This is a genomic window from Nonomuraea sp. NPDC049269, from assembly GCF_043197155.1.
Taxonomy (GTDB): domain Bacteria; phylum Actinomycetota; class Actinomycetes; order Streptosporangiales; family Streptosporangiaceae; genus Nonomuraea.
On sequence record NZ_JBICSO010000001.1, the window covers coordinates 55,171 to 503,639 of the forward strand.

Annotated in this window: 426 protein-coding genes, 3 pseudogenes and 2 riboswitches (2 of these 431 only partly in view); of the genes and pseudogenes, 234 read left to right on the plus strand and 195 right to left on the minus strand. The window is 70.3% G+C overall.

The window, feature by feature from the left end; genetic code table 11:
- Positions 1 to 1,013: the 5' portion of a LacI family DNA-binding transcriptional regulator gene (locus ACGFNP_RS00295; protein ID WP_393313052.1), read on the minus strand. 7 nt of this gene lie to the left of the window's left edge; 1,013 of the gene's 1,020 nt are visible here — the first part of the coding sequence; its start codon is at positions 1,011 to 1,013; its stop codon lies beyond the left edge, outside the window.
- A gap of 185 nt (positions 1,014 to 1,198) precedes the next feature.
- On the opposite strand from ACGFNP_RS00295, the gene ACGFNP_RS00300 reads away from it, so the two are divergent.
- Entirely contained in the window at positions 1,199 to 2,158 is a 960-nt protein-coding gene (locus tag ACGFNP_RS00300; protein WP_393313055.1) for a hypothetical protein, read from the plus strand.
- A gap of 20 nt (positions 2,159 to 2,178) precedes the next feature.
- Here the strand turns inward: ACGFNP_RS00300 and ACGFNP_RS00305 are convergent, their stop codons facing one another.
- A complete protein-coding gene (locus ACGFNP_RS00305; protein WP_393313058.1) occupies positions 2,179 to 2,976 on the minus strand; it encodes a TetR/AcrR family transcriptional regulator in 798 nt (265 codons plus the stop codon).
- A 58-nt stretch (positions 2,977 to 3,034) separates the two neighbouring features.
- On the opposite strand from ACGFNP_RS00305, the gene ACGFNP_RS00310 reads away from it, so the two are divergent.
- Positions 3,035 to 3,979 carry an ATP-binding cassette domain-containing protein gene (locus tag ACGFNP_RS00310; protein ID WP_393313061.1) on the plus strand — a complete coding sequence of 315 codons (945 nt, stop codon included), beginning with the start codon at positions 3,035 to 3,037 and terminating at the stop codon, positions 3,977 to 3,979.
- Positions 3,976 to 4,782, plus strand: coding sequence for an ABC transporter permease (locus tag ACGFNP_RS00315; RefSeq protein WP_358333434.1), 807 nt, complete (start codon positions 3,976 to 3,978; stop codon positions 4,780 to 4,782). Before ACGFNP_RS00310 ends, ACGFNP_RS00315 begins: the two co-directional genes overlap by 4 nt.
- Before the next feature lie 64 nt (positions 4,783 to 4,846).
- On the opposite strand, the gene ACGFNP_RS00320 is transcribed toward ACGFNP_RS00315, so the two are convergent.
- Both ACGFNP_RS00320 and ACGFNP_RS00325 read right to left on the minus strand, forming a co-directional pair.
- Positions 4,847 to 5,482: a transcriptional regulator gene (locus ACGFNP_RS00320; protein WP_393313064.1), complete on the minus strand. Its 636-nt coding sequence runs from the start codon at positions 5,480 to 5,482 to the stop codon at positions 4,847 to 4,849.
- Positions 5,479 to 5,910 (minus strand): DNA-binding protein, encoded by a 432-nt coding sequence (locus ACGFNP_RS00325; RefSeq protein ID WP_393313067.1) that lies wholly within the window; start codon positions 5,908 to 5,910, stop codon positions 5,479 to 5,481. Before ACGFNP_RS00325 ends, ACGFNP_RS00320 begins: the two co-directional genes overlap by 4 nt.
- Positions 5,911 to 5,968: 58 nt before the next feature.
- On the opposite strand from ACGFNP_RS00325, the gene ACGFNP_RS00330 reads away from it, so the two are divergent.
- Together ACGFNP_RS00330 and ACGFNP_RS00335 are read left to right on the plus strand one after the other, a co-directional pair.
- The gene (locus ACGFNP_RS00330) at positions 5,969 to 7,207 is read left to right on the plus strand and encodes a PEP/pyruvate-binding domain-containing protein (protein ID WP_358333425.1); all 1,239 of its coding nucleotides are present in this window, start codon (positions 5,969 to 5,971) and stop codon (positions 7,205 to 7,207) included.
- Positions 7,208 to 7,213: 6 nt separating this feature from the next.
- Positions 7,214 to 7,819 (plus strand): histidine phosphatase family protein, encoded by a 606-nt coding sequence (locus ACGFNP_RS00335; RefSeq protein ID WP_393313070.1) that lies wholly within the window; start codon positions 7,214 to 7,216, stop codon positions 7,817 to 7,819.
- On the opposite strand, the gene ACGFNP_RS00340 is transcribed toward ACGFNP_RS00335, so the two are convergent.
- Positions 7,800 to 9,851 (minus strand): prolyl oligopeptidase family serine peptidase, encoded by a 2,052-nt coding sequence (locus ACGFNP_RS00340; protein ID WP_393313073.1) that lies wholly within the window; start codon positions 9,849 to 9,851, stop codon positions 7,800 to 7,802. The two genes, ACGFNP_RS00335 and ACGFNP_RS00340, sit on opposite strands and share 20 nt — an antisense overlap.
- Positions 9,852 to 9,858: 7 nt before the next feature.
- Positions 9,859 to 10,671 carry a MerR family transcriptional regulator gene (locus ACGFNP_RS00345; protein WP_393313076.1) on the minus strand — a complete coding sequence of 271 codons (813 nt, stop codon included), beginning with the start codon at positions 10,669 to 10,671 and terminating at the stop codon, positions 9,859 to 9,861.
- Positions 10,672 to 10,769: 98 nt separating this feature from the next.
- Between ACGFNP_RS00345 and ACGFNP_RS00350 the strand changes: the two genes are divergently transcribed.
- Both ACGFNP_RS00350 and ACGFNP_RS00355 read left to right on the plus strand, forming a co-directional pair.
- On the plus strand, positions 10,770 to 11,966 hold the full coding sequence (locus ACGFNP_RS00350) for a sensor histidine kinase (protein ID WP_393313079.1): 1,197 nt from the start codon (positions 10,770 to 10,772) through the stop codon (positions 11,964 to 11,966).
- The gene (locus ACGFNP_RS00355; RefSeq protein WP_358333411.1) at positions 11,963 to 12,607 is read left to right on the plus strand and encodes a response regulator transcription factor; all 645 of its coding nucleotides are present in this window, start codon (positions 11,963 to 11,965) and stop codon (positions 12,605 to 12,607) included. Before ACGFNP_RS00350 ends, ACGFNP_RS00355 begins: the two co-directional genes overlap by 4 nt.
- 15 nt (positions 12,608 to 12,622) lie before the next feature.
- Here ACGFNP_RS00355 and ACGFNP_RS00360 read toward each other — a convergent pair whose 3' ends face one another.
- A complete protein-coding gene (locus ACGFNP_RS00360; protein ID WP_358333408.1) occupies positions 12,623 to 13,486 on the minus strand; it encodes an LLM class F420-dependent oxidoreductase in 864 nt (287 codons plus the stop codon).
- A gap of 185 nt (positions 13,487 to 13,671) precedes the next feature.
- Between ACGFNP_RS00360 and ACGFNP_RS00365 the strand changes: the two genes are divergently transcribed.
- The 3 genes from ACGFNP_RS00365 (at position 13,672) to ACGFNP_RS00375 (ending at position 16,839) form a co-directional block, all read left to right on the plus strand.
- Positions 13,672 to 14,304 carry a LysE family translocator gene (locus tag ACGFNP_RS00365; protein WP_358333405.1) on the plus strand — a complete coding sequence of 211 codons (633 nt, stop codon included), beginning with the start codon at positions 13,672 to 13,674 and terminating at the stop codon, positions 14,302 to 14,304.
- 47 nt (positions 14,305 to 14,351) lie between these two features.
- Positions 14,352 to 14,927 (plus strand): TetR/AcrR family transcriptional regulator, encoded by a 576-nt coding sequence (locus ACGFNP_RS00370; RefSeq protein ID WP_393313083.1) that lies wholly within the window; start codon positions 14,352 to 14,354, stop codon positions 14,925 to 14,927.
- 70 nt (positions 14,928 to 14,997) lie between these two features.
- Positions 14,998 to 16,839: an alpha/beta fold hydrolase gene (locus tag ACGFNP_RS00375; protein ID WP_393313086.1), complete on the plus strand. Its 1,842-nt coding sequence runs from the start codon at positions 14,998 to 15,000 to the stop codon at positions 16,837 to 16,839.
- 10 nt (positions 16,840 to 16,849) lie between these two features.
- Here ACGFNP_RS00375 and ACGFNP_RS00380 read toward each other — a convergent pair whose 3' ends face one another.
- Positions 16,850 to 17,329 carry a nitroreductase family deazaflavin-dependent oxidoreductase gene (locus ACGFNP_RS00380; RefSeq protein ID WP_358333397.1) on the minus strand — a complete coding sequence of 160 codons (480 nt, stop codon included), beginning with the start codon at positions 17,327 to 17,329 and terminating at the stop codon, positions 16,850 to 16,852.
- Between the two features lie 71 nt (positions 17,330 to 17,400).
- A complete protein-coding gene (locus tag ACGFNP_RS00385; protein ID WP_393313089.1) occupies positions 17,401 to 18,600 on the minus strand; it encodes a cytochrome P450 in 1,200 nt (399 codons plus the stop codon).
- Positions 18,601 to 18,735: 135 nt separating this feature from the next.
- On the opposite strand from ACGFNP_RS00385, the gene ACGFNP_RS00390 reads away from it, so the two are divergent.
- Positions 18,736 to 21,828 (plus strand): BTAD domain-containing putative transcriptional regulator, encoded by a 3,093-nt coding sequence (locus tag ACGFNP_RS00390; RefSeq protein WP_393313092.1) that lies wholly within the window; start codon positions 18,736 to 18,738, stop codon positions 21,826 to 21,828.
- A gap of 103 nt (positions 21,829 to 21,931) precedes the next feature.
- Here ACGFNP_RS00390 and ACGFNP_RS00395 read toward each other — a convergent pair whose 3' ends face one another.
- Entirely contained in the window at positions 21,932 to 22,792 is an 861-nt protein-coding gene (locus tag ACGFNP_RS00395) for a helix-turn-helix transcriptional regulator (protein ID WP_393313095.1), read from the minus strand.
- Between the two features lie 131 nt (positions 22,793 to 22,923).
- On the opposite strand from ACGFNP_RS00395, the gene ACGFNP_RS00400 reads away from it, so the two are divergent.
- Complete coding sequence (locus ACGFNP_RS00400) at positions 22,924 to 23,919, plus strand: aldo/keto reductase (protein WP_393313098.1); 996 nt, start codon at positions 22,924 to 22,926, stop codon at positions 23,917 to 23,919.
- A gap of 136 nt (positions 23,920 to 24,055) precedes the next feature.
- The gene (locus tag ACGFNP_RS00405; RefSeq protein ID WP_393313100.1) at positions 24,056 to 24,925 is read left to right on the plus strand and encodes a TIGR03619 family F420-dependent LLM class oxidoreductase; all 870 of its coding nucleotides are present in this window, start codon (positions 24,056 to 24,058) and stop codon (positions 24,923 to 24,925) included.
- Positions 24,926 to 24,950: 25 nt separating this feature from the next.
- Here the strand turns inward: ACGFNP_RS00405 and ACGFNP_RS00410 are convergent, their stop codons facing one another.
- A complete protein-coding gene (locus tag ACGFNP_RS00410) occupies positions 24,951 to 26,462 on the minus strand; it encodes an MFS transporter (RefSeq protein ID WP_393313103.1) in 1,512 nt (503 codons plus the stop codon).
- Positions 26,463 to 26,513: 51 nt separating this feature from the next.
- Here ACGFNP_RS00410 and ACGFNP_RS00415 point away from each other — a divergent pair, with 51 nt between their 5' ends.
- The gene (locus ACGFNP_RS00415) at positions 26,514 to 26,891 is read left to right on the plus strand and encodes a MerR family transcriptional regulator (protein WP_358333377.1); all 378 of its coding nucleotides are present in this window, start codon (positions 26,514 to 26,516) and stop codon (positions 26,889 to 26,891) included.
- 10 nt (positions 26,892 to 26,901) lie between these two features.
- Here the strand turns inward: ACGFNP_RS00415 and ACGFNP_RS00420 are convergent, their stop codons facing one another.
- Complete coding sequence (locus tag ACGFNP_RS00420; protein ID WP_393313108.1) at positions 26,902 to 28,047, minus strand: hypothetical protein; 1,146 nt, start codon at positions 28,045 to 28,047, stop codon at positions 26,902 to 26,904.
- 172 nt (positions 28,048 to 28,219) lie between these two features.
- On the opposite strand from ACGFNP_RS00420, the gene ACGFNP_RS00425 reads away from it, so the two are divergent.
- The 3 genes and pseudogenes from ACGFNP_RS00425 to ACGFNP_RS00435 all read left to right on the plus strand — a co-directional run.
- On the plus strand, positions 28,220 to 28,855 hold the full coding sequence (locus ACGFNP_RS00425; protein WP_393313111.1) for a TetR/AcrR family transcriptional regulator: 636 nt from the start codon (positions 28,220 to 28,222) through the stop codon (positions 28,853 to 28,855).
- Between the two features lie 38 nt (positions 28,856 to 28,893).
- Entirely contained in the window at positions 28,894 to 30,105 is a 1,212-nt protein-coding gene (locus tag ACGFNP_RS00430) for a cytochrome P450 (protein ID WP_393313114.1), read from the plus strand.
- A gap of 727 nt (positions 30,106 to 30,832) precedes the next feature.
- Positions 30,833 to 31,069: pseudogene (locus tag ACGFNP_RS00435) on the plus strand (hypothetical protein); the annotation flags it as partial.
- A 194-nt stretch (positions 31,070 to 31,263) separates the two neighbouring features.
- Here ACGFNP_RS00435 and ACGFNP_RS00440 read toward each other — a convergent pair.
- Complete coding sequence (locus ACGFNP_RS00440) at positions 31,264 to 32,073, minus strand: enoyl-CoA hydratase/isomerase family protein (RefSeq protein WP_393313117.1); 810 nt, start codon at positions 32,071 to 32,073, stop codon at positions 31,264 to 31,266.
- Between the two features lie 48 nt (positions 32,074 to 32,121).
- Here ACGFNP_RS00440 and ACGFNP_RS00445 point away from each other — a divergent pair, with 48 nt between their 5' ends.
- The 4 genes from ACGFNP_RS00445 to ACGFNP_RS00460 all read left to right on the plus strand — a co-directional run bounded on the left by ACGFNP_RS00445 (position 32,122) and on the right by ACGFNP_RS00460 (position 36,025).
- On the plus strand, positions 32,122 to 32,925 hold the full coding sequence (locus ACGFNP_RS00445; RefSeq protein ID WP_393313120.1) for an enoyl-CoA hydratase/isomerase family protein: 804 nt from the start codon (positions 32,122 to 32,124) through the stop codon (positions 32,923 to 32,925).
- Positions 32,926 to 32,933: 8 nt separating this feature from the next.
- Positions 32,934 to 34,487 carry an AMP-binding protein gene (locus ACGFNP_RS00450; protein ID WP_393313123.1) on the plus strand — a complete coding sequence of 518 codons (1,554 nt, stop codon included), beginning with the start codon at positions 32,934 to 32,936 and terminating at the stop codon, positions 34,485 to 34,487.
- A 36-nt stretch (positions 34,488 to 34,523) separates the two neighbouring features.
- Positions 34,524 to 35,297 (plus strand): SDR family NAD(P)-dependent oxidoreductase, encoded by a 774-nt coding sequence (locus ACGFNP_RS00455; RefSeq protein WP_393313126.1) that lies wholly within the window; start codon positions 34,524 to 34,526, stop codon positions 35,295 to 35,297.
- Positions 35,298 to 35,365: 68 nt separating this feature from the next.
- Positions 35,366 to 36,025, plus strand: coding sequence for a TetR/AcrR family transcriptional regulator (locus ACGFNP_RS00460; RefSeq protein WP_358333354.1), 660 nt, complete (start codon positions 35,366 to 35,368; stop codon positions 36,023 to 36,025).
- Here ACGFNP_RS00460 and ACGFNP_RS00465 read toward each other — a convergent pair.
- Entirely contained in the window at positions 36,003 to 36,896 is an 894-nt protein-coding gene (locus ACGFNP_RS00465) for a hypothetical protein (RefSeq protein ID WP_393313129.1), read from the minus strand. The two genes, ACGFNP_RS00460 and ACGFNP_RS00465, sit on opposite strands and share 23 nt — an antisense overlap.
- 86 nt (positions 36,897 to 36,982) lie before the next feature.
- The gene (locus ACGFNP_RS00470) at positions 36,983 to 37,828 is read right to left on the minus strand and encodes a M20 family metallopeptidase (RefSeq protein WP_393313132.1); all 846 of its coding nucleotides are present in this window, start codon (positions 37,826 to 37,828) and stop codon (positions 36,983 to 36,985) included.
- Positions 37,829 to 38,393: 565 nt separating this feature from the next.
- On the opposite strand from ACGFNP_RS00470, the gene ACGFNP_RS00475 reads away from it, so the two are divergent.
- Genes ACGFNP_RS00475 through ACGFNP_RS00485 form a run of 3 tightly spaced genes read left to right on the plus strand, consistent with a single transcriptional unit; the run spans position 38,394 to position 41,388 of the window.
- On the plus strand, positions 38,394 to 39,722 hold the full coding sequence (locus ACGFNP_RS00475) for an amino acid permease (RefSeq protein WP_393313135.1): 1,329 nt from the start codon (positions 38,394 to 38,396) through the stop codon (positions 39,720 to 39,722).
- 32 nt (positions 39,723 to 39,754) lie between these two features.
- A complete protein-coding gene (locus ACGFNP_RS00480) occupies positions 39,755 to 40,597 on the plus strand; it encodes a 3-hydroxyacyl-CoA dehydrogenase family protein (RefSeq protein WP_358333343.1) in 843 nt (280 codons plus the stop codon).
- A 26-nt stretch (positions 40,598 to 40,623) separates the two neighbouring features.
- Positions 40,624 to 41,388 (plus strand): crotonase/enoyl-CoA hydratase family protein, encoded by a 765-nt coding sequence (locus ACGFNP_RS00485; protein WP_393313138.1) that lies wholly within the window; start codon positions 40,624 to 40,626, stop codon positions 41,386 to 41,388.
- 1 nt (position 41,389) lies between these two features.
- Here the strand turns inward: ACGFNP_RS00485 and ACGFNP_RS00490 are convergent, their stop codons facing one another.
- Positions 41,390 to 42,061, minus strand: a complete 672-nt coding sequence (locus tag ACGFNP_RS00490; protein ID WP_393313141.1) for a TetR/AcrR family transcriptional regulator — start codon at positions 42,059 to 42,061, stop codon at positions 41,390 to 41,392.
- A gap of 103 nt (positions 42,062 to 42,164) precedes the next feature.
- Between ACGFNP_RS00490 and ACGFNP_RS00495 the strand changes: the two genes are divergently transcribed.
- Positions 42,165 to 43,316 (plus strand): acyl-CoA dehydrogenase family protein, encoded by a 1,152-nt coding sequence (locus ACGFNP_RS00495; RefSeq protein WP_393313144.1) that lies wholly within the window; start codon positions 42,165 to 42,167, stop codon positions 43,314 to 43,316.
- A 21-nt stretch (positions 43,317 to 43,337) separates the two neighbouring features.
- A complete protein-coding gene (locus ACGFNP_RS00500; RefSeq protein WP_393313147.1) occupies positions 43,338 to 44,429 on the plus strand; it encodes a thiolase family protein in 1,092 nt (363 codons plus the stop codon).
- A 403-nt stretch (positions 44,430 to 44,832) separates the two neighbouring features.
- On the opposite strand, the gene ACGFNP_RS00505 is transcribed toward ACGFNP_RS00500, so the two are convergent.
- The 3 genes from ACGFNP_RS00505 to ACGFNP_RS00515 all read right to left on the minus strand — a co-directional run bounded on the left by ACGFNP_RS00505 (position 44,833) and on the right by ACGFNP_RS00515 (position 47,684).
- Positions 44,833 to 45,567, minus strand: a complete 735-nt coding sequence (locus tag ACGFNP_RS00505; protein ID WP_393313150.1) for a DUF4158 domain-containing protein — start codon at positions 45,565 to 45,567, stop codon at positions 44,833 to 44,835.
- Between the two features lie 911 nt (positions 45,568 to 46,478).
- Positions 46,479 to 46,904, minus strand: a complete 426-nt coding sequence (locus tag ACGFNP_RS00510; protein ID WP_393313153.1) for a hypothetical protein — start codon at positions 46,902 to 46,904, stop codon at positions 46,479 to 46,481.
- Between the two features lie 576 nt (positions 46,905 to 47,480).
- On the minus strand, positions 47,481 to 47,684 hold the full coding sequence (locus ACGFNP_RS00515) for a hypothetical protein (protein ID WP_393313156.1): 204 nt from the start codon (positions 47,682 to 47,684) through the stop codon (positions 47,481 to 47,483).
- A 109-nt stretch (positions 47,685 to 47,793) separates the two neighbouring features.
- Between ACGFNP_RS00515 and ACGFNP_RS00520 the strand changes: the two genes are divergently transcribed.
- On the plus strand, positions 47,794 to 48,450 hold the full coding sequence (locus ACGFNP_RS00520) for a maleylpyruvate isomerase N-terminal domain-containing protein (RefSeq protein ID WP_393316549.1): 657 nt from the start codon (positions 47,794 to 47,796) through the stop codon (positions 48,448 to 48,450).
- 53 nt (positions 48,451 to 48,503) lie between these two features.
- Positions 48,504 to 49,112: a TetR family transcriptional regulator gene (locus ACGFNP_RS00525; RefSeq protein WP_393313159.1), complete on the plus strand. Its 609-nt coding sequence runs from the start codon at positions 48,504 to 48,506 to the stop codon at positions 49,110 to 49,112.
- An 85-nt stretch (positions 49,113 to 49,197) separates the two neighbouring features.
- Here the strand turns inward: ACGFNP_RS00525 and ACGFNP_RS00530 are convergent, their stop codons facing one another.
- Positions 49,198 to 49,809 (minus strand): TetR/AcrR family transcriptional regulator, encoded by a 612-nt coding sequence (locus tag ACGFNP_RS00530; protein WP_358333324.1) that lies wholly within the window; start codon positions 49,807 to 49,809, stop codon positions 49,198 to 49,200.
- A 102-nt stretch (positions 49,810 to 49,911) separates the two neighbouring features.
- On the opposite strand from ACGFNP_RS00530, the gene ACGFNP_RS00535 reads away from it, so the two are divergent.
- Positions 49,912 to 50,838 carry an NADP-dependent oxidoreductase gene (locus tag ACGFNP_RS00535; RefSeq protein WP_393316552.1) on the plus strand — a complete coding sequence of 309 codons (927 nt, stop codon included), beginning with the start codon at positions 49,912 to 49,914 and terminating at the stop codon, positions 50,836 to 50,838.
- A 19-nt stretch (positions 50,839 to 50,857) separates the two neighbouring features.
- Here ACGFNP_RS00535 and ACGFNP_RS00540 read toward each other — a convergent pair whose 3' ends face one another.
- The 4 genes from ACGFNP_RS00540 to ACGFNP_RS00555 all read right to left on the minus strand — a co-directional run bounded on the left by ACGFNP_RS00540 (position 50,858) and on the right by ACGFNP_RS00555 (position 54,766).
- Positions 50,858 to 52,063 (minus strand): NAD(P)/FAD-dependent oxidoreductase, encoded by a 1,206-nt coding sequence (locus ACGFNP_RS00540; RefSeq protein ID WP_358333321.1) that lies wholly within the window; start codon positions 52,061 to 52,063, stop codon positions 50,858 to 50,860.
- A 121-nt stretch (positions 52,064 to 52,184) separates the two neighbouring features.
- Positions 52,185 to 53,090 carry an LLM class flavin-dependent oxidoreductase gene (locus tag ACGFNP_RS00545; RefSeq protein WP_358333318.1) on the minus strand — a complete coding sequence of 302 codons (906 nt, stop codon included), beginning with the start codon at positions 53,088 to 53,090 and terminating at the stop codon, positions 52,185 to 52,187.
- Between the two features lie 33 nt (positions 53,091 to 53,123).
- Complete coding sequence (locus ACGFNP_RS00550) at positions 53,124 to 54,215, minus strand: NAD(P)/FAD-dependent oxidoreductase (protein ID WP_393313164.1); 1,092 nt, start codon at positions 54,213 to 54,215, stop codon at positions 53,124 to 53,126.
- Between the two features lie 86 nt (positions 54,216 to 54,301).
- Positions 54,302 to 54,766, minus strand: a complete 465-nt coding sequence (locus ACGFNP_RS00555; protein WP_393313167.1) for a MarR family winged helix-turn-helix transcriptional regulator — start codon at positions 54,764 to 54,766, stop codon at positions 54,302 to 54,304.
- Between the two features lie 473 nt (positions 54,767 to 55,239).
- Between ACGFNP_RS00555 and ACGFNP_RS00560 the strand changes: the two genes are divergently transcribed.
- Positions 55,240 to 57,540: a hypothetical protein gene (locus tag ACGFNP_RS00560; RefSeq protein ID WP_393313169.1), complete on the plus strand. Its 2,301-nt coding sequence runs from the start codon at positions 55,240 to 55,242 to the stop codon at positions 57,538 to 57,540.
- A gap of 4 nt (positions 57,541 to 57,544) precedes the next feature.
- On the opposite strand, the gene ACGFNP_RS00565 is transcribed toward ACGFNP_RS00560, so the two are convergent.
- The 3 genes from ACGFNP_RS00565 to ACGFNP_RS00575 are packed head-to-tail and all read right to left on the minus strand — an operon-like array spanning position 57,545 to position 59,829.
- Positions 57,545 to 58,150: a bifunctional 4-hydroxy-2-oxoglutarate aldolase/2-dehydro-3-deoxy-phosphogluconate aldolase gene (locus ACGFNP_RS00565; protein WP_358333306.1), complete on the minus strand. Its 606-nt coding sequence runs from the start codon at positions 58,148 to 58,150 to the stop codon at positions 57,545 to 57,547.
- Positions 58,137 to 58,898 carry an IclR family transcriptional regulator gene (locus tag ACGFNP_RS00570; RefSeq protein ID WP_358333303.1) on the minus strand — a complete coding sequence of 254 codons (762 nt, stop codon included), beginning with the start codon at positions 58,896 to 58,898 and terminating at the stop codon, positions 58,137 to 58,139. The genes ACGFNP_RS00565 and ACGFNP_RS00570 overlap by 14 nt, the downstream gene beginning before the upstream one ends.
- Positions 58,870 to 59,829: a sugar kinase gene (locus ACGFNP_RS00575; RefSeq protein ID WP_393313173.1), complete on the minus strand. Its 960-nt coding sequence runs from the start codon at positions 59,827 to 59,829 to the stop codon at positions 58,870 to 58,872. Before ACGFNP_RS00575 ends, ACGFNP_RS00570 begins: the two co-directional genes overlap by 29 nt.
- A gap of 106 nt (positions 59,830 to 59,935) precedes the next feature.
- Between ACGFNP_RS00575 and ACGFNP_RS00580 the strand changes: the two genes are divergently transcribed.
- Complete coding sequence (locus ACGFNP_RS00580) at positions 59,936 to 60,379, plus strand: nuclear transport factor 2 family protein (protein WP_358333297.1); 444 nt, start codon at positions 59,936 to 59,938, stop codon at positions 60,377 to 60,379.
- Between the two features lie 70 nt (positions 60,380 to 60,449).
- Positions 60,450 to 60,722 (plus strand): hypothetical protein, encoded by a 273-nt coding sequence (locus ACGFNP_RS00585; protein WP_393313177.1) that lies wholly within the window; start codon positions 60,450 to 60,452, stop codon positions 60,720 to 60,722.
- 88 nt (positions 60,723 to 60,810) lie between these two features.
- On the opposite strand, the gene ACGFNP_RS00590 is transcribed toward ACGFNP_RS00585, so the two are convergent.
- Positions 60,811 to 61,449, minus strand: a complete 639-nt coding sequence (locus tag ACGFNP_RS00590; RefSeq protein ID WP_358333291.1) for a helix-turn-helix domain-containing protein — start codon at positions 61,447 to 61,449, stop codon at positions 60,811 to 60,813.
- A 96-nt stretch (positions 61,450 to 61,545) separates the two neighbouring features.
- Between ACGFNP_RS00590 and ACGFNP_RS00595 the strand changes: the two genes are divergently transcribed.
- A complete protein-coding gene (locus ACGFNP_RS00595) occupies positions 61,546 to 62,475 on the plus strand; it encodes an NADP-dependent oxidoreductase (RefSeq protein WP_393313180.1) in 930 nt (309 codons plus the stop codon).
- Positions 62,476 to 62,544: 69 nt separating this feature from the next.
- Positions 62,545 to 65,835 (plus strand): hypothetical protein, encoded by a 3,291-nt coding sequence (locus ACGFNP_RS00600; RefSeq protein ID WP_393313183.1) that lies wholly within the window; start codon positions 62,545 to 62,547, stop codon positions 65,833 to 65,835.
- Between the two features lie 18 nt (positions 65,836 to 65,853).
- Here ACGFNP_RS00600 and ACGFNP_RS00605 read toward each other — a convergent pair whose 3' ends face one another.
- From ACGFNP_RS00605 to ACGFNP_RS00625, 5 genes are all read right to left on the minus strand, one after another.
- A complete protein-coding gene (locus ACGFNP_RS00605; protein WP_393313186.1) occupies positions 65,854 to 66,579 on the minus strand; it encodes a haloacid dehalogenase type II in 726 nt (241 codons plus the stop codon).
- Between the two features lie 64 nt (positions 66,580 to 66,643).
- The gene (locus ACGFNP_RS00610) at positions 66,644 to 68,068 is read right to left on the minus strand and encodes an aldehyde dehydrogenase (RefSeq protein ID WP_358333263.1); all 1,425 of its coding nucleotides are present in this window, start codon (positions 68,066 to 68,068) and stop codon (positions 66,644 to 66,646) included.
- Between the two features lie 28 nt (positions 68,069 to 68,096).
- Positions 68,097 to 69,557 carry a peptide MFS transporter gene (locus tag ACGFNP_RS00615; protein WP_393313189.1) on the minus strand — a complete coding sequence of 487 codons (1,461 nt, stop codon included), beginning with the start codon at positions 69,555 to 69,557 and terminating at the stop codon, positions 68,097 to 68,099.
- 32 nt (positions 69,558 to 69,589) lie between these two features.
- Positions 69,590 to 70,636, minus strand: coding sequence for a threonine aldolase family protein (locus ACGFNP_RS00620; protein WP_393313192.1), 1,047 nt, complete (start codon positions 70,634 to 70,636; stop codon positions 69,590 to 69,592).
- On the minus strand, positions 70,633 to 71,895 hold the full coding sequence (locus tag ACGFNP_RS00625; protein ID WP_393313195.1) for an amidohydrolase: 1,263 nt from the start codon (positions 71,893 to 71,895) through the stop codon (positions 70,633 to 70,635). The genes ACGFNP_RS00620 and ACGFNP_RS00625 overlap by 4 nt, the downstream gene beginning before the upstream one ends.
- 236 nt (positions 71,896 to 72,131) lie before the next feature.
- Here ACGFNP_RS00625 and ACGFNP_RS00630 point away from each other — a divergent pair, with 236 nt between their 5' ends.
- Together ACGFNP_RS00630 and ACGFNP_RS00635 are read left to right on the plus strand one after the other, a co-directional pair.
- Positions 72,132 to 73,697, plus strand: coding sequence for a GMC family oxidoreductase (locus tag ACGFNP_RS00630; RefSeq protein WP_393313198.1), 1,566 nt, complete (start codon positions 72,132 to 72,134; stop codon positions 73,695 to 73,697).
- Between the two features lie 29 nt (positions 73,698 to 73,726).
- Entirely contained in the window at positions 73,727 to 75,151 is a 1,425-nt protein-coding gene (locus ACGFNP_RS00635; protein WP_393313201.1) for an aldehyde dehydrogenase family protein, read from the plus strand.
- On the opposite strand, the gene ACGFNP_RS00640 is transcribed toward ACGFNP_RS00635, so the two are convergent.
- Positions 75,144 to 75,926: an IclR family transcriptional regulator C-terminal domain-containing protein gene (locus ACGFNP_RS00640; protein WP_358333247.1), complete on the minus strand. Its 783-nt coding sequence runs from the start codon at positions 75,924 to 75,926 to the stop codon at positions 75,144 to 75,146. The two genes, ACGFNP_RS00635 and ACGFNP_RS00640, sit on opposite strands and share 8 nt — an antisense overlap.
- A gap of 83 nt (positions 75,927 to 76,009) precedes the next feature.
- Here ACGFNP_RS00640 and ACGFNP_RS00645 point away from each other — a divergent pair, with 83 nt between their 5' ends.
- The 3 genes and pseudogenes from ACGFNP_RS00645 to ACGFNP_RS00655 form a co-directional block, all read left to right on the plus strand.
- Entirely contained in the window at positions 76,010 to 76,519 is a 510-nt protein-coding gene (locus ACGFNP_RS00645; RefSeq protein ID WP_393313205.1) for a DUF4863 family protein, read from the plus strand.
- Between the two features lie 10 nt (positions 76,520 to 76,529).
- A complete protein-coding gene (locus ACGFNP_RS00650; RefSeq protein WP_358333241.1) occupies positions 76,530 to 77,243 on the plus strand; it encodes a nitroreductase in 714 nt (237 codons plus the stop codon).
- A 28-nt stretch (positions 77,244 to 77,271) separates the two neighbouring features.
- Positions 77,272 to 77,370, plus strand: a riboswitch (glycine riboswitch).
- A gap of 207 nt (positions 77,371 to 77,577) precedes the next feature.
- Positions 77,578 to 77,991: pseudogene (locus ACGFNP_RS00655) on the plus strand (serine hydroxymethyltransferase); the annotation flags it as partial.
- Positions 77,992 to 78,037: 46 nt separating this feature from the next.
- On the opposite strand, the gene ACGFNP_RS00660 reads toward ACGFNP_RS00655, so the two are convergent.
- Complete coding sequence (locus ACGFNP_RS00660) at positions 78,038 to 78,928, minus strand: alpha/beta fold hydrolase (protein WP_393313208.1); 891 nt, start codon at positions 78,926 to 78,928, stop codon at positions 78,038 to 78,040.
- Between the two features lie 92 nt (positions 78,929 to 79,020).
- On the minus strand, positions 79,021 to 79,854 hold the full coding sequence (locus ACGFNP_RS00665) for a pentapeptide repeat-containing protein (RefSeq protein WP_393316555.1): 834 nt from the start codon (positions 79,852 to 79,854) through the stop codon (positions 79,021 to 79,023).
- 177 nt (positions 79,855 to 80,031) lie between these two features.
- On the opposite strand from ACGFNP_RS00665, the gene ACGFNP_RS00670 reads away from it, so the two are divergent.
- On the plus strand, positions 80,032 to 83,769 hold the full coding sequence (locus ACGFNP_RS00670) for a S8 family serine peptidase (RefSeq protein WP_393313211.1): 3,738 nt from the start codon (positions 80,032 to 80,034) through the stop codon (positions 83,767 to 83,769).
- A gap of 92 nt (positions 83,770 to 83,861) precedes the next feature.
- Here ACGFNP_RS00670 and ACGFNP_RS00675 read toward each other — a convergent pair whose 3' ends face one another.
- Positions 83,862 to 84,842: a LacI family DNA-binding transcriptional regulator gene (locus tag ACGFNP_RS00675; RefSeq protein WP_393313214.1), complete on the minus strand. Its 981-nt coding sequence runs from the start codon at positions 84,840 to 84,842 to the stop codon at positions 83,862 to 83,864.
- A gap of 672 nt (positions 84,843 to 85,514) precedes the next feature.
- Here ACGFNP_RS00675 and ACGFNP_RS00680 point away from each other — a divergent pair.
- The 6 genes from ACGFNP_RS00680 (at position 85,515) to ACGFNP_RS00705 (ending at position 91,417) form a co-directional block, all read left to right on the plus strand.
- Positions 85,515 to 86,522: a substrate-binding domain-containing protein gene (locus ACGFNP_RS00680; protein ID WP_393313217.1), complete on the plus strand. Its 1,008-nt coding sequence runs from the start codon at positions 85,515 to 85,517 to the stop codon at positions 86,520 to 86,522.
- A 111-nt stretch (positions 86,523 to 86,633) separates the two neighbouring features.
- A complete protein-coding gene (locus ACGFNP_RS00685) occupies positions 86,634 to 87,713 on the plus strand; it encodes an ABC transporter permease (RefSeq protein ID WP_393313220.1) in 1,080 nt (359 codons plus the stop codon).
- Entirely contained in the window at positions 87,710 to 88,543 is an 834-nt protein-coding gene (locus ACGFNP_RS00690; protein ID WP_393313223.1) for an ATP-binding cassette domain-containing protein, read from the plus strand. Before ACGFNP_RS00685 ends, ACGFNP_RS00690 begins: the two co-directional genes overlap by 4 nt.
- A 28-nt stretch (positions 88,544 to 88,571) precedes the next feature.
- Positions 88,572 to 89,504 carry a TIM barrel protein gene (locus ACGFNP_RS00695; protein ID WP_393313226.1) on the plus strand — a complete coding sequence of 311 codons (933 nt, stop codon included), beginning with the start codon at positions 88,572 to 88,574 and terminating at the stop codon, positions 89,502 to 89,504.
- A gap of 40 nt (positions 89,505 to 89,544) precedes the next feature.
- Complete coding sequence (locus tag ACGFNP_RS00700; protein ID WP_393313229.1) at positions 89,545 to 90,549, plus strand: Gfo/Idh/MocA family protein; 1,005 nt, start codon at positions 89,545 to 89,547, stop codon at positions 90,547 to 90,549.
- Positions 90,550 to 90,562: 13 nt separating this feature from the next.
- A complete protein-coding gene (locus tag ACGFNP_RS00705) occupies positions 90,563 to 91,417 on the plus strand; it encodes a sugar phosphate isomerase/epimerase family protein (RefSeq protein WP_393313232.1) in 855 nt (284 codons plus the stop codon).
- A 215-nt stretch (positions 91,418 to 91,632) separates the two neighbouring features.
- Here ACGFNP_RS00705 and ACGFNP_RS00710 read toward each other — a convergent pair whose 3' ends face one another.
- From ACGFNP_RS00710 to ACGFNP_RS00720, 3 genes are all read right to left on the minus strand, one after another.
- Positions 91,633 to 92,319 carry a response regulator transcription factor gene (locus ACGFNP_RS00710; protein WP_358333205.1) on the minus strand — a complete coding sequence of 229 codons (687 nt, stop codon included), beginning with the start codon at positions 92,317 to 92,319 and terminating at the stop codon, positions 91,633 to 91,635.
- Positions 92,316 to 93,437 (minus strand): sensor histidine kinase, encoded by a 1,122-nt coding sequence (locus ACGFNP_RS00715; protein WP_393313236.1) that lies wholly within the window; start codon positions 93,435 to 93,437, stop codon positions 92,316 to 92,318. The genes ACGFNP_RS00710 and ACGFNP_RS00715 overlap by 4 nt, the downstream gene beginning before the upstream one ends.
- A 69-nt stretch (positions 93,438 to 93,506) precedes the next feature.
- Positions 93,507 to 94,358, minus strand: coding sequence for a CPBP family intramembrane glutamic endopeptidase (locus ACGFNP_RS00720; RefSeq protein WP_393313239.1), 852 nt, complete (start codon positions 94,356 to 94,358; stop codon positions 93,507 to 93,509).
- A 221-nt stretch (positions 94,359 to 94,579) separates the two neighbouring features.
- Between ACGFNP_RS00720 and ACGFNP_RS00725 the strand changes: the two genes are divergently transcribed.
- Positions 94,580 to 95,119 carry an ArsR/SmtB family transcription factor gene (locus tag ACGFNP_RS00725; protein ID WP_393313242.1) on the plus strand — a complete coding sequence of 180 codons (540 nt, stop codon included), beginning with the start codon at positions 94,580 to 94,582 and terminating at the stop codon, positions 95,117 to 95,119.
- Positions 95,116 to 96,405: an MFS transporter gene (locus ACGFNP_RS00730; RefSeq protein ID WP_393313245.1), complete on the plus strand. Its 1,290-nt coding sequence runs from the start codon at positions 95,116 to 95,118 to the stop codon at positions 96,403 to 96,405. Before ACGFNP_RS00725 ends, ACGFNP_RS00730 begins: the two co-directional genes overlap by 4 nt.
- A gap of 153 nt (positions 96,406 to 96,558) precedes the next feature.
- Here ACGFNP_RS00730 and ACGFNP_RS00735 read toward each other — a convergent pair whose 3' ends face one another.
- The 3 genes from ACGFNP_RS00735 to ACGFNP_RS00745 form a co-directional block, all read right to left on the minus strand.
- Complete coding sequence (locus tag ACGFNP_RS00735; protein WP_358333190.1) at positions 96,559 to 97,398, minus strand: prephenate dehydratase; 840 nt, start codon at positions 97,396 to 97,398, stop codon at positions 96,559 to 96,561.
- Between the two features lie 76 nt (positions 97,399 to 97,474).
- On the minus strand, positions 97,475 to 98,590 hold the full coding sequence (locus tag ACGFNP_RS00740; protein ID WP_393313248.1) for an SWIM zinc finger family protein: 1,116 nt from the start codon (positions 98,588 to 98,590) through the stop codon (positions 97,475 to 97,477).
- Positions 98,587 to 101,349 (minus strand): SNF2-related protein, encoded by a 2,763-nt coding sequence (locus ACGFNP_RS00745; RefSeq protein ID WP_393316557.1) that lies wholly within the window; start codon positions 101,347 to 101,349, stop codon positions 98,587 to 98,589. The genes ACGFNP_RS00740 and ACGFNP_RS00745 overlap by 4 nt, the downstream gene beginning before the upstream one ends.
- 110 nt (positions 101,350 to 101,459) lie before the next feature.
- Between ACGFNP_RS00745 and ACGFNP_RS00750 the strand changes: the two genes are divergently transcribed.
- Genes ACGFNP_RS00750 through ACGFNP_RS00760 form a run of 3 tightly spaced genes read left to right on the plus strand, consistent with a single transcriptional unit; the run spans position 101,460 to position 103,784 of the window.
- A complete protein-coding gene (locus ACGFNP_RS00750; protein ID WP_358333184.1) occupies positions 101,460 to 102,077 on the plus strand; it encodes a DedA family protein in 618 nt (205 codons plus the stop codon).
- Positions 102,061 to 103,149, plus strand: coding sequence for a sensor histidine kinase (locus ACGFNP_RS00755; protein WP_393313251.1), 1,089 nt, complete (start codon positions 102,061 to 102,063; stop codon positions 103,147 to 103,149). The genes ACGFNP_RS00750 and ACGFNP_RS00755 overlap by 17 nt, the downstream gene beginning before the upstream one ends.
- Positions 103,140 to 103,784, plus strand: coding sequence for a response regulator (locus tag ACGFNP_RS00760; RefSeq protein WP_393313254.1), 645 nt, complete (start codon positions 103,140 to 103,142; stop codon positions 103,782 to 103,784). Before ACGFNP_RS00755 ends, ACGFNP_RS00760 begins: the two co-directional genes overlap by 10 nt.
- A gap of 128 nt (positions 103,785 to 103,912) precedes the next feature.
- Here the strand turns inward: ACGFNP_RS00760 and ACGFNP_RS00765 are convergent, their stop codons facing one another.
- Complete coding sequence (locus ACGFNP_RS00765; protein WP_393313257.1) at positions 103,913 to 104,563, minus strand: TetR/AcrR family transcriptional regulator; 651 nt, start codon at positions 104,561 to 104,563, stop codon at positions 103,913 to 103,915.
- A gap of 99 nt (positions 104,564 to 104,662) precedes the next feature.
- Between ACGFNP_RS00765 and ACGFNP_RS00770 the strand changes: the two genes are divergently transcribed.
- Together ACGFNP_RS00770 and ACGFNP_RS00775 are read left to right on the plus strand one after the other, a co-directional pair.
- Positions 104,663 to 105,586 carry an oxidoreductase gene (locus ACGFNP_RS00770; protein ID WP_358333613.1) on the plus strand — a complete coding sequence of 308 codons (924 nt, stop codon included), beginning with the start codon at positions 104,663 to 104,665 and terminating at the stop codon, positions 105,584 to 105,586.
- A gap of 96 nt (positions 105,587 to 105,682) precedes the next feature.
- On the plus strand, positions 105,683 to 106,159 hold the full coding sequence (locus ACGFNP_RS00775; protein ID WP_393313259.1) for a hypothetical protein: 477 nt from the start codon (positions 105,683 to 105,685) through the stop codon (positions 106,157 to 106,159).
- A gap of 21 nt (positions 106,160 to 106,180) precedes the next feature.
- Here the strand turns inward: ACGFNP_RS00775 and ACGFNP_RS00780 are convergent, their stop codons facing one another.
- From ACGFNP_RS00780 to ACGFNP_RS00805, 6 genes are all read right to left on the minus strand, one after another.
- Positions 106,181 to 106,774, minus strand: a complete 594-nt coding sequence (locus tag ACGFNP_RS00780) for a helix-turn-helix domain-containing protein (protein ID WP_393313262.1) — start codon at positions 106,772 to 106,774, stop codon at positions 106,181 to 106,183.
- Positions 106,775 to 106,872: 98 nt separating this feature from the next.
- Positions 106,873 to 107,673 (minus strand): alpha/beta hydrolase, encoded by an 801-nt coding sequence (locus tag ACGFNP_RS00785; RefSeq protein ID WP_358333167.1) that lies wholly within the window; start codon positions 107,671 to 107,673, stop codon positions 106,873 to 106,875.
- 25 nt (positions 107,674 to 107,698) lie between these two features.
- The gene (locus ACGFNP_RS00790; RefSeq protein ID WP_358333164.1) at positions 107,699 to 108,454 is read right to left on the minus strand and encodes an alpha/beta hydrolase; all 756 of its coding nucleotides are present in this window, start codon (positions 108,452 to 108,454) and stop codon (positions 107,699 to 107,701) included.
- Between the two features lie 83 nt (positions 108,455 to 108,537).
- Positions 108,538 to 111,285, minus strand: coding sequence for an AAA family ATPase (locus ACGFNP_RS00795; RefSeq protein ID WP_393313266.1), 2,748 nt, complete (start codon positions 111,283 to 111,285; stop codon positions 108,538 to 108,540).
- A 211-nt stretch (positions 111,286 to 111,496) separates the two neighbouring features.
- Positions 111,497 to 112,165: an alpha/beta fold hydrolase gene (locus ACGFNP_RS00800; RefSeq protein ID WP_393313269.1), complete on the minus strand. Its 669-nt coding sequence runs from the start codon at positions 112,163 to 112,165 to the stop codon at positions 111,497 to 111,499.
- A gap of 112 nt (positions 112,166 to 112,277) precedes the next feature.
- Positions 112,278 to 114,551, minus strand: coding sequence for an ATP-binding protein (locus ACGFNP_RS00805; protein WP_393313272.1), 2,274 nt, complete (start codon positions 114,549 to 114,551; stop codon positions 112,278 to 112,280).
- A gap of 159 nt (positions 114,552 to 114,710) precedes the next feature.
- Between ACGFNP_RS00805 and ACGFNP_RS00810 the strand changes: the two genes are divergently transcribed.
- The 4 genes from ACGFNP_RS00810 (at position 114,711) to ACGFNP_RS00825 (ending at position 118,230) form a co-directional block, all read left to right on the plus strand.
- The gene (locus tag ACGFNP_RS00810; RefSeq protein WP_358333152.1) at positions 114,711 to 115,727 is read left to right on the plus strand and encodes an alpha/beta hydrolase; all 1,017 of its coding nucleotides are present in this window, start codon (positions 114,711 to 114,713) and stop codon (positions 115,725 to 115,727) included.
- Positions 115,728 to 115,753: 26 nt separating this feature from the next.
- Entirely contained in the window at positions 115,754 to 116,065 is a 312-nt protein-coding gene (locus ACGFNP_RS00815) for a cupin domain-containing protein (RefSeq protein ID WP_358333149.1), read from the plus strand.
- Between the two features lie 42 nt (positions 116,066 to 116,107).
- Entirely contained in the window at positions 116,108 to 116,956 is an 849-nt protein-coding gene (locus ACGFNP_RS00820; protein ID WP_393313276.1) for an alpha/beta fold hydrolase, read from the plus strand.
- Between the two features lie 206 nt (positions 116,957 to 117,162).
- Positions 117,163 to 118,230: an MBL fold metallo-hydrolase gene (locus ACGFNP_RS00825; protein WP_393313279.1), complete on the plus strand. Its 1,068-nt coding sequence runs from the start codon at positions 117,163 to 117,165 to the stop codon at positions 118,228 to 118,230.
- A 72-nt stretch (positions 118,231 to 118,302) separates the two neighbouring features.
- Here ACGFNP_RS00825 and ACGFNP_RS00830 read toward each other — a convergent pair whose 3' ends face one another.
- From ACGFNP_RS00830 to ACGFNP_RS00845, 4 genes are all read right to left on the minus strand, one after another.
- Positions 118,303 to 118,671, minus strand: coding sequence for an MFS transporter (locus tag ACGFNP_RS00830; RefSeq protein ID WP_393313281.1), 369 nt, complete (start codon positions 118,669 to 118,671; stop codon positions 118,303 to 118,305).
- A 67-nt stretch (positions 118,672 to 118,738) separates the two neighbouring features.
- Entirely contained in the window at positions 118,739 to 119,308 is a 570-nt protein-coding gene (locus ACGFNP_RS00835) for a TetR/AcrR family transcriptional regulator (protein ID WP_393313284.1), read from the minus strand.
- Positions 119,305 to 119,892: a sugar O-acetyltransferase gene (locus ACGFNP_RS00840; protein ID WP_393313287.1), complete on the minus strand. Its 588-nt coding sequence runs from the start codon at positions 119,890 to 119,892 to the stop codon at positions 119,305 to 119,307. Before ACGFNP_RS00840 ends, ACGFNP_RS00835 begins: the two co-directional genes overlap by 4 nt.
- 49 nt (positions 119,893 to 119,941) lie before the next feature.
- Entirely contained in the window at positions 119,942 to 120,559 is a 618-nt protein-coding gene (locus ACGFNP_RS00845) for a LysE family translocator (RefSeq protein WP_393313290.1), read from the minus strand.
- Between the two features lie 116 nt (positions 120,560 to 120,675).
- Between ACGFNP_RS00845 and ACGFNP_RS00850 the strand changes: the two genes are divergently transcribed.
- The gene (locus ACGFNP_RS00850; protein WP_393313293.1) at positions 120,676 to 121,128 is read left to right on the plus strand and encodes an Lrp/AsnC family transcriptional regulator; all 453 of its coding nucleotides are present in this window, start codon (positions 120,676 to 120,678) and stop codon (positions 121,126 to 121,128) included.
- A gap of 361 nt (positions 121,129 to 121,489) precedes the next feature.
- Here ACGFNP_RS00850 and ACGFNP_RS00855 read toward each other — a convergent pair whose 3' ends face one another.
- Both ACGFNP_RS00855 and ACGFNP_RS00860 read right to left on the minus strand, forming a co-directional pair.
- Entirely contained in the window at positions 121,490 to 121,879 is a 390-nt protein-coding gene (locus tag ACGFNP_RS00855; protein WP_358333124.1) for a VOC family protein, read from the minus strand.
- A gap of 34 nt (positions 121,880 to 121,913) precedes the next feature.
- Entirely contained in the window at positions 121,914 to 122,099 is a 186-nt protein-coding gene (locus tag ACGFNP_RS00860) for a hypothetical protein (RefSeq protein WP_358333121.1), read from the minus strand.
- A 115-nt stretch (positions 122,100 to 122,214) separates the two neighbouring features.
- On the opposite strand from ACGFNP_RS00860, the gene ACGFNP_RS00865 reads away from it, so the two are divergent.
- The 9 genes from ACGFNP_RS00865 to ACGFNP_RS00905 all read left to right on the plus strand — a co-directional run bounded on the left by ACGFNP_RS00865 (position 122,215) and on the right by ACGFNP_RS00905 (position 132,553).
- Positions 122,215 to 122,862, plus strand: coding sequence for a TetR/AcrR family transcriptional regulator (locus ACGFNP_RS00865; protein WP_358333118.1), 648 nt, complete (start codon positions 122,215 to 122,217; stop codon positions 122,860 to 122,862).
- 540 nt (positions 122,863 to 123,402) lie between these two features.
- The gene (locus ACGFNP_RS00870; RefSeq protein ID WP_393313297.1) at positions 123,403 to 124,197 is read left to right on the plus strand and encodes an SDR family oxidoreductase; all 795 of its coding nucleotides are present in this window, start codon (positions 123,403 to 123,405) and stop codon (positions 124,195 to 124,197) included.
- 10 nt (positions 124,198 to 124,207) lie between these two features.
- Positions 124,208 to 125,206 carry a Gfo/Idh/MocA family oxidoreductase gene (locus tag ACGFNP_RS00875; RefSeq protein ID WP_358333106.1) on the plus strand — a complete coding sequence of 333 codons (999 nt, stop codon included), beginning with the start codon at positions 124,208 to 124,210 and terminating at the stop codon, positions 125,204 to 125,206.
- A 63-nt stretch (positions 125,207 to 125,269) separates the two neighbouring features.
- Positions 125,270 to 126,424, plus strand: coding sequence for a Gfo/Idh/MocA family protein (locus ACGFNP_RS00880; RefSeq protein ID WP_393313300.1), 1,155 nt, complete (start codon positions 125,270 to 125,272; stop codon positions 126,422 to 126,424).
- A 17-nt stretch (positions 126,425 to 126,441) separates the two neighbouring features.
- Positions 126,442 to 127,881 (plus strand): aldehyde dehydrogenase family protein, encoded by a 1,440-nt coding sequence (locus ACGFNP_RS00885; RefSeq protein ID WP_358333100.1) that lies wholly within the window; start codon positions 126,442 to 126,444, stop codon positions 127,879 to 127,881.
- A 50-nt stretch (positions 127,882 to 127,931) separates the two neighbouring features.
- Complete coding sequence (gene iolD / locus ACGFNP_RS00890; protein ID WP_393313303.1) at positions 127,932 to 129,893, plus strand: 3D-(3,5/4)-trihydroxycyclohexane-1,2-dione acylhydrolase (decyclizing); 1,962 nt, start codon at positions 127,932 to 127,934, stop codon at positions 129,891 to 129,893.
- The gene (locus ACGFNP_RS00895; protein ID WP_393313306.1) at positions 129,890 to 130,675 is read left to right on the plus strand and encodes an HpcH/HpaI aldolase/citrate lyase family protein; all 786 of its coding nucleotides are present in this window, start codon (positions 129,890 to 129,892) and stop codon (positions 130,673 to 130,675) included. Before iolD ends, ACGFNP_RS00895 begins: the two co-directional genes overlap by 4 nt.
- Positions 130,676 to 130,715: 40 nt before the next feature.
- Entirely contained in the window at positions 130,716 to 131,678 is a 963-nt protein-coding gene (locus ACGFNP_RS00900) for an NAD(P)-dependent oxidoreductase (RefSeq protein ID WP_393313309.1), read from the plus strand.
- Positions 131,675 to 132,553 (plus strand): TIM barrel protein, encoded by an 879-nt coding sequence (locus ACGFNP_RS00905; protein WP_358333088.1) that lies wholly within the window; start codon positions 131,675 to 131,677, stop codon positions 132,551 to 132,553. The genes ACGFNP_RS00900 and ACGFNP_RS00905 overlap by 4 nt, the downstream gene beginning before the upstream one ends.
- Positions 132,554 to 132,576: 23 nt before the next feature.
- Here the strand turns inward: ACGFNP_RS00905 and ACGFNP_RS00910 are convergent, their stop codons facing one another.
- Positions 132,577 to 133,623, minus strand: a complete 1,047-nt coding sequence (locus tag ACGFNP_RS00910; RefSeq protein WP_393313313.1) for a LacI family DNA-binding transcriptional regulator — start codon at positions 133,621 to 133,623, stop codon at positions 132,577 to 132,579.
- A 295-nt stretch (positions 133,624 to 133,918) separates the two neighbouring features.
- Between ACGFNP_RS00910 and ACGFNP_RS00915 the strand changes: the two genes are divergently transcribed.
- The 5 genes from ACGFNP_RS00915 to ACGFNP_RS00935 are packed head-to-tail and all read left to right on the plus strand — an operon-like array spanning position 133,919 to position 138,898.
- Positions 133,919 to 134,917 carry a substrate-binding domain-containing protein gene (locus tag ACGFNP_RS00915; protein ID WP_358333083.1) on the plus strand — a complete coding sequence of 333 codons (999 nt, stop codon included), beginning with the start codon at positions 133,919 to 133,921 and terminating at the stop codon, positions 134,915 to 134,917.
- An 18-nt stretch (positions 134,918 to 134,935) separates the two neighbouring features.
- The gene (locus ACGFNP_RS00920) at positions 134,936 to 135,973 is read left to right on the plus strand and encodes an ABC transporter permease (protein ID WP_393313317.1); all 1,038 of its coding nucleotides are present in this window, start codon (positions 134,936 to 134,938) and stop codon (positions 135,971 to 135,973) included.
- Entirely contained in the window at positions 135,970 to 136,830 is an 861-nt protein-coding gene (locus ACGFNP_RS00925) for an ATP-binding cassette domain-containing protein (protein WP_358333077.1), read from the plus strand. Before ACGFNP_RS00920 ends, ACGFNP_RS00925 begins: the two co-directional genes overlap by 4 nt.
- Positions 136,831 to 136,832: 2 nt before the next feature.
- Positions 136,833 to 137,870, plus strand: a complete 1,038-nt coding sequence (locus ACGFNP_RS00930; RefSeq protein WP_393313321.1) for a Gfo/Idh/MocA family protein — start codon at positions 136,833 to 136,835, stop codon at positions 137,868 to 137,870.
- A gap of 14 nt (positions 137,871 to 137,884) precedes the next feature.
- Entirely contained in the window at positions 137,885 to 138,898 is a 1,014-nt protein-coding gene (locus ACGFNP_RS00935; RefSeq protein ID WP_393313324.1) for a Gfo/Idh/MocA family protein, read from the plus strand.
- On the opposite strand, the gene ACGFNP_RS00940 is transcribed toward ACGFNP_RS00935, so the two are convergent.
- Entirely contained in the window at positions 138,899 to 139,867 is a 969-nt protein-coding gene (locus ACGFNP_RS00940; protein WP_393313327.1) for a transcriptional regulator, read from the minus strand.
- Between the two features lie 60 nt (positions 139,868 to 139,927).
- On the opposite strand from ACGFNP_RS00940, the gene ACGFNP_RS00945 reads away from it, so the two are divergent.
- From ACGFNP_RS00945 to ACGFNP_RS00975, 7 genes are all read left to right on the plus strand, one after another.
- Positions 139,928 to 141,094: an MFS transporter gene (locus ACGFNP_RS00945; protein WP_393313330.1), complete on the plus strand. Its 1,167-nt coding sequence runs from the start codon at positions 139,928 to 139,930 to the stop codon at positions 141,092 to 141,094.
- Positions 141,095 to 141,224: 130 nt separating this feature from the next.
- Positions 141,225 to 142,010 (plus strand): hypothetical protein, encoded by a 786-nt coding sequence (locus ACGFNP_RS00950; RefSeq protein ID WP_393313333.1) that lies wholly within the window; start codon positions 141,225 to 141,227, stop codon positions 142,008 to 142,010.
- A complete protein-coding gene (locus ACGFNP_RS00955) occupies positions 142,010 to 143,728 on the plus strand; it encodes a peptidoglycan-binding protein (RefSeq protein ID WP_393313336.1) in 1,719 nt (572 codons plus the stop codon). The genes ACGFNP_RS00950 and ACGFNP_RS00955 overlap by 1 nt, the downstream gene beginning before the upstream one ends.
- Complete coding sequence (locus ACGFNP_RS00960) at positions 143,721 to 144,395, plus strand: ABC transporter ATP-binding protein (RefSeq protein ID WP_358333056.1); 675 nt, start codon at positions 143,721 to 143,723, stop codon at positions 144,393 to 144,395. Before ACGFNP_RS00955 ends, ACGFNP_RS00960 begins: the two co-directional genes overlap by 8 nt.
- Before the next feature lie 2 nt (positions 144,396 to 144,397).
- Entirely contained in the window at positions 144,398 to 145,573 is a 1,176-nt protein-coding gene (locus ACGFNP_RS00965) for an ABC transporter permease (protein ID WP_358333054.1), read from the plus strand.
- Positions 145,574 to 145,588: 15 nt separating this feature from the next.
- A complete protein-coding gene (gene cseB / locus ACGFNP_RS00970; RefSeq protein ID WP_358333051.1) occupies positions 145,589 to 146,260 on the plus strand; it encodes a two-component system response regulator CseB in 672 nt (223 codons plus the stop codon).
- Entirely contained in the window at positions 146,257 to 147,444 is a 1,188-nt protein-coding gene (locus tag ACGFNP_RS00975) for a sensor histidine kinase (RefSeq protein ID WP_393313341.1), read from the plus strand. Before cseB ends, ACGFNP_RS00975 begins: the two co-directional genes overlap by 4 nt.
- On the opposite strand, the gene ACGFNP_RS00980 is transcribed toward ACGFNP_RS00975, so the two are convergent.
- Positions 147,395 to 148,546 (minus strand): acyltransferase, encoded by a 1,152-nt coding sequence (locus tag ACGFNP_RS00980; protein WP_393313344.1) that lies wholly within the window; start codon positions 148,544 to 148,546, stop codon positions 147,395 to 147,397. The two genes, ACGFNP_RS00975 and ACGFNP_RS00980, sit on opposite strands and share 50 nt — an antisense overlap.
- 156 nt (positions 148,547 to 148,702) lie before the next feature.
- Between ACGFNP_RS00980 and ACGFNP_RS00985 the strand changes: the two genes are divergently transcribed.
- From ACGFNP_RS00985 to ACGFNP_RS01010, 6 genes are all read left to right on the plus strand, one after another.
- Entirely contained in the window at positions 148,703 to 149,410 is a 708-nt protein-coding gene (locus tag ACGFNP_RS00985; RefSeq protein WP_358333042.1) for a TetR/AcrR family transcriptional regulator, read from the plus strand.
- Positions 149,407 to 150,789 carry an MFS transporter gene (locus ACGFNP_RS00990; RefSeq protein ID WP_393313348.1) on the plus strand — a complete coding sequence of 461 codons (1,383 nt, stop codon included), beginning with the start codon at positions 149,407 to 149,409 and terminating at the stop codon, positions 150,787 to 150,789. The genes ACGFNP_RS00985 and ACGFNP_RS00990 overlap by 4 nt, the downstream gene beginning before the upstream one ends.
- Before the next feature lie 71 nt (positions 150,790 to 150,860).
- Complete coding sequence (locus ACGFNP_RS00995; RefSeq protein ID WP_358333036.1) at positions 150,861 to 152,672, plus strand: alpha/beta fold hydrolase; 1,812 nt, start codon at positions 150,861 to 150,863, stop codon at positions 152,670 to 152,672.
- A 12-nt stretch (positions 152,673 to 152,684) separates the two neighbouring features.
- Positions 152,685 to 153,305: a class I SAM-dependent methyltransferase gene (locus ACGFNP_RS01000; RefSeq protein ID WP_358333033.1), complete on the plus strand. Its 621-nt coding sequence runs from the start codon at positions 152,685 to 152,687 to the stop codon at positions 153,303 to 153,305.
- A 54-nt stretch (positions 153,306 to 153,359) separates the two neighbouring features.
- Positions 153,360 to 153,917, plus strand: a complete 558-nt coding sequence (locus ACGFNP_RS01005) for a sigma-70 family RNA polymerase sigma factor (protein WP_358333030.1) — start codon at positions 153,360 to 153,362, stop codon at positions 153,915 to 153,917.
- A gap of 29 nt (positions 153,918 to 153,946) precedes the next feature.
- Positions 153,947 to 155,125, plus strand: a complete 1,179-nt coding sequence (locus ACGFNP_RS01010) for a CU044_5270 family protein (RefSeq protein ID WP_358333027.1) — start codon at positions 153,947 to 153,949, stop codon at positions 155,123 to 155,125.
- A gap of 13 nt (positions 155,126 to 155,138) precedes the next feature.
- Here ACGFNP_RS01010 and ACGFNP_RS01015 read toward each other — a convergent pair whose 3' ends face one another.
- From ACGFNP_RS01015 to ACGFNP_RS01025, 3 genes are all read right to left on the minus strand, one after another.
- Positions 155,139 to 156,014 (minus strand): NAD(P)-dependent oxidoreductase, encoded by an 876-nt coding sequence (locus ACGFNP_RS01015; RefSeq protein ID WP_358333024.1) that lies wholly within the window; start codon positions 156,012 to 156,014, stop codon positions 155,139 to 155,141.
- Positions 156,015 to 156,216: 202 nt separating this feature from the next.
- Positions 156,217 to 156,900 carry a response regulator transcription factor gene (locus ACGFNP_RS01020; RefSeq protein WP_358333022.1) on the minus strand — a complete coding sequence of 228 codons (684 nt, stop codon included), beginning with the start codon at positions 156,898 to 156,900 and terminating at the stop codon, positions 156,217 to 156,219.
- A 56-nt stretch (positions 156,901 to 156,956) separates the two neighbouring features.
- Positions 156,957 to 158,288 (minus strand): sensor histidine kinase, encoded by a 1,332-nt coding sequence (locus tag ACGFNP_RS01025; protein ID WP_358333019.1) that lies wholly within the window; start codon positions 158,286 to 158,288, stop codon positions 156,957 to 156,959.
- A 213-nt stretch (positions 158,289 to 158,501) separates the two neighbouring features.
- Between ACGFNP_RS01025 and ACGFNP_RS01030 the strand changes: the two genes are divergently transcribed.
- The 3 genes from ACGFNP_RS01030 (at position 158,502) to ACGFNP_RS01040 (ending at position 160,308) form a co-directional block, all read left to right on the plus strand.
- Positions 158,502 to 159,278 carry an ABC transporter permease gene (locus ACGFNP_RS01030; RefSeq protein ID WP_358333016.1) on the plus strand — a complete coding sequence of 259 codons (777 nt, stop codon included), beginning with the start codon at positions 158,502 to 158,504 and terminating at the stop codon, positions 159,276 to 159,278.
- An 84-nt stretch (positions 159,279 to 159,362) separates the two neighbouring features.
- Positions 159,363 to 159,908 (plus strand): dihydrofolate reductase family protein, encoded by a 546-nt coding sequence (locus ACGFNP_RS01035; protein WP_358333013.1) that lies wholly within the window; start codon positions 159,363 to 159,365, stop codon positions 159,906 to 159,908.
- 1 nt (position 159,909) lies between these two features.
- A complete protein-coding gene (locus ACGFNP_RS01040) occupies positions 159,910 to 160,308 on the plus strand; it encodes a hypothetical protein (protein WP_358333010.1) in 399 nt (132 codons plus the stop codon).
- 33 nt (positions 160,309 to 160,341) lie between these two features.
- Here ACGFNP_RS01040 and ACGFNP_RS01045 read toward each other — a convergent pair whose 3' ends face one another.
- Positions 160,342 to 161,505: a S41 family peptidase gene (locus ACGFNP_RS01045; protein WP_358333007.1), complete on the minus strand. Its 1,164-nt coding sequence runs from the start codon at positions 161,503 to 161,505 to the stop codon at positions 160,342 to 160,344.
- On the opposite strand from ACGFNP_RS01045, the gene ACGFNP_RS01050 reads away from it, so the two are divergent.
- The 3 genes from ACGFNP_RS01050 to ACGFNP_RS01060 all read left to right on the plus strand — a co-directional run bounded on the left by ACGFNP_RS01050 (position 161,495) and on the right by ACGFNP_RS01060 (position 163,575).
- Positions 161,495 to 161,737, plus strand: coding sequence for a hypothetical protein (locus ACGFNP_RS01050; RefSeq protein WP_358333004.1), 243 nt, complete (start codon positions 161,495 to 161,497; stop codon positions 161,735 to 161,737). The two genes, ACGFNP_RS01045 and ACGFNP_RS01050, sit on opposite strands and share 11 nt — an antisense overlap.
- 69 nt (positions 161,738 to 161,806) lie before the next feature.
- The gene (locus ACGFNP_RS01055) at positions 161,807 to 162,460 is read left to right on the plus strand and encodes a response regulator transcription factor (protein ID WP_358333001.1); all 654 of its coding nucleotides are present in this window, start codon (positions 161,807 to 161,809) and stop codon (positions 162,458 to 162,460) included.
- Entirely contained in the window at positions 162,457 to 163,575 is a 1,119-nt protein-coding gene (locus tag ACGFNP_RS01060; protein ID WP_393313359.1) for an ATP-binding protein, read from the plus strand. Before ACGFNP_RS01055 ends, ACGFNP_RS01060 begins: the two co-directional genes overlap by 4 nt.
- Positions 163,576 to 163,580: 5 nt before the next feature.
- On the opposite strand, the gene ACGFNP_RS01065 is transcribed toward ACGFNP_RS01060, so the two are convergent.
- From ACGFNP_RS01065 to ACGFNP_RS01075, 3 genes are all read right to left on the minus strand, one after another.
- Complete coding sequence (locus ACGFNP_RS01065; protein WP_358332995.1) at positions 163,581 to 164,063, minus strand: PaaI family thioesterase; 483 nt, start codon at positions 164,061 to 164,063, stop codon at positions 163,581 to 163,583.
- A gap of 38 nt (positions 164,064 to 164,101) precedes the next feature.
- Positions 164,102 to 165,322, minus strand: coding sequence for a riboflavin synthase (locus ACGFNP_RS01070; RefSeq protein ID WP_358332992.1), 1,221 nt, complete (start codon positions 165,320 to 165,322; stop codon positions 164,102 to 164,104).
- A 184-nt stretch (positions 165,323 to 165,506) separates the two neighbouring features.
- Positions 165,507 to 166,238 (minus strand): NAD(P)-dependent oxidoreductase, encoded by a 732-nt coding sequence (locus tag ACGFNP_RS01075; RefSeq protein ID WP_393313363.1) that lies wholly within the window; start codon positions 166,236 to 166,238, stop codon positions 165,507 to 165,509.
- 184 nt (positions 166,239 to 166,422) lie between these two features.
- On the opposite strand from ACGFNP_RS01075, the gene ACGFNP_RS01080 reads away from it, so the two are divergent.
- Genes ACGFNP_RS01080 through ACGFNP_RS01090 form a run of 3 tightly spaced genes read left to right on the plus strand, consistent with a single transcriptional unit; the run spans position 166,423 to position 169,120 of the window.
- The gene (locus tag ACGFNP_RS01080; protein WP_393313366.1) at positions 166,423 to 167,334 is read left to right on the plus strand and encodes an NAD-dependent epimerase/dehydratase family protein; all 912 of its coding nucleotides are present in this window, start codon (positions 166,423 to 166,425) and stop codon (positions 167,332 to 167,334) included.
- Complete coding sequence (locus ACGFNP_RS01085; protein WP_393313369.1) at positions 167,331 to 168,254, plus strand: RNA polymerase sigma-70 factor; 924 nt, start codon at positions 167,331 to 167,333, stop codon at positions 168,252 to 168,254. Before ACGFNP_RS01080 ends, ACGFNP_RS01085 begins: the two co-directional genes overlap by 4 nt.
- A 29-nt stretch (positions 168,255 to 168,283) precedes the next feature.
- Positions 168,284 to 169,120: an SDR family NAD(P)-dependent oxidoreductase gene (locus ACGFNP_RS01090; protein WP_393313372.1), complete on the plus strand. Its 837-nt coding sequence runs from the start codon at positions 168,284 to 168,286 to the stop codon at positions 169,118 to 169,120.
- Positions 169,121 to 169,142: 22 nt separating this feature from the next.
- On the opposite strand, the gene ACGFNP_RS01095 is transcribed toward ACGFNP_RS01090, so the two are convergent.
- The 3 genes from ACGFNP_RS01095 to ACGFNP_RS01105 all read right to left on the minus strand — a co-directional run bounded on the left by ACGFNP_RS01095 (position 169,143) and on the right by ACGFNP_RS01105 (position 170,613).
- A complete protein-coding gene (locus ACGFNP_RS01095) occupies positions 169,143 to 169,601 on the minus strand; it encodes a GNAT family N-acetyltransferase (RefSeq protein ID WP_393313375.1) in 459 nt (152 codons plus the stop codon).
- Positions 169,602 to 169,727: 126 nt separating this feature from the next.
- The gene (locus ACGFNP_RS01100; RefSeq protein WP_393313378.1) at positions 169,728 to 169,931 is read right to left on the minus strand and encodes a hypothetical protein; all 204 of its coding nucleotides are present in this window, start codon (positions 169,929 to 169,931) and stop codon (positions 169,728 to 169,730) included.
- Positions 169,932 to 169,947: 16 nt separating this feature from the next.
- Entirely contained in the window at positions 169,948 to 170,613 is a 666-nt protein-coding gene (locus ACGFNP_RS01105; protein ID WP_393313381.1) for a GNAT family N-acetyltransferase, read from the minus strand.
- A gap of 112 nt (positions 170,614 to 170,725) precedes the next feature.
- Between ACGFNP_RS01105 and ACGFNP_RS01110 the strand changes: the two genes are divergently transcribed.
- The 4 genes from ACGFNP_RS01110 to ACGFNP_RS01125 all read left to right on the plus strand — a co-directional run bounded on the left by ACGFNP_RS01110 (position 170,726) and on the right by ACGFNP_RS01125 (position 172,022).
- A complete protein-coding gene (locus ACGFNP_RS01110; protein ID WP_393313384.1) occupies positions 170,726 to 171,307 on the plus strand; it encodes a TetR/AcrR family transcriptional regulator in 582 nt (193 codons plus the stop codon).
- A gap of 66 nt (positions 171,308 to 171,373) precedes the next feature.
- Positions 171,374 to 171,553: a hypothetical protein gene (locus ACGFNP_RS01115; protein WP_393313387.1), complete on the plus strand. Its 180-nt coding sequence runs from the start codon at positions 171,374 to 171,376 to the stop codon at positions 171,551 to 171,553.
- Positions 171,544 to 171,702 (plus strand): YciI family protein, encoded by a 159-nt coding sequence (locus ACGFNP_RS01120; RefSeq protein WP_393313390.1) that lies wholly within the window; start codon positions 171,544 to 171,546, stop codon positions 171,700 to 171,702. The genes ACGFNP_RS01115 and ACGFNP_RS01120 overlap by 10 nt, the downstream gene beginning before the upstream one ends.
- A complete protein-coding gene (locus ACGFNP_RS01125) occupies positions 171,699 to 172,022 on the plus strand; it encodes a hypothetical protein (RefSeq protein WP_393313393.1) in 324 nt (107 codons plus the stop codon). The genes ACGFNP_RS01120 and ACGFNP_RS01125 overlap by 4 nt, the downstream gene beginning before the upstream one ends.
- Here ACGFNP_RS01125 and ACGFNP_RS01130 read toward each other — a convergent pair.
- The gene (locus ACGFNP_RS01130; protein WP_358332962.1) at positions 172,015 to 172,752 is read right to left on the minus strand and encodes a TetR/AcrR family transcriptional regulator; all 738 of its coding nucleotides are present in this window, start codon (positions 172,750 to 172,752) and stop codon (positions 172,015 to 172,017) included. The genes ACGFNP_RS01125 and ACGFNP_RS01130 overlap by 8 nt on opposite strands.
- 111 nt (positions 172,753 to 172,863) lie before the next feature.
- Between ACGFNP_RS01130 and ACGFNP_RS01135 the strand changes: the two genes are divergently transcribed.
- On the plus strand, positions 172,864 to 173,862 hold the full coding sequence (locus tag ACGFNP_RS01135; protein ID WP_393313396.1) for a zinc-dependent alcohol dehydrogenase family protein: 999 nt from the start codon (positions 172,864 to 172,866) through the stop codon (positions 173,860 to 173,862).
- Positions 173,863 to 173,885: 23 nt separating this feature from the next.
- A complete protein-coding gene (locus ACGFNP_RS01140) occupies positions 173,886 to 174,251 on the plus strand; it encodes a nuclear transport factor 2 family protein (protein WP_393313399.1) in 366 nt (121 codons plus the stop codon).
- Positions 174,252 to 174,499: 248 nt separating this feature from the next.
- On the opposite strand, the gene ACGFNP_RS01145 is transcribed toward ACGFNP_RS01140, so the two are convergent.
- Positions 174,500 to 175,351, minus strand: a complete 852-nt coding sequence (locus ACGFNP_RS01145) for a class I SAM-dependent methyltransferase (RefSeq protein WP_393313402.1) — start codon at positions 175,349 to 175,351, stop codon at positions 174,500 to 174,502.
- Between the two features lie 47 nt (positions 175,352 to 175,398).
- On the opposite strand from ACGFNP_RS01145, the gene ACGFNP_RS01150 reads away from it, so the two are divergent.
- The 6 genes from ACGFNP_RS01150 (at position 175,399) to ACGFNP_RS01175 (ending at position 179,817) form a co-directional block, all read left to right on the plus strand.
- Positions 175,399 to 175,977: an XRE family transcriptional regulator gene (locus ACGFNP_RS01150; protein WP_358332950.1), complete on the plus strand. Its 579-nt coding sequence runs from the start codon at positions 175,399 to 175,401 to the stop codon at positions 175,975 to 175,977.
- A 334-nt stretch (positions 175,978 to 176,311) separates the two neighbouring features.
- Complete coding sequence (locus tag ACGFNP_RS01155; protein WP_358332948.1) at positions 176,312 to 176,449, plus strand: hypothetical protein; 138 nt, start codon at positions 176,312 to 176,314, stop codon at positions 176,447 to 176,449.
- A complete protein-coding gene (locus tag ACGFNP_RS01160) occupies positions 176,446 to 177,504 on the plus strand; it encodes a winged helix DNA-binding domain-containing protein (RefSeq protein ID WP_358332945.1) in 1,059 nt (352 codons plus the stop codon). The genes ACGFNP_RS01155 and ACGFNP_RS01160 overlap by 4 nt, the downstream gene beginning before the upstream one ends.
- Before the next feature lie 73 nt (positions 177,505 to 177,577).
- Positions 177,578 to 178,963 (plus strand): serine hydrolase domain-containing protein, encoded by a 1,386-nt coding sequence (locus ACGFNP_RS01165; RefSeq protein ID WP_393313407.1) that lies wholly within the window; start codon positions 177,578 to 177,580, stop codon positions 178,961 to 178,963.
- 33 nt (positions 178,964 to 178,996) lie between these two features.
- Complete coding sequence (locus ACGFNP_RS01170; protein WP_358332940.1) at positions 178,997 to 179,602, plus strand: hypothetical protein; 606 nt, start codon at positions 178,997 to 178,999, stop codon at positions 179,600 to 179,602.
- The gene (locus tag ACGFNP_RS01175) at positions 179,602 to 179,817 is read left to right on the plus strand and encodes a helix-turn-helix transcriptional regulator (protein WP_358332937.1); all 216 of its coding nucleotides are present in this window, start codon (positions 179,602 to 179,604) and stop codon (positions 179,815 to 179,817) included. The genes ACGFNP_RS01170 and ACGFNP_RS01175 overlap by 1 nt, the downstream gene beginning before the upstream one ends.
- Before the next feature lie 108 nt (positions 179,818 to 179,925).
- On the opposite strand, the gene ACGFNP_RS01180 is transcribed toward ACGFNP_RS01175, so the two are convergent.
- Together ACGFNP_RS01180 and ACGFNP_RS01185 are read right to left on the minus strand one after the other, a co-directional pair.
- Positions 179,926 to 181,290: a VCBS repeat-containing protein gene (locus ACGFNP_RS01180; RefSeq protein WP_358332934.1), complete on the minus strand. Its 1,365-nt coding sequence runs from the start codon at positions 181,288 to 181,290 to the stop codon at positions 179,926 to 179,928.
- A gap of 52 nt (positions 181,291 to 181,342) precedes the next feature.
- Entirely contained in the window at positions 181,343 to 182,737 is a 1,395-nt protein-coding gene (locus ACGFNP_RS01185; RefSeq protein WP_393313412.1) for an FG-GAP-like repeat-containing protein, read from the minus strand.
- Positions 182,738 to 182,888: 151 nt separating this feature from the next.
- Between ACGFNP_RS01185 and ACGFNP_RS01190 the strand changes: the two genes are divergently transcribed.
- Complete coding sequence (locus ACGFNP_RS01190; protein WP_393313415.1) at positions 182,889 to 185,891, plus strand: BTAD domain-containing putative transcriptional regulator; 3,003 nt, start codon at positions 182,889 to 182,891, stop codon at positions 185,889 to 185,891.
- Positions 185,892 to 185,970: 79 nt separating this feature from the next.
- Complete coding sequence (locus ACGFNP_RS01195) at positions 185,971 to 186,642, plus strand: M15 family metallopeptidase (RefSeq protein ID WP_358342452.1); 672 nt, start codon at positions 185,971 to 185,973, stop codon at positions 186,640 to 186,642.
- A gap of 18 nt (positions 186,643 to 186,660) precedes the next feature.
- Here ACGFNP_RS01195 and ACGFNP_RS01200 read toward each other — a convergent pair whose 3' ends face one another.
- Positions 186,661 to 187,359, minus strand: a complete 699-nt coding sequence (locus ACGFNP_RS01200) for a response regulator transcription factor (RefSeq protein WP_358342454.1) — start codon at positions 187,357 to 187,359, stop codon at positions 186,661 to 186,663.
- Positions 187,356 to 188,291 carry a histidine kinase gene (locus ACGFNP_RS01205; RefSeq protein WP_358342456.1) on the minus strand — a complete coding sequence of 312 codons (936 nt, stop codon included), beginning with the start codon at positions 188,289 to 188,291 and terminating at the stop codon, positions 187,356 to 187,358. Before ACGFNP_RS01205 ends, ACGFNP_RS01200 begins: the two co-directional genes overlap by 4 nt.
- A gap of 136 nt (positions 188,292 to 188,427) precedes the next feature.
- Here ACGFNP_RS01205 and ACGFNP_RS01210 point away from each other — a divergent pair, with 136 nt between their 5' ends.
- The 3 genes from ACGFNP_RS01210 to ACGFNP_RS01220 are packed head-to-tail and all read left to right on the plus strand — an operon-like array spanning position 188,428 to position 191,845.
- Positions 188,428 to 189,126, plus strand: coding sequence for an ABC transporter ATP-binding protein (locus tag ACGFNP_RS01210; RefSeq protein ID WP_358342457.1), 699 nt, complete (start codon positions 188,428 to 188,430; stop codon positions 189,124 to 189,126).
- The gene (locus ACGFNP_RS01215; protein WP_393313420.1) at positions 189,123 to 191,501 is read left to right on the plus strand and encodes an FtsX-like permease family protein; all 2,379 of its coding nucleotides are present in this window, start codon (positions 189,123 to 189,125) and stop codon (positions 191,499 to 191,501) included. The genes ACGFNP_RS01210 and ACGFNP_RS01215 overlap by 4 nt, the downstream gene beginning before the upstream one ends.
- 41 nt (positions 191,502 to 191,542) lie before the next feature.
- A complete protein-coding gene (locus tag ACGFNP_RS01220; protein ID WP_358342461.1) occupies positions 191,543 to 191,845 on the plus strand; it encodes a serine hydrolase in 303 nt (100 codons plus the stop codon).
- 66 nt (positions 191,846 to 191,911) lie between these two features.
- Here ACGFNP_RS01220 and ACGFNP_RS01225 read toward each other — a convergent pair whose 3' ends face one another.
- Positions 191,912 to 192,532: a TetR/AcrR family transcriptional regulator gene (locus tag ACGFNP_RS01225; RefSeq protein WP_358342463.1), complete on the minus strand. Its 621-nt coding sequence runs from the start codon at positions 192,530 to 192,532 to the stop codon at positions 191,912 to 191,914.
- Positions 192,533 to 192,608: 76 nt separating this feature from the next.
- Between ACGFNP_RS01225 and ACGFNP_RS01230 the strand changes: the two genes are divergently transcribed.
- Entirely contained in the window at positions 192,609 to 193,277 is a 669-nt protein-coding gene (locus ACGFNP_RS01230) for an esterase/lipase family protein (protein WP_393313423.1), read from the plus strand.
- Positions 193,278 to 193,322: 45 nt separating this feature from the next.
- Complete coding sequence (locus tag ACGFNP_RS01235) at positions 193,323 to 194,468, plus strand: adenylyl-sulfate kinase (RefSeq protein WP_393313426.1); 1,146 nt, start codon at positions 193,323 to 193,325, stop codon at positions 194,466 to 194,468.
- Between the two features lie 22 nt (positions 194,469 to 194,490).
- Here ACGFNP_RS01235 and ACGFNP_RS01240 read toward each other — a convergent pair whose 3' ends face one another.
- Complete coding sequence (locus ACGFNP_RS01240) at positions 194,491 to 194,820, minus strand: DUF305 domain-containing protein (RefSeq protein WP_393313429.1); 330 nt, start codon at positions 194,818 to 194,820, stop codon at positions 194,491 to 194,493.
- 92 nt (positions 194,821 to 194,912) lie between these two features.
- Here ACGFNP_RS01240 and ACGFNP_RS01245 point away from each other — a divergent pair, with 92 nt between their 5' ends.
- Together ACGFNP_RS01245 and ACGFNP_RS01250 are read left to right on the plus strand one after the other, a co-directional pair.
- Positions 194,913 to 195,053: a hypothetical protein gene (locus ACGFNP_RS01245; RefSeq protein WP_393313432.1), complete on the plus strand. Its 141-nt coding sequence runs from the start codon at positions 194,913 to 194,915 to the stop codon at positions 195,051 to 195,053.
- A gap of 132 nt (positions 195,054 to 195,185) precedes the next feature.
- A complete protein-coding gene (locus ACGFNP_RS01250) occupies positions 195,186 to 195,689 on the plus strand; it encodes a hypothetical protein (protein ID WP_393313435.1) in 504 nt (167 codons plus the stop codon).
- Here the strand turns inward: ACGFNP_RS01250 and ACGFNP_RS01255 are convergent.
- Positions 195,670 to 196,506, minus strand: coding sequence for a cupin domain-containing protein (locus tag ACGFNP_RS01255; protein ID WP_393313438.1), 837 nt, complete (start codon positions 196,504 to 196,506; stop codon positions 195,670 to 195,672). The genes ACGFNP_RS01250 and ACGFNP_RS01255 overlap by 20 nt on opposite strands.
- A 69-nt stretch (positions 196,507 to 196,575) precedes the next feature.
- On the opposite strand from ACGFNP_RS01255, the gene ACGFNP_RS01260 reads away from it, so the two are divergent.
- The 8 genes from ACGFNP_RS01260 (at position 196,576) to ACGFNP_RS01295 (ending at position 205,792) form a co-directional block, all read left to right on the plus strand.
- Positions 196,576 to 197,139 (plus strand): TetR/AcrR family transcriptional regulator, encoded by a 564-nt coding sequence (locus ACGFNP_RS01260; protein WP_393313441.1) that lies wholly within the window; start codon positions 196,576 to 196,578, stop codon positions 197,137 to 197,139.
- A 262-nt stretch (positions 197,140 to 197,401) separates the two neighbouring features.
- A complete protein-coding gene (locus ACGFNP_RS01265) occupies positions 197,402 to 197,812 on the plus strand; it encodes a pyridoxamine 5'-phosphate oxidase family protein (RefSeq protein ID WP_393313444.1) in 411 nt (136 codons plus the stop codon).
- Between the two features lie 111 nt (positions 197,813 to 197,923).
- Complete coding sequence (locus ACGFNP_RS01270; RefSeq protein ID WP_393313447.1) at positions 197,924 to 198,199, plus strand: nitrate reductase molybdenum cofactor assembly chaperone; 276 nt, start codon at positions 197,924 to 197,926, stop codon at positions 198,197 to 198,199.
- Between the two features lie 293 nt (positions 198,200 to 198,492).
- Positions 198,493 to 199,806, plus strand: coding sequence for a ricin-type beta-trefoil lectin domain protein (locus tag ACGFNP_RS01275; protein WP_393313450.1), 1,314 nt, complete (start codon positions 198,493 to 198,495; stop codon positions 199,804 to 199,806).
- Positions 199,806 to 201,941, plus strand: coding sequence for an RICIN domain-containing protein (locus ACGFNP_RS01280; RefSeq protein WP_393313453.1), 2,136 nt, complete (start codon positions 199,806 to 199,808; stop codon positions 201,939 to 201,941). Before ACGFNP_RS01275 ends, ACGFNP_RS01280 begins: the two co-directional genes overlap by 1 nt.
- A gap of 645 nt (positions 201,942 to 202,586) precedes the next feature.
- Positions 202,587 to 203,741, plus strand: a complete 1,155-nt coding sequence (locus tag ACGFNP_RS01285; RefSeq protein ID WP_393313456.1) for a N(5)-(carboxyethyl)ornithine synthase — start codon at positions 202,587 to 202,589, stop codon at positions 203,739 to 203,741.
- A 63-nt stretch (positions 203,742 to 203,804) separates the two neighbouring features.
- Positions 203,805 to 205,196: a selenium-binding protein SBP56-related protein gene (locus ACGFNP_RS01290; protein WP_393313459.1), complete on the plus strand. Its 1,392-nt coding sequence runs from the start codon at positions 203,805 to 203,807 to the stop codon at positions 205,194 to 205,196.
- Positions 205,193 to 205,792, plus strand: coding sequence for a hypothetical protein (locus tag ACGFNP_RS01295; protein ID WP_393313462.1), 600 nt, complete (start codon positions 205,193 to 205,195; stop codon positions 205,790 to 205,792). The genes ACGFNP_RS01290 and ACGFNP_RS01295 overlap by 4 nt, the downstream gene beginning before the upstream one ends.
- A 75-nt stretch (positions 205,793 to 205,867) precedes the next feature.
- On the opposite strand, the pseudogene ACGFNP_RS01300 reads toward ACGFNP_RS01295, so the two are convergent.
- A pseudogene (locus ACGFNP_RS01300) lies at positions 205,868 to 206,389 on the minus strand (TetR/AcrR family transcriptional regulator); the annotation flags it as partial.
- Positions 206,390 to 206,482: 93 nt separating this feature from the next.
- Here ACGFNP_RS01300 and ACGFNP_RS01305 point away from each other — a divergent pair.
- Positions 206,483 to 207,574: a Gfo/Idh/MocA family oxidoreductase gene (locus ACGFNP_RS01305; protein ID WP_358341547.1), complete on the plus strand. Its 1,092-nt coding sequence runs from the start codon at positions 206,483 to 206,485 to the stop codon at positions 207,572 to 207,574.
- Positions 207,575 to 207,601: 27 nt separating this feature from the next.
- On the opposite strand, the gene ACGFNP_RS01310 is transcribed toward ACGFNP_RS01305, so the two are convergent.
- Positions 207,602 to 208,492, minus strand: a complete 891-nt coding sequence (locus ACGFNP_RS01310; protein WP_393313465.1) for a LysR family transcriptional regulator — start codon at positions 208,490 to 208,492, stop codon at positions 207,602 to 207,604.
- 183 nt (positions 208,493 to 208,675) lie between these two features.
- Here ACGFNP_RS01310 and ACGFNP_RS01315 point away from each other — a divergent pair, with 183 nt between their 5' ends.
- From ACGFNP_RS01315 to ACGFNP_RS01335, 5 genes are all read left to right on the plus strand, one after another.
- Entirely contained in the window at positions 208,676 to 209,062 is a 387-nt protein-coding gene (locus ACGFNP_RS01315) for a VOC family protein (protein WP_393313467.1), read from the plus strand.
- A gap of 61 nt (positions 209,063 to 209,123) precedes the next feature.
- Positions 209,124 to 210,560, plus strand: a complete 1,437-nt coding sequence (locus ACGFNP_RS01320; RefSeq protein WP_393313470.1) for a serine hydrolase domain-containing protein — start codon at positions 209,124 to 209,126, stop codon at positions 210,558 to 210,560.
- An 86-nt stretch (positions 210,561 to 210,646) separates the two neighbouring features.
- Positions 210,647 to 211,342, plus strand: coding sequence for a carboxymuconolactone decarboxylase family protein (locus ACGFNP_RS01325; protein ID WP_358342868.1), 696 nt, complete (start codon positions 210,647 to 210,649; stop codon positions 211,340 to 211,342).
- 48 nt (positions 211,343 to 211,390) lie between these two features.
- Entirely contained in the window at positions 211,391 to 212,512 is a 1,122-nt protein-coding gene (locus ACGFNP_RS01330) for a sensor histidine kinase (protein WP_393313474.1), read from the plus strand.
- An 84-nt stretch (positions 212,513 to 212,596) separates the two neighbouring features.
- Positions 212,597 to 213,802 (plus strand): hypothetical protein, encoded by a 1,206-nt coding sequence (locus ACGFNP_RS01335; RefSeq protein ID WP_393313477.1) that lies wholly within the window; start codon positions 212,597 to 212,599, stop codon positions 213,800 to 213,802.
- On the opposite strand, the gene ACGFNP_RS01340 is transcribed toward ACGFNP_RS01335, so the two are convergent.
- Positions 213,750 to 214,469: a hypothetical protein gene (locus ACGFNP_RS01340; protein WP_393313480.1), complete on the minus strand. Its 720-nt coding sequence runs from the start codon at positions 214,467 to 214,469 to the stop codon at positions 213,750 to 213,752. The genes ACGFNP_RS01335 and ACGFNP_RS01340 overlap by 53 nt on opposite strands.
- A 70-nt stretch (positions 214,470 to 214,539) precedes the next feature.
- Here ACGFNP_RS01340 and ACGFNP_RS01345 point away from each other — a divergent pair, with 70 nt between their 5' ends.
- Genes ACGFNP_RS01345 through ACGFNP_RS01355 form a run of 3 tightly spaced genes read left to right on the plus strand, consistent with a single transcriptional unit; the run spans position 214,540 to position 217,196 of the window.
- The gene (locus ACGFNP_RS01345) at positions 214,540 to 215,394 is read left to right on the plus strand and encodes a LysR family transcriptional regulator (protein WP_358333650.1); all 855 of its coding nucleotides are present in this window, start codon (positions 214,540 to 214,542) and stop codon (positions 215,392 to 215,394) included.
- A 48-nt stretch (positions 215,395 to 215,442) separates the two neighbouring features.
- Positions 215,443 to 216,390 (plus strand): ATP-binding cassette domain-containing protein, encoded by a 948-nt coding sequence (locus ACGFNP_RS01350; protein ID WP_393313483.1) that lies wholly within the window; start codon positions 215,443 to 215,445, stop codon positions 216,388 to 216,390.
- Positions 216,387 to 217,196, plus strand: a complete 810-nt coding sequence (locus ACGFNP_RS01355) for an ABC transporter permease (protein WP_393313486.1) — start codon at positions 216,387 to 216,389, stop codon at positions 217,194 to 217,196. Before ACGFNP_RS01350 ends, ACGFNP_RS01355 begins: the two co-directional genes overlap by 4 nt.
- A 77-nt stretch (positions 217,197 to 217,273) precedes the next feature.
- Here the strand turns inward: ACGFNP_RS01355 and ACGFNP_RS01360 are convergent, their stop codons facing one another.
- From ACGFNP_RS01360 to ACGFNP_RS01380, 5 genes are all read right to left on the minus strand, one after another.
- Entirely contained in the window at positions 217,274 to 221,080 is a 3,807-nt protein-coding gene (locus ACGFNP_RS01360) for a BTAD domain-containing putative transcriptional regulator (protein WP_393313489.1), read from the minus strand.
- Positions 221,081 to 221,456: 376 nt separating this feature from the next.
- A complete protein-coding gene (locus ACGFNP_RS01365) occupies positions 221,457 to 222,806 on the minus strand; it encodes a serine hydrolase domain-containing protein (protein ID WP_393313492.1) in 1,350 nt (449 codons plus the stop codon).
- An 18-nt stretch (positions 222,807 to 222,824) separates the two neighbouring features.
- Positions 222,825 to 224,372, minus strand: a complete 1,548-nt coding sequence (locus ACGFNP_RS01370; protein ID WP_393313495.1) for a hypothetical protein — start codon at positions 224,370 to 224,372, stop codon at positions 222,825 to 222,827.
- A gap of 116 nt (positions 224,373 to 224,488) precedes the next feature.
- On the minus strand, positions 224,489 to 225,433 hold the full coding sequence (locus ACGFNP_RS01375; RefSeq protein WP_393313498.1) for an alpha/beta hydrolase family esterase: 945 nt from the start codon (positions 225,431 to 225,433) through the stop codon (positions 224,489 to 224,491).
- A 109-nt stretch (positions 225,434 to 225,542) separates the two neighbouring features.
- Positions 225,543 to 225,911: a hypothetical protein gene (locus ACGFNP_RS01380; protein ID WP_358333671.1), complete on the minus strand. Its 369-nt coding sequence runs from the start codon at positions 225,909 to 225,911 to the stop codon at positions 225,543 to 225,545.
- Between the two features lie 527 nt (positions 225,912 to 226,438).
- Between ACGFNP_RS01380 and ACGFNP_RS01385 the strand changes: the two genes are divergently transcribed.
- A complete protein-coding gene (locus ACGFNP_RS01385) occupies positions 226,439 to 227,377 on the plus strand; it encodes a hypothetical protein (RefSeq protein ID WP_393313501.1) in 939 nt (312 codons plus the stop codon).
- 44 nt (positions 227,378 to 227,421) lie between these two features.
- Here ACGFNP_RS01385 and ACGFNP_RS01390 read toward each other — a convergent pair whose 3' ends face one another.
- The 3 genes from ACGFNP_RS01390 to ACGFNP_RS01400 form a co-directional block, all read right to left on the minus strand.
- A complete protein-coding gene (locus ACGFNP_RS01390; protein WP_358333677.1) occupies positions 227,422 to 227,781 on the minus strand; it encodes a YbaB/EbfC family nucleoid-associated protein in 360 nt (119 codons plus the stop codon).
- Between the two features lie 25 nt (positions 227,782 to 227,806).
- Positions 227,807 to 228,238, minus strand: coding sequence for a hypothetical protein (locus tag ACGFNP_RS01395; RefSeq protein WP_393313505.1), 432 nt, complete (start codon positions 228,236 to 228,238; stop codon positions 227,807 to 227,809).
- Positions 228,239 to 228,716: 478 nt separating this feature from the next.
- Positions 228,717 to 229,871, minus strand: coding sequence for an RtcB family protein (locus tag ACGFNP_RS01400; RefSeq protein ID WP_358333683.1), 1,155 nt, complete (start codon positions 229,869 to 229,871; stop codon positions 228,717 to 228,719).
- A 224-nt stretch (positions 229,872 to 230,095) separates the two neighbouring features.
- On the opposite strand from ACGFNP_RS01400, the gene ACGFNP_RS01405 reads away from it, so the two are divergent.
- The 3 genes from ACGFNP_RS01405 (at position 230,096) to ACGFNP_RS01415 (ending at position 234,650) form a co-directional block, all read left to right on the plus strand.
- Positions 230,096 to 230,650, plus strand: coding sequence for a hypothetical protein (locus ACGFNP_RS01405; protein ID WP_393313508.1), 555 nt, complete (start codon positions 230,096 to 230,098; stop codon positions 230,648 to 230,650).
- Between the two features lie 399 nt (positions 230,651 to 231,049).
- Positions 231,050 to 233,308 carry an ATP-dependent RecD-like DNA helicase gene (locus ACGFNP_RS01410; RefSeq protein ID WP_393313511.1) on the plus strand — a complete coding sequence of 753 codons (2,259 nt, stop codon included), beginning with the start codon at positions 231,050 to 231,052 and terminating at the stop codon, positions 233,306 to 233,308.
- Positions 233,309 to 233,468: 160 nt separating this feature from the next.
- Complete coding sequence (locus tag ACGFNP_RS01415; RefSeq protein ID WP_393313514.1) at positions 233,469 to 234,650, plus strand: Ig-like domain-containing protein; 1,182 nt, start codon at positions 233,469 to 233,471, stop codon at positions 234,648 to 234,650.
- Between the two features lie 7 nt (positions 234,651 to 234,657).
- On the opposite strand, the gene ACGFNP_RS01420 is transcribed toward ACGFNP_RS01415, so the two are convergent.
- The 3 genes from ACGFNP_RS01420 to ACGFNP_RS01430 all read right to left on the minus strand — a co-directional run bounded on the left by ACGFNP_RS01420 (position 234,658) and on the right by ACGFNP_RS01430 (position 236,861).
- Positions 234,658 to 235,389 carry a TetR/AcrR family transcriptional regulator gene (locus ACGFNP_RS01420; RefSeq protein WP_393313517.1) on the minus strand — a complete coding sequence of 244 codons (732 nt, stop codon included), beginning with the start codon at positions 235,387 to 235,389 and terminating at the stop codon, positions 234,658 to 234,660.
- Between the two features lie 92 nt (positions 235,390 to 235,481).
- On the minus strand, positions 235,482 to 236,189 hold the full coding sequence (locus ACGFNP_RS01425; RefSeq protein WP_393313520.1) for a hypothetical protein: 708 nt from the start codon (positions 236,187 to 236,189) through the stop codon (positions 235,482 to 235,484).
- A 42-nt stretch (positions 236,190 to 236,231) separates the two neighbouring features.
- Positions 236,232 to 236,861, minus strand: a complete 630-nt coding sequence (locus ACGFNP_RS01430) for a class I SAM-dependent methyltransferase (RefSeq protein ID WP_358333702.1) — start codon at positions 236,859 to 236,861, stop codon at positions 236,232 to 236,234.
- Positions 236,862 to 237,032: 171 nt separating this feature from the next.
- Here ACGFNP_RS01430 and ACGFNP_RS01435 point away from each other — a divergent pair, with 171 nt between their 5' ends.
- Positions 237,033 to 237,500 carry a hypothetical protein gene (locus ACGFNP_RS01435; RefSeq protein WP_393313523.1) on the plus strand — a complete coding sequence of 156 codons (468 nt, stop codon included), beginning with the start codon at positions 237,033 to 237,035 and terminating at the stop codon, positions 237,498 to 237,500.
- Positions 237,501 to 237,502: 2 nt separating this feature from the next.
- On the opposite strand, the gene ACGFNP_RS01440 is transcribed toward ACGFNP_RS01435, so the two are convergent.
- The 3 genes from ACGFNP_RS01440 to ACGFNP_RS01450 form a co-directional block, all read right to left on the minus strand.
- Entirely contained in the window at positions 237,503 to 239,614 is a 2,112-nt protein-coding gene (locus tag ACGFNP_RS01440) for a transglycosylase domain-containing protein (protein ID WP_393313526.1), read from the minus strand.
- A gap of 93 nt (positions 239,615 to 239,707) precedes the next feature.
- On the minus strand, positions 239,708 to 240,919 hold the full coding sequence (locus ACGFNP_RS01445) for a cytochrome P450 (RefSeq protein WP_358333711.1): 1,212 nt from the start codon (positions 240,917 to 240,919) through the stop codon (positions 239,708 to 239,710).
- Between the two features lie 69 nt (positions 240,920 to 240,988).
- Positions 240,989 to 241,918 carry a radical SAM protein gene (locus tag ACGFNP_RS01450; protein ID WP_393313530.1) on the minus strand — a complete coding sequence of 310 codons (930 nt, stop codon included), beginning with the start codon at positions 241,916 to 241,918 and terminating at the stop codon, positions 240,989 to 240,991.
- A 99-nt stretch (positions 241,919 to 242,017) separates the two neighbouring features.
- Between ACGFNP_RS01450 and ACGFNP_RS01455 the strand changes: the two genes are divergently transcribed.
- The gene (locus ACGFNP_RS01455) at positions 242,018 to 242,380 is read left to right on the plus strand and encodes a DMT family transporter (protein WP_393313533.1); all 363 of its coding nucleotides are present in this window, start codon (positions 242,018 to 242,020) and stop codon (positions 242,378 to 242,380) included.
- Here ACGFNP_RS01455 and ACGFNP_RS01460 read toward each other — a convergent pair.
- From ACGFNP_RS01460 to ACGFNP_RS01470, 3 genes are all read right to left on the minus strand, one after another.
- Positions 242,358 to 243,086 (minus strand): Atu4866 domain-containing protein, encoded by a 729-nt coding sequence (locus ACGFNP_RS01460; protein WP_358333717.1) that lies wholly within the window; start codon positions 243,084 to 243,086, stop codon positions 242,358 to 242,360. The two genes, ACGFNP_RS01455 and ACGFNP_RS01460, sit on opposite strands and share 23 nt — an antisense overlap.
- Before the next feature lie 30 nt (positions 243,087 to 243,116).
- On the minus strand, positions 243,117 to 244,508 hold the full coding sequence (locus ACGFNP_RS01465; RefSeq protein WP_393313537.1) for an amidohydrolase family protein: 1,392 nt from the start codon (positions 244,506 to 244,508) through the stop codon (positions 243,117 to 243,119).
- A gap of 107 nt (positions 244,509 to 244,615) precedes the next feature.
- Positions 244,616 to 245,458 (minus strand): helix-turn-helix domain-containing protein, encoded by an 843-nt coding sequence (locus ACGFNP_RS01470; RefSeq protein ID WP_393313540.1) that lies wholly within the window; start codon positions 245,456 to 245,458, stop codon positions 244,616 to 244,618.
- A 125-nt stretch (positions 245,459 to 245,583) separates the two neighbouring features.
- Between ACGFNP_RS01470 and ACGFNP_RS01475 the strand changes: the two genes are divergently transcribed.
- The 4 genes from ACGFNP_RS01475 to ACGFNP_RS01490 all read left to right on the plus strand — a co-directional run bounded on the left by ACGFNP_RS01475 (position 245,584) and on the right by ACGFNP_RS01490 (position 251,519).
- The gene (locus ACGFNP_RS01475; protein ID WP_393313543.1) at positions 245,584 to 246,435 is read left to right on the plus strand and encodes a helix-turn-helix transcriptional regulator; all 852 of its coding nucleotides are present in this window, start codon (positions 245,584 to 245,586) and stop codon (positions 246,433 to 246,435) included.
- Between the two features lie 186 nt (positions 246,436 to 246,621).
- Entirely contained in the window at positions 246,622 to 247,461 is an 840-nt protein-coding gene (locus tag ACGFNP_RS01480) for an SDR family NAD(P)-dependent oxidoreductase (RefSeq protein ID WP_393313546.1), read from the plus strand.
- Positions 247,462 to 247,583: 122 nt separating this feature from the next.
- A complete protein-coding gene (locus ACGFNP_RS01485) occupies positions 247,584 to 248,153 on the plus strand; it encodes a flavin reductase family protein (RefSeq protein ID WP_393313549.1) in 570 nt (189 codons plus the stop codon).
- A 150-nt stretch (positions 248,154 to 248,303) separates the two neighbouring features.
- A complete protein-coding gene (locus ACGFNP_RS01490) occupies positions 248,304 to 251,519 on the plus strand; it encodes a BTAD domain-containing putative transcriptional regulator (RefSeq protein ID WP_393313552.1) in 3,216 nt (1,071 codons plus the stop codon).
- 476 nt (positions 251,520 to 251,995) lie between these two features.
- Here the strand turns inward: ACGFNP_RS01490 and ACGFNP_RS01495 are convergent, their stop codons facing one another.
- Positions 251,996 to 254,269 (minus strand): DPP IV N-terminal domain-containing protein, encoded by a 2,274-nt coding sequence (locus ACGFNP_RS01495; protein WP_393313555.1) that lies wholly within the window; start codon positions 254,267 to 254,269, stop codon positions 251,996 to 251,998.
- A 166-nt stretch (positions 254,270 to 254,435) separates the two neighbouring features.
- Between ACGFNP_RS01495 and ACGFNP_RS01500 the strand changes: the two genes are divergently transcribed.
- Positions 254,436 to 254,990: a GNAT family N-acetyltransferase gene (locus tag ACGFNP_RS01500; protein ID WP_393313558.1), complete on the plus strand. Its 555-nt coding sequence runs from the start codon at positions 254,436 to 254,438 to the stop codon at positions 254,988 to 254,990.
- Positions 254,978 to 255,280: a DUF952 domain-containing protein gene (locus tag ACGFNP_RS01505; protein WP_393313561.1), complete on the plus strand. Its 303-nt coding sequence runs from the start codon at positions 254,978 to 254,980 to the stop codon at positions 255,278 to 255,280. Before ACGFNP_RS01500 ends, ACGFNP_RS01505 begins: the two co-directional genes overlap by 13 nt.
- Before the next feature lie 10 nt (positions 255,281 to 255,290).
- Here the strand turns inward: ACGFNP_RS01505 and ACGFNP_RS01510 are convergent, their stop codons facing one another.
- The 3 genes from ACGFNP_RS01510 to ACGFNP_RS01520 are packed head-to-tail and all read right to left on the minus strand — an operon-like array spanning position 255,291 to position 257,799.
- Entirely contained in the window at positions 255,291 to 256,109 is an 819-nt protein-coding gene (locus tag ACGFNP_RS01510; RefSeq protein WP_393313564.1) for an ABC transporter permease, read from the minus strand.
- On the minus strand, positions 256,109 to 256,867 hold the full coding sequence (locus tag ACGFNP_RS01515) for an ABC transporter permease (protein WP_393313567.1): 759 nt from the start codon (positions 256,865 to 256,867) through the stop codon (positions 256,109 to 256,111). Before ACGFNP_RS01515 ends, ACGFNP_RS01510 begins: the two co-directional genes overlap by 1 nt.
- Positions 256,867 to 257,799, minus strand: a complete 933-nt coding sequence (locus ACGFNP_RS01520; RefSeq protein WP_358333748.1) for an ATP-binding cassette domain-containing protein — start codon at positions 257,797 to 257,799, stop codon at positions 256,867 to 256,869. The genes ACGFNP_RS01515 and ACGFNP_RS01520 overlap by 1 nt, the downstream gene beginning before the upstream one ends.
- 65 nt (positions 257,800 to 257,864) lie before the next feature.
- On the opposite strand from ACGFNP_RS01520, the gene ACGFNP_RS01525 reads away from it, so the two are divergent.
- On the plus strand, positions 257,865 to 258,239 hold the full coding sequence (locus ACGFNP_RS01525; protein WP_358333751.1) for a nuclear transport factor 2 family protein: 375 nt from the start codon (positions 257,865 to 257,867) through the stop codon (positions 258,237 to 258,239).
- Positions 258,240 to 259,110: 871 nt separating this feature from the next.
- Positions 259,111 to 259,365, plus strand: a complete 255-nt coding sequence (locus tag ACGFNP_RS01530) for a hypothetical protein (RefSeq protein WP_358333754.1) — start codon at positions 259,111 to 259,113, stop codon at positions 259,363 to 259,365.
- Between the two features lie 764 nt (positions 259,366 to 260,129).
- Here ACGFNP_RS01530 and ACGFNP_RS01535 read toward each other — a convergent pair.
- From ACGFNP_RS01535 to ACGFNP_RS01555, 5 genes are read right to left on the minus strand one after another with little or no spacing between them, the layout of a single operon-like run.
- Entirely contained in the window at positions 260,130 to 261,386 is a 1,257-nt protein-coding gene (locus ACGFNP_RS01535) for an amidohydrolase family protein (RefSeq protein WP_393313571.1), read from the minus strand.
- Entirely contained in the window at positions 261,383 to 262,192 is an 810-nt protein-coding gene (locus ACGFNP_RS01540) for an ABC transporter ATP-binding protein (RefSeq protein ID WP_393313574.1), read from the minus strand. The genes ACGFNP_RS01535 and ACGFNP_RS01540 overlap by 4 nt, the downstream gene beginning before the upstream one ends.
- Positions 262,185 to 263,888 (minus strand): dipeptide/oligopeptide/nickel ABC transporter permease/ATP-binding protein, encoded by a 1,704-nt coding sequence (locus ACGFNP_RS01545; protein ID WP_393313576.1) that lies wholly within the window; start codon positions 263,886 to 263,888, stop codon positions 262,185 to 262,187. Before ACGFNP_RS01545 ends, ACGFNP_RS01540 begins: the two co-directional genes overlap by 8 nt.
- The gene (locus tag ACGFNP_RS01550) at positions 263,875 to 264,930 is read right to left on the minus strand and encodes an ABC transporter permease (protein ID WP_358333769.1); all 1,056 of its coding nucleotides are present in this window, start codon (positions 264,928 to 264,930) and stop codon (positions 263,875 to 263,877) included. Before ACGFNP_RS01550 ends, ACGFNP_RS01545 begins: the two co-directional genes overlap by 14 nt.
- Before the next feature lie 18 nt (positions 264,931 to 264,948).
- A complete protein-coding gene (locus ACGFNP_RS01555; RefSeq protein ID WP_393313579.1) occupies positions 264,949 to 266,487 on the minus strand; it encodes an ABC transporter substrate-binding protein in 1,539 nt (512 codons plus the stop codon).
- 260 nt (positions 266,488 to 266,747) lie between these two features.
- On the opposite strand from ACGFNP_RS01555, the gene ACGFNP_RS01560 reads away from it, so the two are divergent.
- The 5 genes from ACGFNP_RS01560 to ACGFNP_RS01580 all read left to right on the plus strand — a co-directional run bounded on the left by ACGFNP_RS01560 (position 266,748) and on the right by ACGFNP_RS01580 (position 273,825).
- Positions 266,748 to 267,776, plus strand: coding sequence for an Lrp/AsnC family transcriptional regulator (locus tag ACGFNP_RS01560; RefSeq protein WP_358333776.1), 1,029 nt, complete (start codon positions 266,748 to 266,750; stop codon positions 267,774 to 267,776).
- 146 nt (positions 267,777 to 267,922) lie between these two features.
- Entirely contained in the window at positions 267,923 to 269,206 is a 1,284-nt protein-coding gene (locus ACGFNP_RS01565; protein ID WP_393313582.1) for an amidohydrolase, read from the plus strand.
- A 291-nt stretch (positions 269,207 to 269,497) separates the two neighbouring features.
- Positions 269,498 to 271,201 carry an enoyl-CoA hydratase-related protein gene (locus tag ACGFNP_RS01570; RefSeq protein ID WP_393313585.1) on the plus strand — a complete coding sequence of 568 codons (1,704 nt, stop codon included), beginning with the start codon at positions 269,498 to 269,500 and terminating at the stop codon, positions 271,199 to 271,201.
- 16 nt (positions 271,202 to 271,217) lie between these two features.
- Complete coding sequence (locus ACGFNP_RS01575) at positions 271,218 to 272,747, plus strand: UDP-N-acetylglucosamine 1-carboxyvinyltransferase (RefSeq protein WP_358333785.1); 1,530 nt, start codon at positions 271,218 to 271,220, stop codon at positions 272,745 to 272,747.
- A gap of 67 nt (positions 272,748 to 272,814) precedes the next feature.
- Positions 272,815 to 273,825 carry a tyrosine-type recombinase/integrase gene (locus ACGFNP_RS01580; RefSeq protein ID WP_393313588.1) on the plus strand — a complete coding sequence of 337 codons (1,011 nt, stop codon included), beginning with the start codon at positions 272,815 to 272,817 and terminating at the stop codon, positions 273,823 to 273,825.
- A gap of 111 nt (positions 273,826 to 273,936) precedes the next feature.
- Here the strand turns inward: ACGFNP_RS01580 and ACGFNP_RS01585 are convergent, their stop codons facing one another.
- Together ACGFNP_RS01585 and ACGFNP_RS01590 are read right to left on the minus strand one after the other, a co-directional pair.
- A complete protein-coding gene (locus ACGFNP_RS01585; protein WP_358333790.1) occupies positions 273,937 to 274,449 on the minus strand; it encodes a hypothetical protein in 513 nt (170 codons plus the stop codon).
- Positions 274,446 to 275,534 carry a MerR family transcriptional regulator gene (locus ACGFNP_RS01590; RefSeq protein ID WP_393313591.1) on the minus strand — a complete coding sequence of 363 codons (1,089 nt, stop codon included), beginning with the start codon at positions 275,532 to 275,534 and terminating at the stop codon, positions 274,446 to 274,448. Before ACGFNP_RS01590 ends, ACGFNP_RS01585 begins: the two co-directional genes overlap by 4 nt.
- A gap of 82 nt (positions 275,535 to 275,616) precedes the next feature.
- Between ACGFNP_RS01590 and ACGFNP_RS01595 the strand changes: the two genes are divergently transcribed.
- Positions 275,617 to 276,381, plus strand: coding sequence for a MerR family transcriptional regulator (locus ACGFNP_RS01595; RefSeq protein WP_393313594.1), 765 nt, complete (start codon positions 275,617 to 275,619; stop codon positions 276,379 to 276,381).
- 341 nt (positions 276,382 to 276,722) lie between these two features.
- Here ACGFNP_RS01595 and ACGFNP_RS01600 read toward each other — a convergent pair whose 3' ends face one another.
- The 4 genes from ACGFNP_RS01600 to ACGFNP_RS01615 all read right to left on the minus strand — a co-directional run bounded on the left by ACGFNP_RS01600 (position 276,723) and on the right by ACGFNP_RS01615 (position 279,897).
- Positions 276,723 to 277,022, minus strand: coding sequence for a DUF6204 family protein (locus ACGFNP_RS01600; RefSeq protein ID WP_393316559.1), 300 nt, complete (start codon positions 277,020 to 277,022; stop codon positions 276,723 to 276,725).
- Between the two features lie 11 nt (positions 277,023 to 277,033).
- A complete protein-coding gene (locus ACGFNP_RS01605) occupies positions 277,034 to 277,672 on the minus strand; it encodes a TetR/AcrR family transcriptional regulator (RefSeq protein ID WP_358333798.1) in 639 nt (212 codons plus the stop codon).
- 70 nt (positions 277,673 to 277,742) lie between these two features.
- Entirely contained in the window at positions 277,743 to 278,828 is a 1,086-nt protein-coding gene (locus ACGFNP_RS01610; RefSeq protein WP_393313597.1) for a class I SAM-dependent methyltransferase, read from the minus strand.
- A 61-nt stretch (positions 278,829 to 278,889) separates the two neighbouring features.
- Complete coding sequence (locus tag ACGFNP_RS01615; protein WP_393313600.1) at positions 278,890 to 279,897, minus strand: DUF4037 domain-containing protein; 1,008 nt, start codon at positions 279,895 to 279,897, stop codon at positions 278,890 to 278,892.
- Between the two features lie 191 nt (positions 279,898 to 280,088).
- On the opposite strand from ACGFNP_RS01615, the gene ACGFNP_RS01620 reads away from it, so the two are divergent.
- Entirely contained in the window at positions 280,089 to 281,165 is a 1,077-nt protein-coding gene (locus ACGFNP_RS01620) for a M4 family metallopeptidase (protein WP_358333807.1), read from the plus strand.
- A 136-nt stretch (positions 281,166 to 281,301) separates the two neighbouring features.
- On the plus strand, positions 281,302 to 281,577 hold the full coding sequence (locus tag ACGFNP_RS01625; protein ID WP_393313603.1) for a protealysin inhibitor emfourin: 276 nt from the start codon (positions 281,302 to 281,304) through the stop codon (positions 281,575 to 281,577).
- Between the two features lie 208 nt (positions 281,578 to 281,785).
- On the opposite strand, the gene ACGFNP_RS01630 is transcribed toward ACGFNP_RS01625, so the two are convergent.
- The 3 genes from ACGFNP_RS01630 to ACGFNP_RS01640 form a co-directional block, all read right to left on the minus strand.
- Positions 281,786 to 282,592 carry a GNAT family N-acetyltransferase gene (locus tag ACGFNP_RS01630; RefSeq protein ID WP_393313606.1) on the minus strand — a complete coding sequence of 269 codons (807 nt, stop codon included), beginning with the start codon at positions 282,590 to 282,592 and terminating at the stop codon, positions 281,786 to 281,788.
- Positions 282,589 to 284,019 carry an adenylosuccinate lyase gene (purB, locus tag ACGFNP_RS01635; RefSeq protein ID WP_393313609.1) on the minus strand — a complete coding sequence of 477 codons (1,431 nt, stop codon included), beginning with the start codon at positions 284,017 to 284,019 and terminating at the stop codon, positions 282,589 to 282,591. Before purB ends, ACGFNP_RS01630 begins: the two co-directional genes overlap by 4 nt.
- Before the next feature lie 72 nt (positions 284,020 to 284,091).
- Entirely contained in the window at positions 284,092 to 287,325 is a 3,234-nt protein-coding gene (locus ACGFNP_RS01640; RefSeq protein WP_393313612.1) for an efflux RND transporter permease subunit, read from the minus strand.
- A gap of 97 nt (positions 287,326 to 287,422) precedes the next feature.
- Here ACGFNP_RS01640 and ACGFNP_RS01645 point away from each other — a divergent pair, with 97 nt between their 5' ends.
- Entirely contained in the window at positions 287,423 to 287,872 is a 450-nt protein-coding gene (locus tag ACGFNP_RS01645) for a MarR family winged helix-turn-helix transcriptional regulator (RefSeq protein WP_393313615.1), read from the plus strand.
- Between the two features lie 76 nt (positions 287,873 to 287,948).
- On the opposite strand, the gene ACGFNP_RS01650 is transcribed toward ACGFNP_RS01645, so the two are convergent.
- Both ACGFNP_RS01650 and ACGFNP_RS01655 read right to left on the minus strand, forming a co-directional pair.
- Complete coding sequence (locus tag ACGFNP_RS01650; protein ID WP_393313618.1) at positions 287,949 to 290,180, minus strand: HelD family protein; 2,232 nt, start codon at positions 290,178 to 290,180, stop codon at positions 287,949 to 287,951.
- A 209-nt stretch (positions 290,181 to 290,389) separates the two neighbouring features.
- Positions 290,390 to 291,283 (minus strand): LysR family transcriptional regulator, encoded by an 894-nt coding sequence (locus ACGFNP_RS01655; RefSeq protein ID WP_393313621.1) that lies wholly within the window; start codon positions 291,281 to 291,283, stop codon positions 290,390 to 290,392.
- A 140-nt stretch (positions 291,284 to 291,423) separates the two neighbouring features.
- On the opposite strand from ACGFNP_RS01655, the gene ACGFNP_RS01660 reads away from it, so the two are divergent.
- Positions 291,424 to 292,875 carry a 2-oxoadipate dioxygenase/decarboxylase family protein gene (locus ACGFNP_RS01660; RefSeq protein WP_393313624.1) on the plus strand — a complete coding sequence of 484 codons (1,452 nt, stop codon included), beginning with the start codon at positions 291,424 to 291,426 and terminating at the stop codon, positions 292,873 to 292,875.
- A gap of 25 nt (positions 292,876 to 292,900) precedes the next feature.
- On the plus strand, positions 292,901 to 294,442 hold the full coding sequence (locus ACGFNP_RS01665; RefSeq protein ID WP_393313627.1) for an aldehyde dehydrogenase family protein: 1,542 nt from the start codon (positions 292,901 to 292,903) through the stop codon (positions 294,440 to 294,442).
- Positions 294,443 to 294,446: 4 nt separating this feature from the next.
- On the opposite strand, the gene ACGFNP_RS01670 is transcribed toward ACGFNP_RS01665, so the two are convergent.
- Positions 294,447 to 296,735, minus strand: coding sequence for a M20/M25/M40 family metallo-hydrolase (locus tag ACGFNP_RS01670; RefSeq protein ID WP_393313630.1), 2,289 nt, complete (start codon positions 296,733 to 296,735; stop codon positions 294,447 to 294,449).
- Between the two features lie 133 nt (positions 296,736 to 296,868).
- Between ACGFNP_RS01670 and ACGFNP_RS01675 the strand changes: the two genes are divergently transcribed.
- The 13 genes from ACGFNP_RS01675 to ACGFNP_RS01735 all read left to right on the plus strand — a co-directional run bounded on the left by ACGFNP_RS01675 (position 296,869) and on the right by ACGFNP_RS01735 (position 313,283).
- On the plus strand, positions 296,869 to 297,438 hold the full coding sequence (locus tag ACGFNP_RS01675) for an ArsR/SmtB family transcription factor (RefSeq protein WP_393313633.1): 570 nt from the start codon (positions 296,869 to 296,871) through the stop codon (positions 297,436 to 297,438).
- Between the two features lie 86 nt (positions 297,439 to 297,524).
- Positions 297,525 to 298,640 (plus strand): phosphotriesterase, encoded by a 1,116-nt coding sequence (locus ACGFNP_RS01680; RefSeq protein WP_393313635.1) that lies wholly within the window; start codon positions 297,525 to 297,527, stop codon positions 298,638 to 298,640.
- A gap of 8 nt (positions 298,641 to 298,648) precedes the next feature.
- Entirely contained in the window at positions 298,649 to 299,404 is a 756-nt protein-coding gene (locus tag ACGFNP_RS01685) for a TetR/AcrR family transcriptional regulator (RefSeq protein ID WP_393313638.1), read from the plus strand.
- Positions 299,405 to 299,491: 87 nt separating this feature from the next.
- Positions 299,492 to 302,458: an aminotransferase class III-fold pyridoxal phosphate-dependent enzyme gene (locus ACGFNP_RS01690; RefSeq protein ID WP_393313641.1), complete on the plus strand. Its 2,967-nt coding sequence runs from the start codon at positions 299,492 to 299,494 to the stop codon at positions 302,456 to 302,458.
- 60 nt (positions 302,459 to 302,518) lie between these two features.
- Positions 302,519 to 304,003 carry an amidase gene (locus tag ACGFNP_RS01695; protein WP_393313644.1) on the plus strand — a complete coding sequence of 495 codons (1,485 nt, stop codon included), beginning with the start codon at positions 302,519 to 302,521 and terminating at the stop codon, positions 304,001 to 304,003.
- Positions 303,994 to 304,884: an amidohydrolase family protein gene (locus tag ACGFNP_RS01700; protein ID WP_358333853.1), complete on the plus strand. Its 891-nt coding sequence runs from the start codon at positions 303,994 to 303,996 to the stop codon at positions 304,882 to 304,884. The genes ACGFNP_RS01695 and ACGFNP_RS01700 overlap by 10 nt, the downstream gene beginning before the upstream one ends.
- Positions 304,881 to 306,434: a class I adenylate-forming enzyme family protein gene (locus ACGFNP_RS01705; protein WP_393313647.1), complete on the plus strand. Its 1,554-nt coding sequence runs from the start codon at positions 304,881 to 304,883 to the stop codon at positions 306,432 to 306,434. The genes ACGFNP_RS01700 and ACGFNP_RS01705 overlap by 4 nt, the downstream gene beginning before the upstream one ends.
- On the plus strand, positions 306,427 to 307,851 hold the full coding sequence (locus ACGFNP_RS01710; protein WP_393313650.1) for a gamma-aminobutyraldehyde dehydrogenase: 1,425 nt from the start codon (positions 306,427 to 306,429) through the stop codon (positions 307,849 to 307,851). The genes ACGFNP_RS01705 and ACGFNP_RS01710 overlap by 8 nt, the downstream gene beginning before the upstream one ends.
- Positions 307,852 to 307,926: 75 nt before the next feature.
- A complete protein-coding gene (locus tag ACGFNP_RS01715; protein WP_393313653.1) occupies positions 307,927 to 309,459 on the plus strand; it encodes an ABC transporter substrate-binding protein in 1,533 nt (510 codons plus the stop codon).
- A gap of 2 nt (positions 309,460 to 309,461) precedes the next feature.
- Positions 309,462 to 310,409: an ABC transporter permease gene (locus ACGFNP_RS01720; RefSeq protein ID WP_393316562.1), complete on the plus strand. Its 948-nt coding sequence runs from the start codon at positions 309,462 to 309,464 to the stop codon at positions 310,407 to 310,409.
- Entirely contained in the window at positions 310,406 to 311,338 is a 933-nt protein-coding gene (locus ACGFNP_RS01725) for an ABC transporter permease (RefSeq protein WP_393313656.1), read from the plus strand. Before ACGFNP_RS01720 ends, ACGFNP_RS01725 begins: the two co-directional genes overlap by 4 nt.
- Positions 311,335 to 312,312, plus strand: coding sequence for an ABC transporter ATP-binding protein (locus ACGFNP_RS01730; RefSeq protein ID WP_393313658.1), 978 nt, complete (start codon positions 311,335 to 311,337; stop codon positions 312,310 to 312,312). The genes ACGFNP_RS01725 and ACGFNP_RS01730 overlap by 4 nt, the downstream gene beginning before the upstream one ends.
- Positions 312,309 to 313,283: an oligopeptide/dipeptide ABC transporter ATP-binding protein gene (locus tag ACGFNP_RS01735; protein ID WP_393313661.1), complete on the plus strand. Its 975-nt coding sequence runs from the start codon at positions 312,309 to 312,311 to the stop codon at positions 313,281 to 313,283. Before ACGFNP_RS01730 ends, ACGFNP_RS01735 begins: the two co-directional genes overlap by 4 nt.
- A gap of 48 nt (positions 313,284 to 313,331) precedes the next feature.
- On the opposite strand, the gene ACGFNP_RS01740 is transcribed toward ACGFNP_RS01735, so the two are convergent.
- The gene (locus tag ACGFNP_RS01740) at positions 313,332 to 313,694 is read right to left on the minus strand and encodes a hypothetical protein (RefSeq protein WP_393313664.1); all 363 of its coding nucleotides are present in this window, start codon (positions 313,692 to 313,694) and stop codon (positions 313,332 to 313,334) included.
- Positions 313,695 to 313,891: 197 nt separating this feature from the next.
- Here ACGFNP_RS01740 and ACGFNP_RS01745 point away from each other — a divergent pair, with 197 nt between their 5' ends.
- The gene (locus tag ACGFNP_RS01745; RefSeq protein ID WP_393313667.1) at positions 313,892 to 314,608 is read left to right on the plus strand and encodes a TetR/AcrR family transcriptional regulator; all 717 of its coding nucleotides are present in this window, start codon (positions 313,892 to 313,894) and stop codon (positions 314,606 to 314,608) included.
- On the opposite strand, the gene ACGFNP_RS01750 is transcribed toward ACGFNP_RS01745, so the two are convergent.
- Together ACGFNP_RS01750 and ACGFNP_RS01755 are read right to left on the minus strand one after the other, a co-directional pair.
- Positions 314,524 to 315,360 carry an alpha/beta hydrolase gene (locus ACGFNP_RS01750; RefSeq protein WP_358333883.1) on the minus strand — a complete coding sequence of 279 codons (837 nt, stop codon included), beginning with the start codon at positions 315,358 to 315,360 and terminating at the stop codon, positions 314,524 to 314,526. The two genes, ACGFNP_RS01745 and ACGFNP_RS01750, sit on opposite strands and share 85 nt — an antisense overlap.
- 153 nt (positions 315,361 to 315,513) lie before the next feature.
- Positions 315,514 to 316,179 carry a DJ-1/PfpI family protein gene (locus ACGFNP_RS01755; RefSeq protein WP_358333886.1) on the minus strand — a complete coding sequence of 222 codons (666 nt, stop codon included), beginning with the start codon at positions 316,177 to 316,179 and terminating at the stop codon, positions 315,514 to 315,516.
- Positions 316,180 to 316,238: 59 nt separating this feature from the next.
- Here ACGFNP_RS01755 and ACGFNP_RS01760 point away from each other — a divergent pair, with 59 nt between their 5' ends.
- On the plus strand, positions 316,239 to 317,858 hold the full coding sequence (locus tag ACGFNP_RS01760) for a GMC family oxidoreductase (protein WP_393313672.1): 1,620 nt from the start codon (positions 316,239 to 316,241) through the stop codon (positions 317,856 to 317,858).
- 73 nt (positions 317,859 to 317,931) lie between these two features.
- Here ACGFNP_RS01760 and ACGFNP_RS01765 read toward each other — a convergent pair whose 3' ends face one another.
- The 3 genes from ACGFNP_RS01765 to ACGFNP_RS01775 all read right to left on the minus strand — a co-directional run bounded on the left by ACGFNP_RS01765 (position 317,932) and on the right by ACGFNP_RS01775 (position 319,662).
- Complete coding sequence (locus tag ACGFNP_RS01765) at positions 317,932 to 318,354, minus strand: thioesterase family protein (protein WP_393313675.1); 423 nt, start codon at positions 318,352 to 318,354, stop codon at positions 317,932 to 317,934.
- Positions 318,347 to 318,916 (minus strand): TetR/AcrR family transcriptional regulator, encoded by a 570-nt coding sequence (locus ACGFNP_RS01770; RefSeq protein ID WP_393313678.1) that lies wholly within the window; start codon positions 318,914 to 318,916, stop codon positions 318,347 to 318,349. Before ACGFNP_RS01770 ends, ACGFNP_RS01765 begins: the two co-directional genes overlap by 8 nt.
- A 125-nt stretch (positions 318,917 to 319,041) precedes the next feature.
- On the minus strand, positions 319,042 to 319,662 hold the full coding sequence (locus ACGFNP_RS01775; RefSeq protein WP_393313681.1) for a hypothetical protein: 621 nt from the start codon (positions 319,660 to 319,662) through the stop codon (positions 319,042 to 319,044).
- Positions 319,663 to 319,852: 190 nt separating this feature from the next.
- Here ACGFNP_RS01775 and ACGFNP_RS01780 point away from each other — a divergent pair, with 190 nt between their 5' ends.
- The 5 genes from ACGFNP_RS01780 to ACGFNP_RS01800 all read left to right on the plus strand — a co-directional run bounded on the left by ACGFNP_RS01780 (position 319,853) and on the right by ACGFNP_RS01800 (position 324,660).
- Positions 319,853 to 320,824, plus strand: coding sequence for an Lrp/AsnC family transcriptional regulator (locus ACGFNP_RS01780; protein ID WP_393313683.1), 972 nt, complete (start codon positions 319,853 to 319,855; stop codon positions 320,822 to 320,824).
- Positions 320,825 to 320,944: 120 nt separating this feature from the next.
- The gene (locus ACGFNP_RS01785) at positions 320,945 to 322,153 is read left to right on the plus strand and encodes an FAD-dependent oxidoreductase (protein ID WP_393313685.1); all 1,209 of its coding nucleotides are present in this window, start codon (positions 320,945 to 320,947) and stop codon (positions 322,151 to 322,153) included.
- Positions 322,154 to 322,294: 141 nt separating this feature from the next.
- Positions 322,295 to 323,110 carry an alpha/beta hydrolase gene (locus tag ACGFNP_RS01790; protein WP_358333908.1) on the plus strand — a complete coding sequence of 272 codons (816 nt, stop codon included), beginning with the start codon at positions 322,295 to 322,297 and terminating at the stop codon, positions 323,108 to 323,110.
- Positions 323,111 to 323,176: 66 nt separating this feature from the next.
- Entirely contained in the window at positions 323,177 to 323,797 is a 621-nt protein-coding gene (locus tag ACGFNP_RS01795) for a maleylpyruvate isomerase N-terminal domain-containing protein (RefSeq protein WP_358333911.1), read from the plus strand.
- Between the two features lie 101 nt (positions 323,798 to 323,898).
- Entirely contained in the window at positions 323,899 to 324,660 is a 762-nt protein-coding gene (locus ACGFNP_RS01800; protein WP_358333914.1) for an SDR family oxidoreductase, read from the plus strand.
- Between the two features lie 27 nt (positions 324,661 to 324,687).
- Here ACGFNP_RS01800 and ACGFNP_RS01805 read toward each other — a convergent pair whose 3' ends face one another.
- Positions 324,688 to 325,158 carry a pyridoxamine 5'-phosphate oxidase family protein gene (locus ACGFNP_RS01805; protein ID WP_358333917.1) on the minus strand — a complete coding sequence of 157 codons (471 nt, stop codon included), beginning with the start codon at positions 325,156 to 325,158 and terminating at the stop codon, positions 324,688 to 324,690.
- Positions 325,159 to 325,337: 179 nt separating this feature from the next.
- The gene (locus tag ACGFNP_RS01810; protein WP_393313689.1) at positions 325,338 to 326,255 is read right to left on the minus strand and encodes a M23 family metallopeptidase; all 918 of its coding nucleotides are present in this window, start codon (positions 326,253 to 326,255) and stop codon (positions 325,338 to 325,340) included.
- 81 nt (positions 326,256 to 326,336) lie between these two features.
- On the opposite strand from ACGFNP_RS01810, the gene ACGFNP_RS01815 reads away from it, so the two are divergent.
- Positions 326,337 to 329,060 carry a BTAD domain-containing putative transcriptional regulator gene (locus ACGFNP_RS01815; RefSeq protein WP_393313692.1) on the plus strand — a complete coding sequence of 908 codons (2,724 nt, stop codon included), beginning with the start codon at positions 326,337 to 326,339 and terminating at the stop codon, positions 329,058 to 329,060.
- Positions 329,061 to 329,080: 20 nt separating this feature from the next.
- Here ACGFNP_RS01815 and ACGFNP_RS01820 read toward each other — a convergent pair whose 3' ends face one another.
- The 6 genes from ACGFNP_RS01820 to ACGFNP_RS01845 all read right to left on the minus strand — a co-directional run bounded on the left by ACGFNP_RS01820 (position 329,081) and on the right by ACGFNP_RS01845 (position 335,195).
- Positions 329,081 to 330,097 (minus strand): alpha/beta fold hydrolase, encoded by a 1,017-nt coding sequence (locus ACGFNP_RS01820; protein WP_393313695.1) that lies wholly within the window; start codon positions 330,095 to 330,097, stop codon positions 329,081 to 329,083.
- Between the two features lie 582 nt (positions 330,098 to 330,679).
- Positions 330,680 to 331,501: an alpha/beta hydrolase gene (locus tag ACGFNP_RS01825; RefSeq protein WP_393313698.1), complete on the minus strand. Its 822-nt coding sequence runs from the start codon at positions 331,499 to 331,501 to the stop codon at positions 330,680 to 330,682.
- 117 nt (positions 331,502 to 331,618) lie between these two features.
- On the minus strand, positions 331,619 to 332,227 hold the full coding sequence (locus tag ACGFNP_RS01830; protein ID WP_393313701.1) for an NYN domain-containing protein: 609 nt from the start codon (positions 332,225 to 332,227) through the stop codon (positions 331,619 to 331,621).
- A gap of 192 nt (positions 332,228 to 332,419) precedes the next feature.
- Positions 332,420 to 333,175, minus strand: a complete 756-nt coding sequence (locus ACGFNP_RS01835; RefSeq protein ID WP_358333937.1) for an ATP-binding cassette domain-containing protein — start codon at positions 333,173 to 333,175, stop codon at positions 332,420 to 332,422.
- Positions 333,172 to 334,215 (minus strand): ABC transporter permease, encoded by a 1,044-nt coding sequence (locus ACGFNP_RS01840; protein WP_358333940.1) that lies wholly within the window; start codon positions 334,213 to 334,215, stop codon positions 333,172 to 333,174. The genes ACGFNP_RS01835 and ACGFNP_RS01840 overlap by 4 nt, the downstream gene beginning before the upstream one ends.
- On the minus strand, positions 334,212 to 335,195 hold the full coding sequence (locus ACGFNP_RS01845; RefSeq protein ID WP_393313704.1) for a sugar ABC transporter substrate-binding protein: 984 nt from the start codon (positions 335,193 to 335,195) through the stop codon (positions 334,212 to 334,214). Before ACGFNP_RS01845 ends, ACGFNP_RS01840 begins: the two co-directional genes overlap by 4 nt.
- 178 nt (positions 335,196 to 335,373) lie before the next feature.
- Here ACGFNP_RS01845 and ACGFNP_RS01850 point away from each other — a divergent pair, with 178 nt between their 5' ends.
- Positions 335,374 to 336,015: a TetR/AcrR family transcriptional regulator gene (locus tag ACGFNP_RS01850; RefSeq protein WP_393313707.1), complete on the plus strand. Its 642-nt coding sequence runs from the start codon at positions 335,374 to 335,376 to the stop codon at positions 336,013 to 336,015.
- Here the strand turns inward: ACGFNP_RS01850 and ACGFNP_RS01855 are convergent.
- Genes ACGFNP_RS01855 through ACGFNP_RS01870 form a run of 4 tightly spaced genes read right to left on the minus strand, consistent with a single transcriptional unit; the run spans position 336,012 to position 339,643 of the window.
- Entirely contained in the window at positions 336,012 to 336,248 is a 237-nt protein-coding gene (locus ACGFNP_RS01855) for a hypothetical protein (RefSeq protein ID WP_393313710.1), read from the minus strand. The genes ACGFNP_RS01850 and ACGFNP_RS01855 overlap by 4 nt on opposite strands.
- 17 nt (positions 336,249 to 336,265) lie before the next feature.
- Positions 336,266 to 337,603, minus strand: coding sequence for a TRAP transporter large permease subunit (locus tag ACGFNP_RS01860; RefSeq protein ID WP_393313713.1), 1,338 nt, complete (start codon positions 337,601 to 337,603; stop codon positions 336,266 to 336,268).
- A 28-nt stretch (positions 337,604 to 337,631) separates the two neighbouring features.
- A complete protein-coding gene (locus ACGFNP_RS01865) occupies positions 337,632 to 338,459 on the minus strand; it encodes a CoA ester lyase (protein ID WP_358333955.1) in 828 nt (275 codons plus the stop codon).
- Entirely contained in the window at positions 338,456 to 339,643 is a 1,188-nt protein-coding gene (locus ACGFNP_RS01870) for a CoA transferase (RefSeq protein WP_358333958.1), read from the minus strand. Before ACGFNP_RS01870 ends, ACGFNP_RS01865 begins: the two co-directional genes overlap by 4 nt.
- Before the next feature lie 68 nt (positions 339,644 to 339,711).
- Here ACGFNP_RS01870 and ACGFNP_RS01875 point away from each other — a divergent pair, with 68 nt between their 5' ends.
- Complete coding sequence (locus tag ACGFNP_RS01875) at positions 339,712 to 340,365, plus strand: GntR family transcriptional regulator (protein ID WP_393313716.1); 654 nt, start codon at positions 339,712 to 339,714, stop codon at positions 340,363 to 340,365.
- Positions 340,366 to 340,379: 14 nt separating this feature from the next.
- Here ACGFNP_RS01875 and ACGFNP_RS01880 read toward each other — a convergent pair whose 3' ends face one another.
- The 4 genes from ACGFNP_RS01880 to ACGFNP_RS01895 form a co-directional block, all read right to left on the minus strand.
- The gene (locus ACGFNP_RS01880; RefSeq protein WP_393313719.1) at positions 340,380 to 341,177 is read right to left on the minus strand and encodes an SAM-dependent methyltransferase; all 798 of its coding nucleotides are present in this window, start codon (positions 341,175 to 341,177) and stop codon (positions 340,380 to 340,382) included.
- Between the two features lie 38 nt (positions 341,178 to 341,215).
- A complete protein-coding gene (locus ACGFNP_RS01885) occupies positions 341,216 to 342,046 on the minus strand; it encodes a helix-turn-helix domain-containing protein (RefSeq protein WP_393313722.1) in 831 nt (276 codons plus the stop codon).
- Positions 342,047 to 342,239: 193 nt separating this feature from the next.
- Positions 342,240 to 343,010, minus strand: coding sequence for an inositol monophosphatase family protein (locus ACGFNP_RS01890; protein WP_393313725.1), 771 nt, complete (start codon positions 343,008 to 343,010; stop codon positions 342,240 to 342,242).
- Entirely contained in the window at positions 343,001 to 343,753 is a 753-nt protein-coding gene (locus ACGFNP_RS01895) for an HAD family hydrolase (RefSeq protein WP_393313728.1), read from the minus strand. The genes ACGFNP_RS01890 and ACGFNP_RS01895 overlap by 10 nt, the downstream gene beginning before the upstream one ends.
- A 160-nt stretch (positions 343,754 to 343,913) precedes the next feature.
- On the opposite strand from ACGFNP_RS01895, the gene ACGFNP_RS01900 reads away from it, so the two are divergent.
- A complete protein-coding gene (locus ACGFNP_RS01900; RefSeq protein WP_358333973.1) occupies positions 343,914 to 344,654 on the plus strand; it encodes a GntR family transcriptional regulator in 741 nt (246 codons plus the stop codon).
- Here the strand turns inward: ACGFNP_RS01900 and ACGFNP_RS01905 are convergent.
- A complete protein-coding gene (locus tag ACGFNP_RS01905) occupies positions 344,598 to 345,245 on the minus strand; it encodes a DedA family protein (protein ID WP_393313731.1) in 648 nt (215 codons plus the stop codon). The genes ACGFNP_RS01900 and ACGFNP_RS01905 overlap by 57 nt on opposite strands.
- 121 nt (positions 345,246 to 345,366) lie before the next feature.
- On the opposite strand from ACGFNP_RS01905, the gene ACGFNP_RS01910 reads away from it, so the two are divergent.
- The 5 genes from ACGFNP_RS01910 (at position 345,367) to ACGFNP_RS01930 (ending at position 349,863) form a co-directional block, all read left to right on the plus strand.
- A complete protein-coding gene (locus tag ACGFNP_RS01910; protein WP_393313734.1) occupies positions 345,367 to 345,729 on the plus strand; it encodes a DUF6355 family natural product biosynthesis protein in 363 nt (120 codons plus the stop codon).
- 32 nt (positions 345,730 to 345,761) lie between these two features.
- On the plus strand, positions 345,762 to 346,751 hold the full coding sequence (locus ACGFNP_RS01915) for an aldo/keto reductase (protein ID WP_358333982.1): 990 nt from the start codon (positions 345,762 to 345,764) through the stop codon (positions 346,749 to 346,751).
- A gap of 13 nt (positions 346,752 to 346,764) precedes the next feature.
- Complete coding sequence (locus tag ACGFNP_RS01920; protein WP_358333984.1) at positions 346,765 to 347,349, plus strand: TetR family transcriptional regulator; 585 nt, start codon at positions 346,765 to 346,767, stop codon at positions 347,347 to 347,349.
- A gap of 484 nt (positions 347,350 to 347,833) precedes the next feature.
- Positions 347,834 to 348,193, plus strand: coding sequence for an STAS domain-containing protein (locus ACGFNP_RS01925; RefSeq protein ID WP_358333987.1), 360 nt, complete (start codon positions 347,834 to 347,836; stop codon positions 348,191 to 348,193).
- 242 nt (positions 348,194 to 348,435) lie between these two features.
- Entirely contained in the window at positions 348,436 to 349,863 is a 1,428-nt protein-coding gene (locus ACGFNP_RS01930) for a WGR domain-containing protein (RefSeq protein ID WP_393313739.1), read from the plus strand.
- 270 nt (positions 349,864 to 350,133) lie between these two features.
- Here ACGFNP_RS01930 and ACGFNP_RS01935 read toward each other — a convergent pair whose 3' ends face one another.
- Positions 350,134 to 350,415 (minus strand): hypothetical protein, encoded by a 282-nt coding sequence (locus ACGFNP_RS01935; RefSeq protein ID WP_393316565.1) that lies wholly within the window; start codon positions 350,413 to 350,415, stop codon positions 350,134 to 350,136.
- Between ACGFNP_RS01935 and ACGFNP_RS01940 the strand changes: the two genes are divergently transcribed.
- The gene (locus ACGFNP_RS01940; protein ID WP_393316639.1) at positions 350,303 to 350,545 is read left to right on the plus strand and encodes a hypothetical protein; all 243 of its coding nucleotides are present in this window, start codon (positions 350,303 to 350,305) and stop codon (positions 350,543 to 350,545) included. The two genes, ACGFNP_RS01935 and ACGFNP_RS01940, sit on opposite strands and share 113 nt — an antisense overlap.
- Before the next feature lie 56 nt (positions 350,546 to 350,601).
- Entirely contained in the window at positions 350,602 to 350,922 is a 321-nt protein-coding gene (locus tag ACGFNP_RS01945; RefSeq protein WP_393313742.1) for a hypothetical protein, read from the plus strand.
- A 145-nt stretch (positions 350,923 to 351,067) separates the two neighbouring features.
- Here the strand turns inward: ACGFNP_RS01945 and ACGFNP_RS01950 are convergent, their stop codons facing one another.
- The 7 genes from ACGFNP_RS01950 to ACGFNP_RS01980 are packed head-to-tail and all read right to left on the minus strand — an operon-like array spanning position 351,068 to position 357,608.
- A complete protein-coding gene (locus ACGFNP_RS01950) occupies positions 351,068 to 351,997 on the minus strand; it encodes a BadF/BadG/BcrA/BcrD ATPase family protein (RefSeq protein WP_393313745.1) in 930 nt (309 codons plus the stop codon).
- Entirely contained in the window at positions 351,997 to 353,034 is a 1,038-nt protein-coding gene (locus tag ACGFNP_RS01955) for a hypothetical protein (protein WP_393313748.1), read from the minus strand. Before ACGFNP_RS01955 ends, ACGFNP_RS01950 begins: the two co-directional genes overlap by 1 nt.
- Entirely contained in the window at positions 353,031 to 353,777 is a 747-nt protein-coding gene (locus ACGFNP_RS01960) for a sugar isomerase domain-containing protein (protein ID WP_393313751.1), read from the minus strand. Before ACGFNP_RS01960 ends, ACGFNP_RS01955 begins: the two co-directional genes overlap by 4 nt.
- A 12-nt stretch (positions 353,778 to 353,789) precedes the next feature.
- Complete coding sequence (locus tag ACGFNP_RS01965) at positions 353,790 to 354,599, minus strand: carbohydrate ABC transporter permease (RefSeq protein ID WP_393313754.1); 810 nt, start codon at positions 354,597 to 354,599, stop codon at positions 353,790 to 353,792.
- Positions 354,596 to 355,480 carry a carbohydrate ABC transporter permease gene (locus tag ACGFNP_RS01970; RefSeq protein ID WP_393313757.1) on the minus strand — a complete coding sequence of 295 codons (885 nt, stop codon included), beginning with the start codon at positions 355,478 to 355,480 and terminating at the stop codon, positions 354,596 to 354,598. Before ACGFNP_RS01970 ends, ACGFNP_RS01965 begins: the two co-directional genes overlap by 4 nt.
- On the minus strand, positions 355,471 to 356,712 hold the full coding sequence (locus tag ACGFNP_RS01975) for an ABC transporter substrate-binding protein (RefSeq protein WP_393313760.1): 1,242 nt from the start codon (positions 356,710 to 356,712) through the stop codon (positions 355,471 to 355,473). Before ACGFNP_RS01975 ends, ACGFNP_RS01970 begins: the two co-directional genes overlap by 10 nt.
- An 11-nt stretch (positions 356,713 to 356,723) precedes the next feature.
- Positions 356,724 to 357,608, minus strand: coding sequence for a MurR/RpiR family transcriptional regulator (locus ACGFNP_RS01980; protein WP_393313763.1), 885 nt, complete (start codon positions 357,606 to 357,608; stop codon positions 356,724 to 356,726).
- Positions 357,609 to 357,720: 112 nt separating this feature from the next.
- Between ACGFNP_RS01980 and ACGFNP_RS01985 the strand changes: the two genes are divergently transcribed.
- Positions 357,721 to 359,361 carry a bifunctional metallophosphatase/5'-nucleotidase gene (locus ACGFNP_RS01985; protein ID WP_393313766.1) on the plus strand — a complete coding sequence of 547 codons (1,641 nt, stop codon included), beginning with the start codon at positions 357,721 to 357,723 and terminating at the stop codon, positions 359,359 to 359,361.
- Positions 359,362 to 359,394: 33 nt separating this feature from the next.
- On the opposite strand, the gene ACGFNP_RS01990 is transcribed toward ACGFNP_RS01985, so the two are convergent.
- The 4 genes from ACGFNP_RS01990 to ACGFNP_RS02005 all read right to left on the minus strand — a co-directional run bounded on the left by ACGFNP_RS01990 (position 359,395) and on the right by ACGFNP_RS02005 (position 363,602).
- Positions 359,395 to 360,096, minus strand: a complete 702-nt coding sequence (locus ACGFNP_RS01990; protein WP_393313769.1) for a GAF domain-containing protein — start codon at positions 360,094 to 360,096, stop codon at positions 359,395 to 359,397.
- A 39-nt stretch (positions 360,097 to 360,135) separates the two neighbouring features.
- On the minus strand, positions 360,136 to 360,837 hold the full coding sequence (locus ACGFNP_RS01995) for a hypothetical protein (RefSeq protein ID WP_393313772.1): 702 nt from the start codon (positions 360,835 to 360,837) through the stop codon (positions 360,136 to 360,138).
- Positions 360,838 to 361,053: 216 nt separating this feature from the next.
- Positions 361,054 to 362,712: a 2-succinyl-5-enolpyruvyl-6-hydroxy-3-cyclohexene-1-carboxylic-acid synthase gene (menD, locus tag ACGFNP_RS02000; protein WP_358334007.1), complete on the minus strand. Its 1,659-nt coding sequence runs from the start codon at positions 362,710 to 362,712 to the stop codon at positions 361,054 to 361,056.
- Positions 362,709 to 363,602 (minus strand): o-succinylbenzoate synthase, encoded by an 894-nt coding sequence (locus tag ACGFNP_RS02005; protein ID WP_393316568.1) that lies wholly within the window; start codon positions 363,600 to 363,602, stop codon positions 362,709 to 362,711. The genes menD and ACGFNP_RS02005 overlap by 4 nt, the downstream gene beginning before the upstream one ends.
- A gap of 99 nt (positions 363,603 to 363,701) precedes the next feature.
- On the opposite strand from ACGFNP_RS02005, the gene ACGFNP_RS02010 reads away from it, so the two are divergent.
- The 3 genes from ACGFNP_RS02010 to ACGFNP_RS02020 all read left to right on the plus strand — a co-directional run bounded on the left by ACGFNP_RS02010 (position 363,702) and on the right by ACGFNP_RS02020 (position 366,751).
- Positions 363,702 to 364,838 (plus strand): AMP-binding protein, encoded by a 1,137-nt coding sequence (locus tag ACGFNP_RS02010; RefSeq protein WP_358334013.1) that lies wholly within the window; start codon positions 363,702 to 363,704, stop codon positions 364,836 to 364,838.
- A 46-nt stretch (positions 364,839 to 364,884) separates the two neighbouring features.
- A complete protein-coding gene (locus ACGFNP_RS02015) occupies positions 364,885 to 365,265 on the plus strand; it encodes a hypothetical protein (RefSeq protein ID WP_358334015.1) in 381 nt (126 codons plus the stop codon).
- 172 nt (positions 365,266 to 365,437) lie between these two features.
- Positions 365,438 to 366,751, plus strand: coding sequence for a sigma-70 family RNA polymerase sigma factor (locus ACGFNP_RS02020; RefSeq protein WP_358334018.1), 1,314 nt, complete (start codon positions 365,438 to 365,440; stop codon positions 366,749 to 366,751).
- A gap of 60 nt (positions 366,752 to 366,811) precedes the next feature.
- Here the strand turns inward: ACGFNP_RS02020 and ACGFNP_RS02025 are convergent, their stop codons facing one another.
- Positions 366,812 to 367,210 carry a hypothetical protein gene (locus ACGFNP_RS02025; protein ID WP_358334021.1) on the minus strand — a complete coding sequence of 133 codons (399 nt, stop codon included), beginning with the start codon at positions 367,208 to 367,210 and terminating at the stop codon, positions 366,812 to 366,814.
- Positions 367,211 to 367,323: 113 nt separating this feature from the next.
- Here ACGFNP_RS02025 and ACGFNP_RS02030 point away from each other — a divergent pair, with 113 nt between their 5' ends.
- Together ACGFNP_RS02030 and ACGFNP_RS02035 are read left to right on the plus strand one after the other, a co-directional pair.
- Positions 367,324 to 367,884, plus strand: a complete 561-nt coding sequence (locus tag ACGFNP_RS02030; protein WP_358334024.1) for a TetR/AcrR family transcriptional regulator C-terminal domain-containing protein — start codon at positions 367,324 to 367,326, stop codon at positions 367,882 to 367,884.
- Between the two features lie 202 nt (positions 367,885 to 368,086).
- A complete protein-coding gene (locus ACGFNP_RS02035) occupies positions 368,087 to 368,284 on the plus strand; it encodes a DUF5999 family protein (RefSeq protein WP_214634349.1) in 198 nt (65 codons plus the stop codon).
- A 68-nt stretch (positions 368,285 to 368,352) separates the two neighbouring features.
- Here ACGFNP_RS02035 and ACGFNP_RS02040 read toward each other — a convergent pair whose 3' ends face one another.
- Positions 368,353 to 368,943: an alpha/beta family hydrolase gene (locus tag ACGFNP_RS02040; protein WP_358334027.1), complete on the minus strand. Its 591-nt coding sequence runs from the start codon at positions 368,941 to 368,943 to the stop codon at positions 368,353 to 368,355.
- Between the two features lie 81 nt (positions 368,944 to 369,024).
- Here ACGFNP_RS02040 and ACGFNP_RS02045 point away from each other — a divergent pair, with 81 nt between their 5' ends.
- Positions 369,025 to 369,372 carry a hypothetical protein gene (locus tag ACGFNP_RS02045; protein WP_358334030.1) on the plus strand — a complete coding sequence of 116 codons (348 nt, stop codon included), beginning with the start codon at positions 369,025 to 369,027 and terminating at the stop codon, positions 369,370 to 369,372.
- 104 nt (positions 369,373 to 369,476) lie between these two features.
- On the opposite strand, the gene ACGFNP_RS02050 is transcribed toward ACGFNP_RS02045, so the two are convergent.
- The 8 genes from ACGFNP_RS02050 to ACGFNP_RS02085 all read right to left on the minus strand — a co-directional run bounded on the left by ACGFNP_RS02050 (position 369,477) and on the right by ACGFNP_RS02085 (position 379,532).
- Positions 369,477 to 370,274, minus strand: coding sequence for a tetratricopeptide repeat protein (locus tag ACGFNP_RS02050; RefSeq protein WP_358334033.1), 798 nt, complete (start codon positions 370,272 to 370,274; stop codon positions 369,477 to 369,479).
- A gap of 183 nt (positions 370,275 to 370,457) precedes the next feature.
- Complete coding sequence (gcvP, locus tag ACGFNP_RS02055) at positions 370,458 to 373,295, minus strand: aminomethyl-transferring glycine dehydrogenase (RefSeq protein ID WP_393313780.1); 2,838 nt, start codon at positions 373,293 to 373,295, stop codon at positions 370,458 to 370,460.
- Positions 373,296 to 373,450: 155 nt separating this feature from the next.
- Positions 373,451 to 373,545: riboswitch (glycine riboswitch) on the minus strand.
- Between the two features lie 34 nt (positions 373,546 to 373,579).
- Positions 373,580 to 374,200, minus strand: a complete 621-nt coding sequence (locus ACGFNP_RS02060) for a MerR family transcriptional regulator (protein ID WP_219539342.1) — start codon at positions 374,198 to 374,200, stop codon at positions 373,580 to 373,582.
- Between the two features lie 148 nt (positions 374,201 to 374,348).
- Complete coding sequence (locus ACGFNP_RS02065) at positions 374,349 to 374,819, minus strand: bifunctional nuclease family protein (RefSeq protein WP_214634355.1); 471 nt, start codon at positions 374,817 to 374,819, stop codon at positions 374,349 to 374,351.
- Between the two features lie 109 nt (positions 374,820 to 374,928).
- Positions 374,929 to 375,591: a MerR family transcriptional regulator gene (locus tag ACGFNP_RS02070; RefSeq protein ID WP_393313784.1), complete on the minus strand. Its 663-nt coding sequence runs from the start codon at positions 375,589 to 375,591 to the stop codon at positions 374,929 to 374,931.
- 64 nt (positions 375,592 to 375,655) lie between these two features.
- Positions 375,656 to 376,168 carry an FHA domain-containing protein gene (locus ACGFNP_RS02075; protein ID WP_358334042.1) on the minus strand — a complete coding sequence of 171 codons (513 nt, stop codon included), beginning with the start codon at positions 376,166 to 376,168 and terminating at the stop codon, positions 375,656 to 375,658.
- 273 nt (positions 376,169 to 376,441) lie between these two features.
- Positions 376,442 to 378,946: a mannose-1-phosphate guanyltransferase gene (locus tag ACGFNP_RS02080; RefSeq protein ID WP_358334045.1), complete on the minus strand. Its 2,505-nt coding sequence runs from the start codon at positions 378,944 to 378,946 to the stop codon at positions 376,442 to 376,444.
- A 4-nt stretch (positions 378,947 to 378,950) separates the two neighbouring features.
- On the minus strand, positions 378,951 to 379,532 hold the full coding sequence (locus ACGFNP_RS02085; RefSeq protein ID WP_219539338.1) for a CDP-alcohol phosphatidyltransferase family protein: 582 nt from the start codon (positions 379,530 to 379,532) through the stop codon (positions 378,951 to 378,953).
- A gap of 123 nt (positions 379,533 to 379,655) precedes the next feature.
- On the opposite strand from ACGFNP_RS02085, the gene ACGFNP_RS02090 reads away from it, so the two are divergent.
- On the plus strand, positions 379,656 to 381,005 hold the full coding sequence (locus ACGFNP_RS02090) for an MFS transporter (protein WP_393313789.1): 1,350 nt from the start codon (positions 379,656 to 379,658) through the stop codon (positions 381,003 to 381,005).
- 564 nt (positions 381,006 to 381,569) lie between these two features.
- Here ACGFNP_RS02090 and ACGFNP_RS02095 read toward each other — a convergent pair.
- The 4 genes from ACGFNP_RS02095 to ACGFNP_RS02110 form a co-directional block, all read right to left on the minus strand.
- Complete coding sequence (locus ACGFNP_RS02095) at positions 381,570 to 382,286, minus strand: GNAT family N-acetyltransferase (RefSeq protein WP_358334051.1); 717 nt, start codon at positions 382,284 to 382,286, stop codon at positions 381,570 to 381,572.
- 469 nt (positions 382,287 to 382,755) lie between these two features.
- Positions 382,756 to 383,343 (minus strand): phosphoribosylanthranilate isomerase, encoded by a 588-nt coding sequence (locus ACGFNP_RS02100; protein ID WP_358334057.1) that lies wholly within the window; start codon positions 383,341 to 383,343, stop codon positions 382,756 to 382,758.
- A gap of 326 nt (positions 383,344 to 383,669) precedes the next feature.
- The gene (locus ACGFNP_RS02105; protein WP_358334060.1) at positions 383,670 to 384,356 is read right to left on the minus strand and encodes a response regulator transcription factor; all 687 of its coding nucleotides are present in this window, start codon (positions 384,354 to 384,356) and stop codon (positions 383,670 to 383,672) included.
- Positions 384,353 to 386,047 (minus strand): sensor histidine kinase, encoded by a 1,695-nt coding sequence (locus ACGFNP_RS02110; RefSeq protein WP_393313793.1) that lies wholly within the window; start codon positions 386,045 to 386,047, stop codon positions 384,353 to 384,355. Before ACGFNP_RS02110 ends, ACGFNP_RS02105 begins: the two co-directional genes overlap by 4 nt.
- Positions 386,048 to 386,177: 130 nt before the next feature.
- On the opposite strand from ACGFNP_RS02110, the gene ACGFNP_RS02115 reads away from it, so the two are divergent.
- Both ACGFNP_RS02115 and ACGFNP_RS02120 read left to right on the plus strand, forming a co-directional pair.
- Positions 386,178 to 386,768: an SAM-dependent methyltransferase gene (locus ACGFNP_RS02115; protein ID WP_358334066.1), complete on the plus strand. Its 591-nt coding sequence runs from the start codon at positions 386,178 to 386,180 to the stop codon at positions 386,766 to 386,768.
- Positions 386,769 to 386,794: 26 nt separating this feature from the next.
- Complete coding sequence (locus ACGFNP_RS02120; protein WP_393313797.1) at positions 386,795 to 387,976, plus strand: acyl-CoA dehydrogenase family protein; 1,182 nt, start codon at positions 386,795 to 386,797, stop codon at positions 387,974 to 387,976.
- On the opposite strand, the gene ACGFNP_RS02125 is transcribed toward ACGFNP_RS02120, so the two are convergent.
- From ACGFNP_RS02125 to ACGFNP_RS02165, 9 genes are all read right to left on the minus strand, one after another.
- A complete protein-coding gene (locus ACGFNP_RS02125; RefSeq protein ID WP_393313800.1) occupies positions 387,973 to 388,764 on the minus strand; it encodes an enoyl-CoA hydratase/isomerase family protein in 792 nt (263 codons plus the stop codon). The two genes, ACGFNP_RS02120 and ACGFNP_RS02125, sit on opposite strands and share 4 nt — an antisense overlap.
- Positions 388,764 to 389,672 (minus strand): alpha/beta hydrolase, encoded by a 909-nt coding sequence (locus tag ACGFNP_RS02130; protein ID WP_358334075.1) that lies wholly within the window; start codon positions 389,670 to 389,672, stop codon positions 388,764 to 388,766. Before ACGFNP_RS02130 ends, ACGFNP_RS02125 begins: the two co-directional genes overlap by 1 nt.
- Before the next feature lie 9 nt (positions 389,673 to 389,681).
- Entirely contained in the window at positions 389,682 to 390,368 is a 687-nt protein-coding gene (locus tag ACGFNP_RS02135; protein WP_358334078.1) for a gamma-glutamyl-gamma-aminobutyrate hydrolase family protein, read from the minus strand.
- Between the two features lie 128 nt (positions 390,369 to 390,496).
- Positions 390,497 to 391,720, minus strand: a complete 1,224-nt coding sequence (locus tag ACGFNP_RS02140) for a cytochrome P450 (protein WP_358334081.1) — start codon at positions 391,718 to 391,720, stop codon at positions 390,497 to 390,499.
- Entirely contained in the window at positions 391,717 to 392,913 is a 1,197-nt protein-coding gene (locus ACGFNP_RS02145; protein WP_358334084.1) for a cytochrome P450, read from the minus strand. Before ACGFNP_RS02145 ends, ACGFNP_RS02140 begins: the two co-directional genes overlap by 4 nt.
- Positions 392,910 to 393,506 (minus strand): ATP/GTP-binding protein, encoded by a 597-nt coding sequence (locus ACGFNP_RS02150; protein ID WP_358334088.1) that lies wholly within the window; start codon positions 393,504 to 393,506, stop codon positions 392,910 to 392,912. The genes ACGFNP_RS02145 and ACGFNP_RS02150 overlap by 4 nt, the downstream gene beginning before the upstream one ends.
- The gene (locus ACGFNP_RS02155) at positions 393,484 to 393,840 is read right to left on the minus strand and encodes a DUF742 domain-containing protein (RefSeq protein WP_358334091.1); all 357 of its coding nucleotides are present in this window, start codon (positions 393,838 to 393,840) and stop codon (positions 393,484 to 393,486) included. The genes ACGFNP_RS02150 and ACGFNP_RS02155 overlap by 23 nt, the downstream gene beginning before the upstream one ends.
- A complete protein-coding gene (locus ACGFNP_RS02160) occupies positions 393,837 to 394,235 on the minus strand; it encodes a roadblock/LC7 domain-containing protein (RefSeq protein WP_214634373.1) in 399 nt (132 codons plus the stop codon). Before ACGFNP_RS02160 ends, ACGFNP_RS02155 begins: the two co-directional genes overlap by 4 nt.
- A 14-nt stretch (positions 394,236 to 394,249) precedes the next feature.
- Entirely contained in the window at positions 394,250 to 395,869 is a 1,620-nt protein-coding gene (locus tag ACGFNP_RS02165) for an ATP-binding protein (RefSeq protein WP_393313807.1), read from the minus strand.
- 502 nt (positions 395,870 to 396,371) lie between these two features.
- Here ACGFNP_RS02165 and ACGFNP_RS02170 point away from each other — a divergent pair.
- Complete coding sequence (locus tag ACGFNP_RS02170) at positions 396,372 to 396,866, plus strand: CAP domain-containing protein (protein WP_358334097.1); 495 nt, start codon at positions 396,372 to 396,374, stop codon at positions 396,864 to 396,866.
- A 323-nt stretch (positions 396,867 to 397,189) separates the two neighbouring features.
- On the plus strand, positions 397,190 to 398,308 hold the full coding sequence (locus ACGFNP_RS02175) for a globin domain-containing protein (RefSeq protein WP_358334100.1): 1,119 nt from the start codon (positions 397,190 to 397,192) through the stop codon (positions 398,306 to 398,308).
- Here ACGFNP_RS02175 and ACGFNP_RS02180 read toward each other — a convergent pair.
- Positions 398,305 to 399,099, minus strand: coding sequence for a helix-turn-helix transcriptional regulator (locus ACGFNP_RS02180; RefSeq protein WP_358334103.1), 795 nt, complete (start codon positions 399,097 to 399,099; stop codon positions 398,305 to 398,307). The genes ACGFNP_RS02175 and ACGFNP_RS02180 overlap by 4 nt on opposite strands.
- 139 nt (positions 399,100 to 399,238) lie before the next feature.
- On the opposite strand from ACGFNP_RS02180, the gene ACGFNP_RS02185 reads away from it, so the two are divergent.
- Positions 399,239 to 399,808 (plus strand): GbsR/MarR family transcriptional regulator, encoded by a 570-nt coding sequence (locus tag ACGFNP_RS02185; RefSeq protein ID WP_393313811.1) that lies wholly within the window; start codon positions 399,239 to 399,241, stop codon positions 399,806 to 399,808.
- Here ACGFNP_RS02185 and ACGFNP_RS02190 read toward each other — a convergent pair.
- Positions 399,731 to 400,009: a hypothetical protein gene (locus tag ACGFNP_RS02190; RefSeq protein WP_393313814.1), complete on the minus strand. Its 279-nt coding sequence runs from the start codon at positions 400,007 to 400,009 to the stop codon at positions 399,731 to 399,733. The two genes, ACGFNP_RS02185 and ACGFNP_RS02190, sit on opposite strands and share 78 nt — an antisense overlap.
- A gap of 170 nt (positions 400,010 to 400,179) precedes the next feature.
- Between ACGFNP_RS02190 and ACGFNP_RS02195 the strand changes: the two genes are divergently transcribed.
- Together ACGFNP_RS02195 and ACGFNP_RS02200 are read left to right on the plus strand one after the other, a co-directional pair.
- Positions 400,180 to 401,259, plus strand: a complete 1,080-nt coding sequence (locus tag ACGFNP_RS02195) for a WD40/YVTN/BNR-like repeat-containing protein (RefSeq protein WP_393313817.1) — start codon at positions 400,180 to 400,182, stop codon at positions 401,257 to 401,259.
- Positions 401,260 to 401,262: 3 nt separating this feature from the next.
- A complete protein-coding gene (locus ACGFNP_RS02200; protein ID WP_358334115.1) occupies positions 401,263 to 401,571 on the plus strand; it encodes a hypothetical protein in 309 nt (102 codons plus the stop codon).
- Between the two features lie 17 nt (positions 401,572 to 401,588).
- On the opposite strand, the gene thyX is transcribed toward ACGFNP_RS02200, so the two are convergent.
- Positions 401,589 to 402,371, minus strand: a complete 783-nt coding sequence (gene thyX, locus ACGFNP_RS02205) for an FAD-dependent thymidylate synthase (RefSeq protein WP_358334118.1) — start codon at positions 402,369 to 402,371, stop codon at positions 401,589 to 401,591.
- Positions 402,372 to 402,526: 155 nt separating this feature from the next.
- On the opposite strand from thyX, the gene ACGFNP_RS02210 reads away from it, so the two are divergent.
- A complete protein-coding gene (locus ACGFNP_RS02210; RefSeq protein ID WP_393313821.1) occupies positions 402,527 to 402,877 on the plus strand; it encodes a DoxX family protein in 351 nt (116 codons plus the stop codon).
- A 13-nt stretch (positions 402,878 to 402,890) separates the two neighbouring features.
- Complete coding sequence (locus tag ACGFNP_RS02215; protein WP_393313824.1) at positions 402,891 to 403,385, plus strand: MarR family winged helix-turn-helix transcriptional regulator; 495 nt, start codon at positions 402,891 to 402,893, stop codon at positions 403,383 to 403,385.
- On the opposite strand, the gene ACGFNP_RS02220 is transcribed toward ACGFNP_RS02215, so the two are convergent.
- The 4 genes from ACGFNP_RS02220 to ACGFNP_RS02235 all read right to left on the minus strand — a co-directional run bounded on the left by ACGFNP_RS02220 (position 403,382) and on the right by ACGFNP_RS02235 (position 408,490).
- The gene (locus tag ACGFNP_RS02220) at positions 403,382 to 404,164 is read right to left on the minus strand and encodes an ABC transporter permease (protein ID WP_358334127.1); all 783 of its coding nucleotides are present in this window, start codon (positions 404,162 to 404,164) and stop codon (positions 403,382 to 403,384) included. The two genes, ACGFNP_RS02215 and ACGFNP_RS02220, sit on opposite strands and share 4 nt — an antisense overlap.
- The gene (locus tag ACGFNP_RS02225; RefSeq protein ID WP_358334130.1) at positions 404,164 to 404,994 is read right to left on the minus strand and encodes an ATP-binding cassette domain-containing protein; all 831 of its coding nucleotides are present in this window, start codon (positions 404,992 to 404,994) and stop codon (positions 404,164 to 404,166) included. The genes ACGFNP_RS02220 and ACGFNP_RS02225 overlap by 1 nt, the downstream gene beginning before the upstream one ends.
- A gap of 119 nt (positions 404,995 to 405,113) precedes the next feature.
- Positions 405,114 to 406,271, minus strand: coding sequence for an amidohydrolase family protein (locus ACGFNP_RS02230; RefSeq protein WP_393313828.1), 1,158 nt, complete (start codon positions 406,269 to 406,271; stop codon positions 405,114 to 405,116).
- An 89-nt stretch (positions 406,272 to 406,360) separates the two neighbouring features.
- On the minus strand, positions 406,361 to 408,490 hold the full coding sequence (locus ACGFNP_RS02235; protein ID WP_393313831.1) for an anthranilate synthase component I: 2,130 nt from the start codon (positions 408,488 to 408,490) through the stop codon (positions 406,361 to 406,363).
- A 294-nt stretch (positions 408,491 to 408,784) separates the two neighbouring features.
- Here ACGFNP_RS02235 and ACGFNP_RS02240 point away from each other — a divergent pair, with 294 nt between their 5' ends.
- The 3 genes from ACGFNP_RS02240 to ACGFNP_RS02250 all read left to right on the plus strand — a co-directional run bounded on the left by ACGFNP_RS02240 (position 408,785) and on the right by ACGFNP_RS02250 (position 412,786).
- Positions 408,785 to 410,233: a glycosyltransferase family 39 protein gene (locus ACGFNP_RS02240; protein WP_393313834.1), complete on the plus strand. Its 1,449-nt coding sequence runs from the start codon at positions 408,785 to 408,787 to the stop codon at positions 410,231 to 410,233.
- An 82-nt stretch (positions 410,234 to 410,315) separates the two neighbouring features.
- Positions 410,316 to 411,863: a CocE/NonD family hydrolase gene (locus ACGFNP_RS02245; RefSeq protein WP_358334140.1), complete on the plus strand. Its 1,548-nt coding sequence runs from the start codon at positions 410,316 to 410,318 to the stop codon at positions 411,861 to 411,863.
- Positions 411,845 to 412,786 carry a WYL domain-containing protein gene (locus ACGFNP_RS02250; RefSeq protein ID WP_358334142.1) on the plus strand — a complete coding sequence of 314 codons (942 nt, stop codon included), beginning with the start codon at positions 411,845 to 411,847 and terminating at the stop codon, positions 412,784 to 412,786. Before ACGFNP_RS02245 ends, ACGFNP_RS02250 begins: the two co-directional genes overlap by 19 nt.
- Here ACGFNP_RS02250 and ACGFNP_RS02255 read toward each other — a convergent pair.
- Positions 412,777 to 413,667, minus strand: coding sequence for an SDR family oxidoreductase (locus ACGFNP_RS02255; RefSeq protein ID WP_358334145.1), 891 nt, complete (start codon positions 413,665 to 413,667; stop codon positions 412,777 to 412,779). The genes ACGFNP_RS02250 and ACGFNP_RS02255 overlap by 10 nt on opposite strands.
- Positions 413,668 to 413,744: 77 nt before the next feature.
- Here ACGFNP_RS02255 and ACGFNP_RS02260 point away from each other — a divergent pair, with 77 nt between their 5' ends.
- The 6 genes from ACGFNP_RS02260 (at position 413,745) to mctP (ACGFNP_RS02285) (ending at position 418,808) form a co-directional block, all read left to right on the plus strand.
- Positions 413,745 to 414,293 carry a VOC family protein gene (locus tag ACGFNP_RS02260; RefSeq protein WP_358014274.1) on the plus strand — a complete coding sequence of 183 codons (549 nt, stop codon included), beginning with the start codon at positions 413,745 to 413,747 and terminating at the stop codon, positions 414,291 to 414,293.
- The gene (locus ACGFNP_RS02265; protein ID WP_393313839.1) at positions 414,293 to 414,973 is read left to right on the plus strand and encodes a carboxymuconolactone decarboxylase family protein; all 681 of its coding nucleotides are present in this window, start codon (positions 414,293 to 414,295) and stop codon (positions 414,971 to 414,973) included. Before ACGFNP_RS02260 ends, ACGFNP_RS02265 begins: the two co-directional genes overlap by 1 nt.
- A 61-nt stretch (positions 414,974 to 415,034) precedes the next feature.
- Positions 415,035 to 415,244: a DUF3311 domain-containing protein gene (locus tag ACGFNP_RS02270; protein ID WP_358334152.1), complete on the plus strand. Its 210-nt coding sequence runs from the start codon at positions 415,035 to 415,037 to the stop codon at positions 415,242 to 415,244.
- Entirely contained in the window at positions 415,241 to 416,851 is a 1,611-nt protein-coding gene (gene mctP, locus ACGFNP_RS02275) for a monocarboxylate uptake permease MctP (protein WP_393313842.1), read from the plus strand. Before ACGFNP_RS02270 ends, mctP (ACGFNP_RS02275) begins: the two co-directional genes overlap by 4 nt.
- A 140-nt stretch (positions 416,852 to 416,991) precedes the next feature.
- Entirely contained in the window at positions 416,992 to 417,201 is a 210-nt protein-coding gene (locus ACGFNP_RS02280) for a DUF3311 domain-containing protein (RefSeq protein ID WP_358334158.1), read from the plus strand.
- Complete coding sequence (gene mctP / locus ACGFNP_RS02285; protein ID WP_393313845.1) at positions 417,198 to 418,808, plus strand: monocarboxylate uptake permease MctP; 1,611 nt, start codon at positions 417,198 to 417,200, stop codon at positions 418,806 to 418,808. The genes ACGFNP_RS02280 and mctP (ACGFNP_RS02285) overlap by 4 nt, the downstream gene beginning before the upstream one ends.
- Before the next feature lie 112 nt (positions 418,809 to 418,920).
- On the opposite strand, the gene ACGFNP_RS02290 is transcribed toward mctP (ACGFNP_RS02285), so the two are convergent.
- The 4 genes from ACGFNP_RS02290 to ACGFNP_RS02305 form a co-directional block, all read right to left on the minus strand.
- The gene (locus ACGFNP_RS02290; protein ID WP_358334164.1) at positions 418,921 to 419,262 is read right to left on the minus strand and encodes a DUF6285 domain-containing protein; all 342 of its coding nucleotides are present in this window, start codon (positions 419,260 to 419,262) and stop codon (positions 418,921 to 418,923) included.
- Positions 419,263 to 419,331: 69 nt separating this feature from the next.
- Positions 419,332 to 422,994 (minus strand): CHAT domain-containing protein, encoded by a 3,663-nt coding sequence (locus ACGFNP_RS02295; protein ID WP_393313849.1) that lies wholly within the window; start codon positions 422,992 to 422,994, stop codon positions 419,332 to 419,334.
- On the minus strand, positions 422,991 to 424,160 hold the full coding sequence (locus tag ACGFNP_RS02300) for a CATRA conflict system CASPASE/TPR repeat-associated protein (protein WP_393313852.1): 1,170 nt from the start codon (positions 424,158 to 424,160) through the stop codon (positions 422,991 to 422,993). Before ACGFNP_RS02300 ends, ACGFNP_RS02295 begins: the two co-directional genes overlap by 4 nt.
- A complete protein-coding gene (locus ACGFNP_RS02305) occupies positions 424,147 to 424,425 on the minus strand; it encodes a CATRA system-associated protein (RefSeq protein ID WP_358334172.1) in 279 nt (92 codons plus the stop codon). The genes ACGFNP_RS02300 and ACGFNP_RS02305 overlap by 14 nt, the downstream gene beginning before the upstream one ends.
- Before the next feature lie 261 nt (positions 424,426 to 424,686).
- Between ACGFNP_RS02305 and ACGFNP_RS02310 the strand changes: the two genes are divergently transcribed.
- The 5 genes from ACGFNP_RS02310 to ACGFNP_RS02330 are packed head-to-tail and all read left to right on the plus strand — an operon-like array spanning position 424,687 to position 429,094.
- Positions 424,687 to 425,289: a hypothetical protein gene (locus ACGFNP_RS02310; RefSeq protein ID WP_393313857.1), complete on the plus strand. Its 603-nt coding sequence runs from the start codon at positions 424,687 to 424,689 to the stop codon at positions 425,287 to 425,289.
- Positions 425,290 to 425,339: 50 nt separating this feature from the next.
- Entirely contained in the window at positions 425,340 to 426,530 is a 1,191-nt protein-coding gene (locus tag ACGFNP_RS02315; RefSeq protein ID WP_358334177.1) for an acyl-CoA dehydrogenase family protein, read from the plus strand.
- Entirely contained in the window at positions 426,527 to 427,513 is a 987-nt protein-coding gene (locus tag ACGFNP_RS02320) for a phosphotransferase family protein (protein ID WP_393313860.1), read from the plus strand. Before ACGFNP_RS02315 ends, ACGFNP_RS02320 begins: the two co-directional genes overlap by 4 nt.
- A gap of 43 nt (positions 427,514 to 427,556) precedes the next feature.
- On the plus strand, positions 427,557 to 428,276 hold the full coding sequence (locus ACGFNP_RS02325) for an ABC transporter ATP-binding protein (protein ID WP_358334183.1): 720 nt from the start codon (positions 427,557 to 427,559) through the stop codon (positions 428,274 to 428,276).
- The gene (locus tag ACGFNP_RS02330; protein ID WP_358334186.1) at positions 428,273 to 429,094 is read left to right on the plus strand and encodes an ABC transporter permease; all 822 of its coding nucleotides are present in this window, start codon (positions 428,273 to 428,275) and stop codon (positions 429,092 to 429,094) included. The genes ACGFNP_RS02325 and ACGFNP_RS02330 overlap by 4 nt, the downstream gene beginning before the upstream one ends.
- On the opposite strand, the gene ACGFNP_RS02335 is transcribed toward ACGFNP_RS02330, so the two are convergent.
- A complete protein-coding gene (locus ACGFNP_RS02335; protein ID WP_393313864.1) occupies positions 429,048 to 429,653 on the minus strand; it encodes a TetR family transcriptional regulator in 606 nt (201 codons plus the stop codon). The genes ACGFNP_RS02330 and ACGFNP_RS02335 overlap by 47 nt on opposite strands.
- The gene (locus ACGFNP_RS02340; protein WP_393313867.1) at positions 429,650 to 430,078 is read right to left on the minus strand and encodes a hypothetical protein; all 429 of its coding nucleotides are present in this window, start codon (positions 430,076 to 430,078) and stop codon (positions 429,650 to 429,652) included. The genes ACGFNP_RS02335 and ACGFNP_RS02340 overlap by 4 nt, the downstream gene beginning before the upstream one ends.
- 364 nt (positions 430,079 to 430,442) lie before the next feature.
- Here ACGFNP_RS02340 and ACGFNP_RS02345 point away from each other — a divergent pair, with 364 nt between their 5' ends.
- The 13 genes from ACGFNP_RS02345 (at position 430,443) to aroQ (ending at position 442,094) form a co-directional block, all read left to right on the plus strand.
- Complete coding sequence (locus ACGFNP_RS02345) at positions 430,443 to 430,718, plus strand: zinc ribbon domain-containing protein (protein ID WP_358334195.1); 276 nt, start codon at positions 430,443 to 430,445, stop codon at positions 430,716 to 430,718.
- Positions 430,719 to 430,871: 153 nt separating this feature from the next.
- Positions 430,872 to 431,537 carry an AmiS/UreI family transporter gene (locus tag ACGFNP_RS02350; RefSeq protein ID WP_393313870.1) on the plus strand — a complete coding sequence of 222 codons (666 nt, stop codon included), beginning with the start codon at positions 430,872 to 430,874 and terminating at the stop codon, positions 431,535 to 431,537.
- Between the two features lie 84 nt (positions 431,538 to 431,621).
- Complete coding sequence (gene fmdA, locus ACGFNP_RS02355) at positions 431,622 to 432,869, plus strand: formamidase (RefSeq protein ID WP_393313873.1); 1,248 nt, start codon at positions 431,622 to 431,624, stop codon at positions 432,867 to 432,869.
- Between the two features lie 346 nt (positions 432,870 to 433,215).
- Positions 433,216 to 433,644: a hypothetical protein gene (locus ACGFNP_RS02360; protein ID WP_358334203.1), complete on the plus strand. Its 429-nt coding sequence runs from the start codon at positions 433,216 to 433,218 to the stop codon at positions 433,642 to 433,644.
- Positions 433,645 to 433,753: 109 nt separating this feature from the next.
- Positions 433,754 to 434,515, plus strand: a complete 762-nt coding sequence (locus ACGFNP_RS02365; RefSeq protein WP_358334206.1) for a class I SAM-dependent methyltransferase — start codon at positions 433,754 to 433,756, stop codon at positions 434,513 to 434,515.
- 118 nt (positions 434,516 to 434,633) lie between these two features.
- Entirely contained in the window at positions 434,634 to 435,539 is a 906-nt protein-coding gene (locus ACGFNP_RS02370) for a PASTA domain-containing protein (protein WP_393313877.1), read from the plus strand.
- Positions 435,536 to 436,123 carry a hypothetical protein gene (locus ACGFNP_RS02375; RefSeq protein WP_393313880.1) on the plus strand — a complete coding sequence of 196 codons (588 nt, stop codon included), beginning with the start codon at positions 435,536 to 435,538 and terminating at the stop codon, positions 436,121 to 436,123. The genes ACGFNP_RS02370 and ACGFNP_RS02375 overlap by 4 nt, the downstream gene beginning before the upstream one ends.
- A 56-nt stretch (positions 436,124 to 436,179) precedes the next feature.
- A complete protein-coding gene (locus ACGFNP_RS02380; RefSeq protein ID WP_393313883.1) occupies positions 436,180 to 436,866 on the plus strand; it encodes a class I SAM-dependent methyltransferase in 687 nt (228 codons plus the stop codon).
- 94 nt (positions 436,867 to 436,960) lie between these two features.
- Positions 436,961 to 437,767, plus strand: coding sequence for a hypothetical protein (locus ACGFNP_RS02385; RefSeq protein ID WP_393313886.1), 807 nt, complete (start codon positions 436,961 to 436,963; stop codon positions 437,765 to 437,767).
- 39 nt (positions 437,768 to 437,806) lie between these two features.
- The gene (locus ACGFNP_RS02390; RefSeq protein ID WP_358334220.1) at positions 437,807 to 438,907 is read left to right on the plus strand and encodes a hypothetical protein; all 1,101 of its coding nucleotides are present in this window, start codon (positions 437,807 to 437,809) and stop codon (positions 438,905 to 438,907) included.
- Entirely contained in the window at positions 438,904 to 440,331 is a 1,428-nt protein-coding gene (locus tag ACGFNP_RS02395; RefSeq protein ID WP_393313889.1) for a hypothetical protein, read from the plus strand. The genes ACGFNP_RS02390 and ACGFNP_RS02395 overlap by 4 nt, the downstream gene beginning before the upstream one ends.
- A complete protein-coding gene (locus ACGFNP_RS02400) occupies positions 440,322 to 441,614 on the plus strand; it encodes an AAA family ATPase (protein WP_358334226.1) in 1,293 nt (430 codons plus the stop codon). The genes ACGFNP_RS02395 and ACGFNP_RS02400 overlap by 10 nt, the downstream gene beginning before the upstream one ends.
- A 24-nt stretch (positions 441,615 to 441,638) precedes the next feature.
- The gene (aroQ, locus tag ACGFNP_RS02405) at positions 441,639 to 442,094 is read left to right on the plus strand and encodes a type II 3-dehydroquinate dehydratase (RefSeq protein ID WP_358334229.1); all 456 of its coding nucleotides are present in this window, start codon (positions 441,639 to 441,641) and stop codon (positions 442,092 to 442,094) included.
- On the opposite strand, the gene ACGFNP_RS02410 is transcribed toward aroQ, so the two are convergent.
- Positions 442,095 to 442,994, minus strand: a complete 900-nt coding sequence (locus ACGFNP_RS02410; RefSeq protein ID WP_393313893.1) for a ThuA domain-containing protein — start codon at positions 442,992 to 442,994, stop codon at positions 442,095 to 442,097.
- Positions 442,995 to 443,148: 154 nt separating this feature from the next.
- Between ACGFNP_RS02410 and ACGFNP_RS02415 the strand changes: the two genes are divergently transcribed.
- Positions 443,149 to 445,272: a PQQ-binding-like beta-propeller repeat protein gene (locus tag ACGFNP_RS02415; RefSeq protein ID WP_358334236.1), complete on the plus strand. Its 2,124-nt coding sequence runs from the start codon at positions 443,149 to 443,151 to the stop codon at positions 445,270 to 445,272.
- Here the strand turns inward: ACGFNP_RS02415 and ACGFNP_RS02420 are convergent.
- Genes ACGFNP_RS02420 through ACGFNP_RS02430 form a run of 3 tightly spaced genes read right to left on the minus strand, consistent with a single transcriptional unit; the run spans position 445,266 to position 447,947 of the window.
- Positions 445,266 to 446,009, minus strand: coding sequence for a citryl-CoA lyase (locus ACGFNP_RS02420; protein ID WP_393313896.1), 744 nt, complete (start codon positions 446,007 to 446,009; stop codon positions 445,266 to 445,268). The two genes, ACGFNP_RS02415 and ACGFNP_RS02420, sit on opposite strands and share 7 nt — an antisense overlap.
- The gene (locus ACGFNP_RS02425; RefSeq protein WP_358334242.1) at positions 446,002 to 447,156 is read right to left on the minus strand and encodes a CoA transferase; all 1,155 of its coding nucleotides are present in this window, start codon (positions 447,154 to 447,156) and stop codon (positions 446,002 to 446,004) included. Before ACGFNP_RS02425 ends, ACGFNP_RS02420 begins: the two co-directional genes overlap by 8 nt.
- A gap of 17 nt (positions 447,157 to 447,173) precedes the next feature.
- Complete coding sequence (locus ACGFNP_RS02430; protein WP_393313899.1) at positions 447,174 to 447,947, minus strand: IclR family transcriptional regulator; 774 nt, start codon at positions 447,945 to 447,947, stop codon at positions 447,174 to 447,176.
- 185 nt (positions 447,948 to 448,132) lie between these two features.
- Between ACGFNP_RS02430 and ACGFNP_RS02435 the strand changes: the two genes are divergently transcribed.
- Positions 448,133 to 448,469 carry the start of an aldehyde dehydrogenase family protein gene (locus ACGFNP_RS02435; RefSeq protein ID WP_393313902.1) on the plus strand. It continues 1,112 nt past the right edge of the window, so only the first 337 of its 1,449 coding nucleotides appear in the window; it begins with the start codon at positions 448,133 to 448,135; its stop codon lies off the right edge, out of view.

Genomic DNA, 448,469 nt, shown 5'->3' on the forward strand with positions numbered 1-448,469 from the left:
CCGGATGCCGGAGCCAGCGTGCTGCCGGCGATCAGCTCGCAGGGGAGCAGTTCCTGCGGGCTCCCGCCGGTCTCCAGCACTCCGGCCAGCAGTTGTACGGCTCGGTGGCCCATCTCACGCCTGGGGATGCGGAATCCCGCGAAGTCGGTGTCGGCATGGACGGGCCGGGTGAACGCGCCCAGGGTGAGGATGGACAGGTCGCGGGGAATCTCCATGCCACGCTCCCCGGCCGCTCTGGCGAGCGCGACGCAGTCGGCGTGCTCCTCGACGAAGACCGCCGTCACCCCGGCCGCGACCAGGTCCTCCAGGGGTGCCTCGGGCGGGAGGTGGCGGCCGTCGACGCCGCCGGCCACCACACCCTCGTGGAACCCGCGCAGTCGGTCGGCCCTGGACTCGCCGCCCGTGCCCGCCCCGACATAGGCCAGACGCCGATGGCCGAGGGCCACCGCCCGCTCGACCAGTGCCCGGACCGCCGATGGGTAGTCGGCCCCCACGTACGGCACCGGCCCGCCCGCGTCGTCGCGGCGGCCTACGGAGACGAACGGGATCCCTTCCGCCAGCAGCCGGGCCAGGTCGTCACGGTCGACCGTACGGCCGAGCAGCAGGCAGCCGTCGGCCAGCCGCACGCGGCTCTCCTCGTTGAAGATCTGCCGTCGCGCCCCCGAAACCGCCCTGGCGCTGGTGAACAGCAGCAGGTCGCAGCCGATCTCCTCGGCGCACTCCTCGATGCCGGTCAGGAACGGATGGTAGAAGTCGGCGCTCTCGGTGGGGAAGACCGCCTCGTAGGTGAACACGCCGAGGATGCGGTTGCGGCCGTCGGCGAGCCGTCGCGCGGCGGGATCGGCCACGTAGCCGGTCTCCTTGATCACCCGCAGGACCCTTTCGCGGGTCTCGGGGGCGATCCGCACCTCGGCGTCGCCGCGCTTGTTGAGCACGAGGGACACCGTCGTCTGGCTCACGCCAGCCATCTTGGCGATGTCCTGCTGCGTGAGACGTCGGCCCGGACCAGTCACCGTCTGTGTTCTCCCATGAGTCGGCAATGCGCATTAGCAGCTTGGTGGGGCCCTATCTTTCGCGCGGAGATGCGTGCTGTCAAGAGCGAATTTTCCCACGTTAATTCGTATTAGCATCTTGACGCGGCATTCCGCTGGGGGAGAGCGTGTGAGTCCGCACCGCGACGCAGCGTGAAGGAGTCCAAATGATCCGACGGCGGACTGTGTTACTGGGCGCGGCGGCGGGCGTGGCCGCGGGCCTGGGTCTCGGACCGGCCGCGAACGCGGCGGCGGGCCCGGCCGGGATGCCGACCTACCGGTACCTGCGCGACGCCTTGTCCCTGCCGCTCAGCCACAACCCGACGGGGGAGTTCATCTTCCCCTGCATCAGAGGGGTGTACGACAAGCTCAGCAACCCCCGATCGCGCTACTACCTCTATTACGCCCCGCACGAGGACCCGGGCGGCATCTGCGTGGCCTTCGCCGACTCCCTGGCAGGCCCCTTCGACGACTACTCGGGCAACCCGATCATCGACAACCACCTGCCGACCACCACGGTCTCGCACGTGTCCTCACCCCACGTGACCTGGGACGCCGCCACCCGGCAGTTCTTCTGCTACTTCCACGGCGAGAACTACACCACGCGCGTGGCCCGCTCCACCGACGGCGTCACCTTCACCGACGAGACCCCGATCCTGAGCACCCGCCTGGTGCCCGGCACCTCCGAGACGTCCTACGCGCGGGTCTTCGAGCATGCGCTGCCCGGCCGGAACAACAAGTACGTGATGACCTTCATGGGGGTGCGCAACGGCCGTCGCATCTTCTACGGCTGGTCGCCTAACGGCTGGGACGGCTGGCAGTTCAGCGCGACCCCGCTGGTGAACCCCGAACCCGACGGCGTGACCGACATCTCCGGCGCCACCCTCGTCAAACGCAACGGAACCACCTACGCGGCCTATCACGGCAACGACGGCAGGATGCGGATCACCGAGGTCGGCAACGCGTTCGACAAGGAGACGCACCTCGGCGTCTTCCACTCCCCGATTCCCTCGGACAACGGCAGGGTGGCGGCGCCGTCGTTCGGCACCCAGGACGGTGTGTCGTACATGTTCTACGAGGCGGGTCCGCGACTGAACGCCCGCATCTGCATCGCCCGGGCGGTCTGACAGCCGTTGATGAGCCGGTGCTAACCGGCGTGGTCTTCCTGCCGCCCTCGGTGCGCCGTCACCGGGGGCTCGGCCGTTGACGGGAGGGCCGCGGCGATGCAGTCGAGGACGCGCTGGAGCCCGTGCCGGAACTGGTCGTCGCGGCTCAGGTGCGGCTGGCGCGCCTCCATCACGATCTTGGTGAAGATCGGATACTCCCCGCTCTTCACCAGCCGGTCGACGTACGAGTAGCTCCGCGCCATCCACTCCGACTCGCTGAGCCCGCTGCGGCGGACTTCCTCGGCCGAGTTGATCTCCTCGCGGACGGTGCCCTCGATGTAGCCGTTCAGCATGGCCATGAGGCCGAGGTTCTCGTCGATGGAGACGAAGGCGTCGAGGACTCCCATCAGCCGTTCGATCAAGAGCAGCTGGTTGGGGCCGAAGCTGGGGAGTGACCGCTGCACGGCGCCGATCCACGGATGCCTCAGCCACATGGCCCGCCACTCGTCGGCGTAGCGGGTCAGGTCGGCGCGCCAGTCGCCCGAGGGCATGCCCGTGACGTCGATCTCGCCCTGCAGCCGGTCGGCCATGAGCTCGATGAGGTTGTCGCGGCTCGGGACGTACCGGTAGAGGGACATCGCGCCCGCGCCGATCTCGGCGGCGATCCGCCGCATGGTGGCGGCCTCCAACCCCTCGGCGTCGGCGATCCGGATCGCCGCCTCGGTGATCTGCGCGCGGCTGTAGACCGGCTTCGGCCCGCGGGCCGGGCGTTCGGGTCGCATCCAGATGTTCACGTACTCGGCGTCGGCCACCGTCTCCTCCTCCCCAGTTGCGTACATGGTACCCAGTAACCTAACCTGACCCGCAACCGCGTACAACGTACCCAGTGGAGGGAACATGGCTGATCCGATCGTGATCGCCGAGGGGCTGCACAAGTCCTTCGGCGAAACCCATGCGTTGCGAGGACTGGACCTGAGCGTGCCGAAAGGAGCGGTCTGCGGCGTGCTCGGGCCGAACGGCGCGGGCAAGACGACCGCGGTGCGCATCCTGGCGACCTTGTCCGATCCCGATGCCGGGCACGCCCGCATCGCCGGCTACGACGTCGTTCGCGAGGCCGGCCAGGTGCGGGCAAGGATCGGGCTCGCGGGCCAGTACGCCGCCGTGGACGAGAAGCTCACCGGCCGCGGCAACCTGCGCATGTTCGGGCGCCTCTACCACCTGTCCCGGCGCGAGGCGCACCGGCGGGCCGACGAACTGCTCGAACGCTTCGGCCTGATGGACGCCGCCGATCGGCAGGTCACCGGCTACTCCGGCGGCATGCGGCGCCGCCTCGACCTGATCTCCAGCCTCATCCTGCGCCCCGAGGTGCTCTTCCTGGACGAGCCGACCACCGGCCTGGACCCGCGCAGCCGCGGCGAGATCTGGGACAGCGTCCGCGAACTGGTGGCGGACGGCACCACGGTGCTGCTCACCACGCAGTATCTGGACGAGGCCGATCAGCTGGCCGACGACATCGCCGTCATCGACCACGGTCAGGTGATCGCCACCGGGACTCCCGACGAGCTGAAGGCCACCATCGGCGACCGCCTCGACGTCGAACTCGAAGACCCCGCCTCACTGCCGGCGGCAGCGACCGCGCTGAACGCCCTGGCCGGGACCGAACCCACGATGACCGGCGCCGACCAGCTCAGCGTCGCCCTGCCCAGCGGCAGCTTCCGGCTCGCCGGCATCGTGCGCGAACTCGACCGCGCCGGGGTCGCCGCCGCCGACGTGAGGCTGCGCCGCCCCACCCTTGACGAGGTGTTCCTGCGCCTCACCGACCGCAAGGAGAGCGTCCGATGACCGCGTACACCCGCCTGCGCTGGACGTTCGCCGACGGACTGACCCTGATCGGCCGCGAACTGGGACGGCTGCGCCAGGAACCCGGCGAACTCATCGGCGCGCTGATCTTCCCGGCCATCATGGTGGTGCTGTTCGGATACGTCTTCGGCAGCGCGATCCAGGTGCCGGACGGCGGCGACTACCGCGAGTACCTCATGCCCGGTCTGTTCGCGATGGTGACCTTCTCCTCGGTGATGGGGGTCATGACGCGGATGGCCAGCGACGCCTCCCGCGGTGTGATGGACCGGTTCCGCTCCATGCCGATGGCGCGCTTGGCGGTGCCGTTCGGGCAGACCGGCGCCGACCTGCTGATCGGCCTGCTGATGCTGGCCATCATGGTGGGCGCGGGCCTGCTGGTGGGCTGGCAGCCGCACCGCGGCCTGATCCCCACGGCCCAGGCGTTCCTGCTGATGATCGTGGTGCGGTACGCACTGAGCTGGGTGGGCGTCCATGTGGGCCTGGCGGTGAAGAACGACCAGGTCGCCGACGCGATGGTGCCGCTGTTCCTGCCGTTCACCATGCTGTCGAACGCGTTCGTCCCGACCGACGGCATGCCGGGCTGGCTGCGCTTCCTGGCCGACTGGAACCCGGTCAGCGCGCTCACCGCCGCCTCACGGGAGCTGTTCGGCAACCCGGGCGCCCCGTCCGGAGACGTGGTCTGGCCGCTCGCGCATCCGGTGGCCACCGTCCTGCTCTGGTCGGCGGCGCTGCTGGTGGTGTTCGTCCCGCTGTCGCTGCGTGCCTACGTGCGCAGGGGACGGTGACGGCCCGGCCCGGCGGGTCGCGAGCCACGCGCGGCGTTGAGGCCCCGTGCCAGCAGCGGTCAGGTCAGGGTTCCGTGTGCCGGTCGAGGCCGAGCGTGGCGATGAGGTCTTCGTGGAGCTCGAACCAGACACGATGGCAGGAGTCGACGTCGGTGCGGTCGACCCAGGCGCCCTCCCCGGCTCGGGCGCGCGCCAGGGCCGTGGTGAAGCGTGTGTCGTAGCCGCAGAACCGGGCGAGGACGTTTCCGAGCCGGTCCGCGAGTGGTGTGAGCTCGCGATCGATGCCGGCGAGCTCCAGGAGGACTCCGGCGTCCCAGGTGGGATCGGAGTGGTCGTTGACGGCGAGCCGATCGCCGGCGGTGGGCCGGAGTTGCCAGTCGGTACAGGCTCGTTGCAGGAGGGCGTTCAGCGGGAGGAACGCGCGGTAGACGTCACGGACCTCGTCGGCACCGCCGACGCGGGCGAGTTCGGCCGCCAGCCGGCGCTCGTTCTCGGCTCGGCCCCGTTCGGTCAACGACCAGCCTCCGGCGCCGGCGAAGGCGCTGTGCTCGACCCACCCGTATGCCTCGGCGTCGTGCAGCAGCTCTTTCGTCTCGGCCGCGTCGAGACCGTAGCGATGGGCGATCACCGGGGTGTCCGCGAACCCGGTGATGCGCACGGCGTGCAGGACCAGGAGGTCAGGCGCTGAATCCCGCGTCACGAGCCGGCCTCCTGCCGAGCGCTCAGGCGGGTGTACCACTGCTGGCACGCCTGCGGCGAGTTGAACCCCATCACCTGCGCCATCTGCGCCCAGGTCAGTCCGGCACTCCGGGCCATGAACAGCAGGCCCGATTCGAGTCCTTCGACCTCGGCGCGGGCAGCAGGCAGGAGGGCGAGCGCGCTCAGGATGTCCTCCGGGTCCAGGTCGGCGCAGCGCCAGACGGCGAACTGCAGGAGGTCGACCGCAGTCGGCGGGGCGGGCGCGGGGCGCCACGGGCGGGCGTCGAGCGCGGCCGCACCCAGGCTCAGAAGGCGCTCAGACGCGTCCCGCTCGCGGTGGGCCTGGACGTGTTCGGCGTGAGCGACGTCCGGCTTTGCCGGGACGTGTTCACCGTGCTCGGTGTGATCGAAGTCCTGCTTGCGTGGCATGCACCTCATGGTGCACACTCAACGAAATGTTGTCAACATTCTGTTGAAAGGCGGGCGGATGATCGTACCCCTCATGGAGGCCGCCTCCGATACCTGCGGGGGCAAGGCGGGCGCGCTGGGCGCGTTGCTGCGCGCGGGTCTGCCGGTTCCTGACGGCTTCGTCGTCCCGTTCGCTACCTACCTCGCCGCCCTCCGGGACCTGGACGATCTTGACTCGGTGCGGCAGACGATCGAGGCCAGCCCGGTCGTGATCGAAGCGCTGGGACGCGCGCTCGACGAGCTCGGCGATCCGCCCGTGGCGGTCAGATCATCGGCCGCGGATGAGGACACCGGTCAGGCATCGGCGGCCGGTCAGTACGAGAGCTTTCTCGCTGTGCACGGAGTCGGCGAGGTCGCCGATGCCGTACGTGCCTGCTGGGCCTCACTGTTCTCTCCACGTGCCATGGACTACCGGCAGGACCAGGCTTCCGACGGTCCTGTGATGGCCGTCCTCGTCCAACGCCATCTGGATGCCGAGGTGTCCGGGGTCATGTTCACCCCCGCGGACCCGGACGACACGACCGAGATCGAGGCGTCCTGGGGCCTCGGCCCCAGCATCGTCGGGGGCACGGTCACCCCTGACGCCTACCGCGTCGCGGGGGACGGGTCGGTCACCCGCACTGTCGCGGACAAGCGGACCCGCCTTGACCGGCGCGGCACACGGCTCGTCGTGAGCGACGTGCCCGCTCAGGCCCGGGACCGGCCGACGATCGACGACGCGACCGCCACACGGCTCGCCAAGCTGGGCAAGGAGATCGCCGCCCTGCGCGGCGGACCACAGGACATCGAGTGGTCGATCGCCGACGGCCGCACCTGGGTTCTGCAGGCACGACCGGTCACCGCCGCGCCCCCACCGCCTTCCAGCACCTCGGACACCCCGGCCGCCGCACTCACCGGAACACCAGGCAGCCGCGGGACCGTGACCGGCACCGCGAGGATCGTCCGCGGCCCCGGCGACTTCGCGCGCGTGCACCCGGGCGACATCCTCGTCTGCCCCTTCACCGACCCCGCTTGGACGCCGCTGCTGCGCATCGTCGCCGGCGTGGTCACCGAAACCGGGGGCGTGCTCTGCCATGCCGCGATCGTCGCCCGCGAGCACGCCATCCCCGCTGTCCTGGGCGTCCCGAACGCGACGAGCAGGCTCCACGACGACACCGTCATCACCATCGACGGCTCCACCGGCACCATCACAGCGACCAAGCCACCAGCAGCTCGAAAGGAGCCGGGAAGCGGATCCGCACGGACGCCGCGCCCCTGACCGCCCATGACAACGCGACACCTTTACCTTGCCCGCCACGGCGCGGCCGACGCGTTCGGGGAGCTCACCGGCATCGGGCGGCGGCAGTCGGGCCTGCTCGGCGAACGGCTCGCCGGCCTACCGGTCGACGCCGTGTGGCACTCTCCGCTGCCACGCGCCGCGGCGAGCGCGTACGAACTCGCCCGGCATCTCCCGAACGTGCCCGTGGCCGAGGCCGCCGAACTCATCGACCACGTGCCCTACGTTCCCAGTCCGGCCGAAACACCCCCGTCCTGGGCCGGCTTCTTCGACGGCTACGACGACACCGAGGCGGCCTCGGGCCAAAGGCTGGCCGAGGCGCTGGTCGCCCGGTTCGCGAAGGTCCCCGGCACGACCGCCCAAGCCGACACGCACGAGATCCTGGTGACGCACGCCTATCCGATCGCGTGGCTGCTGCGGCACGCACTGGACGCGCCGCCGGCCCGGTGGCTCGGACTGAACAGCGCCAACACCGCACTGACGGTCATCGAGTACCGCGACCGCCTGCCGCCCACGATCGTGATGTTCAACGACATGAGCCACCTCCCGGCCGATCTGCGCTGGACCGGGTTCCCTAAGGGGATGCGGCCGTGAGCCCAAGTTCCCGCATGACGAACGCCAGCCAGAAGCTCTGCTGCTGAACGATCGTGCTCCAGTTCGTCCCACCGTGTCCCGCGTCGGACCAGACGCGCAGCAGGATCGGATGGGAGGAGGTGGTGGCGGCCTGCGTTCTGGCGGCGAACTTGCGGGAGTGCCAGGCAGGGCAGCGGGGGTCGTTGGCGCCCGCGTCCAGCAGGATCGCCGGGTAGGCCGTGCCCGGTTTCACGTTGTGGTAGGGGGAGTAGGCCATGAGCACGGGCGCGTCGGCCGGGTCGTTGGGGTTGCCGTACTCGGAGAGGGTGGCGGCGGTGCCCACCGGGTCGCGGGCGACGCGCATCAGGTCCAGCTTGGGGGCGCCGCAGACGACCGCCCGCCACAGTTGCGGCCGTTGGGTCACGGCCGCGGCGGTGAGCAGGCCGCCGTTCGAGGCGCCCTGGATCGCCAGCCGGTCGGGGGTGGTGACCCCGTCGGCGATCAGCTGCTCGGCGATCGCGTACAGGTCGTCGAAGGTGTTCTGCTTGGCGTGCAGCCGCCCGCCCTCCCACCACTGCAGGCCGAACTCCCCGCCGCCGCGTACGTGGGCGTGCGCGTAGATCCCGCCCGCCTCCACGAACGCCGCCAAAGGGCCGAGATAGGACGCCAGAACGGCGACGTTGAAACCGCCGTACCCCTGGATCAGGGTCGGCTGCGGGCGCGAACGGTCCAGGTCGGCGCGGTGGACCAGGGTGCAGGGCACGCGGGTGCCGTCGGCCGACGTGGCCCACACGCGGGTGGTGACCATCCCGGTCAGGGTGTGACCCGACCCCTGCAGGGCGGTCAACGTCCCCGATTCCAGCTCATAGTGGTAGACCGTGGGGGATTGGGTGTAGGAGGTGTAGCCGAAGGTGATCGCGTCCTCGCAGCCCACCACCTGGTCCATCACGCCCAGCGCGACGACTCCCTGGGCGATGGAGCTGACCGAGCCCTGGCCGGGCAGCGGGACCTCCCCGAGGTCCGCGCCGTCCAGGCCGAGGATCCGGACGCGGGAGACGGTGTCCACCAGCTCGCCGAGTACCAGCCGGTCGCCGACCAGGGTCACACCGGTGAGTACGGCGTCGCCGCCGGGCACCAGCTCGGTCCAGGTGGCGGGGTCGCCGGGGCTGTCCAGCGGGATGCGGACCAGGCGGCCGCGCGGGGCGCCCGCCGTGGTGACGGCCACGTAGGAGCCGTCGACGAGGACGCCCTTGTACAGATGCTCGGCGTCGGTGATGAACTCGCGCCACTCCCACGGTTCGTCCAGGCGGGCGATGAAGTGCGGCCGGGGCCGCAGATGGTCGACCTGGAGCAGCGCCCAGCGCCCATCCCGGGAGATCTTGGGGATGGCGAACATGTGCGGGATGTCCAACGGCTCGGGCTCGGCGGGCGCCGGCTGCCCCAGCCGGTGGAAGAACAGCCGCCACCGTAACGCCGCCGCTCCTGCCTCGTTGGCCATGTAGAAGAAGCCGCTGCCGTCCGGGAGCCAGGCCACCAGGCCCGGTCGCTGCTGCGGTACGCCGTCCAGCAGCACCTTCCCGGTGTCGATCTCGATCACCTTGAGCGCCGGCAACTCCTGGCCCCCCGCGTCCAGGGAGTACGCCAGCAGGCTGCCGTCTGGTGAGGGCTGCGGGCTCATCCGCAGCGGCGTACCGTCGGACATCTCGTTGAGGTCGATCACCATGCGCCATGGACCGGTGGGAGCGTCCGCCGTCTCGAAGACCATCAGCTCCCGTCCGTCGGGAATGCGGCCGCGGAACCACCGCGGCCCGTATCGCACCGGGACCACCAGGTTGCGGGCGTCCATCTGCTCGACCAGGTCCCCGACGCGGGCCGCGAGCGCCTCATGATGCGGCCAGCCGTGCACGTAGGACCGGGCCAGCTCGTCCTGGGCCCGCTGCCAGGCCGCCACGCCCTCCCCGTCGTCCTCCTCCAGCCATTGGTAGGGGTCGTCGAAGACCAGCCCACCCACCTCGTTGCGCTCCGGCCGTACCGGTGCCTCGGGATAGCGCATCCTCGCGTCACCCTCCTGATTCGTGTTCGTCGCGCGCCTTACGGACGCGCTCGAAGTAGCTCATGATGGCGGGCAGGTCGCCCGCGTCCAGCCAGTCGATCTGGCGGCTGATCTCCTCGCTGATCCCGGCGCTGTTGTCGCGCCAGAACGCCATTCCGGCGGCCTGGGCCCGCTGGTCGACCTGTTGGTCACCGCTCTGGAGCGCGGTCGCCAGCGCCTCCCAGCGCGCAGCCACCTCCCGCACCCGCGGGTCGTCTACGGGGGTGTCCGCCAGCACGTGCTCCCGGGCCTCCCGGAGGAGGACGAGCCACTCGGCCCGGAAGCGCTCCATCGCGTCCTCACCGAGCTGCATCCGGCGTTTGGCCAGGTCGTCGCGTACCTCCTGGCCGAAGTAGCTCTCGTACACCGAGATCATTTCGAGGGTGGTCATGAACTGCTCGGGGTCGGGCATGACCGATTGGTCGAGCAGTCCCGCCAGCCCGCCGAGCCGCTGCTTCAGCTGCCCTATCCGGGCGACTTGCAGGTCCAGTTCGGCCAGCTGGGCGGCGAGCAGGCCGCGCATGGCCGTCAGGTCGTCCACCGGCCGCGCGAGGACGTTCGCGATCTCCTCCAGCGACAGTCCCAGCCCGCGCAGGGCGCGTACGCGATACAGCTGCCGCAGATCGGCCCCGGTGTAGCGGCGGTGGCCCGACGCGGTCCGCTCGCCGGCCTGGACCAGGCCGATCTCGTCATAGTGGTAGAGCGTGCGGATGGTGACACCGGTGGCCTTGGCCAGTTCCCCGATGGTCCATCGACGCTCGTCGCCGTCGTTTCCGGTCACGGACACGACGGTAAGACCTCCCGCCACGGGAGGTTCAAGCTGGTTACCCTGAGAATCATGGTCGCGTTATCCGCCGTCGCCGGCCGGGCGTCCCTGTGGTGATCGGGCTCTCGCGCTGGGATCGTGCCTCGGCTGCTCTGCCGTACCTGTTCATCCTGCTTCCGGCGGTGTTCGCCCTGCTGCGGGAGTGGCGGCCGGAAGTGCTGGTCCTGGCGGTGTTCGCCGCGGCGTGGCACTGGTTCATGGTCGCCTCGCGCTTCGCCCGGATCGAGCGGCCGGTGGCGGGGATCGGCTACTTCGTCGTGCTGCTCGCCGTCATCGGGGTGCTGGTCGGCCTCGACTCGCTGTTCTTCGTGACCGGTGTCGGCGCCTTCATCCAGGCGTTCAGCGTGCTGCCCGGATGGTGGGCGTACGCGGGGGTGGTCGCGACGGCCGCCGTGCTGGTCGCCGGACGCGGGCGGACCCCGAGCGAGCTGATCTTCTCCTTCCTCGTCGCGGTGCTGGTCGCCTCCGCGGCCGGCCTGCTGAACCGCACCATCTCCGCGCAGAACGAGCAGCGCAAGGTGATGATCGCGCAGTTGGAGGAGACCGGCGCCAAGCTGGCCGCGCTCGCCGAGGAGAACGCCGGCCTGCAGGCCCAGCTCCTGGTCCGGGCTCGGGAGGCCGGCGTGCTGGGGGAGCGGCAGCGGATGGCCAGGGAGATCCACGACACCCTCGCGCAGGGGCTGACCGCCATCCTCACCCAGCTCGAAGCCGCCGACAGGGTGATCGAGGACGCGCCCGCCGCCCGCTCGCGCCTGGACACGGTGCGCGCCATGGCCAGAGAGAGCCTGAACGAGGCCCGCCGCTCGGTTCAGGCGCTGCGTCCGGCGTCGCTGGGCGAGGCCCAGCTCGCCGCCGCCCTGCGTGACGTCGCGGCGAAATGGACGCAGACCACCGGCGTGCCCGTCCTCGTGTCGGTCACCGGTGATCAGCTGCCGCTGCACGCGGAGGTGGAGCTCACCTTGCTGCGGGTGGCGCAGGAGGCGCTGGCCAACGTCGGCAAGCACGCCTCGGCCGGCCGGGTCGGTCTCACCTTGTCGTACATGGAGGATGTGGTGGTGCTGGACGTACGGGATGACGGCTCCGGCTTCACCCCCGGGGCGACTGATCCCTCGAAGGAGGGCGGTTTCGGGCTCATCGCGATGCGGCAACGGGTCACCCGGCTGGCCGGTGACTTCCAGGTCGAGACGGCCCCCGGTCAGGGGACGGGGATCTCCGCCACCGTTCCGGCGATTCCCGCGACTGCCTCATGAACCCACCTATTCGCCTGATCATCGTGGATGATCATCCAGTCGTCCGCGACGGGCTGCGCGGGATCTTCGCCGATGACGACGCCTTCGAGGTCGTCGGCGAGGCGGCCGACGGGCCGGAAGCGCTCGTCGTGGCCATGCGGACCGACCCCGACGTCGTGCTCATGGATCTGCGCATGCCGAAGATGAGCGGCGCCGAGGTCATCCGCCGGCTACGCGAACAGGCACCCGCCGTCCGCGTCCTGGTGCTGACCACCTTCGACGACGACGCCGACGTCCTGCCCGCGATGCGGGAGGGCGCCACCGGCTATCTGCTCAAGGACACCCCCCGAACCGAGCTGCGCCGGGCCGTGCAGGCCGCGGCGCGTGGTGAGACGGTGCTGTCCCCTTCCGTGGCCGGCGTGCTGACGCCCCGAGCGCAGCCGCCGCGACAGCAGCCGCTGAGCCGCCGCGAACTCGAACTGCTCGGGCTCATCGCCCGGGGCGCCACCAATCGTGAGATCGCCGCCAAACTGTTCATCACCGAGGCGACGGTGAAGACGCATCTGCTGCATGTCTTCGCCAAGCTCAAGGTGAACGACCGGGCGGCCGCGGTCGCGGCGGCGTACGAGAACGGCCTGCTCAAGCCGAGCAACCGAGGCTGAGGCAGGCGCTCGCGGTCAGCGCCCCGCTGGTGTGATGGTGGAGATCCGCGTGGCGAGTTCGGCCAGGTGCGCGAGTGAGGAGTCGGCGGCGGCATCGGGGACGGCGACGATGACGTGGTCGATGCCCAGAGCGGCGAGGTCGCCGCAGCGCTGGACGCTCTCCTCGATGCTCTGCCCGTCAGGCACCCGCATGTGGAGGGTCTTCTCGATCTCCTCGTAGGGCCGGCCCAGCCGCTCGCAGTGCGCGCGCAGCACGCCGAGCTTGTGCCGTACGTCGGCGCCATCCAGGAAGTTGCAGGCGTCGGCGTACTCGGCGACCAGCCGGAGCGTCTTCTTCTCCCCGCTGCCGCCGATCAGGATCGGCGGACGCGCCTGCGGGGCGTTGAGCGTACGTTCCAGCCGGTAATGTCGGCCCTCGTAAGGCTTGTCCTCCTCGCTCCACATCTGCCGGGCGATCTGGAGCGTCTCCTCCAGCCGCTCGAACCGCTCGGCCGGCGAAGGGAAGCGCAGGCCGAGCCCGCGGGCCTCCGACTCGTACCAGCCGGCGCCGATGCCGAGGACGGCGCGACCGCCCGAGAGTGCGTCCAGGGTGCTGACCTGCTTCACCAGCAGTCCTGGTTCACGGTAGACGGCGCCGGTTACCAGGGTGCCCAGCGTGACCCGGCTGGTGAGGGCGGCGGCGTAGGACAGCGCGCCGTACGCCTCCAGCATCGGATCCTCCACGGCGCCGAAGTTGGGGATCTGGAAGAAATGGTCCATCACCCACAGACTGTGCAGTCCCGCTTCGTCGGCGCCGCGGGCGACGGCCGCGAACCGCCCGGAGATGGCGGAATCACCGCCGGGCCAGGTGAAACGTGGGCAGGTCAGACCGAGCTTCATCGATACTCCTTGATCGGGTGGCATGCCGCCGCAGGGTGACGCGTCACTGCGGGCATGAAAAAACCCTCTCGCCTGGGTCGCTGGACCCGAGGCCGAGAGGGCGTCGTGGGAGTAATTATCTCACGCCCCGCAGGCCGCATGGGGCACCATGCGGCCGACATTTCCGGCTATGGCACCATCGCGTTATGCCGATCGACCAGCACCTACTCCTCGCTTTCACCGTGACCACGATCGTCGCCATGATCACTCCGGGGCCCGACATGCTGTTCATCCTGGGCTGTGGGATGCGGGGCGGTCCGCGCGCCGGCCTGCTCGCCACGGCCGGGGTGGCGACGAGCGAGGCCGTGCACATCGCCGTGGCGGCCGCGGGACTGGCCGCGCTCTTCGCGGCGGTGCCGGTCGCCTTCACGGTGGTACGGATCGCCGGCGCCGCGTACCTGATCTACCTCGGCGTGCAGACCCTTCGCCGCAGCAAGGCCGGTCATGATGAGATGCCCGTCGTCGGCGAAGGGATGCCGGGCCGGCGGGCGTATCTCAACGGCTTGTTGACCAACCTGCTGAACCCGAAGATGGTCACCTTCACGATCGCCTTCCTTCCCCAGTTCATCAACCCGCGGCTGGGTCAGGTCTGGCTGCAGTTCGCCATCCTCGGCGCCATTCTGATCGTGTTGGAGTTCCTGGTCGACGGCCTGGTCGGAGTGCTGGCGGGACGGATCGGAGGATGGCTGCGTCGCCGGCACGCCGCGCGCCGCCGGCTCGACATCGCGACGGGGAGCATCTTCATCGGGCTGGGAGTACGGCTGGCCGCCGAGAAGTGAAGCGCCGAATTAGACAAGACTATGCAGACCGGTCTATTTTCTAGAGGGTGGCGATCAAAGGCGATGAGACGCGGGCCCGGCTGATCGAGGCGGCTCGGACGCTCGTGGAGGCGAAGGGCTACCACGGCACCGGGCTCAATGAGGTGCTCGCGGTGGCCGGCGCCCCTCGGGGTTCGCTTTATCATCACTTCCCCGGCGGCAAGGACCAGCTGGTCGGCGAGGCCCTCGCCGCCGCGGGCCGGGAGGTCGACGGCATGGTCGAAGGGCTGGCCGCGACGGCTTCCACCGCTCGCGATCTCATTCAGGCCCTGTTGGACGGGCTGGCCGACCGGATGGTGGCGGCCGGCTACGCCAAGGGCTGCCCGGTGGCGACCGTCGCCCTGGAGGTCGCCGCGACCAACGACGACCTCCAGCCGATCTGCGGCGGCATCTACGCGGGCTGGCAGCGGGCGCTGGCCGATGCCCTGCGGGCCGACGGTCACGACGCGGAGGAGTCGGACGAGCTCGCGGCGACAGTGCTCGCCCTGATCGAAGGCGCGCTGGTGCTGGCTCGCGCCGGCCGCAGCCGGATCCCCATCGAGCGGACCGGCCGCCGCATCGCCAAGCTGCTCGGCACTGGCTGACCAGCGCAGGGGGTGCCGGCGCCTTTTTTCTGCTCACAGATTATGTAGATCGGTCTAGAGAGGAATGGGAATGGAAGAGACGGACGCCGTGGTGTTCGGCGCGAACGGCTTCATCGGCAGGTGGACGGTGCTGCACCTGCTGGAGCAGGGCCGGACGATCGCGGCCGTTCTCCGCGAACCGGTGCAGAGCCGCGCGGGCGAACTGCGCGCCTGGCTACAAGATCACGGCGTGAGTGCCGAACGGCTCGTGGTCGTGGCCGGTGATCTCACGGCCGGTACGGGCCTGGGGCTGAGCGGGGCGGACGACGAGCGGCTGGCCGGCGTACGGGAGGTCTTCAACACCGCCGCCGTCTACCGGTTCGGGCTGCGGCGCGAGGAGGCCAGGACGGTCAACGTCGAAGGCGCCCTGAACGTGCTGCGCTGGGCCGCGACCCGGACCGGCCTGCGCAGGCTGGTCCACGTGTCGGGCTACCGGGTCGGGCTGGACCCGGTGGCGCGGTATCCGCTCCCGGAGGCCGAACTGGTGAAGCTCTACCGAAGCAAGGGTGCCTATGAAGGCTCCAAGACCGAGGGGGACGCGGCCGTACGGGTCATCGCGGCGCAGTTGGGGGTTCCGCTGACCGTGGTGAATCCGAGCACCGTGATCGGCCACTCCACCACGGGCGAGGCCGGCCAGTACATCGGCCTGGCCGAACTGGTCCGCGACCTGTGGATGGGTAAGCTTCCGGCGCTGCCGGGCACCGCCCGTACGTTCGTGCCCGTGGTGAGCGTGGATCATTTCGCGAAGTTCATGGCCGCCATTCCCGACCACGACCCGGAGCCCGGCGGCCTGCACTGGGTGCTCGACGAGAACACCCCGGACCTGCCCGACCTGGTGCGCCTGCTCGGCGGCCACCTGGGCGTACCCGCGCCGAGGACCCTCGTACCGGTGTCCCTGATCCGCCGCCTGCCCGCCGCGCTGACCGGAGCCAACCCCGAGACCCTGGCCTTCCTGACCGAGGACCGGTACGACACGGTCTCAGCCGAGAAGGTCGCCGAGGCCGCGGGGCTCCGGCAGCCACCCGTCGAGACCGCGCTGCGCCGCTGGGCCGATCGGCTGGTGGCGGAGAGGTTCGGGACGGCCCCGGGCGGGCTTCCCGGCGGCTTCCACGACGTCGGCGGATCCCGGACCTATGTCGCCGGCGACAGGACCTCGCCCGGCTTCGTCCTCCTGCACGGGCTTCCCCTCGACGGCGAGTCCTGGCAGGGAGTGCTCGGCGAACTGGACGAAGCACCCGCCCTCGTCGCCGATCTGCCGGGACTCGGCCGTTCCGCGCCCACGGCTGCCACCTCGCTGGACTGGCTCACCGATCTGCTGGCGCCCGTACGAACCCGGCCCGTCATCGTCGCCCACTCGGCGGCCACCGCACCGGCGCTCCGCTATGCCGCCGCTCATCCCGAACGCGTCTCGGCCCTGCTCCTCGTCTCGCCCTATTTCCTCCAGGAGGAGGCTTCGTGGCTGCTCCGTACACCGATGCTCGCCGCGCCACTCCTGAAGAGGATCTCCACCGACCGGCTCGCGACCTCACTCCTGGGCACGAGCGGCGGCGTTCCCTCAGACGAGGCCCGTCGGGCCATCGCGAGCGCCGCCGCCCAACTACACCGGCCCGGCGTCGCCCGTCGTACGGCCCAGTGGCTGCGGGCCGCGTACCAGCCCACAGAACGCGCCGCCCTCCAAGCCCTGCTGGGCGGAACCGTCTCAGTCCCGGTCCACATCGTGGCCGGACAGCTGGATCCGCTGGTCGGCGAGCCCGGCCCGGCCACTGTCACGACCGTCCCCGGGACCGGGCACCATCCGCACCTCACTCACCCCGCCACCATCGCCGCGATCATGCGGCGCATGGCCGGCGCATCGACCCGGAGCCCACGGTAAGGGCCCGGAATCAGTGCTCCTCGGCCGCCGGCTCCAGAACGAAGAGCGGGATCTCCCGGTCCGTCTTCTTCTGGTAGTCGGCATAGTCCGGGTACGCCTCGACGGCGCGAGCCCACCACACGGCCTTCTCGTCCCCGGTCACCTCGCGTGCCAGCATGTCCTGGCGCACCGGGCCGTCCTGAAGCTCCACCCGGGGGTCGGCCACCACGTTGTAGTACCAGACCGGGTGCTTGGGGGCGCCTCCCAAGGAGGCGACCACGGCGTAGGAGCCGTCGTGCTCCACCCGCATGAGCGGGGACTTGCGGATCTTGCCGCTCTTCGCGCCCAGGGTGGTCAGGATGACGACAGGCAGGTCCCGCCGCCGCACGTCTTCCGAACCGACCAGGCTGCCGAGCGTCGTTCCTTCCGTACCACCGGAGCTTTCGTACAGTTCCACCTGGTCACGTACGAACTGCGCCGTGCTCGGCTCGTACTCGCCTTTGAGTGGCATGTCGCCCATCTCCACGCTGTCGACGAATCTTTGCTCCGCGCAACACAGAGAGCGGGCACGATCATTCCCGGTCACGCGTCCCAGGTGACCGGGAGGCTCTTGACCCCGTAGATGTCCGCGGCCTCCGGGCGCAGGGCGACCTCGTCGGCCGGCACGGCCAGGCGCAGGGTGGGGAAGCGGTTGAGCAGCGCGGGGAAGGCGACGCGCATCTCGACGCGGGCCAGTTGCTGGCCCAGGCACTGGTGGATGCCGTGGCTGAAGGCCAGGTGCCCGCCGTCCTGCCTGCGCAGGTTGAGCGCTTGGGGGTCGGTGAAGCGTTCGGGGTCGCGGTTGGCGGTGTTGAGAGACAGGATGACCGTCGTACCGGCCTTGATGGTGTGGCCGCCCAGCTCGACGTCCTCCAGCGCGACCCTCTGGAACTGCTTGGCAACGCTCAGATAGCGCAGCAGCTCCTCGACGGCCCCTTCGGTGAGCGCGGGGTCGGCGCGCAGCGCGGCCAGCTGCTCCGGGTTCCGCAGCAGCGCGAAGGTGCCCAGCGCGAGCATGTTCGCGGTGGTGTCGAACCCGGCCGACAGCAGGATCAAGGCCATCCCTTTCAGTTCCTCGTCGGTGAGGTCGCTGTCGAGCAGGTCGCTGAGCACGTCGTCGGTGGGGTTGGCGCGTTTGGCGGCCACCAGTTCCGCGAGGTAGCTCTGGGTCGCGGTGTAGGCCGCGAACTGGTCCTCGTCGCTCACCTCCCCGCCGAGGAACTTGTCGATGTTGTCCTGGAAGGAGCCCCGGTCCTCGTACGGCACCCCGAGCAGCTCACAGATGATGATGGCGGGGATGGGCTTGGCGAACGCGGTCACCAGGTCCGCCGACGGCCCGGCCTTCTCCATCGCGTCCAGGTGCTCGGCGGTGACCTGCTCGACGCGCTCGGTGAGCAGCCGCATCCGCCGTACGGTGAACTTGCCCACCAGGGGTTTGCGGTAGCGGCCGTGCTGCGGCTCGTCCATGAGCAGGAACTCACCCGGCGGCGCCGGCGGGACCTCGAAGCCGCCGTAGTCGATGGTCGGGTGGTGGCCCATGAGCTCCTTGCGCGAGCTGAACCGCGAGTCGGCCAGGACCGACCGGACCAGGTCGAAGCCGGTGACCAGCCAGCCCTGATGTCCGTCGGCGAAGGGGAAGTGGCTGATCGGGCTCTGCTCGCGGGCCTGGATCAGCTCTTTGGGCGGGTCAAAGGGACAGCCGGGCTGACGCGTGGCCGGCATCGTGGTGACGGTGTGTTCCATGGCATTCACCATCGCCGACCGCCCTGATATGGGGCCGTCGCCATGCTGACACGGCCGCTGACATGACACGGCACAATGTCTGATGTGCGAGTTGAATTGCTTGGACCGTTCGAGGTTCGCAACCACGATGGGGTCGTGGCGGAGGTTCCCGGGATTCGGCTGCGCGCGCTGCTGGCCGCACTCGCCCTCGAACCGGGCCGGATCGTCACGCGTGCGAGGCTGGTGGACTGGATCTGGGGGCAACAGCCGCCCGCGGACGAAGTGAATGCCTTGCAGGCGTTGGTGTCCAGGCTGCGCAGGGCGTTGCCTGACGGCGTCATCGAGGCGAGCTCCGGCGGATACCGGCTGGCCGTGGCTCCTGATGCCGTGGACGTGTCTCGGTTCGAGCACCTGGTCGGTCAGGCCCGTGCCGCCGAGCCCGCCGCGCGGGCGGATCTGCTGCGCGCGGCCTTGGCACTGTGGCGCGGTTCGGCCATGGCGGACATCGCACTGCGAGACAGCGATGCGTTCGACGCCGCGGTCGCGCGTCTGGACGACCTCTACGTCGCCGTGCTCGGCGATCGGGTGGATGCGGACATTCGCCTCGGCCGTGGCTCGGAATTGGTCTCCGAGCTGACCGAGCTGGTTGCCACGTACCCACTGCGAGAGGGGTTCGTGGCGGCCTTGATGCGAGCGCTCGCCGAGGCGGGGCGTGGCAACGAGGCGTTGACCGTCTACCAGCGGACGCGCGAGCGGCTCGCTGAGGAGTTGGGCGCCGATCCGTCGGCCGAGCTCTCCGCGCTGCACACCGCGCTGCTGCGGGGTGAGCTGGGCGAGCGGGCGGAGAACCGCAGGACGAACCTGCGCGCCGAGCTGACGAGTTTCGTCGGCAAGGACGATGACATCGCCGCGGTCGCCGTTCTGGCCATCGGGCACCGACTGGTCACCTTGACGGGCGCGGGTGGCTCCGGCAAGACGAGGCTGGCCACGGAGACCGCGCGGACGATGCTCACCGAGCTGCCGGATGGGGCGTGGCTGGTCGAACTGGCCTCGGTGGGGGCAGGCGGCGATCTGGCGCAGGCCGCCCTTACCGCGCTCGGCCTGCGTGACCAGCCATTGCTCGGTGGTGCGCGGGACGGGGAGCCGATGGATCGGCTCATCGCCGCGGTCCGGGAGCGCACGATGTTGCTGATCCTGGACAACTGCGAGCACGTGATCGAGGCGGCCGCCGCTTTCGCGGACCGGCTTCTGGGGGAGTGCCGGAGGCTGCGGATCCTGGCCACGAGCAGGGAGCCACTCGGCATCACCGGGGAGGTGCTGTGGCAGGTCGAGCCGCTCGCGCTGCCCGCGCAGGGAGCGGACCCCGCCGAGGTCGGGTCCTCGCCGGCGGTGCGACTGCTGCGGGACCGCGCGGATCTGGTGCGCAAGGACATCGGCTCCGACGCGCACGCCTTGTCGGGCATGGCGCGGATCTGCCGGGCGCTCGACGGGGTGCCGCTGGCGATCGAGCTGGCCGCGGCACGGCTGCGCACCATGTCCGTCGATCAGCTGGCACATCGGCTCGATGACCGGTTCCGGCTGCTGACCAGCGGCAGCCGTACGGCGCTTCCCCGGCACAAGACGCTGCGCGCGGTCGTGGACTGGAGCTGGGATCTGTTGACCGAGGCCGAACGCGGCGTGCTGCGGCGGCTCTCGGTGTTCGCCGGCGGGGCGAGCCTGGAAGCGGCCGAACGGGTGTGCGGGGACGAGGCACTCGCCGGGGAACAGCTTTTCGACGTGCTGACCGCGTTGATCGAGAAGTCGCTTCTCCTCGCCGACGGCGAGGGCATGCCGCGCTACCGGATGCTCAACACCATCAGGGAGTACGCGGCGCACCGGCTGGCCGAAGCCGGGGAGACCGAGCCGGCGCGCCAGGCGTACCTTGCCTACTTCACCGAGCTGGCCGAGACGGCCGATCCGCACCTGCGCCGGGCCGAGCAACTGGAGTGGCTGTCCAGGCTCGAGGCCGAGCACGACAACATCAGTGCGGCCCTGCGCGGGGCGATCTCCGAGGGATGGGCCCAGGAGGCGATGCGGCTGGTCGGGGCCGCGGGCTGGTACTGGTTCCTCAGCGGGCACCGGACCGAGGGCACCGAGTTGAGCATCGCGGCGGCCTCGCTGCAGGGTGAGGTCTCCGATGAGGTGCGGGCGCTGGCGTACACCATCGTGACGGTGTTCCTGACCTCCGGGCCCGGCCGCGATCAGTATCAGGCGGAGGAGTGGATCCACAAGGCGCACCGGCTCACCCAGCGCGGCGGGCATCACCACCAGATGCTCGGGTTCGTCGCGCTGTGGGAGCAACTGCTGCGGGCGCCGACGGACTTCCTGCCCGTGCTCGAGCCGCTCATCACCGACGACGATCCCTGGGTGCGCGCGCAGGCCAGGATCACTCGCGGCCGATTCCGGCTCACGCTCGGCGGCGACGAGACCGACGTGGACATCGACGCCGAGATCGCCCTCGCCGAGTTCCGCACGCTGGGTGACCGGATGGGGATCTCGTTGTCGCTGACCTTCCTGGCCGATCGGCTCGCCATGCGCGGCGAGTTCGCCCGCGCGTGTGAGCACCACGAAGAGGCGGCTGTGGCGCTGACCGAGGTAGGCGCGATCGAGGACGTGGTCGGCCTGCGGGCGCGGCAGGCTCAGCTGTACTGGCTGCTCGGCGACGAGCGATCCAGCGCATCCGCCATGGCCGAAGCGCAGCGGTACGCGGAGGGGATCACCTGGCCGGACACGCTTGCCGACCTGGAGCTTTCGAAGGCGCAGCTGGCGCGCTGGCGCGGCGAGCCGGACAAGGCACATCAGCACCTGGCCATGGTGCGGGCGATGCTGGGCAGCGAGGAACTGAGCGCCTTGGCCCGCGTCAAGGCCGCGAACCTGTCCGGCTACCTCACCGAGGATCTCGACAAGGCCCGCGAGTATCGGACCGAGGCGTTCCGCGCCGCTGTGGAGATGACGTATCCACCGCTGATCGCCGAGATGTTGATCGGGGTCGCGGATCTCGCACTGCGCCAGAAACAGTACGAGCAGGCCGCCCGATTGCTCGCGGGAAGCGACAGCGTGCGCGGTACACCTGATCGTTCGCAGCCGGACGCCTCCAGGATCGCCGCGGACACGCGGAATCGCCTCGGTGAAACCGCGTTCACCGAGGCGACCCGTGACGGACAGCAGCGGGATTGGCGTGAGCTGGCCGAGATCACCCTCGCTTCGTGAACGACGCGCGCGCCCACAGGTAGCCGATCAACGTGATCGCCCGGGCCGTCGCTGTCCTGACGCAGCCGCTGACACGACACCTACAACGTCTCCAGCGGCCGCTTCACCGTACGGGCGTGCCCTTTGCCCCCGTGGGGAACTCCTCGATGCCGAGCACCCGCAGCAGCTCCAGCCGCTCGCGCGTATCGGCGTCCGCCGGGGTGAGCACCAGCAGCTGCTGCCCCTGATCGGGAGTGACCAGGGTCTCGCAGTCCATGGTCAGCCGGCCCACCCGCTCATGCAGCATGGTCTTGCGGTCGGCGCGCCGGACCGCCACCTCGTGCTCGGCCCAGAGCCGGCGGAAGTCGGCGCTCGCGGCCCGCAGACGGTCGACGAGTCCGTCGACCGTGGGGTCGCCGGACCGGCGGCCGGCGGCCGCGCGCAGGTCGGCCACGAGCTGACGGGCCCGATGCTCCTGCTCCTCGGGCGGACAGACGGCGCGGACGGCGGGCTCGGTGAACCAGCGGTACATGATGTAGCGCCGGTCGCCGGAGAAGCCGGTCTGGTCGCCCATCAGCAGGACGGCCGCCCGGTTCTGGGCGAGGACCTCCCCCAGATCGGACAGCACCATGGCCGGGGTGTCGCCGAGCAGGTCGAGCATGCGCATCAGGCCGGCGCGGGCCAGGCGGGCCACCCCGTCGGCGGGCGGCGGCCGGTGGCCTGCCAGGTGGAACAGATGGTCACGCTCGTCGTCGGAGAAGCGCAACGCCCGGGCCAGCGAGCCGAGCAGCTGGGTCGAGGGCTGACTGCTGCGACCCTGCTCAAGGCGTACGACATAGTCCACCGACATGCCGGCGAGCATCGCCACCTCTTCCCGGCGCAGGCCGGCGGTGCGGCGGCGAGGGCCGTCGGCGAGGCCCACCTCGGCCGGACGGATCGCCTCGCGGCGGCGGCGCAGGAAGTCGGCGAGCTGGTCACGTTGCATGGCCACATCCTGCCTCGCGGCCCGTCAGCCGAGCCAGGGAGCGGCTCTCCCATGATGAACGCTCCGCTCCCGCAGGTCCCGGCCCGGGCCCATGGTTGGGGGGACGACATCTGACAACGAGGGAGAACGTGATGCGGAGCCGAACTTTGGGCGACACCGGACCGACCGTGTCCGAGCTGGGCCTGGGTGCGATGGGCATGTCGGGCGGTTACGGCGCGACCGACCGCGCGGAGAGCATCGCCACCGTGCACGCCGCGCTGGAGAGCGGCATCACACTGATCGACACCGGCGACTTCTACGCCATGGGCCACAACGAGTTGCTGCTCGCCGAGGCGCTGCGCGGCCGGGATCGCGACAGCTACCAGCTGAGCGTCAAGTTCGGCATGCTGCGGGGGCCGGGTTCCGAGTTCGGCGGGCATGACAGCCGTCCCGATGCGGTGAAGAACTTCCTGGCCTACTCGCTGACCCGCCTGGGCACCGACCACATCGACATCTACCGTCCCGCCCGGCTGGACCCGGCGGTACCGATCGAGGAGACGGTGGGCGCGATCAAGGAGATGATCGACGCCGGACACGTGCGGCACATCGGCCTGTCGGAGGTCGATGCGGCGACGATCCGCCGGGCGCACGCCGTGCACCCGATCGCCGACCTGCAGATCGAGTACTCACTGCTGTCCCGGGCGGTGGAGGCGGACGTTCTGCCCACACTGCGGGAGCTCGGCATCGGCCTGACCGCCTATGGCGTCCTCGGCCGCGGCCTCATCTCCGGGCACTGGACCGCCGGTCACACCGCCGGTCCCGGCGACGTCCGCGGCATCAGCCCGCGCTTCTCCGGTGGGAACGTGGAACACAACCTCGCCCTCGTAGAGGCCCTGCGCCGGGTCGCCGAGGCGAAGGGCCGCACCGTCGCCCAGCTGGCCATCGCCTGGGTGGCCGCACAGGGCGAGGGCATCGTGCCGCTGGTCGGCGCGCGCACCCGCGAGCGGCTGGCCGAGGCGCTGCCCGCGATCGACCTGGACCTCACCGCGGATGACCTCGCGGAGATCGAGAAGGCGGTGCCACCGAACGCGGCCCGCGGCGACCGATACCCGCCCGCGTTCATGTCCAACCTCGGCGTGGGCAACTGAGCCCGGCTCTCCGGCGGGGAGTCGGCACCCTGGGCGACCCTGATCAGCTCTCTGCTGTCTCAGTTGCCTTGACGCTGGTGGCAACGTTCTAGCGTGGCCGCGACAAGTGGGTGCCGCATCATCGGAGGAATGACGGATGAAGTTCGGGATCAGCTACAACTCGGCCTACTACGGCGTTGACCCCGAAAGGATCACGGCCTATGCCCGGCATGCCGAGGACTGTGGCTTCGAGTCGCTGTACCTGCCGGAGCACATCGCGCTCTATCCCGGCGCCGCGGTCGGGCCCTTTGAGCTCCCGCCGTCACTGCCTTACGGCGATCCGCTCGATTGCCTGAGCTTCGTCGCCGCGGCCACGGAGCGGATCCTGCTCGGAACGGGGGTGCTGCTGCTGCCGTACCACCATCCGGTGATCCTCGCCAAGCGCCTGGCGACCATCGATCTGCTGTCCAAGGGGCGGATGCGGCTGCTGACCGTGGGCCTCGGCTCCTTGGCGGGCGAGGCCCGGGCGGTGGGGGTCGACTTCAGCACCCGCGGCCGTCGTACTGATGAGGCGATCGATGTCATGCGGCTGCTCTGGGCCGGCGGCGAAGAGGGCGTCAGCTTCGCCGGGGAGTTCTTCGCCTTCGAGGACCTGTGCCAGTTCCCCAAGCCCTACGGGGTCACCCACCTGCCGATCCACATCGGCGGATCGAGCCGGGCGGCCGCCCGCCGCGCCGGACGCCGGGGCGACGGCTACTTCCCCGGCGGCGCGCTCGATCTGAATGAGCGCGCCATCCAGCTCGACCTCGCCCGCTCGACCGCCGTCGAGGCCGGCCGCAGCCCGGAAGCGCTGGAGTACACGCGATGGGGGTCGATCGACATGCCCGCCGAGCAGGTCGAGGCACTTGCCGCACAAGGCGTGACCCGCATCGTCGTGAACCCCAGCGCCCCCGAACTGGACCAGCAGCGCGATGAGATGTCCGCGTTCGCCGAGCGGTTCGCCCTCCGCTCGCACAGCCCGGCCTGACGGCGGCGCCGCCGATCGGCTCTGATCAGACCGAACGCGCGGGCGGTCCGAGGCAGGGGGCGTCGCCGGCCCGCGTGACCACTGTTTCGTCGGCGGGCTGAGCGAGGCTTCCGTGGCGCCGACCGAGGTGCCGGTGGCCGAGGGTGAGGCCGGCGATCAGGACGCCGAGGAAGGTCACGCCGGCGGCCAAGTAGTACGCCATGGTCAGGCCGTTCGTGAGCTCCCGTCGCAGCGCGTCGCCGGCCAGGCCGCCGATTCCGGCGTTGGCGACGGCCACCATCAGGGCGGTGCCGATCGCCAGCCCGGTCTGGTGGGTCACGGACGCCATCCCGGAGGCGACACCCTGCTCGCTCGCCGCGACACCGTTGCCCGCCGCGATCCACATCGAGGTCCAGACGATGCCCATCCCCAGACCGGCCACCATGATGCCGGGCAGCACGGCGATGAAGGGGGAGTGGGGAGAGACGGCAAGGGCGAGCAGGATCATGCCGGCCGTACCGATCAGCAGGCCGGTGGTCAGGGCGGCGCGCATGCCCGCACGGGTGACCAGCCGCTCGGCGACCTTGGTGCCGACGATGTTGAGCAACGTCAGCGGCAGGTACGCCAGGCCCGCCCGCAACGGGTCGTACCCGAGGATGTCCTGGAGGTAGACGGTGAGCAGGTAGTAGTGGGCGCCCAGGCCCGCCCCGAACACCGCGGTGACCGCCATGGCCGCAACCAGGCTGGGATTGGCGAACATGCGCGGAGGAACGAGCGGATCGCGGCTACGGGATTCGATCACCGCGAACACCACCAGCAGCGCGAGGCCGAGACCGAAGGCGGTGAGGATGGACGGGGAGGTCCAGCCCCACTCCGGGCCCTGCGCCAGGACGAAGACCAGCAGCGTGATCCCGGCGGTCGCGGTCAGCGCACCGGGCACATCGAAGCGGCGTTCCCGTACGTCGGCCCCATCGCGGGCCGGGTCGGTGGGAAGGAGTGGGAGGGCCGCCAGGAGAGCCGCGCAGGCCAGCAGGACGAAGATGTAGAAGGTCGACTCCCACCCGAAGACGTCGGTGAGCACTCCGCCGAGCAGCGCGCCCGCGGCGAGACCGCCGCCGCCCGTGGCGGCCCACACGGCGAGCGCGCGGTTGCGCGCGGGGCCTTCGGCAAAGGTGGTGCTGACCAGGGACAGCGTGGCGGGGAACAGCAGCGCCGCGGCCAGCCCCTGCACGGCGCGCACCGCGATCAGCGGTCCCGGGCTCCCGGCGAGCCCGCCGACCAGCGATGAGCCGGCGTACAGAACGAGGGCGATGATGAACACGCGCCGCCGCCCCAGCAGGTCCGCGGCCCGGCCGCCCAGCAGCATGAAGCCGCCGAGCGTGACCGCGTACGCGCTGACCACCCATTGCAGGCTCTGACCGGAGAAGCTCAGCTCTCGCCCGATCTCGGGCAGCGCGACGTAGACGATGTTGTAGTCGATAGCGATGATGAACTGGGCGAACGCCAGCAGTGCCAGGGTCCACCCCAGGCGGCGGGGCGATGGGGAGACATCCGTCATGCCGATACGGTAGAAGTTCACATCAATGTCAGATTCAACCCGAGGCGGAGCATGCGGATCGGTGAACTGGCTCAGCGCACCGGCGTGAGCGAGCGCTCACTGCGCTACTACGAGCAGCAGGGGCTGCTGACCGCCGAGCGCACTCCCGGCGGCCATCGGGATTTTCCGGACAGCGCGGTCGACCGGGTCATCCGCATCCAGGAGCTGTTCGCGGCGGGCCTGCACAGTGAGAAGATCGCGCGACTGCTGCCCTGCATGCGGGACGCGGACGGCCGCCCCTCCGAGATCGCCACGCCGCGGCTGGTCACCGACCTCGCCGCCGAACGGGACCGGATCAACCGGATGATCACCGACTTGATCCGCTCCCGTGACGTTCTGGACGAAGTGATCGACACCGCATCGGACCAGCGGCCGTCCTCTCCCTACTGACGGCGACAGGTCAGCGGAACACTCCGGTGTGACCGAGGGAGTAGCGTCCGGGCTGCGGGAAGAAGCACAGGCCGTGCGGCCCCTGACCGACTTTGATCTTGTGGAGCAGTTTGCCGGTCTCGGTGGAGAAGACGTAGACGACCCCGTGGTACCTCCCGGAGAGCCAGAGCTGCTTGCCGTCCGCCGACACTCCACCCATGTCGGGTGAGCCGCCGCCCGGGATCCGCCACCGGTCGACCACCTCGCGGCGGGCGAACGAGACGACGGAGACCGTCCCCTCGCCCCTGTTGGAGACGTAGAGCAGCCGCGCGTTCCTGCTGACGTACAGGCCGTGCGCGCCCTTGCCGGTGCGCAGGAAGCCCACTCGCCGGAAGGTGGTGGCGTCGATGATCCACACGCCGCCCGCCATCATGTCGGCGACGTAGAAGCGCCGCCCGTCGGGCGAGAGCTTGACGTCCTGCGGCATGTTCCCCGCCCCGACACCGATCACCTTCTTCACGCGGGGGCGCCGCCAGTTGATCGCCACGAGCTGGCCGGAGAACTCGCAGCTGGCCAGGAAGACGGATCCGTCGGCGGTGAAGTCGCCGTGGTTGACGCCCCTGCACGGCAGGTCGAGGGAGCGGATCAGGCGCATCGAGTGCGGGTCGCGGAAGTCGAGGCGGTTGTTGCGTTCGGCCATGACCAGCGCGTACGAGCCGTCAGGGGTGAAGTACAGGTTGTACGGGTCGTCCACGGGCACCGGTTTGCCGGGGCGGCCCGTGACCGGGTTGATGGGGGTGAGCCGGTTGCCCTGGTTCTCGTTGACCCACAGCGTCTTCAGATCCCAGGAGGGCACGACGTGCTGGGGCAGGGCGCCGACCCGGTAGCGGTGCACGACGCGGAAGGTCCGCGGGTTGATGACGTCCACCGTGTTCGACTCGCTGTTGGGGACGTACACGCGAGGGGTCAGGTGCTCGACCCGTGGGCTGAGCATTCCTGGCCGGTCATGGGCGTACACGTTGGTTTCGCGGGCGACCGGCCGGGCGTGCTTTCGCGGCGAGGGCTTCAGCGGTGGCGCGGACTCGATGGTCGCCACCATGGGCGCGGGCGGCGGACCGCAGGAAACCACGGCGATGGCGGTCGCAACCAGCATGATCATCATCCGCGGCAGTCGCATGCGCCACAGCCTAGGAAGGCGTGCGGCGGCGGCCGTTTCCACAAGGGTCAAGGTCGCGTACGCACAGGGTCAAGGGATGGCATCACGAGAGGGCTTGACCAAGCGCTCGTTCAAGCATATATATCGGAAGGTAAACATATGTAGCCGTCCCGATATCCGATCGGAGCCCCAGGTGGCGCGTACCCAGGATCAGCGACGAGCCGAGACCCGGGCCCGGCTGATCGACGCGGCGGCGGACCTGTTCGCCCGCAAGGGGTTCCACGCGGTGTCCGCCGAGGCGGTGGCCGATGCGGCCGATCGCACCACCGGCGCGCTGTACAACCACTTCGGCGGCAAGGAAGGGCTGCTGCTCGCGCTGCTGGAGGTGTGGAAGGACCAGGCCGCGGCCGAGTTGCTCGCCGGGTTCGAGGAGATCACCGAGCTCGACGACCGGCTGGCCGCCCTGTTCCAAGCGCTGACCCGTACGGACGAGGATCGCGGTGCGTCATGGCTCCTGCTCGAACTGGAGCTGTGGCTGCACGGCGCGCGCGATCCCGTCATCGCCGAGCCGCTGGCCAGGCGCTACGCCGACATCCGGGCCCGGCTCGCCGGCGGGCTGTCCGACTGGGCCGAGACGGCAGGGGTGCCGCTTCGCCGATCACCGGAACGGACGGCGACGGCCGTGCTCGGGGTGCTGATCGGCTGCGCGGTGCAGCACCGGCTCGATCCCTTGGCGGTCGAGGAGCGGGCCGTCGTCGAAAGCCTGCGCGACCTGCTCGGCCTGCCCGACCTCCTTCGGGGTGGCCCGGACCACCCCGAACTGCTCTGACTGCTCGACTCCTAGCTCATCGCGCCGAAAGGGAGCCCATGCGGATCAACCTGCTCGAAGACACGTGGGAACGCGAAGTTCCGCACGACCAGTTCGCCTACCTGCGCCAGAACGCGCCCGTCCACTGGCACGAGGTCCCCGACGACACCGGCTTCTGGGCTGTCACGAAATATCATGATGTGAGGGCTATCAGCAGGGATGTGCATACCTGGTCGACCGAGATCGGGACCGCGTTCATCCGTACGCAGACGCCGGAGTTCATCGAGATCGCCAGCATGACGCTCCTGAACATGGACCCGCCCAAGCAGACCCGCTACCGCCGGCTGGTGAGCGCGGGTTTCACGCCCAGGACGATCGGCCGGCTGCGCGGGACCGTACAGCGGCGCGCCGAGAAGATCGCGAACGACGCGCGCGACCGGAACGGCGAGGTCGAGTTCGTGACCGACGTGGCCGAATATCTGCCGCTGCAGATGATCTGCGACCTCATCGGCGTCCCCGAGGAGGACCACCACCTGATCTTCGAGTGGTCGAACCGCATGGTCGGCTTCCAGGATCCCGACTTCCGCACCACGCCCGAGGATGGCGAGAACGCCGCGGCCGAGATCTTCGCCTACTGCGACGGCCTGGTCGACGACCGCCGCCGCAACCCGCGTGACGACATCCTCACCGCCCTCGTGCAGGCGGAGGTCGACGGCGACAGGCTGACCAGGGACGAGATCGACTCCTTCTTCGTGATCCTCTGCGTCGCCGGGAACGAGACCACCCGCAACCTCATCGCCCACGCCATGAACGCCCTCATCACCCACCCGGACAGCTATCGCGACCTGGCCGCCGGTCTCGACGACGAGGATCTGTGGCGCAGCGCCACCGAGGAGTTCCTGCGCTGGGGCTCCTCGATCCACAACTTCCGGCGTACGGCCACGCGCGACACCGAACTCCGCGGCCAGAAGATCGCCGAGGGGGAGAAGGTGGTCACGTTCTACATGTCCGCCAACCACGACGAGGACGTCTTCGCCGATCCGTACACCTTCGACATCCGCCGTAACCCCAACGACCACCTGACGTTCGGTGGCGGCGGCCCGCACTTCTGCCTGGGCGCCAACCTGGCGCGGCTGCAGATCACCTGCATGATCAGGGAGCTGCTGCGCCGCTTCCCCGAGGCGGAGCACGCGGGGCCGGTCAAGCGGATGCGGTCCGATTTCATCAACGGGATCAAGCACATGCCGGTCCGCTTCTCCCTGCCGAGCTGACAGCCGACGGTCCTCTGACACGAGCCGACCGTCTGGGTACGCGCGCCGGCCGTCCAAATAGGCCCGTCGTTAACGAAGCTGCGATTAGGTACACGCTGTCCGTGTAAGCCCAGGTCAGCGGTCCAGACGTCGTGCTGTCCGAGGTTCCGGCTCGAACACGGCCCTCGAGTAGGAAACGTCCGGTGAACCGGGGTTACTGTCACATTTGTTAATCAGCCGCCAGTGGGTTGACCAGGTCAGTCTTGCTGGATGGCGGAGTTCGAGGGTGTCGCGTTCATCCGGTCGGATGTTGAGCGGTTCTGTGCCGAGCTGGTTGGGTTGGCTCCGGCGATCAGGTTGCGGCGGCTCGCAGAGTTGCGGGTGATGCTGGACAGCGTGGTCGCGAGGCGTCGAGGGCAGCGATGGCGGACGCGCGGGGGGAAGGCTGGGGGTTGCGTCGGATCGGTCAGCATGCGGGGATGTCGCACGAGCAGGTACGACGGTTGTTGGTAGATGTTCCGTCCGGTAGCACGGCTCAGGGGGCTTTGGATCTAGACCCATGAGCGCCGGTGCCCTCGCCGATTTCGTGCTGGCCCGGCTGCTCGAAGAAGAGCAGACCCCGGACCTGTCCCCGAGCCGACTTGCCAACACAACGGCTGGTGCCCCTAGCCCCCCCGCCAGATCCTTGATCATGACGGCATGACGGCCAGCATTGTTGATGACTGCCGCAAGCAGCTCACCCAACCCGATGGCTGGCCTACCACCGCCATTTACGCTGACAGGCCCTCAGCGCGATCGCACGAGCGGTGCTTCGCGCGTGTGTCTCCGACCAGCGAGACGATCGACTCGAAGCCGGAGGAGGGAGGGGGACCCAGTTCTCGTTGCTGATGCCCGTGGACACCCGGTGGAGGTCGTCGGCCTCCTCGCTCAGGGCCTTACCAACGCCGAGATCGCTGACTGGCTCGTGCTGTCGGTCCGCACGGTGGACACCCACGTCTTAGCCGATGCCAGCCAGGCCGGGGCACCAGCGGCCCGTAGTGTTAGCTGTGATCGTTTCGCCCGGCGTGGGGTGGAGGCGCGGCGAGGCTCCCAGCGCTGGCGACCTTCGCGTGCAATTGCTCGCCTTCAGCCCCCGAACGGCGATCACCCCACCTCTCCACTCTCAACCGTGAACCCGCCTCATGCCGACCGAGAGCCCGGCTGGAACACGGGGAGACGTTTCTCCTGGAGCGCGGCGATGCCTTCCTGCACCTCCGACCCGGCGAACCCGAGGAATTCGAGCGCCAAAGCAGCGTCGAAATGCGGGGTGGCAGTTCGCAACCAGGAATTGAGCGCCTGTTTGGTCCAGCGCAACGCGGTGGGAGCACCGCCCGCGAGCCGGATGGCGACGTCGGTGGCCTTGTCGAGCACCTCGCTATCGTCCACCGCGAGTGAGACCAGGCCGATGCGCTCAGCTTCCGCGCCGTCCAGCGGGTCACACGTGAGCAGGTAGTACTTGGCCTTGGCCAGTCCGCACAGCAGCGGCCAGACGAGGACCGCGTGGTCACCGGCGGCGACGCCCAGTTTTGTGTGGCCGTCGATCAGCCGGGCGTCCTTGGCGACCACGGAGACGTCAGCGAGCAGGGCCACGACGAGTCCCGCTCCAACCGCCGCCCCGCGTACCGCCGACACCACTGGTTTGGTGAACTCGATGAGGTTGGTCACGAGTTCACGAGCTTCGCGGAGCCCAGCGGTCCGGGCCTGCGGGTCCTCGGCCAGGTTGCGGACCCAGTCGAGGTCCCCGCCCGCGCTGAACGTGCGGCCCGCCCCGGTCACCAGGACGGCGCGCACCCGCGGGTCGGCCTCGGCGTCGCGCCAGACGCGGGTGATCTCCCCGTGGCCCACCGCATCGAGAGCGTTGGCGCGGCGGGGGTTGTTGATGGTGATCCGCAGGACACCTTCCGAGACCCAGCTCAGGTCCAGCCGCTGGTATTCCGGATACCCGTCCATGATCCTCCTTGCATAGTATCGATCGATCGATACAATACATTCGTGTCAATGGAATCCCCAACCCCAGCCGCTGACAGCCACGCCCGACGAGTGCTGCTCCACCATCGAGGGCCGGTGTCGGTGGTGACGCTGAACCGGCCAGAAAGGCGCAACGCGCTGTCCCACCAGATGTTGTGCGACCTCATCGATGCACTCGTCGAGGCGGACGGGCACGACCAGACGGCAGCCATCGTGCTCACCGGTACGGGCTCGGCGTTCTGCTCGGGCGACGATCTGTCGGAGGCGGCCAGCACCGACGCCGAGACTTTCGACGAGACCATCGAGGGGCTGCAACGCGTCACGAGAGTGCTGCTCACCTCCGACAAGCCGAGTATCGCCGCGATCAACGGCGCGGCGATGGGCGGCGGCCTGGAACTGACCCTGGCCTGCGACCTGCGGATGGCCGGCCGGGACGCCGTATTCGCCTGCCCGGAGGTGGCCTGGGGCCTGGTGTGCACGAATGGGGCGTCGGTGCTGCTACCGTCCCTGGTCGGGCACGGACGTGCGCGCGACATGTTACTCACCGGACGGACCTACGACGCGACGTGGGCCCTGGCCGCTGGCCTGGTCACCGAGGTCCTGCCCGGCGACCAGGTCCTCGACCGGGCTGTCGCACTCGGTGCGGAATTGGCGAGCCGGGCCCAGGCCGTCCGACTGACCCGGCGGTTGATCAGCGACGGCAGTCATGAGGATCTGCTGCGTGCGCTGGAACGCGAGGCGGTCACGGTCGGAGAGGCGCGACGCACCGACGTGGCCGAGACGAACCTGCGCGAGTTCGCGGCTCGCCGGGTGCGAAGGGGGGCTCGGCCATGATCGAAGGCATGCGCACCCTCAGCGACCTCGTCGACCAGCACGCCCGCACCCAGCCCGACCATCCGGCACTGCGGGTCGAGGACGACGCACTCACCTACCGCCAACTGGCCGCGCGGGTCCAGTCGGTGGCCGCCGGCTTGGCGGACAACGGTGTGTGCGCGGGGCAGACCGTGGCTCTCGTCCTGCCGAACTGCGTCGAGTTCGTCATCTCCTGGCTGGCTCTGGGCCGGATCGGGGCCGTGGCAGCGCCGGTGAACACGGCGCTGCTGGGCGATGGGATCGCGGCCGCCCTGCGGACGTCCAGGGCCGAGGTCGCGATCGTCGATGAGCAGTTCCTGCCGGCGCTGAGGGAAGCGCTGCTGAGCGAGGTGAACCTGCGCGCGGTCTTCGTCCGCGGCCAGGCCGATGCTTACGCTGATGCCGCTTCCTTCCGGCGCTGGGAGGACCTGACGGCGCCCGCGTCCTCTGCACCCCGTCACGACACCCGTCCGGGAGACCCCAGCATTCTGCTGTTCACCTCCGGCAGCACCGGCCGCTCGAAGGCCTGTGTGCTGCCGCACCGGTACGTGCTCCGGCAGGCGGAGGTCTTCTCCGAGCAGCTCGGTCTGACCGCCGACGACGTGCTGTTCTGCCCCTTCCCGCTGTTCCACGCCGATGCCGCGATTTTCACCGTCGCCCCCGCGTTCCTGCTCGGCGCGACCGCGGCACTGGTGGAGCGCTTCTCGGTGCGGCGGTTCTGGGACCAGGTGCGCCGCTTCCAGGCGACCGTCTTCGACTTCATGGGCGCGACGCTGACCATGCTGTACAAGCAGGAGCCCGCAGCCGACGACGCGGACAACCCCGCCCGGCTCGGCTGGGGCGTCCCGCTTCCGGAGTGGGCAGGTGACTTCGAGCGCAGGTTCGGCGTCGAACTCGTCGAGGTGTACGGCCTCAGCGACACCGGGATCGTGCTGTACAACCGCCCAGGTGAGGCACGTCGCCCTGGGGCGTGCGGACGTCCCGTCCACCCGTTCGACGTCAAGGTTCTGGATCCCGACGGATTCGAGCTGCCGACCGGCGAGGTGGGGGAGATCTGCATCCGGCCCCTTGAGTCGCACGTGATCCTGAACGAGTACCTCGGCATGCCCGAGGTCACCGTCCAGGCGTGGCGCGACCTGTGGTTCCACACCGGAGATCTCGCCCGCCGGGACGACGACGGCTACTTCTACTTCGTCGGCCGGGGCGCGGACGTGATCCGCCGACGCGGGGAGAACATCTCCGCCCTGGACATCGAGGCGGTGATCAGCCGGCATCCCGCCGTACTGGAAGTGGCGGCGTTCGGCGTGCCGAGCGATCTCACAGAAGAGGACGTGATGGCGGTCGTGTCCCTTCGGCCGGGCGAGAGCCTGGACACCCGGACCCTGCTCTCCTACTGCGGCGACCGGCTACCCCACCACATGCTGCCGCGCTACGTCGAGTTCACCGGCCCGCTGCCCAAGACACCGACCGAGAAGATCGAAAAGCGCGTGCTCAAGTCACGCGGAACCGGCCCCCACACCTTCGACCGCGAAACGCACGACTGACCACCGCTTTCCACCACCAACGACAAGGCTTCCATGATGACCAACACCTCTCCTCTCAACCCCCCCGCTCTCGGCAACGCCACGGCGATCGTGACCGGCGGCGCGAAGGGCATCGGCGCCGCGATCGTTCGCAGACTGGCCGCTTCGGGTGCCGCCGTCGCCGTCATCGACCTCGACGCCGCAGCCGCGCAGGCGCTCGCCGACGAGGTGCCCAACGTTTTCGCGCTGACCGCCGACGTCGGCGACCACGCGTCCATGAACGAGGCCGTGGAGGAGGCCTGCACACGGCTGAACGGCCTGGACATCCTGGTCAACAACGCCGGCTGGGATCACGTGAAGCGATTCGCCGACACCGAGCCGCCGCTGTGGGACAAGCTCATCCACATCAACTTGAAGGGCGTGTTCAACGCCACCCACCTGGCCCTTCCACGGCTCGTCGCACGCGGCGGCGGCCGCATCGTCAACGTGGCCAGTGACGCCGGACGCGTCGGCTCCTCCGGCGAGGCGGTGTACGCCGCGTGCAAGGGCGGCACGATCGCCTTCACCAAGTCCATCGCCAGGGAGACCGCCCGCCACGGCATCGCCGTCAACTGCGTGTGCCCGGGCCCCACCGACACCCCCCTGCTCGAAGAGATCAAGCAGGACGAGCGCGCTGCGGCCACCATGGACGCGATCGTCCGCGCCACCCCCGACAGGCGCCTCGCCCAGCCTGAGGAGATCGCCGAGGCGGTCACCTTCTTCGCCGCGTCCCCGGCACATGTCACCGGCCAGATCCTGTCCGTCAGCGGCGGCCTGACGATGGCCGGGTGACGGCAGCAGTGATCGCAATCCGGTAGGTTCAGTCACACGAGATGGTCTCGTCAGGTAGGAGCCGAACGATGCCGCGCCCGCGCGCCGCCGATGCAGCGGAAACGCCCCGTCGTATCCGCTCGGCAGCCATCAGCCTCTTCGCCGAGCGAGGGTTCCACGGCACGGGCATCCGTGACATCGCCACACAGGCCGGCGTCACCCTGTCCTCGCTCTACCACCACTTCGGCAGCAAGGACGACCTGCTGGTGGACATCATGTTCACCAGCACCGCCCCGCTCAAACAAGCCGCCGACCAGGCGTATCAGGCGATGGAGACACCCTGCCGGCGCCTGGCGATGCTGATCGAGCAGCATGTGTGGGAGCACGTCACCGACCGGCTGGCGAAGATCGTCAGCGACACCGAGATCCGGGCGCTGTCCGGTGAGCGTCGCGACCGTGTGGTGGGCCTGCGTGACTCCTACGAGAACGTGTGGCGGACCACGGTGGAAGAAGGCGTCGCCGAGGGTGTGTTCACCGTCTCGCATCCCAAGGCGCTGACCATCGGCCTGCTGGAGATGTGCACCGCGGTGTCCCACTGGTTCCAGCCCAGCGGCGACCTCACCCTGCCGGAGCTGTGCCACAGTTACGCCGACGGGGGCCTGGCCATGGTTCGCGCCGCACGCGGGGGTCGCCCCGTGCGGCGCGTGGACCTGGAGATCGGCGAACCTACGCGGTTCCTGGTGAGCTGATCGCGGGAGCACGCCGGTTGGTGGCGAGGGTGACCAGGGCGAGCACGGCGAGGTTGATGACCAGCGCCAGCACCCCCACGTTCAGCTGTTGCAGCACGGGCGGCAGGAACGGCGCCACGTCGGCCGCGGTCAGGCCGTTCACGGTCAGGTAGGCGATGGCTCCGGTCCCGGCCAGCATCCCGGCGCTGGCGCCCCAGTGGTTGACCGGGTTCCTGCGCAGCAGGCTGAGCAGGAGCGCGGGGGTGAGCTGGGTGACCAGCGCGTACGCCAGCAGCAGCAGGTTCACGATCGCCGCACCGTCGTTCAGCGCGAGGTAGATCGTCACCGCTCCCACGCAGGGCACCGCGAGCTGAGCCGCCCTGCGGATGTCGGCTCCTGGCCGAAGCGGCTTGTACACGTTGTTGGCGATCAACGCGGACGTGGTGTTCAGCAGCATCGCGCCGGGCACCAGCGCCGCCAGCAGCCCGCCCGCGCCCACCAGACCGATGACCACGGGCGGCAGCGACTCCTTGGCCAGCCGCAGCAGCGACAGGTCGGTCTGTCCGGCCGGCAGTCCGGGCACGGCCAGCACAGCCGCGAAGCCGACGAAGAACACGAACAGCAGGAACAGCTGGTACAGCGGGAAGACGACGGCGTTCTTCTTGAACGTCGACTCCTTGCGCGCCGAGAACGTGGCGGCGAACAGGTGCGGCCACATGTAGAAGCCGAGGGTGGAGATCACCACCGTCGAGATGTACCAGGAGACGCCCAGGTTGTCCGTGTGCAGTGTGGCGAATTGGGGACGCGCCGCCTCGACCGCCGCGAACAGGTCACCGATGCTGCCGAAGTAGTGCAGCGGCAGGTAGATGCCGAGGAACCCGACCACGACCACGATCAGGATGTCCTTGACGACCGAGGTCCAGGATGAGCACGAACGGCACTGCGGCCAGGATGAAGCGCAATCACATGGTTCTCTCCTCATCCAGCGGCCAGGAAGGCGGTACGGAGGTAGACGGCCGTGGCCGTGACCATGTCGTCGACGGACACCCACTCGTCGAGGCTGTGCGCCTGGGCCAGCGAGCCGGGGCCGAACAACGCCACCGGCGAGCCGAAGTACGCCGCATCGGAACTGGCGGGGAACCCGTGCGGCTCGCAGTCGGGGACGCCGCTGAGCCGGGCCGCCGTGTGCAGCGCCTCGGCCAGCCAGTGGCCGTCGGGCAGTTCGTAGGCGTCGACCGTCCACCACGCCTCGCCGATCGACCACGTGCCCGGCTCCAGGACCGCGGCCAGCTCGACAGAGACGTCAGCGGGGCTCTCACCCGGAAGCAGGCGACGACTGAACTGGACGCGGCATCCGGAGGGCACGATGTTCGGCTTCGTGCCGCCCTCGATGACGCCGACGTTCACCGTCGCGGGGCCCAGCAGCGGATGCCGTCGCCGGTCGAGCGTGCGCTGGTAGTCGTCGAAGCCACCCAGCAGCCGGGCCGCCGTGAGGATGGCGTTGGCGCCGTGCTGGGGGACACTCCCGTGCGTGGCCAGCCCCGTGACCTGCAGGTCGTAGGCCGCGAGCCCCTTGGTGGCCAGGCAGAGCGTCAGCTCCGTCGGCTCACCGATGATCACCGCGTCGGCCCTGGGCCTGGTCGCGCCGAGCGCCTTGGCGCCTTCCTGGCGGTACTCCTCATCGCCCACGCCCGCGATCAGCAGATCTCCGGCGAGACTGATCGACCGCTCGGCCAGGACCTCGGCGACCTCCAGATAGCAGGCGAGCGCGGCCTTCATGTCGCACGCCCCCCGGCCGTGAAACCCTGCCATCGCGGACGACACCGGTGAGCGCCTGCGGGTAACCCGTCGTCTCCACCGTGTCCATATGGCCGGCGAACATCAGCGCTCTGCCCGCCGAGGCGCCGGGAAACCGTGCCAGCGCGTTGTAGCGGCCGGGGGCGTACTCGTCGACGTCGCACGTCCAACCAAGTTCGGCGAGCCGATCGCGAAGGTAGGCCGCTACTCGCTGCTCCCCCTCCTCTGCGCCCTTCGGCGCTTCGCCGAAGGGGTTCACACTCGGTTGTTCGATGAGCTCGCAGAGGGTCTTCGTCAGTCGGTCGCGATCGATCTGTTCGACGCAGCGGGCCAATTCCTCGGAGTTTGGGACGGCCATGAACACACTCCTATGTCCGGATCTTGGCAACGTATTGTATCGATCGATCGAATCAATTAGGCTGCCGCCTCAAGCACCGGGCAGCTGCGGCCCTCTCATCGCGCGCCGAGGCTCCCCACGCCCGCGTTTTCCCCATCTGCAGTCGGCCGTACCGGAGGCGAACCCTTGCCGCACCACAACGACTCGAATCCCCCACAGGCGCTGCGGCGATCCCTGCGACCTCGACATCTCTCCATGATCGCGCTGGGGGGCGTCATCGGGGCAGGGCTGTTCGTCGGTTCCGGCGCCGTCATCCACACAGCGGGTCTGCTTGCTCCGCTCGCCTACGCGGCGGGCGGAGTGATCCTCCTCCTGGTGATGCGCATGCTCGCCGAGATGGCCGCCGCACGGCCCTCGGTCGGCTCGTTCTCGGACTACGCCCGGCTCGCCTTGGGGAGCGGGGCCGGGTTCATCATCGGCTGGACGTACTGGTACTTCTGGGTCGTCGTCGTGGCCTTCGAGGCCGTGGCCGGAGCGGAGATCATCGGCGAGTTCCTTCCGCACATTCCGCTCTGGGCCATCTCCGCCGCCGTCATGGGCGTGATGAGCGTGGTCAACCTGCTCTCCGCACGCGGATTCGCGGAGGCCGAGTTCTGGTTCGCCGCCGTCAAGGTGGCGGCGATCATGGTCTTCCTGGCGATCGGGGTCGCCGCGCTGTTAGGCGTGCTGCCCGGACAGCCGGCGCACATTCTGGCCATCGGCGACGGCCCGCTTGCCCCGACGGGCGCCGCCGGGGTGTTGAGCGCCATCACCGTGGTGGTCTTCTCCTACTTCGGCGCGGAGATCGTCACCATCGCCGCCGCGGAGGCCACCGACCCGGTCAGGGCAGTCGCCAGGGCAGCCACCACCGTGATGTGGCGGGTCATCATCTTCTACGTCGGTTCGATCGGCCTCATCGTGTTGCTGATCCCACATGCCGAGATCAAGCCAGGCGAGAGCCCGTTCGTCGCCCTCCTGGAGCGGCTCGGCGTTCCAGGGGCGGCCGTCGCCATGCAGCTCGTCGTGCTGACCGCCGTGCTGTCGGTGCTCAACGCCGGCATCTACACCGCGTCCCGCATGCTGTTCGCCCTCACTGCTCAAGGTGAGGCGCCGCGCTCCATGGCCAGGACCACGGCCCGCGGCACGCCGATCCGCGCGATCGTGCTCAGCACGCTGGCCGGCTGGCTGGCGGTCGCGGTGGCCTACCTCGCCCCCGAGGCGGTGTTCGCGTTCCTGCTCAACGCCGCAGGCAGTGTCGCCTTGCTCATCTACGCCATGATCGCGATCTCTCAGCTACGGCTGCGCAGGCTGGTCGAGCAGGAGGGCGGAGAACTGCGCGTCAGGATGTGGGGTCATCCGTATCTGAGCTGGTTCACGCTGGGGCTCCTGGTGGCGGTCGCCGTCAGTATGGTCGTCCTGCCCGAAACGCGTGGCCAGCTCGGTCTCGGACTGGTCGCGCCCGCCGCGATCGCGGTGATCTACCTCGTCCGGCGGCTGTTCCGGCCCGGGGCCGCGTCCGTCCTCACGCCCGATGAGGCGCAGTGACCAGTGGTTTCAGCCAAACACTTGAAGGAGACATGACGAATCACCCGCGTCACGTGACGATCATCGGCGGGGGCACCATGGGGTGCGGCATCGCCGGCCTCATGGCCGCCACAGGCAGCACCGTGACCGTGGTCGAGGTCGACCAGGCGGCCGTAGGCCGGGTGGTCGACCGGGTCCGCCGAGAGTGGCCGGACGACGCCGACGCGCTCGCCCGGCTGGAAACGACCACGAACCTCTCGCGCACCCCGCCGGAAGCGGACCTTGTCATCGAGGCCGTGGCGGAGGACGCGAAGCTGAAGGCGGACGTGCTCGCCGCAGCCGGCAGGGTGGCGCCCCATGCGATCCTCGCCACCAACACCAGCTCCATCGCCATCGGCCGACTGGCACAGGCCGTCCAGGACCCGGACAGGTTCCTCGGGCTGCACTTCTTCAACCCGGTGGCCAAGTCGGCCCTGGTCGAGATCGTCACCGGTGAGCGGACAGCGCCGCGGACCGTGGAGCTGGCGAAGAGCTGGAGCCGGACGTGGCAACGCCACCCCGTCGTCGTCCGCGACAGTCCCGGGTTCGCCACCAGCCGCCTCGGGGTGCTGCTCGGCCTGGAGGCGATCCGCATGGTGGAGGAGGGCGTGGCGGAGCCGCACGACATCGACACCGCCATGGTCCTGGGCTACCGGCACCCCATCGGCCCGCTACGCCTGACGGACCTGGTGGGACTCGACGTGCGGCTCGCCATCGCCGAATACCTCTCCGGTGAGTTGGGCGACCGGTTCGCGCCACCGCGACTGCTGCGCGAGAAGGTCGCCGCCGGCCTCCTGGGCCGCAAAACGGGACAGGGCTTCTACACCTGGACGAGCCGCGCAGCCAACGGCCGATGACCCGCCGCCAACCGAATGGGGGACCCATGTGCGATGAAGTGATCACCGAGTACGCCGACGGCCTCGCCGTCATCACCATCAACCGCCCGAAGGCACGCAACGCCATCAACAGCTCCGTCGCCGAAGGCATCGCCGCCGCGATGGACGAGCTCGATGCCCGCCAGGACCTGAAAGTCGGCATCATCACCGGCGTGGGAGACGTCTTCTGCGCTGGCATGGACCTCAAGGCGTTCCTGCACGGAGAACGCCCCTACGTGCCAGGACGTGGGTTCGCGGGCCTGGTCGAGGCGCCTCCGCGCAAACCGCTCATCGCCGCCGTCGAAGGCTACGCCGTGGCGGGCGGATGCGAGCTGGTGCTGGCGAGTGATCTCGTGGTGGCCGCCCAGAACGCCCAGTTCGGCCTCCCCGAGGTACGTCGAGGGCTGGTCGCGGCCGGCGGCGGCCTGCTGCGCCTCCCCGAACGCATCCCGTACCAGGTCGCCATGGAACTGGCGCTGACCGGCGACTTCCTGTCCGCGGAACGGGCCCACGCGCTCGGCCTCGTCAACCGGCTGACCTCGCCGGGAGAAGCACTGGCCCAGGCCCGGCGGCTCGCCGCCGCGATCGCCGCGAACGGGCCGCTGGCGATCCGCGTCACCAAGCAGGTGCTCGTCGAGTCACGGGAGTGGCCGGCGGAGGTCGCCTTCGACCGGCAGCGGGAGCTGATCGCCCCGATCTTCACCTCGCACGACGCCCAGGAGGGCGCCCGCGCCTTCGCCGAGAAACGGGCGCCGGCGTGGACGGGGGAGTGACTCAGGTGACCCGCTCCGACTTGTCACCGCCTGCTGTCACCATCCGATACCGCAGCTCAAGCCCGTCTAGAAGGGACTCAAGACCGACCGCGAAGGCGCTCTCGTTGATCTCCTGCTGCCGCTCGGCGAGGAGATGCGCCTGCCCCAGGTGCGCGTAGTTCCCCTCGTACACGCTCGCGTCATCGGGAAACCCGCCGGCGAAGGAGCCGAGCGCCGAACCCGTGACGAAATACCGCATGAGCGCTCCCACCCGGGTGGCTTCACGGCGCGGCCACCCGGCCGCGACCAGCCCCCCGAAGACGGCGTCAGCGATCTGCAGCGCATGAGGACGCCGTCCAGGGCCCTTAGCCACCACCGAGACGATGTTGGGATGCGCGGCCAGCGTAGCCCGGTAGGACTCCGCCCAGGCCGCCAAGGCCGCACGCCAGTCACGGTCATCGCCGCCGAGCCGGGCGAACATCGACGTGTCGACCTCGCTGAGCACCGCGTCCACGACGGAATCGACCAGCTCTTCCTTGGTGGCTACGTGGTTGTAGAGCGACGGCCCGCTGACCCCGAGTTCGGTGGCCAGCCGCCGCGTGGAGGCGGCGTCGAGCCCTTCGGTGTCGACCAGGGCGAGAGCCGCGGTCACGATGCGTTCCCGGCTCAGCAACGGCTGACGAGGTCGCGCCACAACGTTCTCCCTGCACCTGGAAGCCATTCTTGAAAACTTGCACCGCTAATTTACCTGGATTACGATGCAATCAAAACTTGCACTGCTAGTTTTGGAGGACGGGATGAACCTCGAACTGTCCGAGGAACAGATCGCCGTACGACAACTCGCCGCCGAATTCGTCGCCCGCGAGATCGCTCCCCACTCCGGTGACTGGGACCGCGCGGAATCCGTCGACCGGACGATCGTGGGTCGGCTCGGCGACCTCGGGTTTCTCGGCCTGACAATCCCCGAGGAGTATGGCGGCTCAGCGGGCGATCATCTGGCCTATGCCCTGGTGCTGGAGGAACTCGGCCGGGGCGACTCCGCGGTCCGCGGAATCGTGTCCGTCTCCCTGGGCCTCGTCGCCAAGTCGATCAACACCTACGGCGATGAGGCCCAGAAGAACCGATGGCTGCCCGCCCTCACCAGCGGCCAGGCACTGGGATGCTTCGCACTGACCGAGCCCGGCAGCGGATCCGACGCGGCCGCGCTCACCACCAGAGCCGAGCGCGACGGCACGGACTGGGTGATCAACGGCTCCAAGATGTTCATCACCAACGGCACCTGGGCGGACCTCGCCCTGGTCTTCGCCCGCACCGGGGAGCCCGGCCACCGGGGCATCACCGCCTTCCTCGTCCCCACCGACACCCCCGGCCTCGAACGCCGGGAACTGCACGGCAAGCTCGGCCTGCGCGGACAGCCCACCGCCGAGCTGATCTTCGACGCCGTGCGGGTACCGGGGCAGGCCGTCCTGGGCCTGGAGAGCAAGGGCTTCTCCATCGCCATGGCGGCGCTGGCCAAGGGCCGGATGTCCGTCGCCGCCGGATGCGTGGGCCTGGCGCAGGCCTGCCTGGACGCCGCCGTCGCGTACGCCAAGGAACGTGAGCAGTTCGGCAAGCCCATCGCCGCCCACCAACTGGTGCAGGACCTGATCGCGGGCATCGCCCTGGACGTCGACGCGGCCCGGCTGCTGGTGTGGCGGGTCGCCGACCACATCGACCGCGGCCTGCCGTTCGCCACGGAATCGTCGATGGCGAAGCTGTACGCCAGCGAGGCGGCCGTGCGCGCCACGAACGACGCTCTCCAGGTCTTCGGCGGCTATGGCTACATCGACGAATACCCGGTCTCCAAGTACCTGCGTGACGCCCGCGTGATGACCCTCTACGAAGGCACCAGCCAGGTCCACAAGCTACTGATCGGCCGGGCCCTGACGGGCGTCGCCGCCTTCACCTGACCCGGTGAAAGGGAACTCCTGATGCGTCCCGTCTACTTCGCCGCTGCCCGCCGAACTCCCATCGGCAAACTGCACGGCTCGCTGTCGAACGTCCGTCCGGACGACTTGGCGGCCACGGTCCTGCGCGGCCTGCTCGCCGACGTGCAGGCACTCGACCCGGCCCGGATCGACGACGTCTACTGGGGCGCCGCCAACCAGTTCGGAGAGGACAACCGCAACGTCGCGCGGATGAGCGTCCTGCTCGCCGGCCTCCCGGACACCGTCCCCGGAGCCACGTTCAACCGGTTGTGCGGCTCAGGAATGGAAGCAGTGATCATCGCCGCTCGCACCATCGCCGCCGACGAGGCGGACGTCGTCGTCGCCGGCGGTTCCGATTCCATGAGCCGCGCCCCGACGAACCCTTCCTGCGAACGCTCGATACCCACGACACACGCCTCGGCTGGCGACTCACCAAACCCCCGGATGGCCGACCTGCACGGCGTCCTGTCCATGGGGGAGACCGCCGAAGATGTCGCCACGCGGCATGGCATCCCCCGTGACCAGCAGGACACCTTCGCCCTGCGCAGCCACCAGCGCGCCGCCGCCCACCGTGCCGGCGCCTTCGACGCCGAACTCCTGCCGGTCGAACGCGCCGACGGCGTCACGGTGACGGCCGACGAATGCATCCGCGAGAACACCAGCCCCCAGCGCCTGGCCTCACTCAAACCCGTCTTCCGCGCGGACGGTACCGTCACCGCAGGCAACGCCTCCCCCATGAACGACGGCGCCGCCGCACTCCTGCTGGTGAGCGAGCAGGCACTCGCCGACCTCGACCTCGACACAGCCGAGATCAACGAGGCGTTCGCCGCCCAGGCCCTCGCCTGCCTCCAGGACCTGCGCATCGACCCCGACCAGGTCAACCCCGACGGCGGCGCCATCGCACTGGGCCACCCACTCGGCTGCCCGGGTTCGGCGGACAGGTTCAGGTCTCGGCAGATCTTTGTGCGGGCCTTCTCCCACGCCTCGCCGGACAGCAGCCCTGCGGTGGGGTCGCCCCACTTGTTGAGGCCGGGCACGAACACCTCGTGGCGGCGCAGGGAGTCCCGGAGCCGTTCGACGGTGGCGATGGTGTAGGCGAGTTTGTCGAACCCGCCGGCGTTCTCGCCCTTCTTGGGGAAGACCCGGCGGTGCCAGGCGGAGGTGAGGAACGCCTTAGGGACCTCCTCGGGCAAGACCGGGCTCTTGCGGCGCTCCAGGCTCTTGAGGAAGTCGATTCCTTTCAGGAGTTCGAAGCCGCGTTTGCTGCCCTTGCCGCAGGTGTCGGCCGCGCCGGCGTGGAAGTCGATGGTCTTCAGTAGCTTGGTCAGGAAGCGGCGGACGCTGACATAGCGGTCCATCAGCTTGTTCTGGAAGTCCTCATCCGGTTCGCGGGCGATCTCCCCGATGGTGTCGGCGGCCGCGTGGATGGCGGCCACGTCCATCTCGTCCAGGGCGGCGCGCAGGTCGCCTTCGGGGTCGGCTGCGGTTTCGCGGATCTTCAACCAGACTTCGCGGAGCACGATCGTGGCCGTGTCCAGGTCCTTGATGGTGCGCAGCCGTTCCTTGTTGGCCTTGAACCCGAGGTCCGCACCAGGTCGCCGACGGCCAGGTCGAACATCTCGATCGCCTCATCGGCCGAGAGCGGGTCCATGGTGGCGGCGAAGGCGACTAATGTGGCGAGCTTGCGATCCCCGGCCAGGTCGGCGACGGCCTGGGCGCGGGCGGCGTTCGCGAACCGGGCGAGGGCGGCGACCTTGCCGGCCGGGATGTCCGACATGTCCCACGTGCTGGCGCCCAGGACCCGCAGGTCGACGTGTCGGTCTAGGGCCTTGCCGACGCCGGCGCTGGACACGTCGGTGGGGCTCTTGCGGAGCTGGTCCAACCGGGAGACCCGCTTGCCCTGCTCGACCACGACCAGGTCCTGCAGGACCCGCTTCTGCGCAGGGCTGGGCAGCGCGGCGAGCATCTTGTACTGGCGGGCGGCGACCCGGCCGCGTACGTCGGACACCAGCCGCTCCAACCTGCTCACACCGGGCAGCAGGATCCGCGTCTCGACCAGGCGGTGGGTGGCCAGGTCGAACAGCACGATGGGGCGTTCGTTGGTATTCCACGCCCGCCGGTACACCCAGCACGCCAGGGCGAACCAATGTTCGTCCTCGAACACGGTGAAGGCGTAGTCGTCGCGGATCTGCTTCTGGTGGTGGCGGCCCTCCATGTCCACCTTCACGGTCACGGTGGACGTGGAGGTGGCGTGCGAACGGGAAGTGGCCTTGGCATGGGCGGTGGCCTTCTGTCTGGGCCCGGGGGCGCGGGCGGGGTGGGGCGGATCTGGCCAATGGCGATGTCGGCGGCGCCGCCTCCACCCGCGCCGACAGGAACGATGGCGACGACCCTCTGCGATGGTGTGGATCACCTTGCTGCTGGCCTCTCCAAGGAGCAGGACCCCGTCCAGACCGAGTTCAATGCGGATAAGTTCGCAGAGCTCGGAGCGTGAGGTGCCAGCGTGACCGACAAGGAGGGTGCCGCTCCATTTCGGGCCGCTCCGCTTTGAATGGCAATGGGCGGAAGGCAGGAGTGTTTTCGAAACTTTCCACCTTCCGCGTGGTGGGCCGGTCTCATTCCAGCTGGCTTCTCCGCCTCAGACCGTATTCCGGCTGATTAAGCCATACCATTGGACGGCCAATAATTCTTGGACAATGAAGCCGGGGCAGACGCTCGCGACTATTAACGGCACGTACCAAGAGGAGGAAATCAAGTTTAATCAAGGGGTCTTCGCGAAACTGATCATCGGGAGAGTGTTCGTTGTTTACTCCCGCCCCTTTCCCACCCCAGCAGTCTTCGCCATTCGGCTCCAGCTCCGGCTGCATCGCCCTCAGCCTGCCGTACCAGCCGACCTGTCGTTAAGGAAGCCGTCACCAAGTACACACGAGTGGAGTTGGCGCAGGTACCGAAGAAAGGGGCAATGGGTGCTGGCGCCCGCAGTGACGTCTTGCGCATCGGCGCTTGGTGCCGATTGGTCTGCACTCCGCCAGGCGACCGGCCCCAGCAGGGCTGACCTCACGAAACGGGGCAGCGCTACCGGAAGGGCCGGAGGTTGTCCGCAGCGAGCGGCGGGCCCGGGAGGGCCCGCCGCCGCGTGCCGGATCAGCTGATGAAGAATTCGTTGCTGCGTGCGGTGGATACGCTGCCGTCGCCCATGCGTAGCACGCCGACGAACTCGTACAGACCGTTGGCCTGGAAGTCGGCGGCGTCGATCGCGTAGGTCGACTGCTTGACATAGCCGTTGTTGCCCGCCTGCGGGCCCACCGAGCTCCAGCCTTCGCCTGGGACGCCGGCCTGTTCGTTGAGGACTCTGGCGGCGAAGGTGGTGGTGTTGCCGGAGGTGGAACGAGCGCTGATGATGAGCCTGTAGCTGAACTTGTTGTCGCCTGCCGAGTCGCTCGCGTCAGCCTGCAGCATCAGGTGGAACCGGGGACGGGGGTTCCCACCGACCTCGTTGGGGGTGTCGTCCATCGTGCCGTTGGCGACGCTGGAGACATAGAGTCGTACGATCTTCACATCCGTGGCCATAGCCGGCCTCCTCGGGCTGGAGCGTCGAGCCTCGTTTCTCACCTGCCGGCAGGGCGCTCAGAATAGCCATTGGTCGAGGCGACCGTTCTTGATCAAAGGCCGCATGGCGATTCCATCAAAGAGCCGAGCCAGTTGAATGAATCGGCAGATCATCGGGATCTGCCTGACTCTGGGACCTATCGCACCCGTGAGGCCGATGGGTTCCCGAGGCCGAGTTCGAACGCGTGCCTTACCGCCCGTAATTTGTAAGACTCGCTCTATGCATACACCCTTGGCGGCAGATGTGCCAACTTCCGACCAAATCCCTATGTCCCAGGCGTCACCACCGCGTGCACCAATCCCCTGCCAAGCCGCGACGACAGCCATAACACCAGGTCAAGCCCGCAAGGCATAATTATTTGCCAATATGACCGAAATTCTCACGCAGCGTTTCACGAGGAGAACGGATTTGGCATGACAGCGTCCAGGAAATCCGGATCATACGGGACGCCCGCTGATCGCGAACGTAGCACCTCCGCAGGATATGCAGGTACAAAATTGAATGGCTTGAGTTTCGTGACTCCGGCGCGAACCGAATCAGCCGCCGGCACGGATGAGGCCGTGTTCGTAGGCGCACACGACGGCTTGAACGCGGTCGCGGAGAGGTTCGATCACCCGCCGAGTGACGGCCAGGTCGAGCAGCCCCGCGCCGGCGACGATGCGGATGGCGTCGACAAGGTCTTCGGGAGACGCGTTCTTGAGCAGGAAGCCGCTCGCCCCCGCCCGCAGCGCTTCGTACACGTTGGAATCGATGTCGAAGGCGGTCAGGACTATGACGCGGGTCGAGGGTGGGGTGTCGGCGTACAGCTGGCGCTTGTCCGCCCTCGCGGCACCGCACTACCTTGCCGATGTGGATCTTTTCGTACGCGCCTGGACGGCGTTGCGCACGGCGGTCGCCGAACTCCCGGACGAGGACTTCGCGCGGCCGTCCGGCTGCGCCGGCTGGCTCGTTCGGGACCTGGTGTGCCATCTGGTCATCGACGCCCAGGACGTCCTGATCACCCTCGTGACCCCTGCCGAAACGGAGCCGACCCGCGACGCGGTGACCTACTGGGACGTCGCCGCGACGCCGCCGACCGGCGACGACCCGCTCGACGCGTTGACCGTCCGGCTGGCCGCCGCGTACGAGGAGCCTCGGCTGCTCAAGTTCCACCTCGACGACGTCGGCTCCGCCGCCGGTCGCGCCGCCGAACTCGCCGACCCGGGCCTCCGGGTCGGCACCCGCGGCGAGGTCATCACCGCGGGCGACTACCTCGCCGCGTACGTCCTGGAGTGGACGCTGCACCACCTCGACCTGGTCGCGCACCTCCCGGACGTGGCGGAACCGCCGGCCGAGGGGCTGGCCCGGTCCCGCGAGATGCTGGAGAAGATCGCCGGCACCGCGTTCCCCGTGTCGTTCTCCGACCAGGACGCGCTGCTGGTCGGCACCGGGCGGCGTAGCCCGACCGACACGGAGAAGACCGAACTGGGCGAGCTGGCCGCGAAACTCCCGTTCGTCCTCGGATAATCGAAGTAACTACGAAAAACTAGTCACTCTTGATTCGATGTTACAGTGACGGCATGACACGCGGAGGACTGCGGGAGCGTAAGAAGGCCCAGACACGCAAGCGGCTGGCCGACACGGCCTTCGCGATGTTCCGCGAGCGCGGCTTCGACGCGGTGACCGTGGCCGAGATCGCCGACGCGTGCGACATCGCGGTCAGCACGCTGTTCGCCTACTTCCCCAGCAAGGAGTCGCTGGTCTTCGACCAGGAGGCCGCGCACGAACAGCGGCTGGACTCCGTGGTGCGCGACCGTGCGGCAGGAGCGACGATCCTGGACGCGCTGGAGGCCCATCTCGCCGCGCCCAAGCCGCGCCGGCCCGGCGAACCTTCCCGCGAGGAGTTCCTGGACCTGGTTCACGCCACCCCCGCGCTGCGCGACCACTTCATGCGCACGCAACGCACCTGGGAGACCACTCTCGCCCAGGCCATCGCCGAGGAGGCCGGGCTGCCCGACGATGACCTCCAGGCTCGCGCGCTGGCCCGCTTCGCCCTGGACGTCGGCGCCCTCGCCGAGGAGAGCCCCGATCCCGCACACGCGTTGCGCATCCTGTTCGCCCGGCTGCGCAACGGCTGGGCCGACCTGGACCGCACCCCGACCGCCCGCCCTGACACCGGCAGCCGATAGCGAGACCAGGTCCGCGCGACGGCAATCGGCGCTGATCGGGCTGCTCGCCCAGGCGGCGGCCATTCCCGCCCGGGACGTCATCGAGTCATTGGCCGCCGTACTCGCGCTCGCCCAGGCCGCTGCCGGGATCTCCGTCGCCCGACGGGAGGCCTGAGATACCGGCCAGGAGCAGGTTCGTCAGCCTCCCAACCGCGACGGCCGCCCGTTCGGGGGGAAGCGCCCGGAAGGACGCGATCGCCGACAGGCCGACGCGTACGTCCTCGACCGACACTTCGGCACGGACGACGCCGCTCCCGCGGGCACGTTCGACGAGCCGCGCCAGGCCCGCGGCCTGCGCGCCGCGCTCCTCGGCGAACACCACCGGCCGGGAGCCGAGCACCGCCTCGTTCAGCCGCCGGTCCCGGACCTGCCGCTCGGCGAAGCGGCGGATGGTCCCGCCCAGCGCCCGCCAAGGGTCGGGGTCGTCGAGCGCGGCCCGCATCTCCGAGCGGCAGACGGCGACGTGCTCGACGAGGACGGCGGAGACAAGGTCCGTACGCGACGGGAAGTGCCGGTAGACGGTCGCGACGCCGAGGCCCGCGCGCCCGGCGATCTCCCGCATGGGCAGGTCCAGCCCGTCGGCGGCGAACGCGGCCCGCGCGGCCGTCACGATGCGCCGCCGGTTGTGCGCCGCGTCCGAGCGGGGTTTCCGAGTCATTGTCGTTCGCGCGCCTCTCACTTCGCCACCAGCCGGAACAGCGGTCTCACATCCATGGCTACCGTAATGCGCATTCCTCACCTGAACCCCCGGAGGGGCATGATGTTCGCTGTCCAGTTTGACCGTTTCGGTGGTCCCGAGGTGCTCGCCGTCGGCCCGTTTCCCGAGCCGCACGCGGGTCCCGGCGAGATCCGCGTCAGGGCGGCCGCCGCCGGCGTGGCGCCCGTCGACCTCGCGCTTCGCGCCGGCCTCTCGCCGTCACGCGACCGGCTCCAGTTGCCGCACATCCCGGGTGTGGACGCCGCCGGGGTGATCGACGAAGTCGGTACGGGCGTCACCGGCTGGTCGGCCGGCGACGAGGTGTTCGGTGCGGTGGACGTGGCGCGGCTGGGCGGTGCGAGCGCGGAGTTCGTCGTGCTGCGGTTCTGGGCCGCCAAGCCGGGGTCGATGTCCTGGGAGGAGGCCGGCGCGGCGGGCAGCGGCGTCGAGACGGCGACCCGCGCGCTGGACGTGCTCGGCGTGGACGAGGGGGCGACGCTGCTGATCGACGGCGCGGCGGGCGGCGTCGGGAGCGTCGCGGTTCAGCTGGCGGTCGCGCGCGGTGCCCGGGTGGTCGGGACGGGCCGTCTCGAGAGCCGGGATTTCCTCGCCGGGCTCGGCGCGATCCCCGTCCCGTACGGGCCCGGGCTGCCCGAACGAGTCCGGGCCCTGGGGCGGATCGACCTGGCGCTCGACGTCGCGGGCGCCGGCTCGCTGCCCGAGCTGGTCGCGATCACCGGTGCGGCGGCGTCGGTGCTCACCCTCGCCGACTTCACCGGCCCGTCGCTCGGGGTCCGCCTCTCACGTGGCGAACTGGCCGGTGAACCGGACGGACGGCATGGCCTGGCTCTCGCGGCCACGCTGTCAGAGGAGGGGCGCTTCCACGTTCCCCTGCGGGAGGTGTTCCCCATCGAACGGGCGGCGCAGGCGCACGCGGCCGCCACGCGAGGACCGCGACACGGCAAGATCGCCCTCACGACCCACCGTTGATCAGCGGCGGTAGGTGCCGTCATCTCGGCGGTCGCGCGCCCACCCTGCCGACCAGCCCGGGCTGGGCTTGGCGCATGCGGTCGTTGAGGTCGCGTCGCACGCTGTCGACGTCACCGGTGAAGTTCTCCGACAGGTTGTCCATCAGCTCCGCGCAGGCCTCAGCGGCGGCCGCCGACCGGGGCAGCATGACCTCTTCGTAGGCGGCGATGGCCCGGTCGAGGTCGGAATGGGTGGCGATGGCCGTGGCCAGGTCGCTGCCGTCGATCAGGGCCAGGTTGGCGCCGATGCCGAAGGGCGGCATGAGGTGGGCGGCGTCGCCGAGCAGGGTGATGCCGGGAACGTGGTCCCAGGTGTGCCCAACGGGCAGCACGTGCAGGGGCCGGTTGACGAACCCACTGTCGTTGTCGCGGAACAGGTCGAGGAACCGAGGGTCCCAGCCGGTGAACACGCCGCGCAGGTGATCGCACACCGCCGCGGTGTCGCCGAGGTCGAGGCCGGCGGTGACATGCCAGTCCGCGGGTGCGTCGAAGGCGGCGTAGAGGCGGATGTGGGCGCCGCTGTTGCGCTGGGCCGAGATCATTTTCCCGTCGGCTCGCGCCGCCAGCGTGCCCGGCCCCACCCAGCGGGCGAGGTCGGGGTGGCGGAGGTCGACATCGTCGAGGAACGCCTCGACGATCGTGGAGCCCGTGTAGCGGGGGATGGCGTCCGAGACGGCCGGGCGGAGCCGGGACCAGGCGCCGTCGGCGCCGACGACGAGGTCGAAGTCCGCGGTAGTGCCATCGGCGAAGCGCAGGCGAGCGCCGCCCTCCAGTGGGTCGACCCCGTCCACCCCGTGCCCCCAGCGGACGGTGCCCGAGATGAGGGAGTCCAGGAGCAGGCCCCGCAACTGACCCCGATCGATCTCCGGCGCGTAACTCTCGTCACGGCTGTCGGTGGGCCGCTCGTGGTGGACCAGCGTGGCCGTGAACGGATCCAGCCCCCGCAACTCCTGCCCCTGCGCCCGAGCCAGGGCGGCGAACTGCTCGAACAGGCCGACCGCCCGCAGCGCGGCCTGACCGGTCGGGACGTGCAGGTCCAGCATGCCGCCCTGCCAGCGGGCATCGCGGGAGGCCTCCCGTTCGAACACGGCTGCCGGGATGCCGTGTGTCCGCAGGCCGCGGGCACAGGCGAGACCGCCGACGCCGGCGCCCACGATCGCGATGCGGAGGTCACGGGGAGAGGTCATGACAGGTTCCTTCTGTCGTCGGTGGAGGCCGGGGGAGTCCGGCTCGCGACTCAGAAAACCATAGTGACTACGATTATGCAATCAGTCTGATTTCGTACTGGATTCGATTTTCCTGGACAAGCTACTTCGCGATCGCCTCACGTACGGCCGGGACGATCTCCTGGGCCCAGCGGGCCAGGATGGTGAGGTCCTGGGCGCCGTGATCGGCGGAGAAGAGCGTGAAGCCCGACGCGCCGTGCTCCAGCACGGCGCCGGTCAGTTCCTCGACCCACTGGTCGACGGAGCCGCCGAGCCAGCGGCCGCCGTGGTCGCGGGTGGCGGGCAGCGGCTGGTCGGTGATGCGGCCGGGGAAGTTGAAGATCGTGCGGATCTCGCTCGGATCGCGACCCACGGACGCTGCCGCCTCGTCGATGATGGGCCGCGAGGCCCGATAGCGCTCGCTGAGCCAGTCGGCCGCGTGGCCGGGGATCCAGCCGTCGGCCACCCGACCGGTGGCGGCCAGGGATTTCGGGCCGACCGACCCGGTCCACACGGGCGGCGCGGCCACGGGAGCGGGCTCGATCTGCTTCACCTGGTAGTGGCGGCCCTGGTAGGTGACCGGCGGGCCGCCGCCCGACAGCAGCTTGACCAGGACGATCGCCTCCTCGAAGGCGTCCACGGCGTCGCCGGGCGTCAGCCGCGGCACCCCCATGTCGGCGATGCGATCCCACAGCCCGCCCGCGCCCATGCCGAGCACGATCCGGCCGCCCGACAGGGCCGACAACGATGTCACCGTCCTGGCCAGCATGGGAGCGGGCCTGGTCGGCAGGTTGGTGACGTTGGCGAAACCGGCGATGCGCTGCGTACGCCCGAGAATGAAGCCGAGCGCGGCGTAAGCGTCCAGGCGCTCGCCTAGGTAGGGATGGTCGGACAAGGTGAAGATGTCGAGCCCGTCCCGGTCGGCCTGCTGGGTCATGCGCAGCAGCTCGGGTGTGTCGTCGATGTTGGAATGCGCGCCAAAACCGAAGACGACGTTATGTGCGGACAATGTTCTGCCTTTCTGGGCAAAGAGAGATGGCTATCAGGCGGGGCCGAACTGCTGGGTGAAGCGGCCGGTGAACAGGTCGGCCCCCTTGTACGCAGAGACGGTCTCAATCGGGACGACAGCCGGGCCGTCGGGGGTGGGCAGCTGGCCGACACCCCCTCGCGGGCCGAGGGGCAACAGGATCATGGGGTGGGGCAGCGGCTGGTAGGTGGCCGTGGGCTGCTCGCCGCGCAGCTGGGCGATGATGTTCTGGGCCACCACCTCCGCGTGCTGCATCGCGTACCCCGCCATCTTGGCTTCGGCGACGTCGGTGATGTCGCCGATGGCGTAGACGCGGTCGTACCCGTGCACGTTGAGGGTCTCGGTGACAGGCACCTGCCCCTGCGGCGTACGAGTCGTCAGCCGATCGTCGGCGAGGTAGTCGCTGTTGACGCGCACGCCGTGCGCGCGGAACCAGATGTCGGCGGTGATCTCCTCGCCGCCTGTCGTAGTGGCGGTGAACGTCGCCGCCCGGCCGGGCTCGGTCGCCGGAGGTGCGGTCAGGCCGGTGTCCAGCCGCAGGTGGATCCCCCGCTCGTCGAGCTGGCGGCGCAGCTCCTCGTGCATCTCCGCGGGGAAGGCGGCCAGCAGTCGTTCGGCCGGGTCGACGATGGTCACGTGCTTGTGCGGCCAGACATCCTTGATCTCCCCGGCCAGTTCCAGGCCGACCGGCCCGGCACCGAGGATCAGCACCCGCTCGGCACCCGCCAGCTCCTTGTGGGTCCGGAGCAGGTCGTCCAGGACCTCGTCCGTGGCATCAGAGGTGGGCTTGGCGGGGTAGGCGTAGCTGGAACCGGTGGCCAGGACCAGGTAATCGGCCTCGACCCGCCGGCCTGAGGCCAGGGTGACGCCGCCGGGGTCCACCGAGACCGCGCGGTCGCGCACCACCGTGCCGCGCCTGAGCCACTGGTGGTAGGGGAAGAACATGTTGTGCGCCCAGTCGGGCTGGGTCAGCGCCCGCAGGGAGCCGGCCGAGTTGATGAACGCGTCCCGCGGGTCGATGAGGACGACATCGGCCTCCAAGTCCAGCGCCTTGGCGACCGCAGAGCCACCGTAACCTCCGCCGACGACCACGACTGTACTACTCATCATTCACGCTCCACCACAAGAAAGGACTTGAGTTCGCACCACGAACAATATTAGTTCGTAGGGCGAACTGCAACTCCTCCTCGGGTTCAGCGCGGGAAATCTGGCTCCACGAAGACGGTGGGAACCTTGTTGTCCGTCACGACGCGGCCGAGCAGGGCGGCGAGCGTGTCCCGCTCCGCCGGGGCGAACCCTGAGGTGAGTTCCTCGACGCGGCGGCAGGTCTCGGTGTAGAACTCGTCGACGAGCTTGGCGCCCTTCCTGGTGAGCGCCACTCTTACCGCGCGGGAGTCCTGGGGGTCGGGTTTGCGCTCGACCAGGCCGTTGCGCTCGGTGCGATCGACCAGGCCGGTCAGGCTCGACTTGGCCAGGCCGAGCACCGTCCCCAGTTCGCTCATGCCGTACGGCTGCGCCATCAGGACGCACAGCAACTGGCCCTGCTGCTGGGTGAGGCCGTATTCGCGGGCGGATTCTGCGTACACGGCATTCACCAGGAACGTGGACCGCACCAGCGCCGCCACCGTCCCGATTTGGCCGTCGACATTTCTACTCACTGGGACAGAGTAACAAATTCGTAGGACGAACTACCATCTCGTGCGACCGGGAACCCGCGTCCCGCGGCCCTACCAGCGCGTCCCGACCCCCCGGGCGGCCGGCGGCGAGGAAGGCGGCCGCGTCGCGGGCGTTGATCCCGCCGGCCGCGACGGAACGGACGGCGGGGAACGGCGCGAGCCAGGTGAAGCCATGCGGCCGAAAGACCGGCAGGCGCATGGTGGCGGGGCTTTGGGTGCGATGACGTGCCAAAACCCCAAAAAGGTGGGCATAGTGGACAGGAGTTACTGGTGGTGTCGGTGAGGTGGGAGAGGGTGTCAGGCGAAGTGGCGGGCGAGAGCGCTGAGAGCTGAGTGCCATGTGGCTTGACGGGCTTCCGGTTCCCGCGTGGCTGCGGCCGTGGGTCGGCTGGGTCGTGGGGACGGATTGGCCGCAGGGAGACGAGCGAAGCTTGTTCCGGTTGGCCGATGCGCTCGTGGCTGCCGCGCGGAAGGTAGTGGCCGGAGTCGACGGGTTGGCGGAGTGGCTGGCCGGCCGGAGGCAGGGGGAGTGGGATGGGGACGCGCTCAAGGCGTTCGTGAAGCGGGTCGACGAGACCGTCGGAGGGCGGAAAGCCCGGCTGGTGAAGGAGCTCGTGTCGTTCGCGATCGAGCTGAACGGGCTTGGCGTGCAGGTCCAGTACACCAAGCGGATGATCAAGCTGGCCGTGTTGCTGTTCGTGGTTCAGATGCTGTGGCTGACGTGGGCGCTGTTGCACCCGGCCGGGCGGTTGACGGCGCAGGGGCTGTTCAAGGTGCGGGCTGAGGCCGCGCGGTGGACGGTCAGGCAGTTCAGGCAGCGGCTGATGGTGAACGTCGCACTCTTCGGGGCGCTGATGGGCGGGATGGACCTGTACGTACAGGCCACCCAGACGCGGCGCGACCACATCGACCTCAAGCAGGTGGCGACCTCCGCGGGGATGGGCATGATGACCGGCGGGCTGCTGACGGGATTGGCGTGGGCGTTGCCCACGCGGTCGCTGTGGATGTTGATGGGGCATTCGGGGGTGGCGTCGGCGGGGGCGACGGTGGCGAGTTCGCTGATGAGCGGGCAGCCGCTCGATTGGACGGTGATGGCCAAGGCGTTCACCTCGGGGATGGTGGGCGGCGTGGACGCCCACTGGGCCAGTTGGACGCCGGGCCGGGCCACGGGACATGGTGGCGACGCGGTGCCGGGCCATTCGGCGGCCGGGGATGCCGGGCTTGTGCTCGGAGGGACAGACGGGCGTTCGCCGCGAGGGGCGTCCGATGGTGGCGGGCCCATGCCTTCGCCGAGAGGGCAGGAGCGTGGAGTCTCCTCCCCGGCTGAGGCGGACGGGTCGGTACGGGGCGTACAGAACGGAGACGAGTCACGGGCGGCCGCTGGGAGGCGTACGGACCTGAGCGGCGTACGGGAGGAGCCTGGTGCGGGTCACCCGGCGTCGCATACCGGACGCATCGACCAGTTGATCAACCGGGATCCGCACGCGGACGTTGACCCCCCAACTCTGCGGTTGGGGCGGGAAGATGCACCGACGGCCGGGCTGCGGCAGAACAATGGTGATCCGTCTGGTGTGCGCGCCCGTGACGCCGTCACCGGGCGGCTTGAGGACGCGCCGACGGTGCGGCTGAGGGAGAGCGGAGCGGGACGGGGCGAGAACGGTCCTGGTGGGCGGATCGAGGATACGCCGACGATCAGGCTGCGGCAGGGCGACGGCGGGAAGCCCGCCGATTCGGCCGGGCCGCGACCGGGCGAGGCGGTGACGGGCCGCATTGAGGACGCGCCGACCGTACGGCTGCGGGAAGGCGCGCCTGAGCCGGGCAGGACGGCCGACGCGAACGGGACGCGGGACGCGGGGCAAGCCGTGGACGCGGGCAGCGTGTCGGACCGGAGCAGGACGACAGAGACCAGCCAGGTGGCGGACACCTCGGCGGCACGGGCACCGGAGACGCCTGTGGCGCAGGTCAGGCAACCGTGGTACGCGCAGGAGGGTTTCCGTGAGCCGTCACGCATCGGTCACTGGACCTTCCCCGGCGAACTGGTGCGCGGGCTGCTGTCAGGGATCAAGGACCGCATCCTGCTCAGTGGCGGGATGGTCAACGCAGGACATGTCGCAAGGCTGGACTTCCATGACGGCAGTAGCGCGGTCGAGAAGGTGCTGCAGAGGCCCGGGGTCGTCGACATCGAGGCGAAACATCCGAGACGTCGCGCCGATTCCGAGGAACTGGGGTCGCTCGTCTACGAGGCGGTCGGGGCGCGGGTTCCACGGGTTTACCGGATGGGGCCGGATCGGCTGCTGATCGAGTTTCTCCACGGGTTCGGGTTGCCGAGGGCGCTGGGCAAGCCCGGAGATGTCCTGTTGATCGGGCTCGGTGACGCGCTGACGCTCAACGCGGACAGGTGGCGGACCAACTTCATGGTCGCCGAGGATGGCCGGACGGCGGGCATCGATCACGAGTTCTGCTTCATCGATCCGGCTGATCTGCACCAGATGCGCGGGCTGTCGCAGTGGGCCAGGCCGTTCTTCGACCGGTTCGAGATCGTGGAAGGGCCTGAGGGGGCTCGGTTCGCGTTCGAGTGGAGAAACAACCAGCTCAGTGCCGCTGATGTGGCGCGGATCGGGACGCGGCTGCGCGAACTGGAGTCGCACTTCACGGCCAGAGGCAGGCAGGATTGGTACACGGGGCTCATGGAACGGTGGGAGGGGATCGCCCGGCACGCGGCCAACGGGCCGGGATCGATCATCGATGGCGGATGAACGGTTACCGGGAAACCGCGTCCCGCAGCCGTACCAGCGCGTCCGGATCGTTCAACGCGGATCCGACCGCGACCCCCCGGCACCCGGCGGCGAGGAAGTCGGCCGCGTTGTGGGCGTTGATCCCGCCGGTCGCGACGAAACGGACGGCGGGGAACGGCGCGAGCTGCGCGGTGATCCAGCCGGGGCCGAGCTGTTCGGCGGGAAACGCCTTGAGCCAGGTGAAGCCCTGCGCCAGAGCCGTCGCGATCTCCGTGGAGGTGGCCACGCCGGGCAGGTGGGGGAGTCCGAGCCGCCGCGACTCGGCGACGACCTCGGGGTGCAGGCCGGGCGCGACCGTGAACGCCGCGCCCAGACGGCTGACCTCCGCGAGCTGTTCGGCGGTGGTCACGGTCCCCGCGCCGATGCTCCTGCCGTGCCCCCGCGCCGCGTCGAGCGCCGCGCGCAGGGACGGCAGGGCGTCGGGCGTCTGTACGGGCACCTCGATCAGCTCGACGCCGAACGCCCAGGCGCGCTCGCACATCTCCACGGTCGCCTCGGGATCGAGGTTGCGGAAGATGCCGAGAATCGGGTTACGGTCGAGGTGCCGGCCGAAGAACTCAGCGGCGTCCATATGCGTCTCCTCCCCAGCCCAGGTTCTTCGAGATCTGGTGGGCCGCTTCGCGGAAATCGTCGATGTGTACGCGCAGCTCCGCCAGTGGCGCGACCGCTCGCAGAGCGGTGACGGAGATGGCGTGGGTGACCTGGCCGCGGGCGTCGAACACCGGCAGCGCCAGGCAGTTGATGTAGTCCTCGTGCTCGCCGTCGTCCTCGGCCCATCCTCGTTCCCGGGTGAGCGCGAGGTCCGCTTCGAGCGCGTCGGCGTCGGTGATGGTCGTGGGCGTGAAGCGGGTGAAGGAGGCGTGTTCCAGGATCCGCGCCCGGGTCTTCTCGTCCTGGTAGGCGAAGATGACCTTCGCGACGGCCGCGGTGTGCGTCTGGGCGGGCAGCCCGATACGGGAGCCCATGGCCACGGTGCCCCGGCCGTCGATCTTGTCGACGTAGACGACCTGGTCTCCGGCCAGCTCGCCGAGGTGGACCGTGTGGCCGTACTTCTCGCCCAGCTCGTGCAGGATCGGGTGCGCGAGTGAACGGGCCTCGACCTGGTCGAGAGCCAGCTGGCCGAGCGCGATGAGCTGGAAGCCCATGCCGTACGCGCCGCCGGGCACCCGCCGGACGAACCCGCCCTCCTCCAGGGTCTGCAGCAGCCTCAGCGCGGTCGACTTGTGCACGCCCAGGTGCTCGGCGATCTGACCGAGCGTGCGGTGTCGTACGGAGACGAAACCGATGATGTCAATGGCCCGGGCGACGGTCTGCGACATAGGCGTGCGCTCCTTCGGTGAGCAGCGTGACGATCTCGTCAGCGGGAGGAAGATCGGCCAGGTCGGCCGGAGTCATCAGGACACGGGAAGCCGCGTAGTGCCCCAGCCGCAGCCGGGTCGCCTCGTCGCGGCCGTCCAGGAACCCGCTCAGCCAGCCGGCGGCGAAGGCGTCGCCCGCGCCGACCGCGTCCAGGACCTCGACCGGCATCGACGGCTCGCGGTGCACGCCCGTGGGGGTGAAGCTGACCGCCTCGATCGCGGCGTCCTTCACGATCAGGTACGGCGGGCCGTCGAGCAGCTCGCGCACGCTCTCCGCGTCCGACGTCCCCCACAGTGCCGCCGCCTCGTCCCGCCCGACGAAGACCACGTCGGCGCGGCGCGCGAGCTCCAGGAGCACGTCGGGCCCGTCGCCCGACCACAGGCCGGGACGGTGGTTGACGTCGAAGCTGACCACGGACGGCCGCAACGGGCGGTCGAACACGATGTGCCGGGTCAGGTCCAGGCAGGGCTCGGAGAGCGCCGCGGTGATGCCGGAGATGTGCGTCACCCGGGGCGGCGCCGCCGCCCAGCCGGCGACCTCGGCGGCGCTCATCGCCGAGGCCGCCGAACCCCGCCGGTAGTAGTAGACCGAGGTGCCCGACGAGGTCGGGTCCTTGAAGTACACGGCTGTGGGCCGCTCGGCGTCACGGCGTACGAGCTCGACGTTCACCCCGTGCGCGCGCAGTGAGTCGACGATGACGTCACCCAGCGGATCGCGGCCGACCGCGCTCGCCCACGCCGTGCTGTGGCCGAGCTGGGCGAGCAGTGCCGCCACGTTCGACTCCGCGCCGCCCGGCCGCAGGATGTACGTGCTGTCGGCGTCGAGCCGCCCGTCGACCGGGGTGACCATCACCATGGTCTCCCCGATCGCGAGCACGTCTGCTGGTCTCATCGGCCGCCTTTCGTTGCACATGTTGCAATAGCTATGCTGCATTTGCAACATATCAAATGAGTGGACTGGTTGCTAAATGGGGAGTTCCCCACTTAGTCTGTCCCGCATGACACTGGGCGCCGACGATCGCGCGGCCATCACAGAGCTGATCTCCCTGCACGGGCACCTGTTCGACGACGGCGAGCTGGACCGGCTGGACGAGCTGTTCACCGCCGACGTCGTTTACGACGCCTCGGACTTCGGCGCCGGATCACTGGAAGGGGTGGCGGCGATCAGGGCGGCCGCGCTCACGCTGGGTGCGGCGAACCCCGTCGGCCATCACGTCACGAACGTCGTGCTCACCGAGATCGCCGACGGTCAGGTCCGCGCCCGATCCAAGGGGATCAGCATCATGGCGGGCGGCACCTGCGGAAGCGTGACCTACGACGACGTCATCTCGTACGGCGACCAGGGGTGGCGGCTGAGCTACCGCAAGATCATCGCGCGCCGGGAACCCCTCGGCGGGCGTCATGCGAGCAGCCAACCGGACGAATCTGGGCATACCGGGTAGCAGAGCCGAACCAGGGCTCTATAGGATCCGCGAAAGCGCTTTCCCACCCGTCGGCACCACGCCCGAGCCTGTGACGGTCACCGGTGACGGGGAGGCCAAGGTGGGGGTGCTCATCGCCGCGCCCTCGCCGGAGGGCTCCGTCCACCGGGTCACCGCCGTCGCGGAAGGCGCGGGCGAACGCCGTACTCTCGACGGGAGCGTCGAGGCGGCGGCCACCGGCTGGACGATGTGGATGGTCTCGCACTTCCGCTACGACTTCATCCGGATCATGCTCCCGCTGTCCCGGCCGATCATCATGACCCTCGCCATCATGTCGTTCCAGTGGCGTCGGTCCTGTCCATGATCGCCCTTGTCGCGATCTACCTGATCTTCCAGAAGTACGTGATGAACGCCGACCTCGGCGCGGGCCTGAAGGACTAGGGCGCGTCCCGTCACCGGCCCTGCAGCCGGAGCAGCGCCCGATACATCGCGGTAGGCGTCGGCGGGTCGGGGAGCGGCTCCGCCCCCGGCCCGGCGAAGGCCTGGAGCAGGTACGCCAGCAGGCGCCGGTAGGTGCCGGGCGCCGCGTCGGCCGTTGCGGTGATGACGCCCGCGCAGGCCATCAGCAACATCACGAGATCCTCGGGCACGAAGTCGGCGCGTAGCCGTCCGGTCGCCTTGGCCCGGTCGATCAGCTCGACGAAGCCGTGATAGGCGCGGGCGCGTTCGGCCTCGAACTCCTTGGCCGTCGGCAGGCTCAACGTCAGCAGGTCGGCGAAGCCGCGATCGGTGGCCTGCATGGCGCACACCGTTTCCAGATAGCCGCAGAAGCCGTGCCAGGCGTCCGGGTCGGCCAGGGCGACGCTGACCGCGTCGGCGTAGGCGGCCATCTTGTTGTCGAACGCGGCCGCGATCAGCTCGTCCCGGGTGGGGAAGCGCCGGTAGAGGGTGGCGATGCCGACCCCGGCCTGGCGGGCGACCTCCTCGATGGGCGCGTCCAGCCCCTGCTCGGCGAAGACGCGGCGGGCGGCGGCGATGATGCGCTCACGGTTGCGGGCCGCGTCCGCGCGCAGCGATGGCGGGGTAGTCACCTCTCCAGCATACAAGTGGAGTAAGACCTCCAGTTATGCTGTTACGCTGACTCACAAATGGAGGGAACCCTTCATTTACCTCTAGGAAGGACCGCCATGCGCGCTCTGGTCGTTACCGCCGTTCCCGGCAGCCCCGCGCTGACCGAGGTGCCCGCCCCGGCCCCCGAGGCCGGTGAGCTGCTGGTACGCGTCGCCGCCACCTCCGTCAACGGCTTCGACGCGGCCACCGCCGCCGGAATGCTGCAGGGGATGATGGAGCACCGCTTCCCGCTGGTGCTCGGCAAGGACTTCGCCGGCACCGTCGAGGCCGTCGGCTCGGACGTGACCGGTTTCACGGCCGGTGACGTGGTGTTCGGGGTGGTGATGAAGCCGTTCCTGGGCACCGGCTCGCTCGGCGAGTACGTCACCGTCACGGCCGGCTACGGTGTCACGCGCGTTCCCGGCAAGCTCGGCGTCGCCGAGGCGGGCGCGCTGGGCCTGGCCGGCACGGCGGCGCTGACCGCCGTCGAGGCCCTCGACCTCCGGGAGGGGGAGAGCGTGCTGATCGTGGGTGCGACCGGTGGGGTCGGCGCGCTCGCGCTCCAGTACGCCCGGGCCCGCGGCGCCCAGGTGATCGCCACCGCGCGACCGGGCGCCGAGACCGACTTCGTCCGCGACCTGGCCGGGGACGGCATCGACGTGGTGGACCACAGCGGCGACCTGGCGGCCCAGGTCCGCGCCCTCGCGCCCGGAGGGGTGAGCGCGGGCCTGCACCTCGCCGGTGACGGCGCCCTGGTGGCCGACCTGGTGACCGACGGCGGGCGGTTCGCCTCCACCCTGGGCTTCGCGCCCGAAGGCGACCGGCTCGCCGCGACCGCGGTCATGGCCGACCCCACGGCCGCCGTCCTGGACCGGCTGGCCGCCGATGCCGCGGGCGGCGCCATCCGGGTGCCCGTCACCCGCTCCTATCCGCTGGCGGAGGCGGCCCAGGCGTTCGACGACTTCGGCGCTGGCGCCATCGGCAAGCTCGCCATCACCGTGGGCTGAGACCGTCCGCACGAGCCCATGTGCGAAGAGTCCATCTCCGATGACGTTGGGTGACGGTAGATTTCCCGTGTGGCGAACGGAGCGGATTTTCGCGAGGCCGGGATCGGAGCCGAGCGGCGGCGGCGTTTCGCCGATCCCGCCGCCGGCTGCCCCTATCCGGGGCTGATGTCCTTCCGCACGGAGGACGCGCGCTGGTTCTTCGGCCGCGACCGGGCCGTGGCCGACCTGGTGGACCTGCTGGCCGATCCCGATACGGCAGGCCATCCGGCGATCGTGATCGGCCCCTCGGGAGTGGGCAAGTCCTCGCTGCTGCGAGCCGGTCTGGCCCCGGCCGTGCTGCGAGGGGCGCTTCCCGGCCGCCGGCCCGGGCAGCCGAGTGTGGCGTACCTGACGCCTACGGCCCGGCCGATGCGCGAGCTGGGCGGCGTCGACTCCCGCACGCTGGTGATCGTCGACCAGTTCGAGGAGCTGTTCACGCTCTGCGAGGACGAGGCCGCCCGGCAGGCGTTCATCGCCGAGTTGTGCCACCGGTCGGCGGCCGGGCTCGCGGTGGTCCTGGGCGTGCGCGCCGACTTCTACGGCCACTGCCTGGCCCACCCGCCGCTGCTGGCGGCGCTGCGGGCGCGCTGCCTGCCGCTCGGCCCGATGGCGGCCGGGCAGCTCCGGCAGGCGATCAGCGAACCCGCCGCGGTGGCACGGCTGGCTCTCGAACCCGGCCTGGTCGAGCTGCTGCTACGCGACGTCGGCGCCAGGACCAGCGGCGCCTGCGAGGCCGGGGCGCTGCCGCTGCTGTCCCACGCCCTGCGCGCCACCTGGCAGCAGCGGACCGGCGCCCTGCTCACGGTCGCCGGCTACGAACGCACCGGCGGCATCCGGGCCGCCATCGAGATCACCGCCGAGCAGGCGTACGAGCAGCTCGACGCGGCGCGGCAGCAGGTGGCCAGGAACACCCTGCTGCGCCTGGTCCAGATCGGCGACGGGGTGGCCGACAGCCGCCGCCGGCTCGCCCGCCACACGCTGACCGGGGACGAGGCCGCGCAGGCCGTCGTCGAGACGTTTATCCGGGACCGCCTGCTGACAGCCGACGCCGAGTGGATCGAGATCAGCCACGAAGTGCTGCTCGACGCCTGGCCCCGGCTGAAAGGCTGGATCGACACCGACCGGGCGGGGCTCCGGATCAGGCAGCGGCTCACCGACGCCGCCGAGGCGTGGGAGCACGCGGAACGTGACGACTACCTCCTGCTGCGCGGCCCCCACCTGACCACGCTGCGCGAATGGGCCGACATAGCGCCCGCCGGCGCCCTCACCCCGGTCGAGCGCGCCTTCCTGACCGCCAGCTGGCAGGGGCAGGAGTCCGAGCGGCTGGAGACGCTGAGGCGTAACCGCAGGCTGCGCCGCCTGGTCGGCTGCCTGGCGGTCACGCTGGCGCTGACCGTGGCCGCCGCGGTCGTGGTGGTCGAGCAGACGGGACAGGCACAACGGAGTTCCCTGGCCGGGCGGTTGTCCGTCGAGGCGGCCAGGCTGGCCGCATCCCGGCCGGAGGTGTCGGCGCTGCTCGCCGCGGCGGCCGTCGAGCAGGACCGCACACCGCAGTCGCTCGGCGCACTCATGAGCACCCAGGCAGGAGGGTTCGTGGCGCGCCTGGCCGGACACAAGGCTCCCCTTTGGGGAGCGTCCTTCAGCGCTGACGGCTCGACCCTGGCCACCGTCGACCACGGCGGCCGCGCCCTGCTGTGGGATGCCCGCCGGCGGACCGTGATCCATACGCTGGAAGACCTCTCCGCACGCCTCACCGCCATCGCCATCAGCCCGGACGGCCGTCTGGTCGCCGGGGCGGGAGACGACAGACGGCTGCGGATGTGGGACGCCGGGACGGGCCGGGTGCTGGCGACCCGCCCGCTGCCGGGCGGTGCGGCGATGGGCGGGCTGTCGTTCGATCAGAAGGGCGCGATCCTGGCCGTGGCCGGGACCGGAGTGGCGTTGTGGCGGGCCGGCGACCTGCGGGCGCTGCCGCCTCCGCCGTGGGGGGCCGACCCCATCGAAGGGACCGCGTTCAGCCCAGACGGCGCCCTGCTGGCCGCCGCGGGCCGCGACGGGCGGCTGCGGCTCTGGCGCACCGACGGCAAGGGCGGACCACCGGTGACCCTCAAAGCGGGCGCGCACGCGGTGCGCGACGTCGCCTTCAGCCCGGACGGCACCCGGCTGGCCGCCGCGGGTGACGACGGCGCCGTACGACTCTGGCGCACGTCCGACTGGCACCCGTCGGGCGTACTGACCGGGCACCGCGGCACCGTGTGGGACCTCGACTTCCGCGGCGACGGCCGGCTGCTCGCCACAGCGGGGGAGGATCAGCGGATCCTGCTGTGGGACGTGGCGGCGGGCCGCCGGCTCGCCGAGCTGACCGGCCACAGCGCCCCCGTGCACGCGGTCGCCTTCCCGCGCCGGGGCACGCTGCTGGTCAGCGCCGCCGCCGACACGACCGGGGCCATCTGGGACAGCGCGGGCTGGGAGGTCCGCGGCTGCCCCGAGCCGGAATCGGTCGCGGCGGCATGGGGACCCTGGGGGCTGGTGACCGGCGCCGTCGACGGCGTCGTCCGCTATGGCGGACCGGCCGCCGCCACAGGACCGTGCGGACAGTTGCCTGTGCCCTACCCACCGATCAGCGGCCTGGCCAGGGGCGGGAAGGACGGCGACCTGCTGGCGGTCGGCGCGGACACAGGACGGATCCGCCTCTGGGATCTCCGGCACCGCACCGAGCTCTACCGGCTCGACCACCCCGACCCTGGAGCCGCGGACCGGAGCCGGGTCGCCATCAACCCCGCCGGCGACCTCGTGGCGGGCGGCTATGGCGACGGGATCCTGGTGTGGCGCATCGCCACAGGTCAAGCCATCAGGACGGACACCTGGACGGCGTCCGGGACCGTGGGCGCGCTCGCGTTCGACCCCGGGGTCCGGACGCTGACGACCGGCGAGGACCGGGCCGTCTACCTGCGGCGGCTCGGCGATCCCGCGTCGCGGCAGCTCCTCACGGCCGGCACCTCACCGATCACGGCGCTCGCCTACAACGCGGACGGCACCGTGCTGGCGATCGGCTCCGACGACGGCACGGTACGGCTCTGGCAGGTCCAGGGGCGGCGCGAGCTGTTCGCGCTGTCCACCCGCCAGGGCTCCGTCCGGGCGCTGGGTTTCGCCTCCGGTCGCCTGGCCGTCATCGGAGCGCACGGCACGCTGCGCTGGTGGGACCTGGACGAAGGCGCGTCGCTACGCCGTGCCTGCGACATCGCCTCCGTGCCCGAGCCGCAGGAGTGGGCGCGGCTCGTACCCAACATGAAGAGCCTGTCACCGTGTGATCCCGCCTAGTCGAGCCTTGATCACGCTTCAGCAGCCGAGCTTGTCGGCGAGCTCGTCGAAGCTGGTGGCGGCGAGGTCGCTGGTGGTGTTGGCGGCGCGGTCGGCGGGGCGGTCAGGTCCTTTCTCCAGGGGCCGTTCCAGGAACGCGGTGCGCAGCCCGGCCTGGCGGGCTCCGTCGAGGTCCCAGGTGTGGGCGGCGACCATGAGGATCCGGTCCTGCTCGATGTCGAGCAGGTCGGCGGCGGTCATGTAGGGGGCCGGAGCGGGCTTGTACATGCGGGCGAGTTCGGCCGACAGGACGCAGTCGAAGGGCAGGTGCGTACTGTTGATGAGGTTGGTCAGCAGCGCGAAACCGCCGTTCGACAGTGCCGCCACGACGTAACGTCCGCGCAGCCGTGCCAGCCCGGAAGCCGCGTCGGGCCACGCGGGCAGCCGGTGCCACGCGCGGACCATGCGCCGGCGGGCGGCCTCGTCGAACGCGCCGGCCATGCCGCGGTTCTCCAGCAGGTCGTCCAAGGATTCGCGGTGCAGTGTGTCGAGGTGGGCCCAGTCGCGTTCGCCGCGATTGACGCATTGGATGGACGGGAGGTATCGGTCTCGCCAGGCGTCGGCGAACTCACCGCCGTCGATCGCTACGTCCTGCTCGGCGGCGACCTGGGATACCTGATCGGCGACGCCGGTACGCCAGTCGAAGGTGGTGCCGAAGATGTCGCAGGCGATCACGCGGATGTCGGCGGGGTTGAACTCGGTCATGGACGAACTATCCTTTGCGGTGCGTCTCGTGGGTGTCAGCGGTTTGCTCCCGGGGGAGCCGACCTCAGCAGTAGATGGACTTGAGCTGCTGGTAGGCGGCCAGCCCCTCGGGGCCGAGTTCGCGGCCGATGCCGCTGGCCTTGACGCCGCCGAAGGGCGCCGCCGGGTCGGGGAGATAGCGGTTGACACCGATCGTCCCTGTCTCGATCCTTCGGGCCAGTCTCAGCGCGCGCTCCGGGTCAGCGGACCAGACCGTGCCGCCCAAGCCGAAATCCGAGTCGTTGGCGATGCGGACGGCCTCCTCCTCGTCGCGGTAGGGGATCACGGCGAGCACCGGGCCGAAGATCTCCTCCTGGCAGATGGTGGCATCGTTGTCCACGTCGGCGAACACGGTGGGCTCGACGAACCAGCCCTGGTCGCGGCCCGCCGGCCGGCCTCCGCCTGTGGTGACGCGGCCGCCTTCCGCGCGCCCCTTGGCGATGTAGCCCTCCACGCGCTCGCGGTGCCGGGCGCTGACCATTGGCCCGATCTGGGCGCCGGGGTCGAGCGAGTCGGCGACGTTCAGCGAGGCGGCGAACTCGGTGAGAGTGTCGACGACCTCCGTGTACCGAGCACGCGGGGCGAGCACCCGGGTGCCGAGGTAGCAGGTCTGCCCGTTGTTGGCCAATGTCGCCAGGAACAGATCCTGTCCGATCGCGCCGAGGTCCAGGTCGGCGTCGTCGAGGACGATCGCGGCCGACTTGCCGCCGAGTTCGAGGGTGACCGGGCGCAGCAGCCGCCCGCACCTTTCGGCGATCTCCCGCCCGGCCGCGGTCGAACCGGTGAACCCCACCTTGTCGATGCCCGGATGGGTCACGAGGTAGGCGCCCAGGTCCCGTCCACCGGGCACGATGTTGAGCACACCGGCGGGTAGTTCCGCGTCGATCGCGGCCTGGGCCAGCAGGAAGCTGTCCAGCACGGTCTCGGGCGATGGCTTGACCACCACCGTGCACCCGGCGGCCAGCGCGGGCGCGATCTTCATGAAGCCCAGGGTCTGCGGGAAGTTCCACGGCACGATCGCCGCGACGACACCGAGCGGCTCCCTGCGGACCCGGACGGTTCCCCCGAGCAGTCCAGGTCTGGCCTCTTCCTGATCGTCCGCGATCAGATCGGCGTAGTAGCGCAGCAATGTGGCCGGGAAGTTGGCCTCCAGTTGGGACGCGAACGCTATCGGCATCCCGTTCTGGGCCGAGACGAGGTGGGCGAAGCCGTCCTTGCGGGCTTCGATCGCATCGGCGAAGCGACGCAGCGCGGCGGCGCGGTCGCGGTCACGCCAACCGGGGAACGCGCGTCTCGCGGCCGTGACGGCGGCGTCGGCATCCGCGTGCACCGCCTCGGGAACCTCGCCGATCGTCTCTCCGGTATTGGGAGATACGACGGCGATTCTCGCGTCGGATGCGGGGGCGCCCCAATCGCCGCCGAGGTACAGCGAGTCGTGACGTGTGAACACGGTTCCTCTTTTCCTGCCGACGCTGATTTCAGCGAGCGCCGGCCATCATTTTCTTGGTCCAGGGAATGGTCAGCGCGAACAGTGCGCCGACCGCGATCGAGGCGATACCGGAGATCGAGAAGTATCCGGTCTCACTGGCGGGGGAATAGAGCGCGGCGAGGGCTCCGGCCGCGGCCGAGCCCGCCGCGGTGGACAAGAACCACAGGGCCACCATCTGGGTGCGGAACGCCTGAGGCGCGAGCTTGGTGGACAGTGACAGCTGTACGGGCGACACGAAGAGCTCGGCCAGGGTGAAGACCAGCAGAATCCCGGCGAGTGCGAGCGGCGGGTTGACCGCACCGTGGCTCGCGGCCATCGGCGTGAAAAGCAGGAACGAGACGCCGATGCAGAGGATGCCGACCAGGAATTTCACCGGGGTCGACGGTTCGCGCGGGCCGAGTCTGGCCCACAGTGACACCAGCAGCGGCGTACAGAGAATGACGTAGACCGGCACCGCGGAGTTGAAGAATTCCGGAGGCATGGGGAAGCCGAAGACCCGAAGATCGACGCGGGTCGCGGCGTAGATTTGCAGGACGGTGAACTGCTGCTGGTAAAGCGTCCAGAACACGCAGTTGACCAGGAACATCGGGATGAGCGCGTAGACCCGCCGCCGCTCCTCGCCGGTGACCTTGCCGCTGCGCAGCATGGTCACGAAGTAGCCCCCGATGAGGCCCAGCAGCACGACGGTGACGACGCTCGCCAGGTGGCGCGCCGACAGCACGCCGGTCACCGCACCCGCCGCGACCAGGACCACGATCAGCGCGCCGACGCCCAAAGCCCGCATCGCGCCGGCACGCGACAGCGGATCGGGCACGACGCGCCCGCGGGCGTGCAGGTTCTTTCGCCCGGTCGCGTAGATGATCAGGCCGATGGCCATTCCGATCGCGGCAAGCCCGAACCCGTAGTGGAAGCCCAGCCGCGTCCGGGCCAGCCCGGTGAGGATCGGCCCGGCCAGGGCGCCGGCGTTGAGCCCCATGTAAAAGAGCATGAAACCACGGTCACGGCGCCGGTCCTGAGCGTCGTAGAGCGACCCCACCAACGAGGTCACGTTGCCCACCTGGCCGCCGCTGCCCAGGACCAGCAGGCACAGCCCGATCCAGACCCCTGCAAGTCCGGGGACGACGGCGAGACACACGTGCCCGAACAGGATCAGCACCGCGCTGCAGAGCAGCGTCCGCTCGGAGCCCAGCAGCCGGTCGGCGACCCAGCCGCCGAAGACCGTCGACAGGTACACCAGGCCGCCGTAGGCGCCGACGACGGAGGTGGCCGCCGCCATCGACAGGCCGAGCCCTCCCTCGGACACCGAGAAGTACAGGTAGTACAGCAGGACGACCTGCATGCCGTAGAAGGAGAACCGCTCCCACATCCCGACGCCGGTCAGCGTCGCCAGCCCGCGGGGTTGGCCGAGAAACGTCTTCGGCGCGTCTTGTTCGACAGTGGTTGCCGTCATTGGTGATGCACTTCCTTCGAGGAGGGCCGGAGCTAGACGCCCGCGAGGAGTTCCGCCCGGGACAGCAGGGAGTCGATGTCGGTGAGTTCCGTGTCGTACGAACAGACGAACCGGACGAGATCGGCCTGCTCGTCCCAGACGTGGAACCGGAACTCATCGGCCAACGGCGCGCGCATCGCCGGCGGCATCGTGGCGAACACGGCGTTGGCCTGCACCGGATAAGCGATGCGCACGCCCGGGACCTGGGCGATCCGCTCGGCGAGATACGCCGCCGCCACGTTGGCCGCCGCCGCGTTACGGCGCCAGAGATCGCCGGTGAGCAGCGCTACGAACTGTGCGCCGAGGAACCGCATCTTGGACGCGAGCTGCGTCGACTGCTTGCGTACGTGTCGGTAGTCGCGGGCCGCGGCGACTCCCGCCGGGGTCGCGCCGAACACCACGGCGTCTCCGAAGAGCATCCCGTTCTTGGTGCCTCCGAAGGAGACCACGTCGACGCCGGCTCCAGTGCTCACCTCCGCCAGTGAGCAGTTCAGCGAAGCCGCCGCGTTCGCCAGCCGGGCACCGTCCATGTGCACCACCCACCCGCGCGCGTGCGCCCATTCCGCCAGCGCGGCGACCTGGTCAGGAAGGTAAACCGTGCCGAGCTCGGAGGCATTGGTGAGCGACAGTACGGCGGGCACGACCTGGTGCTCGCCACGGCCACCCGGCCCGATCACGGCCTCGACGGCCTCAGGTGTCAGCAGACCGCGCTCCGCCGGAACCGGAAGCACGGTGCTGCCGGTGAAGCGGACCGGCGCCCCGCACTCATCGGTGTGGAGATGCGCGTCGGACGAGCACACCACCGCCTGATGCGGCCGCAGGATCGAGGCGAGCGCGGAGACGTTGGCGCCGGTGCCGTTGAACACCAGGAATGCCTGGCTGCCCCGGCCGAAGTTCTCGGCGAGCATGGCCTGCGCCCGCACGGTCCACGCGTCGCCCCCGTACGCGGCTGCGTGCCCCCTGTTGGCCTCGGCGATCGCGGCCAGCACCAGGGGATGCGCGCCGGCGGCGTTGTCGCTGCTGAACCCTCGCCCGGTCATGACGTGCCACCCAGCCATTGCAGGGCCGCCGCCACCAGCGCGGTGACCCCGGTACCGAGGGTGGGCTGGATGACGGGCGCGAACAGCGGCGAGTGGTTGGAGGGGATCTCTTCCTCCAGCACGCCCGCCGCCTGCGCCGCCGCGTACGCTTGCGGGTCGGCGCCGCCCAGGGCCCAGAACACATAGGGCGCGCCGGTGGCCGCACCGAACTCGCCGAAGTCCTCGCTGCCCATGATCGGCGCGATCTCTCGTACGGCGTCCGCGCCCAGCCGCGCGCGCAGGCCGCGCACCACCCGCTCGGTCGCGGCCTCGTCGTTCACGGTCGGGGTGAAGCCGAACAGCTCGGCGAACTCCGGCGGCTTGGGGGAGCCGGAAGCGACGCACTCGGCCTCGATGACGCGCCGGACCGAGGACAGCACCCGCGCGCTCACCTCCCCGTCGAAGGTGCGGACACTGAGCTTGAGGTCGGCGTGGTCGCTGATGATGTTCGCCTCGGTGCCGGCATTGATCGCGCCGACGGTCAGCACCGCTTGCTGGTCCGCGGCCACCTCGCGGGAGACGATGGTCTGGAGCCGCATCACCACCGAGGCCGCGAGCACCACCGGGTCGACCCCGGTCTCCGGCCGCGAGCCGTGTGCCCCCCGGCCGAACAGCCGGACCTCGTAACCGTCGGAGGCGGCCAGGATCGGGCCGGCGCGGTAACCGATCGTGCCCGCCAGGTACGGGAACACATGCTGGCCCAGGACCACGTCCGGCTTCCCCGTGAACTCGAAGAGCCGGTCGGCGATCATCCGCTTCGCTCCGCCCCGGCCCTCCTCCGCGGGCTGGAACAGGGCCACCAGCGTGCCGGACCAGTGCTCCTGCGACGAGGCCATGAGATGTGCCGCGCCGAGCAGGCAGGTCACGTGCATGTCGTGGCCGCAGGCGTGCATGAGCGGAACGGTCTCGCCCGTCTCATTGGTCGTGGTCGCCGTGCTCGCGTAGTCGAGGCCGGTCTTCTCCTCAACCGGCAGGGCGTCCATGTCCGCGCGCAGCATCACGGTGGCGCCGTCGCCGTTGCGCAGCACGCCCACCACGCCGGTGACGCCGACGTGCTCGGTGACCGTGAAGCCGCATTCGCGCAGACGCGCCGCGACGATCGCGGCCGTGCGGTGCTCGGTGTAGGCCAGCTCCGGGTGCGCGTGCAGGTCCCGGTAGAGGTCCTCCAGCCCCGGCACGATCTCGGGCAGCGATGTCAGGACGTCTTCTTCTCGGGGCATCTCGCTCCCTCCGGCAGCGGGTACTGCCGTAAAAATGTTCGATTGTCGCACGAATGTGCGGTGATGGAGAGAGCGTAAGTCCAGGATGTCTGGATCGCAATGGGCAGTTGAACATCACACTCCGTCATTCGCACCCGTCAAACAGGCCGTTGCGCATGGGGCGCGTCCCGTCGTACGGTGGCGTGACCAAAGAAACGAACTTTGGTTCGTTAATCGAACACAGCGCAGGAGGGGTCGTGGACAGGACGGGTTGGGATGTGATCGTGGTGGGCGCAGGGTCTTCGGGGGCAGCGCTCGCGGCACGCTTGGCCGCCCAGGACAAACGGGTGCTGCTCCTCGAAGCCGGCCCGGATTACCGTTCGCGGGAAATGCCCGAGGTCTGGCGTTCGCCGAATCCGATGCGCGCGCTTATGGACCCGGCGGCGACGGAACGCCTCGTCTGGCAGGGGTTGCAGGCGACGCGCACCGACAGGCAGGCGCCGGCGCCGTTCTGGCGAGGCCGCGGAGTCGGTGGCAGCTCGGCGGTCAACGGTCAGATCGCCATCCGGCCCCCTATGGCGGATTTCGAGGACTGGGCGCGCATGGGCTGCTCGGGCTGGTCCCCGCGGGACGTACTGCCGTACTTCGCGCGGCTTGAGGACGACGAGGAGTTCGGCGAGGAGTCCTACCACGGGCGTGGCGGCCCGATCCCGATCTACCGGACGCCGCAGGCGGCCTGGGGCGCGGTGGACCACGCCCTGCACGAGGCGGCGCTCGCGGCCGGGTACGGCTGGGCGCCCGACGTGAACGCCCCAGGTGCCACCGGGGTTTCGCCCTATCCCATCAACTCGCGCTTCGGCCGCCGGGTGACGACCAACGACGCCTACCTGGAACCGGCACGGAATCTCGGCACGCTCACTGTCCGAGGTGACGCGCTCGTCGACAAGGTCATCATCTCCGGCGGCCGGGCGGTCGGCGTGCGGGTCCGCGCGGACGGCAAACTGACCAGCGAGTACGCGGACGTCGTCGTGCTGAGCGCCGGCACGGTCCACTCGCCGGCGATCCTGATGCGCTCGGGCGTCGGCCCGGCGGACCAGTTGCGGTCGCTGGGCGTCGACGTGGTCGCCGATCTGCCTGTCGGGCTGGGGCTGCAGGACCATCCCGTAGTCTTCATCGGCATCCCGCTCGACGAGGCCTCAGCGGTCAAGAGCCCCGATGCCCGGCACACCAACGTGTGCATCCGCTACACCAGCGACGATCCGGCCGGGCAGGAGAACGACATCCTCGTCATGGCGGGGAACCAGAACGTCCTGGCCATGGAGATCGCCGATCTGCACTTCGGCGCCGGCGCCTTCGGACTGTGGGTCAACCAGGTCTACTCCCGCGGCTCCGTAAGCCTGGTCTCGGCCGATCCCACGGTCCAGCCAGAGGTCCACGAGCGGATGCTCTCCGATGAGCGTGACCTTGGTCGGATGCGTACCGCGACGAGGCAGCTCATGGACCTGGTGCGCAGCAAGGAAGTCGAATCGATCACGGCGTTCTCGCCCGACCGTCTCAACACGGCGCTGCTCGCTGTCCTCGACGACGACGCCAAGCTGGACGACTACCTGCTCGCCACCGCGTTCGACGCCCAGCACGCGACGAGCACCTGCCGCATGGGCGACCCGGACGAGGACTCCACGGTGGTCGACCCCGCCTGCCGCGTGCTCGGCGTGGACGGGCTTCGCGTCGTGGACGCCTCGATCTTCCCAACGGTTCCCCGTGCGAACACCAACCTCGCGGCGATCATGGCCGGCGAGCTGATCGCCGACCTTCTGGACTGAACAGTGACTGGACAATGAGGAGAACGAGCGTGACACCGCTGCGCAACTTCATCGGCGGTACGTGGACCGAGTCCGCCGACCCCGTCAGGCTGGACGTGGTGAATCCGGCGACGGAGGAGGTCGTCGCCCGGATTCCCGCCGGATCGCCGCTGGACGTGAACAAGGCCGTCACCGCGGCCACGGTGGCACAACCGGAATGGCACGCGTATCCGGTCGCGGAACGCGTACATCTGGTGGACGCATGGGCGGACGGCATCGCCGAGCACGCCGCCGAGCTGGCCGAGCTCGAATGCCAGGAGATGGGCAAGCCGGCCGCGGCCGGCCGCTTCTTCGTGGCGGGTGGCGTCGCCGCGCTCAAGGCGAGCCTGGCCGACGCCGCCACCTACTCCTTCGAGACGTCCACCATGCACGATGGCGGCGGAACCACACGGATCATCCGCAATCCCCTTGGGGTCGCGGCCGTCATCACGCCATGGAACTTCCCGGTCGCCGCGGTGCTCTCAGCCGTCGGCGCGCTGCTGGTCGCAGGGAACACCATTGTCGTCAAACCGTCGGAGAAATCACCCCTGTCGACGGCTCGCTTGTTCGAGCTGCTGACGCTGCCGCCCGGAGTCGCGAACCTCGTCCTCGGCGACGGGCGGGCCGGGGAACCCCTGACCGAGCATCCCGGCGTCGGACTGATCCACTTCACCGGCTCAGTCCCGGTCGGCCGCGCGATCGGCGCGAAGGCCGGCCACGGGCTGCGCCGGGCGCTTCTGGAGCTCGGCGGTAAAGACCCGGTCATTGTCGACACCGGCGTCGACCCCGTCGTCACCGCCCAAGCCGTGGCCCACGGAACGTTCGTCAACACGGGGCAGATCTGCACCTCGATGGAACGGATCTACGTCCACCGCGACATCGCCACCCCGTTCATCGACGCGCTGGTCACGGCAGCGGAGACCTACACACTCGGCGACGGTGACGACGAGGCGAAGATGCTGGGCCCGCTGGTCGACGCACGCCGGCGCGACGTCGTGCACGCCCATGTCACCGACGCCGTGGCACGCGGGGCCAAGGTGCACACCGGAGGCGTGCTTCCGGGCGGCAAGGGCTTCTACTACCCGCCCACGGTCCTGACCGATGTGGACGACACGATGCTCGTCATGACCGAGGAGACCTTCGGCCCGGTCGCGCCGGTGCGGATCGTCGACTCGTTCGAGGACGGGCTGCGGCTCGCCGGCCGGTCGCGGTTCGGGCTGGCCGCGACGATCTACACGGACAACCCCGCGCACGCGAAAGCAGCCGAAACCCTCCCCGCCGGGATCATCTGGATCAACCAATGGCAGGGCGGCGGCCCGGACCGCGTCTTCGAGCCCGCCGGTGACAGCGGAGTCGGCGCCGTCGGCGGTCACGCCGCCTACGACGCCGCCACCCGCCCCTCGGCGATCCACCGGGAGCCAGGCCTTGTCACATGAGCTGGTGGTGAAGCTCCTCGGCGGCTTCCCTCAAGACCTTGAGGACGTCGCCGTGCATGACCTCCGGAGAGATCTGCTCGATCCGGCATCCGACGTGGAGTGCGGCGATCGTACGGTCGTCCCAGCGGCGCAGCGGCACGGCGATCGAGTGGGCGCCGCGTTCCACGTCGTCGGCCACGTAGCTGTAGCCGTCGCGCAGGACGCGGTCGAGAACCTCACCGGAGGGAGCGTCGGGGACCTCCGCCAGCTTGGCCGCGCGTTCTTCCGGCGGCAGGTGCGCGAGAAGCACCTTGCCCAGCGAGGAGATCGCGGCCGGGGTGCGGTAGCCGATCCCGCTGCCGATCTGGAGCAACCGGTTCGGCACGGAACGGGCGATCATCACGGCGTCCGGGCCGTCGAGCACCGCGACGGAACACGCCTCGCCCAACTCCCCGCAGATCCGGTCGCACACCGGCTGCATGATCACGCCTGCCACATTCGATGTGAGATAGCCGCTGGCCAGACGGAGAACTCGCGGTGTGAGCTCGTACGCGCGGCCGTCCATCACGAGAAAGCCGAGATGCTCCAGCGTCAGAACCGCCCGCCGCACCGTCGCCCGCGACAGGTCCAGCTCGCGCGCGAGGTCGGCCTGTGTGAGACGCCGCCGGTCGGGCCCGAACGCCGACAGCACCGCCAGACCCCGGGCCAGCGCCTCGGAGAAGTCCGCCGCGTTCGGCGCGTTCGCGAGCTGACGTTCCTGCCGCTCCGCGCGGTCCTTGTCCGCCAGACGTCCCATGCCGCTATCCCTCCCGATCACCACAGCTCCGCCTCACAGTATCCGTTGAACCTCTGTGCGGCAATCGAACGAAAGGAGTTTCCATGACCTCCCCGCAAGACCTGATCGAGCGCAGCATCCCGTTCCTCGACGAGATCAAGAACCGCACCGCCGGCGAGGACCTCGAGATCTGGCTCAACGAGACCTACGGCCCGGGCACGCCGTTGTACGACGACCTCGCTCGCATGATCATCGACGGCGTCCGTGACGGATGGGCGGCCAACATCGAAGTCGACGGCCCCAAGTACCGGCGCAGCCGGATCGCCGAACCGAGCGAGGAACTGAACTACTTCAGCATCACGGCCGTGTACATGGACAGCCAGGAGCCCTACCGCGGGCAGTACCATCAGCATCCCTACGGCGAGCTCAACGTCGTCGTCCCGCTCGACCCCGGCGCCCGGCTCATCGGCCCGCGAGGATGGACGGGCGCGGGCTGGACCGCGCCCGGGCCCAGCAGCCACCACTACCCCGAGGTCAAAGGGGGCGCGCTGATCGCCCTGTTCTACCTGCCCGCCGGGCGCATCTCGTACGACATCACCCCGCCCGCCGCCTGACATGCGACCCGTGGACGAACTGACGATGTCCGCGGCGACAGTCGAGGAGGCGCTGCTCGGCCGTCGTAGCGTGCGTGCCTTCCTGCCGAAGGCCGTTCCGCGGGCCGAGATCGACCGGCTGCTGGCCCTGGCCGCTCGTTCGGCCAGCAACGCCAACACCCAACCCTGGCACGTGCACGTCATCACCGGTGCGGCCAAGCGTCGCCTCAGCGCCGCGGTCCTCCGCGCGCACGACGACGGCGAGCGGGTGCCGGAGACCGAATACCCGTACCAGCCCCGGCCCGACGAGTGGGCGGAGCCGTACCGGTCACGACGACGCCGTTTCGGGGAGGGGCTGTACCGCGACACGCTCGGGTTCAGCCCGGAGGACACGGCGGGCAGGCTCAGCCATCACCGGCGCAACTACGAATTCTTCGGCGCACCGGTCGGGATCATCCTCACCGTCAGCCGGCACCCCCTCTTGGGGGCACTCGTGGACGCCGGCCTGTTCCTGCAGGCGCTCATGCTCGCGGCGCGGGAGGCAGGTCTGGACACCTGCTCGCAGGCGTCGTTCATCGACTTCTATCCGGTGCTGCGCGAACACCTGCGCATACCCGAGGACCACCTCATCGTCTGCGGGCTCGCACTGGGGCATGCCGACCCCGACCACCACCTCAATCGGCACCGCACCCCGCGAGAACCGGTCAGTTCCTTCAGCACCTTCTATAGTGATGAACTCGCATAGTTCCTAACCAACTGAATATCGCGCCGTTTCCACCGGAGCGGGAGAGCCCTCGCCTGCCTGTCGCGGCGAGGCGCCGAAGGAGCAACTCTCCCCAGAAACTCTCAGGCCCCATGACCGCTCCGGCGAGGCGAACTCTGAAAAGCCAGGACCCCGGTCCTGCACCCATGGTGCAAACCGTTCACGCGGTGAAACTCTCAGGTACCGATGACAGAGCGGGGAGGTCACCCAGCCGTGGCGCCGCGACCGAGCGGCGCCTGACCGAGGGAGGAGCCTCCACCATGTCGAGTGCCCACAACCAGTCCCTGGCCGAGCTCGACCCGGAGATCTACCGGGCCGTCGCCGCACCCTCGATGGCGCTCGCGTCCTCGTCGAACGGCTGCTCGCCGACGACGTCCGCGCGGCCGGCATCTCCGTACTGACCGGCGGTACCCAGGTTCACCTCCTCGTTGTCGACCTGCGCCACTCCGACCTCGACGGACGCCAGGCCGAGGACCGGCTGCACGCTGCGGGCATCACCGTCAACCGCAACGCCGTCCCGTTCGACCCGCGGCCTCCGATGATCTCCTCCGGTCTGCGCATCGGCACGCCGGCGCTCGCCACACGCGGATTCGGCCCCGCGGAGTTCGCCGAGGTCGCCGACATCATCGCGACCACCCTGGTCACCCCGCCCACCGGCCGGCTACTGGCCGACCTGCGCTCCCGGATCGCCATCCTGACGGCGAAATTCCCGCTCTACCCGAACTTGTGAAGCGACCGCTCCGAGCACTCTGCTGTACTCGGCCCCCCGCCTGGCGTCAGGTCTTCGGGGGGTCGAAGCCGTCCAGGATCGTGGTGAGGAGGTCGGCGAACTCCCGTGGGTGGGTCTGGTACGGGGTGTGCCCGCCGGGGAACTCCTCGCACGGCACCCCGAAGCGCTCGCTCAGGACGTGCGCGGGCCGGTAGTAGGGGCGGCCCACGCTGTCGTGGCCGGTGGCCAGGCACCACGGGATCGTGACCGTCTCCAGGGCCTTCAGGTCGGGCTGGTAGGACATGAATACGGGTAGCTCGCGGGTGAGCAGGATGTCGACGTTGCCCATGAGCCGGAACATCCCGCTCGGCCGGCGGCCGGTCACCCGGCGGGCCAGCGCGGCGCCGCCCATCGCCACCCGCAGAGCGCCGGCGGTCACGGCCCGCCCGGTCGGGTTGGTGAACAGCCGCGGCGCCTTGGGCAGGGTCATGACCGAGAACGCGGCGAACCCCTGCATGGGCCCCTCCCGCTCGGCGATGCCGGCCAACTCGTCGAAGGCGCGCTGCTCGGGACTGTCCCGGCCATCGGGCAGGACTCCGACCAGTGGCGGTTCGTGGACGACCGCGCCGCGCAGCCGGTCGGCGTGGCGGATCAGGAGCTCCACCGTGATGATCGCCCCGGCGCTGTTGCCGAAGACGAAGGCACGGTCGATGCCATAGTGATCCAGGATGGCGACCACGTCGGCCGCCTGCCGAGACACCGTGAGGGACGCGTCCGGTTCCACCAGCGGGCTGCGTGAGTTGCCCCGCCGGTCGAACGTGATCACTGTGAACCGCTCGGCCAGCGGGGGCACCGCGTCCTCGTACATGCCGGCGTCTCCGCCGCCGCCGGAGACCAGCACCAAGGGCGGGCCTTCGCCGGCGATCTCGGTGTACAGCCGCGCCCCGGGAACCTTCACTGTCTGCACCATAGCCTCCGTTTTCTACACTGTAGAAGTCACTCTACGCCGTAGAAGGCGCCGATGAGGCGCCATCGGGTTCGGCTGGGGCGCTAGCGGGTTGCCCGCCGTGGCCGGTCGGGGGCCGACCAGTGGGCCGGGCGGGTGAGGGTGGGCGACAGCTTCGTGGCGCCGTCGCCCTTGGCCGCGTTGAGCTGCGGCTGGGTGAGGAAGATGCTGCCGGTGAGGTCGGCTCCGCCGAGTTCGGTGCCTCGCAGGTCGGCGCCGATCAGGTCGGCCAGCCGCAGGTCGGCGCCCCTGAGGTCGGCGCCGATGAGGTAGGCCCCTCTGAGGTCGGCGGCCCGCAGGTCGGCGCCCTTGAGCTTGGCTCCGATGAGGTCGGCGCCCCTGCGGTTCTTGCGGCGCGGGGATCCGGCGCGTGCGAGCTCGCTCGTCCGCAGCAGCAGCGTGTTGACGGCCTGCCGGTGCGCGGGCACGTCCAGGACCAGGAGGTCGTCGGCGTCGCCGCGGCTGAGCCGTCCGGTCTCGTCGAGGGCGGCGCGGAGTTCGTCGTAGAGCTCGCGGGCCGGGGCGAGGGTCAGCGCCTCGGTCAGGTACCACATCAGCTCGTGGAGCTGCCGCACGACCGGGAACACCGCGAACATCTGGGTGGCCGTCTCCGGAGCCTGCCGCCAGTCCCGCCCGCTGAAAGTGACCTGGGAGACCTTCTGACCCGCGCCGAAGCAGTCGTAGACCGTGCAGCCCGGGAAACCGCGCTTCCGCAGGTCGCGGTGGATACCGCAGCGGAAGTCCGTCTCCAGGTTGGGGCACGGCTGTCCGGCGTCCTTGTCGATCGCGAAGTCGGCCGAGGCGGAGAAGGGCAGCGCCACGCAGCACAGCCCGAAGCAGCTTTCGCAGTCGGCTTTCAAGGACTCGGACAAGGTCAGGCGTCTCCTTTTCGGGGGGTCAAAGTCCCGAGAGTACCTCAGCTCTCATTAGCCGGCCCTCAGCCATGGCGGGTTCACGACACGTCTGGATCTAGCCACCCTTTTCACGTAGACAATCCCAGATCATGACCACTAGGAATTCGGTAGCTTCTCTTACCGATTCACTGGAGGTCGTCAATGCCGCGTGGGCGAAAGGCGGTGGCCACCGTCGCGGCGGTGCTGGCCGTCTCCGCGCTATCGGTGCCCGGCACCGGGGTGGCGGCCTCCGGGCTGGTTCGGGGTACGACCGGCGGTGAGATCACGCTCATCACCGGCGACCAGGTGCAGGTACGCGCCGTCGACGGCGGCCACCAGGCGGTGACGATCACCCCGGCCCCGCGCGCGGACGGCTCCGTGCCGAACTTCCAGGTGCTGGAGGCGGACGGTGCGCTGACCGTCATCCCCGACGACGTCGCCGCCCTGGTCCCGCAGCGTCTCGACGCCGAGCTGTTCAACGTGTCGGAGCTGGCCGAGGACGGATACGACACCGCGCTCCCGCTCATCCTGACCTATGACGGCAACGTCGCCAAAACCGCCCTCCCGGCCGTCAAGCAGCTCCGCACCCTGGAGAGCATCGGCGGCGCGGGAGTGTCACTCGCCACCCATGACGCGGCCCGTTTCGGAGCCGCGCTGGCCGGGCTCGCCGCCGGAACCGCAGCCCGTACGGCGAGCCCGCTGGCGGGGGTGTCGAAGATCTGGCTCGACCGCAAGGTGGAGCCGGTGCTGGAGAACAGCGTGCCGCAAATCGGCGCCCCCGAGGCGTGGGCGGCGGGCTTCGACGGCACGGGCACGACCGTGGCCGTGCTCGACACCGGCATCGACGCCACCCACACCGACCTGGCCGGAAAGGTCGCCGACCAGCGCGACTTCACCGGCGAGAACGTGACCGGCGACCCCCACGGCCACGGCACCCACGTGGCGAGCACCATCGCGGGCTCCGGCGCCGCGTCGGACGGCCGCCGCAAGGGCGTGGCGCCCGGCGCCGGCCTGCTCAACGGCAGGGTGCTGGGCGGCGACGGCACCGGCCAGCTCTCGTGGATCATCGACGGCATGGAGTGGGCGGCGGGGGAGAAGCACGCCCAGATCGTCAACATGAGCCTGGGCAGCCGCGTCGCGGGCGGGCCGCTCACCTCGGCCGTGTCGCGGCTCTCCCAGCAGTACGGCACGTTGTTCGTGGTGGCGGCGGGCAACGACGGCTGTGACGGCTGCGTCGGGGCCCCCGGCGACTCCGCCGACGCGCTGACCGTCGGCGCGGTGGACCACGACGACAAGCTGGCCACCTTCTCCAGCAGGGGCCCGATCGCCGCGGACCACTCGGTCAAGCCGGATGTCACCGCGCCGGGCGTGGAGATCACCGCCGCGAAGTCGGGCGGTGGGTACGTCACGATGTCGGGCACCTCGATGGCCACCCCGCACGTCGCGGGCGCCGCGGCGCTGCTGCGGCAGGCCCGCCCCGACCTCACGGGACCCGAGCTGAAGTCCTTGCTGATGGGGACCGCCAAGCCCACGCCGGGCACGCCCGCGGACGCGCGGGGCACGGGCCGGATCGACGTGGGCGCGGCGCTGAAGGGCGCGGTCGTCGCCTCGGCCGGTTCGGTGAACTTCGGCGACCTCGTGGAAGGCGCCGCCAAGAGCGTCACGGTGAAGTATCGCAACCTCGGCAAGGACCCCGTCGAGCTGGACCTGAAGGGCGCCGGCCCGTTCACCGCCGAGCCCGGCGAGGTGACCGTGCCCGGCGCCGGGCAGGCCGAGGTGAAGGTGACCCTCAAGGCCGCGACGCCCGGCCTGCTGCGGGAGGAACTGTCGGTGAGCGTTCCCGGCGGCGCCACCGTACGGACCCTGCTGACCGCGAGCGTCGAGCAGCAGCGGCGCGTCGAGCTGAGGGTACGCGGGGTCGCCAGGGACGGCCGCAACGCGCGCGGCGGATTCACGGTGCTGAACCTGGACGAGGGCACGCTGGTCGGACGCCTCCTGCCCGGCGACCCGGCCCAGCCGTGCACCGAGCAGAAGTCCGGCACCGGCACCTGCCTGCTGGTCAAGCCCGGCACCTACTCCGTGCTCGGCCACATCTTCACCATGCCCGCCACGCAGGACAGCACGGCGACGGGCAAGCCGCTGAACGAGAGCCTCGTCGGCGACCCCGAGATGAAGATCACCGAGAACACCGAGGTCGTACTCGACGCCCGCAAGGCGGTCGAGGTCGCCATCGAGACCCCTGACCACAAGACCAAGCGGAACATGGGCGCCGCGGCGCAGCTCGCCTGGTACCGCGCCGGCGAGAAGGGCACGGCCCTGCGCGGCGGTACCAACATCTCACCCGGCGGGCAGATCGAGGAGCGGCTGTTCATCCAGCCGACCAGGAAGGTCACCAAGGGCACCTTCACCGTCGCCACCCGCTGGCGGCTGGAGGCACCCGCGATCACCCTGACGGCTCCGGGCCTCGCCCTGAACCCCCAGTACTACGACCCGGTCTCCTTCAGCGACTACGCCACGGAGTATCCGAAGCTGGACGGCACCGAGCTGTTCCTGGCGGTGGACGCCGGGCGCGGCACGGCCGAGGAGATCAAGGCCCGCGACCTGCGCGGCAAACTGGCGGTCATCCGCCGTACCGACGGCGTGCCGGTCTCCACCCAGTCCAACGCGGCCGCCGCCGCGGGAGCCAGGATGGTGGCGATCTACAGCGACCACCCGGGGGCGGACATCACCTCGGGCGGCACCGGCGTCAAGCTCACGGTCCCGACCGTACGGCTGACGCAGGAGGAGGGCCTGAAACTGGTCGAACGGCTGCGGCGGCTGCCCGTGCCCGTCCTGGCCAAGGGGATCGTGGCCAGCCCCTACACCTACGACCTGTACCTGCGCGAGAAGGGCCGGGTGCCGGACTCGCTGCGGTACGTGGTGCGCGACAAGTCGCTGGCCCGCGTCGAGTCGGGCTACCACAGCCAGCTCGCCGACGACGTGACGGTGAACGAGGCGCGGTTCGTCTTCGAGCCGTGGGACACCTCCTCGATCTCCACCAACCGGCCGCTGGCCAAGACGCCGCGTACCCAGGTTCAGTACTTCACCCCCGACCCCGACCTGCGCTGGAGCGCCTCGGCGGGCAGTCCTGAGCGGTTCTACAACACGATGTGGCCGCACGTGGACACCCCGCGCATGGCCCTGTCGTCGCCGGAGTTCCGCAGCTACGAGGCGGGCGAGCGGGTGGAGCGGACCTGGTTCAAGCAGCCGCTGCTGCCGGGCGTCAACCCGCGCAACCCGCTGCGCAGGGAGGGCGACAAGCTGCGCGTCTCCATGGAGGGCTTCATCGACGCGGACGGCAACTACGGCGACGCCTACACCAGCCCGTTCGAGCACGGCATGAAGACTGATTTCCGCCTCTACCAGGGCGACAAGCTGCTCCAGCAGACCGCCTACCTGCCTTCGGGCACGGTGACGCTGCCGGCGGAGAAGTCGGCGTACCGGATCGAGTACGACGTCCGCAACGAGGCCACCTGGGCGAAGCTGTCGACGCGTATCCGGTCGGTGTGGACGTTCGGCTCGGAGCGCTCGGCCGCCGCGACCACGGTGATCCCGCTGCTCCTGGCCGGGATCGACGCGCCCGTCGACCTGAAGAACCGGGCCCGCTCGGCCAAGCTCGGCGTGTCCCTCTACCGGCAGGAGGGGGCGGCGTCGAGCGCGGTGAAGGAGGTGTCGCTGGAGGTGTCCTACGACGACGGCGCCACCTGGCGGGCGGCCCGCCTGCGCGCGAAGGGCGGCACGAACTACGAGGCCACGCTGGAGCCGCGCCCGTCGGGCTTCGTCTCACTGCGGCTCAACGCCTCCGACGTCGACGGCAACACCGTCTCCCAGGAAGTCATCCGCGCCTACGCGGCACGGTGACGCACAGACCCGCCGAGCGGATGGGCCACCCCCTCCGGCTCATCCGCTCGGCGTGCACTTACCAGAGGCGAGGGCGTCGCCGCGGCGCGCGGTCAAGCGTGCGGTGGAGCGGTGGTGCCTCGGACGACGAGCCGGGCATCGAGGATGAGCTCGCGGGAGGGGAGCCGGTTGTCGTCCAGACGTTCTACCGCGGAGCGTACGGCAAGCTGGGCCATCTGCTCGGCGTCCTGACGCACGGTGGTGAGGTCGATATGAGACAGATGAGCTATGTGGCTGTCGTCGTAACCGACCACCGAGATGTCTTTCGGGATGTTGACACCCGCGCGACTGAGCGCGTGCATGAGGCCCATGGCGCACCGGTCGTTGCCGGCCAGCACGGCGGTCGGCAACTGGTGGTCGTGCCGTAAGGTCTCTCCGGCCTTCACCCCGGACTCCTCGGTGTGATCCCCCGGAAGCACCCGGATCTCTTTCTCCAGCCCGTGTCCGCGCATGGCGGCGCGGTACGCGCGGCGGCGTTCGGCGGACCCCGGGCCGTTGCCACCGTCGATGTGGACGATGGCGCGATGGCCGAGGCCCACCAAGTGATCAACGGCCTGACGTATGCCCTTGTTCTCGGCGGTGTGGACGCTGTCGACGCCGGCACCCGAAACCCGGCGTCCCACGACAACCGTGGGGGTGTGCTCTCCCACCTCGGCGAGATAGGCGGCCTCGGCGTTCGGGCCGAGCAGGATCAATGCCTCGCAGCGGTGGCCCAGCAACGCCTCCACGACCTTCCGCTCGTTACGAGCCGGGCCGAGCGCGCTGAGCAGGACTTCGTAGCCGAGCCGCTCCGCCTCCGCGTAGATCGCCTCGACGAGGTCGGCATGGAAGGCGTTGCGCACGTTGATCATCACGCCAAGGACCATGCTGCGATTGCGGGCGAGGAGCCGCGCCGCGTTGTCCGGGCGGTAGCCGAGTTCGTCGGCGGCGCGGAGGACCCGGTCACGCGTCTCCTTGCTCGCCCCCGGCTCATTGCGGAACACGAGTGAGACCAGCGCCCGTGATACGCCCACCCGTGCCGCGACATCCGCCATGGTGGGTCGCTTGGTGCGCGTCGAGACCCTTGCAGCAGATGACCCCGTTTGCTCCAACACCAACCCTTTTCCGGTGTGCACGCCTTGTTGCAAGCTGTTGACATTCGGTGTGACCGAGTTCATAGTAACAGCCACTAGAGCGCGCTAGTAGAGCGCGCTCAATGTGACATCGGATGAAGACATGAAGCCTCGCGAGTCGCCGATACCTCGTTGGACTACTTGATCGGCAAGAAGGATCATCCCGAAACCCCGGCGAACGGCGGCGTGGTCGCACGTGCCGCGATGCCCCTCCGTCGACTCGGCCACGGGGACACCACGCAGCTCGCCGGACCCTAGCTCGCGCGGCGAACGGGCCGTCGAGGCGGCCGGACGTTCGATGGGCTAGCCATCGACCAGGCCATCTAGGGCATGTCGACGTTATTAGTCAGGTTCTCAGCATGTCCTTATGTCAGGACAAATTTTCCAAGCAAAATGTCAAGACATCCTATTGACAGGGCACTTGCTCCGCAGGTTACATCGCTCGAAGCGAGGCCGGTTCCGATGCCGGCCGAACGCACCAAGGGCCCGTTCCAGCCCGCCACCGTGGTCACTCCCCGGGAGAGGTAGAACCCAGTGCCGCACTCCATTCGCAGATCCCCGACCAGCTGGCATGTCACAAACTGGCGCGCTCTAGTGCTCGCCCCGATCATCGCTCTCGCCCTGGCGAGCTGCTCGAATGGTTCGGGCGCCGCACAGAACACGCAGTCCGCAGAGACCGCGAAGGCCGCCTCGGCTTCAGGGTTGCAGTCCGGGCTCGGCAGCAGGGCCAAGAATCGCAAGATCACGTTCCTGCTCTCCCAGGATCCCGGTGACTCCTTCTGGGGCACCATCTCGCAGGGCGCCAAGGACGCGGCCCAGCTGTTCAACATCGATCTGAACCTGCAGACCAGCCAGGGCGACCCGTCGAAGTACAACGACCTCATCGGCAGTGCCGTCGCTGACAAACCCGCCGCCATCGCGGTGGTGATCGACGACCCGAAGCGCTACACCGAGAACGTCTGCGCGGCCTCGAAGGCCGGCATCTCGGTGCTCGCGTACAACATCACGCAGCAGGGCGAGGTCGCCCCGTGCACCTCCGGCTTCGTCGGCCAGAACTTCGAGGAGGCCGGATACCTCCTGGGGCAGCGCCTGATCGCCGAAGCGAAGCTCCCACGCGGAGCCAAGGTCTTCACCCCGGTCGAGTTCCCCGAACAGGTTTACGCCATCCAGCGCAACGCCGGGGTCCAGAAGGCTCTGGACGCCATCGGCGCGAAGACCGAGATGGTGGCGACCGGCATCGACGACGCGGGAGCCCTGGACAAGATGAGCCAGTACCTGCTCGGCCACAAGAACACCGCGGCGATCGTGCCGCTGGGTGGCACCCCGCATCGCAACGTCGAGGCGGCGATGTCGGACGTCGGGGTCAAGGTCCCGGTGGTCGGCTTCGACCTGTCCAAGCCGGTCATCGACGGAATCAAGAGCGGGGCCATCCTCGCCGCCGCGGACCAGCAGCCCTATGTCCAGGGTTTCCAGACCGTGGCGCAACTGGCGCTGCATCTCGACTTCGGTCTCAGCCCCGCGACCATCAACTCCGGTGGCAGCGGCCTGGTGGACAAGTCCAACGTCGCGGTCGTCGAGCAGTTGGCAGGCAAGATCCGCTGATCGGATCGGCAGCTTGCCTGAGGGGTGGGCCGCCCACCAGTCACCTCCGCGACGGATAGGGGAGAGCCAAGCATGAGCAGACCGACCAGCGACGGAGCGCCGTCGCCGACCTTGGGCGGGACCATGGAGGAACATGATCTGGCGGCGGCGCCCGCCGGGGCGGAGCTGACCGCCCCGGCGAAGCGCACCATGACGGACTACGTCCCGAAAGGCCGCAGTGAGCAGTTCGGCGGATGGCTGCGGCTGATACGCGGCCGCGGCGCACTCGAGATCGGCATCATCTTCGTGCTGGTGCAGATCGGTTGCGTCGTCGCCTACCTGATGGCCCCGGACAGCTTCCCCTACCTCTCCGGGGCCAACTTCAACGTGCTGAGCCAGTCGATCCCTGTGCTGGCGATCCTGGCGATCGGCGCAGGCGTGCTGATGATCGCGGGCGAGTTCGACCTTTCGCTAGGGATGAACTTCACCTTCTGCGCGCTTGTCTTCATCCATTGGTACTCCGATGGCAACGTACTCGGCGCCTTCGTCGTGACCTTCGCGATCGGCATCGGCATAGCGCTGCTCAACGGCGTGATCGTGACCAGATTCAAGATCCCGTCGTTCATCGTCACCTTGGGCATGATGCTGTTCTGGGACGGTGCCGCGCTGTTCTACAACGGCAGCTCGGCCGCACGCATGCAGCGCGGCGAGACCCTGCAGACCATCTTCGCCGGGCAGGTGGGCCCCTTCCGAGGTCAGGTCGTATGGCTGGTCCTGGTCGCGGTGTTCTTCTGGGTGCTCATGCACCGGCACAAGCTCGGCAACCACATCTTCGCCGTCGGCGGCAACGAGTCCGCGGCTCGTGCGATATCCATCAACCCGACGCGCATCAAGTTGGTCGCCTTCGGAATCCTCGGGCTGTGCGTGGCACTCGCCTCGATCCTGGTCGCGGTGCGGACGCAGTCCGTCCAGCCCGGCACCGGCCGTGGCATGGAGCTGCAGGCCATCGCGGCAGCCGTCGTCGGCGGCGTATCGCTGCGCGGCGGCAAAGGGAGCGTCCTCGGCATGGTGCTCGGTGCGGCACTCATCCTCGTTCTGCAGGACATCCTGCTGCTCTCCGGGGCCCCGGGCTTCTACCTCAACCTGTTCATCGGCGCGATCATCGTTTTCGCCGCCGTCTTCAACCGCCTCATCGAAGGGAAAGCGGAATGAGCGTGTCGGCGCCCTCCGGCCAGAACGGAGCGGACGTGTCCACCACCGCCCCGGAGCCGACCGGAGAGGTCCTCCTTGAGCTGTCCGGCATCACCAAGCGATACGGACCGAACGTCTGCCTCAACGGCGTCGGCTTCCAGATCCGCAAGGGTGAGGTGGTCGGACTGCTGGGCGACAACGGCGCCGGCAAGTCCACGCTGGTCAAGATCATGTCTGGTGTCGTCAAGGCGGACGGGGGAGACTACGCCTGGCGGGGGAAGAAGCTGGCGACGCCGACCCGTCAGGAGACCGAGAAGCTCGGCGTCGAGACGATCTTCCAGGACTCCGCGCTGGTCCCGTCGCTCACCATCACCCGCAACATCTTCATGGGACGCGAGCTCACCAACGCCCTTGGCCTGATGAGGCTGCGCAAGATGGACCGCATCGCCGCGGACATCCTCGACAGCGTCGTGACCATCGAGGGCATCAAGAGTCCCCGCCAGCTGGTCGGCTCGCTCTCCGGGGGGCAGCAGCAGGCGGTGGCGATCGCCCGGGCCGTGCACTTCAAGCGCAGCCTGCTCATTCTCGACGAGCCCACCAGCGCACTCGCTGTCCGTGCCACCGAAGCCCTGCTGGCCTACCTCACCCGGCTCAAGGGCGAGGGCGTCAGCTCGGTGCTGGTCACGCACAACCTCCACCATGCCTACGAGGTGTGCGACCGGCACATCGTGATGAACCACGGACGCAAGATCCTCGACACCACTCGCGAGCAGACCTCTGTCAAGGAGCTCACCGCCGCCGTGGTCGAGGGAGAGCTCGGACTGCAGCGCTTCCGCCAGTCGCTCACCTGATCACCGATTCGCTTTCCCACCTCTGGAGATGATGTTGAGCACTGCCGCCGACACCAGCCCCCTGTCCCGGATCCGGCTGGGCACGGCCCCCGATTCCTGGGGCGTATGGTTCCCCGATGACCCCAACCAGGTTCCCTGGGACCGCTTTCTCGACGAAGTGGCAGCCGCCGGTTACCGCTGGATCGAACTCGGCCCGTACGGCTACCTGCCGACAGATCCCGAGCGGCTCCGCGACGAGCTCGGCCGACGCGGTCTGCGGCTGTCGGGGGGCGCGGTCTTCTCCGGTCTCCACCGCGGCCGGGAGGCACTGAAGGACGCCATCCAGGAGTGCCGCGCGGAGGCCGGGCTGCTCACCGCGCTCGGCGCGAAACACCTGGTCTCGCTGCCCGAGGGCTACACCGACCTGGACGGAAAGCTCACGCAGCCGGTGGACCTGACACCCGGCCAGTGGAAGGACCTCACCTCGGGGATGTCCGAGCTGGCTCGCGTGCTCCGCGAGGAAACCGGCGTGGAGCTGGTCTTCCACCCGCACGCCGACAGCCACGTCGACACCCAGGAGCGCGTGCTGCGGTTCCTGGAGGACACCGACCCCGAATTCGTCTCGCTCTGCCTCGACACCGGCCACATCTCCTACTGCGGCGGGGACAACATCGAGATCATCCGGGCGTTCCCCGAGCGGATCGGCTACGTGCACCTCAAGCAGGTGGACCCCGAGATCGTCCGGCAGGTCCGCGACGAGGACCTGTGCTTCGCCGAGGCCGTCCGCCGTGGAGCCATGATCGAGCCTCCCACCGGTGTTCCCGACATGGAGCCGCTGCTGGCCGAGCTCGGCCGGCTGGACGCCGACCTGTTCGCGATCGTCGAGCAGGACCTCTATCCGTGCCCGCCGGACACTCCGTTCCCCATCGCGACCCGCACCCGGAAGTACTTCAACGGCTGCGGCCTCGGACCGCGTACCTGACCGGCATCTCTCCACGAACTCGAACACGCAAGGAGCCAAGGTGGCAATCAAGGTCGGTGTCATCGGGACCGGCAACATCGGGACCGACCACGTGACACGTCTGGCGTCCCAGGTCGTCGGGTCGAAGGTCGTCGCCGTGTTCGACGTCGACCTCGCCCGCGCGGAGCGGGTCGCCGCGGGGACGGGCGCCGTGACGCGCGCGACCGCGCTGAAGGTCATCGAGGATCCCGTGGTCGACGCGGTGGTCATCGCCTCGCCCGGCGATCTCCACGCCGAGCAGGTCCTGGCCTGCATCGCGGCGGGCAAGCCCGTGCTGTGCGAGAAGCCGCTCGCCACCACGACGGCGGATTGCCTCAAGGTCGTCGAAGCCGAGGTCTCATCCGGCCGACGGCTGATCCAGATCGGCTTCATGCGCCGCTACGACCCCGGTTACCAGGTCGTCAAGGAAGCGATCGACGACGGCACCATCGGCGAGGCGCTCCTCGCCCACATGGTCCACCGCAACGCCGTCGTGCCCGATTCCTTCACCAGTTCGATGGCGATGACCGATTCGGTCATTCATGAGATCGACACCACCCGCTGGCTGTTCGGCCAGGAGATCGTGCGCACCACGGTCGTCGCCACCAGGCCGAGCCCGCTGGCCGCGGCCCACCTGCGCGACCCGCAGATCGTGCTACTGGAGCTGTCCGGCGGCGGCGTGGTCACCGTCGAGGTGTTCGTCAACTGCCAGTACGGCTACGACGTGCGCTGCGAGGTCGTGGGGTCCGCGGGCGTCGTGGCACTGGAGACCCCGGGCGCCAACGCGTTGATCCGCGACGGACGGCGCATCGAGACGGTCCCGGCCGACTGGCGGGTCCGGTTCGGCGCGACCTACCTGGCGGAGCTGCAGGAGTGGATCAGCGGACTGCTCGCCGGTGCCGTCGCAGGGCCGAGCGCGTGGGACGGCTACGCGGCCACCGCGGTCGCGGAGAGCGCTGTCGCCTCACTTGAGTCGGGCGCTCCCGTCCCCGTCGATCTGGTCGAGCGGCCCGGTCTCTACACCTGAGAGGAACCCGATAATGAAGATCGCTCTGGATCCGTACATGATGCGCCGCACGCCGCTGCTGGAGTTGCCCGCGCTTGTCGCGGAGCTGGGCTATGAGCACATCGAGCTCTCGCCCCGCGAGGACTTCATGCCCTTCTTCCTGCACCCAAGGGCCGACAGCCACACCATCGCCGCCTTCAGATCCGCCCTCGCCGCAGCGGATGTCAAGCTCGCCTCGGTGCTACCGCTGTACCGCTGGTCCGGGCCCGACGAGGAGGAGCGCCAGGCGGCCGTGCGCTACTGGAAGCGGGCCATCGAGATCACGGTCGAGCTCGGCTGCAACGTCATGAACTCGGAGTTCAACGGCCGTCCCGAGCAGGCGTCTCGGAGCGAGGCCATGTTCTGGAGGTCGATGGAGGAACTGCTTCCCGTCTTCGAGCGCGAGGGAGTGGAACTGCGCCTGGAGCCGCATCCCGACGACTTCGTCGAGGACGGCAAGACCGCCGTCGACGTCGTGCGGGGGATCAACTCCCCGCTCGTGTCGTTCCTCTACTGCGCTCCGCACACCTTCCACCAGGGCGGCAACATGACCGAGATCATGGAGTACGCCGGCGATCTGCTCACCCACCTGCACGTCGCCGACTCCTTCGACCATCGCGGGTCATCCGGCCTGCGCTACATCGTCAACCCGCCGGGGTCGACCGCCCGGGTCCACCAGCACCTGAACATCGGTCAGGGTGAGGTCGACTGGGACGAATTCTTCGGCACCCTGGGGCGCCTCGGCTTCGACGGCACGATGACCGCATGCGTCTTCGCCTGGGAGGACCGGGCGCGGGAGTCGAGCGTGTTCATGCTCCAGGAGATGGCCAAGCGGACGGCCTCCTGGTGAAGGAGCACCGTGGGCCGCGTCCTGGAGGCCGGCTGCTGGCCGAGGTCATCAGCCGCTACGCGTGGATCATCGACGCCACCGCCCAGAACCGGCTGACTGAAGGAATTACTCCAAGAGCCGGAGCATCTGCTGCGCGCCATCCGGCTGGTCGAGTCTGAGCCGTCCATGCTGGGGGTTAGCGCGCACCTGACGGCGGTGGCGTCGAAGCCGGTCAGCTAGTCCGCGCCGGACACCAGCCCCACCCGGTAGGCGAGGACGACCGCCTGCACGCGGTCGCGCAGATCGAGTTTCATCAGGATCCGTGACACGTAGGTCTTCACGGTCTCGGGAGTGATGAACAGCGTCGCGGCGATCTCCGCGTTCGACAGACCGGCGGCGAGCTGTTCGAGCACCTCGAGTTCGCGGGGGGTCAGCGCTCGTACGATCTCGTCCCTGGCCGGGCGGGAGGTGTCGGCGGGGCGGAGCCGTTCGGCGAAGTGGCCGATGAGCGTACGGGTGACGGCGGGCGCCAGCAGGGAGTCGCCGCGGGCGATGGTCCGGACGCCGTTGACGAGCTCCGCGGGTGGCGCGTCTTTGAGCAGGAAGCCGCTGGCTCCGGCTTTGAGCGCTTCGTAGACGTACTCGTCGACGTTGAAGGTGGTGACGACCAGGACTTTCGCCGGGTTGGCGGTGTCGGGGCCGGACAGTTGCCGGGTGGCCTCGATGCCGTCCAGGATGGGCATCCGGATGTCCATCACGACGACGTCCGGGCGCAGCCGCCGGGCGGCCTCGACTGCCGCGCGGCCGTCCGCGGCCTCCCCGATGACGTCCATGTCGGGCTGGGCGGAGAAGATGGTGATGTAGCCGGCGCGTACCAGCGCCTGGTCCTCGCAGATGAGCACCCGGATCGGCGGGTCGGTCATGGGTTGCTCCTGGACGGGATGTGGGCGCGGACGCTGAACCCGCCGCCGGGCCGGGCCGCGGCCACCAGTACGCCATCGAGCAGGCGTACCCGTTCCCGCAGCCCGTCCAGGCCTCGTCCGCTCGACGGCACCACGGATGCGGCCTCGGCGGGTCCGTCGGTGGTCACCTCGATGTCGAGGTGATCGTCGTGGTGGTGGACCGTGACCGTCGTGGGCCGTCCCGTCGCGTGTTTGATCGCGTTGGTCAGTGCCTCCTGCACCACCCGGTAGGCGGCCAGTTCCACATCGACGGTCTGAGGTCGCTGGTCTCCGTGTTCGGTCAGCTCGACGGGCTGGCCGGACAGCCGGGCCTGTTCGACCAGATCGCCGATCCTGCCCAGCGTCGGCGTACGGTGCGCGACCGCCGAATCGCCGGTCGCCTCCAGCACTCCGAGCAGGTGCCGGAGTTCCGTCAGCGCCCGCCGGCCGGTCTCGCTGATGGCGGCCAGTCCGTCCCCGGCGCGATCCGGGGCGCCGCTGATCAGGAACTGGGCCGCGTCGGCCTGCACCACCATGGCGGTCACATGGTGGGTGACCACGTCATGCAGTTCGCGGGCGATACGTGCGCGCTCGGCGGCCGTGGCCACGTCCGCGCTGAGCCGCCGGAGCTCGGCCTCTTCAGCCCGCCACCGGCGCATCCCGGCACCAGCCAACCAGCTCACCACCAACGCCAGATAGAACACGAGGAAGTCCTGGGCTCGATCGGGTGACCCCAGGCTGTGCAGCACGAGCACCAGCACGACATAGCCCGCGGTCGACACCGCTACGAGACCGCGACGGAACCGGGCTTGATGGGCTCCGGCGGCGTACAGGGCCAGATAGAGCCCGATGCCGGCGAACGTCGGCGGATAGGACAGCGCCTGATGAAAGGCGAAGGCGGTGCCGATGACCGCCAGACCGGCCGCGGGCCATCGGCTGCGCAGCGCCAGCGGCGCGGACTGAGCCAAGGTCAGCGTCACGGCCAGCGCGTCCGACGGGCGCCTGGGCAGGTCACCGAGCTGCGCCGAGATGGTGGACAGTGTCGGCTCGAACGCCAGGAGCGTGAGCACCGCCGCGAGCACACCGTCCTTCGCGGGCATCGGGTGGGCTCGCCACCAGCCTGGCCAGGAGCGGACAGAACGTGTGGCGTTCGCGAACACCGCGCAAGCTTAACGGCCGCCACGTCGCATCGGCACCAGATCGCCGCGCCGGCGGGCACGGATGAACATCGGGACGGTGAGCAGCACGCTCACCACGACGGGCACGATCGACGCCTCCAGCCCGAACTCACCGCCGGTCAGCAGCGCCGGGCCTGTGACGTGCGTGGTCAGCAGCCCGGGTGCCACATGGCCGGAGACCGGGATGCCGAGCAGCCCCTCGGTGGCGTTCCAGGCGAAGTGGAGTCCCGCGACGAACCAGATACTGCGCCGCCAGAGGTACGCGGCACCGAGCAGGACACCCGCCTCAAGGGCGATCGCCAGCGAGCTCCACCCCGTGGCTCCCGGGTTGGCCAGGTGCATGCCACCGAACGCCAACGCGGTGATCGCCACGGCCGCCCGGCTGCCGAACAGCCGTTCTAGGGCCTGAAGCGCCAGACCACGGAACATCAGTTCCTCGGTGACCGCCGCACCGACGGACACCGAGACCATCGCGAACACGACCGACAGGACGTTCCCGGACGACCAGGTGAACGAATAACCGCCGAAGATCGCGATCAGGAGCGCGGAGACGAGGACGAACCCCAGGCCGATCCCGGCGCCGGTCAACGCCTCCCGCCCGGCCCCGCGTCTCGCGATCTCCGGCGTGCTCCGTCCCGCGACGAAGCGCATGACCGCCCAGTAGACGGCGACCGCTGCGCCCGCGCCCAGCACGGCGAGCACCGGCGGCCCGCTCGCGGCCACGGCCGACACCGCGCCGACGCCGAGCAGCCCGACTAACAGCCAGGTGAGGGGAAACCGGGCGATCCGCCGCATCCGGCCGCCGCCCTGGTGTGCGTGGTCCGGCGTGGCTGTCGTGCTCATGGTGACCTCCGTTGACAGTGGTCGCACGGTCGGCGACCCAGCGGAAACATTAGGAGCGCGACGGCGCCGACGAATCACCAGCGAGTGGACGATTCCGGTAGCTCTCATGGGGGATGCGGGACCCCTGTTGGCTTCGACCTCGGTAGATCCGCAAGATCATCGCCATATTGCTCGGGCCTAACCCCTTGCGCAATGGTCAAGAGTCGTTGACCATTGTCCGCATGCCTACCGATGATCTCCCCGAGACGTTTCACGTCACCAATGACGAGCAGCTACGCGCCGTCTCCAATCTCACGCGTCACCGGATCATGGCCATGCTCCGCTTCGAGCCGGCGACGATCACGCAGATCGCCCAGCGGGTGGGCCTTGCGAAGGGGAGTTCCAGCTATCACGTGCGGTTACTCGAGCGGGCCGGCCTGGTGAAGGTGGTACGGACGCGGAAAGTGAGAGGGGTCACCGAGCGGTACTACGCGATAGCCGCGCGGTCGATCGAGCTGCCGGATCCAGGGCCGGGGCAGCCGGACGTGCTGCTGCGGAATGCGGTGGCGGACCTGGAGGCGTCGCCGGTGGATGGTGAGCGGCACGTACGAATGGCACATCTGCGACTCACCGAGGAGCAGTTCACGGAGCTGGGGGCGCGGCTGCAGGCACTGGCGGATGAGTACCGGACGCTGTCTGATCCATCGCTTCCAGACGTGTCGCTGGTCTTCGCGCTGTTCCGGCCGGCTCCGCGCCAGCAGGTCGAGGGGGACGCCAAGTGACCCCGAATCTGACACATGATGTGGCGAAGTTGCCCACCGGGTTCGGGCGACTGTGGACCGCGCAGACGGTGTCCTCGCTCGGTGACGGCGTGACGCATGCCGCGCTGCCGCTGCTGGCATTGACGTTGACCCGGGATCCGATGGCGCTGGCCGTCGTCACGGCCGCCGGGACACTGCCCTGGCTGCTGTTCGGAGTGCTCGGCGGTGCGCTGGTGGACCGCTGGGACCGCCGCCGCACGATGTGGGTCACGGACGCCGCGCGTGCGGTGCTGCTCGCCGTACCCGCTGCGGCGGCGGCGCTCGACGTGCTGAGCATCCCGCTGCTGGCGGCCGTCGCGTTCCTGCTCGCCCTCGGCGGGCTGTTCTTCGACACGGCGGCCACGGCGTACCTGCCGGATCTGCTCGGCCGCGACCCCGCCCAGCTGGAGCGCGCCAACGCTCGCCTGCGCGGCGCCCAGACCGCAGCGTCCGGCTTCGCCGGGCCACCTGCGGGCAGTGCGCTGCTCGCGCTCGGACGTTCGGTTCCGCTGCTCGCCGACGCGGTGTCGTTCGCGCTGTCCGCACTGCTCGTCCGGTCGCTGCCCGCCGTGCCGCGGCCGGCCGCAAGCGCCCGCGAGTCGCTGCTCCGGCAGGCGCGGGCCGGGGCCTCCTACGTCTTCCGGGACCGGCTGCTGCTCGGGCTCGCGCTCCGTCCGGCGGTCGGGAACGTCGCCTTCCTCGCGGTGGAGACCGTCCTGGCCCTGTTCGCCCGCGAACGTCTCGGCGTCGGCGCCTTCGGCTTCGGCCTGCTCCTCACCGCCGAGGCCACCGGCGGCCTGCTCGGCGCGGGCATCGCCTCCTTCCTCGGCCGTCGCCTGGGCACCGGCACCGCGCTGACCTGCACCGCCACAATCGAGGGCCTCGCCATCCTGGGGCTCGCCTCCGCCCCGAACCCGTACGTGGCCGGGCTCGCGCTCGCCGTCTGCGGGGCGGGCATGGGCGCCACGATGGTGCTCGGACCCTCCCTCCGGCAGGCCATCGTCCCGGCCCACCTGATGGGCCGCGTCGCCTCCACCTCCCGCATGCTCGCCATGTGCGCCGCCCCCTTCGGCGCCGTCCTCGGCGGCTGGCTGGCCACCACCTACGACCTGCGCACCCCGCTCTACGCCGCCGCCGGCCTCCTGCTCGCCATGACCGCCGTCACCGCGACCATGACCAGCAACCGCCGCGTCGAGACCGCACTGCGCAGCGCGCGCCCGCAAGCCGACCTGGCCGAAGAGATCACTGTGCACACCACATCCAGCTGACGGTCATCGCTTGCAGGTCACCACACCTCCACCCGCATCGGAACGATCAGTGGCGACAAGCCGAGCCCCGCAAGCTGCTCTGAGGCCGCAAACCGTCCCTGCGCATTTCCCGACGCAGCCTTCCAGGTGATCAAGTTTCCCGCAGCCCCGGCGTCAGTCGGCGCGGAACGGGTCGGCCGGGTAGACCCCGAGGATCTTCACGTCCGTGGTGAAGAACGCCAACTCCTCCAGCGCGTTCTTCAGACCGGGATCCTCGGGGTGCCCGTCGACCTCGGCGAGGAACTGAGTGGCCGCGAAGTGGCCGCCGACCATGTAGCTCTCCAGCTTGGTCATGTTGATGCCGTTGGTCGCGAACCCGCCGAGCGCCTTGTAGAGCGCGGCCGGCAGGTTGCGGACGTTGAAGACGAACGAGGTGACCACCGGGCCCTCGCCGCGCGGTGCCTGCACGAAGTTGGGGCTGAGCACCACGAACCGGGTGGTGTTGTGCTCCTCGTCCTCGACGTCGCGGGCGAGGATGTGCAGGCCGTAGATCTCCGCCGCGAGCGGCGGCGCGATCGCCGCCTGGGTCAGGTCGCCCGCCTCGGCCACCTCGCGCGCGGCGCCGGCGGTGTCACCGGCGATCATCGGCACCAGTCCGTGCTCGCGGATGATCCGGCGGCACTGGCCGAGGGCATGCACGTGGCTGTGCACGGACTTGATCGTGTCCAGGGTCGCACCCCGCGGCGCCATCAGGTCGAACTGGATACGCAGGAAGTGCTCGCCGATGATGTGCAGGTCCGAGGTCGGCAGGAAGTGGTGGATATCGGCGACCCGGCCGGCGATCGAGTTGTCGATCGGGATCATCGCCAGCTCGGCCTCGCCGTTCTCCACTACCGCGAACACGTCCTCGAAGGACGCGCACGGCACCGTATGCCAGTCGGGGTAGTGGTGCTTGCACACCAAGTGGGAGTTCGAGCCAGGCTCGCCCTGGTAGGCGATACGTCGTGCGGTCACTCCAGCATTTTCCCATGCAGCCGGGAGCCCGGCTGCATGGGACGGGCGGCCGAGGAAGGTCGACCCAGAAGCCTCGTCAGCCCACCAGCGCCGACGGGTCGCGTTCCGGTGGGCCGGCTGGCCACCACTGGCCGTCGCGGTCGGTGAACGGGTACCAGCGGCCGTCGCGGCCGTAACGCAGTTGCCGGGCACCGATGGTCCAGCGGTTGCGCCACGCCTCGACCTCCGGTGGGTGCTCGCCCTCCCAGCCGGCCCGGAGCAGCGTCCGGGCCCTGGCCAGGTCCTGCTTGGGCGGGGTCCAGGCTGATTCGAGCGCCTCCAGTCCGTCGGCGCCGCCGTACCGCCAGGCCTGTACGGCCGGCTCCAGGCCGAGGTCGAGGTCGTGGGCGGCGGCCAGCCGTACCCGGTCCTGGTATTCGGTCAGTACGGCCAGCCGCCCGGTGAGCAGCAGCTCGCGGGCCCGGTCGGCGGCTGAGGCGGCGAGCACCTCCAGGGCGGCCACGTCGACGCCGGGCGCGGGCTCCAGCCCGAGCGGCGCGAACGCGACGTCGAACGGCGGCGGCCCCGGCAACGGCGGCACACCCAGGCCGAACGCCATCGCGGCGGGCATGCCGGCGTCGGCGGCGAGATCGGGTGCGGGGACGTCGCGACCCTGCAGTGCCTCGATCAGCTCCCGCTCGCCCCGTCCGCGCATGAGCAGCAGGACGAACGGGTCGGCGTCGAGCAGCCACGATGCCTGGTAGCACAGGGCGGCGGCGTGCTTGCACGGGTGCCCCCAGTCGGGGCAGGAGCACTCCGGTTCGAGGTCGCCGACCGTCGGCAGCAGCGGGACTCCCGCGTCCTCGGCGTCCTCGACCAGGTCGTGGGGCATGTCGCCGTCGAGCAGCGCCGCGATGTGTCCCGCCTTGGCGGCCACCTGGTCGAGGAAGCGCTCCCATTCGGGGGCGGTGAGCTGCTCGACGTGGACGACGGTGTCGTACTCGCTCTCGGTGACGGCGGCGATGCGGCCCGGGCTGACGGTGATGGGGCCGACCTGTCCGGACTTGGCGTACGTGCGGCCTTTGCGGAGGAGTTTCTGGTCGAGGGAGGTGTCCTCGATGGCCTGGATCCAGGCGCGGCCCCACCAGGAGGTGGCGAAGCGGGCGCCGGACCGTTGCGAGGGGAATGCCGGGAATCCTCGGACAGCGTTCATCTCAACTCCACGAGGGCGGCGAGTTCCGCGTCGGTCAGTTCGGTGAAGGCGGCCTCGCCCGAGGCCAGTACGGCGTCGGCCAGCGAGCGCTTGGCCGCCAGCATCTGGGCGATGCGGTCCTCGATCGTGCCCTCCGCGATCAGCCGGTGCACCTGGACGGGCTTGTCCTGGCCGATGCGGTAGGCGCGGTCGGTGGCCTGGTCTTCGACGGCCGGGTTCCACCAGCGGTCGTAATGGATGACGTGGTCGGCTCGGGTGAGGTTCAGTCCGGTGCCGGCCGCCTTGAGCGACAGCAGGAACACCGGCGCCGCCCCCTCCTGGAAGCGCCGCACCATCTCCTCCCGCTTCGGCACCGGGGTGCCGCCGTGCAGGAACTGGGTGGCGACCCCTCGATCCGTCAGGTGCCGGTCGAGCAGCCGGGCCATGGCCACGTACTGGGTGAAGACCAGCACCGCGCCGTCCTCGGCGACGATGGTGTCGACGAGTTCGTCGAGGAGTTCGAGCTTGCCGGACCGGCCGGTCAGCCTGGGCGCGGCCTCGTGCAGGTAATGGGCCGGGTGGTTGCAGATCTGCTTGAGCCCGGTCAGCAGCTTGACGATCAGTCCACGCCTGGCCATGCCCTGGGCGCTCTCGATCTGCCGCATGATCTCGCGTACGACTGCCTCGTACAGCCCGGCCTGCTCGGTGGTGAGCGCCACCGGGCGGTCGGTCTCGGTCTTGGGCGGTAGTTCGGGCGCGATGCCAGGGTCGGACTTGCGGCGGCGCAGCAGGAACGGCCCCACGAGCCTGGCCAGCCGTTCGGCCACCACGGAGTCGCCTGACTCGACCGGTTTGGCCCAGCGCGAGCGGAACCTGCCCAGCGAGCCGAGCAGCCCCGGCGTCGTCCAGTCGAGGATGGCCCACAGCTCGGACAGGTTGTTCTCCACGGGAGTGCCGGTCAGCGCGACGCGGGCGGCCGCCGGGATCTCGCGCAGCGCCTTGGCCGTACCCGAGGAGGGGTTCTTGACGTGCTGGGCCTCGTCGGCCACCAGCAGGTCCCACGGGTGCGCGGCGAGCCGCGCGGCGTCCATCCGCATCGTGCCGTATGTCGTCAGTACGAATCCCTCATCAGCCAATGTCCGGCTATTTCCGTGAAATCGGCAGACAGGGACGCCCGGGGCGAACCTGGAGATCTCCCGCTCCCAGTTCCCCAGCAGCGAGGCGGGGCAGACGACCAGCGTGGGCCCGCCGCCCCGGTGCAGGTGCAGGGCGATCAGCGTGATCGTCTTGCCCAGGCCCATGTCGTCGGCCAGGCAGGCGCCGAGCCCGAGCGACGTCATCCTGGCCAGCCAGCGCAGGCCCTGCAGCTGGTAGTCGCGCAGCCGCGCGTCCAGGCCTTCCGGCGCGGCGATCTCCTCGGGCTCGGACAGCCGGTCGCGCAGCTCGCGCAGCCAGGCGCTCGGCTCGACCGGCACCTGCTCGCCGTCGACCTCCACGGTGCCGGTCAGCGCGGCGCCGAGGGCGTCGAGGCCGGTCAGCGGCTTGAGGTCGCGGTGGCGGGCTTTGCGGGCCAGGTCCGGCTCGATGAGCACCCACTGGTCGCGCAGCCGTACGACGGGCCGGTGCGCCTCGGCGAGCCGGTCCATCTCGGCCGCGGTCAGCCGCTCGCCGCCCAGGGCGAGCTGCCAGTCGAAGCTGGTCAGGTGATGGCCGCCGAGGAAAGACGGCAGGTCGGACGGGGCGCTGTCGCGCTCGCCGACGACGGCGCGGGCGCTCAGGCCGCGTACCAGCTCCCTTGGCCAGTGGACCTCGACACCGGCCGCGCCCAGGCGTTCGGCAGCGCCGGCCAGCAGGTCCTCCACGTCGCCGCCGGACAGGGTCAGCTCGTCGGGGACGGCGCTGTCGAGCAGGCGTTCGAGCCGGGCCCAGGCGCGGGCGGCCCGCCTGATGGCCAGCGTGGCCTCGATCCTGGCACGGGGGCCGAACCCCGGGTCTCTGCCCTCCCACAGGTCGGCGGCGTCCACCACCAGGGACGGGTCGGCCAGGCTGTGCAGCTGGACCACCGCCCGGAACTCCGCCTGCTCCAGGCTGTCGGCCTCCAGGCGCAGCGACAGGCGTACGCCGGAGTCCAGCCCCGCGGACACCTCGTCGGCCCAGGCACGCAGCCGGGGCACTTTGACCGGTTTGACGGCCGCGAACGCCGAGGTGCCGGTGGCGCGGACAGCGCCGGGGGAGCGCGGCATCGCATCGGCCACCGCGTCCAGGAACGCCCGCACCAGCGACTCCGCATCCCTCAACCGCACCCCTCCCGCACCGGCGCGGCCGGGCCGCTCGTCCGCTTCGGGCCGCCCGCCGTCGGCTGTGGCCCACCCTTCGAGAGGTACGGACCGCGCCGCGGCGGGCATGGCGTCGGCCAGCTCCCGGATGCGCTGTACGTCGGCCGCGTCGAACGGCCCCGCCCGCCAGGAGTCGAAGTCGCCCGCCGAAACCCCCGGCAGGATCCGCCCCCTGGCGACCAGTTGCAGCGCGACCAGTGCCACCGCGCCCCAGAATCGCGCCGCAGGGTGGGCGCCCGCGTCGCTCCTGGCCCTGGCCAGCGTGGCCACGGCGTCGGCGACCGGGACGCGGGTGGCCCCGGCCTCCAGAACCCGCAGCTCACCGCCATGCTCTTCGACCACGGTCACCGTGGCGTCCCCGCCCGGGTCGAGGAAGGCCATCCGCCCTTCTCTGGGCGGGTCGCCGGGTTCGAAGACGACCGCCTGCCGTACCAGATCCGTCATTGGGCTCACGGCCGTACAGTGTACGGTACAAAACACCTGTGGTTTACCACAGCCGAGATCTGCCGCCCACCTCATTACCGCCATATTGGATCTTGATTAGCCTCTACAACATGACTGATTGGCTCATCGCACTCATGGAGACCCTGGGCGCCCCCGGGGCGGGCCTGGCTATCGCGCTGGAAAACCTGTTCCCGCCGCTGCCGAGCGAGGTGATCCTGCCACTGTCGGGGTTCACCGCGAGCAGGGGTGAGATGGACCTGCTCGATGTGCTGGTGTGGACCACGGCGGGGTCGGTGTTCGGGGCGCTGGCGCTCTACTGGGTGGGCGCGCTGCTCGGCCGCCGCCGTACGCTGGCGATCGCCGCCAAGCTGCCGCTGGTGAAGGTCTCCGACATCGAGAAGACCGAGGCGTGGTTCCTCAAGCACGGCAAGAAGACGGTGTTCTTTGGGCGGATGATCCCCATTTTCCGCAGCCTGATCTCCATCCCGGCGGGGGTGGAGCGGATGCCGCTGCTCACGTTCACCCTGCTGACGACCGCCGGCAGCCTCATCTGGAACACCATCTTCGTGCTCGCCGGCTACTACCTGGGCGAGAACTGGTCGCTGGTGGAGGCCTATGTGGGAGTCGGCACGAACGTGGTGATCGGCCTGGTCGTGCTGGCGGTGCTCGTCTTCATCGGCGTACGACTGGCGGAGCGGCGCAAGGGCAGACATGCGTCCCGTCGCTGAGGGCCTGCGGCTGCTGGCGGCGGTGTCGCTGGGCGCGGCCACCGCCCTGGCCGACCTGGCGTTCCTGCTGGTGGCGCTGCCTTTCCTGGGCTATCCCAACACGCGGGCGATGGCCAGGCGGCTGGCCCTGCTGGAGACGCGGCGGCTGCGCCTCGACCCGGCGGAGTTCGACGTGGGCGGGCGGGCCACGCGTTATCTCGCGCTGCGCGTTCCGGTCGGGGTGCTGGGCGGGCTGGTGGTGGGGCTGTTGCTGATCGGGGTGGTGACGGGCGTCCGCATCGCCTGGGCCTGGGGGACCGGAGGCACCTTCGACGACATCGAACCCACCTGGCCGATCTTCATCTATTTCGCCCTGGTCGGGTTGCTGTTGCTCTTCCTGATCCTGTCGGGCGTGGTTGGCGTGCACGCGCTCGAACAGCGGCTGGCCCGCCGGGTGCTCGGCCCCGATCCGACCGAGAGACTCGAACGCAGGATCGTCGAGCTGGCCGAGAGCCGGGCCGGGATCGTGGCGGCGGTCGACTCAGAGCGCCGCCGGATCGAACGCGACCTGCACGACGGCCTCCAGCAGCGCCTGGTCGCCCTGTCGATGCTGATCGGCCGATCCCGGCGGGGCCGTCCCGAGCTGCTGGACCAGGCTCACGAGGAGGCGCAGCAGGCGCTGGCCGAGCTGCGCGAGGTGGCCTGGCGGGTCTACCCGAGCGGCCTCGACTCCCTCGGTCTCGGCGAGGCGCTGGCGGGGGTGGCCGAGCGCTCGAGCGTACCGGTCAAGGTGTCCTGCGACCTGGCCGCGCGCCCCCCGATGGGGGTGGAGACGGCCGCCTACTTCGTCGTCTGCGAGGCGGTGACCAACGCCGCCAAGCACGCGGGAGCCACCCTCATCACCGTTGACGTGCACCGGGAGGGCACAATGATCGTCGTGCGGGTCATGGATGACGGCCGGGGCGGCGCGACCGCCTCGGGCAGCGGGCTGTCGGGGCTGGCCCGCCGGGTGGCGGCACTCGACGGCGGGTTCCAGGTGGTCAGCCCGGCGGGCGGCCCGACAATGATCGTGGCGGAGCTGCCATGCGGGTGATCCTGGCCGAAGACTCGACGCTGCTGCGCGAGGGCCTGCTACGGCTGCTGGTGGAGGAGGGCCACGAGGTGCCCGCCGCCGTGGGCGACGGTGCCGCCCTGGTCGAGGCGGTGGCCGCCCACGGGCCCGACATCGTGGTGGTCGACGTACGGATGCCACCGACCCACACCGACGAGGGCCTGCGCGCCGCGCTGGAGATCAGGCGACGCTGGCCCACCGTCAAGGTGCTGGTCCTGTCGCAGTATGTGGAGAAGAGGTACGCGACGGAGCTGATGAGCGGCGATGTGGAAGGTGTCGGATATCTCCTGAAAGACCGGGTGGCGCAGGTAGCCGACTTCCTCGACGCGCTCGACCGGGTGGGCGCCGGGGGAGCGGCGTTCGATCCGGAGGTCGTACGCCAGTTGCTGGCCCGCACCACCCAGATCGATCCGCTGGCCCGGCTCACCCCGCGCGAGCGCGACGTCCTCGAACGCATGGCCCAGGGACTGACCAACGCCTCGATCGCCCAAGCCATGCACGTGTCGCAGAGCGCCGTGGAAAAGCACGTCAACTCACTGTTCGACAAGCTCCATCTCTCGCACCAGACCGGCTACAGCCGCCGCGTGCTGGCCGTCCTCCGCTTCCTGGAGTCGTGACCTGTGTGTTCCGGCGTCGAGGTCGGGCCCCCGGGCGATGACCGCACTGCCGCAGGGCAGGCGCGACAGCTTGCCCCACCGCCCCTACGGCGCCCGTGACCCGATCACCCGGTGGACCATGGAACCCGTCAATCTGCCTTCAGGAGCGTCATCAGCTGGTCCGCCGCCTTACGGGCGCGCTCGGTGATGTCTTCCTCGGTCGGCTCACGTACGCCGTGGAGCGCGTCCTCGAACAGCCCCCCGCCCAGCATCGCCACGAACGTCCCCGCCGCCCACCGCAGGCTCCCAGCCTTCCAATCCTGGCTGGGCGCCCAGCGTTCGAGGTAGCGCTGGAGAGCATGCACCCGGAGCTCCATGATCTGGCGGTACCGGTGACCCAGCTCCGGGAACCGAGGCGCGTCCCGGGTCACCACCCGGTACAGCGCCAGCTCTGTCGGTGACAGCACTCGTCGCAGGTAGTCCACGCCCGCGAGCGGCAACGCCACCTGGGGCGACTCGGTGAACCACGGCAGGTCCGGAAACTCGGAATCGTTGTCGGGAAGGACCTCGGGCTCCGGCATTGAGCAGGCATCCCGCATGACGGCACTGAACAGGTCGTCCTTGCCGTCGAAATGCCGGTAGACCGTCTTGATCGAGACACCCGCCGCCGCGGCGATGCGGTGCACCGAGGTCTCGGCGTAGCCGGTGTCGAGGAAGGCCTCGCGCGCGGCGTCCACGATCGCGGTCCGCTTGCGCTGCATGAGCTGGGCCTTGGGGTTGTCGTCCGACCAGGTTCGCATGGGCCTCTCCGAACGGGACTGCTTGACACCAGCATACGACAACTATCATTGTCGTTCGTACGACAATGATAGTTGTCGTATCCTCAAGGAGGCCGCGTGATGAGCTGGACTATCGACCAGATTCCCGACCAGACGGGCAAGACCTTTGTCGTCACCGGGGCCGGCAGCGGCCTCGGCCTGGCGACCACCCGGGCACTCGCCCACAGGGGCGCGCACGTCATCCTCGCCGTACGGGACGAGGTCAAGGGGCGGCGGGCCGTCGCCGAGATCACCGCCGAGCGGCCGGATGCCCGTCTCGAGGTGCGCCACCTCGATCTGGCGGATCTGGACTCGGTCCACACCTTCGCCGACCGGCTGCGTTCCGACCTGGGGCGCCTGGACCTCCTCGTCAACAACGCGGGGGTGATGGCGCCGCCCCGTACGCTCAACGCGCAGGGCCACGAGCTGCAGTTCGCCGCCAACCACCTCGGCCACTTCGCACTCACCGGCCTGGTGCTCGACCTCCTGGCCGACGGGAGCGACCCCCGCGTGGTCACGGTCACCTCGACCAACCACCGGCAGGGCCGGATCTTCTTCGACGACCTCACCGGTGAGCGCACGTACTCTCCCATGAAGTTCTACAACCAGTCCAAGCTCGCCAACGCCGCCTTCGGATGGGAGCTCCACCAGCGGCTGACCGCGGCGGGCAGCCCGGTGCGCAGCGTGCTCGCCCACCCCGGTTACGCCTCCACCAACCTCCAGACCAGCGCACCGGTCGGCATGGTGAAGCTGCTGTTCGGCCGCATCCTCGCCCCGCTCGCCCAGTCCGCCGAGCGGGGCGCGCTGCCTCAGCTGTACGCGGCCACCGCCCCGGACGCGGCAAGTGGGCAGCTCATCGGGCCGGGCGGCATGGCTGAGCTGCGCGGCGCCCCCAAACAGGTCCAGCTGGCCCCGACCGCCACCGATCCCGAGACCGGCCGCCGCCTCTGGGAGTTGTCGGAACGCCTGACCACGGTGCGCTTCGCACTCCCGGCCACCGCCTGAGATCGTCCGTATGGTGGAGTGACGCGCCGGCAGCCCCGTCTGAGAGCGTGTGAGAGACTACGCCGATCTTGGAGTCGAGGTGCGGAGTCCTGTTTCGTGCGTTCACGAGTTATCGCCTGCGTCCCGGTACTGCTGCTCTTCATGAGCGCCTGCGGAGAGAAGCCCGAGCCGGAGGCCGCACCGTCCGTCACCCACACGCCCACGACATCAGCGCCCCCGGTATCCCCGACGCCCACGACATCAGTACCGCCGGTATCCCCGACGCCCACGGCCCGGCCTTCGCGCAAGCGCGCGCTCGCCGGCCCCGGGACCGTGTGCGGTGAGATCCAGCCGCCCGGCGGCGGCGCCATGGCGGCGGTCGCGGTGTCCGCGGGGCGAGCCGATTGCCGTACGGCCCTCAAGATCTTCCGGACCTACTACCGGCCGGACACCCCCAAGCAGGGCAGCGCTGGGGTCGCGACCGTCGGCGGATGGCGTTGCGCCAGCAACTCGGCCGCTCAGGCGAACATCAGCGGGCGACTCTCCTCGTGCCGCCAGGCCACCGCGAAGATCGTGGCGGACGTCATCCCGTAACGAGCGCCGTCGATGGTCAGCTCATTTGCCGGTCGGCTGGGCGCGGACGTGGAGACGCTCGCCCTGAGGCCCGAACAGGGAGAGGATCTCGACCGGCTCGGAACCGGCGTTGCCGAACCAGTGCGGGATACGGGTGTCGAACTCGGCGACCTCGCCGGGCGTGAGGATCACGTCGTGCTCGCCGAGGACCAGGCGCACCCGCCCGGACAGTACGTAGAGCCACTCGTAGCCCTCGTGCACCTGGGGATCGGGCTCGGTTCCGGGCCAGTTCGGCGGCATGACCTGCTTGAACGCCTGGAGCCCGCCGGGCCGGCGGGTGAGCGGGATGAAGACGGAGCCCCGGCGACGGAACGAGCGCAACTGCACGCGCGGGTCACCGGTGGGCGGCGCGTCGACGAGCTCGTCCAGTGTCACCTGGTGGGCGCGCGCCAGGGGCAGCAACAGCTCCAAGGTCGGCCGGCGCTGCCCGGACTCCAGGCGCGACAGGGTGCTGATCGAGATGCCGGTGGACTCCGACAGCTCGGTCAGGGTGGCGCCGCGCTGCTGGCGCAGGGTCCGCAGCCGGGGCCCGACGGCATGCAGAACATCGTCCAGAACAATCTCGTCATCGTCCATGGACCCAATTTGCCACAACGGCAAGGGTTTTTGGCAATGGCGGCGAGTCACGACGGTGCCCCCACCCGGCCGTCCTCGACCAGGGCCACTCAGCTCGTCTACAGGTCGTTCCTGGTAAGCCAGGTCAGGCACGCGTCGGCCACCTCACGCCAGCCGTGGTCGATGGTCAGGGAGTGGCCCCGGTCGGGGAACCGCTGGATCTCGGTGATCGCGGTGGAGCCTCGATACTGCTTGAGCGTCGCTTCGGTGACCGTCTCGGGGACGGTGTGGTCCTTGCCGCCGGCGATCAGCAGCAGCGGCCCCCGGGCGTCGTTGCCGGTGTCGACCTTGGCGGGCGAATGGGGGGAGAAGTTCGCGGCGGCAGCCTCGAACAGCGGCTTGCCCGGCGCGGGGATGGTCCAGCGTTCGTACAGCTCGGCGGCTTCCTGAGCCGGGATGGCGTTGCCGAACGCGTAGGTGAACTGGTCGAGGGTGAGGGAGACGGCCCGGTGCTTGTTGGCCGGGTTCTTGAACACCGGCAGGGTCGAGCGCAACGCCGACAACGGCAGCGGCAGCACCCCTTTGATCTGGGCGGCGTCGATCGCGATCGCGGCTCTAGCCAGGTCCTGCCCGAGCAGCTTCTCGGCGATCATGCCGCCGAAGGAGTGACCGATCAGGATCGGCTTGACGTCCAGAGCGTTGATGATCTCCGTGTAGTGGGCGACGACGTCGTCGATGCCATGGTCGGCGATGCTGTCGGGGTCCTTGCGGGACAGTTCGACGCTTTCGCGGTCCCCCGGCCAGCCGGGCGCCGCCGCGTCGTAGCCGGCGGTCGTGAACAGCTCGATCCAGGAAGACCAGGAGGTGGCGTGTAGCCAAAGGCCGTGGATGAAGATGACGGGAGTGGTCGGTGCGGTCATCGGTTGCTCCTCAGGAACATGGCTGTCATGCCGGATGGGTGTGCTTGACCGCCTGGGTCGCGGTCGCGGCGGTGCGGATGTGGCCGGCCACGGCTGCCGGTTGCGACAGCGCGATCGCGTGTGAGGCGTCGACCTCGATGGTGTCGGCCCCGGCGCGCTGGGCCATGAAACGCTGTGCGGCGGTATGGATCGCCTGGTCCGCGGTCGCCACGACGTACCAGGACGGCAGGGTTTTCCAGCTCGCGGCGGGAGAGCTCTCCTCGAACGCCACCGCCGCGATGGGGCGCTGCGCGGCGGCCGCCACCGAGGTGAGGCGCTCGGGCAGGTCGGCGGCGAACACCGCGGCGAACTGGTCTTCCTTGAGGAACAGCTCCACGGCCTCTTCTCCATCGCCAGTGCGGAAGACGGCCGGCCGCAGCGCCGGGCCCAGCCGGCTGTCGGGGAAGCGGCCCGTGACGTCCAGCACGCTCTCCCCTGCCTCCAGGGCGAAAGCGGTCACGTAGACCAGCCCGACCACGTTGCCCGGCTGGGCTGCGGCCCGGGTGATGACCACACCGCCGTAGGAGTGACCCACCAGCAGGACCGGACCGTCGATCGCGGCGACGACGCCGGCGAGGTAGGCGGCGTCGGTGGCCGGTCCGCGCAGCGGGTTGGCCACAGCGATCACGGGGATCCCGGAATCCTGGAGCTCGGCGATCACGCCCGCCCAGCTCGACGCGTCCGTGAAGGCGCCGTGGACCAGCACGACGGTCGGCGTGCTGCCGTTCTTGAAGGAACTCATGGCCTCACCGTAAGAAGCCCTCCGCGCGGGTCGCGAGCGTCACATGACTGCGTCACCGAGCGTCACCAGGCGAAGCGGTGAGGTCAGGATGGTACGCGCAGGGCTCTGCTCAACGCCGATCGCGAGGTGACCCCCAGCTTGGGGAAGATCCTGTAGAGGTGGGAGCTGACGGTTCGATGAGACAGATAGAGCTTCTCGCCGATCTCCCGGTTCGTCAGGCCATCGGCCGCCATCTGGACGATCTGGAGTTCCTGCGCGGTCAGCACGTCGCGCGCTTCACTGCTGCGACTGCGGCTGCTCTCGCCGGAGGCCCGCAGCTCCTGGCGCGCTCGCTCGCTCCAGGGGATCACCCCCAAGGCGTCGAACGTCTCGCGAGCCGTGCGCAAGGGTGCCCGCGACTCGGCCGTACGCCGCTGGCGCCGCAGCCATTCGCCGTACGCCAGTTGCACCCGAGCCCGTACGAAGGGCCATCGCCGCAGGTCGGCACCGAGCGCGGCGTCGAAGAGGGGCTCTGCTGCCGCCTCATCGGCCAGGACGGCCCGGGCGTAGCGCAGGTCGGCGTGCAAGGACGGCGACGGCGTGGTGAGCGCCACCGCCTCCAGTTCCTCGATGATGCCGGCCACCGCGTGCCCTTGACCGCTGTGCGCCGCGGCGTCTGCGAGTTCGGCGATGGAAAAGCAGCGCAGCGCCAGGTGGAAGGCCGGATCGGCGGGGTCGTGCATCCGTCGCAGCTGGTCGAAGGCGTCGGCGTAACGTCCCTCGCCCAGCGCGGCGAGTCCACGCGCGAGCTGCACCGTGGCCAGCACGGGGCGGGCTCCGATGGGCAGGGCCACCTGCTCGGCCGCCACCGCGAGGCTCTCCACGCGATCCTGCTCGCCGCGCAGCGCGGCGAGCACCGCGCCCGAGGCCTGAGCGATGGCGTGCATCAGCGGCTGGGAGGTCTCGTGCGCCAGACGGGCGGCCTCCTCGGCCGCGGGAATGGCCACGCTCAGGTCGGCCAGCCGGGCCGCGCTCCATGCCTGTGCCCCGAGGTCTCGCGCCAGGAGGCTGAGCCGGCCCTGCGCGCGCAGAGTCGGCAGCGAAGCGGCGCTGAACTCCTCCGACAGGTCGAACGCCCCCACCATCAACGCCGAACTGCCGAGCAGGCGAGCCGCGGGCCGGCCGCCGGTCGGGTGGGCGGCCAGATGGCGTAATCGCTCGATCACGACCTTCCCCCGCTCGATCGGAGCCGCGAACGCCAGGACCGTCAGCAACCGCCCGTCCAGATCGTCGACGGGCAGGCCCTCGGCCACGGTGACGACGCGTTGCCGCGACCGCTCGTCAGCATGAGCCCAGAAACATCGCAAGGACGCACTGGACAGGAGTTTCAGCGCGAGATCGACGTCCCCCTGCGCCGCCATCGTCTCGGCGAGATCGGCCAGAGAGTGCGCTGCCGCGCTGTCGTCACGGATGCCGTCCTGGAAGCTCTCGCGGATCCACACGATACGGGCCTGCTGCTGGGCCGACAGGTGCGGCTGCTCGCCTTCGCCCAGCAACCTTACGACGATATCGCGCCGTCCCATCTCGGCCGCGTACTCGGCGGCCCGCACCAGCCGTTCAGACCGGTGAGCGGGATTCTCACTGAGCCTGACCGCGTCCTCCAGCGCCGCGACGGCCGACAGCAGGTCGCCCCGACGTCGCACGCTTTGGGCCGTGGTCTCCAGCTCGACGGCAATGCTCTCATCCGGCCTGGGGCTGGATGCCGCGCGGTGCCAGAGACGACGGTCCGGCCGGCCGGTGAGAACGTCGGCCAAGGCGGCGTGCACGGCGTGCCTCTGGGAGATGCTCGCGCCCTGGTAGATCGCCGAGCGCATGAGCGGGTGCCGGAACGACACCCCGGCTTCGTCCACGTCGACCAGCCGTACGGTGACAGCGGGAGCCAGATCGTCTGCCGTGACCGGTACACCGGTGATCAGCGCGGTGGCGTCGAGGGTCTCGGAAAGGTCGGTGCTGTCGTTGAGCGCGGCCACCAGCAGCATGGTCCGAAGGGTCGATGGCAATCCCGACATGCGGGCGGTGAAGGTCTGTTCCAGCCGGGTGGTCAGCGGGAGCCATCCCGGCGGCAGGGGGCCCTTCCCGTCCCGCGTGTCCGCGGCGATCGGCAGCTCGACGAGGGCCAAGGGGTTTCCCGCAGCCTCCCGCAGCAACCGGGTGCGTACCGCCGGCGTCAGGGTGGGGCTGCAGGCGTCCAGTAGGGCGGTCGCGGCGGTGTCATCGAGCCGATCGAGGAGCAACTCCTGCAGCCCTGCCCTTTCCAGGGGGCTCTGGAAACCGTCGCGTATCGCGGCCAGCAGCACGATCGGTTCGGAGTCCAGCCGCCGCGCGACGAACGCGAGCGCGTCGGCGCTTGCGCGGTCCAGCCAGTGAGCGTCCTCGACAAGGAGCAGGACGGGCGCGCGGGCGGCGGCCTCGCCCAGGAGGTTCAGCGCCGCCAGGGCGATGAGGAACGGGTCCGGCACCCGGGCGTCGGTCAGCCCGAACGCCGCTCCCAGCGCGCCGCGCTGGGGTGCGGGCAGTTCCCCGATCTCGGTACGAAGCGGAAGCAGCACCTGATGCAGACCGGCGAAGGGCATGTGCGTCTCTGACTCCACACCGGCCGTCCGCAAGATCCGCATGCCCCGAGCGGCCGCGATCCCCGCCGTGTCCAGCAGCAAGGCCGACTTCCCGATCCCCGCCTCGCCGCGCACCAGCATCGCTCCGCCGCTCTTTCGGACGCCGTCCACGAACTCGCCGAGACGCCGCTGTTCGGACTCCCGCCCGAAAAGCGGTATTGCTTGCTGGTTTGCTGGCATATGAAGCCATGGTCGCGTGCGCTCGGGGTCCCGTCCAGCGAACTTGGTGGCGGTGATGGGGGTGCCGCCGGGGACGAGCACCATGCCTTTGTCGGAAACGCGGATCATGAGGATTCAGGCCTTTCGCTGATGCGCTCAGTTCTGCGGATGCGTGTTCTGGGCGGCTCGCAGGCGGCGGTGCTCTTTGGGGGTGACGCCGCCCCACCTGCCGTCAGATGGCGGCCTCGCGGATGAGGTCGGCGACCGCGGCGGGCTGGGAGACGTAGACGGCGTGGCTGCCGATGACCTCGACGACCTTCGCTCCGGCGCGCTCGGCCATCATGCGCTGAGCCGGCGGCGGGATCATCCGGTCCTCGGTCGCGACGAGGTACCAGCTGGGCTTGTGCCGCCAGGCCGGTTCGGTGACCGACCCACCGAGGGCGTCCACGCCCCACGGGACTTGAGAATCGGCCATGAACGCCGCCACCTGGCCGGGCAGGTCGGCGGCGAACGAGGCGGCGAACGTGTCGCGGTCAAGGAAGAGGAAGCCCTCCCTGGGAGGGAGGATGGGCGGCACCGGCGGGTCGGCGATGAGGGTGCTGACCGATTCGCCCTTGTCCGGGGCGAACGCGGCGATGTAGACCAGCGATGTGACGTTGGGGTGGGCGCCGGCCTCGCTGATGACGACCCCACCGTAGGAGTGGCCGACCAGGACGGCCGGGCCGTCGAGGCCGTCCAGGACCCGGCGGGTCACCGCGACGTCATCCGCCAGCGACAGCGTCGGGTTCTGCACGATGTGGACGCGGAGCCCGTTCCTGGTCAGCTCGTCGTAGACACCCCGCCAGCCGGATCCGTCCACGAAGCCACCGTGCACGAGCACGATGTTCCTAATGGTGGTCATGGTCGCTCCCGAGCTGGACGGACAGGCCCGGCGCGTGTCCTGGTGCTCTCCATCCAAGTCGCGTGCACGCGGCCCGGCCACGCAGAACAGGACGCAGAAGTAGGCCCGAGCGTCAGGCGTTCGCCAGGTCGCGGCAGCGGCTGCTCGCCTCGGCGTCGCCGATGGCTTCGTACACCCCGGCCGCCCTCGCGTAGGTATGGCGGCTCTCGCCGGTCCGGTCCTCCTCGGCCAGCAAGACCGCCAGTGTCTCCAGGGAGCGGGCCTGCGGGACGAGCAACTGAGCCTGCTCCATGAGGCTGGTCGCCTCGGTGAGCTTGATGATCGCCTCAGCCCGGTGGCCGAGCAATCCCAGGCATTCGCCGATGCGGGCCAGCACGATCGGCCTGTTGAACGCCGCGACGCTCGGCGTTATCCCCGAGCAGTCGTCGTTCAGCAGGGCCAGCACGTCGAGGTACTGCTTCAGCGCCTTGGTGTGATCTCCGGCGTCGCGAAGGCAGGTGCCGAGGGCGGCGAGAGAATTGCAGTACCGATCCATGTCGCCGTTGGCCAAGTGGATCCGCGCCGCCTGGGTTTCCGCCGCGATGGCCTCGTCGAGCCGCCCGAGCCGTCGAAGCGCGCCTCCCGCGTGGTGATGAGCCAAGCCGATCTGCGCCGTGGCACCACTGCGGGTTGCCAGGTCTATCGCCTGGGCTGTGTAGCGCAGTGCGGTCTCCGGGTCATCTCGCGGCAGCAGATGGACCCAGGCCAGCATGTTCAGTTGCGCGGCCTGCCGGGCCGGATCGCCCAGGGCGGCGGCGGCCTCGGCACCGAGGGTGAACACCTCGTACCAGTGCGGCGCGTGCATCCACTGATCGGAGAACCAGTCCATCGACTCGGCGCAGTCGAGGACGGCGGTGAACCGGCCGATGCTCGCCGCGTGACGTAACGCGCCCAGCCAGTTGTCCACATTCACGCGTAGCCAGTGGTCGGCCTTCTCCGCGGAGGACAGCTCAGCGGCATCGGGGGCAGCTTGGCCAGGATCGCCGTACCCGGGCTCGAACCACCGCCCGGCGGTCGTGGCCGTCCGCAGCAGCCATGACGTCATCGTCACGGTGAGCGCGTCGCGCTCGGCCGCAGGCTCCTCCTGCTGAAGCCGATCGCGGGCGAACAGCCGTACCAGGTCGTGGAAGCGGTAGCGTTCCGACGTGCTGTCCTGCAGCAGACCGAGGTCGACGAGTTCGTCGAGGGCGTCCCATGCCTCCTCGATCGACGTGCCGCCCACCACGGCGGCCAGAGCGGCGTCGAAGCTGCGGCCCGGCACCAGGGCGAGCCGGCGGAAGAGCCGTCGCGTCGAGGTGGCCAGCTGCTCGTAGGACAGCCCGAACGCGGTGGCGATCTTGAGATCGCCGGCGCTGAGCTGGTCCAGGCGACGCTCCTCGTTCGTCAGCCGGGCGGCGAGGTCGGCGGCGTTCCAGCCGGGTCGGCTGACCAGCCGATTTCCGGCGATCCGGAGCGCGAGGGGCAGACCACCGCACAGCTGCGCGAGCTGCCCGACGGCCGATCCTTCGTCCGGGGCGCCGCGGTCTTTCAGGATTCCGGTCAGCAGCTCGGTGGCTTCCAGCAGGGGCAGGGGCCCGAGGGCGAGTCTGCGCACTCCTTCCAGACCGGCCAGCAGGCGGCGACTGGTCACCAGGGCCTTTCCCGCACCGCCGCCCGGCAGCAGCGGCCGGACCTGCTCCTCGGCGGCGGCATTGTCGAGCACGATCAGCACGCGCCGGTCACGCAGCAGGGACCGGTACAAGGACGCACGCCCGGCGACGTCGCCCGGGATCTGCTGATCCGCGATGCCGAGTGCGCGAAGCAGCATGCCCAAGGCATCGTCGACGGGCAGGGGCTGCGCAGACATACCGAACAGGTCGAGGAAGAACACCCCGTGAGGGAAGTCCGGCCGCAGGGCGTGGGCGGCGCGGACGGCCAACGTGGTCTTGCCCAGCCCGGCAGAACCGGTGATGAGCCCCACACCCGCGGCGCCCGGCGCGTCCCCGGCGCGTAAGAGCTCGCTGATCCAGGCCAGTCCCGCGGCTCGACCGGTGAAGTCGCCGACGGAGCGCGGCAGCTCGCACAGCCCGGTCGGGCGGGCCCAGTGATCGCGCAGGCGGCCCTCGCGTGCCAGCTCGACGAGCTGGTCGCGGTCGGCGTCGCCCAGGCCGAGGGCGTCGGCCAGCGCGGTGACGGTCCGATGCTGGGAACCCTTGCTGCGTCCGCGTTCCATGTCCGACAGCGTCCGGGCGCTGACCCCCGAGGCCTCGGCGAGCTGCTCCAGCGTCAGACGTGCCGCGTGCCGATGGCGACGCAGCACCTCCGCGAAGCTGGGTGCGGTAATCGAGCGCTCCTTCTCCGCGATCAAGTGGAGATCACCCAAAGCTTACGGGAGAGAGCCGGTGACAGCGGAGGCCACTGCTTCGTTCACCTTCAGCCTGGAACACGACCTGCGGTCACGTAGCGCTCGGTGACGCAGTCAGGTGACGCTCGCGCGGCAAGCGAGCCGGTTTCTACGGTTTGCCCCATGAACGCCAAGAAGGTCCGCGGCCGCGTCGTCATCCCGATCGCGGTGGCTGGCATGTTCGCCTACCTCGCCCCTGCCGCTTCCGCCCAGGCCGCCCCGGTGCCCATCACAGCCATCGCCTCCAAGACGCCGTCGGAGACCGGCCATGCGCCGCGCATTCCGGCAGGTTTTCGTGAGGGGAGAGTTCAGGTCGGCGACGTCGCGATCAACTACGTGCGCGGTGGACACGGGCCGACGCTGGTCCTGCTGCACGGATACCCGCAAACCTGGTACACCTGGCGCGAAGTCCTGCCCGAGCTCGCCAAGCACTACACGGTCATCGCGCCGGATCTACGCGGAGCAGGCAAGAGCGACGCACCCGCCAGTGGCTACGACAAGAAGACCCTCGCCGCTGACCTGCACGGCTTGTTGACCAGGCTCGGCCTCAAGCGGGACATCAGGCTCGTGGGGCACGACATCGGCACGATGGTCGCCTACTCCTACGCCGCCGCCCACCCCGGCGACGTCACCAAGCTGGTCCTCAGCGAGGCACCCATCCCCGACAAGACCCTCTACACCTTCCCCTCCCTCACCGCGAAGGGGCCGGGCTTCTGGAACTTCGGCTACTTCAGCGTCCGCAACGGCCTGCCCGAGCGCATGGTGAACGGCCGGGAGGAGCAGTGGGTGGAGCGTTTCGTCGACTCCCTCGAAGTCAAGAAGAACGGCGTCAGCGACGAACAGGTCCGCGAGTACGCCCGCTACCTGCGCGATGACGCTCACCTGCGGGCGAGTTTCGAATGGTTCCGCGCCTTTCCCAAGGACGTCGCTGACAACAGCGCATACAGCGCGAAGAAGCTCACCATGCCGGTACTCGCCATCGGCGCCCGTGGCAGCCTCGGTGACTTCGTCCCCACCCAAGTCCGCAAGTACGCCGGCCATGTGACCGGGATCGTCATCGAGGACTCCGGTCACTGGATCTTCGAGGAGCAGCCCGAACAGCTCACCCGCACACTCCTGCGCTTCCTCAAGAAGAACTGACCCGACGCCGAAACAGGAGCAGCCACATGAACAACAGACGTGCACCCCATTCCGGCGACACGCAGAACCCCTTCTGGTTCCTCGGTGGCCGGGCCCAGATCCTGGTGCCGGGCACGGCGACCGGCGGCACCTTGAGCGTGATGGAGTTCACCGACCCCAAGGGCCACGCGCCACCCCTGCACGTTCACGAGGCGGAGGACGAGATCTGGATCGTGCTCGATGGAGAGATCACCTTCTTCGTCGGGGACGACCGCTACGACCTGTTCGACATCGAAGCCATCCTCGCCTCGGCCGAGGCGTACCGCCTGCGCGTGGCGGGTCCTCCGCCGGTGGCCTAGGCGCACCGCTCGACACCTTCACCCCTACCAAGGAGATCCGCCATGTCCGCACAGACCTCTCCGCTCTTCCGGCCGGGGATCCGACTCCTGCTGCCCGTGACACTGGCCGTCCTGGCCTTGCTGGCCATCCTGGTCACGGCTCTTCCCTCGGCCGCCGCCGCGACGAGCCGGCAAACGGTCAAACCCACTGTGGTGCTGGTCCACGGTGCGTTCGCCGACGCCTCGAGCTGGAACAAGGTCGTCGCCCGGCTCCAAGGGGCCGGCTACCCGGTGATCGCCCCCGCCAACCCCCTGCGCGACCTGGCAGGCGATTCGGCCTACCTGTCGAGCATCGTCTCCAGCATCGACGGACCGGTCATTCTGGTCGGCCACTCCTACGGCGGAGCGGTCATCTCCAACGCCGCCACCGGCCACCCCAACGTCAAGGCGCTGGTCTTCATCGCCGCGTTCGCACCCGAGGAGGCCGAGTCAGCGCTCGACCTGACCGGTAAGTTCCCCGGCAGCCAGCTGCCCACCAGCCTGATCACCCGCCAGTACCCGCTGCCCGGCGGCGGTACCGGCACCGACGCCTACATCGCCCCCGCCGCATTCCACGCCGCCTTCGCCGCCGACCTGCCCGCCCGCGACACCGCCCTGATGGCCGCCACCCAGCGCCCGGCCGCCCTGGCCGCGCTCGGCTCCCCGAGCGGAGCGCCCGCCTGGAAGACCATCCCCTCCTGGTACCTGGTCGCCGGCGCCGACCAGGCCATCCCACCCGCAGCCCAGCGGTTCATGGCCCAGCGCGCCGGCGCGCGCACCAGCGAAGTCGGGGAAGCCTCACACGTGATCATGATCTCCCGGCCTGACGCCACCACCGCTGTCATCACAGCGGCAGCCCACGCCACCCGCTGATCCCCGCACGACACCCATCGGTCCGGCACGCGGCAGGCGCGATCCCCGCGCCTGCCGCAGTTCCGGCCAGCGCTCACCCGCGGACTGGGCCGGATCGTGACTGTCCAGGACAACGGCCGACCACCCCTCACCACCGGACCCTTCGATCCGCTCCGCCCGTCCTACGTTCGCCAGGCGGCCGCACCTTCCGAATGGAGACAATCCCCATGGTCCACACCATCGCCCACGCGAGTAGGCGAACCTTCCTCACCCGAGCGACCGCCGCATCGGCGCTACCCCTGGCCGCCAGCCTGCTCGGGACCGGCGAGGCGCCCGCATCCGGCGCCCTCCCCGACTACGCGCCCATCCCCGAGGCGTCGAAGGGCCCCGCGCTCAACGACAAGGGCTACTTCGTCGGCCGGATCGACGGCGACCTGCACTGGGTCACCGACTCCTCCTACCAGGCCATGTTCCTGACCACACGCCAGGGCGTCGTCCTCGTCGACGCGCCACCCACCATCGGGTACAACCTGCTGCGCGCCATCGAGGAAGTCACCCGGGCCAACGGCCGCCCCCGGAAGGTGACCCACCTCATCTACTCCCACTCGCACGCCGACCACATCGGAGCCGCCTCGATTTTCGGCAAGGACGTCATCCGCATCGGACATACCGAGACCGCGAGATTCCTGCGCCGGGACGCGGATCCGAACCGGCCGGCGCCCACGCTCACCTTCGACGACCACTACGTCCTGCGGGTCGGCGGCGAGCGTCTCGAACTGGCCTACCACGGCCCCAATCACTCACCCGACAACATCTTCATCCATGCCCCCAAGCAGGAGACCCTGATGGTGGTCGATGTGCTCTATCCCGGCTGGGTGCCCTTCAAGAATCTCGCTGTCTCCCAGGACATCCCCGGCTGGCTGCGGGCCCACGACACCGCCATGGGATATCCGTGGCGCACCCTCGTCGGCGGCCACCTCGGCCGCCTCGGCACCCGCGCCGACGGACACCTGCAGCAGCGATACCTGGCCGACCTGCGGACCAGCGTCCGTGACACGGTCGCCAGCCTCGACCCGGCGCCGTTCTTCGGTAAGTACGGTCCGGCCGGCAACGCGTGGGCGATCTTCACCGGCTACCTGGACGCGGTCGCCCAGCAGGCCGCCGCCCCGGTCGTCGCCGGCTACCTCGGCACGCTGGCCGCCGCCGACGTGTTCACCAAGGACAACGCCTTCGGTCTGCTGGAGTCCATGCGAATCGACACCGGCCTGCTCGGGCCCTTCGGCATCCACCCCTGACCAACATGCTCGACGCCGGCCAAGAGCCGGCAGTCGAACCCCCAGACAGTGCGTTCGGAACAAGCCCCGAGCCTAGGCTGGGGTGCGGTTGGTCAGGACATGGGCGAGAACGACGGTGATGACGCCGGCCAGGACGACGCTGAGCAGTCCGGGCAGTTCGTCCGCGGTGTGCATGGCGGCGGGCACGAGGGTGGCGACGCCGAGCCCGGCGAGGGCGAAGCCGACCAGCGCGGTCGCGACGGACGGCACGGCGAGGGCAGCGCCCATGCCGACAGTGGCCAGGGCTCCGCCGGCGCGGACGACGGTGCGCCGGCCGAAGCGGTCCACGACACGGTCACCGGTCAGACGGCCGACCGTCATGGCGACCTGGAGAGCCACGACGGCCAGACCCGCGGTGGCGGCATCGGTACGCAGGTCGGCGCTGAGATAAAGGGGCCTCACGGGTGGGTGCGGTGAGAGGGGCAGCGGGCATCGGCTCTCCGATCACGTTGGTGCGGGCGAGCGGAGATCAGCGGAGGTACCGGTGGATGGCGTGGCGGATCTGCTCGGGCGTCATCGGGTCGGTCGACAGAGCGCTGTGCAGCACGAGCCCTTCGATCAGCGCGTCCAGCTCCCGGGCGGTGGTGGCGTCGAAATGGCGCTCCAGCGCCCGGCGGCTGCGCGCCATCCATGCCTGCGTGACGGCTCTCAGGGCCGGATTACGCGCAGCGGCCACGTACAGCTCCACGGACAGGACGAGATCGTCCTGTGAGCCGAGCAGGTCGTCCGACACCAGCGCGATGACCGACTCGACCGCCTCCTGACGATCCTGAGCGGCGCTCAGACGCTCGTCGAAGACGCGGGCCACCGCGTCGGCGTGCCGGGTGAACGCCTCGGCCAGTACTTCCTCAAGCGACGTGAAGTGGTAGGTCATCGACCCCAGCGGCACGTCCGCGGCGCGAGCGATCTCCCGATGCGTCGTCCCGGCGACGCCACGCTCAGCGATGACGGTGAGTGCCGCGTCGATCAGCCGGTCCCGCCGCCCGGGGTCGTGCCGCCGCGGCCGCCGTGGAGCGGATGCGTCGGTGGGGCCGCTCATGCCGTATCCAGCTCGATCGTGCGGATCACCCGGGCGGGATTGCCCACCGCGACCACGTTGGCCGGAAGATCGCGGGTGACCACCGCGCCCGCCCCCACGACCGTGTTCTCCCCGATCGTGACCCCGGCCAGGATGATCGCCCCACTGCCCAGCCACACGTTGTCACCGATGGTGATCGGCTTGGCGGCCTCCCACTTCGCCCGGCGCAGCTCTGGATCAACCGGATGAGTCGGCGTCATGAGCTGCACATACGACCCGATCTGCACATCGTTCCCGATGGTGATCGACGCGACGTCCAGGGCGACGAGCCCGAAGTTGGCGAACGACCGGGCGCCGATGCGGATGTTGCCGCCGTAGTCCACGCGCAGCGGCGGCCGGATCTCCGTACCTTCACCGACCGCACCCAGGAGCTCGGTGAGCAGCCGGCGCCGCTCCCGCGGATCACGCGCCGGCGTCGCGTTGAACGCCTCCATCAGGTCCATGGCCCGCAGCATGTGCTCGGCCAGCTCGGGATCGTCGGCGATGTACAGGTCACCGGCGAGCATCCGCTCGCGCATCGAGCGGCCGTCGAAGTCAGACTCCATATGTACGAGCGTACGCATGGAGTGTACGCAGGTACATATCTGCGGGGCCCTACCCGACCAGCTGCTCCACCAGCAGCAGCACACCGATCACCACCATCGCCGCGCCGGAGAAGCGGCTCACCGTCCGGGCCGCGGCGGGCCGCGCCCGCAGCACCCGGCGCGCTCCCGCGCCCACTCCGGTGTAGACCACGGCGCAACTGGTTACGTGCACCAGCCCCAGCGCCACGATCTGCACCGCGAGCGGCCAACCGGCGTCCGGGTCGGTGAACTGCGGCAGCAGCGCCAGGAACAGCAGGAACACCTTCGGGTTGAGCCCGCTGATCCCTGCCCCTTTCACCATCTGCCGCGCCCACGAGGTGGCGGCCTGTTCCGCACCGGCCTGCGGGGCCGCGGGGCGAGCCAGCATGCCGATCCCCAGCCAGACCAGATAGGCCGCGCCCGCCACGGTCAGCGCGGTCATCACCAGCGGCGACCGGGCCACCAGGGCGGCCACTCCGGCCGCCACCAGCGCAGTGGCCGCCAGATGCCCGGCCAGCAGCCCGCCCACCGCCGGCAACACCGTCCGATGGCGCAGCCCCGCCGTGATCGCGTAGGCCCAGTCCGCGCCGGGTGTCACCACGAACATCAATGAGACCGCCCAGAACGCGGCGACGGTACCGACGGGCATGACCTTGCTTCTCCTTCGCGCTCACTCAGATTCGAGAAGGAAGTTTATGGTCGAATGGCCGGAATGTGCTTCCAATCTTTCCCCCATAAAGCCCGTTATGAGGGAGAATCTGCCCCATGGACGACGTAGACCGGAGAATTCTTGCCGAACTCCAGCGCGACGGGCGGCTCACCATCACCGAACTCGCCGAGCGCGTCCGCCTCAGCGTCTCGCCCTGCCACCGCCGCCTGCGCGCCCTGGAACACTCCGGCGCGATCAGCGGCTACCGGGCACACCTCGACGCCCACGCCTTGGGCCTGACGTTCGAGGCCCTCGTCTTCGTCACCATGCGCGCCGCGGACCGCGACACGGTCGACGCCTTCGAGCAGGCGGTCGCCGCCGTCCCGCACGTCCTGCAGGCCCAACGGCTGTTCGGTGACCCCGACTACCTGATGCGCGTCATCGCCCGCGACCTGGCCGCCTTCCAGGAGGTCTACGACGGCCAGTTGTCCACTCTTCCCGGCGTCCTGCGCCTCAGCTCCACCCTTGTCATGAAGAGCGTCGTCGAGAACCGGCCCTTGCCTCTGTGAGCTGCCCGGCCGCGGTTCGCAGAACAGGGCCGCGGTGGTCGGTTCATCAACAGGATGGTCATTCGCCAGCACTGGGACGACATGGTCCGGGTGGCCCTGCCGCTGCCGGTCACCGACGTGGTGGGACTCCGGGTCACATCCAGCAGGACGTTGGTGAATGGCCCCCAGGAAGGCGCCTCGGGGAGCTCGAACAGCTCACGGAAGAACCGTGCCGAGGCGTGGCGGTCCTTGGCGGCGATGATGGTGTGGTTGAAGGTCACAGGTATGGCGGTTTCTCCTGCTCAAGGGGGAAGTGACGCGTCGAGTGCGTTCCCGCACGTCGCGGTGACGCGCCGATTGGGGCCTTTGTCGTGCGGGCGGGTCAGCGGCGTTCGGGGGCGACCCATTCGACGAACTGGACGATCAGGCCGTTGGGGTCGGTGACCTGGAACAAGGCTTCGCCCCAGGGCTCCTGGCGCAGCGGCATGGTGATCTGCGCCCCGGCGTCGCGCAGCCGCTTTTCCTGCTCGGCCAGGCCGCCGTCGAGGGTGAAGGCGAGGATCAGACCGCCGGCACGCTGGTCGCGCTGCTCGGGTGGCAGCACCTCGATGCCGCGGGCGAGCAGGACGATGTCGACCGAGTCGTCGCGCGACAGGGAGGCGAAGCCGGCGGCGGCATGCTGGACGGTGTAGCCCAGGTAGGTGGTGAAGAACGCCTGAGAGGCGGCGACGTCGTCGACGGTCAGCGAGACAGTGGAAGCGATGAACTGCAAGGGATCTCCTCTGGTGCGGCGGGGTGGGGTGGGGTCAGTAGCTGCGGCGCCGGGGGACGATGCGCCTGCTCCGGACTTGCTGCGACGCACGGATGCTGTGGTCGGTCGGCGGCCGACGCAGTTCGGCGCCGTGCAGCGGGGCCCGCTCGGGCTGCTGCGATCGGGGCACACGAGCGAACTCGACCACGGGCGCGGCGGCGGCGTGGGGGTGCTTGCGCAAGGGCGTTCTCCTTCGAACTCGGCGTTCCATCGTCATAAACTTACGACGGAGGTAAAGTTAGTCCAGGGCGCCCAAGGGTGTCAACATAAAGATGCTACGAAGGTAAGATTGCTCCATGGTTACCCAGACTCCCGCTCCCGTCGCCGGGCTGCGCGAAACCAAGAAGCACGAAACCCGGCAGCTCATCTCCGACCATGCGACCCGGCTGTTCATCGCCCAGGGCTTCGAGCCGACGACCATCGCCGAGATCGCCGCCGTCGCCCGCGTAGCAAAGAAGACCGTCACCAACTACTTCCCGCGTAAGGAAGACCTGGCCCTGGACCATCAGGAGGAGTTCGCCGCCTCCCTGGCCCGTGCCGTCACCGCACGACGCCCAGGGGAATCAGCGCTGGCCGCGCTGCGCCGCGCGTTCGCCGACGCCGTGGCCGCCCAGGACCCGGTCGCCGGATTCTCCGGCCAGGAGTTCGCCCGCATGATCGCCGACAGTCCCACCCTGACCGCCTGCCTGCGCGGCCTGCACGACCAGCGGGAACACCACCTCGCCCAAGTGCTCGCCGACGTCACTGCCGCCCAGTCCGACGACATCGCCGTGCAGACCGCCGCTGCTCTGCTGGGCACCGTCCACCGCGTGCTGTTTCACCGCATCCAGACCCTCACCCTCGCCGGACAGCCCAACGACCAGATCGCCCGCACCATCGCCGCCGAAGCCATCCAAGCCTTCGACTTGCTGGAGCCCGGCCTGGCCGACTATGCCTCTGGCTGATGTGAGTCATCGGGCCTGCTGTTCGGGCAGGCTCGGCGCCGGGCGCGCGAAACGACACGGCCCGCGACCGCAGGGGCCGCCAAAGGGAGCGTGGTTCAGGGTTGACCGGACTGGCGTTCGATCAGCTTCACGACCTCGTCGGCGCTTCTGGCGATGTGCTCGCGGACCTAGGCGACGATCTGGTCCTCGTCGCCGGAGTCGAGCGCGTCGAGATGGGTCTGGAGGGCATGGCGCAGCCGCGTCATGCCCTACCCGTGCGGATTCGAATCGCGTCCACGACGACTTCCCATCGCACGAGAGCGTCACCGGCGAGATCTTCACCTCGGTGCCCGTCGATCCACAAGACCCGCTTCGAGTGGGCCTCCTGGTCACGTGATCACACTGCTCAGTCGGCTGCGACGGCTGAGGCGTTCTTGAGTCGTTCTGGCCGCCGTACGCGCACGGACGGAGCCTACGGTTTTGTGTCAGGGGTCACACACCCTGTCTCGCACCCGGCCGATCGTCGCGGGTGTGCCATCAGAACCTCCGGGGGAGCCAGTCATGCCTCAGCTCAGCGACGCCTTGCTCGACGGCAGGGTCGTCCTCGTCAGTGGCGGGACGCAAGGCTTGGGTGCGGCGATCGCCGACGCCGCGGTACGGAACGGCGCCGACGTCGTGGTCACCGGCCGGCGGAAGGACGTCGGTGAGCAGTTCGCGACCGATCTCGCCGAGCGGTCGGGCCGGCAGGTTCGCTACGTCCAGGCCGATGCCGGTGACGTCGGCGAGAGCCAGGCCGCGGTCGCGGAGACGATCGACCGGTTCGGCCGGATCGACTGCGTGGTGAACTGCGCCGGCCTCACCACCCGCGGCACGATGCTCGACACCACGCCGGAGCTCTTCGACGAGCACATCGCCGTCAATCTGCGCGGTCCGTTCTTCCTCATGCAGGCGGCGATCAAGGACATGGTCGCCCGAGGCAGAGGGGGTTCCATCGTCAACATCATCACGATGTCGTCCCACGGCGGTCAGCCGTACCTGGCGCCGTACGTCGCATCGAAGTCCGGCCTGGTCGGACTGACGCGCAATGCCGCGTTCGCTCATCGCTGGGACCGGATCCGGATCAACGGCGTGAACATCGGATGGACCGAGACCGAGGGCGAGGACGCCACCCAGCGCCGTTGGCACGACGCCGACGACGACTGGCTCGAAAGGGCCGCGGCACAGCAGCCCATGGGAAAGCTGGGGCAGGTCGACGAGATCGCCGACTTCGTAGTCTTCCTGCTCTCGGCCCGCAGCGGTGTGGTCACCGGGTCCGTCATCGACTGGGACCAGACCATCCCGGGCACCTACGAGTAGAAGGTACGTCATGCGCATCGGACTGATCGGCGTGGGACGCATCGGCGCGTTCCACGCACAGACGCTCACGGACCTCCCGGCTGTCGACGAGATCATCATCACCGACGCCGTCCCCGACCTCGCGCGAGGAGTCGGAGAGCGGCTCGGCGTCCGCGTCGCCCCGGAGCCCGCCGACGTCCTGGCCTCAGGCGTCGACGGCATCATCATCGCGTCGTCGACCGCCACGCACCCCGACTTCATCCGGGCCTGCGTTCTGGCGGGGATCCCCACCTTCTGCGAGAAACCCGTCGCCGCACTGTCGGAGGAGGCCGTCGCGCTGCGGAACGAACTGGCCGGCAACGACACCCCGATCCAGATCGGCTTCCCACGCCGTTTCGACGCCGCCTACATGGCGGCCAGGGCGGACCTGGTCGCGGGCACCCTGGGGTACGTCCACACCGTACGCTCGACGACGCTGGACCCGGCGCCTCCGCCGGAGGCCTACATCCGCGGGTCGGGCGGCATCTTCAACGACTGCGCGATCCACGACTTCGACGCCGTCCGATACGTCACCGGCCAGGAGGTCGTCGAGGTGTACGCCGCCGGCACCAACCAGGGCGTCGACTACATCGAGGCCGCCGGTGACGCCGAATCCGTCACCTCCATCCTGACCATGTCCGGCGGCACGCTCGCCGTCGTCTCCAACAGCCGTTCCAACGGCCGCGGCCACGACGTCCGTCTCGAGGTGCTGGGCAGCAAGGATTCCGTGGCCGCGGGCCTGGACGACCGCCTGCCGCTGCGGTCCGCCGATCCGGCGGTCGCCTTTCCGTCAGGCACACCGTGGAACTTCTTCATGGACCGCTTCGCGGACGCCTTCCGCGCCGAGCTGACCGCCTTCACCCAGGTCGTGGCCGGCACCCTGCCCTCGCCCTGTACCCTCCACGACGGCGTCGAGGCGTCGCTCATCGCCGAGGCCGCCACCCGCTCCTGGCGCGAGCACCGGCCGGTGCGCCTCGACGAAGTCCGCTGATCACCTTCAGAGCCGGCCTCCTTCAGAAAGGTAGGCGGAGCCATCCGCCACAGGTGGACCCCAATGTCGCTGAATGTCAACATCGGCATCGTCGGCTTCGGCTGGATGGGCCAGGTCCACGCCAAGGCCCTGACCCGCGTCCTTCAGCACTACCGCGATCTGGGCGCGACCCCGCGCCTGGTCGGGGTCGCGGACCCCGCCGACGACGACCGTCTCGACTACGCCCGCAAGATCTTCGGCATCTCCTGGACCACCCCGGACTGGACCGACCTCGTCAGCCGCGACGACATCGATCTGGTGTGTGTCGCGGGCCCGAACTTCACTCACCGCGACGTGGCCGTGACCGCCGCCAAGGCCGGCAAGCACATCTGGATCGAGAAGCCCGCCGGTCGCAACCTGGCCGAGACCCAGGAGATCGCCGATGCGATCGCGGCCGCGGGCGTCGCTTCCGCCGTCGGCTTCAACTACCGCAACGCCCCCGCCGTCGAAGTCGCCCGCGACCTGGTCGCCGCCGGCCGGATCGGCGAGGTCCGCCACGTCCGGGTGCAGATGCTCGGCGACTACTGCGCCCACCCCGACAGCGCCCTGACCTGGCGTTTCGTCAGGGACCAGGCCGGCAGCGGCGTCATCGGCGACCTCGCCTCGCACGGCCTCGACCTCGCCCAGTACGTTGTCGGCCCGATCACCGCCTTGCTCGCCGAGACGTCGACGTTCATCACCCGGCGTCCCCAGGCCATCGGCGCCTCGTCGCACTTCTCACGCGGCGCGGACGGCCCGCTGCTGCCGGTCGAGAACGAGGACCACGTCCTCACCATGCTGCGGTTCGCTTCCGGGGCCAAGGGCTTCCTGGAGGCCAGCCGCGCCTCCGTCGGCGAGCAGAACTCCTACGGGTTCGAGGTGCACGGCAGCACCGGTTCTCTCGCCTGGGACTTCCGGCGGATGGGCGAGCTGCAGGTGTGCCTCGGCCAGGACTACCAGGGCGCGTCGTGGACCACCCACCGCGTCGGGCCGGGCGATGGCGAGGCCGGGGCGTTCCAGCCGGACACCGCGATCCCGCTCAGCTTCGACGACCTCAAGGTGATCGAGGCCCAGCGGTTGCTCACCTCGATCGTCACCCGTACACCCGACGGCGCGACCATCGCCGACATGGTACTGGCCGCCCGGCTCGTCGACGCGATGCTTCGCTCGGACGCCGAGAAGCGCTGGATCAGCGTCTGAACAGGAAGGCCTTCACCATGATCGACGGTCAGCTCCTCATCGCCGGCGAATGGGTTCCCAGCGCCGGTGGGCGGGTCGAGGAGATCCGCTCCCCGTACGACGGTCACGTCGTCGGGCAGGCGGCCATCGCCGACACCTCCGACGTCGACAAGGCTCTGGCCGCCGCCGAGCACGGCGCGGCGGTGTGGCGCGAGACGCCCGCCCACGCCCGTCACGCCATCCTGATGCGCGCTGCCGCGCTCGTCGACGTGCGTGCGGAGGCGATCGCCTCGCTGTTGTCCGCCGAGAACGGCAAGACCATCACCGAGGCACGCGGCGAGGTCGCCCGCGCCGCCGACATGATCGGGCTCGCCGGATACGAGGGCACCCAGCTCTACGGCCACACCCTGCCGCTGGACGCCAACCGGGGCACCGGCCTGGACAAGGTGGGCTTCACCCTGCGCCAGCCGTGCGGCGTGGTCGTCGCGATCACCCCGTTCAACTACCCTTCGCTGCTGGTACTGCACAAGGTCGCGCCCGCACTGGCCGCCGGCAACGCCGTCATCCTGAAGCCGGCCAGGACCACCCCGCTGACCGCGCTGGCCCTGGCACAGGCGTTCACCGACGCCGGGTTGCCCCCGGGTGTGCTCAACGTCCTCACCGGCTCGGGCGGCCGGCTCGGTGACGCCCTCGTCTCCGACGCCAGGGTCCGCAAGATCTCCTTCACCGGCTCCACCACGGTCGGCGAGCACATCGCACGCACCGCCGGGGTGAAGAAGCTCTCCCTCGAACTCGGCGCCTCGTGCCCGGTCGTGATCCTTCCGGACGCGGACATCGAGGCCGCGGCCGGCGCCATCGCGGCCGGCGGCTACATCAACGCCGGCCAGGTGTGCATCTCCGTCCAGCGCGTCATCGCCCACCCTCGGGTGCACGGCGACCTCCTGGACGCCCTCATTCCCATGGTCGAGGCGATCCCCTACGGCGACCCGTCCCAGGATGGCACCCGGCTGGGGACCCTGATCAGCGAGGCCGAGGCGCGGCGCGTCGAGGGCGCGCTCCGCGCGGCCGTCGACGGTGGAGCCAAACTGCTCACCGGCGGGCAGCGCGAGGGCGCCATCGTCACTCCGGCTGTCGTCGACAACGTGGCCCCGACCGCTCCCCTGAACCAGGAAGAGCTCTTCGGCCCCGCGGTCGCGGTATCCACCGCCGAGGACTGGGCCACCGCCATCGCGTACGCCAACTCCACCGCCTACGGGCTGGGCGCCGGTGTGTTCACCAAGGACGTCAGCGCCGCGGTGCGTGCCATGCGTCAGATCGACGCCGGCGTCATCCACATCAACTGGACCCCGCTGTGGCGCGCCGACCTCATGCCCTACGGCGGCCTCAAGGCCTCCGGCATCGGCAAGGAAGGCTTCCGCGCCGCCGTCGCGGAGATGACCGAGGAGAAGACCGTCATCCTGCACGGCCAGCCCTGGTGATCCGCCCCTCAGTCAGTGCGGATCCCGTGCGTCCCAAGGAGAACAAGGACATGACAAGCAACCGGACGCTGCGCCTCACCACGGCCCAGGCACTGGTCCTGTACGTATCCAGGCAGTACAGCGTCGCGGACGGCGATCGCCGTCGGATGATCCCCGCCGCCCTGGGGATCTTCGGTCACGGCAACGTCGCCGGACTCGGACAGGCGCTGGACCAGTACGCCGACGACCTGCCGTTCATCCAGGGCCGCAACGAGCAGGGCCTGGTCCACATCGCCAGCGGGTTCACCAAGGCCTCCAGGCGACGCGCGGCGCTGGCCGTCACCGTGTCCATCGGGCCCGGCGCGCTCAACATGGTCACCGGCGCCGCCCTGGCGACGGTCAACCGGCTGCCCGTCCTGCTGCTGCCCGGCGACTCCTACGCGACCCGCCGGCAGGGACCGGTCCTGCAGCAGCTGCAACACCCGATCGAGGCCGACGCCAGCGTCAATGACGCCTTCCGCCCGGTGTCCCGGTTCTTCGACCGGATCACCCGCCCCGAGCAGCTTCTCACCGCGCTCCCGGCCGCCATGAGGGTGCTCGTGGACCCGGTCAACACCGGAGCCGCCGTCCTGTCCCTGCCGCAGGACATCCAGTCGCACGCCTACGACTTCCCGCTGGAGTTCTTCGCCGAGCGCGACTGGGCCATCCGCAGGCCGGTCCCCGAGCAGGACGAGATCGCCGCCCTCGCCGAACTGTTCGCGACGGCGTCCCGGCCGCTCATCATCGCCGGCGGCGGTGTCATCTATTCCGACGCCGGCACCGAGCTCGAGCGGCTCGCCGACGCTGTCGGCATCCCGGTGGCCGAGACCTTCGCCGGCAAGGGCGCCGTCCAGGCCGACGCCTCGTGGCAGCTTGGGGGCATCGGCCTCGAGGGCAACCCCGCGACCAACGAGGTGGCCCGCGCCGCCGACCTCGTGCTCACCGTCGGGTCCCGGCTGACCGACTTCGCCACCGCCTCCCACTCGCTGTTCGCCACCGCCGGCGTGCGATTCGCCAGCATCAACGTCGACCCGCGTGACGGCGACCGGCTCGGCGCCACGTCAGTACTCGGCGACGCCAAGCTCGCACTACGAGCCCTGGCCGACGCCCTCGTGGCCGCCGGGGTCACGACCAGCACCGCCTGGCGGGACACCGTGACCACCGCCAAGGCAGGCTGGCTACCCGTACGTGCGGCGGCCCTGGACGCCGACACCCCCGTCGACGTGAACGCCCTGCGCGCACACTCCACCGACGCCATCCCGGACACCGATGCCGTCCTCACCCAGGGCCAGCTCATCGGACTGCTCCAGGAGCACGCCCATCAGGGCGACACCATCGTGGCCGCCGCGGGCGGACCGCCCGGTGACCTGCTGAAGGTCTGGGACGCCACTGACGGACGCGCCTGCCATCTCGAGTTCGGGTTCTCCTGCATGGGCTACGAGATCCCGGCCGCGATCGGCGCCCGGCTCGCCGACGCCGACCGAGGGCATCGCGTCACCGCCTTCATCGGCGACGGTACGTTCCTCATGGCACCCACCGAGCTCGCCACGGCCGCTCAGGAGGGCCTGGCCGTCACCGTGGTGGTCCCCGAGAACCACGGCTACCAGGTCATTCACCGGTTGCAGATGTTCACGATGGGCCGCGAGTTCGGCAACGAGTTCCGGTACCGCACGGAGCCGCTCACTCTTGAGGCGGGCAAGGACGCCGCCCTGACCGGCGACTACCTCCAGGTCGACCTCGTGCGGGTCGCCGCCGGCCTGGGCGCTCGGGCCCTGCGGGCGACGACCGCCGACGAGATCCGGCGGGCGCTCCAGGAGACCCGGTCGGAGACCCGTCCGGTCGTCATCGTCGTCCCGGTCATCCCGCACGCCGACCTTCCGTCGGCGGGATGCTGGTGGGACGTCGCGCCCGCCGAGGTGTCCGAGTCCGACACGGTCCGCGCCGCCCGAAGCCAGTACGAGGCCGGCCTGGCCACCCAGCGGTGGCACGGATGACCCACAACCCGTATGCCCTGGACCGCGGTGACCTGCGACGACGGCTCGCCCACGGCGACGTCACCTACGGCACCTTCCTCGGCGCCGCCACACCGGTCACCGCCGAAGTGTGCGCGGCGGCCGGCGTCGACTGGGTCCTGCTCGATCTCGAGCACGGCGCCGGCGGCGAGGAGCAGGCCCGTGACGTCATCGCCGCCGCCGCGTCGTACACGGTGCCGACCGTCGTCCGGGTGGAGTCCACCGAGCGAATCCGCGCCGGCCGCCTGCTCGACCTCGGCGCGGCCGGGATCATGTTCCCCCGGGTCGACACCGCCGACGGGGCCGCCGCCTGCGTGCGGCACCTGCGCTACCCGCCGGCGGGGGACAGGGGAGTGGCCACCTACAACCGCATGTGCCGGTACGGGCTGGACCCGGCCGCCCTCGACCGCTCGGGCGGCGACGTCCTCGGCGTGGTCCAGATCGAGACCCTCCCGGCCCTGGACGCCGTCGAGGACATCGCGGCCCTGGACGGCGTCGACGTCCTGTTCGTCGGCCCCCGCGACCTCAGTCACGCCCTCGACGTCCCCGGCCAGACCCAGGCCCCGGCGTACGTCGCCGCCCTCGACCGGGTCCTCGCCGCGGCCAAGGGGAACGGCAAGGCCGCCGGACAGCTCGTGTCGGACGGCAACGCGGCGGCCAGACTGGTCGCGGCAGGCTGGCAATTCCTCGCCATCGGCTCCGACACGACCCTGCTCGCCGGAGCCGTCGCCGCCGAGCTGCGCAAGGCCGGTGAGACGCCGTGAAGACCGTCATCGCCGAGCTGCGCAGGGCCGGTGAGACGCCGTGAAGACCGACGTCGGCCGGCAGGTCGTCGTGGCCCTGGGTGACGTCGAACCCGGCCTCGTCACCGGGCACCTGCCGCCGGACGCGCGATTCGTGGCCGACCCCGGCCCCGAGGACCTCCGTGGAGCCGTAGGAGCGATCGTGCGGGCCGACGTCCTCGTCGACACCGCGATGCTCGACCGGATGCCCAACCTCCGGGTCCTCGCCCGCACCGGCGTCGGCGTGGAACGAGTCGACGTCGCCGAGGCCACCCGCCGCGGCATCGCCGTCGTCGTCACACCCGGCGCCGGCACCCACGCCGTCGCCGAAGGAGCCCTGGCCATGATCCTCCATCTGGTGAAACGGCTGGGCGTCACGACCGAGTGCGTCGCACGAGGCCGCTGGTCAGAACGTGGCACGATCACCCTCGGTGACCTCGACGGAGCGACGATCGGCATCGTCGGCTACGGCCGGATCGGCCGCCGCGTCGGCCACCTGGCCCGCGCGTTCGGCATGACCGTCCTCGCCCACGACCCCCACCTCGCACAGCCGGAGGACCGCGACGGTGCCGAGCTCGTCGATCTCGAGGAACTGCGTTCCCGTTCGCAGGTCGTCACCCTGCACCTGCCGCTCACGCCGCAGACCCACCACCTCGTCGGCTCGGCCTTCCTGGCCGCCATGCCGGTCGGGTCGGTCCTGGTGAACTGCGGCCGCGGCGGCCTGCTCGACCTCGACGCCGCCGCGCACGCCCTCGCCGACGGCCGTCTAGCCGGTCTCGGCCTGGACGTCTTCGACTCCGAACCACCGACCCACCATCCGGTCTTCGACCACGTCGGCGTCGTGCTGTCGCCTCATCTCATGGGACTCAGCGCCGGCGCCACCCGCGCCACGTTCGCCGCTGCCGCGCAGGGTGTCGCGGACGTCCTCGCGGGCCGACGACCAGCCGCTCTCGCCAACCCCGTGCCCGCACAGGAGGAACAATGACCGACACCGTCCACCGTATCGCCGGCGCCCCCATCAGCTGGGGTGTCTGCGAAGTCCCCGGCTGGGGCTACCAGCTGCCCGCCGACCAGGTCCTCAGCCAGATGAGCGAGATCGGCCTGTCGGCCACCGAGCTCGGCCCGGACGGCTTCCTGCCGACCGACCCCGACGAGCTCGCCAAGACCCTCGCGGCGCACAACCTGCACGCCGTCGGCGGCTTCACCCCGTTCGTCCTTCATCGCGATGACATCGACCCCATGATCGAGCTCGACCGGCTCCTGCCCGGCTTCAAGGCCGCGCGGGCCGGCGTCATGGTCCTGTCCGCCGACTCCGGCCAGACAGGCTACGACGCGAGGCCCGACCTGGACGAGGCGGGCTGGCACCGGTTGCTGCGCAACCTGGACCGGGTCGCCGCCCACGCCGCCGAGCACGGCATCCGCGCCGTGCTCCACCCGCACGTCGGCACCATGGTCGAGACCGGACCGGAGGTGCGACGTGTCCTCGACGGCTCGGCCGTCTCCTTGTGCCTGGACACCGGCCACCTGCTCATCGGCGGCACCGACCCGGCCGTCCTGGCCGGCCAGGTGCCCGACCGGATCGCGCACACCCACTTCAAGGACGTCGACCTGACGTACGCCCGCAAGGTCCAGGCGGGCCGCCTCACCTACACCGAGGCGGTCCGAGAGGGCATGTACCGGCCGCTGGGCACGGGTGACGTCGACGTCGCCACCATCGTCGGGCACCTGCGCGGCAACGGCTACGACGGCTGGTACACCCTCGAACAGGACACCATCCTCACCGAGCCGCCCGCCGGCGAAGGCCCGGTCGCGGACGTCAGGACCAGCGTGGACTACCTGCGGAGCCTGCTCGCCGAGTGAGGAACAACCTGTCTCCAGGGCCGTCAGAGCTCGAAGCCGCCGTAGATCGACGCCGGCTCGTTGTACGGGGTGACGACCTGCACCTGGGACGGGATGCTCACCGGCTTGCCCGGCAGGACCCCGCGCGCCTGTAGCAGCAGGCGACAGGCGCGCCGCATGTCCGCCCTCAGGTCATGGTGCAGAACCGCGGAGATCTTCCGTGTGCGCAGCAGCGACTGGTTGTCGCCGTCGAGGTCATGCGCGACGAAGACCTTCGGCGTCATCGCGACCTCCTCGAACGCCTTGAGTATGGCGACGTTCCCACCGCCCGCGGAGTAGACGGCGTTGATCGACGGGTGCAGCGCCAACGCCTCACGGACCGCCACGAGGATCGTCGGGTCCAGGCCGTCGGTGTCCTTCACCTCGTACACCGTCCGGCGGGGGGCGAGCTCGGACAGCGTGCGCCGGAAGCCGATGTCCCGCTCTTCCTCGCCGCGGAACGACGAGTGGCTGACGGTCACCAGGACGGCTCCGGAAGGCCCTGCCCATTGCGTGATGAGATACGCGGCCGTCGCTCCGGCGGCCACGTTGTCCATGCCCACGTAGGCCGCCCGCTGACTGTCCGGAACGTCGGTCGTGAACGTCACGGTCGGGATGCCGCGGTCAGCCAGCCGCCGCACCGCCTCGACCACCAGAGGATGGTCGGGCGCCTTGAGGATGACCCCGTGCGCCCCCCTGTGGCCCACCGTGTCGAGCAGCGCCGCCGCGGCGGCCGCGTCGCTGTGCTCACTCAGATGCGACCGGGCCCGGAGTACCGCCGGTCGCAACGACCGTAGTTCGGCCTCCAGCGCGTCCCGGGAAGCGATGGCGAAACGCTCCGGTGTCTGCATCACCAAGTCCACGATGAGCGTGCGCCCCGACAGATGCACCTGCTCCCGCTGCCGCTCCAGCTCGTCGATCGCCCGGCTCACCTGTGCGACCGTCTCCGGCCGGACCCCCTCGCGGCCGTGCAGCACCCGATCCACCGTCGCCCGGCTCAACCCGGCCTGAGCTGCGATGTCGACCACCCGGTGCTCGCGACGAGCGCCCATCCGTCTTCCTCCGTGTGTCCGCACCGGCGTCCCGGGCTCTGAGGCGTTCTTGAGGCACTTCACCAAGTTCGGGAGCCGATTATGCGTACTAGTGTGACACGCGTCACCCCCCCTCTCGGGGGTAGGGCAGCACAGGAGACGCCGCCCGGCCAGTCCGACGCGCCGGACGTTCCTCAGCACGTCGAACCCATAGGCAATCACCGGTCCCGGGCCACCGTTTGGGCCGTCGCCGTCGACCACATGTCATTCATCCAGTCACCGCGTCGAGGCGGTGATGTCCGAAAGGCAGCCGATCATGATTCGCTCCAAGCCTGTCGCCGGCGCAGTCCTCGCGCTCTCCGCGGCCCTGGCCCTGACGGCCTGCTCATCGTCGGGCGGCAAGCAGGAGGCCTCGCCCGCGAGCGGCGGTGGCACCGCCGCGGCGTCCACCCCAAAGATGACCATCGCCATGATCACCCATGCGGCACCGGGTGACACGTTCTGGGACATCATTCGCAAGGGAGCCGACGCTGCCGCGGCCAAGGACAACGCCGAGATCCAGTACTCCTCCGACCCGGACGCGGCCAAGCAGGCGCAGCTCATCCAGGCCGCGATCGACAAGAAGGTCGACGGCATCGCGGTGACCGACCCGAACACGCCGGCACTCGGCGCCACCATCAAGAAGGCGATCGCGGCGGGGATCCCGGTGACGATGTTCAACGCCGGCGGCTCGGACGCGCTCGGCCTCGGCGCGCTGGGCTACTTCGGCCAGGGCGAGAAGGACGCCGGCATCGCGGTGGGCAAGAAGGCCGTGGCCGACAGCGCCAAGAACATCCTGTGCGTGAACCAGACCCAGGGGCAGCAGCAGCTCGTCGACCGCTGCGACGGGGTCAAGGAGGGAGCGGCCGGCGCCAAGGTCACCCAGATCTACGTCAACGGCACGGACGACTCGGCCGTGACGACGACCATCCAGGCGAAGCTGACGCAGGACACGAGCATCGACTACGTCGTCACCCTCGGCGCACCGATCGCCCTCGACGCGGTGAAGTCCGTCAAGGGTGCCGGCAGCTCGGCGAAGATCGGGACCTTCGACACGAACAAGGAGCTCGTCGCCGCCATCCAGAACGGTTCCATCCAGTGGGCGGTCGACCAGCAGCCGTACATGCAGGGCTATCTCGCGGTCGATGGGATCTGGTGGTATCGGACGAACGGCAACACCCTCGGAGGCGGCCAGAATGTGGCCACCGGGCCGGCGTTCATCGACAAGACCAACATCGAGGCCGTGGCCAAGTACGCCGCCAACGGCACTCGATGATCAGGAGAGTGATCTGAGATGACGATCGTCATGGCCACACCCACCGACGACCGCGTCGCGACGCGGTCCCCGGCGGCCATGTTCCTCGGACGTCCGGAGGTGGGGGCGCTCATCGGCGCCAGCGCCGTCGCCGTGCTCTTCTTCGCGGTGGCGCCGGCGTTCCGGCACGCCGCCAACATCGGAACGATCCTGTACGGCTCCTCGACGATCGGCATCATGGCCGTCGCCGTGGCGCTGCTCATGATCGGCGGGGAGTTCGACCTGTCGGCCGGTGTGGCCGTGACCTCGTCCGGTCTGGCCGCCGCGCACACCGCGTGGTACCTCGGTCTGAACGTCTGGGTCGGTGTCCTGTTCGCCCTGGTGTTCTCGCTCGCCATCGGAGCCTTCAACGGGTGGCTGCTGCACCGCACCGGCCTGCCGAGCTTCCTGGTCACCCTGGGCTCGTTCTTCGTGCTCCAGGGGGTCAACCTCGCGATGACCCGGGTCATCGCCGGCGGTGTCTCGTCGAACTCGCTCAACGACATGGACGGATTCGACAGCGCCAAGGCGGTGTTCGCCTCCGGCTTCAGCATCGGTCCGGTCACCGTCGAGGTCCCGGTGGTCTACTGGGCGGTCCTCACGGTGATCGCCTCCGTGCTGCTGCTGCGCACCAGGTACGGCAACTGGATCTTCTCGGCCGGAGGTGACCCGGCGGCCGCCCGCGCCGTCGGCGTCCCGGTCAAGGCCACGAAGATCGCCCTGTTCATGGGGGTGGGCTTCTGCGCCTGGCTGCTGGGCATGCACAACCTGTTCATGTACAACAACGTGCAGTCCGGTCAAGGCGTCGGCAACGAGTTCATCTACATCATCGCGGCCGTCATCGGCGGCTGCCTGCTCACCGGGGGCTACGGCTCGGTCGTCGGGGCCTCGGTGGGCGCCCTCATCTTCGGCATGACGCAGCTGGGCATCTCCTACGCCGGCTGGGACCCGGACTGGTTCAAGACCTTCCTCGGGATCATGCTCATCGCCGCCACGTTGGTGAACCTTTACGTGAAGAAAAAGGCGGATGCCCGATGACGGTGGAGAATGAGACAGATCCAGTCCTGCAGCTCGAGAACATCGGCATGCACTATGGCAATATCCATGCGCTGCGCGGGGTCAACATCACCGTCAGGCAGGGCGAGGTGACCTGCGTCCTCGGTGACAACGGAGCCGGTAAGTCCACCCTCATCAAGATCGTCGCAGGCCTGCACGACCACACCGAGGGCAACATGTCGCTGCGCGGCATCATCCGTCGCTTCGGCTCCCCGCGCATCGCCCAGGCCTTCGGCATCGCGACGGTCTACCAGGACCTCGCACTCGCGCCGCTGATGTCGGTGTGGCGGAACTTCTTCCTGGCCAACGAGATCCGCAAAGGGCCGTTCCTCGACATCCCCACGATGAAGCGGATCTGCCACGAGGAGCTCACCAAGATGGGGATCGTGATCCCCGACCTCGACCGCTCCGTCGGCAGCCTCTCCGGGGGCCAGCGCCAGGTGATCGCGATCGCCCGGGCGATCTACTTCGGCGCCAGCGTCATCATCCTCGACGAACCCACCGCCGCGCTCGGCGTCAAACAGTCCGGTGTCGTCCTCAAGTACATCGCCAAGGCGCGCGACGCCGGCCTCGGGGTCATCTTCATCACCCACAACCCCCACCATGCCTACCTCGTCGGCAATCACTTCATCATCCTCAAACTCGGCCACGTCGTCCTCGACGCCCACCGCGACGAACTCACCCTCGAACAACTCACCGCCGAGATGGCCGGCGGCCAGGAACTCACCGAACTCAGCCACGAACTGCGCGGCGCCCAACCCGGCAAGGTCGTCACCCCGCACACCGTCGAGCACGGCGGCGTCCCCGCCCCCGACAGCACCCCGACGGGCGAGGCGTGAGCATGGAGGACCACGAGCTACGGGTCGGCGTCATCGGCGTCGGCGTGATGGGCGCCGACCATGCCCACCGGATCGCCCGGCTGGTGGCGAACGCCCGGTTGGTGGCGGTCTCGGACCCCGACACCACCCGGGCGCAGGCGGTCGCGGGGCAGTACGACGGCGTACGGGCGATCAGTGACGCCCTCGACCTCGTCGCCGACGACGACGTGGACGCCGTCGTCATCGCCTCGCCGGGATCGGTCCACGAGGAGCAGGTCCTGGCCTGCCTCGAGGCCGGCAAATACACCCTGTGCGAGAAGCCGCTGACCATGGACAGCGCCTCGTCGCTGCGCCTGGTCCGCGCCGAGCGCGACCGTGGCCGACCGCTGGTCCAGCTCGGGTTCATGCGCCGCTTCGACCCCGAGTACGCCCAGCTGAAGGAACTGCTCTCCTCTGGACGGCTCGGGCGGACGCTGCTCGTGCACAACACCCACCGCAACAAGGACGTCCCGGACTCGTTCCGCTCGGAGATGATCGTCCGTGACAGCCTCGTGCACGAGGTCGACGTCGCGCGCTTCGTCTTCGACGAGGAGATCGAGGAGATCACCGTCCTGTCGCCCGCACCGTCCGGCCACTCACCCGAGGGAGTCGTCGATCCCCAGGTCGCCATCTTCCGCATGGCGGGCGGCGGCATCGTCACCAACGAGGTGTTCGTTCGCAGCCAGGTCGGCTACGAGGTCCGCTGCGAGGTCGTCTGCGAGCGCGGAACGGTCATCGCCGGTCGCCCTTGGGGAGACCTCTACTCGACGACCTCAGGGGACACCGGCGGATCTTGGGGCGGCACCGTCCCCACGGACTTCCGGGCCCGCTTCGCGCGCGCGTACGATCTGGAGATCCAGGCCTGGGCCGACGCCAGCCGCCGTGGCGAGGTCGTCGGACCCACCACCTGGGACGGTTACGCCGCGACCGCGGTCTGCGAAGCGGGGCTGAAGTCCTTGGCCACCGGCGCCCCCGTACCCGTCGGCCTCGCGGACGTCGCCGAAGACACGAACTACGCCTGAGGAGGCCACCAGATATGTCCCCCCTGGAAGAACCGCTCCGCATCGGCGTCCTGGGAGCGGCGAGGATCTCCGGCCGATCCATCGTGGCGCCCGCCGCCACGCTCGGGCACCGGCTGGTGGCTGTGGCGGCGAGGGACCGGCGCCGCGCCGAGGCGTTCGCCCAGGAGCACGGGGTCGAGCGCGTCGTCGGCAGCTACGCCGACCTGATCGCCGACCCCGAGGTCGACGTGGTCTACAACCCGTTGCCCAACGGCCTCCACGGCCCCTGGAACATCCGCGCTCTTCAAGCGGGCAAGCACGTCCTCAGCGAGAAGCCGTCCGCCAGTAACGCCGAGGAGGCCGCCGCGGTCGGCGAGGCGGTCCGGAAGGCCGGCACCACGTTCATGGAGGCGTTCCACTACCTGTTCCACCCCGTGACCCAGCGCCTGCTCGCCATCGCGGAGTCCGGAGAACTCGGCCGGATCGAGCACATCGCCACCGTGGTGGCCATCCCGCCGCCGTCGGATGCCGACCCGCGCTGGTCCCTCGCGCTCGCCGGCGGCGCGATGATGGACCTCGGCTGCTACGGCCTCCACGCGCAACGCATGATGGGCAGATTCGCCGGCGGCCCTCCCGAGCTCGTGTCGGCCAGGGCCGGCATACACCGGGATCTGACGGACGTCGACGAGTGGCTGAACGCGGAACTCGCCTTCCCCGGCGGAGCCACCGGGTCCGCGCGTTGCCACATGGCATACGGGGAGGTGGAGATGACACTCCGCATCGTGGGGACGGAGGGCGAAGCCGTGGCGCACAACTTCGTCCTGCCGCACATGGACGACCGGCTCAGCATCACCACCCGCTCCGGCTCACGCGTCGAGACGCTCGGCGAGCGGTCGTCGTACACCTACCAGCTGGAGGCGTTCGCCTCCGCGGTCCGCATGGGCACGCCTCTCCCGATCGACTCGGACGACGCCGTGTCGAACATGCGACTCATCGACGCCTGCTATCAGGCCGCGGGCATGCCGCCCAGACCAGCGAGCGCCCATTGATCAGTTCGATTGGGCGTTCACCAGGACCTCCCCGGCTTCCGTACGGTCGTAGAACACCGACCGCCCGGCCCGTCGGCGGCGGATCAGCCGGGAGTCGAGCAGGACCTTGAGGTGGCGGCCCACGGAGCCCAGGCCCTGACCGGTCAGCGCCACGAGCTGCGTCGTGCTCTTCGGGGTGCCGAGCAGCATGAGGACGTTCGCCCGCGCGGGCCCGAGCAGCCTGCCCAGCGCCTCGGGCACCGGCGCGCGACCGGCGTCGGCCAGCGCGCCGGAGCACGGATAGATCACGGCGTGCCGATGCGCCGTGTCCCACGAGACCCACGTCTGGCTCGGTGTGACGGGGACGAACATCAGCCGCGCCCCGGAGAGCTCGCGCGGCGGGTAGTCATGCGTGCTGATCTGCAGCCGGCTCTCGCCGAGCCACCGCATTCCGGGGCGCATGTCGTCGAGCGTCGCCGCCCAGCCGCCCTGGCTCAGCCGCGCGGTGCGGGCGATGACGTCGGCCTCGATGACCCTGCGGCGGCGCGCCCAGTAGGGGAGCACCGTCTCCCTCCACACCCATTCCAGCAGGACGGCGGTGCGTTCCGGCAGGTCGCCGCGGTGCAGCCGGGCGGGGAGCGGGCCGCCGAGTGACACGGTCAGGTCGACGCGGGCGGCCTCGGGCGGGGTCTCGCGGATGCGCGCCACCTCCTGCTCGAAAGCGGGTTCGGTCTCGTCGAAGGGGGTGGGGGTGAGGAAGTCGGCGTTCCAGGTGCGGCCCAGGGCGGCCCGGATGAGCAGCGCGGTGATCGGGTCGCGGGCCTGCCGTTCGCGGTAGGCGGGCAGGTGGGCGTCGAGCCACGCGCGCTCGCCCGGATGCGCGGCCGTGCCTCGTTCGAGGGTCTTCAGGCTCGCCGTGGCCTCGGCCAAGGGCGAGACGACGAACCGGCTGTCCGCGAGCGTGTCCGCGTTGACCTGCCACCAGCCCATGGTTTCGCCTCCCCGCGAAACATTAACGCCCTGGTGGCAGGGCCACTGACACTTTCCGCCATGCGTACCTATCGCGAACTTTTCCGGACGCCGGAGTTCACGCCGCTCTTTCTGGCGTGCGCCGGGCAGGTGGCCGGCCACACGGTGAGCGGGCTGGCCCTGGGCACATTGGTCTACTCGGCGACCGGGTCGCCGCTGCTGTCCGGGCTGGCCATGTTCGGTCCCGCGCTCGTGCAGGTGGTCGGGGCGGCCACGCTGCTGTCGGCGGCCGACCGGTTACCGCCGCGTGCCGCGCTGACGGGCCTGCTGCTGGTCTTCGCCCTCGCCACCGCCGTGCAGGCCGTTCCGGGGCTGCCGGTGTGGGCCGTCTTCGCCGTACTGCTGGGGCAGGGGTTGATCACCTCGCTGGGCGGGGGAGTGCGTTACGGGCTGCTCAACGAGATCCTCACGCGGGATGGGTACCTGCTCGGCCGCTCGATGTTCAACATGTCCGACGGCTTCGTGCAAATCTGCGGGTTCGCGACCGGCGGCGTGCTCATCGCCGTCCTGTCGCCGCGTGGCGCGCTCCTGACCGGGGCGGCCCTGTACCTCGCCGCCGCGGTCGTCGCCCGCTTGGGTCTCAGCCGCCGGGCGCCGCGGGCCGCCGGGCGGCCGTCGGTCGCCGACACCTGGCGGGACAACGTCCGGCTGTGGTCGGCCAGACCCCGCCGGTACGTCTACCTCGCCCTCTGGGTGCCCAACGGGTTGATCGTCGGCTGTGAGTCGCTTTTCGTGCCGTACGCGCCCGGGCAGGCGGGGCTGCTCTTCTCCTGCGCGGCGCTCGGGATGCTGGCCGGTGACGTCGTGACCGGCCGGTTCGTGCCGCCGCTGTGGCGGGAGCGGCTCAGGGTGCCGCTGTGCCTGCTGCTCGCCACGCCGTACGTGATCTTCGTGCTGCACCCGCCGTTGCCGGTCGTGGTGGCGGCCGTCGTGCTCGCCTCGGCCGGATACTCGGCGAGCCTGGTGCTCCAGGAGCGCCTGATGTCGCTGACGCCGGACGAGTTGAGCGGGCACGCCCTGGGGCTGCACTCCACAGGGATGCTGACCATGCAGGGGGTGGGCGCCGCGCTCGCGGGTGCCGCCGCGCAGCTGACCTCGCCCGCGACGGCGATAGCGGTGATGGCGGCGGCCTCGGTCGCGGTCACCCTGACCCTGGCACCCGGGCTGCGGGACCCTGTCCCCGCGTGAGGTTGATACCCGGCGGATACACGGTTGAGCGTCCGGCGATACCCGGCGCATACAGAGCTGCGGAACAAGGGCTCCAGAGTGGCCACGGCGTGCTCAAGAGCGGCGTGATCCCACCGAGAAGGAGACTTTGATGCGTGTGTTGATGTGCGGTCTGCTCGGCCTGGCGGTGCTGGCCGGCTGCGGAGGCGCCCCGGCCCCCGCCGCCGGTAACGGCGGTGCCACGGTGGACAAGGCCCGCGAACGGGAGACCGTCATCGCCACCTGCATGAAGCAGAAGGGTTTCTCCTACACCCCCTCGGTCAGCCTCCCCAAGAAGTCCGACGCGAACCCCGCCGACTACGCCGCGATGAAAGCGGACCGCGCCAAGAACGGCTTCGGTGTCTTCTCCGCCGTCGTCTATCCGAAGCCGCCGGAGACGCAGGCACCGGACCCCAACCAGGCGACGATCGACGGCCTGTCCGGCGCCAAGCGGGACGCCTATCTCAAGACACTGAACGAGTGCCGGGTCGCCGCGCTCCGGCAGGTGAACGGCCTGAAAGTCACCTCGGTCGCCGACTACCAGGACCAGATGAGCACGGAGATCGAGAACATCGACAAGTCTCTCGACGGCGACCCCAAGCTCCTGGAGCTCGCCGCGCCGTTCGCCGAATGCCTGAAGTCCAAAGGCGAGCGGGTGACCTCCGAGAAGCCGGTCGCGCTGGACGCCCGCGGCGTGACGCTGTGGAGCGAGCAGTCCGAGCGGCTCGGCAAGGCCGGCACGGTCACGGCGGAGGTGGCCAGGCCGTACCTCGCCAGGGAGATCAAGTCGGCGCTGGTCGACCTGGACTGCGGCAAGGACTTCTACGCCGCCTTCATCCCCCTGCAGAAGCGGCTCACCAACGAGGCCAGGGTGAAGTACGGGTTCCAAGAGCGGTGATGCGTACCCCTCGCGGCAAGCTGCTGCTCGTCCTGGCCGTGGTCCTGGTGGTCGCGGGGACCGGCTGGGGAGTGGGCACCCTGCTGCGCTCCCCGGCGGACGAGGCGGCGGCCCGCAAGCCGCCCAGACCATCGCTGGTCACCGCCACCGTCGAGCGGCGCGAGCTGGTCGCCACCGTGGTGGTCAGCGGCACGCTGGAGTACGGCTCGCCGTACCCGGTGTCGCTGGCCGGGGTGGTGGGCGGCGGCGAGAGCGCTCAGCGTGCCACCCGCGCTCCCCGGCGGGGCACCCTCGCGGAGGGCGCGGTGATGATGGAGGTGAACGGGCGCCCGGTGTTCGTCTTCGCCGGCACGGTGCCGATGCACCGCGGCATCGTGCCCGGCGCCAAGGGAGACGATGTCCGGCAGTTGCAGAAAGCGCTGCGCAGGCTCGGCTACCGCGCGCCCGTGACCAGCGTGTTCGACCAGGCGACCAGTGCCGCGGTGTCACGCTTCTACGCCAAGCGCGGCTACGAGGCGCAGCGACCCACCTTGGAACAGCGGCAGCAGCGCGACGAGCTGGGCCGGGCCGTACGGACCGCGCAGGAAGTGCTCGCGACCGAGCGTCAGGCCCTTGACCAGGGCAAGGATGTGCTCCCGCTGAAGGTCAAGCTCGCCAACGCCCGGCAGGACCTGAAGGAGGCCGACCAGGCGCTGAAGAGCGCGCGGGCACAGGAGAGCACCACCGAGGACGAGGCCAAGGTCGAGGCCGCCGAGAGCGCCGTACGGGCGGCCGAGGAGAAACTGCTGGCGGCCGAGCAGGAGCTCGCCCAGGCCACCGCGACACCCACCCCGGCGGCGCCCACCACCGCGTCCAGCCCCAGCCCCACCGCGGCTCCCACGGCCGGGCCGCCGGCCGACACCCGCCTGATCGAACTCCGGGTCGCCAACGCCAGAGCGGACCTGGCCGCCGCCAGGTCCGCGCAGGAGCGCGTACAGGAGGAAACCCGGATCACGCGGGCGAAACGACTGACCGAGCTGAGGAAGAACGTCCGGGTGGCGCGCGAGGCCGCCGTCACCGCCGAGCAGGCGCTCAGGCAGGCCAGACAGCTTTCGCCGGTCAAACTGAAGGTGGCCGACGCCGAGCGTGACCTGGCCGCGGCGCGGGCGCTGCTGGCCGAGTTCTCCCGGACCTACGGCACGACCGTCCCGCCGGGGGAGGTCGTCTTCCTGCCCAAGCTGCCCGCCCGCCTGCACAAGCCGACCGTCAAGGCGGGCGAACTCGTGGACAAGTCGATCGCCACGGTGACCAGCTCCACCTTCGTGGTCTCGGGCTCGGTGGACGTGGCCGAGGCCGAGCGGGTGAAGGCGGGCCTGAGCGCGGGCATCGAGACCGAGGCCGGCAAGACCGTCGCCGGCACGGTGACCTCGCTCGGCGGACGCGACGCCAAGGGCGCCGTGCCGGTGACGATCACCCCCGCCTCGATGAAAGGCCTGAAGAAGCTGGCCGGCGCGCCTGTCACGGTTCGCGTGACCATCGGCGCCACCGACCGGGAGGTGCTCGTGGTCCCCGCCGCGGCGGTCGTCACCGCCGTTGACGGCAAGGCCCGGGTGCAGGTGGAGATCGCGCCCGACCGGACGAAGGAGGTCGAGGTACGCACCGGCCTGTCCGCCGACGGAGCCGTGGAGGTGACCGGCGACCTCAAGCCGGGCGACCAGGTGGTGATCAACAATGCCTGAGCCGGTCATCCTGCTCGACGACCTGACCAAGGAGTTCCCCGCCGATCCTCCCGTCAGGGCACTCTCCGCTATCAACCTAAGAGTTGAAAAATCGGACTACGTGGCCATCGTTGGCCCTTCGGGGTCGGGGAAGTCCACCCTGCTCAACACGCTCGGCCTGCTGGACCGGCCGACCAGCGGCAGCTACCGGCTCGACGGCATCGAGACCGTCAGCCTGAAGGACAGCGTACGGACCACCATCCGCGGCAGCCGGATCGGCTTCGTCTTCCAGTCCTTCCACCTGCTGCCGCACCGCAGCGTGCTGGAGAACGTCATGCTGGCCGAGGTCTACGGCGCGGCACCGCGCGCGGGACGCCGCGAACGCGCGCTTCGGGCTCTGGAGCGGGTACGGCTCTCGCACCGGGTGGGCTTCCTGCCCGGAAAGCTGTCCGGCGGTGAGCGGCAGCGCGCCGCCATCGCCCGCGCGCTCATGGGCGAACCGTCGCTGCTGCTGTGCGACGAACCCACCGGCAACCTCGACAGCAAGAACACCGACGCGGTGCTCGACCTGTTCGACGACCTGCGCGCCCAGGGGATGACCATCGTGGTCATCACTCATGAAACCGACGTGAGCGACCGGGCCGGGCGCCGGGTGCGCATCACCGACGGCGTACTCACCGAGGAGTAGACGTGCACCCTCGAGACCTGCTGAACGAGGCCGTGGCGGGTCTGCTGGCCCGCCCGGTGCGCTCGGCGCTGACCACGCTGGGCACCGTGCTGGGCATCTCCACGCTCGTGGTCACCCTGGGCATCGCCGCGACGGCGGGCAACCAGATCGTCGGCCGCTTCGACGAGCTCACCGCCACCTCCATCACGGTCGACGTCCCGGACCACCCGTTCCCCCTGGTCGACTGGGCCGACGTCAGCCGGGTGAGCCGGCTGCGCGGGGTGGTCTCCGCCGCCGCGCTCGCCGAGTCGGAGCAGAGCGCCAACCTCAGCGTCCGCTCCAACGACATCGTGGACCCGACCCGGATCACCACCCAGACCCTGACCGTGCTCTCCAGCAGCCCCGGCCTGCCCGCCGCGGTCAAAGGCAGGATGATCGAGGGCCGCTACTTCGACGCCGGGCACATCGCCCGCGGGGACAAGGTCGTCGTGCTGGGCCAGCACGCGGCCAAGTTGCTGGGCATCACCCGGCTGACCAGGGCCCCGGCCGTCTTCATCGGCACCCAGGCGTACACCGTCATCGGCGTGCTCGGCGACCCGCAGCGCGAAAAAAGCCTCGCGAGCGCGGTCCTGCTGCCACCGGCCGTCGGCGAGCGCTATGGCCTGGGCACCGTGACCCGGGTCCTGGTCAACACCGGCCTCGGCGCCGCCGAACTGATCGCCAAGCAGGCGCCGGCCGCGCTCAGCCCAGGCAACGAGGCCCTCCTGCAGGTCAGCTCGCCACCCAGCCCCACCAGAGCACGCGATGCGGTGGAAGGCGACGTCAACGCCCTCTTCCTGATCCTCGGGCTGGTCTCCCTGGTCGTCGGCGCGGTCGGCATCGCCAACGTCACGCTGGTGACCGTGATGGAGCGCGTCGCCGAGATCGGCCTGCGCCGCGCCCTCGGCGCCGCCCGCCGCCACATCGCCGCGCAGTTCCTGCTGGAATCCACCCTCACCGGGCTGACCGGCGGCGTCATCGGCGCTTCCGGGGGGATCGTGGTGATCGTCGCGGTCTGCGCCGTCAAGCAATGGACTCCGGTCATGGATGTACGGCTGGCCGTCATGGCGCCGGCCGCCGGTGCCGTCGTCGGGCTGCTCGCCGGCCTGTACCCGGCTTTGAGGGCCGCTCGCATGGAGCCGGTCACCGCACTTCGCTAGGTATGGTGCACTTTCATGACATCCCTGCTGCTCGTCGAGGACGACGCGGTGATCCGCGCGTCGGTGGGTCTGGCTCTGGAACGCTACGGCTACCACATGACCACCGCCGCTGACGGGCTGGCCGGCCTGGAGGCCGCTCAGGCGGGTGGTCACGACCTGCTGCTGCTGGATGTGATGCTGCCGGGCCTGGACGGCATCAGCGTGTGCCGCAGGATCAGGGAGACCAGTCAGGTGCCGATCCTCATGATGTCGGCCCGCGGTGACGGCCTGGACATCGTCGCGGGGCTGGAGGGCGGTGCCGACGACTACGTCGTCAAACCGGTCGACCTGCCGGTGCTGGTGGCCAGGATCCGCTCGCTGCTGCGCAGAGCCACCTTCGCCGAAACCACAGCCGTCAGTGGGGTGCTCACCTTCGGCGAGCTGAGCGTCGACACCGGCGCGCTGGAGGTACGTCGGGCCGGGCGACGTGTCGAGCTGAGCCCGACCGAGCTGCGGCTGCTGCTGGAGTTCGCCGCCCATCCCGGCATCGTGCTGGAACGGGCGACGCTGCTGCGCACCGTGTGGGACTACGGATGGGACGGCGACAGCCGCGTGGTCGACCTGTGCGTTCAGCGCCTGCGCAAGAAGATCGGCGCCGAGCGCATCGAGACGGTGCGCGGGTTCGGTTACAAGCTGAGTGCCACATGAATCCGGCTTCGCTGCGCTGGAAGATCGCCGCCCTCGTCACACTCGCGGCCACCGTCGTCGCCGCCGTGGTCGGGCTCCTGGTGCACCAGGCGACCTGGCAGCGCGCCCTGGACCTGGGCAAGGCCCGAGCCGAGGTGGCCATCGACAAGTCACTGGCCTCCGCCGACGTGGTGGCGGTCACGGAACTCCCTGACGCCCTGGCCGCCCAGCTGCGGCCCGGCCGGACGGTGACCTGGTACGGGCTCGACCACCGGGACGAGCCGTGGATGTGGGCCGCCCAGCCGTATGGCGGCGACGGCCGCGAGGCGGTGAGCGCGCAGATCTCGATGGGCTCGGAGCTGCTCAGCCTGTACGCGCTGGACCGCGACATGGTCAAGGCCGCACTGCTCGCCCTGGCCGGGGTGGTGCCGCTGTCGGTGCTGGCCGCCGAACTCCCGAACCGGCGGCTGCGGCGCATGGCCCGCACCGCCCGCCAGATCGCCGACGGCGACCTGGCCGCCCGCACCGATGCGCGCGGCCGGGACGAGATCGCCGAGATCGGCGCCGGCCTCAACTCCATGGCCGCCGGCCTGCAACGGCGGCTGCTGGCCGAGCAGCGCTTCACGGCCGACGTCGCGCACGATCTGCGTACCCCGCTGATGGGCCTGGTCACCGTCGTCGAACTACTGGAGGAGGGCGAGGCGGCCGACCTGGTACGCGACCGGGTACGGGTGCTGCGCTCGCTGGTGGAGGACCTGCTGGAAGTCTCCAGGCTGGACGCGGGCGCCGAGGTCGCCGAGCGGGTCCGGGTGCCACTGGCCGAGGTGGCCGAGGAGTCCGCGGCCCGGGTGGGGGTCGAGGCGCGGGTGCTGGCTTCGGGGGACGCGGTGGCCGAGACGGACCCGCGCCGCCTGGACCGGATCCTCGCCAACCTCGTGCTCAACGCCCACCGCCACGGTGCGCCCCCGGTGGAGATCACGGTCCGGGACCACGTGATCGAGATCCGCGACCGGGGGCCGGGCTTCCCTCCGGAGCTGCTCGCCGACGGCCCGAGACGCTTCCGCACGGGTGCCGCCGAACGCGGTCGCGGTCACGGCCTCGGGCTGACGATCGCGCTGGGGCAGGCCCAGGTCATCGGCGCCGACCTGACCCTGGTCAACGCCCCCGACGGCGCTGTCGCCGTCCTCCGCCTGCCGTCGGGCTGACATCCCGCTCGTACGTACGGACCACTGCCCAGCACCCCAGCAGCACCACCGCGAACACCGGCAGCCAGACCAGCCGGACCAACACCCACCCGAACCCGTCGGGAGCGGTGTGCAGACCGGGCAGCGCGTCCCCCACGAACAGCCCGGCCACCGTGACCACGATCATCGCGGTCTGGTGCCACAGGAAGATCGTCATCGCCGACAGGTTCACCAGCGCCACCGCCGCCCAGACCGCCGGACGCCGCGAAACCCGCCGCAGCGGATCGAGCAGCAGCAGAGCCGCCCCGCACTGGGCCAGCCCGAAGGCGACGACCGCCAGGGTAGGCGGGTCGAGATTGGAGATCGGGGCGCCGGGCACCCCGACCATGGCGGCCGGGTATCCGGCCCACAGGACGAGCCCGGCCGAGGTGGCGGCGCCGCCCAGCAGCAGTGCCCATCCGGTCCCGCGGTCGCGCAGGTCGCCTCGGGCCCAGGCCGCGCCCAGGCAGTAGGGGACCAGCCAGCCGGCCACCACGTTGACCCGGCCGAGCCCGGCGGGGCCGCCCAGACCGTACACGATCAGATCCACGAGCAGGACGACGGCGAACGGCCAGAGCGGGTGCAGCCTGGCGACCAGCGGCGTCACCGCCGTCAGCGCCGCGAACACCAGCAGGAACCACAGCGGCGACAGCACCAGCTTCACCAGCGCGCCCACGGTCGCCAGGCTGACCCCGGCGGCCAGCAGCGCGACCGCCACCACGGCCCACACCACCAGCACCGCGCCGATGGGCCGGGACAGCCGGGCCATCCGCCCGCCGAGCCACTGCCCGTACGTCATGCCACGGGCGCGGGCGGAGGCGTAACCCTTGGCCCCCATCTGCCCGCCCACCAGGAAGAACACCGCCAACGTCTGGAACACCCAGGAAACAGGAGCGAGCTGGGGCAGGTGCTTGAGCGGACTGGCCACGCGCACCGTACCGTCGTCGCCGACGACCACGGCGGTCACCAGCCAGTGGCCGAGCACCACCCCCAGGATGGCCAGAGCACGCAGCGCGTCGACGGCCCGGTCGCGGGCGGGCGGGGTCGCCGCCTCGATCCGCCGGATGAGCTGGGGGAATGCCATGGCGGATGGGTCCTTCCGGATGCCGGTGGTTGCGGCACCGAAGCTACGGATCCCACCCTGTGGTCGGCCTCCCGCCGGAGAGTGCACCTTTCGCGTAGCTCTGAAGTATGAGATCGGGGCGTAGACAATGTCTACGCGAGCTGGTAGACACTGTCTATGGATCTTCGAGACCGGCTGATCGACGCCGGAGTGGACCTCGTGATGACCGACGGAGCCGCCTCGCTGGGGCTGCGGGAGATCGCCCGCCGGGCGGGGGTGTCGCACGGGGCTCCGCGCCGTTACTTCCCCACGCATCACGCGCTGCTGTCCGCGATCGCTCGCCGCGGATTCGCCGACCTCACGGCCCGGTTCGTGGCGGCGGCCGACGGCGAGGTGGCGCCGCGCGATCAGTTGCGGGCGCTGGCGCGGGTGTACGTCGGGTACGCGCTGGAGTGCCGCGGCATGTTCGAGTTGATGTTCCGGCACGACCTGCTCGACAGCGAACAGCACTCCGCCGACTCTCCGCGGCTTCGGGAGTCGACCCTGCCGCTGTTCGAGCACGTCGTCGCCCTCGTCACCCGGCACCAGTCGGAGCGAGGCGCCACCCACCGCCCCGGCCCGCACGGCGGGACCGGCCCGCACGGTGAGGTCGGGCCTCGCGGTGAGGCTGGGCCGCCGCCGGAAGTGACGGCCGCCGCCCTCTGGGCGAACCTGCACGGTGTCGCCCAGCTATGGGCCTGGGGCAGTCTGCCGCTCGCCCTCGCTGCCCCGCCACCGGGCGACGCGCCTGGTGGCGGCGCATCCGGCGACGCGCCTGGTAGTGACCCTCTCGACGAGCTGGTGGCGGCGGCCCTGGACGCGCACCTCGGCCCGGTGGGCTCGTGACCGCGTCCGTACGGCATCGCCTGGCGCTCCTGGCCAGTGCGGGCGGCGCGATGATCGTCGCGCTGGACGGCACAGTCTTGATCGTGGCGCAGCCCAGCCTGCAACGCGGCCTGGGCGCGAGCATGGCGCAGGTCCAGTGGACCAACACCGCCTACCTGCTCGCGGTGGCCGCGCTGCTCGTCATCGCCGGGCGCCTCGGCGACCGGTACGGGCACCGGCGGCTGCTGTTCGCCGGCGTGCTCGGCTTCGCCGCCGCGTCGGCCGGCATCGCGCTGGCGCCCGGAGTCGGCTGGGTGATCGCCCTGCGCGCCGTGCAGGGCGTGTTCGGCGCGCTCCTGCAGCCGGCCACGCTCGCCCTGCTGCGGCTGGCCTACCCGGCCGAGCGGCTGGGCCGGGCGATCGCCGTTCGTACCAGCGCCATCGGCGTGGCCGCGGCGACCGGCCCACTGCTCGGCGGCGTACTCGTCACCCAGTTGGGCTGGCGGGCCGTGTTCGTGGTCAACATCCCCGTCGCCCTGGCGATCGCCGCGCTCACCCTCGCCGTACGGGTGCCGGCGCCGGACCGCGCCGGCTCCCAGCGACTCGACCTCACCGGCGCGGCGCTGCTCGCGGGCACGCTCGCGCTGCTGGTGCACACTCTGGTCGCCCTGCCGGCCCGCGGATGGACCGCGCCCACGCTGCTCGAACTCACCGCCACGGCGGCCGTCGCCACCGCGCTCGTCGTGCGCGAACGCCGCGGCGCGCAGCCGATCGTGCCGCCCGCCGTGGCCCGGTCCCTACCGGTGGTCGCGTCGATGACGATCCTGCTCCTGGTCACCGGTGGCCTGTTCGGCGCGCTGTTCGTGGCCACGTTCTACCTCCAGGACACGCTCGGGCTGGATCCGCTCGCCGGCGGCCTGCTGGTCCTGCCGATGACCGCTCTCATGGTCGCCGGCGCGCCCGTCGCCGCCGCCGCGCTGCGCCGCTACGGCCCGCGCCGCACCGCGATCGCCGGTACGGTCCTGCTCGTCCTGGGCATCGCGGCCCTGTCCCGGCTCGGTCCGGGCGGCGTGTCGGTGGCGGCCGGCGTGAGCTTCGCGGTGCTCGGCGCGGGGTTCGCCACCGTCATGGTCACCGCCACCGGCACCGTCGTCGGCGACGCGCCGCCCGGGTACGCCGGAGTCGTCGGCGGGCTCAAGCAGACCGCCATGAACATCGGCCCGACCCTCGGCATCGCCGTCGCCACCAGCGTCATGCTGATCAGTTCGCCCGCCCCCGCGATGGGACCCGCCCTGCTGGTCCTGGCCGCTCTGGCCGCCCTCGCCCTGCTGCCGGCGTCCCTGCTGCCCCGTCTCGGCTCCGGCTCTTCCGCGACGCCGGTCCCGGCGCGGGGTGACTAGGAGCCTGCTCCTAGCCGGAAATCGTACGAAGGGCGGAAGAATACCTATCGGCTGATGAAGAGGCTGGGTTGATGAACATCAGAGCGTTAGTGGTCGGCCTCGCGCTGGCAACGGCCGCCTTGCCCGCCATCCCCGCCTCCGCCGATCCCGTACACGAGTGCGCCAAGGCGGTGGGCCGCTGCGACGGCACGGTCTCGGTGCCGCTGAACTGGAACGACCCGTCCTCCGAGCGCATCACCGTCTCCTTCGCCTGGCTGCCCGCGAAGGACGGCGCGAAGGGCACGATCCTCGCCAATCCCGGCGGGCCTCTTCCCGCACTGCCGCAGATCCCGATCATCCAGCAGACGCTCGGTCCCGTGCTCGACCGGCAGAACCTGCTCGTCGTCGAACCGCGCGGGCTGGGCAAGTCGTCGCCGCTGCTGTGCCCCGGCCTCAACCTGATGGCCCCGGACACGATCACCGCGTGCGCGCGACAGCTCGGCCCCCGCGCCCAGTACTTCACCGCCGACCAGGTGGTCGCCGACATGAACGCGGTCCGGCAGGCGCTCGGCGTGCCGAAGGTCACCTTCTACGGCAACTCGTACGGCACCCTGTACGCCCAGGCGTACGCGACCCGTTACCCCGAGAGCCTGGCCGCCGCCTTCCTCGACAGCACCACGATCACCGCGCCCGACGGGTACGCGCTCTGGCCGATGCGGAGCCGCCTCGACCGGCTCGACCTGATCTGCGAGCGGTCCCGCGCCTGCCGTGCGCTGCCGGGAGACGCGAGCGGCACCTGGACCCGTCTGGTGGCCCACCTGCGGGCCGAGCCCGATGCCGAACTGCCGCTCAGCTCGCTCATCGCCATCGTGCGCAACGTGCAACAGCCGGTGTTCGGCCGGGAGTCGAGCGCCGCCGCCACCGCTTACCTGAAGGGCGACCCCGCACCGCTGCGACGGCTGGCCCGCGTGGTGAGCGGGAGTCCCCAGCAGCCCGTCGAGGGCGCCGAATGGGCGGGCTACCTGGCTCACCGCTGCGGCGACGGTTCGTTCCCCTTCGACCGGGACGCCACTGCGGCCGTGCGTGAGCGCCAGCTCGAACGCTATTTCCGCGAGGAACGCCCCCTGGCGCCGTTCACGCCCGCCGACATGGGGGTGACCGGCGCGGCGGCCCTGGAGTTCTGCGTGAACTGGCCCACGCCGCGCGACAACCCTCCGGTCCCGCCGCGGGCCACGCGCCCAGCGGTACCGGTTCTGGTGGTGGGCGGCGACTTCGACACCCAGAGCCCCGCCGAGGTCGCCCGCGCCCTGCGCACCTTCCCGAACGCCAAGGTCGTCCGGGTCCGCTATGGCGGGCACAGCCTCGCCTGGGGCGGCGGGCCGGTCAGCGATTGCGTACGTACGGGGATGCGCGCCTTCCTGTCCGACCCCGCCCATCGGGTCCCTGACCTGCGGTGCGGTGCGGAGAACTATCGTGCGGCCGGAACGTTCCCGCGATCATCGGCCGACGTCACCGCGATCCCGGCCACTGCGTTGACCGAGTCCGAGCGGCGTACCGTCTCGGCGGTCTTCGCCACGGCCGTGGACGCCACGTCCCGCCGCAATCCGTACGCGCTGCTCCACGCCAGGCTGAAGACCGAGCCGGGGCTGCGCGGTGGCCGGGTCGACTTCCACGACGAAACCGCCACCATCACCCTGGACCAGGCCCGCTTCGTCACCGACCTCCAGGCCGGCGGCGACATCCACCTCGGCCCGACCGGCCAGGCCACCGCCGCACTACGCGCGACGGGAGCCGACGGCCGCGCGCACGCCATTACGCTGACCTGGCAGGCGTTCACCGCGCAGGAGCGTCCCGCCCTTTCCGGCACCTTCGACGGCCGGCCGTTCTCGTCTCCTGGTACGTGATCTAGTAACCGTATGAGCGAGGAAACCGACCTGGTCCGGCACGGCTACAACGAGCTGTCCTACCTCTACCGGGGCGACGAGGACGACGACGGCGCATACGCCCCGTGGCTCGAAGAGCTCCATTCCCGCCTGCCGCCCCGGGCCCGCGTGCTGGATCTCGGCTGCGGCTGCGGAGTCCCCGTCTCCCGGTCGCTGGCCGCGGCCGGGCACGACGTGACGGGCGTCGACCTCAGCGACGTCCAGATCGAGCGGGCCCGCCGTCTCGTGCCCGCCGCCACCTTCGTCCGGAGCGATGCCACGGCCCTGGACCTGCCGGACGCCTCCTTCGACGCGGTCGTCTGCCTGTACACCCTCATCCACCTGCCGCTGGAGCGTCAGCCTCGGCTCATCGAGCGCGTCGCCGCCTGGCTGCGGCCCTCGGGGGTGCTTCTGGCCACCGCCGGCTGGGAGCCCTGGACCGGTACCGAGGACGGCTGGCTCGGCGGCACCGCGCCCATGTGGTGGAGCCACACCGACGTGGCCACCTACCGGTCCTGGCTGCGGGAGGCCGGGCTGGAGGTCACCTCGGAGGAGTTCGTCCCGGAAGGGGACAGCGGGCACGCCCTGTTCTGGGCCCGCAAACCGGGCGGCTGACCAGATTCCGGGTGGGTTGCGGTAATCCCGGAGCGGTTGGAGGGACTACTGGGTGTGGACGATCCTCAAGAACGATTCACCGAACTCTATGACCGGCACTACCGGAGCGTTCTGGGCTACGCGCTGCTGCGTGCCGAGCGTGACGCGGCCGAGGACGTGTCCAGCGAGACGTTCCTCGTCGCCTGGCGGCGGCTGGACGACCTGCCGGAGCCGCCGCTGCCGTGGTTGCTCGGCGTGGCGCGCAACCTGCTGGCCAAGCAGCGCGACTCGCGCCATCGGCGGCAGGCCCTGGTCGACCGGATCACGACACTGACCACCTCGCGCGAGCACGTGAGCTGGGACGTGGCCGACCACGTCATCGATCGGGAGAGCGCGCTGGCCGCGCTGTCGGCCCTGCCGGAGCAGGACGTGGAGGCGATGGTGTTCGCCACCTGGTACGGCCTGCCGCCCGAGCAGGCCGCCGCCGTCATGGGCTGTTCGGTCAGGACCTACAACGTCAGGCTCCACCGCGCGCGCAAACGGCTGGCCAACGCGCTGCGCCTGGAGCCGGGCGGCGCACGCCCTCAGGCCCGTACGGTCCGCGGCCGGTTCCAAGAGAGCTCAGAGACCTGATGTCCGCAGCACCCCACCCGGAGGATGACATGACCGACCGCTTGTTCGCCCAGCTCAAGCCCGCGGAGCTGGAGGAGATGACAGAAGAGGCCCACCGGCGGCGCCGCTCGGCCGACCTGGCCCGCGCCTTCCAGACCCCCCGTTCCGCGCGCCCATCCCCGAAGCGGTTCCGGATCCCGTTCCTGCTGGTCGCGGGCACGGCCGCGGCCGGAGTGGCCGCGGCGGCGGTGATCGTCGTGTCCGGCGAACCCGCGCCCCCGGCCACCACACCGGCCACCACGCCTTCCACCGCGCGGACCGCGATCGCGGCCAAGCCGGTGGACGCCCGCTCGTTCCTGCTCGCGGCGGCCGCGACCGCGGTGCGCGAGCCGGCCACGTCCGGCCGCTACTGGTACGTCCGCGAGCGCACCTACCAGAAGGTGCACGTCGCGCCGAGCGAGTACATGGCCGCGATGCAGGCCCTGATAGCGGAGGAGAAGCGGAAGGAGAAAGAGCTCAAGGACAAACCGGACGAGCTCGCCGCCGAGCGCAAGGACATCAGGCAGAAGATGGTCAAGCTCAAGACCTCCGAGCTGCCGTACCAGGCGTTCACCTCCGACATGGACGAATCCTGGCGCGCGATGAAGCCGGGCGAGGCCAGCCGCTTCACCCGGCACCAGGACGTGCGCGTCTCTTTCGGCTCTCCGCAGGACGAAGCCGCCTGGAAGGCCGCCGGCTCGCCCGCCCTCGCGGACAAGCCCGCCACCCGCGACGACAGCAGCGAGCGGATCCTGTCGATCGACAACCCGAGCCTGACGATGCAGAACATCTCACAGCTGCCCACCGGTCAGGACGCGATGAAGCGCCGCCTGGACACCCTGTTCAGGCAGAGCCCCTACAACACCCAGACCGGCATGACCGTCTACCTGTGGCAGACGGGCGTGGACCTGATGACCGCGCCGATCAAGCCTGGCACCCGGTCGGCCCTGTTCAAGGTGCTGGCCGACCAGAACGGCATCACCTCGCTGGGTCAGGTCACCGACGCGGTGGGGCGTACCGGGGTCGCCCTTTCGACGACAGGGGACGACGGGACCGAGTTCCGGATGATCATCAACGAGGAGACGGCCGACCTGCTGCAGTACGAGGTCGTGCAGAAGGGGCAACCGCTCCTGCGGGTGGCCCTGGAGCGGATGGGCTGGGCCGACCGCCTGGGCGACCTTCCGGCCTGACACAGGCACGGATTCATCCGGCGTCGAAGCCGGTCCGCCAGGTCGGGTGGACCGGCCGCCAGCCGAGTGTGGCGCGGGCCAGGCCATTGTCGGCGCCACGCTCCCACCCGGCGCGCCCGGCCTGCCCGTCCGGTACGGGTACGGGCGCGCCGACCGCCTTGGCCAGCGCTGGGAGCCACTCGGAGGCCGGCGCGGGCTCGTCGTCGACGATGTTGACCGGGCCGCTCGGCCAATCGAGGGCGGCGACGGCCGCCCACGCCGCGTCCGCCACGTGCACGAACGAGGTGACGGCGTCGTTGGCCACCAGCTTCCCCGGGAACCCCGCCGCCGGCTCGCCACGCAGCCTCGCCGCGGCCAGGCCGTCGGGGGAGTACCAGGTGCCCGGGCCGTAGAACATGCCGTAGCGCAGGAGGACGTGGTGTTCCAGCTCGGCCGACGCCTCCTCCAGCGCACGAACGCCACCGACCATGCCCGCCCGGGGCTCGGGCGCGCCGACGTCGAGCGGGACGCTCTCGATGGCCGGCGCGTCTCCCGGCTCGTACGCCCAGGCGATGGACTGGGCGACGATGCGGCCGACGCCCGCTTCCTTGGCGGCTTCGACGAGGTTGCGGGTGCCCACCCGGCGGATGCGGCTGTTCTCGGCGAGCGCGCCACCGCTCAGCGCGGTGAGCTGGTGGATGATCGCGTCGGGGGCCGCGTCGGCGAGCGCGCGCCGCGTGGCAGCGGCGTCGAAGACGTCCAGCCGTACGGGGGTCGCCCCCTGGGCGCGCAGTGACTCCAGGCCCGCGTCGGAGCGGGACCCTCCGGTGACCCGGTGCCCGGCGCCGATCAGCAGCGGGACGAGCAACCGGCCGACGGCGCCCGAAGCGCCCGCGACGAAGACCTGCATAAGCGAAGATTATTGCCGAACGTCCCCAGCCACGGCTCGCCGGCCCTGCCGCTCCCCACGTCGGCTCGCCATCCCCGCCGCCCCGCCCGCTCGTCAGCCCGGCCGCCCCGCACGTCGGCTCGTCAGCCCGGCCGCCCCGCACGTCGGCTCGTCAGCCCGGCCGCTCCGCGCGGACTGTCTCGGCCCGCAGGAGCGCGGCACGCTATCTCGGCCCGCGGGAGCGCGGCACGACCAGTCCGGTCTCGTACGCGGTGACGACCGCCTGCGTTCTGTCGCGTAGCCCGAGCTTGCTCAGCACCCGGCTCACATGCGTCTTGACGGTCTCCTCCGTGACCGTCAACCGCCCGGCTATCTCCGGGTTGGACAGCCCTTCGGCGATGAGCCGCAGGACCTGCGTTTCGCGGGGGGTGAGCGCGGCGGTGGAGGCAGCGTCGGGTTTCGGCCGCAGTTGGGCGAACTCGCTGATGAGGCGGCGGGTGACCGCCGGGGCCAGCAGCGCTTCGCCGGCGGCGATGACCCGTACCGCGTCGAAGAGCCGTTCAGCGGTGACGTCCTTGAGCAGGAACCCGCTGGCTCCGGCGCGCAGCGCGTCATAGACGTACTCGTCCAGGTCGAAGGTCGTCAGGATGAGGACGCGCGGCCCGGCGGTGCTGGAGCCGGCCAGTCGCCTGGTCGCTTCGATGCCGTCCATGCCCGGCATGCGGACGTCCATGAGGACGACGTCGGGGGACAGCTCGCGGCAGATCCGTACGGCCTCGGCGCCGTCGGCGGCCGTACCGACGACCTCGAAGTCCGGTTGGGTGTCGAGCAGTTCGGCGAAGCCGGTGCGGACCACCGGGTGATCGTCGGCGACGACGATCCTGACCGCTGAGGCCCGGGCGCTCATCGGGCCACCCCCCAGGGGCTGGGCACTCGTCCGGCCATCCGCCGGGGGCTGGGCGCTCACTGGGCCATCTCCTCCTTTCCCGGCAGGCGGGCCTCGACGAGGAAGCCGCCGCCTTCGGCGGGGCCGGCGCGCAACGTGCCGCCGACGGCCGCGGCGCGTTCGCGCATGCCGGACAGCCCGTGGCCGCCGCCGGGTATGGCGGTGGACAGCCCGTGACCGCCGCCGGGCGTCACGGTCGACAGCCCGGGTCCGTTGTCGCGGATGAGCAGCCGCAGGTCGTCGTCGGTGTAGTGCAGTTCCACGTCGACGGCTGCGCCGGGCGCGTGCCGCCGGGCGTTGGTGAGGGCCTCCTGGACGATGCGGTAGGCCGCGAGTTCGACACCGGGGTCGAGCGTGACCGGCGGGCCGCGGAGGATGAGGCGCGTCCCCGTCCCCGACGCGTCCCGTGACTCGTCGAGCAGCTCGTTGAGCTCCCGCAGGCGCAGGCCCGGCTGGGGCCGCCGGACCGCCGGGTCCGCCTCCGCGTCCTCGCGCAGCACGCCGAGCAGCCGCCGCATCTCGGTCAGCGCCGCCCGCGCGGTGTCGCCGATGGCGGACAGCCGCTCGGCGCCGGCGGACGGCATTCCGGGCGTGGTCAGCCGGGCGGTCTCCGCCTGTACGGCGACCATGGAGATGTGGTGGGCGACGACATCATGGAGCTCGCGGGCGATGCGGGCGCGTTCGCCGCGTGCCGTGTGCTCGATCAGGGTGTCGGCGATGGCCTGCCGCGCGGTGGTGTTGGCCAGAGCCTCGCTGCGCGCCCGCCGGGCCGTTCCGGCCAGGGCCGCCGCCGGGGTCAGGCAGGCCAGCAGCAGGATGAGAATCCGCACCTCGTTGCCTGCCGTGGAGAGGATCGACGAGCCCGCGACGACACCGGCCAGGGCTAACACCAGGTACGGCGCGGCGAGAACCAGCGCCAGCCGCTGCGAACCCGCGCGGCCGAGCCGGTATCCGGCGACCAACTGCGCGCCCGCGCCCGCCACGGTCAGCGTCTGGAAGGCCACGAGTGACAGCCCCATCATCGCGAACACGGCCACCCCGCCCCCGGTCTGGTGCCCCCGCAAGAACGCGATCGGCAGCGTGGTGGCCAGGCCGACCAGGGGGAGTATCACCAGGTACAGCGGGGCGGCGGCGTACTCGGGCGGCGGCGTACTCGCGGCGTGCCGGATCGTCGCGCCCACCGGCTCGGTGTCGACGAGCCCGATCACCTGGGCCAGTCGCGGGTTTCGGGCCTGCGCGATCGACTCGGCCACCGCGAGCAGCGCCAGCAGCACGCCCACCACGACGGGCGCGTACGGGGCCGCGGCGATCCGCCGTCCCCTGTCCGCCCATCCGCCCGCTCGCTCCACGCAGGTCATTGTTCCGGTTTGTGTGGTGCGCTGGCATCCCTCACATGGGGGACGGGAGGTCCCTCGAGTCAGTGACGGTGAAGATGGCTCGGCGGCGTGACGACCGGTGGCGGGCCGCTGCCTAGTGTGCCTTGGCATGCAAGCAACCCTGTTCCGCGGTTATGCGGCGCTCGCCCTCGGCGCGGCCATGGTCCGGTTGCGCGGGAGGGACGCATGAGACAGGAGCTCCACGCGGAGTGGACGAAGCTGCGTACCGTCGCGGGTCCCGCCTGGTTGCTGCTCGCCGTCATCGCACTGACCGCGACGATGAGCGCCGCGGCGGCCGCGGCCGTGTCCTGCCCGTCGGCGGGATGCGATCAGGACATCACCAAGCTCAGCCTCATGGGGGTCCAGGCGGGCCAGGCGGTCGTCGCCATCCTGGCCGTACTGGCGATCAGCGGCGAATACAGCACTGGCATGATCCGCACCACCCTCACCGCGATGCCGCGCCGGGTCACCCTCCTGGCCGCCAAGGCGACCATCGTCACCGGGCTGACGCTGGCCGCGGCGACCATCGCGGTGCTCGCGTCCGTACTGGCCGGACGGCTCATCCTGCCCGGCAACGGCTTCACCGCCGCACACGGCTACGCGCCGCTGTCGCCGGCCGACGGACCCACCTTGCGCGCGGCCTTCGGCTCGGTCCTCTATCTCGGGCTGATCGCCCTGCTCAGCCTCGGCGTGGCGGCCATCGTACGGGACTCGGCGGCGGCCATCGGCGTCGTGTTCGGGCTGCTCTACGTCCTGTCGATCCTGCCGTTCATGATCTACGACCCGGACTGGCAGAGGCTGCTCTGGCGGATCGCGCCGATGAGCGCCGGGCTCGCCATCCAGGCCACCACCCACCTGTCGAGCCTGCCCCTGAGCCCGTGGGCGGGGCTCGGCGTACTCGCCGCATGGGCCGCCGCCGCGCTCCTGGGCGGTGGGCTGGCGCTGCGGCTCCGCGATTCCTGAGGCCCTCTTCCGACCATTGCGGAAGTCTTGACAACTATATTTTTCGGTGGGAGGCTGAAGGCACCTCAAACAAGGAGCACAGCGATGAGAAAGATCGTGGCGGGCCTGTTCATCTCCCTGGACGGCGTCGTGGAGTCCCCCGAGAAGTGGCACTTCCCCTACTTCAACGATGAGATGGGGCAGATCGTCGGCTCGCAGATGGAGCAGGCCGACGTGATGCTGCTCGGCCGGCGGACCTACGAGGAGTTCGCCGCCCACTGGCCGCACGAGGACCCGGCGGCCAACCCGTTCGCCGACCGCATGAACAACACGCCCAAGTACGTCGTCACCACCACCCTCGACACCGCCGAGTGGCAGAACACCACGATCATCAAGGGCGACGTCGCCGCCCAGCTGACCGAGCTCAAGCAGCAGCCGGGCAAGGACATCGGCATGACCGGCAGCGCCACCCTGGTCAGGTCGCTGCTGGCCGACGGCCTGCTCGACGAGCTGCGCCTGCTGGTCCACCCGATCGTGATCGGCACCGGCAAGCGCCTGTTCGAGGAGGGCACCGGGCAGATCCCGCTCCAGCTGCTCGACTCCCAGACTCTCAGCACCGGTGTCCTGTCCCTGATCTACGGGAAGGCGTGACGTGGCCACCAAGACCGTCGCCGACAAGCTGCTGGTCAAGCCGCAGGCCACCGTCTGGATCTCCGACGACGAGCACCGCCCACTCGTCGAGCCGCTGCCCGAGGGCGCGCGGCACATCGACGACCTGGGCGAGGCGGGAGTGGCGGTGCTGTTCGCCGCCGACGCCGCCGCGGCCCGGCAGCTCCTCGACCAGCACCGCGACCAACTGGCCCAGCCCGCGACCCTGTGGGTGGCCTACCCGAAGGGCAACAAGGCCGACATCAACCGCGACACGCTCTGGCCCATCGTCGCCGAGTACGGCCTGCGGCCGAACGGGCAGGTCGCGGTGGACGAGGTCTGGTCGGCGCTACGCTTCCGCCCGCTCAAGGAAGGCGAGCCACCCTTCACCGGCGGACGCTAGCCCGCCACGCGGCCGGCCGCTGCGGCAGGCGCGTCAAAGAAGCGTCAGCGCCTTGGCCACGCCCGGGTCGCGCCCGGTGGCCAGGTCGAGGGCGGTCATGGGGGCGTAGTGGTCGACCGGCACGCCGATCGTGTCGATGATTTCGCGGGCGGGCCCGAGGTGCCGGACCCTGGGCAAGAGCAGGACGCTGCCGTCGTCGAGGAGATATCCCTCGCCGGGGCCGGAGACGGCCCCAGCGGTGCGGGTCCCGATGAGGGTGCCCAGGCCGTTGTCCTTGACCGCCGCGCTGAAGTCCTCACAGGCCGAGGCGCATCCGCGGTCGGTGAGGACGACCAGGCGCGAGCCGAGCAGCGGGACGCTGTCGTCGGTCCTGTTGGGCACGCAGTCACCCTTGAGCGGGCAGAAGTAGCTGGTGATCTTGCCGTGCGCGAACGCGCCGAGCAGCCGCGTCACCTCGCGAGGCGACCCGCCGCCGTTGCCGCGCAGATCGAGGACCACCGCCTTCGGCTTACCCTGCAGCTTGGCGATGACCTGGTCGGCGGCGCCTTCGTAGAATCCAGGCAGTTGGACGTAGGTGACGCCACCGGCGAGCTTCTTTGACGTCACCGCCGGAGTCTGCCGCGTGACAGGGCCCTCTCTGAGCTCGACGATGCGGGTCCGTCCCGTCGTTGGACGCTTGAGTGTGAGCCGTACCGTGCCGGAGGCGAAGGCGTCGAGGATGCTCTGATTCACGGTGTCCCCGATGAACGCCGGCACGCCGTTGACCTTGACGATGATGTCACCGGCTCTGATGTCGGCCTTGGCGGCGGGGCTGCCGGGCAGGACGCGGGTGATGAACATCGGCGGCCGGGCCGCGGGGTCGAGCTGCGATCCTCCCTGATCAGCCGACGCGCCCACGATGCCCGTTCCGGTTGGCCCGCCCTCTTGCGACGGGGTCGGCCTGACCCAGCGGGCGTGGTTGTCGTGCAGTCCGGCGACCATGCCGGTGATCGCGGCGCGCAGGGCGGTGGGGTCGCCGGCGCCGAGGACTTTCGCGAAGGCGGCCCAGTCGGTGTCGCGGTTCCCGGTCAGGGCCGGCAGCCCAAGGTTGGCCCGGTCGGCGCCGCGCCGCATCAGGTTCTGGGTGTAGGCGGCGAAGGCGCTCTTCAGCAGCGCCTTCGAATCCATGACCGGGCCGCTGTAATAGTTGTCCAGCACACAGAAGTACGCCTGCCGGAGCGTGTTCACCGAGGTCGGCGGTGCCGATTCCGGCGGTGCCGATTCCGGCGGTGCCGATTCCGGCGGTGGCGCCGTGCTGGTGGTGCAGCTCCCGCCTGGGGCGGCCGATGGGGACGTGGCGGCCGATGCTGACGCGAGTGCGGACATGGAGCAGGCCGCCACCAGGACGGCCGCGCAGAGGGCTTTGATCATGGCCGCCAGCGTGGCCTGAAGCGGGTTGCACGGTCGTGAACGGATCCGTTAACGCCGTTGTTACCCCGGTTCGGGTACGAACGTCGGCATGCGGATTCTGGTGGCCGAAGACGAACGCGACCTGGCCGATCTCGTGGCGGTGGGGTTGCGCCGCCATGCCATGGCCGTCGACGTGGTGTACGACGGGGCCGCCGCGGTGGAGCGATTGGCGGTGCACGACTACGACGTTCTCGTGCTGGATCGGGACCTGCCCGAGATGCACGGCGACCTCGTGTGCAGTGAGCTGGTGGCGCGCGGGAGCCGTACGCGGATCCTGATGATGACGGCGGCGGCGTCGGTGCCGGAGCGAGTCGCGGGTCTCGGGATGGGAGCCGACGACTACCTGCCCAAACCGTTCGACTACGCCGAGCTGGTCGCACGGGTGCGAGCGCTGGGGCGGCGCAGCCGGTCGCAGGTACCGCCGGTGCTGATGCGGCACGGGATCGTGCTCGACACTCACCGGCTGCAAGCCTCGCGGGACGGGCGGCACCTGCACCTTTCGCTCAAGGAGTTCGCCGTCCTTGAGGTGCTGATGAGGGCGGACGGCGCGGTCGTGAGCTCCGAACGGCTGCTCGAAGAGGCATGGGACGAGAACGCCGATCCGTTCACCACGGTGGTGCGAGTCCTGGTCAGCCGCCTACGGGCCAAGCTGGGCGACCCGCCGTGCATTCAGACGCTTCCCGGTGCGGGATACCTGCTGTGACGACGATCCGGGTACGGCTCACGCTGATCTACTCCGGACTGTTCCTGCTGACCTCGGTCGTGTTGCTGGTCACGGTCAACCTCCTGCTGCGCCAGGCGCTGGACACGCGGATCGCCCGGCTGCCCGGGGGAGCGATGGCACCGGCCGCGCCGACGGCGCCGACGCTGGGGGTGCGGGTCGATCGGCTTCCGCCGCTGCCGCAGCTGGTGAACGACGTGATCGGCTACCAGTGGAAGGTGACCGCGTTGACGGTCGGGATCCTGGCGCTGGTCTCGTTGGTCGTCGGATGGCTGGTCGCCGGGCGGATCCTGCGGCCCATCCACCGGATCACCGCCACCGCGCAGCGGCTGTCCCTGTCGACCCTGCACGAACGGATCGCGCTCGGCGGCCCGAAGGACGAGCTGAAGGAACTGGCCGACACCTTCGACGCGATGCTCGACCGGCTCGAACTCTCCGTCGCGGGACAGCGGCGGTTCATCGCGAACGCCTCCCACGAGTTGCGGACCCCACTGGCCGTCCAGCGGGCGGCGATCGAGATCGGGCTCCCCGAGGACGTCGGCGCGATCCGCGGCACGCTCCTGCTCCACAACCACCGCGCGGAGAACCTCATCGACGCCTTGCTGGTCCTGGCCCAGGCGGAACACGGCCTGGACGACAGGAGTCCCGTGGCCCTGGACCAGGTGGTACGGCTCGTCCTGGCGGAAGGAGGTTCGGACGGCGTCACCGTGACGGAGCGAACCGAGCCGTTCATCGTCGATGGAGACCCTGTCCTGCTGAACCGGCTCGTCACCAACCTCCTCGACAACGCGGTCCGCTACAACCATCCCGGCGGAACCGTTGAGGTAACGCTCTCCCGTGGAGTTCTGACGGTCCGTAACACCGGTCCGCACGTGCCCCAGGAACGTTTCGGCGATCTCTTCGAGCCCTTCCGGCGGCTGCAGACGACCCGTGGACAGGGCGCCGGGCTCGGGTTGTCGATCGTCGCGTCGATCGCGAAGGCTCACGGGGCCGACGTGCGAGCGAGCCCCAACCCGGGGGGCGGGTTGGAGCTCGTCGTGGTTTTCGCGGGATCTGCGGATGCGGTGCCTGCCACGGACGACAGTGGCCAGGGCTGACCCCCTTAAATGTCGGCCCGGTGGTTTTCCGGCTGTTCGGCTCTTTCCTTGACGAACATCAGCGTCTGCTGGCCTGTCGCGACGAGCGACCGGTGCCCGTCCTGGACGCCGAACACTTGCAGTTGGCACACGGCCAGCGTTCGGCCGGATCTCAGGACCGTCCCCACGGCCTCGATGTGATCGCCTACGGCGGGCGCCAGGAGGTTGATCTTGTACTCGACCGTGAGCACCGAAGTGTTCTCAGGGGCCAGCGTGAACGCCGCATAGCCGCCCGCGCTGTCCGCGATGGCGCTGCTGGCTCCCGCGTGGACGTAGCCGTGCTGCTGAGTGACTTCAGGCCGGCTGGGGAGCACGATGCGCACGCATCCTGATGCGATGTGAGCTATGCGCGCACCGAGGTGGCGCATCAGTCCCTGCCGATCGAAGCTGGCCTGGATGCGCGCCCGCACCTCGGGGCTTGCCTGCGGCTGTTGCGTCTGGTCTTCCATGGCCTCTCTCAATCCCGCGCGGCCCCCGCCCCTCGGCGTCATAGGTGCTTCCTGAGGTCGGCCACATCCAGCAGGGGCAGGCCCCAGCGCAGGGCGGCGATCTCCAGGTCGGCGGCCTGCGCCATGGTCCCATCGGGGTTCATGACCTCGCAACACACCCCGACGGGAGGCAGCCCGGCCGCCACGCACATGGCGACGGTGGCCTCGGTGTGACCGGCGCGTTCGAAGAGCCCGCCAGGGCGCGCGGCGAGCGGGAAGACGTGTCCCGGCCGCAGGAAGTCGTCCGGCCGGGCGTCCGGGTGAGCCAGGCGGCGCACGGTCGCGGCGCGCTCGGCCGCCGACACCCCGGTGCCGGTCCCGGTGACCAGATCCACCGGAATGTGCGGGCGGGTGCCGTGCCGGTCGCCGGGGCCGGGGACAGGCCCGATGTCCAGACGGTCCAGGACCTCGGGAGCGCACGGCACGGTCGTGTGGCCGCAGACCTGGGTGAGCAGGAAGGTGAACGCCTCCGGGCGCAGACGCGCCCCGGCGAACACCACGTCACCTTCCCCCTCCCGATCCGGATCCCAGATGACCACGGCTCCTCCGGCGGCCAGTTGCGTGAGCGCCTGCTGTACGCCGCGCCCGCCGGAGAGCCGGCCGGCCCACGGAAGCGCCGCGACCACCTCGGTCACCGCCCGCGCCAGGTCGGGCAACCGGCGTCGCACCAGGCGGATGACCAGGTCGGGTTCCAGGTTCACCCGATCGCCGACAGACAGCTCCGACAGCGTGCTGGCCTGCAGAGTCAGCGGGATCAGCGTCACCGAGAACCGGTCGCGGGACACCTCGGCGACGGTCAGGCTCACGCCGTCGACCGCGATCTGACCCTTCGCGACGATCAGCGGGAGGAAGCGCTCAGGCGGTTTGATCCACAAGCGACGTGCGGCTCCCTCGTCATCGATCCGCACGATCTTGCCCACGGCGTCCACGTTGCCCTGGACCAGGTGGCCGGCGAGCGGGTCACCCAGCGCCAGAGGAGTCTCCACGTTGACCCGGGTGCCCGGCCGGATCTGGTCGAAGGTCGATCTGCGCCGGGTGTCGGCCGACAGTCCGGCTTCCAGTACGTGCGTCTCGTGAGCGGCCTGGAGGACGGTCAGGCCTACGCCGTTCAGGCAGATCGACCCCGGCGCGCCCGCGGCGGCCTTGGGAGCGCCGACCGCGATGCGCGCCTCATCGACGGCCACCACCGTGCCGATTTCCTGGATGTTGCCGGTGAACATGCGACCCACCTCTCGACAGCGGGAGGACGAGCCTCACCGCACGAAGAACCAGGGGCCGGAACAGGCCCGAGAGGTGGCGGGGTGTCACCGCGTGGCCCGGATTCGCACCGAGTCGTCCCGCCGAAGTCAGCGGAACCGGCGGGCTGTCACCGCCGCACCTTGGAATCGCACCGATCAACGTCTATCACTCAACAGCCTGACGGGTCAAAGGGTGCCAGGCTCTGCTTTTGGGGAGTGCTTCGCCGCGGATCCACTGGAGCAAGCTGGGGTTGTCGACGGTGGTGATGACGCTGATGGTGGCGCGGAGGTAGCGGTCGTCGTCCAGCAGGGCCAGCATGCTCGCGGCCAGGTCGGCACGGGCGGTGAACCTGCCGTCGGCATGGCCCTCGACGAAGGTGTAGTCGGTGACCGCCGGCAGGTGGTAGAGCCCGCTGGGGCGCACGATCGTCCAGTCCAGATCGCTGGCGCGGACCAGCTCTTCCATCCGCCGCATGTCGTCGTACAGCGTCTTGCCCAGCACCCGCGTCACGTACGGCAGCAAGACCCGGTTGAACAGGAACCCGCCTTCGGAGTACGCGTGCGGGTCGACCCCGCTTGAGCTCACCACGGCGAGCCGACGCACCCGATGCCGTCGCATCGCGGTGACGATATTGGCCACGCCCCGCGAATAGGTGCTGATCGGTTCCTTGCCGGCGGGTACTCCGAGCGTCGACAGCACCGCATCCCGCTCCGCCACGGCGGCGTCGACGGCTGCCGGATCGAGCACGTCGGCACCGACCACTTCGAGCCGATCATGGCGCAGTGGAAAGGAGTCCGGCTGCCGGGTCACCGCGGCGACCTGATGTCCGGCGGCGAGTGCCTGGCCGGCGAGCAGGCGGCCGGTGGGACCGTTGGCCCCGAAGACTGCGATACGCATGACGACTGTCCTTCCTAGAAGCTGGCCCGTCTGCCCCGAGACGAGACAGCCCGGTCGTTCTGTGACACGCGAGGAAGGACAGACAGCGCCGCGAACGAGTGTCTTACCTGCGATGTCACAGAACAGCAGCGCTGTCTCGTCTCGGGTATGGAAGACAGGTCGTGGGATCGGGAAGGCGATGATCATGCGGGTGTTCGTGGCCGGCGGGGCCGGGGTGTTGGGGCGGCGGTTGGTGCCGCAGCTTGTGGCGCGTGGTCACCAGGTGACGGCGACGACGACGAGCGCGGCGAAGTCAGGCTTCGTGGAGCGGTTGGGCGCCAAGGCGGTCGTGATGGACGGGCTGGATGCGGGGTCGGTCGGGGAGGCGGTGGCCAAGGCCCGGCCGGACGTGATCGTGCACCAGATGACCGCCATCTCCGGCAAGCCAGATATCAAGCACTTCGACCGCTGGTTCGCCGTCACCAACCGGCTGCGTACCGAGGGGACGGACCACCTGCTGGCCGCCGCGGAAGCGACCGGCGTATCCCACTTCATCGCACAGGGCTACGCGTCTTGGAACGGCATCCGCACGGGCGGATGGGTGAAGACCGAGGAGGACCCGCTGGACCCGACGAGCACCGGCAAGGGGGCGGAAGCGCTCCGCCACCTTGAGGACGCAGTCGTCAGAGCCGGTGGCGCGGTCTTGCGGTACGGCGCGTTCTACGGCCCGGGCGCCACCGACGATCAGGTCGAACTCGTACGCAAACGGCAGTACCCGGTCGTCGGCAACGGCGGCGGCTACAGCTCCTGGGTACATCTCGACGACGCGGCCAGCGCCACCGTCCTGGCCGTGGAGCACCAGGCGAAAGGCGTGTACAACATCGTCGACGACGAGCCGGCCCCGGCTCGTGAGTGGCTGCCCTACCTGGCCGAGTGCGCGGGGGCGAAGCCGCCGATGCGGGTGCCCGTCTGGCTGGCCCGGCCGCTGGCCGGGCGGACCGCGGTGATCATGATGACCGAGGGGCGCGGCTTCTCCAACGCCAAGGCCAAGCGGGAGCTCGGTTGGCAGCTGCGCTACCCCACCTGGCGGCAGGGCTTCAAGGAGGAGCTGGCGTGAGCCGGGCCGAGGAGTTCGAGGAACTGCGGCCCCTGCTGTTCTCGATCGCCTACCGGATTCTCGGCAGTGTGAGCGAGGCCGAGGACGCGGTCCAGGAGACCTGGCTGCGGTACGAGGCCTCCCCGACGCAGCCCGTGTCGGCCAAGGCGTTCCTGTCGGCCGTGGTCACCCGGATCGCGATCGACGTGCTGCGCTCGGCGCGCGTCCGGCGGGAGGAGTACGCCGGGCTGTGGTTCCCCGAGCCGCTGCTGACCGACCCGTATGCGGACCCGGAGCGGTCGGCGGAGCTGGCCGACTCGGTGTCGATGGCGGCCCTGCTGCTGCTGGAGCGGCTCAGCCCGCTCGAGCGGGCGGTCTTCGTGCTGCGGGAGGTGTTCGGGTTCGGCTTCGGTGAGGTCGCATCGGCGGTGGGACGCTCGGAGGCGGCCTGCCGCCAGCTCGCCGTACGTGCGCGCCGCCACATGGACGGCGGCCGCGCCCGGTTCGAGGCCGACCGCCGGGAGCGAGAAGAACTCGCCGGGCGATTCTTCGACGCCTTCCGGGAAGGCGACGTGGACGGGCTGCGGGAGCTGCTGGCCGCCGACGCGCAGCTGGTCGGCGACAGCGGGGGCAAGGCCCCGCTGTGGGGCAAGGGCGTCTTCGGCGCCGAGAACGTGGCCCGGATGCTGGCCGCGATGGTCACGCCGTTCGTCGCGATCGGCGGGGTCGTGGAGTCGCACGAGGTGAACGGCCAGCCGGGCGCGATCTTCCGCGACCAGGACGGCAAGGTGGTCAACACCTGGACGCTCGACATCCTCGATGGGCAGATCCAGATGATCCGCGCGGTGATCAATCCCGACAAACTCGGACACCTGGGTCCGGTGGCGGACGCCTGGACGGTCGTTCGCGAGACGAACCAGGCTCGCCGGCTCGCGGATTGACCGCAACACATAAAGAACGGAATGACATCATGAGCAAAGTCTGGTTCGTCACCGGTTCGTCCCGCGGCCTGGGCCGCAGCTTCGTCGAGGCCGCCCTGGCTCGCGGTGACAAGGTGGCCGCGACGGCGCGGAACACCGCAAGCCTTGACGATCTCGTCACCACCTACGGCGACGCGGTGCTTCCGCTGGAGCTGGACGTGACCGACAAAGCCGCCGTCTTCGGCAGCGTGAAGCGGGCCAAGGAGCACTTCGGCCGCCTGGACGTCATCGTGAACAACGCCGGCTACGGCCTGTCCGGCGCGGTGGAGGAGCTGACTGAGCGGCAACTACGCGATCAGTTGGAGACCAACCTGTTCGGCGCGGTGTGGGTCGTCCAGGCCACGCTGCCCCACCTGCGCGAACAGGGCGCAGGGCACATCATCCAGATCTCCTCGGTCGCCGGCGTATCCGCGTTTCCGCTCGGCGGCGCATGCTGCGCCTCCAAGTGGGCCCTTGAAGGTCTGAGCGAATCTCTCGCCCAAGAGGTCGCCGGTTTCGGCGTCAAGGTGACCGTGGTCGAGCCCGGTTCGTACGCCACCGGCGCGAGCGCCGGCGCCGTCCGGGCCGAGCCCGATCCGCTGTACGAAGGTCTGCGCGAGAGCTTCGCCGCCTACGCCGAGACGCTGGACGTCGGTGACCCGGCCGCCGCGGGCCGGGCACTGCTCAAGCTCGCCGACACCGACGACCCGCCGCTGAGGGTGTTCTTCGGCGCCCAGGGCAACCCGATCCTCCAGCAGGTCTACGCCGACCGGCTCAAGACTTGGGCCGACTGGCAGGACCTCTCGGTGGAAGCACACGGACACACGCCTGCGGCTCCGGCTGCCTGACCCGGCGGCAGGCCTTCGGACTTCAGCTGAGGGCGAGCTCGTACTCAACCTGTTGGATCGGGTTGCCGTCACCGAAATCGTGCCCGCGGACCGCACCCGACTCGGTGAAGCCGTTCTTGGCGTAGAAGCGGCGTGACTGGGGGGTGTCGCGCAGCGTCCACAGATGCACCCCGTCGAAGCCGTCCTCGCGCAGCCTGTGCAAAGAAGCGACCATCAGGGCGCCCGCGCTGCCGGTGCCCCAGGCGTCCGGGTGGTTGTAGAAACCGAAGAGTTCAGCCCATCCCGGCCGCGTCGGCGAGGAACCGAAGTAGGAGAAGGTCAGCGGTCGGCCGGCTCTCGCGGCGAGCAGGAGGGTGTCCTGCGTGTTGGCGAGCACGTCGTGCCACTTCCCGCGCCGGTTTCGTACCGCTTCGGCGAAGAACGCCGGGTCGAAGAAGCCGACGTAGGCCGCCTTCCAGGACTCCGCGTGGATTTCGCCCACCGCATCCCCGTCACCCACGGAGGCTTGAAATATCGCAAAGTCAGCTGCCACAAGATCAGTCTTTCTCTTTGAGATGCTCCAGCGCCGCGTAATCGTAGGGCATGTCCAGACGGGGGTAGTCACCGACTATGAGGAACGCTTCCGCTCGGTCGCGGCGCGGGCGAGGCCGGTCAGCCAGTCCTGGTGGCCGTTGAGCATGGGGTTGGGCCGCTGCTCGGCCAGCTCTGCCGCTGGTCGGCCGAGCTGGGACTCCTGGGTGAGGATCCGTACCCGGCCGCCGGACAGGTCCTCCACGCCGCCCGCTCCTGGTAGGCGCTGCCGTCCCTGCATCGTGTTGACCCTCTGACTACAGAGTCCATGCCCGGCGAGTACCCGTGCCCTCGTCGACGGCCGGCAGGTGGGGCAGGCGCATCAGCAGGCCGTCGCAGTGGCAGGGCGAGCCGCACCGATGGCAGTGGCAGTCGCCCGCCACCGAGGCCTGTTCCCAGTACCGGCGGACGGTGGTCACCGGCTCCCACCCGGCGGCCTTCAGCACGCCGTCGCCGCACCCCGGGCGGTCGCGCAGCCACACCATGGCGTACGCCTCGGTGCACCGCTCCCTCAGCCAGGCCGTGCGCTGGATGGCAAGGGCGGTGCCGAGGCCGCGACGGCGCATCGACGGCACCACGGCCATGGCGCTCAGGATGCCGACCCGGCGTCCGCCGGCGGACGGCGGCGCGGGGGAGAGGGTCCCGTCCGGCATCGGGGCGATGAACCCGCGATATCCCTCGTCGTCGACCACCTGGGCCAGCGCCGCCCCCACCGGCGTCATCGACCCCTGGGGGAAAGCCGCCAGGAACTGCACCGTCTCGTCATCGCGCATGTGCCGCAGGAGCCGGCCGACGGTGAGCACGCCATGGCCGAGCGCGGCGTTGACGACGGCGGCGGACGCCGCCACCCCCCGCTCGTCGCCGGGATGAAGCCGGGCGACGAACCACGCGGGATCCGCCATCGGCGAAGGAATGCGAGTCACGTTCCTCGTTATATCCGGCCGCCGTTCTCGAATTCAGGTGAACGGAATTCACGTATGCTCAACATAGTACTATGCTTAGAGTGGTTTGAATTCCGGATTCGGGAGAGATTCGATGCGGCAGAACCCGGCACGACGGGCGGCACTCCTCGACGCGGCCATCGAGGTGCTGGCCCGCGAGGGGGCGCGCGGGCTGACCTTCCGGGCCGTGGACGTCGAGGCGCAGGTGCCCAACGGCACGGCCTCCAACTACTTCAACAACCGCGACGACCTGCTCACTCAGGTCGGCCACCGCTTCTACGAACGACTGGAGCCCGAGGCGGGGAGGGTGGCCGCCGCGCTGGAGGGGCCGCGCGACCGCGACCGGGTCACCGAGCTCATGCATGACCTGGTGGAGCGCGTCAGCCACTTCCGCTCCGGCTACCTGGCCCTGCTGGAACTCCGGCTGGAGGCCACCCGCCGCCCGGAGCTGCGCCGGCTGCTCACCGAGCGTATCCGCGCCGACGTCGACGCCAACATCAGCTTCCACACGCAGTCCGGCCTGCCCGGTGACGCGACCACGGTGGTCCTGCTCTACCTGGCGCTCAACTGGCTGATCCTGGAACGGCTCACGCTGCCCGACGTCTTTCCCGAGAGCCAGATCCACGACCTGGTCACCGACGTGGTCGAACGCGTCCTGCCAGGCCCCGGGCGTTAGCCGACCACCGCCATGTGCGGGCCGCTGGCAGACTGAGACCGGCGAGCCCGATGACGAGGAGGACCGGTGCGCTACGTGCTGATGCTGTGCAGCGACGTGTCCGACGAGACGGTCGCCGGCCAGGATCCGGACATGGTCGGCTGCGGCGGCTGGACCGAGGACATGGAGTCCCGCGGGGCGCGACGGGGCTGCGGCCCAGCAGCGATGCGACCACGTTGCGCGTACGGCGTGACGAGGTGCTGCTGACCGACGGGCCGTTCGCCGAAACCAAGGATCAGATCGGCGGGTTCAGCGTGATCGACTGCGTCGACCTCGACGAGGCCATCGAGCTGGCCGCCGCCCATCCGTGGGCGCGCGTGGAACAGATCGAGATCAGGCCGGTCTGGCAACCGTGACGGACCAGGTCGCCGCGGCGGTCGCGACCGCGTTCCGGGAGGAGTGGGGGCAGGTCGTCGCCACGCTCATCCGGATGACCGGCGACTGGGACCTGGCCGAGGGGTGCGCGCAGGACGCGTTCGCCGCCGCGCTGGAACGCTGGCCGCGCGATGGGGTGCCACGGCGGCCGGGCGCGTGGCGGTTGGCATCGCACACTGGAGGGCCAGACGCACGACGTGGACCCGCAGGCGCTGGCCCCGGCCCTGCGGGAGTTCCTCACCGATCCCACACCGGCTCGGCCGCCTCGCGGACCCGGCCGTCGGCTGTGAAGATCAGGTAGCGGTCGAAGTCGCCGGCGACAGCTCCGGTTTGAGCCCCAGCGATCTGATCAGGTCGAGCAGTTCGGCGTGGTAGAGCTTGGCGGGATCGCTGGTCTGCGGGTGGAGGTGGCCGTAGACCTCCAGGGAGATCAGGCCGTGCATGCGACCCCACATGCGCAGCGCGAGGGCGACGGCGGCCGGGGGCAGGTCGGAGAAATGCTCGCGGACGGTTTCGACCAGGCCGGGGGAGAAGTCCGACCACTGGTGGTCGGTGGATGCCTGGGTGGCTCTCGCGTGCGGCCAGGCGGCGACGGCGAGTTCGGTGAGTCCCAGGCAGGCGCGTTTGGCGGCCTCTGGGGCCGGCCCGCCGACCGGCGCGTGGTAGCCGGCGACCGGATCGCCGTAAATGAGGCGAAAGCCTTCGGGATTGGCCAGTGACCAGGCGCGCACGCTCTGCCCCCAGGCCAGGATCCGGCCGGCTATGTCGTCGGGGGAGACGATGTCGCGTGCCGTCTCCACCTGGTCCAGCAGCGAGGTGTAGATGTCGTTGATCAAGGTGGTGATCAACGCGTCCCGGGTGTCGAAGTAGCTGTAGATGGCGCTGCCGCTCATGCCCATCTCGCGGCCGATCGCGCGCAGCGAGACCGCGTCGGGGCCGCCCTCGGTCAGGTGCTTGAGCGCGATGGCTTTGATCTCCGCGGTGGTCTGCGCCCGCAACCGCGCCCGTCGGCCCAGTGTCTGCTCTTGCACGCTTGACAGCTTACAGCGCTACGTTAGAGTACGGCGCACAAAGTCTGAACGGCGTTCTCTCTTTGAACGCTGTTTAAGCGTAGCCGACCTGTCAGATCGAGGGGATTTGCGATGAAAGCCAGGGCAGTGCTGTTCGACGAGCTTGGCGGTCCCGAGGTGCTCCACCTCGCAGACGTGGAGGTCGGTGAGCCCGGTCCCGGCGAGGTGCGGGTGCGCATCGACGCGTTCGGCCTCAACCGGGGCGAGGTGTTCCTGCGTACGGGCCGGTACTACTACGACGCGGTGTTGCCCGCCTCGCGCCTGGGCACCGAGGCCGCCGGCGTCGTGGAGGCCGTCGGGCCGGACGTGGCGGACGTCGCCGTCGGAGACGCGGTCAGCATCGTGGCCAAGCCGAACGACGATGGGATGTCCATCCATGGCATCTACGCCGATCGGGCCATCGTGGCGGCGCGGCGGCTGATCCGCCGCCCGGACCACATGGACGCCGTGACCGGCGCGGCCATCTGGGTGCCCGCCTTCACCTCCTACGGCGCCCTGGTCGAAGTCGGGCGGCTGCGACCCGGCGATCCCGTGGTCATCACGGCCGCTTCCAGCAGCGTCGGCCTGGCGGCCATCCAGATCGCGGCCTACCTGGGCGCCACGCCCATCGCCGTGACCAGGACCGCCGCCAAGGCCGACCGGCTCCTACAGGCGGGCGCCGCACATGTGATCGCCTCCGACGACGGCGATGTGGTCAAGCAGGTGCGCGCGCTCACCGGCGACCGGGGCGCACGACTGGTCTTCGACGGCGTCGCCGGTCCCGGCCTGCCCGATCTCGCGCAGGCAGTGGCCCCGGACGGCATGCTGATCGTCTACGGCTCCCTGGACGGACGGCCCACCCCGCTGCCGATGTGGTGGCCGATCAACGTCTACGGCTACGCCATCTTCCACCTGTTCGCCGACGCCGAGCGCACCCGCCGAGCCGAGGCGTTCATCATCAACGGCCTGCTCGCCGGAGCACTCGCCCCGGTGATCGACCGCACCTTCGACCTGGCCGACATCGTCGAAGCCCACCACCACATGGAGTCCAACACCCAGGTCGGCAAGATCGTCGTCACCGTCCAGCACTGACCGCCAGGAAAGGAAGACACCTGATGAGCCCCACCTACGCCGACCTCATCGGCCACTTCATCGACGCCATCAACGACACCGACGCCGCCCGCCGTCGCGCCACCATCGAGAAGATCCTCACCCCCGACTGCACCTACACCGATCCGGAGATCGCCGTCGAAGGACACGACGCGCTGGATGCGGCGTTCGCCGACCTGCAGCGGCGGATCCCGCCCGGTTTCCGGTTCAGCCTGGCCGCCCCGGTCGACGCGCACCATCACCAGGCCCGCTTCTTCTGGCGGTTCGGCCCCGAAGCAGACGCCCCCGCCGCGACCGGCTCCGACGTCGCCGTCTTCGCCGACGGGCGCATCCGCCACCTCTACGCCTTCTTCGACGCCGCCAACGCCTGAGGACCATGTCATACGCGACACGACGGCTGCTGACCGTCACGGCCGTTGCCGTCGGAGAGGCCGAGGGTTGTGCGATGTACACCATGGTGGCGTTCAGGACGACCGTCAGCTGGGCAACGCCGATGATGCTTGGGCTGGAGAGGTGGCGCGGGCGGTGCTGCAGCGAGTGCGGGGGCTTGAGTTGGGCATGACAGGGCCGTTTCTGGACGCGATCGGGAAGGGCCGGGGGATTGTGCGGCCGCCCGGGGTCAGGGGCGACGGGCCACCCAGGTGGTACGGGTGGTGCGGACAGTGAGGTTGTCGCGCCGCAGCACGCTGTGGGGGCCGTCGCTGTCGAGGACGACGTCGAGTGCGGCCAGGTCGTCGGCGGGCAGTCGGCCGTCGAGGTGGGAGTGCAGATTCCGCAGGCACACCTGCGCGTAGCGGGCCGTGGCGGCCGGCAGCGGGGCGGGCAGATCGACGACGAACGGCCGCTTGGCTTCCAGCACGAATCCCGCGCGGACCAGGTGCTCGGTCCAGTCGACGGACGGGCCCGGGTTCAGCGTGGCATGGACGCGCGCTTCCAGACCGGGGCGTCCCACGCCGATGTCATCGGGCAGGAATCGGGGAAAGAAGTCCATCTCGGTGACAGCCAGCAGTCCGCCCGGCCGCAGGTTGTCGAACGCTCCGGCCAGTACGCGGTCGGGATCGGCCATGTGGTGCAGAGCGGCGGCCGCCCAGACCAGGTCGCTGGTCTCCAGGTGCGGCCAGCCCTCGTTCAGATCCGTCTGGACGCCCCGGATCCGGTCGGAGAGGCCGAGCGTGCATGCCTTCTTCGAGAGCCGGTGGAGCATCTGGGGGGAAAGATCCAAAGCCGTGATGTCGGCCTGCGTGAAACGCCGTGCGAGGGCGAGGGCGCCGGTCCCGGTCCCGCTGCCCAGGTCGACGATGCGACCGGGTTCCCGGTCGGACAGCTCGCCCAGCCAGTCGGTCAGCTCCGACAGGTAGGCCCGCAGGACCTCGGCATCCAGTTCCAGGAGCTCGGCCATCGCGACGGCGTCGGCGTCGGCTCCGGCGTGGTTCTGGTGCGGGTGAAACGGACTGGTTTCGGTGCTGTTCATACTTCGACCGTAATGCGGCCTTGCACGAATCACATAAGCTCTTGCATATGACGCAAGAAGGCGATCTGGACAGCACGGTCCGCATGCGCATTCGGAGTCTGCGGCAGGCACGCGGCTGGTCTCTGGACAACCTCGCCGAGCGCGCCCTCATGAGTCCCTCCAGCCTGAGCCGCATCGAGACCGGCCGCCAGCGCATCAGCCTCGACCAGCTGACCTCACTGGCACGCGCCCTGGGGACCTCGATCGACCAGTTGGTGGAAACCGTCAATGACGACGACGTCGTGATCAGGCCCGAGCGCGACGATCAGCGTGGACTGACCACCTGGCTGCTGAGCCGCGGCTCCGCGCCCGCCGGGGTCACCGTCGCCAAGATGCGCATCACCGACGAGGCGCACGGGCCGGGGGCCGATCAGCTCGGAGTGCACCCCGGCAAGGAATGGTTCACGGTCCTGTCGGGAACCGTCGCGCTGATCCTCGGCGAGCGCGCCATTCGAGTCGAGACCGGTCAGGCCGCCGAGTTCTCCACCATGATCCCCCACGCCATCAAGGCACACGGCGGTCCGGCAGAGATCCTCGTCATCCTCGATCACGACGGACAGCGCACCCATCTCCACCCCCCGGCGTGAACCCGTTAAGCCTGTAAGAACCGTGCAAGCGGCGGTGATCAGTCCTCTGGCCGGGAGGGTCGACTCAGCGAGCGCGAGACGGCCGCCCTTCAGCTCGGGCAGTTGTAGATGGTGTTGCGGGAGACGCCGAGGAGCTTCGCGTCCCGGCCAGCCTGTCCCCGGTAGCGGGCGAGGCGGCCCGGCGCTGGGCAATCACGTTCCTGGCGGCAGCGATGAGCGCGACGCCTGGATCCGCGCCTCCGGCCCGTACGACGCCGTCGTGGATCTCGACCGCATCACCTCGCTTAACCAGCCGTAATTGATCCAGTATTGTCGCCTGGGGTCCCACGGCAGCGTGTGGCCGCGGACGCGCGAACAGGAACGCGAACCGGTCACCCTGGAGCGGATCGCCGCCGAGGCCGTGACCCCGCTGGATGCGGAGGGAGAGTCGGGGCTGACCATGGGCTACCTCCTCGACGGGATGGACCGATGATCACTGCCAGAGAGCTCAACCGGGCCACGCTGGCCAGGCAACTCCTGCTCCAGCGGCACGCGATGCCCGCCTTGCGGGCTGTGGAGCAGTTGGTCGGGTTGCAGGCGCAGGCGCCGTTCCCGCCGTACTTCGGGCTCTGGTCGCGCCTGGAGGGGTTCCGGCCCGAGGAGCTGGCGGGGCTGCTGACCGGGCGCGAGGTGGTCAGGATCGTGCTCATGCGCGGCACCGTCCACCTGGTCAGTGCCGCCGACTGCCTGACGTTGCGGCCGCTGACGCAGCCGCCGCTCACCAAATACCTGCACAGCGCGTACGGCGCGCAGCTCGTGGGCCTGGACCTGGCGGCGGTCGTCGAGGCGGGCCGCGAGGCGCTGACCGACGGACCGCTGACCGCGGCCAAGCTCGGAACACTGCTGGCCGGGCGCTTCCCCGGCACGGCCGCGGCCGACCTGGCGCAGGTCATGCGCATCCTGGCGCCGCTGGTGCAGGTGCCGCCCAGGGCGGTGTGGGGCAAGGCCGGGCAGACCGCGTACGCGACCGCCGAGTCGTGGCTGGGCCGCGAGCTGCACCCGTCACCGTCGCTGGAGGATCTGGTGGTGCGCTACCTGGCCGCCTTCGGGCCCGCCACCGTGGCCGACGTACAGGCGTGGTCGGGGCTGACCGGGCTGCGCGAGGTGGTCGAACGGCTGCGCCCGCGGCTGGTGGAGCTGGACAGGGGGCTGTTCGACCTGCCGGACGCGCCACGGCCCGGCCCGGACGTGGACGCGCCGGTGCGGCTGCTGGCACCGTTCGACAACGTGCTGCTCAGCCATGCCGACCGGACCCGGATCATCTCCGACGAGCACCGCAAGCGGGTCATCACCGTCAACGGGCAGGTGCTCGGGACGGTCCTGGTCGACGGGTTCGTGCAGGGGGTGTGGAAGCGGGACAAGCGGGTGGTGAGCGTCGAGATGTTCGGGCCGGTGTCGCCGGCGCGGGCTCGGGAGATCAGGGATGAGGCGGCCAGGCTGCTCGCCTTCGCCGAACCGGGCAAGGACGGCGAAATCACAGGGATCTGATGGCGGTTTTCCGCAGTGCAGGTTGAGGGCTTTCCGCAATGTGCCGTCGAGGCGCGGTGCCTAGCGTTGACGCGTGCTCTTGAACACCCTCGCGGCGCTCTGCCTGGCCGTACTCCCCGCGCCTGGCGGCCCCGCTCCTACTCCGGCGACGATCGACCGATATATCGCCCAATACCGTGAAGCGACCGGATTGCCAGGTGTGGCGGTGGCGGTCACCAAGGGAAAGGAGGGCATTCACGCCGCAGGCTACGGCCGGACCGCGACAGGCGACCCCGTGACCGCCGACACCCCCATGGCGCTCGCGTCGGTCAGCAAATCCTTCACCTCACTGGCCGTCCTGCAGCTGGTGGAGAAAGGCCAGGTCGAGCTGGACAAACCGGTGCACGGTTACCTGCCCGAGTTCCAGCTGGCCGATCCCCGGGCGGCCGGCATCACCGTGCGCCAGCTCCTCGACCAGACCTCGGGCATGGCCGACTCGGCGTTCCGCGAGAAGAGCCTGCCTCAGCCTGACTCGCTCCAGGGTGCGGTGTCCCGCCTCAGAGACGCGCGGCTCGCCACGGCGCCGGGGACCGCCTACAGCTACCACAACACCAACTACCAGGTCGCCGCCCGGCTGGTCGAAGTGGTGAGCGGCGAGCCGTTCGCGGCCTATCTCAAGGCACACGTGTTCACGCCGCTCGGCCTGCGCCACAGCAGCACGATCGACACCGACCGGGACCTGCCGGGCAGCGCCCGGGGCCACCTCTACCTCCTCGGCCAGGCGATCGCCGTACCGGAGCCGCCCGGGTTCGGCAACGGCTCCGGCGGCGTGCTCAGCAGCGCGAACGACATGGCCCGCTGGCTGATCGCCCAGAACAACGGCATCCTGTCTCCCGCGAGCGTCAAGGAGATGCGCACCCCATCCGCCCAGAACCCGGATTACGCCCTCGGCTGGGAGCTCGACAAGACCGCGCGCGGCACTCCTGTCCTCCGGCACGGCGGCGACCTGTTCACCTCCACGGCCCAGCAACTGCTGATACCCGGCTCCGGATACGGCGTGGCGGTCATGGCCAACACCGGCATGGCGTTCGCCGACAGCGCCGCCCTCATGGACGGCCTGGTCGCCCTCATCGAGGGACGGCAACCGGACGCGCCCTCCTCGCCCTTCCTGACCACCGACCTGGTGTTTCTGCTGCTGACCCTGGCGACCGTCGCGCTGGCGGCACGCGGCGTGGCCCGCTCGCGGCGCTGGGCCGCCCGCCGGACGGGCTGGCAGCGGTGGCGACTGCTGCCGTATCTGCTGCCGCTCGTCCTGTGTACGGCGATCGCGCCGGTCTTCCGGGTGCTCGCCCGAGGCCGGGACATCATGTGGATCCAGGTGGTCTACCTCTATCCGACGTTCATGATCTGGCTGGTGACGGCTGCTGCGGCGGGGTTGGCGGTGGTGGTCGCGCGCCTTTGGAGAGGAGCAGCCAAGTAGACATAACGACTATCGTTATTTACGATTATCGTTATGACTGCGAAGTGGCTCAACCGACTCGAAATCCTGCTGACCTTCTCCCTGATCATCAGCTGCCTGGGCGCGCTGTGGCTGCTGGTGTCCACCGTCTTGATCGCCTCCGTCGGCGGCGGCAACGGCTTCGGTATCCCGTTGCACGTGTACGACGTGCCGGTCGCGGGCATGGCGGCGCCCGGTGCCGCGATCTCCCACGCGATCGCCGACGTCCAAGTCAGCCTCCAGGGCTCGGCGCCGGTCGTCGCCCTGCTTTATCTGCTCCTGTGGGCACCGGGCATCGCGACCCTGCTGCTCGCCCTGTTCACCGTCGTCCGCGCGGTGCGCCGGGCCAGATCAGGGGACAGGGCGCTGTTCTCCGCCGTCACCGCCGCCCACCTACGCCGCCTCGGCTGGATCCTGATCATCGGCTCGCTTGCCACGGGCGTGCTCGGCGCGGTGAGCGAGTCGATCCTGGCCTCGATACTGTTGGCCAAGAGCTATCCGTTCTATCTGCAGACGGGTGACGTGCTGATGGGGGTCGTGACGGGAATGGCGGTGCTGGGCGTGTCGGAGATCGTACGGCGCGGCGTGGTGCTCCTCGAAGAGGTCGAGGCCACCGTCTGATGGCCGAGCCGTTCATCCGCGTACGGCTGGACGAACTCCTCAAAGAGCGCGGCCTGACGCTCACCGAGCTGTCGCACCGCGTCCAGATCACCGTCGTCAACCTGTCGATCCTGAAGAACGGCCATGCCAAGGCGATCCGCTTCTCCACGCTCATGCGCCTGTGCGACGCGCTCGACTGCCAGCCGGGAGACCTGCTCGGCTACGAACGGTCGTAGCCGCCGGGGCTTGTTCGGCCGCCACCGTCACCGGAAAGCCGATGGCGCAGCAGAAATCCCGCCGGAGCGTCTTGGTGTGTCGACGCCCCGGCGGGATGGGTGGATTGGTTAGAAGTAGGGGGCCCAGCCGGGGCCGAGCTCGGTGGCGGAGTCGAAGTTGTTGGCGCCCTTGCCGTTCCACAGGTAGAGGGTGCCGGTGCCTTCGCGGAGGGCGGCGATGTCGGTGTGGCCGTCGCCGTTGACGTCACCCAGCGACATGAGGGTGCTGTCGTAGAGCGCCCAGCCGGGGCCGACCTCGACGGCGCTGGAGAAGTTGTTGTCGCCCTTGCCGTTCCAGATGTGCAGGGTGCTGCCGTCCTTGACGGCGGCCAGGTCGCCGATGCCGTCACCGTTGTAGTCGCCGCCGACGGGCTTGCTGAAGGAGGCCCAGCCGGGGCCGACTTCGGTGGCGGAGCCGAAGTTGTTGGCGCCCTTGCCGTTCCACAGATACAGGGTTCCGGTGCCCTCGCGGACGGCCGCGATGTCGGTGTGGCCGTCGCCGTTGACGTCACCGAGCGAGGTCAGGGTGCTGTCGTAGAGCGCCCAGCCGGGGCCGACCTCGACGGCACTGGAGAAGTTGTTGTCGCCCTTGCCGTTCCAGATGGTCAGCGTGCTGCCGTCCTTGACCGCGGCCAGGTCACTGATGCCGTCGTCGTTGAAGTCGCCGGCGATCGGCTTGCTGTAGGAGCCCCAGCCGGGGCCGATCTCGACGGCGCCGGCGAAGTTGTTCGAGCCCTTACCGTTCCAGACGGTCAGCGTCCCGGTAGCGGCCGAGAAGATGTCACCCACCCCATCAGCGTTGAAATCCCCACCCTGCGAACTCCGTGGCTTCCAGAGGGCATCGACGATCTTCTGTGCGTCTCCGGCCTGGGGTTGGTAGCGGTCGGGGTAGGCCGAGACCTGTACCGCCTGACATACCTCGCCGATCGGCGCCGTCTTCCAGGCGTTGTTCGGGTATTCCCTGATCATTTTGTCGAGGAAGGCATTGGTGGCCCAGATCGGATTGAGCCGCTCCTGGACGCTGCCCCACGACGCACGCTGCTGGAACAGTCCCAGGCTGTCATGGTCGACCGTCTCGCTGATGTTCTGGATGGTCGACTCCACGATCGCGGTGGTGACCGCGATGACCGCCGCCCTTGGAGCCAGGCCGCGATCCCGAGCGGCCTTGACGACCATGCGGGCGCACGAAACGCGGTACGCCGTCATGTAGCCCTTCATCGTGGCTGTCAGGACGCCGTTCAGTTGTGCGGCCAGGGCTGTGTCCCCGCTGGTCGTGCCGTTGGGGTCGCATGCGGCGGTGGCGTAGGAGGCGGTCACTCGGCCGGTCGGTGGTCCGGTCGGATCAGCCTCGGCGTGCCCTGAGGGGGATAAGGCGACGATCGCGAGGGTGGTCAGCATCGCCGTCGCCACATGGCGAGCGGATGTTCTGGTCACTGTCTTACGCTCCAAGTCGTGGGAAGGGCTTCACCGGGATGGGATTGGGTCGTTAGAAGTAGGGGGCCCAGCCGGGGCCGAGCTCGGTGGCGGAGTCGAAGTTGTTGGCGCCCTTGCCGTTCCAGAGGTAGAGGGTGCCGGTGCCTTCGCGGAGGGCGGCGATGTCGGTGTGGCCGTCGCCGTTGACGTCACCCAGCGACATGAGGGTGCTGTCGTAGAGCGCCCAGCCGGGGCCGACCTCGACGGCGCTGGAGAAGTTGTTGTCGCCCTTGCCGTTCCAGATGTGCAGGGTGCTGCCGTCCTTGACGGCGGCCAGGTCGCCGATGCCGTCACCGTTGTAGTCGCCGCCGACGGGCTTGCTGAAGGAGGCCCAGCCGGGGCCGACTTCGGTGGCGGAGCCGAAGTTGTTGGCGCCCTTGCCGTTCCACAGATACAGGGTTCCGGTGCCCTCGCGGACGGCCGCGATGTCGGTGTGGCCGTCGCCGTTGACGTCACCGAGCGAGGTCAGGGTGCTGTCGTAGAGCGCCCAGCCGGGGCCGACCTCGACGGCACTGGAGAAGTTGTTGTCGCCCTTGCCGTTCCAGATGGTCAGCGTGCTGCCGTCCTTGACCGCGGCCAGGTCACTGATGCCGTCGTCGTTGAAGTCGCCGGCGATCGGCTTGCTGTAGGAGCCCCAGCCGGGGCCGATCTCGACGGCGCCGGCGAAGTTGTTCGAGCCCTTACCGTTCCAGACGGTCAGCGTCCCGGTAGCGGCCGAGAAGATGTCACCCACCCCATCAGCGTTGAAGTCGCCACCGTCTTCGTTCGACGCACCACCATCGTTGGCGTCGACAGGGGAGCTGTATCCGACGATGTCGGTGCTCGACCGGGAGTGCGAGTTTGCCGAGGTCTTGTCGCCGCTGTTGCCCTCGATCGTGTAGATCGTGCCGCTGTCGACGCTCTTCACGATGCCGACGTGGTCGATGTCACCGTTCTGCTCCCAGTCGAAGACGACGGCGTCTCCGGGCTGCGGGGTGTAGCCGCTGCTTCTGGTGTGCCAGGTCCCGTACTTGGTCCCGTAGTCCTTGAACGAGCTGGCCCAGCCGGTGAGCACACCGCCGTCCAACTCGGCGACGTCGGCGTGGGGCACACCCGCCTTGCGCCAGACGTACTTGGCGAAGTCCGCGCACCAGTTGCTGTCGCGCCACTGCACGCCATCGCTGCTGGGGCAGCCGGCGGAGTCCTTCCACGTGCGGAAGAAACCGGTGTAGTAGTTGCACCCGCTGCCCATGGGGCTCTCGTGATTTCGGGTGCCGTTGTTCAGCTCCGTCTGGGCGGCGGAGACGATCGCGGGCCTGCTCACCGCGGCGGCCGGGGTGGCCATGACGGCGGTGAAGCCCGTGGCCACGATCGCCGTGGTGGCCAGACCCGCTGCGAGCTTCCGGCCTGTACTGCGGAGGTCACCCATCGTGATCCCTCATCTCTCGGTCGTTCGTGATCGACGTCGAGAGCGTGCGGGACCGCGATCAAACTTCGCTGTAATCACCACTTGAGCCTGGTAGACACCGAAAAATGATTTAGTCTGAGTGCCCTGAAGCCCTTGTCCTTGGGGAGGCTGCATGCGTTTCCGGCTTCTCGGCCCGGTTGAGGCATGGGAGGGGGAACGGCAAATACCGCTCGGGGGAGCCAAGCCGCGGGCGCTGCTCACCGCGCTACTGCTCGACCCCGGCCGAACGGTGCCGGTGGAGCGGCTCATCGACGCGGTCTGGGGCGAGCGCTCGCCCGCTACCGCGCGGCCCGTGCTGCAGACCTACGTCGCGTCGCTGCGCCGGTCGTTCGAGGGCGCGGGCATGGCCAACGTCATCGTCTACGACCGGGTCGGCTATCTCGCCGAGGTGCGGCCCGGCGAGCTCGACCTGCAGATCTTCGAGCGGCTCGTCGGCGAAGGGCGGCAAGCCGTACGAGAGACCCGATTATCGGAGGCGCGCGAGAACTTCCGCGCCGCTCTGGCGCTCTGGCGGGGACCGGCGCTCGGCGGGATCAGCGACTCCTTCCTGCGCACCGAGGCCGCGCGGCTGGACGAGCTCAGGATCACCGTCATCGAGGAGCGGATCGCCGTCGAGCTGACGATGGGCCAGGCCGAACAGCTCCTCGACGAGCTGACCGAACTGGTCGCGCTGCACCCCGCCCGCGAACGCCTGCGCCGCGACCTCATGGTGGCGCTCTACCAGGCGGGACGGCAGGCCGACGCGCTCACCGTCTACCGCGAGGGCAGGCAGGTGCTGATCGACGAGCTCGGCATCGAGCCGGGGCCCGAGCTGAGGCAGACGCACGAGGCGATCCTGCGGTCCGACCCCACCCTGCTGGCCCCCGTACGCAGGCGAAGGCCCCGCCAGCTGCCCTCCCCACCGGCCGACTTCATCGGCAGGGGCGAGGAGCTCGCGACGCTGCGCACGGTGCTGACCCAGCCGGACGCCATGCCGATCTGCGTGATCTCCGGCGCCGGCGGCATGGGCAAGTCGGCCCTCGCCCTCCGGGCGGCGCACGAGGTCGCCGAGCACTTCCCCGACGGCCAGCTGCACATCGAACTACGCGGCACGAGCGACGCCCCGGCCGGACCTGAAGAGGTACTCGGCCGGCTGCTGCGCGAGCTCGATCCCGCCATGACGCGGCTGCCTGTGACGCTGGAGGAGCGCGTCGGCCGCTACCGCACACTGCTCGCGAGCCAGCGCAAGCTGGTGGTCCTGGAGGACGCCGCCGCTGAGGCGCAGGTCCGGCCGCTGCTGCCCGGCGGATCCGGCTGCGCGGTGCTCGTCACCTCGCGCAACCGGCTCGTGGGACTCGCCGGGGCGAGCTTCGTCGAGCTCGGCGTGCTGCCCGCCGACACGGCGATCGACCTGCTCGCGCGGATCGCCGGCCGCGACAGGGTGGCCGCCGAGCACCAGGCCGCGAGCGACATCGTACGACTATGCGGCCAGCTCCCCCTGGCCATCCGCATCGCCGGCGCCCGGCTGGCCTCACGCCGCCAGTGGCCGCTCGCGCGGCTGCTCAGCCGGCTGGCCGACGAGCGGCACAGGCTGGACGAGCTGACCGTCGGAGATCAGCAGGTGCGGGCCGGCATCAGCCTGAGCTACGCACACCTGCCGTCCTCGGCCCGTACGGCGCTGCGCCGCCTCGGCCTGATGGGCCTGCCGTCCTTCCCCGCCTGGGTGGCCGCCTCCGCACTGGAGACGAGCCTGAGCGAGGCGGAACGCATCCTCGAACACCTCGTCGATGTCTCGCTCGTCGATGTCGAAGGCGTCGACCCGAGCGGGCAGCTCCGCTACCGGCTGCACGATCTCATCCGTCTGTTCGCCAGAGAGCGCGCCCTGGCGGAGGACGACGCGAAGACGCGCGACGCCGTCGTCACACGGGTCCTGGGCGGATGGATCTGGCTGGTCGAGCGGATCAACGAGACCGCGCCCCCGTACTTGATCTCGGTGCCCGCCACCTACCGGCTGGCCTGCCCGGTGGACGCCGAGGTGGCTCGGTCGGTGGTGGCCGATCCGCGCGCCTGGTTCCGCGGCGAGCAGGAGGCGCTGATCACCGGCGTGGAGCTGGCGGCCGCGATGGACCTGGACGAACTCGCCGTCGAGCTGACCGCCGCGCTGTCGTGCACGGCCTTCGGGGGACACCAGTACGTCTTCGACGACCCGTTCGCGAGCTGGCACAGGACGCTCGAGGCGGCCCTGTCCGCCGCCCGCCGCACGGACAACGCCCTCGGTGAGGCGATCCTGCTCGCCGGGCTCGGGCAGCTCCACTACGAGCGGGACATGTACGCCGAGTCACAAGCCCATCTCAGCCAGGCGCTGTTGATGTTCCGGGCGGCCAAGAACATCCGCGGCGAGGGCGCCACCCTCGCCGCGCTCGGCGCCTCCTGCCGCGAGCAGGGATATCTGCCCGAGGCGCTGCGCTTCCTCGACCGGGCACGGGAGTTGCTGGCCGATCTCGACGACGCCTCGGCGATGGGGCACGTCAGGCGCTTGGCCGGGACCGTGCGCGTGGAGACGGGGGACTATCCCGGGGCGTGGGCCGATTTGGCGGAGGCTCTGTCGCTGTTCACCGCAGTCGGCTCCCGCCGTGGCCAGGGCCTGACGCTGCGCAGCATGTCGCTCTACCACCGCGCCAGAGGCGAGCTGGCCGAGGCCGAGCAGGTCGCCAGGCGGGCGCTGGCCATCTTCCAGTCGGCCGACGACCGGTTGATGGCGGCGTACTGCGAACGCGCGCTGGCCAAGGCGCTCCTGCGCCAGGGCAGGTTCGACGAGGCCATGGCGCCGCTGCGGGAGTCACTGACAGTCCTGCGTACCCTGAACGACGCCTTCGGCGAGGCATGCACGCTCCGCGTACTCGGCGAGCTGCACCTGGCCGATGGGCGGCTGTACCAGGCCAAGGAACTCCTGGAGGACGCGGTGCGCATCTGGGAGCAGCAGCGTGCCACCCTGTTCCGCGCCCGCACCCTCCGCAACCTGGCCGAAGTGCGTGAGGCTCTCGGCGACCTCGCCGCCGCCAAGACGCTCAAAGCCGAGGCCATGGAGATCTTCCGGCGGTACGGCGCCAGAGAGTACGGCGAGCTGTCGCTGTAAAGCGGGTTAAAGCGAACTTTGAGCGCCTTGATCCATGCTGCGATGGACTTTCGCCGCAGATCGCCCATGGAGCGCCCGTATGGCACAGCACGTGCTTCTGTCCGACCCGCGAATCGCCGCGCTGCCGGCGAAGGAGTGCGGCGAGCCCCTCGTCGACCTTCGCGAAGGGAAGGTCATCCGGGTGGATTCGCGGCTGGCCGACCACGAGGGCGCCCACGCGCACGTCCGGCTCGGCATCGTCGGCCGCCTCGCGGCCGCGCAGATCCGGCTTCCCCGGGGACTCCGGCTGCTCCTGGTGGAGGGGTATCGCCCGTACGCGTTGCAGGAACGCTATTTCGCCAGTTCCCTGGACAGGATGCGGCGCACGTACCCCGGCTGGACGCGGGAGCGGCTGTGCGTCGAGGCGGCCAAGTATGTCTCACCGCCCGAGGTGGCACCGCACGTGGCCGGAGGAGCGGTCGACGTCACGCTGTGCACCGAGGACGGGACCGAACTGCCGATGGGCACGGAGGTCAACGCCACGCCTCCGGAATACGGCGAGGAGTGCTACACGGAGTCGGCGGGGATCTCGGCGGAGGCGAGAGGCAACCGGCAGATCCTGATCGACATCATGACGGCGACCGGCTTCGTGAACTATCCCACGGAGTGGTGGCACTGGTCCTATGGCGACCGCTACTGGGCATTCGTCGGGGAAAGGCCCCATGCGCATTACGGCCCCGCGGTCCTCAACGGTGGGCTTCCCACCGGGTAGCGGGCCCTCAGCACCCTGTCACAACCGGCATTCACCTGGGCGGACGAGACCTGTCTCGTAGGCGATGACGACGGCCTGGGCGCGGTCGCGCAGGCCGAGTTTGGCGAAGATGCGGGCGACGTGCGTCTTCACGGTCGGTTCGCTGAGGGTCAGGACATCGGCGAGTTGGGCGTTGGACAGGCCGCCTCCCAGCAGAGTCAGCACCTCGAGCTCGCGCGGCGTCAGGCTCGCGAGCTTGCTACGGAAGGACGGGAGCGGCGACGCGGGTGCGGCGGTGCGGTCGGGGGCGGCGAAGCGCTCCACCAGCCGACGGGTGATCGACGGTGCCAGCAAGGCGTCACCGGTGTCGACCAGCCGCACGGACGCGGCCAGGTGCTCGGGCGTGACGTCCTTCAGCAGAAAGCCGCTGGCGCCGAGCGCCAGCGCGGCGTAGACGTAGCGGTCGAGGTCGAAGGTGGTCAGCATGATGACCCGGCAGTGCGGACTCTGGGCCAGGATCTGCCGGGCGGCCTCCAGCCCGTCCATGTTCGGCATGCGGATGTCCATCAGCACGACGTCCGGGCGCAGCTCGCGCGCCGCCGCGACCGCTTCGAGCCCGTCGGCCGCGTCGCCGACCACGTTGATGCCGCGCGTGGTGAGGATCAGGCGAAAGCCGGTGCGGATCAGAGTCTGGTCGTCGGCGATCAGCACGCGGGGGGAGGGTGCGGACTGGGTCATGACCGGCCCTGGGGTGCCTGGGGTGGGGAGGCCGGCCGGTCCAGGGGGATGCGTGCGCGAACGCGGTAGCCGCCGCCGAGGCGCCGTCGCGCGTCCAGGTCTCCGCCATAGAGGGTGACGCGTTCCCGGAGCCCCAGCAGCCCGCGTCCCGTTCCGTCGTCGCGTCCCTGCCCGTCCGCCGCGCAATCATCCACCGCCATGGCGCTGAACCGATCTTCGAGTACGGCCGCGCGTCCGGCAAGGTCGCCTGTCAGCACGCTGGGGCCGGTGTTCAGCACCTCCACTCGCAGGTGGTGCTCGGCGTAACGGATCGTCACCTCGGCCTTGGTCGCCGACGCGTGCTTGAGCGCGTTGGTCAGTGCCTCTTGCACGATCCGGTACGCGGTCGCGTCGATGCCCGGTGGCAGCGGCCTCGGCGCGCCCAAGATCCGCACCTCTGCGAGCAGCCCGGCGAAGGCGAACCGGTCGAGCAGCGTGCTGAGGCGGCTCAGGCTGGGCGACGGTGCCAGCTCCGGGCCGGCGGGAAGGTCTCCGCGCTGGGCCGAGTCGGCACCTTCCGGTGATGGCGCGAGCAGGCCAAGGAGGTGCCGTAGTTCGGTCATCGCGTCGCGGCCCGCGCCCTCGACCGCCCTGAGCGCCGCGTCGGCCTCGTGCGGCATGGTGATCAGCACCTCGCGCGCGGCGCTCGCCTGGACGACCATGAGGCTCACGTTGTGGCTGACGATGTCGTGGAGCTCGCCGGCGATCCTGGCGCGCTCGGCGTCGACCGCCGTCTTGGCGGCTCTCTGCCGCTCGCGTTCCAGCAGTCGGCCGCGCTCCTCGACGGTCGCGCGGTGCTGCCGCCGGCTCCGCAGGAGGAGCAGGCCCAGCCAGCCCGTGGCCGACAGCGCCACCACGATGACGATCAGGATGTACGCCCCCGCTGCTCCCACGCGTTCACCTTCGCAGACCAGGCGGCGATCCGCATCAGCCTCCAGGCTGAGCGTCTACATCCACGGGATGACGGGGCGGTGAGCTTGCATCCGGGGAAGGATGCCGGGCGGCGAGCGCCGCTCATAGTCTCCCCTCATGACCACCGAGAGCCAGGTCGTCGTCCAACTTGACGAGGTAGGCAAGCACTACGGCGAGACGGTGGCGCTGAACGGCGTCTCGCTGGAGATCCGGGCCGGTGAGGCGGTCGCGGTGATGGGGCCGTCGGGCTGCGGCAAGTCGACGCTGCTCAACATGATCGCGGGGCTGGACCGGCCCACCTCCGGGACGGTCGCGGTCCACGGCGAGGACCTGGGGCGACTGGATGAGACCGGGCTGGCGCTGTTCAGGCGGCGCAGGATCGGCATGATCTTCCAGTTCTTCAATCTGCTCGACGACCTGTCCGCGCTCGACAACGTGGCACTGGTCGCCCAGCTCACTGGGACGCCTGCCGTACAGGCTCGCAGACGGGCGCTCGAACTGCTGGACGAGCTCGGCGTCGCCGGCCGCGCGCGCTTCTATCCCGCGGTGCTGAGCGGCGGGGAACGCCAGCGCGTCGCCGTTGCCAGGGCCTTGATGAACCGGCCGGCCGTCCTGCTGGCCGATGAGCCGACGGGCGCGCTGGACAGCCATACCGGCGAACAGGTGATGGACCTGCTGCTCGATCTGCACCAGATCGGTCAGACGTTGTTACTGGTGACCCACGACCAGCGGCTGGCCCAGCGGTGCGCCAGCCGGGTGATCGAGCTGGCCGACGGCAAGGTGACCGGCGAGCGTGAAGTGGAAGGGACCACATGAGCGGCCACCTTCTTCGGGAGGCCGCCGAGACGGGCCCCGTGAGCGCTCACCGCGCAAGAGCGGAGGGTACGCGCGCGGTGTGGCGGGTCGCGGTGGCGGCGGTGCGGCGCCGCCGGCTGCAGAGCGTGATCCTGGGTGTGGTCGTCTTGTGCTCGACGGTGGCGATCGTGGTGGCGCTCGGCCTGCTCGAAGCCAGCTCGGCGCCCTTCGACCGGACCTTCGACCGGCAGCGGGGCGCGCATGTCGTGGCGGCGTTCGACCGGGGCGCGGTTTCCGACGACCGGCTCGTCCGAGCGGCCCGGCACCCGGCGGTCGAGTCCGTGGCCGGGCCGTTCGGCCAGGCCGTCATCACCGTTTCCGACACCGGTTTCGGCCTGCCGCCCGGCCCGCTCACGCTCGTCGGCCGTGCCGACCCCGGGGGCCCGGTCGACCGGGTCGACCTGTGGGCGGGCCGCTGGGCCACCGCCCCGGGACAGATCGTGGTGAACCGACCGGCCGAACCGTTCTTCCGCGACCTGCTGGGCGCCACGGTCCAAGTGCGAGGTGGGCCGAAACTGACCATCGTGGGCCTGGCCGCCGGCATCAGCGGAACAGCCGAAGCCTGGGTCACGCCGGACCAGCTCCAGGCCATGCACCCGGACACCACCCAACTGCTCTTCCGCTTCACCGACCCCGGCACGGACGGCGAGATGCGGGCGGTCATGACGGAGATCACGTCGGGCCTGCCCGCCACCTCACTGCTCGACTGGCGGTCCTACCTGACGGTCAAGCACGACATCGCCCGCACGGCCACCGCCTACCTGCCCTTTCTGACCGGGTTCGGCATCCTGGGGCTGGCCGTGGCGGTCCTCATCGTCGTCAATGTCATTAGCGGTGCGGTCATCGCGGGCCGGCGGCACATCGGCGTGCTCAAATCACTGGGATTCACCCCCATGCAGGTCGTCTGTGTCTATGTGGCGATGGTCCTGCTGCCGGGGTTCGCCGGATGCCTGCTCGGCACCGTTCTCGGCGGCCTGGCCGCTCAGCCGCTGCTGCGGCTGCTCTTCCAGGGCATCGGGCCGGAGGTCGGCATCGGCATCGGCATGTCTTCCTATGTGGCGGCGCTGCTCGGCGTGCCGGCCGTGGTGGTCCTGGCCGCGCTCGTACCGGCCTCACGCGCGCATCGGATGTCCGCCGCGCAGACGATCAGCGCGGGCAACGCGCCCAGCGCGGGACGCGGGCAGCGGGCGCAGCACCTGCTGGCCGGCACCCGACTGCCCCGCTCGATCAGCCTGGGGTTGGGCCTGCCGTTCGCGCGTCCGGGCCGCTCGGCGCTGACGCTGGGCGCCGTCGTGCTCGGCGTGACCACGGTGACGCTCGCCTCCGGTCTTTTCCGTACGATGATCGCTTACGGGGACGCGGCGCAACGGGTGGGGCACGTCCACACGGTGATCCACGTGGGACGGCCGGACCAGACCAGGCCCGAGCACGACGACGCCGGGATCGAGGCGCTGCTGCGCTCGCTGCCCGGCACCAGGCACATCATCGCCGACGCCTGGATCGACCTGCACCTCGCCGGACGCCCCGGCCGGATCATGGCCCAGTTCCTGCGCGGGGACTCCGCGACCCGGGGCGACACGATCCTAGGCGGGCGCCGCCTGTCCGAGGGGCCTGGCGAGATCGTCGCCCCCTCGGCGTTCATGACCAAGCATGGACTCAAGGTCGGCGACCGTCTCACCCTCACGCTCGACGGCGCGCGCACGTCCGCCATGATCGTGGGAGAGGCCATGGACGGCGCAACCGACCTGATCATGGTGAGCTGGCCGACGCTGGCCGCGCTCGCGCCGGACCAGCGACCCACCCAGTACGAGGTTCAGCTGGACCAGGGCGCCGACGTCGAGGCGTACAATGCCGCGGTCAAGGCGGCCGACCAGGGCCTGTATCCGGTCACCCGGTCACAGGTCGACGCCGACAGCGTCGCCGTCATCAGCGCGGCCTCGATCTTCACGCTGTTGCTGGTCGTCGTAGCGTCCCTGGGCGTGTTCAACACCGTGCTGCTCAACACTCGCGAACGCCGCCGCGACCTGGGCGTGTTGAAGTCGATCGGCATGACCCCACGCCAGGTCACCGTGATGGCGGTGACGTCCATGGCGGCCCTGGGCGCGCTCGGCGGCTTGCTCGGCGTCCCGATCGGGATCGCCGCGCACCGGGTGATCGTCGGGGCCATGTTCGACGCTGCGGGCATCACGATGCCCGCCTTCATGCTCGACGTGTGGCCGGTGGCAGGACTGGCCGCGCTCGCGCTGGCCGGAGTGGTGATCGCGATGCTCGGCGCGTTCCTCCCCGCGCGCTCGGCGGCCCGCCTGACCATCGCCGAGGCCCTCCATACCGAATGAGCGGGGCCACAGTACGCGCGGGTGCCTGCCAGAGTGATCGCGTGATCGAAGAGCTGTTCTCCCGTGCCGGCTGCGACGGCTGGCTGTGCGTCATGGATGTCGATGGCGACGGCCAGGTCCATGTCGGCAGTGACGAGCCGGTCGTGGCCGCGTCGGTCTTCAAGGTGGTCATCGCGCTGGAGGTCTTCCGGCAGGCGGACGCGGGCGAGCTCGACCGCGGGATCTGGTACGCGTCCGCCCCGGCGCGCGTACCGACGGACCCACCGGCTTCTGGGGCTGCGCCGGACCGTGATCCCCTTCTCCCGGCTCCACGGCCGGGGACATGGCCCGGCTGCTGCGGCTGATCTGGCGTGACGAAGCCGCGCCGCCCGAGACCTGCGCTTCCCCGACGGCCGCCGCTACGCCGCCGCCTACGGCAGGCCGCAGGTGAGGTCGCGTTCCAGGGTGCGGGCGTAGGACTCGACGGTGGCGACGATGTCGACGGCCTCGGGGTCGAGCAGCCACTGGGTCTGCAGGCCGTCGAGGGTGGCGATGATCTCGATGGCCTTGGCCATCGGGTCGACGTCCGGGCGGGCGACGCCGGCGACCTGGGCGGAGCGGATGTTGTCGGCGACGATGGCGCGCATCGAGCGATAGCGGTCGACGAAGTGCTCATGGCCCGGCGAGCCCGGTTCGAGGCTTTCGGCCACCAGGACGGTGAACAGTTTGGCCAGTCCGGCCCGCTGCTTGTTGCGGCGCGCGAACTCCGGCAGGGCCCGTAGCCGCCCGGAGGGTTCCATGCCGAGCAGTTCCAGCGCGAAGGCCTCGCTGTCCAGGTCGCGCCGCTCGATCACCGCCAGCAGCAGGCCCGCCTTGTTGCCGAAGTGGTGCAGGAGCCCGGGTTCGGTGATGCCGGCCCGGGCCGCGACGTCGGCCAGCGAGGTGCCGCGGTAGCCGCTGCGGGCGAACATCTCGCCGGCCGCCGTGATGATCTCTTCTCGCCGCTGGCGAGCGCGTTCCTGCCTGCCAGGTACTTGCCTGCTCGGTGTCACGATGTTAAATCTAACTCATTCACTTACCGAGTACTTAGTAAGTGAACCACCCTCGGACGAAGAGCGAGGTGCGACGATGTCGCCGAGCCCACACCGCATCCGGCCATTACTGATCATCGCTTTCGCCCTGCTGGCCGGGGTCTGCACCGGTTCGCCGGCCCAGGGCGCGCAGCGGGAGCCGGTCATCCTGGTTCACGGCTGGAACGGATCTCCCACCGAGTTCGCCCAGATGCAGACGGCACTGGAGCAAGCCGGGTACCCGACGTACGCGATCGACCTGCCCGGCGAGGAGAACGTCGCCAACGCCCAGGCCATCAGCGCCCTCGTGGAGCAGGCACGGCAGGAACACGACGGCAGCAAGGTCAGCATCGTCGGGCACAGCATGGGCGGGCTGTCCGCGCGCCACTACCTGAAGTTCCTCGGCGGCGCCGACAAGACGCTCAGCTACATCTCGATGGGCACCTCGCAGCTCGGCTACTGGCCCGCGTGCCTGCTGCCGGCCGGGCAAGGCGGGCAGATGTGCCCCACCAACAGTTTCATCACCCAGCTCAACAGCGGCGACCCCACGCCGGATCCGGTCAAGTACACGTTGCTGACGAGCTCGCTGGACGACACGCGTAACGACGTCATCGCCGGCGTGTGGTGCAGGGCTGAGTTCGCCGGTGTGGCGCATGCCGACGAGCCGTCGTCACCGGTGTTCATCAACGCCGTCCTCAGCGCCCTTGACGGGCGCTGCCCGGCCTGAAAATGCGATCGCCGATCGTACGTGCGGCCTACTACTGTCGCGCGAATGAGAAGCGATCGGCTGCCGTTGCTCTGGCTGTGCGGGCCGTCAGGTGTCGGGAAATCCTCGGTCGGCTGGGAGCTGTTCGCGCGGCTGAGCCGGAGCGGCATCAAGACGGCCTTCCTCGACGCCGACCAGATCAGCCTGTGCTACCCCCTCCCGGAGAGCGGCACCCATCGGCTCCGGGCCCGGAGCCTCGCCGCGATCTGGCCCAACTTCCGGGAGGAGGGGGCGCGATGCATGGTCCTGTCGGGCTTTGTCGACACCCTTGAGGAGGTTCGCGAGTACACGGACCTCCTCCCGGACGCCGCGTTGACCGTGTGCCGGCTGCGTGTGGACACCGCTGAGCTCAAGGAACGCTTCCTCGCCCGAGGGTGGCGTCCGGACCTGGTGGCGGAGGCGGTCGCCGAGGCGGAGCGGCTGGAGCTCAGTGACTTTGCCGACATATGCCTGGATACCGACGGGCGCACCGTGTCCGAGGTGGCCCAAATGGTCCGCGAGCGAGCCGGTGGATGGCCGCCCGGCGGCCCCGCCGCGACGCCCGGCGGCTCCGCGTCCCGCCCAGTGGCGCCACCCGCTTGCGACCCGGTCCCCGTGCTGTGGCTCTCCGGCGCCGGCGCGGTCGGGAAGTCGACCGTCGGTTATGAGGTCTTCACCCAGATCGTCCAGACCGGCGTACGAGCCGCTTATGTCGATCTGAGCCAGATCGGCGCGCTGCGGCCCGCCGCGGACGACGACCCGGACGGCCACCGCCTCAAGGCGCGCAACCTCGCGGCCCTGTGGGCCGGATACGGCGCGGCCGGGGCCCGCTGCCTGATCGTCTCCGGGCACGCCGACCGGGATGACACCGTCCGCGGCTACGCCGAACTGCTTCCCGGAGCGGCGCTGACGGTGTGCCGCCTGCACGCCGGGCCCGCCACGCTGGCCGAGCGCGTCGCGCGGCGTGGCGCGGGAGGCGGGCCGGCGATCCCGGGGGACGAGATGAAGGGGCTGGACTCCGCCGCCCTGCGCCGCGTCGCCGAGCGCGCCGCGGACGAGGCCGCGGCGCTCGACCGCGTCAAGGCGGGTGACCTGCGCGTGGACACCGAGGGCCGGTCGGTGCGTGAGGTGGCCGGAGAAGTGCGGGCCCTCCTCGGCGACAGGTCCGCGTGATGGTGGAGCCACTCGGCCGTCTTCACGGCCCGTAGGGCATCTGCCAGCGCCCGTCGAACCAGTCGGTCAGATACTGCGTCTTGACGATGGAGGCGCCCAGAGCGCGCATCTCGGCCCGGCGCGAACGCTGCAGTTGGCGGGCGGCCTCGACCGCCTCCTGGTGATGGGGCACCATCTGGGCCAGGTAGTCGGCCTCGTCGTTCATCGTGACTCGGTGCATACCACCCATTGGCCAGCCGGTCTGCTGCCATGTCACAGCGGTGGAAGTGGGCAGGCGGTTGGCGGTGGCGAGGGCGGCTCCGCCGACGGCGGCGACGGCGAGCAACGCCCCGGCGGCGATTGCCGCCGTCATCGAAGGTCTCATCTCGCTCCTCCACTCCTGCAAGTGCATTGCTTCCAACCTGGCGCTCCTTCCGCGACCAGGGGCAGGGCCGTTGAGCCTTCATGCCCGGGACCAACGCCATCCGATCGGGACGGCTGAGCCCGCCCGCCGCGGGATGGGCACTGGCCGCAATGGCGATTCCCGTCATGATCCTGGCCGACACCGCGCACAAGGCGTGGCGGGCCACGCTTGCCAAGAATTAGGGCGGTGAACCGCCGCCACTCCTTGTCCTTTCGGTATGGCTTGACGAGAAACCGGTTGACATCGCAGCACTCAATAGGATAGTTGTGCTATCCAATGCTAGATAGTACAACTACCCAATAGGGAGAGCCGTCGTGGAAACGATCATCGTACTGCTGGTGGCCCTGCTGGGCTTCCGGGCGCTGGGGGCGTTCGGGGTCGGCCGGTTCACCTCGTGGCCGGTCAGCGCGGCGCACGCGCTGGCCGTCATGCTCTTCATGACGGCCAGCGCGCACTTCGTCCCGGACGGCGTCACGGTCATGCCCAACCACGGGGATCTCGTACGCATGGTGCCGCCCTTCGTGCCCTTCGCCGACGCGATGGTCTACCTGACCGGGGTGCTGGAGCTCATGGGCGCGGTGGGGCTGATCATCACCGGGACGCGCCGGCCGGCCGGGATCGGGCTGGCCGCGCTCTTCGTGCTGCTGCTGCCGGCCAACATCTACGCCGCGGTCGCCGATGTGCCGTTCAACGGCGGCGAGGCGTCGCCGTTGTGGCTGCGGGTGCCGGAGCAGGTCGTGTACATCGCCGTCGCGCTCTGGGCGATCCGCTCGGCGCCGCTGCCGGTTTTCGCCGGGGTTACGGCACGCCGTAGGTGATGTCGTACTTGGCGGCGATGGGGTTGAGTTTGACCGGGTCGAGCCGGCCGCCCGTGGTGATGTGCGGCCGGGCCTCGATCAGGTCCTCGATGAAACACTCCCAGCCGCCCGGCGAGGAGATCTGGATGACCCTCGGGGGAGGGGCGGACCCGCAGCGCAGCGCGTGCGGGACCCCGTGAGGCAGCAGGACGAACTGCCCCTTGCCCACCTTCTCCGTCCGGTCGTCGTACTCGACGACGAGTTCCCCGTCGAGTACGTAGATGCCTTCGTCCGCCTTGTGGTGGATGTGGCGGGGAATGTCCTGAGCCACCACCATTTCGAGGAGCGACAGCCTGCCGTCGGTGTCGGTGCCGCGAGCCTTGGCGGCGAACGCGGGCGGGACCTTGATCCGCCCCGGGCGCACTTCGCCGCGCTGGAGAAGGTAGAAGCGGCCTTTGTCGCCGTTCTCCGCTGCCTGCCCGGCCATGTCCTGGGCGTACTCTTCCCAGCCGCCCGGTGAGAACAGGTGCAGCGCGTGGACCGGAGTCTCCGACAGGGCGCGTATGGCGTGGGCGACGCCGCGCGGCAGCAGTGCGCACATGCCCGCGGTCAGGCGATGCGTCCGGCCGTCGAAGTCGAGGCCGAGCTCCCCGTCCAGGACGAAGACCAACTCGTCGAAGGCATCGTGGACATGCGCGGGGAGGTCCTGGTGGCCCCGGTTCTCGATGAGGGAGAACCGGCCCTCGGTATCGGCGGCTCCGGCCTTGAGCGTCGTCGGCGGCGGCATGGGCAGGCGTGACTCTCCGGGGTTCAGGAGGATGAAGCGTTCCTTGGACATGAGGTACCCTTTCCGGAGACGGATTCGGAATCCGATTCCGCTTAGAGTCTAGACAGAGGACCGCGAGGGATGTCAAAACCCACCGCCCGCAAGCCCCGTACCGACGCCGAACGCAACCGCGGCCGCGTGCTGGAGGTGGCCTGTGAGCTGTTCGCCGAGCGGGGGGATGAGGTGCAGATGGCGGAGGTGGCCAAGGCGGCCGGCGTCGGCGTGGGCACCGTCTACCGACATTTCCCGACACGTCAGGCGTTGATCGAGGCGGTGACGGAGCAGCGGTTCGCCGAGATCCTGGCGTACGCCCGGACCGCATGCCTGCCCAACCCCGACACGCGGCAGGCCCTGACCTGCTTCCTGACCCGCATCGGCGAGGTGCACGACGAGGGCCGCGGGATCTCCAGCGCGATCGAGGCGGCCCTGGGCTCGACCGAGCCGCGCGGCCAGGTGGGCGCCGACCTTCTCACCCTCGGCGAGACCCTGCTCGACCGGGGCCGGACCGACGGCACCTTCCGCGCCGACGCCAAGGTCGCGGACCTCTACATGATCGCCGGAGCGGTGGCCGCGATCAGCCGCGAGGCCATAGGCGACTGGCGGCGCTTCATCGACATCGCCCTGGACGGTCTCCGACCACGATGACCCATCGCCACCCGCCCGCTTCGAGTCCACGGCACAAGCACTCTCGCCCCTGGGAGTCCGGGGAGCCGTCGCAGTGGAAGGTGACGGGAGACGGCGCTCACCTGCCGCGAACGGCGGGACGCACCACGCCACCGCCGGGCAGCGCCGTCGGGGCCCGCGTACTGACGCCGGCGGGAAACAGCGACAACTGAGAGCGGATCGGCAGCCGACATGGGACTTTCGTCCCTAACCGCGCAGGTAGGGGCGGCCACAGGCTGAGGGTATGAAACTCGACTCGGCCGGCCTGCAGGTGCTCTCGCACGAGGAGTGCATGCGCCTGCTGCCTTCGTGCCCGATCGGGCGGATCGTCTTCACCGATCGCGCCCTGCCGGCCGTGCTGCCGGTCAACTTCTGCCTGGACGGCGACGACATCGTCATCCGCACGGCGGCCGGTTCGAAGCTGGCCGCCGCCACTCGCCGTGCGGTCGTCGCCTTCGAGGTCGACGACTTCCACCCGGTGGAGCGGACCGGCTGGTCGGTCACCGTCATAGGGCTGGCCCACGTCGCCGACGAGCCCGCGGAGATCGCCCGGTTGGAAAGACTGCCGCTGACGCCGTGGGCGCGCAGCCGCGACCAGTTCATCGTCATCACCACGGTGGAGGCAACCGGCCGGCGCCTTCGGCAACTCGCCTGAGCCGCCCCTTGGGTCTTTCGGATCCGGAAGGCGGGACCAAGGGCCCTGAGCCGCCCCGCTGCCGACCGAAAGGATCGAGACATCCGGCGCGTGAGGTGAGGAGTTGTCCGCATGATGGCCTTCCTCGACCACACCGCCGTCACCGCGCAGGCCGACCTGGCCGCCCACTACGTGGCGGCCTTCGACCCCAAGCGGCGCCGCTCCCCATACCTGACGTACTACGACACCCGCAAGCGCGCAGGAGGACTGCTGCGTTTCGAGCACGCCATGCGCGCCGCAGGCTTCGAGGTGGCCGACGGCAGACTGCCCGACCACGTGGCGGTGGTGTGCGAACTGTCGGCCCGCGGTGGCGTGCGGGAGGCCCGGCGCCTGCTGCGGGAGCGCTGAACGCGCTGGTCAGGTATTTTGACCCCACATCAGGATGATCTTGATAGATGGCGTGGCGCAACGCGCGTGACGGGCCGACTCGGGCTTATTTTCTTATCTAATTTAAGTATGACGTTAACTCTTGAATTAAGTATTGACGCTCTCGTTAGGTCACCGTAAGGTCACTGTAAGGTCACGACCGTGAATTTCTCTTAGCCATGGTGCTCACTCACGCCGGCGGCTAGCCACCGGCGTACACCCCCCCACAGAAAGTGACACCCCCCATGAAAAGACAAGGAATCATCCTTGCCTCCGTGACGGCTTTAGCCGTGGCGGGCCTCGCTTCCCCGGCCTCGGCCGCCACCGGCCGGATCACCGGCTATGGCGGCAAGTGCGTCGACGTCGCCGGTGCCAGCAGCGCCAACGGCACCCAGGTCCAGCTCTGGACCTGCAACGGCACCACCGCCCAGTCGTGGACCACGCAGTCCGACGGCACGATCCGCGCACTCGGCAAGTGCCTGGACGTGGCGGGCGCGAGCAGCGCCAACGGCACCAAGGTGCAGATCTACGACTGCAACGGCACCGCCGCGCAGCAGTGGACGTCCGCCTCCGACGGCACCCTGCGAGCGCTCGGCAAGTGCCTGGACGCCACCAACGCCGGCTCGGCCGACGGCACACCCCTGCAGATCTGGAGCTGCGGCACCGGCGCCAACCAGAAGTGGACGCTGCCCTCCGGCGACAGCACCCCCAATCCCGGCAAGCTACCCGGCGCCCCGTACCTCTACATGGGGTGGGGGAGCCCGCCCAACCCGGGCACGGTCATGGACGCGACCGGTGTCAAGTCCTTCACGATGGCCTTCATCCTGTCCGGCGGCGGCTGCACGCCCCGCTGGGACGGCTCCCGTGCGCTGACCGGCGGCGCCGACCAGCAGGCGATCAACACGATCAAGTCCAAGGGCGGCAGCGTCCAGATCTCCTTCGGCGGCTGGTCGGGCAGCAAGCTCGGCCCCAACTGCGGTACGCCTGAGGCGTACGCGGGCGCCGTGCAGCAGGTCATCAACGCTCTGGGACCCGCGGCCGTCGACTTCGACATCGAGAACACCGACGAGTACGAGAACTACACCGTCCAGGACCGCATACTCAACGGCCTCAAGATCGTCAAGGCGAACAACCCGAACGTCAAGGTGGTCGTCACCTTCGGCACCTCCACCAGCGGCCCGGCCGGCGCGGGCACCCGGCTGATCAACCGGTCGAGGGAGCTCGGCGTCCCGATCGACAACTACACGATCATGCCGTTCGACTTCGGCGGCGGGTCCAACATGTACCAGAGCACGGTCAACGCGGCCGAAGGGCTGAAGAACGCTCTGAAGTCGGCGTTCGGCTGGTCGGACGCCACGGCGTACGCGCACATGGGCATCTCCGGCATGAACGGCCTGTCCGATCAGTCGGAGGTCACCTCGGTCGCCACCTGGACCCAGATCCGCGACTACGCCAACTCCCATGGCCTGACCAGGCTCGCCTTCTGGTCGGTCAACCGCGACCGCCCCTGCTCCGGAGGGCTGTCCGAAACCTGCAGCGGCGTCTCCCAGAGCGCCTGGGACTTCACCAGACTGACGGCGGGGTTCTGATGCGTGCCCTAGTCGTCCTCGTGCTGATCGCGGCCGGGTTCGTCCTCATGCCGGCAGCGCAGGCAGCCATCCCCACCGGCCTGACCACCGTGGTCGCCAAGCACAGCGGTAAGTGCGTTGACGCCCGCGGCGCCGCCACCGCCAACGGCACCGCCGTCCAGCAGTACGCGTGCAACGGCGGCGGCGCGCAGCTCTGGCAGTTTCAGGCCACCAGCGGCGGTTACCACCGGGTCAACAGCTCGCTCAACGCCACGCAGGCCTGGGACGTGACCGGTGTCTCGACCGCCGACAGCGCACCGGTCCAGTTGTGGGCCTACGGCGGCGGCAACAACCAGCAGTGGCTGCCGGTGGAGGAATCCGGAGGCACGTACCACCTGGTCAACAGGAACAGCGGCAAGTGCCTCGACGTGCCGGGCGCCTCCACGGCCGACAGCGTGCAACTGCAGCAGTACACCTGCAACGGCACAGCGGCGCAGTCGTTCACCCTGTCGGGCGGCGGCGGTGGCCCCAATCCCGACCTGGGGCCGAACGTGCGCGTCTTCGACCCGTCGATGCCCGCGTCCACGATTCAGTCGCAGCTCAACTCGGTGTTCAGCCAGCAGCAGTCCAACCAGTTCGGGTCCAACCGGTACGCGCTGCTGTTCAAGCCGGGCACCTACGGCGTGGACGTCAACGTGGGCTTCTACACCCAGGTCCTTGGCCTGGGACAGACGCCGGACGCGGTGACGATCAACGGAGCCGTGCACGCCGAGGCCGACTGGTTCGGCGGCAACGCCACGCAGAACTTCTGGCGCTCCGCCGAGAACCTCTCGGTCACCCCGGCGGGCGGCACGGATCGGTGGGCGGTCTCGCAGGCGGCGCCGTACCGGCGCATGCATGTGCGCGGAAACCTGCAGTTGGACGACGGCGGCTGGTCGAGCGGCGGGTGGATCTCCGACTCGCGGATCGACGGTCAGGTCAGGTCCGGGTCGCAACAGCAGTGGATCTCCCGCAACTCGGCCTTCGGGTCCTGGAGCGGGTCGAACTGGAACATGGTCTTCGTCGGGGTGTCCGGCGCGCCGGGCAACACCTTCCCCAGCCCGCCGTACACGACGGTGGGGCAGGCGCCGGTGGTACGGGAGAAGCCGTTCCTCTACATCGACGCGGCAGGGGCCTACCAGGTGTTCGTGCCCGCGCTGAAGTCGAACTCCGCCGGGGTGTCGTGGCCGGGCGCCGGCACGTCGCTGCCGATCAGTCAGTTCTTCGTCGTCAAGCCGGGCAACACCGCTGGTGACATCAACGCGGCACTGGCCGCGGGCAAGGACCTGCTGGTCACGCCGGGCGTCTACCACCTGAACGACACGATCAGGGTCACCAGGGCCGACACCGTGGTGCTCGGTCTTGGGTTGGCGACGTTCGTACCCGACAACGGCATCACGGCGATGACCGTCGCCGACGTGGACGGCGTCAAGATCGCCGGCCTGCTGATCGACGCCGGGACCACGAACTCGGCGACGCTCATGCAGGTCGGCCCGGCGGGCTCGGCGGCCTCACACGCGGCCAACCCCACCTCACTGCACGACGTCTTCTTCCGCGTCGGCGGCGCCGGGGTGGGCAAGGCGTCACAGAGCCTGGTGATCAACAGCGACAACGTGATCGGTGATCACACCTGGATCTGGCGGGCCGACCACGGCAGCGGCGTCGGGTGGAACACCAACACGACCGTCAACGGGCTCGTCGTCAACGGCGACGACGTGACGTTCTACGGACTGTTCGTCGAGCACTTCCACCAGTACCAGGTCATCTGGAACGGCAACGGCGGGCGGACCTACTTCTTCCAGAACGAGATGCCCTACGATCCGCCCAGCCAGGCGTCCTGGATGAACGGCTCCACCCGGGGCTGGGCCGCCTACAAGGTCGCCGGTTCGGTCACCTCGCATGAGGCCTGGGGGCTGGGCAGCTACTGCTACTTCAGCGCCAACCCCGCGGTGGTGGCCGACCGGGCCTTCGAGGTGCCGAACACGCCGGGGGTCCGCTTCCACCACATGGTGACGGTCTCCCTGGGCGGCACCGGAACCATCGCCCACGTCATCAATTCCACGGGAGGCCCAAGCAACTCCTCCACAAACGTCGCAAACCTCACCGAATACCCGTAACCCACCAACGCGTCCTCCCCTTTACCGAAAGGGGAGGACGCGCCGCGTCGGCTTGCTCGGGCTGAGCAGGTAGGCGGCCGGGTCGGAGTAGCGGCGCGGGCCAGGCACGAACACATCCCCAGATACCCGTACGAGCCGCCCAAGGCGGCCAGGTGCCCGTGGTCGCGGAGCAGCGGCGTCCGCGATGGCCTGCGCCGAGCGCGGTCGCCCCCATCCGACTTTCTCGCCACGGATCAGTCCGCCGCCCGTACCAGCGGAGGGCATCCGGGTCGACCTGAAGCCGCTCGGCCGGCCGCACGACCGGCGCGCGTGGCGCGGCCGCCACTTCGTCGGGCACGAATCCGAGCCACGGCAACGTGCACAAGGCACGCGCTCTGCCACCTGTGGCACTACCGCGACGACATCACGCTGAAGCGTTGCGCGATCATTCCGAAAACGTGGTCCATACTCGGTTGACCTTGTAGGCAATTAGTGGATACGTGGGCGTCTCTGGACTCCGGACCCCATGTTCCATCCTTCGCCCAGGGACACTGCCGCTGACGCCGAGAGCGCGCAGCCGCGACCAGCAATGACCACCGGGCATGATGTCGGGACATTTCACCGAGGTGCACCTGCTAGACATAGGGTCAACCCAAGGGAGCCCGTATGGATCAGCTCAGTCTCGGCGTCGTGTCACACTCACGCAAGGAGAACGAGCACCGGCTGGCCATCCACCCGCTGCACCTTGAGCGGATCGAAGCCGATCTTCAGCACCTCATCTACCTCGAACGCGGCTACGGCGAGCATTTCGGCATCTCTGATGAGCAACTGGCGCCGCACGTCGCCGGGTTGCTGTCACGGGAGGAGCTGGTGGCGCGCTGCGATGTCATCCTGCTGCCCAAACCCCTGGCCCAGGACCTCAAGGAGTTGCGCGACGGACAGATCCTGTGGGGCTGGCCGCACTGCGTACAGGATGAGGAGGTGACCCAGCTCGCGATCGACCGGCGGCTCACCCTGATCGCCTTCGAGGCGATGAACCACTGGAACAGTGACGGCACCTTCAACCTGCACGTCCTGCACAAGAACAATGAGATGGCCGGCTACTGCTCGGTTCTGCACGCCCTGGCGCTCACCGGGACGACCGGCGACTACGGGCGGCGGCTGCGGGCGGTCGTCATCAGCTTCGGCGCGACCGGCCGGGGCGCGGTGACGGCCCTGAACGCGCACGGCGTGAACGACATCGATCTGCTCACCTTCCGCGACGTCACCGCGGTCGCCTCGCCCATCCACTCGGCGCGCATCGTGCGCTTCGAGCACAAAGCCGACGACCCCAACCGCAGTTATGCGCTCACCGACAGCGGCCGGATCCCGCTCGCCGCGTTCATCGCCGACCATGACATCGTCGTCAACTGTGTGCTGCAGAACACCGACCATCCACTGATGTTCGTCACCGAGGACGATCTGGACGCCTTCGCGCCGGGCACACTCATCGTGGACGTGTCGTGCGATGAGGGGATGGGCTTCAGCTGGGCGCGGCCCACGTCCTTCACGCGGCCGATGTTCGAGGTGGGCGACAACGTCCATTACTACGCCGTCGACCACAGCCCGTCCTACCTGTGGGACTCGGCCACCTGGGAGATCAGCGAGTCCCTGCTGCCGCATCTGCGGACGGTGCTCACCGGCCCCAAGGCCTGGGACGAGGGCGACACCATCCGGCGAGCCATCGAGATCCGTGACGGCGTCATCCAGAACCCCGCCATCCTCTCCTTCCAGCACCGCTCACCGGACTACCCGCATGAGCGCGTGGGTCCCTCGATGTAGAGATTCCGAAAACATGGTCCATACCCGGTTGACCTTGTAGGAAATTAGTGGATACGTGGGAGAATGAGCCTCTGGACTCCGGATCCCACGTTCTATCCTTCGCCCAGGGACGCGGCCGACGCGCCCGCCGAGAAACTGGCCTACGTCGCCGCCTTCGACAGGTCGGCGACCAGGCCGGACGCGCTGACCGTACTCGACACCGATGCCACCTCGCCGACCTACGGCCAGGTGGTGGGCTGGACCGACCTGCCCTACACCGGCGACGAGCTGCACCACTTCGGCTGGAACGCCTGCAGCAGCGCGCTGTGCCCCTACGCCCCGCACCCGCACGTCGAACGCCGCTACCTCATCGTGCCGGGGCTGCGGTCCTCGCGGATCCACGTCTTCGACACCAAGGACCGGATCAGCCCCGAACTGGTCAAGGTCATCGACGCGGAGGAGCTGGCCAAGCGGGCCGGCTACTCGCGGCCCCACACCGTGCACTGCGGGCCGGAAGGGCTCTACCTGTCCGCGCTCGGCGGCGCCGACGGCAACGAGGGGCCGGGCGGGATCGCGATCCTCGACCACAACTCCTTCGAGGTGCTCGGGCGCTGGGAGGTCGACCGGGGGCCGCAGTATCTCGCCTACGACTTCTGGTGGCACCTCAACCATGACGTGCTGATCAGCTCCGAGTGGGGCACGCCGTCGATGATCGAGGACGGGGTGGTCGGGGAGCTGCTGCTCGGCCGCGCGTACGGGCACAAGCTGCACTTCTGGGACCTGCGCAAGCGCAGGCATGTCCAGGAGATCGACCTCGGCGACGAACACCAGATGACCCTGGAGCTCCGCCCGGCCCACGACCCCACCCGCACCTACGGGTTCGCGGGGGTCGTCATCAGCGTCGCGGACCTGTCGGCCTCCGTCTGGCTCTGGTTCCAGGAGGACGGCCGCTGGCAGGCCCGCAAGGTGATCTCCATTCCCGCCGAGCCCGCCGACGCCGGCCTGCTGCCGCCCCTGCTGCAGCCCTTCGGCGCGGTGCCTCCGCTGGTCACCGACATCGACCTGTCGGTCGACGATCAGCGGCTGTACGTCTCGTGCTGGGGCACCGGCGAGCTCAAGCAGTATGACGTCTCGGACCCGACCAAGCCCGTGGAGCTGGGCTCGCTCAAGATCGGCGGCATCGTCCGGCAGGCGCCCCATCCAGCCGAGCCGTCGCTGCCCCTGCGGGGCGGTCCCCAGATGGTGGAGGTCAGCCGCGACGGCCGCCGCGTCTACGTCACCAACTCCCTGTACGGCGCCTGGGACGACCAGTTCTACCCCGAGGGTGTCGGCGCCTGGATGGCCAAGATCGACGCCGACTCCTTCACCCTCGACACCCGCTTCTTCCCCCACGGCGAGGCGTTTCGCGGCCTGCGCCCCCACCAGGTACGGCTTCAGGGCGGCGATGCCTCCTCCGATTCCTACTGCTACCCGTGACGACCGCCACCGTGCTCCTGCTGGGCGCCTTCCACGGCCTGAACCCGGCCATGGGCTGGCTGTTCGCCGTGGCCCGCGGCCTGCAGGAGCGCAGCAGGGACCTGCTGCTGCAGTCGCTGCCGGTCATCGCGCTCGGCCACCTGGCCTCGGTCGCCCTGGTCGCGCTCGTCGTCGGCGCCACCGGCTCGCTGGTCACCGGCAGGGTGCTGTCGATCGGCGGCGGGGTGGTGCTGGTCGGGTTCGGCCTGTGGCGGCTGCTGTCGACCCGGCACTTCCGCTGGGTGGGGATGCGGCTGTCGCTGTGGCAGCTGGCCTGCTGGTCGTTCCTGATGTCCTCGGCCCACGGCGCCGGCCTGATGCTGCTACCGGTCTTCACCAGCCTGCACGTCCCCGGCCACCCGGGCCACGCCCTCACGGGCGGCCTGGCGGTGGCCGCCCTGCACACGCTGGCGATGTTCGTGGTGGCGGGCGTCATCGCCCTGGTCGTGTACGAGGTGGTGGGCCTCACGGTGCTCCGGCGCGCCTGGTTCAACCTGGATCGCATGTGGGCGGTCGCCCTCGTGAGCGCGGGCGTCATCACCCTGGTCCAGGCGTGACGGCCAGATCCGCAGCGCCGTGGCGGCGAGCCGGAGCAGCTCCTCCCTCCCCGCACCCCCGGCGGCCGCGACCGCGATGCCGTCAGACAGGGCGGTGACCAGGTGCGCCAGGTCGGCGGGGTCGCAGTCGCCCGGCAGGTCGCCCTCGTCACGCGCCCGCTCCAGGCGCGCGCGCAGAGCCGCCTCGCCGGCCTTCCTGCGGGCCGCCACCTCCTGCCGCACCGGCTCGGCCTCCGGCCCACCGGCATGTACGCAGTGGACGCTGAGGCATCCGCGAGGGGTGTCGGGGCCGGCGGTCAGCTCGACCGCGCCATACAGCAGCGCTTCGACGACGTCCCTGGCCCGCGGCGCCTCCAGGGCGCGGGCGGCGTAGGCCCCCGGGCCCCGCAGGTAGCGGTCCAGCACCTTGCGGAAGAGCTCCTCCTTGTTGCCGAAGGCGGCATAGAGGCTGGGCCGGTTGACGCCCATGGCCGCGGTGAGATCGGAGATCGCCGTGCCTTCGTAGCCCTGGCTCCAGAAGACCTCGAGCGCGCTGTCCAGCGCGGCGTCGGGGTCGAACGCGCGCGGGCGTCCTCCTGGCATACGCACCTCCTCCATGTTTCTTACCAATCGGTACGTTACTCGTTGACGCGCGCCCCGGCTCCCCGCTAGTTTCTTACCGATCGGTATATAACTTGTGGAGGAGCCATCGTGATCCGTATCGGCCTCATCGGCGCCAGCCCTGACCGCGGCTGGGCGACGGCCGCCCACCTTCCCGCGCTTTCGGCCCTGGAGGAGTACGAGGTGACCGCCGTCGCGACCACTAGGCTGGACAGCGCCCGACGTACCGCCGCCGCGTTCGGCATCCCGCACGCCTTCGCCGACGCCGGCGAGCTGGCCGCCCATCCGGACGTCGACCTGGTCGCCGTGGTGGTGAAAGCGCCCGGCCACGCCAAGGCGATCGAGGCGGCGCTCGCGGCGGGCAAGCACGTCGTCTCGGAGTGGCCGCTGGGAGTGAACCTGACCGAGGCCGTCCAGCTCGCCGAGGCCGCCACCGCCGCCGGGGTGGCCAACGCGATCGTCCTTCAGGGCTTCCACTCTCCCTCGGCCGCCTTCGTCAAGGACCTGATCGCCGAGGGGCGGATCGGCGTCCTGGAGTCGATCACCATCGTGGCCGCGGGTGACATACTCGGCGGGGCCCGCATCCCGCAAGATCTCGCCTGGAGCACCGACCCGGCCGCGGGGATGAACCTGCTGACCGTCATGGCCGGACATGTCCTGGCCATGGTCGAGCACCTGGCCGGGCCGATGACCGAGCTGTCGGCCTCGCTCGCCCACCGCCATCGCGAGGTCAAGGTGATCGAGACCGGCCGGATGGTGCCCAGCGGGGTGCCCAGCCACGTGGCCGTCCACGGGCTGCTGGAGAGCGGCGCCGTGGCCGTGGTGAGCGTGCACGGAGGCAGCGCGCCGGGGCCCGACGGCTTCCACATCAAGATCACTGGTACCGAGGGCACGCTGGCCGTCGCCCCCACCCGGCCGGGACTGTACCCGCACTGGGCCGACTGGACCGTGACCCACGCCGCCGCCGACGGCACCCGCGCCGAGTACACCGTCGCGAACGACTCGCCCCTGCCGGCGGGACCGGCCGCCAACCTCGCCGTCTTCTACCGGGAGCTGGCCCGGGCGCTCGCCGACGGCCGGCCGGCGCACCCGTCCTTCGACACGGCCGTGCGCCAGCACCGCGTGCTGGCCGCCATCGAGAACGCCTCGCGCACCGGCGTCCGCCAGGCGATCACCGGCTAGAGAGCGCCACCGCGCCGAAGAACCGGCTCAGAGGGAGGCTGTGCCCAGGTCGCGGATCACCTGGGCCAGAGCGCGGACGGGTTCGGTCTCGGCGTCGCCGCGCCACACCAGCCCCCATCTCAGCAGCGGGGCGTCGTGGATCGGCAGGTAGACGATGTCGGGGCGAGCGTGGTAGCGGGCGGCGTGGGCGGCCAGGTTGTGCACGGCCCCGTCGGCACCGACGAGGGTGAACACGTCGTCCAGGTGTGAGACGGCCAGACTGCGCTCGATCAGCCGGCCGCTGGGGGTCTGGAAGGGCGTGAAGGCGTCCTCCCAGTAGTCGGGCTGGACGATCGAGGGCCGCATGACGCCGTGGTCGCCCAGCGCCTCGAGGGAGACCGACTCGCGGCCGGCGAGCGCGTGGCCGACAGGCACCAGCATCACCCTGTGCTCGGTGAAGACGACCGGCCCGACGGTCAGGTCGGGCTCCTCCACCGGCAGCCACGACACCAGGACGTCGATCTCCCCGTTGCGCAGCGGCTCGAACGGCTGGATGAAGGGATTGTGCCGGATCCGCAGCCCCCACGCGGGATGGCGGGAGCGGAACTCCTGCCAGAACGGGCGCAGGTCGTGGGCGTTGCTGGCCAGCATGCCGACGCGCAGCACATCGGTCTTGCCCTGGGCGGCCAGCCTGGCTCGTTCCATGCTGTCGTGCAGGCCCTGGTACACCACCCGCAGGTCCTGGTACAGCCGCTCGCCGAGCGAGGTGAGCTGGACATTGCGGCTGGTGCGCTCGAACAGCTTGCCGCCGACGCCGCGCTCCTGCTTCTTGATCGCCTGGCTCACCCGAGCCGGAGTCACGTGCAGCCGCTCGGCGGTCTTGCCGAAGTGGAGCTCCTCGGCCAGGGCCAGAAAGATCTCGATGTCCCGCAGCTCCATTCCGCCCCCGATCGTGAACTTCTGGGTTAACCGGCATTGCGGCTTCCGCCGTTGTTTCCAGCCTGGCCAGCCAGAATGCTTGATCTTGTCAGCGGAGCGGGCTCCGGTGACCAAAGATCGACCTATCGGAAGGAAGTGTGGCATGGGCCTGTCGGTCCGGCGACCAGAGCCAGAGGCTCGCGCGTGAACGTGATCGCCTCCACGGTGTCGCTGAGCGTTGACGACATGGCGGCCTGCAGCCGGTTCTTCGGCACGCACCTGGGCTTTCGCGAGGTGGTGTCCGGCGACGGTTTCGTGTGGCTGGGTCGCGACGACGCGGCGGTGGACCTGGTCGTACGACAGCGCGACCTCGAGCAACCGCCGCAGGGCCGCGGCGACCGCCGGACGGACATGGTCGTGTCCTTCACCGTCGTCGGGATCGACGCCGAGCACGACCGGCTGCGCCGGGAGGGCGCCAACATCACCACGCCACTGCGCCAGGAGCCGTGGGGCGAGTGGCGGCTGCGCCTGACCGACCCCAACGGCGTCGTGGTCCAGCTCGCCGAATGGATTCCGCCCGCCGGGGCGTGACCCCGCTGGCCGGCCACCACTGACCTGCACCCCCCTTCACACCATCAAGGAGACGAAGAACATGTCGGAGAACCTCACCTGGGACGCTGACGGCAACTGGACGGCCTCGGGGGAGTGGGGCACCAGCGGCTCCACCGGCCGGGGCTTCCACCTCGCCCGCTGGCAGGCCCGGCTGGACGAGCTGCGCGCCGCCCACCACGTGCCGGGCGCGGCGCTGGCCGTGCTGGTCGACGGCCAGGTCCACGAGCTGGCCAGCGGGCTGCTGCACCGGGGGACCGGGGTGGAGGTGACGCCGGACTCCATCTTCCATTCGGGGTCGATCGCCAAGGTCTACACCGCCACGCTGGTGATGCGGCTGGTCGACGAAGGCAGGCTGGAGCTGGACGCGCCGGTGGTGGACGTGCTGCCGGAGTTCGCCACCCCCGACCCGGAAGCCACCCAGACGATCACCATCCGGCAGTTGCTGTCCCACACCGGCGGGGTGACCAACGACTTCAACCACGACTCAGGCCGCGGCGACGACTGCCTGGCCAAGTACGTCGAGGCGGCCCGGGAGGTGGCGCTGGACTGCCCGCCCGGTACCGCGGTCTCCTACGGCGGCCTCGGCTACGTGGTGCTGGGCCGGGTCATCGAGGTGGTCACCGGGCTGACCTGGGACCAGGCGCTGAAGGAGCTGCTGTTCGCCCCGCTGGGGCTGCAACGGTCGATGACGCTGCCGGAGGAGGCCCTGCGCTTCCGCGTGGCCATGAGCCACCTGGGCGAGCCCGGAAAGGACCCGGACCCGGCACCGGTGTGGGACATGATGCCGCGCTCGGCGGGCCCCGCCGGCCGGGTGCTGGTCTCCGCCGGTGACCTGGCCCGCCTCGCCCACATGCACCTGGAGGACGGCAAGGGAGTGCTGTCGCCGCGGGCGGTGGCGGCGATGCGGCGCCGCGAGGTGGACGTGCCCGACAAGTGGACCGTCAGCGCCGACGGCTGGGGCCTGGGCTGGACCCTGTACGACTGGGACGGCATCGCCGGCTACGGCCACGACGGCGCCGCCATCGGCCAGTACGCCTACCTGCGGGTCGTCCCGCACGCGGGCGTGGCCGTGGCCCTGATGACCAACGGCGGCAGCGCCCGGCTGCTCTACGCGGACCTGTTCCGCGAGCTGCTCGGCGAACTCGCCGGCGTCACCATGCCCGCCCCCTTCGGACCGCCCGCGCAACCCCCGGCCGTCGACATCACGCCGCTGCTGGGCACGTACAAGCGGGAAGGCGTCGTCATCACCGTCAGCCGCGACGACGGGAACGCGCACATGCGCTACGAGTTCGTCGACGGCATGAAGGACCTCTCCCCGCCCCTGGAGATGACCCTGGAGCCGGTCACGGACACGGTCTTCGCCGCCTCCGGCGCGGGCCCCTCCTTCAGCGAGGACTACATGCCCGTGGTCTTCTCCACCTTGTCCAACGGCACTGAGTGCGTGTACGTCGGCATGCGGGCCACCCCCAAGGTCTGACCCGTTGGCACGCCCAACGATTCTTGCTATGGTTGGCCTGGCCAACATTGGCCAGGCCAACTAGTTTTCGGCAAGGAGCACGACCGGTGAACGTTCCGTACGACACCCAGATCAAGACCTTGGACCCGATCTTCGCGGAGATGAGCGCCGCCACGCACCAGAAGGCCTGGGCCGGAAACCCCGAGCTGACCCCGCGGGAGAAGATCCTGCTCAGCGTGGTCGCCGACGTCTGCCAGCAGACCCTCGGACTGCCTTTCGAAGCCCACGTGACGATGGGCCTGGAACACGGCGTCGACGCCGACGACCTCCGCGAACTGCTGCGCTTCATCTCCTACGACAGCGGCTACCCGGCGGCGCTGGCGGCCCTGGCCCGCCTGACCGACATCGAGCGCGAACAGGGCCTTGCCGGCCCCACCGGGCAGGGTCATCCGGTGAACGCGGACGGCACGGGAAGCCCGATCCCCGCGCCGACCCGGCGGGCCGTGCACAACCTCGACGCCGGCTTCGCCGACTTCATGGACCTGCAGTCGCGCATGCGCACCGGCATGCGGCGGCTGACCGTCCGCGAGCGGGCGTTCGCCACGATCACCGTAGACGTCCTCTACCAGACGCTGGAGGAGAGTTTCCGCGTCCATGTGACGCGTGCCTTCAGCACGGGTGCCACCCCCGAGGAGGTCCGCGCGGTCGTACGGTTCTCGGGCCAGTTCGGCATGACGAAGGCGTGGAGCGGCATGCGGGCGCTCAACGACCTCTTCACCGAGACCGGCACCGTCTTCGCCTGAGCTCCCCGGATCGCGCAGCGGCGCCGCTGTGCTCGTAACGTGGGCGTGATGCTGCTTCGATCCCAGCCCCCGGACCCCGGCGGCACACCGTACGACGCGCCCGGCGTCAAGGCGTTCCTGCCCTTCGTCCTGCTGGCCACGGGCGCGATCTGGGAGACCGTCGACGGTTCGCTGCGGCCCGCGTGGCTGTCGTGGACGGGCCTGGCCGGCATGTCCGTCCTGTACGTACTGACGGTGATCATGGCCTTCCGGCGCCGGGCCGTGCCCGCCCGGGTCGCGCTGGCGGCGCTGGCCGCGGTCGTCTTCGCCCTGGCGATCGTGCTGGGCGGCGGCTGGTACTACCTGTTCCCGCTGCTGGGCATCGCGTGCGGCATCACCTTGTACGGCCGAGCGGTGCGCGTCGTCACGGCGGCGGTGCCCTTGGGCGCGGCGCTGGTGGTGTGGGCCGGCGGCGGCACGCTGGAGTCGATCCTGGCGTTCTCGTGGGGGACGTTCAGCGCGGGCCTGGTCGTGGCCGTCATCCTGCACCTGCACGCGATCATCGGCGAACTGAACGAGACCCGCCAGCGGCTGGCCGAGGCGGCCGTCGCGCAGGAGCGGCTGCGCTTCTCCCGCGACCTGCACGACCTGCTCGGCCACACCCTGTCGGTCATCGTGGTCAAGGCGGAGGCGGTACGCCGGCTGATCCGCCGCGACCCCGGCCAGGCCGAACGCCAGGCCGCCGACATCGAGACCGTCGGCCGGCAGGCGCTGACCGAGGTACGCGAGGCGGTCACCGGCTACCGGGCGGGCAGCCTGGCCGACGAGCTCACGCGGGCCCGCGACGCCCTGGCGGCGGCCGGGGTGCGGGTGAACGTCCACCGCACAGGACCGCCGCCGGCCGCCCAGGCCGAGGCACTGCTGGGCTGGGTGGTACGCGAGGGAGTCACCAACATCATCCGCCACAGCGGCGCCACCGAGGCGGAGATCGACCTGACGGGCCTGACCCTGACGATCCGCGACAACGGCACCAACGGCCCGCAGCCCGCCGACACCGGCACCGGCACCGGCACCGGCAGCGGGCTGCGCGGCCTGGCCGAACGGCTCGGCCAGGCGGGCGGCGCCATCGAGGCGGGCCCCCACCCGCAGGGCGGCTTCCACCTCACCGCCACCCTCCCGCCCGGCGAATAGGCGAGCAGGCGGGTGGGCTCCGCGTCCGGCTCGACGGCCTGGCCGAGCTTGGAACCTCCGGCCGCCCGCCGGTGTACCGAAGACGTGACCACCATCACCAGACGCCAAGCCCTGGCGCTCGCCGCCGCGGCCGCCGTATCGGCCTGCGCCACCACCCAGCCGCCGCCCAAGGCGGCGCCCCCCGCCCCGCGCGGCCGCCTGCTCGCCGAGACCGCCGCCGGGCTGTCCCTGGTCGAGCTGTCCACCGGCGCGGTGACGGCCACCTACCCCGGGGCCGTGCCCGGCGCCCGCTGGCTGCGCCTGTACCAGCTCGACCACGGCCACCTGCGCACCTACGACACCACCACCGGCCACCTCGTCGAACAGGCCGCCGCCCCCGGCGAACGGATCAAGGCCGTCTCCGACCGGGTCGTGGCCCTCGGCCCCGAACCTGGCCCGCGCAGCCGTACCTCGATCACCCTGACCGGAGCCGACGGCACCCGGACGCTCCAGCTCGACGGCAACATCGAACCGGAGGCGTTCTCCGGCGACGGCCAGGTCATGTACGTCCTGGACCACCTGCCGCCCGAACACCCCGACCGCTACCGCGTCCGCATGTACGACCTGGCCGCCGGCCGGATGACGCCGCTGCTGACCCGCGCCAAGCAGCCCGTGCCGCTGTCGAAGGAGGAGGAGATGCGCGGCACGGGCCGCCAGGCCGTCCACGACCCGGACCTGGCCACCCTCTACACGCTCTACACCCACCAGGACGAGCACCTGCACACCCGCGACCTGATCGCGGGCCACGACCTGAGCCCCGGCGTGCACGCGTTCGTGCACGTGCTCAGCCTGGACCAGCGCTGGGCCTACTGCCTGGACCTGCCCGAGCCGTTCGGTCTCGGCCCGCCGCTCTCGCACGCGATGGCGCTGGACGCCCAGGCCAGGCGGCTGTACGTCGTCGACGCCTCCACCGGCCGGGTCGTGGTCGCCTCCACCGACTACCTGCGGATCGAACGCGGCGCCCTGCTGGGCGAGCAGCCCGGCGGCGAGGCCTACGCGGTGGCCGCCGACGGCCGCGTCTACCTGGCGGCGGGCAAGCGGCTGCTGTCGGCCGACGGCCAGACGCTGGCCCTGGCCGGCGCCTGGGACCTGCCGGGCCAGGCGCGGGGGCTGGCCTGGCTGAACGGCGAGCTGCTGGCCGGCGCGGGCGAGCAGGTGCTGCGGCTCCAGCCGCGCACCGGCGCGCGGCTGGGCACCCTCACTCTGCCCGGCCTGCGTGAGCTACGGCACGCCGAGCCGTCCTACGGCTGACCGCGGCGGCGAAGGCGGAGATGACCGGGTGCGGGCGGCTACCGTCGCCGAACAGCTCCGGCTGGAACAACGTGGCCAGGTAGAACGGGTGTCCGGGCAGCTCGGCCACCCGCGCCATGCCGTCGTCGGCGTGCCCGGAGAAGACCAGGCCGTGCTCGACGAGCTGCTGCTTGTAGGCGTCGTTGAGGCCGTAGGAACAGCTGTAGGCCTCCATCGTGGTGGGCGAGCCGATGATCTGCTCGATCAGCGTGCCGGAGGCCAGCCGTACCAGCCCCTCGTGGCCGGCCAGCGAGCACTGCAGCGGCAGCAGCAGGAAGTCGCGCGCCCCCGGGTCGTTCTCGGCGTGGGCCACGTCGAGTCCGCACACGCCGCGCGCGTACTCCAGCAGCAGGTGCTGAAAGCCGCCGCAGGTGCCCAGGACGGGGATGCCGTGCTCGCGCGCGGTCCGCGCGGCGCTGATCACGCCCTCCTCGCTGAGGTACGGGCTGCCGGGCACGATCCAGATGCCGTCGAAGCGTTGGAGGGCGTCGTCGTGGGCGTCGGTGGAGGGGATCCAGTAGGGGTCGAGCGCGATGCCGTCACGTTCGCGCAGCGCCTGGATGATCAGCGGGATGCGGACGTGCGCGCGCACGCTGGGCGAGCGGTCTCCGACCAGGGCGATTCTCATGCCTCCATGGTGCGGCGAACCCCTCCTTAAGCGCCAACGATGATGTCTGTACGTGCTATAAGAAACACTGATGGACCCTCATCTGCTGCGTACGTTCGTCACCGTCGCCGAGACGGGCTCGTTCTCCGCGGCGGCCGAACGCCTCGGCTACACCCAGTCGGCCATCTCCCAGCAGGTCGCCGCGCTGGAGAGCGACCTGGGCCTGCCGCTGCTGCACCGCCGCCCGGTCACACCCACCGAGGCGGGCCTGCGCCTGCTGGAGCACGCCGGGCCGCTGCTGCTGCGCATCCGCGCCGCGCGGGCCGACGTGCTGCGCACCGCCGCACTGCCCGCCCACCGCCTGACCCTGGCCGCCACACCCCTGGCGCTCAACTCGGTCCTGGCCGTACGACTGGCGGCGGCAAGGGCGGCGCAGCCGCGGCTACGGGTGACGGTACGCACCTGCGGCCGGGACGAGGTGGCCAGGCAGGTGGCCGACGGCACGGCCGAGGCGGGCCTGGCCGACGGGATCACCGCGCCCAACGACCCGCTGCGCCTGCCCGACGTCGGCCCGCTGACCACGGTCGGCGTGGCCGAGGAAGGCCTGGTTGTGGCGCTGCCCGGCGACCACCCCCTGGCCGGCCGGACAGGGCTGCGGCTGGCCGACCTGGTCGACGCGCACTGGCTGCAGACGACACTGTGCCCGCTGGAGCGGCTGCGTGACCTGCTGGGCGACGGCTTCCGGCCCGCGCTCGACTACACCGGCGACGACGTGCACACCGTGCTCAACCTGGTCGCCGCCGGTCACGGCCTGACCCTGCTGCCCGCCTCCGCCGCCTGCGGCGTGCCGCTGGTGTCGCCCCGGCTGGTGCACCGCGTCGAACTGCTGCACGGCAGCCTCCCACCCGGCCCCGCCGCCGACCTGGCAGCGCGCCTGGCACCATGACAGCGATCTGTGCGCGGCCTGTCAGCACCGCCGTCCACGCTGTCCGCCATGAACGCATTCGAAGCCGAAGGGCTGGTCAAACGCTTCGGCAAGGCCACGGCCCTGGCCGGCATCAACCTGTCGGCCCGCCAAGGCACCGTCCTGGGCGTCCTGGGCCCCAACGGCGCCGGCAAGACCACCGCCGTACGCATCCTGGCCACCCTGCTGCGCGCCGACGCCGGCCACGCCCGCGTCAGCGGCGTCGACGTCGCACGCCACCCCGCCCGCGTACGCCGCATGATCGGCCTGACCGGCCAATACGCCTCGGTCGACGAGGACCTGACCGGCACCGAGAACCTGGTCCTCATCGGCCGGCTGCTCGACCTGCGCGCAGGTGAGGCCAAGGCCAGAGCGGCGCAACTGCTGAGCGACTTCGGCCTGGCAGAGGCCGCCGACCGGCGCGCCTCCACCTACTCCGGCGGCATGCGCCGCCGCCTGGACCTGGCCGCCAGCCTGGTCGGCCGGCCCGACGTGATCTTCCTGGACGAGCCCACGACCGGCCTGGACCCCGCCAAGCGCGAAGACGTCTGGAACATCATCCGCCGCCTGGTCACCGATGGCGTCACCGTCCTGCTGACCACCCAGTACCTGGAGGAGGCCGACGCGCTGGCCGACGACATCTCCGTCATCGACCACGGCAAGGTCATCGCGCACGGCACCCCGGCCGAGCTCAAGCACGTCGTCGGCGGCCAGACCGTACTCGTGCGGCCCGCCGACCGCGGCAGACTGCGAGAGACCGCCGAGATCATCTCCTCCGTCGCCGGCCGCCCCGCCGAATCACCCGGCCGCGACGTGACCACCGTGCCCGTCGAGGGCGACGCCGCCTTCACCGAGATCGTGGCGCGACTGCACACCGCCGGCATCGCGGTCACCGAACTGTCACTGCGCCTGCCCAGCCTCGACGAGGTCTTCTTCACCCTGACCGGCCACCACGCGGACCAGGAGAACGCGGCATGACCCTCACCACCGAACGCACCGCGGCCCCCGCCCGCCTGGAGCGGCGCCCCTTCGGCCTGGTCCGCCACAGCCTCGCCCTGGCCGGGCGCAGCGTCGTCAAGACCCTGCGCACCCCCGAACAGCTCATCGACGTCACCCTGCAGCCGATCCTCTTCCTGATCATCTATGTCTTCCTCCTGGGCGGCGCCGTGTCCGGCTCGACCGAGGAGTACCTGCAGTTCCTGCTGCCCGCGATCATGGTGCAGACGGTGATGTTCGGCGGCATGGCCACCGGCGTCAACCTCAACACCGACATCAAGAAGGGCGTCTTCGACCGGTTCCGCAGCCTGCCGATCGCCCGCTCGGCGCCGCTGATCGGATCGGTGCTGGGCGATCTGATCCGCTATGTGGTGGCGATCGTGGTGTTGATGGGGACGGGGGCCGCGCTGGGCTTCAGGGTCCGGACCGGGCTGGTGCCCACGCTGGCCGCCTGCCTGTTGACGATCTTCTTCTCGTTCTGCCTGAGCTGGGCGTTCGTGCTGCTGGGGGTGCTGATGCGAGAGCCCGGCGCGGTGCAGGGCACCTCGTTCGTGGTGCTGTTCCCGCTGACGTTCGGCACCAGCATGATCACCCCCAAGGACACGCTGCCCGGCTGGTTGCAGGCCTGGCTGGAGGTGAACCCGGTCAACCACGCGATGGAGGCGGCACGGGCACTGATGCTCGGCGGCCCGACCGCCGCCTCGGTGGTGTGGACGGTCACGTCGGGGCTGGTGTTCCTGGCGATCTTCGCGCCGCTGGCCGTCGCCGCCTACCGGCGCCGCGCCTGAGACATCTGTGGTGCGGCGCCTGGTGTTCTGAAGCTCACCACGCGGGTCGGCGCACCGGCGGCGGCCGGTTCCGGCCGTTATGAGGGCGGGGCCGGTCCCGGCCGTTTTGAGGGCGCGGCCGGGGCGCGTACCAGCTTCAGGGCGGCGGGCCGGTCCAGGCCCCGGCCCGCCGCGTAGGCGGCGTCATAGGTGTCGCCGAGCTCGGCGCGCAGCCACGCGGACAGGCGCGCCACATCGGGGTTGAACGCGTCGGGCGCGCCGCGCAGCTGCTCGGCCGCACCCAGCGTCTGGGCCGCGGCCGCCGCATCGCCGCCGAGCACCCGCGACTCCGCCACCGCCACCCCCACCCGGGCCAGCACCGGCATGTCCTTGGCCGACAGACTCAGCTCGGCGGCCTGGCCGATGTGCCGCTCGGCCGCCACCTGATCGCCCACCGCCAGCGCCAGATGCGCCCATCCGATCAGCACCAGCGCCCGGAACTGCGGCACGATCGAGGGCGACTGCTCCATCGTCGTCGCCGACAGCTCATACTCACGCGCGGCCGTGTCGAGATCGCCTTCCAGCCGCGCCAGGTCGCCGAGCCCGGCGTGGGCGAAGGCGGCGTTGCGCGCCGACTGTTCGCGGTGCGGCTGCTCCGTCATGGCGCGCAACTCGGCGCGCGCCCGCTCCACCTCGCCGCTGCGGATGCGGATCGTGGCCTGCCACACCTGGTGGCCGGGGTCGAGATCGGGATTGAGCTGCAGCATCAACGCCGTGGCCTCCTGGATCGAGGCGAGCGCGTCATCGAAGTCGCCGAACATCGCGTGCGCCTCGGCCAGCGACATCAGCGTCATCGCCAGCCCCCACCGCTCACCCACCGCCCGCAGCTCGGCGGCGGAGGCGATCAGGTCCTGGCGTGAGCCGCCCATGTCACCGTCGTTCTCCTTGATGGCGGCCCGAACCATCAGCAGCATCCCGCGAGCCCACGGATCGGGATGGAACAGACGCCGCTCGACCTCCCGCAGCCCCAGCGCCTTGTCATCGGTGAACAACGCCACCGCCGGCCCGATCATCGCCAGCACCGGGTGACCCGGCTCCCGCTCCGCCAGCTCGGCGAGGCGGCGCAGCTCCCGCACATCCGACTCCACCATGGAGTCATCACCGCCCAGCGCGCCGTTGATGAGCAACGTCGCCGAGACGATCAGCCTGGCCTGCCACGGCGCCACCCCCGGCACGTCCAGCGCCAGGTTCATCCAGCCCACCGATTCCTGCCGGTTGCCGCGGATCGTCCAGAACACGCCCATCGCCGCCGCCAGCCGTACCGCGGTGTCGGCGTCGCCGCGGCCGACGGCGAAGTGCAGCGCGGCCAGCAGGTTGTCATGCTCGGCCAGCAGCCGCGCGATCCAGGTGAGCTGCTCCCGCCCGCGCAGATACGGCTCAGCCAGCTCGGCCAGCCGCAGGAAGTAGGCCGCGTGCCCGGCACGGGCCGGGCCGAGCCGCCCGGTCTCGGCCAGGCGTTCCAGGCCGTACTCCCTGATCGTCTCCAGCATGCGGTAACGGCCACCGCCAGCCGCCTGCAGCAGCGACTTGTCCAGCAAGGCCGCGACCAGGTCGAGGGTCCCGCCCAGATGCTCGGCGGCGGCCAGATCGAACCCGCCCGCGAACACCGCCAGCCGCTCGGCCAGCCGCCGCTCCGGCTCCTCCAGCAGATCCCAGCTCCACGCCACGACCGCGCGCAGCGTCTGATGCCGGGGCAGCGCCGTACGGCTGCCTCCGGTCAGCAGCACGAACCTGTCATCCAGGCGTACGGCCAGCTCCTCCAAACTCAACGCGCGCAACCGAGCCGCGGCCAGCTCGATGGCCAGCGGCAGCCCGTCAAGCCGGCGGCAGACCTCCCGCACCAGCCCCTGATCCAGCACCAGCCCCGGACACGCCGCCGCCACCCGATCGGCGAACAACTCCACCGCCGGCACGACCGGCAGCGGCGGGACCGCGCTGACGACCTCGCCCACGATGCCCAGAGGCTCGCGGCTGGTGGCCAGCACGCGCAGCCGCGGGCAGCGGCCGAGCAGCTCTTCGGCCAGGCGGGCGGCGGCGTCGACGAGATGCTCGCAGTTGTCGAGCACCAGCAGCACCCGGCCCGCCGACAGGGCCTCGACGAGCCGCTCGAGGGTGTCGGTCGGCGCGGCGGGACCGGCCGGCATCGGCGCACGCCCGAGCGCGGCCAACGCCGCCTGCGGCACGTCGGCCGGATCACTGACGGGCGCCAGCTCCACCAGCCACACCGCACTCGGCCCCTCGTACGCCGGCTGTCCGCCGAGGCTCGCGGGGCCGCTGTTGTACGCCGGCCCGCTGTTGTACATCCGCCGCGGATACCCTTCGCCGTACGCCGGGCCCGCCTGCCCCTCGTACGTCGGCCGTCCAGCTTGTCCCTCGTACGTCGGCCGTCCATCCGGTCTCTCGTACGTCGGCCGTCCATCTCGGCCCGCATGCCCTGGGCGTCCGCCCATGCCGTCGTGCCCGCCCACGTCATCGTGCCTGTCGCGGCCGTCACCGTGCGGGGAGCCGTTGTCAGGGCTGCCTCGGTGGCCGGCCTCGTTCAGGAGGGCGGTGGCGATCGTGGTGGCGAGCCTGGTCTTGCCGGCGCCGCCCGGGCCGACGAGCGTCACCAGGCGGCTCCGTCCCAGCTGGGCGCGTACCTGGGCGATCTCGGCGGCGCGGCCGACGAAGCTGGTGAGCGGGGTCCGCAGGTTGGTGCGCGGACGGCTGACGGGATCGGCTCGTAACAGCTTCAGGTGGATCTCCCGCAGCTCCGGGCCCGGGTCGGCACCCAGCTCGTCGGCCAGCCCCCGCCGGAAGTGCTCGTACGCGACCAGCGCCTCGGCTCGGCGTCCGGCGGCGTGCAGCGCCTTGAGTCGGGTGGCGTGCAGCCGCTCGCGCAGAGGATGACGCGCCGTCAGCTCACCGAGCTCCGCCAACAGCCCGCCCAACTCTCCATCCCCCCGCCCGCCTCCGTCCGCACCCCCGCCTCTGTCCGCGCCTTCTGCTGTGCCTCCAAAGCCCGCCGCCGCGCTCTCGCCCGTCGCGCTCTCGCCCCCTCCCGTGGCCGAGCCACGTCCCGACGTTCCTCCGGTTGCGGTGGTCGGGGTGGTCGGGGTGGTCGGGGTGGTCGGGGTGGTCGGGGTGGTCGCGCCGAGCGTAGGGCCGCTTGGGTGTGTCGTATCGTCCGTTGAGCCGCCGGTCCGTGCGGTCGGCGTGGCTTGAGGGGTGCGGTCCCGGCCGGGCCGGTCGTAGGTCGTGCTGACCTTGGTAACGCGGTCCCGTGTGGTGCTGCCCGGGGTGATATCAGTGGTGCGGTCCTGGTCAGGGTGGTCTCGGGTGGCGCCGTTGGGGGACGGGTTCGTGGGGACCGTGCCTTCCTGCGTGAAGCGTGTCAGGTCGGCCTCCGCGCGGTCCTCGATGGCCGTCAGCCGGGCCTCCTCAAGGCGTACCGCGTAGCCGATCGCGAAGGGGGCCGTCGCGACCTCGCCCAGTGCTGGGCCGCGCCACAGGGCCAGCGCCTCGCTCAGCAGTCTGGCCGTGGCCGCCGGGTCGCTTTCGCGTCGCGCCTGCGCCGTCAGCCGGTCGAACTCCCGTACGTCCGTGACAGCGTCAAGCCGGTAGCCGCCGGGTACCAGGGCCAGCGCCGACGGATCCGGCAGGGCTCGCCGTAGCCGGGAGACCAGCGACTGCAGCGCGTTGGCCGGGTCGGTGGGCCGCTCGTCCGGCCACAACGCCTCGGCCAGTTCCTCGACGGCGACGGTGCGCCCGGCCGACAGCGCCAGCCGTACCAGCAGCAAACGTAGCCGGGCGCCGCTGATGGCGGCGGACTCGACTTCCAGCGGCCCCAGGATTGCCACACGCACACGCCCATGCTGCCACCTCGACCGCCGTTCCCTCGCCGCCACGACTCCCGCCAAGAGCGCACCGCTTGGGACCGCCCGCAAAGGCGCGGTCCCAAGCGGGCGAGCGGCCTTGGCGCCGGCGTTCGAGGGCCTCAGCCGCCGTCGGCGACACCCTTGGGCTGACCGGCCACTCCCCGGCCGACGCCCGGGGGAGCGCCCCTCCGAGGGCAAGCCCCATACGCACGGGCCCATACGCACGGGCCCACACGAACTGGCCCACACGAACTGGCCCACACGAACTGGCCCACACGAACTGGCCCACACGAACTGGCCCAGCCGGAGGGGCCCAACCGGACGAGCTCCAGCGAGGTCGGCTGAGCGTGACCGAGCAGTGCGGTCAGGCGTGCCAGTCCGTCACGCCGCCGGGGACGGGCGCGTCCGGGTCGTACGGGTCGCGGGTGAAGATGAAGGTGTTGATGTCGAGGTGATCGGCCGCCACCCGCAGCGTCTCGCCGGCGTAGTAGCCGTCCAGCCCCAGCCAGGTCCCGTCGTCCTGCGGCACGAACCGGGACGCCCGGCCCGCGCCGCCCACCGGCGTCAGTGCCAGGCCGCCGTCGGGCAGCAGCCGCAGCGAGTACGGCTTGGGCCCCCAGTGCCACAGCCCGGTCAGCGCCAGTAGGGCGGGGTCGGCGGGGGCGGGGCGCCATTGCCGCGGCAGGCGGGGTTCGTGTTCGTCGAGGATGTCCAGCAGGTCGGTGAGCAGGGTGTAGGTGAGGCCGCTGGTGGTGTTGGCCATGAACAGCACCCCCACCTGGTCGGCCGGGTCGGCCCAGACGGTGGCCAGGAAGCCGGGCATGGACCCGGTGTGACCGGCCAGGCGGCGGCCGGCGTGCCGGGTCAGTTGCAGGCCGAGCCCGTACCCGGAGGTCCAGGCGTCGCCGTCGTCGACGGTGGCGGGCTCGCGCATCTCGGCGAGGGTGGCGGGGGACAGGACGCCGCCGGTGTCACCGGCCACGAACGCCGCCCAGCGGGCCAGGTCGGCGGTCGTGGACCACAGCTGCCCGGCGGGCGCCATGGCGGCGGCGTCGTGTTCGGGCTCGGGCAGCACCACGTCGGCCCACGGGTGGACGGCGTACCCGGTGGCGTGCGGGGCGCGCGGCCGCTCGGTGGTGGCCGTCATGCCGAGCGGATCGAGAACCTCCTGCTGTACGGCCCGCAGCCAGGGCACGCCGCGCAGCCGGGTGATCAGCTCGCCGAGCAGGGCGAAGCCGAGGTTGGAGTAGTGGAAGCGGCGGCCGGGCCGGTGCTTGGTGTGCTCCGGCCCGAGCAGGGCGAGCAGTTCGTCGGACGGCAGGCCGGCAGTGCGTTCCCACCAGCTGGTGGGCGGCTCGGCGGTCAGGCCGCCGGTGTGGGAGAGCAGCTGCGCGATGTTCACCTCGCCGAACGGGGTGTCCGGCAGGTGTTTGGCCAGGGGGTCGAGCAGGTCGAGGCGGCCTTCGTCGCGCAGCCGCATGACGACGGTGGCGACCATGCTCTTGGTGATCGAGCCGAGCCGGTACTGGGTGTCCACGGTGGGCACCCTGCTGTCACCCTCACCAGCGGAGTCGTGGAAGCCGCGCGCGCCGAACCAGGCCAGCCTCCCCTCCCGTACGATCGCAGCCGTCAGCGACGGCACCCTGCACTCGGCCTGTTCGACGGCCAGCCTGCGCAGCAGCGCCCGCGCCGTCGTCTCACCCACCTGATTCATGGACGCCAAGCGTAGCCGTCAGATCGGCACCAGTTCCGGCCCTATCAGCTCGCCCTGGTGCGGCTGCGGGTGGGCCTGGTCGTGGTAGTAGTGGCCGGCGTACCAGACGACGACGTTGGCGCCGTCGATGCTCTCGCCGTCGAGGAAACGTCCGAGGGCGGCGCGGTCCCGCGGGCCGGGGTTGCCGTCTTCCAGTTCGGCCGGGTGGTGACGCAGGAACCACAGGTCGGAGACCCCGTAGGCGTCGGCGGTGTCGTCGAAGGGGCCGGGGTGGATCTGGTAGCCGCGGCCTGAGGACTTGTCGCGTACCTGCCAGTAGCGGCCGGGGGCGCGGCGGCGGGTGGTCTCGCGGATGATGGGCACCGGGTCGGGGATGATCGGCCCCTGGTCGATCTGCTCGATGACGTCGTTGGCGGCGCCTTCGATGTCGAAGTCGAAGCGCCAGTAGGCGTGGTGGCGGTGCACCATGCAGGTCATCGGGTTGGCGGTGGCGGCGAAGCCGAAGCGGGGCCGGATGGTGCCGTCGTCGCCGAGCCGCCAGTCGCTGGCGTAGCGGTACCAGCCGGCCTGTATCTCGCTCACGATGCGCAGTTCGTCGCCGTCGTGGTGGAAGGCGACGCCCTGGAAGCCGCCGGAGTCGCTGTCGGGCCGTTCGAGGATGGTACGCGGCGGCCTGTCGCACAGCCGCCAGCCCCACCCGACCGGGTCGGTGCCGCCGGCCGAGAAGCGGGTCTCGGTGGAGGCGTCGTCGCGGAAGGTGGTGCCGTGCTCGTACTCGACGTTCAGGATGGGTACGTGCGCCTGGCGCAGCACCAGCCGGCCCCGGTAGCGGACCTCGCGCAGTTCCACGCCCGATCCGACGCCGGGGTTCTGCGGGGCGGAGGCGCGCGGCCGTACGACCAGCAGGTTCCACAGCTCGGTGGCGCCGCTCAGGACGCGTACCCGCACCTGGTCGGGGCCGCCGCGGTCGGCCAGGGGGTCGATGCCTTCGGGGACGGTGTGCTCGCAGTCGTGGTGCATGCGCACGTCGATGCCCGCCGGGGTCCAGTCGACGGTGTGGGCGGCGGTGTCGACCGCGACGATGCGGTGGCGTACCCCGGTGGGCTCGTTCGGGGTGTAGATGCCGAGGGTGGGACGGCGCACGGTGGTGCCGTCGGGGTTTTCCAGGTCGGCCAGCGGCGGCATGGGCCGGTAGACGATCGCGTCGCCGTCCGCCGGGAAGTGGGGGTCGGCGCGCAGGATGGCGGCGGCCTCGACCAGTTCGTCGTGGCTGGGCGGCGGCCGGTGGGCGCTGGGCCGGATCTCGGCGCGTTCGGGCCGGTCGAGGGTGCCGCGCAGTTCGACGGCGCGGTTGCCCACCGCATCGAAGACGGTGGCGCGGAAGGGGGCGTTCTCGCCGGGGTCGTGGCCGAGCGCGGCGGCGGGGCCGATGGTCAGCCGGTCGGGATCGGCGACCTCCAGCGCGGACAGCACGCCCGGGTGACGGGCCACGGCTTGGCGCAGTTGCTCGGCGCTCAGCCCGGCGCGGGGGACGGCCTCGATGATGACGCGTACGTCGTCGCTCATGCATGGGTCATACAGGGTGGCGGACGCGGCCGGAAGGCCCAGAAGCTCAGCGGGGCAGGCGCGCCTGGAGGGTCCGGAAGCTCAGCGGGACGGGCGCGGGTGGGCGGTCCGAAGGCTCAGCGGGACGGCGTGCGGTCGAAGGCGTCCAGGATGACGTCGGTGGCGTCGAGGCCGCGGGCGGTGGCGCCCAGCCGCTGCACACGCAGGGGTCCCGGCCAGGTGTGGCCGCCGCCCTTGACCGTGTACAGGCCTACCGACACGCCGTCGCGGCAGGTTTTCCAGCCGCGCAGCCGTACCTGGGAGGACACGGCGGAGGTGGTGCGGCCGGTGCAGCCCAGCACGCGCGCCCAGGCGTCGACGACCTGCTCGACGGGCTTGAGGACGACCATGTCGGCCAGGACGCGCAGCCGGCCGGAGGAGCTCTGCAAGGGGTGGCCGCCCTGGTAGGGGACGATGTCGTCGGCGGTGCCGTGGAAGGCGATGATCGTGGTCGGCACGGCCTCGGCGCAGGGCTGGACGATGTTGATCCCGGCCACGGGCGCGATCGCGGCCAGGCGGCCGTTCATGGCGCAGATCAGGCCGGTGGACATGCCGGCGCCGTAGGACATGCCGGCGGCGAACTCGCGACGCCGCTCGGCGCACAGTCGTTGTTCGAGGTGGTCGAGCAGCGCGGTGAGGAAGCCGGTGTCGTCGGGGCCGTAGGTGTGCGGCAGCGTCCAGCCGAGCCGGCCCTCGGCGGCCTGCGGGGTGGCCACGATGTAGCCGCGCCGCGACCCGGCCTCGGGCAGGCGGCTGTAGGCGGCCTGCTGGGCGGCGCTGGAGCCGAGGCCGTGCAGATTGAGCAGGACCGGATGCGGGCCGCGGCCCTTGGGCACCGACAGCAGGTAGCGGCGTTTGAGGCCGCCGAACGTCAGGGTGTGGCTGCCCGGCCCGAGCCGGGCGCTCTTGGAGCAGCCGCCGGCGGAGGGCGACGCGGGCGGCGAGGAGACGGGAGCCGAGGAGACGGGGGCGGCGGTGCAACCGGCCAGCAGCAGCACCAGCATGATCACGCGTTTGAGCATCGCGCCTCCCGGGTCGGCGGCAGAAAGTCCCCCTCGTAGTGTCCCTGCTCGTTTCCTTCACGCGGACGGCCCCGGTCGGCGAGCGACCGGGGCCGGAGACTGCGGAACGTCAGTCGGCGCAGATGGCGAAGACGCTGATGCCGACGTCGTTGTAGCCGATCTGGCGGCCGAGTGCGATCCAGCCGCGGCCGTCATCGGTGGGGAACGAGCCGACCAGGATCGCGCCGTTGCCGCGGGCTTCGGCGCCGCCGCCCAGGACCTTCTTGGCGCCGGGGCAGTAGAGGGTGCGGCGCTGGAAGTTGGGCACGTTCGCGTTGGGCAGCGTCACGAGCTGGTAGCCGGGCGGCAGCGCGTGAACCGCGGCCGCGGGTGCGGCGTTGGCGGGAGCGGAGGTGGCGTTGGCCGCGGTGACGGCGGTGGCCGTCGTCAGGCATGCGCCGGTGAGGAGGACGGCCAGGGCGAGGGACTTCTTGTGCATCGCTCTCCTTACGTTGTTCCCCGGCTCACCGCCGTCCGCGGGCAGCGTGAAGCCACTCGCGGGGTAGAAGTGATCGGGGAGACAGAGGGCTTACACGAAGAGTATCCATACCACTACCGTGAGTGTCGATGGGGAATCATGTTCGAGATGCGGACGCCTCGCAAGCGGCAGGCGGCGCGGCGCCGTTCGTGGCGTGGCGGCACGGACAGTGCCGGGATTGCTCTTTGGTCGCATTCCGGGTTTCGATCGAGTAAATCCTGCGTATCTTCTGCCGTCGGCACGGGCTTCCCGTCCATGGAAAGAGGGCTGCGAAATGATGACCACCATGGTGGGAGCGGCCTTCCGGGGCTAAGGTATCCCGCAGCGATGATGGGGGTTCCGGGGCAATTCACGAAGGCCCGCGTGTGCGGGTCCCGGCCGGTCGCCTGCCGCTTCCTGGTTCACGGAAGGGCAAGGCGGATCTTCATCCCCGACCTGGAGAAAGGCTTTTGCGCGTGAGTCCAATGCCGTCCGGCAAGGCGCTCCCGGTGGGAGGATTCCTCCTGTCCGCCGCGGGCATGAGTGCGATCGTCTGGCAGATGCTGGCGGTCACATTTCCTGACGGGGATCCGGAAAAGGCACGCCAGGCAGCGCAGTTGTTACGGCAGTTGGCGACGCGGGTGGATGCCAGCGAGGAAACGGCCATAGGCGCCGCGAACAGCCTTGGGCAACATAATCTGGGCGCCGGCGTCACTGCCTTCGAAAAATATTTCTGGACCGAGATCGCCCCTTACCCGGTGCGATTGTCGGCGTATTTGCGCGGACTGGCCGACGCGGTGGACGACTACGCCGACATGCTGGCCCAAGTCCAGCACGCACTCCATTCGATGGCGATCACCCAATGGCTGGAACTGCTGATGTTCTTCTGCTGGCCGGCGATCGACAAGAAGGTCCGGCTTTTCATCGACTGGGCGGAGCGCAAAGCGCAGGCGCGACTGCTGACGAAGATATTCGAGCATGCCGTGGGAAAGCGGCTCCTGTACGCCACCGGGGGCACTACCGCCTACACGGTCCTCGACCAGTTGATCGTCGACGGGGTCAAGGGGGCGAGGGGCGAGGACATGGGGTCGTGGGGCGACCGCGGCGAGTACATGCTGAAGAACTTCGCGGCGTGCATGGTCTTCTACAACGTGGACCCGGCCAACTTCGGGAAACTCTTCTACAAAGCGGACCCGGCCAATGTCGGGAAAACCGTCATCAGGTACCTGCCGCAGAACGAGGCGGCAAGGAACGCCGTCGTGTTCATGACCGGATCCACCGTCTTCAGCTTGACGGGAAATGTGCTCAACAACCCCGGTGCCGTGGTCGATGACCCCAAGAGCCTCCTGCCCACGTGGCAGCAGATGCTCGCCAAACTTACGGTGGCAGGAGGCCAGGACCAGTTCAGGCGCTGGCAGGGCTACTATCCGTCGACTCCGGGCAAGTAGCTCGTCGACATCCGGTGGGGGATCGTCAGAAGGAGACCGGCCGCTCAGCCCTGTTCCCGGCTGAAGCGCCGGGCCTCCTCCGCGAACGGTGACAAGCCGCCCATCATCATCTCGCTCATCTGCCTGGCCGCGTCCGTCGCGGCGTCGTTCGCGGCGGCGAGAACGGCTTCCGCCAGGGCCTCCGAGCCGAGCCTGAGCGCACGAGGGTTGATTTTCAGGCCGCTCAGCGCCCCGCTCGGCAGCACCTCGACCTCCACCTCACCATTCGCCGACTCGCCTCTGCCGCGAAGAGCGTTGAGGTTCTCCTGCAGTGCCTCCAGGGGCCGGGTTTCGGCCTGAAACTCGGCCAGGAGCCGGTTGATCTCGGCGTCGACAATGGGAATGCCGTCATCAGGTGTGGTCATCAGAGCTCCAACAGGTGTGCGTACGTCAGGAACTGATAGTGCCGTCCGTCGGCGAGAACTTGGGCGGGTCGGACACCTTCGGCAGGGCTTGGACGGTGGCCCAGTTCGCGATGTCGACGGCGGTTTTCATGCTGGCCAGCTTGTCGGCGATCTCCGAATATACGGCGCCGAGTTTTCCGGTGTAGTCGCCGGCTTTCTCGAGCCCTTTGGAGTAGCCCTCTCTGAACCTTTTTCCCGCCTCGTCGGTGCCGGCGAAGTCGCCCAGCCCGGCGAGGTCGTCGAGAATCTTGCGGGCGTCCCGCAAGAGGTCGGTGTGCTCGTCGTTGAACGCGCCGACCACGTTCTTGAAGTTGGTCTTGTCGGTGAGTGTCTCCGGCTGACCGGAACTGCCGCTGCCAGGCCCTTCCGGCGTCGGGAGGGGATAGTGCGGCGCCGATGGCCGAGCCGTGGGAGGCATCTGCTGCCCTGGCGCGCTGGGGGACGTCGAGGGCGACGGGCTCCCCGGCTGAGTGGGCGTGTCGGAGGGCGAGGGGCTCGGCGACGAAGAGGGAGATCCGGACGGAGACGGGCTCGCGGACGGAGACGGCGAGTCAGAAGGCGACGGACTGCCCGACGGAGACGGCGAGTCAGAAGGCGACGGACTGCCCGACGGAGACGGCGAGTCGGAGGGCGAGGGGCTTGCCGACGAGGTCGGTGACTCCGAGGGTGACGGACTCGTCGGCGAAGGATCAGGAGATGGGCTGGGCGAAGAGGTGACCGTGGGCGACGGGGATGGGGTGGTGGAATCCGCCGGAGGCATGACGTTCTCCTTATCGGTGCTGCCGGTCACATGGTCGCGAGCGCAGGACAGCGGTCACCCTACGCACCCGATCACATTTCGGACGGTCGTCGAAGTGTCCCAGACCCGACCGGCCCGCGCTGGTCGGGAATCTGGATCAGCCCTTGTAGTTGAAGACCTGGCGCAGCGTGTGCTGAACGGTGACAAGGTCCTTCTGATCTTCCATGACCTGGTCGATCGACTTGTAGGCCTCCGGATGCTCGTCCACCAGAGCCCCGGCGCGGTCGGCGTTCCAGGTGCGGTCGCCCATCGCCTCGGTGAGCGAGGCGGCGGTGAGCTTCTTGCGCGCCTCGGTACGCGACATGCGCCGTCCCGCGCCGTGGGAGCAGGAGTTGTAGGAGGCGGTGGAGCCCAGGCCGGTCACGATGTAGGAGCGGGTGCCCATGGAGCCGGGGATGATGCCCTCGTCGCCGCTGGCGGCCTTGATCGCTCCCTTGCGGGTGATCCACATGTCGCGGCCGTGGTGGCGCTCCATCTGGGTGAAGTTGTGGTGGGCGTTGATCGTGCGCAACGCGCTACCGTGCCCGACGACCTGGAACAGGGAGGCGACCAGCACCTCGGCCATGCGGGCGCGTGAGGCCATGGCGTAGCGCTGGGCCCACAGCATGTCCTCGATGTAGGCGGTGAAGTGCGGCGTGCCCTGCACGAGGTAGGCCAGGTCCGGGTCCTCCAGCTCGATGAACCACTGCTTCATCAGCTTCTTGGCCTGGCTGATGTGCTTGGTCGCGAGCTGGTTGCCGATGCCGCGCGAGCCGGAGTGCAGCACCGTCCACACGTGATCGCGTTCGTCCAGGCAGACCTCGACGAAGTGGTTGCCGGAGCCGAGCGTGCCGAACTGCGCGATGACCGTGTGCTCCTGCTTGCCCGTCAGCGAGGTGCTGGGCGTGCCGATCGCCTGGAGCGAGGCGTCGGTGGACGGGTCGTCATGGCCTTGCCCGACGCCCGCCGGAATGCGCTGCTCGATGAGCGGCATGAGCGAGGCCAGGGTGTCGGGCAGGTCCGCGGCGGTCAGGTCGGTCTCGGTGGCGACCATGCCGCAGCCGATGTCCACGCCCACGGCCGAGGGGATGATCGCGCCCTGGGTGGGGATGACCGAGCCGACGGTGGCGCCCATGCCGACGTGGGCGTCGGGCATCAGCGCGACGTGGCCGGGGACGAACGGCAGGCGGGCGGCGCGGGCGGCTTGTTCGATGGTGCCCGGCTCGATGTCGCTCGCCCAGGAGATGAGGCCCGGCGCTACTCGCTGCGGCATGAGGGACCGCCCTTCTGCTTGATGATCTCGTAGCAGCGTATGGGACGGCAGTGTGGTGATCGCTACTGATTTGTCAGAAGACGCCAGACTCAGGAAGCAGCTCCTCCAGCCGCCACGTGCCCGCGCTCCCGGCGGCAAATCTCATACTCACCCTCCGTGATATTGAGATTACGCCAAAATGGCGGACGAGATTGCCGCAAAAGGGCATGGCGAGGGAGCCGTTCGTGAAACGTTTCCGTGAATGGTTGCGCAGGGATCCCGCTTGGTCGAGCGTGTGCCTGGGGCTTGGGCGACTCCTGGTCGCCATCGTGGGGGTCGTCGTGAGCGGAGCCGCACTGGGACGCGACTACTTCAACATCCTGGCCGAGCCGCCTCCATCGGTGTCCCCGACGCCCTCGATATCAATCCCACAGCCCCGGCCGACGCCGACCAAGACGGCAGACGGCCGAAAGACGAAGCCGGCAACAGCTCCGACTTCCGAAGGATCGGTGCCGGAAGCACTGGTGGGCCACTGGACCGGCAGGGGCAACCAGTACGCCTATGACAGCTACACCCACGAGGTGGATGTGACGCTGACCGCCGCTGCGGAGTTCCGGCTGAGTTTCGCCGGCGGCGCCACCAATGACGAGGGCGTTTTCGAGGCAGACAGCCGCACCATCGTCTTCCAGGGCCGTACCAGTTCCTATGCATGGCAATGGCGACTGTCGACGTACGCGGGAAAGAAGAAGCTGACCATCGTCAACACCGGCGGCGGGCAGTATGTGCTGTACAAGCAGTGACGTAGCGCACGACGGATATTGGCGGCTGGGTGTGCTCGAGCACGAGTAACCAGGCGCTCGAAGATGTAATCCCGAGCCGCGAACCATTCCGGATCCCGGGGCTGGAAAGCCTGGCGTGTCATCGCGCATGCCTGCCAGATCGAGATGGCGACCGCTGTCCAGCGGGAAAAGCAATCCAGGGCAGCAGCCGGTCATTAGCAGGACATACAGCGAGGATTTTCCTGCACCGCCGGTAAAACCGCCCTGCCGGCCGAACAACGCGCCCGGCGAGTTGCGGCCGTCAATTTGTCCACCGGGCACGTACGCGGCTCGTGCGGCCTCTTCCGCGGAGAGGGCGTCTCGGCGAGCTCGCGCTCCAGCGGGACCCGGCCGGGGCGAGCGGACCACTCGGCGGCTCCCATGCTGCTCTACTCTGGCCCGGGAACTGTCGGAAGTGAGGTTTGGGTGAAGCCTGGCGCGGATGGTCCACTCGCTGCGCATATCGATGCGGTCCTGGAACGCATCACGTATGCGAATGAGGAGACCGGCTACACGATCGCGCGGGTGGCCACCGACCGGTCGGGCGCCGAGCTGCTGACCGTGGTAGGACCGCTGCTGGGCGCGCAGGTCGGCGAGTCGCTGCGGCTGAGCGGCCGCTGGACCTCCCATCCCAAGTACGGCAAGCAGTTCGAGGTGTGGTCGTATGCCACCGTGCTGCCGGCCACCGTCCAGGGCATCCGCCGTTACCTGGGCTCCGGCCTGATCAAGGGCATCGGGCCGAAGATGGCCGAGCGGATCGTCGACCACTTCGGCACCGCCACGCTGGAGGTCATCGAGCAGGCGCCCGAGCGGCTGGTGGAGGTGCCGGGCCTGGGCCCCAAGCGGACCAAGCTGATCGCCGCCGCCTGGGAGGAGCAGAAGATCATCAAAGAGGTGATGATCTTCCTGCAGGGGGTCGGCGTGTCCACCTCGATCGCGGTGCGCATCTTCAAGGAGTACGGCGAGGGCTCCATCTCCGTCGTCAAGAGCCGGCCGTACCAGCTGGCCGACGACGTGTGGGGCATCGGCTTCAAGACCGCCGACACCATCGCCCAGGCGGTCGGCATCCCCCATGACAGTCCCGAGCGCGTCAAGGCCGGGCTGCGCTACACCCTGTCCCAGGCCGCCGACGACGGCCACTGCTACCTGCCCGCACCCAACCTCATCGGCGACGCCGTCAAGATCCTCGAAGTGCCCGCCGCCCTGGTCGCCGACTGCCTGGAGGAGCTGGTCGGCGAACAGGGCGTGGTACGCGAGGAGATCCCGGCCGGCGACAACATCGTGCCGGCGGTCTACCTGGTGCCTTTCCACCGCGCCGAGCTGTCGCTGGCCTCGGCGCTGCTGTCGCTGCTGCGCGGCGGGCACGACCGGCTGGCCGCCTTCGCCGAGGTCGACTGGGAGCGGGCCGAGCAGTGGCTGCGCGGCCAGACGGGCGCCGACCTGGCCACCGAGCAGCGCCAGGCCGTACGGCTGGCGCTGACGGAGAAGGTCGCGGTGCTGACCGGCGGGCCGGGCTGCGGCAAGAGCTTCACCGTGCGCTCCATCGTGACGCTGGCCCGCGCCAAACGGGCCAAGGTGATCCTGGCCGCGCCCACCGGCCGGGCCGCCAAGAGGCTCGCCGAGCTGACCGGCCACGAGGCCACCACCGTGCACCGGCTCCTGCAGCTGCGGCCCGGCGGGGATGCCACCTTCGACCGCGACAACCCCCTGGACGCCGACCTGGTGGTGGTGGACGAGGCGTCCATGCTCGACCTGCTGCTGGCCAACAAGCTCGTCAAGGCGGTCGCGCCCGGCGCCCACCTGCTGTTCGTGGGGGACGTGGACCAGCTGCCCTCGGTCGGCGCGGGCGAGGTGCTGAAGGACCTGCTGGCCGCCGAGGACATCCCCCGCGTACGGCTGACGCAGATCTTCCGCCAGGCCCAGGAGTCGGGCGTGGTGGTCAACGCCCACCGCGTCAACACCGGCCTTCACCCGAAGCTGGAGGGAATGACGGACTTCTTCCTGTTCCCGTGCGAGGAGCCGGAGGAGATCGCGGCGCTGACCGTCGACGTGGTGGCCCGGCGCATCCCGCGTAAGTTCGGCCTCAACCCGCGCCGCGACGTACAGGTGCTGGCCCCCATGCACCGCGGCGCCGCCGGGGCCGGCGCGCTCAACATCGCGCTGCAGGAGGCCCTGACCCCCTCGCGCGAGGACCTGCCCGAACGCCGCTACGGCGGGCGGGTCTTCCGCGTCGGCGACAAGGTCACCCAGCTGCGCAACAACTACGAAAAGGGCGCGGCGGGGGTGTTCAACGGCACCGTCGGCATCGTCGTCGACATCCGTCCCGACGAGCAGAAGCTGAGCGTCCTGACCGATGAGGACGAGCAGGTCGAGTACGCCTTCGACGAGCTCGACGAGCTCGCCCACGCCTACGCGGTCTCCATCCACCGCTCCCAGGGCAGCGAGTACCCGGCCGTGGTCATCCCCCTGGCCACCAGCTCCTGGATGATGCTGCAGCGCAACCTGCTCTACACCGCGATCACCCGGGCCAAGCGGCTGGTCGTCATCGTCGGGTCGCGGCGCGCGCTGGCGCAGGCCGTACGGACCAAGGGCGCCGGGCGGCGGCACACCAGCCTGACCCACCGCCTGGCCCAGCACTGAGGATTTTTCCTCTTTACCCCTGTGGCTCGCGGTTGACCTGGGGTTCTCAGCAACAAGTGATTTAAACGTTACCGAACTATCCCAAACTCATCCGCGTCTTACATGCAGGAGCATTAAGGTCTTTGGCATTGACTTTGCTGTTATGGGGGAGAGGACTGACTTGAACGTCACGCCCGGTTGGAGGATGCCCGTCGCGGGCATGGCCCTGCTCGCGGCCGCGGCACTGACCGCATCCTGCTCGAGCGCCCCCACCGCCGAGCGCAACGCCGAGGCGGCCAAGGCGACCATCTCGGCGACCCCCGAGGCGCCGACGATCAAGATCTCGCCCGCGGAAGGCAGCTCGAAGGTCAGTCCCGAGAAGAAGATCGTCGTGACCGCGGCCGGCGGCACCCTGGAAGAGGTCACGGCCGAAGGCGGCGGCAAGAGCGTCGAGGGCACCTTCAACGCCGACAAGACCAAATGGGTCTCCAAGGGCACGCTGCGCCCCTCCAGCTCGTACAACGTCAGTGCCAAGGCCGGCGTGACCAGCGCCGCCAGCACGTTCAAGACGCTCACGCCCGAGCGCGAACTGCAGGTCGCCGACGTCACGCCCAACGCCAAGGGGGAGACGGTCGGCGTGGGGGCGCCGATCATCGTCACCTTCAACCAGCCCGTCAGCGAGAAGGCCACCGTCGAGCGCGCCCTGGAGGTCGACGCGCAGAAGCCCGTCGACGGCGCCTGGCGGTGGATCAACGACACCACCGTCATCTACCGCACCGCCAAGTACTGGCCCGCCCACCAGAAGGTCACGTTCAACGCCCGCCTGGCCGGCGTCAAGGGCGGCAAGGGCCTGTACGGGGTCAAGGACTACGACACCTCCTTGAAGATCGGCGCCAGGGTGATCAGCAAGGTCGACACCAAGAAGCACATGATGTACGTCTACCGCGACGGCAAGCGCGTGCAGACGATGCGCATCAGCGCCGGCATGGCCACCACCCGCGAGTACACCACCACCTCCGGCGTCCACCTGACCATGGAGCGCGGCAACCCGGTCCGCATGATCTCGCCCGGCCGCAAGAAGGGCGACCCCGGCTACTACGACGTCATGATCAACCACGCCGTGCGGATCTCCAACTCCGGCGAGTACGTCCACGCCAAGGACAACGTCTGGGCGCAGGGCCGCTCCAACGTCAGCCACGGCTGCATCAACTCCCGCCCCGACCAGGCCCTGTGGTTCTACAACCACTTCCAGCGCGGCGACGTCGTCGACATCACCGGCACCACCCGCGAACTGGAGTGGAACAACGGCTGGGGCTTCTGGCAGCTGCCCTTCTCCAAGTGGAAGAAGGGCAGCGCCCTGTAGAAGCGGGTCACGATCGGGTGAGCCGGGCCTGCAAGCCGTCCAGAACGCGTTCGACGCCGTAGGCGAAGTTGTCCTCGCGCAGCCGCCGCGGGTCCTGGCCCTGTCGCGCGGCGTAGCCGTCGCGCAGCAGCGGATGCTCGCGCACGGCCTGCTCGGCGGCCGGTCGCAGACTCTCCAGCAGGTCCTGCTCGCTCTGGCCGCTGCGGGCGAGCAGGGCGAGGTAGGCCGCCTCGCTGAGGGTCATCCCGATGACGTAGGCGATGATCGTGTTCATGGCCTGGTCGGCCTCGGCGGGATCGAAACCCGCCGCCCGGAAGACGGCCAGCAGCCGCTCGGACTGCCGGGTCAGGTTCGGCCCGAGGTCGGCGAGCCCGACCTGGCCGAGCACCGACACCAGCCAGGGATGGCGCAGGATCATCGAGCGCAGGCTGTGGGCGCCGGCGGCGATGCCCGCCCGCCAGCCGGCCGCATCGCCGGCCTCGGGCACCCGCATCTCGCCGTAGACCTCGTCCACGACCAGTTCGATCAGCTCGTCCTTGTTGGCCACGTGCCGGTAGAGCGAGGTGGCCCCGGCGCCCAGCCGGGTCCCGAGGCTGCGCATGCTCAGGGCGTCGATGCCTTCGGCGTCCAGCAACTGGATGGCCTCGGCCACGATCCGTTCGCGGCTCAGCGCCGGCTGCTCCCGCTTGGCGCGCGGGCGGGCCCATACCGAGGGGATGGGGTGCTGGTCGGCTGGCATGCGGGGCCTCCTCTGCTTTCCGGCCACCGTAGCGTACATCGTGCGCTCCTGCGAACGAGCAGCCTTATGCGTACAGCGTTCGCAGCGGCCCTTCAGACGGCTATGGCGGGGGCCGCGCGGGCCGAACCGATGCCCCGATCCGCCTTGCCCAGCCGGAAGCGTACTTTGCCCTTCAGCACGGTCCCCGACTCCGCGAGCCCATCGGTCAGACCCTCACCCGGGAACACCGTGAACGTCCAGCGCTCGTTCGCCTCGCAGTCAGGCAGCTCACGGCCACCCTGCAGCACCCGGGCGCCCCACATCTGGCGGATCATCAACGCCCTGGTGTCGACGCCGCCCACCGTGAACGCCCGCGCGGCCCCGTTCACGATCTGCTCGTAGCTGCCCAGCGACGGCCCGGCCGCACCGGTGACCGTGACGACCATGGCCCACGGCCTGCCGGGCCGCACCCCGAGCACGCCGGCGGGCAGCCGCGCGTCGAACACGTCGGCGACGGCCGCACCGAGCTGGTCCCGCCTGGTGCCGGCCGCCATGGGCCGCCGCGTGTCGAGCCGGCCCGGATCCGGTACGAGCAGGACCCCGTACGTCGTCTCCTCGGCGAACCGCGCCGCGGCGAAGTGCTCGCCCAGGGCCGCCACGGCCTTCTCGGCGGCCTGCCACTGCCCGTCGGGAAAGGCGGTCGCCAGGTATCCGGCCGTCACGGCCGGCAGCCCGGCGGCCGTCACCGCCGAGGCCACCGACGGGCACCGCGTCCACCCCGACCCGGCCAGTCTCGCGATCTGCTCGGCCTTGAACGACATCTCGCCCCCCGGCTCCGAAAACGCTCCGACTCTAGTGGGCGTTCAGCCTGGATGGCTCACCCGCCGTACCTTGACCACGTTGTCCGTCCGTACGATCTCCTGCCCGTCGGGGCCGCTCTGGCTGCGCTCGTGCTCCTCGCTGAGCAGCACCTCCCACTGTCCCTGTGGCAGCTCCAGAGCCTCCAGCACCTCATCAGGGGTGGGAAAGCGCAGGTCGTGAGGGTGATCGTGCTCCCATGGCGGGAACCCCGCGTGGCCCACCACCAGCAGCACCCCGCCCGGCGCGACGGCCGCGGCGGCCGTCCTCAGGACCTTCTCGCGCGGCAGGTCCCCGTGAGAGTGCAGGAACTGCGCGGACACCAGCTCGAAGAGGCCGTCGGGGAACGAGGCCGCCAGGTCGTGCCGCTGCCAGTCGATCCGCTCGGCCACGCCCTCGCGCGCCGCGTGCCGGGCGGCCCGCTCCAGGGCGACGCCGGAGATGTCGACGGCGGTGACCCGCCACCCGCGCCGCGCCAGCCAGACGGCGTCGGCCCCTTCCCCGCATCCCAGATCCAGCGCCCTGCCCGGCTCCAGGTCGGCGGCCTCACGTACGAGGATGACGTTGGGGTTCCCGCTCCAGATCTGGTCGCCTTCACGGTAGCGAGCGTCCCAGAGCTCTGTGTCATCGGCCATCTGCGCATCCCTCCTCATGTTTACCGGGAATGCTCCACCCGTGCTCCCCGGTGAGGCAAATCCCTTTGCCGAACCCGCAAAGGAGCGCGTTTGCGCTGTGCGCGATGAAGGGGTGTCACACCCGAGCGAGCCAGGCATGGTGGGTGGGAGCCGGGAAAGGGTGGTGACGTCATGGTGGTCGCGCACGTTTCGGGGCCGGGGCAGTGGCTGGGAGCCGAGATGCGCGACAGTGACGCCTGGAAGGTCCCGCTCACCGCCGAACACCGGCGAGAAGTGCTCGACGCCGTACAAGCGTCGGACGCGATCGCCCCCGGCGCCTTCCCGCTGCCCACGCTCGGGCCCGTCCTGCGGCGCGTGCGTGACGAGCTCGCCGACGGCCGCGGGTTCGTCCTGGTCCAAGGGGTGCCCGTCGAGCAGCTGAGCGAGCGGCAGTGCGAGATCGCCGCCCTCGGCCTCGGGTCCCACGTCGGCGAGATCGCCACGCAAGGACCCGGATCGGCGCCGCTGACGCACGTGCGAGACACCGGCGCCGATGCGTCCCGGCCGAAAACCCGCAGCTACCAGCACAGCGGGCGGCTTCGCCGCCATCTGCTGCGCCTGTGGTTGACAGGAGTGCTGACGCCTCCGGAAAGGCGCTGAGTTCACCGATCGGGCACAGGGTCGCCGGCCGGGGCGCAGTCCTGTGCGCAGCCGCCGAAGCGGGCCGGGTCCACCGGCGTGAACCGGGCCGGCGCCACACCCCGCAGCGCGGACATCATCGTGTCCTTCCAGATCGGGCCGGGCAGCGAGGCACCCTGAACCGCGCCGTAATAACGGCCGCCGATGGTGATGCCGGTGAGCTTGTGCCGCTGCGAGCCGCGCGGGTCGCCCACGCTGACCGCCCCGGCCAGGTCGGGGGTGAATCCGGCGAACCAGGCGCTGGCGTACCCGTCGGTGGTCCCGGTCTTACCGGCCGCCGGCCGGCTGATGCCGCCGACGCCGCGCATCGTGCCGCGGGTGAACACCCCGGACAGGATGTGGGCGGTCGCGTCGGCGATCCGCGGGTCCAGCACCCGCTCGCACCGCGGCCGGTAGGTGGCGCTCCTGCCGTCCGGGCCGGTGACGGCGGTGATGGCCATGGGCGGGCAGTAGGTTCCCCGCGCGGCGATGGCGGCGTAGGCGCCGGCCACGGTCACCGGGTCGCTCTCGTTGACGCCGAGGGTGAACGTCTCGACCTCGCGCAGCCTGGCGCCATCGGCCCGCTTGATCCCCAGCGACTGGGCGGTCTGGACGGTCGCGCACAGGCCGACGCGCTCCTGCAGGGCCATGAAGAAGGTGTTGACCGAGCCCCAGGTGCCGCTGGCGAGCGTCTTGAAGCCGGGCGAGCCCTCGTCGTTGGTGACCGTCCACGACGGGTCGCCGACGTTCTGCCCGGCGCAGTTGGTGAAGGCGGCATAGCCGGGCGCGGTGTAGCCGGCGCCGGCGGTGATGCCGTCATCGATCTTCATGCCCTGCTTGAGCGCGGTGATCAGGGTGAACGTCTTGAACGTCGAGCCCGGCTGGAAGCCGGTCAGCCCGCCGTGCTGCTTGTCGGCCACCGCGTTGTAGGAGATCTCGTTCCTGCGGGCCGAGCCGCCGAACGGGCGGCTGGCCGCCATCGCCTTGATCTGGCCCGTGCCCGGCTCCACCAGCGCCTCGGCGGCCAGCGCGCGATCGGCGGCGAAGACGCGCTCGCCGATCGCCGCCTCGGCCGCCTGCTGCGCCGTGGGGTCCAGCGTCGTGCGGACTCTGAGCCCGCCCTGGCTGAAGGCCTGCTCGCGCAGCCGCCGCGTCCTGCCGAAGGCGGGGTCGGACAGCAGCTCGTGGCGGACGTACTCGCAGAAGTACGGATAGCGGCTCTCCTGGCAGCCGTTGGACTGCTTGACGCCCTTGTAGCCGAGCTTGCCGGCCTTGGCGGCCTCGGCCTGCGCGCGGGTGATCCGGCCCAGCTGCGCCATCCGGTCCAGCACCACATTGCGCCGCCGCAGCAACAGCTCGCGCGCTTCGGCCCCGCGGTCGGGCGCGGTCGCGTTGGGGTCCTGCACGGCACCGGCCAGGGTGGCGGCCTGCGCCAGGTTCAGGCGGGCCGCCGATACGCCGAAGAAGCGCCGGGCCGCCGCCTCCACGCCGTTGGCCCCGGCACCGAAGTAGGCGATGTTCAGGTACTTCTCCAGGATCTCGTCCTTGGTGTACTTCCGCTCGACGGCCATGGCGTGGCGCAGCTCCTTCAGCTTGCGCGCGTAGCTGGCGTCCAGGGCCGCGTTCTTGCCCTTGTCGGTGTCCGCGGCGTTCAGCAGGACCTGCTTGACGTACTGCTGCGTGATCGACGAGCCGCCCTGGCTGATGCCACCCGAGGTCAGGTTCTTGACCAGGGCGCGGGCCGTGCCCTCGACATCGATGGCGCCGTGCTGGTAGAAGCGGTCGTCCTCGATCGCCACGATGGCCGTCCTCATCACCGCCGCGATGCGCTCCAGCGGCACGACCTTGCGGTCTTGAGCGTAGAACTGGGCGATCTGATTGCCTTCGGCGTCGTACACGATGGTCTTCTGCGCCAGCGGCGGCTCGGCGAGCTCCAGCGGCCGCAGGTTCAGCGCCTCGGCCGAGGCGACGAGCGCCGCGCCCGACCCGCCCACGGCGGGCAGCACGAGCGCCGCCGCCACCACCCCGGCGGCGGTGGCGGCCACGGACAACCGGGCCATGCTGGAGATGCGAGTACGAGGCGGCGAGCTGGACATGGCGGCCATGACAGCACAGCCGCCCTCATGACGTCCAAGACCGATATGAATCGCCCACTCATATCGGTCCCGATATCAGACCAGGTCAGCGCCTTACCAGGTGACCCACACGTCCTGCAGCCCCCCGGACAGCAGCCCCGTGCGCAGCCGCAGATCACCCGGAGCGTCCCGCAGCCCCAGCCCCGGCAGCCGCCGCACCAGTGTGCCCAGCACGACCTGAAGCTCCATCCGCGCCAACGGCTGGCCCAGGCAGAAGTGCGGACCCGCGCCGAAGGCCAGGTGCTGGCCGGCGTTGTCGCGGCGCGCGTCGAACCGGTCGGGATCGGGGAACTTGCGCGGGTCCCGGTTGGCCGCCGGCCGGCACGGGATCAGCGTCGTGCCCGCGCTGACCGCCACCCCGTCGAAGTCGACCTCCTCGGTGGCCACCCGGGGCATCCCGATCACGCTGAGGGTGCTGTCCAGGCGCAGGACCTCCTCCACGGTGCCCGCGATCAGGTCAGGATCCTCGACCACGGCCGCATACCGCTCGGGCTCCGCCAGCAGCATCGCCACCATGATCGCGATCATGTTCGAGGTGGTCTCGTGCCCGGCGAGCAGCAGCGCCTGCACGGTCGCGATCAGCTCCTCGTGGCTGAGCCGGCCGTCCTGGCTGTCGGAGATCTGCGTCAGCTCGCTGAGCATGTCGTCGCCCGGCGCCGCCCGCTTCTCCTCCACCAGCTTCGACACATATGCCCCGAACTCCGCATACGCCCGCTCCACCTCGGCCTGCTCATAGCGGGTCAAGGTCAGCATCACCTGAGACCAGTAGGCGAACTTGTCCTGATCCTCACTCGGCGCCCCCACCAGAGCGCAGATGACCCGCACAGGCAGCGGCAGACCCAGCTCACGCGACAGGTTGGCCGGGGAGGAGCCGGCCAGCATGCCGTCCACCAGCTCATCGGCCATCCGCTGCACCCGGGGCCGCCACGCCTCGATCTTGCGGATGGTGAACGAAGGGCTGAGCAGCCGCCGCCACCGCCGATGCCCCTCACCCGCGATCGAGGTCCCGCTGGCCATGCGGCGGGCGAAGATCCCGCCGTCGGCCGTGGTGGACACCCGCGCGGCACCTTCCCCACCGCGGCTGAAGCGCGGATCGGTCAGCAACAGCCGCACATCGTCGTAGCGGGTCATCAGACCGGCCGTGTCACCGCTGGGCAGCTGTACGTGCGCCACGGGACACCGCGCTTGCAACTGCGCCCACTCCTCGGGCGGCTGCAGAGCCTCGGCCCGGTCGAAGGGGTAACGGGAGACGGATTCGGCGGTCATGACGGCGCCCTCCTGCTTGGCTGACGGGACACCCAAGATTCTAAGGCAACGGCCTTAAACCTCGGGCGGTCAGACCAGCGCCAGTTGCGGGAACCTCGGCTCACGCTCCGGCGGCTCCGGCGGCCCCGCCCGCATGCCGTACACCCGGCACAACTGCCCGATCTGCCCCGTGATCCGCTCCTCATAACCGGCCGCGGGCAGCCCCGCCCGGTCATACAGCTCCTCATAGCGCTCCACCAGATGCGGATGCGCCTCACCCAGCCACGCCAGATACCACTGACGCGTCCCCGGCGGCAGCCGCAACACCACCGGCTCCACCGCACCGGCCCCCGCGGCCGCGATCCGGCGTACCGTCGCCGACAGCTGATCGGCCCCGTCACTGAGCAACGGCAGCACCGGAGCCATCAGCACCCGGCACGACACCCCCGCCTCCACCAGCGCCGACACCAGCTCCAGCCGCGCCTGCGCGCCCACCGCACCCGGCTCGACCGCCCGCCGGATCCGCTCGTCGACGAACGCGATCGAGATCGCCACCTGCGCCCCCGCCCGCGCCAGCAACGCGGCATCACGCAGCACCAGCGGGCTCTTGGTGTAGACGGTGAACGGTACAGCCGCCTCACCGAGCGCCTCCACAATGCCCGGCATCAACCGGTACGTCGCCTCCGCCTGCTGGTAACAGTCACCACCGACCCCGACCGCCAGCGCCTCACCACCCCAGCGGCCCAGCTCGGCCCGCAACCGCGGCACCGCGTTGGCCTTCACCACGATCCGCGTGTCGAAGTCGAGCCCCGCGTCCAGCCCCAGCCGGCGATGACCCGCGCGGGCGCCGCAGCCACGGCAGGCATGGGCGCAGCCACGGTAGGGGGAGACGGCCCACCGCTGGGCGATGCCCGCGGTCTGCGGCACCCGCTCGATCATCGTGCGGGCCTGCGTCTCGTAGAAGCCGTCACGCAGCACCGCCCGCCGCTCGATCACCGGGCGGTCGTCTGCGGCGTCCACCAACGAAAGCGCGTCCCAACCCACACCCCACAGTGGAACACGTATTCGACTCCCTTTTCAAGCGCTTCCCCACACCGGGGGAGCAGCCCCCTGCCTAAGGTGGGCAGACGTACCACCACATCGGGGGAGGGCTTCACCATGGCCTGGCTGCTGCTCGCGTTCGCCATCGCGGCCGAGGTCATCGCGACCACCGCGCTCAAACTCAGCGACGGCCTGACCCGCCTCGGCTGGGGCGCCGTCGTGGCCGTCGGCTACCTCATCTCCTTCGTCCTGCTGGCCCGCGCCCTGAAGTCGCAGCTCGAAGTCGGCACCGCCTACGCCGTCTGGTCCGGCGCCGGCACCGCCGCCATCGCCCTCATCGGCGCCGCCTTCCTGGGCGAGACCCTCACCCCCCTCAAGATCGGCGGCATCCTGCTCATCATCGGCGGCGTCATCGTCCTCAACCTCGCCGGCGCCCACTGACCGCCGCCCCCGATGCCTGAACCCGGGTGAACCGGTAGCCGGCGTGGTGCAGTTCGCCGTCCCGGAATTCTCCATAGGCCCAGAAACCCAGGTCGTCGAGATAGTCGATGCGGGCTCCGTTGATCCAGTAGCGTCCCCGGTAGGCGCTGGGACGGTCGCCGCGTGCCTCGTCGTAGCGGCCGTCGGGCAGGAGCCGCTGGCGGACGAAGTCGTGGTCATCCACCCACAGGCCGAGGTAGGAGTGCTCGGCACCGGCCTCAGGTGACGCGGTTCCGCAGACGGGCGGGGGGTCACCGGCCGGGCGTCCGCCCCATACCGTCACGCGGCCCTCGCGCAGGAGAACGTCCAGATGGCCGTCGCGGGCGATGGCCGGGCCGTCCGGGGCGCCCTCGGGGTCGGCGATCCTGATCACCGCGATGTCGGCGCGGTCGCCGGGGGTCAGCGTGCCGGTGGTGTCCGTGCCGGTGAAGTCGGCGCGGGAGGGCAGCACGAGACAGCCGGCACAGTCGATGATGATCATCCCGTCGTCCTCGGCGGCGGTGAGCAGGCCGGGACCGACACCGACGATCGTGGGACCGCCGATCAGGATGTCGGCTCGTTCCCAGTCACCCAGCATCGGGTTCATGCTGATGACGGTGCCGCCGGTCAGCAGCAGGGGGCGGGCGTTGTCGTTGTCGATGACGTCGAGCTGTTGCGGAGTACGCATGTCGGGACCCTTTCCTTCAGTGACAGGCGTTCAGCGGCCGGCGGCGCGCAGGACACGGTCGCGGGACTCGCGCACGTCCTGGCCCAGCTCGGCCAGATCGACGCCGAGGACGGTGCCGGCCCACTTGCGCACGCGGCCCGCGATGAAGACGGCCTGGATGTTGCGCGGGTCCGAGCCGAGAACGAGGGTGCCGATCGGGTCGTTGAGCGGCATGTTGTTGAGGTCCTCGGCTGCGACGACGAGGAGATCGGCCTGCTTGCCGGGGGTGAGCGAGCCGGTGACGTCGCCGAGGCCGACGGTTCTGGCGCCCTGCAGGGTCGCGAAGTCCAGGACGTCGGCCACGCCGATCCGAGCTCCGGTGGAGCCGGTGCCGTAGCCGGCGTTGACGGCGCGCATCCGCTGGATCGCGTGCAGGGCGCGCATCTGCGTGAACATGTCGCTGGCCAGCGCCACTTCGACGTCGATACTCAGGCCGGGGCGGATACCGGCCGCCAGCGCCTCGTCGATGGCCGGGACCGCGCTCTCCAGGCCGATCTGCGCCTCGGAGGTGGGGGCGAGCGACACCGTGGTGCCCGAGTCGCCCATGGCCCGCCAGGCCTCAGCGGTCAAGCCGGTGCTGTGGATGAGCGTCACGTCCGGGCCGAGCAGCCCCTCGGCCGACCAGCGCACAATGGCCTGGGAGGAGGCGAGGCCGAAGACGGCGTCGACGCTGACGCCGATGCCGAGTTCGCGGGCCAGGCGGGCCAGCTCGGGCCCGTAGGCGAGGTCGGGGCCGGCGATCTCGTCGGTGGCCAGCGTGGCCAGGCGCAGCGTGAGCAACGGGTCGCCGGAGGCGAAGTACTTGTCCTGCAGCCGGGTCAGGTCGGCCGGCCACTGGCCGTCCCAGTCTCCGAAGTGCGGCCGCATGGAGGCGTGCACGCCTCGGATGCCGGTGTCGATCAGGGCCTCGATGGCGCTGTCGGAGTGGGCGGCGGTGCGGGAGTTGTGGGAGAAGTCGAGCATCGTGGTGATGCCGCTGTCGATGGCGGTCAGGGCGGCGAGCTTCGTCCCGATGTACATGTCCTGCGGCTGGTAGGCGGGAGCGATGCCGGACAGGGTGGACATGACGTACTCGCCCAGGTCGTTCACGTCGGGCATGATCCGGCGCAGCTGCGCCTCCCAGGCATGGCGGTGGGTGTCGACGAAGCCGGGCGCCAGGATGGAGCCGGTGGCGTCGATGACGACCGCGCCCGCGGCAGCGCCGGTGGTGCGCAGATCAGGGGCGATGGCGGCGATGGCGCTGCCCTGGATGAGCAGATCACCCTTGGGCACGACGCCGAGATCGTGATCCATGGTGACGATGGCGGCGCCGGTCAGCAGAACGCGCCGGTCGGGATCGGCGTCCTGGCGGCGCAGCTGGTCGAGGGTCGTGTCGGCGTTCATGGGGCCTTCTCTCGGTGAGTGGCGGCGGGGTCGCGCCGCTGACAGATCCGAGTCTGTCCACCTCGCCCAGGGCGAAGAAGGCCGCTGATTTCCTGGGAGTGCCGTACCTAGGATGACTCGCCGAGATCCGGCGCGGCCAGGCTCGCCAGCAGGGCCAGCGCGTCCGCGGAGCGCGAGCCGGGCTCGGCCTGGTAGGTGACCAGGCGCTGGCCGGGCGCGCCGGCGATCAGGAAGACTTCCCTACTCAGATGCAACTCGTGGACTTCTGGGTGGGAGAGCCGGATCGTGCGGCGCACGGCTTGTCCGGACTCGCGCTCCGCCCACAAGCGCCGGAACGGGGGGCTCTTGATGGACAGCTCGCCCACCAGCTCGGCCAAGCCCCGCTCGCCGGGCGCCTTGAGCGCGATCTCGCGCAGGTCGGCCACGGCCGCGCGGGCCGTCTCGCTCCAGTCACGGAAGAACTCCCGCCCCGCGGGATCGAGGAAGATCATGCGCAGCATGTTGTCGTCATGGGCGAAGCGGCTGTGCAGCGCGCCGGCGAGAGGGTTGCGCGCCAGCACGTCCTGCGACCAGCCCAGAACGTAGGCGGGGACGTCCCTCCAGCCGTGCATGAGCCGCAGCACCTCTGGCGCCACCCGCTCCACGCGCGCCGGGCCCTGGCGGCCAACGACCGGACGGGCCAGCCGGTACAGCTCGGCCGCGGCCCGCTCGTCCAGCCGCAGAGCCCGCACCAGGGTGGCCACCGTCTGCCGTGAGGGTCGCCGCCTGCCCTGCTCCAGGCGCGCGTAGTAGCCGGTGCTCAGCCCGGCCAGCCGGGCGACCTCATCACGGCGCAGCCCGGGCACCTGGCGGCGCCCGGCCGTCTGCGGCCCGGCCAGCTCAGGGCGGATCAACGCACGGTGGCGGCGCAGGAAGTGCCCCAAGGCGTTGCTCGTGTCGGCACCGTCCATGGCACCGAGGCTAGGTGAGAGCGGCGGCAAAGGGATCACCACCGCCTGGGTGAACTTTTCCTAGGAAACCACCTCAACCCCATCGCATCATGGCCCATCAGGCATTTGCCATCTAGCCTGGCAAAATGCGCCCAAGCACGCCGTTGGGAGAGTTCCTCCGCGCCCGCCGCGAGGCTCTCACACCGCAGGACGCCGGCCTGCCGGAGTACGGGCGACGCCGCGTCAAGGGCCTGCGCCGCGAAGAAGTGGCGATGCTGGCCGGCATGAGCAGCGACTACTACGTACGGCTCGAACAGGGCCGGGAGTCGAGCCCTTCGCCACAGGTGGTCGAGGCGGTGGCGCGCGCCCTGAGCCTGGACGAGGAGGCCACCGAGCACCTGCACCGCCTGATCCGGCCCTCCGCCCGGCGCCGAGCCGCCGCCGACGACCAGGTCAGCCCGCACCTGCTGCAGCTGATGGACAGCTGGCCCACCTCCCCGGCGTTCGTGCTCGGCCCCGCACTGGACATCCTGGCCGCCAACACGATGGCCACCGCCCTGCACGAAGGATTCACCGCCACCGACAACCTGGCCCACATGGTGTTCACCGACCCCGCAGGACGGGAGTTCTACCAGGACTGGGAGCGGGCCGCGCACTCCTGCGTGGCCGAGCTGCGGGCCTCCTACGGCCACGACCCGCACTCCGCGCGCGTCAACCAGCTCGTCGACGAGCTCCGCTCGGCCAGCCCGACGTTCGCCGAGCTGTGGGCCCGCCACGAGGTGAAGTCGAAGTCACAAGAGGGCAAGCACCTGCGCCACCCACGCGTGGGCGACCTGCACATCCAGTTCTCCGCCTTCACCGTCAACGGCGCCCCGCACCAGCAACTCGTCGTCTACCAGGCCCAGCCCGCCTCGGCGACCGCGGCCGCGTTCGAGCAGTTGCGCTCCTCAGCCGCGCGGGCGACGGCAAGGACGCCGCACAACAGCGACGCTGTCTGACCGCCGCCACCGCACCGCATCACAGGCGTGGCCCACACACGCCCAGCTCGTACCGCCTCTTTCCCGAGCCCGGCCTTCCTTCCTAGGTGTGTTCCTCCCAGGAAAGCCCCGGCCTTCATCCCTGCCCGCGAGCTGCACAGACTCGAATCTGTCAGCAACAGGCACACAAAGGAAAGAGACGACATCATGACTACCTGGTTCATCACCGGCGCTTCCCGCGGGCTCGGCGCCGAGATCGCCCGAGCCGCGCTCAAAGGCGGAGACAACGTGGTCGTCGCCGTCCGCAACCCCGACCGGCTGCCCGATGACCTGCAGAGCTCCGGCCAGGTCCTCGCCGTCGCCCTGGACGTCACCGACAGCGGCGCCATCCCCGCCGCCGTCCAGACCGCGACAGAGCGCTTCGGCGGCATCGACGTCCTGGTCAACAACGCCGGCCGCGGCCTGCTGGGCGCCCTGGAAGAGATCGGCGACGACGAGGCCCGCTCCCTGTTCGACCTCAACGTGTTCGGCCTGATCAACATGACCAGAGCCGTGCTGCCCGGCATGCGCCGCCAGGGCTCAGGAAAGATCGTCAACATCGGTTCGCGCTCCGGATTCGAAGGCGAGCCGGGAGTCAGCCTGTACAGCGCCTCCAAGTTCGCCGTCGCCGGGATCAGCGAAGCCCTCGCCGCGGAGATGTCGCCGTTCGGCATCCAGTCCATGGTCGTCGAGCCGGGCGTACTGCGCACCGACTTCCTGGACGCCAGCTCGCTGTCACTGGCGCGCGAGCGGATCGCCGACTACGACGGCACCCCCGCGCACGTCACCCTCGACTGGGTCGACGACGCCAACCACACCCAGCTCGGCGACCCCGTCAAGAGCGCGGCCCTGATCTACGAGGTCACCGGCCAGACCATCCTGCCCCGGCACCTGTACCTCGGGCCCGACACCATCGACCGGCTGCAGGTCAAGCTCGAGCAGATCCACCACGACCTGAACGCCTGGCGGGAGAAGTCGGCGGCCACCGCGCACGACGACGCCGCCTGACCCGCGCTCATCCGCGACGCCACAGGCCGTCACCGACTCACCGAGATCACCATCCTGCCCACCGCCCAGGCCATCTAGCGACCGAGCACCGGCCCTCACCCGCGCACACGGAAAGACCCGACATGAGCCCCACAGGATTCTCCGCCTACCCGCTTGACCTCGTGCACCGGCTGATCGAGCCCGGCCCGGTCATCATGGTGTCCACCTTCGACGGCGAGCGCGCCAACCTGATGACCAACGGCTTCAACATGCCGATCGCGCACGGGGCCCTCATCGGGCTGATCCTCGGCCCGTGGGACCACAGCTTCGACGCGCTGCGCGCCACCGGCGAGTGCGTCATCGCCGTCCCCTCCATCGACCTGGCCGAACAGGTCACCGACGTCGGCAACACCTCCGGCCGCGACGTCGACAAATGGGACAAATTCGGCTTCACTCCCGCACCCGCGGCCGTCGTCCGGGCACCTCTCGTCCAGGAGTGCTTCGCCAACATCGAATGCACCGTGGCCGACGACAGGCTCGTCGAGGACTACAACCTGTGGATCCTGCGCGGCGAGCGCGCCTGGTTCGACGCCGGCAAACGAGGAGCGGGCGAGTTCCACCATCGTGGCAACGGCACCTTCTCCGCCAACGCCGACACCATCGACCTGCGCGACCGCATGACCACATGGCAATACCTCACCCGCGACGCGTAGCCGCCACCGCATCATGGCAAGCCCCTTTCCGATTCCGGACACCCCTCCACCGGGTTCTCCACCCCGGATTCCGGCGCCAGGAAGGCGATCACGCTCACACTCCTTGATCACCTGTCCTGGCCAAGCCCACGGCCCGGCACAATCGGTTGCGTGTGGATCGCGATGCTGGGACCGCTGGAAGTCCGGGCCGACGACGGCAACCCCGTGGAGGTGGCCGGCGCCCGCCTGCGGACCCTCCTGATCGTCCTGGCGCTCCAGGCGGACCGCGTCGTCCCCATGACCCGCCTGATCGACGGCATCTGGGGCCACCACCCACCGGCAGGAGCCGTCAACGCCGTACAGGCACTCGTCTCACGCCTGCGCCGCGCACTACCGCAGGCCCGCATCGAACCCCATCCGGCCGGCTACCGGCTGGCACTCACCCCCGACGCGGTGGACGTGACCCGCTTCGAACGCCTCGCCGCCGCCGGGCACTCCGCCCTGGCCCACGACCCCGCCACAGCCGCCCGCACCCTGCGCGAAGCCCTCAACCTGTGGCGCGGCCCAGCCCTGCTGGACGTGGCCGACACCGATTTCTTCCAAGCATCACGCACCCACCTGTCACACCTGCGGCTGAGCGCCACGGAAGACCGCATCGAGGCCGATCTCCACCTAGGCCGCGCCGGCGAACTGACCACCGAACTGACCGCACTGACCGCCGAACACCCCCTGCGCGAACGACTGGCAGCCGCCCTGATGCGGGCACTGTGCGCGACCGGACGCCCCACCGAGGCACTGACAGCCTACGAACGCACACGACACGCACTCACCGAGACTCTCGGCGCCGACCCCTCACCACAGCTGTCCGCCCTGCACACCGCGATCCTGCGCGGACAGATGAACCCCACCCCACCGCAAAGACACGACACCGCCACAGCACCACCCACGAACCTGCGCGCCCCACTGACCAGCTTCGTCGGCCGCGACCACGAACTCACCCAGATCAGCCAGCTGATCGGCCGGCACCGGCTCACCACCCTCATCGGCCCCGGCGGATCGGGAAAGACCCGGCTGGCCACCGAGACCGCCCGCACCCTGCTCCACCAGCTGACCGGCGGCGTCTGGCTGGCCGACCTCGCCCCGATCAGCGACGACACCGACCTGCCGCAGACGATACTGACCGCGCTGGGCATCCGCGGCCACACCTCGGCGGGCGAGCCGATCGACCGGCTCACAGCCGCACTACGCACCCGCGACGCACTCCTCGTACTCGACAACTGCGAACACCTCATCGGCCCGGCCGCCACCCTGGCCGACCAGCTCCTCGGCACCTGCCCCCACCTGCGCATCCTGGCCACCAGCCGAGAACCACTCGCCATCACCGGCGAGGCCCTGTGGCCCGTCGAACCCCTCACCCTGCCACCCGAGGACGCCGACCTCACCACAGCCATGTCCAGCGCCGCCGTCCAACTCCTCACCGACCGAGCCGGCACCGCCCGCCCCGGCTTCACCGTCACCGAACACACCACCTCAGACGTCGTACGCATCTGCCGCGCACTGGACGGCATACCCCTGGCCATCGAACTGGCCGCCGCCCGGCTACGCACCATGACCCCCCAGCACCTGGCCGGCCAGCTCCACGACCGCTTCCACCTCCTGACCGGCGGCAGCCGCACCGCACCACCCCGGCACCAGACCCTGCGGGCCGTGATCGACTGGAGCTGGAACCTGCTGTCCGAACACGAACGCGCACTCCTGCGCCGCCTCACGACATTCTCCGGCGGCGCCACGCTCGAGGCGGCCGAGCACGTATGCGCGGACAACCCCGCCACAGCACAACCGCCCGAATCCACCATCCCAGCCGACCACGTACTCGACCTACTCACCGCACTGACCGACAAATCCCTCCTGCTGCCTCCCGACGACACCACACCGCACTACCGGATGCTGGAGACCATCAAGGCCTACAGCCAGGAACGCCTCGACGAGGCCGGCGAACGCGACCGCATCCGCCACGCCCACGCCACCTACTTCGCCGAACTCGCCGAAACCGCCGACCCGCACCTGCGCCGCGCCGGACAACTACGCTGGCTCCACCGGCTCGCCACCGACCACGACAACCTCAACGCCGCCACCCGCGCCGCCATCGCCGCCGGCGACGCACAGACCGCCCTGCGACTGGTCGCCGCGACCGGCTGGTACTGGTGGCTGCACTGGGCACTCAGCGGCCACAAGGCCGAAGGCGCCCACCTGGCCGCCCAAGCACTCGCCCTGCCGGGCCCGGTCGACGACAACGTACGGGCGACCGCCTGCGCGATCGCCGCCCAGTTCGAATTCAACGGCCTCGGCGACGAACACCGAGCCAAAGACTGGATCACCACCGCACAACAACTCACCGCGAACATCAAGCACCCCCACCCCGTCGTACGACTCATCGGCCCCCTCGAACGGATGCTGGCCGACGCCCGCGCCTCCACCGACCCACCGGCCGAGATGAAAGAGCTGTTCACCGACGAAGACCCCTGGGTACGGGCGATGGCCCGGCTCAACCGCGCCCTCACCCTCATCAACGTCGGCCGCCCGCACCCCGAGGCGCACAGCGACCTCCAGACCGCCCTGACCGAGTTCCGCGCCCTCGGCGAGCGATGGGGCATCACCTCCTCCCTCACCGCACTGGCCGGCCTGGCCGCCTGGCGCGGCGACCTGACCACCGCGATCACCTGCTACGAACAGGCCATCGCCGTCATCACCGAAGCCGTCGACAGCCAAGACGCATGGCTGATGCGCCTCAAACTGGCCCAGCTGCGCTGGCTCCACGGCGACACCGAAGGCAGCGCCGCCGCCATCGCCGACGTCGAACGCGACACCGAGCAGATCGCCCTGCCCGACACACTGGTCGCCATCGCCTACCTCAAAGCCGACCTCGCCCGCTGGAACGGCGACCCCACCACAGCCCGCACCCACCTGACCCACGCCGAGACACTGGCCCAGCACATCACCGTCAACTGGTCATTCCGCGCCATGGTCCTGGACTCCCACGGATACCTCGATGTACTGGAAGGCGACCTGAACGCCGCCCGCACCCACCACGCCGACGCCCTGACCTGGGCCCTGCGCTCCATGAACGCCTCCACGATCAGCCAGACACTGGTCGGCATCGCCAACCTCGCCCTGCACCAAGGCCACCCGCGGCAAGCCGCCCGCCTGCTGGCGGCCGGCGACGCGGTACGCGGCACACCCGACCTGTCCCACCCCGACGCCCGCCGCGTCCAAGCGGCCACCAGAGCCGCCCTCAGCGACCACGAACACGCCGAGGCGACCCAGCGCGGCCAGGACGCCACCATCGCCACGGTCAGCGAAATCGCCGTCCTCACCCTCGCCCCCTGAACCCCGGCCGGCCAGGCTAAGCCGATCGGCGGGCTCAGCCGGCCCGGCCAGCCCGCCGCTCAGCAGCTCAGCCAACCGGGACGCCGTCACTGTTTCGGTCCGGCCAGCCAGCCCGTCGGTCCGCCGCGAGTACGCAGCGCGACCGCGAGCCAGCCGATCAGGCCTCGGCTCACCCGCCGAATCAGCTCACCCACCGAGCCGGGGTCTTTTCCCGAACGTGTCCCCAGGCGCCCAGTAACGCAGCGTGATCTCCGAGACGCTGCGCTTCGTCACCCCCGGCAAGACGCCGGGTCGCGTCCTTCCTGCCAGCCAGCCAGCGCCTCAGGCGAGGCGAGCAGGGGAGAGGTGCCGGCGCGGCCCTCGCGCGTACCCTGGCGCGCCGGTTGCGCAGGGCGACGTCGGGGGCGAAACCTCCTGCGCCCGCGCGACCGCGCCGAGCAACGGACGGACCCGGCGCGTCGCCTCACCCGCTCAGCTCACGCATCCCCGGCACCGAGGGGAACCCTGGACAGGCGATAACCCTCCGGCGGCTCCACCCCCAGCAGATGACGCACCAGGAAATCCCACTTACGGCGATTGACGTAATACTCGAACCCGACATAGACATGCTCGGCCCGCGGCACGAGCAGCAACTCGAAGTCCTTGTCCGCCGCGATGAGACGATCGACCAGCCGCAACGTCACATCAGGCAACACCTGAGTGTCCAACCCGCCATGCACCAGCAGCAGCCGGCCCGCCAGCCGATCGGCGAGATCCACATTCGACGCACGCGCATACCTCTGCGCATCGAACGGCCCATGATAGGCCTCGGCGCTGCCCGGATCGCCGTAGCGCAGATCATGCATCCCCGATTCGGCGACACCGACCTTGAACACCTCAGGAAAGTCCAGCATCGCCCGCACAGCCGCGAACCCGCCCGCCGACAGACCGAAGATCCCCACCCGGTCCAGATCCATCCACGGCCGCTCCGCCCCCAGCTGCTCCAGCGCCGCGACGTGATCAGCCAGCCCCGCCTCGTCCAGCCGCCCATAGGAGGCGTCATGGAAGGCCTTGTCGCGCCCCGGCGTGCCCCGCCCGTCCACGGCGACCACGACGAACCCGAGCGCGGCCACCACCTCGGCGTCATAACCATGCCACCCGGCATCGAAGGACGGGCTCACCCGGTGCACCGCGGGAAAGGGATAGACATGATCGACGACCGGATAACTCCGGCCCGGATCGAACCCATGAGGCCGATACAGCACCCCATAGACGTCACTCTGCCCGTCGGCCGCCTTCACACAGAAGCGTTCCGGGGGAGTCCAGCCCGCCGCCATGAGCCGGCTGACATCGGCGCGCTCCAGCTCCACCAGCACCCGACCGTCCCAGCCGCGCACCGTCACCGACGGCGGCGTCACGGTCGTGGACGCCGAGTCGATGAAGGAGCCCTTGTCGCCGGCCACGATGACGACATGATCCAGATCATCATCGGTGATCCGCTCGAACCCCGACCCGTCCAACCCGGCCCGGCACACCGACCGGCGATACGGATCGGCCGCCACCAGCCCCGAAGCGACGAAGTACACCACCCGCGCCACCTCATCGACGTGCAGGATCTCCTGCACCGCCCACGCCCCCGACGTCACCTGCCCGCGCGGCTCACCACCGCACACGTCATACAGGTAGAGATGACCCCACCCATCACGCTGGGAATACCACAACACCTCCTGCCCGCCCCGCAAAACCCTGACCATCGGAGCCTGCCCCAGCTGCTGCGCCGGCTCCACCCTGGTCTTTCCGGTCTCACCCAGCACGCTCACCACCTCGCCGCTGACCGGATCGAGCCGATGCAGCCGCAGCGTCCGCCCATCACGCGAGCGATCGAGGTAGTAGACCGCCGAGCCGTCCTCCGACCACCACGCCCACTTCATGAAGATCGGCGAAATCGTCGGCATCTCCACCGGCTCCGCCCGCGCCGCCACCGCCGTACCGCCCGCGACGTCCAGCACCACGAACGCGGCCAGCGGCAGCCGCTCATCACCGGGAAACGGCTGCCGCAACGTCACCAGCCCGGGCACGCCGCCGTCGTCCGGCATGGACTCCACCAGATGCGCCCGCCGCACCCCCCGCTGATCGGTACGGTGCGTCAGCACCCGCCGCGAATCCGGCGACCAGCACACGGCAGGCGGCGCGTGGGGGAGCCCCATCTTCTTCAACAACGTTGAATACATGAAAAAATCAGGACTCGCCCCGTAGTCGTGGTCCGCATCCCCATCAGCCGTCAGAGCCCACTCCCGGCCATCCTCCAGCGAACGCACCCACACATCGTGCCCCCGCCGGAACGCCACCAGCCGGCCATCCGGCGAAGCCACCTCCACCGGACCGACCGGCGCCACCCCCGCGACCTCCTCACACACGGAGCCGTCCAACCGGCACCGCCAGCGCCCGCCGAACGCGTCGAACTCCACCCCCTCACCACTGAACTCCACACCACTCAACGGCAGCGCCGCCGCATCCACCTGCCGCCCCGACGCCGCCGCCAACGCGGCCGCCACCTTCTCCTGATCGAAGGCCGCTCCGCGGCTGCCCGCCACCGGATCGACCAGCACGAACCTGCGCCCCTCAGCGGTGTCCACCGCGTACCAGAACCGGGCACCCCCCTCGATCCACCGCGGACTGACCCTGTCCCCGAGCACCAGACTCCCGCGGTTGTCCCGCAGCAACCGCTCGGCCGCCCGATAAGCCCCGGCATCGAGTCGCGTCGTCGTCATCTGTCGCCTCCCGTCGAAAAACTGGAACGCCGCGACCATCCCGCACCCCGCTGACACCCCCTTGAGCCCCCGCTGACAGATCGTTGACACACCGAAAAACCACCACCAGCAAGGGACCAGACGAAAACACCTCGCGCCCCAAAGGGGGGTTCTCTACACTGCCCACGTGCTCAAACCCCACTACCCGATCATCACCAGCCGCCTCCTGCTGCGCCCCTTCACCCCCGACGACCTCCACGCGCTGCACGCCTACGAATCCCGGCCAGAAGTCGCCCGCTACCTCTACTGGGAACCCCGCGACCTCGACACCGTCCGCACCTTCCTCGAAAAGAAGATCACCCGCGTCGCCCTCCTCGACGAAGGAGACGCCCTCGACATCGCCATCACCCTGCGCGAAAGCGGCGAACTCATCGGCAACGGCGTCCTGATCTGGACCAGCAAGCAACACCGCCAAGGCGAGATCGGCTACATCCTGCACCCCGACCACCACCGCCACGGCTACGCCCCCGAAGCCGCCCGCGAACTGCTCCGCCTCGGCTTCGAAGAACTCCACCTGCACCGCATCACCGGCCGCATCGACGCCCGCAACACCGCCTCCGCCCGCGTCCTGGAGAAACTCGGCATGCGCCGCGAAGCCCACCTCATCGACAACGAACAGGTCAAAGGCGAATGGACCTCCGAGGTCATCTACGCCATGCTCGAATCAGAATGGACACCGTAAACATCCTGCACCTCGCCCTACGCGCCGACTGGGCCGCCGCCCAGCCGGCAGGGGAGTACCGCATCTCCACCCTCGGCCGCACCCTCGAAGAAGAAGGCTTCATCCACTGCAGCCGCGACCTCGACCAACTCCACGGTGTACACGCCGCCTTCTACAGCCACCTCACCCAACCACTGCTCATCCTCGAGATCGACCCCACCGGACTCGACATCCGCCTCGAAAACGGCTTCCCCCACCTGTACGGCCCGCTCCCCACCACCTCGGTCACCGCCGCACACCCCTACACCTGACACACCCGCACTACGCGCACAACACCCGCTCAATCCGGCGCGCCGCGAACCACACCCCCGCCACCGCCATCACCACCAGATAACCCGCATGCCCCAGCAACCCCCACTGCGGCACCCCCGAAGCCAGACCCCGCACCAACTCCACCGAGTGATACAGCGGCGTCAGACGCACCACCACCTCCAACACCCCCGGATAATCCGCCACGGGGGAGAAGGTCCCGGAAAACAGGAACAACGACAACTGCCCCGCCGTCATCAGGTCGAAATCCTGCCAGCCACGCAGCAGCGTCGACACCGCCATCCCCAGCGCCCCGAACGACAACCCCACCAGCATCGTCGCCGGAAACGCCGCCAGCGCCCACACCGGCTCGGCCAGCCGCAACACCACCATCACCACCAAGAACAACGCCGTGTACACACCGCTGCGCACCATCGCCCAGCTCAACTCACCCAGCGCCACCTCGATCGGCCGCACCGGCGTCGCCAGCACCGCCTCGAACGTCTTGGCGTAACGCATCTTGAAAAAGAAGTTGAACGTCGTCTCCGACAACGCCCCGTTCATCGCCGAAACCGCCAGCATCGCCGGCGCCACGAACACCGCGTACGACACCACCCGGCCATCACCCACCGGGATCCGCCCCACCAGCGCCCCCACACCCACACCGATCGACAGCAGATACAGCAACGGCTCGAAGAACCCCGACACCAGCACCAGCCAGTACGAAGCACCCGAACGCAACGCACCCACATTGCGGCCCACGACCGCACCCACCCGGCCCACCGAAACCCGGCCCGACACCAGCCGAGCCACCGCCAACGTCACCATCATCAGTCCTGAAGTCGCCTACGAAACGCCCAACCCGCCCACCACACCCCACCCACCGCGAACACCAGCAAACACCCGGCATGCGCCCACCCCGGCCACGGGGGAGCGGCCCCCGACGTCGCCGCCCGCGCAAGCTCCACCCCATGCCACAACGGCGAGACATAAGCCAGCGGCCGCACCACCAGCGGCAACTGCTCCACCGGGAAGAACACCCCCGCGAACAACGTCGAAGGCAGCATCACGAACCGAAACAGCAACGCGAAATAACTGTCGTGATCGATCGTCGCCGAAAACGCCGTCACCGGCGCCGCGACCGCCACCGCCAGCAACGCCGCCACCAACGGCGTCACCACCACCCACGGCGAGGACAACACCCCGAACGCCGCCACCACCAGCAGGAACACCACCACCGCGATCTCGACCCTGAACACGATGTACAGCAGCCAGCCGCCGATCATGTCCCACACCGACACTCGCGTCGCGAACATCGCGTGCGCCCCGCGATTCCACCGGAACTCCCCGAACACCGCGTACGTGCACTCGCCGACCGCCATCTGAAACACCGTCGAAGCCAGCACACCCGGCACGATCCACTCCACGTACGGCACGCCGCCCACCTCGCCGACGTAACCGCCCACCCCCAGCCCGATGCTGGCCAAGAACAGCACCGGCAACACGAACGACGAGAACAACGACGCCCGCCACAACCGCTTGTACAACGTCAGGTGCCGCTCCAGCACCGCCACCGCCGGATGCGCCATCACTCCACCAACGTCCGGCCCGTCAGATGAAGGAACACATCCTCCAGCGACGACCTGCGCACCAGCACACTGGAGGGCACCAGCTCACGACGATGCACCTCCGACACCGCCGCGTCACCGTCCTTGGCATACAGCAAGATCCGATCCGGCAGCACATCCACCCGATCACCCACCCCGTCCAGCGGCGCCACGAAACCCGCCAGCTCCTGCCCGCCGAAACGCAACTCCACCACCTCAGGCGAGGAATAGGACTCGATCAGCGAACGCGGCGACCCCTCGGCCACGATCCGCCCGCCGTCCATCACCACCAGCCGATCGCACAACTGCTCGGCCTCATCCATGTAATGCGTGGTCAGCACCAGCGTCACACCCCGCTGCTTCAACCGGAACAACCGCTCCCACAGCAGATGACGCGCCTGCGGATCCAGCCCCGTCGTCGGCTCGTCCAGCAGCACCAGATCCGGCTCGTTCACCATCGCCCGCGCGATCGTCAGCCGCCGCTTCATCCCGCCCGACAGCGGCTCCACCCGGCTCGAGGCCCGCTCACGCAGCTGCGCGAACTCCAGCAGCTCCTCGGCCCGCGCCCGCGCCTGCGCCCGCGACAAACCGAAATAGCGAGCGTACGTCGTCAAATTCTCGCGAACCGTCAGATCGGGATCCAAGTTATCCAGCTGCGGGCAGACACCCAGCCGCCCCCGGATCCGCGGCCCCTCCCGCGCCGGATCCATCCCGAAGATCCGCAACTCACCCGCGGACGGCATCGACACGCAACTGATCATCCGCATCGTCGACGACTTACCCGCACCATTGGGACCCAGGAAGCCAAACGCCTCACCAGGCGCCACATCAATATCGATCCCGTCAACCGCGACGAAATCCCCGAACCGTTTCACCAGCCCACGCGCGTGAACCAGCGGCAGCACACCAGACACGAGCCCAGACCATAACCAACGCCACCGACAGAATCGACCGGTTAAACGCCGCCACACTGGAACCCATGGACACCCGAACAGCCGCCCAGCACTTCGCCGACACCTGGCAACACGGCTGGACCCACCACGACGCCGACCGCATCGCCACCCTCTACAGCCACGACGCCGTCCACACCTCCATGCCCTTCCGGCCACCACACCGGGGGAGAGGCGCCATCACCGACTACATCCGCTGGTCCTTCAGCACCGAAACCGCACCCCAGGTCACCTTCGCCACCCCCATCGTGGACGGCGACCAGGCGGTCATCGAATTCCGCGTCCACGCCACCGACGACGGCACACCCATCACCCTCGCAGGCTGCGTCATCGCCCGCTTCGACACCGACGGCCTGGCCGTACAGACCCGCGACTACTGGCACACCACAAACGGCCACCAATGACCGGCGGCCCGACCACCGCATCGCGCCCCACCCCGGCGTGACACGGCACCCACCAACCCACAACCGGCACGAAAACCGGCACGGCGCTCAACGCCGCGCCGGCCCGAACCCCGGCACACAAACGGTCAGCCCGCCACCCGCGCCCGAATCGGGCCGACGGCAGAGGCCAGATACGCATCAGCGGAAACGACCTCAGGAGCCACCGGGGGAGCGGACTGCGCAACCGGAGCCGAAGGACGCGACATCTGCTGCGTCTGCTCCATCGCGGTCCGCCGCTCGGCGCAACCACCTGCGCAGTAACCGTTCGTGACGATCAGGCGTCCCCGCAGGGTCGTATAGGACTCCCGTCCAGAAGCGGGCAGAACTCCCTGACACACTGCACATAACATCGACTGGTTCCCCACGTGCTGCTCCTCTCGCGGCGCGATAGCAGATTTCCCACCCTAAGCCGCCCAGGCCAGCAAGGACAGTGAATCAACCGAAGGTCAACCCGCTGGTCAGAACATTCCGGCCTCACCCACCGTAATGATCAAGAGCCGGGCCAGGCCATCGGCGGCGGCCGTCACCTCCTGTAACACCACCGGACCTGGACGTGTCCGCCACCGCCCGGCGGGGCGGCACCCAAGGTGACCAACGTCACCACACGCGCACGCCGCTCCACCCCGGGAGTCAGGACCCCTCCCATGCGAGAAGAGCACTACTTGACATAATGTTCATTATCAAGCAACCAGACATGTCCGCCTACACCCGCAAATATGGCGAACCGAGGATGCATGATTCTCAGCGTCGCGGCCCTGATCATCGCACCCATCGCCGCCGGCGAAGCCGATTGACGCCGCTGATCACCAGCGAGTCGCGTTACGATCGAGACATGCACAGCCTGGCGATCTCCACCGGGGGCCTCGTCGCGCTCACCGTCGTCGTCACCGCCCTGATCATCTATCTGATCATCCTGGCCGCCCGGCTGACCAGGAACCCCCGCAACCGCCCCAGCCCCAGCCCCGACCTGGTCGACCAGGCGCGCCAGATGAAGGCGCTCGGCCAGCTCCAAGAAGCCGTCTTCCTCGTACGCGGCGAGACCGGCATGAGCCAGCGCGCCGCCGCCCGCTTCGTCAACCGCCTCTAACCACCCCTAATCACCCAAAAAACCCGATACCGGACAGAAGGTGGATTCTGTTCGGTATCGCCTATAGTTCCCAGCCTGCCAGAACGCGGCCACTGAGGAACGGCGTCGTCGACACATGACCCGCAAACCGACGCGGCCGCCTTCGGCAACGCGCTCATTGGCCTGAGGAACGGCGTCGCGCACGTCGCTGATGGACATGCGGGTGGCGGTGGGGGTGAGGCCATCACCCCGGCGGGTCCTCTCGAGCCGGGACCGATCTTGCTGAGCCCGTTCACCGCGATGCGGCCCGGGCTATGTACAGGCGTCCCACGCGTCCGACGGCACAACGCGCAGCTCCCCCTTGATCACTTTGTGGCGGCGTTCCTGGGCAGGTCGTCGATCACCCGCACGCATCGAGGGACGGCGTGGCGTGGGAGCCGCTCGAGACACCAGGCACGCATCGGGCGGCGAGTCCTCGCGCCACGGCGGTCGCGCGTTCATGGCGCTCCCCCACGCGCAGCGACACGCGGTCCTCGAACTGTACGAGTTCCGCCTGCGGCGTGATGGTCGCGCGGCGTTCCCGTACGTCGAGCGTCGTCTCGGGCAGCGTCGTGACCTCGTCTCGCGGCGCTCGGCTGCGCGGCCATGTGGAAGCGTCTGCTGCCTCATCGCCCAGTGGGGGCAGGTGGGGCTGCGCGGTCGCGGGGCCGGCCTCTCCCCCGCCGGCGCGGTCGGCCTCAGGGGCTCGGTCTCCCGCTGGTTCGGTCGGTTGCCGCCGGTTTCGGTCAGACGGGTGTCGTCTGGGGGGCGGTCTTTGCGAGGTCTTTCATGAAGGCGCCGGCTTTCATCACGATCTGTATGCGTGAGGGATCAGCCAGTGCGTGTATGTCGTGGAGCGGATCGGCGTCGGTGACGACGAGATCGGCGAGTTTGCCGGTTTCCAGGGTGCCTACTTGGTCGGAGATGCCGAGCAGTTCGGATGCGGTGCGGGTTCCGGCGATGAGGGCGTTCATCGGGGACATGCCGAGGTCGACGAGGTGTCCGAGTTCGCGCAGGTTCTGCCCGTGGGGGCAGACGCCGGCGTCGGTTCCGAGGGCGATCTTCGCTCCGCGTGCGATGGCGTGGCCGATGTTCTTCTTCGTGATCTCGGACCACTTCACTTTTTTGGCGTAGTGGTAGGGCTGCATGGTCTTCTTGTCGATCGAGAACACGGTCGACAGGGTCGGGACGAGGAAGGCGCCGCGTTCTTCGAGGAGGTCGAGGCCTTCGTCGTCGATGCCGTAGCCGTGTTCGACGCTGGTCACGCCGCCGCGGATGGCGGTGAGGATGCCTTTGCGGCCTTGTGCGTGGGCGGCGATGGGTTTGCCGCCGTGTCGGTCGAGTTCGTCGTGGATGGCGCGTACTTCGTCCAGGCGCAGGCCTTCGTCGTCGGGGTGGTCGTGTCTGCTGCCCATGCCGCCGGTTGTGCAGATCTTGATGAGGTCGGCTCCTTGGCGGAGTATGCGGCGTGTTGCTTTGCGGACTTCGTCGACGGTGTCGGCTATCTCGATGAGTTCGGGGATGGTGGGGGCGAGTGTGCCGCCGTGCAGGTGCATGTCGCCGTGGCCGGCGGTGTGGCTGATCGGGCTGACGGCGAGTTTGAGGCGGGGGCCGGGGATCAGTTGTTGGTCGATGGCTTCGCGGAAGCCTTGGGACAGGCCGCCGAGGTCGCGTGCGCTGGTGATGCCGGCGTCGAGGGTGGCGCGGATGCGGGCGACGGATTCCAGGACGATGAGGGCTGGGTCGTTCTGGAGGGTGTGGAAGGGTCCGTTGGCGAGGGTGAATCCCAGGTGGACGTGGCAGTCGATGAATCCGGGCAGCAGTGTTGCGCCGTGCAGGTCGCGTTCGTCGGCGTTGTGGTTGTGGGGGGCGTCGGCGGCGGTGCCGGCGTAGGCGATGAGGCCGTCGGGGGTGATGTCGAGTACGCCGTCGTGGAGGGGTGGTGCTCCGGTGCCGTCGATGATCGTGGCGTTGCTGAGGCGGAGGTTTCGGTCGGGGGTCACGCAGCGTCCTTCCGCGGGCGGTGTTCGATGGTGAAGCCTGGTGCGCCTGGGACCGAGTCGAGCAGTGTGCGGGTGTAGGGGTGCTGGGGGTTTTGGTAGAGGTGGGCGGCTGGGGCTTGTTCGACGATGTCGCCGTTGTAGAGGACGACGACTTCGTCGCTGACGTGGCGGACGACGGCGAGGTTGTGGGAGATGAAGACCATGGTCAGGTTGAGTTCGCGGCGTAGCTTGGCCAGGAGGTTGAGGATCTCGGCTTGGACGGAGACGTCGAGTGCGGAGGTGATCTCGTCGGCGATCACGACTTCGGGGCCGATCATGAGGCCTCGGGCGATGGCGATGCGCTGGCGTTGTCCTCCGGAGCATTCGTGGGGGTAGCGGTTGATGGTGTCGGCGGGCATCTTGACGGTTTCGAGCCAGTGGATGATCTCGTCGGTGTGTTTGCTGACGTTCGCGCGGCGCGGGTCGACGGCTTCGGCGAGTGCTTGGCCGATGGTGCGGCGGGGGTCGAGTGAGGAGTAGGGGTCTTGGGGGATCATCTGGACTTTGCGTCGCAGCGCGTGGCGGTCGGCGCCTCGTGCGGCGGAGACGGGTACGCCGCCGATGGTGACGCTGCCGGCTGTGGGGCGGACGATGCCGACGAGTGCTTTGGCGAGGGTGGATTTGCCGGAGCCTGATTCGCCGACGATGCCGACGGTGGTGCCTCGGGCGACGTTCATGGTGATGCCGTGCAGGATGGGTGTGGCGTTGGTGCCCCAGCCGTAGCCGGCTCGCAGGTCGCTGACCTGGACGGCGATCTGTTCATCCATGGGTGTGCTCCTGCGCGGGCTGCGGGGTGGGCAGGTCGCCTGGGGGGCCGTCGATGTCGGGGGTGGCTCGCAGGAGGGTTTGGGTGTAGGGGTGTTGGGCGGATTCGACGGTGAGGTCGTGGGCGGCGATCTGTTCGACGATTTCGCCGTGGTACATGACGATGACGCGGTCGCAGAGTGCGCGGACGACGCCGATGTCGTGGGAGATGAACATGATCGAGGCGTTGTATTCGTTGTTGACGCGTTTGAGTTCGCGCAGGATTTCGGCTTGGACGGTGACGTCGAGGGCTGTGGTGGGTTCGTCGGCGATGATCAGGCGTGGCTGGACGGTCAGGGCGGTGGCGATCATGGCGCGTTGCCGCATGCCGCCTGACAGTTCGTGGGGGTGCTGTTTGAGGCGGTGTTCGGGTCTGGTCATGTGGACGGTGCGCAGGGCGTCGAGTACGCGCTGGGTGGCCGCTTTGGTGGTGAGGTGTTTGTGGGTGCGCAGTACTTCGGTGAGCTGGGTGCCCATGCGCAGGGCGGGGTTGAAGGTGGAGCCGGGGTCTTGGTAGATGAGGCTGATGGCTTCGGTCATGGCGGTGGGGGGTGCGGGGCGGCGCAGGTCCAGGTCGTTGATGGACATGCGGGTGGCGGTGGAGGTGAGGCCGTCGGGCAGGAGTTGGGCCAGGGCCATGGCGGTGAGGGTTTTGCCGGAGCCGCTTTCGCCGACGATGCCGAGGATCTCGCCGTGTCGGATGTGGAAGGAGATGCCTTTGACCAGGGGTGTGTCGCCGGAGTGGATCCACAGGTCGCGGATGTCGGCAAGGTGTTCGCTGGGGGTTGCCGCTTGGTCTGGGGTGGTGGGGTGGGGTCGGTTCTGGCTGGGTGTGTGGTGTCGTCGTGGGTTTGCGGCGCTGGCGAGTCCGTCGCCGATGAGGACGGCGGCCAGGCCGGTCAGGACGATGAGGGCGGCTGGGCCGGCCATTTGGTAGGGGCGGTTGGCCAGGAGGGATGGGAGGGCTTCGTTGAGGAGTTTGCCCCAGTCGTAGGCGGGTGACTGGACTCCGAGTCCGACGAAGGACAGGGCGGAGATGGCGGTGAGTGTGGCCGCGAAGGTCGATGCGGCCAGGACGAGCAGGGGTTCGGCCATGTTCGGCAGCATGTGCCTGATGGCGATCCGGGTGTTGTTGACGCCGAGCAGGCGGGCGGTGGAGACGTACTCCTGCTGGGAGATTTTCGCGGCGAGGTTGGCGGTGAGGCGGGCGAAGTAGGGGATGCCGGACAGGCCGATGGCGATCAGTGCGGAGGAGCCGCCGGCGCCGAGTACGGCGGCTACGACGAGGGCGAGCAGGAGTCCGGGGAAGGCGACCATGGCGTCGATGACGCGCAGGAAGATTTCTCTGGCCCAGGGTCGTAGGAGCCAGACGCCGGTGCCCAGGACGATGCCGGAGATGACGGCGATGGCGGTGGCTCCGGCGGTGAGGAGCAGGGTGAGGCGGGTGGCGACGAGGCTGCGGAGCAGGACGTCGTGGCCGGTGGCGTCGGTGCCGAGCCAGTGTTCGGGTGAGGGTGGGGCGAATCTGGGGCCGAGTGCGTTGGCCGGGGTGGTGAACAGGAGGGGGGCCAGTGCGGCGATGAGGATGATGATGGCGAGCAGGGCCAGGCCGAGGATGAGGCCGGGGTTGACGTGGCGGGACCGGTTATGCGGAGACATGGGGTCCTCCGAGGGTCCGTGGGTCGATGAGTCCGAGCAGGATGTCGACGAGGAGGTTGACGAGTGCCGCGATCATGCCGATGACCAGGACCATGCCTTGGATGACGGGATAGTCGCGGTCGAGGATGGCTTTGATGATGCCGCTGCCGAGGCCGGGTAGGGCGAACACCGATTCGATGATGATGGCGCCGCCGATCATGCCGGTGAGGATCAGTCCGCTGAGGGTGAGGGTGGTGGTGAGCAGGTTCGGCAGTGCCCAGCGGATGTGGCGTCGCAGGGCGGGCAGGCGCCAGCCTCGGGCTGTGCGCATGTAGTCGGTGTCGAGGACGACGGCTGTTTCGCGGCGGACGACGCGGGAGATGGTGCAGATCGGGCCGATGGCGATGGCCGCGACGGGCAGGACGAAGGAGGCTGCTCCGAAGCGGGGGGTGTAGGCGGGTGGGAAGAGCGGGAGCAGGCCGATGCCGAGGGCGAACATCACGACGAGGAAGGAGGCCATGATGTAGCCGGGGATGGAGTCGAGGAATCCGGTGAGCATGCCGAAGGCGACGTCGAGCCATTTGCGCCGGCCGCCGCGGGTGAGGACGCCGATGGCCATGCCCAGGGGGATGGAGATGAGCAGGACGGCGAGCATCGCGGTGGTGGCGATGGTGGCGGTGAAGGGCAGGCGGTTGGCGATGATGGTCTCGACCGGCTGGCGGTACATGAAGGAGGTACCGAGGTCGCCGGTCAGGACTCCGCTGACGTGGTCGAGGAAGCGTGGCCAGATGGGGCGGTCGAGGCCGAGTTCGGTTCTGATGCGCTGGATGTCGGCGAGGTCGGCGTTGGCTCCGGCGATGCCGACGGCGGGGTCGCCGGGGATGAGCTGGACGATGAGGAAGGAGACGATGAGCAGGGCTGCGAAGATCGCCACGAGGCTGGCCAGGCGCCGCACGGCGAACCGCAGCCAGGCGGAGGAGATCCGCAGCCGCTTTGACCGGGATGCGGTGGGGGGCTCCGGCGGCGGGGCGCCTGGAGCGTGCGGGGATGTGAGTGAGGCCATGACGGGGGCGCCTTCTGGCTATTTGACGATGCGGAGGGTGGCGGGGTCGAGGTATTCGTCGAAGGTGCGGATGCTGAATCCCTTGGCGACGACGGTGGTGTTGGGCAGGGTCGACAGCGGGATGGCGTCGACGCGCTGCAGGAAGGATTTCTGTGCGGACTGCAGGGCGGCGCATTGGGCGTCGCGGTCGATCTCGCCCATGGCTTTGGTGACGAAGCCGTAGCCCTCCTTGTTGATCTGTCCGGTCTTGTTGCGGCCGCCGTCTTCGGTGGCGGGGCCCATGACGCGCAGCAGGGAGGAGGTGAGGGTGCCCATCTGGTTGTTGTCGCCTTGGACGTTGATGTCCCAGTCCTTGCCGCCGGCGGTGGTCAGGGTGGCCCAGTTGGCGTTGTCGAGGGAGTCGACTTTCACGTCGGCGCCGGCGTTGCGCAGGGCTTCGGCGATGTAGTCGTTGCCGCCTTGCAGCAGGGTGGTGCCGACGATGCGGAAGCGGACTCCGGCGAGTTTCTTGGCGGCGGCGGGGTCGGGGGTTTTCAGCAGGGTCTTGTCGGTGTTGGCGCAGGCGAGTTTGGCTGATCCGACCGACAGGATGGTGCTGCCTCGTTTGCCGCTGATGATGTCGCTGAAGGCTTGGGGGTCGATGGCTTGGGCGACGGCGGCGCGTAGGTCCGGCCGGTCGGCGAACACGGTGCCGGGGCGTTCGTTGAACAGCAGGTAGGTGGTGGTGTTGGAGGTGCTTGAGGTGGTGAAGGCGGGGTTGCCGTCGAAGCGGGCGACGTTCTCGTCGATGATCACGCCGACGTCCAGGCTGCCGGCGAGCAGTTGGGTGGCGATCGTGGCGTAGTCGGTGATGGGGGTGAGGGTGAGTTGTTTGGCGGGTTCGCCTTGCAGGGGTTTGGCGAAGGTGGGCCAGGCGTTGTAGCCGTCGCGCAGGGTCAGCTGGTAGGAGACGGCGGGTTGTGATGCGGTGAGGGTGTAGGGGCCGGAGAAGGCGCCGGTGACTTTGCCTGCGGCGAGGGCTTTGGCGTCTTTGAGGCCTGCCGGGCAGATGATGCCGGCTTGGGGCAGTGCGAGTCCGGTGAGGAAGTCCGACCAGGGGGCTGACAGTGTGGCTTGTACGGTGCCTGCTTGGTCGTCGGCGGTGAAGGTCGCGGTGGCCGGTCCGAGGGTGAGGGTGCGGGCGGAGGAGCCTGTCTCCTTGGCCGCGAACCGGGTGAGGGAGGCTGCGACCACGGACGGCGTGATGGGGGTTTTGTCGGAGCAGGTCAGTCCGCTGCGGATGGTGAAGGTGTAGTGCGCGGCGTCCTGGGCCTTCCAGGAGGAGGCGATGCCGCCTGCCAGGGCGTTGCCTGAGTCTTTGCGTACCACGGTGTCGAACAGCAGGCGGGCCATGGTGAAGTCGTCGCCGCCCTTGGCCAGTGCTGGGTCGAAGGTGGCGGGATCGGTGTTCAGGGACATGTTGACGGCGTCGGTGGTGCTTGCGGCCGTGCCGCAGGCGGCCGCGCCCAGTCCCGCTGCGGCGATGGCCGTCAGCGCCAGAATCGTTTTGCGAAACACCAATCCTCCAGGTGCAACCGCGGAAAGAATGGCGCCGAGCCTAGTCGTGTGCGCCGGTCAGGGGCCTTTTGAGGGTCACCGCGCAAGGAATTGGATGCTGGGGCGCTTTGCCCGCACGATCCTGCCCGGCAAGTCCGCCTGTCTGCCAAAAGAGGAAGAGGTGGCGAACAGGTGGCGAACGATGGAGGGCCGTCTGCCGCCGGGTGATCGGGTGGCGACACCTGCGACGGTATGCACGATTGTGGGCACATCGTCCCTTTATGTGCATGATAGACGGCATGGTGGACGGGCTCGACTTTCAGATCATCAACGCACTGCAGATCCATCCGCGGGTCTCCTGGGCCCATCTGGGCAGGATCTTGCGGGTCGACCCGTCGACGATCTCCCGCCGCTGGTCGGCGCTCACGCAGCAGCGGCAGGCGTGGACGAGTTGCTTCGAGGGCGACGGGCCGCGCTCGGCCGAGCGGGAGATCTCGGCGCTGGTGGAGATCCGGTGCACCCCGGGCCGGCGCGCCGACGTGATCGCCGAGCTCGGCCGGCAGGGGCCGATCTTCAGTGTGCACTGCACCTCGGGTCCCCGCGACCTCTACGTCATGATCTCCACGCACAGCCTGCTGTCCATGGATCGCTACATCGACGAGCACATCGCCGTGATCCCCGGCATCGTCGGCACCCGGACCCACTACCTGCGGCGGATCTTCCTCGAAGGCTCGGGCTGGCGGCTCAACATGCTCTCCGACGACCAGGCCGAGGCGTTGCGCCTGCTGCGGCCCTCCGAACCGCCCGAACAACGCAAGCCCGCCTACCGCGACGTCGTCGCCGCGCTCAGCACGGACGTGCGCCGTACCGCCGCCGACATGCAGCGCGAGCTGGGCCGCTCGATCACGGTGATCTCCCGCGACATCGACGCGCTGCTCGCGGCGAACTGGGTCAGATGGCGCGTCGACTTCGCCCACACCCTGATGGGCTGGTCGGCGGCGGCGGTGCTGTGGCTCGACGTCCAGCACCACGACCTGGAACGCCTCGTCTCCTCGCTGCGCTCGCTCCACCACGTGCGGATGTGCGCGTCGGTGACCGGCGAGGCCAACCTGGCGGTCTTCCTGTGGCTGCACAACCTGCAGGAGCTGGACGAGATCGAGGGCAGGGTGGCCTCGGCGTTCCCGAAGGTGCTGGTCAAGGACCGGTGGATCGTGCCAAGGATCGCCAAGCGCACGGGCTACATCCTCGACCTGGACAGCCGGCGCCTTCGGTACGTGCCGGTCGGCGGCCAGCCGGTGTTCGAGGACTAGCACCGGGCGACTTCATGCGGACCCTGCTCGGAAATCGGGTGTTTCATGCAGGATCGCGCGCGATGAGCCCCGGTCTGCGGCACCGTACCTAGCATGTGCGAGGCGACCGCCGGGCCGCTGATCATCGTGGAAGAGAAAGAGGTCTCGTGGACTTCGCGCAGCTCAAGGCGTTCAGGCGAGAACTGCACCGGAATCCGGAACCCGCGTTCGTGGAGATCGGGACGGCCGCCCGGATCACCCAGGCCATCGAAGGCCTGCCGGTGACCGTCTTGACCGGAAAGGACGCCCACGACCTCTCCCCCGTCGTGAACTACCCCTCGCCGCGCACGCTCGACGCATGGGAGGCTCGCGCGATCGAGTCCGGCGTCGCGGCCGAGCGCGCCCGCTTCTTCCGCAAGAACGGCACCGCGCTGGTCGTCGACGTGGCCGGGCTGCGGCCGGGCCCGCGATGGGGTCTGCGTGTCGACATCGACGCGCTGCCGATGCGCGAGTCGGCCGATCCGGCGCACTTCCCGGCCGCCAACGGCTTCGCCTCGGTCAACGGCGCGATGCACGCGTGCGGCCATGACGCGCACACCACCATCGGGGTGGGCCTGCTGCACCGCCTGGCCGACCGTGACTTCGCGGGCTCGCTGCGGATCTTGTTCCAGCCCGCCGAAGAGGGGGTGCGGGGCGCGCAGACGATGATCGACGCCGGGGTCGCCGACGGCATCGACACCATGCTCGCCGTGCACATGGCGGGCGACATGGCCCTCGGTTCGGTCGTGGGCAGCTTCACCGGCGGCCTGGCCACCCGCAAGCTGAAAGTCGACTTCACCGGCGAGGCCTCCCATGCCGCCGGCTCGCCCGAGACCGGCCGCAACGCGCTGCTGGCCGCCGCCATGTCCGCGCTGGCCATCATGGCGATCCCGCGCTTCAGCTCCGCCGACACCCGGCTCAACGTCGGCACGCTGGTGGCCGGTGACGGGGTGAACATCGTGCCGTCCACGGCGGTGATGACGTGCGAGGCGCGCGCCACCGTGGACGAGGTCGCCGAGGAACTGGTGGGCCGGATCGGTTCCATCGTGGAGGGGGCGGCCGGCGCGCAGGGCGTGGAGGTGGAGCTGGCCGTGATGGGCCGCTCCACGACCGTGACCCCCGACGAGGAACTGGTCGACCGCATCGTCGAGGCGGCCAAGGCCCATCCCGCCGTCGTGGAGGTGATCCGGACCCGGCCGTACGCGGGAAGCGACGATGCCAACCTGCTCATCCGGCATGTGCAGGAACGCGGCGGCCAGGGCGCCTACCTGATGGTCGGCGCCGGCAGCCCGGGCCCCCACCACAGTGCGACCTTCGAGGTGCGGGAGGAGTCGATCCCGATCGGCATCGACGTCCTGGAATCACTCATCCGCCGGCCGCAGGAGCGGGGTTTCGGTCGGGTAGCGGGCTAGGCGGTTGGGCCGGAGTAGGGCCGTACGGGCGCCTGTCCCCCAGATTCGATTCCGACAAAGCGGGTCATTTGGGGCTGGTCCGGGCGGATTTTTGCGGAGATGTGTCATCAGCACTTGCAGGTTCGTGTCAGCATCGATGACATGTACGGGCCATATGGGACTGCCGTAAACATCCGGGACTTCTGGGATCACCCGGGCCCGGGTACGCCCGGCTGAGCCGGCCCCCTCCCCCGGGCCCGCACACGGCGAGCCCCCGTCACCCTCGAACGACCGCCTGAAAGAAGTCCTCCGTTGCGCATCCTGCTGCTCTGCTCCTCCTTCAACGGCCTGACCCAGCGTGCCTGGCTGGAACTGCGCCGGGCCGGACACGACGTCACCGTCGAGCTGGCCGTCTCGGAGCAGGTGATGGTCGAGGCGGCCCGGCTGGCCAAGCCCGACCTGATCATCTGCCCGTTCCTGAAGGAGAAGGTGCCGGCGCTTCTGTGGCAGAACCACCGCACGATCATCATCCACCCGGGGCCCCCCGGCGACCGGGGCCCCTCCTCGCTGGACTGGGCGATCGCCGACGCGGAGCCGGAGTGGGGCGTGACGGCGCTGCAGGCGGTGGAGGAGATGGACGCCGGGCCGATCTGGGGGTATCGGACGTTCGCGATGCCGGCCGAGCCGCCGCGCAAGTCCGCCCTGTACAACGGGCCGGTGGCCGATGCGGCGGTGGAGCTGGTGGTGGAGGTGGCGGCCAAGGCCATGGACGCGGGGTTCGTGCCGGTGCCGCTGGACTACCGTTCGCCGCAGGTGCGCGGGCGGCTGCGGCCGGCGATGCGGCACGCCGATCGGGAGTTCTCCTGGTCGCAGAGCACCGACGCGGTGCTGCGGCGCATCCGTTCGGCCGACGGTGCGCCGGGCGGGCGGGTGATGCTGGACGGGCGGATGATGCGGGTGTTCGACGTCTACCGGGGCCCGGTGGTGGCCGGGACGCCGGGCACGGTGGCGGCCCGGCGCGAGGGCGCGGTGCTGGTGCACACCGGCGACGGCACGGTGTGGGTGGGGCACCTGCGGGTGGAGGAGCCGGGCGCGATCAAGTTGCCGGCGGCCACGGTCCTGGGTGAGCGGGCGGCCGGGCTGGAGGAGCGCCCGGGTTACAGCGAGGTGACCTACGACCGCAGCGACACGGTGGGCGTGGTGAGTTTCGACTTCTACAACGGCGCGATGTCCAGCGAGCAGTGCCGCCGCCTGGCCTCGGCCCTTCGCTACGCCGGCGCCCAGGACACCCGCGTGCTGGTGGTGCGGGGCGGCGAGGTGTTCTCCAACGGCATCCACCTGAACGTGATCGAGGCCTCGCGCCACCCCGAGCTGGAGGCCTGGACGAACATCAACGCGATCAACCAGGTGTGCCGTGAGGTGATCACGTGCACGGGGCAGCTGGTGGTGACGTCGGTGGGCGGCAACGCGGGCGCGGGCGGCGTGATGATGGGACTGGGCGCCGATCGGGTGCTGGTGCGCGAGGGCGTGGTGCTCAACCCGCACTACCGGACGATGGGGCTGTTCGGGTCGGAGTACTGGACGTACGTGCTGCCCCGGCGGGTGGGGGCGGTGGTGGCGCGGCGGCTGACGGGCCAGGCGCTGCCGATCAGCGCGGCGCAGGCGCTCGAGCTGGGGCTGGCCGACCGGATGATGCCCGGCTCGCGCCTGGAGTTCGAGCGCTCGGTACTGGAGTACGCCGAGCGGCTGGCCGCCGGCGACGATTACGGGCGGCTGCTGGAGATCAAACGCCAGGCGCAGGAGGCCGACGAGCGGCGCAAGCCCCTGGAGGCCTACCGGGTGGAGGAGCTGGCCGAGATGAGCCGGGACATGTTCGATGACCGCAACGGCTTCCGGCAGGCGCGCAAGGCGTTCGTGCACAAGCGTAAGGTGGTGACGACGCCGGACCACCTGGCGGTGCACCGGGAGTTGTCCGGCGCGTCGGCGGGGCCCGTCGCAGCGGCATCTCATATGTGAGATATGTTGTCGTGCTATGACTGATGACTATCTCGTACGGATCGGCCGGCTCATTCGCGACGCCCGCCAGCACCGTGGGTGGACCCAGCTGCAGCTGGCGGACGCTCTGGCCACCAGCCAGAGCGCGGTGAACCGGATCGAGCGCGGCAACCAGAACATCAGTCTTGAGATGATCGCGCGGATCGGCGAGGCGCTCGACAGCGAGATCGTGTCGCTGGGCTACTCCGGGCCGATGCACCTGCGGGTGGTGGGCGGACGCCGGCTGTCGGGCAGCATCGACGTGAAGACCTCCAAGAACGCCTGCGTGGCGCTGCTGTGCGCGTCCCTGCTCACCTCCGGCCGGACGATCTTGCGTAAGGTGGCGCGGATCGAAGAGGTGTACCGGATCCTGGAGGTGCTCGCCTCCATCGGAGTGCGGGCCCGATGGATCAACGAGGGCAGCGACCTGGAGATCGTCCCTCCGGCCCGGCTGGAACTGGAGGCGATGGACACCGAGGCCGCCCGCCGCACCAGAAGCGTGATCATGTTCCTGGGGCCGCTCATGCATCGCGCGGAGGAGTTCAGGATTCCGTACGCCGGCGGCTGCGACCTGGGAACACGCACGGTGCAGCCGCACATGTCGGCGCTGCGGCACTTCGGGCTGGACATCACCGCGACAGGCGGCTTCTACCACGCGCGGGTGGACCGGGGCGTGTCGCCCTCACGGGCGATCGTCTTGACCGAGCGCGGCGACACGGTGACGGAGAACGCGCTGCTGGCGGCGGCGCGGCACGACGGCGTGACGGTGATCCGCAACGCCTCCTCCAACTACATGGTCCAGGACCTGTGCTTCTTCCTGGAGGAGCTGGGCGTGCGGGTGGAGGGCGTCGGGACGACGACGCTGACCGTGCACGGGGTGGCCTCCATCGAGTGCGACGTCGACTACTCCCCCTCCGAAGACCCGGTGGAGGCGATGAGCCTGCTGGCGGCCGCGGTGGTGACCTCCTCGGAGCTGACGATCTGCCGGGTCCCGGTGGAGTTCCTGGAGATCGAGTTGGCGGTGCTGGAGGAGATGGGCCTCGATCACGACCGGGGCGGAGAATACCCGGCGGCCAACGGCCGCACCCGGCTGGTGGACCTGACGGTGCGGCCCTCCAAGCTGATCTCCCCCATCGACAAGATCCATCCGATGCCGTTCCCCGGACTGAACATCGACAACGTCCCCTTCTTCGCCGCGATCGCGGCCACCGCGCAGGGTTCGACGCTCATCCATGACTGGGTCTACGACAACCGCGCCATCTACCTGACGGAACTGACCCGCCTCGGGGCCTCGGTCAAACTGCTGGACCCGCATCGCGTCCTGGTGGAGGGGCCGACGCGCTGGCGCAGCGCGGAGATGATGTGCCCGCCGGCGCTGCGCCCGGCGGTGGTCGTCCTGCTGGCGATGATGGCGGCCGAGGGCACCTCGGTGCTGCGCAACGTGTACGTCATCAACCGCGGATACGAGGACCTGGCCGAGCGGCTCAACGCGCTGGGCGCGCGGATCGAGACGTTCCGCGACATCTGAAATTTTCTGTCGGTGGGGCCCGCTACCGTCTGCCTGTGACGGGGATCTTCCAGCGTGAGGGGGGACGGTGCGGCCTGCTGAGCTTGATCGGCTGACGGTGGTCCAGGCGGCCGATCGCTATGTGGAGCTGGTGCGGGCCAAAACACTGACGGGAGCGCTGTCGCAGGCCACAGCCGAGCTCTACGCGCGCGACGTGGCCACGCTGGTCGCGTTGGCCGGCGAGTCGACGGTGCTGGACGACCTGTCCGGCGAGGACATCGATGCGATCTTGCTGGCGTTCGCCCGCAAACCGGACGGCCGGCGCTCGGCGGGCGGCGGCGGGCAGAGCCCCTCCTCCCAGGCCCGCTTCCGCCGCTCGATCTCGGCACTGTTCAAGCACGCCTCGCTGGCGGGCTGGGTGCAGATCAACCCGATGACCCACTCGACGGTGACGGCCAGAGAACGCGGCGGACTACGGCCGGAGCGGCGGGCGCTGACCCGCGAGCAGGCGCAAGGACTGATCGGCGCGGCGCGGTCACTGGGCGAGGCTCCGGCACGGGGCCGGCGAGACCAGCGCACCGAGCTGCGCGACGCGCTGATCGTGCTGCTGCTGTCGACGATGGGGCCCCGGGTCTCGGAGCTGGTACGGGCCAACGTCGAGGATTTCTACACCAATGACGGCGTGCGTTACTGGCGGATCTTCGGCAAGGGCGGCCGCACCCGCGATCTGCCGCTCCCCCGCGATGTGACGCTGGCGCTGGAGGCCTTCCTGGCGCGAGAGCGGGCGCCGCTGCCGGACAAGGCGCTGCTGCTGTCGTGGCGGGGGCGCCGGCTGGCGCGCGGTGACGTGCAGGCGGTGATCGACCGGGTGCAGCGCCAGGTGGAGGCCGGCCAGCGCCGCTCGGTGACACCACATGGGCTGCGGCATACGACGGCCACGCATCTGCTGGCCGACGCGGTGGACATGGACGCGGTGCGGCGGGTGCTGGGCCACAGCGACCTGTCGACGCTGGGCCGCTACCGCGACGAGCTGCCAGGCGAGCTGGAAGGGGCGATGCGGGCGCACCCGCTGCTGAAGCGGGCCGACCCGCAGCGGTGAGCGGGCCGGCCGGACGGGTGGGCCGCGGCGGGCGCCACGCCAGTGGGCGGCGTTGATCGGCGCAGGCGTGTGCTACGGCCTTGCCCGTGGGGCGTCGCCGGTTCCCGCGCCTCAGGCCGGGCGCACAGGCTGGCGCAGCACCGTGCGCGGGTCGGGGTCGTCGAAGGCCGTCAGGTACACCTCGTGGTGCGGCCCGTTGGGCACCAGCGCGTGTTCGTCCATGAAGTCCTCCATGATCTTCAGCGACAGGTGCTCCTCGCTGTAGGGGCCGTGGTGCAGGATCTCCACGCACTGCCCTTCGGTGAAGACGGCCACGCGTACCCGGTCCACCGCCGCGCCGGTGGCGCGCACGGACTCGCGGGCCTGCTCCAGCCGTCCCGGTTCGGGTGCGGCGGGCAGGGGCAGCAGCAGGTGCCAGCGCCACTGCTCGCGCGGCACCTCAAGACCGGGCCGCTCGTCCTCCACCCACCACAGGCCCTCCAGCGGCCCGCCGGGGCCGCCCATCGCGCCGGCGACGGCGAACAGGGCGCCGATGGCCGACAGGTGCTCGCTGCCGCCGGGTTCGCCGAGGCCGGTGACGTTCAGGCAGGTGACCGGGCCGTGGGTGGTCAGTTCGGCGTTCATGACTCTTCCTCCAAAGGGATCATCAGGTGGGTGATCAGCTCATCGGGCGGGGTACGGGCCGGGTCGGACACGTACACCTCGCGGATCGGGCCGCGCATGGGGTGGCGGCGTTCGGCGCACCAGGCCAGGACGGCGTGAGCGGTCAGGGAGATCTGGTCGTAGGGGCCGACGTGGGTGGCGGCGGCGAACGTGCCGCCGGGCAGCACGTCCACCCGCGCGCCCCCGCCGGCCTCCCAGCCGTCGTGCAGGACGAGCGCGAAGGCCACGTCGAAGGCGTCGCTCAGGTCGAGGGGGAACAGCCCGATCAACTGCGGCCCGTCGCCCGTCGCCGCTCCCCCGCCGGGATGCGTGCCGGCGGCCTGGGCGAGCGTCCGGCCGGGAGGCTCGGCGTCGCTGGGGGTAGGGGGCGGGCTGTCCGCCGCTTTCGAGGCGGCGGCGTGCGTGGGTGGCGGGCCGTACCCTGCCTGCGAGGCGTCGGCGTCCCTCGTCTTCGCGGCGTCGGCGTCCCAGGCAGGCGGGCTGCCCCCGGTGTTCCCGATGTCGGCGTGTACGGGCAGCGGGCCGTCCTGCCTCAGGCGGGTGCCGGAGTGGGCCGGGCGGGTGCCGGTGCCCGCGTCAGCCGCCCTGTACATGCCGGCCATCAGGCGTGCGGCGGCGGTGCTGGTGGCGCGGGCGATGTCGGCCGGGCCGTCGGCGCGTTCGCGGACGAGGGCGACGCGGTGCGCGGGTTCGGTGACGATGCGGACCTGGGTGGCGGGCAGGCCGTCGGCCATGACGCGTTCCAGTGACGCCAGGGCGCGCCGCCGCCGGGCCAGTTCGGCCTCCAGCGAGTCGCGTACGGACTCCAGGGCGCCTTGGCTGCCGGCCAGGACCTGGCCCACGACGGGCAGCGGCACGTCGAGTGAGCGCAGCAGCCCGATCGACAGCGCCGTGCGGGCCTGCGCGGCGCGGTAGTAGCGGTAGCCGGTGGCGGCGTCCACGCAGGCGGGTCGCAGCAGCCCGATCTCGTCGTAGTGCCGCAACTGCTTCACGCTCAACCGGGCAAGCTGGGCGAACTGCCCGATCGGCAGGAGATCCTCATCCACGCCCCCAGCATGGGCCCTCCCGCCGTGGGAGAGTCCAGCCGGGGGTTGCGCCTGACGTAACGTGAGGGTTCATGGTGGTGTCATGAGTTTGTCCGTGGGGCAGGTGTCGCGGCTGGCCGGCGTCACCGTGCGCACGCTGCATCACTACGACGAGGTCGGCCTGCTCTGCCCGGGTGAGCGCAGCGCGGCCGGCTACCGTCGTTACACCGAGGCGGATCTGATCAGGCTGCAGCAGGTGCTGCTGTATCGGGAGCTGGGTTTCGCGCTGGAGGAGATCGCCGTCATCCTGGACGAGCCGCGCGCCGACGAGCTGACGCACCTGCGACGCCAGCATGAGCTGCTGGTCCGCAAGTCCGAGCGGCTCAGCGAGGTGATCGCCGCGGTGGAACGGGCGATGCAGGCGCGCACGATGAGCGTCGCGCTCACCCCGGCCGAACGCTTGGAGGTGTTCGGCGGCTTCCGGCCGGAGGATCACGAGGCGGAGGTGGAGCGGCGCTGGGGCGGCGGCGAGCAGTACGAGCAGAGCCGCCGCCGGGTGGCCACCTACACCAAGGCCGACTGGTTGCGGATCAAGGCCGAGGCGGCGGGTGTGCTGGGCGATCTGGTGGCGGTGTTCGAGGCGGGGCTGCCGCCCGACGGCGAGGCGGCGATGGAGGTGGCCGAGCGTCATCGCGCTCACATCAGCCGGTGGTTCTACACCTGCACGTATGAGATCCATCGGGGGCTGGGCGAGTTGTATGTGATGGATCCGCGGTTCACGGCCCATTTCGACGGCCAGGTGCCGGGCCTGGCCGCCTACGTCCGCCTGGCCATCACCGCCAACGCCCGCCGCCGACCCGCCTGCTGAGCCGCCTGCTCGGCGGGCGCTCCTTCCGCCTCGCGGGAACGGTCCGCCGAGGTCACAGCCGCTCTGACGTCGTTCCCGGGCGACGGAAGTAAGGACGCTCACGTAACGGCGGCCGGCCACGTGCGGGGTCAGAGGCCGTTTTCCTGGAGGCCCCCGGCCACGTGCGGCGGGTGGCGGGTGACCCATGCGTGCCGTAAAAAGAGCGAAAAACCGCCACATGACAGCAGGACACAAACCCGCACGGAAGGACCCGCACGGAAGGACCCGCACGGAAGGACCCGCACGGAAGGACCCGCACGGAAGGACCCGCACGGAGCGGCGAGCCGGGGAAGGGTGCGCGGTCAGCCCGAGGTCGTCCTCGGGCGTCCCTTGCGGCGGATCTTGATGTCGCGCATGTCCGTCACCGCGACGTGCAGCAACTGATACGGGTGGCCGTGCGCCTCCAGGGCCGCCATCGCCGACCTGATGGCCTCGTTCTCGCCGTCGTCGGGCCCGGCGGGGACCTGGCAGCGGAAGGTGAACGACGACACGCTCTGGTCGTGGGTGAACGTCCCGGCCTCGGTGAAGGCGGCGTTTCCCGCAGCCCGTACGGCCTTACGGGCGGCGTCGTCCAGGGCGTCGAACTTGCCGCGAATCATCACTCTGAACAAGGTCAGTCCTTTCGTCGGGCATAGGTGAGCAGGCGTTCTCCGAGCAGGTCCTCGAAGACGTCCAGGAGTTCCAGCACGGCCGCGGCGATGTCGCCGGCGCTGTGACCCGCCGCGGTCCGTTCGCCGATCTCGGCGTAGACCAGCGAGTGCAGGCCGCCGATGTGCCAGGCCACCATGCGGGGCAGCGGGTCGCCGGGCGCGGCACCGGTCTCCTCGGCCAGGACGGCGACCAGTTCGTCGGTCATCTGCCGGCCGAGGTCGCCCAGGCGGGCGGTGAGGGTGGGAGCGGCGCGCATCATCTCCAGGACGCGGCCGAACCCCTCGGTCAGGCCCATCTTGCGGTCGCGCCGCCGTACCTCCTGCCGCAGGTGCTCCAGCACCGCCGGCATGGCGGCCTGCCCGGCGGGGCGCCGGCGCACGATGTCGGCCAGGCGATGAGGTGAGGCCTCATCGGGCGGCAGGACGAGGTCCTCCTTGGCCGGGAAGTAGTTGTAGACGGTGTTGACGGACACCTCGGCCGCCGCGGCGACCTCGGCGATCGTGACGTGGTCGAAGCCGCGTTCCACGAACAGGGCGGTGGCCACGTCGCGGATGCGGCGGCGCGTCTGCTGCTTCTTGCGTTCCCGCAACCCCTCGGACATGCGGAATAACTTAACCCAACACCAAACTTTAAGTCCATTGTATTTTTGGTGCGGAGTGCAGTTTTCGAGGTCAGGGGATGAGGCGGTAGAAGCGCCAGAATCCGAAGCCCTCGATCGGCAGGACTTCCAGGTCGGCGAACCCGGCCTCGCGCGCGTACCGGCGCAGCGTGTCCGGCCGCATCACCGTTCCCGTGGCGGCCGAAGGCGGATCACTCATCCCGTCCGGCAGGCAGATCAGCAAGCTGAAGCCGTACATCAGCCGCTCCACCTCATCGGCGGGCCCGGCGAAGCGCTCACCCACGGCCTCGTCCATCACGACCACCGCCCCACCGGGCACGACCGCCCGCCGCGCCGCCGCCAGCGTCCGCACCGGCCGCGGCATGTCGTGCACGCACTCGAAGGCGAACACGGCGTCGTAGCGATCCTCACCGAGCAGGGCGGCATCCCCCTGGCGGAAGGTGAGGCCAGGCCCGGCACCGGCGCTCGCGGCGTTGCGCGCGGCCAGCTCGACGGACGGGCCGTCGATGTCGACGCCCACCACCATGGCCTCGGGGTAGGTCCTGGCCAGCGCGATCGTCGACCACCCCGCGCCGCAGCCGAGGTCGGCGATGCGAGCCCCGGGACGGCGCAGAACCGCCTCCAGGCCGGGCACGCCCGCGATGGCGCCCGGCAGCGCGCGCTCGAACCAGGGCCGGTTCAGGTCCGCCTGAGACTCTCGCATGTCCTGGCCGAAGCTCGCCCAGCCGACCCCGCCGCCCCGCCGGTAGGCCTCCAGCAGGGCGGGCATCTGCACGGCGGCGCTGGTCAGCATCCGCGCCAGCGGCGCGAGGTAGGCCAGGCTGGAGGCGTCGGTCAGGACCTCCGCCGCGCCGTCGGGCAGCGCGAAACGCCCGTCGGCGCCGACCTGAAGGATGTCGCAGGCGGCCTGCTGTTCGAGCCATTCCCTGGCGTATCGTTCGTGGCCGCCCGCGCGGGCGGCCAGCTCGCCGGGATCGGCCGGACCGTGCTCGGCCAGCTCGCCGGGATCGGCCGGACCGTGCTCGGCCAGCGCGCGATACCAGCCCAGCCGGTCACCGATGTGCACCGACAGGACCTCAATGGCGCCGAGCGCCGCGTGGAACAGGCGGTCGGCGAACTCATCGGTTTTCGTGCTCATGACGCTCTCGTGCTTTCCGGTCGTCGGGTCCCGCTACCCGGCAGAAGGTGGGAAACACCTGTCAGGCGCCCAGGCCGAGCGCCGCCGCCGTCACCGCCCGGGCCCGGCCCGGCTCCAGCAGCAGATCCACCGAGTCCGACAGCTGATCCACACACCCCACCACCGGCAACCCCCTGATCACCGGATCCGACACCGACCCCAGCAACGCCTGCGCGAACCGATCACCCCCGATCACCCGGAACGGCCGATCATGGAAGCCGCGCACCCGCTCATCCAGCGGCTCGGCCAGACCCACCCGGTTCTGCAACGCCGCCAGCCGCCCGTAGGCCGCGGCCAGCCCGTCCTCCCGCTCCCGCCACGACCGGGCGGCCACCGCCAGCCCCAGCGACTCCCCCAGCTCCGTCGAACCGGGCATCCGCGCCAGAGCACTGCCCAGCCACTTGGCGTACGGCGGATAGCGGCGGCGCAACAGCAACGCCAGCCGCATCACCTCCCGGCTCAGCCGCGCCCCCACGACGGCCGAGCCGAGCTCATCGCCCACCTCACCCGACCGGCCGGGAAACGGCTCCTCCTGCGCGATACGCCGCCACTGACACGCCAGCACATAACGCCACACATCCCCCGGATACCAGCGCAACGCCGCCCGAGCCGCCTCCAGCCCACCCAGCCCGTCATGGAACACCTCCCCCGACGTCACCTCCGCCAGGCTCTGCCACGGCACCGACAGCCAATCCAGCAGCGACACCCCCCGCCGCGGATCGAACCCCAACCGCTCCACCAGCCAACCCTCCAGATCGGCGACCACCACCCCCGGCCGCAGCGCGCCGTGATAGTCGAACACCGTCGCCAGCCCCCGAAACCGCTCCGGAAGCCCGGCCAGCACCCGCGCCTCCACCTCCGCCACCGCCCGCGGCTCCACGAACACCAGCACCCGCGGACCCCAGTCATGATCAGCGGAGCGGCCCGTGTCGAACGCCAGCACCTCCGAACCCGGCCCGATCAACGCGGCACTATGCGGCACCCGCGCCACCAGCGGCGCCACCACCTCGGCATAAAAGGCTCGGGACAACTCAATACCAGGCACAAAATCGGACATCACACCGTCAACTCTGCCTGACCACCTGGCGAACCTCATCCGATTTTCCAGCCACCCCCCAAGGCGGCCCTAGGGATAGCCCTGAGACCACCACCGATGCGCACCCCAACCGGCCCCCGCTTACGTGGAAACGTCACAACCACCCCCGGCACAAGGGTTGCGCCATGGCATATCGCTGCAGCTTCGTCCCGCCCCACGTCCTCGACCACATCGCCAAAGTCCAGGCACAACAGAGCGCCGAACCCGCCTCGGCCCAGCGCTCAGCGGTCGTCTCCGCCCAGTTCCGCCGCGGACGGCGCAGCCCCGACGCCCTGCCCCTGGGCCAGCAGCAGCGCCTCACCGCCGAACCCGAAACCCTCCCGCCCGGACTCACCATCCCCAAACCCGGCACCGCCGGCCGCCTCATCTACGACGACCTCAACCAGTGGACCTTCGACGTCACCTTCATCCGCGGCGAAGGAGACCCCGCCGTCACCGCCCAGAACGCCAACGACGCCTACGACTACCTCGGCCTCGTCCGCACCTACTACCAGGACAAACTCGGCCGCGACTCCATCGACAACGCCGGACTCAACCTCGTCGCCAACGTCAACTTCGGCGTCGGCTTCGACAACGCCTTCTGGGACGACGCCGGCCTGCGCATGGTCTTCGGCAACGGCAGCGGCCTGGTCTTCAAGGACCTGACCGCCAGCGTCGACGTCTGCGCCCACGAACTCACCCACGGCGTCACCCAGTTCAGCGCCAACCTCAACTACACCAACGACCAGAGCGGCGCCCTCAACGAATCCTTCAGCGACATGCTCGGCACCGCCATCGACGCCCACGCCGGCAACCACGACGCCCACAGCCACAACTGGCTCATCGGCGACGAGATCATGGCCGACGACCTCTACGGCGAAGCACTGCGCAACATGGCCGAACCCGGCACCGCCTTCGACAACCCCCTCATGGGCCGCGACCCGCAACCCCGCGACATGTCCGGCTACTTCGAACCCGCCGACCCCCACATCATGTCCGGCATCACCAACCGCTGGTTCTACCTCATCAGCCAGGACATCGGCCTCGACGCCGCCACCCTGATCATGTACCAGACCCTGCAGAACCTGTGGCCCAACGCCAAGTTCAGCGACGCCGCCACCGTCGCCGTCGCCCAGGCCCGCATCCTGGCCCGCAACAACCTCGTCCCCCGCCAGTCCCCCCAAACCGTCCGCGGCGCCGCCCGCCAGCAGGGATTCTGGTAACCCCGCAAACTCTCCGCACGGGCCTGACGGCGCGGCATCCCGCGAGGGTTCCGCGACGATACCCGCCACAGACCCGTGCGGAGTCCACCCGCGTACCGTGAAAGAGGAACCATCCGCCGGAAGGGACGACATGCGCGTGACGCTCGAAACCAGCGGCGGCTTCACCGGCCTGCGCCGCCACGCCACCCTCGACACCGACCTGGACGACGACCTGCGAACCCTCCTGGCCGCCCTCAGCGCCGCCGAGCCCGCCGCCACCCCCGCCACCCCCGCCACCTCGGCCCAACCCCGCTACCGGCTCACCGTCCACCACCCCACCGGCGACCAGACCACCGAACTCACCGAACCCAACATTCCCACCGCCCTGCGCCCCCTGCTCACCGAGCTACTCCGCCGCGCCGCTCCTTCTTAAAAACACAACCCCATCCATCCTGTACGGCAAGCACGGGAAGACCCACCCGCCGCCCCGGGTCACCGGCACTCCAGGGTCACGCTCACCGGCCGCGCCGCCGCCCCACCGCGACGTGCGCACGGTCACCATCTACGTTCCCACCCCTCACCCGGAGCCGGCCACGCCTACACCACCCGCGACGCCATCCCGTCACCCGGAGCCGGCCGCTCTACACCGCCCGCGACGCCATGACCGCTCGACGGCGATACCCGATCCGCTCATACACCCTGATCGCCGCCAGGTTGCCGTCATCCACCATCAGCGCCGCCCTGCCCCGCGCCGCCACCAGCTCACCCGACACCCACCGGCACAGCCGCTCCGCCAGCCCCCGCCCGCGGAACCGGGCAGCAGTCGCCACCCCCGCCAAGAACCCGACCGACGGCGCGCTCCACGCATCAGCCGCCACCGCCGCCAGCGCCCTGCCCTCCAGCGCCTCATCCATCCAGACCCCGGCCCACCGCCGCACCCCGGCCATACCCGGCACCGCATACGACTGCGGCGCGGCGGCCGCCAGCAACCCGGCCACTTCCGCATCCGACTCCGGGCCCAACCAACCACCCCGCGACGCGTCCAAGTGCCCAGTCACCGCGCCCGTGGACGTGACCGCGCCCGCATCCGGGGCTGCATCCGGGGCCGGGGCCGGGAGACCGGGCAGGCTCATCCAGCAGAACGTGTCCGCCGCCTCCACCCCCGCGAGCTTCACCGTCACATCCGCCATCAGCTCCACATCACCGAACGGCCGATACGACGGGCCCACCTCCGCCAGCGCATGCCGGACCAGATCCGTCACACACGCCGCACCACCCCACACCGCCAGCCGATCACGACGCGAGACCCCCGGCGAAGCCACCACCACCCCATCGCCCAGCGCCCACGCCCGCACCCCGCCCGACAACCCCTGCGCCGCCCACATCAGCAGATCGTCGTCCCCGCACGCCGAGCGCACCTGATCCAGCCGCGCAAGCTCAACGATCACAGAATCGAGCCCGGCCGATAAGCCGCCGCCTCCGGATAGGCCGCCACGACCTCGCCCACCGCCTGCGACACCGCCTCCACCTGGTCGGCCGCCGCCCCGGTGAACGACACCCGATCACCCAGCAGCGCCTCCAGGCCCGCCCGGTCCACCGGGAACCGCTCATCGGCCGCCAGCCGCTCCAGCAGCTCGTTGGCCGCGCCCCGCGAACGCATCGCCAGCGCCGCCGCCACCGCGTGCTCCTTGATCAGCTCGTGCGCCTGCTCACGGCCCACCCCCGCGCGTACCGCCGCCATCAGCATCTTCGTCGTCGCCAGGAACGGCAGATACCGATCCAGCTCCGCCGAGATGACCGCCGGGAACGCCCCGAACTCATCCAGGACCGTCAACATCGTCTCCACCAGCCCGTCGAAAGCGAAGAACGCATCCGGCAACGCCACCCGGCGCACCACCGAACACGACACATCACCCTCGTTCCACTGATCGCCCGCCAGCTCGCCCACCATCGAGGCGTAACCCCGCAACACCACCGTCAGACCGTTCACCCGCTCACACGAGCGGGTGTTCATCTTGTGCGGCATCGCCGACGAACCGACCTGCCCCTCCTTGAACCCCTCGGTCACCAGCTCATGCCCGGCCATCAACCGGATCGTCTTGGCCAGCGACGACGGCGCCGCCGCCAGCTGCACCAGAGCCGTCACCACCTCGAAATCCAGCGACCGCGGATAGACCTGCCCCACACTGGTGAAACGCCGCTCGAACCCCAGATGCGCGGCCACCCGCCCCTCCAGCTCCGCCAGCTTCCCGCGATCACCGTCCAGCAGATCCAGCATGTCCTGAGCCGTGCCCACCGGCCCCTTGATGCCGCGCAGCGGATAACGGGCGATCAGCTCCTCCAGGCGGCGAAAAGCCACCAGCAGCTCATTCGCCGCCGACGCGAACCGCTTGCCCAGCGTCGTGGCCTGCGCCGCCACATTGTGCGAACGGCCCGCCATCACCGTCGCCTCATGCTCCTCGGCCAGCGTCGCCAGCCGGGCCAGCAACGCCACCACCCGATCCCGCACCAGCAGCAGGCTGTCACGCACCTGCAACTGCTCGACGTTCTCCGTCAGATCGCGCGAGGTCATGCCCTTGTGCACCTGCTCGTGCCCGGCCAGCGCGTTGAACTCCTCGATGCGCGCCTTCACATCGTGCCGCGTCACCCGCTCACGCGCCGCGATCGAGGCCAGATCGACCTGCTCGACCACCTTGTCGTAGTCGGCCAGGGCATCCTCGGGAACCGCGACCCCCAGCTCCGCCTGCGCCCGCAACACCGCCAGCCACAGCCGCCGCTCGGCGACCACCTTGTACTCGGGAGACCACAACCGGGCCAGCTCCGCGGAGGCATAACGGGCGGCCAGGACGTCAGGGATACGCGGCTTGGAAGTCACGTCGCACAAGTCTATTCACACAGCTCCGCCCGCACGGCACCAGGCCGCACGGGCGGAGCACCCCCCTTGAATCTACGAGGTCGGGGCCAGCACCTTCGGCTCCGGCTTCGGCTCGGCCGGCTTACGGCGCAGCCGCTCCTTCGTCCGCTCCACCACCGTGTACAACGTCGGCACCAGCACCAGCGTCAGCAGCGTCGAGGTCACCAGACCACCGATGACCACGATCGCCAGCGGCTGGGAGATGAACCCGCCCGACCCCGTCACACCCAGCGCCATCGGCGTCAACGCGCAGATCGTGGCCACCGCGGTCATCAGGATCGGCCGCAACCTGCGCCGGCCGCCCTCGATCACCGCCTCCACGATCCCCATCCCCTGAGCGCGATACTGGTTGATCAGGTCGATCAGCACGATCGCGTTCGTCACCACGATCCCGATCAGCATCAGCATGCCGATCAACGCCGGCACGCCCATCGCCGTGTCCGTCGCCACCAGCAACCCCACCGCGCCCGTCGCCGCGAACGGAATCGACACCAGCAAGATCAGCGGCTGCACGAAACTCCGGAACGTCGCCACCATGATCATGAACACGATCGCGATCGCCGCCAGCATCGCCATCCCCAGATCCGCGAACGCCTCCTGCTGATCCGCCGACGCGCCACCGATCTCATACGAGGCACCCGCCGACAGCGTCACCCCGTCCAGCTTCGTCGTCAGCGCCTGCGTCACACTGCCCAGATCCGAGCCCGTCGCCTTGGCCGACACCGTCGCCGAACGCTCACCGTCGATCCGCGTCACCTGCGTCGGCCCGGCCACCCGCTCCACATCGGCCACCGACGACAGCTTCACCAGACCCGAAGCCGTCGCCAGCTTCAGACCCTCGATCGCCTTGACGTCCTCCGGCGCATCACCCACCCGCAGCACCAGATCACTGGCCCGCCCATCCAGCGTGACCTGACCCAGCGGCGCGCCGCGGAAGGCCTGCGCCACCGACTGACCGATCTGCGCCTCCGACAACCCCTTGGCCGCCGCCTTCTCCTTGTCCACCCGCACCTCGACGCGCGGCGCGCTGGCCTCCAGGTTCGAGGCCACATCACGCAGCCCCGGCACCTGGCCCATCGCTGTCTTGACCGCGTCCGCGGCCGTCCGCAGCGTCTCGGCGTCGGCCGCCTGCACGACCACGTCGATGGAGTCGGAGGAGAACCCGCCGCCGCCGGAACCGCCGACCGTCACCTCGCCGATCCCCGAAAGACCGGCCAGTTTGTCCCGCAGTGCCTGCTCCACCACCGGCGTCTCGACGCCGTCCTTCAACGTCAGCGAGTACGACGCCCGATCCGCGCCACCACCCGCCCCACCGCGCATCGCGTTGCCGCCACCCACGTTCACCTGGTACGTCTCCACGCCGTCCAGGCCGGAAAGGACGCCTTCCACCTTCTTGGCCGCCGCGTCCGTCGTGGCCAGATCGGTGCCCACCGGCATCTTCTGCGACACCGAGATGGTGTTCTGGCCAGAGGAGTCCAGGAAGTTCGTCTGCAACTGGCCCGCCAGCCCCAGCGTCCCGACGAACACCGCCAGCCCGATCAGCACCGTCACCAGCTTGAACCGCGTCGCGAACCGCAACACCGGCAGATAGGCGCGCTGCAACGGGCTGCGCAACTCCTTGGCCTCGGCCTCCTCACGCTGCGCCCGCGCCTGCTCCGGGGTCAGCGCCGGCGCCTTCAAGAACCAGTACGCCAGCACCGGCACCACCGTCAGCGACACCACCAGCGAAGCCAGCAACGCCACCGCCACCGTGACCGCGAACGGGCCGAACAACTCACCCACCATGCCGCCGACCACCGCGATCGGCGCGAACACCGCCACCGTCGTCAGCGTCGAGGCCGTCACCGCCCCCGACACCTCGCGAACCCCCGACAAGATCGCCGACAGCTTCGCCTCGCCGTACCCGAGATGGCGCTTGATGTTCTCCAGCACCACGATCGAGTCGTCCACCACCCGGCCGACCGCGATCGTCAGCGCGCCGAGCGTCAGCATGTTCAGCGAATAGTCGCCCGCCCACAACGCGATCAGCGCGATCACCACCGACAGCGGGATCGACACCGCCGTCACCAGCGTGGAGCGCACCGACAGCAGGAACACCAAGATGACCAGCACCGCGAACACCAGGCCCAGCAGACCCTCGGTGGTCAGGTTCTCGATCGACTCCTGCACGTAGGGAGCCTGGTCGAAGACCACCTCGACGGCCGTCTCCGACGAGTCGCCCAGCGCCCTGCCCAGCTCGGGCAGCTTCTCGCGGATCGCGTTCGAGATCGACACCGCGTTGCCGTCGGGCGACATCGTCACCGACACGCCCAGGCTGGTCCTGCCGTCGGTACGGGTGATCGTCGTCGGATCGGCCAGGCCGCGGGTGATCTCCGCGACGTCACCCATCTTGACCGGCTTGAGCGGCTTCGGCTTGACCAGCGTGGCCGTCTGCGCCGGGCCGCCCTGCGGCTGCCCGCCCGGACGACCCTGCTGCGGCTGCGCCTGCGGCTGGGCTTGCGGCTGAGCCTGAGCGGTCTGCGGCTGGGCCGGGGTCAGGTACAGGTCCTTCAGCTTCTCGATCGAATCGACCCGCTGGCCCACCTGGACCGTCAGCGACGAGGAGCCGTCATTCAGGGTGCCCGCCGGGATCGGCGTCCCGTTGGCCTTCAGCACCTCCGGGATCTGCGCCGCCGACACACCCGCCAGCGCCATCTTCTTCAGATCCGGCTTGATCGTCACGACCTCGTCACGCGTGCCCGTGACCGTCGCCTCCCGCACGCCCTCCACGGCCTGCAGCTCCGGCACCATGATGCGGCGCAGCTTGTCGGCCATCGCCCGCTCGTCGCCGCCGTCGCCCACGGCCAGCACCAGCACCGGGATGTCGTCGGTGTTACCCGCGACCACCTGCGGCTCCACACCGGAGGGCAACTGCGGCTGCACCCGGCTGACCGCCTGCTGCATCTTGTTGATCGACGCCTCGATGTCGGTGCCGAACGCGAAGGCGACCTGGACCTGCGTCAGGCCCTCCTTCGACGTCGAGGTCATCTGCTCCATGCCGGGAATGCCCTGGAAGGAGTCCTCCAGCGGCTTGGTCACCTGGTCTTCCACGATCTCCGGCGAAGCACCGGGATACGACGCGATGACGAACGCGCCGGGGAACGACAGTGACGGCAACAACTGCTGCTTGAGCTGCGGAATCGTGAACGCGCCGAACGCGCTGAGCACGAGTGCCAGCAAGATCACTAAACTGCGGTTGGCAAGACTCAACCGGGCGAACGCGGTCATGGAGGTCCCTTCAGAGTTCGCTCCAGACTAACACTTCGCCTTTTACGAATATTTAGCCTGCCTTGGCGTTCCTGATAACATTCTCAGGAAGCGAGAGGTGAGTGTGGACGACGAACGCGAAGACCTGATCCGCCGGATCACCGAAACCCAGCGCGACCTCGGGCGGACCTTCGCCCAGAGCCCATCGCCGCTGTTCACCTCCAACCTCACCATGCGCCAACTCAAAGTCGTCATGGTGCTGTCCCTCAACGGCTCCACCTCCGGCCAGGAACTCGCCCAGAGCCTCGGCGTCGGGCTCGGCACCGTGACCGGCATCGTCGACCGGCTGGTCGGCCACGGCCTGGTGAGCCGGCGCGAAGACCCGCACGACCGCCGCGTGCGCCGCGTGGAACTGACGGACGCGGGCACCAAGCTCATGGCCGAGATCAACGACGCCGGCCTGGACCACTACCGCAACATCATGCGCCACCTCGACACCGAGACCCTGCACTCCCTCCTGCGGGTGACCACCCGCATCCGCGAAGTCGCCGACCGGCTCTACCCATGACCGCTCGCGTGCCGCCGTTTGATAGATGAGGATTTATTCGATTATGCGTTTGGGTTTTTGACCCACCCGAGCGCCTTTACAAAGTAGATTTCTTGGCGAGCTGGGCCAGGACCTCCGGCAGGCCGTTCTCGTGAGTGACCGTCAGGCGGCGGGTCGCCCTGGTCACGGCCACATACAGGTCCTGGCCGCCCATCGGGGACTGGGCCAGGATGGCCTGCGGGTCCACCACGATGACGGCGTCGAACTCCAGCCCCTTGCACTGGGTCACCGTCAGGACCACCACCGGGGCCTCCAGATCGTCGCAGCCGGGAAACAGCGCCGCCGTCTCCGCCTGAAGGGCGTCCGGGGTCAGCAGGGCCAGGCGGCCCTCGCCGATCTCCCGCAGCTCCTCGGCCACCAGGGCGGGCAGGCCGTTGAGGCCCGTACGGACCGCGCGCGGCTCGGCCTCCCCGTCCCTGACCGACTCCGGAAGGCTCTGGGCCGGGTCGACCGCGCGCAGGACGTCGGCCGCCACCCGCATGATCTCCGCCGGGGTCCGGTAGTTGACCAGCAGCCGCTCTTCACGCCAGCGGCCCCGCAGGTAGGGATCGAGGACCTCGCCCCAGGAGCGCGCCCCGGCCGCCGAACCCGTCTGGGCGATGTCGCCCACCACCGTCAGCGAGCGGGCCGGCACCCTGCGCATGACCGTCCGCCACGCCATCGCCGACAGCTCCTGGGCCTCGTCCACGATCACATGGCCGTAGGCCCACTGGCGGTCGGCCGCGGCCCGCTCGGCGGTGCTCAGGTCCGCGCCGGCGTCGGCGTGCCGGTCGGCCAGCACGTCGGCCCGGTCGAAGATGCCCTCCTCGAGCAGGCCGGTCGTCTCCAGGACCTCCTGGGCGTAACGCTCCTGCTCCTCCCATGCGCCCTCGGCCTCCCGGGCGGCCGAGCGGCTCGCCGAGTCGTCCTCGCCCAGCAGTTCGGCCGCCTCATCCAGCAGCGGTACGTCGCCGACCGTCCACGGCGAACCCTCCGGCCGCACCAGCGCCCGCCAGTCCAGGCCCGGAGGCGACACCTGCCACAACGTCTCCGGCGAAGCCAGCAACTCGCCGACCAGGCGCTGCGGCGTCAGCTCCGGCCACAACTCCTCCACCGCCTGGCGTACCGGATCCTCCGACCACAGCCGCGCCGAGGCCAGCGCGAGATCGACCTCGTCCAGATCGCGCTCAAGGTCGAGCGGCTCGGCCAGCTCCGGATCCTCGAACTCCATCTCGGCCAGCTTCAGCGCCTCCTCCACCGCCCGCGCCTCGGCCAGCGCCAGCTCCTTCAGCAACTCGGTGACGAACAGCTTGCGCGCCATGTTGTGCGGCAACCGCACCGCCCGCGCCCGCTCACGCAGCGCCACGCACACCGCGCGCGGCACCCGCAGCAGCCGGCCGTCCAGCCACACCTCCAGATCGCCCGCGGGCAGCCGCTGCCGCTCGCGCACCGCCGCCGCCACCACCTCGGCCATCCGCAGATCGCCCTTGACCACCGCCGCGGCCGGCCCGTCGGCCGCCACCGCCCGCACGCCGGGGAACAACTCCCCCACCGTCGACATCACCACCTGCGTCTCGCCCAGCGCCGGCAGCACCTGGCCGATGTAGCGCAGGAACATCGGATTGGGCCCCACCACCAGCACACCCCGCCGCTCCAGGGTGGCGCGGTGGGTGTAGAGGAGGTAGGCGGCGCGGTGCAGCGCCGCGACCGTCTTGCCGGTGCCGGGGCCGCCCTGCACCACCAGCGCCCCCTGCAGCCCGGCGCGGATCACCCGGTCCTGCTCGGTCTGGATGGTGGCCACCACGTCACCCATCCGGCCCGTACGCCCCCGGCGCAGCGCCGCCAGCAGCGCCGCCTCACCGACCAGCGTGCGCCGATCGCCCTCGCTCATCCGCTCCAGATCGAACACCTCGTCATCCAGGCCCACCACCTGGCGGTCCTTGGTGTGCAGGTGCCGGCGGCGCAGCAGGCCGCCGGGATCGCTGGCCGTGGCCACGTAGAACGGACGCGCCGCCGGAGCGCGCCAGTCGATCAGGACCGACTCGTGCTCGTCATCACGCAGCCCGATCCGGCCGATGTAGGTGCTTCGGCCGCCGGCCTCGTCGATGCGGCCGAAGCACAGCCCGCGCTCGACCCCGTCCAGCTGCGTCAGCCGCCGCGCCTGCTCCGCGGCCCGCACCTCACGCTCGACCATGGCCTGGCGGGTGCCCAGCGCGCCGCTCCGGCCGTACACCTCACGCAGCACCTCCCGCGCCCGCTCGCGCGCCGCGTCGAGTCTGCCGTAGAGCATGGAAACAGTCCCCTGCTCGGTGTCAAGGGCTTCCGCGAGAGCATCTTGACGATTAGCCATTCGCTGATATACTCCTAACGGGAGGCGTGTGAACCCCTCTTGGTTTTGACGCCAAGTAATCGAGAGTATCGCTCTTTCCGCCTTTTCCGCAAGCGTCTACGCACGTTGAGGGTTTGCTGGAGAATTGCCGGGCGCAGACCCGGAAAGTCTCAAACCTCCTTCCATGGCAGGACGACCTGCCGCAGGGTGGCAAGCGCGTCGGCGAGCAGGGGGTTGCCGTTGGCCTCCCGGTGCAGCGCGACGACGGTGCGGTGCGCGGCGGGCAGCCTCAACGGCGTGGCCACGACGCGGTCGTCGGGCACGTGGCCGAGGGCGGGGACGACCGCCACCCCCAGCCTGGCGGCCACCAGATGGCGCACCACGTCGTAGTTGTTGCTGCGGAAGGTGACGACGGGCACGAATCCGGCCGCCGCGCACAGCCGGGCCAGTGACAGGGCGCCTCCGGTCCCCTCGCGGCTGGTGATCCAGCGTTCCCCTGCCAGCGCGGACAGCTCCGCGCCCGGGCCATGATCTTGAGGGCGCAGCAGGAGCAGGTCCTCACGCAGCAGGTGGTGGGCGGCCAGCCCGTCAGGCCACGACTGCGGTGTGAGCCCGTACTCATAGACCAGCGCCAGGTCCAGAGCGCCGTCGATCACCCGCGGGACCAGCTCCTCGGGCTCGCCCTCCTCCAGCAGGATCTCCGCCCGGGGGTAGCGGCGGGTGAACGCCGACAGGGTCGGCGGCACCAGGCGCACGCTGGCCGTGGGGAAGCTGCCCAGCCGCAGCCGGCCGGTGGTGCCGGTGGCCAGTTCGCGCACCTCGTAGCCGAAGTCCTCCAACGTGGCCAGCACCCGCTGGCTCAGCTCCACCAGGCGATGGGCCGCGGCGGTGGCGCGCACGCCGCGCGCCTCCCGCTCGAACAGCACCAGCCCGGTGTCCTTCTCCAGCGCCGCGATCTGCTGGGAGACGGCCGAGGCCGTGTAGCCGAGCTCACGTGCCGCGAGCGCGAACGATCCAGTCCGGCACACCTCTCGCAAGGTGACCAGAAGCAGGGGCTTGACCATGCCGCCTCCGAGCCGCCGGTGGAGCACCATAAGCAGTGCTTGGGCTTTGGCCGGAAATCTATCGGTCTCCTGGGGCTTGGATTCACCCGGGATCGCCTCCATCGTGGACAGAGCCATCTGGGACCTGGAGGAGATAACGCATGGTCATGGTCTCTCAAGGGCGGCTGCGCGCCTCGTTCGCGCGGCGTCTGTCGGAGATGTACGGGCAGGAGGTGCCCGCCTACCGGACGCTGGTGGAGGTCTCCCGGGAGGTCAACGACAGCGTGCTCCAGCGGGCGGGAGCCGGCGCCGAGCGGCTGGGGTCCATCGACCGCGTCACCGCCGAACGCCACGGCGCCATCCGGGTCGGCACCCCGGCCGAGCTCCAGCAGGTGGCGCGGATCTTCGGGGCGCTGGGCATGCGCCCGGTCGGGTTCTACGACCTGCGTGAGGCCGCCTCCAGCGCCGTGCCCGTGGTCTCGACGGCCTTTCGTCCCGTCGCGGACGACGAGCTGGCCCGCAACCCCTTCCGGGTCTTCACCTCCATGCTCACCCCGGCCGATCCCCGCTTCTTCGACGCGGACCTGCGCGAGCGGCTGGAGAGGTTCCTGGCCGCGCGGCAACTGTTCCCGCCCGAGCTGCTGGAGCTCGCCGATCGGGCCGAACGCGAGCGCGAACTGCCGCAGGAGCAGGCCGAACGCTTCCTCGCCCTGGCCGTCCACGCGTTCGCGCTGGCCGAGGAGCCGATCGACAGGGCCTGGTACGAGAGGCTGGAACGGGTCTCGGCCGTCGCCGCCGACATCGGCGGCGTGCGCAGCACCCACATCAACCACCTGACGCCGCGCGTGCTCGACATCGACGAGCTGTACCGGCGGATGACCGAGCGCGGCATCACCATGATCGACACGATTCAGGGGCCGCCGCGCTGGTCGGGGCCGGACGTGCTGCTGCGCCAGACCTCCTTCCGCGCCCTGGCCGAGCCGCGCGCGCTGCGCCAGCCCGACGGCGGCATCACCACGGGATCGCTGCGGGTGCGCTTCGGCGAGGTGGAGGCGCGCGGGATCGCGCTCACCCGCGCTGGCCGGGAACGCTACGACGACCTGCAGGCGCGCGCCGACACCGAACCCACCGGCCACCACGGCACAGACGGCGGCACAGACGGCGGGGCAGGCCACGGGGCGGACGGCGGCGATCCCGCTCACAGCCGTGCCCAGGCCGTACGGTCGATCTGGGAGCGGGAGTTCCCCGCGACCGAACGGGATCTGGCGGTCGGCGCTCTGGGGTTCTTCACCTATCAGCCGGTGCCGGACCGCGTGCGTGACGGGCGGCCACCCGCCACCGGCCTGGCCGACCTGCTCGACCACGGCTGGGTACGCGCCGAGCCCATCGTGTACGAGGACTTCCTGCCCCGCTCGGCGGCCGGGATCTTCCAGTCCAACCTCAGCGGGCAGGGCGTCAAGGACGACAGCCACACCGCCGCCGGCTACGACGCCGACTGGCTGTCCGGCGCCATCGGACGCGAGGTGCTGGACCCGTTCGCCCTGTACGAGACCCAGCAGCAGCGATCCCTGCGGGGCGCCGCCCACGCGCTCGGCCTGCCCGAGATCACCTGATGACCGCCCAGACGGAGAACCCTTCATGACCCTTCCCAGCACCGACGCCCTGCGGCGACGCGCGCTCGACATCCTGACCCGCCTGGACGTCACCCTCGAACAGGGCGACGACCTCCACGCCCGCACGCCGATCACCGGCGAGCACCTGTTCGGCCTCAAGGCCGCGACCCCCGCCGAGGCCGACGAGGCGATCGCGGCGGCGCACGAGGCGATCGCGGCGGCGCACGAGGCGTTCCTGACCTGGCGCACCGTGCCCGCCCCCCGCCGAGGCGAAGTGGTGCGCAGACTCGGGGAACTCCTGCGCGAGCACAAGAACGACCTGGCCGACCTGGTCACCATCGAAGCGGGCAAGATCCGCTCGGAGGCGCTCGGCGAGGTCCAGGAGATGATCGACATCTGCGAGTTCGCGGTCGGCCTGTCGCGCCAGCTCTACGGGCGCACCATCGCCTCCGAACGGCCGGGCCACCGCCTGTCGGAGACCTGGCACCCGCTGGGCGTCGTCGGCGTGATCTCCGCGTTCAACTTCCCGGCGGCCGTGTGGGCGTGGAACACCGCCGTGGCCCTGGTCTGCGGCGACACCGTGGTCTGGAAGCCCTCCGAGCTGACCCCCCTGACCTCGCTGGCCTGCGACCGGCTGCTGGCCACGGCGAGCGGGCAGAGCGGCGTCCCCCGCGACGTGCACCGGCTGCTGCTCGGCGAGCGCGCCATCGGGGAGCGGCTGGCCGACGACCGGCGGGTGGCGCTGGTCAGCGCCACCGGTTCGGTCCGCATGGGCAGCCAGGTCGGCCCGCGGGTCGCGGCCCGCTTCGGCCGTTCGCTGCTGGAGCTGGGCGGCAACAACGCCGCCGTGGTCACCGCCTCGGCCGATCTCGACCTGGCCGCGCCCGCCATCGTGTTCGCCGCGGCCGGGACCGCCGGGCAGCGCTGCACCACCCTGCGCCGGCTCATCGCGCACACCGACATCGCCGACGTCCTGATCGACCGGCTCACCACCGCCTACGGCAAGCTGCCCATCGGCGACCCGTTCGACGACTCCACCCTGGTCGGGCCGCTCATCTCCGCTCAGGCACACGAGGCGATGCGGCAGGCGCTGAGCGCCGCGCGGTCCGAGGGCGGCACCATCCTGGCCGGCGGCGGGCGCCGCCTGGCCGACGCCGCCCCCGCCGCCCGCTACGCCGAGCCCGCGATCGTCCGGATCGACGGTCAGAGCGGCATCGTCCGGCAGGAGACCTTCGCGCCGATCCTGTACGTGCAGACCTACCGGACGCTGGAGGAGGCCATCGCTCTGAACAACGACGTCCCCCAGGGGCTGTCCTCCAGCATCTTCACCCGGGACCTGCGCGAGGCCGAGCGCTTCCAGGCCGCCGACGGCTCCGACTGCGGCATCGTCAACGTCAACATCGGCACCTCCGGCGCGGAGATCGGCGGCGCCTTCGGCGGTGAGAAGGAGACCGGCGGCGGGCGCGAGTCCGGCTCGGACTCCTGGCGCGCCTACATGCGGCGCACGACCAGCACCGTCAACTACTCCGACCAGCTGACCCTCGCCCAGAACGTGAGCTTCCTCTGACGCGTCACAGGGTGTAGGCCTTGGTGACGGAGATCTTGGCGTCGCCGACGAACAGCCAGTCCGGTGGGGCGATGAAGCCAGGAAGCGTGGACAGCTCACGGGGATTCGGGCTCACATCGGTGACCCGCAGCCGGATCTTGCCGCCGGGAACCTCCAGCGACACCTCGACTCCCGCCGCCCCTGAGGCGTGGAAGACGAATCCCGCCGGATCGGCCGTGATGGAGCGGCCCTCGACGGTCAGCGAACGCACCGTCGAGGTGTCCCCGTCCACCCGCAGGCCGACCGTGTTCGCTCCGCGCTCGGAGCGGATCCGTACGCGCAGGGTTCGCACGCCCTGCCGGGTCGTGTCGGCGAGCACCCGCAGCGAGGGCGCCGCCAGCGCGGCGGCCTTCGCCGGGCTGAGGAGCTTGGACCCGCCCCACAGCTGCGCCGCCGGATGGCCGGCGGCACCGCCATAGCGGCGGGCCCACTGGTCGGGCGACTTCGAGGTCAGCCAGACGGCCTCGCCGGTGTCGGCGTCGAGGCCGTAGGCCAGGCTGGTCCGGCGCGGGTGCTCCTTGTCGATGGGCTCGGCCAGCAGGCCCGCCGCCACCAGGGTGATCGAGACGGCCAGCGCGGTCAGCGGGATCAGCGGGGAACGCCGGCGCGGCCACACATTCTCGATCAGCGGCAGCAGGAGGCCGCCGAACAGGATCACCAGGGGCATGGGGGCGTAGCCCGCGTACTGCAGGCCCGTCGGCAGGGTGTTCCACGCGCTGGGCAGCAGGATCAGGGCGCCCGGCACCAGACCGGCGGCGAGGACGAGGACGCGCCACCGCGGCGGGCAGCCGAGTGCGGCCAGCCCGCCGAGTGCCGCCCCCAGGGCGGGCCAGGCGGCGAGGTGCGAGGCTCCGGGCGCGACGATGCCGAGTCCGAGACCGATCAGGGCCGCCCAGGTCAGCATGCCCAGCGCCAGTTCGGCGGTGCCGACGCGACGGCGCAGCAGCGCGTACCAGGCGAGCAGGATGGTGCCCGCGAGCATCACTACGGCGAGCCAGAACGGCTCCGGCTGATACGGCGTCGTGGTGGCGGTTCCGCTGAGTTCGGGCCGGATCATCTTGAGCAGGTCCCAGAAGAAGACACCGGCGCCCACCCCGGCTCCGATCGGGATCAGGGCGAGCGCGGTGCCGAGGAGCGTGCGCCGCAACGTGACCATGCCCCGGCGGCGGGCCAGGAAGATCAGCGCCAGCGCGGCCAGCAGGGCGACGGCGCCCAGCAGGGACGCCGCCCAGCTCGGATAGCGGACCAGCAGGCCGGGCGGGAGGTTGAAGTAGACCAGGTCGTTGCCGGTGGTCAGCCGCGCCAGGTCGGTGGCGCCGAACGCGCGCACGAGCGCCAGCGTGTTGTCGCCCATCTGCTGCAGCGCCGCCAGGTCGACGTGCGCGGGGTCGTCGAGAACGCTGTGGTACACGGTGCCCGCGTTGGCGTAGGCGGAGTCGAGCACGGCCATCCCGCCGGGTGCGAAGGCGGTGAAGTCGGTGTCGTTGTTGAGCAGTTTCATGAGCTCGGCGTAGACGGAGTCGGCCACGGGCATGGGCGCCGCCGATCCGAACATGGAGATCAGGCCGGAGTTCGACGGCGTGCTCCGGAACATCAGCACCGGCCCCTTGGCCCCGCGCGCCTCGTTGTTGAGCACCACGCTCCGCCCCTTCGCGAGCGGGTGCCCGGCGACGAACGCCTCCGAACCCAGGAGCCCGGCCTCCTCGGCGTCGGTGATGAGGAACACGACGTCGTTGCGCAACCGGGTGCCGTCCGCGACCAGCGCCCTGGCCGTCTCGATCGCGCTCGCCGTACCGGCACCGTCGTCATTGGCGCCCGGCCCCTCGGGGACCGAGTCGTAGTGCGCGGTGACGAAGACCCGGCCGGTGGGAGCGGTCCCGGGTATCACGGTGACGATGTTGAAGACGCGGCCGGCGGTGACGGGGTCGCCCCGCTCGTCCATCGGGGAGACGCCCACCGCCTCGTGCACCTCGGGCCGCAGGCCCAGCCGTCGCAGCTCGCCGACCAGGTAGTCACGCACCCGGGTGTGCTCGGCCGTGCCGACGGGGTGGGGTTCGACGGCGAAGCGCTCGACCTGGGAGAAGGCCCGCCGCGCGCTGAACTCCCGGGCGGGGGCGCCGGCCGGGTTCACCGCGGTGGGGGTGGTGTCCGTGATCGCGCCGATGGCGATCAGCACGAGCACGCACAGGGCCATGAGCCCGGCGGCGAGTGAGCGCCGTCTCGATGCGTGCTCGTCTGCGGCCACTGATGTCATCCGTGTTCACTCCCCATGTCGCGTGTCCCAAATGTCCCTTTGTGGTGGCATCGGGAGCACCGCGACGGAGTATTGCAGAAGAAATGCTGCAGCGAAAGTTCTGCAATCCGGTGAGGGGTTGTAAGCTCGCAGCGTGGCGAACAGACCGGCGGTCCGGCAGCTCAGTGATCCAGGTGCGCTCAAGGCGCTCGGCCATCCGCTGCGCCAGCGGATCCTGCGGCATCTCGGCATCCACGGCCCGGCCACGTCCACCACGCTCAGCCGGGCACTCGGCGAGAACACCGGGACGCTCAGCTACCACCTGCGCCAGCTTGAGCACAACGGGTTCATCGAGGACATCCCCGAGCGGTCGAACGGAAGGGAGCGCTGGTGGCGGCAGATCAGCCGCGACCTGAGGTGGCCCTCGGCGGGTGAGCTGGACGAGGAGTCGCAGAAGCTCCTCGACGAGATCACCGAGTTCAAGGTCGACGAGGAGCTGGAACTCGCCCGGCGTTTCTTCAGAGACCATCGGCGCTACGGCGAGTGGGCGAAGGCGTCGCGCGGGCTCACTCACCTGACCCGGGAGGAGCTCGACGAGCTCTTCGACGCGTACATGGAACTGCTGTCCAGATTCCGCCGTGCGCCCGAAGACGCGTCGCCCGGCGCGCGGCCGGTGTTCCTGAGGTTCTTCACGATGCCGGCCACCGAGGACCCGCCGTCCTGAACGCCCGGTGCCGCAGGTCTCCCGCGACCTCCCCAGGGATCCCGGCGCATTGATTATTTGTACAAACGATCGATAGACTAACGCGCATGGCGGAGCTTCCGGCAGGACCGGCTCGGCGTGTGCGTACCGTGCTCGGTGATGTCGAACCCGCAGCACTCGGCCACACGCAGCCGCACGAACACGTCCTGTGCGACATGTCGGCGATCATTCAGCCCTGGGGCCCGTGGCCGGTGGCCGGTGACGACGGCGCGCCACGGGCGACGATCGCCCGGGAGCTGCCCGCGTCCGTACGCGCCCGGGTCGCCGAGCCCGTACGGCTGGACAACTACGACTGGATCCGGCGCACGGTCCTGAACCTCGACAACCTGCGCCTGCTGTCCGAGCAGGACGCGGCCGAGGAGCTGATCCACTACCGCACGGCCGGAGGCGGCGCGGTGGTCGACTCCACGCCGGTGGGACTGGGCCGCGACCCCCTCGGGCTCGCCCGTGTCTCACGCGCCAGCGGCGTGCACATCGTGATGGGCAGCGGCTACTACTGCCGCGACTACCATCCGGCCGGGCTGGCCGACGCCTCCGTGGAGGCCATCGGCGCGGAGATCGTCGCCGACGTGCGGGACGGCGTGGGTGACACCGGCGTCCGCGCCGGGCTCATCGGCGAGATCGGCCTGAGCTGGCCGGTGCACCCCACCGAGGAGAAGGTGCTGCGCGCCGCCTGCCGCGCGCAGGTGGCGACCGGGGCGCCGCTGCAGATCCATCCCGGCCGGCATCGCGAGGCGCCGCTGCGGGCCATGCGCGTGGTCCTGGAGGCGGGCGGCGACCCGGACCGCGTGATCATGTCCCACCTCGACCGTACGCTGTGGACGGCGGACGACCTGCTGGAGCTCGCGGGCACGGGCTGCTACCTGGAGCTCGACCTGTTCGGCCAGGAGTCCAGCTACTACGCCTTCAACCCCGACGCGCGCCGCCCCAACGACCGCACCCGCGTCGAATGGCTCCAGCGGGTGATCGAGGCCGGCCACGGCGAGCGCCTGCTGATCGCGCAGGACATCTGCCAGAAGGTCTACCTGCGCCGTTACGGCGGCCCCGGATACACCCACATCCTCGACAGCGCCCTCCCCCTGATGCGCCGCATGGGGATGAGCCAGAGCGAGATCATCACGGTGACGGTCACCAACCCCGCGACCGTCCTGGCTATGGGATAGTCGGCGCCATGGCCACCACCAACCAGACGGGCGGCAGCCGGCACACCAAGGGCGGCCGGATGAAGGCGACGTCCTCGCGGCGGGCGCAGTCGGCCCGCACGGAGCTGCGGCTGCTGCGCACCGCCTGCTGGCTCTTCTCCGAGCGAGGCTTCCACGGCACCGGCATCCGGGACATCTCCGAGGCCGCGGGGGTCGCCGTCTCGGCGATGTACTACTACGCCTCCTCCAAGGACGAGCTGCTGGAGGCGGTCACCCGCCGCGTCATGGAGGTGCTCGCGGCCAGCAGCGAGGAGACGGTCCGCGACATCGACGACCCCGCCGAGCGCCTGGCCGCGCTCATCGCCGTGCACGCCGCCTTCCACGCGCGCAACCCGCGCGCCGCCAAGGTCGCCGACCACGAGTTCCAGGCGCTGACCGGGCAGGCCCGGCGCGACATCCTGCGGCTGCGCGACGCCTACGAGAAGGTGTGGGCGGACACGCTGGAGGCCGGAGTGCGTGCCGGCGTCTTCACCGATCGCGGCAACGTCGCCCGGCTGGCCCTGTTGCAGATGGCGACCGGGATCGCGCACTGGTACCGCCCCAACGGCGAGCTGGACATCGCGCGGCTGTGCGAGCGGTTCGCCGACATGGGGCTCTCGCTCATGGGCGCCAGCCGCGACGGGCGCCCGCTCCAGGTGGGTGACCTGCGCATCCCCGACTCCGAGCTGCTGCTCCAGCGGGTCGAGCTGTCGATCGAGCCGCGCCGCAAGCCCACGGGAGTGTGACCTCCCGGTGGGCCGGGCGGGGTCTTGACATCACCACGAATTTGAGCGATCGTTCGACAACATAACGGGCCTTGAGGGGAGACCGGCGTGAGGCGTACGGGCCATGATGACGAGCGGCGGGCCGCGTCGTCGCCGAGCTCGGCGGACGAGCTGAAGCGTGCGGCCACGCTCGCGCGGGACCTGTTCGGCCTGGCGGGCCGGCTGGAGCCGCTGCCGGGGGAGAAGGACCGCAACTTCCGGTTGAGCACGGCGGACGGCGACCGCTACGTCCTCAAGCTCCACGCCCCGGGCACCGACCCCGCCGAGCTCGACCTGCAGGACGCAGTGCTGCTGCACCTGGCCGGCCGGGCCGGGTCGCCCTCGCCCGGCTCGCGGCGTGAGCCGGGCGCCGTAGGCGGCGGCGAGCGGCCCCCGGCCCCGCGCGTGGTGCCGGCCCTGGACGGACGCCGGTCCGCCGCCGCCGCGTGGGCCGACGGCACGCGCACGGCCAGGGTGCTCACCTGGATGGCGGGCCGCCCCTGGGCCGAGGTCGAGCCGACGGCGCGGCGCCTGCGCGGCCTGGGCCGGCACGTGGCGGCCGTCGATCACGCGCTGCGCGACTTCACCCACCCCGGCATGCGGCGCGAACTCGTGTGGAACCTGACCGGCGCCCCCGCCGTCGCGGACCTCGCGCCGCTGCTCGACGGCGAGCTCCGGCCGCTGGTGACCGAGGTCTTCGACCGCTACCGCGACCACGTCGCCCCGCGCGTCGCGGCGCTGCCCCACCAGGTGATCCACAACGACGCCAACGAGCTCAACATCCTGGTGGACGACGGCGGCGAGGTGGCCGCTCTGATCGACTTCGGCGACGTGGCGTGGAACCCGCGCGTGTGCGGCCTGGCGGTGGCCGGGGCGTACGCGATGCAGGGGCACGCCGATCCGCTGCGGGCGGTGCTGCCTGTGGTGAGCGGGTACGACGAGGTGTCGCCGCTGCGACCGGCCGAGCTCGAGGTCCTGTACGACCTCATGCGTACCCGGCTGGCGATGAGCGTGTGCCTGTCGGCCTACCAGCACGCCAACGACCCCGCCAACGACTACCTGCTGGTCAGCCGGCGTGGTGTGACGCGGGTGCTGCGGCGGCTGGCCGGGACGAGCCCGGACCTCGCCCACTTCCGGCTGCGCGACGCGGTCGGCTTCGCGCCCAACCCGCTGGCCCGGGCCGTACGCCAGCACTTCGAGTCCGGCGCGGCCCGGCCCGTGCCCCTGTTGCCTGGCGCGGCCCCGCCGGACGAGACTGTCTCAGCCCGGCCCGTCCCGGCGGCGCCCGTGCTGGACGCCCCGCCGGCCCGCTACGGCGAGGAGACCGCGCAGCCACCCGGACGGCGGCCGGAGATCCACCTGGGGTGCGACCTGGTCACCGGCGAGGGCGTCACGGTGCGGTGCCCTCTCCCGTCGGTCGTGCACACCGTGAAGACCCACCCGTCCGGCTCCGTCGTGCTGGAGCACCGCACCGACGGCGGCGTGCCGTTCTGGACCCTCTACCGGCACCTGGACGCGAGCTCGATCACCCACCTCACCCCGGGCGACGAGCTGGCACCCGACGACCCGCTGGGAACGGCCGGCGCCACGCGAGCGCGCCTGCAGTTGCTGACCCACCTGCTCGGCATGGGAGCCGACTTCCCGGACACCGCGCCCGCCGACGAGGCGGACCTGTGGAGGGGCATCAGCACCGACCCCGGCCTGGTCCTCGGACGAGGGGGCGCGGCGCGGCCACGGCGGGAGGCGGACGGCATCGCATCGCGCCGGCGGACGAATCTCAGCCGGGCGATGAGCCTGTCCTATCGCGAGCCGCTGCACCTGGTCCGGGGTGAGGGCGCCTACCTCTTCGACGCCTCCGGCCGGCCGTGGCTGGACCTGGTGAACAACGTCTGCCATGTGGGCCACTGCCACCCGCGGGTGGTGGCCGCGGGCCACCGGCAGGCGGCCCGGCTCAACACCAACACCCGGTATCTGCACGAGTCCGTCGTGGAGTACGCCCGCCGCCTGGTCGAACTGCTGCCGGACCCGTTGCGGGTCTGCTTCTTCGTCAACTCCGGCTCCGAGGCCAACGACCTCGCGCTGAGGCTGGCGGCGGCTCATACCGGCGCCGCGGACGTGCTGGTCCTCGACCACGCCTACCACGGTCACCTGTCCTCGCAGATCGCCTTGAGCCCGTACAAGTTCGACCGGCGCGGCGGGCGCGGCCGGCCGGACACCACTCATGTCTGCGAACTGCCCGACCCCTACCGTGGCCGGCTGCGGGCGGGCCGCGACGACGATCTGGGCCGGCGTTACGCCGGCTCGGTCGCCGACCGGCTGGCCGGGCTCGCGGCGGCCGGGCGGCGGCCCGCCGCGTTCTTCGCCGAGTCGCTGCAGAGCTGCGGCGGTCAGATCGTCTACCCCGACGGCTACCTGCGCGAGGCGTTCGAGCACGTACGGCGGGCGGGCGGGGTGTGCGTGGCCGACGAGGTGCAGGTGGGCCTGGGGCGGGTGGGGCGGAGTTTCTGGGGGTTCGAGCCGCAGGGAGTCGTGCCCGACATCGTCACGCTGGGCAAGCCGCTGGGCAACGGGCATCCGCTGGCCGCCGTGGTGACGACACCGGAGATCGCGCGGTCGTTCGAGACGGGGATGGAGTACTTCAACACCTTCGGCGGCAACCCGGTGTCGGCCGAGATCGGGCTGGCCGTGCTCGACGTCGTACGCGATGAGGGTCTGCAGGCCCACGCGCGCCGGCGCGGCGAGCAGCTCCTGCGCGGGCTGCGGCGGCTGAGCGGCCGCCATCCGCTGATCGGGGACGTCCGGGGCGAGGGGCTCTTCCTCGGCGTGGAGCTGAGCCTGGACGGGCTGCTGCCGGCCACCGCGCAGGCGGGCGCGGTCAAGGAGGCGGTGAAGGCGCGCGGGGTGCTGCTGTCGACGGACGGGCCGGCTGACAACGTTCTCAAGATCAAGCCTCCCCTGGTGCTGACCGGCGCGGACTGCGAGCTGTTCCTCGATGTCCTCGGCGATGCGCTGGGCGAGGTCGAGGCCACCCTCTGACGCGGCATGCCTTGACGTAGGCGCTTATTTGAGCGATCGTTCGACTGCTTAGGAGAGACGATGACAGACACCACAAGCCTCCCGGAGCCGGTCGGCACCGGGCCGGAAGGGTGGCCGAGCGCCACCGAACTGGCCGGGCGGATCGCCTCCGGCGAGGCCGGCGCGCGCGAGGTCCTGGAAGGCTACCTGGCGCGCATCGACGCGCTCGATCCCGCGCTGAACGCGTTCTGCCACGTCGAGCATGACCAGGCCCGCCAGGTGGCCGACGCGGCCGACGCGCGGGTGGCGGCCGGCGGGCCGCTGCCGCCGTTCCTGGGCGTGCCCATCGCGATCAAGGATCTGCACCCGGTCCGCGGCCGGCCCCTGTGCAGCGCCTCGAACGCCGTCGAGCACCGCGTGATGGACGCCGACGCGCCGGCGGTCAAGGCGCTGCGGGAGGCGGGTTTCGTGTTCGTGGGCGCGACGACGTCGCCGGAGTTCGGCACCGTGTCGGTCACCGAGTCGCTGCGCCACGGCGTCACCCGCAGCCCCTGGGATCTGAACCGCAGCCCGGGCGGTTCCAGCGGCGGCGCCGCCGCGGCCGTTGCGGCCGGCCTGCTGCCCGTCGCGCACGGATCCGACGGGGCGGGCTCCATCCGCGAGCCCGCCAGCTTCTGCGGGCTGGTCGGGCTGAAGCCGAGCCGCGGACGCGTCCCGTCCGACGCGCACTACATGGAGGGCTTCGCGACCGAGGGCGTGCTCACCCGTACCGTGCTGGACACCGCGGCCATCCTGGACGTCTTGGCGGCGGCCCCGCAGTCCACCTGGTACAGCGCTCCCCCGGCCGACGAGCCCTACCGGCGGCAGGCCCAGCGTGATCCGCGGCGGCTGCGCGTCGGGCTCAACCTGCAGCCCGCCTTCCCCGCCGAGGTGCACCCCGCGGCCGTCGCCCTGGCCCGCCGGGCCGCCGACCTGCTCGCCGACCTCGGGCACGAGGTGGTCGAGCAGTCGATTCCGGGACTCGACCCCGACTGGTTCCAGCCCCGTTTCGAGATCCTTTACGCCACCGGTTCGGCCGACTGCGCGGTCGTGGACGAGTCGGCGGCCGAGCCGCTCAACCGGACCCTTCGCCAGGCCGCCCGTGAGACCGACTCGCTGACGTACGTGCGGACCATGCTGGAGTTGCAGTGGCGCTCGGCGGAGATGTACCGGGCGTGGGAGGCCGTCGACGTGCTGCTCACCCCGACCAACCCGGTTCTGGCGCCGAGTGAGGGGGCGCTGTGGCAGGGGCAGGACGCCGACCCGTGGCTGCCGCTGCGGCGCGCGGAGGAGACCGCCTCGCTGACGGCCCTGGCGAACATGCTGGGCCTGCCCGCCATCTCCATCCCGCTCGTGGAACAGCCCGGCGGCCTGCCGCTCGGCGTCCAGCTCATCGGCGGCAGATGGTGTGACGGCACGGTCCTGGCCCTGGCCGGCCAGCTCGAACGCGCCCACCCGTGGCGTCACCGCAGGCCCAGCATGCCCATGACCATCGAATCCGCCGGGAGGAACACCTCATGGATCTGACCGCCCCGCTCTCCTCGACGATCATCGACTTCCGCGTACGGGTGCCCAGCGCCGCACGCCCGCCGCTCGCGGCCGGCGGCGACGTCTACACCCAGTACGAGGCGGTCCTCGACATCGGCGACGGCTGGCACAAGGGCATGGGCGAGTTACTGGCCGAGATGGACGAGGCCGGGGTCGGGCACGCCGTGCTGCACGCGGAGTACGAGCACGGCGACTACGCCGACGCGCTGAATGAGGAGGTGGCCGAGCAGGTGCGGCTGCGGCCCGACCGGTTCTCCGGGTTCGGGACGGTCACGCTGGAGCCCCTGTCGATCATGCGCGCCGTACGCCAGGTCGAGCGGGTGGCCGCGCTGGGGCTGGCGGGGATCAACGTGCAGCCGTCGTTCTTCGGCCACGCGATCGACGACCGGCAGCTGTACCCGGTGTACGCCAAGGCCACCGAGCTGGGGCTGGCGATCGGCATCCACACGGGCGTCAACTACTCGCGCCGGCACCCGATCGAGTCCGAACGGCCCGTCCGCCTGGACCAGGTCGCCTGCGACTTCCCCGAGGCGACGCTCATCGCCTGCCATGGCGCCTGGCCCTGGGTGCCGGAGATCGTGGCCGTGGCGCGGCGGCACCCGAACGTGCTCGTCGACTTCGGCGGCCTGGCCCCCAAGTATCTCGGCGTGCCGGGATCGGGCTGGGAGATGATGCTGCGCTTCATGGACCGGGTCCTGCGCGGCCAGGTGCTGTTCGCCACGGACTGGCCGGTGTTCCCGCACCTGCGGGCCCTGGAGGAGTGGCATGGCCTCGGCCTGCGGGCCGAGACGCTGGACGCGCTGCTGCACGACAACGCCAGACGGCTGCTGTCGGCCCGCCAGGAGGCGGTGCCGGTATGAGCGTTCCGCGGTTGGCCCGCATCACCGACTACGTCGGCCATTGGGCCACGCACCGCCCGGCCCGCGAGGCGCTGGTCGGCGAGCACGGCCGCTGGACGTACCAGCGGCTGCGTGAGGACGTCGACCGTTGCGCGGCCGCGCTGCTGGCCGCCGGCGTGCGGCACGGCGACCGGGTGGCGCTGCTCGGCCACCCGCAGCCGGAATGCTTCGTGGTCTTCCTGGCGACGGCGAGCATCGGCGGCGTCTGGGTGGGCCTGAACCCCAAGTACACGATCGCCGAGCTGTCCCACGTGGTCGCCGACAGTGAGCCGGCCCTGCTGTTCGGCATGCTCGACGCCGAGGATGCCACGCTGAGCGCGCTGCGGTCGCTGGGGCCGGCCCGCGTGGTGACCCATGACCGCGCGGTGGACGGGCTGTCGGTCTCCTACCAGGAGTTCCTCGACGCCGGCGCGGACGTGCCCGGCGACCTGCTGGCCGGCGCCCGCGAGCGGGTCCGGCCGCTGGATCCGGCGGCGATGATCTACACCTCCGGCAGCACCGGCAGGCCCAAGGGCGCGCTCGTCCCGCACTGGGGGCTGGCCCACTGCGGCGCGGTGCAGGCGGGACGGTGGTACGGCCAGGCGCCCCGCAAGCTGTGCGACCTGCCGCTCAACCACATCGGCGGGCTCGGCGACATCAGCACCTCGGTCCTCACCGCCGGCGGCACGGTCGTGTACATGCGGCGCTTCGACCCGGCCGGCGCGCTGCGCATGGTGGAGCGCGAGCGCCTGACGCACCTGTACTGCGTTCCGACGCAGTTGCTGGCCATGGTGAGAACGGCGGAGTGGTCCCAGTGCGACCTCGGCTCGCTGGAGTACATCCTGTGGGGCGGGGCCGCCGCGCCGCAGAGCCTGCTGGAGACGCTGTCCAGGACGGGCGCGCGGCTGGCCACCAGCTACAGCCTCACCGAGTCGACCGGTTCGGTGACCTACACCGACCCAGAGGACCCGCTGGAGGTGCTGGCCTGGAGCGTGGGCCGGGTGGATCCGCACTACGAGGTCACGCTGCGCCGCCCTGACGGCGTCACGTCCAGCGCCGGCGAGCTGCTCATCCGGGGCGACTTCATCACCCGGGGCTACTGGCGGGCGCCGCAGGCCACCCGGGCGGCGATCGACGGCGACGGCTGGCTCCACACCGGCGACCTCGCGGTGCAGGAGGCGGGCGGCCACATTCGCCTCGTCGGACGGCTGAAGGAGATGTTCAAGTCGGGCGGCTACAACGTCTACCCCCGCGAGCTCGAAGCCGCGATCGAGGAGCATCCGGCCGTCGCGCTGGCCGCCGTGGTCGGCGTGCCCGACGAGCGCTGGGGCGAGGTCGGGCACGCCTTCGTCGTGCCGAGCGGGCCGGTCACGGCGGGTGAGCTGCGCGAGTACGCCCGCGCTCGGCTGGCCAACTACAAGGTGCCGAAGGTGTTCCGGCTGGCGGCGGAGCTGCCGAAGCTGCCCATCGGCAAGATCGACAAAGTGGAGCTGCGCCGCCGCGCCATGACGCTGGGAGATCGACATGATTGAGATCGGTAATTTCATCGACGGCGCGTTCGCCGATCCGCTCGACGGCGAGTGGGCACCCGTGCTCGACCCGGCGACGGGCCGGACGATCGCGCACGCCCCGCGATCGGGGCCCGCGGACGTCGACCGGGCGGTGGCCGCGGCCGGGGCGGCCTTTCCCGGCTGGGCCGCCACGACCCCGGGCGAACGCGCGCTCGCGCTGCTCAAACTGGCCGACGCGATCGAGGAGCACGGCGCCGAACTGGCCGAACTGGAGTCGGCGAACGCCGGAAAGCCCCTGCACGTGGTCAAGAGCGATGAGATCGGCACGATGGCCGACAACCTGCGCTTCTTCGCCGGCGCCGCCCGCTGCCTGGAGGGCAAGGCGGCCGGCGAGTACGTGGCCGGCTACACCTCGATGATCCGCCGGGAGCCCGTGGGCGTGGTCGGCCAGATCACCCCGTGGAACTACCCGATGATGATGGCGGTGTGGAAGATCGGCCCCGCGCTGGCCGCCGGGTGCACGACCGTGCTCAAGCCCGCCCCGACGACACCGGTGACCACCGTCAGGCTCGCCGAGATCGCCGCGGACATCTTCCCACCCGGCGTGCTCAACGTCGTCGTCGGCGGCAACGAGCCGGGCGCGGCCCTGGTCGAGCACCCGGACGTCGACCTCGTCTCGCTCACGGGGTCCGTCGAGACCGGCCGGTGGGTCGCCGAGCACGCCGCCCGTACGCTCAAGCGCACCCATCTGGAGCTCGGCGGCAAGGCGCCGGTCGTGGTGTTCGACGACGCCGACCTGGAGGCGGCTCTGGAGATCATCTCCGGCGCCGGCTTCTACAACGCGGGGCAGGACTGCACCGCGGCCACCCGGGTGCTGGCCGCGCCCGGTCTGTATGACGACCTCGTCGCCGGGCTGGCCGCCAAGGCCAAGGAGCTGGTGATGGGCGACATGAGCGCGCCGGACACGACGCTCGGCCCGCTCAACTCCCTGCGCCAGCGGGAGCGGGTGGCGGGCTTCCTGGAGCGCCGGCCCGGCCACGCGGAGGTCGTCACCGGGGGCCGGGCCGCCGACCGGCCGGGCTTCTTCTTCGAGCCCACCGTCGTCGCCGGGCTGCGGCAGGACGACGAACTGATCCAGCGGGAGATCTTCGGGCCGGTCATCACCGTCCAGCGCTTCGGCGACGAGGACGAGGCGATCAGGCTGGCCAACGGCACGCCGTACGGCCTGGCCGCCTCGGTCTGGACGCGGGACATCGGGCGGGCCCTGCGCATGTCCAGGGCGCTGCGCTTCGGCTGCGTCTGGATCAACGACCACGTCCCGCTCGCCTCGGAGATGCCGCACGGCGGCTACGGGCAGTCGGGCCACGGCAAGGACCTGTCGGCCTACGCGCTCGAGGACTACACGCACGTCAAACACGTGATGGCCAGCCTGCGCTGAGCACCGGCCACCTGAGCTCGGGAGTACCGCGCCACCCCCACTTAATCTATCGATCGTTCGAAATGGTGATTGCCCATGATGCGAGGGAAGGCAGCGGGACGCGTCCTGCTGGTGATGGCCCTGCTGGCCACAGGCTGCGGCGCGCCCGCCGGGAACGCAGCGCCCCGTGACGGCGGGACGCCGAAACGCGGCGGGAGCCTGACGATCCTGCGCGCGTCCGACATCGACGGCTGGGACCCCGACAAGGCCATCCAGCTCGCCACGTTCCAGACCCTGCCGCAGGTGATGGAGGGCCTGGTGCGCTACGCGCCCGACGGCACGTCGATCGAACCCGGCCTGGCGCAGAGCTGGAAGCTCGACGCCAAGGCCAAGACCATCACCTTCACGCTGCGTCCCGGGCTGACCTTCAGCGACGGCCGGCCACTGACCTCGCAGGACGCCGCCTTCTCCGTCGAGCTCTGGCGCAAGGGACTGTCCCTCGGCACGCTGTACGCCGCCATCACCGGCACCGCCACACCCGACCCGCGGACCCTGGTCATCAAGATGAGCAAGGCGAGCACGTTCACGCTCACCTGGCTGAGCAACGGCTCCTCGGTCATCGTGCCGAAGGACTTCGGCGGGATGAGCCGGAAGGACTTCTTCACCAAGCCGATCGGCGCCGGCCCCTTCGTCGTGGCCTCCTACCGGCCGGGCCAGCAGCTCGTACTGGAACGCAACCCGCGCTACCACGACCCCGCGCGCCCCTACCTGAACCGCCTCACCTACGACGTCGTCGCCGACCCCAACCAGCAGTTGCTGCGCTACCAGAGCCGCCAGGCCGACGCCATCGAGGCGGTGCCGCTCGACCTGGCCAGCCAGATTCCGCGCGGCGAGCAGGTGATCGTCCATCCGTCGGCGACCATCCACGGCATCTTCGTCAACGCCGCCCGGCAACCGGGCAACGACCTGCATTTCCGGCGCGCGGTCAGCCTGGCGATCGACCGCGCCCGCTACATCCAGGCGGTGTTCGGCGGTCTGGCCGTACCGGCCACGGGCGGGCTGCCGCCGCGGGTCCAGGGCTCGGCCGGGTGCGGGTGCGTGTACGAGAGCGACGTGCAGAAGGCCAAGCAGGAGCTGGCCCAGTCCTCCTACCGGCCGGGGACGAAGGTGGAGCTGGTGGTGGACGCCACGACACCGTTCTCCACCCGCGCGGGCGAGACCGCCGCCGCGCTGCTGCGGGCCGCCGGCATCGAGGTCGACCTGCAGAAGCTGGAGGTGCAGGTACTCGTCGACCGGCAGGCGAAGGGCACCTACGACCTGTCGCTGGGCGAGGTCGGCAGCGTCTCACCGACCGTCGGCGACATCTTCGGCCTCATCGTGGCCACCGGCGGGCTGTACTCCGGCCTGCCGATGAAGACCATCTCCGACGCCTTCGCCCGGCTGGAGGTCGCCCGGACCGACCAGGAACGGGCCGAGGCGGTGCGCGTGGCCGAGACCTGGATCCATGACAACCTGCCCTACATCCCGACCGCCTTCCCCGACCGCCTCTTCGCCGTCTCCCCCAAGGTGAAGGGCCTCAAGGTCACCCCCTTCCTGTCCTATCCGGCCGACCTGCTCTGGGCGGCGTGAGCATGCCCGCCGGACGGTTGCGCTTCGTGGCGGGCAGGCTGGTCCAGGTGCTGCCGGTGCTGCTCGCGCTGCTGCTCATCGTCGTCCTGCTCCAGCAGCTGATGCCCGGCGACCCCGCGCGGGTGATCGCCGGGCCGCGGGCGAGCGCCGAACAGGTGGCGTGGGTCCGCCACGATCTCGGGCTCGACCAGTCGATCCTCGCGCAGTTCTGGACATATGTGGTGAATCTGTCCGGCGGGGACCTGGGCCGGTCGAACCGTACCGGGATCCCCATCGCCACCATCGTGGGCGAGCGCGCCGCCGTGACGGTGTGGCTGCTCTTCGGCGGCCTCATCGTCAGCACGGTGCTGGCGGTGCCCGCCGCGCTGCTGATGGCGCTGCGCCCGCGCTCGCCCGCGGCCCGCGTGTGCGCGCGTTCGCTCACGGTCATCCTCAACTGCCCGCCCTTCTGGGTGGGCCTGATGCTGGCCTCGGTGCTGGCGCTGCGGACGGGCTGGCTGCCTGTCGGCGGCTTCGGCGGGGACACCGGCGACCGGCTCCGCTCGATGGTCCTGCCCTCGCTGACGATCGGCCTGGCGGCGATGCCGCTGCTGGCCCGCAGCGGCGCCGCGAGCCTGCGCCAGGTGCTCGCCGCCGACCACGTGACGACCGCCCGGTCGCTGGGCCTGTCCGGGTGGCCGCTGATCCGGCGTCACCTGCTGCGCAACGCGCTGCCGCCGGCCGTCACGCTGCTGGCCGTCCAGGCCGCCGCGCTGCTGTTCGGCGCGGTCATCGTCGAGCAGACGTTCGGCCTGCCGGGGCTGGGGGCCGAGATGGTCAACGCGGCGAGCCAGCGCGACTTCCCGGTGGTCCAGGCCCTCACGCTGATCTTCGGAGCGGCCATCATCGGGATCAACCTGCTCGCCGACCTGGCGGTCGCCCTCCTGGATCCGAGGACGACATGGCGATGACCACTCCCCCGCCGGTCCTGGACGCCGCCGTACCGGTGAGACCGCGCGCGTCCGGCTGGACCCGTTCGGCGGCCGCCGGGCTGCTGGCGCTGGCGATCCTGGCCGCCGTCCTCGCGCCGCTGCTGGCTCCGGCCGACCCGGCCCTGCTGACGCTCGACCAGCTCCAGCCGCCCAGCGCCGCCCACCTGCTCGGCACGGACGCGCTCGGCCGGGACGTGCTGTCGCGGCTGCTGTTCGCGCTCCGTACCGACCTGCTGCTGATGGTGTTCGCCGCGGGGTTGCCGATGCTGGCCGGCACGCTGATCGGCGCGGTGGCCGGCTACCGCGGCGGCGTCCTGGACGCCGCGCTGCGCTGGGTGGCCGACATCTTCCAGGCGTTGCCCGTGTACGTGCTGCTGATCGCCTTCGTGTTCGTGCTGGGTCCGGGCACCGCGTCGCTGCTGGTCGCGTTCAGCGTGCTGGGCTGGGTGGTGTACGCGCGGCTCATCCGCACCGAGGTGCGCCGGGTGCGGGAACACGACTACGTCTCGGCCGGCTACCTGCTCGGCCTGTCGCACACCGCGGTGCTGTTCAGGCACGTGCTGCCGAACGCGCTGCGCCAGTCGCTGGTCTACCTGGCCACCGACATGGGGATGGCGCTGCAGGGCATCGCGGTCCTGTCGTTCTTCGGGCTCGGTGTCAAGGCGGGTACGCCCGAGCTCGGCGCGATGGTGTCGGAGGCCCAGCTGTTCCTGCGCAGCCACTGGTGGCTGGCGGCGTTCCCGGGTCTGACGATCGTGATCCTCGGATCGAGCATCGCCGCCCTGGGCGACCGGCTCGGCGACCGCCTTGGCGGTCGGGTCGGCGGTCAGGTTGGTGGTCGGCTCGGTGGTCGGCTCGGTGGTCGGGTCCGTGGTCGGGTCCGTGGTCGAGGGGAGGCGCGAGGATGAGCGCGCATCCGCTGCTCGAAGTGGACGGACTGCGGCTCGCCGTCCGCCGGGACGGCCCGGCGCCGACCGTGCTCGACGGCGTCTCCTTCGCGGTCGGCGCCGGGCAGTGCCTCGGCATCGTCGGCGAGTCGGGGTGCGGCAAGTCGCTCACCCTGCGCGCCGCCATGGGACTGCTGCCACCGGGCGTCGAACGCACCGGCGGCGAGATCCGCCTGAGCCCGCGGGCCGGGGCCGCACCCCACGCCGTCCCTCCCGGGCAGGCGGCAGGGCGCGGGCTGGCGATGGTCTTCCAGGACTCGCACGCCTCGCTCGATCCCACGGCCCGCGTCGGAGCCTTCATCGCCGACATCGTCCGCCGCCGCACCGCCACCTCACGGGCCGCGGCCAGGCGACGGGCCGTGGAGCTGCTGGCCTCGGTCGGCGTCCCCGACCCCGCCCTGCGGTTCGGCGCCTATCCGCACGAACTCAGCGGCGGCATGCGCCAGCGCGTCGCGATCGCCCTGGCGCTGGCCACCGACCCGCGGGTGCTGCTGTGCGACGAGCCGACCACGGCACTGGACGTGACGCTGCAGGCGGAGATCCTGCGGCTGCTGGACGCCGCACGCGCCGACCGGGGACTCGGCATGGTCTTCGTCAGCCACGACATCGCGGTGATCCGCCAGATCGCGGACGTGGTCGCCGTCATGTACGCCGGCCAGATCATCGAGATGGGGCCGGCGCCGGACGTCCTGGACCGGCCCCGGCACCCCTACACCCGAGCCCTCATCGACGCCGTCCCCACGCTCGACGGGCCCATCGGCCGCTTCCGTCCGATCGCGGGCTCCCCGCCCGCCCCGGCCGACTACATTTCCGCCTGCCGCTTCCTGGCGCGCTGCGCCCACCACGTCGCGGCCTGCGCGGGCCTCGTCCCCGGCGTCGACGGGCTCGACAGCAGGCACCGGTCGTCCTGCGTGCACACCTTGGAGGACAGATGAGCGAGCTGGTGCGGGTGGAGAGACTCGTCGTGGACTTCCCCGTACGGACCGGGCTGCTGCGGCAGCGGCGCGTCCGCGCGGTCGACGGGATCGACCTGGAGCTGGGCCGGGGCGAGATCCTGGGCCTGGTCGGCGAGAGCGGCTGCGGCAAGTCCACGCTCGCGCGCGCCATCGTCGGCCTGGCTCCCCCGTCCGCCGGACGCGTACTGCTCGACGGCGTGCCCGTACCCGCGCGGCGCCCGCCGGGCATGCGCCGCCGGATACAGATGATCTACCAGGATCCGGGTTCCTCGCTCGACCCGCGCCGCACGGTGTCGCAGACGCTCGCCGAGCCGCTGCGCCGGGATCGCACCGTCCCCGCCGGGCAGGTCGGGCTCCGGACGCGGGAACTGCTGGAGATGGTCGGGCTGGGGGAACGGCAGGCGCACGCGCTCCCGCGCGAACTGTCCGGAGGTCAGCGCCAGCGCGTCGCGATCGCCCGCGCCCTGGCCGTCGAGCCGGAGGTGCTGGTCGCCGACGAGGCCGTGGCCGCGCTCGACGCGTCGGTGGCGGGCTCCGTGCTCAACCTGCTGAGCGACCTGCGCGAGCGGCTCGGGCTGACGGTGCTGTTCATCTCGCACGACCTGGCGACCGTACGGGGGCTGTGCGATCGCGTCGCCGTCATGTATCTGGGGTCCATCGTGGAGGAGGGGCCCGTCGCGGAGGTCTTCGCACGGCCGGGGCATCCGTACACCCGCGTCCTGCTCGACGCGGTCCCCTCCCGCCACCGGCGGCGCCCCGGCGCCAGGGCTCAGGGGCTCACGGGCGAACCCCCGAGCCCCCTGCGGGTCCCGCCCGGCTGCCGCTTCCACCCGCGCTGCCCGCAGGCGGCCGAGCGGTGCGGTGAGGCGGAGCCACCTGAGGACCGGCGGGACGGGCAGCGGGTGTGGTGCCATTTCTCGTGGCGCGACGGACAGGCTTTCGAGCTCTGAATGGTTCCGCATGGCGCGGCGGGTGACCTTACGGCCCCCCGCTGGTGATCACGGATGGATGCCGGCGCCGTCGAGCAGGGCACCGGCTGTCGCGACGGCGAGGCCGTCGAGCCCCTGCGCCTGCACGACCGCCCGCGCGCTGGACCCGTCGAACACGACGGTCAGCTGCCGTGCCAGCAAGGCGGGGTCCTCGGCGCCGCCGCGCTCGGCCTCCTGCTGGAAGAACGCGGTCAGCGCGTCCTTGCCGCGGCGGGCGACCAGGCTCGCCGGATGCTCGGGCGACTTGACCTCCACCGCCGCCGCCACGAACGGGCTGTGCGGAATGGTCTCCCAGTACAACGGCGAGAAGGTGGTCGGGCCGCGCAACCTGTGGAACCCGTCCGTGACGCGTTCGAAGATGCTGGCGTTCATGGTGACCGAGGAGCTGGACCTGCAGCCGGACTTCGTCCGCGAGGTCGGCGGCTGGCTCGGCGAGGGCAAGCTCCGCTACCAGGAGACCGTGGTGGACGGCTTCGACAACCGGGAAGATGATCGTCAAGCTCTAATGATATTACGTACGTCATATAATAGAATAGGCTTGGGCCAAACGGAGCGAATGGAGGAAGCTCGTGGTGCGCTATGCCAAGGAGCACAAGGAGGTGACGCGGCAACGGATCATCGAGAAGGCCGGACATCGGTTCAAGCAGGACGGCATAGACGGCTCGGGCGTCTCCACGCTGATGTCGGATGCCGGGCTCACCAACGGCGCCTTCTACGCCCACTTCGCCTCCAAGGACGACCTCGTCGCCACCGTCGTCGCGAACGAACTGAGCACGCAGGTGGCCAGATACGGCACACTGCGGACCGGCCGCCCGGGGCTCGAGGACCTCGTTCGCGAGTATCTGTCGCCTGAGCACCGTGACCACCCCGGCGTCGGATGCCCCTCCGCCGCCCTGCTCGACGAGATCGGCCGGTGCGGGGACGGGACCAAGCAGGCCTACACCGACGGTGCGAGGGCCATCGTGGAAGAGATCGCAGCCCGCCTGGCACCTGAGGATCCGCAGTCCGCTCGCGGCAAGGCCATCGGGCTCTTCACCATGATGGTGGGGACGTTGCAACTGTCCCGTGCCCTCTCCGACCGTAAGTTCGCCGATGAGGTCCTTGAGCAGGGAATTGAGAACGCCCTCACCTTCATGCGCTGGGGGGGCGGTCAATCCGCGGCAGGGTGGCCGCCTGCCGCCGCGGTAACCGTGCCTGGCACCTACTTCCGCTCGAGGAACTCAAGAGCCGTCTCCACGAACTGCTCGTGGAACTGGAAGATGCCGCCGTGGCCCGCGTCTGGGTAGATCACCAACTCGCCGTTCGGCACTCGCCGCGCCAGGTCGGCCGAGTTCTTCGACGGCACCATCCTGTCGCTGTCGCCGTTGGCGACGAGCACAGGCTGGTGGATGACGGACAGATCGTGAGGCCGCTCCAGCCCCCAGCGGTGAATGGCCTTGAGCTGGGCAAAGTAGGACGTGAGGGAGATCGCCTTGTCCCGGTCGTGGGTGCGCTCCTTCAGGCGGGCCAAGAACTCCTTTCCGGCCCGACGCCCGTTGGCGGTGCGGGTGAAGAAGAGGAACTGCTTCGGGTCCTGAAGAGTGAGCAGTCCTCGGACGGTGTCGAGATGAGACAACCGGGTCACGTTCTTGATGCCCTCGCCGCCCGCGGGACCGGTGCCCGTGAGGATCAGCCTGCGGACGAGTCGCGGTTCGGTCTGCGCGATGGCCTGGGCGATCATGCCGCCCATCGAGAAGCCATGGAGATCGACGTGCTCGAACCTGAGCGCCCGGATGAAGGTGACGGCATCCTCGGCCATCGCCTGGATGGTCCGCGGCGTCGACCCGGTAGATGCGCCAACGCCCCTGTTGTCGAACGTGACGACCCGCCGCTTGGCGGCGATGCCGTCGACGACCCGAGGGTCCCAGTTGTCCAGGACCGCGGCGAGGTGGTGGAGAAAGACCACCGGGACGCCGCCCTGGGGACCGAGCTCGCGGTAGGCGAAGGTCCCTCCGCCGACCGCGATGGTGCGGGTCGGTGCGTTCTTGTATGACGTCACCACATCGCCTCGTACATCTTGTGCATCGTTCACGGTCAAGCCCCCTCGGCATCACGTCGATTATTGAATTATGAACGTAATTCTATACAGGGGCAAGCCTGCGCGCCGAACGAGGTGACGTACGTCGGAATCGCACGGACCCGGGTGGAGGGCTTACGAGCCTTGAACGGCCCGCCGATCCCAGGAGGGGCCGTAGTGCCGCTCCATGTTGTCCCGCATGAACCGGACCACTTCGGCCGGGGCCTTGGCCACCGAGCCCGCGTCGTGCGGGGGCTGAGGGTCGTACTCGATCCCCAGCTGCACGGCCTGGGCGTAGGCCGGGCCCATCAGCCGGTCGCAGAGCAGCAGCGCCATGTCGATGCCGGAGGACACGCCCGCGGCCGTCATGATCTTCCCGTCCTCCACGACGCGCCTGGACACCGGTTCGGCGCCGAAGCAGCGCAGGCTGTCCAGCTCGTACCAGTGCGAGGTGGCCTGACGGCCCCGGAGCAGGCCCGCGGCCCCGAGCAGCAGCGATCCGGTGCACACCGACGTCGTCCACGTGCTCGTCTCGTGCACCCGGCGCAGCCAGGCCAGAACCGTCTCGTCGGCCAGCAGGCCCTGGGTGGTGCTGCCGCCGGCGACCACCACGATGTCCGGCCGCTCCATGCTCTCCAGCGGCTCGGCCACCAGCCCGAAACCGGGCTGATCGGCGGCGCACATCCCGGGCGTGGCCGAGACGAAGCACACCCGGGGATCGGGCAGGCGCCTCAGCACCTCGAACGGCCCGGTGGCGTCCAGGGAGGTGAAACCTTCGTAGATGAGGATGGCGACGTCCACGTTCTTGCCCGCTCTCGTCAGCTGGTTGATTTTATCGACCGATCGATTAAACTCGCTCCATGGTAGGCGTTGGAAACGACTTAGACCAGCGCGTTCGCGCGGACATCGCCATCCTCGGCGGCGGCACCGCCGGGGCGGTCGTCGCCGGGCGCCTGATCGAGACCACCTCCCTGTCCGTGGTGGTCGTGGAGGCCGGACCGGACTACGGGCCGTTCGCCTCCGGGCGCTGGCCCCGCGAGCTGCTCGACAGCGCCACGCTGCCGGAGACGCACGACTGGGGATACCGGGGCCCCGGCGCCCTCCCCGCACGCGACCTGCCGCTCGATCGCGCCCGCGTCATCGGCGGCTGCTCATCCCACAACGGCTGCTCCCAGACCGTCGGCCACGCCGCCGACTACCGGTCATGGGGGCTGTCCTGGACCGACACGTCGGTCACCGAGCTGATGAGGCAGGGCGCGGCCAGGCTCCGCGTCCGCCGGGACTCCGACGACGAGCTCACCCCGTTCCAGGCCGCGGCGATGGACGCCATGATCCTCTCCGGCGTGCCGCGCACGGATGACCTGGACGACCTGTTCGCCGGCGCCGGCTGCGGCCCGTCGCCGGTCAACAACCCTGACGGCGTCCGCTGGAACAGCGCGTTCGCCTACCTGGACCCGGTTCGGGGCTACCTTGGCCGAGGGCACGGCGCCCTGGACCCGATACAGGGCTCCTTGGTCCCCGAGCGCGGCGGCGCGCGGCTTCGTGTGGTCGACCACGCGCTGGTCGACCGCCTCGAACTGCACGGCTCGGTGGTCCGCCGCGCGCATGTGCGGCGCGGGCAGGAGCGGCTCACCGTGGAGGCGGACCGCTTCGTCCTGTGCGGCGGCGCGTACGGCAGTCCCGAAGTACTGCTGCGCAGCGGCGTCGGACCGGCCGGCGAGCTGGCCGCCCTCGGCGTGGAACCCCGCCTCGACCTGCCCGGCGTCGGCCGCAACCTGCACGACCACCCCACCTTGGAGCTGCGGTTCGCCGCGAGCGACGAGTTGGTGCGACGACTCGCCGGCTACGAGCGCGAGCGGGCGGCGGTCCCGGACGAGCAGGTGATCGGCAAGGCGCTCTCGCCCGGCGGCCGGGCGCCGTACGACCTGCATCTCCTTCCGTGGACCGGCAGAGAATCCGCGGGCTGGACCTGCGTGTTGCCCGCCGCCTGCCTCACGCCGCAGTCCCGGGGCGCCCTGCGGCTGATCTCGCCCGACCCCGGAACCAGACCGGTCGTCGACCACGCCTACCTGACCGACCCCGAGGGACGCGACCTGGCGGTGTTGCGGCACGGCATCGACCTGTGCCGGCGCATGGCCGCCTCACCTGCGCTGGCGCCGCTTCTGGGGCGGCCTCTCGACGAGTTCACCGCGGCATTCATGGCGGACCGGCGAGCTGAATTCTCCACGACCCCACAAGACGGCCCGCGAGCGGGCGAGGCCGCGATGCGCGCCGCCGCCGCCCACTACTGGCACCCCGTCGGCACGTGCGCGATCGGCACGGACCCGGACGCGGGAGCCGTCGTCGACACCTCCGGGCGGCTGTACGGCGCCGACAACCTCTGGGTCATCGACGCCTCGATCATCCCGGTGATCCCCCGGGCCACAACGAACCTTCCCGTCGTCGCTCTCGCCGAGCACCTTGTACGCACACTGGCCTGACGCGCCCCAACGCCCTTCCGCGACCCTCGCCGCGTCCGGCATACTCAACGCGAGAGCAGCTCCCCGGCCTGATTCAGGCCGGGCGGCCTTTGGCCAGGGCCCGCGCGGTGAACCGCTCGGCGTCGATGATCACCCGCTCGTGCGTACCCTCACCGACGACATCCACGCCGTCTTCAGCCGCCACCTCGAACCGCAGCAGCCGCCCTTCCACCGACACCAGCCGCACCCGGCAGGTCACCGTCATCCCCGCCGGCGTCGGCGCCTGATGAGTGATGTCGACGCGCGTGCCGACCGTCTGCTCGCGCGGCCAGTCCAGGTACGGCAGGACGGCCCGTACGCACGCCCACTCCAGCAGCCCGACCAGGAATCCGGTGGCGAACACCGGCGGCATCACCCCGAACTCCGCCGACTCCGGATACAGCCCCGCCACGACCTTGCTCGGCGGCACCAGGAACGCGAACTCGTGCTCCAGCCCCGCGACCAACCCTTCAGCCATGCGCTCCACCGATCATCCGGGCGGCCGCGGCCTTGGCCCGCAGCATCGCCGACCGATCCCCATCCACCACGACGCGGGCATTGGCCCCGTCGATGAGCAGCAAAAACGCGTAACCCAATTCCTCCGGGTCGGCCAGTCCGGCCCGCTCGGCCAGCTCGGTCAGCCGCTGCCGCAGCCACCCCTTGTAATCGGAGATCACCTTGCGCGCCGGATGGTCCGGATCGGGCAGCTCCACCGCGGCGTTGGTGAACGGGCACCCGCGAAACCCCTCACTCCGGTGCCCCCGCGCCAGCCAGTCGAACACCGCCAGCAGCCGCTCCTGGGCCGACCCGCCGTTCTCGACGAGGAACTCGGTCAGCCCCGCCTGCCGTACGGCGCGCCGCCACTCCAGTACGGCGGCCACCAGGTTCTCCTTCGACCCGAACTGGGCGTACAGGGTGGGTTTTGACACCCCTGCCCGCTCCACCAGCGCGTCCACGCCGGTGGCCCGGATCCCTTCGGCGTAGAACACCTCGGTGGCCACTTCCAGCAACCGCCGCCCACCGGGACTGTACTTCTCCACGACGCCATACTTACAGGTCTGTAACCCCGTACAACCTTCGCCTGGAAGGGAGACAGGCAGCGGCAGATGACGAACGCCCCGCACGCGATCACCGGCGCTGGACGTGAAAGCCCTCGCCTGCCGCGCTAGCGAACCCAGCCGGTGTAGCGTCGGCCCCCCTTCGGATCCTCGCGCCACCCTGAACGGCCGCCCGCGCCCTCGGGCTGGAGTGCGGCGGAGACGGCCCGGACGAGCCAGGCGTTGACGGAGAGCCCCTCGCGGCTGGCCGCCTCCTCGATACGCGGCTTGAGCTGCTCGGGGACCCGCAGCGAGATCCGCGACGTGCCACCCTCCTCACCGTCCTGCGGCACCGCCGTCGACGCCGAGGCCGCCTCCGAAGCCCCCCGGGCTCCCGGAGCCCCTCGTCCCGCTGGAACTCCAGAACCCGACCACCGCCGACCGGCCGCCCCACCCGGCAGCGCGTCGAAACCGCCCTCGCTCTCCTCATCCAGCGAGCGGTCCATGGGCGGCGGTGTCACGACGAAGGAGGGGTCGCGTCCGCGCAGCCGCACATCGACCGATCCCGGCGCGAGCTCACGGGTAATCTCGTCAGCGGCGGCGGACAACGCCTCCAGCAGCACGAGCCGCGTGGCCGACTCCAGCGGCGAGGTGAGGCGCTCGGCGAGCGCGCGCGCATCGTCGCCACCCGCTTCGGCGGCGACCGCGAGTTCGCGGCGCAGATTGTCGACGTACGGCGCGAGATCCATGGCATCACTATGGCGCCATAATGGCGTCAATGCAAGCTCGACGTCGCAGCTCACCTTTGACGCCACCACGCTGCCCGGCAGGCGATGAAATCCGTCTCCGGACGCCTCCCGCGCGCGCCCATGCGGCAGACCGAACAGCCACGGGAGGCCGTCAGCATGCCCGTAACCGGCACAGGGATACCTTACCCAGATGGAAACCGTCACGCTGGACCGCCTGGACCGCTGCCTGGCACACGCTCTCCAGATCGACGGCCGAGCACCCTTCAGCAAGATCGGCGAAGTGCTCGGCGTCTCCGAGAACACGATCGCCCGCCGCTACCGGCGGCTGCGTTCGGCCGGGATACTCCGCGTCGTCGGGGTGGTCGACGGGTTCCGGCTCGACTACGTTTCGTGGGCGATCCGCCTGCGCTGCACCCCGGACGCCGGAAGCGCGGTCGCCTCCGCCCTGGCCCGCCGCAACGACACCGCCTGGGTGAGCCTGCTCTCCGGCGGCACCGAGATCGCCTGCGGCACCCTGGCCCGTACCCCCGCCGAACGCGACGCGCTCCTCCTGGAGAAACTCCCCCGCAGCCGGCAGGTGGTGGGCGTCACCGCGCACCGCATGCTGCACAGGTTCGCCGGTGGACCGGCGGGCTGGGCGGGCCTGCGGGCACTGTCCACCGAGCAGGCGGCCGAACTCCAGCCTCCACCCCCCGTCGTGCCCGACGAATCCATCCGGCTCGACGAAGCGGACCACGCGCTGCTGGAGACCCTGTCAAAGGACGGGCGCACCCCGCACACCGACCTGGCCGTGATCACCGGCTGGTCGGAGTCGACCGTACGGCGGCGCCTGGGGCACCTGCGGCAGGCCGGGATCGTCTACTTCGACGTCGACATCCCACCCGAACCCCTCGGCTTCCACGCCGAGGCCTGGCTGTGGATGTCCGTCAAGCCCGCCAAGCTCGCCGCCGTGGGCGAGGCCCTGGCCCTGCACCCGGAGGTCACCGTGGCCGCCGCCACGACGGGTCCCGCCAACCTCTTCGCCGGCGTCACGTGCCGGGACTCCCGCGATCTGTACCGGTACCTGACCGAGCGCATCGGATCACTGAAGGCCGTACGGCACGTCGAGACGGCACCGCTGATCCGGACCGTCAAGCGAGCAGGCGCCATCCTGCCCACGTGACATCGGATTCCGTCTTCGGCACCGCCCCTCGTGCCGGAAACCGCCACATCGCCGCTCCTGGCTCGCCTTCACCCGCGTCAAGCGCCGACAGTTGCCGACGACCAGAAGGGATCCACCACCATGCATGTGATCGTCATCGGCGCCGGTCTCGGCGGCCTGTGCCTGGCCCAGCGGCTGCGCCAGGACGGCATCAGCGTCTCCGTACACGAGCAGGACCCGACACCGGTCTTCCGCGACCAGGGCTACCGCCTCCACATCAACGCCGACGGCCGTCGCGCCCTCGAACACGCCCTGCCACCACGGCTGTGGCAGCTGTTCCTGGCCACCGCCGGGACACCCGGCCCCCGCTCGGTCTTCCTCGACGAGCAGCTCGTCCCGCGATGGACGGCCGAAGCGGAGCCCGGACCCGCGCCCCTGGCGGTCGACCGGCTGACCCTGCGCCAGATCCTGCTGGCCGGGCTGGAAGACATCGTCACCTTCGGCAAGACCTGCACCGGCTTCGAAACCGACCGCGCTGAAAACGACGTCGTCACCACCGCGAACAGCCGTGTCACCGCCCACTTCGCCGACGGCAGCACCGTGACCGGCGACGTGCTCGTGGCCGCCGACGGCGTGAACTCCGTCATCCGCCGCCGGCTCCTCCCCCACGCCCGCGTCGTGGACACCGGCCTGCGCCAGCTCTACGGCAAGATCCCGCTCAATGACCGGACCCAGGGGCTGTTCAGCGACGACATGTTCAACGTCTTCACCGCGATCGTCGGCCCCCGCAACGCGTTCATCGGGGTGGCGCCGGTGGAGTTCCCAGAGCCGCTCCACCAGGCCGCGCTCCGGCACGCCCCCGCCGTCCGGCTCCGCGCCGTTCAGGACTACATGACCTGCAGCTTCGGCATCCGCGCTGAGCACCTGCCCCGCACCGACGACGAACTCCACCGGATGACCGGCGCCGAGCTCCGCGCGATGGTGCTGGACCTGATCGACGGCTGGCATCCCCGCGTCCAGCGCATCGCGCGGGAGTGGGATCCGGCCAGCATCTTCCCCGCCGTACTGCGTACGAGCGTCCCCATCGAGGCATGGCCCACCACTGCCGTCACCCTGCTGGGTGACGCCATCCACGCGATGAGCCCGGCGGGCGGGGTGGGCGCCAACACCGCGCTGCGTGACGCGGCCACGCTGGCGGACGCGCTGAACAAGGCGGCACACGGACGCCCGCTCGTGGCGGCGGTGCGTGACTACGAGACGGCCATGATCGACTACGGGTTCGCCGCAGTACGTGCCTCCGCCGACAACGGCCACCGCTTCCTCGGCCAGAACCCGCTCCCCACGGCATAACCGGACGAGGCCATCCCCCGGCCACGCTCTGCCTGATGGACAGGACGACAGCCACGCGGTGACCGGCGCCCGTTCGGCCTGATCGATGGGCCTAAGACCTGCCGCCGGGAGACTGAGCGCGACTTACTAACATTGCCAGTCATGGAGTTGACGGAGCGATTCGAGTGGCGTGGAAGGCAGATTGCCTGGGGACGCGCGGGCGCGGGTCCGGCCGTGGTGTTCTGCCATGGCACGCCGTTCTCGTCGGTGTTGTGGCAGCCGTTCGCGGAGGCCTTGAGCCGCGACTTCACCGTCTACCTGTGGGACATGCCCGGATATGGCCGTTCGTCCAAGCATGCCGAGCATCCCGTGGATTTCGGCGCGCAGGCCGATGCGTTCGCGGCGCTGCTCACGCACTGGGGGTTGGACCGGCCACACGTGATCGCCCACGACTTCGGCGGTGCCGTATCCCTGCGCACGCACCTGACCCTGGGCGTCGATTACGCCTCGCTCATGCTCGTCGACGTCGTGGCCATCCCGCCCAGCGGCTCGCCCTTCTTCACCTTCGTGCAAGACCATCCCGACGTCCTGGCAGGGCTACCGGCCTACATCCACACCGCCATCGTGCGCGCCTACATTCAGGGCGCGAGCCACCGCGGCCTACGCGAGGACGATCTCGACGCCCTCGTGCGGCCGTGGACGGGAGAGGAAGGCCAGCCCGCCTTCTACCGGCAGATCGCCCACTACGACGAGCGCTTCCTCGAAGAGAACGAAGAGCGATTGAGCCGCATCAGTATCCCCGTAAGGATCCTGTGGGGCTCCTGTGACGCGTGGATCCCCACCGATATCGCCCGGCGCCTGCAGAGCCTGATCCCCGCCGCCGAACTCTCGCTGATCGACGCCGCCGGTCACCTGGTCCACCACGACGCGCCCGTCCCGCTCATGGACGAAATCCGCGCCTGGCTCACCACCGTCTGAGGCACCGCGTGCAGGCGCGCCCCGGCGGGTGAAGGCACGCATGGAACGCTCGCGCAAGATTGACACATGGACATCGACCGCGCCCGCACCGCCTTCGCCGCCGCCTACCGGGAGCTCACGGCGGCGGTGAGCGGGATCGACCTGCTCCAGCCCACCAGGTGCGCAGGGTGGGCCGCCGTCGACCTGCTCTTCCACATGCTCTGCGACGCCCAGCGCGCACTCGTCACCCTCGCCACCCCGGCGGACGGGCCGCCCGACGTCGACTACGTGACCTACTGGACTCCCTTCACGCCAGGCGTGGACGGCGCGGACGGCCACGCCTGGTGGGTACGCAGATCCGCCTCCGCCTTCGCGCGGCCTTCCGGCGTCGTGCGGGTCTGGCAGGACACCGCCCCCGCGGCGGTGCGGGCGGCGCTGGCCACGGACCCCGCCGGGTTCGTCGCGACGCAAGGCCACGTCCTCGCCGTCCCCGACTTCCTGGCCACCCTGGCCACCGAGGCCGCCATCCACCACCTCGACCTCTCGACGGATCATCCGCCCGCGCCGGAGGCGCTGGAGCTCGCGGGTGAGACGCTCGACGGCCTGCTCGGTACGGCCCGGCCGTCCCAGCTGGATCTGCCCACCTACGTCCTGGAGGCCACGGGACGGCTGCCGTCGGACGACGTGAGGTTCCCGCTGCTGGGTTAGCCCTCGATGACCAGGCCTTACCCGCAGCTCGCCAGGACACATGCCCGTCCAAGCAAGCCCCGCCGTGAGCAGCCTCGCCCGGGATGCTAATTTGACCGTTCGTGTCCGACTACCTGCGTGATCTGTTCTCCCTTGCCGGCCGGCGGGCCCTGGTGACAGGCGGAAGTTCCGGCATCGGTTACGCCATGGCCGAAGCGATCGGCCGGGCCGGCGCCGAGGTCGTGATCGTGGCTCGCCGGGAGGCCGAGCTCGACAAGGCCGTGCAGCAGCTGGAGCAGCACGGCGTGACGGCCTCCCGCATCAGCGCCGACCTCGGTGACCGCGCCGCCGTGGAACGGGTCTGCGCCGGCGCCGGCCGGATCGACATCCTGGTCAACGACGCCGCCAACAACATCCGCAAGCCCATGGCCGAGCTCACCGACGACGACTACGAGCAGACGATCGCCGTCAACCTGACCGCCCCCTACCTGTTCGGCCAGCACTTCGGCCCGCGCATGGCCGAACGGGGCTGGGGACGGATCATCAACGTGGGCTCCCAGCAGACCGTCAGCGCGTTCGGCAACAGCGGTGCGTATGGTGCGGCCAAGGCAGGCATCGCCGGACTCACCCGGTCGCAGGCCGAAGCCTGGTCACGCCAGGGCGTATGCGTCAACACGATCATCCCCGGCTTCGTGCTGACGCCGCTGACCGAGCCGGCCCAGGCCATCCCCGGCCGGGTCGAGGCGCTCGCGGCCCGTCACATGGTCGGCCGTAACGGCGTGCCGGACGATTTCGCCGGTGCCGCGGTGTTTCTGGCCGGTGACGCCTCCGCGTTTGTCACCGGCCAGATGCTGTTCGTCGATGGTGGCTTTTTCGTTCACTGAGTCGGCCGAGCGCCTTTACTTTGTAGATTACTGACGGCGGATGTGCCGGACCTCCGCGCCCTCGTGCCAGGTGTCGATGACCAGCTCGTCCCCTTCGACCCGGGTCCACACCACCTCGGACAGGTCGATCCTGAACAGGTGGGAATCGGTGTTGGGCAGGCCCGCCTCGGCCAGCACCTTCGGATCGGTGATCTCGACCGCCCGCCCGGCCAGCTTCACGTCGCCGGCCCATGACGACGGATCGGCCTCATCGGGGTCGGGCGAGGTGACGTGGATCGCCATGCGCGGATCCCGCCGCAGGTCGAGCGCCTTGACCGCGCCGGCCATGGACCCCATCCACAGCTCGCCGCCGTCAAAACGCGACTCGGTGCCACTCACCCGGGGCGAACCGTCTTTACGGAGCGTGGCCAGCACCTTGTGCTTGTGACGCTCCATCACCTGCCGAGCGACCGCCGCCAGCCCGGGAGCCTGGAGCTCGAACTCTTTCCACGACGTCATGCGAGCATCATGAACGACGGCACCGACAAAATGACGATCCCGCCGGCTGCTCGTCGACCGTTCGTACACACCACCGATCGTGTCCGGGTGCAGGACCCAGGCGTGTTCGGCCGGCGACATGAACTCAGGCGGGCAGGGCCTCCACCGCGCTGTGGAGGCCCTGCCCGGAGCTCGGTTGATCAGGTGCAGTGTTCGAAGCCGCTGTCGTAGGTGGAGGAGCCTGCCTTACCGCCCCACTTCACGCATTTGTCCGCCGCCGAGGCCCGTACCGGCCCCGCGTAGTAGGAGAAGTTGCCCGTATCGGTGATCCTGCTGCTTCCCTGCACCTCCAGGTAGGCGGTCGTCGCCGTGGCGGTGCCCAGGGAGGTGCTCTTCAGCGTGGTGACGCAGTTGTAGCCGGTGGAGCTGTTGTAGAGCAGGTAGACCTTGCCCGAGGTGCCGAGGGCCGCCGAGTCGATCACGCTGTAGCCGTCGCCGCAGACTTCCTGCGGGGTGTACGGGTTGGTGGTGTTGCCGCAGTTCTTGGAGGTCAGCGTCTGGATGGGGTAGCCGTAGGTCGTACCGTTGAAGACGGCCTTCTGGATGTTGGACGGATAGTTGCTGCCGAGCCGTACCTCGTAGTGGAGGTGGGGTGAGATGTTGTTGCCGGGCTTGCTGGTGTTGCCGACGGTGCCGATCTTCTGTCCCTGGGCGACGGTGTCGCCCTCGCTGACCGAGCGGACGTTCAGGTGCGCGTAGTAGGTCGCCCAGCCGCCACCGTGGTCGATCTTGACGAGGTTGCCGTAGCCGTTGGTGGAGCCCTGGTGGGCGGAGATGACCACCGTGCCCGCCGCGGCGGCCACCACGGGGTCGCCGAGGTCGGCGTCGGCCGTGCTGCCCCTGTTGAAATCGATCTCCCACGACACGTGGGCGCTGCTCCCGCTGGAGTTGCCGGTCCAGGACTGCCCGCAGGGGAAGGGCAGCTGGAAGTTGGTGGCCATGACGCTCACGTCCGCCGTCACCTGGTTGGGCGGGTCGCCGCCCTCATCGCCCGGGTCGGCGGCGGCGACGCTGAAGAACAGGGCTAAGGCCGCGACCGCGACTACTCCGAATTTCACTTGGACCCCTTCTGCACCGAATGTGTCTTGTTAGGGCCCAGATTGGGAATGATCCGTACAAAAAACATACAGAAGGCTGCCATGGTGTCCTTCCAGGTGTTCGGCCCGCTGGAGGCGTTGGCCGGAGGGCGGCCACTGCGCATCTCCGGCAGGAAGCCGCGCATGCTGCTGGCCACGCTGCTTCTCGACGCCAACCATCTCGTCAGCGCGGACCTGCTGGCCGAGGTGCTGTGGGAACGCCCGCCCCGCTCGGCGCAGGCGAACCTGCGCACCTACGCCAGCTCCCTGCGCTCATCTCTCGGCGCGCGCATCCGCGCCGAGGGCGCCGGCTACCTGATCGACGTCGCCCCCCAGGACCTCGATCTGCTGCGGTTCGAGCACCTGGTGGCTCGCCGCGACCCCGGCTCGCTGGCCGCCGCGCTCGCGCTGTGGCGCGGTGCGCCGCTGTCCGACCTGCCGGAGCATCCGCTGTGGACGCGCAGGCTCGCCCTCCTTCACGAGGTACGGCTGGCCGCCGCCCGCGAGCTGATCACCGCCCGCCTCGAACAGGGAGAGTACGGCGAGGCCGTCGCCCTGCTACGTCCCCTGTGCGCGGAACATCCCTTCCGCGAGGACCTGTGGGGGCAGCTCATGCTCGCCCTGCACTGGAGCGGCCGGCAAGCGGAGGCGCTGGCCTGCTACACCACGATCAGGCGGCAGCTGGTCACCGAACTGGGTGTGGAGCCGGGAGCGGGGCTGCGCGAGGCGCAGGCCAAGGTGCTCGACGGCGGCCCGCCGCCGGTCGTGGCCGCGGGCGCGGTGCGGGTGAGCGAGGCGGTCGTGCCCGTCCCCAGGCAGCTTCCCCCTGACGTGCCCGACTTCGTGGGCCGCGTCAACGAGTCGGTGGCGCTCGCGGGCCCGTTCTCCCTCGCGGTGATCTCGGGTCCGCCGGGCTCGGGCAAGAGCGCGCTGGCCGTACACAACGCCTACGCCCTCGCGGACCGGTTCCCCGCCGGGCAGCTGTTCCTCAGCCTGGCCGCCAACGACCCCGCCGACCTGCTCGCACAGGCGCTCAGGGCGATGGGCGCGGCCTCGATCCCCGACTCCCCCGCCGAACGCTCGGCTCTGTACCGCTCGATCCTCGCCGACCGCCCGATGCTCGTGGTGCTCGACGACGCCATGGACGCCTCGCAGGTACGGCCCCTGCTGCCGGGCCGCGGGCCGTCGGTGATCGTGACCAGCAGGACGAAGCTCACCGCGCTGCCCGGCGCGCTCCAGATCCAGCTGAAGCCGCTGTCGAGGTACGAGGCCGAAGATCTGCTGCGCGGGATCGTCGGCGAGGCCAGGACGGCGCGGGAGCCGGAGGCGGCCGCGGCGATCGTACGGGCGTGCGGGTTCGTGCCGCTGGCCGTACGGATCGCGGGGGCCCGGCTGGCGGCGCGGCCCGGCTGGCCGCTCGCGGTGTTCCAGAGCCGGCTCATGGACGAGCACCGCAGGATCGGCGAGCTGCGCATCGGCGACCTCGACGTGCGTACGGGCCTCGACCACAGCTACCGGGGCCTGCCGGGCGAGGCCGCCCGCGCCCTGCACACCCTCGGCAGGCTGAGCGGCGCGCCGATACCCGGCTGGGTGGTCGACGCCGTGCTCGACAGGCATCGCGCGGACGACGTCACCGACTCCCTCATGGACGCCGACCTGTTACGGCTGGTCGGCACCGACCGGCTCGGCCAGCCGCGCTACCAGCTTCCCGATCTGGTCCGATGTCACGCGCTCGAACAGGATCCCGATCCCGCCGCGCTCGCCAGGGTGGTCGCCGGATGGACCGCGACCACCGAGCTGGCCACCGCCAAGCTGCCGACGACGGTGTTCACCCTCAGCTCGGCCGCCGCGGAACGCTGGCTGCTGCCGCGCGGCACCCTCGACAGGCTCACCGCCGACCCGGTGGCCTGGTTCGAGGTCGAACACGGGGCGCTGGAGGACGCCGTGAGCCTGGCCGCGGCGGCCGGCATGGCCGAGCAGGCGTGGGGACTGGCCGCCGCGATGGTCCCCTACCTCGACCTTCGCTGCCACTTCGACACCTGGCAGCGCACCCACCGCACCGCGCTGGCGGCCGCCAGGGCCGCGGGCGACACCTACGGCGAGGCCGCCATGCTCCGCGGACTCGCGCAGGTCTGCCTCTACCAGGACCGCTACGCCGAGTCGGAGGAGATGTTCGCCCGCGCTCGCCGGGCCTTCCGCGAGTTCGGCGACACCCGGGCGGAGGCCACCTCCATCTGCGGGCTCGGCGCCGTCGCGCAGTTCCGCGGCCGGCATCCCATCGCGCTGTCGCATTTCCGGCGTGCCCTGGTGATGTTCGGCTCGACGGGCGATCTCAGCGGCGAGGCGTTCACCCGGCAGGCCATCGGCAGGGTCTGGCTGAAGTCCGGCGACCCCGTCCAGGCGGCGCGCTGGCTGGGGCAGGCGCTGCGCCTGGCCCAGGAGCTCGGCGACGTCCACCGCGAGGGCTGCGTGTCCATCCAGCTCGGCGGCCACCACGTCGAGCGCGCGCTGGAGATCTTCGAAAGCCTCGGCGACCCGCACTGCGGCGCCTACGCTCTGCAGCGGCTGGCGGGGCTCCAGGCCGCGCGCGGCGATCTCGTCCCCGCCTCCACGGGCCTCGAACGCTCGCGGGCGGTCTTCAAGCAGCTCGGCGACCGCAGCGGGCAGGCGTCCTCGGCCGAACTCCTCGGCGAGTTGCATCGCTCGGCGGGCCGGGCCGAGCTGGCCCGCGACTACCTGAGCGAGGCCGTGGCGCTCAGGGGCTCCCTCGCCGCGGAAGCCGTCTGACCAGCTCTCCTCCTGGTCGATCAGAGACCGTTGACGTCGACGACGGCCGCGGCGAAGGCCTGCGGCGCTTCCTGTGGCACGTTGTGCCCGATTCCGCGCAGGGTCCGATGCGCGTACTTGCCGGAGAACTTGCCGCGATAAACCGCGCCGTCCCCAGCGGGCGTGAAGGGATCGGACTCACCGTCCAGGGTGATCGTGGGTACGGCGATGACGGGGCCTTCGGCAAGCCGCTTTTCGAGCCGGTCATATCGTGGGTCACCTTCGGCCAGACTCAGCCGCCATCGGTAATTACCGATCACGATGCTGACGTAGTCCGGATTTTCGAAGGCCGCCGCGGTGCGATCGAACGTCGCATCATCGAAATCCCACGTCGGGGAGTTGAACTTCCAGATGAGCTTCGCCAAATCGTGCCGGTTCTCCTCGAGGCCGAGCCGGCCCCGCTCCGTGGCGAAGTAATACTGATACCACCACGCCCACTCGGCCTTCGGTGGCAGCGGTTTCCTGTTGCTCTCCCGGTTGGTGATCAGGTAGCCGGTCACGGAGACCAGGGCCTTGCAGCGCCGCGGCCAGAGCACCGCGATGATGTCCGCCGTCCGCGATCCCCAGTCGAAACCGGCGAGGGTCGCCTGCTCGATCTTGAGGGCGTCCAGCAAAGCGATGACATCGAGCGCGATCACCGCCTGCTGGGCGTTTCTGAATGTCTTGTCCGAGAGGAAACGCGTGGTGCCATGGCCGCGCAGATACGGGACGATCACCCGGTAGCCCTCCGCCGCCAGCAAAGGCGCGACGTCGACATAGCTGTGAATGTCATAGGGCCAGCCGTGCAGCAGGACGGCCGCGGGGCCATCGGCGGGACCCGCTTCGGCGTAGCCGACATTCAGGACGCCGGCGTTGATCTGCTTGAGCGGACCGAAGGACGTGTTCCTCAGCGCGGGCTCGTGGGGCGTTGCCGCCCAGGAGAGGCCGGGGCGGTTCCCGAGCAAGGCCGCGGCCGCTCCCGCGCCCACCATCTTGCCGAAAGCTCGTCTGTTGATCATCTGAGCCCTCCCTGGGGGCGCCACCTGAATCGCCTCGGTCGTCAGGGGCCGTAACCCGCCGAGACACCGGCGCCATGTCGCGTCAAGAGAGCGGGAGCGGCGCCTGTCGAATGTCCAGCGTACGCCTGCTACCAGGGACGATGTTCCCTACCTACTCCGTGTGGTGGGGGAACCCGATCCGCAGGACCACCGCGGCGACGACCAGCACCAGGGGGTGACGACGAGTGGTCCGAGGATCCGGCCGATGGAGTACCCGGCGGTCAGCAGGGCGACCGAGCGGGGAAACCGCAGGTGGGCGCCGGTGGCTACCGCCCGACCTGGTCCTGCGCCCGCTGACCGCACCGGAGGCCTACTGGACCTGGTCCCTGGTCTGGCGCCGCGGCGAAGTCCGCGCCGCCGTCCTGGCCGCCGTCGACGCCCTCACCGACGGGGGTCGGCGACCACGGAATCCACGCGCCGCACGCCTGGCTGCCCGACGGCGACCCGTACAAGTAGCAGGTCGCGATCACCACCGAGGGCGGGCCAACGCCACCACCGCCGAGGCGACGGTGGTGCCGCGTTCGGGCTCGGAGTACGGCTGGCTCAGCTGTGGATCAGGGCGGCGATGTCGTCGAACAGCCGCTTGTGGGCGGCGGCCGCTTCTGGAGAGGTCAGGTCCATGTTCTGGATGAAGCCGTGCTCCAGGCCAGGTTCTTGGCGGTGCACCACGTGCGCGCCGGCCTGCGCCAGTCGACGGGCGTAGGCGTCGCCTTCGTCGCGCAACGCGTCGTGTTCGGCGGTCACGATGAGCGTGTCGGGCATGCCGCGCAGATCTGGTGCCAGCAGCGGGCTGGCGGGTGCGCGGTCGGCGGGGTCCGGCGTCCAGCAGGCGATGGCCCCGGCGAGGAAGTCGGCGTCGAGCGAGTGACCGGTGCCCTTGTCGAGGACGCTGGGCTGCGCGAGCGTCAGATCGGTGTTGGGGCAGATCAGGATCTGCAGGCCGGGCAGGGGATCGCCGCCGTCGCGCAGTCGCAGGCACGCCATGGTCGCCAGATAACCACCCGAACTGTCGCCCGCCACCGCCGCCGGGCGCGCCCAGCGCAGCACCGCGGCCATGTCCTCGATGGCCGCCGGGCAGGGGTGCTCGGGCGCGAGCCGGTAGTCGACGGCCAGCACCTCCACGTCGCAGGCCTCGGCGATGCGCCGGCACGTGCGGTCATGGGTGTCGAGGTCGCCGAAGATGAAGGCGCCGCCGTGCGCGAACACCACCAGCGGTCGTGGCTGCTCGGCCGGCCGGTAGTGGCGCAGCGGGATGCCGTTCGGGCCGCGGAGATTCTCCACCTGGCTCAGATCGGGCCCCTTGGGCCGGTCAGCGCGTCGCCGACGTGAGTTTTCGCGGAGTTCTGCCACGTTCGGGTGGGTCATGGAGCGTCTCGTTCGATCGGAGGCAAGGGTGAGCAAGACTAGCCAGCGGCCACGCCCTTTACAAAGTAGATCTCCCGCCGTCCGGTCGGGCCGGACGGCGGGAGCACGCGGGTCGGTCTACTTCCTGCGGGACCTTTCGAGCGTGACGTCCAGGCGTGCGGCATTTCTGTACAGACCGGCGTCGATCAGGATGGCCTCGTTGACCACCCCGGTGTAGGCGCCGGAGCGTACGCCGTCGGGATGAGCCGCCACGATGGTCTTCCCCGGCGCGTAGTACCTCGCCTCGCGGATCGCCGCGGCCAGGTCGGAGTCGGAGCTGACCACCAGCGCCGCCTCGCACTCGCCGGTGCACAGGTCGCCGACCAGTTGGGCCGCCAGCCGCACGTCGACCTGCTTCTCCTTGAAGCTGCCGGTCTTGTCGTCGTACTTGGCCTGCCCCATGAACGGCTGGAACTGCTTGGCGTAGACGCTGATGGTGTCCTGCTCGAACTTCCGCTGATCCACCCCGGCCTGGCCGCTCAGCGCGGTGGTGAAGTACTTCACCTTGGTGAGCGTGCCGTTGTACTTCTTCAGCACCTGGTCGCACATCCTGACGACGTCCACGCGCCAGTAGTCCGGGCCCGCCGTCTCGCAGATCCCGTAGTACAGGTTGGCCGCGTCGATGTAGGCGATCCATCTGCTGCCGCTGTTCAGGACGGTGCTGGCCGCTCCGTATCCGGTAGCCATGGTCGTGTCCCCCTCGTTGCGATGAATGAGATGTACGGCCAGCCGGCCTGCCCGAGACCCCCAGGGGCGCGGCCGGCTCAACCGCAGACGCATCACAAACGTTGGCGATAGCAATGCATTGGACGGCTGATTGCCGCCCAGCAGAACACGAATCCGGCCCCGATTACCGCCGCATTACGGCAAGGCCGAGTCTCACTCCCGGTCCAGCTCATGCGACAACTGCTCCAGCTCCGCCCCTCCCGCCATCAACCCGGTCAGTTCCTCCCGCGTGATGTCCCCCTTGCCGTACTCGCCCAGGCTCGTCCCCCGGTTGAGCAGCAGGAACCGATCTCCCACCGGATAGGCATGGTGGGGATTGTGCGTGATGAACACCACGCCGAGCCCCCGGTCGCGGGCCCGGGCGATGTACCGCAGGACGACGCCCGCCTGCTTGACGCCCAGCGCCGAGGTGGGCTCGTCGAGGATGAGCACGCGGGCGCCGAAGTGGACGGCCCTGGCGATCGCCACCGACTGCCGCTCGCCACCGGACAGCGTGCCGACGGGCTGGTCGACGTCGCGGATGTCGATGCCCATGGCCCGCAGTTCCTCGCGGGCCACCCGGCGGGCGGTGGCCACGTCGAAGGCCAGGCCCTTGCGGGGTTCGGAGCCGAGGAAGAAGTTCCGCCAGACCGACATCAGGGGGATCATCGCCAGGTCCTGGTAGACGGTGGCGATGCCGCGATCCAGCGCCTCTCGCGGGCTGCCGAAGCGCACCTCGGAGCCGTCGACGAGGAACGACCCGGTGTCGTGCTGGTGCACCCCGGCGAGGATCTTGATGAGCGTCGACTTGCCGGCGCCGTTGTCGCCCAGGACGCAGGTGACCTCGCCCGCCTCGACGCTCATCGACACATCGCGCAGCGCCAGCACCGAGCCGAAGGCCTTGCCGATGTCGCGCGTCTGGATGATCAATGCTTCACCTCCTCGGCGTACCGCCGGACCAGGCGGTTGGCCAGTGTGGCCAGCAGGAGCATCGCGCCGAGGAAGAACTTGAACCAGTCGGCGTCCCAGCCCAGGAAGACGATGCCCTTGTCGGCCATGCCGAAGATCACCGCGCCGATGGCCGCGCCGATCGCCGAGCCGTACCCGCCCGTGAGCAGGCACCCGCCGATCACGGCGGCGATGATGTAGATGAACTCCTGCCCGATGCCGATGTTGGCCTGCACGGATGTGTACCGCAGGGCCAGGATCGAGCCGACCAGCCAGGCGGCGACCGCGGTCGTCATGAACAGCGCGATCTTGGTACGGGCGGCGGGCACGCCGACCGCGCGGGCGGCCTGCTCGTTGCCGCCGACCGCGAAGATCCAGTTGCCCACCCTGGACCGCATGAGCACCCAGGTCGCCGCGGCGGTGACGAACACCCACCACAGGATCGCCACGCGGAAGGAGGTGCCGCCGATCTCGATGGTGCCCGCGAAGATCGTCCGGGCGAGCTCGTAGCCCTGGGCCCTGCGCAGGCCGCTGACCTGGACGGTGCCGGTCAGCGCCTTGGTGACGCCCAGGTTGATGCCCTGCAGCATGAGGAACGTGCCGAGCGTCACGATGAAGCTGGGCAGCCGGGTCCTGGTGACGATCATCCCGTTGGCGAATCCGATGACCAGCGCGACGACCAGCCCGACGAGCATGGCCGTCCACACGTCGAAGCCGTAGCGGGTGGCGAGCGTGACCAGGATGAGCCCGGTCGTGCCGGTCAGCACGCCGGCCGACAGGTCGAACTCGCCGCCGATCATCAGCAGCGCGATCGCGACGGCCATGATGCCGAGTGTCGCGGCCGGGTCGAGCCAGTTCGCGATGCCGGCGGGTGACCGGAACACCGGCGACTGGGCGGCGAAGAACACGAACACCGCGATCAGGCCGACGACCGCGCCCAGTTCCGGGCGGATCAGCAGCCGGCGTGCCAGGCCGACCTTGCCGATCCGTTCGTCGGAGGAGACAGTGGGGGCGACGGTCATCGGGTGCCGGCTTCGGCCAGCTTGGCCACCTGCTCGGCGTTGTCCTTGGTCACGAAGCCGGGGCCGGTGTTGACCGGCAGGCCGCCGCCGACGGTGTTGAGGTTGTTCTTGTACAGGTAGAGGAAGACGATCGGCAGGTAGCCCTGCAGATACTGCTGCTGGTCCACGGCGAACAGGATGTCCCCGTCCTTGATCGCGCTCACCACGTCGCCCGACAGGTCGAACGTGCCCAGCTTGGTCTGCGTCCCGGCGTCCTTGATGGCGTCGCGGGCCGCGACGGCGACCGCCGGGTTGAGCGTGAGCACGCCATTGACCTGCTTGTCGGACTGGAGCTTGGCGGTGACCTTGGAGGTCACGTCCGCCAGGTTGCTCACGTCGACCTGCAGCCGCTCGACCGTGCCGCCGAGCGTGGCCTCGGCACCCTTGCACCGCTGGTCGAGGCCGACGTTGCCGGCCTCGTGGATGACGCACAGCAGCTTGGTGACACCGGCTGCCTTGAGCTGCTCGCCCGCGCCGCGCCCGGCCACCTCCTCGGACTGACCGACATGGGTGATGGCGCCGAACGCCTTGGAGGAGTCACCGCCGGAGTTGATCGTCACGACGGGGATCTTGGCGGCGACGGCCTTGCCGATGGACTCCTTGAGCGCGTCGGGGTTGGCCATGGACACCACCAGGCCGTCGACCTTCTCCGACACCGCCTGGTCGATGAGCTGCGACTGCTTGGCCGGGTCGCCGTCGCCCTGATAGGTGACCTTCGCGGCGTACTGCTTACCTGCGGCCTCGGCGCCGTTCTTGACCACGTCCCAGAAGGAGTCTCCGGGTCCGGCGTGGGTGATGACGGCGAAGGTGCCGCCACTCGCCGCGGCGGGCGCGGATCCGGCGGCGGGGGCACTGCTCTGCGCGCCGGGTTGCTGCGCCGAGGAGCAGCCGCTCAACGTCAGAGCGCCCAGCAACGCCACCACGATCGGGATTCGTCTCATCCGACACCTCCAAGACCAACGGGCTCGCCCTGGTTCTACCCCAATGTCATCTCTTTGTATAGACATGCGGACTAATGGTCTGATCATCTTTTGGCCGTGATGTCAGGACGTAAGATCGGCCCACACGCGCCCACGCAGATTAGTAGAACGGAATTATCTGTTCCCGTATGCTGGGCGCATGACCTCTGCACCGATGAGCGGCCGCAAGGCACAGGCCGCCCGCAACGACGAGTTGATCCTCCAGGCGGCACGGGCGGTGTTCACCGCCGACCCCGGTGCCCCGATCGCCTCCGTGGCCGAGCGGGCGGGCGTCGGGATCAGCGCCCTCTACCGGCGCTATCCCAGCAAGGAGACCCTGTTGCAGAAGCTCTGCTTCGACGGGCTGACGTTGTACATCGCCGCCGCGGAGAAGGCGATGGCCGACCAGGGCGACCCTTGGGACGCCTTCGCCACCTACATGCGGGAGATCGTCGACGCCGACACCCACTCTCTCACGATCGCGCTGGCCGGGACGTTCCAGCCGACGGAGGAGCTCTATCAGGCCGCCATGCGGGCCAGTGACCTGGCCATCCAGGTGCACGGCAAGGCGTCCGGGGCGGGGGTGCTCCGGCCGGACATCACGGTGTCGGACGTGGCGCTGCTGTTCGAGCAGCTCGCCTCGGTCAAGCTGGGCGACCACGGGCGCACCGAGCAGCTCAGGCACCGCTACCTGGCGCTGGTGCTCGACTCGCTGCGGCTGCCGCCGGACAAGCGGCCGCTGCCCGGCCCGCCGCCGGAGGACGCCGAGCTGCGGGCCCGCTGGGCGCCCGGCTCCGCCTAGTCCTCCCCCGCCTTCCACTTGAACAGGTACGACATCACGAAGCCGAGCAGCCCGGTGACCCCGGCCGCCACGGTCATCGCCATACCGAGGTTCGACACGGCGCCGGAGACCAGCCCCGGGTCACCGGCGACCAGGCCGGCGGCCTGGGCCAGCACCACCGCGACGCCGAGGGCGAGGAACACGACCAGCCCGATCTTGAAAAGGGTCATCGTCGCGCGCTTGAGGGTGTCCACTGCGAGGGTCCTTTCGATCAGATCGGCAGCACGCCGGTCGCCACCAGCACGCCGAGGGCCAGGACCGGGACGACGAACCAGATGATGAGCCGGGCGAAGATCCTGGCCGGGTCGATGCCGGCGATGCCGCTGGCGATGTAGATCGGGGCCGCGCCGGGGGGCGAGGCGCCCTCGGTGGAGGCGAAGATCATGATGGCGGTGGCCGCCGCCACCGGCGCGACTCCGGCCGCCGTCAGCGCGCTGAAGGCCACACCGCCGACGGCGGCGATCGTCGCGGTCCCGGTCAGCGGCGCCGCGATGATCACGATCAGCAGCCCGACCAGCGTGGCGATGACGACCGCCGGCGCGTCCAGCTCCTTCATGATCGCGGTGAGCTGGTCGACCAGGCCGAGCTCGCCCAGGCTGGCCGCGGCCGCGAAGGCGAAGAACAGCGTCGCGCCGATCACCGCGTACCGCGGGGCCATGTCGCCGAGCAGCTCGCTCCAGGCGCGCCCGGTGCGCGGCAGCCGCTTCCAGGCGACGGCGAGCGTGGCCAGCACGGTCAGCACGGGGATCCAGACGACGATGCTGATGTCGTCCGCGGCCTCGCCGACGCGTGATTCCATCCATTTGACGCCGAAGTCGAGCGTCAGGACCACCGGCACGGCGATGCCCGCGTACACCAGCAGCGACGCCCATCCGGCGCGCAGGGCGGCCCGCAGCGGGATCAGGTCGGCGGCGTCGGTGGCCTCGATGCGGTGGCGCCGCACCCAGACGAACACGACGATGAAGCGGTAGAGCACGGTCCACAGCCCGCCGACCAGCGCCGGCACGAACAACTGGTCGGCCGTCAGCACCGGCGCCACGGCGGCCGAGCCGAGCAGCAGGAACATCGACGAGCTCGGCGGGATCGAGATGCCCAGCCCGGCGTTGCCCGCCACCAGCGCGGCGGCCAGGTCGGGCCGCCAGTTGGACCTGGTCATCCACGGGATCGTCACCGACCCCACCGAGGCGGCGATGCCGGAGCCGGAGCCGGCGGGCCCGCCGAGCAGCGCCGCGGCCGAGGTGGAGACGTATCCGGCGCCGCCGCGCAGCCGCCCGAAGATCGAGTTGAGCACCGTCACCTGCTCCTGGATCAACCCCAGCTTGGTGAGCAGGTAGCCCATGAACACGAACGCCAGGGCGGCGAACACGACCTCCTCGGCCAGCGCGTCGGAGATGCCCGCCCAGGCCAGGCCGAAGAATCCGGTACCGCCGAACAGGCACACCCCGAGGAACCCGATGAGCATCGCCTCACCGATGTTGCGTTTCAGCACGCCGTTCCAGACGACGATGATGGCGATGTAGGCGAGGAGTGCCCAGACGGCGCTGCCCATGACGAAATTGCCTCCAATGGGGGGATGGTTAAGAAAAGTCCTCGGGCGCGAGGCGCTCGGCGAGGGCGAGGGTTCGGCGGGCCCTGGCGACGATCGGCGCGTCGACGAAGCGTCCGTCCGGCAGCGCGACGGCGCCTGCCCCGGCCCGCTCGGCCTCCTCGGCGGCCTGGACGATCTCGGTGGCCCGGTCCGTCTCCTCCCGCGTGGGGCTGAACGCCCGCCTGATCACCGGGATCTGGCGCGGATGGATGGCGGTCCTGCCGAACAGGCCGAGCGCGCGGCCCGCCCGGCAGGAGGCCGCCAGGCCCGCCTCGTCCTGGACATCGGGGTAGACCGACATCGGCACGGGCGGCAGGCCCGCGGCCGCGGCGGCCAGGACGACCTGGAGTCGCAGGTGGTTCATGGCCGTCTCGTCGGTGATCGACAGCTCGGCCGCCAGGTCCTGCTCGCCGAGCGCGACGCCCGCCACGGCCGGGTGGGCGGCGATGGTGTGGGCGGCGACGATCCCGGCCGCCGACTCCAGCAGCGCGTACGCCTTGACGGCCAGCCCGTCCAGCACGCCGGCCGACTCGACCTTGGGCAGCCGGACCGCGTCGAGCCCTGCCAGGCCACCGAGCGCGGCGAGGTCGTCCCGCCCGCGCCCGCTCGCCAGGTCGTTGATCCGGACGTGCACCTCGGCGGATCCGGTACGGCGCGCCAGGTAGGCGACGGCGTTGGCTCTGGCCTCGTCCTTGCGGGCGGGCACGACGGCGTCCTCCAGATCGATGATGACCACATCGGCCCCGGAGGCGACGGCCTTGTCGAACCGCTCGGGCCGGTCGCCGGGGACGTACAGCCAGGTGACGGGGACGCTCATGCGATCACCCCGTCCTCGCGCAGCCGGGCGATCTCCTCGGGACTGTAGGCGAGCTCGCCGAGCACCTGGTCGGTGTCGTGGCCGAGGCGCCGCCCCGGCCAGGTGACCGCGCCGGGCGTGTCCGACAGGCGGAACAGCACGTTCTGCATGGTGACCGAGCCCAGTTCCTCGTCCGGCACCTCGATGAAGGTGTCCAGAGCCGCGTACTGCGGGTCCTCGGCGATGTCGGAGACGTCGTAGATGGGGGCGATGGCCGCCTGGACCTCCTCGAAGCGGGCGACGACCTCTTCGGCGTCGCGTTCGGCGATCCAGGAGGCGACGGCCTCGTCGAGTTCGTCGACGTGCTGGACCCGGCCGTGGCCGCTGGCGAACCAGGGCTGCTCGACCAGGTCGGGCCGGCCGACCAGAGTGACCACGCGCTCGGCGATGGGCTGGGCGCTGGTGGAGATGGCCAGCCAGCGGCCGTCGCGGGTGCGGTAGGTGTTGCGCGGCGCGTTGCTGCTGGAGCGGTTGCCGGTGCGCTGGGGCACGACGCCGAGCGCCTTGAACGCGCTCATCTGCGGCCCGAGCAGGCCCAGGATCGGCTCGATGATGGCCATGTCGATGATCTGGCCGCGCCCGCTCTGCTCACGGGCGCGCAGGGCGACCATGACGGCGTACGACATGGCCAGCCCGGCGATGCCGTCGGCCAGGGCGAGCGGCGGCAGCGTGGGCGGGCCGTCCGGCTGGCCGGTCATGGCCGCGAACCCGCTCATCGCCTCGGCCAGCGTGCCGAAGCCGGGCTGCTTGGCCATCGGGCCGAACTGCCCGAAGCCGGTCATCCGCGCCACGATCAGGCGCGGGTTGATGTCCATGAGGTCGCCGGGGGCCAGGCCCCAGCGTTCCAGGGTGCCGGGGCGGAAGTTCTCGACCAGTACATCGGAACGCTCGACCAGGCGGCGCAGGATCTCCTGCCCTTCGGCGCGCGACAGGTCGACCGCGGCGGCGCGCTTGTTGCGCGACAGCGTCTTCCACCACAGGCCCACCCCGTCGACCGAGGCGCCGTGCCCGCGTGACGGGTCGCCGCGGCGGGGATGCTCGATCTTGATCACGTCGGCGCCGAAGTCACCGAGCATCATCGCGGCGGATGGCCCGGCGAACAACGTGGCGGCGTCGATGACCCGCAGGTCAGCGAGGGGAGTCATGAACATGTAACTTATAAGAAATATCTCATAGGTCAACCGTCGTCTTGAATTGCGGGACACTGATGGACATGCCGACCAGCGAGCCGCGGCCGCCCATGAGCAAGGCCGAATACGTCTACAGCGTGCTGCTCGACGAGATCCGCACGGCCAGGATCCCCGGTGGCACCGCCCTGCGCGCCGGGGCGGTGGCCCGCAGGCTGGGCGTCTCGGTCACCCCGGTCCGCGAAGCGCTGCGCAGGCTGGAGAAGGACCGGCTGATCAGCTACGAGGCCCATCACGGCGCGACCGTGGTCGACCTGGGCGACGAGGCGGTGGAGGAGTACTACGGCCTGCGCGCGGTCGTCGAGGGCCTGGGCGCCCGTCTGGCCGCCTCCCGGATCACCACCGCCGACCTGACCGGGCTGCGCGAGCTGCACGCCTCGATGGTCCGCGACGCCGAGGAGGGCAGAAACGACCGGCTGGGCGAGCAGAGCAGGCTCTTCCACCTGCGCATCGCCGACATCGGCGGCCCGGCCTTCCTCGGCCAGCACGCCAGAGCGGTGCGCGACAGCCTCCCCGTGCCCGCCGAGGCCTCACTGTGGCTCGACGCCGAGCAGGTCAAGATGCAGCTCGACGCGCACGAGGGCATCCTGGCCGCGCTCGACGGCGCCGACGGCGTCGCGGCCGAGCGCATCATGATCGAGCACGTCCGCCAGGCCGGCGACTTTCGCAAGGGGCACTGACCGGGCATCAGTGCTCACCTGATCCTGGCCACTCCCCCCAGCCAGCCCGTACGAGCCGGAGCGATCTCGACCTCGGTGCCGTCGGGACGCCACTGCGGCACCCAGACCAGCCCGGGATCCAGCAGGTCGAGGCCGTCGAACAGGGCCAGCGCCTGCTCACGGGTGCGCAGGTGCATGACCAGGCCGAGCTCACGATGACTGGCCGCCACCGCCCGGCGTACCGCGTCGTCGTAGCCGTCGAGGCTGATCACGGTCAGCCACAGGTGGCTGCCGGGCACCATGGCCGCGCGCAGCCTGGCGAGCTGGGCGGTGTCGCCGCCGGGGATCTCGTGCGTGGACAGCACGCCCACCACCACGGGCCGCTCCCAGTCCACGAACGTACGCACCACCGGGTCGTCCAGCAGGCCGGCCGGCCGCGACAGGTCGCAGCCGACGATCCTGACCCGGTCGGTGCCACGGCCGATGATCGCCTCGGCGTACGCCAGCATGTACGGGTCGCGCTCGGCGTAGACCACCCGGGCCATCGGGTAGATCTCATGGATGACCTCGTGGGCGTGGCCCTGGCCGGGCAGCCCGGTGCCGACCAGCACATACTGCTCGGCGCCTGCCTCGGCCAGGTGGCGGACCACCCGGCCCACGTGCTGGTGGTGCGCGACGAGCGCGGTGCCCGCGTCCGCGCTGATCCGCCGCGCCGCCCGGAGCGCCGCACGGTCGGCGGCGAAGTTCTGCTTGCCGCCCTGGGCGGCGTCGTACATCCGGGCCGTGCTGACACCCGCCAAGGACGTGACCGGGCTGTCGCCTTCGGTCGCCACGTCGCCTCCGTCGAGCCGCCTTGAAAAGTCCCATCCTCTCAGCCGGCGAGCGTCCCGCGGACCGTGTCGAGCACGTCGAAGGTGTCGTCCACGCGGAAGGCCGACACCGACAGCCGGGCGAACGCCTGCTGGTAGTCCTCCGCCTGCCGCCGGTCCTCGACGAGAACCGGCCCGTGCAGCAGGTGCAGCACCAGCATGTCGGGCCTGTCCCGCTCCGGGAAGCGCAGCAGGGTGAACGGCGCGCCGTGGTAGAGGTAGCCGGTGTCGGCGCTGGGCCGGGCGATCTGCACGGCGATGGTGGGCTGCTTGGTGGCCGAGACCAGCGCGTCCAGTTGCTCCAGCCGGTCGCCGGAGCGGGTCAGCGGCGGGTCGAGGAGCGCCTTGCGGTCGAGCACCGCCCACAGGTGCGGGCCGCCGGGCCGCTCGAGCAGCTCCTGCCTGCGCATGATGAGGTCGGCGCCGCCGTTGACCTGCTCGGGGGTGACGCCGGGGTGGTGGGCGGCGCGGACCGCGGCCTCGGCGTAGGCGCGGGTCTGCAGCAGCGCCGGGACGTGCTGTGGGCCGTAGGTGTAGATGACCTGCGCCTGGTCCTCCCGTTCGAGGAAGCCGGTCAGCCACAGCGGCACCCGCGGCGCGTCGAACCAGCCGGGCGGGCGCTCGCCGCGCAGCAGCGACAGCAACGCCCGCTCGTGCGCCTGCTCGCCGTACAGGGCCAGCAGGAGGCGCACGGTCGACTCGCGCGGCGCGACGAAGCCGTGTTCAATGCGGTAGATCGTGGAGGTGTTCAGCCCGGCCGCGTCGGCGGCCGCCTTCATCGACAGCCCACGCGCGCCGCGCAGGCACCGCAGCCGCTCGGCCACGACCTTCATATGCATACGGCGAGCCGCCCGCGCGACCGGCGAAAAGTTTCGCCTCTTCCTGGCTTGTTGTGACTAATCGACGGCTGATGCACGAGAGCCACCCTAGGCGATCTTCTCTCGCATGCATACGGCGCAGGTCGGCGCCCAGGTCACTTGCTGATCCGGGTCAGCTCGGTGGACCGCGCGATGAGCGCCGGACCGATCAGGGCGCCACTTCGGCGAGGACGGAGCCGCGCAGGTCGAAGCCGCCGACGCAGGCCAGATAGTCACCCTTCTCCAGCGGATCGCCGATGTAGACGCCGCCCGCCTGGCGTACCAGCAGGGCGCCCGCCGCCACGTCCCAAGGGCTGGAGTGCGTGCCGTACGCGGCGTCTGCCCACCCGGCGGCGACGTGCGCGAGCTTGAGCGCGGCGCTGCCCGGCCGACGCACCGCGGCGAACGACTCCAGGAAGCGGCCGTAGCGGTGCAGCGCCTGCTCGCCCTCGGCCGCCAGGTCCAGCGGCGTGGGATAGCTGGACAGCAGCATCGCCTCCCGGTCGGTCACCGCCCCCTTGCTGCGGATCGGCGTGCCGTTGCACCAGGCGCCCTCGGTGGAGGCGGTGAACTCGTCCTCGCGCACCGGGTCGTAGACGACGCCCGCCACCAGCTCGCCGTCCACCGCGGCGGCGATGGAGACGCAGAAGAAGGGCAGGCCGACGGCGAAGTTGGCGGTGCCGTCGATCGGGTCGACATACCAGCGCAGCTCGCCGGAGCCGGTGACACCGCCCTCCTCGCCCACGATCGCACTGTCTGGCCAATAGGCGGTGATGACGGCGCGGATCGTCTCCTCCGCGGCCCGGTCATGCTCGGTGACCGGATCGTGGAAGTCACGCTTGGTGGCGACCGGGGGCCGCGACCTGAACGCCTCGCGCAGCCTCGGTCCGACCGCCCTGGCCGCCTCCGAGGCGGTGCCGAGCAACCGTGTCACGTCCATGTCTCCTCCAATAGCTTCTCCATCAGGGCGAAGGCGTCGTCCACGACGGCCGTCGGGCGCTGTCGTACCCGGTACGGGATGCGGGCCGTGCTCTTCGAGGTCATCAGCACGGTCATGCCCACTCCGGCGCGCCGGCCGCAGACGACGTCTCTGTCGAGGTTGTCGCCGACGTACCAGGCGTCCGCCGGATCGACGCCGAGCGCGCGGGTGGCGATCCAGATCATCTCCGGGTTCGGCTTCCTGACGCCGGCCTCGTCGCTGTAGACCTGCTGCGCCACCTCGACGCCCCGGGCGGCCAGGAAGTCGCGGTGCACCACCCCGCACCGCGCGTTGCTCACCACCGCCACCGGCACCTGCCTGGCCCGGCAGGCGGCCAGTAACTCGGGGATGCCGGGACGCAGCTCGCAGTGCTGCCGCAGCTCGCCCATCCGCTTGCACAGGGCGGTGGCCTCGGCCGTCACCACGGCACGGGCGGCCTCGGGCCAGTCGGCGGCGACGAAGTCGCTCCAGAACTCGCGGTGCGTCAGCTCCCTGGGCGCTCGCGGCCTGGACATGGCGTCCTTCCAGCACTTGTCGGCCGCCACGCCCGCCCTGATGTCGATCTCCGCGTCGGCCGCGCCCAGCTCGGTACACCCGGCGCCGATCAACCGCCGGTGCACCTCCCCGGCCAGTTCGGCGGCCCACGACGGACGCGTGACGCCCTCGACGAGCACACCGCCGAAGTCCAGCAGCAGGGCCCTCATCGGCCGCTCCCCCTCCCCTTCGGACGCCGTCAGCGGGGCGGCCCACCGCTCCGAACGAAGGGGCGGGCGGCGAGCCAGCACCATTATGTCAAGACATGATGTCATATTTCTGAGCGGCGCTAATTGTCAGGACATTCTGACCTCGGTTAATCTGATCAGCATGACCGCGAACCTGGCGATCGAGCTGGACCGCTCCAGCCCTGTGCCGCTCTACTTCCAGGTGGCCGAGCAGATCGCCGAGGCGATCCGGCGAGGCGACCTGGCGCCCGGCTCCCGGCTGGACAACGAGATCCTGCTCGCCGACAAGCTGGGCCTGTCGAGGCCCACCATCCGCCAGGCCATCCAGTATCTGGTGGACAAGGGCCTGCTGGTCCGCAAGCGCGGCGTCGGCACCCAGGTGGTGCACGGCCAGGTCAAGCGCTCGGTCGAGCTCACCAGCCTGTACGACGACCTGCGCCGCGCGGGCCAGGAACCGGCGACCCAGGTCCTGGCCCTGGAGCCCCGGCCGGTGCCCGAGGAGATCGCCGCCATCCTCGGCGTCGAACCCGGCTCCGAGGTGCTCTACCTCGAACGGCTCCGCTTCGCCGCCGGTGAGCCGCTGGCCGTGCTCCACAACTGGCTGCCGCTGGGCCTGGCCCAGCTGACGGCGGCCGACCTGGAGGGGCGCGGCCTGTACGAGCTGCTGCGCGGCTCGGGTGTGCGGATGCGGGTCGCCAACCAGCGCATCGGCGCCCGCGCGGCCACCCAGGCCGAGGCCAAGCTGCTGGACGAACGGCGCGGCGCCCCGCTCCTCACCATGCTCCGCACCACCTACGACGACCAGGGCAGGGCCGTCGAGCACGGCTCACACGTCTATCGGGCCTCGCTCTACTCCCTCGAGGTCACCCTCATCGAGCGCTGAGGCGGCCCGCCGCTTGACGAACCAGGTGGTGGCGATGCCGCACAGCACCGCCGCCACCAGCCCCACCCACGAGAACCCCTTCAGCCACTTCTCGGCGACCACCCCGAGATAGAAGATCACCGCGGTGGTGCCGCCCGCCCAGACGATCCCGCCGAGCACGTTCGCGACCAGGAACCTCCAGTACGGCATGCGCAACGCCCCCGCCAGCGGACCGGCCAGGATGCGCAGCAACGCGATGAACCGCCCGACGAACACGGCCCACACCCCGAACCTGTCGAAGTAGTGCTCGGCCCTGCCGATGTGGCGGGGCCCGAAGTGCTTGGGGAATCGGCGCCCGAGCCGCTCGAACAGCGGCCTGCCGCCCTTGCGCCCGATGGCGTACCCGATGGAGTCGCCGACGATCGCCCCCGCGCTCGCGCAGACGCCCACCCACACCGGGCTGACGACCCCCTTGGCGGCCAGGAGCGCGGCACTGACCAGCACGATCTCGCCCGGCAGCGGGATGCCGAGGCTCTCGATCCCGATCACCAGGCCGACCAGAGCACAGAGCCACCCGGGCGGAATGGCCTGCAGCAGTTCGTCGATGTGCACTCGGCAACCCTAGCTCGGCGGGCGGCCCGGCGAACCACGGCGAACACCATCACGGAGAGTATCCCTGTCGTGCCAGACTGAAGCCGCTCACGTTCCCTAGGCCGGGGAAGGACGAAAAATGATGAGAAAGTCGCCAGCCGCCGTGGCGGCCATCGTGATCGGTGCCACGCTCGCGCTCTCCACCGGCACCGCCCTCGATGGAACAGCCCACGCCGTCGCCCGTGTGTGCGTGCCGTCCGACTACTACACCAGGGGCGACGTCGCCTACTACCACCACTGCGATCGCCGCACAGGCCTGGTGATGGTCGAGAGAGTGGACAACACACACGAGTGGACGTACTGCTCACGTCCCTGGGAGAACAGGCCGCTCGGCCCGGCCGACGAGATCTTGTGGGCTCACGTGATCGGCACCTGCCAGCAGTCGGCGATCGGGCCGCCGGCACGGCCCGGACACAAGGAAGGCAGAGCAGATGACAGATATTGAAATCTGTCATCTGTAATGCCATAGTGGTCAGCATGAGAACTCTGGGAGACAACGGACCACGGGTGTCCGATCTCGGCCTTGGCTGCATGGGCATGTCCGACCTCTACGGCCCGGCCGACGAGAGCGAGTCCATCGCCACCGTCCATGCCGCCCTCGACGCCGGCATCACCCTCCTCGACACCGGCGACTTCTACGGCATGGGCCACAACGAGCTGCTCATCCGGCAGGCGCTGGAAGGCCGCGACCGCGACTCCGTACAGATCAGCGTCAAGTTCGGCGCCCAGCGCGACTACGACGGCAACTGGCTCGGCTACGACGCCCGCCCGTCCGCCGTCAGGACCGCGCTCGCCTACACCCTGCGCCGCCTCGGCACCGACCACGTCGATGTGTACCGCCCCGCCAGAGTCGACCCGAGCGTCCCCATCGAGGAGACCGTCGGCGCCATCGCCGAGGAGGTCGCCAAGGGCCACGTCCGCCACATCGGCCTGTCGGAGGTGGGCGCCGAGACGATCAGGCGCGCGCACGCCGTCCACCCCATCAGCGACCTCCAGATCGAGTACTCCCTGCTGTCCAGGGGCATCGAGGCCGAGATCCTGCCCACCTGCCGCGAGCTGGGCATCGGCATCACCGCGTACGGCGTGCTGTCACGCGGGCTGCTGAGCGGCCACTGGTCGAAGGACCGCGCGCTGGCCGGCAACGACTTCCGCGCCGCCAGCCCCCGTTTCTCCGGCGACAACCTGGCGCACAACCTCACGCTCGTCGAAGCCCTCCGCGAGCTGGCCGAGGCCAAGGGGGCGACGGTCGCGCAACTGGCCATCGCCTGGGTCGGCGCGCGGGGCACCGACATCGTGCCGCTCGTCGGAGCTCGCCGCCGCGACCGCCTCGCCGAAGCCCTGGGCGCCCTCGACGTGACGCTCACGGCCGATGACCTGGCCCGCATCGAGGCCGCCATCCCCGCCGACGCCGCCGCCGGCGACCGCTACGCGGCTCCGCAGATGGCCCACCTGGACAGCGAGCACTGACAGAATTGGATATATGACAGATGGCATCCTGACGCCCGACCAGATCCTCACCGCGGCTCAGGACGTCCTCCGCCGGTACGGCCCCGCCAAGGCCACGGTCGTCGACGTCGCCCGGGCACTCGGGGTCAGTCACGGCAGCGTGTACCGGCACTTTCCCAGCAAGGCCGCGCTGCGGGAGGCAGTCACGCAGCGGTGGCTGGACGAGTCGCACACGCTGCTCACCGCCGTCATGGCGGCGGACGGGCCGGCCGATGTACGGCTCCGCGCGTGGCTGTCGGCGCTGTTCGCGGCCAAGCGCAAGAAGGCGCTCGACGACCCGGAGCTGTTCGCGACGTACACGGTGCTGGTGGGCGAGGCGAGTCAGGTGATCGAGCGGCACGTCGCGGACCTCGTGGGACAGCTCCAGCAGATCATCACCACCGGCTTGGCCAAGGGCGAACTCGTCACCCCGGACCCGGCCGCGACGGCGCGAGCGGTGTTCGACGCCACGATCCGCTTCCACGACCCCGTGCACGCGGCCGACTGGGACCAGCCGGGCATCGAGGACGCCTTCGACACGCTGTGCACACTCATCTGGCTGGGCCTCTGCCCGCGCTGACCGGGAGCTCATCCGCTCAGGGGCGATCCAAGCGCGATCACCAAGGTCCGCCAACTCGAACCCCACCGGCCCTCCGCTTCCCACGGTCGACCGACCACCCGCATCGAGCGGCGCCCAGAAAACCCGTCCACCCCGGAGGGGGCAAATGGGTCGATTGCGAAGGTTGCCCGCCTTGCCAACGACGCAGGTCAGTGTTGTTACGGAAGTGCGGTCATCATTTTCGGTTGTTATCACGACTCTGGCCTTGCGAGCAGCTACGGACTTGTACACTTCTTTCTGGAAGCACACGGCTACACAAAGTAATAATCCACACATCTGGTACAAATCGCATTTGCGATTCCTCGTGACGTCCGGACCCCGCGCCACGTCAGGTGTCGAATTGGCGGCCGGGTATGTCTCCGGACTCGCGAGGGTCCTCATGGGGAGACGGCTCCCCCAGTCGGCAGATGTTCCAGTGTGGGAACACAACAGGGGAGCCGAGCCCATGGAGCCACTGCACCTGACGACAAGCCGTCAGGGGGCGACAGTTATCGTGCACGTCTCCGGGGAGCTGGACATCGCCACCACCTCGGTCCTACGTGACCACCTGCTCGACATCCTGCGGCAGACGTACCACGGGCACCGGAAGATCGACGAGGTCGTCATGGAGCTGAGCGGGCTGTCGTTCATCGACGCGGCCGGTTTGGGCGCTCTGGTGAGCATCAACGATCACGCGCGACGCATTGCGACACCGTTCCTCCTGTCCGGGATATCGCCACAGGTCAAGCGGCTGCTCCTGATCACCGGACTAGCCGCGCACTTCCCCATACGCCCCCAACCCCCCGGAACCTGCAAGGCCCTTTAGGAACCGAACACAGGTCCTCCTCGCCGGTCCGTGAACCCGGTCAACCGTGGCACTACGGAGTTCGCGGGCCGTCACCCTCGACGAGGGCACCGGCCAGGTCGTAGGGCGCAGGCGGGCTGAGGAATGTCGGCGGCAAATCATCCGCCCCGCCCCGCAAGGGCCCAGCAGCCTCATGAACAGGAAAAACGCGACTTTGTCGCCCCCGTGCTCTAGTGTCCCGGGCAGTTGATCAAGCTCGGCACATGGAGACCGCAGACATGACGTACCTGGAGCTGTCGGAGGACGGCAGCGGATCACACAAGTTCTACGAGGTGACCGTGGCCGGCACCGAGGTGACGATCACCTACGGGCGCATCGGCGAGAGCGGCCAGACGAAGGTCGCGGCGTTCCCCTCCGCGGCGAAGGCCCAGGCGGCCGCGGCCAAGAAGATCGGCGAGAAGACCCGCAAGGGCTACGCGCCGGCCGTGCGCGGGGTGCGCCAGCGCCGGGCGATCACCCGCAGGGCGATCGCGAGCACCCGCTCGACCGCCCGGCAGGCGCCCGTGTTGTGGCGGTTCAACAGCGGTGCCGCCGCGTTCGGCATCTTCGTGGACGAGCAGCGCTGCTGGGTCGGCAACCAGCGCGGCGACGTCTACACCGTCGCCCACTCCGGCACCGTGACGGGCCGCTTCCGGCTTCCGGACGGCGTCAAGTGCATCGTCGCCGACGACTTCTGGATCTACGCCGGCTGCGACGACGGCCGCGTGTACGACCTGAGCGGCAAGGTGCCCCGGGCCGCCTACGAGATCGCGGCCGACGTCGACATCTACTGGCTGGACGTCCACGACGGCGTCCTCGGCGTGTCCGACCGGGCCGGCCGGGTCACCGCGATCGACTACGAGGACGAGTTCCAGTGGGCGCGTCCAGGCGGCGGCGAGTCGGCCTGGATGGTCAGGTGCGACGACGACGCCGTCTACCGAGGCCACTCCGGCGGCGTCGCCCGCTACGACATCTCCGACGGCTCGCTCGTGTGGGAGAACCGGACGGCCGACGGCGTCCTGTTCGGCTGGCAGGAGGCCCACTCCGTGTACGCGGGCACGGCCCGCCACACCGTACATCGCCTGGCCAAGGGTGACGGCCGCGTCGAGGCCGTCTACCGGTGCGACGCCCCCGTCTACTCGTGCGCCACGTCTCCGGGTGGCCGCCACGTGTTCGCCGGCGACAGCCATTCCTCCATCTACTGTTTCGACACCTCCGGCGAGCGGCTGTGGAAGCTCGGCACCGGCTGCGGGTCGGCCTTCTCCATGCAGTTCCTCGACGACCGCCTCTACATCGTCACCACCGACGGCTCGCTGGCCTGCATCGACGCCAGCGAGGCGGCGATCGCCGCGGCCCGCCAGGGCACCGTCCCCCATCCGGTGGACGTCAAGGCGGCGGCGTCGCTGGCGGTGGTGGAGCCGTCGGTCGTGGTGGAGACGACCACGCACATCGGCGACGGCGTGGTCGTGGAGTGCGAGCAGCAGGGCGAGCGGCTGCGGGTGCGCGTGATCAGCCCGGGGTACGAGGGGTGGAACGTGCAGTTCCCGAAGGACATCCGGGAGGCGGGCGCCCGCTACCTCGTCGAAGGGGTACGGCCTGCCGGGCGGGGCGGCTTCTACCGTGCGTACGGGGAGATCAAGCGCCTCGTGTGACCCCAGCGGCAGGGTCAGGTCGAAGACCTTGCCCGGCTCGATCCGGCCGTCGAAGGTTCGCTGAATCAGGTCGGGCAGATAGGCGCGCACCGGGGCGGGCGCAGACCGACGCGGGAGTAGAACAGCTCCTCGGCGGTGCCGACGCACTCCAGCACCGCATCAGCGTGCCGCGAGGAGCGGCACGCACGGTTTCGCGGGGGGATCGTCGCAGCAATCCGGCGCTCCTATCCGGCGAGCGGAGCGCCTTCACGTCCCGCCGGTTTCAGCCCTTCACTGTGAGCACCACACGTTGGTACGACGTGAGCGTTGGCGAGCCGTTGTCCCGTTGTCTGCAGGATCAGGTGAATCGTCTGGCCGGGCAGCGCGTCCTGGGGCACGCGGAAGCTCGATGTGGTGGCGCGCTTGCGAGGTCTGAGGGAGCGCAACGGTGCCAGGGTAGGTGTCCGCATCGCTGTATTGCCACCAGGTGCTGGTCAACCGGTCGCCGTCCGGGTCACGGGTGATGCCGTTGAGAATGACCGACTGGCCGCGGGAGACGGTCCGGTTCACCACCGCCGAATGGGTCGACTGGTTCAACCGCCAGCGACTCCACACCGCGATCGGCGACGTCCCGCCCACCGAACACGAGGCCGTCTACTACGCTCAACACCGGCCCCAACCGGCGGCGGGAGTCAACCCGTAGAGTCTCCACCGATCCCGGAGCGGTTCAGAAAGCGCGTGCTGCACCTGGGCGACAGCATGTTTCATGGCTACTGGTGGCGCGCCGCCCATCGGTTCGGGCCGTTCGACGCGGTGCTCACTCCCATCAACGGGCCGACCGTGTGCTTCCCGCGCTGTCAGCCCCCGAGTCCCTGGCCGGCCTCGCTCGACGCCGGCCAGGCGACCGTGGCTGCGCGCCTGCTGGGCGCGAGGATCGCGGTGCCGATCCACTACGACGGATCCCACATCGACGGCTTCTATGACACGCGGCCCGATGAGGTTTCCCGATTCCTGGACGCGACCTCCGCCGAGACCTATGAGGTCGCCGCCCTCAAGCAGGGCAAGGACATCACCCTGTAGGGGCGCGGGCTCCGAGCACGAGGCCGGACCCGCCGACGTGGAACCCTCCGATCGCCGAAGCTCGGACCCGCTCTGGCCACGGGCAACGTCGTGGTGCTCTCGCCGCGGCGAGCCGATGGAAACCGGCGACGCCGAGCAGGAGGGGTCAGGACGTCGATCCGGTGAACCGGCGATGAGAGTTCAACGCATCGCCCTGGTGGTCGAGGGCGGCGAGCCAACCGGCCGCGCCGGCACCGTCACGAGCGGTGACGACCTTGCCGGACAGACGCGCCAGCACGGCGGAACGGACGGGTCCTTCGCTGGTCAGAACGCTGCCGCCGACCACGATCGGGCCGGTGCGGTGCAGCCGGGCAGCAGCGGAAGCGAGGTGTTCGGCGGCCTGGAGCGCGATGCGGGTGGCGAGGGGGTCGGAGGCGAGGGCCGCCCGGGAGACGAGGGGGGCAGCGGAGGCCAGGGTCATGCGGTCCTTCTGGGCGAGCCGGACGATGACCTCGGCGAGGTGCCGGGCGCGCTCGGGTGCGGCGGGGGCGGGGACGCCGAAGTGATTGGTCACAAGGTGGACCAGAGGGCCAGGCTCAGCGCCCGCGTCGAGGGAGCGTACGGCTGCCGCCACCCCGGCCCGGCCGATCCAGAAGCCGCCGCCGAGGTCACCGAGGAGCCAGCCGAGGCCGTCGGTGACGGCGTCGACCGAACGGTCGGCGAACCGGGCGGCGGCGGCTCCGGTGCCGGCCAGCAGGAGGGTCCCGGTGGGGGCGGAGGTGCCGGCAGCGTAGGCGATGTCCACGTCGCTGACCAGCCTGGGAGCGTGGGTGAGGCCGTGCGCGGTCCAGATCTCGTCGAGCGAGAAGGTCTCGTCGGCGCCGGCCACGCCGGCGACTGAAGCGAGCACCGAGCGGGGGTCGATGCCGCGGAGCGCCTGGCCGAGGGCGGTGGAGATGGCCGCGGCGGCGGCCGGCGAGCCGTGGGCGGCGGGGTTGCCGCCACCTGCCGTGCCGAAGCCGGCTCGCGTGCCGGAAGCGGTGTGGATGGCGGCGCGGGTCGTGGTGCCGCCCGCGTCGACGCCGAGGAAGAGCATCAGCGGACCAGGCGCGCCGCGCCGGGGGCGAGGGTGAACGTGTCCGGGCAGGGCGAGTACGTGCCCGTGGCGGGGTCGTAGGCGGACAGCCCGCCCGGGAGCATGACCTCGACGGGGGTGTCGAAGCGGGCGTTGCACACGAACAGGTGCTGCTCGCCGTACCGGCCGAGCAGGAAGTCCGAGGAGTGCTCCACACCCGTCCACGGCAATCCGGACAGTTCTTCGCCGATGGGCCGGAGCCAGCCGGTGTTGAGCGTGCGGACCATGGCGTACCGCTCGGTCGGCTCGCCGTCGTGGATCAACGCCGGCTGGAAGCCTTCTCCGCGCGCCGGATCGGGCGTCCAGTAGGTGAAGTACTGGAACCCGGTGTAACCGTAGGCCAGGGCGGTGTTGACCTGCCAGGCGAGCTCCGCGGAGGTCGGGGCGCGGTGACCGTCGTAGGCGAGCGTCTGCAGGTAGAGCCAGGCGGGCAGCCCGGCGCGGGTGGCATGGGTGCGGATCGTCGCCAGGTCGGCGAAGTAGCCGTCGTCCTCACCCGAGGCCAGGAAGGGATAACGGTCGAAGGAGAGCACAGAGGGGCGGACCACCGACAGGAAGTCGCCCACGTACGCGTCGTAGGAGCCGGTGACGTGGCTGGGGAAGAGGTTGACGTAGGCGAGGTGGCCACGCGACCGTACCTCGGAGACGCCGATCGCCAGGCGAGGGAAGCGGTCGGGGAACGGCTCGTCCATCAGGCTGAGGCCGCGGAAGGACCTGTAGCCCTCGTAGTCGTCGATCACCCGGGAGATCACGGCACGGGTCTGCCGCTCGTCCACCTCCAGATCGCGCATGAGCACCTCGATCCGAGGGTCGGACGCGACGAGCACGCCGAGCCCCACCGTGTCGGCACAGGCGAGCGAGTGCCGGAGTATGACTGGGTCGTTGAGGTAGTTGCCGGTGATCACCAGGTCAATCCCCGCGTCGGCGAGCTGCCGGTAGCGTTCGACGGTGGTTTCGTGCGGGGGCGGCGGCCAGAACGCGGCGATCGTCACGCTCACAGGGCACCGATCCTGATCCGCCCGGCGTAGCGGGCCACGAGCGCGTCGTTGTGGGCGTCAGCGCCGGGGATGTTGGCCGACAGATAGGTGGGCGGGATGGTTCCAGCCGCGCTGAGCAGGCCGATCGCCTCGGCGATCATGAGTTGAACGGCCAGTGCGGAGGTGATCGAGGAGATGCCGCAGACGGGTCCGTGCTCTGTCTCCAGTACGGCGTCGCCGAACGGGGCGAGGTTGTCGATCACGACGTCGGCCAGCTCGAACAGGCGCAGCCCCGAGGGATGCCGGGAGGAGATGGCCCGGGTGTGGGCGAGGGAGGTGATCACGATGAGCGGCAACGAGCGTTCCTTGGCCAGGCGGGCCATCTCGACGGTCGAGCCGTTGCCGCCGGAGTTGGAGGCGATCACGAAGATGTCAGTGGGCTCGATCCGGTGCAGGGCGAGCACCTGGTGCGCGGTCTGCGGGTCGCGTTCGGCGAGCGGGTCGAAGTCGGCGGGAGAGGATCCGCCCAGAACGACTGGGTCGCGCAGGGTGAGGCGGTTGGTGGGGATGAGGCCGCCGGCACGGCCCGCCACCTCCAGCGCCACGGCCTCCGAATGGCCCGTGCCGTACGCCTGGACCACCCCGCCCGCCCGCACCGAGTCGGCGATCAACCTTCCCGCCCGCCTGATGGCCGGCAGCTGACCGGCCACCAGGCCGTCCAGGCGGCCGCGCGCCTCGGCGGCGAAAGCTGTCACGAGATCCATAGGGTTTCTTCCTCAACGGTTCATGCCGGCGGTCAGGCCGGCGACGATCTGGCGAGTGGCGACCATGAACAGCACGACCAGGGGGATCGTCGTCATCACCAGCCCGGCGAAGAGCGTCCCCCAGTCGTTCTGGAACTGGCCGAAGAAGTGGGTGAGACCGACGGGCAGCGTCAGCCTGCTCTCGTCACGCATCAGGACCAGCGGGTAGAAGAAGTCATTCCACAGCGGCACGAACTGGAAGACGACCACGGTCGCGATCGCCGGCCGGACCAGAGGCAGCATCACGTGCCAGAAGATCGCGAAAGGTCCCGCGCCGTCGAGCGAGGCGGCCTCGTCCAGCTCGTAGGGCAGTTGGCGGAAGAAGGCGGTGAGCACGAAGACGTTGAAGGGGATCGAGCCGGCCGCGTACACCAGGATCAGGCCCAGGCGCGAGTCGACCAGGCCCATGCTCTCCAGCAGATAGAACAGCGGCAGCACGCCCAGGTGCGCGGGCAGGGTCATTCCGGAGATGAAGTAGGCGGCGAACAGGCTGCGCCCGCGGAAGATCCGGCGGCCGAGCGAGTAGGCCGCCAGCAGCGACACCGCCGTGCCGAGCAGCACCGCCGAGACCACGACCAGCACCGAGTTGGTGAAGTAGGTCGAGAAGGAGGCCTCCGTCCACGCCTTGCCGTAGTTGCCGAAGGACGGTGAGCCGGGCAGGCCGAGCGGGTCATCGAAGATCTCGCTGGTGGACCGGAACGAGCTGAGCACCATGACGATCAGCGGCGCCATCGAGAACACGGCGTAGCCCCACAGCAGCGCCTTCACCCAGAGCGTTCTCATGCCCGCCTCCGCAGCACTCGCTCCAGCAGGAGAGTGCAGCCGAAGATGAAGGCGAACATGAAGACAGCCAGCGCCGAGGACGTGCCCAGGGCGTTGACGTCACCCGAGGCGAAGGCCGAGCGGTAGAACAGCAGGCCCAGCACATCTGTAGCGCCCGCGGGGGCGCCGTTGGAACCGCCGAGGGCATAGACCAGGGCGAAGGTGTTCATGCACCCGATGAAGGTGAGAACCGTCATGGTGGCCATCGCGGGCTTCAGCAGCGGCAACGTGATGCTCCTGAAGACCTGCCAGGAGGTGGCGCCGTCGGTCCGCGCCGCTTCCCCGTACTCCTGGGGGATGCCGCCCAGCGCGGCGCTGAACAGCAACATCGGGAAGCCCACCCACTGCCACGTGGTGATCAGGATGACGGTCGGCAGCGCGGTGGCGGGGTCGCCGAGCCAGGGCATGTCGAGCCCGGCAGGGCGGAGCAGCGCGTTGACGGGGCCGAACGCAGGGCTGAGCAGCAGCGTCCAGAGATAGCCGATGACCAGCGGATTGACGAGGTAGGGCAGGGCGAACATGGTCTGGAGCACACGCTTGCCGCGCCGTATCCGGGACAGCGCCAGCGCGAAGGCCAGGCCCAGCGTGTTCTGCACCAGCACGCCGCCGGCGAAGATCAGGAAGTTGTGGCCGAGCGCGGGCAGGAGCTGGTCGAGGAAGGACTCCGTGAGCAGCCCCGCGTAGTTGGCCAGGCCGGCGAAGCTGTCGCGCAGCGTGCCCTTCCAGGAGAAGAGGCTGAAGGTCAGCCCGGTGAACAGCGGGTAGACGACGAAGACGGAGTAGAGCAGGAAAGCGGGGATCAGGAAAAGGTAGGCCGATCCCCGCTTCGCGGCTAGAGCCATGTGGACACGCTCTGGTCGAGCTTCTCCGCCGCCTGCCGGGCGGTGATGCGGCCGAGCAGCATCTCCTGCAGGGCCTTGGAGAAGACGGCCGCCGAGCTGGGGTTGCCGTAGGCGAAGTCGTTCATGAAGTAGGTGGCGCCCTTGGTGTCGAACGTGGCGGCCACCTCCTTGAGCAGGGCGTCCTTCGGCGTGATCCCAGGAACGGCGGAAAAGGTCCGCACAGTGTCGGTGTAGAGCTGGCCGTAGTCCTTGGAAGCGAGCCAGGAGGCGAACTTCAGCGCCTCGGCCTTGTGCTTGGTCTTGGCGTTGATGCCGTAGGAGCCGTCGGTGAAACCGGGCATCAGGCCCGGTCCCTTGGGCGCGGGCGGGGTGAAGACGCCCAGCTCGACGTTTTTTGCCTGCTCGCCGAAGAAGTTCAGCTCCCACAGGCCGCCGGGGAACATGGCGGCCTTTCCGGAGGAGAACAGGATCTGCGCGTCTGTGTAGGAAACGCCGGCCACGTCGTCGGGGAAATACGGCTTGAGCTTGTTGAGCAGGTCGATGCCCTCGACGAACAGCGGGTCGGCGAACTTCTTCTCCTTGGCCTTGACCGCCTTGAGGAAGTCGTCCCCGCCCCAGTGGCCGGTGCCGAAGATACTGGCCACGATGGGCAGCATCCAGTCGTCCTTGCCGCCGAAGGCGAACGGAATGATCTTCTTGGCCTTGAGCTTCTCCGCCACCGCGATCATCTCGTCCCAGGTCTGGGGCGGGACGATGCCGTTGTCGGCGAAGATCTTCTTGTTGTAGACGACTTGCAGCGTCTGGACGGCGAATGGCACGCCGTACACCTTGCCGTCCTTGTCTCCCTTGGCGGCGCGCAGCACACCCTCGTCGAAGTCGTTCAGGCCGGGTATGTCGGCGGTTTCGAGCGGCAGCAGCCTGCCCGCCTCGACCAGGGGCTGGAGCTGTGGGCCCGCGCGCAGCCAGGCCAGGTCGGGGCCGCTGTCGCCGGCCAGGCCGGTGGACAGGATGGTGTCGTACTCGGTGGCGGTGGTGAAGGAGCGGGCGTCGATGTCGACGCCGGGGTTGAGTTTCTCGTACGCGGCGAACATCTTGTCGTAGTTCTCCTCGGGTCCCCAGCCCCAGATGGAGAGCGTGACCTTGCCGGTCGTGGGGGTGGTGGCCGAGGGCGAGCTGGGGGCGCAGGCGGCGATGGAGATCAAAGCGGCGGCGGCGAGTACGGCCAGTCGCATGCGGGGGACTCCTAGCGGTGGGGCAGGCGGTGCTGGGAAACCGCTTCAGTGGCAGCGATCAAAAGCTGGTTGCTGGTTTCGTGGGTGCGCTGGACGACGCCGATGTAGAGGCAGTCGAGGACGAGCATCTGGGTGTGCCGAGCGGCGACGCCGCCGGCGCGGAAGGGGGTGTCCTGGGCCGCGGTGGTCAGCACGATGTCGGCCGTCTCAGCGAGCGGACTGCGTGGGAAGTTGGTCACCGCGATGGTGGTGGCGCCGCGTTCCCTGGCGACGGCCAGCGGCTCGACGACCTCCGCGGTGGTGCCGGAGTGGGAGATGCCGAGCGCCACGTCGCGGTGGTCGCGGGCGTTGGCGCTGCAGACCGCGCTGTGCACGTCGGTCCACAGGACGCACGGCCGTCCGATGGCATGAAGCCGAAGGTGCAGGTCCATGGCGACGCCCGCACTGCCGGAGACGGCGAAGAAGTCGATGAACCTGGCCCGGACCAGGGCGTTCACCGCCTGCTCCACGGCCACGAGGTCGAGCTGCTGCGCGGTCTCCTCCATCGCCCGCATGTCGCTGGCGAGCAGGCTGCGCAGCACCAGGCTCATCGGGTCGTCGGGAGAGAAGGCGATCAATCCGTGTTCGCGGGAGCTGGCGTCGTTCCGTCCCAGCTCGGTCGCGAGCGCCAGCCTGAGCTCGGGGTATCCGGCCAGGCCGAGCTCGCGACAGAAGCGGGTGATCGTGGTCAGCGAGGTGCCGCACCGTTCGGCCAGCTCGCCGATGGTGGAGGCGGCCACGGCGGCGGGCTCGGCGAGGATCGTCTCGGCGATGCGCCGGTGGGTGGTGGTCAGGGTGGGTTCGACCCCCCGGATCCTGGCCATGATGGGGGAATAGCTCTCTGCGGCGTCAGCCATGGGAGGAACTTTCCCCGCTTCACGGCGCCGATGTCAATAGTTCACATTCGACAAGCGATGTTAGAAAATTTCCCTCTTGTGTGATCTGTTGGGAGTATGTCACCTTCGGCACATGCGCAACCTCCTCCTGGCGCTGGTGCTCGGCGGCACCAGCCTGGTCCCCGTCCGCGCGGACGCCGTCGACATCCAATTGCTCGCCTTCAACGACTTCCACTCCGGCTTCCCGACCAGCTTCGCCATGACCCCGACCGGCCCCGTCCCAGCCGGCGGCGCCGAGTACCTGGCCGCCCACATGGATCGGCTCCAGCGGGACAATCCCGGCGGCACCCTGCGGCTGTCGGCGGGCGACAACATCTCCTCCAGCACGATGAACGCCACAGTGCAGCACGACGAGCCGGCCATCCAGGCGCTGAACCTGATGCGCCTGGACGCCTCCTCTGTCGGCAACCACGAGTTCGACGAGGGCCTGGCCGAGTTCCGGCGCATGGAGGATGGCGGCTGTCATCCGATCGACGGCTGCGCGCTCCCCACCTTCAAGGGCGCCGACTTCCCCTACCTCGGCGCCAACATCGTCGACACCACCACGGGCAAGCCCGCTGTCATGCCGTACATCATCAAGAAGGTCAAGGGCGTCAAGGTCGGCATCGTCGGCGTCACCCACAAGAACTCCCTGAAGGAGGCGCCCGGTCCCACCGCGCCGCTCGAGGGCCGCGACGAGGCCGAGGCCGTCAACGCCTACACCGCCGAGCTCAAAGCCAAGGGCGTGCGTACCATCGTGGTCCTGATCCACCAGGGCGGCGGCCAGACCGGCGGCGGCCTGCCCAACCAGTGCAACAACCTCGCCGGGCCGATCAAGGACATCGTGCCCAAGTTCGACCCCGAGGTCGACGTCGTGATCTCCGCGCACACCCACAACGCCTACAACTGCACGATCAACGGTATTCCGGTCACCCAGACCTCCGGCCACACCCGCGAGCTCACCAAGATCGCCTTGACCGTAGACCCAGCCACCGGCAACCCGACCTCCTCCAAGGCCGAGAACATCACGGTCACCCACGACATCAAGCCCGACGCGCAGATCGCCGCACTGCGCCGCAAGACCGATGAGCAGGGCCAGCGGCTCCTGAACCGGCCCATCGGCCTATTGGAACGCGACCTCACCGCCCAGCGGAACACCGCCGGCGAGTCGACCATCGCCCATGCCCTGGCTGACGCCCGCCTGTACGCCACCTCCGCTCCAGAGAACGGTGGCGCCCAGATCGCCATCCAGCCTCCTTACGGCGGCGGCATCGGTGGCGACCTGATCGTCAACCCGACCGGCAACGAAATGGCCAACCTGGTGACGCACGGCAAGGCGCTGCGTGTGCAGCCCTTCAGCAACATGCTCGTCACCATGACGCTCACCGGAGCCCAGCTGGAGGAACTGCTGGAGCAGCAGTGGTGCGGGCAGAGCACCGCACGGGTGCTCGGCGTCTCTCAGGGGTTGACCTACACCTATGACAACGCCAAGCCCGCCTGCGACAAGATCGACCCGGCCACCATCAAGCTCAACGGCGCCGTCATCAGTCCCGGGGGCAAGTACCGGCTCACGGCCAACTCCTTCATCGCGACCGGTGGCGACGGCTTCAGCATGCTGACCAAGGGCACCGAGCGGGTGGAGAAGGTTCGCGACATCGAGGCTTTCGAGACCTACATCCGAGCCAAGACCCCGCTCCAACCGCCCGCGCTGGGCCGCATCACCCGGGTCAACTAGGGCGTCCAGGCCGAACTCGAGGGCGTTCGCTCTTCATGGACGGGGCTGGCGACGTGGACGCGATTCGAAGCGCCCCAAAGTCGGGTCGTCGAGGTCGGCTCCGTACGACACCACCTCCTGGGCCACCTCCGCCAGGCGCAGGTTGTGGTTGCGGGCGTAGCCGCGCAGCAGCCCGATGGTGGCCATGTCCGCCAGCGCCTGTCCCAGCGCGAGGGTCTCGGCGGGCAGGTCGCCCGGGAGTTTACGGAACAGGTCGAGGGCGCCGATCACCTCGTCGCTCAGCCGCAGGGGCAGCGCGCTCACCGCGCCGAAGCCGCGGCCGCGGGCCTGCTGGGCGAAGCGCGGCCAGTTCCGCCGCGCCGTGGCGTCGTACACGTCGGGGCAGTGCACGGCCTCGCCGGTGCCGAAGCAGTCGAGGCAGGGCCCCCGCGCGTACCGCAACTGGAACAGCTCCAGTGATCGGGCCTGCTCGCTGGAGGCGGCCATCAGCCGCAGCTCCCCCCGCTGGTCGGTCACCAGCAGCCCGGCGGCGTCCACACCCAGGAGCTCCACGCAGCGTTCGGCGAGCAGATGCATGGAGTCGACGGCGTCGAACCCGGTGACCAGCGTGTCGACCAGGGCGACGAACGTCTTCGCGACCCTCCTCGGCGGCACCGTTTCCACGGGCGAGGGACGCCGCTGAGCGGGCTCCGTTTCCGCCATCGCGGAACGCGGCTGCGCCGACTCGGTTGCCACAGCCGCAGGATACGGCAAGCCCGGCGAAAATCGGCGGAATCACCTGCCGGACGGATCAGGGCTGAACCGCAGCCGCCGCAGCACCACCCGCCGCGCCACCCGGCTCAGGGGCTCGTCGTGGGTGAAGGCGTACGCGCGCAGCCGCAGCAGCGCCTCCTCCACCGAGATGTCCAGCTGCGCCGACACCATCCCGGCGGCCTGGTAGATCTCCACCCCGAGCGCCGGCGACGCGGTCGGCGGCATCCTATGACCGCTCATCCGGCCGCGGCCGCCGAGCAGCAGGGTCAGGGCGGCGCCGGCGAGGATCAGCGCGTCCCCCTGCTCGCGGGGGGCCAGCTCGCCGGGCCGGTCCCGGCACAGCACCAGCACTCCCACCTTGACGGCGCCCATCACCAGCGGGTAGGCGAACACCGCCCCCACCCGGGCGACCTCGCTGAACGCCGGCCAGCGCCCCTCGCAGGCCGCCATGTCGGGAACCAGCACCGGCCCGCTCCCCCACACCGCCTCGACGCAGGGCCCGTCGCCGGTGGCCAGCTCGGCCTCCAGCAGCTCGCGACCGAGCCTGCCCGCCAGATGCGCCGGCTCCAGCCGTTCGTGCGCGACCAGCGACACCCCGGCCCCGCTGACCGCGACCGCCTCCACCCCGGCGACGCAGACGTCCTGGACGGACACCGGCGAACCCCGCCGCCTGGCGCTGCCCGCGATCAACGCCCAGATCCGGTCCTCATCGTCGCCGGCCACCTCGAACCCGCCTCGACTCGATCAGCATCGTCCCCGCCATTATCCGCGGCTCGGGGATGGGTGGACGGGGGCCGGTGTACTGGGGTCGGCGGGCCGGGGGTGGGGGGCCGAGGTTGGCAAGCCGGAGTCCCCGAGCCGGGAGTCCGGAGTCCCCAGGCCCAGGGTCCGCAGACCGGGGGTCCTCAGGCTGAGGTCGTCTGGGGCCTGCGGATCAGGTCAGGTCAGGCAGTCCCGGACCGCGGCCTGGGCGGCCTCGCGCAGGCGGGCGTGCACCACGGCGTTCGCCTCCCGGTCCGTACGGACCTCCACCAGGCGCGGCCCCTCGCCGCGCAGCGCCTTGGGCAGGTCGGACAGGTCCTCCACCAGTTGGTACGGCGTGCCCGTCGAAGCCGCCACGTAGCCGAGATCGACGCCGTGCGGCGTACCGAAGACCCGTTCGAACGGATCCCTGACTGCGGCCTGCGGCAGCAGCGAGAAGATGCCGCCCCCGTCGTTGTTCACCACCACGAGGCACAGGTCCGGCCGCGGCTCCCGAGGGCCCAGGACGAGCCCGTTCTGGTCGTGCAGGAACGACAGGTCGCCCATGAGCGCGTACGACGGCCCGTTGTGCGCCAGCGCCGCTCCCATGGCCGACGACACCAGCCCGTCGATGCCCGAGGCGCCCCGGTTGGCCAGCAGCCGGAGCCCCCGCCGGGGCCGCATCGCCTGGTCCAGGTCGCGGATCGGCATCGACGAGCCGCAGAACAGCAGCGCCCCGTTGGGCATCGCGTCCACCAGGTCGCGGGCCAGCCGGGGCTCGCTGGTGCCCGAGGCGTCGAGCACCTCGTCGATGGCCGTCCTGGCCGCCTGGTCGGCCTGCCGCCAGGCGTGCAGCCACGTGTCGTCACCCGAGGCGACGGGGATCTCCACCGCCTGGGCGACCTGGGTCGCCGACCGGGTCGGATCGGGCCAGCGGTCGAGGTCGGTGGCGACCACGATGTGCTCCTCGGCCCGCCCGAGCCACGACAGCAGCGGCCGCGACAGCCCGGGACGGCCGAGCGTGACCACCACGTCGGGCCGGTGGGCGTCGGCGAACTCGGGCGTGCCGAGCAGGTAGTGGTAGGTGGACACGGCATGGTCGCCGTAGCGCCCGCCGCCGTTGGGCTCCGACACCACCGGCCAGCCCGCCATGCCGGCCGCGGCGACGTAGCGGCGTACGTTCGCGGCGCCGTCACCGACCACGAGCACGCCGCGCCGGGTCGGCGGGATGTGCAGGGCGATGGGCGGCGGCGCGACCCGGGCGCGCACCCAGGGGCCGTTGGCGTCGCCGTCGAGCGACTCGCACCACGAGGTGTCGCCGTCGGGGATCAGCGGCTCCCTGAACGCCAGGTTCAGGTGCACCGGCCCCGGCGTGGCGGGCCCGGAGGCGCGCTGGTAGGCCCGGCAGGCCAGCGACCGCCAGTAGGCCACCTGCCCCGGCCGGTCCTCGGGCACCCCGACCTCGGCGAACCAGCGGACCGCCGAGCCGTACAGCTTGACCTGGTCGATCGTCTGGTTGGCGCCGGTGCCGCGCAGCTCGGGCGGGCGGTCGGCGGTGAGCACGAGCAGCGGGACACCCGATTCGCTCGCCTCGATGACGGCCGGGTGGAAGTTGGCGGTGGCCGTGCCGGACGAGCAGATCAGCGCGACCGGTCGCTCGGCGCGCTTGGCCAGCCCGAGCGCCAGGTAGGAGGCCGACCGCTCGTCGATGCGCACGTGCAGCCGCACCCGCGACTCGGCGTGCAGCGCCAGGGCCAGGGGGGCCGACCGCGAGCCGGGCGCGACCACGACGTCGGTGAGGCCGCAGCGCACCAGCTCATCGACCAGGACCGTGGCCAGCGCGGTAGCGGGGTTCACAGTGACGCCTCCTGCATCCGGCGAAGCCACGAGGGGGATTCAATTTCATATGCCGACAGAAGCTCAGGATTCACCGCAGGACGTCGTACGGCCAGCCGTCCGTCCACGGGCACCAGCGAATCGTCCACCACGTCACCCGTCAGCAGCGGCATCGTGCCCAGCCCGCACGCGTAGGGCAGCTCCGGCAGCGCGGCGGCCAGCGCGAGCCCAGCCGCCAGCCCCACCGAGGTCTCCACGGCGCTCGACACCACCGCGGGCAGCCCGCACGCCTCCACCACCCGCAACGCCTCGCGCACCCCGCCCAGCGGCTGCGCCTTCACCACCGCGATGTCGGCCGCCTCCGCGGCCTTGACCCGCAGCGGGTCCTCGGCGCGCCGGATCGACTCGTCGGCCGCGATCGGCACGTCGACGGCCCGGCGCACCGCCGCCAGCTCGTCGAGCGTGGCGCAGGGCTGCTCGGCGTACTCCAGGTCGAAGCGGTCGAGCTCTTTGAGATGGTGTACGGCCTCGCCGACGTCCCAGGCGCCGTTGGCGTCGACGCGCAGCCTGCCCGCCGGGCCGAGCGCGTCACGCACCGCCTCCACCCTGGCCAGGTCCTCGGCGAACGTCTGGCCCCGCTCGGCCACCTTGACCTTCGCCGTGGCGCAGCCCGAGCCGCGTACCAGCTCGAAGGCCCGCTCGGCGGGCACGGCGGGCACGGTGGCGTTGACGGGCACGCTGTCGCGCACCGGCTCCGGCCAGCCCTCGAAGGCGGCTTCGCGGGCGCACGCCAGCCAGCGGGCGCACTCGCGCGGACCGTACTCGGGAAACGGCGAGAACTCACCCCAACCGGCCGGGCCGTGCAGCAGGACCCCTTCTCTGACGGTCTGACCCCGGAAACGAGTGCGCATCGCCACCCGGAAAACGACGGGAGCCCGGAAAAGCACGGGAGAACGCGTCACGACCCTCCCTGCACCGCTGTCCGACCTGTCGCCATTAACCTTACGAGCATGTTGAGGAACCCGTCGCATCCGGACCGGCCGTTGCACGCCATGGTAGGAACTCCAGGGCCCGAGCTGTTCGCGGCGGTCCGTGAGGCTCTGTCCGGAGACGGCCCGGCGATCCTCCCCCTGCCCGCCGGAAGCGCCGCCGACACGCTCCGGCCGACCCACGTCAACGGAGTACCGCAGGCCGGCGGCGAGGGCGTTCCGGAGGACGTGGCGGTGGTGATCGCCACCAGCGGCAGCACCGGGACGCCCAAGGGCGTCATGCTGTCGGCCACCGCGTTGCGCACCTCGGCGGCCTCCTCGCTGCGGCGCCTGGAGGCGGTCAAGGGCGAGCGCTGGCTCTGCTGCCTGCCGCCGTCCCACGTGTCGGGCCTCCAGGTGCTGGTCCGCGCCCTGCTCTGCGAGAGCGAGCCGATCATCCACCCGCGCTTCGACGCCCGCGAGGTGCTCGCCTCTGGCGCCGAACACGTGTCACTGGTGCCGACCCAGCTCCACCGGCTGGTCGAGATGAACGCCGACCTGTCGGTGTTCCGCACTATCGTGCTCGGCGGCGCCGCCCCGCGGGCCGGCCTGGTCGCCGAGGCCCAGGCGCTCGGCGCTCGGGTGGTCACGACGTACGGGATGAGCGAGACGAGCGGCGGCTGCGTGTACGACGGCCGGGCCCTTTACAATGTAGATCTCAAAATCGGCGACGACGGGCGCATCCGTGTCGCCGGCCCGGTGCTGTTCTCCGGCTACCGCTTCGGCGAGCCCGCCTCCTTCGACGGCGACTGGTACGTCACCTCCGACCTGGGCGAGCTGACCGGAGGCCGGCTGCGCGTGCTGGGCCGGGCCGACGACGTCATCAACACCGGCGGCGAGAAGGTGGTGGCCGCCTCGGTGGCCGAAGTGCTCGGCGGCCACCCCGAGGTGGCCGACGTGGCCGTGATCGGCCGGCCGGACCCCGAATGGGGAGAGATCGTCGTCGCCGTCGTGGTGCCCGCCGACCCCGCGGGCCCGCTCACGCTCGACCAGCTCCGCGCCTATGCCACCGACCGGCTCCCCGCCTACGCCGCGCCGCGCGAACTGCGACTGATGTCCCGGTTGCCACTGCTACCGAATGGTAAAACCGATCTCGTAAGCCTTAGGACAGGAACCTGATCCGTTGCGGGTGCGTCTTATGGATGAGAGCAGGAGGGAGCCCTTCATGAACCAGACCCGCAAGATGTGGGCATCCGCGGCGGTCGTCGGCGTGATCGTCGTCGGCGGAGCCTCAGTCGCGGCGGCCGCCTCGGCGGGCAGGCTCGAACAGGTCGCCAAGGAGACCAGAGCAGTGGTGGAGAAGGACCCGTCCAGCCAGCCGCCGTCCGAGCCGACCTCTGCCGACGAGATACCGGCCGAGCGCCTCGCCGAGCTGACCGCCTCGCCCGAGCCGAGCGATGGCCCCAGCGATGGCACCGTGGTGTCCAAGGAGCTCAACCCGGACCCGCAGAAGGTCCTCGAGTATTGGACGGACAAGCGCATGGAGGACGCGCAGCCCATGCCCATGCCCGAGGCGACAGCGGGCGAGATCACCCCCGGAGGGTGACCTCTCCCGGGCCTGGGGTGGGTCGCCTTTAGGGTGGTCCGCCCCTTTTTTTGTCCCTCCGGGAACAAATAGCGCTCAACGGCGTTATGGATACTGGTGCGCCGAGCGGCCGCAGTCGCCCCACCACAACCTTCGACTGATCGATTCGACTCCGTATGGAGGAGGTGTCCTCATGCCCCGAACCGCCGTGGCGACCCCGCCCACGACCCTCGACCAGCTGCTTGACCGAGGGCGAGCTCAGGGTCACCTTTCTCTGGCGGAGCTGCGCAACGCGTTCGCCGAGGCCGGCATCAGCCCCTCGAGCGGCCGTTCGATACTGCGCGAGCTCGCTGAGGCGGGTGTCAGCCTGGCCGCCGAGGACGAGCCGTCCCTCAGCAAGTCGGCCGCACGCAAGCCGGCCCGCAAGACCACGACCAAGCGGGCGAAGTCTACCGTCTCCAAGGCCGCGGAGCCAAAGACGGACTCCGCGGAGCAGGATGAGGACGCCCCCGAGGACCTCGTCCTGAGCCCGGACGCCGCGAGCGCCGACGATGCCGAGCTTGAGTCCGAGACGCTCGACCTCGACGACAACCAGTCGGTCATGGGCGACTCCGTGCACACCTACCTCAAGTCGATCGGCCGCCGTACGCTGCTCACCGCGGCGCAGGAGGTCGAGCTGGCCAGGCGGATCGAGGCCGGCCTGTACGCCGAGTACAAGCTGGAGACCACGACCGGCCTGTCCGCCGCCGCCCGCGACGACCTCGAACTGGTCATCGAGGACGGCAAGGCGGCCAAGGACCACATGCTGGAGGCCAACCTCCGGCTCGTCGTCTCGGTCGCCAAGAAGTACACCGACCGCGGCATGTCCCTGCTCGACGTGGTCCAGGAGGGCAACCTGGGCCTGATCAGGGCCGTGGAGAAGTTCGACTACACCAAGGGCTTCAAGTTCTCCACGTACGCCATGTGGTGGATCAGGCAGGCCATCCAGCGTGGCTTCGCCGACTCGGCCCGGACGATCCGCCTGCCCGTACACGTGCTGGAGATGCTCTCGAAGCTGTCGCGCATCGAGCGCGACATGCACCAGCGGCTGGGCCGCGAGCCCACCCCCGAGGAGCTGGGGGTCGAGCTCGACAAGACGCCCGACCAGATCGAGGAACTGCTGCGCACCAGCCGCCAGCCCATCTCGCTGAACGCGACGATCGGCGAGGACGGCGAGACCACGATCGGTGACCTCATCGAGGACGTCGACTCCCCCGAGGCGTCGGAGATCGTCGACCGCCAGCTGCTGGGCGACCAGCTGCGCGGCGTGCTCGGCAACCTCTCGCCGCGCGAGGCGAAGATCATGGCGCTGCGCTTCGGCCTGGTGGACGGCAAGCCGCACACGCTCGACGAGATCGGCAAGCACCTGGGCCTGACCCGGGAGCGCATCCGGCAGCTCGAGAAGGAATCGCTTTCGAAGCTGCGCCACCCGAGCAACACCCGCCCGTTGCTCGACTGGGCCAGCTGATCCGCGACGAAGCCCCGGCACTTCCCGTGCCGGGGCTTTGTCATGTCCTCCGCTGAAGAGTCAGCGGGAGGCGGGCACCGGGCGCGGCACGCGCGGGATGCCCCACAGCCGGTTGTCCTCGCGCAGCGTGCGCAGCCGGTCGACCTCGGCGGTCCACATGGCCCCGTCGGGCGTCGCCTTGGCCTTGCGGCGGGCGATGCGGTCGTCATAGGCCTTGACCCCGAACGTGGCCCGCTGCCCGCTCTCGGCCGCCCGCAGCGCCTCGCTGAGCGCCTTGTCGAACGCCTGCCCGGCGGCGAGCAACTCGATCTCATCCGCGGCGGCGGCCCGCAGGTCGCGCAGCAGCTGCTCGCTCTGCCGAGCCTTGTCGAGCAGCTCGGGGAAGCTCTTGGAGATCTCCAGGTCCGCGTGGTAGCGGACCTCGGCCTCGCGGCTCACCCGCGGACGGAAAAACGCCATCGACTCTGCCCCTCATCCCAATCAGCTCGTATCAAGCGACCAGGGTACGCCTGTCCGCGACACGCGCCATAATCGGACCCGCGCGGCGCCCTTTACATAGTAAGATGATCTCCATGCCCGCCAAGAGACCGCCGGTGCCGCTCTCCCGCGAGCGCATCATCGACGCCGCCCTCCACATCGCCGACTCCCAGGGGCTGCGGCGCCTGACGATGCGCCGGCTCGGCGACGCCCTGCAGGTGGAGGCGATGGCCATCTACCACCATCTGCCCCGGGGCAAGGAGGCGCTGATGGACGCGCTGGCCGAGCACGTCACCGCCGTCCACGTCGAGCAGGGCCCCACCTGGCAGGAGACGGCCAGGTCGTGGTGCCGGGCCGGTCGTGAGCTGCTGCGCGAGCACCCCGGCGTCCTGGCGCTCGCGCTGACCAAACCGCCCAAGGGCGGCACGGCGCTGGCCATCAGGGAGCAGACGGAGCAGCTCGCCGACGCGGGCCTGGCGGACGCCCAGGAGGCGGTGCGGGCGCTGCGGGCCTTCGTGTTCGGCAGCGTCGCGGTCGAGGTCCAGCAGTCAGGCTGGGCCGACCCCGAGGTCGACGAGTGGACCAGGCGCGACGAGCGCGCCGACGTCGACTTCGAGCGCGGCCTCGACGCCTTGTTGCGAGGCTTGCAAAGCTAGTGGGCGTGTCGAGCTTGGACCGTTATCCTGTATAAGGCACGCTGTGTCGAAGGTCACACTTTCGCATCCTCCTGTAACAGTCCTAACGGACTATGTCCGAACGTGTGACATACGCCGCACACTTGAAAGAAAGACAGCACCCACACAGTTCCCGCCCCTACCTATCCGCGGGAGCCATTCACGAGATATCGGAGGCACGCCGATGTGCCCGCACGACCCGGCCTGTCCGGCAGCCGAGGCGCCCGACCGCGAGGCCGCACGTACCCTCGCCTGCCACCCCGAGCAGGGGTGGAGCCTTCTCTGCAACGGCGTCGTCCTTTTCGAGGACACCGGGGAGCTCCTGCCTGGCGGCACCGCCATCGCTCCGCACCGCCCGGACCCGCTCGTCGGCGCCGCCTGAGCCACCCGCTCGCGCGAAGCGCCCGTTGAGCGGCGACCCCACTCGCAGGCACCCCTGAGCCGCGCCGCTCACACGTAGCCGGCGATCCACTCGGCGACCACCTCGCCCACCCGGGCGGGGTCCTTTTTCAGCTCGTGCCCCTCGCCCGGCAGCACCACGAGGCGGGCCGCGTCGGCGGCGTCGGGCACGCCGAACGGATCCCGGTCGCCGTTGACCACCAGCACGTCCACGCCCGCCTCGCGCAACTCCCCGGCCCTGGACTTCTCGGGCCTGCCCGGCGGATGCAGCGGGAACGCCAGCGCCACCGCCGCGACCGCGCCGACCGCCTTGGCCGTACGGCAGGCCACCCTGGCCCCGTTGCTCCGGCCGCCCTGCACCAGCGGCAGCCCCGGCCACCGCGCCCGCAGCTCGCCCAGCACGGCCTCCCAGGCCTCGTCCTGCCGTGCGGCGGAGCCCGGCGCGCGCGCCCCGGCGAGCCGGAACGGCTGCGTCACCCTGGCCACCACGGCCCCCGCGCCCAGGGCGGCGTCGCGCACCGCCAGGAGATCGGGCGCGTCCACTCCCCCGGCCGACCCGTGGGTCAGCACCAGCAGCAGCCGGGGCCGCTCCACCTCGTCGAACTCGACCAGCGCCGGACCGCGCGGCGTCATGAACCGCATGTCAGAACCGTACCTGGGGATGACTTCGCCTTAGCCCTCAGGGCTGATGACGGCGTGCCGTGCAGCCGCGATGATGGCCTCATGCCAGAGATGCGCCCCATCCGCGAGGACCTGCAGGCGACGCTCGACGCCCGCCGCGACCTCGGCCCCGAATACGAAGCCGCCCTGGTCGAGTCGTTCGTGGAGCGGCTCGACGCCACGATCGCGGCGCGGGTGCGCGCCGAGCTCCATGCCCACGGCGCCGGCTCGGGCAGGACCAAGAGCCCTGGAGCGGCGATGATCCCGATCGCGCTGGGGTCGATGGGCATCGGCATCCCGCTGACGGCCATCGCGGGCGCCCGTGGCGGCGGGCTGGGCCTGGCGATCGCCTGGCTCGCCATCGTCCTGATCAACGTCGCCGCAGCCGCCGCCATCATGCGCCGCGGCTGACCACCACGCCTCCGCGTCCTGGGCCGCGGTCGGCTGCGGCGCGACCGCGCCTCCGCCGCCGGTCAGGCCTCCAGGTCGTGACGCGGCCGCACCTCTGCCGCAGGTCAGGCGTCGCGGTCGTAACGCAGGCGCACCTCTGCCGCCAGCGTCTCGTCCGCGTGCTCCAGCCCGTACGTCCAGACGCGGTCCGCGTCGTCGGTGCGGCCACGCAACGGCAGGGTCCTGGCCAGCAGCTCGATGGCCAGAGCGCTCGTCGGCGCGTCACCACCGTCCTCCACCGCCCCCGCGAACTCCGCGCAGGCGAGCTCCAGGTGCGCTATGCCGAGCTGCACCCGCAACCGGGCCACCTCGTCCTCGGGGGCCACCTCGAGCGCCTCCAGCAGCACCTCAGCCGCCTCCCCCGGCTCCCCGCGCTCCAGCAGCAGGTCGGCCAGCTGCTGCGCGGCGTGCGCGGCCACGTCCGGCCCGGCGACGGCCAGGGCGGCCCGCAGCTCGTCCTCCGCCTCGTCGTAGTCGCCCGCCTCCACGGCCAGCCGGGCCAGAGCGAGACGCGCCAGCGGGACGTAGGCGGCCGTGCCGACGCCCAGGACGGCCTGCCACGCTCCCCTGGCCTGCTCGGCCCTGCCCTCCCGCTCGAAGCCCTGCGCGAGGTGACAGGCCGCCTGCGCGGCGAACTCCGGATGCCCGGTGGCCAGCGCCACCCTGGCGGCCGCCCGGGCCGCCTCGTGGTCGCCCCGCTCGTCGAGCACCACGGCGAGGCCCACGGCGGCCTGCGCCCGGTCGGGCCCGTCAGGGTCGGCGACCAGCTCGGTGAGTATGGCCACCGCGCCGTCGAGATCACCGTCCTCGGCCAGGCGGCGGGCGGTGTCCAGAGGCGGGACCTGCAGCTCTGAGAACGTCAAGAGAGCTCCTTAGGCGACGGTCGGACCGAGCCTAACGACTTCCGGTGATCATGTCTTCTCAGCGGTCACCTTGGCTGGGGTGACAAGGGATGAAAACTCCGGACACCGACGAACGAGCGTGGCCCTCTCCACCGAGCGCAGCGGCGGAGAGAGCCACACGGTCACGTCGCGGCGGCGATCCGGTCAGTCCTCGTACGCCTCCAGCGGCGGGCACGAGCAGACCAGGTTGCGGTCACCATAGGCCTGGTCGATGCGCCGCACCGGCACCCAGTACTTGCCCTCGCGCAGCGACGGCAGGGGGTAGACCGCCTCGGTGCGGCTGTAGGGGTGGCTCCACTCGTCGGCCGCGACGGCCTCGGCGGTGTGCGGGGCGTTGCGCAGCGGGTTGTCGGCGCGGTCGTAGTCGCCCGACGCGACCCGCGCGATCTCGCCCCTGATGGCGACCATCGCGTCCACGAACCGGTCGAGCTCGGCCAGATCCTCGCTCTCGGTCGGCTCGATCATCAGCGTGCCGGCGACCGGGAACGACATGGTCGGCGCGTGGAAGCCGTAGTCGATGAGCCGCTTGGCCACGTCGTCGACCGTGACGCCGGTCTCCTTGGTGATCTGCCGCAGGTCGACGATGCACTCGTGGGCCACCAGCCCGCCGCGCCCGGTGTAGAGCACCGGGTAGTGCGGGGCCAGCCGCCGCGCCAGGTAGTTGGCCGACAGGATCGCCTGCTCGGTGGCCGCGGCCAGGCCGTCGCCGCCCATCATCCTGACGTACGCCCAGGAGATCGGCAGGATGCCCGCCGAGCCGTAGGGGGCCGCGGAGACCGCGCCGACGGGCGAGCCGGCGCGCAGCGGGTGGCCCGGCAGGTAGGCGGCGAGGTGGCCGCGGACCGCGACCGGGCCGACGCCGGGGCCGCCGCCGCCGTGCGGGATGCAGAACGTCTTGTGCAGGTTGAGGTGGGAGACGTCGGCGCCGAACTCGCCCGGCTTGGCCAGCCCGACCAGCGCGTTGAGGTTGGCCCCGTCGACGTACACCTGGCCGCCCGCGTCGTGCACCTTGGCGCAGACCTCGGTGATCGTCTCCTCGAAGACGCCGTGCGTCGACGGGTAGGTGAGCATGATCGCGGCCAGCCCGTCACGGTGCTTGTCGATCTTGGCGTCGAGGTCGGCCAGGTCCACGTTGCCCTCGGAGTCGCAGGCCACGACCACGACGCGCATGCCGGCCATGACGGCGCTGGCCGCGTTCGTGCCGTGCGCGGAGGACGGGATCAGGCAGATGTCGCGGTGGTCGTCGCCGTGGTCGCGGTGGTAGGCCCGGATCGCGAGCAGCCCGGCGAACTCGCCCTGGGAGCCGGCGTTCGGCTGGATGGAGACCGCGTCGTAGCCGGTCACCTCGGCCAGCCACTCCTCCAGGGTCTCGATGAGGTGGCGGTAGCCCTCGGCCTGCGCGGTGGGCGCGTAGGGGTGGATCCCGGCGAACTCCGGCCAGGTGATCGGCTCCATCTCGGTGGTCGCGTTCAGCTTCATCGTGCAGGAGCCGAGCGGGATCATGGAGCGGTCGAGCGCGATGTCCTTGTCCTGGAGCCTGCGCAGGTAGCGCAGCATCGCGGTCTCGGAGTGGTGGCTGTGGAAGACGGGGTGGCTGAGGTAGCCGGACTCGCGGGTCAGCGAGCCGGGCAGCGTGTCCAGTCCCTCGTCGGCGAGGAGGCCGGCCACCGGCCCACTGGCGCCGAAGGCGGCGGCGACCTGCTCGAGGTCGGCCGCCGTGGTCTTCTCGTCGCAGGCCACCGAGACGTGGTCGGCGTCGGCCTGCCACACGTTGACGCCGCGTTCGGCGGCCTGCCGTACGACCTCGGCGGCCCGGCCGGGCACCCTGGCCAGCACGGTGTCGAAGAACTCGCGGTGCACGACCTCGACGCCGCCCCGGCGCAGGCACTCGGCCAGCGCCGCGGCGTGCCGGTGGACGCGGGCGGCGATGCGGCGCAGCCCGTCGGGCCCGTGGTAGACGGCGTACATGCCGGCGATGACGGCGAGCAGGACCTGCGCGGTGCAGATGTTGCTGGTGGCCTTCTCGCGCCTGATGTGCTGCTCGCGGGTCTGCAGCGCCAGCCGGTAGGCGGGCGCGCCGTCGGCGTCGACGGAGACGCCCACGAGGCGGCCGGGCATCTGCCGCTGCAGTCCCTCGCGTACGGACATGTAGGCGGCGTGCGGCCCGCCGAAGCCGAACGGCACGCCGAAGCGCTGCGAGGAGCCGATCGCGATGTCGGCGCCGAGCTCGCCGGGCGCGGTGACCAGGGTGAGCGCGAGCAGGTCGGCGGCGGCCACGACGAGCGCGCCCGCCGCGTGCGCCCGCTCGGCCACGGCGCGGAAGTCGCGCAGCCGGCCGGAGGCGCCCGGGTACTGGACGAGCACGCCGAAGCACTCGGGCAGTTCGCCGTCGAGCGTGTCCTCCACGAGCGTGATGCCCAGCGGCTCGGCGCGGGTGGCCAGCACCGTCTTGGTCTGGGGCAGCGCGTCGGCGTCGACGACGAACACCTGGCTCTTGGACTTGCCCGCGCGCCTGGCCAGTGTCATCGCCTCGGCGGCGGCCGTGCTCTCGTCGAGCAGCGAGGCGCCCGCGACGGCGAGTCCGGTCAGGTCGGTGACGACGGTCTGGAAGTTGAGCAGCGCCTCCAGGCGGCCCTGCGAGATCTCCGGCTGGTAGGGGGTGTAGGCGGTGTACCAGCCCGGGTTCTCCAGCAGGTTGCGGCGGATCACCGCAGGGGTGATCGTGTCGTGGTAGCCCAGGCCGATCATCGAGGTGAGCACCCGGTTGCGGCCCGCGATGGCCCGCAGCTCGGCGATGACCTCGGTCTCACTGGCCGCGGCGGGCAGGGCGAGCCGGTCCTTGATCCTGATGGACTCCGGGACGGCCACCGCCACCAGGTCGGCCACGGACTCGAAGCCCACGGCCTCGAGCATGCGCTGCTGCTCGGGTTCGGACGGGCCGATGTGCCGGGTCGAGAACGGCGGAACTGACAGATCGGTCATGCGAGGTGCCTCCCGAGGGCTTTGGAGACCGGCGCCAGGGCGCGGGCGAGTGCCGGATCTCCCCCTCTGTCATGGCGACCTGAGAGCTTCACCCCATGTGGGCTTGCACCGTCGGTGAGGTGCGCCTGGCGGGCGCACCTGCTTTCCAGAGTTGCCTACCCCGCGCGGTACAGGTGCCTGAGAGATTCCGGGGAGGGTTGCTCCTTCGGCGCCCCGGGAACCAGCCCGGGGACTCTCCCGCATGGGGTTATCAGCCTTGCGCTCTACAGGTTACTACCCAATTGCTACCCTATGCGGCGCGCGCGCCGCCGCTGGGCCAGCTCGTCAGCGGGGTGGTCGGCCGGGACGCTGTCCTCGACCGCCGCCCTTTCCCCCGGCAGCTCCGCGAGGGAGCCCTCGACCTCCCGCCAGACCCGGCCGAGCGCGATGCCGAACACGCCCTGGCCGCCCTGGAGCAGATCGATCACCTCGTCGGCCGAGGTGCACTCATAGACGCTGACGCCGTCACTCATGAGCGTGATCTGCGCGAGGTCGCCCACCCCGCGGTCACGCAGATGTTGTACGGCCGTACGGATCTGCTGGAGGGAGACTCCGGTGTCGAGGAGCCGCTTGACGACCTTGAGCACCAGGATGTCGCGGAAGCTGTAGAGCCGCTGCGAGCCCGAGCCGTGCGCGGCTCTTATCGTCGGCTGGACCAGCTCCGTGCGCGCCCAGTAATCGAGCTGCCGGTAGGTGATGCCGGCCGCCGCGCACGCCGTCGGGCCACGGTATCCGATGTCTGCCGGCAGCGACGCGGGCTGCTCGTCGAAGAGCAGCCCCTGCTCTCCGGCACGCTGCCGCGCACTCTCACGCCGCACCGGATCTTCCTGGCCGGTCGTCTTTCCCTCGCCGCTGCTGACCGCCACGCGGACCTCCGGCTTTCTCTCATCCCGTGGCCTGATCTGGGGGTTCGTAAAAGCGCGACCACGGGTTTCACTTGCACCGTAGGACCGTGACCATGCGCAGTCAACGATCCGGCTCGGCGCGTCGTGAAGCGTAAATGCACTGAAATACCTACCCCGCCCGGCCAAAGTCTTCGGGGGTGATCGTGTCAAGGAACTCCCTGAACTTCTCCACCTCATCCTCCTGGTCGTCCGGGATGATCACCCCGGCTTCCTGGACGACTTCTTCGCTGGCGAAGATACGCGCTCCGGTGCGGAGCGCGAGCGCGATCGAGTCGGACGGGCGCGCGCTCACCTCTACGCCGTTGGAGAACACCAGATCGGCGAAGAAGATCCCGTCACGCAGCGCAACGATGTTGACCGCGCGCAGACCCACGCCAAGAGCGCTCAGCACGTCCCTGAACAGGTCGTGCGTGAGCGGACGGGCTGGAGGCTCCTCCGCTTGGGCCAGCGCGATGGCCGTGGCTTCGGTCATCCCAATCCAAATCGGCAGGAACCTCTCCCCGTGTGCCTCCTTGAGCAAGACGATCGGCTGATTTGTGGGCATCTCTACGCGAACACCCACGACCTCCATCTGCAACACGGGCTGCTCCATATTCGACTGGTCGGCGACCCCGGCACAGCTATTTGGCCGGTCCGCTTCTGCATTTCAACGTAACACCCGAGGGGCCTTGTATGTCCCGCTGGTCCGGTCATCGGCCTAGAACGGTTCGCACGCCCGTGCGGACGAGAGAGGCATGCAGGTCGAGCAGCAACGCCGACAGCTCCCTGGCGGCCTCGTCGGCCTCTCCGATGGCCCCTGGGGCCCGTCGTTTGAGTATCGGCGCGATCGTCTGCTCCACCAGCCCGCACTCGCGCTCGGCCGCGGCCTTGACCGCGCGTAGATGCCGGGCGCGCAGGCCGAACCGGGCCAGGGCGCCGACGCTGCGCGCCACGTTGAGCGCCTCCTCGTCGTAGCGCCTGGCCGTCGCCGCGAGCAGCCCGTAGTCCTCGAGCTCGGCGAGCGTCTCCTCGTCGAGCCCGGCCGCCTCCAGCAGCTCGGCACGGCTCAGCCGTACTTCCTGCCGCTCCGGCCGCTCGGTCAAGGCCCGCGGACGGCCGAAGTGCTCGGCCATCTTGTCCTTGATCACCCGCAGCGGCAGATAGTGGTCGCGCTGCTCGGTGAGGATGTAGCGGAGCTGCTCGACGTGCAGGTGAGTGAACTTGCGGTAACCCGACGGGCTGCGCTCAGGCTCGATGAGCCCCTCGCCCTCCAAGAACCGGATCTTGGAGATCGTCACATCGGGGAACTCGCCCTGGAGCATGGCGAGCACCTCCCCGATGCTCATGTGCGAGCGTGCCGCCTGCGCGCTCATGCGGCTCCCTCCGACGGCCGCTCGCTGCGCTCGGCTGCTCCCACCAGTCGCTCGCTGCGCTCGCTCATGCGCCGGCGGCGGTCCGCATCAGGAAGACGAGGCGGAACTTGCCGATCTGCACCTCGTCACCGGAATGCAGCGGCACCTCCTCGATGCGTTCCCTGTTGACGTAGGTGCCGTTGAGGCTGCCCACGTCGCGCACGGAGAACTGGCCGCCACGCAGGCGGTAGAACTCCACGTGCCGGCGGGAGACCGTGATGTCGTCAAGGAAGATATCGCTTTCGGGATGTCGCCCCGTGGTGGTGAGCTCCTTGTCGAGCCGGAACCGGCTTCCTTGGTTGGGCCCCCTGGTCACCGTGAGCAACGCCGTGCCCGGCGGCAGCTGCTCCACCAGTGCGCGCTCGGCGAGGAGCATGTCACCGGTCTCAGCCTCGTACGCCTCGATTCCCGCGACGGAGATCGTCGATGTGGTGTCCCCGGCGACCTCGGCTCTGGTCAGCGGTGACCCACAACGGGAACAGAAACGGGCATCCTCGGGGTTGGCGTGCCCGCACTGCGTGCAGTAGACGCTCGGCATCGATCGGCTCGGCCTCCTACCGCGAAGACGCGGCAACGGGGATCTGGACGCGCCTCGCTTCGCTCTTCAAGTTTGCGAATGCCGCAACTTACGCTGATCAGCGGCAAAGGTCAAGGCGAGGCGCTGGACGACGGGTTCGGACGGTGACAAAGTTACCGCCGCCCGAGCCTCAAGGTCCATGCCGCCGCGCGTTTCAACATTACGATCTTGTACGTTCCACCGCCACCTATCCACCAGAGTTACCCTATGTGACGGTCTAGCGCGAATTCCGGATCACGAGGAGGCCTCCTCGACCAGATGGGCCCAGCGCTCCAGGAGGGACTGGGCGGTGTCCACGTCGGCGGCCTCGGCCCACAGATCGGTGACCGGCTCGGTGGCGGCGGGCAGGATCAGCACCCAGCTCCCGTCGTCCGAGGCCACCCGCACGCCGTCGGTGGTGTCGATGCGGTAGCCGTTCGGCTCGGCCTCGGCGGCCTCGATGACCGAGCGCATGACGGCGCCCTTGGCCGCCCACGGGGTCGGCACCGTGCGCTTGAGCAGCTTGGCCTCGGGGATGCGCGCGTCGATCTGGCTGAGCGAGAGCCGGGTGCGGGCGACCAGGCCGAGCAGCCGCATGAACGCCGCCACCCCGTCGATCGCCGGACCGAACTCGGGCACCACGAAACCGCCCCGCCCGTCCCCCGCGAAGATCATGTCGTCGTCCACCGCGGCCGAGGTGAGGGCGTCGACCGCCGTGGAGGTCCACCGCACCTGCACACCATGGAAGCGGCAGACCTGCTCGGCGACCCTGGTGGTGGTCACGGGCAGCGCCACCCGGCCGGCCCGGCGCTCGGCGGCGATCAGGTCGAGCACGACGAGCAGGGCGCGTTCCTCGCCGATGAGCTGGCCCATCTCGTCCACCAGCGCGATGCGCTCGCCGACGGGGTCGAACCGCACCCCGAAGGCCGCCCTGGAGGAGCTCACGAGCTCCGAGAGGCGCTGGAGGTCCCGGCGGCGCTCGGCGAGCGTCTCCGTGGGCGAGATGTCGTCCAGGCGGGCGTTCACGGTGAGCACCTCGACGCCGACCCGGCCGAGCAGCGTGGGCAGGACCAGCGAGGAGGTGCCTCCGGCGCAGTCGACGACGACCTTCATGTCCCTGATGCCGGTCATGTCCACGCAGCGCAGCAGCTCGTACGCGTAGTCCTCGACCGCCCTGGCGGGAAAGCGGAGCTCGGCGATCTCGCCCGGGAAGGCGCGCCGGAACTCCTGGCGTGAGAAGACCCGTTCCAGTTTGCGCTGGGCGGCCGGCGGCAGGTCGGCGCCGCGGTCGTCCATGATGACGATGTCGATGCTCTGCGGGTCGCCCGCGGTGGTGCGCAGCGCGATGCCGCCCGCGGCCGACTCCCTGGCCGTGTGGAAGCGGGTCACGGGCAGCGGCGCGGCCTCCAGGTCGAGGACGTTGATGGCGCTGGCGTTGAGCGCGCCGATCACGGCCCGCTTCAGCGCCCTGGCGGCCAGGGAGGAGTCGCGCGAGGTGACGACGTGCTCGCCCTTCTTCAGGGTGGTGGCGTACGCGCTGGCCAGTCGTACGCACAGCTCGGGGGTGATCTCCACGTTGACCAGGCCGCTGACGCCGCGGGGGCCGAACAGGCTGCGCTGGCCGCGGGACTCCCAGATGACGCTGGTGTTGACGACGGCGCCGGCCTCGATGGTCTTGAACGGGTAGACCTTGACGCCGCTGGAGATGTACGCCTCGGGCTCGATGACGCACTCGTCACCGATGACGGCGCCCTCCTCGATCCGGGCCCCGGCCATCACGTCGGTGCTCTTGCCGATCACGCAGCCGCGCAGGTGGGCGCCCGGGCCCAGGTAGACGTTGTCGTGGACGACCGCCCGGTGCAGGAAGGCGCCTTCGCGGACGACCGCGTTGTTGCCGAGCACGGTGTACTCGCGCAGCTCGGCGCCGCCTTCGACCTTGGCGTACTCGCCGACGAGCAGCGGGCCCTTGAGCACCGCGTCGGGGTCGATCGAGGCCGACTCGGCCACCCGGACGCCCGGCGACACCTCGAAGCCGCCGATGTCCACGGCGACCCGGCCGGACAGAGCGTCGGCCTGGGCCTTGAGGTAGCTCTCGTGGGTGCCGACGTCCTCCCAGTAGCCCTCGGCGACGTAGCCGTAGATGGGGGCGCCACGCTCCAGCAGACTGGGGAAGACGTCGGCCGACCAGTCGACGGGCTCGCCCGAGGCGACCGCGTCGAGCACCTCGGGTTCCATGATGTAGATGCCGGTGTTGACGGTGTCGGAGAAGACCTGGCCCCAGGTGGGCTTCTCCAGGAAGCGCTGGACGCGGTGCTCCTCGTCGACGATCACGATGCCGAACTCGAGGGGGTTCGGCACCCGTTTCAGACCGATGGTCACAAGCGCCGATTTTTCACGATGAAAACGGACCATATCCGACAAATCGATATCGGTCAGGGCGTCGCCGGAGATCACCAGGAATCGGTCATCGCGCAGGCGGGCCGCGGCGTTCTTCACGCTGCCCGCCGTACCAAGGGGAACGTCTTCCGTGGCGTATTGCAAGCTCATGCCGAGTTCGTCGCCGTCACCGAAGTAGTTGCGCACGAGCGCGGCCAGGAACTGGAGGGTGACCACGGTCTCGGTGATGTCGTGCCGTTTGAGCAGGCGCAGCACGTGCTCCATGATCGGACGGTTGACCACGGGCAGCAGGGGTTTGGGCTGGTTGGCCGTCATCGGACGCAGCCGAGTGCCCTCTCCACCCGCCATGACGACCGCCTTCACCCGATCACTCCTCCTTGGCCGCGGCTACGAGCCGGCGCACCTGCACCACATAGAGCACCCCCGACCACCAGTACAGGCCCGTTCCCCAGAGCGCAAATGCCCATCCGACAATTCGTGCTATATCGGCATACCACCCAGTGTGGGACGCGAGGAAGAGCAGAGGGAAGGCGTACATGAGGTTGAACATGGCGGCTTTGCCCAAGAAATGCACCTGAAGTGCCTTGTAACCGCTCTTCCGAAGTACGGGAATGAAACAGGCGACGAACAGTTCGCGCCCGAGGATGATCGCCACCAGCCACCACGGAATGACATCGCGCAGCAACAGCGCCAGGATCGTGGCGAAGACATAGAGCTTGTCGGCCGCCGGGTCGATGATCCGGCCGAGCCTGCTCATCTGGTTGAAGGCTCGAGCGATCTTGCCGTCGAGCCAGTCGGTGAACCCGGCGACCGCGAGGACGACGATCGCCCAGGCGTCCGCCTTGGGCCCCAATACCAGCCAGAGGAAGACAGGTACGCCGAGGAGGCGCAAGAAGCTCAGCAGGTTCGGAACCGTCCAGATCCGATCCTCGGCGGAAGTTTCGCTCACGCTGCCGACCCTACTGCCTCGCCTTTCCCGGCAGCGGTGTCGACATCCGCCCGATCCGCTCGATCCGCTCGATCCGCTCGTCGCGAGAGGTTAGGGCCATCCGTCACCGCGCAGAAGGCAAGGATGAAGAGGAACGTCCTGATCGTGATGTGCGCGGGCCTGTTCGTCGTCCTGCTGGACGTGACCATCGTGAACGTGGCGCTGCCGTCCATCGCGGCCGACCGGCACGCCGGGCTCGCCGACCTGCAATGGGTGGTCGACGGCTACCAGATCGCGCTGGCCGGGCTGCTGCTGACGGGCGGCACGCTGGGCGACCGCTTCGGACACCGGCGGGTGGTGCTGGCGGGGTTCGCGCTGTTCGGCGTGGCCTCGGCGGGCTGCGCGCTCGCGCCCGGCATCGGCGCCCTGGTGGCGGCGCGGGCCGTGCAGGGTGTGGGCGCCGCGCTCCTGCTGCCGGGCACGCTGGCGGTCATCACCCGCACCTTCCCCGGCGGCAAGGAGCGGGCCAGGGCCATCGGGGTCTGGGCCGCGGTGGGCAGCGTGGCCCTGCCCGCCGGGCCGCTGCTCGGCGGGGTGCTGGTCCAGACGTTCGGCTGGCCCGCGATCTTCGCGATCAACGTGCCACTCATCGTGGTGATCTTCGTGGCGGTGCTCCGGGTGGCTCCGGCCGACGTTCCCGAGCCCCGGCCGGTCGACCTGCCGGGCACCGTGGCGGGCGCGGGGGCGCTGCTGGTCCTGACGTACGCGGTGATCGAGGCGGGGCGCGAGGGGCCCGACTGGCGGCTGTTCGCGGTCGCCGCGGCGCTGCTGGCCGCGTTCGTGGTGATCGAGCACCGGCGGGAGTCACCGATGCTGCCGCTGGGACTGCTGCGCCGCCCCTCGATCGCGGTCGGCACGATCGGCTCGGCGATCATGAACTTCGGGATCAACGGCATGATGCTGCTGATCACCCTTTACCTCCAGGGTGTGCTGCGGCTGTCCCCGATGACGGCGGGCGCGGCCCTGCTGCCGCTGTTCGCGCCGCTGGCGTTGCTGTCCGCGCCGTTCGGCCGCCTGGCCGGCCGCCATGGCCCGCGCCCCGTCATGCTCGCCGGGCTCGTCACGCTGGCGGTGGGAATGGGACTGCTGCTGCCGGTACGGGCGGCTTCGCCGTACCTGGTCATGCTGCCCGCGCTGACCGTCATCGGACTCGGCGCGGCGCTGCTGACGCCCAGCGTGGTCGCCCTGGCCATGAGCGACCCGCCGCCCGGCCGGGAGGGGCTGGTGAGCGCGATCAACAACACCGCGCGCCAGGCGGGCGGCGCGATCGGTGTCGCGGTCTTCGGCGCGCTGGCGGGCACTCCGGGCGGGCCACGCTTCATCGGCGGGTTGCATGGGGCGGCGGCGCTGGCCGGGGCGGCCTACCTCGGGGTGACCGCTCTCACCCTGACCCTCGGCCTCACTAGCCGCCACCACCACAAGACCCTGGTCTGACCACCCGGCGGAGATCACACCGGACCACCTGGTGGCGCACCAGAGCAGAGCCTTCGGGCTGCACCCGACCACCCGAGACCACACCACGCCACCCAAAGGCCATACCGCACCACCCGACAACGCACCAGACCAGCCTCACGGGGCATACCCGACCACCCGAGGTCACGCCACCCCACCAGAGCCCGCAGCGAACCGCCCGGTGACGCACCAGGCCAGGGTCTTGGGGTGCACTGGATTACCTGAGACCGCGCCAGGTCGTCTGGGGCGCGCCGGACCACCCGGGACCGCCCCACCCACCTGCGAGACCCCGGGACACAAGCCAGTCGCGTAGAACCGCCCAGAGCCCTGCCCAACCACCGGGACTGACAGGCCACGCCAGGACCACGCCAGGGCCGAGGCTGGTGGCCGAGGCTGGTGGCCGAGGCTGGTGGCCGAGGCTGGTGGCCGAGGCTGGTGGCCGAGGCTGGTGGCCGAGGCTGGTGGCCGAGGCTGGTGGCAGGGGGGAAAGCTAAAGCTGACGGCTGGGGCCTGTGGCTGGAGCGGACTGCTGAGGCCGGTGGCTGGTCAGGTGCGGAGGAAGCTGTGGGTGTGGCCTGCTGCCTGGAAGCCGAGCCGTTCGTAGAAGTTCTTGGGCCAGTCGCCGGCGTCGGCCACCAGGAACACCAGGTCACTGGCCGCCGCCTCGGCGAGGAGTGCCCTCATCAGGGTGCGGGCGTGGCCCCGGCCCCGGTGGCGGTCTCCGGTGTAGAGGTCCTCGATCTGCGTGACGCCGGCGTGCGTGTAGATGTCGGCCCTGGCGGCGAGCTCGCCGTTCTCGGCTCGTACGCCGCGGAAACCCACCGTGTCGGCGCCGCGCAGTCGTTCCTCGACTCGTCTGGCGAGCTGGTCGATCACTTCGTCGGCGGCCTCGGGCAGCGTCTCGCGCCAGCCGGCCCGGAGGGTGGGCAGCAGCGCGGGCAGATCGAGATGCTCAACGGGCGCCGCGTCGTGCGGGAACGTGCCGCGGAACACCATGACCACGTTGATCTCGTGCGTGTAGCCCGCGGCCTCGAAAGCGGGCGCGTACGCCTGGCCCAGGCGGTCGTCGTCGACGTTGACGAGCCGGTACGCGCGCTCGGCGAGCACCTGGTCGGCCGCCTTCAGCACCGCGCCCGGGTCGGTGCCGGACCAGACGACGAGCTTGTTGTCATCGTACGAGCCGGAGTAGCGCTCGTTGAGCACGGCGAACCCACCGGGCACTTCGACGGTCCGCCCCGCCCTGCGGCGAGCGAAGTCGTGCATGAACGCGACGGTACGGGCGAAATCCTGCAGAGGACCGGCGCCCAGACCGGGGCCGTCAATCCCGGGGCCATTGGTCATGGGGCCGTCAGTTCCGGGACCGTCAGTTCCGGAGTCGATGTCAGTCATGGAGCCATCCCTGGAGTCGGCCACAGAGTCACCCTGAGGTCGTCAAAACGGACCGCCGACGAAGTTCTCATCGGCGTAGTCGCCGTGGTCACTGCCGAGATCGCCACCGGACCTATCACCGGCGTCACCAACGGGATCCTCGCCGGAGCCGCTACCGGGACCGCCGCCGGAGCTCTCACCAGCCGTCGCCGCCGGTACCACGACCGGAGTCACTACCGGGAACGCCGCCGGGGTCGCAACCGAGATCACCGCCGGAGTTCCCATCAGCATCGCCGACAGGACCGCGATCGGCGATCGTCAACGGACCCGGTGCCGGGGGCGCCAGGGTCGTCGATGAGGTCGGTCATGGGCGGGCCGCCGTGATGAAGCGGCGGATGAGGTCGGAGTCCTTTTTGCCGGGTGCCAGTTCGACGCCGCTGGACACGTCCACGCCCCACGGCTCGGCGGCGGCGACGGCCTCGGCGACGTTGGAGGGGTTGAGGCCGCCCGCCAGCAGCCAGTGTCCCGAGGGGTGGCCGCGCACTGCCGACCAGTCCCATGGCTCTCCGGAGCCGGGGCGGGGGGCGTCCACGATGAGCAGGTCCTCGTCGTAGGCGCCGCAGCGTAGGTCGGCTGTGAAGTCGACGGCTCTGATCAGGGTGTGACCGAGGTCCTTCAGCGCGGTGAAGTCGCCGTGCGGGTGCTTGCCGTGCAGTTGAATGCCGCGCACGCCCGAGACGAGAGTGGCGGCGCGGACGGTCTCGGGGGGCTCGCCGCGGAACACGCCGACGGTGAGGACGTGGGCGGGCACCGCCGCGGCCAGCTCAGCGGCCCGCTCGGGCGTCACCTCGCGGGGGCTCCGGGTCATCACGAACCCGATGGCGTCGGCGCCCGCCTCGATGGCGGCCGCCACGTGCTCGGGCTCGCTCAACCCGCAGATCTTCACGTACACACCGACGACCCTAGCGGCGCCAGGCGACCCACGGCGACCGTGGCCCAAGCCGAAGTCCAGACGGGGCCAGACCGGAGCCCAAGCCAGCAGTCCGGACCAGGTCCAGGCCGGGCCGGGGTCGGGCCGAGCCGAGCCGGGTCAGGCCGGGTCAGGGTTGGGAGCGGGTTGGGCCGGGAGGCGGTGTGGTGGTGAGTTTGAGCGGTGGGATGCTCTTGGGCGGCCGCGGCGGGGGGCCGGCGTTCAGGTGGTCCTTCCGAGGGAGCGGGGGAGGCGGTGAGGGCCACATGGTCGCAGGTCAAGGCCCGTACGGGCGTCAGCCCGTGGGATTATTCGACGGCTCCGCCCCGGGGATGACGTACCGGCCGGAACGCCGCGTCCACCAAGCCGCTGCGATGGGCGACGACCGCGGCCTGGATCCGGTTGCGCAGCCCCAGCTTGTCCATGGCGGCGGCTATGTGGGACTTGACCGTGGTGATGCCCACGTGGAGTTCCTCGGCGATCTCCGCGTTGGACAGCCCGGTGCCGACCAGTGCGAGCACTTCCAGTTCGCGGTCGGTCAGCACGGCGGGGATCGGCATGGTCGTCTCCTCCTCCGCGGCCAGGAAGCGGGCGACGACCCGGCGTAGCACCGAGGGGCCCAGGAGTTGCTCGCCCGTCACGGCCCGGCGTACGGCGTCGACCATGCGTTCGGGCTCGTCGTCCTTGACCAGGAAGCCGACGGCGCCCGCGCGCAGGGCGGCGTACACGTCGGAGTCCTCGGCGAACGTGGTGAGCACGACGATCCTGGTGGCCGGCCGCGCCGCGAGGACCCGTCTGCTGGCCTCCAGCCCGTCGACCCTGGGCATGCGCAGGTCCATGAGGATCACGTCGGGCAGGTGCTGTTCGGCCAGGCGTACGGCCTCGGCGCCGTCCTGGGCCTCGGCCACGACCTCCATGTCGCCCGCGACCTGCAGCAGCATGCGTACGCCCGCGCGGACCAGCGCCTGGTCGTCGGCGACCAGGACGCGGATCACGTGGCGCCCCCGGTGAGGCCCCCGGTGATGAGGTCGGTGATGCACCCCGTGGGGCGCTCAGCAGGCGGGGAGGTGGTCGGGGAGGCGGGCGAGGCGATGGGCATGTCGGCCGTGAGCAGCCAGCCGCCGTCCTGGTCGAGGCCCGCCGTGAGCGTGCCGCCGAGTGCGCGGACGCGTTCGCGCATGCCGGCCAGGCCGCGGCCGGATGAGGGCAGGCGTCCGGGTGAGGGCAGGCGTTCGATGATGGTGGGCGGGGGGCCGTTGCGTACGCGTACGGTCAGTGCCTGGCCGGTGGTGGTGACGGCGACGCTCACCTGAGTGCCGGGACCGGCGTGCTTGAGCACGTTCGTGAGACCTTCCTGGACGATGCGGGCGGCGGAGGCGCGGGCCACGAGGGGGGCGTGCGCGGTGGCGGGGTCGAGTTCGAGCTCGACCTGGAGGCCGGCGGCGGTCATCCGCTCGGCGGACTCGCGGATGACCTCGGCGGGGTCGGCGGGCATGTCGGGCCGGCGGCCGGGGTCGCGCAGCACGTCGAGCAGCCCGCGCAGGTCTTCGAGCGCCTGGTGGCCGGTCTCGCGGATGTCGGCCAGCGCGTCGGCGACGGGCCCTTCGGGGGCGGCGTAGCGGGCGGCGCCGGCGCGCAGGACCATCGCGCCCACGTGGTGGGCCACGATGTCGTGCACCTCGCGGGCGATGTTCTCCCGCTCGAGGAGCTGGTCGGCGCGGACCTGGGCGACCGCCAGCCGCGCCGACTCGCGCACCCGCAGCCGCTCGGCCTCGGCGGCCGCCTGCCTGACGCCCAGGTAGCGGCCGATCGCGACGGGGGTGGTCACCAGGGCCATCAGGATGGCGACGCGGAACGCGGTGACCTCGGTCGAGTCCTCGACGATCGCGAGCGAGGCGAGCATGGTGCAGATCACGTACGTGACCGTGATCCAGGCCCAGGAGGCGATCCGCATCGCGAACACGCACAGCGCGATCAGCATCAGGATCAGGCAGGTGTTGACCGTCTCGTGGAGGTACTGGTCGGCGGCGATCAGCAGCACGCTCTGGAAGATGAACACCAGCCCGGGAAAACGCCGCGCGACGCCGAGCGACAGCCCGCCGAGCACCGCGAACAGCCCCACGACCCAGACCGGCTGGCTGCCACTGTGCCAGTCGGTCCAGGTGCTCAGCACGGTGAAGGCCACCCCGCCGCCGGCCAGCAGCACGTCCGGCGAGATGTCGCCGTCCTTCAGCCGCCCGGCGGGGCCGCGCAGGTAGGTGCCGATGAGGACGGGGAAGGTGGGGACGAGGACCGAGTACATCCACGAGTTCGTGGTGAGGGCGATGCCCGGGTCGGCCAGGTTCGTCGCGGTGGCGGCGATGGCCGCGCCCAGCGCCACGCAGGTCGGCCGCCAGCCCGAGTAGTAGGCGACCAGGCCGATGGCGACGCACAGCAGCATCTGGGCGGTGTTGGCGGTGAACGACCCCACCTGGTCGGTGAAGACGAGGAACGCGGCGAGGTAGAGGCTCACCGCCAGCGGCGCGCGCCTGACCAGGCCCATGGGCGCGCCCACGGCCACGGCCATCGGGATCACCTCGTTGCCCGGCAGCAGCGCGGAGCCCCCGCCCTTGGCCGACAACATCAGGTCGAGAGCGGTGCCCGCGGCCGCGAGCAGGAGGTCGAGCGGCACACCACGCCATCGCATCCGCCCACGGTATCCGGGCGGGGCGCGCGTTCCGATCCTCCGGACGGAGGACCCCGTCTCCTCCTAGTGGCCGCATCATCGCCCCGTCGGCGGATGAGACAAGCGGGAGACTTCCCTTACCGTTTGGGGTATGCCTAATGACACCGCGTTGTTGCTCGGCCAGTTCCTTCGTGCTCCGGCCAAGATCGGGGCGTTCGCGCCCAGCTCGCGACGGCTCGCGGCGGCCGTGTGCGCGCCTTTGCCGGAACGCGGCGAGCCTACCGTGGTCGAGCTCGGCCCCGGCACGGGGCCCTTCACCGCAGAGATCCAGCGCCGGCTGACCGGGCGGGGTCACCACCTGGCCGTGGAGGTCAACCAGCAGCTGGCGACGTTGCTGGCCCGGCGATTCCCGGTCGTGGACGTCGTGCATGATGACGCGACCGAGCTCAGCCGCCTGCTCGGCGAGCGCGGCCTGCGGCAGGCCGATGTGGTGATCAGCGGGCTGCCGTGGGCGGCGTTCCCCGAGGACCTGCAGCGGGGGCTGCTCGGCGCGGTGTCCTCGGCGATGAGCCCGTCCGGGGCGTTCACCACGTTCTCCTACATTCACGCCATCCCGATGAGCTCGGCGCGCCGCTTCCGCGCGCTGCTGGCCGAGCGGTTCGAGGAGGTCGTGCCGGGCCGTACGGTGTGGCGCAACGCGCCTCCGGCGTTCGTGTTCCACGCCCGCAGACCTCGACCCTGAACAGAACTTACTTCTACGATGGTGTGATGGATTTCACCCTTCCCGACAGCGCCCTGGCCGTTCAGCGCGGCATCGGCGACATCTGCTCGCGCTACGACCTGGACTACTGGCAGCGTTGCGAAACGGACAAGCGCTGGCCGGAGGAGGTCTGGGCGGAGCTGGCCAAGGGCGGCTGGCTGGGCCTGGCCGTGCCCGAGGAGTTCGGCGGTGGCGGGCAGGGGCTGCTGGAGCTGGCGGTGGCGACGGAGACGCTGGCGGCCTCGGGCGCGGCGGGCGGCTCGGCGTTCACGTACGTGCTGACGCCAGGGTTCGGCGCGCTCACCCTGGCCAGGCACGGCACGGCCGAGCAGCGGGCGGAGCTGCTGCCCCGGCTGGCCACGGGTGAGCTGGAGACGTGCTTCGCGCTGACCGAGCCGGACGCGGGCTCGAACGCGCTGGCCATCACGACGGCGGCCAGACGCGACGGCGACGAGTACGTGATCAAGGGGCAGAAGATCTGGATCACCGGCGTCCAGCGGGCCACCTGGATGTTGCTGGTCACCAGGACCGTCCCGGCCGCCGAGGCCAAGCCGCGCACGCACGGGCTGACGGTCTTCCTGGTGAACGTGCCGGCGGCGGTGGCGGCCGGGCGGCTGTCCTACCAGCCGATCCCGAAGCTGGGCGCCAACACGACGCCGTCGAACATGGTGTTCATCGACGACCTGCGGGTGCCCGCCTCCAGCGTGGTGGGGCAGATCGACCAGGGCGCGGCCGTGCTGTGGGACATCCTCAACCCCGAGCGGATCCTGCTGGCCGCCTCCGCGCTCGGCGGGGCCGAGGTCGCGTTGCGGGTCGCGGTGCAGTACGCCAAGGAGCGCGAGGTGTTCAGCCGGCCGATCGGCGCCAACCAGGCCATCGCGTTCCCGCTGGCCCAGGTCAAGGCCAAGATCGAGCTGGCCCGCCTGATGCTCTACAAGGCCGCGTGGTCGTTCGACCGGCACCTGCCGTGCGGCACCGAGGCCAACATCGCCAAGCTCACCGCTTCACAGGCGGCGTGGGAGGCGGCCGACGCGGCGTTCCAGACGCACGGCGGGATGGCGTACTCGCTGGAATATCCGGTGGCCAGGCTGCTCACGGACGCCCGCATCGGGAAGGTGGCACCCGTGACGGAGGAGTTGCTGCTCAACTATCTCGCGACGCAGGTGCTGGGGCTGCCGCGCAGCTTCTAGGGACGGAACTCCGGCGGGCGCTTCTCGCGCACCGCCCGCACGCCCTCCACCACGTCGGGGCCGCTGAAGCCGAGGAACTCCATGGCGAGCGAGGCGTCGAAGGTGGGTCCCGCCATGCGCAGCCAGTTGTTCAGGGAGTATTTGGTGAGGCGGATGGCCTCCTGGGAGCCGGCGGCGAGGCGTTGGGCGATCTCCATGGCCTTGTCGTGCACCTGGTCGTCGTCGACGCACAGGCTCACCAGGCCCATCCGCTCGGCCTCCTCGCCGGTGACGGGCTCGCAGAGCAGCAGGTGGTATTTGGCCTTGGCCAGCCCGCACAGCAGCGGCCAGACGATCGCGGCGTGGTCGCCGGCCGCTACGCCGAGCCTGGTGTGGCCGTCGATGATGCGGGCGGTGCGCCCGGCCACGGAGATGTCGGCCAGCAGGGCGACGGCCAGCCCGGCGCCCACCGCGGGCCCCTGCACGGCGGAGACGATCGGCTTGGCGCAGTTGAGCACGTTGTAGACGATGTCGCGGGCCTCGGCGAACACGCGCAGCCTGGTGGCGTGGTCGCGGGTCATCTCCTCGATCATCGACAGGTCGCCGCCCGCGGAGAAGGCCTCGCCCTCTCCCCTGACGATCACCGCCCTGACGGAGTCGTCGCGGTCGACGTCGCGCCAGATCTCGGCCAGTTCGCGGTGGCCGGTCATGTCGACGGCGTTGCGCCTGCGGGGCTCGCTGATCGTGATCCGCAGCACGCCGTCGGCGGGCGTGTCGATCTTGAGCTTCTCGTACGCGCTCCCGTCCATCACCATGCCTCCCGCAGCCGGGCGGCCACGTAGTCGCGGGCCTCGACGGCCTGGTCGAACAGGCCGGGCAGACCGAAGAAGCCGTGGATCGCCCCATCGAACCGGCGGGTCTCGACGGGCACCCCGGCCTCGGCCAGCCGCGTGCCGTAACGCTCGCCGTCGTCGCGGAGCACGTCGCACTCGGCGGTCACCACGGTCGCGGGCGCCAGCCCCGCGACCGACGGCAGCCGCAGCGGGGACAGCAGCGGATCTTCCGGGTCGGCCGCGCCGGCGTACTGGGTGAGGAGCCAGGCGAGGTCGTCGGCGTCGAGGCCGAAGCCCTTGGCGAACTCGGCGTGGCTGGGGGTGTCCATGGCCGCGTCGAGGACCGGGTAGACGAGCACCTGGTGGGCCAGGCGCAGCCCGGCGTCGCGGGCCTGCCAGGCGGCCACGGCGGCGAGGTTGCCGCCCGCGCTCTCGCCCATCACGGCGACGCCGCCGTCGCACTGGTAGAAGGCGGGGCGGGCGAAGATGTCGCGTACCACGGCCCAGGCGTCGTCGGCCGCGGCCGGGAACGGGTGCTCGGGGGCCAGCCGGTAGCCGACGGAGACGATCACCGCGCCGGTGCGCAGCGCCAGGTCGCGGCCGAGCGCGTCACTGCGCTTGATGCCGCCGGTCATCCAGCCGCCGCCGTGGAAGTAGACCACCACGGGCAGCGCGCCGTCGCCCCGGTCGGCGCGGTAGACGCGGATCGGCACGCCCTCGGCGCTCTCGTCGCGGACGAAGGCCAGTTGGGTGAGCGGCCCGCGCTCCCGCGCGAAGTCGTCCCGGACCCGGGCCTCCTGGATCCCGGCCAGGTCCAGCCCGGCCCGGCCGGGGCCGGACAGGTAGCGCTCGATGTACTCCTGCGCCTGGGGGTGCAGTGGCATGATCGAAGCCTAGCGGGCCGCCTCCACGAGCGCATCGAAGAGCCGGTCGTCCTCGCTCCGCTCGGGGTGCCACTGCACGCCGACCCCGAACCGGTGGCCCTGCAACTCGATGCCCTCGACGATCTGGTCCTCGGCCCAGGCCACCGCCAGCAGCCCGGTGCCCAGCCTGCGCACCGACTGGGTGTGCGGCGCGACCACCTCGACCTTGTCGCCCACCGCCTTGCCGAGCTTGCTCGACACGCTCACCTGGATGACGTGCGGCACACCCGGCTCGGCGTGGCGCTCGTTGTCGAGCACCTCGGGCAGCCACGGGATCAGCGTGCCGCCCTGGGCGACGTTCAGCACGTGCATGCCGCGGGCGACGGCCAGGATCGGCACGTCGGCCTCCACGGCGGCACGGGCCAGGGCCAGCTCGAACCTGTCGCGGTGGCCCTGTGCCTCGGGCACCCGCTCGTCCTGCTCCTCGCCGTAGGCGCCGCCGCCCACTTCGATCCCGCCGGCCAGCACCACGCCCTGCAGCCCGCGTACGTAGGCGTCGATCGCGTGCAGGTTCAGCGGCGGCAGCACCACGGGGGCGCCACCGGCGCGCTCGACGGCCTTGGCGTAGGACGGGGGCGACAGCACCGCTTCCCGCACCCAGTCGCCCCAGCGGGCTGCTTCGAAGTAGGCGGTGATGCCGATCAGCGGTCGGGACATGCGATCTCCAGAGTGCCTGGTGGAGTCCGTGCCGCCGCCGGTCGTGACGACGGCCGCACGCCCATCATGGCGTACACCATTTCGGTTATGTCACCTCTCCGGAAGATCCTGTGCGGTATCGCGCGAAGTCAGGGCACTGTCAGGACGACCGGCAGCTCCGCCGCGGAGTTGGAGAACAGGGACGGCACGGGGACGAGCGCCGCGGGCGGGACGGCGAGCGACAGGCCGGGGTAGCGGCGGAAGAGGGCGGGCAGCGCCTCGGTGGCCTCCAGGCGGGCCAGCGGGGCGCCCAGGCACAGGTGGGGGCCGCCGCCGAAGGCCAGGTGCCGGCGCTGCTCGCGGGTGATGTCGAACCGCGCGGCGTCGGAGCCGTGCTGCGCCTCGTCGCGTCCCACCGCGCTGTACGGGGCCAGGATGGCGTCTCCGGCGGGGATGGTGACGCCGCCGATCTCGATGTCCTCCAGCGGGTAGCGGGCCAGGAAGTTGCCGATGGGCGCGTCCCAGCGCAGCGTCTCCTCCACGACGGCCGACCAGGTCTCCTCGCCGCCGGCCACCGCCAGCGCGCGCTGGTCCGGGTGGGTGAGCAGCGCGCGGGCGCCGTTGACGATCAGGCTGAGCGTGGTCTCGTGCCCGGCGGCGAGCATCAGCCACAGGGTGCCGACCAGCTCCTCGTCGGACAGCCGCTCCGGGTCGTCGCGCTGGGCGGCGATCAGCGCGCTGATCAGGTCGTCGCCGGGCTCGGCGTGGCGCGCGGCGACGAGCCTGTTCAGCAGCAGGTAGATGTCGCGCTGGGTCTTGAGCACCTCCTCCGGGGCAGTGGTGGAGCGGAAGATGCTGTCCACCAGCTCCCGCAGCTCGGGGCGGTCCTCCTCCGGCACTCCGACGAGCTCGCAGATCACCTGCATGGGCACCGGGTAGGCGAAGTGCTGACGCAGGTCGACGGTCCCGTCCGGCCGCACGTGCGAGGGCAGGTCGTCCAGCAGCGTGCCGACGATCCCGGCGATGCGCGGCCGCAGGCTCTGGACGTGGCGCGGCGTGAGCGTCCGGGTGACGAACTTACGCAGCCGATGATGCTCGGGCCCGTCGGCGGTGACCATGTTGGTGACCTTGACCATGCCGATCAGCGGCCAGTCGTCGGCGATGTCGCCGTCACGGATGGCCGTCCAGTTGTGCCAGTCCTTGCTCACCCTGCGGTCGGTCAGCAGGTCGGCCAGCAGCGCGTGATGGGTGACCGACCATGCCTCCACGCCGCCCGGCAGGACGACGCGGACGACGGGGCCCAGTTCCCGCAGCCGGGCGGCCTCGCCGTGGTGGTCGGTCCCGGCGGGGTCCAGGGTGACTACGGGGATCATGAACGGTCTCCAAGCGCGCTGAAGTGGACGGGCAGCGAGGCGGGGCAGCGGGTCCACGGTGAAGGGTGCGGGGTCAGCTCGGCGGCGTCCACCGCGAGGCGTACGTCGGGCAGCAGGTGCAGGGCCGTCTCGACCGCGGTGCGGGTGATGAGCCGGGCGGGGACGGGGGCCGGGCAGACGTGCGGGCCCGCGCTCCAGGCCAGGTGGGCGCGGTTGCCGAGTTCGATCTCCGTCGCGCCGCCGTGGACGCGCGGGTCGTCGTTGGCCGCCGACAGGCCCAGGATGAGGGCGTCGCCGCGGGCGATGCGCCGGCCGCCGAGCTCGGTGTCGCGCAGGGCGTACCGGGCGGGCATGTTCGTCATGGGCGGGTCGCGCCAGAGAACCTCGTCCAGCGCGTCGTCGACGCCGAGGCGTCCGCCGCGCACCCGGCCCGCGAAGCGCGGGTCGGTCAGCATGAGCCGGAACGTCTGCGCGATCCACGTGGTCGTCGTCTCCTGCGCGGCGGAGATCATCACCACCATCGACTGCAGCACCTCGGCCTCGTCGCGCAGGTCGGCGTGGGCCAGGAAGTGGCTGGTCAGGTCGTCGGCCGGGGCCTCCTTCCTGGCCTTCATGAGGCCGCCGAGTATCTCCTCGAACCTCCTGTTGCCCGCCTGGGAGTCCTCGGCGCTGCCGAACAGGGCGCGCAGAGCGGCCAGCAGTTCGTGGCCCTGACCGGCGTCGAGGCCGAACAGCCCGGCGATGGCCAGCATCGGGACGACGGCCGCGTAGTCGCCGACCAGGTCGGCGCCGCCGCGCTCGGCGAAGTCCTCGATGAGCTGCCGGCACATGGCCTCGACGGAGCGGCGCATGCGGCGCTGGTCGATCGCGGCGACCCCGTCGTCGATCGGGCGGCGCAGGCGGCGGTGCTCGGCCCCGTCGGCGCCGATCACGTTGGGCCGCCAGAACATCATCGGCCCCAGCCCCGAGTCGGGCGGCACGACGCCTTCCTGGAACAGCCGCCAGTGGCGGGCGTCGCGCGAGTACAGCTTCTCCTGCCGGGTGATGGTCAGCAGCTCCTGGTAGCCCATGACGAGCCAGGCGCCGACGCCCGGTTCGAGCTCCACCCAGGCGACGTCACCCCATTCGCGGCGCAGCCCGCGGAAGACGCCGTGCGGGTCGGGGCAGGTCGTGGTGGCGGACAGGGGGATCATGAGGGGCCCTTCTGCATGGCCAGCGCGTGTTTGACGAGGGCGATCAGCGCGTCCACCGACGAGGACCGGCTCCTGGCGTCGCAGTTCACGATGGGTGTGCCGGGCTCCAGGTCCAGCGCCTCGCGCAGCGCCTGCGGGCTGTGGCGGGTGGAGTCGGGGAAATGGTTGACGGCCACGGCGAAGGGCAGGTCGCCGCGGAGTTCGAGCTGGTCGAGCACCTCGAAGCTGCCCTCGATGCGGCGGGTGTCGACCAGGACGAGCGCGCCGACGGCGCCCTCGCCGAGCCCGGCCCACAGGTCCCAGAAGCGCCGCTGGCCGGGCGTGCCGAACAGGTAGAGCGCCGTGTACGGGCTGAGCGTGATGCGGCCGAAGTCCATGGCCACCGTGGTCGTGGTCTTGCCGTCCAGCCCGGCCAGGTCGTCCACCCCGACGCTGGCCTGTGTCATAGTCTCCTCGGTGCGCAGGGGCTCGATCTCGCTGACCGCGCCGATCATCGTGGTCTTGCCGACGCCGAAGTCGCCGACCACGAGGATCTTGACCGCCTGCTGCACGGTGTCGGGCAGGTAGCGGTCAGCTGAGCCTGCGGAGCCCATTGAGCACCTCCTGGAGGGTTGTCAGATCTGGGCGCCCGGCCTCGGGGATGCGGGAGCGGGCTATCAGGTGGCCGGAGTCGACGAGGTCGGAGGCCAGGATCCCGGCCACGCTCAGCGGCAGCCGCAGGTGCGCGGCCGCCTCCGCCAGCGAGAGGAGCCGCCCGAACATGCGCAGCAGGTCGCGCGCCTGGCGGGTGGCCGAGGGCGGCAGCGGCTTGCCGGCGTCGGCCACGACGAGGAGCGTGTCGAGGCCGATGGTGTTGCGGGTCGGGCGGGCCCGGCCCTGGGTGAGCACGTACGGCCGCACCGCGCTGTCCTGGTACTCGCCGCTCATCTGCGGGTGGCCCCGCGTGCGGGGGTACTGAAGTTCCTCTCGCCGATCTTGATGACCTGAGCCTGCATCTGCTGCGCGATGAGCCGCGGGTCGACCACCGGATCGGTGATGACCACCAGGTGGGAGCCGGACCCAGCGGCGCGGGCGAACAGGAAACCGCCCTCGAAGCCCACCATCAGCTCCCTGACGGCCCGGTTGCCGCCGCCGAACTCGCGCCCGACGCTCTGGGCCAGCGACTGCAGTCCGGAGCAGGCGGCCGACAGCCGGTCGGCGACGTCCCTGTCCGTACCTGCCGAGCGGGCCTTCAGCAGGCCGTCGGAACTGAGGACGACCACATGGCGGACCCCTGGGACCCAGACGACCTCGGCGATCATCCAGTCCTGGTCTTGGTGCATCGGTACCCCGTTCGTCATCGGTCGTCGTGTTCCCCGGTGCCGGGGTCGTGGTCGAAGAAGGCGGCCATCCACTCGCCCGCCTGTTCCGGAGTCGCGGGCCGCTCCGCGGCGGCCGAGCGCGCACCGCCCGGGTCCGTCGCGTCGGAGCTCGCCTCACCGCGGCGGGAGCGCCTGCGCGGCAGCGCGCCGCCCGCCGTACCTTCTGTCGTGCCGCTCGCTGTGCCGCCCGTCCCGGCGGCGTGCTCGCCGGAGGTGTCCGGCTCGGGATCGTCCAGCGTGGGGTGTTCCTGGGCGAAGTGGTCCTGGACGAGGTGGTCCTGGACGAGGTGGTCCTGGGCGGGGTCGATCGGCTGGGCCTCGTGGCGCGGGGGGCGGGCTCGGGGCGGCGCCTGCGCCGGTTCCAGCGTCTCCACGATCGAGCTGGTCACCAGGACGACCGCGCGCACCCCTCCGTACGGCGAGGGCAACAGGTCGGCCAGGAACCCGTGGCGGCGCACGTAGTGCCCGATGACCGCGAGGCCGGTCTGCGGGATCTCCCCCACTTCGCCCACGTCGACGGGCCTGCGTCCGGAGACGATCTCGCGGGCCTGCTCCAGGTGGTGGTCGTCCATGCCGACGCCGCCGTCGTCGATCTCGATGACGGCGCCGCGCTGCACGTTGCGTACCGCCACGAGCACCGTGGTCGCCGGCGGGGAGGACTGGGTGGCGTTGGCGAGCAGCTCGGCCACCAGGTGGATGAGCGGCTCGACCACGTGGGCGGCGACGGCGGTGTCCGGGTCGCCCGACACCTCCACCCGCTTGTAGGCGACGATCCTGGAGGCCGCGGCCCGCACCACGTCGACCAGCGCGAGCGGATTGGGCCACTGCTGGCCCGGCCACTCGCCGCACAGCACGGCCAGGCTCTGCGCGTGGCGGCCCTGCTGGGCGGCGGCGTGGTCGACCTGCATGCTGGTCTCGAGCACGTCCGGGTTGCCGGGGTGGCGTTCGGCCATCACGGACACGTTCTCCTGGATGCGGTGCGCGGAGGTCTGCACGCGCCGGGCCAGCGCCAGCAGGGCCAGCCGCAGCGACTCCTGCCGCTCGCGGTCCTCCTTGGCGGCGCCGCCGACCGCGTCGAGCACGTCTTCCAGCAGCTCGGCCGCGTCCTCGTCGAGCCCGGGGCTCTGGTACGGCGGGGGCACCGCGTCCTGGGCGATCACGGCCGGGATCCGCGCCTCCACCAGGTGCTTGATCGCCTCCTGCAGAGCCTTGGAGCGGGCCGCCACGTGCTTGCTCCACTGGGTGTTGCGCTGCTGGAGGTGGCGCTGGAACTCCGCCTCGCGCTGCTGCATGGCGCTCTCGCGCCGGCTCATCGCGCGCACGGCCTCCTGGTGGGTCTGGCGCAGCGCCGCCACGGCGGCGACGGTGGCGAGCGCGAGCGCCGCGGCCCCCACGCAGGCCCAGACGACGCCGGAGCGGCTGTCGAGGAGCAGGGCGGTGAAGGCGCAACAGGCGGCGACCACGGGCAGGGCCAGCGCCGCCGGCCAGAGCCACGCGGCCTGAGGCGCCGGTGCCGGTGGCGGGGTCGCCGGCGTCTGAGGTGACCGGGCCGGACGTGCCGGGGCCTGGGGCGGTGGGGGTTGGGAACGAGCCATGGTCACCTTCGCGAACGGGCTGGAGTATGCGCTGGTCTCAGGCGGGAGGCGGCTATGGAGACCCCCTCTGCCGAAGCAAGCGGCACCTCCCCTTCCAGTCCGTTGCCCCTGCGTCACTCCCAGTGGCGACGCATCCGCCAAGATCCGATTATTCCGACTCTACAGAATCAGTCAATCCATTCCCGGCCGCGTGTCAGATATATCACAAAGGTGCCATTTATCCTTATTTGTCCGGACATGTCCCGTTCGCGGGCAGTGGCGCGCCTGACACATTCCCGGCCCGCCCTGTCAATGAAGCGCGTCTTCCCTTCCAGCCAGGAATAGCCCGATAAGGACCACCCGAAAACGTTTCCTGATGACATCTGGGCCCCTATGCCCCTTGAAGCGGCAAATCCCGTCGCCCACAATCCATGGGAAAGCGCAGAACCACAGGAAGGGGACTCATTGTGCGTACGAACAATGCCTTATTCGCCTCCGGCCGGTCGCGAACGAGGTACTGACGATGGCAGGCTTACGCCCCCCTCTCCCCGATGCGACGAGCGACGGCTTCCTCGCGGAGGCGCTGGCCGAGGCCAATGCCCATCGTGCCAAGCATCATGCCCCACCGCTGGTCCTGGACCCGGAGCTGGTCGAGTACGCGAGGTCCCGCGCGGCGTCGCGATCGGAATATCCGGACACGGAGGCGGGGCACGACGGACTGCGAGAAGGCACCGGCGAGAACCTCTTCTGGGGCGCCGGCTCGAAAAAGCGGCCGCTCGGCGCCGGGAAAGCGGTTGCTGAATGGTACGACGAAATCAAAGGCTACGACTTCGCCGACCCGGAAAACGTCGCCGACTGCGGTCACTTCACCCAACTGGTGTGGAAGGGCAGCCGGAGGATGGGCGCCGGACGAGTGGCCGGACAGGGACAGGTTTTCTTCGAGACGTACATCATCTTCGTTTTCGAGGAGCCCGGCAATAAGCCCGGACGCTTCCCGGAGAACGTACGGCCCGCCTGACTTCCGGTCCGGGAGCCGTGCCAGCCGGCGGCTCCCCCTACGGCCCGATCGCCTGCGTCACACTATGCGAATACGACATATTTTCACTTTTGATGACCGAAATCTACCCCAAATGAATGCGGAAAATCACGTTACCGTCACGGAAAGTTCTGGTCAGCACTGTATCGGGGCGAAACGGTTGTGACGCCCAGGAGGTGGTGTAAGACTCGAATTCGAGCGATCGGTAGAGCCGGGGCCCGCCGAGCGCTCATCACCCGGAGCCGTCAGGGAGGTGTAACGACACGACCGGAATGATATTCCGGCCAAAGGGTGGGGTTAATTTCATGTCGTTGAATCCACGCCTGGTAAAGGAGAGTTTCGCCGTCGTGGAGCCGGTGGCCGACAAGGCCACCGCCTACTTCTACGGCCGGCTGTTCGCCGAGAGTCCGCACCTGCGGGGCATGTTCCCCCCGGCCATGGACATGCAGCGCGACCGGCTCTTCAGCGCACTGACCCGCATCGTGTGGAGCCTGGACAGCCCGGACAGCCTGGCGTCCTTCCTCGGCCAGCTCGGGCGGGACCACCGCAAGTACGGCGTGATCGCGGAGCACTACACCGCGGTCGGCAACGCCCTGCTGGCGACCATCAAGCGGTTCGCCGCCGACATCTGGCACGAGGAGATCGAAGCGGCCTGGGTCGCCGCGTACACCGTCGCGGCCAATCTCATGATCGAGTCGGCCGAGTCCGACTCCGGGGTCTCGCCCGCGTGGTGGCTGGCCGAGGTCGTCGACCATGACCTGCGTACGGAGGACATCGCCGTCCTGACGTTGCGGCCGACGCAGCGCCTGCCGTACACGCCGGGCCAGTACGTCAACGTGCAGGTCGCGCGATGGCCGCGCGTCTGGCGCACGTTCTCCATCGCCAACGCGCCGCGCGTGGACAACACGATCACGCTGCACGTGCGCTCGGTCCCCTGCGGCTGGGTGTCCACCGCCCTCATCAGGGACACCCGCGTCGGCGACACGATCATGCTGGGGCCGCCGATGGGCACGATGACGCTGTACGACCGCAGCCCCCGCGACGTGCTGTGCGTGGCGGGCGGCACCGGGCTGGCGCCGATCAAGGCGATCATCGAGCACATCATCAACTCGGGCCGCCGTCCCAACATCCACCTGCTGTTCGGCGCACGGACGGCGGCGGAGCTGTACGACCTGCCCGACCTCATCCGCATGGAGTCGTCCTTCCCCTGGCTGCGGGTGCTGCCGGTGGTGTCCGGCCAGCCCTCCTACGACGGGATGCGCGGCCGGCTGCCGGAGGTCACGCAGCGCTTCCACTCGTGGGCCGAGCACGAGGTGTACGTGTGCGGGCCACCCGCCATGGTCAACGAGACGGTCCGGCGGTTGCAGATCGACGGCGTACCCCTGTCACGCATCCACCGCGACATCGTGCAGGGCGAACGCTAAGAGGAGAGCTGCTGGAAGGCGGCGGCGGTCTCGTCGTCGTTGGGCCAGAACGTCTCGATGGCGAGCTCGGCGACCGTGACGTCCAGCGGCGTGCCGAACGTGGCGATCGTGGTGAACATCGACAGGATCCGCGTCCCGTGCCTGATCCGCAGCGGCACCAGGATGTCGGCCGGTCCCGGCACGTGCGCCACGTTCAGGTCCACGCCGGGGTAGGTGTAGGCGGCCAGCTCGTCGTGCAGCTCGGCCAGCTGCCCGGAGCCCGACGCCTCCGCCTGCCGGCGCAACTGGTGCAGCAGGTGGGCGCGGACCTCCGGGAGGTTGACCAGCCGGCCGCCCATCGCCTCGGGGTGCAGCGACAGCCGCATCACGTTCACCGGCTCCTTGAGCAGCTCCTCCGGCACCCCGTCCATGAACATGGCCGCCGCCGAGTTGGCCGCCACCAGGTTCCAGGCGGCGTCCACGACGAGCGCGGGGTACGGCTCGTGCCCGGCGAGGATCTTGTCGAGCGCCTGCCGGACGATGGGGGCGCGCGCCTCGCGTTCGGGGAAGACCGGCGCGAAGCCCGCCGCCACCAGCAGCCGGTTGCGGTGGCGCAGCGGCACCTCCAGCTCCTCCGACAGCTTCATCACCATCTCGCGGCTCGGCCGGGCGCGCCCGGTCTCGAGGAAGCTGAGGTGGCGGGCCGACACTTCGGCCTCGATCGCCAGATCGAGCTGGCTCACGCGCCGCCGCTGCCGCCAGGATCGCAGCAGATCTCCGAAAGACTCATCTTCTATAGCGAGCGCACCCATGCCCGCAACGCTATCGAGGGGAGGGAAGCAGGGCGATTACCTCCCACATAAAGCAGGTGGTTCCTTCGCTCGATTCGCGAAATTTCGCAACTCTGAGCATGATGTAAACGACCAGGCGGGGCGACACGGAGAGGCAGGCATGGCCGAGACGTTCGACGGTGATCGGGAGAGCGAAGGCGAGCGGTTCATGGAACGCTTCGCCATGATCATGTCGGAGTCGGGTTATCCGCGGATGGCGGCCCGGGTCTTCGCCGCGCTGCTGGTCTCCGGGGCGGGCAGGCGTACCGCCGCCGAGCTCGGGGACCAGCTCGGCGTCGGCGCGCCGGCGATCTCCGGTGCGGTGAAGTACCTGCTGCGGGTCGGGATGATCACTCGCGAGCGTGACCCGGGGCAGCGTCGCGACCATTACCGCGTCGACCAGGCGGCCTGGTTCAAGGCGACCTCGTCGAGCGATGAGATCTACCGCCGCTTCGAGGAGGGTGCGCGCGACGGGCTGGCGGTGTTCGGCACCGATACGCCGACCGGTGAGCGGCTGGATGAGATTCAGCGTTTCTTCGCCTTCCTGCGCAGCGAGGTGCCGGAGCTGATGCGCAGGTGGCAGAAGCAGAACGCGGCCCTGAAGGACCGCCGATCAGCCGAGGTCGCGCCTGCGCAGCCCGATGACACCGAGCGCGGTCAGCGCGGCGGCGACGGCGGTCAGGGCCAGTAGCGGGGCGGCTGAGGTCTGCCCGAGCGCGACGGAACCGCCCGCGGGCAGCCCACCGCTCATCGGCACCACCGACATCAGGACGGCGATCAGCAGGTTCGCGGCGAACACCACGGCCAGCACCGCGGTCAGCGGCGCGTGCCTGCCGGCCACCCCCGCGCCGACGAGCTCGCGACGGCCGGACACGGAGATCGCGTGTGTCATGCCGGTCAAGCTACACTAATTTCACGAATTTCATGAAAAACCAGCACACAGGGTGGCGCAGCTCGCTTACCGCTTGCGTAATCGCGCAGCAAATAGCCCAGTCCTCGGCGCTCCTGGTCAGGGCGTGGCACGATGGCCAGAAGCGAACACGGGAGCGATGGGAGCTTGACATGAGCGACGCAGTGCTCGCGATCGGCACCCGCAAGGGCCTGTTCCTCGCCCGCTCAGCGGACGACGGCCCGTTCGAGGTCGCGCCGATCCAGTTCTCCACCGTCGGTGTGACCTCGGTGGCCATCGACACGCGCGGCACCGCGCCCCGGATCCTCGCGGGCATCGAGTACGGCCACTTCGGCCCTTCGGTGATGTACTCCGACGACCTCGGCGAGACCTGGCAGGAGGCGGAGCGTCCCCCCATCGCGTTCCCCGAGAAGACAGGCGCGACGCTGACCCGGGTGTGGCAGCTCGCGCCGTCGCCCGCCGAGCCCGGAGTGGTCTGGGCCGGGGTGGAGCCGGGCGCGCTGTTCCGCTCGGAAGACCACGGAGTCACCTACGAGCTGGTCGAAGGCCTGTGGGAGCACCCCCACCGGCAGCACTGGCAACCGGGCGGCGGCGGGCTGTGCCTGCACACGATCATCAGCCATCCGGCCGACCCGAAGATCATGGGCATCGCGGTGTCGACGGGCGGCTTCTATCGCACCACCGACGGCGGCCGCTCATGGGAGGCCGCCAACCAGGGCATCCGCGCTCCGTTCATGCCGGAGGGGCAGCAGTATCCCGAATACGGGCAGTGCGTGCACAGGGTGGGCATGCACCCGGACCGGCCCGAGCGGCTCTTCCTGCAACACCACTTCGGCGTCTACCGCAGCGACGACTTCGGCGGCTCCTGGCACGACATCGGCTCGTCGCTGCCGTCCGACTTCGGCTTCCCGATCGCGGTCCATCCCGCCCGGCCCGACACGGTCTACGTGCTGCCGCTGAACGCCGACATCGACCGCACTCCGGTCGATCACCGCTACCGGGTCTTCCGCAGCGACGACGCGGGCGAGACCTGGCAGCCGCTGGAGCGCGGGCTGCCCGAGGGGCCGGTGCACGCGAGCGTGCTGCGTGACGCGATGACCGCCGGCGAGGCGGGGGTGTTCTTCGGCACCCGCGACGGCGAGGTCCACTGGTCGCGAGACGACGGCGACACCTGGTCGGCGGTCGCCCGGCACCTGCCCGACGTGCTCAGCGTGCGCGCGGCGGTGCTGTAGCCCATGGCGAAGAACGTGATGATGGTGGTCTTCGTCCTGCCCAACTCGCTGCGCCGCTGGGTGAGCGGCAACAGCGAGGTGAAGGTCTTCGCCGTCGCCGCCGACCAGGACGCCCCGCCGACCCTCGGCTCCGCGCTCGACATGCTGCGCCGTACGCATCCGCTGCTGGAGGAGCGGCTGCGTGACGACTGCGGCCGCATCCGCCGGCACATCCACATGATCGTGTGCGGCGAGAACGCCCGCGGCCTCGGCGGCCTGGACTGCGCGCTGCCGCCGGGCGCCGAGGTCTACGTCATGCCCGCGCTGGCCTGATCACACCTGCCGATCGATCAAACCTTGCGCCAGCCCGGGACCCAGGCCCCGTCCTGGATGACGTAGTCGCCGAACAGGGCGGGCGCCTCCTTGACCATGAGCTCGCCGATGTGCTGGAACAGCAGGCGGATCTCCTCCTCGGCCCCCACGGCCGTGCGCGCCTCGATCGTGTGCCGCAGCGTGCGTACGTTGGCCGTCCAGACCAGGCCGGTGGCCAGCCCCTCCGGGGCGAAGCGGCGCATGAACGAGGTGCGGTGCTTCTTCTCCGAGAACGGCACGCCCTCCTCGTCGAGCCCGAAGTGTCCGGCCATCCAGACCTGGAACTGCTCCATCTGCTCCAGCAGGGCCGTGGCCCGCTTCATCAGCTCGGGGTCGGACTGGGCCCACTCGGGGAACCAGAACGGCAGCTCGTCGAGGCGGACGAAGCGCAGCGACTCCTGCGAGATGGCCACCCCGGGCCGGTGCCGGACGAGCTCGTGGGTGAGCACGCGGCTGACGTTGTGCAGCACAAAGCTGAAGTTGAGGTGCTCCAGCACCGAGCCGTGGGCGCTGGCCAGGATGTTGCGCAGGTAGTCGCCCTGATCCTCGCGGATGCGCACCACATTGGGGTTGAGTCCGGGCTCGAAGGAGCGGTAGCAGAGGCGCCCGGCGAACTCCGCCAGGTTCTGTGCGTCGAGGTCGCCCCGGTCGAGCCGCTCCAGCCAGCTCTCCCCGCCGACCTCGCCCAGGTAGCGGGCGAGCTCGTCGTAGTCGAGATCAGGACGGGCGACGAGGAACACCTCGGGTTCGACGGTGCGCATGGAAGAGCCCCCGCTCGGGTTAGGCGATGTGATGGCCCCAGCAAACCAGGTCGCGGACCCGCGCGCGACTCGGCACGGGGTCCGGCTGAACACTTGTCGCTTCAAGTTTTTGGGCCTACAGTCGGAGGCCCTCGAATAACTTGAAGGGACAACTTATGAACGTCGTCCTCTGGGTCCTCCAGGCCCTGCTCGCCGTCGCCTTCCTCTTCGGGGGCTTCATGAAGGCCACCCAGCCCAAGGAGAAGCTCCAGCCGCGCATGGGGTGGGTAGAGGACTTCAGCCAGCAGCAGGTCAGGGGCATCGGTGTGGTGGAGGTGCTCGGCGCGCTCGGCCTGGTGCTGCCCTGGGCCACCGGCATCGCCCCGATCCTCACGCCCCTGGCGGCGGTCGGCCTCGGCATCACCATGATCGTCGCCGCCCAGGTGCACCGGAGGCGCAAGGAGAGCTTCGCCGTTAACCTGGTACTGCTGGCGATGGTGGTCATCGTCGCGGTCGGCCGATTCTGACGCTGGGGGTCCGTTGGTCGAGGGGCTCGACCATGACGAGCAGCGGGCCTGGCAGGGCCTGCTCGCGGTGATGCTTGTGGGCATTCCGCAGGTGGAGCGTACGTTCCGCACCTACGGCCTGGTCCACATCGAGTACGGCCTGCTCAACACGCTGGCCACCGGGCCGTTGCGGCTCAGCGACCTGGCCACCCTGGGCAACGTCTCGATCAGCCGGCTCAGTCACCGGGTGAGCAAGCTCGTCGAGCGCGGCTACGTACGGCTGCGGCCCGACGAGAACGACGGCCGGGCCAGTGTCGCCGAGATCACCGACGAGGGGCGGGCGGTCGTCGCCGCGATCGCCCCGGAGCACGCGCGGGCCCTGCGTGAGGTGCTGTTCGACCACCTCACGCCCGAGCAGGTCGCCGCGCTGGCCGACGCCATGCAGAGCGTCGGGGCCAAGCTCGGCGCCTGCATGGAGGACGGCCGCCCGAAAGAGCAGGCCGGGCCCGGCCCCACAGGGTGCGGCTAGGTGATGTCGCGCCGGATCGTCGTGGCCGAGGCGACGGCCGAGAAGAGCACCGCGTAACCGAGCAGCACCACGGCGCCGGCCCAGGCCGGCAGCAGATAGTCGGTGCCGAGCCCGAGATCGACGCCGCTGTCGGTCACCGCGCCGCCCGCGCCGGCCGGCGTCCACTTGCCGACGGGCCGCAACGCGGGGATCGCGTTGACCAGCCCCTCGACGATGAACACCCACACCACCGCGGCGACGATCGCGCCGAGCTGGTTCTTGATCAGCGCGCCGAGCCCGACACCGAACAGTGTGTAGAGCACCAGCACGGCCAGCACGCCCACGGCGATGCGCAGGATCTTCGCGGACAGGACCAGCTCACCGTGGGACAGCGGGACGGACACGGCCACCGCGACGGCGGTCAGCGCCAGTACGACCAGCCCGAAGGCCAGTCCGACGACCACTCCCGCACCGAGCTTGGCCATGACCACGCGCTCACGCCTCGGCGTGGTGAGGAACGTGGTGGTGATGGTCTGGTACCGGTATTCGGCGGTCATCATGACGACCCCGAGGATCATCGGGAACAGCGCGCCGCTCGCCCCGAGCCCCCACATCAGCTCCTGGAAGGGCACGGTGTCCCTGCCGGGGAAGATGGGCTGGCCGTTCGGCCCGCCGCTCTGGCCCGCGAACCCGATCGTGAGACCGAGCTGCAGGAGCACGTAGGCGATCGTGACGGCCAGCATCACCCACCAGAGCCTGGTGGTCCGGAGCTTGAGCAGCTCTGCCTTGATCAGCGTCATCAGCCCTGCCCCTCCCCCGTCAGCTCCAGGAAGACCTGCTGCAGGTCGGAGCGCTCCTGGGCGACCTCGCTCAGCACGACCTTCGCGTCGAGCGCGATCTGGCCGATGCTCTCTGAGTCGAGGCCGCTCACGCGCAGGAACCCGTCATGCCGCTCGACCGTGGCTCCGGCGTGTTCGAGGGCCGGGACGAGCTCGTCGGCGCGCGTGGTGCGTACCCTGACGGCCGCGTCACCGTTGGAGACGAGCTCGTCCAGGCTGCCCTGCCGGACCAGCCGGCCCTTGGCGATGATCACCACGTTGTCGACGATCTGCTCGACCTCGGCCAGCACGTGGCTGGAGACCAGGACGGCGGCGCCCTGCTCGTGGGACAGGTAACGCAGGAAACCGCGTAACCATTGGATGCCCGCCGGGTCGAGCCCGTTGGCGGGCTCGTCGAGGATGAGCACCTTGGGACGGCCGATCAGCGCGGTGGCCAGCGCCAGCCGCTGCCGCATGCCCAGCGAGAAGGCCAGCACCCGCTTGTCGGCCACGTCGGCGAGGCCGACCTGTTCCAACGCCTCCGTGGCGCGCTCGCGGGGCAGCCGGGCCGCCGTGCAGAGCACCCGGAGATGGTTGAGGGCCGTACGGCCCGGATGGAAGTTGGTGGCTTCGAGCACCGCGCCCACCTCGCTGAGGGGATGCGGCAGCTCGACGTAGCGCCGGCCGTTGACCAGCGCCGTGCCGGAATCGGCGGTGCACAGCCCGAGCAGGCTGCGCAGGGTGGTGGTCTTGCCCGCCCCGTTCGGGCCAAGGTAGCCGGTGATCGTCGCCGGCTCCACTGTGAACGACACCCCGTCGACCGCGCGTACCGGTCCGAATGCCTTGCAAAGGTTTCGAATCTCGATCGCACTCATCGTGTGGCCATTATCACGACTTTGGGATGATTCGCGCCTCCTACCCGAGGAGGAATTCAGAGCCGGTATACCCGGCGGGCATTCCCGGAGCCGATCATGTGAGCCACCCGGGCGGCGTCGGCGGCGCTCCACTCCCCCGCGTCGAGCCGCGACTTGAGCGCGGCGGCCAGGGCCCGGCGGAAGTAGAGGGCGCCCAGGTGGCCGGTCTCGGCCACGCCGTGACAGTCGGAGCCGAAGAGCTGCTTGTGGAAGGGCACCAGCTCCAGCAGCTCATCCATGATCCGCGCGGACCCGGCGGCGCTGTAGGTCAGCGCGCGGCCGACGTCGACGTAGACGTGCGGGAAGACGCCGGCCAGGTAGGCGGCCTGGCGGTGGAACGGGTAGCAGTGCAGCAGCACCACCGGCACGCCGATCGGCTGCAGCGCCTTGACGAACGTGGTCATCCTGGCCGGATCGGTGCGATGCGGGCCCGGGTGGAACCCGTGATCGGGGTCGCCGAAGCCGGCGTGGAACTGCACGGGCAGGCCGCGTTCCCTGGCCACGTCGACGGCGGTCCACAGCAGGTAACGCAGCAGGATCGGGTCGGTCAGCGGCTCCTTGGGGTCGGACAGCCGGCGGTTGGCCGCCGCGATGACCGCGCCCCTGCTGGGCCTCGACGGGTCGAAGTCGAGGCCGCACCGGTAGCCGATGACCGTCGCCATCCCCACGGCTCTGGCGGCCCTGGCGGTGAGCTCCTCGGCCAGGCTGTCCATGTAGTCGAGGGCCAGCTGGGCCATCTCGGCCACGTCGTGCTCGATCTGCTCGATGCTGACGACCTCGTTCGCGGCCGCGTCGCCGTGGCGGGCCAGCTCGGCGGCGCTCAGCAGCTCGGCGCCCTCCGTGCCGGTGTCGACCAGGAACGCCCCCACCCCGGCGGCCCGCAGCAGCCGCCGGTTGACCTCCTCGGCGCCGAGCTCGGCCCGGCGGGCCAGGTAGAGGGCGGGAGGGGTGTGCGGCTCCAGGTCGAGCACGGGCGCGCACCAGCGGCGGATGGCCGCGCCGATCGGCGCGTCGAAGTGGGTGGTGCCGGGCGGCGCCGGGCAGCCGCCCTCGTTGATCAGCAGCTCGAACTGGGCCCTGGACAGGTCGTCGCGGCGCACCCCGTGACAGTGGTGGTCGACGAGCGGGGCGAGGAGGGCGTCACGCACCGTATCGGGTAGATCTACGGGGAGCATGCGGAGACTCTAAGTGCTCTCCGCACGCCCCCGTTGCCGTTTTACCTACCGGAAAGACGCGCTAGATCCTCACCTTTGGGCAGGCGTCCTCACCGGCGGGCCAAACGGAGGACGTTGGCGATGACCTTCGCGCCCGCGCCGCCCTCGGCGGTGAGGATCGACTCCGGGTGGAACTGCACGGCGAAGCGGCGCCGCTCGGTGTCCTCGATCGCCATGACGTTGCCGTCCGGCGTGACCGCGGTCGGGGTGAAGCCGACCACGCCCGCCCGCTTGGCGTGCAGGGAGTGGTAGCGGGCCGCGACGAACTCCTCGGGCAGGCCGTCGAGCAGCGCGTCGCCGCCACCCAGCCGGGTGACCTGGCCGCGCTTGCCGTGCTCGGGGTAGTCGAGCAGCTCCAGCGAGCCGCCCGCGTGCTCGACCATCGCCTGCAGGCCGAGGCAGACGCCGAAGACCGGCAGGTCGCGGGCGTAGATCTGGTCGATGAGCGCCGACATGCCGAAGTCGGACGGCCAGCCGGGCCCCGGCGACAGGACGACGAGGTCGGGCGCCAGGTCGTCGAGCATGGCCGCCGGGAAGCCGTGGCGCAGCGTGACCACCTCGGCGCCCTCCTGGCGGAAGTAGTCGGCGAGCGTGTTGACGAAGGAGTCCTCGTGGTCGACGAGCAGCACCTTCATGCCCTGGCCCGGCTGCTCGCGGGTGGGCGTGACCGGCTGGGCGTGCGGCTGGTTGACCGCGGCCAGGGCGCCGAGCAGGGCGCTGGCCTTCAGCTCGGTCTCGCGCTCCTCGGCTTCGGGGTCGGAGTCGAACAGCAGGGTGGCGCCGGCCCTGACGGTCGCCAGGCCGTTCTTGATCTGGGCGGTGCGCAGGGTCAGGCCGGTGTTCATGGAGCCGTCGAAGCCGATGAAGCCGATGGCGCCGCCGTACCACCTGCGGGTGGTGGCCTCGTGGTCCTCGATGAACTGCATCGCCCAGGTCTTGGGCGCGCCGGTGACCGTGACGGCCCACATGTGGGTGAGGAAGGCGTCAAGGGCGTCGAACTCGGGGCGCAACCGGCCTTCGATGTGGTCGACGGTGTGGATCAGGCGGGAGTAGAGCTCGATCTGGCGGCGGCCGATGACCCTGACGGAGCCGGGCACGCAGATGCGCGACTTGTCGTTGCGGTCGACGTCGGTGCACATGGTCAGCTCCGACTCCTCCTTGACGCTGGTCAGGAGGGTGCGGATGGCCTCGGCGTCCTCGATCGGGTTGCTGCCGCGGGCGATCGTGCCGGAGATGGGGCAGGTCTCGACGCGGTCGCCGCTCACCCGGACGTACATCTCGGGCGAGGCGCCGACCAGGTGCTCGCCCTCGCCGAGGCTGATGATGAACTCGTACGGGGCCGGGTTGCTGTGGCGCAGGCCGCGGAAGAAGGCCGACGGGTCGGTGCAGGTGGCGTGGAAGACCTGGCCGGGCACCACCTCGAACAGGTCGCCGCGCTTGAACTTCTCCTTGGCGGCGGCCACGACCTTGGCGTAGTCGCCCCGCTTCGGGTCGGCGGGCACCTCGGCGGGCTCGGTGATGGGCACGGACGCGCCGGTGCGCTCCAGGCCGCGGGTGGTGGCGCCGTCGACGGTGAACTCGTAGCGGTATTCGACGCTGGTCTCGCGCTGGCGGTCGATCACCACCAGCCGGTCGGGCAGGTGCAGCACCAGGTCGCGCTGGTCGTCGGGGCGGACGAGCTCCTGCCTGATCGGCTCGAACTGGAAGGCCAGGTCGTAGCCGAAGGAGCCGTAGAGGCCCAGGTGCGGGTCGTCGCCCCGGAAGGCGGCGATGACCTCGCGGATCGCGGTGAACACGGTGGGCCGGCGGCTGCGCATCTCCTCCGTGAGCAGGTCCGCCGACTCGGGCACGTGCACCTCGACGAAGTCGGCGGTCGGCTCCTCGACGGGCTTGCCCGCGGCCAGCAGGCAGGAGACCACGGCGGGCAGCACGACCCTGCCGCGCGCGTTGAGCGCCCTGGCGGAGATCCGGCGGCCCTTGGCGACCAGCTCCAGGCAGGGGTCGACGTAGCCGAAGGCCCATCGGCTGTAGCGACCCGGGTAGTCCATCCCGGAGGAGAAGGCGCCACCGCGCCTCTCTCCGAGTGCCGTCACGATCTCTTCGAGCGCTTCCTCCGGCACTTGGCGTACCTCACGCTCGACGCCGATGCCCCCGGCGGTGGTATATCCGCTCGTCTCCACTGCTGCCCCTTGTCGAAAACCCGATGGTTCAAAACCCGATGGTTCAAACGCTGATGCCCCGGGGGCGGACACGAGAAAGGCCGCCTTCCGGGGCGGCCGTCCGTTGAGGAATGCGAATCACGCGCCGCCTAGGAGCGGCGCCACCACTGAAGCTGCAACGAGATTCGCATGTGGCAAGCGTAACCGGCGCGCGATGATCACGCAACGCGCCCGCGCCGGACGGGTGCTACCTGAGGGAAATGCCGGAAAAATAAGGGGTGTGCTCCTGCTGAGGAGCGGCTAGCTTCAGCAATCATGGAACGGCCTCCGTTACTGGCGTGGCGCACGGTCACGTTGATCTCGATCTTGCTGTTCGCGGTTCTGCTGCTCCTCAGCGGCCGTTATGGATATCACCGCGATGAGCTGTACTTCCGCGTGCTGGCCGAGCATCCGGCCTGGGGCTACGTCGACCAGCCTCCCCTCGCGCCGATGGCGGCCAAGCTGTCGATCGCCGTGTTCGGCGACACGCTCTTCGGGATCAGGGTGCTGCCCGCGCTGGCCGCGGCGCTCCTCGTCGTGCTGGTCACGCTGATCACGCGCGAGCTGGGCGGCCGGGGCGTCGCGCAGATACTGGCCGCGCTCGGCACGGCGACCGGCGGCTACACCTTGATCGCCGGGCACGCGATCCTGACGCTCAGCTTCGACCTGCCGTTCTGGGCGGCGGCCATCCTGTTCATGACCAAGGCGCTGATGCGCGAGCAGCCACGGTGGTGGCCGGCCGTCGGCGTGATCGTCGGGCTGGCGACCTACAACAAGTACCTGATCGTCATGCTGCTGCTGGGGCTGGCGGCCGGGCTGGTGGCCGTGGGGCCGCGCCGGGTGCTGGCCGGCCCCTGGCTGTGGGGTGGCGCGCTGATCGCGGTGGCGCTGGCCATACCGAACCTGCTCTATCAGGCCACCCACGACTGGCCGCAGCTCACGATGGCGGCGGCGCTGAGCGCCGATCGGGGCGGCGAGTTGCGGGCGCTGTTCGTGCCCATGCAGCTCACGCTGTTCGGGCCGGTCGTGACCGTCATCGGCGCGTTCGGCTGGCTGCGTCTGTGGCGCGACCGGCGGGTGCGGGCGCTGGCCGTCGCCTATCCCGCCGCGGCTGCGGCGACGCTGATCAGCGGCGGGCGCTTCGACTACACGGCGGGCCTGATCCTGCTGCTGTTCGCGGCGGGCTGCGTGAGCGTGGAGGCGGCGGGGCCGGGCAAGGTACGGCCGGCCGGCGTGGCCCTCGTGCTGAACGGCCTGGGATCGGCCGTGATCGCGCTGCCGCTGATCCCGGTCGACACGGTGGGCGCGACGCCGGTGCCGGCGATCAACGAGGTGGTGCGCGAGTCCATCGGCTGGCCGGAGTTCGCGGCCAAGGTCACGAACGTGCTGGGGTCGCTGCCGCCGGCGGACCGGGCGCGGGCCATCGTCATGACCGGCAGCTACGGCGAGCACGGCGCGCTCGTACGTGCCGGGATCCCGCGCGTCTACAGCGGCCAGAACCAGCTCCACGAGTACGGCCCGCCGGCCGAGAGCGCGGACGTGGCGGTGATGGTGAACATCGGCCCGCGCGGCAGGGACTTCCAGTACCGAAGCTGCGAGCAGAAGGACCGCGTCGACAACGGCGTCGGTCTCGACAACGAACTGCAGGGCATGGGCATCTTCCTGTGCCGGGGGCTCAAGCAGCCGTGGAGCGTCGCCTGGCCGTCCTATCGGCACTTCGACTGACCCCGGGGTATCGCGCCCCTGGGGCATCTGTTACTGGTAGGTAATGCGACGAGTGCGGGTCCGGCGTGACCTTCCCGTTCCGATGCCCGACGGAGTGACCCTGCTGGCCGACCACTACGCGCCGGTCAGGTCGGACCGGGCGCCGGTGATCCTGATCCGCTCGCCGTACGGCAGGCGGGGCGTGTTCAGCTGGGTGTACGGCCGGGGCTTCGCCAGGCGCGGCTTCCAGGTGGTGATCCAGAGCTGCCGGGGCGGTTTCGGCTCGGGCGGCACGCTCGACCCCCTCGGCGACGAGCACGACGACGGCCTGGCCACCGTGGCCTGGATGCGCGAGCAGCCCTGGTACGGCGGGTCGTTCGCGATGTTCGGCCCCTCCTATCTCGGCTACACCCAGTGGGCCATCGCGGCCGACGCCGGGCCGGAGCTGAAGGCCATGGCCACGCAGATCACCGCCTCGCAGTTCAGGGACGCCGCCTACGTGGGCGGGGCGTTCGCGCTGGAGTCGGCGCTGAGCTGGACCACGCTGACCGACGCCATGTCGCGCCGCTTCGGTGGTACGGCGATGCTGACGGCGCCCCGGCTCACCCGCAGGGCCGTCCTGTCCGGGCGGCCGGTGGCCGAGCTGGATCTGGTGACGGCGGGGCGGCCGCTGCCGTTCTTCCAGGACCTCCTGGCGCACCACGCCGACCCGGCGGTGCCGTACTGGGACAAGCGTGACTTCTCCCCGAAGGTCGGCGAGGTGGAGGCGGCCGTCACCATGCTGGGCGGCTGGTACGACGTGTTCCTGCCGTGGCAGCTCAAGGACTATCAGGCGATGCGGGCGGCGGGGCGCCGGCCGTACCTGACGATCGGGCCCTGGTACCACGTGGACGCCCGGCACGGGCGGCCCTCCATGGCCGACGCGCTGGCCTGGTTCCGCGCGCACCTGCTGGGCGACCGGTCCGGGCTGCGGGCCGAGCCGGTGCGGTTGTACGTGACGGGGGCCGAGGAGTGGCGCGACTACCCCGACTGGCCGGTGCCCGGGATGCGGCAGGAGCGCTGGCACCTGCGGCGCGGCTTCGGGCTCGGGACCGAACCTCCGGAGGAGGGTGAGCCGGACCGGTTCCGCTACCACCCGGACCATCCGACGCCGGTGATCGGCGGGCCGGTGCTGCTGGCCGACTCCAGGCCGCGCGACCAGCGGCGCTTAGAGGCACGACGCGACGTGCTGGTCTACAGCTCTCCCGCGCTGGAGTCGGACGTGGAGCTGGTCGGGCCGGTCGGCGCCGAGCTGTTCGTCAGATCGAGCACGCCGTACGTGGACGTGGTCGTGCGTGTCTGCGACGTGCATCCGGACGGCCGCTCGCTCAACGTGTGCGAGGGTGTGCGGCGGCTGGGTCCCGACCTGCCGGGGGACATCCGGCGGGTGCTGGTGGACCTGTGGCCGGTCGGGCACCGGTTCGCGCGCGACCACCGGATCCGGGTGCAGGTGGCCGCTGGGGCGTACCCGACGATCGACCGCAATCCGGGCACCGGCCGGCCGCTCGGGCTCGGCGGCGAGATGGTGCCCGCCGACGTCGAGGTGTTCCACTCCCCCGAGCACCCCTCGGCCATGCTGCTGCCCGTCCTGCCATGCGCGCCGCGCGATTGATGTCGCTGCTCCTGCTGTTGCAGGGGCGCGGCGGGATGACGGCGGCGGAGCTGGCCAAGGAGCTGGAGGTGTCGGAGCGGACCATCCACCGCGACGTGCTCGCGCTGGCGGAGTCGGGGGTACCGGTCTACGCCGACCGGGGGCGCGGCGGCGGCTACCGGCTGCTGGACGGCTACCGTACCCGGCTGACCGGGCTCGACCGGGCCGAGGCGGAGGCGTTGTTCCTGTCGGGTGTGCCGGCGGCGCTGCGGGAGATGGGGCTGGAGGAGGTGGCCGCGACGGCCCGGCTGAAGGCCGCCGCGGCGCTGTCCCCGGGCGTGCGCGACGCGCCCGCGACGGCCGCGCAGCGCTTCCACCTGGACGCGCCCGGCTGGTTCGCCGGCGACTCCCCGCCGCCGGCCGCGCTCGCCCCGCTGGCCAGGGCCGTCTGGCGGGACCTCTCGGTGACGGCCGTCTACAAGGACGCGGAGCGGACGCTGGAGCCGTACGGGCTCGTGCTCAAGGCGGGCGCCTGGTATCTGGCGGCGCGGAGCGGCGAGCGGTTCCTGATCTTCCGGGTGGACCGTTTCGGGGAGATCGGCGTGCTCGCCCGGGTCTTCGAGCGCGACCCGGGCTTCGACCTGGCGGCCTTCTGGGCGGGGCAGTCCGCGGCGTTCAGCCGGTCGCTGCTGCGCGAGACGGTCACGCTGCGGCTGAGCGAGGCGGGGGTGCGCCTGCTGCGCCACATCGCCGACCCGGCCGCCCTGCCCGGCGCGCTGGCCTCGCTCCAGCCCGACGGGACGGTCCGGCTGGGGGTGGAGTCGGTGCGGGTGGCCTACGGGCAGGTGCTGCGGTTCGGGCCGGAGGCGGAGGTGCTCGGGCCACCGGAGCTGCGCGCCCTGGTGGCCGAAGCGGCGGCCCGGCTCGCGGCCCTCTACCGGTAGTCCTCCGGGTCGACCTCCTTTCCGGCCTCCCGCACCTCCGTGATGAACCGCCACACGTCCGGCCTGCTGCCGTCCAGGTCCGTGAACCCGTACACCTGGGCCAGCTCACCGCTGGAGACCGACTTGCCCGACCAGCGCCGCTTGTCGGGATCGGTGGCCAGGGCGGCGACCGCGCGACCGGCGTAGGCCGGTGATTCCGACACCGCCCACGCGGGGTCGGGCTTGGCCTCGCGCCAGGTCTCCTCGGTGACGCCGAACAACTCCAGCATGGCCTCCGAGCGCAGGAACCCCGGCGTGAGCGCCACCGCCGTACCGCCGTGCGGCTCCAGGTCGTGTGCCTGGCTGAAGGCGAGCCGGTTCACCGACACCTTGGCCAGGTCGTAGTACGGCGAGACCCGGTAGTGGGTGTCGTTGTAGTCCGTGGTGCCGTCGGTCACCTCGACCACCAGGCCGCCCGGGTTGCGGATCAGCAGCGGCAGCAGGTGGTGACTGGTGATGAGGTGCGTGTCGATCGCCAGCCTGAGCAGCCGCAATCCGTTGGCCAGGTCGTGCTTCCACACCGGCGTGTCCCACTCGTACAGCGGCTCGCCGCCCCACACGTCGTTGACCAGCACGTCGAGCCGTCCCTGCTCGCGGTCGATCCGCTCGGCCAACACCTTGACCTGGGCCGGATCCAGGTGGTCCACCCGCACCGCGATGCCGGTGCCGCCGGCCCGCGTGACCAGTTCGGCCGTCTCCTCGATCGTCTCGGACCGGTTCAGCTCCGAGCGACCCTCACGCGTCGATCTGCCGGTGCAGTACACGGTCGCGCCGACCGCGCCCAGCTGGACCGCTATTCCTCGTCCCGTTCCGCGGGTCGCGCCCGCCACCAGAGCAATCATGGGGCCATGTTCGCCCGGAAAGAGGACATCTCCTGTCATGTTTTCCGCCGGAGCCCTGTGATAAGTAAGGAGTTACTATGAACAGCGAATTCGAGTTGCGCGGGGTCAACCACATCGCGCTGGTCTGCTCGGACATGAAGCAGACCGTCGACTTCTACTCCGGTGTGCTCGGCATGCCGCTGATCAAGACGATCGAGCTGCCGATGGGCTGGGGGCAGCACTTCTTCTTCGACTGCGGCGGCGGCAACGCGCTGGCCTTCTTCTGGTTCCCCGACGCGCCCGAGGGCGTGCCCGGCGTGTCGGCGCCGCGCAACCTGCCCGACCGGGGCGAGCTGCTGTCGGCCGTCGGGTCGATGAACCACATCGCCTTCGACGTGCCGCCCGAGCGGATCGAGGAGTACCGCGAGCGGCTGGTCGCCAAGGGCATCGACGTCGGCGTGCTGCTCAACCATGACGACAGTGAGTTCGGCGTGGCGCCGAAGATGCACGACGGCGTGTTCGTCCGGTCGATCTACTTCAAGGATCCCGACGGGGTGCTGGTCGAGTTCGCCGCCTGGACCCGGCCGGTCGGGCAGCCCGGCGACGTACGGCACGAGCCGAGGACCGCCGCCGAGCGGACCGTCTGATGCCGCGGCTCCAGCCGGTGCCCCGCGAGGAGATGACCGACCCGCTGGTGGTGTTCTTCTACGACCAGCTGTTCTCGCCGGATCGGGCGGGCACGGCGACGGGCTCGCCCGGCGACTGGTGGACGGTGTTCGCGCTCGACCCGAAGATCTTCCGGCACGCCGTCAAGGGCTTCCAGCTCTACCGGGAGTCCGCGCTGGACCCGGTGCTGCGTGAGCTCGGCCAGACCAGGGCGGGGTGGGCGCGGCAGAGCCAGTTCGTCTTCTCCCAGCACTGCAAGCAGTTGCGGGCCCTCGGCGTACCCGAGGAGAAGGTGCGGGCGGTCGCGCACTGGCAGGTCAGCGACGTGTTCGGCGAGCTGGAGCGGGCCGTGCTCGCCTACACCGACGGGCTCGTGCTCGACGGCGGGCGGGTGCACGACGAGGTGTTCGCGGTGCTCCGCGCGCACCTGCCGGACGAGCAGATCCTGGAGCTCACCTACGCGACCTGCCTGTACGAGATGCACGCCACGATGGCCAGGGCGCTGCGGCTGGAGTTCGACGACCGGCCCGACCCGATCGTCGAGGTGCCCGCGCCCGAGGGCTACGGCATGCGCGATATCGCCGACGAAGTCGCCACCGAAGTCGCCGCCGAACTGACCGTTCGTCGCGAGGAGCCGACCACTCGTCGATCAGTGACCTGACCGAAATAATCACGTCATTAGTCTCCGGGGCAAGAGCCGCATCTCCCCTTAGGAGACCGCCTTGCCCGATGACAAGAGTGACCGCAGCCCTTGGAACTGGCTGCTGCTCATCCCCATCGCCATCCCCCTGATGCCGTTCCTGTACAACTCCGCCGAGCCCAGCCTGCTCGGCTTCCCGCTGTTCTACTGGCTGCAGATCGCCTTCATCGCCCTCGGCGTCGGCACGACCACGCTCGTCTACCAGATGACGAAGCGCAGGAGGCAGCGGTGAGCGAGCACCTGACCGAGATCATCATCTTCTCCACCCTGTTCCTGGTGGTCAGCGGCATGGGCTTCGTCGCCGCCCGGTGGCGCCGGCCCGACAACCTGGCCAGCCTCAACGAGTGGGGGCTCGGCGGGCGCAACTTCGGGTCGTGGATCACCTGGTTCCTCATCGGTGGCGACCTCTACACCGCCTACACGTTCGTGGCCGTGCCCGCCCTGCTGTTCGGCGCGGGTGCCGCCGGGTTCTTCGCGGTGCCGTACACGGTGATCACGTACCCGATCGTGTTCTTCATCATGATCAGGCTGTGGTCGGTGTCGCACGTGCACAGCCTGGTCACGCCGGCCGACTTCGTGCGGGTGCGGTTCGGGTCGCCGACGCTGGCGCTGCTGGTGGCCATCACCGGCATCGTGGCGACCATGCCGTACATCGCGCTGCAGCTCGTCGGCATCGAGGCCGTGCTGAAGACGATGGGCGTGGCCGGCAGCGGGTTCCTCAGCGACCTGCCGCTGATCATCGCGTTCGTGATCCTGGCCGCGTACACCTACCAGTCGGGGCTGCGGGCGCCCGCGCTCATCGCGTTCGTCAAGGACATCCTCATCTATCTGGTCATCCTCGTCGCGATCATCTACATCCCGGCCCGGCTGGGCGGCTGGAGCCAGATCTTCGGCGACGCCGCGGCCAAGTTCCAGGCCACCCCGGCGCCCAACGACGGGGTCCTGCTCAACGCCAACAACCAGCTCCAGTACGTCACGCTGGCGCTGGGCTCGGCGCTGGCATTGTTCCTCTATCCGCACAGCGTCACCGGCGTGCTGGCCTCGCGCAACCGCGACGTGATCAAGCGGAACATGTCCGCCCTGCCCGCCTACAGCCTGCTGCTGGCGCTCATCGCGCTGCTCGGCTACATGGCCATCTCGGCGGGCATCAAGCCGATCGGCACCGACGTCAACACCGTCGTGCCGCAGCTGTTCGACCAGATGTTCCCCGACTGGTTCGCGGGCGTCGCGTTCGCGGCCGTCGGCATCGGCGCGCTGGTCCCGGCGGCCATCATGTCGATCGCGGCGGCGAACCTGTTCACCCGCAACATCTACCGCGAGTACATCAACAAGAACCCGACCGACGCCCAGGAGGCCGGGGTCAGCAAGGTCACCTCGCTGGTGGTGAAGGTCGGCGCGGTGCTGTTCATCCTGTTGATCGACCCGCAGTTCTCGATCGACCTGCAGCTCATCGGCGGCGTGATCATCCTGCAGACGCTGCCGTCGGTCGCTCTCGGCCTGTTCACCCGCTGGTTCCACAAGGGCGGCCTGATCGCGGGCTGGACCGCCGGGATGGCCGGCGGCTTCCTCATGCTCTACAACATCGCCAACCCGGCCATCAAACACGAGCACTTCGGCGGCTCGGCGTTCCCGCTGGCCAAGCTGGGCCTCGACACCAAGATGACGATCTACGCGGGTTTCCTGGCGCTGGCCGTCAACCTGATCGTCGCGGTGCTCGGCACCCTGCTGTTCCGGGCGCTCAAGGTCGCGGATGGACCCGACGGCACCTCGCCCGAGCACTACACGGCCGACGAGGGAGACCCGCGCATCAAGGACCTCAACCTGTCCGGAACGACGTGACTCTCCGCATTTAGGCCAAACCGTAACCCTGTAGACATTGGGATTAATCCCCTCGTAAAGCTAATCTCCCTCCATTGACGATTGGTCAGGGGCCGGTTCAGACCGTGGGCCGGCTCCTGATTCATGTTTCGGAGGGGTCGATGACAACCCGGGAACCCGGGCAGGCGCGCAGTGACCGCAGCCCATGGAACTGGCTGCTGGTCCTGCCCATCGCACTGCCGCTGATGACCTTCCTGTTCAACGCCGACGAGCCCCGGCTGCTCGGCTTCCCGCTGTTCTACTGGCTGCAGATCGCCTTCATCCTCGTCGGCGTCGGCTGCACCACGATCGTCTACAGGATGACCAAGTGAACGCCAACGTGACCGAGCTGGTCGTCTTCGCGCTGCTGTTCCTCACGGTGAGCGTCATGGGGTTCGTGGCGGCCAAATGGCGGCGGCCCGAGAACATCGAGAGCCTGCACGAGTGGGGGCTGGGCGGCCGGAACTTCGGCTCCTGGATCACCTGGTTCCTGGTGGGCGGCGACCTCTACACGGCCTACACCTTCGTGGCCGTGCCCGCGCTGGTGTTCGGGGCCGGGGCGCTGGGCTTCTACGCCCTGCCGTACACGGTGGTGGTCTACCCGCTGGTCTTCCTGGTGCTGGCCCGGATGTGGTCGGTGTCGCACGTGCACGGGTTCGTCACTCCGGCCGACTTCGTCCGGGCCCGGTTCGGGTCGCCGACGCTGGCGCTGATCATCGCGATCACCGGCCTGGTGGCGACCATGCCGTACATCGCGCTGCAGCTCGTCGGCATCGAGGCCGTGCTGAAGACGATGGGCATCACCGGGCACCTGCCGATCATCATCGCCTTCGCCATCCTGGCGGCGTACACCTACCAGTCGGGGCTGCGGGCGCCGGCGCTGATCGCGTTCGTCAAGGACACGCTGATCTACATCGTGATCCTGGCGGCGGTCATCTACATCCCGGCCAAGCTCGGCGGCTGGGGGTCGATCTTCGATGCGGCCAAGGCCAAGTTCGACGCGACCCCGGCGCCCGGCGACGGCATCACGCTCAACGCCAACAACCAGCTCCAGTACGTCACGCTGGCCTTCGGTTCGGCGCTCGCGCTGTTCCTCTACCCGCACAGCCTCACCGGCGTGCTGGCCTCGAAGAACCGCGGCGTCATCAAGCGGAACATGGCGGCGCTGCCCGCCTACAGCTTCCTGCTCGGCCTGATCGCGCTGCTCGGCTTCATGGCGATCGCGGCGGGCACCAAGGGGGTCGTGGGCGCGACCGGCAAGGTGGACAACAACACGATCATCCCGGCGCTGTTCGACCAGATGTTCCCCGACTGGTTCGCGGGCGTGGCCTACGCGGCCATCGGCATCGGCGCGCTCGTCCCGGCGGCCATCATGTCGATCGCGGCGGCGAACCTGTTCACCCGTAACATCTACCGCGAATACCTGCGCAAGGACGCCACGGACGCGCAGGAGGCCAAGGTCTCCAAGCTGGTGTCCCTGGTGGTCAAGGTGGGTGCGGTGCTCTGCATCCTGCTGCTCGACCCGCAGTTCTCCATCGACCTGCAGCTCATCGGCGGCGTGATCATCCTGCAGACGCTGCCGTCCGTGGGGCTGGGCCTGTACACGCGCTGGTTCCACAAGGGCGGCCTGATCGCGGGCTGGGCGCTGGGTATGAGCGCGGGCATCTGGATGCTGTACCTGGTCCCGAACCCGGCGACCGGCAAGGCCCACTTCGGCGGGTCGGCGTTCGGGCTGTCGAACCTCGGCCTCGACACCAAGATGACGATCTACGCGGGCTTCCTGGCGCTGGCCGTGAACCTGATCGTGGCGGTGCTCGGCACGCTGCTGTTCCGGGCGCTGAAGGTGGCCGACGGAGAGGACGCGACGTCTCGGGAGGACTACTTCGCGGACGAGGGCGACCCCAAGGTCAAGGACCTGGACCTGGCGGCATCGCACTGATCGCCTTCCAGGTTGGTCAACGGCCGGTTCCCAACCGGGAACCGGCCACGGCCGGTAAGGGCCGGTCACGCGGCGGGCCGGCGCGTGGGTGCCACCCGCCGTTGGCGATCGGCTAGCCGTCGCCGAGATATCCGGGGTTGGCCACCTCCAGCTTGGCCCGTACGGCGTCCCTGAGCGCCTCGACGAGGGCCGAGTCGTCGAAACGGTCCGCACGCACCGCCGCCGCCAGCTCCGCGTCGTCGGCCACCCCCAGCCCGGCCAGCCGCCGCTCGTGCTCCTCCGCCTGGGCCGGGCCCAGCTCGATCTCCCGCTCGACCATGCCGAGCACGTTGATCGCCACGCGCGTGTGGAAGCGCACCCGGCCCTCGACGGCCGGCAGCACGTCGTCGGTCAGGAAGTCGCGGACGGCCGCCACCAACTGGGCCGCCGAGGGGACATCGTGCGGGGCTGCCATCGGGAACTCCTTATCCGTTGGTCGTCTGTGTCTTGTCCCAGCCGCCGGGACGGGCCGCGATCGGAGTCTTCAGGATCCGACGTGCACGTAAGCCGCCCAGAAGATCGGAAACCCCGGGCGGCGGCGGCGCAGCGAGCGTACGGCGAGGTGCAGCGCGGTGGCCGCCGCGTCGGGGTGCGGCTCGCGGGTGCCTCCTGCGGTCAGCACGGTGTACACCTCCTCCGCGACGGCCGGAGCGTGGAGATCGCTGATCGGCCACAGCGAGCCGATCACGTGCGGGAACCCGGCGAGCTGGACCGACGCCGCGATGCTGACCGCCTCGTCGGTCAGTACGTCGCCGCCGCGCGAGGTCTCGCAGCCGCTGAGGAAGGCCAGCTCGGCCCGGTCGAGGCGGCGGGCCGCCAGGTCCCTTACGGTCAGCGGCGGCCCGTGCAACAGCAGCCGGCCGCTGGAGGGATCGGTGGGGTCCTGCACGGCGTGGCAGGCGAAGTGGACCCAGGCGCTCTCGTCCAGCGCGGTGAGGACCCGGTCGCGGGTGGCGTCCGCGCCGGTCAGCTCCAGCCGTTGCGGCAGGTGCCGGCGTACGGCTGCCAGCTCCTTCTCCACGCCTGTCAGCACGGCCGCCCCGTCGACGGCGGGGACGCCGACGAGTAGCACCTGGCGGCCGGCGGCCGGCCCGGACTGTTCGCGGGCGTGCAGCAGGGCTCGCAGGGTGGGGGTGTAGCTGGAGATGACCAGGTCGGGGGCCCGGCCGGCGGCGTGCAGCGGCAGCAGGGTGAGCGGGCCGGTGGGGCACCACCACATCCTGGACGGCGGTTCGCCCAGCGCGTCCAGCACTGGACCGGTGACGTGCTCCCAGAGCCAGTCGAGGCAGGTCACGACCGCTTCGTTGTCCATCGCGGTGTCCATCGCCCTTGCGAACTCCGAGGACCGTGCCCCGACCTGTGCGGCGGTGACGTCCAGAGGCACGACGCGGATGTCTTCGGCAGTGACGAGCAGCGCGTCGCAGCCGTAGCGGCTCACGTTCACCACAGCGACGGGCCCGGCGTCGGCGGCCCGCAGCAGGCTCTCGTGGCGCGGCGGCCGCAGGAAGCCGGCGAAGCCCGGCAGCGCCCTGATCTCGGCGAGGATCTCCTGGCGGCGCCGGCGCAGCGTGTGGCGCTGGTCGAGGCGGCGTTCGCGGTCGACGGCGGGAGCGTCGGGTGGGAGCGCCGGCGCGTCGGCCAGGTCCATGCGTTCGGCGGCGTCGATGGCGTCCTGCACCTCGCCGAGCCGGTCGGCCAGGTCGGGCGCGGCGGCGTACAGGACGTCGCGGGAGGTACGGTTGTCGATGACCTGGGTGAGCATGACGCCTCTGCCCTGCTCCAGCAGCTCCAGCGCGGCGCCCGGGTCGCCCGCCCGGATCGCGGCCGCCGCCGCGTCGCGGGCCAGCCCCTCGTAGTCCCGCAGCACGCGCTCCTGATCGTCGCGGCCGAGCCCGCGCCAGGCCGCCTCGTCCAGCGCGGCCACCGCCGTGGCGAACCCCCTGACCGCCTCCTCGACCAGGCCCGCCTCCATGGCGAACTCGCCCCACCGCTGCCCGACGGCGGCCCGCCAGTCCGCCGCCGCCGTCTCCACCTGAGCGGCCTCGCGGTAGCGGGCGAGCGCCTCGTCGCGCGGCGCCGGCGCGCCCGTCATCCGCCACTGGTCGGTGAGCGCTCCCGCCAGGTGAAACAGCGCGATCGAGGCGTCCGGGTCGTCCGGCGCGCAGGTCGCCACGGCGGTCCGCATCGTCCGCAGCGCCCGCCTGAGGTCCCGGCCCCGGCCGGTCATCGCGTACCGCTTGCGCAGCGCACCCCCGAGCTGGCTGTACGCGGCCGGCCCGCCCGCCGGCTTGGCCCTGACGGCCTCGGTGAGCAGCTCAATGGCCTCGTCCAGGTCAGGGATCTCCTCGACGGCGCCCCTGGGGGCCGGCTCCCCCAGCGCCTCCGCGATCATCGCGGCCAGCGTCGCCCGGGTGATCCGTGGCGACAAAGCTCTGATCAGCAGGGCGCCGCCCAGGTTGACGGTCGCGCGGGTGTACAGCGCGGTCCCGGGCGCGGCGGCGGCCTTGGCGGCGCGGAACACGTCGATCGACTCGTCGAGACCGTCGTCCGTCAGCAGGAGCACCATGCCGAGGGTGTTGAAGACGCCGGGCCGCTGGATGTTGCCGGGCTGCACCGTACGGGCGGCTTCGCGCATCCGTTCCACGGCCTCCCGCAGCGCGGGCGTCTGGCCGGTGTACTTGTACCGCTCCGCCAGCACGGAGGCCAGATTGCCGAGATAGCTGGGACGGTAAGGGCTGGTCGGCGGCGTGGCGGCCAAGGCGTCACGCAGGACGGAGGCGGCCTCCTCCGTGTCCTCGCCCCGGCGGGTCCGCTGGTAGCGCTGCTGCAACGCGCCGCCCAGGTTGGCGCGGTACAGGGCGTAGTTGGCATGGTCGGGGCCCGTCATGGAGGTGGCCGCGCGGTGACTGCTCACCGATTCGTCCAGCTCCGCCAGGTTGCCGGTGAGCTCGTGCCTGAAGAAGAGCGCCGACCCCAGTCCGGTCAGTGCCATCGCGCGCTCCGGGTGCTGCGGTGCGTCCTTGAGCGCCCGCCGGTAACAGTCGATGGCGTCGTCGAGTACCTTCGGACGGCCACCGAACCGGAACTTCAGCATCAGCGCGTTGCCGAGATCCGAGCGGAACATCCCGGCGTTCGGGTCGGTGGGGCGGACGAGCGCCACCCCTCGGCTCAGGACGTCGATCATCTCGTCGAGGTCGTCGACGGTGCCGCTGAACTCCATGCGCAGGCCCAGCACCGCGCCCAGCGAGAGCAGCAGCTGCGGCAGCTCCGGGTGGTCCGGCGGCGCCTGGGTCACGGCCTGGCGGAGCATCTCGACCGCCTGGTCGGCCCGGTCGAGGCGGCCGGAGGTGCGGACGTCCTCGATGAGCATGCCGCCCATGCCCGCGAGGTAGCGCGAGCGGCCGTCGGGGCCGAGGAACGACTCGCCGACGGCCGCGTTCCGTAGCCGCTCCATCATCTCGGGGGTGATGACCGGGATCTCGTCCACCGACATGATGGCGCCCAGCAGGACCGTGATCTCCTGCTTGACCGGCTCGGAAGCCTCGCCGTAGCGGGCCCGCACCTCATCGAGCGCCGCCTTCAGCTCCTCGGCCCTGGCCGGGTCCTCGTGGGCGACGAGCACCAGGGCGTTGGCGAGCTTGGCCAGCCGCCACAGATACCTGTCGCTCGACCGGTCTGTGGCCTGCGCCGACCGGCGCAGCAGGTCGATGCCGCGCAGCAGGTGGTCGCGGTCGCCGGTGCCCATGTGGCTGAGCATGCAGGCCATGCCGTAGTTGGCCAGCACCAGCGGCCGGTCCTCGAGCCGGCCGCCGAGCGCCGCCTCGTACAGCTCCAGGGCTTCCCCGAGGTGCCCGCCGCCGGTCTTGACATGGCCGCCGAGCACGCCCGCCAGCGCCGCCTGGGCCTCGGCCAGTTCGGGCCGTCCGGCCAGAGCCGCCACGGCACGGCGGTGCAGGTCGATGGCCTGGAGGAGGTCCTGCTCGTTCCGGAGCCGGTCGTAGCGCATGCTCAGGGCGTCGCCGTACGAGCTGAGCAGCAGCGGGTCCGGGTCGCGCGCCACCGCCTTGCGGTATCCGGCTATCCCGTCCTCCAGGGCCTTGGTGTCGCCGGTCAGGAGGTATCGGTTGATGTGCTCGGCTGGATTCACCGGCTCCTCCGCCATCTCACGACGCCGAACGCGGTCACGCCGAAGGCCGTCAGGGCCAGGGTGGCCACGATGAAGGGCTTCACGGACTCGGGTATGGGGACGCGGTAGTTCAGTGACTGCACCGCTGTCAGCATCATGATCAGGCTGCCGATGACGGAGGCGCTCAGGACGCCGAAGCGTTCCCAGCGACGCTCGGTCGTCTCCGCTCGCAGCTGCAGCCGCTCAGCGAGCACGATGTCGGCGATCGCCGCGATCTCACGGGCCCGCTCCCGGGTCGCCTCGGCGTAGGCGAGGTCGTCGTCGAGGCGCCGCAGGAACCAGTCGGCCAGCGCCAGGTCGTCGTCGAGCGCCTGGGCGCGCATGTTGTGCAGCGCGATCTCCACGCTCCGCCGCATCTCGCGTAACCGGGTCGCCGCCCAGATCAGCCCCGCCGCCGCCGTCTGCCGCTCGGTGAGCTCGCGCCGGGCCGAGGTCAACCCGGCGTCCCCGAGCAGCGCCATCGTCGCGTCGACCTGCTCGTCGACGCGGCGGCGCGCCGCCCGTACGCTCGCCCCGTCCGCGTAGACGCGCAGGTGGTAACGGATCTTGGCGGCGTGCATCAGGTAACGGGCGAACGGCGCCATCCGGTCGTCGCCCGCCGTCCACGCCCACGCGTCCAGGCGGGTCTCCAGCCTGCGCGGCGCGATCACCGCGAACGCGCGCCGGCTCCGCGCGTCCTGCTCGTAGCCGACCTCCCACAGAGTCATGCCGTCCCTGGCGGCCATCCGGCCCATCGTGTACGGCTGCGGCAAGGCGGCCAGGACCCGATCCGCCCGCCGCGTACGGCCGTAGGCGACGAACAGCCGGCACTCGCCGAGCGCCCACTCGCCGATGTCCGCCCCGGCGCACCCGGCCCAGAGCGCGTCGAGCTCCTTCCACGAACCGCCCGTCAACGCCACGCTCAGGCAGTGCGTGTCGTGTTCCAGCCGCAGCACCGCCTGACACAGCGGCTCGCCGGGCGCCGTCCGCACCTCGGCCTTGCCCACGGTCTCGGCGGGCATGTGCAACCGGTCACCGAGCGCGTCCCACACGTGGCGCAACCGCCGCTCGCCCGTGGCCGCCTCCGGCCCGGACGCGGCCACGAACACGTGGACGATCAGCCCTGGGGCAGGCTCACCCGGCCTCATCGGCCCGGTCCGCGACGGGGGCCGACAGGGTGTGGATCAGCTCGTTGACGCGCTCGCGGGTCGGCTCGGGCATCGGGGTCACCGGTTCTCCGGGGTATTTGGTGGCGATGCGCACGGGCCCGGCCAGCTCCAGGTGGCCGATCTCCGCGTCCGGGTCGGCCGACGCCGCCAGCCCGCGCACGGCCGCGTCCACGTCCGCCCACCTCGCCTCGGGCAACTCCCAGCCGAGAGCCTCGCGCAGCAGCGCCACCGCCTCATCGTGCACGCCGAGCCTCCCATCGGGCGATCCCGACTCAAGTGTGCATGTCGCCCGCGATCACGACCAGCGAGCATGCCGACACGATGCGATAACGAGGAGGCGGCCCCAGGCGCCCCGGCCCCTGATGAGGCCGGGGCATGTGGGCTTTGGGCCTCAGGCGCCCCCGACTGAGGCGTGTCGAGATTATTCCTTTTAGTCCGTTTTGTATAGCTTTGCGGGCGACGTCCTGGTGCGAACAATTTCGCCCATATCCGCGTCCAACCCTTCATGATCCATGTGGCCCTCTCCCTGGCGCTGGCCCTGTCCCCGGCGACAGTGACCGAGATTCCGAAGAACTTCCTGCTCATGGAGCGCGCCGCGCGTACGCCTCTGAGCTCTACCGATGCCGCGGAAATGAGTTACGAGATCAGCGACGAACTCACCAGGCCGTTGGAGGTGAACCCGTGCGGGCACCGGCGCGCCGTCGATGGCGGCCGGCTGGCGGCCCGCACGATCACGCTCGGGACCAGCGCCCCCAGCAGCTCTTCCGAACAGCTCATCATCTACAAGAGCCCGCGTGCCGCCCATGCCGTGCTCACCCGTCTGCGCGCCGAGGTGAAGCGATGCGCGCGCAAGGGCGACCCGTCGTCGCGAAAACTCTCGATCCAGTGGCGGACGAGTAAGGCCAAGGTGGGCGATGAGGCCCTGGGCATGGGGTACCAAACCCGGCAGGGCAGCTACGACGACCCGACGGTCACCGGTCTTGTCGCGCGCAAGGGCAGAGCACTGATGATCTACACGACCGACGAGGGAGACTACCTCCCCGGCGGCCTGACCAAGAAAGCCAGGAAGATGGCCGGCAAAGTGTGCAGGCTGCCCGGCGTGTGCTGAACGCGACCGAATCCGTTGACCGGGCAACGATTATCGGTTGAGATCCTTTCATGAGCTTCGCCGTCCCTGACAGCGTTCGTCCCATCCGCGATGCCGTACACGCCTTCATGACCGAGCGGGTCGAGCCCGCCGAGAATGTGCTCCACCAGGGCGGGCCCGCTGCCGGGGCGGCGCTCGACGAGCTGCGCGCGGAGGCCAAGAAGGAGGGCTTGTGGGCCCTCGGCCACCCGCGCGAGCTGGGCGGGGGCGGGCTGCCCTTCCTCGACTACGTGTACGTCAACGAGGTGCAGGGGCGTAGCGAGTTCGGGCAGATCGCGCTGGGCACGTACACGCTGCAGGACTCGCTGATGCTGTACGAGCACGCCTCCGCCGAGCAGCGGGAACGCTACCTGGATCCGCTGGTGCGGGGCGACATCTCGCCGAGCTTCGCGATGACCGAGCCCTCCGTGTCGAGCAGCGACCCGACGCAGATCAGGACGGCCGCCGTGCTCGACGGGGACGAATGGGTGATCAACGGGCACAAGTGGTTCACGACCGGCGCGTCCCGGGCCGCGTACACCACCGTGATGTGCCGGACGGAGGACGGCGCGGCGCCGCATCTGGCCTTCTCCATGATCCTGGTGCCGACCGACACGCCGGGCTACGACATCATCCGTGAGACGCCGGTGCTGGGACTGGACGGCGCGCACTGCGAGGTCCGCTACGACAACGTCCGGGTGCCCGCCTCGAACCTCCTGGGGCGGCGCGGCCACGGGTTCGTCATCGCGCAGAAGCGCCTGGGGCCCGGGCGGATCTTCCACTGCATGCGCTGGCTCGGCCAGGCGCAGCGGGCCTTCGACCTGATGTGCCGCCGGATGCACGAGCGGACCGCGTTCGGTGAGCCGCTGGCGGCCAAGCAGCTCATGCGGCAGCACGTGTTCGACTCCTACGCGGAGATCCAGGCCGCGCGGCTGCTCACGCTCGACGCCGCGCGGGCCATCGACTCCGGCTCCGACGCCCGGGTCGAGATCGGCGCGATCAAGGTGGTGGGCTCGCGCATGCTGCACAACGTGATCGACCGGGCCATCCAGGTGTACGGCGCGGCGGGGCTGACTCCGGACACCCCGCTGGACCGGATGTACCGGCACGCCAGGGCCGGGCGGATCTACGACGGGCCGGACGAGGTGCACATCGACTCCGTGGGGCGGCGGATACTCGGCGCCTACGCGGCGGGCGGCAACTGGGAGTTCGGGCTGCGATGACGGAAGCGGTCCACTCGATCGTCCGTGAGGTCTTCGGGCCCGGCGCGTCGGTGCCCTTCAGCGCGCGGCTGCCCGGCGGGGCCTCGCGCGAGACGTGGGCGCTCGACGTGCTCGACCGGGACGAACGGCACGAGCTCATCCTGCGCCTCGACTCCCCCGGCGCGGCTCTGGAGGCCGGTGGCAGCCTGGCGAGCGAGGCGACGCTGATGCGGGCCGCCGCCGAAGCCGGGGTGCCTGTGCCGCGGATCGTGGCGGCCGATCGGTCGTACATCCTCATGACCCGGGTGGCGGGCGAGACGATCCCGCGCAGGATCCTGCGCGACGAGGCGTACGCGGCCGCCCGGCTGCGGCTGGCCGCCCAGTGCGGCGAGGCGCTCGCGGCGATCCACCGGATGCCGCTGTCCGCGCTGCCCTCTGCCGCGGCCTCGGCCGATGCGCCCGCCGCCGCCTCAGGCGGTTCGCCCGCGCAGGTCGCCGACGATCCGTTGCGGCAGTGGCGGGAGGTGCTCGATCAGGCCGGGGAGCCGCATCCCGTGTTCGAGCTGGCGTTCCGGCGGCTGGCGGCGACCCGGCCGCCGGAATCGCGGCGGAGCGTGGTGCACGGCGACTTCCGCAACGGCAACCTGATCGTCGGCCCGGAGGGCATCCGGGCGGTGCTCGACTGGGAGCTGGCCCACGCGGGCGATCCGGTCGAGGACCTCGGCTGGCTGTGCGTGAAAGCGTGGCGGTTCGGCTCGCCGCTGCCGGTCGGCGGCTTCGGCGACTACGACGATCTGATCACCTCGTACGAGAAGGCAGGCGGGCGGCCCGTCGACCGTGACGCGCTGCGCTGGTGGGAGACGTTCGGCGTGCTCAAGTGGGGCGTCATCTGCGTCATGCAGACGATGCGCCATCTACGCGGCGGCGCGCGCTCCGTCGAGCTGGCCGCGATCGGGCGCCGGGTGTGCGAGAACGAGTGGGACCTGCTGCGGCTGCTCGGCTGAAAACCCGTTGCGAGCGCCCGCGTACGGAACGCACCCTGGTCCGGTGGCCATCCTGGAGGCGACTCATCTGGTCAAGCGGTTCGGACCCGTGACGGCGGTCCGCGACCTGAGCCTCACCGTCGGAGAAGGAGAGGTGACCGGGCTGCTCGGGCTCAACGGCGCGGGCAAGTCGACGACACTCCACATGCTGCTCGGCCTGATCACGCCAGACTCGGGGAGCGTCCGCCTGTTCGGCCAGGACCTGGCGCGGCACCGGATCGAGGTGCTGAGCCGGGTCAACTTCGCCGCCAGCTACGTGGACCTGCCCGGACCGCTGCTGGTGCGGGAGGTGCTCGACGCGTTCGCCCGCCTCTACGCGCTGCGGCGGCCGGCGGCGCGAGTCGACGAAATGATCGAGCTGTTCGAGCTGGGGCCGCTGCGCGGCCGCCGGATGATGGATCTGTCCTCCGGGCAGCGCACCCGGGTGCAACTGGCCAAAGCCCTGCTCAACGCGCCCCGGCTGCTGGTGCTCGACGAGCCCACGGCCAACCTCGACCCCGACGTCGGCGACCGGATCCGCAGCCTGCTCTCGCGCCTGGCCGAGGAGACCGGCAGCGCCATGCTGATCACCTCGCACAACATGCGCGAGGTCGAGCGGATGTGCGACCGGATCCATTTCATGGCCGACGGCCGGATCGTGGCCACCGGCACCGCCGGCGAGCTGGCGAGCCACTACGAGGTCGACGACCTGGAAGAGGTGTTCCTGAAGGTGGCCCGCGGATGACGACCCTCACCCTGCCCCCGCTCAGCCTCGCCGCCCGGCGCAGCCGGATCTCCGGCGTGATCCGGCGCGACTTCGCCGCGCTGCGGCGCAGCCCGATCAGGATGTTCGAGATCCTGTTCTGGCCGACCATCGAGCTGCTGCTGTGGGGATTCGTCACGCTTTTCCTCAGAACGCAGCAGGTCCCTTTCGTGGTGGCGTTCCTGATCGGCGCGGTGCTGCTCTGGCAGGTGCTGCAGAAGGCGAGCAACGAGATCTCGCTGGCCTTCCTGGAGGACATCTGGGCGCGCAACCTGCTCAACGTGCAGGTCAGCCCGCTGTCCAGCGTCGAATACCTGATCGGGCTGATGCTGTTCTCGCTGGGCAAGGTGGTGTTCGCGGTCGCCGTGATGGCGGGCCTCGCGCTGGTGCTCTACGGGTTCGGGGTGACGAGCCTGGGTGTGGGGCTGGTGCCGTTCATGGGCGTACTGCTCCTGCTCGGCTGGTCGCTCGGGCTGGTCGGCATCTCGGCGGTGCTCCGCTTCGGGGAGAACGCGCAGGTCATCGCCTGGTCGCTGGTCTTCTTCGTCCAGCCGCTGGCCGGGATCTTCTACCCGCTGTCGGTGCTGCCCGCGCCGGTGCGGGCCGTGGCGTGGTTCCTGCCCGCCTCGCATGTTTTCGAGGGGATGCGGACGGTCATGTCGGGCGGTGCGCTGCCGTGGGACCGGATGGTGTGGGCGCTGGGGCTCAACGCGGTCTATCTGGCGGGCGCGCTGGCGGTGTTCGGGTGGGCGCTCAACCACGCCCGGCGGCATGGGAGGCTCTCCCGCTTCGGTGACTGACCGCCGCGACGATCACGTCCACCAGGCCCTCGACGACCTCCGCCCGATCCACCTCCGGATGCTCCAGCCACCAGTCGCCCGTGGTCTGCACCATGCCGACGAAGGCGTGGCCGAGCACCTGGGCGCGTACCGGCTCCGCCACCCGCTCGGCGGCCAGCACCCCGCCCAGCTCCTCGCCGAGACTGCGCACGAGCGCGGTCATGTGGGAGCGCATCCGGGTGTCCTCGGCGCTGGCCCGGTGGAACAGGAACCGGTAGAGGTTGAGGTTGGCCGAGATCAGGTCCAGGTAGACGGTGATCGTCGTCCTGGCCCGGCCGCGCAGGTCGGTCGCGACCTCGGCGAAGGCCGGGCGCAGCTGGGCGATGACCGTGCGCACGTGGCGGTCGGCCAGGGCCTCGTAGAGGCCGCTCTTGTCGCCGAAGTGGCGGTAGAGGATCGGCTTGGTGATGCCGGCCTCGGCGGCGATCGCGGCCATGGACGCCTCGGGGCCCTCACGCAGGATGACCCGGTCCGCCGCGTCCAGCAGCGCCCTGCGCCGATCCGGGTCCCGTCCGCTCATCCGCCCAGGATAGATCGCCGGTTACGTGGCAGCAGCGCCGACAGCACCAGCAGGACGCCGATGACGGCGTACAGGCCCGTCACGCCGGCCAGAGTGCCCGGCGGCTCGCCGGCGGGCACCTCGAAGGTCGGCAGCCTGCCCGCCAGCTTCATGGCCAGGTCGAGGTCGAACGCGAACAGCGCGGCGGCGGCGGTGAGCGGCAGCCCGCAGGCCAGCGCGGCCAGCGGCGACAGCCACGACCAGGCGGCGAGCAACACCACGATGGCCGCCACGGCCGTCAGGTAACCGAGGCCTACCGGCGCGGGCCGGAACGCGGCGTACGCCGCCCGCAGGGCCCTGGCCCCCGCCTCGGTCAGGTAGTAGACGAGGGGCAGCGCGGCCAGACCCGCCACGACGCCGATCAGATGACGCACCTCACGGGACACAGCAGCATCGTCCCCCGGCCACCCGCCTCCCATGTCGGCCCACGCCAGCTATTCCGCCCGTTTCGGTGGCAGCCGGGCCGGTGGCACCGGCCTCCTGCATGTGTCCGGATCCGTCAAACGTCCGGCAAACTCTCGCAGGCGACCAGGCAATTATGCGCGGCGCAAGGTTAAAAGTCTCACCACGTTTATCGCCTCTGCGAGCACGGTCCTGCTATTCTTGCCCCCTTTTCTGCTCAGAGCCGGTTTTCCGGGGAAATTGCAACGGTATATGACGACCTTGACATGGAGTGTAGGCAGAGGTTGTCTGATTTTGGGACGCCAAAGGCCGGAGAAGATCGAGTTAGGTCTTTGCGGAGGGATGCCTATGGCAACGTATGAGTATCGCTGCCCCGATTGCGGAAGATTTGACGTACGCCTACCGATCGGGACCGCCACGGCGATGGGCGAATGTCCCGCGTGTCAGCGTCCATCCCCTCGAGTCTTCTCCTCGCCGTACCTCAGCCGGGTGCCCTCGGCAGTGGCTGCCGCGCTCACCCGCGAGGAGCGGAGCCAGGAAGCACCCGAGGTTGTCACGAGCGCGCCTCCCAAGCGGCGCGAACAGCCGCCGCATCCAGCGCTGCCCCGCCTGCCTCGGCCTTGATCAACAGAAAACTTGATCAACAGAAACAACGCGGCCACGTGGGTGTGAACCGATCACACACGCGGCTCCGCCGATCCGGATGCGGCGACCGTCACACGGGCCGTCCGGTGTGAATGCCGCCGCCGCACCACTACACCAGGAGGTGCGTCACTCATGGGAGCCGTCGGACTTCTCTACGTGGGAGCAGTGCTCTTCATCAACGGGATGATGCTGCTGAAGAAGATCGATCCACGCGCGGCAGGCGTCTTCAACCTCTTCGTCGGGGGCCTGCAGGTGATCACGCCCACGCTGCTGATCATCACCAATCTCGTGAACCCGGCGCAGATCCTCGGCGCGTCCGGGATCTATCTGTTCGGTTTCACCTATCTGTACGTCGGGATCAACCTGCTGGGCGGTTTCGACTCCACAGGAGTCGGCTACTTCTCCCTGTTCGTGGCCATCATGGCACTCGGATACTCCTTCGCGAACTTCCGGCTCCTGGGCGATCCGGCGTTCGGGGTCATCTGGCTCTACTGGGGGTTCCTGTGGTTCCTCTTCTTCGTGCTGCTGGGGTTGAAACACGAGCAGATCACCAGGTACACGGGCTGGGTCACGGCGATCCAGGGGTGGGTCACGGCGGCGATCCCCGCGTTCATGATCCTGACCGGGTACTGGCGGAACACGAACCTCATCGCCTTCATCCTCGCCGTGTTCGGCGTGGTGGTCTTCATCGGGCTGTGGCCGCTGACACGCGGGCGTGAACCCGCCGCGGCGGCACCGAGCCCAAGCGACGAGGCGATGGGCGCCCGCGACCGGACGCATCGCCCTCGCTGGACCTGACAACGAGAAGGCCCGCGACGTCTAGAAGGAGGTGGTCGATGCACTCATCCCTTACGGCACCCGTATCCAAGAAAGGCATTCACCATGCCCAACGTCGTATTCAGCATCGATCAAACGAAGTCCATGCGCGACCAGAAAATCCCGGGACACAATCGATGGCACCCAGATATTCCGGTGGTCGAGATGGTCCGCCCCGGAGATGAGTTCCGAGTCGAATGCAGGGAATGGACCGACGCTCAAATAGGCAACAACGATTCCGCGAACGACGTGCGGGACGTCGACCTGAGCGTCGCGCACGTGCTGAGCGGACCCATCGGGGTGGACGGAGCCGAGCCGGGCGATCTCCTGATCGTCGACATCCTTGACCTCGGCGCGGTTCCGCAGCAGGTCGGGGAGGCACCAGGACAGGGATGGGGGTACACCGGTGTGTTCGCCAAGGCGAACGGCGGCGGCTTCCTGACCGACTACTTCCCCGACGCGTACAAGGCGATCTGGGACTTCCACGGCCAGGTGGCCACATCCCGTCACCTGCCAGGTGTCCGGTTCACCGGCATCACCCACCCCGGACTGTTCGGCACCGCGCCGTCGGCCGAGCTGCTCGCCTCCTGGAACCGCAGGGAGCAGGCGCTCATCGACACCGATCCGCAACGTGTCCCGCCACTCGGCCTGCCACCGCTGGCCGACAACGTCATCGCCGGTACGGCAAGCGGTGAGGTGGCGCGGCGGGTCGCCGCGGAGGGCGCACGTACCGTGCCTGCACGGGAGAACGGCGGCAACCACGACATCAAGAACTTCACCCGCGGAGCCCGGGTGTTCTACCCGGTCCTGGTGAAGGACGCGAAACTTTCCGGAGGTGACCTGCACTTCAGCCAGGGCGACGGCGAGATTACCTTCTGCGGCGCGATCGAGATGGGCGGTTACATCGACTTCCACGTCGACCTCATCAAGGGCGGCATGGAGAAGTACGGTGTCACCACCAATCCGCTCTTCCTGCCCGGTAACGTCGAGCCGCGCTATTCCGAGTTCCTCTCGTTCATCGGGATCTCGGTCGACCACGACACCGACACCAACTACTACCTCGACGCGACGGTGGCCTACCGCAGGGCATGCCTCAACGCCGTCGAGTATCTCAAGAAGTGGGGCTACACCGGCGAACAGGCCTACCTGATCCTCGGCTCGGCCCCGATCGAGGGGCGGGTCAGCGGAATCGTCGACATTCCCAACGCCTGCTGCTCGCTCTACCTGCCCACCGCGATCTTCGACTTCGACATCCGTCCGAACACCGAGGGTCCCGCCAGGAAGGAGCGCGGACAGTGCGCCGTGACGAGCTGACCACCACCGCGAGCGGCGCCTGAGAACGAGAACGGCCACCGCGCACGCGGTGGCCGTGATCCACACCCCAGCGGCGATTAATATCTTCGCCTGTTCTTCCCCAAGAGTCGTTTACCACGCCAGCGTGCGATCCAATTGACGAGCGCGCCTTCCACGCCAGGCCAGAAGCCGTTTCGGCACGCCTCCCCCGGGTCGCCATCACCCTGCCAACGGTCAACCCACCGTGCCCAGCCCGAAAAATACGCAAAAATCTGGCTATCATCACGTGTATTCGCAAACCCCGACATGTCCACCAAACGGGGCAATTCCCAGCAGGCGTGCGCCTGTCGCTCCGGAGGATTGATCAATGACCAACGACGCCGTGTGGGTCCGAAGCGTGACCGGCATCCAACTGCACCACACCACCGACCTCCAGGACGCCAGCCGATTCCTGGGCAATGCGGTGATGGCGCTGCGGGCCGCGCACGTACGAACCGGCGATGACCGGTACGTCGACCTCGCCGCCCAGCTCAAGACCATGGTGGCGGAGACGCGAACCCTGGAGACCCAGGCCCGGGACCGCATGCACGGGCTGCACTCGGATGACCCCGCACAGTTCGTCCGCTGCCGCGAAGGCGAAGAGCCGTGGCCCGACGAGATCCAGGCGGGATTCGTTCCGCGCCACACCTGCAATGACCAGTGCCTGTATCACGACCACGACGTTCTCGACGCCATCATGCAGTGCATCTGCGGGCGCCCCCCGTGCCGGGCGTGCGCCATCGCCGGCCTGCCGTGAGGCGAGACCGCACTCATTTTGCCCGCCGCATAAGCGGCGGTGATTGAGCGCGCGTACGGCGCCGCCTAGATTCCCAGTGCTTCATAGGAATCTCCTCTGGCGGTCCACCGTGAAACACAACCGTTCCAGCCTGGCCTACCAAGCCCGTTACGCGCTCACGCACCCGCACAAGGTCCTGCCGCATCTGCGCCGGCTGACCCGCGACACCTGGCTGCGGCTGCGCAACCCCGACCACGTCTCCTACTACCGGGCCGTCATGAAGTCGGACACCGCCTGCAGTCCCGAAGGCGCGGTCGGCTCCCACACGCACCGGCGCTGGCTGGCGCTCGGGCGCATGCAGTTCGACTATTTGAAGAAGCACGGCCTCAAGCCCGACTTCACGATGCTGGAGATCGGCTGCGGCAATCTGCGGGCCGGCCGCCTGTTCATCGACTACCTGGACACGGGCAACTACTACGGCCTCGACATCTCCCCCGACATCCTCTTCGCCGCGCAGGAGACGGTCGTGGCGAACGGCCTGCGCGAGAAGCTGCCGCACCTGACCCCGGTCCGTGATCTGCGCTTCGCGTTCCTGCCCAACGGCCACTTCGACGTGGTGCACGCCCACAGCGTCTTCTCGCACTCGCCGCTGAACGTCATCGAGGAGTGCTTCGCCCATGTGAGCCGGGTCATGAAGCCGGACGGGTGGTTCGACTTCACCTTCGACCGGGCCGAGGGCAAGGAGCACCACGTGCTGCGCGAGGACTTCTACTACCGCACCGAGACCCTCGTGGCTCTGGCGGACCGGTACAGCCTGGACGCGACCTTCATGGACGACTGGGAACAGCTCCGGCACAAGCAGTCGAAGATCCGCATCACCAGGAGGTCGTAGGCGGCTGCCCTGTATTCCACAACGCGGGACGCGTGTTCCTCCGAGTTGAGTACGGGACTGCTCATGCCACGGCCGACCGGCCCGCAGTGCCTCCGATACTGAGGGCCAGGGGGTGACCATGCGGTTCGAGGTCGCGAAAGCGCTGGCCGTGAGCATGATCGCGCTGGCGGCGGCACCAGCGATGGCGGGGCCAGCGATGGCCTCGTCGCCGGCCCCGCCGGCCCCGCCGGCCCCGCAGACGGACGAGCCCACCAAAACGCCCACAGACACCGACACGATCACGCCAACTGGCCCGGACACACCTGCGCCGCAGAAGTGCGCGCCTCTAGGCGATCCGGACAGCGCGTACGGGCCGAGAAGCGGGCCCGTACCCGGGGTCGTGGGGAGGACCAAGAACCAAGCGAAGGCCGAGCTGAAGCAGGGCGGCTTCGCCATGGAAGCGAGACCCTCCGACGCGCCGGGTGACTGGATCGTACGCAGGCAGATCCCAAGAGGAGACGCCCCCTGCGGCTCCACCGTGGTCATCCTGCTGGTGGAGTACGTGGAGGTCCCCGACGTGGTCGGTGACCGGCTGGGTCGGGCGGAGCACGAGATACAGGGCCGAGGGCTCGTCTCGGCGGTGGCCGAGGGAGAGGCCGCCGATCCGCCCGTCGTGGCCTCCCAGGATCCCAAGCCCGGCAGGCGGGTGCCGAAAGGCAGCACCGTAACGCTGCATCTGAGTCCCGCCACGCCGACCAGGCCGACGGTCGGCCTGGACCCCAGCAAGTCGGACGCCTCGAGCAGCACGGAGCCGCCCGGATGGCTGGTGCCCGCGGCCGCCGCCGTGGCGGGGGCCGCGGCGGCCTGGGCGGTACGCCGGGTCCTTCGCGGGCCTCGGCCCGCCCCGGCGGCCTCCGTCGTCTGCGTGCCGTGCGTGGATCCGTCCCCGGGGGTGGAGGTCCGTGACCCCGCGCCCACGGCCGGGGTCACGTTCGTGTGCCACCACGATCAGGGCCGACAGGAGATCAGGGAGATCGTACGGTGACCGCTGCCTTCACCACCCACCCGAGCACCGCCGACCTGCTCCTCTACGCCGATCCGGACCGCACGGCCGAGGAGCTGTCGCGGGCCGTGGACAACCGCCAGGTGCTCGACGAGATCAGGCGGCAGGTCCGGATACCGCCCACCGAACTGGCGCACAAGGCCGGCGAGGCCGGTGCCGAGCTGCTGCAGGGCATCGACCTGGGGTCGGTCCTGCTGACCGGCTGGGCGAAGTACCGCAACCTGCGGGCCGCCGCTCGCAGAAGCCTGGATGATCCGGGCAAGGGCGAAGTGGTGCCGCTGGCCGAGCACGAGGTCGTCTCCCATCACGAGCCGTACATAGAAGTGCGGGTCAACGGGCAGCCGATGGGCCGGGTGACGTTCGGCGTGGATCTGATCCTGCATGTCACGATGGTGCAGGCGGGCGTGCGCGCCGGCCGGCTCATGCTCCTGACAGGGGGTGACTGCACGGCTTCCATCGCCTGCGCGATCCAGGGCGTGGAGGTGGCCAGGAAGGACTGCGCGCTGGTCACGCTGCCGATCAACCGCGACCTCGGAGAGGGTTACCCCCTGCTCAAGGCGAGCTGACCGATCAGCAGGGCGGGGCACGTCGGAAGCCGGTCTCATGCCTTAGGTTCGAGAGCATGACGATCTTCCCCCACTCCGGCACCGGACCCGGCTCGATCACCCCCGACGGCTCCCCCGTGGAGTTCTACACGCGGTTGAGACCTCGAGGGGAGGCGGAGATCGTCGGGCAGGTGACACCGTCCGGCGGGTCCGTCCTGGAGCTGGGGTCGGGCGTGGGCCGGGTCACGCACGCGCTGCTGGAGCACGGCTTCGAGGTGGTGGCCGTGGACGAGTCGGCGGAGATGCTGGCCCGCGTCAGAGGCGCGGAGACCGTGCTGTCCCGGATCCAGGACCTGCGGCTGGAGCGGCGGTTCGACGCGGTCATGCTCGCGTCGTACCTGGTGCACACGGCCGACGAGGACGGCAGGCGGGCGCTGCTGTCGGCGTGCGCGCGGCACGTGGCACCCGGCGGGGCGGTGCTGATCCAGTGGACGCCGCCCGAGAAGCACGACGCCCGGCAGGCCGGCACGGGCCGGACCGACGGCGACATCACGATCACGCTGGCGGCGCACGAGGAGGTCGAGCCGGGGCTGTTCAGCGCGACCATGCGGTACGCGCACGGGGATCAGGTGTGGACACAGTCGTTCACCTCCCGGCGGCTCAGCGACGACGACCTCCGGGCCGCCCTCGCCGAGTCCGGCCTCCACCTGGACCGCTTCCTCACCGACGACCGCGAGTGGGTGCTGGCCGTTCCTGCCGCGTAACCGGGCCCGCCCTTTACAATGTAGATCAATATAAACGCGCGAGTGATATCCGGAAATTACTGGGAAAGACTGGAACTCTTGCTACGCTCGCGCCATGAGTGACCGGCTGGATGATCTCGAGAGGCGGATCGATGAGCTCCGAGCCGGTGTGCGCAGGGCCATGCGGGTCAAGGACACGGCCACGGCCAGGACCCTGCGCGCCGAGCTCCGCGGCGTGGAGCGTACGTGGGACGCCCTGGTGAGCGCCGCCCCGGCCGGTGACCCGGATCCCGAGCCCGTGGCGCCACGCCTGGTGACCGTGCGCGAGCAGGTGCATCAGGGCCTCACCCTGCTGGGCGCCTGCGCGCAGCCGAGGCTGATCGTCGCCGTGGGGCTGGCGTTCTGCGGCGGCACGCTGCGGAGCAACCAGCTCACCAGCCTGCGCCGCGACGAGGCCCGCTCGTTCAAGGCCTCCCCGTACGGCAGGCCGTTCTACTTATGCGCGGCGTTGACGGACCGCCTCTCCCCCGCCCGGGGGCTGCTGGCGGTCAGCACGTGGCCGCAGGCGCGCCGGATGGTGGGCCCGCTCAGCCCCCGCGTCGACTTCCTGACCTGCGCCATCGCGGTGGCCGGGCAGCTCGATCCCGATCACGCGGAGCTCGGGGACCTCCAGCCGGGGGCCACGCGGCTGCTGTCCAGGATGGCGCGTAACATCCCCGGCGCCGCCGACGGCGATCTGGGGCCGCCCGACCCCGATCGGGTGATCGAGGCGGCACGGGCAGAGCTCGCGGTGCACGCGGAGCGCGACACGCACGACCGGGCTGAGCTGGCCGAACGCGCGGCATCGCAGCTCGGTGACACGGCTCGGCTGTTCGGCGCCGCTACGCTGAGCACCGTCGCGAAGAAGGAGATCACCGGGTGAGGGCGACACTGAACGCCACAGCAATACGGGAGGCGGCCGATGAACCGGCTTGACGCGCTGCGAGGCACGACGCCACCGAAGCCGCACGACGCCCGCGCCATCGCCGCGCTCGCGGCGAACCCCGGCTGCTCGCGCAGAGCGCTCATGGACGGCGCCGGGATCGACAAGGACGCCGCGGCCCGGCACCTGGGCTTCCCCGCGCCGTTCGGCCAGTCGCCGTTCGCGATCACCCGCGGCAACATGTTCGAGGCGCTGGTGAAGGCCGACGGCTGCGCCGAGCTGCTGCGCATGCTGCGGGAGCAGCTCGGGCTGCCGATCGCCGAGGTGGCCTACCACGACGTGGAGAACGTCGGCGCGCACCTGCGCCACGCCCACACCAGGGCGCTGTTCGACCGGGCGGTGTCCGAGGGGCAGGACGCGGGGACGGTCTACGACCACCCGCTGCTCAGTCTGGAGATCGCCGGGCACGCCGCCTACCTGGAGCCGGACGTGGTGGCGTTCCAGCTCGGCGGGCGCTTCCACATCGTGGAGATCAAGTCGTTCGCGGTGATCGACGGGCAGGCGGACCCGGCCGCGGTGGCCGCCGCGGCCCGGCAGGCGGCGGTGTACGTGCTGGCGCTGCGCCGGCTGCTCGGCGAGCTGGGGCACGACCCGCTGCGGGTCTCGCACGAGGTGGTACTGGTCTGCCCGGAGAACTTCGCCAACCGGCCGGTCGCCACACTGGTGGATGTACGCCCGCAGCTCGCCGTGCTGGAACGCCAGCTCGACCGGATGACGGGCCTCGACCGGCTGCTCGACGTGCTGCCCGAGGACGTCACGTTCGACCTGCTGCCGGGCGAGGACGGGCTGCCGACCCGGTCCGCCGCCGAGCTGGCCGACGCGCTGCGCGGGACCGACGCCCGGTACGCGCCCGACTGCCTGTCGACCTGCGACCTGTGCTTCTTCTGCCGCGACGAGGCCCGGCAGGAGGGCGCCTCCGACCTGCTGGGCCGCCACGTACGCGACGAGCTGGGCGGCGTCGCCTCCGTCGGCGAGGCGCTCGGGCTGGCCGACGGCACCCGCGACCCGGCCCCGGGCCAGGAGGAGATCGCCCGGCTGCTGCGCAACGCCGAACGCCTGCGCAGAGAGTGCCTGACGTGAGCCTGCTCACCTCGCTCGCCCGGCTGCGGGCCCTCGACGAGGGCATCGCGCAGCCCATCGCGACCGTCCGGCACTGCCACCTGTCGGCGCGGCCGATGGTGTTCATCCCGCTCAAGCTCTCCGGCGAGGCCGCCGCGCCGCTGGCCGCCATGCTCGGCACCGACCGCGCCGAGCCCCGGCTGCTGGTGGTGACCCAGCCGCGCAACCGCGATCTGCGCTTCGCCTGGGCCGCCGAGCTGGCCGGGCTGCTGCTGCCGTACATCCAGAGTTTCCTGAGCGAGATGGAGACGGTGGAGCGGAAGAACGCCGATCCGTACGAGCGGGCGCTCGACGCGCCGCAGCTGATCGTGCCGAACCAGGCGGGTGTGGCGTTCACCCGGCTGCTCGGCAGGTCCACCCGGTTCCGCCGGGCCGACGGGCCCTACCCGGTGCCCACGGGGGTTCCGCTGCTCGGCAGGTGGCTGACCTGGTTCGCCGAGCGGGCCGGATATCCGGGGTCGTCGCTGACGCTCGCCGCGAGCGAGGAGCTGGGCCGGCACTGGGCGAGCGGGCAGAGCGGCCTCGAGGACGCGAACCTGGCCGCGCTGCTCGCCTGGATCACCGACGGGCCGAGCGACGACGCGGAGGATCCGCTGATCTGGCCGCCGGCGGGACCGGTCACCGATCCGGGGTTCGACGCCGAGGTGCTGGCGCCGGCGATCGAGAAGGGCTCGGCCGAACGCGTCACCGAGGCCCTGCGCACCCAGCTCGAACCCACCTGGCGGCTCATGTGGCAGGCGATCGACCTGCTCGGCGGCCTGCCCGAGGGGGCCAGCGTGGCGCAGCGGTGGGAGCAGGACCGCGCCTCGTTCAGCGGCCTGGCCGCGCAGATCGAGGACGGCGGGCCGCCGCAGGCCAGGCATGACGGCGCGATCGCCGCCGCCGCGCGGCTGGCCCGCATGGAACGCGCCCAGGCCGCCTACGAGGTGCAGCGCGCCTATGACGACCCGCTGGTCATGGCCGAGTACCGGCTGACCGGCGAGGCGTTCGCGGGAGAGGTCATGGAGACCGAGCCGGAGAACTTCGAGGGCGAGGGCCGCTCGCGCAAGCTGCGCCCGCTCGTGGTGGTCAAGACCGACGATCCCGTACGCCTGCCGCCCGGCACCGCGCTCGGCACCCCGCAGCGGCGCGGCCAGGGCGCCCAGCTGGTGGAGGCGAGCGACGGCCTGGTCACCCTGAAGATCACCAAGGGCATGGGCCGCGGCAAGACGCCCACTCCCGGCGCGGTGCCCGAGGTGGGCGAGCGGGTCTGCTACACCTCGCTCACCGACGACTTCCAGGGCGCGCCGAGCCTGCCCGACGCGGAGGCGACGCCGTGGACGCACGGCGGCCCGCCGCAGGAATACCGCCCCACCGACGAGGACGCCCGGGAGGAATGGTCGTGACCGCGGACGAGGCCAGTCCGGAGCAGGTCATCAGGAATGTGCTCGCCGACCTGCCGAAGAACCGCGGTGTGGTGGTCGACTCCCCGCCGGGGGCGGGCAAGTCCACGCTCGTGGTCCGGGCCGCCGCCCACCTGGCCGAGACCGGCGAGCCGCTGATGATCGTCGCCCAGACCAACGAGCAGGTCGACGACCTGGTGGCGCGGATCTCGGAGCGGCATCCCCATCTGACGGTCGGACGGCTGTCGGCGAGCGGCTACGTGCCGCCGCTGCGCCTGCTGGAGCTGCCCGGCGTCACGGTCGGCACGAGGATCCAGGATCTCGGCGACCCCGACATCATGATCGCCACGTCGGACAAGTGGGCGTGGATCTCCGGCCGCACCTGGCCGTGGGCGATCGTGGACGAGGCGTACCAGATGCGCTCGGACAAGCTGCTGCGCATCGCCGGGCTGTTCGAGCGGGCGCTGTTCGTGGGCGACCCCGGGCAGCTCGACCCGTTCTCGATCGTGGACGGCGACCGCTGGTCCGGCCTGTCGTGGGACCCGCTGCAGAGCGCGGTCTCGGTGCTGCTGCGGCATAATCCCGACCTGCCGGTGCACCGGCTGCCGGTGTCGTGGCGGCTGCCCGCCTCGGCCGCGCCGGTGGTGTCGCGGGCGTTCTACCCGTTCACCGGGTTCCGGTCGGGCACCGGGGCCGGCGAGCGTCGGCTGGAGCTGGCCACCGGCGGCATGGGCACCGTGCACGACCGGGCGCTGGAGGAGGCGGCCCGCTCCGGCTGGGCGCTGCTGGAGCTGCCCAACCGCCACACCGTGCGCACCGACGGCGAGGCCGTGCAGGCGGTGGCGCTGCTGGCCGAGCGGCTGCTGCAGCGCGGCGCGGTGGCGGGCTCGGAGCAGGGCGAGCGGCCGGTGACCGCCGACCGGATCGCGGTCGGCGCGGCGCACCGCGACCAGGTGGCGGCGATCAGGAACGCGGGACTGCCGCCGGACATCACCGTCGACACCGCCAACCGGCTGCAGGGCCGCGAGTACGACGTGACGATCGTGCTGCACCCGCTGTCGGGCCGCCGGGACGCCACCGCGTTCCATCTGGAGTCGGGGCGGCTGTGCGTGCTGGCCTCGCGGCACCGGCACGCGTGCGTGGTGGTGGCCAGGGCGGGCATCGCCGAGCTGCTCGACGCCCATCCGTCGGCGGAGCCGGTACGGCTGGGCGTGCCGGTGAAGTTCCCCGACGGCTGGGAGGCCAACCAGTCGGTCCTGGAGCACCTGGCCCGCCACCGGGTGTAGCGACGACCATGAAGTGAGGCATGTGTGACATCCGTCTACGTTCTCAACGGCCCGAACCTCAACCTGCTCGGCACCCGCAAGCCGGAGGTGTACGGCACCACGACGCTGGCCGACGTCGAGCAGCTGTGCGGCGAGGAGGCCGCCGAGCTCGGCCTCGACCTCCGGTTCCGGCAGTCGAACCACGAGGGGCAGCTCATCGACTGGATCCACGAGGCCGGGGCCGAGGTCAAGGCCGGGCGGTGCGTCGGCGCGGTGTTCAATCCCGGCGCCTACACACACACGTCCGTCGCCCTGCACGACGCCATCGAGGGCGTGGAGCTGCCGGTGATCGAGCTGCACATCTCCAACGTGCACGCGCGCGAGCCGTTCCGGCACCACTCCTACATCTCGCCGGTCGCGCGGAGCATCGTGGTCGGGTTCGGCGTGTACGGCTACGTGCTGGCGCTGCGCGGCCTCCACCACGCCGCCACCCAGAAGTGATCAGCGGCAGAAGGGCGTCATGCCCATCGCCGACTTGACGCCGCCGGTCAGGTGGCCGAGGAAGCGCTGGTCGCCGGTCCACGCCTGCACCTCGTGGCCGAGCGTGGTGACCCACGACCGGCCGCCGTCGTAGTACTGGCACCAGGAGACCGGGTGGTCCCTGCCGTGCCCGGGGTGGCCGAGGTTGCCGCGGGTGCCCTTGAGCATGGTGCTCTCGTCGACCTGGGCCAGGACGCGGACGCGGGTGGGGGCCGGGACGAGGTTGTACCACTCGTCGCTGAACGTCCAGGCCGGCGGAAGGCCCTGGGTCGAGGCGTCGCGCCGATCGACCGTGCGTACGGTGGCGGGCTGATCGGGGCCGTGGTCGTAGAAGTTGGCCTCGCCGAGCAGCCCTTCGTACCAGGGCCAGTTGTACTCGGTGCCGAAGGCGTTGTGCACGCCGACGAAGCCGCCGCCCGCCCTGACGTACTGGCGCAGCGCGGTCTGGGCGGCGTCGTCGAGCGCGTCCCTGGTCGTGCTGAGGAACATCACCGCGTTGTACTTCAGCAGGCTCTGGGCTGAGGCGAGCTGGGTGACGTCCTCGGTGTAGTCGACCGCGAAGCCGTTGTCCTGGCCCAGCTTGAGCACCGCCTTCACGGCCACGTTGTCGTCGTTGAGCGGCGGGTTGAGACCCGGCCCGAGCACGGTGCCCAGATGGGCGTGGCGGGGGCCGGCCGTGCGCGTGTAGACGAGCAGCCGGTAGCCCTTGGCCGGGTCGAAGTTGCCCCAGTCGTGGTAGCAGCGGGCGTCGGTGCCCCGGCACACACCGCCGGCGGGGGCGGGATCGTCGGAGGTGGCGGCTGAAGCGGGTAAGCCGACCGCCAGCAGCAGGGCGGCGGTCACGAGCGTCGAGGGTCTCACGGGCACCTCCGGGGTCCACCAGGTGGATCGATCGTTCCACAGCGTAGCCAGCGGTCCGAGGCCGGGCAAGGTCTTGTCTTCACCGCCGCACCGGCTTATTGTGCGTCCGTTAAGCGGATCTATAGGTCCACCTAGTGGACCACAAGAAGGCGTGGTGCCAGTGGAACGACGTAACTTCCTCATCGGCGCGGCCGCGGCACTGGCCGTGCCCGCTCGTACGGACGCTCCCGCTCCCGTCCCGGAACAGCAGTCCCCCGCCCTGGGCAGCGCGGGCAGCGACTTCCCCAAGGTCTGTGGCAACCTCGGCAACCACAACCACTCGCCGCTCAAGAAGATCACCGCGCGCAACCTGGACCGCCTCGGCGGCGCCTGGCACGTCAACCTGGAGGGCGGCAGCACCGCCGCGCCCCAGCAGAGCACCTGCGTCGTGCAGGACGGCATCCTGTACGTCCAGACCACCCAGCAGAACGTCTTCGCCGTGGACGGCAGGACCGGAGCGCTGAAGTGGAAGACGAACCTCGGCACCAAGCAGACGAACATGCGCGGGGTCGCCCTCGGCGAGGGCCTGGTCTTCTCCACCTCCGGCGCCAACATCGTCTACGCCCTGGCCAAGGAGAGCGGCCAGGTGGTGTGGCAGCGGCAGCTCATCACCGAGGACGAGGGCGGCGGCGACACCGGCGGCTGCGATCCCCAGAACGGGCAGTGCGGCGGCCTGACCGGCACCCTGGCCGGAGCGGTCGTCTACTGGGACGGGCTGATCTACGTCGGCATGCAGGGCAGCACCGGCGGCGCCCGGGGCCGCGCCTACGCCCTGAAGGCGGCCACGGGCGAGGTGGCGTGGACGTTCTGGGCGTGTCCGGGCGAGGGCCAGTTCGGCAACGACACCTGGGAGGGCGAGTCCTGGAAGACCGGCGGCGCGGTGCCGTGGATCCACCCCGCGATCGACCCGGACCTCGGGCTGGTCTACTGGACCTTCGGCGGCTCCTACCCCCGGCTGGACGGTTCGAGCCGGGGTGGCGACAACCTGTTCGCCAACTCGATCGTGGCCATCGACGCCAAGACCGGCAAGCGCGCGTGGCACTTCCAGTCGGTGCACCACGACATCTGGGACCTGGACAACGTCATGGCGCCGGTACTCGTGGACGTGCGGATCGGCCGCGACAAGCGCAAGGTCGTGGTCTACGGCAGCAAGGCCGGCATGTTCTACTTCCTCGACCGGGCGACGGGTGAGCCGGTCCACGGCGTGACGGAGCGGCCGGTGCCCCAGGACTTACGCCAGAAGACCGCGCCGACGCAGCCGTTCCCCGGCGGTGAGCCGTTTATCACGCAGGCGCCGGAGTTCGGCAAGGCGACCAGGCCGGTGCCGTTCTACGCCTGGGGCGGCCTCTACACGCCGCACTGGGACCGGGCGACCATCATCTTTCCCGGCGCGGGCGGCGGCGCCGACTGGGCGCACCTGTCGTTCAACCCGCACACGGGCTGGATCTACGTCGGCTACGGGCTGATCAACTCCGGCTTCTCCAACAGCCGCGACGGCCGGGTCAACACCTCGCGCCCGCTGGGCGAGTACTTCGCGGGGGGCATCGCGGCCGTCGATCCCCGTACCAACAAGCCGGTGTGGACCCTCGACAGGGAGTGGTCACTCGCGCACGGCAACGGCATCCTCACCACGGCCGGGCGGGTGATGTTCCAGGGCGGCCCCGACGGGGTGCTGCACGCGATGGACGACACCGACGGGAAGATCCTGTGGAGCTTCCAGTGCGGCGCCGGGGTGCACACCAGCCCGATCAGCTACGAGATCGCCGGCGAGCAGTACATCGCGGTCCTGGCGGGCGGAAACGGGCTGCCGTACCCGGACATCCCGCGCGGTGACCACCTGTGGGCGTTCAAGCTCGGCGGCAAGGTGGCACCCGCGGCGGCGCCCGTACCGCCCAAGAAACGCAACGACATCAGGACCGCCGCCGTCGCCGGCACGACGGTCACGCTGGGCCGCGTCTGGGACGCGGCGAACCAGCGGCCGGGCCCGGCCGAGAACACCGTCGCCCAGAACGCCATGTCGCCGCAGCACCTGCGGGTGCCCAAGGGGACGGCCGTCACGTTCACCAATCCGGCGGACAACGCCTTCGCGCACGCCGCCGTCTCCTTCTTCGAGTACGAGTTCGACAGCGGCGTGCTGATGCCGGGGCAGTCGTTCACCCACACCTTCGCCACGCCCGGCGAGTACTTCTACAACGACGCGATCTTCCCGCAGAACACCGGGAAGATCGTCGTCTACTGACCGAGGTATGTCGGCCGGATCGAGGGGGGCAGCGGGCCCTTGTTGCGCCGCCCCTGCCCCGCCTCCTCCCAGGCGTGCGCGAGGATGCCGACGCTGCGGCCGAGCACGAACAGGCCCCTGGCCAGCGGCGCGGGGAAGCCCAGCTCGGCGTAGACGACGGCGGTCGCGCCGTCGATGTTCATCGGGACCGGGCTGATCAGCTGCTCCACCTCCTCGGCCACCCGCAGATGGTCGCCCGCCACGACCCCGTCCGCCACCGCCCGCTCCACCAGGCCGAGCAGCGGATCACGGCGCGGGTCACGGGTGTGGAAGCGGTGCCCGAACCCGGGCAGGTACTTGTCGCGGGCCCGCCAGCGGGCCACCGTGGCCGCGGTGTCGCCGCAGGCCAGCGCCTCCTCCAGCAGCTCCACGCACTGCTCCCCCGCGCCGCCGTGCACGTCGCCCAGCAGGTTGACGCCGGTGGCGACGGCGTTGTTCAGCCCGACGCCGCAGGTGATCGCCATCCGCGCGACGGCGATGGACGGCGCGTGCGGGCCGTGGTCGACCGAGGAGACCAGCGCGGCCTCCAGCAGCGCCGCCCGCCGCGGGTCGGGCAGGTCGCCACGGAGCATGAGCCAGATCAGCTGCGCGAACCCCACCTGGCCGATCAGCTCCTGGACCGGCCGGCCGCGCAGCTCGATGACGTCCGGCTCGATCCTGGAGACGGCGGTGCCCCACCAGTCGGCCGCGTCACTCATGCGCGTACTCCTCGTTGTGGGCGCCCAGCAGCGGCGGGGCGGCCGGGGGGCGCAGCGGTTCGTCGTCCACGAGCACGCCGTTGCCGGTGACGGTCAGGCGGCGGTCGCTCCCGCCGGGGAAGCTCAGGTCGGTGAGGAAGCCGCGATGCCGGAGCTGGTCGAGCGCCAGCGCCTGCGGGACGGTCAGGACGCGGGCGGCGGGCACGCCGTGACCGGAAAGCAGTTCCTCCCACTCCTGCGCGGTCCTGGCCCGCAGCGCGCCGTTGAGCTCGGCGTTCAGCGCCTTCCGGTGGAGCTTGCGCGCCTCGGGGAGGGCGAATCGCGCATCGGCCACGAGGCCGGGGCGGCCGATCAGCCGGCAGAGCGTCTCGAACTGCGTCTGCTGGTTGGCGGCGATGTTGAGCGGCCCGTCGGCGGTCTCGAACGTGCCCGACGGCGCCGCGGTGGCGTTCTGGTCGCCCATCGGCTCCGGCTCGACGCCGCTGACCAGGTAGTTGGACACGGTCCAGCCCATGGCGGAGATCGACGCCTCCAGCATGGACAGATCCAGGAAGCTGCCCCGCCCGGTGCGGTGCCGTCCGGCGAGCGAGGCGCAGATCGCCATGGCGGCCATCAGCCCGCCGACCGTGTCGCAGACCGGGAAGCCGACGCGCATCGGCACCGTGTCGGGGGTGCCGGTGACGCTCATCATGCCCGACAGCCCCTGGATGATCTGGTCGTAGGCGGGCGCCCCGCTCATCGGGCCGCTCTGCCCGAAGCCGGAGATCGCGCAGTAGATCAGCCGCGGGTTGAGCTCACGCAGCCGGTCGCGGTCGTAGCCGAGCCTGGCCAGCACCCCGGCCCGGAAGTTCTCCAGCAGGACGTCGGCGCCGGTGACCATCGCCTCGAACGCCACCCGCCCCGCCGGGCTCTTCAGGTCGAGCTCCACCGACTTCTTGCCCGCGTTCTGGGCCAGGAAGGAGGCGCCGAGCCGGTCCCGGTTGAGCTCGTCGTCAGGGCCGAGGCGCCTGGCCAGGTCCCCGCTGCCGGGCAGCTCGACCTTGACGACCTCGGCGCCGAACAGCATCAGCTGGTAGCTGCAGTAGGGTCCGGCGAGCACGCTGGTCAGATCGACGACCTTGACACCGTCCAGTGGCAACTGCTGCATTCACGCTCTCCCAATGCTCAGGTCAGGGGATGGTCGAACCCGCGCTCCGACATGCGCCCCGCCACCTCGCCCAGGTCCGCGACGAACTCCGCCACCCGCTCGTCCGTGAACCGCACGGTCGGGCCGCTGAGCGTGAGCGCCGCCACGATCGCCTTGGCGCCGCCGGTCACGGGCACCGCGACGGCGGACAGACCGGGCTCACGCTCGCCGTGGCTGACCGCGTGGCCGTCGGCCGCCGCCTGGGCGATCCACTGCCGCAGCGTCTCCAGGTGCGCCTCGCCGTGCGGAGAGGTGCGGGCGATCCGCGTCAGGAGCCGCGCGGGCGCGTCCCTGAGCAGGACCTTCGAGGAGGCGCCCGCCCACATCGGCAGCTCGTCGCCGACCCGCACCACGTGGCGCAGCGGCTGCGGGCTCTCCTGCTGGGCGATGCAGACGCGGTGGACGTCCCTGGCGACGTAGAGGTTGACGGTCTCGCGCTGCCGGGCCGCCAGGTCGCGCATGAGCTTGACGGTCTCCGGTGGCAGCTCCCACGCGCTGCGGGCCAGGTGCGCCCAGCGCCACAGGGCGGGCCCCGCGGTGTAGCCCTTGGGCGCGGCCCACAGCAGGCCCATGTGCTCCAAGGTCTGCAGCAGGCGCAGCGCCGTCGTCTTGGCCAGGCCGGTCTCGTCAACGACCTCGCGGATCGTCAGGATCCGCCGGTCCTCGCCGAGCAGGGACAGGATGTCGAACGCTCGCTGGACGCTGCGCACGCCACCGGACTCGCCGGATTCTGCCGGGAAGTTCGCAGGCACGGGTCCTCACTTGTCGGTCGAAGGTGAACTCCTGCTCACCCTCTCATGCGGTCCGTACGCTAACACTCGGTCCATTATACGGTCCATACGTTCCACTACGCGGTTCCTCTTGCGCGGACCGGAATGTCCTCATACTTTGAGCAAGTCCACAGTGCGGTTCTGATGCACCACTTAGTGGAGTCGAGATGGATGCGATCTACCAAGCGGGCTGCCTGGTCGCCGGGACATGGCTGACCGACGGCCCGACGGCCGAACGAACCGGCCCCTACCTGCGGCGGACGGTCAGCCGGGCCCGCACGGCGACGCCGGACGACATCACCCGGGCCCTGGCCTACGCCGGGCGGGCCGCCCGGGCGGTGGCGCGGTTAGCCCCCGCGACCAGGGCCGCGATCCTCGAACGCGGCGCGGCCGAGGTCACCGCCCGCGGCGAGGAACTGGCCCGGCTGCTGGCCGTCGAGCTCGGCAAGCCGCTGAAGGACGGGCGCGGAGAGGTGCTGCGGGTGGCCGACACGCTGTCGGTGT

Excerpts from the sequence above, each read along its gene's own strand:
- ACGFNP_RS00535 (WP_393316552.1), top strand. The coding sequence starts at position 49,912 with ATGTTCGCTGTCCAGTTTGACCGTTTCGGTGGTCCCGAGGTGCTCGCC.
- ACGFNP_RS01380 (WP_358333671.1), bottom strand. The coding sequence starts at position 225,911 with ATGCACAAGAAGTCCCTCGCCCTGGCCGTCCTCCTCACCGGCGCATGC.
- iolD (WP_393313303.1), top strand. The coding sequence starts at position 127,932 with ATGACAAGCAACCGGACGCTGCGCCTCACCACGGCCCAGGCACTGGTC.
- ACGFNP_RS00325 (WP_393313067.1), bottom strand. The coding sequence starts at position 5,910 with ATGCCACGCAAGCAGGACTTCGATCACACCGAGCACGGTGAACACGTC.
- ACGFNP_RS02160 (WP_214634373.1), bottom strand. The coding sequence starts at position 394,235 with ATGCACCAAGACCAGGACTGGATGATCGCCGAGGTCGTCTGGGTCCCA.
- ACGFNP_RS01545 (WP_393313576.1), bottom strand. The coding sequence starts at position 263,888 with ATGTCTCCGCATAACCGGTCCCGCCACGTCAACCCCGGCCTCATCCTC.
- ACGFNP_RS02075 (WP_358334042.1), bottom strand. The coding sequence starts at position 376,168 with ATGCCGAGCGTCTACTGCACGCAGTGCGGGCACGCCAACCCCGAGGAT.
- ACGFNP_RS01840 (WP_358333940.1), bottom strand. The coding sequence starts at position 334,215 with ATGACCGTCGCCCCCACTGTCTCCTCCGACGAACGGATCGGCAAGGTC.
- ACGFNP_RS02335 (WP_393313864.1), bottom strand. The coding sequence starts at position 429,653 with ATGAGCGGACGGGACCCGGATCGGCGCAGGGCGCTGCTGGACGCGGCG.
- ACGFNP_RS00920 (WP_393313317.1), top strand. The coding sequence starts at position 134,936 with ATGACGATCGTCATGGCCACACCCACCGACGACCGCGTCGCGACGCGG.
- ACGFNP_RS00875 (WP_358333106.1), top strand. The coding sequence starts at position 124,208 with ATGCGCATCGGACTGATCGGCGTGGGACGCATCGGCGCGTTCCACGCA.
- ACGFNP_RS01685 (WP_393313638.1), top strand. The coding sequence starts at position 298,649 with ATGGCCACCACCAACCAGACGGGCGGCAGCCGGCACACCAAGGGCGGC.
- ACGFNP_RS00695 (WP_393313226.1), top strand. The coding sequence starts at position 88,572 with ATGATGTTGAGCACTGCCGCCGACACCAGCCCCCTGTCCCGGATCCGG.
- ACGFNP_RS00525 (WP_393313159.1), top strand. The coding sequence starts at position 48,504 with ATGACACGCGGAGGACTGCGGGAGCGTAAGAAGGCCCAGACACGCAAG.
- ACGFNP_RS02200 (WP_358334115.1), top strand. The coding sequence starts at position 401,263 with ATGGCGAAGAACGTGATGATGGTGGTCTTCGTCCTGCCCAACTCGCTG.
- ACGFNP_RS01200 (WP_358342454.1), bottom strand. The coding sequence starts at position 187,359 with ATGACCCAGTCCGCACCCTCCCCCCGCGTGCTGATCGCCGACGACCAG.
- ACGFNP_RS02155 (WP_358334091.1), bottom strand. The coding sequence starts at position 393,840 with ATGAGCGGCGAGTACCAGGACAGCGCGGTGCGGCCGTACGTGCTCACC.
- ACGFNP_RS00880 (WP_393313300.1), top strand. The coding sequence starts at position 125,270 with ATGTCGCTGAATGTCAACATCGGCATCGTCGGCTTCGGCTGGATGGGC.
- ACGFNP_RS01670 (WP_393313630.1), bottom strand. The coding sequence starts at position 296,735 with ATGACATCAGTGGCCGCAGACGAGCACGCATCGAGACGGCGCTCACTC.
- ACGFNP_RS01145 (WP_393313402.1), bottom strand. The coding sequence starts at position 175,351 with ATGAACAGCACCGAAACCAGTCCGTTTCACCCGCACCAGAACCACGCC.
- fmdA (WP_393313873.1), top strand. The coding sequence starts at position 431,622 with ATGCCCAACGTCGTATTCAGCATCGATCAAACGAAGTCCATGCGCGAC.
- ACGFNP_RS00955 (WP_393313336.1), top strand. The coding sequence starts at position 142,010 with ATGCGTACCCCTCGCGGCAAGCTGCTGCTCGTCCTGGCCGTGGTCCTG.
- ACGFNP_RS01265 (WP_393313444.1), top strand. The coding sequence starts at position 197,402 with ATGAAACTCGACTCGGCCGGCCTGCAGGTGCTCTCGCACGAGGAGTGC.
- ACGFNP_RS00540 (WP_358333321.1), bottom strand. The coding sequence starts at position 52,063 with ATGACCTCTCCCCGTGACCTCCGCATCGCGATCGTGGGCGCCGGCGTC.
- ACGFNP_RS00770 (WP_358333613.1), top strand. The coding sequence starts at position 104,663 with ATGAGCTGGACTATCGACCAGATTCCCGACCAGACGGGCAAGACCTTT.
- ACGFNP_RS01605 (WP_358333798.1), bottom strand. The coding sequence starts at position 277,672 with ATGTCCGAGGGGTTGCGGGAACGCAAGAAGCAGCAGACGCGCCGCCGC.
- ACGFNP_RS01930 (WP_393313739.1), top strand. The coding sequence starts at position 348,436 with ATGGAGACCGCAGACATGACGTACCTGGAGCTGTCGGAGGACGGCAGC.
- ACGFNP_RS01280 (WP_393313453.1), top strand. The coding sequence starts at position 199,806 with ATGCGTGCCCTAGTCGTCCTCGTGCTGATCGCGGCCGGGTTCGTCCTC.
- ACGFNP_RS01030 (WP_358333016.1), top strand. The coding sequence starts at position 158,502 with ATGAGACAGGAGCTCCACGCGGAGTGGACGAAGCTGCGTACCGTCGCG.
- ACGFNP_RS01515 (WP_393313567.1), bottom strand. The coding sequence starts at position 256,867 with ATGGCGCATCCGGCGGTGGCGGTGCTGGAGCGGCACCTGACGTTGTAC.
- ACGFNP_RS01260 (WP_393313441.1), top strand. The coding sequence starts at position 196,576 with ATGTCAAAACCCACCGCCCGCAAGCCCCGTACCGACGCCGAACGCAAC.
- ACGFNP_RS00410 (WP_393313103.1), bottom strand. The coding sequence starts at position 26,462 with ATGACGGATGTCTCCCCATCGCCCCGCCGCCTGGGGTGGACCCTGGCA.
- ACGFNP_RS00365 (WP_358333405.1), top strand. The coding sequence starts at position 13,672 with ATGCCGATCGACCAGCACCTACTCCTCGCTTTCACCGTGACCACGATC.
- ACGFNP_RS02170 (WP_358334097.1), top strand. The coding sequence starts at position 396,372 with ATGGCAGGCTTACGCCCCCCTCTCCCCGATGCGACGAGCGACGGCTTC.
- ACGFNP_RS01960 (WP_393313751.1), bottom strand. The coding sequence starts at position 353,777 with ATGGATCTCGTGACAGCTTTCGCCGCCGAGGCGCGCGGCCGCCTGGAC.
- ACGFNP_RS00755 (WP_393313251.1), top strand. The coding sequence starts at position 102,061 with ATGCGTCCCGTCGCTGAGGGCCTGCGGCTGCTGGCGGCGGTGTCGCTG.
- ACGFNP_RS01695 (WP_393313644.1), top strand. The coding sequence starts at position 302,519 with ATGACAGACACCACAAGCCTCCCGGAGCCGGTCGGCACCGGGCCGGAA.
- ACGFNP_RS00995 (WP_358333036.1), top strand. The coding sequence starts at position 150,861 with ATGAACATCAGAGCGTTAGTGGTCGGCCTCGCGCTGGCAACGGCCGCC.
- ACGFNP_RS01765 (WP_393313675.1), bottom strand. The coding sequence starts at position 318,354 with ATGGCTGAAGGGTTGGTCGCGGGGCTGGAGCACGAGTTCGCGTTCCTG.
- thyX (WP_358334118.1), bottom strand. The coding sequence starts at position 402,371 with ATGCGCACCGTCGAACCCGAGGTGTTCCTCGTCGCCCGTCCTGATCTC.
- ACGFNP_RS01760 (WP_393313672.1), top strand. The coding sequence starts at position 316,239 with ATGGTAGGCGTTGGAAACGACTTAGACCAGCGCGTTCGCGCGGACATC.
- ACGFNP_RS01110 (WP_393313384.1), top strand. The coding sequence starts at position 170,726 with ATGCGGCAGAACCCGGCACGACGGGCGGCACTCCTCGACGCGGCCATC.
- ACGFNP_RS01845 (WP_393313704.1), bottom strand. The coding sequence starts at position 335,195 with ATGAGACGAATCCCGATCGTGGTGGCGTTGCTGGGCGCTCTGACGTTG.
- ACGFNP_RS02255 (WP_358334145.1), bottom strand. The coding sequence starts at position 413,667 with ATGATTGCTCTGGTGGCGGGCGCGACCCGCGGAACGGGACGAGGAATA.
- ACGFNP_RS02260 (WP_358014274.1), top strand. The coding sequence starts at position 413,745 with ATGAACAGCGAATTCGAGTTGCGCGGGGTCAACCACATCGCGCTGGTC.
- ACGFNP_RS01235 (WP_393313426.1), top strand. The coding sequence starts at position 193,323 with ATGAGAAGCGATCGGCTGCCGTTGCTCTGGCTGTGCGGGCCGTCAGGT.
- ACGFNP_RS01175 (WP_358332937.1), top strand. The coding sequence starts at position 179,602 with ATGGCCGAGCCGTTCATCCGCGTACGGCTGGACGAACTCCTCAAAGAG.
- ACGFNP_RS00510 (WP_393313153.1), bottom strand. The coding sequence starts at position 46,904 with ATGGCCACGGATGTGAAGATCGTACGACTCTATGTCTCCAGCGTCGCC.
- ACGFNP_RS01190 (WP_393313415.1), top strand. The coding sequence starts at position 182,889 with ATGCGTTTCCGGCTTCTCGGCCCGGTTGAGGCATGGGAGGGGGAACGG.
- ACGFNP_RS00905 (WP_358333088.1), top strand. The coding sequence starts at position 131,675 with ATGACCGACACCGTCCACCGTATCGCCGGCGCCCCCATCAGCTGGGGT.
- ACGFNP_RS01430 (WP_358333702.1), bottom strand. The coding sequence starts at position 236,861 with ATGGCCGATGACACAGAGCTCTGGGACGCTCGCTACCGTGAAGGCGAC.
- ACGFNP_RS01035 (WP_358333013.1), top strand. The coding sequence starts at position 159,363 with ATGAGAAAGATCGTGGCGGGCCTGTTCATCTCCCTGGACGGCGTCGTG.
- ACGFNP_RS00675 (WP_393313214.1), bottom strand. The coding sequence starts at position 84,842 with ATGGCGGATGTCGCGGCACGGGTGGGCGTATCACGGGCGCTGGTCTCA.
- ACGFNP_RS02280 (WP_358334158.1), top strand. The coding sequence starts at position 416,992 with ATGACAACCCGGGAACCCGGGCAGGCGCGCAGTGACCGCAGCCCATGG.
- ACGFNP_RS00790 (WP_358333164.1), bottom strand. The coding sequence starts at position 108,454 with ATGAGTTCCTTCAAGAACGGCAGCACGCCGACCGTCGTGCTGGTCCAC.
- ACGFNP_RS00720 (WP_393313239.1), bottom strand. The coding sequence starts at position 94,358 with ATGAGCACGACAGCCACGCCGGACCACGCACACCAGGGCGGCGGCCGG.
- ACGFNP_RS00575 (WP_393313173.1), bottom strand. The coding sequence starts at position 59,829 with ATGAGACCAGCAGACGTGCTCGCGATCGGGGAGACCATGGTGATGGTC.
- ACGFNP_RS00570 (WP_358333303.1), bottom strand. The coding sequence starts at position 58,898 with ATGTCGCAGACCGTCGCCCGGGCCATTGACATCATCGGTTTCGTCTCC.
- ACGFNP_RS00895 (WP_393313306.1), top strand. The coding sequence starts at position 129,890 with ATGACCCACAACCCGTATGCCCTGGACCGCGGTGACCTGCGACGACGG.
- ACGFNP_RS00705 (WP_393313232.1), top strand. The coding sequence starts at position 90,563 with ATGAAGATCGCTCTGGATCCGTACATGATGCGCCGCACGCCGCTGCTG.
- ACGFNP_RS01815 (WP_393313692.1), top strand. The coding sequence starts at position 326,337 with ATGGTGTCCTTCCAGGTGTTCGGCCCGCTGGAGGCGTTGGCCGGAGGG.
- ACGFNP_RS01090 (WP_393313372.1), top strand. The coding sequence starts at position 168,284 with ATGAGCAAAGTCTGGTTCGTCACCGGTTCGTCCCGCGGCCTGGGCCGC.
- ACGFNP_RS01860 (WP_393313713.1), bottom strand. The coding sequence starts at position 337,603 with ATGGGCAGCGCCGTCTGGGCACTCCTCGCCTACATCGCCATCATCGTC.
- ACGFNP_RS01345 (WP_358333650.1), top strand. The coding sequence starts at position 214,540 with ATGGACCCTCATCTGCTGCGTACGTTCGTCACCGTCGCCGAGACGGGC.
- ACGFNP_RS01170 (WP_358332940.1), top strand. The coding sequence starts at position 178,997 with ATGACTGCGAAGTGGCTCAACCGACTCGAAATCCTGCTGACCTTCTCC.
- ACGFNP_RS00375 (WP_393313086.1), top strand. The coding sequence starts at position 14,998 with ATGGAAGAGACGGACGCCGTGGTGTTCGGCGCGAACGGCTTCATCGGC.
- ACGFNP_RS01425 (WP_393313520.1), bottom strand. The coding sequence starts at position 236,189 with ATGTCGTTCAAGGCCGAGCAGATCGCGAGACTGGCCGGGTCGGGGTGG.
- ACGFNP_RS00440 (WP_393313117.1), bottom strand. The coding sequence starts at position 32,073 with ATGGACGGGTATCCGGAATACCAGCGGCTGGACCTGAGCTGGGTCTCG.
- ACGFNP_RS00800 (WP_393313269.1), bottom strand. The coding sequence starts at position 112,165 with ATGACCACCATTAGGAACATCGTGCTCGTGCACGGTGGCTTCGTGGAC.
- ACGFNP_RS01945 (WP_393313742.1), top strand. The coding sequence starts at position 350,602 with ATGTTTCATGGCTACTGGTGGCGCGCCGCCCATCGGTTCGGGCCGTTC.
- ACGFNP_RS01680 (WP_393313635.1), top strand. The coding sequence starts at position 297,525 with ATGGCGGAGCTTCCGGCAGGACCGGCTCGGCGTGTGCGTACCGTGCTC.
- ACGFNP_RS00950 (WP_393313333.1), top strand. The coding sequence starts at position 141,225 with ATGCGTGTGTTGATGTGCGGTCTGCTCGGCCTGGCGGTGCTGGCCGGC.
- ACGFNP_RS02250 (WP_358334142.1), top strand. The coding sequence starts at position 411,845 with ATGCGCGCCGCGCGATTGATGTCGCTGCTCCTGCTGTTGCAGGGGCGC.
- ACGFNP_RS01285 (WP_393313456.1), top strand. The coding sequence starts at position 202,587 with ATGGATCAGCTCAGTCTCGGCGTCGTGTCACACTCACGCAAGGAGAAC.
- ACGFNP_RS01185 (WP_393313412.1), bottom strand. The coding sequence starts at position 182,737 with ATGGGTGACCTCCGCAGTACAGGCCGGAAGCTCGCAGCGGGTCTGGCC.
- ACGFNP_RS00620 (WP_393313192.1), bottom strand. The coding sequence starts at position 70,636 with ATGACCGGGCGAGGGTTCAGCAGCGACAACGCCGCCGGCGCGCATCCC.
- ACGFNP_RS01400 (WP_358333683.1), bottom strand. The coding sequence starts at position 229,871 with ATGCCGCAGCGAGTAGCGCCGGGCCTCATCTCCTGGGCGAGCGACATC.
- ACGFNP_RS01330 (WP_393313474.1), top strand. The coding sequence starts at position 211,391 with ATGCTGCTTCGATCCCAGCCCCCGGACCCCGGCGGCACACCGTACGAC.
- ACGFNP_RS01355 (WP_393313486.1), top strand. The coding sequence starts at position 216,387 with ATGACCCTCACCACCGAACGCACCGCGGCCCCCGCCCGCCTGGAGCGG.
- ACGFNP_RS00845 (WP_393313290.1), bottom strand. The coding sequence starts at position 120,559 with ATGCCCGTCGGTACCGTCGCCGCGTTCTGGGCGGTCTCATTGATGTTC.
- ACGFNP_RS01255 (WP_393313438.1), bottom strand. The coding sequence starts at position 196,506 with ATGTCCAAGGAACGCTTCATCCTCCTGAACCCCGGAGAGTCACGCCTG.
- ACGFNP_RS01920 (WP_358333984.1), top strand. The coding sequence starts at position 346,765 with ATGACAGATGGCATCCTGACGCCCGACCAGATCCTCACCGCGGCTCAG.
- ACGFNP_RS02110 (WP_393313793.1), bottom strand. The coding sequence starts at position 386,047 with ATGCGATGGCGTGGTGTGCCGCTCGACCTCCTGCTCGCGGCCGCGGGC.
- ACGFNP_RS01015 (WP_358333024.1), bottom strand. The coding sequence starts at position 156,014 with ATGCAGGTCTTCGTCGCGGGCGCTTCGGGCGCCGTCGGCCGGTTGCTC.
- ACGFNP_RS02175 (WP_358334100.1), top strand. The coding sequence starts at position 397,190 with ATGTCGTTGAATCCACGCCTGGTAAAGGAGAGTTTCGCCGTCGTGGAG.
- ACGFNP_RS00485 (WP_393313138.1), top strand. The coding sequence starts at position 40,624 with ATGTGCGATGAAGTGATCACCGAGTACGCCGACGGCCTCGCCGTCATC.
- ACGFNP_RS00445 (WP_393313120.1), top strand. The coding sequence starts at position 32,122 with ATGGAATCCCCAACCCCAGCCGCTGACAGCCACGCCCGACGAGTGCTG.
- ACGFNP_RS02165 (WP_393313807.1), bottom strand. The coding sequence starts at position 395,869 with ATGGCTCGTTCCCAACCCCCACCGCCCCAGGCCCCGGCACGTCCGGCC.
- ACGFNP_RS00625 (WP_393313195.1), bottom strand. The coding sequence starts at position 71,895 with ATGCCCCGAGAAGAAGACGTCCTGACATCGCTGCCCGAGATCGTGCCG.
- ACGFNP_RS02265 (WP_393313839.1), top strand. The coding sequence starts at position 414,293 with ATGCCGCGGCTCCAGCCGGTGCCCCGCGAGGAGATGACCGACCCGCTG.
- ACGFNP_RS02030 (WP_358334024.1), top strand. The coding sequence starts at position 367,324 with ATGCCCGCCAAGAGACCGCCGGTGCCGCTCTCCCGCGAGCGCATCATC.
- ACGFNP_RS01775 (WP_393313681.1), bottom strand. The coding sequence starts at position 319,662 with ATGGATCTCGCGCCGTACGTCGACAATCTGCGCCGCGAACTCGCGGTC.
- ACGFNP_RS02370 (WP_393313877.1), top strand. The coding sequence starts at position 434,634 with ATGCGGTTCGAGGTCGCGAAAGCGCTGGCCGTGAGCATGATCGCGCTG.
- ACGFNP_RS01875 (WP_393313716.1), top strand. The coding sequence starts at position 339,712 with ATGCCGACCAGCGAGCCGCGGCCGCCCATGAGCAAGGCCGAATACGTC.
- ACGFNP_RS02005 (WP_393316568.1), bottom strand. The coding sequence starts at position 363,602 with ATGCGCACTCGTTTCCGGGGTCAGACCGTCAGAGAAGGGGTCCTGCTG.
- ACGFNP_RS01525 (WP_358333751.1), top strand. The coding sequence starts at position 257,865 with ATGGACACCCGAACAGCCGCCCAGCACTTCGCCGACACCTGGCAACAC.
- ACGFNP_RS01780 (WP_393313683.1), top strand. The coding sequence starts at position 319,853 with ATGGAAACCGTCACGCTGGACCGCCTGGACCGCTGCCTGGCACACGCT.
- ACGFNP_RS01465 (WP_393313537.1), bottom strand. The coding sequence starts at position 244,508 with ATGAACGCCGACACGACCCTCGACCAGCTGCGCCGCCAGGACGCCGAT.
- ACGFNP_RS00395 (WP_393313095.1), bottom strand. The coding sequence starts at position 22,792 with ATGCAACGTGACCAGCTCGCCGACTTCCTGCGCCGCCGCCGCGAGGCG.
- ACGFNP_RS01540 (WP_393313574.1), bottom strand. The coding sequence starts at position 262,192 with ATGGATGAACAGATCGCCGTCCAGGTCAGCGACCTGCGAGCCGGCTAC.
- ACGFNP_RS02390 (WP_358334220.1), top strand. The coding sequence starts at position 437,807 with ATGAACCGGCTTGACGCGCTGCGAGGCACGACGCCACCGAAGCCGCAC.
- ACGFNP_RS00910 (WP_393313313.1), bottom strand. The coding sequence starts at position 133,623 with ATGGGCGCTCGTCGCGAGCACCGGGTGGTCGACATCGCAGCTCAGGCC.
- ACGFNP_RS00745 (WP_393316557.1), bottom strand. The coding sequence starts at position 101,349 with ATGACGGATCTGGTACGGCAGGCGGTCGTCTTCGAACCCGGCGACCCG.
- ACGFNP_RS02025 (WP_358334021.1), bottom strand. The coding sequence starts at position 367,210 with ATGGCGTTTTTCCGTCCGCGGGTGAGCCGCGAGGCCGAGGTCCGCTAC.
- ACGFNP_RS01830 (WP_393313701.1), bottom strand. The coding sequence starts at position 332,227 with ATGGCTACCGGATACGGAGCGGCCAGCACCGTCCTGAACAGCGGCAGC.
- ACGFNP_RS02090 (WP_393313789.1), top strand. The coding sequence starts at position 379,656 with ATGAAGAGGAACGTCCTGATCGTGATGTGCGCGGGCCTGTTCGTCGTC.
- ACGFNP_RS00580 (WP_358333297.1), top strand. The coding sequence starts at position 59,936 with ATGACACTGGGCGCCGACGATCGCGCGGCCATCACAGAGCTGATCTCC.
- ACGFNP_RS01550 (WP_358333769.1), bottom strand. The coding sequence starts at position 264,930 with ATGGCCTCACTCACATCCCCGCACGCTCCAGGCGCCCCGCCGCCGGAG.
- ACGFNP_RS01240 (WP_393313429.1), bottom strand. The coding sequence starts at position 194,820 with ATGACGGCGGCAATCGCCGCCGGGGCGTTGCTCGCCGTCGCCGCCGTC.
- ACGFNP_RS02245 (WP_358334140.1), top strand. The coding sequence starts at position 410,316 with ATGCCCGACGGAGTGACCCTGCTGGCCGACCACTACGCGCCGGTCAGG.
- ACGFNP_RS00780 (WP_393313262.1), bottom strand. The coding sequence starts at position 106,774 with ATGGACGATGACGAGATTGTTCTGGACGATGTTCTGCATGCCGTCGGG.
- ACGFNP_RS00885 (WP_358333100.1), top strand. The coding sequence starts at position 126,442 with ATGATCGACGGTCAGCTCCTCATCGCCGGCGAATGGGTTCCCAGCGCC.
- ACGFNP_RS01195 (WP_358342452.1), top strand. The coding sequence starts at position 185,971 with ATGGCACAGCACGTGCTTCTGTCCGACCCGCGAATCGCCGCGCTGCCG.
- ACGFNP_RS00430 (WP_393313114.1), top strand. The coding sequence starts at position 28,894 with ATGCGGATCAACCTGCTCGAAGACACGTGGGAACGCGAAGTTCCGCAC.
- ACGFNP_RS01065 (WP_358332995.1), bottom strand. The coding sequence starts at position 164,063 with ATGGAAGACCAGACGCAACAGCCGCAGGCAAGCCCCGAGGTGCGGGCG.
- ACGFNP_RS00495 (WP_393313144.1), top strand. The coding sequence starts at position 42,165 with ATGAACCTCGAACTGTCCGAGGAACAGATCGCCGTACGACAACTCGCC.
- ACGFNP_RS01710 (WP_393313650.1), top strand. The coding sequence starts at position 306,427 with ATGATTGAGATCGGTAATTTCATCGACGGCGCGTTCGCCGATCCGCTC.
- ACGFNP_RS00945 (WP_393313330.1), top strand. The coding sequence starts at position 139,928 with ATGCGTACCTATCGCGAACTTTTCCGGACGCCGGAGTTCACGCCGCTC.
- ACGFNP_RS01495 (WP_393313555.1), bottom strand. The coding sequence starts at position 254,269 with ATGACGACGACGCGACTCGATGCCGGGGCTTATCGGGCGGCCGAGCGG.
- ACGFNP_RS00980 (WP_393313344.1), bottom strand. The coding sequence starts at position 148,546 with ATGGCATTCCCCCAGCTCATCCGGCGGATCGAGGCGGCGACCCCGCCC.
- ACGFNP_RS02220 (WP_358334127.1), bottom strand. The coding sequence starts at position 404,164 with ATGACGCTGATCAAGGCAGAGCTGCTCAAGCTCCGGACCACCAGGCTC.
- ACGFNP_RS01825 (WP_393313698.1), bottom strand. The coding sequence starts at position 331,501 with ATGACCCACCCGAACGTGGCAGAACTCCGCGAAAACTCACGTCGGCGA.
- cseB (WP_358333051.1), top strand. The coding sequence starts at position 145,589 with ATGACATCCCTGCTGCTCGTCGAGGACGACGCGGTGATCCGCGCGTCG.
- ACGFNP_RS01530 (WP_358333754.1), top strand. The coding sequence starts at position 259,111 with ATGCACAGCCTGGCGATCTCCACCGGGGGCCTCGTCGCGCTCACCGTC.
- ACGFNP_RS00750 (WP_358333184.1), top strand. The coding sequence starts at position 101,460 with ATGACTGATTGGCTCATCGCACTCATGGAGACCCTGGGCGCCCCCGGG.
- ACGFNP_RS01805 (WP_358333917.1), bottom strand. The coding sequence starts at position 325,158 with ATGACGTCGTGGAAAGAGTTCGAGCTCCAGGCTCCCGGGCTGGCGGCG.
- ACGFNP_RS00405 (WP_393313100.1), top strand. The coding sequence starts at position 24,056 with ATGAAGTTCGGGATCAGCTACAACTCGGCCTACTACGGCGTTGACCCC.
- ACGFNP_RS01925 (WP_358333987.1), top strand. The coding sequence starts at position 347,834 with ATGGAGCCACTGCACCTGACGACAAGCCGTCAGGGGGCGACAGTTATC.
- ACGFNP_RS01720 (WP_393316562.1), top strand. The coding sequence starts at position 309,462 with ATGCCCGCCGGACGGTTGCGCTTCGTGGCGGGCAGGCTGGTCCAGGTG.
- ACGFNP_RS01870 (WP_358333958.1), bottom strand. The coding sequence starts at position 339,643 with ATGACTCCCCTCGCTGACCTGCGGGTCATCGACGCCGCCACGTTGTTC.
- ACGFNP_RS01585 (WP_358333790.1), bottom strand. The coding sequence starts at position 274,449 with ATGAACGCCGAACTGACCACCCACGGCCCGGTCACCTGCCTGAACGTC.
- ACGFNP_RS01320 (WP_393313470.1), top strand. The coding sequence starts at position 209,124 with ATGTCGGAGAACCTCACCTGGGACGCTGACGGCAACTGGACGGCCTCG.
- ACGFNP_RS00420 (WP_393313108.1), bottom strand. The coding sequence starts at position 28,047 with ATGCGACTGCCGCGGATGATGATCATGCTGGTTGCGACCGCCATCGCC.
- ACGFNP_RS01980 (WP_393313763.1), bottom strand. The coding sequence starts at position 357,608 with ATGGCTGACGCCGCAGAGAGCTATTCCCCCATCATGGCCAGGATCCGG.
- ACGFNP_RS02035 (WP_214634349.1), top strand. The coding sequence starts at position 368,087 with ATGTGCCCGCACGACCCGGCCTGTCCGGCAGCCGAGGCGCCCGACCGC.
- ACGFNP_RS00615 (WP_393313189.1), bottom strand. The coding sequence starts at position 69,557 with ATGACGGCAACCACTGTCGAACAAGACGCGCCGAAGACGTTTCTCGGC.
- ACGFNP_RS01735 (WP_393313661.1), top strand. The coding sequence starts at position 312,309 with ATGAGCGAGCTGGTGCGGGTGGAGAGACTCGTCGTGGACTTCCCCGTA.
- ACGFNP_RS00605 (WP_393313186.1), bottom strand. The coding sequence starts at position 66,579 with ATGACCGAGTTCAACCCCGCCGACATCCGCGTGATCGCCTGCGACATC.
- ACGFNP_RS01640 (WP_393313612.1), bottom strand. The coding sequence starts at position 287,325 with ATGACCGCGTTCGCCCGGTTGAGTCTTGCCAACCGCAGTTTAGTGATC.
- ACGFNP_RS00765 (WP_393313257.1), bottom strand. The coding sequence starts at position 104,563 with ATGCGAACCTGGTCGGACGACAACCCCAAGGCCCAGCTCATGCAGCGC.
- ACGFNP_RS00475 (WP_393313135.1), top strand. The coding sequence starts at position 38,394 with ATGATCGCGCTGGGGGGCGTCATCGGGGCAGGGCTGTTCGTCGGTTCC.
- ACGFNP_RS00310 (WP_393313061.1), top strand. The coding sequence starts at position 3,035 with ATGGCTGATCCGATCGTGATCGCCGAGGGGCTGCACAAGTCCTTCGGC.
- ACGFNP_RS02310 (WP_393313857.1), top strand. The coding sequence starts at position 424,687 with ATGATCCATGTGGCCCTCTCCCTGGCGCTGGCCCTGTCCCCGGCGACA.
- ACGFNP_RS01560 (WP_358333776.1), top strand. The coding sequence starts at position 266,748 with ATGTGCATGATAGACGGCATGGTGGACGGGCTCGACTTTCAGATCATC.
- ACGFNP_RS02190 (WP_393313814.1), bottom strand. The coding sequence starts at position 400,009 with ATGACACACGCGATCTCCGTGTCCGGCCGTCGCGAGCTCGTCGGCGCG.
- ACGFNP_RS00385 (WP_393313089.1), bottom strand. The coding sequence starts at position 18,600 with ATGGAACACACCGTCACCACGATGCCGGCCACGCGTCAGCCCGGCTGT.
- ACGFNP_RS02125 (WP_393313800.1), bottom strand. The coding sequence starts at position 388,764 with ATGGACGGGAGCGCGTACGAGAAGCTCAAGATCGACACGCCCGCCGAC.
- ACGFNP_RS02315 (WP_358334177.1), top strand. The coding sequence starts at position 425,340 with ATGAGCTTCGCCGTCCCTGACAGCGTTCGTCCCATCCGCGATGCCGTA.
- ACGFNP_RS01445 (WP_358333711.1), bottom strand. The coding sequence starts at position 240,919 with ATGACCGCCGAATCCGTCTCCCGTTACCCCTTCGACCGGGCCGAGGCT.
- ACGFNP_RS01650 (WP_393313618.1), bottom strand. The coding sequence starts at position 290,180 with ATGCTCTACGGCAGACTCGACGCGGCGCGCGAGCGGGCGCGGGAGGTG.
- ACGFNP_RS01510 (WP_393313564.1), bottom strand. The coding sequence starts at position 256,109 with ATGATGGTGACGTTGGCGGTGGCTCGGCTGGTGTCGGGCCGGGTTTCG.
- ACGFNP_RS02320 (WP_393313860.1), top strand. The coding sequence starts at position 426,527 with ATGACGGAAGCGGTCCACTCGATCGTCCGTGAGGTCTTCGGGCCCGGC.
- ACGFNP_RS02180 (WP_358334103.1), bottom strand. The coding sequence starts at position 399,099 with ATGGGTGCGCTCGCTATAGAAGATGAGTCTTTCGGAGATCTGCTGCGA.
- ACGFNP_RS00930 (WP_393313321.1), top strand. The coding sequence starts at position 136,833 with ATGGAGGACCACGAGCTACGGGTCGGCGTCATCGGCGTCGGCGTGATG.
- ACGFNP_RS02045 (WP_358334030.1), top strand. The coding sequence starts at position 369,025 with ATGCCAGAGATGCGCCCCATCCGCGAGGACCTGCAGGCGACGCTCGAC.
- ACGFNP_RS01890 (WP_393313725.1), bottom strand. The coding sequence starts at position 343,010 with ATGGACGTGACACGGTTGCTCGGCACCGCCTCGGAGGCGGCCAGGGCG.
- ACGFNP_RS01230 (WP_393313423.1), top strand. The coding sequence starts at position 192,609 with ATGTCGCCGAGCCCACACCGCATCCGGCCATTACTGATCATCGCTTTC.
- ACGFNP_RS02425 (WP_358334242.1), bottom strand. The coding sequence starts at position 447,156 with ATGCAGCAGTTGCCACTGGACGGTGTCAAGGTCGTCGATCTGACCAGC.
- ACGFNP_RS01480 (WP_393313546.1), top strand. The coding sequence starts at position 246,622 with ATGACTACCTGGTTCATCACCGGCGCTTCCCGCGGGCTCGGCGCCGAG.
- ACGFNP_RS02040 (WP_358334027.1), bottom strand. The coding sequence starts at position 368,943 with ATGCGGTTCATGACGCCGCGCGGTCCGGCGCTGGTCGAGTTCGACGAG.
- ACGFNP_RS01725 (WP_393313656.1), top strand. The coding sequence starts at position 310,406 with ATGACCACTCCCCCGCCGGTCCTGGACGCCGCCGTACCGGTGAGACCG.
- ACGFNP_RS00785 (WP_358333167.1), bottom strand. The coding sequence starts at position 107,673 with ATGACCGCACCGACCACTCCCGTCATCTTCATCCACGGCCTTTGGCTA.
- ACGFNP_RS01595 (WP_393313594.1), top strand. The coding sequence starts at position 275,617 with ATGAGTTTGTCCGTGGGGCAGGTGTCGCGGCTGGCCGGCGTCACCGTG.
- ACGFNP_RS00455 (WP_393313126.1), top strand. The coding sequence starts at position 34,524 with ATGACCAACACCTCTCCTCTCAACCCCCCCGCTCTCGGCAACGCCACG.
- ACGFNP_RS01475 (WP_393313543.1), top strand. The coding sequence starts at position 245,584 with ATGCGCCCAAGCACGCCGTTGGGAGAGTTCCTCCGCGCCCGCCGCGAG.
- ACGFNP_RS00300 (WP_393313055.1), top strand. The coding sequence starts at position 1,199 with ATGATCCGACGGCGGACTGTGTTACTGGGCGCGGCGGCGGGCGTGGCC.
- ACGFNP_RS01850 (WP_393313707.1), top strand. The coding sequence starts at position 335,374 with ATGACCTCTGCACCGATGAGCGGCCGCAAGGCACAGGCCGCCCGCAAC.
- ACGFNP_RS01740 (WP_393313664.1), bottom strand. The coding sequence starts at position 313,694 with ATGAACGCCAGCATCTTCGAACGCGTCACGGACGGGTTCCACAGGTTG.
- ACGFNP_RS01070 (WP_358332992.1), bottom strand. The coding sequence starts at position 165,322 with ATGTTCACCGGCAACATCCAGGAAATCGGCACGGTGGTGGCCGTCGAT.
- ACGFNP_RS02345 (WP_358334195.1), top strand. The coding sequence starts at position 430,443 with ATGGCAACGTATGAGTATCGCTGCCCCGATTGCGGAAGATTTGACGTA.
- ACGFNP_RS02195 (WP_393313817.1), top strand. The coding sequence starts at position 400,180 with ATGAGCGACGCAGTGCTCGCGATCGGCACCCGCAAGGGCCTGTTCCTC.
- ACGFNP_RS01985 (WP_393313766.1), top strand. The coding sequence starts at position 357,721 with ATGCGCAACCTCCTCCTGGCGCTGGTGCTCGGCGGCACCAGCCTGGTC.
- ACGFNP_RS02095 (WP_358334051.1), bottom strand. The coding sequence starts at position 382,286 with ATGCACGACTTCGCTCGCCGCAGGGCGGGGCGGACCGTCGAAGTGCCC.
- ACGFNP_RS00335 (WP_393313070.1), top strand. The coding sequence starts at position 7,214 with ATGACAACGCGACACCTTTACCTTGCCCGCCACGGCGCGGCCGACGCG.
- ACGFNP_RS02070 (WP_393313784.1), bottom strand. The coding sequence starts at position 375,591 with ATGAGCGCGCAGGCGGCACGCTCGCACATGAGCATCGGGGAGGTGCTC.
- ACGFNP_RS00960 (WP_358333056.1), top strand. The coding sequence starts at position 143,721 with ATGCCTGAGCCGGTCATCCTGCTCGACGACCTGACCAAGGAGTTCCCC.
- ACGFNP_RS02385 (WP_393313886.1), top strand. The coding sequence starts at position 436,961 with ATGAGTGACCGGCTGGATGATCTCGAGAGGCGGATCGATGAGCTCCGA.
- ACGFNP_RS01505 (WP_393313561.1), top strand. The coding sequence starts at position 254,978 with ATGGACACCGTAAACATCCTGCACCTCGCCCTACGCGCCGACTGGGCC.
- ACGFNP_RS00315 (WP_358333434.1), top strand. The coding sequence starts at position 3,976 with ATGACCGCGTACACCCGCCTGCGCTGGACGTTCGCCGACGGACTGACC.
- ACGFNP_RS01965 (WP_393313754.1), bottom strand. The coding sequence starts at position 354,599 with ATGAGAACGCTCTGGGTGAAGGCGCTGCTGTGGGGCTACGCCGTGTTC.
- ACGFNP_RS01885 (WP_393313722.1), bottom strand. The coding sequence starts at position 342,046 with ATGAAGGTCGTGGCCGAGCGGCTGCGGTGCCTGCGCGGCGCGCGTGGG.
- ACGFNP_RS01350 (WP_393313483.1), top strand. The coding sequence starts at position 215,443 with ATGAACGCATTCGAAGCCGAAGGGCTGGTCAAACGCTTCGGCAAGGCC.
- ACGFNP_RS01785 (WP_393313685.1), top strand. The coding sequence starts at position 320,945 with ATGCATGTGATCGTCATCGGCGCCGGTCTCGGCGGCCTGTGCCTGGCC.
- ACGFNP_RS01075 (WP_393313363.1), bottom strand. The coding sequence starts at position 166,238 with ATGCGTATCGCAGTCTTCGGGGCCAACGGTCCCACCGGCCGCCTGCTC.
- ACGFNP_RS00645 (WP_393313205.1), top strand. The coding sequence starts at position 76,010 with ATGACCTCCCCGCAAGACCTGATCGAGCGCAGCATCCCGTTCCTCGAC.
- ACGFNP_RS01900 (WP_358333973.1), top strand. The coding sequence starts at position 343,914 with ATGACCGCGAACCTGGCGATCGAGCTGGACCGCTCCAGCCCTGTGCCG.
- ACGFNP_RS01055 (WP_358333001.1), top strand. The coding sequence starts at position 161,807 with ATGCGGATTCTGGTGGCCGAAGACGAACGCGACCTGGCCGATCTCGTG.
- ACGFNP_RS01435 (WP_393313523.1), top strand. The coding sequence starts at position 237,033 with ATGGTGGTCGCGCACGTTTCGGGGCCGGGGCAGTGGCTGGGAGCCGAG.
- ACGFNP_RS01135 (WP_393313396.1), top strand. The coding sequence starts at position 172,864 with ATGAAAGCCAGGGCAGTGCTGTTCGACGAGCTTGGCGGTCCCGAGGTG.
- ACGFNP_RS00340 (WP_393313073.1), bottom strand. The coding sequence starts at position 9,851 with ATGCGCTATCCCGAGGCACCGGTACGGCCGGAGCGCAACGAGGTGGGT.
- ACGFNP_RS02015 (WP_358334015.1), top strand. The coding sequence starts at position 364,885 with ATGAACCAGACCCGCAAGATGTGGGCATCCGCGGCGGTCGTCGGCGTG.
- ACGFNP_RS00850 (WP_393313293.1), top strand. The coding sequence starts at position 120,676 with ATGGACGACGTAGACCGGAGAATTCTTGCCGAACTCCAGCGCGACGGG.
- ACGFNP_RS01700 (WP_358333853.1), top strand. The coding sequence starts at position 303,994 with ATGGATCTGACCGCCCCGCTCTCCTCGACGATCATCGACTTCCGCGTA.
- ACGFNP_RS01215 (WP_393313420.1), top strand. The coding sequence starts at position 189,123 with ATGAGCGGCCACCTTCTTCGGGAGGCCGCCGAGACGGGCCCCGTGAGC.
- ACGFNP_RS01410 (WP_393313511.1), top strand. The coding sequence starts at position 231,050 with ATGCTGCTCTACTCTGGCCCGGGAACTGTCGGAAGTGAGGTTTGGGTG.
- ACGFNP_RS01470 (WP_393313540.1), bottom strand. The coding sequence starts at position 245,458 with ATGGACGGTGCCGACACGAGCAACGCCTTGGGGCACTTCCTGCGCCGC.
- ACGFNP_RS02400 (WP_358334226.1), top strand. The coding sequence starts at position 440,322 with ATGGTCGTGACCGCGGACGAGGCCAGTCCGGAGCAGGTCATCAGGAAT.
- ACGFNP_RS00415 (WP_358333377.1), top strand. The coding sequence starts at position 26,514 with ATGCGGATCGGTGAACTGGCTCAGCGCACCGGCGTGAGCGAGCGCTCA.
- ACGFNP_RS01715 (WP_393313653.1), top strand. The coding sequence starts at position 307,927 with ATGATGCGAGGGAAGGCAGCGGGACGCGTCCTGCTGGTGATGGCCCTG.
- ACGFNP_RS01485 (WP_393313549.1), top strand. The coding sequence starts at position 247,584 with ATGAGCCCCACAGGATTCTCCGCCTACCCGCTTGACCTCGTGCACCGG.
- ACGFNP_RS00715 (WP_393313236.1), bottom strand. The coding sequence starts at position 93,437 with ATGCCCGCGAAGGACGGTGTGCTCGCGGCGGTGCTCACGCTCCTGGCG.
- ACGFNP_RS01575 (WP_358333785.1), top strand. The coding sequence starts at position 271,218 with ATGACTGATGACTATCTCGTACGGATCGGCCGGCTCATTCGCGACGCC.
- ACGFNP_RS02145 (WP_358334084.1), bottom strand. The coding sequence starts at position 392,913 with ATGATCCCCCTGTCCGCCACCACGACCTGCCCCGACCCGCACGGCGTC.
- ACGFNP_RS02120 (WP_393313797.1), top strand. The coding sequence starts at position 386,795 with ATGGATTTCACCCTTCCCGACAGCGCCCTGGCCGTTCAGCGCGGCATC.
- ACGFNP_RS01610 (WP_393313597.1), bottom strand. The coding sequence starts at position 278,828 with ATGAGCACGAAAACCGATGAGTTCGCCGACCGCCTGTTCCACGCGGCG.
- ACGFNP_RS01915 (WP_358333982.1), top strand. The coding sequence starts at position 345,762 with ATGAGAACTCTGGGAGACAACGGACCACGGGTGTCCGATCTCGGCCTT.
- ACGFNP_RS00840 (WP_393313287.1), bottom strand. The coding sequence starts at position 119,892 with ATGGAGTCTGACTTCGACGGCCGCTCGATGCGCGAGCGGATGCTCGCC.
- ACGFNP_RS02185 (WP_393313811.1), top strand. The coding sequence starts at position 399,239 with ATGGCCGAGACGTTCGACGGTGATCGGGAGAGCGAAGGCGAGCGGTTC.
- ACGFNP_RS00740 (WP_393313248.1), bottom strand. The coding sequence starts at position 98,590 with ATGAACGCTGTCCGAGGATTCCCGGCATTCCCCTCGCAACGGTCCGGC.
- ACGFNP_RS01010 (WP_358333027.1), top strand. The coding sequence starts at position 153,947 with ATGACCGACCGCTTGTTCGCCCAGCTCAAGCCCGCGGAGCTGGAGGAG.
- ACGFNP_RS01795 (WP_358333911.1), top strand. The coding sequence starts at position 323,177 with ATGGACATCGACCGCGCCCGCACCGCCTTCGCCGCCGCCTACCGGGAG.
- ACGFNP_RS01790 (WP_358333908.1), top strand. The coding sequence starts at position 322,295 with ATGGAGTTGACGGAGCGATTCGAGTGGCGTGGAAGGCAGATTGCCTGG.
- ACGFNP_RS01290 (WP_393313459.1), top strand. The coding sequence starts at position 203,805 with ATGAGCCTCTGGACTCCGGATCCCACGTTCTATCCTTCGCCCAGGGAC.
- ACGFNP_RS00915 (WP_358333083.1), top strand. The coding sequence starts at position 133,919 with ATGATTCGCTCCAAGCCTGTCGCCGGCGCAGTCCTCGCGCTCTCCGCG.
- ACGFNP_RS01910 (WP_393313734.1), top strand. The coding sequence starts at position 345,367 with ATGAGAAAGTCGCCAGCCGCCGTGGCGGCCATCGTGATCGGTGCCACG.
- ACGFNP_RS01245 (WP_393313432.1), top strand. The coding sequence starts at position 194,913 with ATGCCCGGGACCAACGCCATCCGATCGGGACGGCTGAGCCCGCCCGCC.
- ACGFNP_RS01460 (WP_358333717.1), bottom strand. The coding sequence starts at position 243,086 with ATGCGTACTCCGCAACAGCTCGACGTCATCGACAACGACAACGCCCGC.
- ACGFNP_RS00710 (WP_358333205.1), bottom strand. The coding sequence starts at position 92,319 with ATGACCGACCCGCCGATCCGGGTGCTCATCTGCGAGGACCAGGCGCTG.
- ACGFNP_RS02140 (WP_358334081.1), bottom strand. The coding sequence starts at position 391,720 with ATGATCCCCGTAGTCACCCTGGACCCCGCCGGGACCGACCACCACGGC.
- ACGFNP_RS01975 (WP_393313760.1), bottom strand. The coding sequence starts at position 356,712 with ATGCGACTGGCCGTACTCGCCGCCGCCGCTTTGATCTCCATCGCCGCC.
- ACGFNP_RS00725 (WP_393313242.1), top strand. The coding sequence starts at position 94,580 with ATGCCTACCGATGATCTCCCCGAGACGTTTCACGTCACCAATGACGAG.
- ACGFNP_RS00305 (WP_393313058.1), bottom strand. The coding sequence starts at position 2,976 with ATGTACGCAACTGGGGAGGAGGAGACGGTGGCCGACGCCGAGTACGTG.
- ACGFNP_RS01310 (WP_393313465.1), bottom strand. The coding sequence starts at position 208,492 with ATGGAGCTGCGGGACATCGAGATCTTTCTGGCCCTGGCCGAGGAGCTC.
- ACGFNP_RS01660 (WP_393313624.1), top strand. The coding sequence starts at position 291,424 with ATGGTCATGGTCTCTCAAGGGCGGCTGCGCGCCTCGTTCGCGCGGCGT.
- ACGFNP_RS00795 (WP_393313266.1), bottom strand. The coding sequence starts at position 111,285 with ATGCCAGCAAACCAGCAAGCAATACCGCTTTTCGGGCGGGAGTCCGAA.
- ACGFNP_RS01340 (WP_393313480.1), bottom strand. The coding sequence starts at position 214,469 with ATGAGAATCGCCCTGGTCGGAGACCGCTCGCCCAGCGTGCGCGCGCAC.
- ACGFNP_RS00595 (WP_393313180.1), top strand. The coding sequence starts at position 61,546 with ATGCGCGCTCTGGTCGTTACCGCCGTTCCCGGCAGCCCCGCGCTGACC.
- ACGFNP_RS00360 (WP_358333408.1), bottom strand. The coding sequence starts at position 13,486 with ATGAAGCTCGGTCTGACCTGCCCACGTTTCACCTGGCCCGGCGGTGAT.
- ACGFNP_RS00640 (WP_358333247.1), bottom strand. The coding sequence starts at position 75,926 with ATGGGACGTCTGGCGGACAAGGACCGCGCGGAGCGGCAGGAACGTCAG.
- ACGFNP_RS00355 (WP_358333411.1), top strand. The coding sequence starts at position 11,963 with ATGAACCCACCTATTCGCCTGATCATCGTGGATGATCATCCAGTCGTC.
- ACGFNP_RS01020 (WP_358333022.1), bottom strand. The coding sequence starts at position 156,900 with ATGAGCGCCCGGGCCTCAGCGGTCAGGATCGTCGTCGCCGACGATCAC.
- ACGFNP_RS00670 (WP_393313211.1), top strand. The coding sequence starts at position 80,032 with ATGCCGCGTGGGCGAAAGGCGGTGGCCACCGTCGCGGCGGTGCTGGCC.
- ACGFNP_RS02230 (WP_393313828.1), bottom strand. The coding sequence starts at position 406,271 with ATGCTCCCCGTAGATCTACCCGATACGGTGCGTGACGCCCTCCTCGCC.
- ACGFNP_RS01950 (WP_393313745.1), bottom strand. The coding sequence starts at position 351,997 with ATGCTCTTCCTCGGCGTCGACGCGGGCGGCACCACGACCCGCGCCGCC.
- ACGFNP_RS02135 (WP_358334078.1), bottom strand. The coding sequence starts at position 390,368 with ATGTCCCGACCGCTGATCGGCATCACCGCCTACTTCGAAGCAGCCCGC.
- ACGFNP_RS00825 (WP_393313279.1), top strand. The coding sequence starts at position 117,163 with ATGGTCCACACCATCGCCCACGCGAGTAGGCGAACCTTCCTCACCCGA.
- ACGFNP_RS00690 (WP_393313223.1), top strand. The coding sequence starts at position 87,710 with ATGAGCGTGTCGGCGCCCTCCGGCCAGAACGGAGCGGACGTGTCCACC.
- ACGFNP_RS00760 (WP_393313254.1), top strand. The coding sequence starts at position 103,140 with ATGCGGGTGATCCTGGCCGAAGACTCGACGCTGCTGCGCGAGGGCCTG.
- ACGFNP_RS00810 (WP_358333152.1), top strand. The coding sequence starts at position 114,711 with ATGAACGCCAAGAAGGTCCGCGGCCGCGTCGTCATCCCGATCGCGGTG.
- ACGFNP_RS02240 (WP_393313834.1), top strand. The coding sequence starts at position 408,785 with ATGGAACGGCCTCCGTTACTGGCGTGGCGCACGGTCACGTTGATCTCG.
- ACGFNP_RS01655 (WP_393313621.1), bottom strand. The coding sequence starts at position 291,283 with ATGGTCAAGCCCCTGCTTCTGGTCACCTTGCGAGAGGTGTGCCGGACT.
- ACGFNP_RS02300 (WP_393313852.1), bottom strand. The coding sequence starts at position 424,160 with ATGAGGCCGGGTGAGCCTGCCCCAGGGCTGATCGTCCACGTGTTCGTG.
- ACGFNP_RS01365 (WP_393313492.1), bottom strand. The coding sequence starts at position 222,806 with ATGAATCAGGTGGGTGAGACGACGGCGCGGGCGCTGCTGCGCAGGCTG.
- ACGFNP_RS01370 (WP_393313495.1), bottom strand. The coding sequence starts at position 224,372 with ATGAGCGACGACGTACGCGTCATCATCGAGGCCGTCCCCCGCGCCGGG.
- ACGFNP_RS00820 (WP_393313276.1), top strand. The coding sequence starts at position 116,108 with ATGTCCGCACAGACCTCTCCGCTCTTCCGGCCGGGGATCCGACTCCTG.
- ACGFNP_RS02360 (WP_358334203.1), top strand. The coding sequence starts at position 433,216 with ATGACCAACGACGCCGTGTGGGTCCGAAGCGTGACCGGCATCCAACTG.
- ACGFNP_RS01420 (WP_393313517.1), bottom strand. The coding sequence starts at position 235,389 with ATGCCAGCCGACCAGCACCCCATCCCCTCGGTATGGGCCCGCCCGCGC.
- ACGFNP_RS01100 (WP_393313378.1), bottom strand. The coding sequence starts at position 169,931 with ATGCAGGGACGGCAGCGCCTACCAGGAGCGGGCGGCGTGGAGGACCTG.
- ACGFNP_RS00480 (WP_358333343.1), top strand. The coding sequence starts at position 39,755 with ATGACGAATCACCCGCGTCACGTGACGATCATCGGCGGGGGCACCATG.
- ACGFNP_RS01820 (WP_393313695.1), bottom strand. The coding sequence starts at position 330,097 with ATGATCAACAGACGAGCTTTCGGCAAGATGGTGGGCGCGGGAGCGGCC.
- ACGFNP_RS00330 (WP_358333425.1), top strand. The coding sequence starts at position 5,969 with ATGATCGTACCCCTCATGGAGGCCGCCTCCGATACCTGCGGGGGCAAG.
- ACGFNP_RS01665 (WP_393313627.1), top strand. The coding sequence starts at position 292,901 with ATGACCCTTCCCAGCACCGACGCCCTGCGGCGACGCGCGCTCGACATC.
- ACGFNP_RS02130 (WP_358334075.1), bottom strand. The coding sequence starts at position 389,672 with ATGCCACTGCACCCCCAGGCGCAGGAGTACATCGAGCGCTACCTGTCC.
- ACGFNP_RS00530 (WP_358333324.1), bottom strand. The coding sequence starts at position 49,809 with ATGACTCGGAAACCCCGCTCGGACGCGGCGCACAACCGGCGGCGCATC.
- ACGFNP_RS00815 (WP_358333149.1), top strand. The coding sequence starts at position 115,754 with ATGAACAACAGACGTGCACCCCATTCCGGCGACACGCAGAACCCCTTC.
- ACGFNP_RS00975 (WP_393313341.1), top strand. The coding sequence starts at position 146,257 with ATGAATCCGGCTTCGCTGCGCTGGAAGATCGCCGCCCTCGTCACACTC.
- ACGFNP_RS01210 (WP_358342457.1), top strand. The coding sequence starts at position 188,428 with ATGACCACCGAGAGCCAGGTCGTCGTCCAACTTGACGAGGTAGGCAAG.
- ACGFNP_RS01080 (WP_393313366.1), top strand. The coding sequence starts at position 166,423 with ATGCGGGTGTTCGTGGCCGGCGGGGCCGGGGTGTTGGGGCGGCGGTTG.
- ACGFNP_RS01705 (WP_393313647.1), top strand. The coding sequence starts at position 304,881 with ATGAGCGTTCCGCGGTTGGCCCGCATCACCGACTACGTCGGCCATTGG.
- ACGFNP_RS01160 (WP_358332945.1), top strand. The coding sequence starts at position 176,446 with ATGATCACTGCCAGAGAGCTCAACCGGGCCACGCTGGCCAGGCAACTC.
- ACGFNP_RS00870 (WP_393313297.1), top strand. The coding sequence starts at position 123,403 with ATGCCTCAGCTCAGCGACGCCTTGCTCGACGGCAGGGTCGTCCTCGTC.
- ACGFNP_RS01895 (WP_393313728.1), bottom strand. The coding sequence starts at position 343,753 with ATGAGGGCCCTGCTGCTGGACTTCGGCGGTGTGCTCGTCGAGGGCGTC.
- ACGFNP_RS02210 (WP_393313821.1), top strand. The coding sequence starts at position 402,527 with ATGAACGTCGTCCTCTGGGTCCTCCAGGCCCTGCTCGCCGTCGCCTTC.
- ACGFNP_RS02010 (WP_358334013.1), top strand. The coding sequence starts at position 363,702 with ATGTTGAGGAACCCGTCGCATCCGGACCGGCCGTTGCACGCCATGGTA.
- ACGFNP_RS01390 (WP_358333677.1), bottom strand. The coding sequence starts at position 227,781 with ATGACCACACCTGATGACGGCATTCCCATTGTCGACGCCGAGATCAAC.
- ACGFNP_RS01140 (WP_393313399.1), top strand. The coding sequence starts at position 173,886 with ATGAGCCCCACCTACGCCGACCTCATCGGCCACTTCATCGACGCCATC.
- ACGFNP_RS01620 (WP_358333807.1), top strand. The coding sequence starts at position 280,089 with ATGGCATATCGCTGCAGCTTCGTCCCGCCCCACGTCCTCGACCACATC.
- ACGFNP_RS02290 (WP_358334164.1), bottom strand. The coding sequence starts at position 419,262 with ATGGCAGCCCCGCACGATGTCCCCTCGGCGGCCCAGTTGGTGGCGGCC.
- gcvP (WP_393313780.1), bottom strand. The coding sequence starts at position 373,295 with ATGACCGATCTGTCAGTTCCGCCGTTCTCGACCCGGCACATCGGCCCG.
- ACGFNP_RS02115 (WP_358334066.1), top strand. The coding sequence starts at position 386,178 with ATGCCTAATGACACCGCGTTGTTGCTCGGCCAGTTCCTTCGTGCTCCG.
- ACGFNP_RS02020 (WP_358334018.1), top strand. The coding sequence starts at position 365,438 with ATGCCCCGAACCGCCGTGGCGACCCCGCCCACGACCCTCGACCAGCTG.
- ACGFNP_RS00985 (WP_358333042.1), top strand. The coding sequence starts at position 148,703 with ATGGATCTTCGAGACCGGCTGATCGACGCCGGAGTGGACCTCGTGATG.
- ACGFNP_RS00865 (WP_358333118.1), top strand. The coding sequence starts at position 122,215 with ATGGTTACCCAGACTCCCGCTCCCGTCGCCGGGCTGCGCGAAACCAAG.
- ACGFNP_RS01150 (WP_358332950.1), top strand. The coding sequence starts at position 175,399 with ATGACGCAAGAAGGCGATCTGGACAGCACGGTCCGCATGCGCATTCGG.
- ACGFNP_RS02380 (WP_393313883.1), top strand. The coding sequence starts at position 436,180 with ATGACGATCTTCCCCCACTCCGGCACCGGACCCGGCTCGATCACCCCC.
- ACGFNP_RS01865 (WP_358333955.1), bottom strand. The coding sequence starts at position 338,459 with ATGAGCGTCCCCGTCACCTGGCTGTACGTCCCCGGCGACCGGCCCGAG.
- ACGFNP_RS01270 (WP_393313447.1), top strand. The coding sequence starts at position 197,924 with ATGATGGCCTTCCTCGACCACACCGCCGTCACCGCGCAGGCCGACCTG.
- ACGFNP_RS01000 (WP_358333033.1), top strand. The coding sequence starts at position 152,685 with ATGAGCGAGGAAACCGACCTGGTCCGGCACGGCTACAACGAGCTGTCC.
- ACGFNP_RS01970 (WP_393313757.1), bottom strand. The coding sequence starts at position 355,480 with ATGGCTCTAGCCGCGAAGCGGGGATCGGCCTACCTTTTCCTGATCCCC.
- ACGFNP_RS00935 (WP_393313324.1), top strand. The coding sequence starts at position 137,885 with ATGTCCCCCCTGGAAGAACCGCTCCGCATCGGCGTCCTGGGAGCGGCG.
- ACGFNP_RS02330 (WP_358334186.1), top strand. The coding sequence starts at position 428,273 with ATGACGACCCTCACCCTGCCCCCGCTCAGCCTCGCCGCCCGGCGCAGC.
- ACGFNP_RS02420 (WP_393313896.1), bottom strand. The coding sequence starts at position 446,009 with ATGAGTGACGCGGCCGACTGGTGGGGCACCGCCGTCTCCAGGATCGAG.
- ACGFNP_RS00835 (WP_393313284.1), bottom strand. The coding sequence starts at position 119,308 with ATGAGCGGCCCCACCGACGCATCCGCTCCACGGCGGCCGCGGCGGCAC.
- ACGFNP_RS01440 (WP_393313526.1), bottom strand. The coding sequence starts at position 239,614 with ATGTCCAGCTCGCCGCCTCGTACTCGCATCTCCAGCATGGCCCGGTTG.
- ACGFNP_RS02150 (WP_358334088.1), bottom strand. The coding sequence starts at position 393,506 with ATGGGCTCCGCAGGCTCAGCTGACCGCTACCTGCCCGACACCGTGCAG.
- ACGFNP_RS00380 (WP_358333397.1), bottom strand. The coding sequence starts at position 17,329 with ATGCCACTCAAAGGCGAGTACGAGCCGAGCACGGCGCAGTTCGTACGT.
- ACGFNP_RS00500 (WP_393313147.1), top strand. The coding sequence starts at position 43,338 with ATGCGTCCCGTCTACTTCGCCGCTGCCCGCCGAACTCCCATCGGCAAA.
- ACGFNP_RS01730 (WP_393313658.1), top strand. The coding sequence starts at position 311,335 with ATGAGCGCGCATCCGCTGCTCGAAGTGGACGGACTGCGGCTCGCCGTC.
- ACGFNP_RS00940 (WP_393313327.1), bottom strand. The coding sequence starts at position 139,867 with ATGGGCTGGTGGCAGGTCAACGCGGACACGCTCGCGGACAGCCGGTTC.
- ACGFNP_RS00925 (WP_358333077.1), top strand. The coding sequence starts at position 135,970 with ATGACGGTGGAGAATGAGACAGATCCAGTCCTGCAGCTCGAGAACATC.
- ACGFNP_RS00550 (WP_393313164.1), bottom strand. The coding sequence starts at position 54,215 with ATGAGTAGTACAGTCGTGGTCGTCGGCGGAGGTTACGGTGGCTCTGCG.
- ACGFNP_RS01375 (WP_393313498.1), bottom strand. The coding sequence starts at position 225,433 with ATGCTCAAACGCGTGATCATGCTGGTGCTGCTGCTGGCCGGTTGCACC.
- ACGFNP_RS01395 (WP_393313505.1), bottom strand. The coding sequence starts at position 228,238 with ATGCCTCCCACGGCTCGGCCATCGGCGCCGCACTATCCCCTCCCGACG.
- ACGFNP_RS00460 (WP_358333354.1), top strand. The coding sequence starts at position 35,366 with ATGCCGCGCCCGCGCGCCGCCGATGCAGCGGAAACGCCCCGTCGTATC.
- ACGFNP_RS00565 (WP_358333306.1), bottom strand. The coding sequence starts at position 58,150 with ATGGACGCCGCTGAGTTCTTCGGCCGGCACCTCGACCGTAACCCGATT.
- ACGFNP_RS00400 (WP_393313098.1), top strand. The coding sequence starts at position 22,924 with ATGCGGAGCCGAACTTTGGGCGACACCGGACCGACCGTGTCCGAGCTG.
- ACGFNP_RS00450 (WP_393313123.1), top strand. The coding sequence starts at position 32,934 with ATGCGCACCCTCAGCGACCTCGTCGACCAGCACGCCCGCACCCAGCCC.
- ACGFNP_RS02350 (WP_393313870.1), top strand. The coding sequence starts at position 430,872 with ATGGGAGCCGTCGGACTTCTCTACGTGGGAGCAGTGCTCTTCATCAAC.